This window comes from Rhodanobacteraceae bacterium, assembly GCA_016713135.1.
In the GTDB taxonomy this organism is placed as follows: domain Bacteria; phylum Pseudomonadota; class Gammaproteobacteria; order Xanthomonadales; family SZUA-5; genus JADKFD01.
This window is the reverse complement of record JADJPR010000020.1, coordinates 230687-675367: the sequence shown is the minus strand read 5'-3', so window position 1 is coordinate 675367 and position 444681 is coordinate 230687. Positions and strand designations below refer to the sequence as shown.

General features: G+C 67.7%; 375 protein-coding genes, 1 tRNA gene and 19 pseudogenes (1 of these 395 running past the window's edge). 211 read left to right on the top strand and 184 right to left on the bottom strand.

Features of this window, described 5'->3' with window-relative positions; genetic code table 11:
• Together IPK27_17850 and IPK27_17845 are read left to right on the top strand one after the other, a co-directional pair.
• Positions 1-189: pseudogene (locus IPK27_17850) on the top strand (recombinase family protein).
• Positions 190-307: 118 nt separating this feature from the next.
• A complete protein-coding gene (locus IPK27_17845; protein ID MBK8069415.1) occupies positions 308-571 on the top strand; it encodes a recombinase family protein in 264 nt (87 codons plus the stop codon).
• Positions 572-1089: 518 nt separating this feature from the next.
• Here IPK27_17845 and IPK27_17840 read toward each other — a convergent pair.
• The 3 genes and pseudogenes from IPK27_17840 to IPK27_17830 all read right to left on the bottom strand — a co-directional run bounded on the left by IPK27_17840 (position 1090) and on the right by IPK27_17830 (position 2632).
• Positions 1090-1272, bottom strand: a complete 183-nt coding sequence (locus IPK27_17840) for a hypothetical protein (protein ID MBK8069414.1) — start codon at positions 1270-1272, stop codon at positions 1090-1092.
• Positions 1273-1885: 613 nt separating this feature from the next.
• Positions 1886-2317 carry a hypothetical protein gene (locus IPK27_17835; GenBank protein ID MBK8069413.1) on the bottom strand — a complete coding sequence of 144 codons (432 nt, stop codon included), beginning with the start codon at positions 2315-2317 and terminating at the stop codon, positions 1886-1888.
• Positions 2314-2632, bottom strand: a pseudogene (locus IPK27_17830) (helix-turn-helix transcriptional regulator). The gene IPK27_17835 and the pseudogene IPK27_17830 overlap by 4 nt, the downstream one beginning before the upstream one ends.
• A 29-nt stretch (positions 2633-2661) precedes the next feature.
• Between IPK27_17830 and IPK27_17825 the strand changes: the two are divergent.
• From IPK27_17825 to IPK27_17780, 10 genes and pseudogenes are all read left to right on the top strand, one after another.
• Positions 2662-3588 carry a hypothetical protein gene (locus IPK27_17825; GenBank protein ID MBK8069412.1) on the top strand — a complete coding sequence of 309 codons (927 nt, stop codon included), beginning with the start codon at positions 2662-2664 and terminating at the stop codon, positions 3586-3588.
• Positions 3589-3878: 290 nt separating this feature from the next.
• The gene (locus tag IPK27_17820) at positions 3879-4493 is read left to right on the top strand and encodes a hypothetical protein (protein MBK8069411.1); all 615 of its coding nucleotides are present in this window, start codon (positions 3879-3881) and stop codon (positions 4491-4493) included.
• 948 nt (positions 4494-5441) lie between these two features.
• Positions 5442-6326 carry a hypothetical protein gene (locus IPK27_17815; GenBank protein ID MBK8069410.1) on the top strand — a complete coding sequence of 295 codons (885 nt, stop codon included), beginning with the start codon at positions 5442-5444 and terminating at the stop codon, positions 6324-6326.
• A gap of 145 nt (positions 6327-6471) precedes the next feature.
• A complete protein-coding gene (locus IPK27_17810; GenBank protein MBK8069409.1) occupies positions 6472-6795 on the top strand; it encodes a hypothetical protein in 324 nt (107 codons plus the stop codon).
• Positions 6796-6955: 160 nt separating this feature from the next.
• Positions 6956-8134, top strand: coding sequence for a TolC family protein (locus IPK27_17805; GenBank protein MBK8069408.1), 1179 nt, complete (start codon positions 6956-6958; stop codon positions 8132-8134).
• The gene (locus IPK27_17800; protein MBK8069407.1) at positions 8131-9342 is read left to right on the top strand and encodes an efflux RND transporter periplasmic adaptor subunit; all 1212 of its coding nucleotides are present in this window, start codon (positions 8131-8133) and stop codon (positions 9340-9342) included. Before IPK27_17805 ends, IPK27_17800 begins: the two co-directional genes overlap by 4 nt.
• 39 nt (positions 9343-9381) lie before the next feature.
• Positions 9382-12500 (top strand): annotated as a pseudogene (locus IPK27_17795) (efflux RND transporter permease subunit).
• The gene (locus tag IPK27_17790; GenBank protein ID MBK8069406.1) at positions 12497-12817 is read left to right on the top strand and encodes a P-II family nitrogen regulator; all 321 of its coding nucleotides are present in this window, start codon (positions 12497-12499) and stop codon (positions 12815-12817) included. The pseudogene IPK27_17795 and the gene IPK27_17790 overlap by 4 nt, the downstream one beginning before the upstream one ends.
• Positions 12818-12829: 12 nt before the next feature.
• A complete protein-coding gene (locus IPK27_17785; protein MBK8069405.1) occupies positions 12830-15034 on the top strand; it encodes a heavy metal translocating P-type ATPase in 2205 nt (734 codons plus the stop codon).
• A gap of 45 nt (positions 15035-15079) precedes the next feature.
• Positions 15080-15421, top strand: a complete 342-nt coding sequence (locus IPK27_17780) for a DUF3703 domain-containing protein (protein MBK8069404.1) — start codon at positions 15080-15082, stop codon at positions 15419-15421.
• An 87-nt stretch (positions 15422-15508) separates the two neighbouring features.
• On the opposite strand, the gene IPK27_17775 is transcribed toward IPK27_17780, so the two are convergent.
• The 7 genes from IPK27_17775 to IPK27_17745 all read right to left on the bottom strand — a co-directional run bounded on the left by IPK27_17775 (position 15509) and on the right by IPK27_17745 (position 20387).
• Positions 15509-17008, bottom strand: a complete 1500-nt coding sequence (locus IPK27_17775) for a multicopper oxidase family protein (protein ID MBK8069403.1) — start codon at positions 17006-17008, stop codon at positions 15509-15511.
• Positions 17009-17190: 182 nt separating this feature from the next.
• Positions 17191-17583 (bottom strand): hypothetical protein, encoded by a 393-nt coding sequence (locus tag IPK27_17770; GenBank protein ID MBK8069402.1) that lies wholly within the window; start codon positions 17581-17583, stop codon positions 17191-17193.
• 96 nt (positions 17584-17679) lie between these two features.
• On the bottom strand, positions 17680-17910 hold the full coding sequence (locus tag IPK27_17765; GenBank protein ID MBK8069401.1) for a hypothetical protein: 231 nt from the start codon (positions 17908-17910) through the stop codon (positions 17680-17682).
• Positions 17911-17923: 13 nt separating this feature from the next.
• Entirely contained in the window at positions 17924-18592 is a 669-nt protein-coding gene (locus tag IPK27_17760; protein MBK8069400.1) for a carboxymuconolactone decarboxylase family protein, read from the bottom strand.
• 6 nt (positions 18593-18598) lie between these two features.
• On the bottom strand, positions 18599-18970 hold the full coding sequence (locus IPK27_17755; protein MBK8069399.1) for a DUF411 domain-containing protein: 372 nt from the start codon (positions 18968-18970) through the stop codon (positions 18599-18601).
• Positions 18971-19251: 281 nt separating this feature from the next.
• Positions 19252-19638: a hypothetical protein gene (locus tag IPK27_17750; protein ID MBK8069398.1), complete on the bottom strand. Its 387-nt coding sequence runs from the start codon at positions 19636-19638 to the stop codon at positions 19252-19254.
• Positions 19639-20027: 389 nt separating this feature from the next.
• On the bottom strand, positions 20028-20387 hold the full coding sequence (locus IPK27_17745; GenBank protein ID MBK8069397.1) for a hypothetical protein: 360 nt from the start codon (positions 20385-20387) through the stop codon (positions 20028-20030).
• A gap of 354 nt (positions 20388-20741) precedes the next feature.
• Here IPK27_17745 and IPK27_17740 point away from each other — a divergent pair, with 354 nt between their 5' ends.
• The 7 genes from IPK27_17740 to IPK27_17710 all read left to right on the top strand — a co-directional run bounded on the left by IPK27_17740 (position 20742) and on the right by IPK27_17710 (position 28176).
• Positions 20742-21080 (top strand): hypothetical protein, encoded by a 339-nt coding sequence (locus IPK27_17740; protein ID MBK8069396.1) that lies wholly within the window; start codon positions 20742-20744, stop codon positions 21078-21080.
• A 96-nt stretch (positions 21081-21176) separates the two neighbouring features.
• Positions 21177-22439, top strand: coding sequence for a TolC family protein (locus IPK27_17735; GenBank protein MBK8069395.1), 1263 nt, complete (start codon positions 21177-21179; stop codon positions 22437-22439).
• Positions 22436-23806, top strand: coding sequence for an efflux RND transporter periplasmic adaptor subunit (locus tag IPK27_17730; GenBank protein MBK8069394.1), 1371 nt, complete (start codon positions 22436-22438; stop codon positions 23804-23806). The genes IPK27_17735 and IPK27_17730 overlap by 4 nt, the downstream gene beginning before the upstream one ends.
• A 13-nt stretch (positions 23807-23819) precedes the next feature.
• Positions 23820-26939 carry an efflux RND transporter permease subunit gene (locus IPK27_17725; GenBank protein ID MBK8069393.1) on the top strand — a complete coding sequence of 1040 codons (3120 nt, stop codon included), beginning with the start codon at positions 23820-23822 and terminating at the stop codon, positions 26937-26939.
• Positions 26940-27048: 109 nt separating this feature from the next.
• Positions 27049-27426, top strand: a complete 378-nt coding sequence (locus IPK27_17720) for a hypothetical protein (protein MBK8069392.1) — start codon at positions 27049-27051, stop codon at positions 27424-27426.
• A 98-nt stretch (positions 27427-27524) separates the two neighbouring features.
• Entirely contained in the window at positions 27525-27719 is a 195-nt protein-coding gene (locus IPK27_17715) for a DUF2933 domain-containing protein (GenBank protein MBK8069391.1), read from the top strand.
• The gene (locus IPK27_17710; GenBank protein MBK8069390.1) at positions 27703-28176 is read left to right on the top strand and encodes a hypothetical protein; all 474 of its coding nucleotides are present in this window, start codon (positions 27703-27705) and stop codon (positions 28174-28176) included. Before IPK27_17715 ends, IPK27_17710 begins: the two co-directional genes overlap by 17 nt.
• Here the strand turns inward: IPK27_17710 and IPK27_17705 are convergent, their stop codons facing one another.
• From IPK27_17705 to IPK27_17660, 10 genes are all read right to left on the bottom strand, one after another.
• Positions 28177-28827 carry a methyltransferase domain-containing protein gene (locus IPK27_17705; GenBank protein MBK8069389.1) on the bottom strand — a complete coding sequence of 217 codons (651 nt, stop codon included), beginning with the start codon at positions 28825-28827 and terminating at the stop codon, positions 28177-28179.
• Positions 28828-28831: 4 nt separating this feature from the next.
• Positions 28832-29035: a hypothetical protein gene (locus IPK27_17700; GenBank protein MBK8069388.1), complete on the bottom strand. Its 204-nt coding sequence runs from the start codon at positions 29033-29035 to the stop codon at positions 28832-28834.
• A gap of 80 nt (positions 29036-29115) precedes the next feature.
• On the bottom strand, positions 29116-29868 hold the full coding sequence (locus IPK27_17695; protein ID MBK8069387.1) for a helix-turn-helix transcriptional regulator: 753 nt from the start codon (positions 29866-29868) through the stop codon (positions 29116-29118).
• A gap of 13 nt (positions 29869-29881) precedes the next feature.
• A complete protein-coding gene (locus tag IPK27_17690) occupies positions 29882-32269 on the bottom strand; it encodes a heavy metal translocating P-type ATPase (protein MBK8069386.1) in 2388 nt (795 codons plus the stop codon).
• A complete protein-coding gene (locus IPK27_17685; GenBank protein ID MBK8069385.1) occupies positions 32266-32667 on the bottom strand; it encodes a MerR family transcriptional regulator in 402 nt (133 codons plus the stop codon). Before IPK27_17685 ends, IPK27_17690 begins: the two co-directional genes overlap by 4 nt.
• Before the next feature lie 100 nt (positions 32668-32767).
• The gene (locus IPK27_17680) at positions 32768-33145 is read right to left on the bottom strand and encodes a DUF411 domain-containing protein (GenBank protein MBK8069384.1); all 378 of its coding nucleotides are present in this window, start codon (positions 33143-33145) and stop codon (positions 32768-32770) included.
• A gap of 158 nt (positions 33146-33303) precedes the next feature.
• Positions 33304-33795, bottom strand: coding sequence for a nuclear transport factor 2 family protein (locus tag IPK27_17675; GenBank protein ID MBK8069383.1), 492 nt, complete (start codon positions 33793-33795; stop codon positions 33304-33306).
• Between the two features lie 74 nt (positions 33796-33869).
• Positions 33870-34523, bottom strand: coding sequence for a cytochrome c (locus tag IPK27_17670; GenBank protein ID MBK8069382.1), 654 nt, complete (start codon positions 34521-34523; stop codon positions 33870-33872).
• Between the two features lie 16 nt (positions 34524-34539).
• Complete coding sequence (locus IPK27_17665; GenBank protein MBK8069381.1) at positions 34540-35937, bottom strand: copper oxidase; 1398 nt, start codon at positions 35935-35937, stop codon at positions 34540-34542.
• Positions 35934-37646: a TolC family protein gene (locus IPK27_17660; GenBank protein ID MBK8069380.1), complete on the bottom strand. Its 1713-nt coding sequence runs from the start codon at positions 37644-37646 to the stop codon at positions 35934-35936. Before IPK27_17660 ends, IPK27_17665 begins: the two co-directional genes overlap by 4 nt.
• Positions 37647-38450: 804 nt before the next feature.
• Here IPK27_17660 and IPK27_17655 point away from each other — a divergent pair.
• The 4 genes from IPK27_17655 (at position 38451) to IPK27_17640 (ending at position 44370) form a co-directional block, all read left to right on the top strand.
• Positions 38451-40886, top strand: a complete 2436-nt coding sequence (locus IPK27_17655; GenBank protein ID MBK8069379.1) for a DEAD/DEAH box helicase family protein — start codon at positions 38451-38453, stop codon at positions 40884-40886.
• Positions 40887-41104: 218 nt separating this feature from the next.
• Positions 41105-41389, top strand: a complete 285-nt coding sequence (locus tag IPK27_17650; GenBank protein ID MBK8069378.1) for a DUF1778 domain-containing protein — start codon at positions 41105-41107, stop codon at positions 41387-41389.
• Positions 41380-41901 (top strand): GNAT family N-acetyltransferase, encoded by a 522-nt coding sequence (locus tag IPK27_17645; protein MBK8069377.1) that lies wholly within the window; start codon positions 41380-41382, stop codon positions 41899-41901. The genes IPK27_17650 and IPK27_17645 overlap by 10 nt, the downstream gene beginning before the upstream one ends.
• Before the next feature lie 438 nt (positions 41902-42339).
• Positions 42340-44370, top strand: coding sequence for a DUF2075 domain-containing protein (locus tag IPK27_17640; GenBank protein MBK8069376.1), 2031 nt, complete (start codon positions 42340-42342; stop codon positions 44368-44370).
• Between the two features lie 297 nt (positions 44371-44667).
• Here the strand turns inward: IPK27_17640 and IPK27_17635 are convergent, their stop codons facing one another.
• On the bottom strand, positions 44668-45834 hold the full coding sequence (locus IPK27_17635) for a Fic family protein (protein MBK8069375.1): 1167 nt from the start codon (positions 45832-45834) through the stop codon (positions 44668-44670).
• Positions 45835-46086: 252 nt separating this feature from the next.
• Here IPK27_17635 and IPK27_17630 point away from each other — a divergent pair, with 252 nt between their 5' ends.
• Both IPK27_17630 and IPK27_17625 read left to right on the top strand, forming a co-directional pair.
• Entirely contained in the window at positions 46087-46542 is a 456-nt protein-coding gene (locus tag IPK27_17630) for a helix-turn-helix domain-containing protein (protein ID MBK8069374.1), read from the top strand.
• Between the two features lie 2 nt (positions 46543-46544).
• Positions 46545-47114 carry a PIN domain-containing protein gene (locus tag IPK27_17625; GenBank protein ID MBK8069373.1) on the top strand — a complete coding sequence of 190 codons (570 nt, stop codon included), beginning with the start codon at positions 46545-46547 and terminating at the stop codon, positions 47112-47114.
• 435 nt (positions 47115-47549) lie between these two features.
• Here the strand turns inward: IPK27_17625 and ltrA are convergent.
• The 4 genes and pseudogenes from ltrA to IPK27_17605 form a co-directional block, all read right to left on the bottom strand.
• Positions 47550-49007: pseudogene (ltrA, locus tag IPK27_17620) on the bottom strand (group II intron reverse transcriptase/maturase).
• Between the two features lie 401 nt (positions 49008-49408).
• Positions 49409-53863, bottom strand: a complete 4455-nt coding sequence (locus IPK27_17615) for a CSLREA domain-containing protein (GenBank protein MBK8069372.1) — start codon at positions 53861-53863, stop codon at positions 49409-49411.
• A gap of 191 nt (positions 53864-54054) precedes the next feature.
• Positions 54055-54609: a sigma-70 family RNA polymerase sigma factor gene (locus IPK27_17610; protein ID MBK8069371.1), complete on the bottom strand. Its 555-nt coding sequence runs from the start codon at positions 54607-54609 to the stop codon at positions 54055-54057.
• Positions 54606-56948, bottom strand: a complete 2343-nt coding sequence (locus IPK27_17605) for a protein kinase (GenBank protein ID MBK8069370.1) — start codon at positions 56946-56948, stop codon at positions 54606-54608. The genes IPK27_17610 and IPK27_17605 overlap by 4 nt, the downstream gene beginning before the upstream one ends.
• 193 nt (positions 56949-57141) lie before the next feature.
• Here IPK27_17605 and IPK27_17600 point away from each other — a divergent pair, with 193 nt between their 5' ends.
• From IPK27_17600 to IPK27_17575, 6 genes are all read left to right on the top strand, one after another.
• Positions 57142-57711: a hypothetical protein gene (locus IPK27_17600; protein MBK8069369.1), complete on the top strand. Its 570-nt coding sequence runs from the start codon at positions 57142-57144 to the stop codon at positions 57709-57711.
• Between the two features lie 156 nt (positions 57712-57867).
• A complete protein-coding gene (locus tag IPK27_17595; protein MBK8069368.1) occupies positions 57868-58701 on the top strand; it encodes a sterol desaturase family protein in 834 nt (277 codons plus the stop codon).
• A 375-nt stretch (positions 58702-59076) separates the two neighbouring features.
• Positions 59077-59349, top strand: a complete 273-nt coding sequence (locus tag IPK27_17590) for a DUF2277 domain-containing protein (GenBank protein ID MBK8069367.1) — start codon at positions 59077-59079, stop codon at positions 59347-59349.
• A gap of 127 nt (positions 59350-59476) precedes the next feature.
• The gene (locus IPK27_17585) at positions 59477-60616 is read left to right on the top strand and encodes an SPFH domain-containing protein (protein MBK8069366.1); all 1140 of its coding nucleotides are present in this window, start codon (positions 59477-59479) and stop codon (positions 60614-60616) included.
• 12 nt (positions 60617-60628) lie between these two features.
• Positions 60629-61927 carry a TFIIB-type zinc ribbon-containing protein gene (locus tag IPK27_17580; protein ID MBK8069365.1) on the top strand — a complete coding sequence of 433 codons (1299 nt, stop codon included), beginning with the start codon at positions 60629-60631 and terminating at the stop codon, positions 61925-61927.
• The gene (locus IPK27_17575; GenBank protein MBK8069364.1) at positions 61924-62190 is read left to right on the top strand and encodes a hypothetical protein; all 267 of its coding nucleotides are present in this window, start codon (positions 61924-61926) and stop codon (positions 62188-62190) included. Before IPK27_17580 ends, IPK27_17575 begins: the two co-directional genes overlap by 4 nt.
• 21 nt (positions 62191-62211) lie before the next feature.
• On the opposite strand, the gene IPK27_17570 is transcribed toward IPK27_17575, so the two are convergent.
• Entirely contained in the window at positions 62212-63348 is a 1137-nt protein-coding gene (locus IPK27_17570; protein ID MBK8069363.1) for an acyltransferase, read from the bottom strand.
• 192 nt (positions 63349-63540) lie between these two features.
• Here IPK27_17570 and IPK27_17565 point away from each other — a divergent pair, with 192 nt between their 5' ends.
• Together IPK27_17565 and IPK27_17560 are read left to right on the top strand one after the other, a co-directional pair.
• Positions 63541-65133 carry a carboxypeptidase regulatory-like domain-containing protein gene (locus IPK27_17565; GenBank protein ID MBK8069362.1) on the top strand — a complete coding sequence of 531 codons (1593 nt, stop codon included), beginning with the start codon at positions 63541-63543 and terminating at the stop codon, positions 65131-65133.
• A 103-nt stretch (positions 65134-65236) separates the two neighbouring features.
• Positions 65237-68485, top strand: a complete 3249-nt coding sequence (locus tag IPK27_17560) for a PD40 domain-containing protein (GenBank protein ID MBK8069361.1) — start codon at positions 65237-65239, stop codon at positions 68483-68485.
• Between the two features lie 292 nt (positions 68486-68777).
• Here IPK27_17560 and IPK27_17555 read toward each other — a convergent pair whose 3' ends face one another.
• The 6 genes from IPK27_17555 to IPK27_17530 all read right to left on the bottom strand — a co-directional run bounded on the left by IPK27_17555 (position 68778) and on the right by IPK27_17530 (position 75065).
• The gene (locus IPK27_17555; GenBank protein ID MBK8069360.1) at positions 68778-70853 is read right to left on the bottom strand and encodes a hypothetical protein; all 2076 of its coding nucleotides are present in this window, start codon (positions 70851-70853) and stop codon (positions 68778-68780) included.
• 47 nt (positions 70854-70900) lie between these two features.
• A complete protein-coding gene (locus IPK27_17550; GenBank protein ID MBK8069359.1) occupies positions 70901-71788 on the bottom strand; it encodes a class D beta-lactamase in 888 nt (295 codons plus the stop codon).
• Between the two features lie 72 nt (positions 71789-71860).
• Positions 71861-72835: an isoaspartyl peptidase/L-asparaginase gene (locus IPK27_17545; protein MBK8069358.1), complete on the bottom strand. Its 975-nt coding sequence runs from the start codon at positions 72833-72835 to the stop codon at positions 71861-71863.
• A 118-nt stretch (positions 72836-72953) separates the two neighbouring features.
• Positions 72954-73703, bottom strand: coding sequence for a pseudouridylate synthase (locus IPK27_17540; GenBank protein MBK8069357.1), 750 nt, complete (start codon positions 73701-73703; stop codon positions 72954-72956).
• Between the two features lie 4 nt (positions 73704-73707).
• Positions 73708-74595, bottom strand: coding sequence for a 30S ribosomal protein S6--L-glutamate ligase (gene rimK / locus IPK27_17535; protein ID MBK8069356.1), 888 nt, complete (start codon positions 74593-74595; stop codon positions 73708-73710).
• Positions 74592-75065, bottom strand: coding sequence for an ATP-dependent zinc protease (locus IPK27_17530; protein ID MBK8069355.1), 474 nt, complete (start codon positions 75063-75065; stop codon positions 74592-74594). Before IPK27_17530 ends, rimK begins: the two co-directional genes overlap by 4 nt.
• A 277-nt stretch (positions 75066-75342) precedes the next feature.
• Between IPK27_17530 and mscL the strand changes: the two genes are divergently transcribed.
• Positions 75343-75759, top strand: a complete 417-nt coding sequence (mscL, locus tag IPK27_17525) for a large-conductance mechanosensitive channel protein MscL (GenBank protein MBK8069354.1) — start codon at positions 75343-75345, stop codon at positions 75757-75759.
• A gap of 154 nt (positions 75760-75913) precedes the next feature.
• On the opposite strand, the gene IPK27_17520 is transcribed toward mscL, so the two are convergent.
• Entirely contained in the window at positions 75914-77668 is a 1755-nt protein-coding gene (locus tag IPK27_17520; GenBank protein ID MBK8069353.1) for an alpha/beta fold hydrolase, read from the bottom strand.
• A gap of 487 nt (positions 77669-78155) precedes the next feature.
• Positions 78156-78854 (bottom strand): histidine phosphatase family protein, encoded by a 699-nt coding sequence (locus IPK27_17515; protein MBK8069352.1) that lies wholly within the window; start codon positions 78852-78854, stop codon positions 78156-78158.
• A 222-nt stretch (positions 78855-79076) separates the two neighbouring features.
• Here IPK27_17515 and IPK27_17510 point away from each other — a divergent pair, with 222 nt between their 5' ends.
• Positions 79077-81248 (top strand): M3 family metallopeptidase, encoded by a 2172-nt coding sequence (locus IPK27_17510; protein ID MBK8069351.1) that lies wholly within the window; start codon positions 79077-79079, stop codon positions 81246-81248.
• Between the two features lie 605 nt (positions 81249-81853).
• Here the strand turns inward: IPK27_17510 and IPK27_17505 are convergent.
• Positions 81854-83893 (bottom strand): M13 family metallopeptidase, encoded by a 2040-nt coding sequence (locus IPK27_17505; GenBank protein MBK8069350.1) that lies wholly within the window; start codon positions 83891-83893, stop codon positions 81854-81856.
• 1149 nt (positions 83894-85042) lie between these two features.
• On the opposite strand from IPK27_17505, the pseudogene IPK27_17500 reads away from it, so the two are divergent.
• Positions 85043-85670, top strand: a pseudogene (locus IPK27_17500) (DUF1732 domain-containing protein).
• A gap of 2 nt (positions 85671-85672) precedes the next feature.
• Here the strand turns inward: IPK27_17500 and IPK27_17495 are convergent.
• Together IPK27_17495 and IPK27_17490 are read right to left on the bottom strand one after the other, a co-directional pair.
• Complete coding sequence (locus tag IPK27_17495; GenBank protein MBK8069349.1) at positions 85673-85876, bottom strand: hypothetical protein; 204 nt, start codon at positions 85874-85876, stop codon at positions 85673-85675.
• Between the two features lie 46 nt (positions 85877-85922).
• Positions 85923-88052 (bottom strand): tail fiber domain-containing protein, encoded by a 2130-nt coding sequence (locus tag IPK27_17490; protein MBK8069348.1) that lies wholly within the window; start codon positions 88050-88052, stop codon positions 85923-85925.
• A gap of 126 nt (positions 88053-88178) precedes the next feature.
• Between IPK27_17490 and IPK27_17485 the strand changes: the two genes are divergently transcribed.
• Entirely contained in the window at positions 88179-89978 is a 1800-nt protein-coding gene (locus IPK27_17485) for a winged helix-turn-helix domain-containing protein (protein MBK8069347.1), read from the top strand.
• A gap of 645 nt (positions 89979-90623) precedes the next feature.
• Here the strand turns inward: IPK27_17485 and IPK27_17480 are convergent.
• From IPK27_17480 to IPK27_17455, 6 genes and pseudogenes are all read right to left on the bottom strand, one after another.
• Positions 90624-91094 carry a cupin domain-containing protein gene (locus IPK27_17480; protein MBK8069346.1) on the bottom strand — a complete coding sequence of 157 codons (471 nt, stop codon included), beginning with the start codon at positions 91092-91094 and terminating at the stop codon, positions 90624-90626.
• Positions 91095-91154: 60 nt separating this feature from the next.
• Positions 91155-93645 (bottom strand): annotated as a pseudogene (gene lnt / locus IPK27_17475) (apolipoprotein N-acyltransferase).
• A gap of 75 nt (positions 93646-93720) precedes the next feature.
• On the bottom strand, positions 93721-94434 hold the full coding sequence (locus IPK27_17470) for a hypothetical protein (GenBank protein ID MBK8069345.1): 714 nt from the start codon (positions 94432-94434) through the stop codon (positions 93721-93723).
• Between the two features lie 22 nt (positions 94435-94456).
• Positions 94457-95530, bottom strand: a complete 1074-nt coding sequence (locus tag IPK27_17465; protein MBK8069344.1) for an SGNH/GDSL hydrolase family protein — start codon at positions 95528-95530, stop codon at positions 94457-94459.
• A 188-nt stretch (positions 95531-95718) separates the two neighbouring features.
• Entirely contained in the window at positions 95719-96108 is a 390-nt protein-coding gene (locus IPK27_17460; GenBank protein ID MBK8069343.1) for a ribosomal protein L7/L12, read from the bottom strand.
• Positions 96060-96278, bottom strand: a pseudogene (locus IPK27_17455) (hypothetical protein). Before IPK27_17455 ends, IPK27_17460 begins: the two are co-directional and overlap by 49 nt.
• On the opposite strand from IPK27_17455, the gene gmk reads away from it, so the two are divergent.
• On the top strand, positions 96227-96847 hold the full coding sequence (gene gmk / locus IPK27_17450) for a guanylate kinase (protein ID MBK8069342.1): 621 nt from the start codon (positions 96227-96229) through the stop codon (positions 96845-96847). The pseudogene IPK27_17455 and the gene gmk sit on opposite strands and share 52 nt — an antisense overlap.
• A 544-nt stretch (positions 96848-97391) precedes the next feature.
• Here the strand turns inward: gmk and IPK27_17445 are convergent.
• Both IPK27_17445 and IPK27_17440 read right to left on the bottom strand, forming a co-directional pair.
• Positions 97392-98705: a hypothetical protein gene (locus tag IPK27_17445; protein MBK8069341.1), complete on the bottom strand. Its 1314-nt coding sequence runs from the start codon at positions 98703-98705 to the stop codon at positions 97392-97394.
• 148 nt (positions 98706-98853) lie between these two features.
• Positions 98854-100236 carry a sigma-54-dependent Fis family transcriptional regulator gene (locus IPK27_17440; GenBank protein ID MBK8069340.1) on the bottom strand — a complete coding sequence of 461 codons (1383 nt, stop codon included), beginning with the start codon at positions 100234-100236 and terminating at the stop codon, positions 98854-98856.
• 286 nt (positions 100237-100522) lie between these two features.
• Here IPK27_17440 and IPK27_17435 point away from each other — a divergent pair, with 286 nt between their 5' ends.
• A complete protein-coding gene (locus tag IPK27_17435) occupies positions 100523-100984 on the top strand; it encodes a TerB family tellurite resistance protein (GenBank protein ID MBK8069339.1) in 462 nt (153 codons plus the stop codon).
• A gap of 219 nt (positions 100985-101203) precedes the next feature.
• Here IPK27_17435 and IPK27_17430 read toward each other — a convergent pair whose 3' ends face one another.
• From IPK27_17430 to IPK27_17415, 4 genes are all read right to left on the bottom strand, one after another.
• The gene (locus IPK27_17430) at positions 101204-102127 is read right to left on the bottom strand and encodes an amidinotransferase (protein MBK8069338.1); all 924 of its coding nucleotides are present in this window, start codon (positions 102125-102127) and stop codon (positions 101204-101206) included.
• 74 nt (positions 102128-102201) lie between these two features.
• Complete coding sequence (locus IPK27_17425; GenBank protein MBK8069337.1) at positions 102202-102795, bottom strand: hypothetical protein; 594 nt, start codon at positions 102793-102795, stop codon at positions 102202-102204.
• The gene (locus IPK27_17420; protein MBK8069336.1) at positions 102792-103187 is read right to left on the bottom strand and encodes a hypothetical protein; all 396 of its coding nucleotides are present in this window, start codon (positions 103185-103187) and stop codon (positions 102792-102794) included. Before IPK27_17420 ends, IPK27_17425 begins: the two co-directional genes overlap by 4 nt.
• Positions 103184-103642 (bottom strand): GNAT family N-acetyltransferase, encoded by a 459-nt coding sequence (locus IPK27_17415; protein ID MBK8069335.1) that lies wholly within the window; start codon positions 103640-103642, stop codon positions 103184-103186. Before IPK27_17415 ends, IPK27_17420 begins: the two co-directional genes overlap by 4 nt.
• Before the next feature lie 122 nt (positions 103643-103764).
• Between IPK27_17415 and IPK27_17410 the strand changes: the two are divergent.
• Positions 103765-105356 (top strand): annotated as a pseudogene (locus IPK27_17410) (amidohydrolase family protein).
• A 261-nt stretch (positions 105357-105617) separates the two neighbouring features.
• Here IPK27_17410 and IPK27_17405 read toward each other — a convergent pair.
• Positions 105618-106535, bottom strand: a complete 918-nt coding sequence (locus IPK27_17405; GenBank protein MBK8069334.1) for a branched-chain amino acid transaminase — start codon at positions 106533-106535, stop codon at positions 105618-105620.
• Between the two features lie 306 nt (positions 106536-106841).
• Here IPK27_17405 and IPK27_17400 point away from each other — a divergent pair, with 306 nt between their 5' ends.
• From IPK27_17400 to IPK27_17375, 6 genes are all read left to right on the top strand, one after another.
• A complete protein-coding gene (locus IPK27_17400) occupies positions 106842-107579 on the top strand; it encodes a sulfite exporter TauE/SafE family protein (protein ID MBK8069333.1) in 738 nt (245 codons plus the stop codon).
• A gap of 138 nt (positions 107580-107717) precedes the next feature.
• Positions 107718-108218 (top strand): phage tail protein, encoded by a 501-nt coding sequence (locus IPK27_17395; protein ID MBK8069332.1) that lies wholly within the window; start codon positions 107718-107720, stop codon positions 108216-108218.
• Positions 108219-108234: 16 nt separating this feature from the next.
• The gene (locus IPK27_17390) at positions 108235-108738 is read left to right on the top strand and encodes a phage tail protein (GenBank protein ID MBK8069331.1); all 504 of its coding nucleotides are present in this window, start codon (positions 108235-108237) and stop codon (positions 108736-108738) included.
• 10 nt (positions 108739-108748) lie between these two features.
• Positions 108749-109267: a phage tail protein gene (locus IPK27_17385; protein ID MBK8069330.1), complete on the top strand. Its 519-nt coding sequence runs from the start codon at positions 108749-108751 to the stop codon at positions 109265-109267.
• A gap of 47 nt (positions 109268-109314) precedes the next feature.
• Positions 109315-109914: a hypothetical protein gene (locus IPK27_17380; protein ID MBK8069329.1), complete on the top strand. Its 600-nt coding sequence runs from the start codon at positions 109315-109317 to the stop codon at positions 109912-109914.
• A 70-nt stretch (positions 109915-109984) separates the two neighbouring features.
• The gene (locus IPK27_17375) at positions 109985-110488 is read left to right on the top strand and encodes a GNAT family N-acetyltransferase (GenBank protein MBK8069328.1); all 504 of its coding nucleotides are present in this window, start codon (positions 109985-109987) and stop codon (positions 110486-110488) included.
• Here the strand turns inward: IPK27_17375 and IPK27_17370 are convergent.
• The 5 genes from IPK27_17370 to IPK27_17350 all read right to left on the bottom strand — a co-directional run bounded on the left by IPK27_17370 (position 110432) and on the right by IPK27_17350 (position 115713).
• Complete coding sequence (locus tag IPK27_17370; GenBank protein ID MBK8069327.1) at positions 110432-110737, bottom strand: hypothetical protein; 306 nt, start codon at positions 110735-110737, stop codon at positions 110432-110434. The two genes, IPK27_17375 and IPK27_17370, sit on opposite strands and share 57 nt — an antisense overlap.
• 76 nt (positions 110738-110813) lie before the next feature.
• Positions 110814-112976 carry a primosomal protein N' gene (locus IPK27_17365; GenBank protein MBK8069326.1) on the bottom strand — a complete coding sequence of 721 codons (2163 nt, stop codon included), beginning with the start codon at positions 112974-112976 and terminating at the stop codon, positions 110814-110816.
• A gap of 129 nt (positions 112977-113105) precedes the next feature.
• The gene (locus IPK27_17360; GenBank protein MBK8069325.1) at positions 113106-113429 is read right to left on the bottom strand and encodes a DUF4286 family protein; all 324 of its coding nucleotides are present in this window, start codon (positions 113427-113429) and stop codon (positions 113106-113108) included.
• A 143-nt stretch (positions 113430-113572) separates the two neighbouring features.
• Positions 113573-114730 (bottom strand): DUF3667 domain-containing protein, encoded by a 1158-nt coding sequence (locus tag IPK27_17355; protein MBK8069324.1) that lies wholly within the window; start codon positions 114728-114730, stop codon positions 113573-113575.
• The gene (locus IPK27_17350; GenBank protein MBK8069323.1) at positions 114727-115713 is read right to left on the bottom strand and encodes an SDR family oxidoreductase; all 987 of its coding nucleotides are present in this window, start codon (positions 115711-115713) and stop codon (positions 114727-114729) included. The genes IPK27_17355 and IPK27_17350 overlap by 4 nt, the downstream gene beginning before the upstream one ends.
• 60 nt (positions 115714-115773) lie before the next feature.
• Here IPK27_17350 and IPK27_17345 point away from each other — a divergent pair, with 60 nt between their 5' ends.
• From IPK27_17345 to IPK27_17330, 4 genes are all read left to right on the top strand, one after another.
• Complete coding sequence (locus tag IPK27_17345; GenBank protein MBK8069322.1) at positions 115774-117138, top strand: MATE family efflux transporter; 1365 nt, start codon at positions 115774-115776, stop codon at positions 117136-117138.
• A 16-nt stretch (positions 117139-117154) separates the two neighbouring features.
• Positions 117155-117523, top strand: a complete 369-nt coding sequence (locus tag IPK27_17340; GenBank protein ID MBK8069321.1) for a hypothetical protein — start codon at positions 117155-117157, stop codon at positions 117521-117523.
• A 129-nt stretch (positions 117524-117652) separates the two neighbouring features.
• Complete coding sequence (locus IPK27_17335) at positions 117653-120568, top strand: hypothetical protein (GenBank protein ID MBK8069320.1); 2916 nt, start codon at positions 117653-117655, stop codon at positions 120566-120568.
• 402 nt (positions 120569-120970) lie between these two features.
• Positions 120971-123061 carry a hypothetical protein gene (locus tag IPK27_17330; protein ID MBK8069319.1) on the top strand — a complete coding sequence of 697 codons (2091 nt, stop codon included), beginning with the start codon at positions 120971-120973 and terminating at the stop codon, positions 123059-123061.
• A 46-nt stretch (positions 123062-123107) separates the two neighbouring features.
• Here the strand turns inward: IPK27_17330 and IPK27_17325 are convergent, their stop codons facing one another.
• On the bottom strand, positions 123108-124034 hold the full coding sequence (locus IPK27_17325) for a peptidoglycan-binding protein (protein ID MBK8069318.1): 927 nt from the start codon (positions 124032-124034) through the stop codon (positions 123108-123110).
• A 470-nt stretch (positions 124035-124504) separates the two neighbouring features.
• Here IPK27_17325 and IPK27_17320 point away from each other — a divergent pair, with 470 nt between their 5' ends.
• A complete protein-coding gene (locus tag IPK27_17320; protein ID MBK8069317.1) occupies positions 124505-124816 on the top strand; it encodes a hypothetical protein in 312 nt (103 codons plus the stop codon).
• A gap of 116 nt (positions 124817-124932) precedes the next feature.
• Here IPK27_17320 and IPK27_17315 read toward each other — a convergent pair whose 3' ends face one another.
• Positions 124933-125346, bottom strand: a complete 414-nt coding sequence (locus IPK27_17315) for a hypothetical protein (protein MBK8069316.1) — start codon at positions 125344-125346, stop codon at positions 124933-124935.
• 309 nt (positions 125347-125655) lie between these two features.
• Between IPK27_17315 and IPK27_17310 the strand changes: the two genes are divergently transcribed.
• The 4 genes from IPK27_17310 to IPK27_17295 all read left to right on the top strand — a co-directional run bounded on the left by IPK27_17310 (position 125656) and on the right by IPK27_17295 (position 128604).
• Complete coding sequence (locus tag IPK27_17310) at positions 125656-126084, top strand: hypothetical protein (GenBank protein ID MBK8069315.1); 429 nt, start codon at positions 125656-125658, stop codon at positions 126082-126084.
• A 219-nt stretch (positions 126085-126303) separates the two neighbouring features.
• Complete coding sequence (locus tag IPK27_17305; protein ID MBK8069314.1) at positions 126304-126663, top strand: hypothetical protein; 360 nt, start codon at positions 126304-126306, stop codon at positions 126661-126663.
• 185 nt (positions 126664-126848) lie between these two features.
• Entirely contained in the window at positions 126849-128375 is a 1527-nt protein-coding gene (locus IPK27_17300) for a hypothetical protein (GenBank protein MBK8069313.1), read from the top strand.
• Positions 128376-128445: 70 nt separating this feature from the next.
• On the top strand, positions 128446-128604 hold the full coding sequence (locus IPK27_17295; protein ID MBK8069312.1) for a hypothetical protein: 159 nt from the start codon (positions 128446-128448) through the stop codon (positions 128602-128604).
• Between the two features lie 161 nt (positions 128605-128765).
• Here IPK27_17295 and IPK27_17290 read toward each other — a convergent pair whose 3' ends face one another.
• Together IPK27_17290 and IPK27_17285 are read right to left on the bottom strand one after the other, a co-directional pair.
• Positions 128766-129101 (bottom strand): XRE family transcriptional regulator, encoded by a 336-nt coding sequence (locus IPK27_17290; GenBank protein MBK8069311.1) that lies wholly within the window; start codon positions 129099-129101, stop codon positions 128766-128768.
• The gene (locus IPK27_17285; protein ID MBK8069310.1) at positions 129082-129351 is read right to left on the bottom strand and encodes a type II toxin-antitoxin system RelE/ParE family toxin; all 270 of its coding nucleotides are present in this window, start codon (positions 129349-129351) and stop codon (positions 129082-129084) included. Before IPK27_17285 ends, IPK27_17290 begins: the two co-directional genes overlap by 20 nt.
• 437 nt (positions 129352-129788) lie before the next feature.
• Between IPK27_17285 and IPK27_17280 the strand changes: the two genes are divergently transcribed.
• Entirely contained in the window at positions 129789-130781 is a 993-nt protein-coding gene (locus IPK27_17280; protein ID MBK8069309.1) for a transposase, read from the top strand.
• A gap of 252 nt (positions 130782-131033) precedes the next feature.
• On the opposite strand, the gene IPK27_17275 is transcribed toward IPK27_17280, so the two are convergent.
• The gene (locus IPK27_17275; protein ID MBK8069308.1) at positions 131034-131339 is read right to left on the bottom strand and encodes a hypothetical protein; all 306 of its coding nucleotides are present in this window, start codon (positions 131337-131339) and stop codon (positions 131034-131036) included.
• Between the two features lie 332 nt (positions 131340-131671).
• Here IPK27_17275 and IPK27_17270 point away from each other — a divergent pair, with 332 nt between their 5' ends.
• The 6 genes from IPK27_17270 (at position 131672) to IPK27_17245 (ending at position 137923) form a co-directional block, all read left to right on the top strand.
• On the top strand, positions 131672-132685 hold the full coding sequence (locus IPK27_17270) for a transposase (GenBank protein ID MBK8069307.1): 1014 nt from the start codon (positions 131672-131674) through the stop codon (positions 132683-132685).
• A 210-nt stretch (positions 132686-132895) separates the two neighbouring features.
• Complete coding sequence (locus IPK27_17265) at positions 132896-134587, top strand: hypothetical protein (GenBank protein ID MBK8069306.1); 1692 nt, start codon at positions 132896-132898, stop codon at positions 134585-134587.
• Between the two features lie 644 nt (positions 134588-135231).
• The gene (locus IPK27_17260; protein ID MBK8069305.1) at positions 135232-135441 is read left to right on the top strand and encodes a hypothetical protein; all 210 of its coding nucleotides are present in this window, start codon (positions 135232-135234) and stop codon (positions 135439-135441) included.
• 28 nt (positions 135442-135469) lie between these two features.
• Positions 135470-136729 carry a hypothetical protein gene (locus IPK27_17255; GenBank protein MBK8069304.1) on the top strand — a complete coding sequence of 420 codons (1260 nt, stop codon included), beginning with the start codon at positions 135470-135472 and terminating at the stop codon, positions 136727-136729.
• A gap of 67 nt (positions 136730-136796) precedes the next feature.
• Positions 136797-137123, top strand: coding sequence for a hypothetical protein (locus tag IPK27_17250; protein ID MBK8069303.1), 327 nt, complete (start codon positions 136797-136799; stop codon positions 137121-137123).
• Between the two features lie 344 nt (positions 137124-137467).
• Entirely contained in the window at positions 137468-137923 is a 456-nt protein-coding gene (locus tag IPK27_17245; protein MBK8069302.1) for a hypothetical protein, read from the top strand.
• Between the two features lie 425 nt (positions 137924-138348).
• Here the strand turns inward: IPK27_17245 and IPK27_17240 are convergent, their stop codons facing one another.
• Complete coding sequence (locus tag IPK27_17240; protein MBK8069301.1) at positions 138349-138876, bottom strand: alpha-hydroxy-acid oxidizing protein; 528 nt, start codon at positions 138874-138876, stop codon at positions 138349-138351.
• A gap of 21 nt (positions 138877-138897) precedes the next feature.
• On the opposite strand from IPK27_17240, the gene IPK27_17235 reads away from it, so the two are divergent.
• From IPK27_17235 to IPK27_17215, 5 genes are all read left to right on the top strand, one after another.
• A complete protein-coding gene (locus IPK27_17235; protein MBK8069300.1) occupies positions 138898-139911 on the top strand; it encodes a transposase in 1014 nt (337 codons plus the stop codon).
• A gap of 730 nt (positions 139912-140641) precedes the next feature.
• Positions 140642-141205: a type I restriction-modification system subunit M N-terminal domain-containing protein gene (locus tag IPK27_17230; GenBank protein ID MBK8069299.1), complete on the top strand. Its 564-nt coding sequence runs from the start codon at positions 140642-140644 to the stop codon at positions 141203-141205.
• 523 nt (positions 141206-141728) lie between these two features.
• Complete coding sequence (locus IPK27_17225) at positions 141729-142289, top strand: hypothetical protein (GenBank protein MBK8069298.1); 561 nt, start codon at positions 141729-141731, stop codon at positions 142287-142289.
• Positions 142290-143212: 923 nt separating this feature from the next.
• Positions 143213-143872: a hypothetical protein gene (locus IPK27_17220; GenBank protein MBK8069297.1), complete on the top strand. Its 660-nt coding sequence runs from the start codon at positions 143213-143215 to the stop codon at positions 143870-143872.
• On the top strand, positions 143856-144938 hold the full coding sequence (locus IPK27_17215) for a protein kinase (GenBank protein MBK8069296.1): 1083 nt from the start codon (positions 143856-143858) through the stop codon (positions 144936-144938). The genes IPK27_17220 and IPK27_17215 overlap by 17 nt, the downstream gene beginning before the upstream one ends.
• Before the next feature lie 329 nt (positions 144939-145267).
• Here the strand turns inward: IPK27_17215 and IPK27_17210 are convergent.
• A pseudogene (locus IPK27_17210) lies at positions 145268-146741 on the bottom strand (IS1634 family transposase).
• 173 nt (positions 146742-146914) lie between these two features.
• On the opposite strand from IPK27_17210, the gene IPK27_17205 reads away from it, so the two are divergent.
• Positions 146915-147073, top strand: coding sequence for a hypothetical protein (locus IPK27_17205; protein MBK8069295.1), 159 nt, complete (start codon positions 146915-146917; stop codon positions 147071-147073).
• A 347-nt stretch (positions 147074-147420) separates the two neighbouring features.
• Positions 147421-147696 carry a hypothetical protein gene (locus IPK27_17200; GenBank protein ID MBK8069294.1) on the top strand — a complete coding sequence of 92 codons (276 nt, stop codon included), beginning with the start codon at positions 147421-147423 and terminating at the stop codon, positions 147694-147696.
• 85 nt (positions 147697-147781) lie between these two features.
• Here the strand turns inward: IPK27_17200 and IPK27_17195 are convergent, their stop codons facing one another.
• Complete coding sequence (locus IPK27_17195) at positions 147782-148087, bottom strand: alpha-hydroxy-acid oxidizing protein (GenBank protein MBK8069293.1); 306 nt, start codon at positions 148085-148087, stop codon at positions 147782-147784.
• 150 nt (positions 148088-148237) lie between these two features.
• Here IPK27_17195 and IPK27_17190 point away from each other — a divergent pair, with 150 nt between their 5' ends.
• The 4 genes and pseudogenes from IPK27_17190 (at position 148238) to IPK27_17175 (ending at position 153352) form a co-directional block, all read left to right on the top strand.
• Positions 148238-148534 (top strand): hypothetical protein, encoded by a 297-nt coding sequence (locus IPK27_17190; protein ID MBK8069292.1) that lies wholly within the window; start codon positions 148238-148240, stop codon positions 148532-148534.
• 919 nt (positions 148535-149453) lie between these two features.
• A pseudogene (locus IPK27_17185) lies at positions 149454-151430 on the top strand (AAA family ATPase).
• Between the two features lie 6 nt (positions 151431-151436).
• Positions 151437-152309 (top strand): hypothetical protein, encoded by an 873-nt coding sequence (locus IPK27_17180; GenBank protein MBK8069291.1) that lies wholly within the window; start codon positions 151437-151439, stop codon positions 152307-152309.
• Positions 152306-153352, top strand: a complete 1047-nt coding sequence (locus IPK27_17175; GenBank protein ID MBK8069290.1) for a hypothetical protein — start codon at positions 152306-152308, stop codon at positions 153350-153352. The genes IPK27_17180 and IPK27_17175 overlap by 4 nt, the downstream gene beginning before the upstream one ends.
• A 54-nt stretch (positions 153353-153406) precedes the next feature.
• Here IPK27_17175 and IPK27_17170 read toward each other — a convergent pair.
• Together IPK27_17170 and IPK27_17165 are read right to left on the bottom strand one after the other, a co-directional pair.
• Positions 153407-154746: pseudogene (locus IPK27_17170) on the bottom strand (hypothetical protein).
• Between the two features lie 247 nt (positions 154747-154993).
• Positions 154994-155953, bottom strand: coding sequence for a WYL domain-containing protein (locus tag IPK27_17165; protein ID MBK8069289.1), 960 nt, complete (start codon positions 155951-155953; stop codon positions 154994-154996).
• Positions 155954-156660: 707 nt separating this feature from the next.
• Here IPK27_17165 and IPK27_17160 point away from each other — a divergent pair.
• The 3 genes from IPK27_17160 (at position 156661) to IPK27_17150 (ending at position 161093) form a co-directional block, all read left to right on the top strand.
• Entirely contained in the window at positions 156661-157131 is a 471-nt protein-coding gene (locus IPK27_17160) for a hypothetical protein (GenBank protein ID MBK8069288.1), read from the top strand.
• 908 nt (positions 157132-158039) lie between these two features.
• A complete protein-coding gene (locus IPK27_17155) occupies positions 158040-158945 on the top strand; it encodes a hypothetical protein (GenBank protein MBK8069287.1) in 906 nt (301 codons plus the stop codon).
• Between the two features lie 12 nt (positions 158946-158957).
• Entirely contained in the window at positions 158958-161093 is a 2136-nt protein-coding gene (locus IPK27_17150) for a CHAT domain-containing protein (protein MBK8069286.1), read from the top strand.
• Between the two features lie 8 nt (positions 161094-161101).
• Here the strand turns inward: IPK27_17150 and IPK27_17145 are convergent, their stop codons facing one another.
• The 3 genes from IPK27_17145 to IPK27_17135 all read right to left on the bottom strand — a co-directional run bounded on the left by IPK27_17145 (position 161102) and on the right by IPK27_17135 (position 163254).
• Complete coding sequence (locus IPK27_17145; GenBank protein MBK8069285.1) at positions 161102-161971, bottom strand: trypsin-like peptidase domain-containing protein; 870 nt, start codon at positions 161969-161971, stop codon at positions 161102-161104.
• 65 nt (positions 161972-162036) lie between these two features.
• On the bottom strand, positions 162037-162468 hold the full coding sequence (locus IPK27_17140; GenBank protein MBK8069284.1) for a hypothetical protein: 432 nt from the start codon (positions 162466-162468) through the stop codon (positions 162037-162039).
• A 126-nt stretch (positions 162469-162594) separates the two neighbouring features.
• Positions 162595-163254 carry a hypothetical protein gene (locus tag IPK27_17135; GenBank protein MBK8069283.1) on the bottom strand — a complete coding sequence of 220 codons (660 nt, stop codon included), beginning with the start codon at positions 163252-163254 and terminating at the stop codon, positions 162595-162597.
• Between the two features lie 126 nt (positions 163255-163380).
• On the opposite strand from IPK27_17135, the gene IPK27_17130 reads away from it, so the two are divergent.
• The 3 genes from IPK27_17130 (at position 163381) to IPK27_17120 (ending at position 166136) form a co-directional block, all read left to right on the top strand.
• Positions 163381-163932, top strand: coding sequence for a sigma-70 family RNA polymerase sigma factor (locus IPK27_17130; GenBank protein MBK8069282.1), 552 nt, complete (start codon positions 163381-163383; stop codon positions 163930-163932).
• Between the two features lie 171 nt (positions 163933-164103).
• Positions 164104-165207 carry an NAD(P)-dependent alcohol dehydrogenase gene (locus IPK27_17125; protein MBK8069281.1) on the top strand — a complete coding sequence of 368 codons (1104 nt, stop codon included), beginning with the start codon at positions 164104-164106 and terminating at the stop codon, positions 165205-165207.
• Positions 165208-165251: 44 nt separating this feature from the next.
• Positions 165252-166136: a LysR family transcriptional regulator gene (locus IPK27_17120; GenBank protein MBK8069280.1), complete on the top strand. Its 885-nt coding sequence runs from the start codon at positions 165252-165254 to the stop codon at positions 166134-166136.
• Positions 166137-166284: 148 nt separating this feature from the next.
• Here the strand turns inward: IPK27_17120 and IPK27_17115 are convergent, their stop codons facing one another.
• The 4 genes and pseudogenes from IPK27_17115 to IPK27_17100 form a co-directional block, all read right to left on the bottom strand.
• Positions 166285-166671 (bottom strand): hypothetical protein, encoded by a 387-nt coding sequence (locus IPK27_17115; protein ID MBK8069279.1) that lies wholly within the window; start codon positions 166669-166671, stop codon positions 166285-166287.
• Positions 166672-166731: 60 nt separating this feature from the next.
• Positions 166732-167949, bottom strand: coding sequence for a serine/threonine protein kinase (locus IPK27_17110; protein ID MBK8069278.1), 1218 nt, complete (start codon positions 167947-167949; stop codon positions 166732-166734).
• Positions 167950-168249, bottom strand: a complete 300-nt coding sequence (locus tag IPK27_17105; protein MBK8069277.1) for a hypothetical protein — start codon at positions 168247-168249, stop codon at positions 167950-167952.
• Positions 168212-168553, bottom strand: a pseudogene (locus tag IPK27_17100) (hypothetical protein). Before IPK27_17100 ends, IPK27_17105 begins: the two are co-directional and overlap by 38 nt.
• An 80-nt stretch (positions 168554-168633) precedes the next feature.
• Between IPK27_17100 and IPK27_17095 the strand changes: the two are divergent.
• On the top strand, positions 168634-169281 hold the full coding sequence (locus IPK27_17095) for a putative Ig domain-containing protein (GenBank protein ID MBK8069276.1): 648 nt from the start codon (positions 168634-168636) through the stop codon (positions 169279-169281).
• Between the two features lie 19 nt (positions 169282-169300).
• On the opposite strand, the gene IPK27_17090 is transcribed toward IPK27_17095, so the two are convergent.
• On the bottom strand, positions 169301-169804 hold the full coding sequence (locus tag IPK27_17090) for a DUF1993 domain-containing protein (GenBank protein ID MBK8069275.1): 504 nt from the start codon (positions 169802-169804) through the stop codon (positions 169301-169303).
• Positions 169805-169900: 96 nt separating this feature from the next.
• Here IPK27_17090 and IPK27_17085 point away from each other — a divergent pair, with 96 nt between their 5' ends.
• The 4 genes from IPK27_17085 (at position 169901) to IPK27_17070 (ending at position 175505) form a co-directional block, all read left to right on the top strand.
• Entirely contained in the window at positions 169901-170695 is a 795-nt protein-coding gene (locus IPK27_17085; GenBank protein ID MBK8069274.1) for a thiazole synthase, read from the top strand.
• Between the two features lie 204 nt (positions 170696-170899).
• The gene (gene trmB, locus IPK27_17080) at positions 170900-171601 is read left to right on the top strand and encodes a tRNA (guanosine(46)-N7)-methyltransferase TrmB (protein MBK8069273.1); all 702 of its coding nucleotides are present in this window, start codon (positions 170900-170902) and stop codon (positions 171599-171601) included.
• Positions 171602-171904: 303 nt separating this feature from the next.
• Positions 171905-173743: an SLC13 family permease gene (locus IPK27_17075; GenBank protein MBK8069272.1), complete on the top strand. Its 1839-nt coding sequence runs from the start codon at positions 171905-171907 to the stop codon at positions 173741-173743.
• A 91-nt stretch (positions 173744-173834) separates the two neighbouring features.
• Positions 173835-175505, top strand: a complete 1671-nt coding sequence (locus IPK27_17070; GenBank protein MBK8069271.1) for a c-type cytochrome — start codon at positions 173835-173837, stop codon at positions 175503-175505.
• Between the two features lie 15 nt (positions 175506-175520).
• Here the strand turns inward: IPK27_17070 and IPK27_17065 are convergent, their stop codons facing one another.
• Both IPK27_17065 and IPK27_17060 read right to left on the bottom strand, forming a co-directional pair.
• Entirely contained in the window at positions 175521-176258 is a 738-nt protein-coding gene (locus tag IPK27_17065; GenBank protein MBK8069270.1) for a pteridine reductase, read from the bottom strand.
• A 274-nt stretch (positions 176259-176532) separates the two neighbouring features.
• A complete protein-coding gene (locus IPK27_17060) occupies positions 176533-178485 on the bottom strand; it encodes an acetoacetate--CoA ligase (protein MBK8069269.1) in 1953 nt (650 codons plus the stop codon).
• 161 nt (positions 178486-178646) lie between these two features.
• Here IPK27_17060 and IPK27_17055 point away from each other — a divergent pair, with 161 nt between their 5' ends.
• The 6 genes from IPK27_17055 to IPK27_17030 all read left to right on the top strand — a co-directional run bounded on the left by IPK27_17055 (position 178647) and on the right by IPK27_17030 (position 186034).
• On the top strand, positions 178647-179453 hold the full coding sequence (locus IPK27_17055) for a hypothetical protein (protein ID MBK8069268.1): 807 nt from the start codon (positions 178647-178649) through the stop codon (positions 179451-179453).
• 27 nt (positions 179454-179480) lie between these two features.
• The gene (gene groES / locus IPK27_17050) at positions 179481-179771 is read left to right on the top strand and encodes a co-chaperone GroES (GenBank protein ID MBK8069267.1); all 291 of its coding nucleotides are present in this window, start codon (positions 179481-179483) and stop codon (positions 179769-179771) included.
• Between the two features lie 65 nt (positions 179772-179836).
• Positions 179837-181480, top strand: coding sequence for a chaperonin GroEL (gene groL, locus IPK27_17045; protein MBK8069266.1), 1644 nt, complete (start codon positions 179837-179839; stop codon positions 181478-181480).
• A gap of 234 nt (positions 181481-181714) precedes the next feature.
• Complete coding sequence (locus IPK27_17040) at positions 181715-184009, top strand: hypothetical protein (GenBank protein MBK8069265.1); 2295 nt, start codon at positions 181715-181717, stop codon at positions 184007-184009.
• Between the two features lie 27 nt (positions 184010-184036).
• Positions 184037-184933 carry an alpha/beta fold hydrolase gene (locus IPK27_17035; GenBank protein MBK8069264.1) on the top strand — a complete coding sequence of 299 codons (897 nt, stop codon included), beginning with the start codon at positions 184037-184039 and terminating at the stop codon, positions 184931-184933.
• Between the two features lie 63 nt (positions 184934-184996).
• Positions 184997-186034: a hypothetical protein gene (locus IPK27_17030; GenBank protein MBK8069263.1), complete on the top strand. Its 1038-nt coding sequence runs from the start codon at positions 184997-184999 to the stop codon at positions 186032-186034.
• Between the two features lie 115 nt (positions 186035-186149).
• On the opposite strand, the gene IPK27_17025 is transcribed toward IPK27_17030, so the two are convergent.
• The 6 genes from IPK27_17025 to IPK27_17000 all read right to left on the bottom strand — a co-directional run bounded on the left by IPK27_17025 (position 186150) and on the right by IPK27_17000 (position 191614).
• Positions 186150-186554: a cytidine deaminase gene (locus tag IPK27_17025; protein MBK8069262.1), complete on the bottom strand. Its 405-nt coding sequence runs from the start codon at positions 186552-186554 to the stop codon at positions 186150-186152.
• Positions 186555-186589: 35 nt separating this feature from the next.
• Positions 186590-187297, bottom strand: a complete 708-nt coding sequence (gene deoD, locus IPK27_17020; GenBank protein MBK8069261.1) for a purine-nucleoside phosphorylase — start codon at positions 187295-187297, stop codon at positions 186590-186592.
• 91 nt (positions 187298-187388) lie between these two features.
• On the bottom strand, positions 187389-188609 hold the full coding sequence (locus tag IPK27_17015) for a phosphopentomutase (protein MBK8069260.1): 1221 nt from the start codon (positions 188607-188609) through the stop codon (positions 187389-187391).
• Positions 188610-188864: 255 nt separating this feature from the next.
• Positions 188865-190178, bottom strand: coding sequence for a thymidine phosphorylase (gene deoA, locus IPK27_17010; GenBank protein MBK8069259.1), 1314 nt, complete (start codon positions 190176-190178; stop codon positions 188865-188867).
• Positions 190179-190251: 73 nt separating this feature from the next.
• Positions 190252-190674 (bottom strand): hemin receptor, encoded by a 423-nt coding sequence (locus tag IPK27_17005; GenBank protein MBK8069258.1) that lies wholly within the window; start codon positions 190672-190674, stop codon positions 190252-190254.
• Between the two features lie 94 nt (positions 190675-190768).
• Positions 190769-191614 carry a hypothetical protein gene (locus tag IPK27_17000; GenBank protein ID MBK8069257.1) on the bottom strand — a complete coding sequence of 282 codons (846 nt, stop codon included), beginning with the start codon at positions 191612-191614 and terminating at the stop codon, positions 190769-190771.
• Positions 191615-191720: 106 nt separating this feature from the next.
• Between IPK27_17000 and IPK27_16995 the strand changes: the two genes are divergently transcribed.
• The 3 genes from IPK27_16995 to IPK27_16985 are packed head-to-tail and all read left to right on the top strand — an operon-like array spanning position 191721 to position 195819.
• Entirely contained in the window at positions 191721-192986 is a 1266-nt protein-coding gene (locus IPK27_16995; GenBank protein ID MBK8069256.1) for an amidohydrolase, read from the top strand.
• A gap of 2 nt (positions 192987-192988) precedes the next feature.
• Entirely contained in the window at positions 192989-193945 is a 957-nt protein-coding gene (locus IPK27_16990; GenBank protein ID MBK8069255.1) for a glycosyltransferase family 2 protein, read from the top strand.
• Between the two features lie 38 nt (positions 193946-193983).
• Entirely contained in the window at positions 193984-195819 is a 1836-nt protein-coding gene (locus tag IPK27_16985; protein ID MBK8069254.1) for a hypothetical protein, read from the top strand.
• Positions 195820-195833: 14 nt separating this feature from the next.
• Here the strand turns inward: IPK27_16985 and IPK27_16980 are convergent, their stop codons facing one another.
• The 5 genes from IPK27_16980 to pssA all read right to left on the bottom strand — a co-directional run bounded on the left by IPK27_16980 (position 195834) and on the right by pssA (position 201767).
• On the bottom strand, positions 195834-197735 hold the full coding sequence (locus IPK27_16980; protein ID MBK8069253.1) for an HAD-IIIA family hydrolase: 1902 nt from the start codon (positions 197733-197735) through the stop codon (positions 195834-195836).
• Positions 197736-197997: 262 nt separating this feature from the next.
• Positions 197998-198795, bottom strand: a complete 798-nt coding sequence (locus IPK27_16975) for an ABC transporter permease (GenBank protein MBK8069252.1) — start codon at positions 198793-198795, stop codon at positions 197998-198000.
• Between the two features lie 177 nt (positions 198796-198972).
• On the bottom strand, positions 198973-199305 hold the full coding sequence (locus IPK27_16970; GenBank protein MBK8069251.1) for an STAS domain-containing protein: 333 nt from the start codon (positions 199303-199305) through the stop codon (positions 198973-198975).
• A gap of 24 nt (positions 199306-199329) precedes the next feature.
• A complete protein-coding gene (locus IPK27_16965; protein MBK8069250.1) occupies positions 199330-201000 on the bottom strand; it encodes a SpoIIE family protein phosphatase in 1671 nt (556 codons plus the stop codon).
• Positions 200997-201767, bottom strand: coding sequence for a CDP-diacylglycerol--serine O-phosphatidyltransferase (pssA, locus tag IPK27_16960; protein ID MBK8069249.1), 771 nt, complete (start codon positions 201765-201767; stop codon positions 200997-200999). The genes IPK27_16965 and pssA overlap by 4 nt, the downstream gene beginning before the upstream one ends.
• A 165-nt stretch (positions 201768-201932) precedes the next feature.
• On the opposite strand from pssA, the gene IPK27_16955 reads away from it, so the two are divergent.
• Both IPK27_16955 and IPK27_16950 read left to right on the top strand, forming a co-directional pair.
• Positions 201933-202322: a DUF4124 domain-containing protein gene (locus tag IPK27_16955; GenBank protein ID MBK8069248.1), complete on the top strand. Its 390-nt coding sequence runs from the start codon at positions 201933-201935 to the stop codon at positions 202320-202322.
• Between the two features lie 16 nt (positions 202323-202338).
• Positions 202339-202614 (top strand): DUF4124 domain-containing protein, encoded by a 276-nt coding sequence (locus tag IPK27_16950; GenBank protein ID MBK8069247.1) that lies wholly within the window; start codon positions 202339-202341, stop codon positions 202612-202614.
• Between the two features lie 25 nt (positions 202615-202639).
• On the opposite strand, the gene IPK27_16945 is transcribed toward IPK27_16950, so the two are convergent.
• The 3 genes from IPK27_16945 to IPK27_16935 form a co-directional block, all read right to left on the bottom strand.
• Positions 202640-203698 carry a PDZ domain-containing protein gene (locus IPK27_16945; GenBank protein ID MBK8069246.1) on the bottom strand — a complete coding sequence of 353 codons (1059 nt, stop codon included), beginning with the start codon at positions 203696-203698 and terminating at the stop codon, positions 202640-202642.
• Positions 203699-203824: 126 nt separating this feature from the next.
• Positions 203825-204343 carry a hypothetical protein gene (locus IPK27_16940; GenBank protein MBK8069245.1) on the bottom strand — a complete coding sequence of 173 codons (519 nt, stop codon included), beginning with the start codon at positions 204341-204343 and terminating at the stop codon, positions 203825-203827.
• Complete coding sequence (locus IPK27_16935) at positions 204316-204906, bottom strand: sigma-70 family RNA polymerase sigma factor (protein ID MBK8069244.1); 591 nt, start codon at positions 204904-204906, stop codon at positions 204316-204318. Before IPK27_16935 ends, IPK27_16940 begins: the two co-directional genes overlap by 28 nt.
• A gap of 262 nt (positions 204907-205168) precedes the next feature.
• Between IPK27_16935 and xth the strand changes: the two genes are divergently transcribed.
• The 4 genes from xth (at position 205169) to IPK27_16915 (ending at position 208397) form a co-directional block, all read left to right on the top strand.
• Positions 205169-205957, top strand: a complete 789-nt coding sequence (gene xth / locus IPK27_16930) for an exodeoxyribonuclease III (protein MBK8069243.1) — start codon at positions 205169-205171, stop codon at positions 205955-205957.
• 179 nt (positions 205958-206136) lie between these two features.
• Positions 206137-206493, top strand: coding sequence for an ATP-binding protein (locus IPK27_16925; protein MBK8069242.1), 357 nt, complete (start codon positions 206137-206139; stop codon positions 206491-206493).
• Between the two features lie 217 nt (positions 206494-206710).
• Positions 206711-206785 (top strand) — tRNA-Lys (locus tag IPK27_16920).
• Positions 206786-207059: 274 nt separating this feature from the next.
• Entirely contained in the window at positions 207060-208397 is a 1338-nt protein-coding gene (locus IPK27_16915; protein MBK8069241.1) for a tryptophan--tRNA ligase, read from the top strand.
• A gap of 211 nt (positions 208398-208608) precedes the next feature.
• On the opposite strand, the gene IPK27_16910 is transcribed toward IPK27_16915, so the two are convergent.
• Positions 208609-210381 (bottom strand): AbgT family transporter, encoded by a 1773-nt coding sequence (locus IPK27_16910; GenBank protein MBK8069240.1) that lies wholly within the window; start codon positions 210379-210381, stop codon positions 208609-208611.
• Between the two features lie 142 nt (positions 210382-210523).
• Between IPK27_16910 and nei the strand changes: the two genes are divergently transcribed.
• On the top strand, positions 210524-211339 hold the full coding sequence (nei, locus tag IPK27_16905) for an endonuclease VIII (GenBank protein ID MBK8069239.1): 816 nt from the start codon (positions 210524-210526) through the stop codon (positions 211337-211339).
• Here the strand turns inward: nei and IPK27_16900 are convergent.
• A complete protein-coding gene (locus tag IPK27_16900; protein ID MBK8069238.1) occupies positions 211299-211742 on the bottom strand; it encodes a helix-turn-helix domain-containing protein in 444 nt (147 codons plus the stop codon). The genes nei and IPK27_16900 overlap by 41 nt on opposite strands.
• 81 nt (positions 211743-211823) lie before the next feature.
• Between IPK27_16900 and IPK27_16895 the strand changes: the two are divergent.
• Positions 211824-212316: pseudogene (locus IPK27_16895) on the top strand (DUF2938 domain-containing protein).
• Positions 212317-212366: 50 nt separating this feature from the next.
• On the top strand, positions 212367-212585 hold the full coding sequence (locus IPK27_16890; GenBank protein MBK8069237.1) for a DUF2798 domain-containing protein: 219 nt from the start codon (positions 212367-212369) through the stop codon (positions 212583-212585).
• Here IPK27_16890 and IPK27_16885 read toward each other — a convergent pair.
• Positions 212577-213887 (bottom strand): annotated as a pseudogene (locus IPK27_16885) (MFS transporter). The gene IPK27_16890 and the pseudogene IPK27_16885 sit on opposite strands and share 9 nt — an antisense overlap.
• Positions 213888-214011: 124 nt before the next feature.
• On the opposite strand from IPK27_16885, the gene IPK27_16880 reads away from it, so the two are divergent.
• Complete coding sequence (locus IPK27_16880; GenBank protein ID MBK8069236.1) at positions 214012-214281, top strand: hypothetical protein; 270 nt, start codon at positions 214012-214014, stop codon at positions 214279-214281.
• A gap of 61 nt (positions 214282-214342) precedes the next feature.
• On the opposite strand, the gene IPK27_16875 is transcribed toward IPK27_16880, so the two are convergent.
• Positions 214343-214675 (bottom strand): Rieske (2Fe-2S) protein, encoded by a 333-nt coding sequence (locus IPK27_16875; protein MBK8069235.1) that lies wholly within the window; start codon positions 214673-214675, stop codon positions 214343-214345.
• 72 nt (positions 214676-214747) lie between these two features.
• Here IPK27_16875 and IPK27_16870 point away from each other — a divergent pair, with 72 nt between their 5' ends.
• Complete coding sequence (locus IPK27_16870) at positions 214748-215026, top strand: hypothetical protein (protein ID MBK8069234.1); 279 nt, start codon at positions 214748-214750, stop codon at positions 215024-215026.
• 10 nt (positions 215027-215036) lie between these two features.
• Here IPK27_16870 and IPK27_16865 read toward each other — a convergent pair whose 3' ends face one another.
• The 16 genes from IPK27_16865 to IPK27_16790 form a co-directional block, all read right to left on the bottom strand.
• Positions 215037-215300 (bottom strand): N-acetyltransferase, encoded by a 264-nt coding sequence (locus IPK27_16865; protein MBK8069233.1) that lies wholly within the window; start codon positions 215298-215300, stop codon positions 215037-215039.
• A gap of 301 nt (positions 215301-215601) precedes the next feature.
• On the bottom strand, positions 215602-216456 hold the full coding sequence (locus tag IPK27_16860) for a ParB/RepB/Spo0J family partition protein (GenBank protein ID MBK8069232.1): 855 nt from the start codon (positions 216454-216456) through the stop codon (positions 215602-215604).
• Positions 216457-216482: 26 nt separating this feature from the next.
• Complete coding sequence (locus IPK27_16855) at positions 216483-217265, bottom strand: ParA family protein (protein MBK8069231.1); 783 nt, start codon at positions 217263-217265, stop codon at positions 216483-216485.
• A gap of 161 nt (positions 217266-217426) precedes the next feature.
• Complete coding sequence (gene rodA / locus IPK27_16850) at positions 217427-218539, bottom strand: rod shape-determining protein RodA (GenBank protein ID MBK8069230.1); 1113 nt, start codon at positions 218537-218539, stop codon at positions 217427-217429.
• Entirely contained in the window at positions 218536-220539 is a 2004-nt protein-coding gene (mrdA, locus tag IPK27_16845) for a penicillin-binding protein 2 (protein ID MBK8069229.1), read from the bottom strand. Before mrdA ends, rodA begins: the two co-directional genes overlap by 4 nt.
• Before the next feature lie 3 nt (positions 220540-220542).
• The gene (gene mreD, locus IPK27_16840) at positions 220543-221046 is read right to left on the bottom strand and encodes a rod shape-determining protein MreD (GenBank protein ID MBK8069228.1); all 504 of its coding nucleotides are present in this window, start codon (positions 221044-221046) and stop codon (positions 220543-220545) included.
• A 2-nt stretch (positions 221047-221048) separates the two neighbouring features.
• Positions 221049-221960 (bottom strand): rod shape-determining protein MreC, encoded by a 912-nt coding sequence (gene mreC / locus IPK27_16835; protein MBK8069227.1) that lies wholly within the window; start codon positions 221958-221960, stop codon positions 221049-221051.
• Between the two features lie 246 nt (positions 221961-222206).
• Positions 222207-223259, bottom strand: coding sequence for a rod shape-determining protein (locus tag IPK27_16830; GenBank protein MBK8069226.1), 1053 nt, complete (start codon positions 223257-223259; stop codon positions 222207-222209).
• Positions 223260-223504: 245 nt separating this feature from the next.
• On the bottom strand, positions 223505-224209 hold the full coding sequence (locus tag IPK27_16825) for a DUF3106 domain-containing protein (GenBank protein ID MBK8069225.1): 705 nt from the start codon (positions 224207-224209) through the stop codon (positions 223505-223507).
• Positions 224184-224435, bottom strand: coding sequence for a hypothetical protein (locus tag IPK27_16820; protein MBK8069224.1), 252 nt, complete (start codon positions 224433-224435; stop codon positions 224184-224186). The genes IPK27_16825 and IPK27_16820 overlap by 26 nt, the downstream gene beginning before the upstream one ends.
• The gene (locus IPK27_16815) at positions 224405-224776 is read right to left on the bottom strand and encodes a hypothetical protein (protein MBK8069223.1); all 372 of its coding nucleotides are present in this window, start codon (positions 224774-224776) and stop codon (positions 224405-224407) included. The genes IPK27_16820 and IPK27_16815 overlap by 31 nt, the downstream gene beginning before the upstream one ends.
• Entirely contained in the window at positions 224773-225336 is a 564-nt protein-coding gene (locus IPK27_16810; protein MBK8069222.1) for an RNA polymerase sigma factor, read from the bottom strand. The genes IPK27_16815 and IPK27_16810 overlap by 4 nt, the downstream gene beginning before the upstream one ends.
• An 832-nt stretch (positions 225337-226168) precedes the next feature.
• On the bottom strand, positions 226169-228655 hold the full coding sequence (locus IPK27_16805) for a serine/threonine protein kinase (GenBank protein ID MBK8069221.1): 2487 nt from the start codon (positions 228653-228655) through the stop codon (positions 226169-226171).
• 218 nt (positions 228656-228873) lie between these two features.
• On the bottom strand, positions 228874-229977 hold the full coding sequence (locus IPK27_16800) for a hypothetical protein (GenBank protein ID MBK8069220.1): 1104 nt from the start codon (positions 229975-229977) through the stop codon (positions 228874-228876).
• A 9-nt stretch (positions 229978-229986) separates the two neighbouring features.
• Positions 229987-230727 carry a hypothetical protein gene (locus tag IPK27_16795; protein MBK8069219.1) on the bottom strand — a complete coding sequence of 247 codons (741 nt, stop codon included), beginning with the start codon at positions 230725-230727 and terminating at the stop codon, positions 229987-229989.
• Positions 230724-231284 (bottom strand): RNA polymerase sigma factor, encoded by a 561-nt coding sequence (locus IPK27_16790; GenBank protein ID MBK8069218.1) that lies wholly within the window; start codon positions 231282-231284, stop codon positions 230724-230726. The genes IPK27_16795 and IPK27_16790 overlap by 4 nt, the downstream gene beginning before the upstream one ends.
• Before the next feature lie 296 nt (positions 231285-231580).
• On the opposite strand from IPK27_16790, the gene IPK27_16785 reads away from it, so the two are divergent.
• From IPK27_16785 to IPK27_16775, 3 genes are all read left to right on the top strand, one after another.
• Complete coding sequence (locus tag IPK27_16785; protein ID MBK8069217.1) at positions 231581-233770, top strand: TonB-dependent receptor; 2190 nt, start codon at positions 231581-231583, stop codon at positions 233768-233770.
• 237 nt (positions 233771-234007) lie between these two features.
• Positions 234008-234667, top strand: a complete 660-nt coding sequence (locus IPK27_16780) for a response regulator transcription factor (GenBank protein MBK8069216.1) — start codon at positions 234008-234010, stop codon at positions 234665-234667.
• A gap of 370 nt (positions 234668-235037) precedes the next feature.
• The gene (locus tag IPK27_16775) at positions 235038-238382 is read left to right on the top strand and encodes a PAS-domain containing protein (GenBank protein MBK8069215.1); all 3345 of its coding nucleotides are present in this window, start codon (positions 235038-235040) and stop codon (positions 238380-238382) included.
• A 574-nt stretch (positions 238383-238956) separates the two neighbouring features.
• Here IPK27_16775 and IPK27_16770 read toward each other — a convergent pair.
• Together IPK27_16770 and IPK27_16765 are read right to left on the bottom strand one after the other, a co-directional pair.
• Positions 238957-239382: a type II secretion system protein GspG gene (locus tag IPK27_16770; GenBank protein MBK8069214.1), complete on the bottom strand. Its 426-nt coding sequence runs from the start codon at positions 239380-239382 to the stop codon at positions 238957-238959.
• A gap of 367 nt (positions 239383-239749) precedes the next feature.
• Positions 239750-242146, bottom strand: coding sequence for an ABC transporter permease (locus tag IPK27_16765; GenBank protein ID MBK8069213.1), 2397 nt, complete (start codon positions 242144-242146; stop codon positions 239750-239752).
• Positions 242147-242454: 308 nt separating this feature from the next.
• Here IPK27_16765 and IPK27_16760 point away from each other — a divergent pair, with 308 nt between their 5' ends.
• On the top strand, positions 242455-244329 hold the full coding sequence (locus IPK27_16760) for a hydrogenase (GenBank protein MBK8069212.1): 1875 nt from the start codon (positions 242455-242457) through the stop codon (positions 244327-244329).
• 174 nt (positions 244330-244503) lie between these two features.
• Here IPK27_16760 and IPK27_16755 read toward each other — a convergent pair whose 3' ends face one another.
• Positions 244504-245481, bottom strand: a complete 978-nt coding sequence (locus IPK27_16755) for an RDD family protein (GenBank protein ID MBK8069211.1) — start codon at positions 245479-245481, stop codon at positions 244504-244506.
• Between the two features lie 129 nt (positions 245482-245610).
• Between IPK27_16755 and IPK27_16750 the strand changes: the two genes are divergently transcribed.
• From IPK27_16750 to IPK27_16710, 9 genes are all read left to right on the top strand, one after another.
• Positions 245611-247365: a DUF885 domain-containing protein gene (locus IPK27_16750; GenBank protein MBK8069210.1), complete on the top strand. Its 1755-nt coding sequence runs from the start codon at positions 245611-245613 to the stop codon at positions 247363-247365.
• 298 nt (positions 247366-247663) lie between these two features.
• Positions 247664-249688, top strand: coding sequence for a S9 family peptidase (locus tag IPK27_16745; GenBank protein MBK8069209.1), 2025 nt, complete (start codon positions 247664-247666; stop codon positions 249686-249688).
• A gap of 246 nt (positions 249689-249934) precedes the next feature.
• A complete protein-coding gene (gene lipB / locus IPK27_16740; protein MBK8069208.1) occupies positions 249935-250603 on the top strand; it encodes a lipoyl(octanoyl) transferase LipB in 669 nt (222 codons plus the stop codon).
• Positions 250604-250669: 66 nt separating this feature from the next.
• Entirely contained in the window at positions 250670-251656 is a 987-nt protein-coding gene (lipA, locus tag IPK27_16735) for a lipoyl synthase (protein MBK8069207.1), read from the top strand.
• A 132-nt stretch (positions 251657-251788) separates the two neighbouring features.
• A complete protein-coding gene (locus IPK27_16730) occupies positions 251789-253942 on the top strand; it encodes a carboxy terminal-processing peptidase (protein ID MBK8069206.1) in 2154 nt (717 codons plus the stop codon).
• A gap of 164 nt (positions 253943-254106) precedes the next feature.
• Positions 254107-258261, top strand: a complete 4155-nt coding sequence (locus tag IPK27_16725; GenBank protein ID MBK8069205.1) for a hypothetical protein — start codon at positions 254107-254109, stop codon at positions 258259-258261.
• Positions 258215-261637: a CSLREA domain-containing protein gene (locus tag IPK27_16720; protein MBK8069204.1), complete on the top strand. Its 3423-nt coding sequence runs from the start codon at positions 258215-258217 to the stop codon at positions 261635-261637. Before IPK27_16725 ends, IPK27_16720 begins: the two co-directional genes overlap by 47 nt.
• Positions 261592-262212: a DUF11 domain-containing protein gene (locus IPK27_16715; protein ID MBK8069203.1), complete on the top strand. Its 621-nt coding sequence runs from the start codon at positions 261592-261594 to the stop codon at positions 262210-262212. Before IPK27_16720 ends, IPK27_16715 begins: the two co-directional genes overlap by 46 nt.
• Positions 262213-262216: 4 nt before the next feature.
• Entirely contained in the window at positions 262217-263113 is an 897-nt protein-coding gene (locus IPK27_16710; protein ID MBK8069202.1) for a GGDEF domain-containing protein, read from the top strand.
• A 103-nt stretch (positions 263114-263216) separates the two neighbouring features.
• Here IPK27_16710 and IPK27_16705 read toward each other — a convergent pair whose 3' ends face one another.
• The 8 genes from IPK27_16705 to IPK27_16670 all read right to left on the bottom strand — a co-directional run bounded on the left by IPK27_16705 (position 263217) and on the right by IPK27_16670 (position 269465).
• Entirely contained in the window at positions 263217-263597 is a 381-nt protein-coding gene (locus IPK27_16705; protein MBK8069201.1) for an HNH endonuclease, read from the bottom strand.
• A 2-nt stretch (positions 263598-263599) separates the two neighbouring features.
• Positions 263600-264235 carry a membrane integrity-associated transporter subunit PqiC gene (locus IPK27_16700; GenBank protein ID MBK8069200.1) on the bottom strand — a complete coding sequence of 212 codons (636 nt, stop codon included), beginning with the start codon at positions 264233-264235 and terminating at the stop codon, positions 263600-263602.
• Entirely contained in the window at positions 264232-265200 is a 969-nt protein-coding gene (locus IPK27_16695; protein ID MBK8069199.1) for an MCE family protein, read from the bottom strand. The genes IPK27_16700 and IPK27_16695 overlap by 4 nt, the downstream gene beginning before the upstream one ends.
• A gap of 40 nt (positions 265201-265240) precedes the next feature.
• Positions 265241-266014, bottom strand: a complete 774-nt coding sequence (locus IPK27_16690) for an ABC transporter ATP-binding protein (GenBank protein ID MBK8069198.1) — start codon at positions 266012-266014, stop codon at positions 265241-265243.
• Between the two features lie 11 nt (positions 266015-266025).
• Positions 266026-267141, bottom strand: coding sequence for an ABC transporter permease (locus IPK27_16685; protein ID MBK8069197.1), 1116 nt, complete (start codon positions 267139-267141; stop codon positions 266026-266028).
• A gap of 16 nt (positions 267142-267157) precedes the next feature.
• Positions 267158-267601: a universal stress protein gene (locus IPK27_16680; protein MBK8069196.1), complete on the bottom strand. Its 444-nt coding sequence runs from the start codon at positions 267599-267601 to the stop codon at positions 267158-267160.
• A gap of 632 nt (positions 267602-268233) precedes the next feature.
• Complete coding sequence (locus IPK27_16675; GenBank protein MBK8069195.1) at positions 268234-268803, bottom strand: hypothetical protein; 570 nt, start codon at positions 268801-268803, stop codon at positions 268234-268236.
• A 92-nt stretch (positions 268804-268895) separates the two neighbouring features.
• Positions 268896-269465 carry a hypothetical protein gene (locus IPK27_16670; protein MBK8069194.1) on the bottom strand — a complete coding sequence of 190 codons (570 nt, stop codon included), beginning with the start codon at positions 269463-269465 and terminating at the stop codon, positions 268896-268898.
• Positions 269466-269773: 308 nt separating this feature from the next.
• Here IPK27_16670 and IPK27_16665 point away from each other — a divergent pair, with 308 nt between their 5' ends.
• Complete coding sequence (locus IPK27_16665; protein ID MBK8069193.1) at positions 269774-269983, top strand: hypothetical protein; 210 nt, start codon at positions 269774-269776, stop codon at positions 269981-269983.
• 15 nt (positions 269984-269998) lie between these two features.
• Here the strand turns inward: IPK27_16665 and IPK27_16660 are convergent, their stop codons facing one another.
• The 4 genes and pseudogenes from IPK27_16660 to IPK27_16645 all read right to left on the bottom strand — a co-directional run bounded on the left by IPK27_16660 (position 269999) and on the right by IPK27_16645 (position 275892).
• Positions 269999-271054, bottom strand: coding sequence for a 2-oxoacid:ferredoxin oxidoreductase subunit beta (locus tag IPK27_16660; GenBank protein MBK8069192.1), 1056 nt, complete (start codon positions 271052-271054; stop codon positions 269999-270001).
• A gap of 235 nt (positions 271055-271289) precedes the next feature.
• A pseudogene (locus tag IPK27_16655) lies at positions 271290-273111 on the bottom strand (2-oxoacid:acceptor oxidoreductase subunit alpha).
• 190 nt (positions 273112-273301) lie between these two features.
• Positions 273302-275128: an FAD-dependent oxidoreductase gene (locus IPK27_16650; protein MBK8069191.1), complete on the bottom strand. Its 1827-nt coding sequence runs from the start codon at positions 275126-275128 to the stop codon at positions 273302-273304.
• Positions 275129-275475: 347 nt separating this feature from the next.
• Positions 275476-275892: a DUF350 domain-containing protein gene (locus IPK27_16645; GenBank protein MBK8069190.1), complete on the bottom strand. Its 417-nt coding sequence runs from the start codon at positions 275890-275892 to the stop codon at positions 275476-275478.
• A gap of 176 nt (positions 275893-276068) precedes the next feature.
• Here IPK27_16645 and IPK27_16640 point away from each other — a divergent pair, with 176 nt between their 5' ends.
• The 6 genes from IPK27_16640 to IPK27_16615 all read left to right on the top strand — a co-directional run bounded on the left by IPK27_16640 (position 276069) and on the right by IPK27_16615 (position 282909).
• Entirely contained in the window at positions 276069-277097 is a 1029-nt protein-coding gene (locus tag IPK27_16640) for a DegT/DnrJ/EryC1/StrS family aminotransferase (GenBank protein MBK8069189.1), read from the top strand.
• Positions 277066-278091, top strand: a complete 1026-nt coding sequence (locus tag IPK27_16635; protein ID MBK8069188.1) for a glycosyltransferase family 2 protein — start codon at positions 277066-277068, stop codon at positions 278089-278091. The genes IPK27_16640 and IPK27_16635 overlap by 32 nt, the downstream gene beginning before the upstream one ends.
• 107 nt (positions 278092-278198) lie before the next feature.
• A complete protein-coding gene (locus tag IPK27_16630; protein ID MBK8069187.1) occupies positions 278199-279128 on the top strand; it encodes a WxcM-like domain-containing protein in 930 nt (309 codons plus the stop codon).
• Complete coding sequence (locus tag IPK27_16625) at positions 279128-279505, top strand: GtrA family protein (protein ID MBK8069186.1); 378 nt, start codon at positions 279128-279130, stop codon at positions 279503-279505. Before IPK27_16630 ends, IPK27_16625 begins: the two co-directional genes overlap by 1 nt.
• Positions 279506-279568: 63 nt before the next feature.
• Positions 279569-281170 carry a hypothetical protein gene (locus tag IPK27_16620; GenBank protein ID MBK8069185.1) on the top strand — a complete coding sequence of 534 codons (1602 nt, stop codon included), beginning with the start codon at positions 279569-279571 and terminating at the stop codon, positions 281168-281170.
• A gap of 5 nt (positions 281171-281175) precedes the next feature.
• Positions 281176-282909 (top strand): cation:proton antiporter, encoded by a 1734-nt coding sequence (locus tag IPK27_16615; protein ID MBK8069184.1) that lies wholly within the window; start codon positions 281176-281178, stop codon positions 282907-282909.
• Positions 282910-282925: 16 nt separating this feature from the next.
• Here IPK27_16615 and IPK27_16610 read toward each other — a convergent pair whose 3' ends face one another.
• Entirely contained in the window at positions 282926-283318 is a 393-nt protein-coding gene (locus tag IPK27_16610) for an MAPEG family protein (GenBank protein MBK8069183.1), read from the bottom strand.
• 162 nt (positions 283319-283480) lie between these two features.
• Between IPK27_16610 and IPK27_16605 the strand changes: the two genes are divergently transcribed.
• Positions 283481-284443, top strand: a complete 963-nt coding sequence (locus IPK27_16605; protein ID MBK8069182.1) for a 2OG-Fe dioxygenase family protein — start codon at positions 283481-283483, stop codon at positions 284441-284443.
• Between the two features lie 690 nt (positions 284444-285133).
• On the opposite strand, the gene IPK27_16600 is transcribed toward IPK27_16605, so the two are convergent.
• Complete coding sequence (locus IPK27_16600; protein ID MBK8069181.1) at positions 285134-285772, bottom strand: ACT domain-containing protein; 639 nt, start codon at positions 285770-285772, stop codon at positions 285134-285136.
• Between the two features lie 424 nt (positions 285773-286196).
• On the opposite strand from IPK27_16600, the gene IPK27_16595 reads away from it, so the two are divergent.
• The 4 genes from IPK27_16595 (at position 286197) to IPK27_16580 (ending at position 288976) form a co-directional block, all read left to right on the top strand.
• Entirely contained in the window at positions 286197-287237 is a 1041-nt protein-coding gene (locus IPK27_16595) for a histidine kinase (GenBank protein MBK8069180.1), read from the top strand.
• A gap of 223 nt (positions 287238-287460) precedes the next feature.
• Positions 287461-288246 carry a response regulator transcription factor gene (locus IPK27_16590; protein ID MBK8069179.1) on the top strand — a complete coding sequence of 262 codons (786 nt, stop codon included), beginning with the start codon at positions 287461-287463 and terminating at the stop codon, positions 288244-288246.
• 53 nt (positions 288247-288299) lie between these two features.
• Positions 288300-288596, top strand: coding sequence for a type II toxin-antitoxin system Phd/YefM family antitoxin (locus IPK27_16585; GenBank protein MBK8069178.1), 297 nt, complete (start codon positions 288300-288302; stop codon positions 288594-288596).
• A 2-nt stretch (positions 288597-288598) separates the two neighbouring features.
• Positions 288599-288976 (top strand): PIN domain-containing protein, encoded by a 378-nt coding sequence (locus IPK27_16580; protein MBK8069177.1) that lies wholly within the window; start codon positions 288599-288601, stop codon positions 288974-288976.
• 8 nt (positions 288977-288984) lie between these two features.
• Here IPK27_16580 and IPK27_16575 read toward each other — a convergent pair whose 3' ends face one another.
• Entirely contained in the window at positions 288985-291387 is a 2403-nt protein-coding gene (locus IPK27_16575) for an ABC transporter permease (GenBank protein MBK8069176.1), read from the bottom strand.
• A gap of 163 nt (positions 291388-291550) precedes the next feature.
• On the opposite strand from IPK27_16575, the gene IPK27_16570 reads away from it, so the two are divergent.
• On the top strand, positions 291551-292777 hold the full coding sequence (locus tag IPK27_16570; protein MBK8069175.1) for an FAD-dependent monooxygenase: 1227 nt from the start codon (positions 291551-291553) through the stop codon (positions 292775-292777).
• 10 nt (positions 292778-292787) lie between these two features.
• Here IPK27_16570 and IPK27_16565 read toward each other — a convergent pair whose 3' ends face one another.
• Positions 292788-293495, bottom strand: a complete 708-nt coding sequence (locus IPK27_16565; GenBank protein MBK8069174.1) for an HAD family hydrolase — start codon at positions 293493-293495, stop codon at positions 292788-292790.
• A gap of 106 nt (positions 293496-293601) precedes the next feature.
• Here IPK27_16565 and IPK27_16560 point away from each other — a divergent pair, with 106 nt between their 5' ends.
• The 3 genes from IPK27_16560 (at position 293602) to IPK27_16550 (ending at position 298636) form a co-directional block, all read left to right on the top strand.
• Entirely contained in the window at positions 293602-295401 is a 1800-nt protein-coding gene (locus IPK27_16560) for a diguanylate cyclase (protein ID MBK8069173.1), read from the top strand.
• A 38-nt stretch (positions 295402-295439) separates the two neighbouring features.
• Positions 295440-297113, top strand: a complete 1674-nt coding sequence (locus tag IPK27_16555; GenBank protein MBK8069172.1) for an AMP-binding protein — start codon at positions 295440-295442, stop codon at positions 297111-297113.
• Positions 297114-297220: 107 nt separating this feature from the next.
• Entirely contained in the window at positions 297221-298636 is a 1416-nt protein-coding gene (locus IPK27_16550) for a hypothetical protein (protein MBK8069171.1), read from the top strand.
• Between the two features lie 102 nt (positions 298637-298738).
• Here IPK27_16550 and IPK27_16545 read toward each other — a convergent pair whose 3' ends face one another.
• Complete coding sequence (locus IPK27_16545; GenBank protein ID MBK8069170.1) at positions 298739-301285, bottom strand: IPTL-CTERM sorting domain-containing protein; 2547 nt, start codon at positions 301283-301285, stop codon at positions 298739-298741.
• 253 nt (positions 301286-301538) lie between these two features.
• On the opposite strand from IPK27_16545, the gene IPK27_16540 reads away from it, so the two are divergent.
• From IPK27_16540 to IPK27_16520, 5 genes and pseudogenes are all read left to right on the top strand, one after another.
• Positions 301539-303296, top strand: coding sequence for an ABC transporter ATP-binding protein (locus tag IPK27_16540; protein MBK8069169.1), 1758 nt, complete (start codon positions 301539-301541; stop codon positions 303294-303296).
• 237 nt (positions 303297-303533) lie between these two features.
• On the top strand, positions 303534-304469 hold the full coding sequence (locus tag IPK27_16535) for an aldo/keto reductase (protein ID MBK8069168.1): 936 nt from the start codon (positions 303534-303536) through the stop codon (positions 304467-304469).
• Between the two features lie 480 nt (positions 304470-304949).
• Positions 304950-307646: a M4 family metallopeptidase gene (locus IPK27_16530; GenBank protein MBK8069167.1), complete on the top strand. Its 2697-nt coding sequence runs from the start codon at positions 304950-304952 to the stop codon at positions 307644-307646.
• A 193-nt stretch (positions 307647-307839) separates the two neighbouring features.
• Positions 307840-308911 (top strand): annotated as a pseudogene (locus IPK27_16525) (alkene reductase).
• Positions 308912-308977: 66 nt separating this feature from the next.
• Positions 308978-313039, top strand: a complete 4062-nt coding sequence (locus tag IPK27_16520) for a DEAD/DEAH box helicase (GenBank protein ID MBK8069166.1) — start codon at positions 308978-308980, stop codon at positions 313037-313039.
• Between the two features lie 6 nt (positions 313040-313045).
• Here IPK27_16520 and IPK27_16515 read toward each other — a convergent pair whose 3' ends face one another.
• The 3 genes from IPK27_16515 to IPK27_16505 form a co-directional block, all read right to left on the bottom strand.
• Positions 313046-313585 (bottom strand): YceI family protein, encoded by a 540-nt coding sequence (locus IPK27_16515; protein MBK8069165.1) that lies wholly within the window; start codon positions 313583-313585, stop codon positions 313046-313048.
• Between the two features lie 236 nt (positions 313586-313821).
• A complete protein-coding gene (locus IPK27_16510; GenBank protein ID MBK8069164.1) occupies positions 313822-314397 on the bottom strand; it encodes a cytochrome b in 576 nt (191 codons plus the stop codon).
• Positions 314398-314607: 210 nt separating this feature from the next.
• Positions 314608-315174 carry a polyisoprenoid-binding protein gene (locus tag IPK27_16505; protein ID MBK8069163.1) on the bottom strand — a complete coding sequence of 189 codons (567 nt, stop codon included), beginning with the start codon at positions 315172-315174 and terminating at the stop codon, positions 314608-314610.
• Between the two features lie 112 nt (positions 315175-315286).
• On the opposite strand from IPK27_16505, the gene IPK27_16500 reads away from it, so the two are divergent.
• Positions 315287-316192: a LysR family transcriptional regulator gene (locus IPK27_16500; protein MBK8069162.1), complete on the top strand. Its 906-nt coding sequence runs from the start codon at positions 315287-315289 to the stop codon at positions 316190-316192.
• A gap of 355 nt (positions 316193-316547) precedes the next feature.
• Here IPK27_16500 and IPK27_16495 read toward each other — a convergent pair whose 3' ends face one another.
• The gene (locus IPK27_16495; protein ID MBK8069161.1) at positions 316548-317918 is read right to left on the bottom strand and encodes a pyridoxal-phosphate dependent enzyme; all 1371 of its coding nucleotides are present in this window, start codon (positions 317916-317918) and stop codon (positions 316548-316550) included.
• A 139-nt stretch (positions 317919-318057) separates the two neighbouring features.
• Here IPK27_16495 and IPK27_16490 point away from each other — a divergent pair, with 139 nt between their 5' ends.
• Both IPK27_16490 and IPK27_16485 read left to right on the top strand, forming a co-directional pair.
• A complete protein-coding gene (locus IPK27_16490) occupies positions 318058-318285 on the top strand; it encodes a hypothetical protein (protein MBK8069160.1) in 228 nt (75 codons plus the stop codon).
• On the top strand, positions 318282-318821 hold the full coding sequence (locus IPK27_16485) for a GNAT family N-acetyltransferase (protein ID MBK8069159.1): 540 nt from the start codon (positions 318282-318284) through the stop codon (positions 318819-318821). The genes IPK27_16490 and IPK27_16485 overlap by 4 nt, the downstream gene beginning before the upstream one ends.
• Positions 318822-318948: 127 nt before the next feature.
• Here IPK27_16485 and IPK27_16480 read toward each other — a convergent pair whose 3' ends face one another.
• Both IPK27_16480 and IPK27_16475 read right to left on the bottom strand, forming a co-directional pair.
• On the bottom strand, positions 318949-319755 hold the full coding sequence (locus IPK27_16480) for an ABC transporter permease (GenBank protein ID MBK8069158.1): 807 nt from the start codon (positions 319753-319755) through the stop codon (positions 318949-318951).
• Between the two features lie 291 nt (positions 319756-320046).
• A complete protein-coding gene (locus tag IPK27_16475) occupies positions 320047-320664 on the bottom strand; it encodes a YihA family ribosome biogenesis GTP-binding protein (GenBank protein MBK8069157.1) in 618 nt (205 codons plus the stop codon).
• Between the two features lie 340 nt (positions 320665-321004).
• Between IPK27_16475 and IPK27_16470 the strand changes: the two genes are divergently transcribed.
• From IPK27_16470 to IPK27_16425, 10 genes are all read left to right on the top strand, one after another.
• Complete coding sequence (locus tag IPK27_16470; protein ID MBK8069156.1) at positions 321005-321631, top strand: cytochrome c4; 627 nt, start codon at positions 321005-321007, stop codon at positions 321629-321631.
• Positions 321632-321714: 83 nt separating this feature from the next.
• On the top strand, positions 321715-322353 hold the full coding sequence (locus tag IPK27_16465) for a thiol:disulfide interchange protein DsbA/DsbL (protein MBK8069155.1): 639 nt from the start codon (positions 321715-321717) through the stop codon (positions 322351-322353).
• Between the two features lie 7 nt (positions 322354-322360).
• The gene (locus tag IPK27_16460; protein MBK8069154.1) at positions 322361-323167 is read left to right on the top strand and encodes an endonuclease/exonuclease/phosphatase family protein; all 807 of its coding nucleotides are present in this window, start codon (positions 322361-322363) and stop codon (positions 323165-323167) included.
• 214 nt (positions 323168-323381) lie between these two features.
• On the top strand, positions 323382-324305 hold the full coding sequence (locus IPK27_16455; protein ID MBK8069153.1) for a hypothetical protein: 924 nt from the start codon (positions 323382-323384) through the stop codon (positions 324303-324305).
• Positions 324306-324362: 57 nt separating this feature from the next.
• Positions 324363-324866, top strand: coding sequence for a hypothetical protein (locus IPK27_16450; protein ID MBK8069152.1), 504 nt, complete (start codon positions 324363-324365; stop codon positions 324864-324866).
• A gap of 34 nt (positions 324867-324900) precedes the next feature.
• Complete coding sequence (locus tag IPK27_16445) at positions 324901-325371, top strand: hypothetical protein (GenBank protein ID MBK8069151.1); 471 nt, start codon at positions 324901-324903, stop codon at positions 325369-325371.
• A gap of 13 nt (positions 325372-325384) precedes the next feature.
• On the top strand, positions 325385-326668 hold the full coding sequence (gene purD / locus IPK27_16440; GenBank protein MBK8069150.1) for a phosphoribosylamine--glycine ligase: 1284 nt from the start codon (positions 325385-325387) through the stop codon (positions 326666-326668).
• A 204-nt stretch (positions 326669-326872) separates the two neighbouring features.
• Complete coding sequence (ribB, locus tag IPK27_16435) at positions 326873-327952, top strand: 3,4-dihydroxy-2-butanone-4-phosphate synthase (GenBank protein ID MBK8069149.1); 1080 nt, start codon at positions 326873-326875, stop codon at positions 327950-327952.
• Between the two features lie 280 nt (positions 327953-328232).
• A complete protein-coding gene (locus IPK27_16430; protein ID MBK8069148.1) occupies positions 328233-328646 on the top strand; it encodes a hypothetical protein in 414 nt (137 codons plus the stop codon).
• Between the two features lie 2 nt (positions 328647-328648).
• Positions 328649-329008, top strand: a complete 360-nt coding sequence (locus IPK27_16425; GenBank protein ID MBK8069147.1) for an MmcQ/YjbR family DNA-binding protein — start codon at positions 328649-328651, stop codon at positions 329006-329008.
• Positions 329009-329083: 75 nt separating this feature from the next.
• Here IPK27_16425 and IPK27_16420 read toward each other — a convergent pair whose 3' ends face one another.
• The 5 genes from IPK27_16420 to IPK27_16400 form a co-directional block, all read right to left on the bottom strand.
• The gene (locus IPK27_16420) at positions 329084-330601 is read right to left on the bottom strand and encodes a hypothetical protein (protein ID MBK8069146.1); all 1518 of its coding nucleotides are present in this window, start codon (positions 330599-330601) and stop codon (positions 329084-329086) included.
• A 77-nt stretch (positions 330602-330678) separates the two neighbouring features.
• A complete protein-coding gene (locus IPK27_16415) occupies positions 330679-333105 on the bottom strand; it encodes a serine/threonine protein kinase (GenBank protein MBK8069145.1) in 2427 nt (808 codons plus the stop codon).
• Positions 333071-333622 (bottom strand): sigma-70 family RNA polymerase sigma factor, encoded by a 552-nt coding sequence (locus tag IPK27_16410; GenBank protein MBK8069144.1) that lies wholly within the window; start codon positions 333620-333622, stop codon positions 333071-333073. The genes IPK27_16415 and IPK27_16410 overlap by 35 nt, the downstream gene beginning before the upstream one ends.
• Before the next feature lie 114 nt (positions 333623-333736).
• Entirely contained in the window at positions 333737-335173 is a 1437-nt protein-coding gene (locus IPK27_16405) for a hypothetical protein (protein MBK8069143.1), read from the bottom strand.
• Complete coding sequence (locus IPK27_16400) at positions 335173-336036, bottom strand: ABC transporter ATP-binding protein (protein MBK8069142.1); 864 nt, start codon at positions 336034-336036, stop codon at positions 335173-335175. The genes IPK27_16405 and IPK27_16400 overlap by 1 nt, the downstream gene beginning before the upstream one ends.
• 183 nt (positions 336037-336219) lie before the next feature.
• Here IPK27_16400 and IPK27_16395 point away from each other — a divergent pair, with 183 nt between their 5' ends.
• The 5 genes and pseudogenes from IPK27_16395 (at position 336220) to IPK27_16375 (ending at position 341133) form a co-directional block, all read left to right on the top strand.
• Positions 336220-336456 (top strand): HypC/HybG/HupF family hydrogenase formation chaperone, encoded by a 237-nt coding sequence (locus tag IPK27_16395; GenBank protein ID MBK8069141.1) that lies wholly within the window; start codon positions 336220-336222, stop codon positions 336454-336456.
• Positions 336453-337583, top strand: a complete 1131-nt coding sequence (gene hypD / locus IPK27_16390) for a hydrogenase formation protein HypD (GenBank protein MBK8069140.1) — start codon at positions 336453-336455, stop codon at positions 337581-337583. The genes IPK27_16395 and hypD overlap by 4 nt, the downstream gene beginning before the upstream one ends.
• Positions 337580-338593 carry a hydrogenase expression/formation protein HypE gene (gene hypE, locus IPK27_16385; protein ID MBK8069139.1) on the top strand — a complete coding sequence of 338 codons (1014 nt, stop codon included), beginning with the start codon at positions 337580-337582 and terminating at the stop codon, positions 338591-338593. The genes hypD and hypE overlap by 4 nt, the downstream gene beginning before the upstream one ends.
• A gap of 398 nt (positions 338594-338991) precedes the next feature.
• Positions 338992-340657: pseudogene (gene hutU, locus IPK27_16380) on the top strand (urocanate hydratase).
• 98 nt (positions 340658-340755) lie between these two features.
• Positions 340756-341133 carry a YbaN family protein gene (locus IPK27_16375; GenBank protein ID MBK8069138.1) on the top strand — a complete coding sequence of 126 codons (378 nt, stop codon included), beginning with the start codon at positions 340756-340758 and terminating at the stop codon, positions 341131-341133.
• 222 nt (positions 341134-341355) lie between these two features.
• On the opposite strand, the gene IPK27_16370 is transcribed toward IPK27_16375, so the two are convergent.
• Positions 341356-342534: a phosphoglycerate kinase gene (locus IPK27_16370; GenBank protein MBK8069137.1), complete on the bottom strand. Its 1179-nt coding sequence runs from the start codon at positions 342532-342534 to the stop codon at positions 341356-341358.
• A 339-nt stretch (positions 342535-342873) separates the two neighbouring features.
• Here IPK27_16370 and IPK27_16365 point away from each other — a divergent pair, with 339 nt between their 5' ends.
• The 4 genes from IPK27_16365 to IPK27_16350 all read left to right on the top strand — a co-directional run bounded on the left by IPK27_16365 (position 342874) and on the right by IPK27_16350 (position 345540).
• Positions 342874-343335, top strand: coding sequence for a response regulator (locus IPK27_16365; protein MBK8069136.1), 462 nt, complete (start codon positions 342874-342876; stop codon positions 343333-343335).
• Between the two features lie 474 nt (positions 343336-343809).
• The gene (locus tag IPK27_16360; protein ID MBK8069135.1) at positions 343810-344409 is read left to right on the top strand and encodes a hypothetical protein; all 600 of its coding nucleotides are present in this window, start codon (positions 343810-343812) and stop codon (positions 344407-344409) included.
• Positions 344406-344636: a helix-turn-helix transcriptional regulator gene (locus IPK27_16355; protein ID MBK8069134.1), complete on the top strand. Its 231-nt coding sequence runs from the start codon at positions 344406-344408 to the stop codon at positions 344634-344636. Before IPK27_16360 ends, IPK27_16355 begins: the two co-directional genes overlap by 4 nt.
• A gap of 7 nt (positions 344637-344643) precedes the next feature.
• Positions 344644-345540: a hypothetical protein gene (locus IPK27_16350; GenBank protein ID MBK8069133.1), complete on the top strand. Its 897-nt coding sequence runs from the start codon at positions 344644-344646 to the stop codon at positions 345538-345540.
• A 168-nt stretch (positions 345541-345708) separates the two neighbouring features.
• On the opposite strand, the gene IPK27_16345 is transcribed toward IPK27_16350, so the two are convergent.
• Together IPK27_16345 and IPK27_16340 are read right to left on the bottom strand one after the other, a co-directional pair.
• Positions 345709-346245 (bottom strand): shikimate kinase, encoded by a 537-nt coding sequence (locus IPK27_16345; GenBank protein ID MBK8069132.1) that lies wholly within the window; start codon positions 346243-346245, stop codon positions 345709-345711.
• The gene (locus IPK27_16340; GenBank protein MBK8069131.1) at positions 346242-346742 is read right to left on the bottom strand and encodes a GNAT family N-acetyltransferase; all 501 of its coding nucleotides are present in this window, start codon (positions 346740-346742) and stop codon (positions 346242-346244) included. Before IPK27_16340 ends, IPK27_16345 begins: the two co-directional genes overlap by 4 nt.
• Before the next feature lie 157 nt (positions 346743-346899).
• Here IPK27_16340 and IPK27_16335 point away from each other — a divergent pair, with 157 nt between their 5' ends.
• Both IPK27_16335 and IPK27_16330 read left to right on the top strand, forming a co-directional pair.
• Positions 346900-347046: a hypothetical protein gene (locus IPK27_16335; GenBank protein ID MBK8069130.1), complete on the top strand. Its 147-nt coding sequence runs from the start codon at positions 346900-346902 to the stop codon at positions 347044-347046.
• A gap of 8 nt (positions 347047-347054) precedes the next feature.
• The gene (locus IPK27_16330; GenBank protein ID MBK8069129.1) at positions 347055-347789 is read left to right on the top strand and encodes a hypothetical protein; all 735 of its coding nucleotides are present in this window, start codon (positions 347055-347057) and stop codon (positions 347787-347789) included.
• Positions 347790-348050: 261 nt separating this feature from the next.
• Here the strand turns inward: IPK27_16330 and IPK27_16325 are convergent, their stop codons facing one another.
• From IPK27_16325 to pyk, 3 genes are all read right to left on the bottom strand, one after another.
• Positions 348051-348461 carry a hypothetical protein gene (locus IPK27_16325; protein ID MBK8069128.1) on the bottom strand — a complete coding sequence of 137 codons (411 nt, stop codon included), beginning with the start codon at positions 348459-348461 and terminating at the stop codon, positions 348051-348053.
• A gap of 275 nt (positions 348462-348736) precedes the next feature.
• Positions 348737-349309: a DUF2087 domain-containing protein gene (locus tag IPK27_16320; GenBank protein ID MBK8069127.1), complete on the bottom strand. Its 573-nt coding sequence runs from the start codon at positions 349307-349309 to the stop codon at positions 348737-348739.
• 401 nt (positions 349310-349710) lie between these two features.
• Positions 349711-351174, bottom strand: a complete 1464-nt coding sequence (gene pyk, locus IPK27_16315; protein MBK8069126.1) for a pyruvate kinase — start codon at positions 351172-351174, stop codon at positions 349711-349713.
• Between the two features lie 178 nt (positions 351175-351352).
• Here pyk and IPK27_16310 point away from each other — a divergent pair, with 178 nt between their 5' ends.
• A complete protein-coding gene (locus tag IPK27_16310) occupies positions 351353-353680 on the top strand; it encodes a response regulator (protein ID MBK8069125.1) in 2328 nt (775 codons plus the stop codon).
• A gap of 24 nt (positions 353681-353704) precedes the next feature.
• On the opposite strand, the gene IPK27_16305 is transcribed toward IPK27_16310, so the two are convergent.
• The 3 genes from IPK27_16305 to IPK27_16295 all read right to left on the bottom strand — a co-directional run bounded on the left by IPK27_16305 (position 353705) and on the right by IPK27_16295 (position 356970).
• Positions 353705-354532 carry a M23 family metallopeptidase gene (locus IPK27_16305; protein MBK8069124.1) on the bottom strand — a complete coding sequence of 276 codons (828 nt, stop codon included), beginning with the start codon at positions 354530-354532 and terminating at the stop codon, positions 353705-353707.
• Positions 354533-354656: 124 nt separating this feature from the next.
• Positions 354657-355991: a dihydroorotase gene (locus tag IPK27_16300; protein ID MBK8069123.1), complete on the bottom strand. Its 1335-nt coding sequence runs from the start codon at positions 355989-355991 to the stop codon at positions 354657-354659.
• Complete coding sequence (locus IPK27_16295; GenBank protein MBK8069122.1) at positions 355888-356970, bottom strand: SDR family oxidoreductase; 1083 nt, start codon at positions 356968-356970, stop codon at positions 355888-355890. Before IPK27_16295 ends, IPK27_16300 begins: the two co-directional genes overlap by 104 nt.
• A gap of 135 nt (positions 356971-357105) precedes the next feature.
• Between IPK27_16295 and IPK27_16290 the strand changes: the two genes are divergently transcribed.
• Together IPK27_16290 and katG are read left to right on the top strand one after the other, a co-directional pair.
• The gene (locus IPK27_16290) at positions 357106-357627 is read left to right on the top strand and encodes a DUF2799 domain-containing protein (GenBank protein MBK8069121.1); all 522 of its coding nucleotides are present in this window, start codon (positions 357106-357108) and stop codon (positions 357625-357627) included.
• A gap of 218 nt (positions 357628-357845) precedes the next feature.
• Positions 357846-360060 (top strand): annotated as a pseudogene (katG, locus tag IPK27_16285) (catalase/peroxidase HPI).
• Positions 360061-360250: 190 nt separating this feature from the next.
• On the opposite strand, the gene IPK27_16280 reads toward katG, so the two are convergent.
• The gene (locus tag IPK27_16280) at positions 360251-361435 is read right to left on the bottom strand and encodes a hypothetical protein (protein MBK8069120.1); all 1185 of its coding nucleotides are present in this window, start codon (positions 361433-361435) and stop codon (positions 360251-360253) included.
• A gap of 226 nt (positions 361436-361661) precedes the next feature.
• Between IPK27_16280 and IPK27_16275 the strand changes: the two genes are divergently transcribed.
• From IPK27_16275 to IPK27_16265, 3 genes are all read left to right on the top strand, one after another.
• Entirely contained in the window at positions 361662-362942 is a 1281-nt protein-coding gene (locus tag IPK27_16275; protein ID MBK8069119.1) for an amino acid permease, read from the top strand.
• 8 nt (positions 362943-362950) lie between these two features.
• Entirely contained in the window at positions 362951-365032 is a 2082-nt protein-coding gene (locus tag IPK27_16270) for an FAD-dependent oxidoreductase (protein MBK8069118.1), read from the top strand.
• A 156-nt stretch (positions 365033-365188) separates the two neighbouring features.
• Entirely contained in the window at positions 365189-366718 is a 1530-nt protein-coding gene (locus tag IPK27_16265) for a hypothetical protein (GenBank protein ID MBK8069117.1), read from the top strand.
• An 81-nt stretch (positions 366719-366799) separates the two neighbouring features.
• Here the strand turns inward: IPK27_16265 and IPK27_16260 are convergent, their stop codons facing one another.
• The 5 genes from IPK27_16260 to IPK27_16240 all read right to left on the bottom strand — a co-directional run bounded on the left by IPK27_16260 (position 366800) and on the right by IPK27_16240 (position 372656).
• The gene (locus tag IPK27_16260; GenBank protein MBK8069116.1) at positions 366800-368035 is read right to left on the bottom strand and encodes a tail fiber domain-containing protein; all 1236 of its coding nucleotides are present in this window, start codon (positions 368033-368035) and stop codon (positions 366800-366802) included.
• 54 nt (positions 368036-368089) lie between these two features.
• The gene (locus IPK27_16255) at positions 368090-368419 is read right to left on the bottom strand and encodes a hypothetical protein (GenBank protein MBK8069115.1); all 330 of its coding nucleotides are present in this window, start codon (positions 368417-368419) and stop codon (positions 368090-368092) included.
• 158 nt (positions 368420-368577) lie between these two features.
• The gene (locus tag IPK27_16250; GenBank protein ID MBK8069114.1) at positions 368578-369363 is read right to left on the bottom strand and encodes an EAL domain-containing protein; all 786 of its coding nucleotides are present in this window, start codon (positions 369361-369363) and stop codon (positions 368578-368580) included.
• On the bottom strand, positions 369350-371050 hold the full coding sequence (locus IPK27_16245) for a carboxypeptidase regulatory-like domain-containing protein (protein ID MBK8069113.1): 1701 nt from the start codon (positions 371048-371050) through the stop codon (positions 369350-369352). The genes IPK27_16250 and IPK27_16245 overlap by 14 nt, the downstream gene beginning before the upstream one ends.
• 4 nt (positions 371051-371054) lie before the next feature.
• Positions 371055-372656 carry a sulfatase-like hydrolase/transferase gene (locus tag IPK27_16240; GenBank protein MBK8069112.1) on the bottom strand — a complete coding sequence of 534 codons (1602 nt, stop codon included), beginning with the start codon at positions 372654-372656 and terminating at the stop codon, positions 371055-371057.
• Positions 372657-372849: 193 nt separating this feature from the next.
• Between IPK27_16240 and IPK27_16235 the strand changes: the two genes are divergently transcribed.
• From IPK27_16235 to IPK27_16215, 5 genes are all read left to right on the top strand, one after another.
• Entirely contained in the window at positions 372850-373410 is a 561-nt protein-coding gene (locus IPK27_16235) for a hypothetical protein (protein ID MBK8069111.1), read from the top strand.
• A 65-nt stretch (positions 373411-373475) separates the two neighbouring features.
• Positions 373476-376265 (top strand): serine/threonine protein kinase, encoded by a 2790-nt coding sequence (locus IPK27_16230; GenBank protein MBK8069110.1) that lies wholly within the window; start codon positions 373476-373478, stop codon positions 376263-376265.
• 153 nt (positions 376266-376418) lie between these two features.
• Entirely contained in the window at positions 376419-376718 is a 300-nt protein-coding gene (locus IPK27_16225; GenBank protein ID MBK8069109.1) for a hypothetical protein, read from the top strand.
• A gap of 11 nt (positions 376719-376729) precedes the next feature.
• A complete protein-coding gene (locus IPK27_16220) occupies positions 376730-379336 on the top strand; it encodes a hypothetical protein (GenBank protein ID MBK8069108.1) in 2607 nt (868 codons plus the stop codon).
• Positions 379337-379433: 97 nt separating this feature from the next.
• A complete protein-coding gene (locus IPK27_16215; GenBank protein MBK8069107.1) occupies positions 379434-379865 on the top strand; it encodes a hypothetical protein in 432 nt (143 codons plus the stop codon).
• Positions 379866-379873: 8 nt separating this feature from the next.
• On the opposite strand, the gene IPK27_16210 is transcribed toward IPK27_16215, so the two are convergent.
• From IPK27_16210 to IPK27_16195, 4 genes are all read right to left on the bottom strand, one after another.
• Positions 379874-380710, bottom strand: a complete 837-nt coding sequence (locus IPK27_16210; GenBank protein ID MBK8069106.1) for a phytanoyl-CoA dioxygenase family protein — start codon at positions 380708-380710, stop codon at positions 379874-379876.
• 310 nt (positions 380711-381020) lie between these two features.
• Positions 381021-381731 carry a hypothetical protein gene (locus IPK27_16205; GenBank protein ID MBK8069105.1) on the bottom strand — a complete coding sequence of 237 codons (711 nt, stop codon included), beginning with the start codon at positions 381729-381731 and terminating at the stop codon, positions 381021-381023.
• Positions 381732-381997: 266 nt separating this feature from the next.
• A complete protein-coding gene (locus tag IPK27_16200) occupies positions 381998-383236 on the bottom strand; it encodes a hypothetical protein (GenBank protein MBK8069104.1) in 1239 nt (412 codons plus the stop codon).
• Positions 383237-383335: 99 nt separating this feature from the next.
• Positions 383336-383581 carry a hypothetical protein gene (locus tag IPK27_16195; GenBank protein MBK8069103.1) on the bottom strand — a complete coding sequence of 82 codons (246 nt, stop codon included), beginning with the start codon at positions 383579-383581 and terminating at the stop codon, positions 383336-383338.
• A gap of 266 nt (positions 383582-383847) precedes the next feature.
• Here IPK27_16195 and IPK27_16190 point away from each other — a divergent pair, with 266 nt between their 5' ends.
• The 4 genes from IPK27_16190 (at position 383848) to IPK27_16175 (ending at position 388396) form a co-directional block, all read left to right on the top strand.
• On the top strand, positions 383848-385182 hold the full coding sequence (locus tag IPK27_16190; GenBank protein ID MBK8069102.1) for a hypothetical protein: 1335 nt from the start codon (positions 383848-383850) through the stop codon (positions 385180-385182).
• A gap of 27 nt (positions 385183-385209) precedes the next feature.
• Entirely contained in the window at positions 385210-385869 is a 660-nt protein-coding gene (locus IPK27_16185; protein MBK8069101.1) for a response regulator transcription factor, read from the top strand.
• A gap of 87 nt (positions 385870-385956) precedes the next feature.
• A complete protein-coding gene (locus IPK27_16180) occupies positions 385957-387852 on the top strand; it encodes a sensor histidine kinase (GenBank protein MBK8069100.1) in 1896 nt (631 codons plus the stop codon).
• Between the two features lie 190 nt (positions 387853-388042).
• Positions 388043-388396, top strand: a complete 354-nt coding sequence (locus IPK27_16175) for a DUF1428 domain-containing protein (GenBank protein ID MBK8069099.1) — start codon at positions 388043-388045, stop codon at positions 388394-388396.
• A 39-nt stretch (positions 388397-388435) separates the two neighbouring features.
• Here IPK27_16175 and IPK27_16170 read toward each other — a convergent pair whose 3' ends face one another.
• From IPK27_16170 to IPK27_16135, 8 genes are all read right to left on the bottom strand, one after another.
• The gene (locus tag IPK27_16170) at positions 388436-389335 is read right to left on the bottom strand and encodes a dienelactone hydrolase family protein (protein ID MBK8069098.1); all 900 of its coding nucleotides are present in this window, start codon (positions 389333-389335) and stop codon (positions 388436-388438) included.
• 65 nt (positions 389336-389400) lie between these two features.
• A complete protein-coding gene (locus IPK27_16165; protein MBK8069097.1) occupies positions 389401-390393 on the bottom strand; it encodes a cytochrome d ubiquinol oxidase subunit II in 993 nt (330 codons plus the stop codon).
• Positions 390390-391739, bottom strand: coding sequence for a cytochrome ubiquinol oxidase subunit I (locus IPK27_16160; protein MBK8069096.1), 1350 nt, complete (start codon positions 391737-391739; stop codon positions 390390-390392). The genes IPK27_16165 and IPK27_16160 overlap by 4 nt, the downstream gene beginning before the upstream one ends.
• A gap of 153 nt (positions 391740-391892) precedes the next feature.
• Positions 391893-392438: a GbsR/MarR family transcriptional regulator gene (locus IPK27_16155; GenBank protein MBK8069095.1), complete on the bottom strand. Its 546-nt coding sequence runs from the start codon at positions 392436-392438 to the stop codon at positions 391893-391895.
• Positions 392439-392764: 326 nt separating this feature from the next.
• On the bottom strand, positions 392765-393442 hold the full coding sequence (locus tag IPK27_16150) for a Fe2+-dependent dioxygenase (protein MBK8069094.1): 678 nt from the start codon (positions 393440-393442) through the stop codon (positions 392765-392767).
• A 139-nt stretch (positions 393443-393581) separates the two neighbouring features.
• Complete coding sequence (locus IPK27_16145; protein MBK8069093.1) at positions 393582-395921, bottom strand: TonB-dependent receptor; 2340 nt, start codon at positions 395919-395921, stop codon at positions 393582-393584.
• A 12-nt stretch (positions 395922-395933) separates the two neighbouring features.
• Positions 395934-396335, bottom strand: coding sequence for a TonB family protein (locus tag IPK27_16140; GenBank protein MBK8069092.1), 402 nt, complete (start codon positions 396333-396335; stop codon positions 395934-395936).
• A gap of 417 nt (positions 396336-396752) precedes the next feature.
• Complete coding sequence (locus IPK27_16135) at positions 396753-397892, bottom strand: glycosyltransferase (GenBank protein MBK8069091.1); 1140 nt, start codon at positions 397890-397892, stop codon at positions 396753-396755.
• Positions 397893-398014: 122 nt separating this feature from the next.
• Between IPK27_16135 and IPK27_16130 the strand changes: the two genes are divergently transcribed.
• The 3 genes from IPK27_16130 to IPK27_16120 are packed head-to-tail and all read left to right on the top strand — an operon-like array spanning position 398015 to position 402627.
• Positions 398015-399250 carry a hypothetical protein gene (locus IPK27_16130; protein MBK8069090.1) on the top strand — a complete coding sequence of 412 codons (1236 nt, stop codon included), beginning with the start codon at positions 398015-398017 and terminating at the stop codon, positions 399248-399250.
• Positions 399247-399798 carry a sigma-70 family RNA polymerase sigma factor gene (locus tag IPK27_16125; protein MBK8069089.1) on the top strand — a complete coding sequence of 184 codons (552 nt, stop codon included), beginning with the start codon at positions 399247-399249 and terminating at the stop codon, positions 399796-399798. Before IPK27_16130 ends, IPK27_16125 begins: the two co-directional genes overlap by 4 nt.
• Positions 399799-399801: 3 nt before the next feature.
• Positions 399802-402627: a serine/threonine protein kinase gene (locus IPK27_16120; GenBank protein MBK8069088.1), complete on the top strand. Its 2826-nt coding sequence runs from the start codon at positions 399802-399804 to the stop codon at positions 402625-402627.
• Here IPK27_16120 and IPK27_16115 read toward each other — a convergent pair.
• Positions 402614-403966, bottom strand: coding sequence for an FAD-dependent oxidoreductase (locus tag IPK27_16115; protein MBK8069087.1), 1353 nt, complete (start codon positions 403964-403966; stop codon positions 402614-402616). The genes IPK27_16120 and IPK27_16115 overlap by 14 nt on opposite strands.
• A gap of 30 nt (positions 403967-403996) precedes the next feature.
• Positions 403997-404440, bottom strand: a complete 444-nt coding sequence (locus IPK27_16110; GenBank protein ID MBK8069086.1) for a PIN domain-containing protein — start codon at positions 404438-404440, stop codon at positions 403997-403999.
• 144 nt (positions 404441-404584) lie between these two features.
• On the opposite strand from IPK27_16110, the gene IPK27_16105 reads away from it, so the two are divergent.
• From IPK27_16105 to IPK27_16090, 4 genes are read left to right on the top strand one after another with little or no spacing between them, the layout of a single operon-like run.
• Positions 404585-406006 carry an MBOAT family protein gene (locus tag IPK27_16105; protein MBK8069085.1) on the top strand — a complete coding sequence of 474 codons (1422 nt, stop codon included), beginning with the start codon at positions 404585-404587 and terminating at the stop codon, positions 406004-406006.
• Positions 405981-407069, top strand: a complete 1089-nt coding sequence (locus IPK27_16100) for a hypothetical protein (protein ID MBK8069084.1) — start codon at positions 405981-405983, stop codon at positions 407067-407069. Before IPK27_16105 ends, IPK27_16100 begins: the two co-directional genes overlap by 26 nt.
• A 3-nt stretch (positions 407070-407072) precedes the next feature.
• Entirely contained in the window at positions 407073-407507 is a 435-nt protein-coding gene (locus IPK27_16095; protein MBK8069083.1) for a universal stress protein, read from the top strand.
• A 59-nt stretch (positions 407508-407566) separates the two neighbouring features.
• Positions 407567-407773: a hypothetical protein gene (locus tag IPK27_16090; GenBank protein MBK8069082.1), complete on the top strand. Its 207-nt coding sequence runs from the start codon at positions 407567-407569 to the stop codon at positions 407771-407773.
• A gap of 919 nt (positions 407774-408692) precedes the next feature.
• Here the strand turns inward: IPK27_16090 and bla are convergent.
• The gene (gene bla, locus IPK27_16085) at positions 408693-409604 is read right to left on the bottom strand and encodes a class A beta-lactamase (protein MBK8069081.1); all 912 of its coding nucleotides are present in this window, start codon (positions 409602-409604) and stop codon (positions 408693-408695) included.
• A 175-nt stretch (positions 409605-409779) separates the two neighbouring features.
• Here bla and IPK27_16080 point away from each other — a divergent pair, with 175 nt between their 5' ends.
• From IPK27_16080 to IPK27_16060, 5 genes are all read left to right on the top strand, one after another.
• The gene (locus IPK27_16080; GenBank protein MBK8069080.1) at positions 409780-410520 is read left to right on the top strand and encodes a sigma-70 family RNA polymerase sigma factor; all 741 of its coding nucleotides are present in this window, start codon (positions 409780-409782) and stop codon (positions 410518-410520) included.
• 56 nt (positions 410521-410576) lie between these two features.
• Positions 410577-411305, top strand: a complete 729-nt coding sequence (locus IPK27_16075; GenBank protein ID MBK8069079.1) for a hypothetical protein — start codon at positions 410577-410579, stop codon at positions 411303-411305.
• Positions 411302-415612, top strand: a complete 4311-nt coding sequence (locus tag IPK27_16070; GenBank protein MBK8069078.1) for a protein kinase — start codon at positions 411302-411304, stop codon at positions 415610-415612. The genes IPK27_16075 and IPK27_16070 overlap by 4 nt, the downstream gene beginning before the upstream one ends.
• A 268-nt stretch (positions 415613-415880) precedes the next feature.
• Complete coding sequence (locus IPK27_16065) at positions 415881-416228, top strand: TonB-dependent receptor (protein MBK8069077.1); 348 nt, start codon at positions 415881-415883, stop codon at positions 416226-416228.
• Positions 416229-416314: 86 nt separating this feature from the next.
• Complete coding sequence (locus IPK27_16060; protein ID MBK8069076.1) at positions 416315-416812, top strand: hypothetical protein; 498 nt, start codon at positions 416315-416317, stop codon at positions 416810-416812.
• A gap of 3 nt (positions 416813-416815) precedes the next feature.
• Here IPK27_16060 and IPK27_16055 read toward each other — a convergent pair whose 3' ends face one another.
• The 3 genes from IPK27_16055 to IPK27_16045 all read right to left on the bottom strand — a co-directional run bounded on the left by IPK27_16055 (position 416816) and on the right by IPK27_16045 (position 418835).
• Positions 416816-417046 (bottom strand): DUF2798 domain-containing protein, encoded by a 231-nt coding sequence (locus IPK27_16055; protein MBK8069075.1) that lies wholly within the window; start codon positions 417044-417046, stop codon positions 416816-416818.
• Positions 417047-417059: 13 nt separating this feature from the next.
• Positions 417060-417665 carry a methyltransferase domain-containing protein gene (locus tag IPK27_16050; protein MBK8069074.1) on the bottom strand — a complete coding sequence of 202 codons (606 nt, stop codon included), beginning with the start codon at positions 417663-417665 and terminating at the stop codon, positions 417060-417062.
• A 213-nt stretch (positions 417666-417878) separates the two neighbouring features.
• Positions 417879-418835, bottom strand: coding sequence for a hydrogen peroxide-inducible genes activator (locus tag IPK27_16045; GenBank protein ID MBK8069073.1), 957 nt, complete (start codon positions 418833-418835; stop codon positions 417879-417881).
• A 111-nt stretch (positions 418836-418946) separates the two neighbouring features.
• Between IPK27_16045 and IPK27_16040 the strand changes: the two genes are divergently transcribed.
• From IPK27_16040 to IPK27_15995, 10 genes and pseudogenes are all read left to right on the top strand, one after another.
• Entirely contained in the window at positions 418947-419687 is a 741-nt protein-coding gene (locus tag IPK27_16040) for a peroxiredoxin (GenBank protein ID MBK8069072.1), read from the top strand.
• Between the two features lie 147 nt (positions 419688-419834).
• Positions 419835-420788: a DUF3365 domain-containing protein gene (locus tag IPK27_16035; GenBank protein ID MBK8069071.1), complete on the top strand. Its 954-nt coding sequence runs from the start codon at positions 419835-419837 to the stop codon at positions 420786-420788.
• Between the two features lie 31 nt (positions 420789-420819).
• A complete protein-coding gene (locus IPK27_16030; protein MBK8069070.1) occupies positions 420820-421002 on the top strand; it encodes a hypothetical protein in 183 nt (60 codons plus the stop codon).
• A pseudogene (locus IPK27_16025) lies at positions 420992-422549 on the top strand (cytochrome ubiquinol oxidase subunit I). Before IPK27_16030 ends, IPK27_16025 begins: the two are co-directional and overlap by 11 nt.
• 11 nt (positions 422550-422560) lie before the next feature.
• On the top strand, positions 422561-423700 hold the full coding sequence (cydB, locus tag IPK27_16020) for a cytochrome d ubiquinol oxidase subunit II (GenBank protein MBK8069069.1): 1140 nt from the start codon (positions 422561-422563) through the stop codon (positions 423698-423700).
• 12 nt (positions 423701-423712) lie between these two features.
• Positions 423713-423841, top strand: a complete 129-nt coding sequence (gene cydX, locus IPK27_16015) for a cytochrome bd-I oxidase subunit CydX (protein MBK8069068.1) — start codon at positions 423713-423715, stop codon at positions 423839-423841.
• Positions 423838-424122 (top strand): hypothetical protein, encoded by a 285-nt coding sequence (locus tag IPK27_16010; GenBank protein ID MBK8069067.1) that lies wholly within the window; start codon positions 423838-423840, stop codon positions 424120-424122. The genes cydX and IPK27_16010 overlap by 4 nt, the downstream gene beginning before the upstream one ends.
• A gap of 82 nt (positions 424123-424204) precedes the next feature.
• Positions 424205-424702, top strand: a complete 498-nt coding sequence (locus IPK27_16005; GenBank protein ID MBK8069066.1) for a DNA starvation/stationary phase protection protein — start codon at positions 424205-424207, stop codon at positions 424700-424702.
• Positions 424703-424752: 50 nt separating this feature from the next.
• Positions 424753-425853, top strand: coding sequence for an NrdH-redoxin (locus tag IPK27_16000; GenBank protein MBK8069065.1), 1101 nt, complete (start codon positions 424753-424755; stop codon positions 425851-425853).
• A gap of 127 nt (positions 425854-425980) precedes the next feature.
• Entirely contained in the window at positions 425981-427189 is a 1209-nt protein-coding gene (locus tag IPK27_15995) for an alpha/beta hydrolase (GenBank protein MBK8069064.1), read from the top strand.
• Positions 427190-427263: 74 nt separating this feature from the next.
• Here the strand turns inward: IPK27_15995 and IPK27_15990 are convergent, their stop codons facing one another.
• Positions 427264-427932: a hypothetical protein gene (locus IPK27_15990; protein ID MBK8069063.1), complete on the bottom strand. Its 669-nt coding sequence runs from the start codon at positions 427930-427932 to the stop codon at positions 427264-427266.
• A gap of 87 nt (positions 427933-428019) precedes the next feature.
• On the opposite strand from IPK27_15990, the gene IPK27_15985 reads away from it, so the two are divergent.
• Complete coding sequence (locus IPK27_15985; protein ID MBK8069062.1) at positions 428020-428736, top strand: hypothetical protein; 717 nt, start codon at positions 428020-428022, stop codon at positions 428734-428736.
• A gap of 371 nt (positions 428737-429107) precedes the next feature.
• Here IPK27_15985 and tatC read toward each other — a convergent pair whose 3' ends face one another.
• From tatC to IPK27_15960, 5 genes are all read right to left on the bottom strand, one after another.
• Positions 429108-429860, bottom strand: a complete 753-nt coding sequence (gene tatC, locus IPK27_15980) for a twin-arginine translocase subunit TatC (GenBank protein ID MBK8069061.1) — start codon at positions 429858-429860, stop codon at positions 429108-429110.
• Positions 429844-430146, bottom strand: coding sequence for a twin-arginine translocase subunit TatB (gene tatB, locus IPK27_15975; GenBank protein MBK8069060.1), 303 nt, complete (start codon positions 430144-430146; stop codon positions 429844-429846). Before tatB ends, tatC begins: the two co-directional genes overlap by 17 nt.
• A 9-nt stretch (positions 430147-430155) precedes the next feature.
• Positions 430156-430377, bottom strand: a complete 222-nt coding sequence (gene tatA, locus IPK27_15970) for a Sec-independent protein translocase subunit TatA (protein MBK8069059.1) — start codon at positions 430375-430377, stop codon at positions 430156-430158.
• 65 nt (positions 430378-430442) lie between these two features.
• A complete protein-coding gene (locus IPK27_15965; protein MBK8069058.1) occupies positions 430443-431141 on the bottom strand; it encodes a lipid-binding SYLF domain-containing protein in 699 nt (232 codons plus the stop codon).
• A 136-nt stretch (positions 431142-431277) separates the two neighbouring features.
• Positions 431278-432192 carry a hypothetical protein gene (locus tag IPK27_15960; GenBank protein ID MBK8069057.1) on the bottom strand — a complete coding sequence of 305 codons (915 nt, stop codon included), beginning with the start codon at positions 432190-432192 and terminating at the stop codon, positions 431278-431280.
• A gap of 213 nt (positions 432193-432405) precedes the next feature.
• Here IPK27_15960 and IPK27_15955 point away from each other — a divergent pair, with 213 nt between their 5' ends.
• Both IPK27_15955 and IPK27_15950 read left to right on the top strand, forming a co-directional pair.
• Positions 432406-433518 carry a ferrochelatase gene (locus tag IPK27_15955; protein ID MBK8069056.1) on the top strand — a complete coding sequence of 371 codons (1113 nt, stop codon included), beginning with the start codon at positions 432406-432408 and terminating at the stop codon, positions 433516-433518.
• 35 nt (positions 433519-433553) lie between these two features.
• A complete protein-coding gene (locus tag IPK27_15950; protein ID MBK8069055.1) occupies positions 433554-434375 on the top strand; it encodes an alpha/beta hydrolase in 822 nt (273 codons plus the stop codon).
• Between the two features lie 184 nt (positions 434376-434559).
• On the opposite strand, the gene IPK27_15945 is transcribed toward IPK27_15950, so the two are convergent.
• The 3 genes from IPK27_15945 to ttcA are packed head-to-tail and all read right to left on the bottom strand — an operon-like array spanning position 434560 to position 437122.
• Positions 434560-435357: a M48 family metallopeptidase gene (locus tag IPK27_15945; GenBank protein MBK8069054.1), complete on the bottom strand. Its 798-nt coding sequence runs from the start codon at positions 435355-435357 to the stop codon at positions 434560-434562.
• A gap of 15 nt (positions 435358-435372) precedes the next feature.
• Positions 435373-436275 (bottom strand): recombination-associated protein RdgC, encoded by a 903-nt coding sequence (locus IPK27_15940; protein MBK8069053.1) that lies wholly within the window; start codon positions 436273-436275, stop codon positions 435373-435375.
• The gene (gene ttcA, locus IPK27_15935; protein ID MBK8069052.1) at positions 436265-437122 is read right to left on the bottom strand and encodes a tRNA 2-thiocytidine(32) synthetase TtcA; all 858 of its coding nucleotides are present in this window, start codon (positions 437120-437122) and stop codon (positions 436265-436267) included. Before ttcA ends, IPK27_15940 begins: the two co-directional genes overlap by 11 nt.
• 259 nt (positions 437123-437381) lie before the next feature.
• Between ttcA and IPK27_15930 the strand changes: the two genes are divergently transcribed.
• The 8 genes from IPK27_15930 to IPK27_15895 all read left to right on the top strand — a co-directional run bounded on the left by IPK27_15930 (position 437382) and on the right by IPK27_15895 (position 442870).
• A complete protein-coding gene (locus IPK27_15930; GenBank protein ID MBK8069051.1) occupies positions 437382-437585 on the top strand; it encodes a DUF465 domain-containing protein in 204 nt (67 codons plus the stop codon).
• Positions 437586-437667: 82 nt separating this feature from the next.
• Positions 437668-438102 (top strand): rhodanese-like domain-containing protein, encoded by a 435-nt coding sequence (locus tag IPK27_15925; protein MBK8069050.1) that lies wholly within the window; start codon positions 437668-437670, stop codon positions 438100-438102.
• A gap of 81 nt (positions 438103-438183) precedes the next feature.
• The gene (locus tag IPK27_15920) at positions 438184-439440 is read left to right on the top strand and encodes a tetratricopeptide repeat protein (protein ID MBK8069049.1); all 1257 of its coding nucleotides are present in this window, start codon (positions 438184-438186) and stop codon (positions 439438-439440) included.
• Positions 439441-439599: 159 nt separating this feature from the next.
• Positions 439600-440277, top strand: a complete 678-nt coding sequence (locus IPK27_15915; GenBank protein MBK8069048.1) for an energy transducer TonB — start codon at positions 439600-439602, stop codon at positions 440275-440277.
• Positions 440278-440444: 167 nt separating this feature from the next.
• Positions 440445-441212: a MotA/TolQ/ExbB proton channel family protein gene (locus IPK27_15910; protein ID MBK8069047.1), complete on the top strand. Its 768-nt coding sequence runs from the start codon at positions 440445-440447 to the stop codon at positions 441210-441212.
• A 54-nt stretch (positions 441213-441266) separates the two neighbouring features.
• Positions 441267-441698: a biopolymer transporter ExbD gene (locus tag IPK27_15905; GenBank protein MBK8069046.1), complete on the top strand. Its 432-nt coding sequence runs from the start codon at positions 441267-441269 to the stop codon at positions 441696-441698.
• 30 nt (positions 441699-441728) lie between these two features.
• Positions 441729-442199: a biopolymer transporter ExbD gene (locus tag IPK27_15900; protein ID MBK8069045.1), complete on the top strand. Its 471-nt coding sequence runs from the start codon at positions 441729-441731 to the stop codon at positions 442197-442199.
• 272 nt (positions 442200-442471) lie between these two features.
• Positions 442472-442870, top strand: coding sequence for a biopolymer transporter ExbD (locus IPK27_15895; protein ID MBK8069044.1), 399 nt, complete (start codon positions 442472-442474; stop codon positions 442868-442870).
• A gap of 71 nt (positions 442871-442941) precedes the next feature.
• Here the strand turns inward: IPK27_15895 and IPK27_15890 are convergent, their stop codons facing one another.
• Positions 442942-443715 (bottom strand): pyridoxine 5'-phosphate synthase, encoded by a 774-nt coding sequence (locus IPK27_15890; protein MBK8069043.1) that lies wholly within the window; start codon positions 443713-443715, stop codon positions 442942-442944.
• 112 nt (positions 443716-443827) lie between these two features.
• On the opposite strand from IPK27_15890, the gene IPK27_15885 reads away from it, so the two are divergent.
• Positions 443828-444571: a MotA/TolQ/ExbB proton channel family protein gene (locus tag IPK27_15885; GenBank protein MBK8069042.1), complete on the top strand. Its 744-nt coding sequence runs from the start codon at positions 443828-443830 to the stop codon at positions 444569-444571.
• 95 nt (positions 444572-444666) lie between these two features.
• On the opposite strand, the gene IPK27_15880 is transcribed toward IPK27_15885, so the two are convergent.
• On the bottom strand, positions 444667-444681 hold the 3' portion of the coding sequence (locus IPK27_15880) for a twin transmembrane helix small protein (GenBank protein ID MBK8069041.1). 201 nt of this gene lie beyond the right edge of the window; 15 of the gene's 216 nt are visible here — the last part of the coding sequence; its start codon lies beyond the right edge, outside the window; it ends in the stop codon at positions 444667-444669.

Sequence of the window (444681 nt, the reverse complement as noted above, 5' to 3'; positions counted from 1 at the left end):
TTCGATCGCCACAGCGTCAGCTTTGGTGTCGGTCACGCAGAGCTCCAACACCGGCGATCTGATGGCGGCCGCTGATGTTGAACGTCCTGCTGTCGTTCGCGCAGTTCGAGCGCGAGGTGACTCGAGCGCATCCGCGACAAGTTCGTGGCCAGCAAGAAGCGCGGCTACTGGATGCACGGCATTCCGCCACGCTGGCGACGTTGTCGAGCGCCGACTGGTCGTGAACTTGCGAGGCGCGTTCGGTTCGCCGCATCTTCGAAGGTTTCGTCGAGACTCGGTTCGGCCGCACCAAAGTCGTGGCCGGGTGGTGCGCCGAGGGCATCACGACGAAGGCGGACGACCAAGGCGGGGCGCCAGCAGCGGCCGATCCATACACAAGGTCACGCTCACCTCCGTGCTGAAGAACCGCGTTTACCTGGGTGAGCTCTGGAGTCGTGAACGGGTGCTGGGCACGCACGAGCCGATCATCGATCAGGCGCTTTGGGATCGCGCGCAAGCGGAGTTCACGGTGGTCAACCCACAGCGACGCGCCAACCTTATGCCAGCGCGTCGCGAACCTCCTATCCGTTGAAGGGCATCATCGTCGACCAGGACGGCGGGCGATGGTCGGTTGGCACACACCAAGCCGAACGGAAAACGCTACTGCTACTACCCCAGCCAAACCGAGATTAAGGTCGGGTCCGGCATCGCGCCCCTGCCGCGGATTCCGGCGGCGGAGATCGAAGCCTGGTGCTCGACCAACTGCGCGCGACGTTGCGCGCGCGCCGGAGCTGATCGAACGCATCTGCGCGCAGGCCAGCAGCCTGGAATCCGGGCTCGATGAGGCGCAGACCGTCGGCGATGACGCAGATCGATCGCATCTGGGTGAGCTTGTTCTCGCGGAGCAGGCGCGCCTGACGCGCTTCTGGGTCGAGCGTCAGTTGTTGGCCCGGGATCGGTCGAAGTTCGCATGCGACCGAGTGGGTTCGCGCACTTGCGCGAGTTCAACAGCCAACCGGCGAGAGCTCAGCGCATGAGCCACCAGCGCATCCAGGTGCCCGGCCCCGCCCAGCGTGTGCAGATCAGGCAGCGACGGTCGCCTGACGGTGATCACGTCCCGATCAAGATGCGGCTCGGCGGCATCCGCCGGGTCAAGCGCCAGACGGGCCGCCCAAGCTCCTCACCAGCCTTCAGAACGCCCTGATCCAGGCGCATCGTTGGCAACGCATGCTCGATCGCGGCGAGATCACCCAGGATCGGCGAACTAGCGCGCTGTGGTAGAAGCAGGACCATGCCTACAGTGTCGCGCCTTCTCTGCTCGACCTGACGACACTATCGCCGTGGATCGTCGAGGCGATCTCGATGATCGGGTGGACACGTGTATCGGTGTGAAAGACCTCGCGATCAACCCGCCGATGCTGGCCAGACCAGTGCTTGCCTCAGCCGGGCGTTGACCACTGCGCTCGAACCGCATGGACGTTCTCCGAGCAGATCATCCTCAGAATCTTCGCCTGGTGAGGGTTGAGTCGAGCTTCGGCAACACGAGCAGCAGCATCGTGCTGTCGTGATCGTGCGACACCAGAGTGTGCTCGGTGAGCAAAGTACCCATAGGTTCGCTGGGGAACCACGTGCTGGCGTCGAGACATGCGCTGGCGCCGATCCCGTCGCAACGGAGCGGTGCGCCAAAACGAGGCGGCTGGTACTTGACGATCTGCCGCTTTGAACGCAGAAACGCCCGAACGAAACGCACGCCCGCTGGGCCAGGACTCGGTGTCAGTGCCGTCGCGCGCGAAAGCGATGAGCGACCCGCTGCCACTCACTTCGGCGGTCGGGCGCGCCGCCGTCAGTCAGGGAAACGCCGTAAGGTCGCCGGTAGCAAGGCTTGACCAGTTCGAAGTCAAAAGCGCTAGCCATCGATCTGCCGCCGGAGGTCATCGAGTGGTATCAGCGCCGATGCCGACGTAGGCGTCGGCATCGTGCCTGATGTCGATCTCTGCGCCCGAAACGTCCGACTCGCTGCACTCGAAGGACGTTCGCATCCACGGCAGCGCGTAATGACCGAACCGTGGGCGATCGTGAAGCGCGCCGATGGCCGGCGGTCGGCGTTGAATTTGATGCGCCAGTACTTGCCTTGCGGGTGTTGCTGCAGCGCACCTTCGAAGCGACCGAGATCTCTGTGTCCCTCGACCTTCGTGATCGGTGATCGCGGGCACCACTGCCGAGACATCTCCAGTGCGACCGCTTCGACATCGATCGGAAACCGGTCGGCGCCGAGCACCTTTGACAGCACCAGACTGACGGCATTGGCCGCTGCGCGCGGCGACTTCGGCAAGCTCACGCGTCGTCCCAGGTGTCGAGGATCTTGCGGATCCGCTTCTTGTCGTCCGGGTCGAGCTGCTGGTACTTGCGGAAGAACGCCTGGTCCGTCACGTCCTCAGTGGGATCGGTGACCGTCGGGCCGAGGAGGTGTTCGGTGGTGACGTTGAGCGCGCCGGCGATGCGCATGAGCAAGTCCGCGCCTGGGTTCGGTTCGTCGCGGTTTCCAGTTCCCACATGTAGCTCTGGAACTGCTGACCTTCTCGGCGAGGTCTTCCAGGCTGAGCTTCAGCGCCTTGCGGGCGGCGCGGATCTTGTCGCCAAGGGCAGAGGGCATGGATGGCACTTTGGGTCGCGGGGCGCGGATTGTATCGCCATGGCGAACGAAAACAAACCCGGTTGACATGCCTGGGTGTATTCCTGAGAGAATCCACAACCGTTCGCTATGGCGAACTTTCTCCCTTCTTCTCCCTCTCCGCTCGCAAGGAGCCGCGCATGGCCGCATTCAATCATCGTCATCTGTTTCGAGCCGTGTCGCCCTCGTTGTGGCGGGTCTATGCGCGGTCTCGGCAACTGCCGCTCGAGGTCGACGAAGCTGTCGATGACGCTGGCTTCTACGCGGCGCTGACCCAGGTGTTCGACGTGTTGCCGTCGGAAGCCTCAGCGACGTTGCTCACCGAACTGCGCCGCGTGCATGCGCTCAGCGATCGCCGCGGTATCGACGCGCTGCTGAACGCCTCCGAGCATCCCGAGCCGGTGCGCGAGGAATTCGCCAGCATGCGCAACGACAGCGAGCGCGCGCTGCGGGCGCTGCTGACCTGGCCGAACACCTTCGACACCGCCGAAACGCTGCTGATCGTCGATCTCGCCGTCGGCAAGCGCGGCTGGAAGCGCCAGGACCTGCGCGTCTCCGTGCCGATCTCGCGCGAGCCGGAGCACCTGGCCCTCGTGCCGCCGTTCGGCGAACTGCGCATCCAGGCCAAGCCTTCGCCGCACCTGCCGTGCGCGCTGGAGTTCGCGCGTACGCACTTCCGGGAGCACGATCCCTTGCGCCGAGGCTTTGCGATCTCCGAAGCGATCGTCGCCATCCACTACGCCCCGTTGGCGCCGGGCAAGGCAGGGCGCGTCCTGGTCCTGCGGCTGAAGCGCGACGGCATATCCAACCTGCCAGACCTCGATCCAGCCGACGCCGCACTCGTGACCCGCCTGCTGGCGGCATGGGGTGTCAGCGATGCCGTGCCGGCCGATGACAACGCTCGCGTCGAAGAAGAAGCCGTCGATGCCGAAGGTTGATCTCGCGTTCCGGTTGCTGTGCGACTGGCTGGCCGCTGGCGCGCAGGCCTTGCATCCGGCAGTCCTGGCCGACGTCGACAGCGGTGTTGGCTATCGGCACTTGCTCGATCTTGGACTGGCCAAGCCAGAGCTCAAATTGCTGGACGACATCACCTGCCCATGGTGCAGCACCGGAATGCTGCATCAGGTGTGCCCGCGCCCCGGGTGTATATGGCGGAAACGCGTACCGTGGTCTGTGCCTCAGTTGCGGCTGGCAGAACATCCCGGCCGCGCAACTGAGTCCGCTCTCCTTGGACTTGCCGAAGATCGCCAGAGCCGTTGCCGCGGCCCTGGGGCTGGCATCGCGGTTCGAAACGCAGAAGATCGTCCCTGGGAAGCTCTGGCGCCTCGGCGAACGCGAGATCGCCCGAAAGCGCCATCGCGTTTGGTTCGCGCCGGTGGTCGACGACGACATCATCCGCGCGCTCAGCGGTGAGGCGGGAGTCCTGGTGTGCGTCGATGCGCCAACCGCTTGGCTGCCAGCGATGTCCAAGTTTGCGCCGGTACCGCTCCGCGCCTGCGCCCACCTGCGCAAGGCCGGACTCGTGATCGAGGAGTTCGAGGCCTACGTCGGATCCGCCAGCACCAGCGAACTCGGCACGTCACTGGCAAGCCTGGATCAGCGAGCCGTCCACATCAACGGCGAGCGCGTCGCCATCTCCCCACAGGTACAGCGGTTTCTCGCGGTCCTGGTCGCCGCCAACGGCAAGCCCGTCCACAAGTCCACCCTCGCCGACGCCCTCGAAATCGATGTCGACAGGTTCTCGCCGCACCAGATCTTCAGGCAGCACAAGTCGGTAAAGGAGGTGTTCGTTGAGGCGGATGGGGCGGGGAGGTACTGGCTTACCCCATACGAAAGCAGTTGATTGCCGGTGACTTGGCTTGGATGGCCAATGCCGAATCGCCCCTGCGATGTGCGTTTGCGATTCAGGTTTGAGCCGCGTGCGCGATCGTCCGGAAGGCATTTTCGGCTTTCCGGTGAATGGGTGCCATCAACCGTCTTTGCTGATCTCAATACGGGTGCTGGCCAACAGGCATGAAGTGGCAGAACGTAGCTCCCGAGCCCTTCAGTGCGCCGCTGTGGTCTCAAGCCGTGGCACCGTCGCCTTGCGCGTTGGCTCATGCCGATTCTGGCGATGCTGTTGCTCTGTCGGCAGGTGACGCTGCCCCATCCGGGTTCTGTGGAGACCCCTTGGCTTGAGTCAGGCCGGCTCAGTCTCGTCGTCTGGTTGACGGGGCGCTCCGTCGTCGTGTCCGCGTAAAACGGCCGCAAGCGTTTGTGCTACTATCAGTCTGAGCAACAGACTGCCTTGCTACGCATGGACAGAGTTGAACCGACATTGCTAACGCGTCTGCGTCGCACAAAGTGGCTGTTGCTCTTTGTCGCACTATTGGTCGTAGCGAAGAGCGTGATCGCCTGCAGTTGTGGGCCACTTGACCTCTTGCAGGACCAGCGGGTGGACTTCGCGGGGGCGGTCCGGGTGGCATCTGTTGCATTGGGGAATGCTCCGGACCGTGATCAATCCCTTTCGATGCAGTCTGCGGGCTGCAGGCACTGCTGCTGCCAGCAGCCTTCCGTTCCGCCATCGGCGTTTCACCTGGTGAAACAGGTGGTACCCCCTGCGTCTCGCCTGTGCCTTCCGACACCTGGAACTTCGAGTTGGGCAGCGGGCCCGTTCAGGCCTCCAATCTCAAAGTACGCGGTGTGAATTGGGCCGCGCTTGGCGCGGGCTTGGAAGAGACTTAGAGGCCGCCGCATGGATCCGTCGTCTAAACCGCGCTTGTGGCGCGTGTTCTTTCCTCTCGTAGTCGCAATGCTGGTCGCGATTCAGCCTGCCGCAGCTGAGCCGCTTGCTTACGCGATCAACTCCGACAGCTTTTCCGAATCGCTACACGATCATCTCCTTCGAGTTGACCTCGCGACGGGGGCGTTCGTGGACGTCGGCCCAATTCGATTGGGCAGCGCCGTCGCGCCGTTTCTGGATGCTGAGGGGCTCGCGCTTGATCCCGCAGGTCAGCTTTGGGCCGTAGACGACGGTACCAAGACCTTCTTTCGGATTGACTTCGACACGGTCCGAGCGGCGATTCCTGGGAGCCAGATCGGCAATCTCGGACTGCCGACAGGAATCACGGCGGGACTGGATCTTGGATTGACCTTTGCTTGTGATGGTACGGCGTTCATGTCTGGCGAAGTGAGCAAGACGCTCTATCGCATCGATCCGATCAACGGAAGGGCCACCCCGGTAGGGGCCATTGGCGCACTTGGCTACAAGATCACGGACCTGGCTGTCTACGGAGATCTACTGGTTGGCTTGGGATCCGAGGGCGACGAGGGTATTTACTCGATCGATCGTGCCAATGGGACCGCACTGCCGATCGGCAGCTTTTCCGCCACCGCGAGATTCAACGACGGGGGCATTGGTTTCGATGCGGATGGACGGCTGTGGGCCATCGTCGAAGAGGGTGGCGCGGTGCCCAGCCGCGTCTACCGAATCGATTTGGCCAGCGGACGCGAAACACTGATCAGCCCGAGCACGCCCGGTATAGAGAGCCTCGCACTGACGCCGCCGCAATGTCCCGCCGCCGCTGAGCCATTGCCGCTAGAGGTCCCAGCCATCGCATCGACTTCTGTCGGCATGCTGATCCTGGCGGTGGCATTGCTGGGCATTCTTGCGTTGACTCGCATACGATCCGCATGATGGGTTCAACCTGTACGGATGCAATCCATTCGCATCAATGTAATTGTGTACGGGGACCAAGGTCGACTAACCTGCGCGAATGCTGACGCCACGCTCCCGTTCAGGACTTGCGCGATTTCGGGCCATGCGCTGGCCCGCGCTGGTCATGTTGCTGCTGATCCTGGTGCAGAGCATCGGCGTGGCCGCGTGCGTGGACCACGATCTGCGCGCGGATTCGGGTGCGACGGCCGTGGTCGTCGATGCCTTGGACGACGACGGCGCGGGCGCCGGCAAGCAGGTCCTGCATGCCAGTGGATGCAGTCATTGCGTATGCCCGCATTTTGTTGCGCTGCCTGCCGCGAGCCTGCTCGCACTGACGGATCATTCCGCTCACGGAGCCGTGGCCGGCCGATCGTGGCTGTCCAGCAACGCGCCCCTCTCGAAGAAGCCCTGCGACCCCCTGCTGCCGTCTGACATGACACCCGCCTGACGGGCGCGCGGTTGCGCGCCTGACGTTGCGACTCATGAAGGACGACCATGTCAATCTCACCTGGCCTGCGCTGCGGCGCGGCGCTGCTGCTGTTTTTCCTGTGGGCCCCGACCCTGGCGCAGGGTCAGGGCGACGGGCCAAGCCCTGGCCCTTCCGGACAATGCCCGATGATGCTCAGGCCGCGCTGCAGGCCGCTTGGGCGCGACATCCCGCGGCGGAAGTCGCTAGCCGCGAACTCAGCGCCGCAGAGGCCAGGGCGCGCGCAGCGGCGCGGCCCGTGTACAACCCGGAGATCGAGTTCGGCGCCGAACGCGCGGACGTCGACACCGTCGAGGCCGGTGCTTCCCTGACCCTGGATATCGGCGGCAAGCGACGCGCCAGATCCGCCGTGGGTGCGGCTGAGCTGGACGTCGCCAGGGCGAACTACGCGCTCGCTCGGCGCGACTTCCAGCAGCGCTGGCTGAGTGCCTGGTTTGCCGCGGGAACGGCGTCTGAACGCGCCGAGATCGCGAGCCGGCAACTGGCGCTGATCGAGCGCTTTGCCGATCTCGCCGAGCGCCAGCTTCGTGTCGGTGACGTGTCGACGCTGGAACGCGATCTGGCCCTGCTTGCCCGCGAAGAAGCACGCGTGCAGGCGGCGACGCTGATGGGACAGGCGGCGCAGGCACGCGCGGCGATGCGCATCGCGGGCGGCGATCCGGCAGCCGTGGCCCTCGACGCCAGCGGCGTGTCGTTTCCGCAGCCCTTGCGGATCGACGATGCGGCCGTTCTGGCGCTACCCGAGGCGCTGCTGGCCGCCAACCAGAGTCTGGCCGCACAAGCACGCGTGATCTCCGCCGATCGCGATCGGCGGGCCGACCCCACGGTCAGCGTCCGCGGCGGCCAGGTCGATACCGGTTTCGATAGCGAACCGGTGATCGGATTGACCGTGTCCATTCCGCTTTACGTGCGTAACGACTACCGCGCCGAAGTCGACGCGGCACGCGGCGACGCCGACAGCCTCGCGGCGCAAACCCGCGTGGTGGAACTGGAACTCAAGGCGCAGGCGCAGCAGTCCGCCGAGGTTTATGCCGCGTTGCTCGATGCCTGGAAGCAATGGCAATCGAGTGGCGCCAGCGCGACGGGCGAGCGCGCGGAATTGCTGGAACGCCTGTGGAAGGCCGGGGAACTGAGCACCTCCGACTATCTGGTGCAGCTCAAGCAGGCGCTCGACACCTCGCTCGCGGGTGCCGAACTGCGCGGCGAATTGCTGCGCGCAACGCTTGACCATCTTTCTGCTGCCGGTCGTCTCGATGACTGGACCGGCATGCCCCCTGTTTCTGGAGACCTGATCCAATGATTTCGCAACGATGGATATTGCTCGGCCTGTTGGCCGCATTGACGCTGCTGGGCGCCTGTTCTGCTGACCAGGGCGAGGCGCAAAAGGAAGTCGCGGCAGCGGCGCAGGGACACGAAGATCACAAGGATGGCGAGAAAGGCGAAGAAGGCCACGCGGATGAGCCTGATTCTGGCCACGCCGACGAGCACGCGGAAGGCGAAGAGGGCCACGAGGATGAGGAAGCGTCGCCGCTGACCCTTTCCGCCGAGCAACTCGACGCTGCCGGCGTGCGCTTCGAGACTCTCGCTCCAATGACGCTGGGCGAAGAACTTCGAGCGCCCGGCGAAGTGTTGGAAAACGCCTACGGAACCACGTTGATCACGCCGAGCATTCCGGGCCTGGTGGTCAAGCGCCACGCGCGGCTCGGCGACGAGGTCAAGGCCGGGACGCTGCTGGTGACGCTTTCCAGTGTCGAAGTCGCGCAGGCGCAAGGCGAACTGCAACTGGCCGAACAGGAATGGAAGCGCGTGTCCGCGCTGGGAGAGGAGGCCGTTTCCGGCCGCCGCTATTCCGAGGCGCGGATTTCCGTCGAGCAGGCGCGCGCCAAGGCCCGTGCCTATGGCATTGGCGGCAGTGGTGGCGCTGGTGGCCAGTTCTCGTTGTCCGCACCACACGACGGACGCATCACCGAAGACGCCTTCACCGTCGGTGAGCGCGTCGAGCCGGGGCACACGCTGTTTCGACTGGTCGATGAATCGATCGTGTGGGTCGACGCCAAGCTGACGCCGGACAACGCACACCGCATCGAGGTCGGTTCCGAAGCCACCGTCGTGGCTGGCGATGCGCGACTTCCGGGCAAGGTCACGCTGCGCGCGCATCGCACCGCGGAAGCCACGCGCAATGCCATTGTGCGCATCGAGGTGGCCAACACCGACGACCGGCTGCACGCTGGTGATTACGTCGACGCCTTGCTGAAAGCGTCCGGTACGGAGGTGCAACAACTGGCGGCGCCGACCGCGGCCCTGGTGCAGCTGGAAGGCAAGACCGTCGTGTTCCGGCGCAGCGCCGACGGCGTGGAACCGGTCGAGGTGCAGGTCGGGTCGATTGTCGGCGAGCGTACCGAAATCACCGCCGGCATCGTCGCCGGCGACAGCATTGCCGTGTCCGGCGCCTTCACCCTGAAGTCGCGTCAGCTGAAGTCGCAGATGGGAGAAGGTCATGCCCATTGACCGACTGCGCAACGCCAACGGCAATGCTGCGGGTGCGCCATGCTGAACGCCCTCGTCGAAGTTTCGCTGCGCTACAAGGTACTGGTCCTGATCGTGTTCCTGGTGGTCGGATTCCTCGGAATGCGTGCGGTCACCACCGTTCCCATCGATGCCTTTCCCGATGTGACGCCGGCCCAGGTCAACATCTACACCGAGTCGCCGGGCCTCGCGGCCGAGGACGTCGAACAACTGCTCACCTTCCCGGTCGAGTCGGCGATGGCCGGCCTGCCCAAGGTGCAGGAGATCCGCTCGGTCAGCCTGTTCGGGTTGTCCTTTGTCTCGGTCTATTTCGAAGACGACATGGACATCTACTTCGCGCGCCAGCTGGTGAACGAGCGGCTGCAGGAAGTCGGCGACCGCCTGCCCGAAGGCTATGGCAAACCGTCGATGGGCCCGAATGCGTCCGGGCTCGGCCAGGTGCTCTGGTACACGGTCGAGCGCAAGCCGGGCGTCACCGAGGACCAGGTCAGCGACATGGATCTGCGCACGCTGCAGGACTGGATCGTGCGGCTGGTGCTGCGCACCGCGCCGGGCGTGGACGACGTCACCTCCTGGGGCGGCGGCGAACGCGAATTCCAGGTGCTGATCGACCCGCAACGACTGTACGCGCGTGGCCTCGGCTTCGGCGACGTGCTCGCGGCACTGCCGATCAACAACGGCCAGGTCGGCGGCAACGTCATGGACGTCGGCGCGAGCAGTACCTGGTGCGCGGCCTGGGCCTATTGAAATCGACCGAAGACATCGGCGCGATCGTGCTCAAGGCTGAAGATGGCGTGCCGGTGCACCTTCACGATGTCGCCCGCGTGATCGAGGCCCCGGCGCCGCGTTTCGGTGCGGTCACCCGCGATGGCGAGGAAGTGGTGCTCGGCATGGCGCTGGCGCGCCTCGGCGAGAACGCCAAGGCGGTGGTCGAAGCGGTCGAGAGCAAGCTCGGCATCGTCCGCGATGCGATGCCGGAAGGCGTCGACATCAAACCCGTCTATGCGCGCACCGAACTGGTCAACAAGGCGGTGAGTACTGCCGTGTGGGCGCTGATCGAAGGCTCGATTCTGGTCGCCATCATCCTGTTCCTGTTTCTGGGCGAGCTGCGCTCTGCCCTGGTGGTCATCGTCGCGTTGCCGATGGCGATGCTGATCGCCTTCATCGGCATGCAGCAGTTCGGGCTCTCGGCAAACCTGATGTCGCTCGCCGGTCTGGCAATCGGCATCGGCATGATGGTCGATGGCGCGGTGGTGATCGTCGAGAATGCCTTTCGCATCATGGCGGAGCGACGTGAGCACGGAGGGCCAGTCGATCGAACTTCAGCCGTGCTCGCCGCGGCGCGCGAGGTCGCGAATCCGATCGCGTTCGCGATCATCATCATCATCGTGGTGTTCCTGCCGCTGTTCAGCCTCGAAGGCCTGGAGGGCAAGATGTTCAAGCCGATGGCCTTCAACATCGCCTTCGCGATGGCCGGCTCACTGATCCTGGCATTGACCCTGATCCCGGTGCTGGCGGCGCTGATCCTGAAGCCGAAGGAAGAACGCGATACCTGGCTGGTCCGCGCCGTCAAACGCATCTATGTGCCCTTGCTCGGGCATGCGCTGGTGAGGAAGGGCGTGGTCGTCACCTTCGCTATCGTTGCCCTGGTCGGTAGCCTGGCGCTGTTCCCCTTCCTCGGCAAGGAGTTCATGCCGCAGTTGCAGGAGGGTTCGATCATGTGGCGCGTGACCGGCATTCCGTCGACTTCGCTCGACACCTCGATCGAAACCAGCAAGCGCATCGCGCAGGCCTTCAAGGAATTCCCGGAGGTCGAGACCACGCTGGCGATGATCGGTCGCGCCGAGAAAGGCGAAACCGCCGACGTCAATTACATGGAGATCTACACGGCACTGACGCCACTCGATCAATGGACGCCGGGGCGCGACATCAAGGAACTGGAAGAGCTGATGGAGGAGAAGCTCGAAGAGGTGGTGCCGAATACGGTACCGAGCTACACCCAGCCGATCCAGATGCGCGTCGAAGAGCTGATCTCAGGCGTGCGGGCGACCCTGGCCCTGAAGCTCTACGGCGAGGATCTGAAGGAACTCGATCGCATCAGCGCGGAGTTGAAGGAAGTGCTCGAAGGCATACCGGGCGTGGCCGATCTCTCGCTCGAAGCCAACATCGGCAAGCCGCAGATCCAGATCGAGGTCAATCGCCAGGAACTCGCGCGCCACGGCATGAACGCCGAGGAAGTGCTGACCATCGTGCGCAACGGCCTCGGCGGTGAGCCGGTCAGCGTACTGCTCGATGGCGTCAAGCGCTTCGACATCTCGGTGCGTCTGGAGGACGCCACGCGCAACTCGATCGAGGCGCTGCGACGGATTCCGCTGCGCACCGCGACTGGCGCACTGGTGCCGCTCTCGGAAGTCGCCGAGGTCACCATCGCCGAGGGTTACTCCTTCGTCCGCCGCGAGCAGTTGCAGCGTTACGCGGTGATCCAGATGGATGTGCGCGGTCGCGATGTCGACAGTTTCGTCAAGGAAGCCTCGGCCGCGATCGAACAGAAGGCGGATCTGCCCGCGGGCTACTGGATCGAGTGGGGCGGCGCCTTCGAGAATCAGCAGCGCGCGCTGACCAAGCTGGCGGTGATCGTTCCGGTCACCATCTTCTTCATCTTCGTGCTGCTCTACACCGCGTTCAACTCGGTCAAGTACGCGGCGCTGATTCTGGCCAATGTTCCTTTCGCGACCATCGGCGGCCTGCTGGCGCTGTTCCTGACCGGCCAGTACCTCTCGGTACCCTCGGCGATCGGCTTCATCGCCGTGTTCGGCGTGGCCATGCTCAACGGCATCGTGCTGGTGAGCTTCTTGAACGAGCTACGCGACAAGGGCTTGTCGGTTCGCGAGGCCGTCGTGCAAGGCACCACCTTGCGCCTGAGACCGGTGTTGATGACCGCGAGCGTGGCCGTCCTGGGTCTGGTGCCGATGCTGATTTCCACCGGGGTGGGCGCGGAAACCCAACGACCATTGGCCACGGTGGTCGTCGGCGGGCTGATCACATCGACCCTGCTCACCCTGTTACTGCTGCCGGTGCTTTACGAGTGGCTGGAGAACCGTGCCGAACGGCGTGCTGCATTGGAGGAGGCGTCACCATGAAGCAGATCAAGGCATTCGTGCATCGGGGCCGCGTCGCCGACATCGTGCACAACTTGCGTGAGGCAGGGTTCACGCGGATCGGACTGATCGACGTCAAGGGCCTGCTGCACGCGCTATCGGCGCGCGAGCAGGAGTACTCCGTCGAACTTGGCGAGCAGGTGACCTCGGAGATCCAGATCGAACTGTTCTGCGAGGACGACCAGGTGGACACCGCGGTTGCTCTGGTGCGCCAGCACGGCCGGACCGGCAAACGCGATGCCGGCTTTGTCTATGTCAGCAGCGTCGATGCGGCATTCCCCATCGATTCGCGCGACTGAGGCGCGCAACGGATGAACGATGACCACGAGAAACGCGGCGCTGCGGCGTCTGGCGCTTTAGTCGGGGCGCCGCGCCACGGCGCCGAGGCTGTCGACACCAAGCTGCTGGAATCGATCTTCAGGATCGAGGCGATGGATTGCCCGACTGAAGAAGCGCTGCTGCGCAAGCGCCTGGCCGGAATGCCGGGCGTGGTCGACCTCAGTTTTGACCTGATGCGCCGCCAGTTGACGGTGCAGCATTCGCTGTCGAGCATCGATCCGATCATCGAAGCGGTGGCCTCGTTGGGCATGGAGGCGGAGCCCGCGGTGTCCGGCGCACCCAGCGAAGCGCTGGCCGTTGCGCCAGCGGAACCCCGGGAGTCGTGGTGGCCACTGGCTATCGCGGGCGCAGCGGCGCTGGTCTCGGAAGCGGCCGAGTGGTTTGGTCTGGCAACGCCCTTCCTGCCCGCAGCGCTGTCGCTTGCAGCCCTTGCCCTGGCCGGTCTTGGCACCTACCGCAAGGGCTGGATCGCGATTCGCAACCTCACGCTCAACATCAATGCGCTGATGAGCATTGCCGTCACCGGAGCGATGTTGATCGGACAATGGCCGGAAGCGGCGATGGTGATCGTGCTGTTTGCCCTCGCGGAACGGATCGAAGCGGCGTCCCTCGATCGCGCTCGCAATGCCATTCGCGGGTTGATGGCGATGACCCCGGACATCGCGACCGTGCGTCAGACGGATGGCAGTTGGCAGACGGTGGTGGCGCGCACAGTGGCCCTCGGCAGTGCGGTGCGCTTGAAACCCGGCGAGCGCGTGGCGCTGGACGGCATCGTCAGCGCCGGCCATTCCGCCGTCGACCAGTCGCCGATCACCGGCGAGAGTGTCCCGGTCGACAAGACCGTAGGCGATTCGCTGTTTGCCGGCTCCATCAACCAGAGCGGCGAACTGGAATTCACGGTGACCGCCAAGGCGGATGAATCGACGCTCGCGCGCATCATCCACGCGGTCGAATCCGCGCAGGGAACAAGGGCGCCGACGCAACGCTTTGTCGATCAATTTGCCCGCGTGTACACGCCCGTGGTTTTCGCCGTTGCGTTCCTGTGCGCCCTCGGGCCACCGCTGTTGCTCGGCGGCGACTGGCTGGCCTGGATCTACAAGGCCCTGGTGTTGCTGGTCATCGCTTGTCCGTGCGCGCTGGTCATTTCGACGCCTGTCACCATTGTCAGCGGCCTCAGCGCTGCGGCGCGCCGCGGCATCCTGATCAAGGGCGGTGTCTACCTCGAGCAGGGCCGGCACATGAAGTGGCTGGCACTCGACAAGACCGGCACGATCACTGTCGGCAAACCCGCGCTCACGGATTTCGAGCTGGTGTCCGGGGCCGAACGGGACGCGTTGACCATCGCCGTCAGCCTGGCCTCACGCTCGGATCATCCGGTGTCCAAAGCGGTCGCAGAGTCGCAGCAGGCCAAGACCGTCACTATCCAGGCGGTCGACGCGTTCGAGGCTTTGCTGGGTCGCGGCGTCAAAGGGCGCATCGGCGGGCGGCTTTTCCATCTCGGCAATCACCGCCTGATCGAAGAACTGAAGCTCTGCGGCAGTGCCCTCGAAGCGCGCCTGAATGTGCTGGAATTGCAGGGAAAGACCACCGTGCTGGTTGCCAGCGAACAGGCGGTGCTGGCCCTGTTCGGCGTCGCCGACACGGTCAAGGAATCCAGCCGTGAGGCCATCGGGCAGTTGCACGCACTCGGCGTCAAGACGCTGATGCTGTCCGGCGACAACCAGCACACTGCAGCCGCCATCGCCAAGCAGGTGAATATCGACGACGCCAAAGGCAATCAGTTGCCCGAGGACAAGGTCACCGCGATTGCCGCGATGATCGGCAGGGAGGGCCTGGTCGGCATGGTCGGCGACGGCATCAACGACGCACCTGCATTGGCGCGTTCCGACATCGGCTTTGCGATGGGAGCCGCCGGTACCGACACCGCGATCGAAACCGCCGACGTCGCCATCATGGATGACGACCTGCGAAAGATTCCCGAGTTCGTTCGGCTCTCCAAAGCCACCGCTGCGGTGTTGAAGCAAAACATCGCGCTGGCGCTCGGCGTCAAGGCGATTTTCCTCGGCCTGACCGTGGTCGGCATGGGCACCATGTGGATGGCTGTGTTTGCCGACATGGGCACCAGCTTGATCGTCGTCCTCAACGGCCTCAGGCTACTTCGACCGCAGGCCACATGACCGGCCAGCCTTGATCCCAACGAACCATCTGCACGTCACCGAATCATGAATCAGAAGCTGCGCACTGCATTCGATCTGGAAATGGCATCCGCCGCCGCGGCGGAAAGCAGAGGCGACATGGATCGCGCATTCGTTCACCTGGAACGCGCCCACATCCTTGGACAGCGACACACGTGGCCTCACGTCCGCTCGCATCTTGCCATGCTGCGGATCGGTTGGCGGCGACGTGACCGGCGCGAGATTGTGGGTCAATTCCCTCGCATTCTCGCTGCCCTGGTGTTCTCGCGGATCTGGGTTCCGCTCGGGAACACGGGTGGCGCCAACGTCAGTCCAATCAAGCCGATGCCAATCCCGTCTGACTTGGCCGAGATACTCAGGATGGACTGACGCGGTCGGCGGCGTGCTCAACATCGGCGCAGGCGGTCAGGCAGAGCGCCATTGGCGACCGAGGTGATAGAGGCTGGCGCTGCTGGCCTACGATGCGGCAGCTCGCACGTCCAGCACCGCCATCATCCCCGCGTCCTCATGAGGCAGCAGATGGCAATGGAACATCCGCTTGCCTGGCAGCATCTGCTGTGTCTTGATGGTGACCGTTTCTCCGGCAGGTACATTGACAGTGTCGAACCATCCCGGCAAGGCGGCTGCAATGGGAACACCGCGCACCGTGCGACCGACCAGCTGAAATTGGGTGCCATGGATGTGGATCGGGTGATCCATGAAGCTCGCGTTGACGATCTCCCACAGCTCGACTCGACCGACCACCGTTTCGAGGTCGACACGATCCATGTCAAAACGTTTGCCGTTGATGAGGAAAGCGCCCGTCATGCCCATGCCAGCGCCGGAAAGCACCACCTGCTGCTGGACCGTCGCGGGTCCCAGCGCGACGATCGGTCGCAGGATTCGTGGCAGTTCAACGGGCGCGAGCGCAACCGCTCCGCTCGTTTGAACCGTCATCAGCTCAATGTCCGAACCGCCATTCATGGCGCCGCCGTACCCGAGGTCGCGCAGCGCGTAACGGGTCGACCGGCGTGTATTCATCGACACCACGATCTCGACCCGTTGGGCGGGAGCAAGGAGCCATTCGGACAGCCCCGGCAGGGGCTGGTCAAGGAGTCCCCCGTCGGTTCCAACGACGGCAAAGTAGTGCCCGTCGAGACTCAAGCGCAAGTAGCGATCCGCGGTGGCATTGATGATCCGCCAGCGCTCGGTGGCGCCCGGTGTCACCGTGTGGACCGGAAGCCTCCGTCCGTTCACCAGCAATTCGCTCATGCCGGGCATCATCATCGCGCCCATGCCGGACATGGATGTCGAGCCCGTAATGACCTGAGCGTTTGAGTCGAGTCCGAGCGACGTGACCATCAAGGTCCGTTCGGAGAGCCCCTGCAGCGGATCGTCGCTGCTGCGAACGATGAGCGGGGCCGCGAGACCATGGCCGACCTGCAAGGTATTGGTCTCGTGTGCATGCGGGTGATACCAGTAGGTGCCGGCGCTGCCGATCGGCACCTCAAACGTGTAGAGCCGATCGGTGTGGGGGTCGACCGGATCCATGGGACTGCCATCCTGATCTGCAGGAACCGCGAGACCGTGCCAGTGGATGGTCGATTCGAGGTCGAGCCGATTGGCGAACGTGATCGCGACTCGCTGTCCCTCGCGCAGTTCGATCACCGGACCCGGGTATTGTCCGTTGTACCCCCATAACTCGGTCGTGCGGTCGGAGACAAGCGACGCGTTGTACGGGGAAGCCACCAGTGTGCCCTCGAAATCGCCGAGCACCGCGCTCTGGTTCGCGAGAGTGCCCAGGTGCGGAAGCGGGAGCCCGGTAGGCAATCCCGATCTGAACGGTGGCAGGCGACCCATCATTGCGCCCATGCCGCCGCGCGGCATGCCCCCCATCTGAGCCGATACACTCTGGGCCAGGGCCAGCGCCGAAAGAGCGCCTGTTGATGCGATGTTGAGGAAGCTGCGGCGACGCATGGGTCGCTCCCGACGTTTGCAGTGCAAGAAGGATCCGCCGTTCGCAAGCCACTCGTTTGACGGTGATCAATGTCGATGCAGTGGACGCATCTTCAGCTACTCAGTTGCGCTTTGCGTTCCAACGATCGCCAGCTTAATCGCGATGTCGGCGCCCGAGTTGGGCGCCGACCTGAACCGCGACATCAGTTATCCAACACAGCCATGTCGCCGACTTGGGCTTGTCCGGTGACGACCGCCGCGTGCGCATAGTGGTCGTCGAAGACGTCGACGATTCGGACTTGCCCCACTTGTTCGCGGCGGAATGGTGGGGCTTTCGGATTACCGCCAGTGGTGCGCATATGCCTGATCACGTTGAGGATCTGACCGCTTTCGGCTCCGTTTTGCCGGCCGACACACACCACAACCCCGCTCTCATCTGTCGACAAAACCTGCCCCTGCATGACGAATTCATGGCGCACCGATGTTCCTCCTGCGCATCCCGCCACCGAGGCGACGGCCACGGCCGCCCATATCCAGCCCAGGCAATGCCGGCGGACGCCTGAAAACAGGCGGGTCGAGTTCGTTTTTGCGTTCATGTTGGATCTCCGTGTAATGTCGCCTGAGCGAAATGCTTCAGACGCCGTAGCTCATCCTTTCGTTTGGCAATCACTGTCCGCCGTGCCGGCGGATTTTCAATCTTCGGTTCGCGGTTCGTCCGCGCTCTCGACGAGCAGCAACATTGCAGCCAGTCCGAGGCCAATCGCCGTATGGCCGACCAGCGTATGAATCTCGCTGCGCTCAAAGACAAAGGCATCGGCGATCGTCAAAATGACACCGATCAGCACGATTACGCGAAAGGCAATTCGATGATTTCCGATGAACAGCAGAGTCGGAAGCAAGACCCTGTTTCTGAAAGTCGCCACGATATTCTCCTTGTCAGGTTATGGATTCGGATTGGTTTCGAGAGCTTTTTGACTGGGCTGGATTCCTGCCTGCATGGCGAGGGCGGGTGCTGATCGGCGCGAGGCTTGTCACAGTGCCTTCGGGTTGATCGCGAGCACCGAGCCAGGGACAAAGGCCACTCTCTTCCGCACCCAGTGCACTGTTGAATTTCGCACTCATGTTCTGGAAGGAGATCCATGCGGTCAGCGCCACGATTTCGTGGTCATCGAATTGCTGCCGCAGTGACGCGGCCTGCGCTGGCCCCACGCGCCGCTGGGTGTCCGTCATGGCTTCGGCGTAGTCCAAGGCGACGCGCTCGCGCTCCGAGTAAAGGTCACTGTCCTGCCAGCTCCCCACGGCTTCTGCTTTTGCACTGGAGCCAGTCGCGTGGAGCAGGTTGTAGGCATTCAGGTCGACACAGAATGCGCACCCGTTGAGTTGCGCAACCCGCGCCGAAACAAGGCTGCGCAACGCTGCATCAACGGGAAACGCCTTTCTCTGGAACAGGCCGAGCAGCAACAACAAGCCGCCGAAGTGCCCGGGGAGCCGTCCCCATAACCAGGAAGGTGGCAGTGTTCGACCGTACTTGCGCGCCTGCCGGCGAAAGAACCATCGCAGGTAGAACGGGTAGTCGCCGAATTGCTTGGCGGGGATCCAGGACATTGGTAGTCACCTGTTGTGATGACTGAACGGTGTGGATTTGCCATCCAAGTCGACGAGATAGACCGTGTAGGGCTGTACCTCGCCCGCTGGAGCCTCCATGCCGGGCGAGCCCAGCACCATGCCTGGAACGGTCAATCCCCGAGCCTTCGGTTTCTCGGTTAGCAGTCGTTGGATGTCGGCTGCAGGGACGTGGCCCTCGATGAAGTAGCCGCCGACGACCGCGGTGTGGCAAGACCCGCCGCCAACCGGAACCCCCATAGCGACTTTGAGTGGATTGAGGTCGTTCATCGACACCACCGAGACCGAGAATCCCGCGCGTTTCGCGTGGTCAACCCAAAGGCCGCAGCAGCCGCAACTGGGGCTCTTGTGCACCGTCATTGCCGGCAGGGAATCGACGGAGGGCGAGTCGGTGACTTCGGCGCCCGGCAGACTCGGGACCGTCATGGTCGCGGCCGCCGATGCGGCGTGGGTCTGCTGAATGCTGCTTTCGCTACTGCAGGCTGCGAGTACGCCAAGCAAAGAGAGTGCGAGCAGATGTGTTGATCGGATCATGTGGGTTCCCCTCGGTAAGGCGCCGCAATGCGGCGCCGCTGGTTCGGTTTTGACGCCCGACCTCATGCCATTGGCCGTGGTGGGATCGGCTGCCAGTTGGGCGGTGCTCAGTTGTCCAGTTCCACCATGTCGCCGGTCTTGACTTCTCCGGTCACGATCGAGACGCGCGCGTAATGGTCATCGTAGACATCGACGATGCGCACCTGCCCGACTTGGGCACGGCTGAAGGGAGCGCCTTCAACGATCGCCATTTCTGCGAAGTGCCTTATGACATTGAGTACCTGTCCGTCGTGCGCGCCATCACGCTTGCCGATGCAAACGACGATTTCGTTGGCGTCCACGGACAACACTTGGCCTTGCATGAACTGGTGGCGGATTGCGCTGTCTCCGGTACAACCGGCCAGCGCCGTTGCCGCCACAAGGCCGACGAGCCATCCGAATCTGCGACGATTCTTGTTGACGGTGCGGTTGATGCATGTGTGATTCCTATCCATGACAGATCTCCGAGCTGACATAGCGGCCGGATCGGCCGCGGGGGATTTCGGGCCAACTTGAGGCCCAGGTATTGCCGATCGCTGGCTCGACTCGCTTTGTCGGCACAAGCGAGACATCAACGCGGCCGCCGGGGCCGCATTGAGTGTTGTGATTGGGGAAAGCGTTGATTTCGCCGTGAGCAACATCCAATGGGATGCCATCGGCGGTCCAGCGCTCGTTCGGTTCGCAAATTCCACGTGCAGGAACTCCACCGCAGACGGCCCGGGGGCCGACATCGCACGGTGAACGCTCAGGGGAGAAGTCGCTGAAGCGACGAAGACTAGATCCGGCGTTCAACCGTCCCGATACAGCTGCCAGCAGCAAGCCAGCAGCAACGGGTGCGGTGCGCCTAGATCAACAACACTCGGTAGATGCTGCCGTGGCGGTCACGGATCGCATCCGCTGTTCGCGGATCGCGCGCTGGGCCCGAGTTGCGATCCAGCCGCAGGAGGGCTATTTCGGCGCCACCGCCTGCCAGCGCAGGAAAGACCGGCGACACGATGTCGCGGAGCTGCTTGTCAGCGTCGTCGCAATGCGCGCGGCACGCAATCTGGTTCAAGTCCGGCAACGCGCTGCCCATCGTGTCTGACGACATATGGGAGTGCAAGGACGAGTCTTGAGAGTCAGAGACTTGGGTTGAATGCGTGCCGTGCAGGCCGGGTGCCGCCCGACACAGATGTTCGGCCATCGCGATCTGATTGAGCAACATGGCGAGCACCGCCCACAACGCCAGCCATCGCCGACGCGGTTGACGAAATTGCTGGAGTGCCCTCGATGCCACAGCCGCTTCCTAGCATTAGACAGCTTGATCGTAGCGTGATCGATCCGCAGCGTCCTTGCGCTGGATCAAGCACCGTGCGCGGTTCTTGCGCTGGAATGCGAGAACTGAGTTGAGACCGGCGTGCGCCCAATTCCCAAGCCGGCTCGCCTCCCCGTGGGTTCTTGATCAATATCAACTTGCGGGTCCGGCGAGTGCGCGTATCCTCTTGGCAAGAAGGGTCGGAACATGCGCGTGCCTCGTTTGGGTCTGAAATCGTTGCGTCGACGCCTTCCGCGCTGGCTGATGCCGGTGCTGGCGATCTTGCTGTTGTGCCAGCAGGTAACGATTGCCGCGCATCTGTGTTCGATGCCGGCGCCGGTGACTATGGATGCTTCCGGTGGCTGCCATGACGACATGGGCAGTGGCGACCCGGCGATGTCGCCGGACTGCACCGCCCATTGCGCCGATCCAACCAAGCACGTCACCGATGCCGTTGCGCTTGGCGTTCCGCCGCTACCGCCGATGATTTCCCGGCATGCGCTGTTAGTTGCAGCCGTAGCAACGGCAAGCCGTTCCACGTCCGACGATCCCGCCTCGCGGAATTGGCCACGGTTACGCGCGAGCACCATCCTGCTGATCTAACTCTTGTTCCGTGATTGGCCGCGGGCCTTGGGCCCGTGGCCGCGCGTGCCCGGCGCTGACGCCGGGTGTCTGCCATCGCGTAGCGGAGCTTGATCCGTGGAAACCTCGATATTGTGGCCGCATGCACGCCGCCAGGCGTGCGCGCTGGCGTTGTTCCTTGCGTTGCCTGTCGCTGCGGCCAGCCCACCAGGCGCCGATCTCGATTCAGTGCATTCGTGGCTGCGGCAGCACAACTCCGCGCTGTTGGCGCGTACGCTGGATGCGGAGGCTGCTGCCGAGCGGATCGGGCCTGCCGGCGCGCTGCCCGATCCGATGTTCGAAATGGAACTCGACGGCATCGACTTCGATCGCCCGCGCGCCCTGCCGGCGCAGGTGGAAACCACCGTGTACCGCGTGCGTCAGCAGTTCCCCCTGTGGGGCAAGCGCGCGTTGGCGCGCGAAGTCGCGACGCACGAGGCCGCGGCCGCCGGCTTTCGCCGCGAGGCCACGCTGCTGGAACTGGTAGAGCAGGCGGACATGGCCTGGCTCACCTGGTGGCATGCGCAGGCCAGCGCAACTGCGATCGACCGCGTACTCGGTGTGATGGCGCAGATGCGCGAGTTGGCGCGCACCCGCTACGCCGCCGGGCTGGCGCCACAGCAGGACGCCATTCGCGCAGACGTGGAGCTGACTTCCATGCGGCGCATGCAGATCGAGTTGGTGGCGCAGGGCGCGCGGGCGCGCTCGACACTGAATGCCCGGCTCGGTCGGAATCCGCAGGACGTGCTGACGACACCGGCGGGCGAACCCGAGATTGCGCTCGATTTGCCGCTCGACGAACTGCTAGCGGACGCCGCCGAGCGCCACCCGATGACGCAGGCCGAAGCATCGATGCACGCCGCCCGCTTGGGGATGGCCGAGGAAGTTCGTCGCGAGCGTCTGCCGGACATCGGGGTTGGTCTCGGGCTGATGCAGATGGGCGACCGAGCCGAGGGCTGGGAGCTGATGTTCGAGGTTGAGATCCCCCTGCAGCAGGGTGCGCGCCGCCAGCGCGAGCGTGCTGCAGACCTGCGCGCGGAAGCCGCCGGTGCACGTGAGCAGGCCATTGTCGATGAACTACGCGGGCGTGTCGGCGCCGCGTATGCCATGTGGCAGTCGGCTGGCGAGCAGGAAAGTCTCGTCTCTGGGCAATTGCTGCCTCAGGCGCAGGCCGGGTTGGAGTCGGCGCTCGCTGGCTATCAGGTCGGCGCGGTCGATTTCGACACGCTGTTGCAGGCGCTGACGCTGACGCTCAATGCCGAGCGCGACCGCCTGGACGCCCGGCGCGATCGCTTGCTGGCCGCCGTTGAACTGAAACTGCTGCAGGGGAAACTGCCATGAGTACTCCAAGAATCGTGACGCTCGTTGCGGTGGTGGCCGCGCTGTCGGCCGCTGGCGGGTGGTGGCTGGGACAACGGCGGGCGGATACGCCCGAAGTGACCATCTCGAAGGCCGAACCGGCGCAGCCGCAAATCCTCTACTACCGCAACCCGATGGGCCTGCCCGACACGTCGCCGGTTCCAAAGAAGGACTCGATGGGCATGGATTACGTGCCGGTGTATGCGGGCGAGGCGCCATCGACGCCGGGGACCGTGGTGCTGTCACCGGAGAAGGTGCAGTTGATCGGCGTGCGTACCGTCACGGTCGAACTGGCGCCGATGCAGCAGTCGCTGCGTGCCAGCGGCAGCATCGCCATCGATCAAGCACGTCAGTGGGTGATCGCACCGAAGTTCGAAGGCTGGGTGCAAACGCTTGCAGCCAACCAGGTCGGCATGCGCGTGCGCCGCGGCCAGGCGCTGATGAGTGTCTACAGTCCCGAACTGCGCTCGGCGCAAAACGAGTACCTGATCGCCCAGCGCGCCGCCGCGACCATGGCGGCGGCCGATCCGGCCAGCGCGGCGAGCATGCGCGATCTGTCCGGCGCGACGCTGGAGCGCCTGCGTAACTGGGGTATCGGTGGCGGCAGCCTGGAACGGCTGAAGGGTGGTCAGGTCGATCCCTACCTGACGTTGACGGCGCCGGCTGACGCAGTGATCACCGACAAGCCGGCAGTGCAGGGCATGCGCTTCATGGCCGGCGAGATGCTGTTGTCGCTGGCCGATCTGTCGCGCGTGTGGCTGGTGGCGAATGTGCCGGCCAGCGACTCGGCGCAACTGGTGCTCGGCCAGTCCGTGCAGTTCCGCACGTCGGCATTGCCCGGACGCACGTTCGACGGGACGATCAGTTTCATCGCGCCGACCTTCGACGAAGCCAGTCGCACGCTGACGGTGCGCGTCGAACTCGACAATGCCGAGGGCGTCCTGCGGCCCGGCCTTTTCGGCGATGTCGAATTCCACGCAGATACCGGCCCGGCAGTACTCACCGTGCCGCGCTCGGCCGTGCTCGACAGCGGCACCCGCCAGGTGGTGTTCGTCGAACTCGCCGCCGGCCGCTTCGAGCCGCGCGCAGTGGCGATCGGCCGTCGCAGCGGCGATCGCGTCGAGATCAACGACGGCCTGGTGGAAGGCGAATCGGTGGTGTCGGCGGCGAACTTCCTGATCGATGCGGAGAGCAATCTCGGCGCGGCGCTGGACGGATTGAAAGCACCGGATCACGCGGGGCATGGCACCGCGCCCGCGGGGCGCGGGGACGAGCAAGACGCAGGTGACGCCGAGCCAGACCAGACGCCGGTCGACGGCGGACACCAGCACGCCCCGCAAGGAGGCTGAAATGCTCTCCCGCCTGATCGAATGGTCGTTGCGCAACATCTTCCTGGTGTTGCTGGGCACGCTTGCGATCACCGCCGCCGGCATCTACGCGGTGTCGCGCACGCCGCTGGACGCGCTGCCGGATTTGTCCGACGTGCAGGTGATTGTCTACACCGAGTACCCCGGCCAGGCGCCGCAGGTGGTCGAGGACCAGGTCACCTATCCGTTGACCACGGCGATGCTGGCGGTGCCGAAATCGCGCGTGGTGCGCGGCTTCTCGTTCTTCGGCTCGTCGTTCGTCTACGTGATCTTCGAGGATGGCACTGATCTCTACTGGGCGCGTTCGCGGGTACTGGAGTACCTGAACTTTGCGGCGGGGCGCCTGCCGCCGGGCGTGACGCCAACGCTGGGTCCCGATGCCACCGGCGTCGGTTGGGTCTACCAGTACGCGCTCGAAGGCAAGGACCGCTCGCTGGACGAGCTGCGCGCGATCCAGGACTGGTACGTGCGCTACCAGCTGACCAAGGCGCACGGCGTCGCCGAGGTCGCCAGCCTGGGTGGCTTCGTGCGCCAGTATTCAGTCACCGTCGATCCCGCGAAGTTGCGCCAGTACGGTGTGCCGCTGATGCAGGTCGGCGAAGTCATCAAGGCCAGCAATCGCGACGTCGGCGGTCGCAGCGTCGAGATCAGCGAGACCGAGTACATGGTGCGCAGCCGCGGCTACCTGCGCGGCATCACCGACATCGAACAATTGGTGCTGCGCGCCGAGGGCGGCACGCCTGTGCTGATCCGCGATGTCGCCACCGTGGAACTGGCCGCCGATGAGCGTCGCGGCATCGCCGAGCTCAATGGCGAAGGCGAGGTGGTGTCCGGTGTGGCCATCGCGCGCTCTGGCGAGAACACGCTGGCGGTGATTCACAACCTCAAGGACAAGATCGCCGAGATCAGCAGCGGCCTGCCCGATGGCGTCGCCATCCGCAGCGTCTACGACCGCTCCGATCTGATCCACCGCGCAATCGCCACGCTGCAGACCACGCTGATCGAGGAAAGCATCATCGTCGCGCTGGTGTGCATCGTGTTCCTGTTCCACGTGCGCAGCGCGCTGGTGGCGATCGTCATGCTGCCGATCGGCGTGCTGATTGCCTTCCTGGCGATGCACGCGCTCGGCATGAACTCCAACATCATGAGCCTCGGCGGCATCGCGATTGCCATCGGCGCGATGATCGACGCCGCGATCGTGATGATCGAGAACGCGCACAAACACATCGAGCGCGGCGGCGACCGCAGCCGACTGCAACTGATCATCGACGCTTGCAAGGAGGTCGGTCCGTCGTTGTTCTTTGGCCTTTTGATCATCACCGTGTCGTTCGTGCCGGTGTTTGCGCTGGAAGCGCAAGAGGGCCGCTTGTTCAAGCCGCTCGCCTACACCAAGACCTTTGCGATGGCCGGCGCCGCGGTGCTGTCGGTGACGCTGGTGCCGGTGCTGATGTACCTGTTCGTGCGCGGCCGCATCCTTGCCGAATCAAAGAATCCGCTGAACCGCTTGCTGATCGCGATCTACCGGCCGGTGATCGCCTTCGTGCTGCGTTTCCAGAAGGGAGTGATCGCGCTGGCAGTGGTAGTGCTGATCGCCACCGCGTGGCCAGCCAGCCGACTCGGTTCGGAATTCATGCCGAGCTTGAACGAAGGCAGCCTGCTGTACATGCCGTCCTCGTTGCCGGGCATGAGCGTCACCCAGGCCGGCCAGTTGCTGCAGACCCAGGACCGGATCATCAAGTCCTTCCCCGAGGTCGAATCGGTGTTCGGCAAGGCCGGGCGCGCACTGACCGCCACCGATCCGGCGCCGCTGGAGATGTTCGAGACGGTGATCAACCTGAAGCCGCAGGATCAGTGGCGGCCGGGGATGACGCAAGACCAGTTGATCGCCGAAATGGACAGCGCGCTCAAGTTTCCCGGTGTCGCCAACTCCTGGACGATGCCGATCAAGGCGCGCACCGACATGCTCTCCACCGGCATCCGAACGCCAATTGGCATCAAGGTGTTCGGCAAGGACCTCAAGCAGATCGAGACCGTCGCGCGCGATATCGAGCGCGTGGTGCGCGCGGTGCCCGGCACCACCAGCGCCTATGCCGAACGCCTGACCGGCGGCTTTTATCTGGACATCGAGCCGGACCTGACGCAACTGGCGCGCTATGGGTTGTCGGTCGGTGCCATCCAGGATGTGGTCGCCGCCGCACTCGGCGGCGAAATGGTCACCACCACCGTGGAGGGCCGCGAGCGCTTCGGCGTGATCGTGCGCTACCCGCGCGAGCTGCGCGATTCGCCCGAGCGTATCGCCCGCGAAGTGCTCATTGCGACCATGGATGGCGCGCAGATCCCGCTCGGCGAACTCGCGCATGTGGGCCTGAGCCAGGGCGCACCCTCGATCCGCACCGAGAACGCGCTGCTCAGCGCCTACATCTACGTCGATTTGCGTGGACGCGACATCGGCGGCTATGTGCGCGACGCGCAGCAGGCCGTCGCCGAGCAGGTAGTTTTTCCTCCCGGGACCTACGCTACCTGGAGCGGGCAGTTCGAGTACATGCAGCGCGCGCAGGCGACCATGAAGGTGGTCATCCCGCTGACCCTCGGCATCATCTTCCTGCTGCTGTACCTCAATTTCCGCCGCATCACCGAATCGCTGATCGTGATGTTCTCGGTACCGTTCGCGCTGGTCGGCGGCGTCTGGCTGATGTGGGCGCTGAGCTACAACCTGAGCGTCGCGGTGGCCGTCGGATTCATCGCGCTTGCGGGCGTTGCCGCGCAGACCGGTGTGGTCATGCTGATCTATCTTGATCACGCACTGGCGGCGCGCGCTGCCGCGCGCAAGGCCGCCGGCGAAGCGCTGACGGCCGGCGATCTGGTCGACGCCATCGTCGAAGGCGCCGTCGAACGCGTACGCCCGAAGATGATGACGGTCACCGCAATCATCGCCGGCCTGCTGCCGATCATGTGGAGCACCGGCACCGGTTCCGAAGTCATGCGCCGCATCGCGGCGCCGATGGTCGGCGGGATGCTGTCGTCGACCGTGCTGACGCTGGTGGTGATTCCGGCGCTGTATGCGCTGGTGAAGAGGCGCCAGGCCATCCGGAGAGAAGCCACCACTACGCCGTAGCGGCGCCGAAAGATACCCCCGTCGGCGGCCGGCTCGACGGGCGAATGAAAGAAGCCGGCCGCGCAGGCCCGCCGCATGCGGGTTCAAGTTCAGCCAATCGGAGAGCAACATGAACATCCAGATGAACACCACCAACCCGATGCGCCACGTCCGGTTGCTGTTCGCAGCAGCCCTGTTGGCGCTGTTGTCTGCCTGTGCCAGCAACAGTCCCACGCGCCACTACTTCATGCAGGGACAGGTGCTGTCGGTGCAGGACCAGAATGTGGTCTTGTGCGTCGGTGAAGCCCACGGCGCGGAAGTGGGGCAGGTGCTGAGCGTCTATCGCAACGAGCAAGTTCACACCGCGCCGAAAGCGCCGCCAGCAGGCTTCAAGCGGGTACCGATGGGCCAAGTGCGCATTGTCGAAGTCTTCGATGAGCACTATGCGCGGGCCGAGGTGGTATCCGGCGAGATCCACGCTAATGACACTGCGGAACTGGAGCGTTAGGCGGGGCTTCGGCCGCTGCGTCGCTGGTTGGCGACGCGGCGTTCATACCGGCCGGCGCGCGTGCGCCAGCCGGTACCTGCATCCAAAGGAAATCAGCCATGAACCGGAACTGGAAAATGGTGGGCTTGTCTGCCGCACTCGTGATTGCGTTCGTGGTCTTGCGCGAACACTGGGGCCATGTGCTGGGCGCGCTACCGTACCTGTTGCTGCTGGCATGCCCGTTGCTGCATCTGTTCCATGGACACGGCGATCACGCGCACCACGACCATTCGACGGATGACCGCAAGCCCTGAGCCCGCCTCGCTGGCGGATGCGCTGCGCCGGACGGTCGCGTATGCGGTCGTCACGTTGCCGATGTTTGCCCTATGGGAACTCGCGCACGCGCCGCTGTACACGCTATGGATCGACGCCGGTCCCGCGGCAGCCTGGCAAGCTGCGCTGCATTGCACGTTGGGCGATGCAGTGATCGCGTTTGCCTGCGCTTTGGCTGCGCCGCTGCTCGCCCGCGTGCTGCCTTGGATGCGCCGCGCCCATCGCACGGAAGCGGTCATCGTGGTGCTGGGCGTTCTGACGACAGTCGCCATCGAGTGGATCAGCACGCGCTGGCTCGGGCGCTGGGCCTACCGCGAGTCGATGCCCGTCGATCCAATCCTTGGCATTGGCCTGAGTCCGCTCGCGCAGTGGATCGTGGTTCCATTGCTGGCGCTTTGGATCCTTCGGCGAAAGGGCGGCCCCAGGCGTATCGGCTAGCTAGGGCCGAGTGCCGCGGTACAGCCCTATTCGGCCGACGGGAACTGCCAGTGTGTGCAGGGTTGATACGTCAACAAAGCCTGCGTCGTGCATGAACTCAGGTAACCGGCCCTCCGCGTGGTCGCGGGTGTTGGCATAGCCGTCAAGCAAGCGCACCAGGTGGAATGCGGTTCGTCCGAGCCACGAGGTTGGCCGGCCGAAATCGGCGATCAGCACCCTGCCACCAGGGCGCAGTACGCGCCGAACCTCGCGGAGACTGCGTCGCTTGTCGTCGTGCTGGAGGTGGTGGAAGAAGAGCGAGGAGAGCACTACGTCGAACGAGCCATCGGCGAACGGCAGTGCATCGGCCCAGGCAGGCGCAAGGTCCAGCGAGATGCCTGCGGCGCTGGCCTTGGCCTGCGCTTGGCGCAGCATGGCTGGGTCGGCATCGACACCGGCGATTCGCGCGCCGGGCACTCGCGAGGCCAACTGCAGCAGCAGGGTGCCGGTGCCACAGCCCAGGTCCAGAACCCGCTCGCCGGGTGTGACATCGGCGTGGGTCAATAGAGACGCCTTCATCCGGGCTTCGCGCACCGTCAACGCCACCAGACGGTCGTACCATGGCGTGAGGAACGGGAAGCGCAACGCCGGAACGAAGTCCCGGTGGGGCAAATTGCTACTCATCTGATGCTGCCGTCAATGCCAGCGCACCCAGCAGTGCGATCAGAAGCACCGGATGAAGGAGCATGAGGTGCACGAAGTTGCGTTCAACCAGAAGGCCGTCCAGAAACAGGGACACGATCGCCACGAGCATCAGGATCCGCAATGGCTGTCGCCTTCGTTGGGCCCAGCGCAACAAGGTTGGGAGAGTGTTGGTCATGAAAAGTCCGCCTTCGAGGGTCCGATAGGCTGAGCAGCTTGCCGCGAGCGAGCCTGTTTGGCTTGAACAAAGCGGCGGAATCAAGCCGTTCGCAAGGCAGCCAGAATGGCGCTGGGCGGCACGCCGAAGTGTCTTTGCATGGTTCGGCTCAGATGCGCAGCGTCCGAAAATCCGGCGTCTTGCGCCGCCCGACTCAAGTCCGCGCCCGCGGCGGCACTCATCAAGGCCAGGCGCAATCGCAGCCAGCGCAAGTAAGGTCGCAGAGGCATCCCCACCAGTGCGCGAACCCGATGTCTGAAATGACTGGGCGACAGCGAGGTTTCGCTTGCGAATTCCGCCAGTGTGCCGTTTAGCTCGCTGCGGGCCGGCAGGCCTTCAAGCAGATCTCGGACGCGGTCGGAGCGGCGATCAGCCGGAGCCTGGACCGACTTGGGTAACCCGAGTGCCGCGAGCAGCGGGCCCAGATCTGCGCCGGTCGACAACGGCCAGACGCTGAGCGCCGCATCGCGCTGTCGCTCCGTGAGCAGGGACAATCCCCGCACGCAGGCCAGCGCCAAGGTCCGGCCCGTGTGAGACTCGCGTTCGACGTACAGCAGCGCCGCGGCACCGGGCCAGACGCGGTGCGGCACGTCCGCGTCGATCAGCACTCCGGGCGCAGTGATGTCGCCTTGACCATGCACGGAAACGGTGACCGTTTCGCAAGGAGCGAGGACCATTTGGAGGGCATGGTGGGTGTGTACCCGGTTGTCGCCCATGTCGCCGGAAAACACCGCCCAGCCTGTGCCCAGCGCAATGCGCCCGGACCAGGCAGGCGATTTCTCGTGGTGCGTCATTGCTCGTGGCCTTTCACTGGCCCTTCCGCAGCCTCAGCGCGTTGGCTACCACCGACACCGACGACAGGCTCATCGCCAGCGCCGCGATCATCGGACTCAGCAGCAAGCCGAAGCTCGGGTACAGCAGCCCGGCAGCGATCGGCACGCCGAGCGCGTTGTAGGCGAAGGCGAACACGAGGTTCTGGCGCATGTTGCGCACTGTCGCGGACGAGATCTCGCGAGCGCGGACGATGCCGCGCAGATCGCCCTTGACCAGCGTGAGCTGAGCGCTCGACATCGCGACATCGGTGCCGGTGCCCATCGCGATGCCGACATCCGCCGCAGCCAGTGCCGGTGCGTCGTTGATACCGTCGCCAGCCATCGCCACGCGCCGTCCTTGCGCCTGCAGGCGCACAACCAGTGCCGCCTTGTCCTGGGGGCGCACTTCGCCGTGCACCTCGTCGATGCGCAGGTGCCGCGCCACCGCCTCGGCCGTGGTGCGTCCATCGCCGGTGGCCATCACGATGCGCAGGCCAGCGTGGTGCAGGGCGTCGATGGCCTCTGCTGTGCTCGCCTTGATCGGGTCCGCCACGGCCACCAGGCCGGCGAGCGCACCGTCGACGGCGAGGAACATCACGCTGGCGCCGTCCGTGCGCAAGCGTTCGGCATCCGCATGGAGGGCATCGGTTGCGACGCCATTCTCCTGCATCAACGCGGTGTTGCCGAGCGCCAGAGCGTAGGTACCGACACGCCCGCGCACGCCGATGCCGGTCGCCGATTCGAAGTCCGCGGCGTCCTCCAGCGGCAACTGGCGACGGCGTGCCTCGGCGACGATGGCATCAGCGAGCGGATGCTCGCTGCCCGCATCCAGGCTTGCCGCCAGTCGCAGGACTTCGGTCGGGGACCATCCGGTTGCCGCCAGCACCTCGCGAAAAGCCGGGCGACCCTCGGTGAGCGTGCCGGTCTTGTCGACAATGATCGTGTCGATCGTGCGCAAACGCTCGATCGCCTCGGCATCGCGGAACAGCACGCCGGCTTGCGCGGCGCGGCCGGTGGCGACCATGATCGACATCGGGGTGGCGAGCCCGAGCGCACAGGGACAGGCGATGATCAGCACCGCGACGGCGTTGACCACCGCGTAGGTCCATGACGGGTCGGGGCCGAACAGGCCCCAGCCGAGCAGCGTCGCCAGGGCGATCGTCAGCACTGCCAGCACGAACCAGTAGCTGACCACGTCGGCGAGCCGCTGCATCGGTGCGCGCGAGCGCTGCGCCTGCGCCACCAGTTGCACGATCTGCGCAAGCACCGTGTCCGCGCCTATGCGATCTGCGCGGATCACGAGGCTTCCGGTGCCGTTGATGGTTGCGCCGATCACGCGTGCACCGGCCGCCTTCTCGACCGAAATCGGCTCACCCGTCAGCATCGATTCGTCGACCGCCGAACGCCCGTCGAGCACCTCGCCATCGACCGGCACCTTCTCGCCGGGGCGCACGCGCAGGCGGTCGCCGACGTGCACATGGGTCAACGGGATGTCTTCCTCAGTTCCGTCCGCGCGCAGCCGGCGCGCGGTTTTCGGCGCCAGCCCGAGCAGCGCCTTGATCGCCGCCGACGTAGACGATCGCGCCTTCAGCTCCAACACCTGACCGAGCAGCGTCAGCGACACGATGATTGCTGCGGCCTCGAAATAGACGCCGACCCGGCCGTGCTCGCGGAAGGCTTCCGGGAACATGCCCGGCGCCAGCGTTGCGACCAGGCTGTAGCCGAAGGCCGCGCCGACGCCGGTGCCGATCAGCGTCCACATGTTCGGGCTGCGGTTGGCGAGCGAGGCCGCCCAACGCACGAAGAAGGGCCAGCCGGCCCACAGTACGACCGGCGCCGACAACACCAGTTCCAGCCAGGTGCGCGTGTCGGCCGCGAGACCAGGCAGTCGATGCCCGGCCATCGCGAGCAGTAGTGCCAATACCGAGAACGGCAAGGTCCACCAGAATCGCCGCCGGAAATCCGCCAGTTCGGGGTTTTCGTCGTCGTCCAGGCTGGGCAGAAGGGGCTCCAGCGCCATGCCGCAGATTGGGCAGCTGCCCGGCTCGTCGCGCACGATCTGCGGGTGCATCGGGCAGGTATAGCGAGCGCCCGGCTGCGCCGGGACGGCCGCAGGCTGGGCGACGGGACTCAAATAGCGTGTCGGATCGGCAAGGAACTTGCCGCGGCACTTTTCGGAGCAGAACCGGTACAGGTTCCCGGCGTGCTCGAGTTGGTGGGGGGAGTCGATCGCCACCGACATGCCGCATACCGGGTCGACATGTGCGGCGCTGTTTCGTGCATGAGCAGCATGATCGTGAACGCCGCTGGTGGCGCGGTGATGTGCGTGACCGTGTGCCGCTTTCGGCGGCTTGCTGCCATGTGAGTGGTGATCGTGGTTCATGCGTCTTGCTCCTGGGACAGCGCATTGAGAATCGGGCAGGCTTCGCTGCGACCGTGCCCGGGGCAAGCGTCGATCAGCGTCCGCAGGCCACTGCGGATGCGTTCGAGTTCAGTAATGCGCAACTCGATGTCTCCGAGCTTGCGCTGCGCCGCAGCGCGCACGCGGGCCACGTCGCGCTCGGCACTGAGCGCCAGCAGCGAACGGATGTCATCGAGCGAGAATCCCAGCACTTTGGCGCGGCGAATGAAGCGCAGGCGCTTGAGTTCCTCGGCGCCATAGCGGCGATAGCCCGATGCGAGTCGACCCGCCGGTGCCAGCAGGCCATTGCGCTCGTAGTAGCGCACCGTGTCGATGGCAACTCCCGCCTGCTTGGCCAACCCGCCGATGCTCAGTGACATGTTCGTTCTCCTTGTGGGATGTGAGCTTGCACCCTGGACCTGGGTCCAGAGTCAAGCCCCAGTCGCGACGGCATTCACCGTCGCGACCGGTTCGCGTCAGTCAGCGATCGCCTTCCACACGGCGAAACGTCGAGGTGCTGCCGTCCTCCTCCAACAGCTCGACCGTGTAGGACTGCACGCGGCCGTCCGGCATCTCCATGCCGGGCGAGCCGAGCGGCATGCCGGGCAGGACCAGACCGCGCGCCTTGGGCCGTTCAGTCAACAAGCGACGGACGTCCTCGGCGGGAACGTGACCCTCGATCACATAGCCGTCGATCTCTGCCGTGTGACAGGAGCCTTTGCCGTAGGGGACGCCAAGTCCTGCCTTGATCGGCGCGAGGTCGTCGGTGTCGCGCACCTCAACGGTAAAGCCGGCTTGTCGCATGTGTTCGACCCACAAGCCACAGCAACCACAGCTGGGAGTCTTGTGCACGACCATTGCCGGTGTCGTGTCCGACATGGGGGTGGGTGTCGCGACCTGCTGCGCGCTTGCGGTCGTGCTCGTGGCGTCCGGGTCGCGTGCGCAAGCGGCTGACATCATCAGCGCTGCGAGGCTCGCGAGGCCCCACGCGGCGCTGCTTCCACCTGTGCGGCGGCTCATCGCTGTGCCCTCGACGACCAGTGCAGATGGACGATCGTCCAGCCAGCTCCGGTCTTGCGCAGGATCGCGGTCTCGGTCGACGAGATCATCAGCATCTTGTCGTCCTTGCTCGCGTGAATCTCGCTCTCGCTGCCGACCCAGACCAGGTCGCCCGATGCCTGGGCCGTCCTGCGCTTCAGCGTGATGTGGGCGGTCTTGAGGAACTCGGCGTCGTGTTTGGCGTGTCCGCCGAGGTACTCATCGCGGGTACGCTCGGCGCCGCCGCTTTCGAGGATCAGCACCGCCGGATCGAGATCCGCGGCAACGCCGTCGAGATCGCCCGCGCTCAAGGCGGCCGAGAAGCGTTCCAGCACCGCAACGGCGTCGGCGGCTTCGGGCGAGATGCTGAGCGTGGCGCCCGCCGTCACGCGGCCGGCGGCTACTTGCGTTGAGCCGTGTTTTTCATTGCCGTGGGCCCAGCCGATCGGAGCGGCGAGGGCGAGGGCCAAGGCGAGGGAAGTCATTCGAATGATCATCGGTTTCTCCAGTTCGAGATGAGGCGCAGGCCTCGTGGGTGGCTGATTCAGTGTTGATGGTCGTTGTCGGCGTGGTCGTCGCCCGCGGGCGCTGCCATCGGATCTTCGACGGGCTCAAAGGACGAACGCTCCGGGTTCGCGCCTTCGTGTGCAGCATGCGGATCGCCACCGCCGACATCGGTTTCGCCGCCGCCGTGGCTGTGGCCATCGCTGGCCGCAACTCGTGCCTGGTACTGCGCGGCGGTCATGCCCGGAAACTGCTGCATGAAGGCGACCATGCCCCACAGGTAGCGATCGTCCATGCTCTTGCCCCAGGCCGGCATGCCCGACGCCTTGATGCCGTGCTTGAGCACCCAGAAGGCCTCGCGAGGATCGGTCTGGCCGAGGGCATCCCAGCGCGGCGGGCGCGGGTACAGGCCAACGCTCAGTTCGGTTTCCTGCGCGTCGGGGCTGAGATGGCAGGTCACGCACATGGCGCTGTAGTTGCCTGCCCCGTTGCGGATCAGTTCGGCGTCGGACAGGTCGGGCACCTGAATGTCGGCCGCCCGGACTGCGATCGAGCGTTTGCGCGCCACCTCGAGCGCGCGATGGGTCGCAGACCAGTGCGGGTCGTCGGCACCGACGTTGTAGATGCCGCTCCAGATGACGGCGGCGGCGATCACCATGCCGACCAGTACCAGAACAACGAGGGTCTTGAACAGATTCATAAGGTGCTCCCTATCCCATCTTCATTTTGGAGTGATCGACCGGCTTGGCTTTGAGCGTGGGCGACGGGCCAGGCGGCGGGCCGCGTCTCGCGGGCTTTCCGAAATCTGGATCGGCGCTGATGCGATGCGCGACCGTGCCCTTGGGGTTGGGGTACCAGCCCGGATCGCGGAAGTCGCCGGCGGCGAGGTCATCGCGCACCTTGACCACGGTGAACATCCCGCCCATTTCGAGATTTCCGAACGGGCCCTTGCCCATCATCATCGGCAGGGTGTTCTCGGGGCCGGTCATGTGGCCGGAGTCGGTGTGCTCCTGGTGCTCGGCCATGCCGCCTTGCCCCATCGCCATGTAGCCCGGCAGCAGTTTGCGGATCTCCGCCTCCACGCCAGATTGATCGACGCCGAGCGTGTTCGGAATTTCGTGGCCCATCGCGTTCATCGTGTGGTGCGACATGTGGCAGTGGAAGGCCCAGTCTCCGGGCACCGCGACGAACTCCAGATCGCGCGTCTGGCCGACGCCGACGATCTCGGTGGTCTCCGGTCGCCACAGGGTTTTGGGCCAGCGGCCGCCGTCCGATCCGGTGACGTGGAATTGCACACCATGCATGTGAATGGGATGGTTCCACATCGACAGGTTGCCGACGCGCACGCGCACGCGTTCGCCGGTCCGCGCGACCAAGGGCTCGATCGCGGGGAAGACCTTGCTGTTCATCGTCCACAGGTCGAAGTCCTGCATCACCGACGGATCGGGCCGATAAGTGCCAGGATGCAGCGCCCAGTTATGCAGCAGGATCGCGTAGTCGCGAGCGATGGGCTCAGGCTCGCCGTCCCTGGGGTGGATGATGAACATGCCCATCATGCCGACCGCCATCTGCACCATCTCGTCGGCATGCGGGTGGTACATGTGGGTGCCGTGCTGGCGCAACGTGAACTCGTAGACGTAGGTCTCGCCGGGCTGGATCTGCGGCTGGCTCAGCCCGCCGACGCCGTCCATGCCCGACGGTAGCAGCAGGCCATGCCAATGCACGCTGGTGTGCTCGGGCAGGCGGTTGGTCACATAGATGCGCACCCGGTCGCCCTCGACCGCCTCGATGGTCGGGCCCGGCGTGGTGCCGTTGTAACCCCAGCACTTGGCGCGGCAACCGGGCGCGAACTCGTGCTCGATCTCTTCGGCCACGAGGTGGAACTCCTTGACTCCATCGACGATGCGGTGCGGCAGAGTCCAGCCATTCAAGGTGCGTACCGGGCGATAGCCGTCGGCGGCGGGAGCAGGCAAAGGTGCAGGCGCGGCGGCTGCGGCGACGGAGTGGCCCTGGTGGTCCTGCGCGGCGGCGCGCTGCGCCCACAGCCCGAATGGGGCCAGCGCTCCCAGTCCCGCGAGGCGAAACCATTGGCGGCGAAAAGGGTTCATGGCGTGTCTCCGTGGTCGTGCTGAGGCTCGGCTTCTTCATCCGCGGGTGCGACGGGCGCGGGCGTGGTCGACTTGCGGTGCTCGCGGTGCGGATCCACTGGCTGCGTCGGCACGGACATGTCATGGCCGGCGTGCGGATCGGGTGGGGAAGCGGGTTCCGGCATGCGATGACCCGCGTGCGGATCGCGCTCCCGGCCGCTGTGCATGCTGTGATCCATTGCCGCCGGAACACCGGCGGCCGGGAGGATGGCTTCCACGCCGATGGCAGGCTCTATCGGCGAATCGTCGTCGGGCAAGCGGCCGCCAATTGCGCCCCGCAGTTCGGCGCGGGCGACCCAGTAGTCGCGCACCCCTTCGAGGTAGGCTTGGTAGGCGTCGTACTCCTGCTGTTTCGCCAGCAGCAGCTCGAACACACCCACCAACATGAAGTTCACCTGTTCCTGCGTGCGCGCGACAATGGCCTCGCGGCGCGGGACCAATTCGACGCGATGGCGTTCTGCGATGGTGTGCGCCACCGCGACTGCGTCCAGGCCCAGCCGCGCATCGTTCTGCACCGACAGCAATTTGGCATCGAGTTCGGCGCGCGCCTGTTGCAACTCCGCCTCGGCGCGCGCAACGCTGCCCTGTCCCTGGTTGAAGATCGGAAGTGCCAGCGAGGCGAAAGGACCGGTTGCTTGGGCGCCGTCGAACTCGCGTTCATCCTCGTAGCCGACCTCGATGCCGCCCAGCCAACGCCATCGCCGGGTTACGCCAAGGGCGTCTTCGCGCAGCGCGACCGTGCGGCGCACGGCGGCCAGGTCGAGACGCGTTTCGAGCGCGGATGCGACCAGTGCGTCGGCGTCGTAGCCGATCGCGCGCGGGGCGGGCAACTGCGCCTGCGTGGTCCATTCTCCGCCGGTCGACAGACCGATCAGCGCTGCCAGTCGGTGTCGCGCACGCAAGGCGTTCGAGTTGGCCGCCAGTGCTTCGATGCGGGCTTGCGTGGCAGCTGCACGTTCTTGTTCGAGCTGCAGGCGGTTGATATTCCCGGCATCGAAGAAGCGTTGTGCCAGTTCGGCCGACTGCTCGGCGGCGCGCGCCACCAGATCACGCATCGCGGCGATCTGCTGGGCGCCGACCGCCTCGTACCACGCCACTTCCACTTCAGTCGCGATCTCGAGCACCGCGCCCGACACCGCCAGTTGCAGCCGCTCCAGCTCACCCTCTGCGAGACGCTTGCGTACCGGAAGGAGGAGTAGATCGGTCAAGCCGAGCGACAGGCTGCGCGTGATCTGCGTACCCTCGCCGCCGTCCGGCGAGAGTCGAAGAAAGCCAAAACTCGGGTTCGACAGGCGACGCGCATCCTCCAGATCTGCGCGACCGAGGCCGAGTCGCACGTACTCCTCGCGCAGCCGTGGATTGTTGAAGAACGCAAGCCGGACGGCGTCCTCGACGCCGATCGGCGCGGTCGGAACCTGCGGAGCGGGATCGGCGCCGAGCGGCGACCAATCGGGGGGCACCGAGCGCCGATCCGCGATCAGGTCGCGGGATTCGGAATAGCCGCGCTCGCGCGGCAGACTGGCGCAGCCAACCAACGCCAGCGCCGCCGCGACGCTCGCGGCGGAACGAAAAAACAAAGCCATAGACTCAACCTCACAGGCGACAGGCGCTGTCCTGAACGGACGCGCAGACGCGGCAACGGGCGTGCGAGCGCCGGATGGCGCCCACACGGACAGTCGTTACGCGTTCAGGCCGCGGGTGGGCGTAGCGGAGGAGAGTCGCGATGCAAAACGATGTGCGCAATCAACCGCGAATGCGCGGTGCGGATCGGCTCAACTACCGACATGCAAGTTGCCTGCAAAGACAACGCTGGAGGAAGTACACAGCCGCATTGGCAGGATGCGCCATCGCAACAACTTCCATCGTCTGGCGAAGCAGGCTCCGACGGAGCGTCGCTTCCGTCGGGGTGATGATGGTCGCCCATCGAATGAGTTCCATGATCGCCGTGCGCCATCCCAGCCATCGCCCACGGCGCCCAAACGCTGTTCACGATGAGCGTTAGCGAGAGCAGAAGCTGGAGTAGGGTCCGGCGCATTGGGCAGTAGACTGCAACTGGACATGGAAAGTTTCAACTGATTACGCGTGCCGGTAGCAGTGTCAGTTCTCGCCGTGGGCTTGGCGAACCTGACGAAATCATCGATACGGGGCGCGGCGGATCACCTCGACCGACGGGGCGATGATCACGGGGAACTGCGGAATCCGCACCGACCCGCATCTGTTATCACGGGCCTAAACTGTGAGGTTTGCTGCGAGGAACGGTTGCACCACCATCTCTCGTTTGCCTGCAATGACCTCCTTCGTCTTGCGTGGACTGTAGATTGCTCGGCGCGACCCACCCGAGCTGCCGCAAGTACGCATTCGCGGCCTGGAACCCGCAACAAGCCACACAGCGTCTACCACCATGCTGGTCTCCGCTCGACAGCTTCGCGCGGCGGCCGATACGGGGGTCATGCAGAAGCTGGATTTGTCGGGTCATGGGCGACGAACTGGAGAGACTTCGAGCGGAGAACGCGCGCCTTGTCTCCCTGCTCGAGGCCAACGGAGTCGAGTGGCGGCTTCCCCCTGCATCTGCACCGCAAGTCCAAGCTGAGCCGGAAGGTCAGCGCCTGTCGACCGCCGAGAAGTTGGTGCTGTTTCGTCGGTTGTTTCGCGGACGCGACGACGTCTATGCGGTGCGCTGGGAGAGCAAGGCGACCGGGAAGTCAGGCTATGCGCCGGCATGCGCCAACGAGTGGCGACCAGGCATCTGCGAGAAACCCCGCATCAAGTGCGCGGATTGCGGTCACCGCAAACTCTCGCCACTGACTGATGCGGTGATCTATGCCCATCTCGCTGGCGACCAGACGATCGGCGTCTATCCGTTGCTGGAGGACGACAGTTGTCACTTTCTCGCCGCGGATTTCGATGACGCCGAATGGCGGGAGGATGCTGGCGCCTTCGTTCAGTCCTGCCGAGAGCTCGGTGTGCCGGTTGCACTCGAGATTTCAAGGTCAGGCGAAGGCGCGCACGCTTGGGTGTTCTTCGCCGGCCGGGTTGCAGCGCGTGATGCGCGGCGCCTGGGTGCCGCGCTCATCAGTCATACGTGCGCGCGAACCCGGCAGCTGAAACTGGGCTCTTACGACCGACTGTTCCCCAACCAGGACACGATGCCGAAGGGTGGCTTCGGGAATCTGATCGCATTGCCGCTGCAGAAAAAGCCGCGCGACCAGGGGCGCAGCGTGTTCGTCGACGCGAATCTGCATCCGTTCCCGGACCAATGGGCCTTTCTCGCATCCATCCGCCCGATGGCGCCCAACGATATCGAGCCCACGATCCTTCGAGCGACCGGCGGAGTGCATCCGCTGGACGTGTCGTTCATCGACGAAGAGGACCTGGCAAAGCCTTGGCAGCGGAGCGAATCGTTGGCGCAGAAGCTGAGCGGACCAATGCCATCTGCGCTCAACGTCACGCTCGCAAACCTTGTCTACTTCGAGAAGGCGCAACTACCGCAGTCGCTCGCAAACCGCCTGATCCGTCTGGCCGCGTTCCAGAACCCGGAGTTCTACAAGGCACAGGCGATGCGCCTTTCAGTGTGGGACAAGCCCCGTGTCATCGGCAGCGCCGAGAATTTTCCGCAGCACATCGCGTTGCCCAGGGGTTGTCTCGAACCCGCCATTGCGCTGCTCAAGAGCAACAGTATCCGCTGCGAGATTGAGGATGTACGCCATGTTGGCGACCGACTGACTGCCAGCTTCATGGGCACGCTTCGTCTCGATCAGGAGGCGGCTGTAACCGCGATGCTTCACAGCGATTTCGGCGTGCTTTGCGCGCCGACCGCGTTCGGCAAGACGGTGACGGCCGCTGCCTTGATCGCGAGGCGTGGCGTGAACACGCTGGTGTTGGTGCACCGCACCGAGTTGCTCAAGCAATGGCAGGAACGACTTCGGGCATTTCTCGGCGTCGGCAAGGACGTCATCGGCACTATCGGCGGCGGCAAGGCCAAACCCACCGGCAAGATCGACATCGCGGTCATGCAGTCGCTCTCGCGCAAAGGGGAGATTGACGCGCTGGTTGAGAGCTACGGGCACGTGATCATCGATGAGTGCCATCACGTCGGCGCGGCATCCTTCGAAGCCGTTCTCAAGCGCGTCAAAGCCAGGTTCGTATTGGGTCTGACTGCGACGCCGATTCGGCGCGATGGGCAGCAGCCGATCATCTTCATGCAGTGCGGGCCGATTCGGCATGTCGTCGCGAAGGCTGTCGGCGCGCCGAGTGACCTGGAAGTGCGGCCACTGCTGCGCCACGAGCGAATCGACTTGCCGTTGGAGTCGGGAATCCAGGAGGTGTTCCGACACCTGGCCAACGATTCTGATCGCACCCGGGTTGTGGCGGCTGAGATTCGCGCCGCCTTCATGGAGGGTCGAAAGGTCCTTGTGCTGACCGAACGCACCGAACACCTTGCCGCCATCGAGACAGCGCTGAACGGGACCGTGACCAGGCTCTTTGTCCTGCACGGCCGCATGTCCCAGAAGCAGCGTGCCGGTCTGATTGAGGGAATGGATGCGCTACCGCCTGATGCACCGCGCATCCTGCTGGCTACCGGGAAACTCGTCGGCGAGGGTTTCGATCACCCGTCGTTGGATACACTGGTGCTGGCCATGCCGATTTCGTGGAAGGGAACGCTCGCTCAATACGCCGGGCGCCTGCATCGCGAGCATGCGACCAAGGCCGACGTGCGGATCGTCGATCTCGTCGACACCGGTCACCCGGCGTTGCTGCGCATGTGGGACAAGCGACAGCGCGGCTATCGGGCGATGGGGTATCGAATTGCTGCTGATTCTGATCGCGACGAAGCCTCGGCGAGGCTCGTCCGAGGGGTTGGGCGCTCCTCCGATCTGCCGGGACCAACACATTCTCAGTTCACCAACTGACAATTCCCCATTGCGAAACGTCTCTCAAAATCAATAGGTTAGGCCATTCCATGCCGGATTGAACTGACATTTCTTGCGCTAGAGCAGGCGGATTCACCCTTGACCTGTCAGTTCGTAGCGGCGCCCTCCACCTTCGCCAACCGGCTTCGGCCGTGTCCAGCCACAACTGTTGTTGCAGGTGTCCTTTTCCCGTACAATGTACGGACAACACTCCGAGCATGCTGATGAGCGCAGCGACAGATCGCCTGGATATCCGACTGCCGCCCGACGAGAAGCGGGTGCTGGCTCGTGCTGCGAGGTTGGAAGGGGTCAAGGTGAGCCAGTTTGTTCTGGCGCCAGCTCTTGAGCGCGCGCGCAAGGTGATTGCTGAGGCCGAGCAGTTGGCGGTCACGTCGAAGGCATACCAGGACGTGCTCGACGCGCTTGCAAATCCACCGCAACCGACCGCTGCGTTGATCCTGGCCATGCGCGACTACGAAGCCGCTGGCATCCAGTGGCGCTGATCGTTTGCGCGCTCGACAAGTCCGCGCACGATCGGGCCGGCTTCAAGTGCGGAAATCCGGATCTCGACGAGTTCCTGCGCACCAAAGCTGCCAAACATCAATCCCAGCGGATCTCGCGCACTTTCGTGCTGGTTTCCGAGGCTGATCCCAGGCGCATTCTGGGCTACTACAGCCTTAGCAATTGCCAGATCGACCGCGAACTGCTGAGTGACGACGTTGGGAATGCACTACCCCGACATCCCATCCCTGCCGTGCTGCTAGGCCGACTCGCAGTGGACATGCGCGAACGCGGCAAGCGCTTTGGAACCTGGCTGCTGATGGATGCCCTCAAGCGAACTGTGCTTGTTGGCCAGCAAAGTGGCGTTTTTGCGATGGTGGTCGATGCAGCCGATGCCAGGGCGCGAGATTTCTATGTTCGCCACGGATTTCTTTCGATCATCGACCGCCCCATGACGCTGTATCTGCCACTCGAAACCGGTCTTCGCGCCATGCGTGCGGTTCAGCCCCAATAACCGCGGAGTCTCGGATCGAGGGTGCTGCCACGACGAGCGTGCGGCTGGGATCTGCAGTGGCCGCCATTTTGCCGCGATGCGAATCAAAGAGTAGCAGTCCTCACATGCAAAAGCTTTCTGCAAGTGCTTTTCGATGATCGCCGGATAACGCCCGCATCTGTTCTCACCAGCCCAGCCCTCACTGTTTGCGCCGTGGGGGGCTCTGCCCACCACTCTCGGTTCCAACCGACTCTCCCGGAACGCCTGAAAGCGCGACCAGTGCGCACGGTTGAGGGTTCCGGCGCAGAGCTCCCCTGGGAGCGGGTTCACTCCGCGATCTCTATGCCCTGTTCCCGAAATCCCCGACCCATCCAGGCTGGGCGTATCTTCCGGGCATCACCTCTCATTGAACGCGGGCCGCCAATCCATGTGCCCATCCGCGCCAGCAGCCCATAAACCATGACCGAGCCCGGCGCCGGCATCGCTGACACCCGCGGCCATTACCGCCGCCAGCGCAGCCTCTACGCCGACGACCTCACACATTTTCTGGCGTGCCCGCCTGAGTCCGTCCTCGGCCTCCTCGCCGGTGCGACCGGATTCCAGCTCACGCTCGAACAACGAGGCGCCTGGACCGAGCAAGTTGACCTTCTGCACGCTGCGCTGCGAGGCCTGGAAGGACGCGGCCGGATCTACTTCGAGTACGCGATCCCGCGCCTGGGCAAGTGGATCGATGTGCTGCTGGTGCTCGATCACGTGGTCTTCGTCATCGAGTTCAAGGTTGGCGAGGCCACGTTCAATCGCGCCGCCATCGATCAGGTTTGGGACTACGCGCTCGATCTGCGCAACTTCCACGAGACCAGTCACAGCGTTCCAATCGCTCCGATGCTGGTCGCCACCAAGGCCAAGCCGGTGATCCTCGGCGTAGCCCTGCGCGCCAACGACCCGCTGATGCCGGAGCCAGTGTGCGTCGGCGCCACGCAGATCCGCGCGGTCATCGAGAATGTGCTCGAACTGCTCAACGGCCCGATGCTCGATCCCGATGCCTGGGAGCGCGGGCGCTACCAGCCGACGCCGACGATCATTGAAGCAGCGCGTGCGCTGTACGCCGGGCATTCCGTAGAGGATATCTCCCGCAGCGACGCCGGCGCGGTGAACCTGACGCGCACCTCGGCGGTGATCGATCGCATCATTCGCGACGCGCGCGGCAAGGGACGCAAGGCGATTTGCTTCGTCACCGGCGTGCCGGGCGCCGGCAAGACGCTGGTCGGTCTTAATGTCGCCACCAAGCACCGCGACAAGAACGCCCTGCACAGCGTGTTTCTGTCCGGTAATGGCCCGCTGGTCGCCGTGCTGCGCGAAGCCCTGGCGCGCGATCACATCCAGCGCGAGCTGGCGCAAGGCCGCAAGATCACCAAGGGCGAAGCGCGGCGATTGGTGAGCGCATTCATCCAGAACGTGCACCACTTTCGCGACGAGTGCCTGATCGACCCGAACCAGCCGCCGGTTGATCACGTGACCCTGTTCGACGAAGCCCAGCGCGCCTGGGATCGCGCGCAAACCAGCTTCTTCATGCGCCGCAAGAAGAACCAGCCGGATTTCGACCAATCTGAACCGGAGTTCCTGATCTCTTGCCTCGACCGCCACCCGGATTGGGCGGTGGTTATCTGTCTGGTCGGCGGCGGTCAGGAAATCAACACCGGCGAGGCTGGTGTGAGCGAGTGGATCGCTGCATTGCTGCGCAGTTTCCCCCACTGGGAAGTGCACCTGTCGCCGAAACTGCACGGCAGCGAATATCGGGCGGAGGCCGGCATCGCCCAACTACGCGCCAGCCACACTATCATCGATCACGAAGCCCTGCATTTGGCCACCTCGATGCGCTCCTTCCGCGCCGAACGCCTCAGCGAATTCGTGCGACTGGTGCTGGAGCGTGAAGTCGCCGCCGCTCGCGACGTGCTTCGCGAATTCGCTGACCGCTATCCCATCGTCCTCACCCGCAGCCTGCCGCGCGCGAAGCAATGGCTGCGTGAGCACTCCCGCGGACAGGAGCGCTACGGGATTGTCGTGTCCTCCCAAGCCCAACGCCTTAAGCCTCACGCCATCGACGTCCGCCCGAAAGTCGACCCCGTGCACTGGTTCCTGCACGACAAAGATGACGTCCGTTCGTCCTGGCATCTGGAAGACGTCGGCACCGAGTTCCTGGTTCAGGGGCTCGAATTGGATTGGGCCTGCGTCGTTTGGGACGCCGACCTGCGCCATGGCAAAACCGGCTGGCAACACGGCGAATTCGTCGGTACCCGCTGGAACCGCATCCACAAAGCCCCACGCCAGCGTTACCTCGAAAACGCCTATCGCGTGTTGCTGACACGCGCGCGTCAGGGCATGGTGATTGTGGTGCCCGAGGGCGACCCGAACGACCCGACGCGGCGGCCGGGGCTGTATGACGCGACGTATGAGTTTCTGGGGGAAACGGGAGTGGCCGTGTTGGAGTAGGGGCGCGGGAAAAGCGCGTAGACGTGGCGCAGACGCAGGAACACCCGCTGCGGCTCAGGGTTGCAGAAGGGACACCAGCGCGGGTCTTCGTTGGCTGCGCTCGGGGGCATCGGCTGCACCAAGGGCTGATGTGCGGATACTCGCAGATCGACAACCACTCGGATTGCTGCGGATCCTGGCCCTGCACCGCGTGCTCGACGAGAACATCAGTCGCCGCCCAACAAGGCAGAGGGAGCAAGAATGGCCATCGACAGTCAGGCCCTTGTCGACGACGCGAGTAGAGCTTCGCGCGCGGGTTCACTCCTTCTGCAGGCGCGACAGAACCTCAGTGGCGTGGAAGGTGCGGTTGCGCCTTTGCCTGGGCTCATCCAGGATGCCTCGCTCCACCAGTTGCTCGATGGCTCGATTGGCCGCGACAAAGGAGATTCCGAGGCGGCTGGCGACCTGTTTCACGGACACGACCGGGTGGCCCAGCAGGAAGGCGGGCAGCCGCTTGGCTGTCGCGTCTGAACGAAGGTCCGCCAGCCGCGACAGCCAGTCCTGGCGGAGGGTGTCCAGATCCCGGGCGATGGCGATGGCGCCATCGCTGGCCTCGACCACCGACTGGCACAGCAGTTTTGCCCACGGCTTCCAGTTGGCGTGCAGTTGCACGTCGGCCAGGGCGTCGTAGTAGGCGCGGCGATGGCGCAGCAGACCGCCCGAGATGTACAGCGGCGGGTAGCCCTCGGCGGCCAGGATCAGTGGCATCAGCAACCGACCGGTGCGGCCGTTGCCGTCGACGAAGGGATGGATCGTCTCGAACTGCGCATGCGCGATGGCGATCTGCGCCACGACAGGGATGCGCCAGGGCTCATCTTCCCGCGGTGCGTACTGCAGCATCGACTGCTCCAGTTCGTCCATGCAGCCGGCGATTCGTTCCGGCGGTGCCGGGACGAATACGGCGTCCTCGTGGCGGCCGCTGCCGATCCACACCTGGCTGTCGCGGTACTCGCCGGCGCGCACGTGCGCTGGCGCTTCCTGCATCAGGACGGTGTGCATGTCCTTGACGAGCCGTGTATCCAGGGCACTGCGTGCGCCAGACGAGCGTACCCGGCTCAATCCAAGATCCAGGGCCTGGACATAGCGCCCGGTGACGGCAGCATCCGGCGGCAGTCCGTCGCGGCCTTGTGTCGCCTCGTACTCCAGCAACTCATGCAACTGGGTTCGGGTGCCTTCGATCTGCGAGCTCTGCACCGCCTCCCGCCGCGCCAGCGTGCGGGTCACCATGTCGCCATTCGGCAGCAGGCCCGAGGCGACCCTGAGCCGCTCCAGCGCCTGCATGGCAAGCATCAGGTGGTGCGCGACCGCCTCGTCATCGGGAAGGCGCCGTGGCGTCGGCGGCGCGACCAGCGCATGGCAGTTCGGATGCGCCGCGCACTTCACCAGGTAGCGCTGCAGGGTATGGCTGACGTCGGACCGGCGCATCTGTGGAAGACCCGGCAAGGTCAAACAAGCCTGTCAGTTGTTTAACTTTAGTGCAATACCGATGAATAGTTGCTTGGCTTGTTGAACGCTCGGAGGGAGTGGAAGCACCTCCATGTCGCCGAGCGGCATGCTTCAGGCTTGCCGGTCGAATGTCGTCGCCATGGAACCCTGGACGAACGGCAGCTGCGTTTGCTGCGTTTGCTTCGATTGAGTGCTAGGCTGTGCATACCCTGACTTCTCAGAGATGCTGTGATGCGCGCCGTCTTGATCCCGCCACCGGAAACTCAGTTGCCCACTCCGGAGGAGGCACGCATGGCGCGGGACGGCAGTCTGCGATTGGCCGCGGCGATCGACATCAAGGCGTCCCCCAACGTCAGCATTGGTGGGGGCGCCGAGGCCATCGAGTTGCCCGCATCCGCCGCGCGCCTGCTGGTAGAGCTACTGGCACAGATGGGCCAGGGTAACGCGGTCCAGGTGGTGCCGGTGCATGCTGAGCTGACCACGCAACAGGCGGCAGATTTTCTGAACGTATCGCGGCCCTATCTCATTGAACGTCTGGAAGCGGGCGAGTTGCCGTTCCGAAAAGTCGGCAAGCACCGTCGCGTGCGCTTTGAGGACGTGTTGCGATACAAAAAACGCACCGACTACGAATCGAAGCTGGCCATGACCGAGCTGACCGCGTTGTCGCAGGAATTGGGGCTGTACTGACCGTGGCAGCGCCCGTCGTGGTCGCTGATGCATGCGTACTTTATCCCGCGCTGCTGCGCGATCTGCTCATGCACTTGTGCCTGAAGGGTCTGATCCAACTGCGATGGTCAGACGCGATCCATGATGAGTGGACTCGCAGTCTCATTGCCAATCGGCCGGACCTCGACCCTGCCCGGATCGAGCGCACTCGTACGTTGATGGAGCGCGCGTTGCCCGCCGCCCGCGTTTACGGCCACGAAGGACTCGTCGACACACTGGTGCTGCCGGATCCTGATGACCGCCACGTGCTTGCCGCAGCGATCCATTGCGGCAGCGATGTCATTGTCACCTTCAATCTGTCGGATTTCCCGGATGTTGCATTGTCGCCTTATCGCGTCGAAGCGCTTCACCCGGACGACCTGCTCTCTGAACTTATCGCCAGCGATGCCGTGAGGTTCGCGGGCGCCGTCCGGGATGTACGTGCCCCGTTGCTGAATCCGCCATACACGCCCAATGACGTGATCGACGCACTGCGCCGAACAGGACTCCCGAAGTCGGCTAGCGTGCTTACCGCGATGAAGGAGTTGTTCTGACACTCACCAGTACCAGGGTCCGCAAGCGACCCATGTCATCGCTGATCGTGTCTTGCGAGTGTGCAATCCGGTTGTGGAAGTGATTGATCCACCATGAAATGACGAGCGCGCGCCGCACCCGCACAAACCCGCATCTGTTCTCACCAGCCCAGCGCACCAAATCGCGGTTTCAATCGATTCTGTCCGCATCTGTTCTCACCAGCCCAGCCCTCACTGTTTGAGCCGTGGTGTGCTCTGTCCACCGATTCGCGGTTCCGTGTCCACGGCTTGGGGAGCGCCGTTCCCAGCCGGCATGACGATCGGCCGACGAGGAAGGCGCCCCCGGATTCCGTTTGCGAGTCAGCCCGTTGTTGCAGTTTTCGCGAGTTCCGGGCGAAGGCAGGGCCAGGCCGCCGCCGCCAGCCAGTTCCGCCGCCATCGCGGTAGGAATGCCCGTCACCGGGCACCCCCCGCACAGATCCCGGCGGGCGCAATTAACGCACCGGGCTCCCACCTTGGGTGTTTGACGCGAAAGCGCACGCTGGGCCAGGGATGGGTGATGCGCGGTCGGGGAATGTAAGCCTCCGCCAGCTGGCTCATTCGGTCCCACGTGGTGGAGCCCCGCTGGCTGCGACGCTTGAGCGCCTTGCGCCAGTGGTCGACCGCGTAGTGCCGGAACGCGTCCAGCCGATGAAAGTTGGTCGGTACGCCGTGGTAGGCCATGTAACCGCCAACCACCTGCCCCAGCCATTTCCCCTGAACCGGGATCGGTTGGTGGAGTCGACTCCGCAGGCCGTCCTTGATCGCCACCAGGGCAGCACGCATGCGGTCACGCCGAGTATGGCGACGAAGTTGAAATTCGCCGCGCCGGTCGCGTCCGCAGATGTGCGTGAACCCCAAGAAGTCGAACGTCTCGGCCTTACCCTGTCCCTCCCGGTCGCGCTGCACTTGCGCGTAGCGGCCGAACATCAGCAGCCGGGTCTTCTCCGGATGCAGGGTCTGCAAATCGCTCCAGTCGTGCGCGCATCGCAACCAGGAATGCTTCAGCGTCGCTCTGGTGCTGGAATCCCAGCACGATGTCATCGGCATATCGCACCACGATCATCGAGCCCCGGGCATGGCGCTTTCGCCATTGCTGGGCCCAGAGGTCAAAGACGTAGTGCAGATACATTCGCCAACAGCGGTGAGATCACGGCGCCTTGCGGCGTCCCCACCTCGGTGGCCAGGTGCACCCCGTCCTCGATGACTCCCGCTTCAGCCACTTCCGATCAGCCGCAACACCCGCTCATCGCCGATACGATGCTCCAGAAACCGCAATAACCACTCATGACTCACGGTGTCGAAGAACTTCGCCAAATCGGCGTCCACGATCCAATTTACTTTTCCTGTCCAATCGCCACCGCCAGAGCGTCCAGCGCATCGGCTGTCCACGCCCTGGTCGGAAGCCATACGAGAAGCCCAGAAAATCCTGCTCGTAAATCGCATTCAGCACTTCCACCAGCGCCCGCTGCACGATCTTGTCCTCCAGTGCCCGATGCCCGGGACGTTGCCGTCCATCAGCCTTCTCGATGTACTGGCGGCGCGAAGGTCGTGCTCGGTAGGTGCCACGGTGAACACGCTCTGCAAATCCGCGAGTCGGCGCTCCTGGTCAACCTCGTAGTCGGCCACGTGACGCCATCCACACCGACGGCCGCATCCCGCTTCAACCAGGAAAAGCGGCCCCAAAGCTAGGTGGTGCAACAGCGCCGAAGCCTCCTGCCCTCGGACTTTCGCCCGTTCGCGTACACGTCAGCTGCAGTGACACCTTTCCCGGCTCCGTCCGGCGCTGCGTGGCTGTCCCGCGTTCCCTTCGGCCTGCCGCCTTCGCTCCATGAACTCCGCCTCCGCTCGCGCGTTCTTGTTCGCCCACTTCATCGCTACTACGCAGCAGTCTGACTTCTCCGGTCCTGCATTGTCGGCTTCGGCTCCTCGCCTTCCCGACACGGGCCGTCAGGCGTCACCGCCCACCGGTCGGACCGAGACCTCCCGGCTCCCGTACAAAGCGCGTATCCACATCCAGGTCAGCGACCTCGCCGGGTCGCCACGACGCTCGCGAATAGCGCGTCGCAGCTGCTGCCTTCCGCCGAATAGAAAGCGTCGGCACCCGGAATTAGGGTTCTTTCGCGGCTCAATGGCTGGCCTATGGACGCCCCTGTCAACGCTTCACGACGCATCTCGCGATGCGCCATGCATGACTCGGGGACAGATTGGATCGCTACTCCTCTCCCTGTCGGGGACTCTCACCCCTTACGCTTTGCCGGTTTGCGCCGGCGCACCTACTCAAACCCATTCTTGAAGATCAGCTCAACGCCTGCTGCCGGGCAATTCAGGGTCCAACTGCGATTCACCTGTGTCAACGAAGCCCGCCTCTCCACACAGTTCAAAGTCGCGCTCACGGCTGTGCTTTGCAGGACGCAGCTCGGCAGATTGAGGTTCTGTACGGCCGTGGTCGGCCCAACGAAATCGAGTTGCGCGATGGTCGTTGTGGGGAAGGCCGCGCCGCCATTGTTGATCGCGCATTCGCTCAAGGTCGTGGTGGCGGGCTGGCCCGAGCCCAGGCCGCCCGATGGCGTGACCGCAATCGGCGACGCGCTACCGGTTGTCGCGTAGTTGATCGTGCTACCGGTGGCTGGATTGAACGTCAGTGCGGGCGGCACATTCGCCGCTGCCGGACAACTCAAGTTCCAGCTGCGCTGAACCGCGCTCCCGGGGTTCGAGGTTTCGGTGCAGACCAAGGTGCCGTTTTGCACGCTGGCGCCGGGCGTGCAGCGTAAATCGATGAGTCCGCCGCTGATCTGCGTGCCGCCAGCGGTGCCCAGCAGATCGATGGGTCCGTTGATGATGGTGAATCCAGTGGATGCAGCGCATGGATTGACTCTGACCGAGCCGGGCGCCACCCCGCCAGTAGAGTTGACTGAAACAAGGCCCCTGTTGGTGCTGACATCGAAGGGCGCAAACGTGACGCTGCCGCCGGCGTTCGGGTTGTATGCCACGATCGGCGCTGCGGGCGGCGCCACTGGTGCGAATTGCGCTTCCAGGGCCCCGATATCGCTGGCGTCGCCGAACTCGAAGTTGGGTATCGTCGGCAAATCGAGTTGCCGCGAAAAGCCGCGCGCATCGAAGAAAGCGTTGGTGCTGAAGCCGCCATCGAGCGCGGCATTGCCGCCCCGAAGAGCGCGCGTGCGCACCGGGCCTCCATTGTTGGCCAGCGGATCGAGTGCCGTGTTGGCAGGACTCGCATCGCCCGTGGATGTGAGTTGTGGCAGGGCGATGTTGCTGATGTTGTAGCCCTGCGAGGTGAAGTTCGGCGCAAACAGGGCACTGTTGGCAGTTGCGCCATTGTTGCTCAACAGCGTGTTTTTCATCGTGACGGGCGCGGTGGCATCCGGGTTGCCGTTGCGCCCGACGGCAAAGATGGCGCCACCCAAGCTGCTCGCGGTGTTGTCAGCCAGCGTGCTGGAAAGCACCTCCAGCCGCGCCTGCGCCGCCGGGCCGTTGTCGGCATTGGCAACGACATGCATCGCTGCGCCGCTTTCGGCGGTATTGCCGCTGAAGGTGCTTTGCTCAACCCGCAAGCGATTGTTGCGGCCCTCGAAATGCAGCGCGCCGCCCACGGTACCGGCATTGCTGGCAAAGGTGGAGTTCTGAATGATGCCATCGCCAAAAAACAGGCTGACGCCGCCGGCGGACTCGGCCGTACCCACGCTGTTGATCACTTCGACTTCGGTCAAGTGCAACTCGGCCTGATTGGCATCGATGGCACCACCGCCGTTCGCACCGCTGTCGCGCCCGTTCGACAAGGTCACACCGCTGATCCCCAAATGAATCGGCACGCTGGGTTGCGCTGGGCCCACGGCGCAGATCAGACCAAAATCGGGTGCCCCGGCCGCGCGCGTGATGGTGATGCCCGTGGCGCCCGGTCCGACCAGATTGGTGCTGCCGGTCAGGATGGGCAGTGGGTTGGTCAGGTCAATCCTGCCAAAGCCAGTAATCAACACATCATCGACGCCGGGGCCATTCGCATTGGCATTGAGCAGCGCCTGCCGCAAGGTTCCCGCGCCGGCATCACCTGGCGTGTCGACAATCTGCACCTGCGCTTCCGTCGCTCCGATATCGCTGTGATCACCACCGCTGGCCGCATTGAAGAACGGCGTGTCAAACAACGCCAGACCGCGCTGATCCCGGATGCGGCCCAGGCCGCGATCGATCACGGAACTGCTGGACAGCGGCATATGCACCGGCACTGGCCCGGAATAAATGGCAAGCGGGCTCAAGCGCGGATCCAACGGGCTGCCGCTGGCGCCGACCTGATCCCCGGTTTGATTGAACGCCGTGACCATGCCCGGGTTGCCAATGACGTTGAAGCCGCCCGAAACAACCCGGCCATTGCTGTTGTCACTGAAGTCATTGCCGCTGCGCTGCCCGGCAATAATGCTGCCAAACACGAAGGTCGGACTGATGAATGCGTCCACGGCACTGGCACCGGCATTGGCGTGGATGGTCGAGCGCAGCACGCTGGCACTCGCCTGCTCGAGCCCCAGCGCGTTGCCGCGATTGCCCGAGATGGTGCTGAGCTCGATCAGCGTGGTGCTGTTTGCAAGCCCGCTGAGCACCACGCTGTTGTCGACGGAACCGGCATTGCCGGTGATCGTGCTGCCGCGCAGCAGCAGCGCACCGCGGTTCTGAATCGCGCTGCCGGCATTGGTGCGGCCACCGCTGATCACGCTGTCGACGATGCTCAAGTGCGATCCTGCGCCGTTGAGTACCACACCACCGGCACCCGGATTCGGCGGGGTATTGTCACGCGTGTTGGCATTGCCATCGGCCAAGGTGACGCCGCTGATGCTGACCAGGCGATTCTCCGCCACGGTCAAGACCCGCGCCTGCCGCGCGCCGTCTAGCGTGAGCCGCTGCGCGCCCGGGCCATGAATCGAGACATTGCGGTCAATGCTGAGCTGGGTGCCAAAGCGCAGCGTGGCTGCTGTCACCGTCAGCGCAGGATCGAACAGCATGTCCCTCACTGCCGGTGCCGCCGGCGCATTCACAAGGGCCTGGCGCAGCGAGCCCGGGTCGTCGAAGCTCAAATTCTCGACGAAAATCGGCGACAGCTCGACCGCGCCAATGTCGGCATCGTTTCCGCCCGCCGCCGGTTCGATCGCCAGGTTGACCAAAGGCACGCCGCGCACGTCGGCCGCTCGAAAACTCCGGCCCTTGTCGAGCAGCGGACTGCCCAGCAGCGGCACATGCACTGGCACGCTGCCAGCGTGATAGCTCAGCGGACTCAGGATCGGATCGAGCGGACTGGCGCCGGTGCCGAATTGATCGCCGGCCTGGTTGAAACTGCCGATCAAATTGCCGACACGGCCGATTGCGTTGTAACCCCCGGAAATGGTCGTGCTGCTGAACACCGTGATATCCGCGGTGCCACCCACATTGCCCGCCACCACGCTATTGCTCATGTGCAGGGTGCCGCTTTGATGCGAAATGCCGCCAGCCTGGTCGCTGCCCGCGCCGCGCATCAGGTTGCCGGTAATCGTGCTGTCGATGACGGTCAGGTCACCGGCCACGAAGACACCGGCGCTCTTGTTGGAGAAGTTGGACACCATCAGATTGCCGCTGATCGTCGAGCGCAGAAGCCGCGTCGGGCCAATGACGTGGAGCGCGCCGGCCTGGCTGTCACCCTGGCCGTAGTTGCCGGTCATGCTCGACTCGCTCAGCAGCAAGGAGCCACCCGGTGATTGCGACAAGCCACCGGCGCCGAAAACCCCGGAGCCCGTCGCACGACAATTGCTGATTTCCACCCGATGCAGCACCACCACGCCGCCTGCAGCGCTCACGCAGCCTGCATCGGCACCCACGCCATCGGCAATGCGCAGCCCACCCAGGGCGACGCGCGCACCGCCGGTCAAACGAAACACCCGACTGCGCCCCGCGGCGCTGATCGTCAGCCGGTGGGCGCCGGGGCCGACAATGGCCATATCGCTGCTGATGGTCAATTCCGAGTTGAGAACGAAGCTTCGCGGCGAGTCAAAGAAGGGCGTCGCGAAAATGATCTGGTTGCCGGGCGGGGTGAGTCCCGCGGAGGCCGAGATGGCTTCGCGCAGCGAGCAATCGCTGTCACACACGCCGTCGTTGGTGTCCGCAACTTTGGTCACGCGGAAGCTGGCAGGGGTCAGCGTGGTGATCGTGAGGGTGGCGGCCACCACATCGCCGGCGTCGCCGGACCAGCCATCCTCGAAACGCAAGATCCAGGTGCCATTGACCGGTGTGTTGAGGAAAGCACTGTTGATGGAGGTAATGGCCGGCGGCGGCGTGGCCGGGCCCGCAATCACGCTTCGCGCATTCGATACCGGGATGTCCACGTCGCCAACATTGGCCAGCGTCCACCAGTTGTTGGCACTGCTGTCGCGAAAGCCATAGCCCGCGTGGGTGGAGATCAGGTTCGAACTGGAGCCAGCTGAGGTTGCGGTCGTCGCGCCGGTCCGTTCGAACAGCACGTGCTCAACGCCGAGTGGAGAGATCAGCGTGACTTTCAGATCGCCCACGAACGGGTGGTTGGCGCGAAACGCGAGGTCGATGCTCTGCACCGTAGCGATGCGGGTGGATGTGAACAACACATCTCGCGGCGGACCGTACTTGCCGGGGCCCGTTCCGGTGCCATCGGGAATGGGGCCCAAGTTGGTCCCGGTCATCACCTGAGCGCTGACACTGGCGCTCAGGAACAGCGCCAACGTCAGTCCAGTGGCTATCAACGCACGCGCAGTGCCCAGTGTTCGCATGATCCTTCCCCTGTCGGCCCGAAGATCGGGCGAGTGGCTTCAAAACGTGCCGAGTCGTGCTGGCCCTGCCTGCATCAGGCGCAGGTTGGGGCAGCAGCAGAGTCCAGTTCGGGGTTTGTGCAGAAGCAGGCCCAAAAGGGCCATCAGGGGGCCAGTTCGCGGTACAGCCACAGCTTGGCCATCGCCCATTCGCGCTTGACCGTGCGCTCCGAGATGCCCAGCGCTGCCGCAATCTCGGCGCCTTCCAGGCCGCCGAAGAAGCGCAGTGTGACGATGTCGGCCTGTCGCGGGTCCAGGCGTTCCAGGTCGCTGAGCGCATGGTCCAGCCGTTCGAGCTCGAAGTCCCTGCCGCTGCCCGGATCGACCCTCACGCTGAGCGTGACCGGGCTGCCGTCGCGCTTGAGGGCCATGCGACGGCGGTAGCGTTCGACCAGGATGCGGCGCATGGTTCGCGCCGCCACCGAATAGAAGTGCGCCCGGCCGGCGAAGTCGACGCGGTCGACATCGACCAGTTTCAGGTAAGCCTCGGCGACCAGTTCGGTGGGCTGGATCGAGGCCCCGCGGTCGCGGCGCAGCTGGGCTTTGGCCAGGCGCTTGAGTTCTTCGTAGATGCTTGGCAACAGCGCATCGAGTGCCTCGGTGTCACCGGACTGCCAGCGCTGCAGCAGCAGCGTGACCGGCTCAGGACTGCCGCTCAAGGCGCAACCCCCGGCAGCAGATTGAAGTCGGCGATCAGCTGCATGAATTCCGGTCGGCGCCAGCCAGAATCATAGACCTCCCGGGCGAACGGGCGCGCTTCCTCGATCCGCCCCAGGTAGGCCAGGGCGATCAGGTGATTGTGGACGGTGGCGTGGTCGCGGTCGCTGGCGATCAGCGGTTCGGTGATCGCCAGCACCGCCGCAAAGGCCGCGGCAGACGCCTGCGCCTGTCCCATCGCCCGCAGGATGCGGCCCTTGGCGACCCACAGGACCGCGTGGTTGTTCTGGTGACCGGCGTTCTCGGGCTCGCGTTCGATGAGCACTCGCGCCAGGCGCAGACCCGCTTCCGTGCTCTGCAGGGCGGGCGCCAGTTCACCGGCCAGCTCCTGCGCGCGCCCCAGCATCCACCAGGCCGAGACCAGGTTGTTCAGCAACTGGATGTCGTCGGGATTGGCCTGGTAGAGCGCCTCGTCCATCTCGAAGGAGGACCGGCAGGCGGCGACGACCTGGTCCGTGCGCTGGCTGTCGAAATAGGCCATGCAGCGCTTGTAGCGGATGTCGGCGAGGTCGCGGCGCAACGCCGGGTGCTGGCGGACGGCCGGCACGGCGAGCGATTCGGCCTCGTCCAGCCAGACCAGCGAGGCTTCCGCCCGACCCTGGCGCACCTGGCTGTCGGCATACAGATACATGCCGCGCAGCAGCAGCGACCAGCGCTCCTCGGCGCTCGGTGGCGTCGACGCACTGTCCTCCGGCTTCAGCCCGGCGGTGAGCCGGCGCGCCAGCTCGACAGCCTTCAGCGCATGCGGCTCACTGCCGGCATAGTCGCCGCCGTAGCGCAGCACAGCCCCGTAGTCGCGGGTGGCCAGGGCCAGCCGGTATTGCACCAGCTGGTCCTCCGGCAGGCGCTCGGCGAGCGGCTGCAGCGCCTCCATCGCGCGCCGGTAGGCGTCGGTGGCTTGCGCCAGGTGGCCCTGCATGTCGAGCACTTCGGCCACCCGGATCAAGGCCAGGGCGTTTTCTCCGCGGCCGCCACCGATCCGGCTGCTGCCGAGTTCGCCGTAGTAGTCGACGGCTTTGAGCGCCACCGGTTCGAGCAGCTTGAGGCTGCCCACGGCGCGCAAGTCATCGTAAAGATCGACCAGCATGAAACTCGCCAGGTCTTCGGCCTGGGCGCGTGCAGTCTCGGCACGCGCTTGTGCCGCCAGTGCCATGGTGCGCTCGGCCCGCAGGTCGGTGGTGTATCTCCAGCCGGACAACAATCCGATCCCGATGAGGCCAGCCGCCAGCGCCAGGCGCAGCCGGCGTGCCGGACGGCCGATGATCATGCGCAGCGCCTCGCGGGTTTCGCGCGCGCTCGGCCGAGCCTGCGGATCCGGCGTCAGCAGTCGGCGCAACAACTGGGTTTCCATCCGCGGCAATCCCGTGGGGATGGCCACTTCGGCGCGACTGGCGCGCCGCAACAATTCCTGGCTGCCCAGCTCCACCGGCCAGGGCGTCTTGCCCGTCAGCAACTCGCCCAGCAACAGGCCAAAGCTCCACAGATCCGCAGCGGTGGTGGAGACCTCGCCGCGCGCCTGCTCGGGCGACAGATATCCGGGCGTGCCGGCGACCTGGGTCTGCGTCGGCGGGTTGGCGTCGGCATCGCCGGCCGCCATCGTGGCTGTGCTCGCGGTGACGCGGGCAAGCCCGAAGTCCAGCACCTTGACCCGTCCGGACGTCGTGAGCATGACGTTCTCCGGCTTCAGATCGCGATGGGCGATGCCGCGTTCGTGTGCCGCCACCAGCGCATCGGCGATCTCACTGGCGATGCCCAGCGGATCGGCCGGCCGGCCGTTCTGCAGCAGGCTGCGCAAGGTCTGGCCCTCGATCAATTCGAGCACCAGCACGTCCTGGTCCTGGTCTTCGAAGAAGTCGTAGACCGCGCAGATGTTCGGGTGACGCAAGCCGGACAGCACGCGCGCCTCGGCCAGGAAGCCACTGCGCCGCGCGGCCGACATGCGCAACTCCGCCTTCATCAGCTTGACGGCCACCGGCCGCTGCAGCAGTTCATCCACGCCCGCGTACACATCGCCCATCCCGCCGCGGGCGAGCAGCCGCTGCAGCTTGATTCGACCCAGGCTGCCGCCACTGGCGTCCGTCTCCGGCTCGAAGGTCGACGCAAGCGCGCCGTGCTCCATGAAGCTCTGTTGGCTTTCGCCGGCGAGCAGTTCCTCGACTTCGCGGCGCAGCTCCCCGTCACCCCCACACCGCTGCGCCAGCCAGCGCTCGCGGGCGCCCGCCGGTTGTTCCATCGCCTCCAGCAAGACCGACTTGATCTGTTGGTAACGGGTCGGATCCATCGCTCAGGGGAGGAACAGCCGGCATTGGAGCACAGCGGAGTGCACGTGAAAGGAAGAAGAACGGGATACAGCCGAACGAAAATGGCTCAAGATTGACCGGCCAACGCAATCCGCTTGCAATGCGGCCCTCTGGCGTTGGCGTGACAACATCGCCTGGTTGGCCGACCACAACCACCAAAAAGGAAAGCACCTGGTGCGTGCCGATTCGCAAGATCGCTGGCAGGTACTCATTGCCATCTGCGTCGGCCTGGTCTGGGGCATGGCGGAGGCGAGCTTCTTCTTCATCGTGCCCGATGTGCTGCTCAGCGCCTGCGCGATCCGGAGTGGCCGGCTGGCGTTGTCTGCGTTGGCAGGCAGCCTGGCCGGCGCCTGTCTTGGGGGCGGTGCGATGTTCCTGTGGGCGCAGGGCGCTCCGGCGGCTGCGACGGCGGCGGTGGACGCGGTCCCGTTCATCCCGCAGCGCCTGTTCGGGTTTGCGGCTGAGCTGTCGGCAGCGCACGGCGGACTGGGCATCCTGATCGGTTCGCTGAGCGGCGTCCCGTACAAGATCTTTGCGGTGCAGGCGCCGGACACCCTGTCGCTCGGCGGATTCCTCGCCTGGACATTACCGGGGCGGGCGTTCCGCTTTGTGCTGTCGGCGACCATCGCCTGGGCGCTGACGCGCTGGCTGGGGGAGCGATTGCGACCGGGAGCGGTGCCGGTTTGCTGGGCGCTCGCCTGGATCGCCATTTACGCGGCCTACTGGACCGAGATGTCGACCTGATGAGCAAGGGAGGCCCTGCCGGAGCCGCACTCGGCCGCTGGTTGATCATCGCCGGCATGGGTCGGACCGGGAAACCTCTGGACAAGTCTCGCGGCCGCGACTCCGTCAACGCCGGCGATCTCCCCGCGTTGATCATCGTCACGTCCGGCGAGGTGCGTGATGGAAGACCCCGGGTTGTTCGGCACACTGGTCGCGCTTGCATTGCTGGGGGTGGTGTTCGGCCTCGTCGAACGCTGGCGTCCGGCTGTGATCGGGCAGCGGATGCTGCGCCCGGGCTACGGCACGGATCTGGTCTACTGGCTGACCACGCCCTGGTTGACGCGAAGCGTGACGCGCATCGGCGTGGTCCTTGCGCTGGCGCCGCTGTTCGCGCTGCTCGGGCGGCCGTTGACGCGCGAGTCGGTGCTGGCCGGGTACGGAGCCGTGGCGCAGTGGCCGATGCCGGCGCAGGCTTTGGCGATCGTGGTCATCGGCGACTTCGTTGGCTACTGGACGCATCGCGCCTTCCACCGCGGATGGGCGTGGCGGGTGCACGCGGTCCACCATTCGAGTGAAGCGCTCGACTGGCTCGCGGCGGTGCGGGTGCATCCGCTCAATGACCTCGGCAACCGGGTGGCCCAGGCGCTGGTGCTGATCGGACTCGGATTCTCGCCATTGGCGGTCGCTGCCATCCAACCCTTCCTGACGCTCTACGCGATCTTCCTGCACGCCAATGTCCGCGCCGATTTCGGCCCCCTGCGCCATGTGATCGCCACCCCCGCCTTTCACCGCTGGCACCACACCAGCGAGGCCGATGGGTGCGACAAGAACTTCGCTGGACTGCTGCCGCTGTGGGACCTGCTGTTCGGGACCTTTCACATGCCACCGGGGCGCCAGGCCGAGCGCTTCGGCGTCGACGGAATCAAGGTGCCTGGCAGCTACCTGGCGCAACTGATGTTCCCGTTCCGACGCACGGCAACAGAGCCCCCTGCCGGCGAGGACCGGTCGTAGACCTCTTCCGCGACTGCGCGGTGCTCGCATGGCGCCTCCCGCGCCAACGCGCGGCGCCTTGCTCGAGTGCATTCCGCGCAAGTGGGCGTGACCTGACGCGCGGCCCGCCGCCATGGAAGCGGCGCCGGGGCGACCTTTCCCATGCTGGATCGACGCCGGCCATCGCCGGTCTGATCCTGTGGCGGACGGGACCGGTCGCGACAATTTCGCAACCGCACGGCGGTGTTCGGCTGGGGATTCATGATCGCCTGGCTGGCGATGCTTTGCGCGTCCGCCTGGATCCTGGTGCGCGCCTGGCCGAGCGCGCAGCACACCCCCGCTGCACGGAATGCGTCGCGTTAGGATGCCATCCCGCACTCGCCGGACCTACCTCGCATGTGCAGGAACATCAAGACCCTGTTCAACTTCGAGCCGCCGGCGAGCGCGGAAGAGGTGCGCGCTGCGGCGCTGCAGTTCGTGCGCAAGCTGAGTGGGTTCAATGCGCCGTCGAAGGCCAACCAGGCGGCCTTCGACCGGGCGGTGGCGGAAGTCACCGCGGCGGCGCGGACGCTGGTGCATTCGCTGGTCTCGCCGGTCAGTCCCAAGCTGCGCGAGATCGAGGCGGCCAAGGCCATGGCGCGCAGGCGCCTGCGCTTTCCCAAGGCTTGAGCGTCCAGGCCGTCAGTTGTCGCTGGCGAACGGCGCCGGGCCAGTCCCCGGCGGGCGGACGCCGGTATAGTGCGCCCAGGGCCGGGCTGTTCCCGCGCCCACAGCCAGCAATCGGGAGAGCGAATCCATGGGTCTGATCCAGGCAGCGGTGGGGGCGATCGGCGGCACTCTGGCCGACCAGTGGAAGGACTTCTACACCGTGCCGGATGGCCTGCCGGCGACCGCGGCGCTGTTCGCGGCGGTGCCGCGCGGCACCAATGCCGGGCGCGGGTCGAATACCCGCGGCTCGACCAACATCATCAGCAATGGCTCGAAGATCGTGGTGCCCGAAGGCTACGGGCTGCTGCTGTTCCAGGACGGCGCGATGACCGGATTCGTGGCCGAGGCCGGCGCCTACGAATGGCGCTCGGACGATCCGAATTCGAAGTCGATCTTCGCCGGCGACGGCATCGTCGACTCGCTGATCAGCACCAGCTGGGAGCGCTTCAAGTTCGGCGGCCAGCCGGGCTCGCAGCAGGCTGCCTTCTTCGTCTCGCTGAAGGAGCTGCCGGACAACCGCTTCGGCACCCAGTCGGAGATCTACTGGGACGACGCCTTCCTCAACACCCAGGTGGGTGCGGTCACCCGCGGCTCGTACACGCTCAGGATCGTGGACCCGATCCTGTTCGTGAAGAACTACGTGCCGGCGGCCTACCTGCAGCCCGGCAAGGTCTTCGACTTCACCGACCTCGACAACGCCGCCGCCGGCCAGCTGTTCAACGAAGTGGTGAGCTCGCTCGCACCGGCCTTCAGCCGCTACACCAACGATCCGTCCAAGGGCAACCGCATCACCCGGCTGCAGCAGGATTCGATCGGCTTCGCGCGCAGCCTGTCCGAAGCGGTGGAGAGCGGCTACCAGTGGAAGTCCGAGCGCGGCCTGGCGATCGTCAAGACCGCGATCGTGTCGATCGAATACGACGCCAACACCCGGGAGCTGTTGAAGACGGTGCAGCGTGCCGATGCGCTCTCCGGCGCGCGCGGCAATTCCAACCTGCAGGCCAGCGTGGCGGCGGGCATCCAGGCGGCGGGCGAGAACGGCGGTGCGGCGGGCCTGGTGGGCGTGGGCATGGCCACCGGCATGTTCGGTGCCGGCAATCTGCAGCAGCCAGCCACACCGGCCGCGGACGATCCGATCGCCAAGCTGAAGAAGGCCAAGGAGATGCTCGACCTCGGCCTGATCACCCAGGCCGACTACGACGCGCTGAAGGCCAAGGCGCTGGGCCTGTAGCCGCCCGCCGCCATGTCGAAGCTCCCACCGCCGCCGCCCACCGGGCCGGGTTCGCCGCAGGACGTGCCGCCACCGCCCGGCAGCCTGCCGCTGGATCCGACCAATCTGCCCAAGCCGATCCAGGACGAACTGCTGGCGCCCGATCCGGTCGCCATCGACACCGCCTCCGAGGAGCTCAAGGACGGGATCAACCGCTGCCCCAAGTGCGGCGCCAGCGACATCCGCCACAAGCCCGGCAGCGATCTGCTGATCTGCCTGTACTGCCGCCACGAGTGGCAGGGCACGAGTGCGGAAGAGGCTTTCGGCCTGGGCGAGGGCATCGATGAGCTGACCGGCACCGTGGTGGCCTCGGGCGCGCGCGACATCGACGCCGACAGCAGCCATTTGATGAGCTTCAAGTGCGGCGGCTGCGGCGCCGAAGTGGTGATCAACACCGACACCGCCATGACCGCGCGCTGCCACTGGTGCCGGCATGTCTTCGGCGTCAACGAGCAGGTGGCCAACGGCGCGGTGCCCGATGCGGTCTTGCCCTTCCACATCAAGAAGGACGATGCGGTCGCGCGCATCCGCCAGTTCGTCGACAAGCGCCGCCTGTTCGCGCTGAAGGCCTTCAAGGAAGAGTTCACGCCGGAGAATGTCGTCGGCGTGTACCTGCCGTACATGATCGTCGATGGCCGCGTCAGCGCCCGGGTCTCCGGCCAGGGCGAGATCGAGACGCGCCGCTACAAGCGAGGCAGCGGCAAGAACGAGAAGACCTATTACGACGCCGACGTCTACGAGGTCGAACGCGCGCTGGATTTCACGGTCGACGACCTGACCCTGGAATCCTCGTCCGAGCGCGGCAACCTGGACACCCGGGCGAACACCAACAACATCATCAACACCATCCTGCCCTTCGACACCAAGAACGCGGTGAAGTGGAACGCGTCCTACCTGTCCGGCTACAGCTCGGAGAAGCGCGACCGCGATGTGGCGCATCTGCAACCCCGGCTGGAGGACCAGTTGTTGTCGATCGCCCGCGCCCAGGTCAGGGATTCCGTGCGGCGCTACGACCGCGGTGTGCGCTGGGAGGAGGAGGGCCTGGCGGTGCACGGCACGCGCTGGGTCTCGATGTACCTGCCGGTCTGGCTCTATTCCTATCACCAGCCGGGCAAGAACGGCGGCATGCTGCACTACATCGCGGTCAACGGCCGCACCGGCGAGACCATGGGCAGCGTGCCGGTGCAGCAGTGGAAGCTGATCACCGCGGCGCTGACCGTGGGCACCGTGGTCGAGTCCCTGGCCCTCTGGATCGTGGCGAGCCAATCATGAGCGACGACAACAACAGCGTCCTGCTATTGCTTGCACTGGGTCCGGCCGCGGCGACCGGGCTGTACTGGGGGCTCTACCGCCACTACCGCAACACCGACAAGTCGCATGCCTTCGAGCATGAGACCGCGGTCGAGGCCAAGCCGATTGTCTCCGCGGACCGCAAGATCGATGAGATCAAGGGCACCCAGGCAACCAGCATCCCGGGCGACAACGTGGGCGCCTACCGCGCGCGCGTTCGGCGAGTCGACTTCGACAGCGGTTGATCCGCGTCCCAAACCCTGAGCTCAGGCCGCGCTGCCGGCGTAGCGTCCCCGCAGCCAGCGCTCGCAGGGCTTGCTGAAACGGCGTTCCACCTGCGCCGCGATGCCCACGCACAGCAGCACCGCGGGCAGCCACGGCACGAAGTTCCAGCGCGGATCTTCCACCCATGCGCGCCATGCGGGCACCAGCGCGAGCACCACGAACATGTGGGTGAGGTACAGCTCATAACTGAGCCGGCCCATGCGCGCCAGCCAGCCCAGGCCCTTGGGCGCGCCGGCCTGCAGCCATCCCGCGCCGGCGAGGAACAGCGCGACGGTGGCGGCAATGATCAGCAGGCTGGTGTGGCCGGTGCTCCGCCACAGCTCGCCCGGCGCCAGCAGGGCGGCAAGGAAGCCGAGCGCACCGAGCGCCAGCAGGCAGCGCGCGAAGGTTCGCGAGGGCGTTGCGAAATGCGTCCACCATGCGGCGAGCACGCCGGTGGCGATCGCCGACATCGCCGGCAGGTAGGCCTTCTCCTGCCAGATCTCCTGGCCGTCCAGCAGCGCGCGGGTCCACGGCAGCGAGGCCGCGAGCAGCGCCAGCGCCGGCAGCAGCAGCCAGCGCGGCAGCCACCAGCAGGCCAGCGGGAAGCAGAGGTAAAACAGCTCCTCGATCGACAGCGACCACAGCACGTCCCAGTTGCCGGGCAGCCAGGTGGTGCGCCCCTCGTACCAGTTGAGGTGCAGGCCGAGCGCGGCGAACCACGCACCGCCGAGCGAATGCTCCGGCTGGCGGATGGTGAAGCCCGGCAACTGCAGCCAGTGCAGCACGCTCGACACGCACAGCAGCGCCAGCAGCAGCGGCAGGATCCGGCTGGCGCGCATCCAGTAGAAGCGGCGGATATCGATGGCGCCGAACTGCCCATGCTGTTGCAGCACGCGCCGTGCGATCAGGAAGCCGCTGATGACGAAGAAGCAATAGACCGCCGCGTAGCCGCTGAAGCTCAGCAAGCCGACCAGCCGCCGGCCGAGCCATTCGCCGACTGGCGTCGGCGCCAGCGGCAGGCGGAAGCCCAGGCCCAGGTGGTGGGTCACCACCAGCAGGATCGACAGTCCTCGGAGCACGTCGATGGCGCCATTGCGTGGGCCCTCCAGCAGCCTTGCTTCCGTGGCAGCGCTCATCGCGTGGCCCTGGAGGCCGGGGACTCGATCCTGCTCATCCGCCTGCGCGCCTGTGGGGTCATGGCCACACAATCTACCCGCGGCGATGCCCGGCGCACACGGGTCACGCCCCGCGGGTCCAGTGGGAGGTGCAGATGGGGGAATCTGTGTGACTGAGTGTATCCCGGGCGCCATTCTTGTCTGGACAAACCGATGCGACACATTGTTTTCCTGCTCGCCCTTGCGGTGTGGTGTGCGTCTGCGCGGGCGGCCACGGTCGAGGGCATGGTGACCAATGCCTCGACCCAGACGCCGGTCGCCGGGGCAACTGTGGTCTTGCGCAAGTCGGTCGGATTCCTCTGGATCGACCTCGGTTCCGCGACCACCGGTGCCGATGGTGCATACGCAATCGGCAGCGATCATGTCGGCGGCGCCCAGCTATCCGCGTCGGCCGCCGGTTTGCTCCCCGCCCAGGCCAACGTCACGTTGCCGCAAGGCAGCGGAGCAGTGGCGGTCAACCTGGCACTGCAGCCACCCGGAACGATTTCCGGCAGTGTCCTGGTTGCGAGCTCGGGCGCCCCAGTTGCCGCGCAGCATGTCAGTCTTTACGCTGCCTCCACCGGCAGCCGGTATGGATTCACGGACGCGCAAGGCCGCTACACCTTCGACAACTTGCCGGGTGACAGCTACCGCATTTGCGTGCTGGATGGTACCGACGGCTTTGTCGATCTGTGCTGGGACGATGTCGTCGCCAACCATTTCGACTTTCCCGACAACTTCACGCCGGTGATCCTGCAGCCGGGACAAGTGCGTGACCACATCGACCTGCGCCTGCAGCCTGGCGCGCGCATCAGCGGGAGAATCCTGGACCGGCAGTCGAACCAGCCGGTGGTTTCCTCAGAGGCGACCCTGCTGCTGCGGCGCGCGGCAACCGACGTCCGCGAGATCCCGGTTGCGCTGGATGCGCAGGGCGGTTACCGGATCGAGGGCCTGGCGCCGGGCAACTATCAACTGATCGCGCGCTCGATGACGCCCTACTACCAGGCGCAGTTGTTCTCGGGCATCGATTGCTTCGGAGCCAGTTGCGAATTTCCGCTCGGCGACTGGGTGGGCATCGACGCATCCCTCAGCCCGCGGGACGATGTGCACTTTTCGCTGCAGCCGGGCGGGAGCGTCACAGGCAGCGTGCGCGATGGTGCAACCGGAAATCCGCTGGCAGGGCTCGAAGTCGAGCTCTATCGCGTCAGCACCTTCATCATTCCCACGGTCCATCTCGCGGCCAGCACGCGCACCGATGCCCGGGGCCGATATGCGTTCGGCCAGATGCAACTCGTTCCGCACCTGATCGTCGTGCGTGGTGGTGATTACATCTCGCAGCGTTGGCCGGGCGTGCCCTGCTTCAGCGTCTGCACCGACAGCATTGCGCAGGCCGTCGAAGTCTCGCTGGGCGATACGCTGGATCTGGGGGCGATGAATCTCGATCGCGGCGCATGGATCGAAGGCCGTGCGCACCTGCCCGGCCAGACCGATGTCCCTTTCCGCGTCAACTTGTACGGGCAGGACGGCCAGTCGCTGGGCGGCGTCGATATCGATTCCCAGGGCAATTACCGGTTCCCAGCGTGGCTGCCGGGAACCTATTCCGTGAGCCTGGTGGCCGGGGAGCTCTGCGTGTTCTATCGCGATGTCCCGTGTACACCGCCTGTCGTGCCCACGCCGCTGGTCCTGGGCGCCGCAGGCGACGTCGTGCGTGCCGACTTCGATGTCTACGTCGAGCAGATCATGGCCGCAGGCTTCGAGTCGGACTGAGCGGGAGGGACCCGCGGCGCGGACACCGACTTCTGTCACGTTCGCGCGGCCCCCGGAGGCGACTATCCTCGGCGCCTCCCGCGCACGACCCGGAAGCCGCTCGATGATTCGCACCACCCTCAGCCTCGCCCTTGCCGCCGCGCTCGCCGTGCCCGCGCACGCCGACACGCGCCTGCTGCGCTTCCCGGATGTCTCCGACACGCACGTGGCCTTCGTCCATGCGGGCGACATCTACAGCGTGCCGCGCAGCGGCGGGGTGGCGACGCGCCTGACCTCGCACGATGGCCTGGAGCTGTTCCCGAAGTTCTCGCCGGACGGCACGCAGATCGCGTTCTCGGCGCAGTACTCGGGCACGCGCCAGGTGTGGGTGATGCCGGCGGATGGCTCGGCGCCGCCGCGCCAGCTGACCTGGTACTCGGACATCGGGCCGCAGCCGCCGCGCGGCGGCTTCGACTACCGCGTGCTCGACTGGACCCCGGACGGCAAGCACATCGTGGTGCGCATGAACCGCTTCCCGCTGGACGACCGCGCGGGCATCCCTTACCTGGTGCCGGTGGCCGGCGGCATGGAAACCCCTTTGCCGGTGCCGGAAACCGGCGGCGGCATGCTCTCGCCGGATGGCAAGTCGTACGTCTACACCCCGATCGACCGCGAGTTCCGTACCTGGAAGCGCACCCGCGGCGGGCGCGCGCAGGAAGTCTGGGTGTATGACCTGGAGAACAACGACTCGCGCCAGATCACGCGACACCGCGGCACCGACAACCAGCCGACCTGGGTTGGCGACCGGATCTACTTCACCTCGGACCGCGAGTACACCCTGAACCTGTGGACGGTCTCCCCGCAGGGCGGCGAGCCGACCAAGGTCACCGATTTCCGCGACTACGACGTGCTCTGGCCGAGCGCCGGCAAGGACGCGATCGTGTTCGAGCAGGCCGGTGCGCTGTGGCTTTACACCCCGGCCGACAATCAGGCGAAGCAGTTGTCGATCACGGTCGTCGGCGACCGCCCGGACCTGCTGCCGGCGATCAAGAATGTCGCCGGCCAGATCGAGAGCGTGGACATCGCGCCGAACGGCGAGCGTGCGCTGGTCGCCGCGCGCGGCGAGCTGTTCACCGTGCCGGCCAAGGACGGCGAGATCCGCAACATCAGCCGCACCCAGGCCGCGCGCGAGATCAGCGCCAGCTTCTCGCCGGACGGCAAGCAGGTGGTCTACCTCTCGGACGCCTCCGGCGAGTACGAGATCTACCTGAAGAACTCCGACGGCAGCGGCGAGCCGCGCCGGATCACCAGCGATGGCGACATCTGGCGCTTCCAGCCGCTTTGGTCGCCGGACGGCAAGCGCCTGGCCTATGGCGACAAGAAGAACCGCCTGCGGGTGGTCGAGGTCGCCAGCGGCAAGACCACCGATGTGGACACCGCGACGGTCGGCAACGAGATCACCACCTATGTCTGGTCGCCCGATGGCCAGCACCTGGTGTGGGTCAAGACCGATGTCGCCGGACTGCAGCGGCTGTGGCACTGGCAGGTCGGAAACGGCGCGCAGCAGCTCACCTTCGGCGACTTCGACGCGCAGAACCCGGCCTTCGATCCGCAGGGCCGCTACCTCTACTTCCTGTCCAACCGCGACCACAACCTGACGTTCTCGTCCTACGAGTTCAACTACCTCTACACCAACGCCACGCGTATCTACGCCGCCACGCTGGCCGCCGACGGCCCGGCGCTCGGCCGGCCGAAGAGCGATGAGATCGGCGCGGCGCCGGCCGCCAATGGTGGCGACAAGAAGGACGCAGACAAGGCGCCGCTGCGCTTCGACGTGGAAGGCTTCGTGGACCGCGTGGTCGCGCTCGACGTGGCGCCCGGCACCTACGGCGGACTGACGGCGAACAAGGGCGGCGTGCTCTACGTGGCCATCGGCAACCCGCAGGCAGGCGTCGGCGACCTCAAGTATTTCGACCTCGATGCGCGCAAGGAATCGACCGTCGCCAAGGGCGTCGCCGGCTATTCGCTCTCCGCCACCGGCGAAAAGATCCTCGCGCGTACCGGCCCGGACAAGTTCGCGATTGTCGAAGCCAAGCCGGATCAGGACGCGAGCAAGTCGCTGGATATGTCGAAGCTGGAACTGCGCATCGACCCGCGCGTGGAATGGGCGCAGATCCTGCGCGACGGCTGGCGCACCTGGCGCGACTGGTTCTACGACCCGGGCATGCATGGCCAGGACTGGGAGGCGATCTACCAGAAATACGCCGCGCTGCTGCCCTCGGTGGCGCACCGCAATGACCTCGACCACCTGATCAACGAGATGGCCGGCGAGCTCAACGCCGGGCACATCTACGTGGAACGCGGCGACGAGCCGCAGGTGCCGCGCAAGGCAGGCGGCTTCCTCGGCGCCGAGATCGTCGCCGCCGACGGCATGTTCCGCATCCAGAAGATTTTCCACGGCCACAACTGGTCCGAGCCCTTCCGCTCGCCGCTGACCGAGGCCGGTGTCAGCGTCAAGCCTGGCGAGTACATCGTCTCGGTCGACGGCGTGCCCACTCGCGAAGTGCAGAACTTCTACCAGTTGCTGGAGAACAAGGCCGGCCGTGTGGTGAAGCTCGGCATCAACAGCAAGCCGTCCGCAGACGGCGCTCGCTTCGTCGACGTGAAGACGCAAGGCAGCGAAGAAGGCCTGCGCTATCTCGACTGGGTACAGCAGCGGCGCGCGATGGTCGACAAGCTGTCGGGAGGACGCATCGGCTACATCCACCTGCCGAACACCCACGTCGAGGGCAACCGCGAGCTGTTCAAGCAGTTCCCGGCGCAGATCGCCAAGGAGGCGTTGATCGTCGACGACCGCTACAACGGCGGTGGCTTCATCCCCGACCGCATGATCGAGATCCTCGCGCGCAAGCCGCTGAATTACTGGAAGCGCCGCGGTCTGGAACCGCAGGCGCAGCCCTTCCTCTCGCACCGCGGGCCCAAGGCGATGCTGATCAACGGCCAGTCGTCCTCTGGCGGCGACGCGCTACCCTTCTACTTCCGTGAACTCAAGCTCGGCACCCTGATCGGCACCCGCACCTGGGGCGGCCTGATCGGCGTGTCCGGCAACCCGGGACTGGTCGACGGCGGCACCGTCACCGCCGCCACCTTCCGTTTCATGGACAAGGACGGCAACTGGGCGGTCGAGAACGAGGGCGTCAGCCCGGACATCGAGGTCATCGACACCCCGCACCTGGTCGCCCAGGGCCGCGATCCGAGCCTGGAGAAGGCAGTCGAAGTGCTGCTCGGCGAACTGGAAAAGAACCCGGTCAAGCCGATCATCGCGCCCGAAGCGCCGAGCGACTTCGGCAAGCCGGGGCAGCCCTTGGATTGATGTTGGTGGGTGCCCCGGGGTGCGGTGAATGACCGGCCCCGGGGGTGACTTGAGTCCGGTTGTCGGTTGTTGGTTGTTGGCAGCAGAGCCCGGCGTGCCGGGAACCTGTAGGAGCGGCTTCAGCCGCGATCTGTTTCTGGCGGCCGCCGGAAAGATCGCCGACAGAGTCGGCTCCCACAGGTTTTCGGTGTGCGGGCTTTGCCGCCCACAACCTACAACTCAGAACCCACAACCAATCCCGGTCGCTGACAGTCGCCGGCGAGGACGCCGGCGCTCACGGGGCGCTGCCAGCTCAGCCGCACCCCGCTCCCAGCGGCGCGGTCAGCCGGGTCAGGTCGATGGCACGTTTGCCGTAGCCGGGCTGCGAGGAGTCGTAGTCGATGCGCAGCGCGGAGCAGCCGTTGCCGCTCAGGCGCGCGCTGCCCCACGGTTCCAGGCGCACGTCGGCCGGGTGGAAGGCGCTGCCGTAGCGCGTGCCGACCGGGCGCGTCAGCGCGCTGAACACCAGGCCGTCGGCATCGGCACGACCCTCGCCGATGATCCAGGCGGGCTGGCCGTCGGGGCGGAAACTGAACCAGATCAGGAAGGCGCGGCCATCGTCCTGCACCTGCAGGAACAGGCCGCGACCGGGCTTGTCGGCCTCGAACCAGGCGCCGCTCCAGGCGACGAAGGACGACACCGCAGCCGGCGGCGCCTCGCCAGGGCAGCGCGCTGCCCCGATGCGCGACAGGCGCTGCAGCGATCGGCGCGATGACTCGTAAGGCGCGACTGCCTGCACCCGCTGTTCGCCCGCGCCACAGCTGGCCAGGGCCGCATCGAAGCGCCCGAGGTTGATCGTCAGCAGGGCCTGCGGATCGAACACCGGGCCGAAGCTGCCATTGCGCCGGCCCTCGAAGCGATCCACCACGATGTTGTTGTCGATCACCTGGCCGAGCCCGGTGAACCAGGCCTGGTCCGCGGCGCTGCCCTCGGGCGGAAAGGTGAACGCGGTAACCGTGGCGTAGCCGTTGCCGAGCGCCTCGATCAGGTAGCCCTCGCCGGCGCGCGCCGGGTCGTACCAGATGCCACTGGTGCGGTCGTCGACCGGCACGCCGGGGTCCTCGCGCGGCTTGATGGCGCTGGCCAGCGCCGGTGGCTGGTAGCTGGCGTCGTAACGGCATTCGCCGAGCGCCGGGTTGGCCGCACGCTCGCGCTGGCATTGGGTCTGGATCGCCACCGTGTCGGGCTGCGGCGCCCTGCGGGTCCAGTCGTGCAGCAGTTCGAAGCCGGCGAGCAGTTCCGCCTCGCTGTAACCGCAGTGGCTGGGGTTCTGCTCGGCGACGAAAGCGCGGGTCCACTGGCTGGTGCTCACCCGACCTTCGAGCGCCCGCGCATGCGCCGGCACCACCAGGCCGTCCTTCGTCGTATGCGTGGTGAGCAGCTTCGCTGTGCCGATGCGCCCTTGCGGCTGGAAATGGCGCTTCAGGTCGAGGCTGGCGAAGGCATCGGCGTCGACCCGGCGGATGTCGCGGTCGATGATCGGATCCGGGTAGCGCACGTTGCGGTTGGAGATCGCCGCACGCTCAGCGATCTTCAGCGGGTCGCGGTACAGTTCCGACAGGCCGTAGGTAGCGTAGAAGATGTTCTCGAGAAAGAACTCCTCGTCGACGCCGGTGGCGCGGACGATACGGTCCATGCGTTCGCGCATGCCCGAGGTCTGCAACCAGCTCGGCAACTCGTAGCCGGTGCACTTGGCGACGCGCGCGACCAGCTCACCGCCGCCGCTGATATTGTCGTAATCGTCGATGTCCTCGTTCCTGAGGATGTAGGGGAAGGCATCGTCGCCGCGTGGAATTTCGCCAGCCGTGACATTGGCGCAGGCGGCGTCATAGGCCAGGCGGATGTCCATCGCCTGTTCCCAGACGCGGCTGCCGGCCAGCGGCGCGCAGATCGCGTAGACGCCGACCACCGGAGCGCCGAGGTCGCCCTGCTCGGCCTGTTGCATCGAGACCAGGCCCCCCATCGAGCCGCCGCTGGCCAGGATCGCCCCGGGCGTGCCAAAGCGCGCGCTGAAGGCGGCGACCAGCTCACGGTGGTCGGCGCGGGTCTGGAACAGCGCCCAGCCGCGCTGGCTGTAGCTCGATGCGGCGATCGCATAGCCGCGCGCCAGCATCCGCTCGCGCAGCGACGCGGGTCCGAGGCTCGGGTCCTGGTCGATCGGCTCGATATCGTAGCCGTGGTTGATCAGTGCCAGGCGGTCGCCGGCGCGCCAGCCATCTGGCACTTGAGCCACGAAGTACGCCCCGGCGGGCGTCTGCCCGCGGAATTCGGTGACCGCCCCGGCCGCGGAGGCGGCCAGCAGCAAGCACATCGGAAGGACTCGATTCATTGCGACCTGCGAGGGTTGGGCGGGGCGGGGCTGATCTCGGTTGTGCGTTACTCCGGCCGTGGTGCGGTCTGGGCGGCAGGTGCTGCAGGCGCAACCGGCGTCACTTCCGGTCGCGGCACCGGCACCGGCGGTTCGGGGGTGCCGGGGATGAAGCCCAGTTCCTGCAGCGATCCCTTGACGATCTGCAGGCGTGCGCCGGCGAATTCGGCCAGGGACTTGCCGTCCAGGTTCAAGGCGTAGTACCAGACCTTGCCGCCGCGCTCGGCATAGCCCACCAGCCAGCCAATGTAGCTGCCATCCGGCATGGGGCAGGAGCCGTACTTGCCGTAAAGGCTGTAGTCGGGCGTGCGCTCGATCACCATTGCTTCCTGCAGCGCCTTGGTGATGCGCCGGTTGAAGCCGAGCTTGCCCTCGCGGAAGTTGCGCAGGAAATCCAGTTGCTGGAATGAGGTCACGCGCAGGCTGCTCGACATCCAGAACTTGTCCAGGCCACCGCTGAGATCGGCGTTGCCGTACTTGATGCGCTTCAGGTTCTGCTGCAGGCGCGCGCTGCCTATGCGGGTGGAGAGTTCCTGCGCATACCACTGCACCGAGTCCTTGAGCGCGGTGTCAAAGGTCTGGTCGCGCTTCCACGATGCCGGCCAATTGGCGCTGTCCGGGTGCTTGGCTGGATCGAAGGCGATGCGGCTGTCGCTGTCCTTGAGCACGCCGGTGCCGAGTGCGATCGCGAAGTGCGGGATCAGGTAGGTCGAGCATGGCGGCAGCGCCTCGGACAGGCGCGGCATGTTCACGCGGAAGCTGAGCTTGCTCTGCGGATCGAAGATCTCCAGCGCGCCGTAGCGGCGGCCGAATTGGCTGGCCAGCATTGCGGCGGGCGACAGGGTGGGCAGCAGCAGGTTGGCAAGGGCAAGGACAGCGGTACACAGGCGGCGCATGGGGATTCGCGGACGGCAACAGAAGCCGCGCATTCTATCGGAGCGTGGTGGAGCACGCCGTCCGCGCCCCGATCAGTCGCGGTAGATCGCGACCACCCGCTTGCCCTCGCCGTCGATCGCCGCGCGGTACATGCCCTTGGTGTTGAACGGCATGCGCACCTCACCGGCGGCGTCCAGCGCGATCACGCCGCCGTCGCCGCCGAGCGCGGGCACCGCATCGATCACGACCGCGTCTGCGGCCTTGGCCAGGCTGTCGCCGGCATAGCGCACTCGCGCGCAGATGTCGTGGGCGACGTTGAGGCGGATGAAGTACTCGCCCCAGCCGGTGGCGGACACCGCGCACTGCTCGTCGGCCCAGGTGCCCGCGCCGATGATCGGCGCATCGCCCACGCGCCCGTAGCGCTTGAGCGTCATGCCGCCGGTGGACGTGGCCGCCGCCAGTTGACCCTTCTGATCCAGCGCCACCGCGCCGACGGTGCCGAAGTAGTTGCTGCGGGGCACGGCCGCCTGCTTTTGCGCATCGGCCTTGGCCTTGAGGTACTGCTGCCAGCGCGGCTCGGTGCGGAAATAGAAGGGTTCGACGAACTCGATGCCGACCTCGCGCGCGAAGGTCTCGGCGCCGGCGCCGATCATCATCACGTGCACCGACTTCTCCATCACCGCGCGCGCCAGCAGGATCGGGTTCTTCACCCGCGTCAGCCCGGCCACGGAGCCGGCGCGGCGGTCGTGCCCGGTCATGATCGCGGCGTCCAGCTCATTGCGTCCGTCGGCGGTGAACACCGCACCCTTGCCGGCGTTGAAATGCGGCGAATCTTCCAGCCGCGTGACCACCGCGGTCACTGCATCCAGCGCATCGCCACCGCCAGTCAGCACCGCGTGGCCCGCATCCAGCGCGGCCTCCAGGTCCTTGCGGATCGCCGCCTCCTGCGCCGCCGTCATCGACCCGCGCTCGATCGTCCCGGCGCCACCGTGGATCGCAATCGCCACCGGGCGTTCGGCTGCAAACGCGGAACTGGCGAGCAGCAACAGGGGGATCAGGGCGCGCATGTCGGTTTCCTTGGGTGCTTGCCGGGTTCGGTGGCGGGTGGGGAAGAAACAACTGTTCTTGTCCGCAAAGGACGCAAAGAACGCAAAGGAAAGCGAAAGCAATCAATGCCGGCGATCGTCATTCGCTCTTCTTTGCGTCCTTTGCGTCCTTTGCGGACCAATGCTCTCCCAGCGGCGCACCGAAAACCCCCAGCGCCTTGGCGAACTCCGCATCCACCGGCGCCTCGATCTGCACCGCATCGCCGGTGACAGGATCGGTAAACCGCAGGCCCTGCGCGTGCAGCAGCAGGCGGTGCACGCCGTAGTGCTGGCGGAACAGGCGGTTGTGTTCGCCCTTGCCGTATTTGACGTCGCCGACGATGGGGTGAGCGGCGTGTTTCAGGTGGCGGCGGATCTGGTGGTAGCGGCCGGTCTCGGGCAGCGCCTCGACCAGTGCATAGCGCGCCTCTGGGTGGCGCGCCAGCGGGATCGGCAGGGCGACCCGCGCGAGGGTGCGGAAACGGGTCAGCGCGGCCTTCGGCGCGCCTTTGCCCTCCGCCCCTGCGAGCGGATGGTCGACCGTGAACTCCGCTTCCGGCGAACCGCGCACCACCGCGAGGTAGCGCTTTTCCACCGCGCGCGACTCGAACTGGCCGGACAGCATCGCCGCGGTGCGCGCGTCGAGCGCGACCAGCAGCACCCCGCTGGTGGCGTGGTCCAGCCGGTGGATCGCATGCAGCCGGCCGATGCCGAGCTGGCTGCGCAACAGGCCGATCACCGTCTGCTCGCGCGGGCCGGTGTAGCTGGACTCGTGCACTGACAGCCCGGCCGGCTTGTTGACCGCGACCCAGTGCTCGCGCTGCGCGAGGATGTCCAGCCGGGTATCCACGGGCTCAGCGACGGCGCTTGCGGATCGAGCGCTCGATGTGTTCGATCACGGCGCCCGCCACGTCCACGCCTGAGGCCGCCTCGATACCTTCAAGTCCGGGCGAGGAGTTCACTTCCAGAACCAGCGGGCCGCGGTCCGAGCGCAGCAGGTCGACGCCGGCGACCCCCAGGCCCATGGTCGCCGCCGCGCGGATCGCGGTCTGGTGTTCTTCGCGGCTGAGCTTGACCCGCGCGGCGCTGCCGCCGCGGTGCAGGTTCGAGCGGAACTCGCCTTCGCGCGCCTGGCGCATCATCGTCGCCACCACCTTGCCGCCCACCACGAAGGCGCGCAGGTCCGCACCCTTGGCCTCGCGGATGAACTCCTGCATCAGAAAGTGCGCTTTCACGCCGCGGAAAGCCTCGGCCAGGCTGATCGAGGCCGACTGCGTCTCCGCCAGCACCACGCCCTGGCCCTGGGTGCCTTCGACCAGTTTCAGCACATGCGGCGGCTCGCCGAGCATGGCCACCAGGTCCTCGGTGTCATCCGGGCTGTCGGCGTAGACCGTGGTCGGCATGCCGATGCCCTGCTGCGACAGCAGTTGCATGGAACGTAGCTTGTCCCGCGCGCGGCCGATGGCATCGGAACCGTTGACGGTGTAGACGCCCATCGACTCGAACTGGCGCACCACCGCCATGCCGTAGAAGGTGATCGAGGCGCCGATGCGCGGAATGATCGCGTCGAAGCCTTCCAGCACTCGGCCGCGGTAGTGGATCTCGGCCAGCCCCGGGCTGATGCGCATGTAGCAGCGCAGCGGATCGACCACGCTGACGCTATGCCCGCGCAACTGCGCGGCTTCGATCAGGCGCCGCGTAGAATAGAGCTTGCGGTTGCGCGACAGGATCGCGAGCTTCACGTTGCGTCCTCCAGGCGTGCGCCATGCACGTACGAGCGGGCGGGATCCACCAGCAGCCGCTGTTGCATCGCGGTGCGGCCGAGCAGCATCGGGAACAGCATGTGGCGCCGGTCGGTCAGGTTGACCTCGATCGGCCATTGCAGCGCGCCCAGGCGCACCTCGGTGCGGATGAACGGACGCTTGGTGGTGTGGCCGCCGGAGTCGGTGACGTTGCGCTCGTCGATCACCGGCGCCTCGCACTCGACACTGGGCGACCCCGGCCCATCGCTCTCGACGGTGAAACGCACCCAGGGCTCGCCATCGCGATGGAAGCGCTCCTGGCGCACCACGTGCAGCGCGGAAGACCGCGCACCCGAATCGATCTTGGCCTTGATCGCCGCGACGCCCAGCGTGGGCAGCGCCAGCCACTCGCGCCAGCCGACGATGGTGTCGGGCGCCGGGCCAGGGGCGATGTCCGTGTCGGAATCCATGGCGGCGAACGCTACCACGGGGCACGGGGCACGGGGCACGGGGCACGGGGCACGGGGCACGGGGCACGGGGCACGCGAGAGGCTCGCATGCCGGAGCAACGCGTCAATTACTTGTTTCAACGCGAACCGCAGTCAGCGCACTCACCAGAATCTGGCCCAAGGTCTTCCCGTGCCCCCTGCCCCGTGCCCCGTGCCCCGTTTTTTCTTCTCCCAGCCGCGCTAGAGTCCCCGGCGGCGCCGCACTGGGGCTGCGCCCGCACCGAAGGAGCACCCATCCATGAGTTTCATGAGCGAATTCCGCGATTTCGCGATGCGCGGCAACGTGGTCGACCTGGCGGTCGGCGTGATCATCGGCGGCGCCTTCGGCAAGATCGTCGGCGCACTGGTCGACAAGGTGATGATGCCGCCGCTGGGACTGGCGCTCGGCGGGATCGACTTCGCCGACAAAAAACTGGTGCTGCAGGCCGCCGTGATGGAGGCCGACAAGGTCATCAAGCCGGAAGTCGCCATCGGCTATGGCGAGTTCATCAATGCCGCGATCCAGTTCGTGATCGTCGCCTGGGCGCTGTTCCTGGTCATCAAGGCGATGAACCGGCTCAAGAAGAAGGCGGCCGAGGCGCCCGCCGCCCCGCCGCCGACACCCGAGGACATCGCGCTGCTGCGCGAGATCCGGGATCTGTTGAAGAAGCAGTGAGTGGTGAGTGGCGGAAGCCGTTGGACCGCGGGCTTCTCGCCACTCATCGCTGAGGCACAGCCGCGCGGATGACCGGCGTAGGGCGGTGTATCGCGCAGCGATTCACCGCCGTCCGCGAGCCGCAAGCACCCGGAACCCCGTACCCCGCTACGCCTCAGGGCTGCGCACCACCCTTGAGGTGTGCGTCGAGGAACTTCAGCACCGCCTCGTAGCCGCGCTTCTCGTTCTCGCGCTTGACGAAGCCGTGGCCTTCGTCCTTGAACACTAGGTACTCGACCGGGACGTTGTTGGCCTGGACCGCGGCGACGATTTCGTCGGATTCGACCTTGAGCACGCGCGGGTCGTTGGCGCCCTGCAGCACCATCAGGGGCTTGGTGATCTTGCCTGCGTGGAACAGCGGGCTGATGCGCATCAGACGTTCCTTGTCGGCCACCGGATCGCCGAGTTCGGCATACAGCGCGGCGCGCTGGGCTTCCCACCAGGCCGGGATGCTTTCCAGCGTGCGCAGCCAGTTGGCCACGCCGAAGATGTCCACGCCCACCTTGAAGGCATCCGGGCGATAGGTCAGCGCGGCCAGAGTCATGTAGCCGCCGTAGCTGCCGCCAATGATCCCGATGCGCTCCGGATCGATCTTGCCGGTAGCGACCAGCATCTCCTTGCTCTCGACCACATCGTCGAGGTCCGCCTCGCCGTGCTGGCGGTCGTCGGCGGCGAAGAAGCTCTTGCCGTAGCCGGAGCTGCCGCGGTTGTTGATCGCATAGACCGCATAGCCGTGGTTGACCAGGTACTGGATCAGCGGCGAGTAGTTGAGGCGCGACTGCCCGCCCGGTCCGCCGTGGACCCAGACCATCGCCGGCACCTTGGCCGTGTCGCTGGCGCCGTGCGGGGTGTACAGGATGCCCGGGATCTCCAGGCCGTCGTAGCTCTTGAAGCGGACCACCTCGCCTTCGACCAGGTCGTCGACCGCGATCGCCGGATTCAGCGCCGACACCAGCTGACGCGCCTGGCCGCCGAGTTCCGCGGTCCACAGCGAGGACGGGAAGCGGCTGGAGGCCACCCAGAAGGCGAGCTTCTTGCCGTCTTCGGAGAAGTCGACGCCGGTGATGTCGCCGGCCGGCACACTCGGCAGCGCCACCGGCTGCAGCGTGGTCGCGTCCAGCATCACCAGTTCGGTGCGCGCGTCGGCATTGACGTAGACCAGCAGGTGGCTGTCGTTGGGCGTGTAGTCGGCGCCGGCCACGTCCCAGTTCGTCTCGTACACCACCGTGCTCTCGCCGGTGGCCAGGTCCATCCGCATCAGGCGGCTGAACTCGCCGCCGCGGTTCGTGGTGTAGAGCAGCGCGCCATCCGGCGTGAACGCGACCGACTCGTTGCTCTCGGTGCCTTCATGCGCCGTGAGGTTCTTTTCCTCGCCGGTCTGCCGGTCGTGCAGCACGATGTCCGAATCGTTGGTGGTGTTGACCTTGCCGAGCGCGATGTAGCGCTTGTCGCGGCTGATCGCGCCAGGGAAATAGCCGCTTTCGTTCTTGAACAGCAAGGTGCGCTCGTAGCCGTCGACCGCGTATTCGTAGCCGTCGAAATAGCGCTCGTCGCGCTCATTGGTCATGACGAAGAAGGACTTGTCGTCGTCCGCCCAGCCGCCGAACTGCGCCTTGTGCTTGTCGCCCGGCGTCAGGTCCTTGACGGTGCCGTCGACCTCGCGCACGTAGACGTGGTTCAGCTCGTTGCCGCCCTGGTCGGCGGTGTAGAGCACGCGGCCGTCCTTCGGGAAATAGCCCAGCGCGTACAGCGAATCGGTGGTCGACGCGGTGAGCGCCACCGGCTCGCCGCCGGCCACCGGCACTTCGTACAGGTTGATCACGCCGGTCTGGTTGGACGAGTACAGCACCTTGCTGCCGTCCGGCGACATGTCCGAGCTGGACAGGCGCAGGTTCGACAGCAGGGTGTCGATGTCGTACTGCTTCACCTCGCGCTTGGGCGCCGCCGGCGCTTCGGCCTTCGGTGCAGCCGCGGCGGTCTCCGGCGCGGGCGGCGGCGACGGCGAACAGGCCGCCAGGGCGGCCAACAGGGAAGAGCGACAGCAGCGACAGGCGCAGAGAGGATTTCATCAGCGGTTCCCGGGGCATGACAGGTGGCCGAGGCTGCGACGCGCGCGTCGCTTGCGCATGTGGCGGAAGGCAGGGTGGGGTGGCGCGGGCGGGCGTCAGCTGGCAGCAGCGGCTGCGCGCCAGGATGCGCTGGTCGCCGGTTGTGGGTTCTGGGTTCTGGGTTGTGGGCTGCCAGAGCTGCTGCGCTGCGAGCCTGTGCAAACGCGCGGTCCTGGTGGACGGATGCTGGCCTTGAGTCGCGCGCTTCGCTGCCCACAACCCAGAACCCAGAACCCACAACCCGACTCATCACACCAACGTAATCATCCCCGCATCCCCCGGCGCCGACAGGTGCGGGAGCGCGTTCAGGGTGGCGAGCTTGAGACCCAGGCGGGTCAGGCGGTATTCGCTGAGCGCGGTGTTGGCGATGCCGAGGTTGATGTCGATGGTCGCGTCGGTGGGCATGCCTAGCACGCTTTGCAGGAAATGGCTGATGACGCCGGCCGAGGTCACCGCCAGCACCGGCCCCTGCGCCATGCGCGCCTCGATCTTCTCCCGCGCGCGGCGGATGCGGGCGCGGAAGGCGGCGTAGTCCTCCTCGATCCCACCGATCTCACCCGCGGCCCAGGCCAGCAGCGTCGCCCGCAGCAATGCCGGCCAGTGCGCGCGGTCGTCCGGATGGGCCATCCAGTGCAGCAAGTCCGGATTCTTCGGGTCGCTGGCGGCAAAGCTGCGCACCAGGTCGACGAAGCGGTACTCGTCCAGCTCCGCCAGGTCCTCGGCCGTGGGCAGCGCCTGCCCGGCCGCGGCGTAGGCGCCCGCGATGCCCGCGAGCGTCTGCTGCTGCCGCTTCAGCCGCCCCACGTAGACCGCGCCGAACTCGCGCCGGTGCGCCGCCAGCCACTCGCCCAGCCGCGCCGCCTGCGCGTGGCCCAGCGGCGACAACTCGTCGTAATTGGCGGTCGTCGCGCCGGCCTGGCCGTGGCGGATGAGGAGGAGGGAGGACATGGGCGGCCCGGGGTGGAGGGTGATCCGACAGGATAGTGGGCGGTTATCGGTTGTGGGTTGTGGGTTGTGGGTTGTGGGCAGCAAGAGCCGGCTGACCGGAGGCCTCGGGAAGCACCGGCAGGCGCTCTTCGCTGCCCACAACCCAGAACCCAGAACCCGGGGAACAAGCCAAACAAGCCGCACAGCGCTAGCATCACGGCCCCCGCCTCCGGCCGAACTCCCATGCGCAAGACCCTGCTCGCCGCGCTGATCGTCAGCGCCCTCGCCGCCTGTTCCGAACCCGCGACCGATACCACCATGGCTCCTAAAGACGCTGCCGCCACCCAGGCGCCGGCCACGCCGGCCGCTGCCGCCAATCCCTTCCTGACCCAGAGCACCCTGCCGCTGCAGGCGCCGCACTTCGACCAGATCAAGGACGAGCACTACCTGCCGGCCTTCGAGGAAGGCATGAAGCAGCATCGCGCCGAGATCGAGGCGATTGCCGCGCAGACTGAGCCCGCCACCTTCGGCAACACCATCGAGGCGATGGAGCGCTCCGGCGCGGTGCTTTATCGCGTGGCCAAGGTGTTCTTCAACCTGACCGAGTCGAACACCAACGAGACCATCCAGAAGGTCCAGGCCGAGGTGGCGCCGAAGCTGGCGCAGCACCAGGATGCGATCCTGCTCGACAGCCGTTTGTTTGCGCGCATCCAGGCGCTCTACGACACCCGCGACACCCTGGGCCTGGACGCCGAATCGGTGCGCCTGATCGAGCGCTACCACCAGAACTTCGTGCGTGGCGGCGCCACCCTGGGTGAGGAACAGAAGGCGCAACTGCGCGGCCTCAACGAGAAACTGTCCTCGCTGCAGACCACCTTCCAGGAACTGCTGCTGAAGGACACCAATGCCAGCGCGCTGGTGGTGGATACCGCCGAAGAACTGGACGGCCTGTCGCCGGGCGACATTGCCGCCGCCGCCGAGACCGCCAAGGAGCGCGGCCTGGAAGGCAAGTGGGTGATCGCGCTGCAACTGCCCACCGGCCAGCCGGCGCTGACCAACCTGAAGAACCGCGCGGTGCGCGAGCGCCTGTACAAGGCCTCGTCGATGCGCGGCAACCAGGGCAATGAAAGCGACACCAACCAGCTGATTGTCGAGATCGCCAAGCTGCGCGCCGAGCGCGCCGCGCTGCTCGGCGCGCCGAATCACGCCGCCTACACCCTGGATTCGCAGATGGCGCAGGCGCCGGAGAAGGCGATGGCGATGATGACCGGCCTGGTGCCGGCCGCGCGTGCGAATGCCGAGGCCGAGGCCGCCAAGCTGCAGGCGATGATCGATGCCGAGGGCGGTGGCTTCAAGCTGGAGCCCTGGGACTGGGCCTATTACGCCGAGAAGGTGCGCAAGGCCGAGTACGACCTCGACGACGCCGCGGTGCGCCCCTACTTCGAGCTCGAACGCGTGCTCAACGACGGCGTGTTCTACGCCGCCAACCAGCTGTTCGGCATCACGGTCAAGGAACGCAAGGACCTGCCGGTCTACCACCCGGACGTGCGCGTGTTCGAGGTGTTCAACGCCGACGGATCGACCCTCGGCCTGTTCTATGCCGATTACTACGCGCGCGCCGCCAAGCGCGGCGGGGCCTGGATGGACAGCTTCGTCGACCAGGCCGGGCTGCTTGGCACCAAGCCGGTGGTGGTCAACGTGCTGAACGTGCCCAAGCCGCCGGCCGGCGAGCCGACGCTGCTCAGCTTCGACGACACCAACACCCTGTTCCACGAGTTCGGCCACGCCCTGCACGGCCTGTTCTCGAACGTGCGCTACCCGCTGCTGACCGGCACCAATGTGCCGCGCGATTTCGTCGAGTTCCCCTCGCAGTGGAACGAGAACTGGACGCTGGACCCGAAGGTGCTGCGCAACTATGCCAAGCACTACCAGACAGGCGAGCCGATCCCGGAGGAGCTGATCGCCAAGATCGAGGCCGCCGGCAAGTTCAACCAGGGCTTCGCAACGATGGAATACCTCGGCGCCGCGCTGCTCGACATGGAATGGCATCTGCAGCCGGCGGGCACCGCCATCGCCGACGCGCAGGCCTTCGAGCGCGACACCCTGGCCAAGTACAAGGTCGACTTCGCCCCGGTGCCGCCGCGCTACCGCAGCACCTATTTCGCCCACATCTGGCCGGGCGGCTACGGCGCCGGCTACTACAGCTACCTGTGGAGCGAGGTGCTCGACGCCGACGCCAACGCCTGGTTCGAGGCCAACGGCGGCCTCAAGGCCGAGAACGGCGCGCGCTTCCGCGATCTCGTCCTGTCGCGCGGCGACACCAAGCCGCAGATGCGGCAGTACCAGGACTTCGCCGGCCGCGAACCGGCGATCGAACCGCTGCTGAAGCGGCGCGGACTGGAACCGAAGGGCTGAGCGCAAGCTGCGGTCGCCGCCCCGGCGCGGCGACCGCGGTCCGCGTGGCCGGGGTCCGCGCGCAGCGCGTTCCCCGGGTGCTTGCGGCAATCTCCTGGCGGTGAATCGCCGCGCGATACCACCCTACGCCAGATCAAGGCGTTGCGACATCCTCACTGAGAGTCCCGGTCGCCCCTGGCGGTGCGCTTATTCGCGCATCGAACCGTAACTCTCGCAAGATCGCGGACTGTGTTTTTGGACGCAAAGGACGCAAAGGAAATCAAACGCGATACAGCGCTGGGGTATCCCCGGCACTTGCTGTCTTTGTGTCCTTTGCGTACTCAATCACAGGGTCGTCGTTTCGCACGGGCTGAAAATGTATGAAATTCAACACCTTGGCGCATGTTCGGTGAGAGTCCCGGTCGCCCCTGGCCGCTGCGCTTATTCGCGCATCGAACTGGAGGGCACGAGGGCACGAGGCCACGAGGGCACGCAAGAGCCGGTTCGGTGCGAAGGAGTGCCTTTGCGTGCCCTCGCGCCCTCTTGCCCTCCGGATTTATCATTTCCAGATCAATGCCTTGCGAAAAGTTCGGTAAGGCCGGCTCCAGCCGCGGTCTTCAACGGCCTCACCAGATGCGCACGCGCTCCTCGGGCTTGAGGTAGAGCGCGTCGCCTTCCTTGACGTCGAAGGCGCGATACCACTCGTCCAGGTTCCGCACCACGCCGTTGATGCGGTACTGCGGCGGCGAGTGGGGGCCGAGGCGCACCTGGTTGATCATCGCCTCGTCGCGGTACTTGGACTTCCAGATCTGCGCCCAGGCGAGGAAGAAGCGCTGGTCGCCGGTCAGGCCGTCGATCACCGGCGCTTCCTTGCCGCCGAGCGAGAGCTTGTAGGCGGTGTAGGCCATCGACAGGCCGCCCAGGTCGCCGATGTTCTCGCCCATCGCCAGCTGGCCGTTGACGCAATGGCCCTCCAGCGGGCAGTACTTGGAATACTGCGCGCCGAGCGCCTTGGTGCGCTCCTCGAAGCGCTGGCGGTCCTCGTCCGTCCACCAGTTGCGCTGGATGCCCGCAAAGTCCGACTTGCTGCCCTGGTCGTCGAAGCCGTGGCCCATCTCGTGGCCGATCACGCCGCCGATGGCGCCGTAATTGACCGCCGGATCGGCGTGCACGTCGAAGAAGGGTGGTTGCAGGATCGCCGCCGGGAACACGATCTCGTTGAACGAGGGGTTGTAGTAGGCGTTGACCCGCGTCGGCACCATGAACCACTCGTCGCGGTCGGTCGGGCGGTCCAGGCGCGCCAGCATGTCGTTGTAGTAGAAGGCGCGCAGCGCGGAGGCGTTCGCCACCAGGTCATGCGCCACGATCTCCAGGCCGGAGTAGTCGCGCCACTGGTCCGGATAGCCGATCTTCGGCCGGAAGTTCTCCAGCTTCTTGTAGGCCTCCGCCTTGGTCGTCTCGCCCATCCAGTCGAGCTGCTCGATGTTCTGGCGCAGCGCCTTGCGCAGGTTCTCCACCAGCTCGTCCATCGCGCGCTTGGACTCAGGCTTGAAGTGGCGGTCCACGTAGACCTCGGCGATCACATCGCCCAGGCCGCGGGTGGAGCCCACCCATTCCACCGCGCGCTTCCACAGGTCCTTCTGCGACTGCTGGCCGCTCAGCACCTTGCCCTTGAATTCGAAGCTGGCCTGGTCGATCTCCGCGCTCAGCACCTCGGCGTGGTTGTCGATCGCGTGGTAAGTCAGGTAATCCTTCCAGGTGGCGACCGGTGTCTCGGCCACGATCTTGATCACCGGCGCCATCGCGCTCGGCGTCATCACGTTGACTTCCTTCGGCACCATGCCGGCCGCCTCGAAGTGCGCCTTCCAGTCGTAGCCCGGATAGGCCTGCACGAAGTCGTCGAAGCGCATCAGGTTGTAGGTCTTGTCGCGGTCGCGCATCTGCACGCGGTCCCAGTGGACCTCCGCCATGCGCGTCTCCAGCGCCAGGATCGCTTCCGCCTTCTTCGCCGCATCGGCGACCTTGGCGAAGCCGAGCATGCGTTCGATGTGCTTCACATAGGCCGCACGGATGTCCTTGAAGCGCTGGTCCTGGTTGAAATAGAAATCCTTGTCCGGCAGCCCCAGGCCGCCCACACCCACGCTCACCAGATAGCGATCCGGGTTCTTGCGGTCGATGCCGATACCGCCACCCAGCGGCGATGTCGTGCCCTCGATCCCCGCCTTGCCGAAGGCCAGCGTCAGCCCGGCCACATCGTCCACCGCCGCAATCCGCTTGAGCAGCGGCTTGAGCGGCTTGATGCCCGCCTGGTTGCGCGCATCGAGGTTCATGTAGCTGTTGTAGAGATCGCGCACCTTCTGCTCGTTGCTGCCCGGCGCCGCGTCCGACCTGGCCATCTCCTCGATGATTTCGCGCACGTGGATCTCGGCGCGGTCCGCCAGCGAGGTGAACGCGCCGTGGCGCGTCTCGTAATCCTTCAGTTCGTAGGAATCGAACCAGTCGCCATTCGCGTAGCGGTCGAAGTCATCGCCCGGCTTGACGCTCTCGTCACGGTTGGAAAGTTCGATGCCAAAACTGCCCAGCGCCGGCTTCGGCGCGTCGGCGGCAAGTGCCAGCGGCGCCTGCAACGCCAGCAAAAGGCAGGAAATCAGCGTGGTCTTGCGCATGGTGGCCCCCGATCAGAAAGACCGGGGAGCGTATAGGCATCACGATGAAGCGCATGTGCCGATGGTTGGGGCCTGGGAGCGCCGGCTCTCGCCCCCCCCCCCCCCCCCCCCCCCCCCCCCCCCCCCCCCCCCCCCCCCCCCCCCCCCCCCCCCCCCCCCCCCCCCCCCCCCCCCCCCCCCCCCCCCCCCCCGGGCCCCCCCGGCCCCCCCCCCCCCCCCCCGCCCCCCCCCCCCCCCCCCCCCCCCCCCCCCCGCCCCCCCCCCCGCCCCCCCCCCCCCCCCCCCCCCCCCCCCCCCCCCCCCCCCCCCCCCCCCCCCCCCGCCCCCCCCCCCCCCCCCCCCCCCCCCGCCCCCCGCGCCCCCCCCCCCCCCCCCCCCCCCCCCCCCCCCGCCCCCCCCCCCCCCCCCCCCCCCCCCCCCGGGCGCCGCCCCGGGGGCCCCCCCCCCCCCCCCCCCCCCCCCGCCCCCCCCGGCCCCCCCCCCCGCCCCCCGCCCCCCCCCCCCCCCCCCCCCCCCCCCCCCCCCCCCCCCCCCCCCCCCCCCCCCCCCCCCCCCCCCGGCCCCCCCCCCCCGACCCCCCCCCCCCCCCGCCCCCCCCTGCCCCCCGCCCTTACCCCCCCCCCCCCCTGGCCTTCCCCCCTCCCCGCCCCCCCCAACCCCCCCCCAGCCCCCCCCCCCCCCCCCCCCCCCCCCCCCCCACCCCCCCCAAAAGGGCCCGGGAACCCCCCCGCCGCCCCCCCCCCCCCCCCCCCCCCCCCCCCCACCCCCCCCCCCCCCCCCCCCCCCCCCCCCCCCCCCCCCCCCGCCCCCCCCCCCCCCCCCCCCCCGCCCCCCCCAAAAACCACCCCCCCCCCCCACCCCCCCCCCCCGCGCCCCCCCCCCCCCCCCCCCCCCCTCCCCCCCCCCCCCCCCGGGGGGCGGGCCCCCCCCCCGGGCGCCCAACCCCCCCCCCCCCCCCCCCCCCCCGCCGGTGTGCCTCCGCAGGGGGCGCGCCCCCCCCGGTTGTCTGCCGGCCGGCCCCCCCCCGGCCCCCCCCCCGGCCCCCCCGCCGGTTCCTCCCGGGCCGGGGGGCCCCCCCCGGGGGCCACTTGCTCGCTGCGGCCGCCCCTCTCCATAACATCCGCCCCCACTTCATCACCGGAGCCCCGCATGCCACGCAGCATGACCGCCTATGGCAGCGCCGAAGGCCCAACCGTCCTCGGTCATTTGCGCATCGAAATGCGCACCGTGAACCATCGTTTCCTGGAGATCTCGACCAAGCTGCCGGAAGACCTGCGGCCGCTGGAGCCGGTGATGCGCGAGCGCATCGGGGCGCGCTTGTCGCGCGGGAAGTTGGATCTGTCGGCGCGCTTGCGCAGCGATCCGGAGCGGCCGACGACACTGACGATCAACCATGCGCTGCTGGATCAGTTGACCCATCTGGTGGACGAGCTGACGCGCCGCAACGGGCGACTGACGGCCGGGCATGCCAGCGATCTGCTGAACTGGCCGGGGCTGGTAACGACAGGCGAGGTGGATACCGAGGAACTCGGCCGCCAGCTGCTGGCATTGACCGACCGCGCGCTCGACGCGCTGGAAACCCAGCGCGAGCGTGAGGGCAAGCGCCTGGCCGAGATCATGCTGGAGCGGGTGTCCGCGCTGCAGGGCCTGCGTGCGGCGGCGATCGAACTTTTATACCTTCGGCTCCAAGTCCACCGACGCGCGCACCAGCCAGCTCGGGGTGGACATGAAGGTGCTGATCGAGCAGCTGCGCGAGCAGGTGCAGAATCTGGAGTAGCCCTACTCGAAGCCGTTGGCGAACACCCCGTCGGGCGCTGCTGCCTGGCGGCGGTGGAAGCCGCCGCTCAGGGTGTGGCTGGCGCTGCTGGAAACGGTGGCGTCGGGCTGGCCGAGGGTGCCGCTCAGGGTGAAGCTGGCGGCGCTCATGCGCGCGGCGCCGGCGTCGATGCTGTCGCGGGTCAGGCTGCTCTGCGCGCCTGCCATTCTGGCGCCGATCAGCAAGCCGCAGCCGAGGAGCCAGGCCGGCGGTTCATCGCTGGCCCTCGCGGCTGGCTTCCAGGGCGGCCATGCGGGCCTCGATGCGGGCCAGGCGTGCGGCATCCAGTTCACGCTCCGCGGCCAGTTGCTGCAGGGCCAGCGCGAGGACGGCGCTGAGGCGGTCGTACTTCACGCCCTCCACCCGGCCGGTGTCGTCGCGCACCACCAGGCGCGGGTCGATTGCAGCCACTTCCTCGGCGACGAAGCCCAGATCGGCCTCGCCGCTGCCGCGCCACTCGAATCCCACCGGGCGCAAGGCGCGGGCGGCGGCCAGGCCGAGAGCGGGATCGAGCCCCTCGATAGCCTGCTTGTAGCGTGCGCTCGAGGAGCAACTGGCGATCTGGTTCGACGCGTTGCGGCACAGGGTGGTGCTTCCGGCGCTGCCCAGGGTGTCCACGCGCAGGGTTCCGGCCACGCGCAGGCGGTTGCCGGCCGGATCGTTGACGTTGCCGGCGCCGCTGAACACCGCGCCGCCCTCCGCGCGCACCAGGAACTGCCTGGGACCGCTGCTGGCGTAGAGCCCGGGACTGGTGTCAGCCCACACGAAGCTGCCGTCGTCGCCGTCGAAGTCGCCGGTGCCGGTGATGCCTGCGCAGCCCAGGCCGGGTTCTCCCGAGGATGTGCCCGGGCGGGTCACCGCGCCGATGCCGCCCACCCAGGAGAAATAGCCGCCGGCGCAGTTGTCCGCGCCGTTGCCCACGCTGGCCCCCGCGCCGCTTGCGGTGTTCTCGGTTCCGCCGGACACATGGCTGCGAAATCCGCTGGCGGTGTTTTCGCGGCCGCCGCCCACGCTGGCGGCATCGCCCGAGGCGGTGTTGAAGGCGCCCCCCACAGTTGCGGCATTGGCGCCGCTCGCCTGGTTGGAAAAGCCGGCGAGCACGACGGCGCCGCCTTCCGTGGCATTGTTCAGCTGGCCGCCAAGGACCACCGACGAAGTGGCGCTTGCGGAATTGCCGCGTCCGCCGCCGATGAAGGCGTACATCGCGGTGGTCGCCGCGCCCGATCCATCGCCCGCGGTGTTGTCGTAGCCGCCGACCACCGTGCCGAAGTGGTCGCTGACCTGGTTCGGACCCTCGAAAGGGACATCGGGATCGCTGTCCCCGAGCGGCAAGCCGCCGCCAATCACGGTGGCGCCGCGCACGTTGATGGCGTTGTTGGCGAGGCTGCCGGCCACGATGTTGCTGGTGGCGGGATCCCCTTCGAACAGCGTGCTGCTCGGCGACAGGGTCAGTGCGGGTGCGCTGCGCACCGCGAGCACCAGCGGCCTGGCGTCGGTGGTGCCGAGGAAGTTCTCGCCGGTGGTGCCCGCATTGCCGCCGAGCCCCCAACCGCTGAAGGCCGGCGTGCCGCAGACCACGCTACCGCCGGCGTCCACGCTGCGCATGTACTGGCCGGCGGCGCACACCCCGCTGACGCGCGCCTGGACTTGCGCAGTGTTGATGTCGGCCACGCCCACCGCGCCGTCCTGGAGCATGCCGCCAGTCACGCTGTTGCTGGCGATGGCGATGGTGCCGGTGGTGGTGATGGTGCCACCGCTGAGGCCGGCGCCTGCGGTGATGGCGGTGACCCCGTTGCCGCTGTCGTCGGTTTCGCAGACCACGCCGCCGCTGGCATCGATGCTGCGGATCGACTGGCCCGCGACGCAACTGGCGGCCACCCGCCGCTGCACCTGGCTGCTGTCCACATCCGCGCTGCCGATGCTGCCATCGACCACGCTCAGGCCGTTGACCGAATTGGCCAGGGCGACCGCGGCGGACCAGGCATAGGGCGCCGCCGTCAGCGGCGTGCGCGGCGACAGCGTCTGGTAGCTGCCGCTGCCCACGGGCCGCACCCGGATCTCAAGCCACTGGGCGTCACCGGCGAACTGCGCCGGGCCGAAGTCCAGGGTGGTGGCGAACAGCCCATCGCTGACGGAGATGCCAGGGCGCGCGACGGTGGCGCCGATCTGCAGCGCGCCGCTGGCCGAATCGTACAGACGGAACTCGAAATCGTGCGCGCCGTTGGCGGGCGCCCCGGCCGTGCGCAACTCGCCCTGGTAGGTGAAGGCCGGCCCCAGCGGCGCCGCCGTCGCCGTGCCGGCCAGCCAGCATGCCGCCATCATCGTCCACACCAACCTGCCCATCGCCTGCCTCCCTGCCTGATCCATCGGATGGCGGAAGCCTGGGGCAGACCCGCGGCAAGCGCTTGAGGCTGCCGTGAGATTTTCCTGATATTTTCGTCAGATCAAACGCTTAGCAGGCGCGGACGGATGACGCAGGGGATCCGCGGGTATCGCTTCGGGGATTTCACCCTGGATCTGGACACCGCCCGACTGCAGCGCGCGGGCGCTGAGCCGGTGGCGCTGCGCCGGCTCGTCCTGCGCGTGCTGACCCTGCTGCTGGAGAACGCGCCGAACCTGGTCAGCCGCGACCGGCTGCTCGACCATGCCTGGGGGCGCCAGGCGGTGTCCGATGGCGTGGTGGCGCAAGTCATCAAGGAACTGCGGCAACTGCTCGGCGACAACGCGCAGCAGCCGCGCTATCTGGAGACCCGCCCGCGCCAGGGCTACCGGATCCTGCTGCCGGCGGAGGCGATCCTGCGGGCGCCGGCCGAGGCGGCGGGCGACGGTGCTGCGCAGCCAGGCACCTTGGCACCGGCGGTGATCGCTTCGGGAGACCCGGAAAACGCGGTATCAGCCAACCGGCCGAGGCGTTGGCGGGCGTGGCAACTGGCCGCGGCGGTGCTGCTCCTGCTGCTCGTGGGTGTGGCCCTGTTCTGGCGCCCGCAGTCCGCGGGCGATCCGGCCCTGGCGGCGGATGCATTGCGCATGGACTGGCACCGACTGGTGGACCGCGCGCCGGCGGAGCTCCCGCTGGCCGATGCGCGGGTGGCGGCGGACGCCCTGCTGGCGCGCGGCGACATGGCCGCGGTGCACGCGCTGGTGGCGGCGCAGAGGCCGCAGGCACGCGATGCCTGGGAGCGCGGCCTGCTCGATCTGATTGCCCTGCGTGCGGATGGCCGCGAGCACGACGCGCTGGCGCGGGTGGAGGCCTTGCTGGCACTGCGGCCGGACGACTTGCCGCTGCGTCTGTTGCGCGCGGAGCTGGAGGCGGCGTGGCGGGCGCCGTCCCGACGCGCGCCGCCGGTGACCGACCCGGCCCTGCCGCCGGAGCGCCAGTTGCTGCAACAGGCGCGCACCGCCGGCGCGGCGGGCGATGCCCAGGCGCAGCATCAGCATGCGCGCGCGGCGATCGAACTCGCTGGCGAGCGCTCGCCGGTGCTGCGCGAACTGGCGCGCATCGAACTCGGGCTGGCGCTGGCAAAGATGGGCGACAGCGAGAGCGCCGATGGCGCCTTCGCACGCGCGCAGGCGGCCCTGGCGGAGGCCGGGTTTCACCGGCTTGCGCTGGCAGCGCTGCTGCAGCGCTCGGCGCTCGCCCGGCGCACCGGGCGGGCCACCCAGGTGCTGCCGGCACTGGAGGCGGAGGACCCGCGTGTGGCCGAGCGCGGGGATGTGGCCATGCGCGCGGAGCTGACCCGCCACCGCGGCATCCTGGTCGGCATCGGCGGCGATTTCGCCACCTCGCTCGCCCTGCTGGAAAGTGCCGCGGCGATGTTCGTCGATCTCGGCGACCACGCGCGCGCGTCGAGCGCCCTGAACGCGAGCAGCGGACCCCTCGGCCGCCTGGGTCGCAATGCCGAGGTGCCTGCGCGCCTGGCCGAGGCGCGCCGCCATGCGGCCCTGAGCCAGCATCCCGAAAGCGCTGCGGCGATCGCCGGAAACCTCGGCCTGTTCCACTGGCGCCGAGGCGAGATCGGCGCCGCGACGGGCGGCATGCGTGAGGCGCTGGAACACTTCGAGCGCGCCGATCGCGCCGACGATGTGGCCCAGGCGCGCAACAACCTGGCGACCCTGATGCGCGAAGCGGGCGAGGCCGCGCAGGCGCTGGCACTGCGCGAACTGGCGGTCTCCCACGCGCGCCAGGCCGGACTGCGTTCCGACCTGGCCACCCGGTTGTACGGCCTGGCCGAGGACCTGCGGGCGCGTGGCGACACATCGGCGCGCTGATCGCGCTGGCCGAATCCGAGGCGCTCTACCGTGAGATCGCCGATCCGGTGTCGCTGCAGGCCATCGCCTGCCTGCGCGGCCTCTGGGCGCTCGAGGGCGACCGCATCGCCGAGGCCCGGCGGGCGTTGCCGGCCACTCCGCCCGGGGCGCGGCCCACCGCCGACCAGGCTGCCTGCGATGCCCTGGCTGTGCGCGTGCTTGCACGCGAAGGCCGCCCTGCGGACGCGCTGGCGCGGGTCGACGAGCGCCTGGGGGCCTTGGATCAGGCCGGCCAGCGCTTGCTGGCGCAGCAGGCGCGCCTGTTGCGCGCCGAACTGCTGATCGACCTGGGCCGCGCACAGGCCGCGAGGACAGAACTGGAAGCGCTGCGCGCGCAGTCCTTGCAGGACGGACACGTCGCGCTGGAGCGCGGCATCGCGCTCGCCTGGCTGCGCCTCAGCCGTGGCGATCCAGCCGCCCGGGCGCTGGCGCTGGAAGCGGCCGATGCCCTGCTGCGGCGCCATCCGGACCAGCCGGCGCAACTGCGCTTGTCTGCCTGGTGGCGGCCACTGCCGGCTCGGCAGCCCGGGAAGACTGCCGCGACCGCGCCGCCGCACTGGACCTCGCCGGCATCGCCCGCGAGGCGCTGGCTGAGCGCCGCCAGTCTCAGTAGCTTGTCCCGTCCTTGTGCAGGAAGATCCAGCGCCCGTCCGCGTCCTGGCGCGCGGCCAGGTCCACGTCCGGATAGCTCGCGGCATCGCGCGGATCGCGGCCGCCGATCTCGAGGTAGGTCGCCGGGCGGTCGCTGCGGTTGACCAGCTGGTGCGCGTTCGGGTCGCCGGCGCGGAAGCCGGCGACCATGCCGGGGACCAGGGTCTGTTCGCCCTGGTCCGTGACCAGCACCACCTCGCCGTCGAGGATGTACACCAACTCGTCCTCGTGGGTGTGCCAATGGCGCATCGACGATTCCGCGCCGGGATGGAGCACGGTCAGGTTGACGCCGAAGCCGGTCAGGCCGAAGGCATCCCCGAGCGCGCGCTTCTCGCGCGGCAGCACCCGCGAGCGGAAGGGCTCCGGGTACAGCGAGGAAGGTGCGGGCGGGCAGGTCGAGGGCGCGCAGGGCAGGCATGGCGGCATCCGGCGGAGGAAGGCCACCATTGTCCCGCGCGGTGCGATCGGTCGCGAGGGCGAGATCGGTCAGTTCGCGAGCAGGCGCAGCGCGAGCCAGGCCGGCGCGCCGACATAGAAGGCCAGGCGCGCCAGCCATTCGATCTGATCGCGGGCGGCGGCAGCGCGCGCGGGTGCGCGCCAGGCAGCGAGCGCGACCGCGCATTCGGCGAGGATGCGCAGCGCCGCCGCATACATCATCAGGCCGATCGACCACGCCGCCCACCAGATCGCGAGGGCGACCAGCCAGGCTTGCGCGCCGAAGGTCTGCCACTCGCCGAAAGTGCCGCCGAAGGCGATGTACTGGTGCAGGCGGAAGGCGGGCAGGGCGGGCAGCAGCGGGAACAGCGCGAACTTGACCAGCGCGTGGTCCAGCCGCGGGCGGTGCGCGGCAGCGCGCGCGGCGGCGGCCGCGGCGCGCCGGGCGGAGGCGTCGTCGATGCTGGCGGGCGAGCCAGCCGCCGCCAGGGCACGTGCGAGCGATTGCGGATCGGCGATGCGCAGGCCCTGCGCGAGGCGCCGGCCGGAGGCGAGCAGCAGGTCGACCCCCGGACCAGGCAGCGGCAGGCGCCAGGCCCACAGCGCCTGGATCGAGGCGAGCGGAACCTCGACACGCTGGCCGCGCTGGCGCAGCACCAGATGCCCGGACTCGATGCGCGCCTGCGCCGCGAACCCGCGCTGGATCGCCCACGCGACCACCAGCGGCAGGACCACGGCGGCCAGATACACCCGGATCTGGCCCAGCGAGTTCACCTGCAAGCCCTCGCGCAGCATGCCGAGCGCGAGCCAGACCAGGCCTCCGGCGGCGACCAGCCGCAACAGTCCCGTCGCCACGCGCCAGGCGGGCGTCAGCAGGACGAGGTCGGCAGTCCAGGTGGCCGGATCGATCGTGGTTGCAGTGCCGGCGGCGGGCAAGCGCGCGCGGATCGCGCGCAGCAGGCCGGCGAGGACCAGTATTGCCAGCAGTGCCAGCGCCGCGCGGCCCAGCCAGTCGCCCCAGGCTACCATCAGGGTTGGCGGCGGATCGCGCGCCGGGACCGCGCCGGCAAGTACCGCCTGGTCGCCCATCGCGGTGCTGACCAGCACCTCGCCGGCGGGATCGACGAAGGCGGTCAAGCCGTTGGTGGTGACGCGCAACTGCGGCATCCGCGTTTCGATGCTGCGGAAGGCGGCGACCGCCAGATGCAGCCGCGCGCCGATCGGCTGCGTAGTGAACCAGGCATCGTTGGACATGCCGACGATGGCCTGCGCGCCCAGGCGCGCGCCGTCGATGGCGAGTTGCGGGCGTACATCGTCCAGGCAGATCAGCGGCAGCACGTTCAGCTCGCGCCCATCGGCGGTGCGCAGCGGAACACCCCCGCGCGCCGTTGCCGGGCAGCCAGGAGCCGGCCCAGGGCAGCAGGCCGCGCAGCCCGAACTGCTCCATCCACGCGGGCACATGTTCCGTCAGCGGGAACGGATGGGTCTTGCGGTAATAGCCGCGCAGGCCGTCCTGCGGTTCGACAAAGGCCGCCGCGTTGTATTCGCCCGCGTCATCCACATCGTAGGTGCCGAACACCAGCGGCACACCGGCCGCGGTGACGAAATCGAGGATCTCGCGGTCCAGCGCGGCGCCATCCTCGCTGCGCGGATGGCCGAAGGGCGTCGGGTAAACCGTTTCCGACCACAGCAGCGCATCCACGCCGTGATGCTCGATGGCCGCGCGCGACAGCCCGAAGTGGGTGTCCAGGACCTGACGGACCACCGCGTAGGCGCCGACTTCCTGGCGCCGCCGTTCGTAGTCGACGATACCCGACTGGATCATGCCGACGCGCAGTTCCGGCACCGGCGCGGCGAGATGCGCATCCAGCGCGGCGAGGCGCCAATAGCCGTAGCCGGCCAGCAGGGCGGGCAGCGCCGATGCCAGCGCCAGCGGCGGCAGCCACCGGCGCCAGCCGGCGCGCCACTGCAGTACCGCGTATGCCAGCGCTGCATTGACGAGCAGCAGCGCCAGCGTCAACAGCGCCGCACCGCCGAGATCCGCCGCCTGGCGCATCCACACCGCAGGCGCCAGGCCGTGGCCGAGGGTATCGCCCAGCAGCTTCGGGAATGCCCATTCGCAGCCCACCCAGGCGCAGCCCGCCGCCAGCGCGGTCAGTGCAGGCCCATGCCTGCTCGATGCGAGGCGCTGCGCCAGCGCAAAGGCCAGCCACTGCGGTTGCAGCAGCGGCGCCAACGCCAGCAGCACCAGCAGGGCGGGCGCGGTACCGATCCCGGTGTACTGACCGACCGCAGCGCCAAACCACGGCAGCACCGCAGCCATGAAGGCCAGCGACATCAGCCAGCCGCTGGCGAGCGCGCCGAGGGCCGTGCGCGTGCCGCGCAGCGCCAGCAGCCAGGGCACCAGCGCGACGAAGCCCAGAGGCCAGGCCCCGCGCGCGTAGGCCGCCAGCAGCAGGGCGCTGGCGGCAACGCCGGCGAAGGTGTGCCAGCGCGGCGGGGCAGGGCGTTGCGACTTCGGGTCTGGCGATTCCGGGTTCAATCACTCACCTCGGCGGTCGTGTCGACGGGGGCGCCCCCCCGCCCCCTCGGCAACGGGCGGAGCGCGGCGCGCCGATCACTCCGGCGGCGGCGGAATCTCGATCCGGCGCGGCGCCAGGCCCGGCGGCACCAGCTCCGGCGGCACCACGCGGTCCTCCGGGATCGGGATCACGCGCCCGCTGGCGTCGCGCAGCACGAAATCCGGCGCGAACATCAGGATCGCCTCGATCGGCTGGCCGTCGTCGGTGACCTGGTGGTGGCGCACATAACCCGGTGGCAGCGGGAAGTCCTCCGGCACCGCGATGCCCACCAGCGGCGGGCTGGTGCCGGGCGGATTGAAGGCGGCGATGCCGCCGCGCTCGCCGCTCGCGCGCAGGGCCTGGATCAGCTCTGTCGAGGTCGGTTCCGGATCGCCCGGCGAAAAGTAGGTGGCGATGTCGTTCAGGTCGCCGCTGCGGGCATCGTCCGGCGCGGTCGGCATGCTGCGTGGGAGCTCGGGCGCGGGGGCGGGCACCGGCAAGGCCGCGGGAGCCGCAGGCGCGGGCTCTGGTGCCCGAGCGACCTCAACCACCGGCAGCGCGGCTGGCGTTTGCGCCGCACCCTGCGCGGGCGGCGGGTTGGCCGGCTTCATTCCGGGACGCATCTGCCAGTAACCGAAGATCGCGGCGCCGATCGCCAGCGCCGCGACAACGAGCGCCGGCCGCAGGCTCGGGCCGTGCTCGCGGATGATCCGGACACCGTCGCCGTCCGCGGGGGACGGCGCGGTGCCTTCATGGCCGGGCTGCGCCATCGGCGGCCTCCCGGCTCAGCCTTCAGGGGCTTGGCGGGTTGTAGGTCGACAGCGCCCAACCCATGCGCTCGTGGCCGTAGCGGTTCCAGATCGGGCTCTTGCCGCTGGTGAAGCTGGTGTAGCGCGGCGCGCCGGTGCCGGTGCTGCCACCCCACAGGCCGGCCGAGACGGTGCCGCCGGTGTAGGTCGGATGCACGTCGTCGGACTGGATGTAGTCGTAGCTGCTGGAGGACGACACGAAGTGCGTGTTGGCATCGCGCAGGGTGGTGCGCAGCGTGGACGTGATGCGCGTCACATAGCTCGACTCGCTCTCGCCGGCGACATAGCGCAGCGCGTCGGAATCGACCTGGCCGTCGCCGTTGCTGTCGTAGTCCGCACCCATGTACTGGGCGAAGCTGTCGGCGCACTTGAAGCCCTTCTGGCGCGCGTATTCGCACATCCAGTAGTTCATCTTCGCGATCACCGGCAGGAAGGTGGTGCGCATGTTGACGGTGGCGCCGGTGGCCGAATCCTTGCAGGTGCTCTGCACGTTGTCGGCGTTGTAGCCGGGGTAGTACAGGTTGGAAATGACCTTCAGCTTGACGTTCGGGCTGGCGTTGGCGTTGATGTAGTCCATCGCCGCGGCCACGTAGGTCTTGCAGTTGTTCAGCGCGGTGTTCAGCACGCCGTAGTTGCAGGTGCCGGACTGGTCCTTGAACGCGGTGCGCGCCTGCAGGCCGTCGTTGCCGCACATCTCGAAGGTCACCACGCGGGTGCTGGCGGCCTGCATGTAGGAGCGTTCGGAGACGATCTTGTTGTTGTAGACGTCCGAGGCCACGGCGCCGGACTTGGCGCGGCGGATGCTCTCGATGTCGGCGTTCCACAGCGCCGACAGGTACTCGGCGTCCACCGTCGGCGCGGAATACTTGGCCGCATTGCTGATCGAGGTGTTGTAGCCGGCGTAGATCGAATCGCCGTAGGCCACGACGCGATACTTGGCGGTGGTGCCGGAGCGGTCCACCGTCCACGAGACGTTCTGATTCAGGGTGCTGCCGAAGGCTTGGCCGCCAATGGCGAGCAGCAAGCCGCACACGATCCCGCGCGTTGCAGTGTTCATGAAGTCCTCCCCAGGACGAAGATGTACGCGACAGCCGCCGGATGGCAGCTACCCCAGTTGACGTAAGCAATCTCCCATGGCGCTGGCACCTTTGCAGGGTTCCCCCCAGCACCGCCGCGCAGGCTAATCCTGTCGCCCGGTCAGGGTCAATACGTCAGGGTATGGAAAGCGCGGATTGCGCCGGAGCATCAAACCCCCCAGCGCTGGTCGCGCTCGACCTCGTCGCAAACGTCCTTGGTTTCCTTCAGGCCGAGTCCGGTGATCGAGCGCAGCAGCTTGATCGCCTCCAGCTTCTGGCGCGCCTGCAGCAGGGCGAGCACTTGCTGCGCCTGCTCGCCGGCGAGTTCCGCGTCGGAGCCCTGGTTGCGCAAGGCCGAGCGCAGGGAGGAGAGCGCCAGTGGATCGGTACTGGGGGCGATCGACTCGCCACTGGCCCTGCTGGTCGCACGGGTCGGCGGCGGATGGTCATCGCGCCGCAGCATCCGCGCAAACAGCCAGCCACCCACGAAGCCAAGCACGATGCCGCCGGTCAGCGGATCGACACCTTGCGCCTGCAGCCATGCGGAGAACTCGCCCATCGGGATTCCTGGTGATTCGATCGAATTCGCACGCGGCGCGGCTGCGACTGCCGGAAGCATAGGTCCCAATGCAGGTAGACTTCCCGCCCCGCGTCCACGCCCGTTGGCTGGAGCCTCGATGACCGACGCCATCGGCAATTTGTTCGTGATCGCCGCGCCCTCGGGTGCCGGCAAGACTTCGCTGGTGCGCGCGCTGGTGGAGCGCGATGCGCGGTTGCAGCTGTCGGTGTCGCACACCACGCGCGCGGCGCGTCCGGGTGAGGTGGACGGCGAGCATTACCACTTCACCGATGTGGCGCATTTCGAGCAGTTGATCGCGCAGGAGCGCTTGCTGGAGCACGCGCTGGTGCACGGCAACCACTACGGCACCGGGCGCGACCAGGTGGCCGCCGCGTTTGCGAATGGGCGCGATGTGATCCTGGAGATCGACTGGCAGGGCGCGCGCCAGATCCGCCAGCGCTTCCCGGCCTGCGTGACCATCTTCATCCTGCCGCCCTCGCGCGACACGCTGTTCCAGCGCCTGCGCGACCGCGGCCAGGACAGTCCCGAGGTGATCGCGCGGCGGATCGCCAATGCGCGCGGCGAGATGGAACACGCCACCGAGTTCGACTACCTGATCGTCAACGACCGCTTCGACGATGCGCTCGACGATCTCGCCGCCATCGTGCGCGCCGTGCGCCTGTCGATGCGCATCCAGGGCCCGCGCCAGGCGGGGCTGCTGGCGCAGTTGCTGGGGTAGGGTGGAGCGGGGGAGGTGAAGCGGGTCAGGGGGCAGGGGACCTGCACTGGTGTTCTATCCGTGCAGCGAGGTGGGGTGGGAACCTAGTGTGGTGTTCCGTAATTACCTTGAATTATTTCCGCGCCTTTTGCGCCGATGCGGCGTTGCTCGTCGTCGCCATAGCCCTGCTGCGACTCCTCCTCTCGCCTTGCCTCGCCGCAAAATTCATCGGAAATTTCTTCAACTACGGAACACCACACTAGTGTCCTGTCCCGCAAATACCATCGAATGGTTCCGGCGTCTTTCGCCGCAATGCTGCGTTGCTCGTCGTCGCCATAGAACCACTATGGCTTCTCCTCGCGCCTTGTCTCGCGACGAAATCCATCCGGAACTTCTTCGCGCTACTTGCGAGACAGGACACTGGTTACCAGGTTTGCAGCAGTGGCAGGATGTTCCCGACCGATGATGCAACCGGTCCTCCAGGGACCTAGACCCTTACCCGGAGCGCAGGTCCGGTCCCTCGCCCCCTGCCCCGCTTCACCTCCCCCGCTCCATCTTCCCCACCTCACCGCGGCAACTCCACCCTGACCAGGCACCCGCGCGCGTCTTCGCGGTTGCGCAGGTCCAGCGTGCCGCCGTGGTTCTCGACGATCTGGCGGGCCAGCACCAGACCGACGCCGCTGCCACCCGGCTTGGTGGTGAAGAAGGGGACGAAAAGATTCTCGGTCTTGGCCAGCCCCGGGCCGTCGTCCTCGATCTCGATGCGCACCGATGCTGCTTGCGGCAGCAGGCGCGCGCGCACGCCGCCGCCGGTTTCGAGTGCGGCTTCTGCGGCGTTCTTGATCAGATTGATCAGGGCCTGTTCCAACTGGTCGGCGTCGGCGCGGATCTCGATCTCGGGAAGGTCTCCGACCTCGATCTGGCGGCGCTGTTCCAACCGCGCCACGCGCCGCAACAAAGGCGCCAGCGCGACCGCGCGCTTGCTCGGCGCCGGCAGGCGCGCCAGGCGGGTGTAGGAGGACATGAAGCGGGTCAGCGACTCCGCGCGGTCGCCGATCACGCCGAGCGCACCTTGCACGTCCTCGCGCCAGTCCGGCGCCAGCGGCTCGCGCGCGATCATCGTGGACAGGGTGCCGGCCATCGACCGGATCGGCGCCAGCGAATTGTTCAGTTCGTGCCCGAGCACCCGGATCAATCGCTGCCAGGCCTGGCGTTCTTCCTCGCGCAAGGCGCGCGAGAGGTCGCTGATCGCCAGCAGTTCATGCGGTTTGCCACCCTCGCGGAAGCTCGCCCGGCGGACCTCGAAGCTGCCGCTGCCGCCGGGGAAGGCGCGCTTCAGGGTTGCCGGGGTCTCGCTGTCGCAGCAGGATTCCAGGCCCAGTTCCAGCGCGCTCTGCCCCAGCGCCTGCTCGCAGCGCAGCGCCAGCAGGCGCTCGCCGGCGGCGTTGATCAGCTTGAGCCGGCGCTGGTCGTCGAAGGCGAAGATGGCGATGTCCACGCTGCCCAGCACCTTGCCCAGCAGGGCGCCGGTCTCCTCGACCCGCAGGCGTTCCTCGCGCAGGGTGGACGACAGCGCATTGACCTCCCACAGCACCTCGCCCAGCGCATCCCCGCGCCGCGCCGAGATGCTGCGCAGGCTGTAATCGCCCGCGCGCAGCGAATCGAGCAGGCTCACCAGCGTCAGCAGCGGATGCACCACCGCCCGCCGCAGGCGCCGCCACAGCCAGGCGCTCGCCACCAGCAGCCCGCCGATCGCCGCCATCCGACCCGCCGGGGGCCAGTTCAGCCGCCACAGCAGCCAGCACGCGACCCCCAGCGCCGGCGCGGTGAGCGCGAGCGACCACAGGGCGACGCGGGTTTCGTAGGAGGGGGAGGCCATCAGGAGCGGGAAAAGCGGGGCAAGGGGCAGGGGGCAGGGGACGCAACCGGGGGGCACAGCCGCGATCTTGTCGCCGTCCGAGCGCATGCAGAGTCCCGGTCAGCGCGCTGCGCCCCGTCCCCTGCCCCCTGCCCCTTGCCCCGCTCTTTCACGCCTCTCCCTCCTCCCCCGCCCCGCGGATCCCGAACTTCTCCAGCCGCCGGTACAGCGCGGCGCGTGACAGGCCGAGGATGTCGGAGGCGCGCTGGACGTTGCCTTCGGCGCGGATCATGGCGCGGCGCACCAGCAGTTCCTCGGCGGCGTCCAGGGTCAGGTGGTCGATCTCGGTTTCGCTCTGGCGCTGCGGCGCGAAGCTGAAGTCGAGGTCGCCGATCTCGTCGGCGCGCGACATCAGCACCGCGCGCTCGATCACGTGCGACAGCTCGCGCACATTGCCGGGCCAGGCGTAGCCGAGGAGCGCGCGTTCCGCGGCGGGCGACAGGCACACGTCTTCGCGCTGGTAGCGCTGGCCGAAACGCGCCAGCAGCCGGCGGGCCAACGGCAGGATGTCTTCGCGCCGCTCGCGCAGCGGCGGCAGGCGCAGTTCCACGGTATTCAGGCGGAACAGCAGGTCCTTGCGGAAGCGGCCCTTGGCCACGTCGTCGGCAAGGTCCGCGTTGGTTGCCGAGACCAGCCGCACATGCGCCTTGCTGGTGCGCGAGGAGCCCAGGCGCTCGAACTCGCCGTCTTCCAGCACGCGCAGCAGCTTGGGTTGCTGCGAGAGCGGGATGTTGCCGACCTCGTCGAGGAACAGGGTGCCGCCGTCAGCCAGCTCGAAGCGGCCGATGCGGTCCTGCTTGGCGTCGGTGAAGGCGCCGCGCACATGGCCGAACATCTCGGACTCGAACACGGTTTCGGCGATGCCGCCCATGTTGACCTTGATCAGCGGCTTGTCGGCGCGCCGCGAGTTGCGGTGCAAGAGGTCGGCGATCAGGCCCTTGCCGGTGCCGTTCTCGCCGAGGATCAGCACGTTCGCCTCGGTGGGGCCGACGCGCTGGATCATGTCCAGCACCGGGCGCATGGCCGCCGACTCGGCGATGAACTCGCCCGATTCGGTGCCGCGCAAGATTTCCACCTCGCGCTCCAACCGCTGGGCGCGCCGGCGGGTGGCGCCCAGCGCCGCCTGGTTGCGCAGGATCGCCAGCAGGCGCGCGTTGTCCCAGGGTTTCTCGACGAAGTCATTGGCGCCGCGGCGCATCGCCTCCACCGCGATGTCGATGGTGCCCCAGGCGGTCATCACCACCACCGGCAGCTCGGCGTCCAGCGCGCGAATGCGCTCGAGCAGATCGAGGCCCTCCTGGCCGCTGGTGGTGTCGCGGGTGTAGTTCAGGTCCATCAGCACCACCGAGACCGCCTGCTTCTTCAGGGTCTCGATCACCGCGTCGGGATGCATCGATTGCAGCGAAGGCATGCCCTCGGACTTGAGCAGGAAGCGCAGGGCCTCGAGGACATCGCGCTGGTCGTCGGCAATCAGGATGGGCAGGTCGGACATTTCATCGGATTTCCGGAGGGTTCGGAGCGCCTCACGCAGATTGCGTGCCAGCGGCTGCATTCGCCAAACACACGGTCTGCAGCGCAGATTAGCCCCTGCTCTTGCGAAAGTGTTCGATTCCGGACAGTGCCGTGTCCGCCGGCGGCGGCTCGGGTCAGGGGCTTGCTGTCCCCGCGACGCCGGGTGCATCGTTTCCCAGCGCAAACCCGTGCATCCATCGCCCCGCTTGCGGCGTAAGATCGTCACCGGTTCCGTTGCCGATCGTTCCTCATCAAGGGGGTGTCGTATGTCCGAAGTCCGTTCCACCGGTCCGCTGCGCTGGGTGAGTGAGACCCTGGGTGGTTTGTTCCGCACGGAATCGCTGGATCCCAAGGAAGAAGTCTTCGTCAGCGTGCTGTTCGCTTTGCTGGGCTCGCTGGCGCGCGCCGACGGTGTGGTCACCGCCGAGGAAGCCGAGCACGGCGAGCAACTGATCGACCGCATGCAACTGCCCAAGGTCGGGCGCAAGCTGGCGGTGGCGAGCTTCGAGCGCGGACGCGCCGGCGGCCTCGATGTGGAGGCCGAGATTGCGCGCTTCCTCAAGGTGTTCCCGACCAGTTCCACGCACTCGGAGCAACTTCTCGATGCGCTGCTGACGTTGGCGCACTCGGATGGCCGCATGCGCATCCCGGAGAAGTCCTGGCTGACGCGGGTGGGCAAGAGCCTCGGGGTGGATGCCGATGTGATGCGCGAGCGGATCGGGAACTGAGCTGGCGGGCCCCGAGGCGCGCGGAGCGTCGCCTCGCGTCTACTCGGTGCGCGCAGCGCGTATCGGGCAGCCAGAAAAAACCGAATGCCTTGCGGTGTAGGCCGGGGGCACCGCCCAGCGCTTCACCGGCGCTTTGCCGGTGAAGCGCAGCGCGCTACACCGGCCTACAGAGCAACTCTGTATTTCTTCCTTCGCGGGTCGGGCTGCGCAGTCAGAGGCTCAATAGATCTCGCCGATCATGCAGCGCAGGCTGCCGCCGGCTTTTTCCAGTTCGTCCAGTTCGACCGCGTGGATGCGCATGCCCAGCGCCGCAATGGCATCGCGGGTGGCGGGCTTGAGGCTGCGCGCCGCGCAAGCCGACATCCACAGCCCGGCCTCGCCGAGCGCGATGCAGTTGCCCGCGTAGCCGGCCTTCTCGGCGGCGTCGATCACCACGCTCGCGGCGGCATGGATGCTGATGATCGCGTCGGCGACGCGATGGTCGGCGAAGCCCTCGGGGCAAATGAGCACGCCGCGCCCGTCGAGCGCCGACATCACGACGTTGGTGTGGTACTCGCCCGGCGCGAGGTCGAAAAGCAGCAGGTCGCGCAGTCCGAAAGCGCGCGCCATCGCCGCCGCGCCGGTGCGGTCGCAGCGCTCCGACAATCCGCAGTAGCCGATGCCGCGGCTGCGGTCGATCACCAGGCTGCCGGTGAGTTCGGCGACGAATCCGTGTCCGGACAGATCGATTTCGCGATAGCCGAGCACATCGCGGAACCAGGCGCGGATGTCCTCGCGCTGCGCTTCCCGCTGGCGCACGGCGTGGCGCATCGCGCCGACAATCAGGCGGCCGGGCGCGGTCGCGAAGACATTGTTGGGGAATACCGCATCCGGCGTGTCCGGGTGGCCGGCGAAGCTGCTCACCGGGATCCCGGCGCGCGCCAGCAGCTGTGCCAGCGCCAGGTGCTGGGCGAGGGCGCGGCCGGCATCCACCCCGGCTGCCATCTGCATGTAGGCGTTGTCGCGGGCTGATTCCGCGGCCAGGTGGAAGCCTGCCGGGGTGACCAGGAACACCGCGCGCGGCACGCCGGGGGCGCGCTGCGGCAACTGGCGCGCGTGCGCGGCGAAGGCTTCCGGATCGTTCCAAAGGCGCGGCTGGGACATCTCAAGGGCTCCAAAAAAGAAACCCGCGACGAGCCTTGCGGTTCGCCACGGGTTTGCCCCCTCCCCGACAGGCACTACGCCGGGACGGAGCGATTGTGCGTGGGCGCTGCAAACCACAGCAAGCTGCGGTGCAGCATGGCGGCCGCATCCGCGGGTTCCGGCTGCGGCAATTCCAGCTCCACGCGCGGCAGGCGCGCGTTGAGCAATTCGTACAGGCGCTCGGTCGCCAGGCAGGGGCAATCCGGGCGCACATACTGGGTCTCCTGGATGTCCAGCACGGCGCGCGCACCGGCCTCGGTGCGCAGCGCGGTCTTGACCTCGTTGATCGCCGCGTCGACGCGCGCGATCGCCGCCTGGTTGGCCTGCGCCAGGCGTTCCTCGTCCGCTTCCGCGGCGGCCTCGATCTCGCTGATGCGGCGCGCGATCGCCAGTTGCCGGGTGCGGCTGGCCGCGCCTTGCTCCTTGAGCATGCGCAGTTCCTCGCGCAGGCGCAGCAGTTCCGGCCGATGGCGCTGCGCGATCGCCTTGAGTTCGGTGTCGACCGCGACCAGCAACTGCGCCAGCGCGGTGGAGCGCGTGTAGGCCTCGCTCAGGTCGACCACCAGCACCGGCGGGCTGGCCCAGGCCAGCGCGGGTGCGAGCAGCCAGGCGCACAGCCAGCGCTTCACTTGGCCGGCTCCAGCGGCTGGTCGCCGAAGCGCTCGACGAGCACCTTCTCCACCTCGTCGGTGATGTCGTGTGCGGCGGACTCGCCGATGCGGCGGGCGACCGCGCGGTCGACCACCAGGTCGGCGTTGGCGCTACCGGCAATCTGCGCGATGACCTCCGGCAGTGCGGTCAAGATCTCGCTCTGGCGCAGATCGCGCGCAAGTTCGAGTTCGCTGCGGCGTTGCGCATCCGCCCCGCTGGCGGCCTTCTCGGCCTGGCCAGCGATGCGCGCATACAGCGGCATCGTCGACTGCAGGTATTCGATGTCGAGCGCGAGCACCACCTGGGACTCCGTGGCGCGGGCGCTGGATGCACCGACCAGCAGGGCCAGCAGCAGTCCGGCGCGGATCATCGGAAGCTGCGCTCCATCACCCGGTAGTGCGCATCGACCATGCCGAGCGCGGCATAGGTGCGCATCGCCGCCTCGTTGTCATTCTCCACATACAGGCGGATGCCGCAGGCCCCTGCGGCCTGCGCGCGCGTCTCGATCTCACGATAGAGCGCGGCATAGACGCCCTGGCGGCGCGCTTCGGGGCGCACGTAGACGCTCTGGATCCACCAGAAATCGGCGTTGCGCCAGTCGCTCCACTCGTAGGTGATCATCAGCCCGCCGACCACCTGCCCGGCGCGCTCTGCGAGCAGGTAGAAGCCGCGGCGCGGCTCGATGATCACCGCGAGCACGCCGGCCTGGGCGACCGCCGGGTTGAGTTCCTTGCGCTCGGTCTCCCAGGCCATCGCCTGATTGAACTCGGCGACCACGCCGGCATCGGCAGTCTCGGCGCGGCGCAGGATCAGCGGAGCGGACATCGGGGCAAGTTCTTGTTGCATCGCATCATTGTAGGTGGCCGCCGCACGCCGGAAAGGGCAAATCGCTGGCAGGGGCGCGGGTCCGGGCGCTGGTATAACGCGACAACGCGCCGCTTCGGGACATGCTCTGGCGCCCACTGCATGGGAGACGTGAAATGCGCGGCCTGAGCGCGATCCTGCTGGCCCTGGCGATCGGCGGTGCCGATGCGCACGCGAAGGGCGTCGACACCCTGCTGATCGGACGCATTTATCCCACCGCTACGACGACGGAGCCGGTCGCCGCGCTGGCCTGGGATGGCGCTGGCCGGGTGCTTGCGAGCGGCAGCGCGCCGAGCGTTCGCGCTCTGCTCGAAGAGCGCGGCAACGCGGTGCGCGAGGTGGTCCAGGACGGCGCCGTGATCCCGGGGCTGATCGACGCCCACGGCCACCTGATGGGCCTCGGCGAGTCGCTGATGCAGGCGGACCTGGTCGGCACGCTCGGGCTCGACCCGATCATCGAACGCCTGCGCGCCAAAGCCAGGGAGCTGCCCGACGGCGCCTGGCTGCTCGGGCGCGGCTGGGACCAGAACGACTGGGCCAAGGCCGAATTCCCGACCGCCGCCGACCTCGACCGCGAGTTCCCCGCACGGCCGGTGTGGCTGGAACGGGTCGACGGGCATGCCGGCTGGGCCAACTCGGCGGCGCTGCGGGCGGCGGGCATCGAGCGCGACACGCCCGATCCCGAGGGTGGGCGCATCCTGCGCGACGCCAACGGTGCGCCGACCGGCGTGCTGATCGACAACGCGATGAACCTGGTCGTGCGCAAGCTGCCGCCGCCCGATCGCGCCTGGCAGCGTCGGGCCCTGCGCGCAGCCCTGGATGCGTGTACGCAATGGCCGACGGCGCGTCAGCGGCGCTCGACGATCTCTGCCGCGACGGCCTGTACCAGCACCCCGGCGGCCGGTTGCAGATGCGCGCGGTCAAGCTCTACGCCGACGGCGCGCTGGGCAGCCGCGGCGCGGCGTTGTTGGCGGACTACGCCGACGAGCCGGGCAACCGCGGGCTGCTGGTCGAGGCCAGCGAGCGCCTGGCCGCGATCATCCGCCGCGCCACGGGCTGCGGCGTGCAGCCGGCGGTGCATGCGATCGGCGATCGCGCCAATCGCGCAGTGCTCGATGCCTACGCCAGCCTCGGCGCGCAGCAGCGCCAATCACTGCGCCCGCGCATCGAGCATGCGCAGGTGGTCGATCCCGACGACATCCCGCGCTTCGCTCAGCTCGGCGTGATCGCGTCGATGCAGCCCACCCACGCCACCAGCGACATGCCGTGGGCGGAGAAGCGCGTCGGCGCCAGCCGTTTGCGCGGCGCCTATGCCTGGCGGCGTTTTCTCGACAGCGGCGCGGCGCTGGCGCTCGGCTCCGATTTCCCGGTGGAACGCGTGGACCCGGTGCTCGGGCTATACGCCGCGGTCAGTCGTCAGGATGCCGACGGCAAGCCGCCCGGTGGCTGGCTGCCGGACCAGCGAATGACCCTGGCCGAAGCGATCGACGGATTCACCCGCGGCGCCGCTTACGCCGGCCACGCCGAGGCCGAGGTGGGAACCCTGGAAGCCGGCAAACGCGCCGACTTCGTGGTCCTCGCCACCGATCCCTTCAAGCTGCGCGGCCGCGGCCTGCTGGCGCTGAAGGTCAGCTCGACCTGGGTCGATGGCGAGCGGGTGTGGCCGAAGCGCTGAGGTTGGTTCGACCTGGCACTGCGTTGCTGGTCAGTTGAGCTGGGCAGGGGCCGTAGCCAGGAGCGGACGCAGAGGACGCAGAGAAAAAGCAGAGAGAACACAGAGAAACACGGGAGATCCGAGCACATCCGGCTCAATCTTTCTCTGCGATCTCTCTGCTTCTCCTCTGCGTCCTCTGTGTCCCGCTTCTGTCCCGCATTCCCTGCGGGCGCGGCAACTGCGATCGGTTAACGGCTACCCGCTACCCGCCGCAGAGCGTCCTCACACGTACTCGAGCCACCCGTGGCGGTCTTCGACGCTGCCGTCGAACAGGCCGAAGAACTGCTTCTGGATCGCGCGCGTCACCGGGCCGGGCTTGCCGCTGCCGACCTGCTTGCGGTCGACCGAGCGGATCGGGGTGATTTCCGCCGCGGTGCCGGTCATGAATACCTCGTCGCACAGGTAGATCATCTCGCGTGGCAGGTTCTGCTCGCGGATCTCGTAGCCCAGGTCCTTGGCGATGGTGATCGCCGCGTCGCGGGTGATGCCCTGCAGGATCGAGGCGCCCATCGGCGGGGTGTAGATGGTCTTGCCGGAGATCAGGAAGATGTTCTCGCCGGCACCCTCGGCGAGATAGCCGTCGTGCGTCAGCGCGATGCCCTCCTGGAAGCCGAGGCGCTTGGCCTCCCGCGAGACCAGGATGCTCGACAGGTAGTTGCCGCCGGCCTTGGCGGTGGCCGGCAGGGTGTCCGGGGCCACCCGGCGCCAGCTGGAGATGCAGGCGTCGATGCCGTCGTTGACCGCCTGCGCGCCGAGGTAGGGCCCCCACACCCAGGCCGCGATCATGCAGCCGGTCGGGTTGTCCGCGCCCAGGCCGAAACCGCCGGCGCCGCGCCAGATCAGCGGGCGCAGGTAAGCAGCCGTGAGCTTGTTCGCGGTGATCACCTCGCGGCCTGCGGCCAGCAGCGTGGCCAGATCGTACTCGGTGTCGAGGTCGTAGATCAGCGCCGAGTTGTACAAGCGCTTCATGTGCTCGGTGTAGCGGAAGATCGCCGGGCCCTTGGGCGTCTGGTACGAGCGGATGCCCTCGAACACCGACGAGCCGTAGTGCAGCGCATGCGACATCACGTGAACGGTCGCCTCGGCCCACGGCACCAGCTTGCCATTGAACCAGATGAATTCGGGCAGGTTTTGGCTCATGGCCGGTTCCTTGTGATGGCGGAGGGAAAACGCCGAATATAGCGCTGCGGCGGGGGCTGCCGGCTCTAGGGCTGACGGTTGTGGGTTCTGGGTTGTGGGTTGTGGGCAGCAAGGCGCGCACGCCGCATACCTGAGGGAGCGGACTTTGTCGGCGATCTTTCCCAGCGGTCGCCCGCAAGAGATCGCGGCTGAAGCCGCTCCCACTGGCTTGCGGCTCACCGGCTGTTGCCGCCCACAACCCACAACCCAGAACCCACAACTGACAGCGCCCACAACCCACAACCGCAAGCGCCCACAACCCACCGCATGGACCCACTCCTGCTCGCCCCCGCCTTCCTGATCGGTGCGCTGCTCTACGCCAGCGTCGGCCATGGCGGCGCGTCGGCGTACCTGGCGATCATGTCGTTGGCGGCGGTGGCGCCGGCGGAGATGCGGCCGCTGGCGCTGGCGCTGAACCTGCTGGTGTCGGGGATCGCGGCGGTGCAGTACGCGCGGGCGGGGCATTTCGATGGCCGGTTGTTGTGGCCCTTCGTCGTCGCCAGCGTGCCCTGCGCGTACCTTGGCGGCCTGGTCGATCTGCCAGGCGCCTGGTACCGGCTGGCGATCGGCCTGGTGCTTGCCTGGGCGGCGGTGTCGCTGTGGATCGGCGCACGGCGCGCCGACGAGGCTGCCCGCGGCCGGCCGCGGTTGCCCCTGGCGATGGCCGCGGGGGGCGTATTGGGACTCGCGTCCGGATTGACTGGCGTGGGTGGCGGCATTTTCCTGTCGCCGCTGCTGATGCTGGCTGGCTGGGCCGGCGCAAGGACCACGGCGGCGGTGTCCGCCTGTTTCATCTGGCTCAATTCAGCGGCTGGCCTGCTGGCACAGGCGGAGCGGGTTCCGGCGCTGCTCGACGAACTCGCCTGGAGCGGCCCGGCCGTGGTCGTCGGCGGTCTGGTGGGCGCGTGGATCGGCGCCCGGCGGGCGCCGCCGCAGATGCTGCGCCGGTTGCTCGCGGTGGTCCTCGCGGTGGCGGCTGCCAAGATGATCGGGGCGGCGATCTGATCGGTCACAGTCCTGCACAGTGTTCCCCTGCGCAAGGATGCGAATCGCCACGCAAGCGGAGTCGCACTAGCCTAGTATCCGTCGGACACGCGGACGCTGGCAGCCAGCGCCACTCACTCAACGCGATCGGATCCATCCATGAGCGAACCCTTCCTCGGTGAGATCAGGATCTGTGCCTTCGGCTTTGCGCCGCGGGGCTGGGCCCTGTGCAACGGGCAGTTGCTGCCGATCAACCAGAACCAGGCGCTGTTTTCCCTGTTCGGCACCACATTCGGCGGTGATGGGCGGGTCAATTTCGCTTTGCCCGACCTTCGTGGGCGGATGCCCATCCACATGGGAAATGGCCACACCCTGGGCGAGCGTGGAGGCGAGCAGGCGCACACCCTGAGCATCGCCGAGATCCCGACTCACACGCACGTGCTCTCGCACTCCACGGCGCGCGCCACCACGGGAACTCCGACGGACAATGTCCCGGCGCAGACGCTGTCTCCAATCTACGGGCCCGCGCAGTCGCTGGTGCCAATGAACCCCGCCGCGGTGACCAATACCGGCGGCTCGCAGGCCCACCTGAACATGCCGCCGTTCCTGACGCTGAACTTCAGCGTGGCAATCCAAGGCATCTTTCCTTCACCGACCTGAGCGCGCGGAGAAACTCATGGGACAACCTTATGTGGGTGAGATCCGCATGTTCGCCGGAAATTTCGCGCCGTCGGGCTGGATGTTCTGCGACGGCCAGTTGTTGTCGATCTCCGAGTACGAGACCCTGTTCAATCTGATCGGCACCACCTATGGCGGCGACGGGCAGGAAACCTTCGCGCTGCCGGACTTGCGTGGCCGGATTCCGTTCCATTTCGGCAACGGCTTCATCCTTGGCGTGACAGGTGGGGCGGAATCCGTCACCTTGACCACCGCGCAGATCCCCGCGCACAGCCACCCGTTGCTGGCCAATTCGCAGACCGCCACCGAAACCATCGCATCGCCGAAACTGGTGCCGTCGTCGCCTTCGGTCCAGATGTACGCCAGCCGCACGCCATTCGTCGCGATGTCGCCGACGAACATCGGTTCGGTGGGTGGTGCGCAGCCGCACGAGAACCGGCCGCCATACCTGGCGGTCAGCTTCATCATCTCGCTGTTCGGCATCTTCCCGTCGCCAACCTGAGGCCATTGCCATGAGCAGTCCGTTTGTCGCGGAGATCCGCATCGTCGGGTTCAATTTCGCACCGCGCGGCTGGGCCTTTTGCGACGGCCAGTTGCTGCCGCTCTCGCAGAACACCGCGCTGTTCTCACTGCTGGGGACAAATTACGGCGGCAACGGCAAGAGCAATTTCGCATTGCCGAGCTTCCAGGGCAGTGCGCCGGTGCACCACGGCCAGGGCCCGGGACTGAGCGACTATTTCATCGGCGAGGCCGGCGGCGCCGAGACCGTGTCGCTGCTCGCGTCGGAAATTCCGGGGCATACCCATTCGCTCCAGGCCTCGGCCAATCCGGGCAGCAGCAACAACCCGGCGGGAAACCTGTATGCCGTGCCCAGGTCGGGCAGCGCCTATGCGCCCTCCAGCAGCCTGGTTGCGATGTCGCCCGACGCCCTGGCGCCGGCGGGCGGCGACCAGCCGCACAACAACATGCCCCCGTACCTGGTGTTGAACTTCATCATCGCGATGCAGGGTGTATTCCCGCAGCGCCCCTGATGCGGCCATGACTTGAGCCCGGGTGCGCAACGGGCGAGGAAGCTTCCATGAATCGTCGAGACATGTTGCTGGCCACCACCGGAGCACTTGCCAGTGCGGCTTCCGGACCTGCGTTCGGCATGCATGGCAGCAGTCTGCTGCCTTTGCTGGGCGGTGCCTCCGCTGCCGTCGCAGCAGGCGGCCCCGGTTGCGCGCTGATCCCGGTGCAACCCGCACCGCGGGCCGCGGGGATCCTTAGCGAGATCTGCCTCAAGCGCTTCTTTCCGAGTCGGGTTGCGGGCCCGGGGCAATTGGAGCATCTGTCGCTGGATCTGCAGATGCTGGATGACCGTTCCCAGTTGCAGACGGTCTACGCCTGGCAACTCGCGCGCCGCAGCTCAACCTGGTGGTCCGGCCGTTTCCGCATGCGCCTGCCGGGGCAGCAAGTCAATCTGGTCGTCAACCTGCGCCGCAGCGGATCGCGCACCACCGAATCCTGGAGTGGACGGCTGGTGGTGGGGGTCGATTCGGTGCTGGTCACCCCGCGCGTCAGCACCGGACAGTTGCCGTCCATCGCGGAATTGCGCCTGGACCCGTCCGCCCCCGAGCTCTGGCTGGCGGATGGCAGCCCGCGCGATTTCGACGCGCTGCTGCTGAGCGCGATCTGAGGTTCGCGCCCGGATGCCCGCAGCTTCGTGCGCGGCGTGGCGATTGCCCCCCGGCATCGAGCTGCGCCCGATCGGTGATGCCGATCTGCCGTTCCTCAGCGATCTCTACGCATCGACGCGCTGGGAAGAGCTCGCACCCGTGCCCTGGAGCGAGGCGCAAAAGCGCGAGTTCCTGCATCAGCAGCACACCCTGCAGCATCGTCACTACCAGACGTACTACGCGGATGCCGAGTTCCTGCTGCTCGCGTGCGATGGTGCAGCGATCGGGCGGATCTACGTCCACCGCTCGCCCGCCGAGATCTGCCTCATCGACATTGCGCTGTTGCCGACGCGCCGTCGCCGCGGGCTGGGCGCGGCGTTGATCGCGGAACTGGTGGCCGAGGCCGATGCTGCGGGCTTGCCGGTCACGCTCCACGTCGAACGGGATAATCCGGCGCAGCGGCTGTATGCGCGCCACCGGTTCCGGTTGGAGGAAGAGGGTGCGGTCTACCAGAAACTGCGACGCGACCCGCGCCCGTCAGTTCACGACCAGCTCGAAATCGGCGAGGCCACCGGTCAGCCGCCGCGGACATAGCATCAGCTCGAGGACGCCTTGCTGCGGATGATGCAGGGCGTACACGCCCTGGGCCGGCGCCGGAACGGGTGCCCGCAACATTACCGAGAAGCCGCCGCCAGGTCGCAGGGTCTGGCCGCCGAGTGCAATCGCCGAAAGCACCTCGGTGGCAACCGGCCCATGGCCGAAATCGATCTCGAGGGTGCTGCCGACGAGGTGCTGGAAGTGGTCGAGGCGCAGCTGAGCGATCGGGTCGTCCGGGGTACTCATGCGGGCTCAGGCAGCGGGCGGTAGGGAGGCGGACGATAGCAAAGCGCCAGCGCAAGGCGCCGGCCAGCCCGGGCCCTCAGCTGAAGTCCAGCGGATCCACGTCGACGCTCCAGCGCAGCGTACGGTCGCGCGCGTGGGCGTAGGCGGCGTCCACTGCGGCGGCGAGGAAGGCATGCAGCGGCGCGCGCTCGGCGGCCATCGCCACCAGTTGGAAGCGCCAGCGCGCCTGGCGCCTGGGCTGCGGCGCCGGCAGCGGTCCACTGATCTCGACTGCATTGCGCAGGGCGGCCGGACAGGCCGCGAGCACATCGACCAGGAAGCGGTCGGCCTTGCCGGCGTCGACATGCTCGGCGCGCAGTACGGCGGCATGCCCGACCGGCGGCAAGCCGCTGTCGGCGCGTTCGCGCAGCGCCAACCGGGCGTATTCGCCATAGCCATGGCGCAGCAGCGTGGCCAGCAGCGGGTGCTCGGGCAGATGGGTCTGCAGCAGCACCTCGCCGGGGCGTTCGGCGCGTCCGGCGCGCCCAGCCACCTGCACGATCAGCTGCGCCAGGCGTTCGCTGGCGCGGAAGTCGGCGCTCATCAGGCCTTCGTCCACGCCCACGATCACCGCCAGCGTCACCGCCGGCAGGTGGTGGCCCTTGGCCAGCATCTGGGTGCCGACAATGATGGTCGGCTCGCCGCGCAGCAGCTCGTCGATGGCGGCTGCGAAGCTCGATTTGCGTGCGGTCGTGTCGCGATCCAGGCGCACCAGCGGGGCGTCGGGGAAAGCCTCGGCCAGCGCCGCTTCCAGGCGCTCGGTGCCGGCCCCCTGTGGTACCAGCGCCAGGCTGCTGCAATTGGGGCAACTGTCGGGCGGGCGCCGCTGGAAGCCGCATTGGTGGCAGCGCAGCCAGGATGCGTTGCGGTGAAAGGTCAGCGCGATGTCGCAGTCCGGGCACTCGGCATGCCAGCCGCAGTCGTGGCAGAGCAGGGTGGGCGCGTAGCCGCGGCGATTCTTGAACACCAGCACCTGGCCACCGGCGCCCAGGTGTTCGCGAATCGCAGTCAGCGTCGGTGCGGCCAAGCCATCGCGCAGGCGCTGCTGGCGCAGGTCCACCACGCGCCAGCGCGGGGGCTTTGCCGCACCCACGCGCGCCGGCAGCTCCAGCCGCCGGTAACGCCCGAGTTGCACATTGCGCAGGCTCTCCAGGCTGGGCGTGGCGCTGCCGAGCACCGCCGGCACACCCACCGACTGCGCGCGCATCAAGGCCACGTCGCGCGCGTGGTAGCGGATGCCGTCCTGCTGCTTGTAGGAACCGTCGTGCTCCTCGTCGACCAGCACCAGGCCGAGACGCGGCAACGGCGTCCATACCGCCGAACGCGTTCCGACGACCACGTCGACCTCGCCGCGCGCGGCGGCCGCATAGGCCTCCACGCGCTCGCCCTCGCTCAACTCCGAGTGCAGCGCGGCGACCCGCCCGGGCAGGCGCTCGCGCACCCGCGCGACCAGTTGCGGCGTGAGCCCGATCTCCGGCACCAGCAGCAGCGCCTGGCGCCCGCGCGCGAGCACCTCTGCCATCAGCCGCAGGTAGACCTCGGTCTTGCCGCTGCCGGTGACGCCGTCGAGCAGGAACACGCCGAAGCCCTCGCCGTGCGCGCGCAGCGTCTGCAGCACGTCCGCCTGCGCCGGGCTGAGTTCGGGTCCGGGCGCGAGGATCGGTGGCGGCGCGTAGGGCGACTGCGCGATCGCATCGACCCAGCCGGCGACCTTCCACTCCGCCACCACCGGGCGCCAGCGCGCGTGGACCGCGGCCAGTTCGGCTTCGCTGGCCGGCCTCTCGCGCAGGCGAGTCCACAGGCGCTGGCGCGCGGCGCCGCGCGGCGAGGCAGCAGCGGCCCCGGCGGCCGTCATCGCGTACAGCAGCCGCTCGGGCAGCACCATCGGATCGATCCGCCGCAGGCCGACCGGCAGCGCGGTCGCCAGGGTCTCGCCTAGCGGCGCCAGGTAGTAGCGCGCCACCCGCGGGAACAGCGCCCACAGCGCCGGGTCCGGCAGCGGCGACGGGTCAAGGACCTCCAGTACGGGCTTCAGCCCGGCGGTATCGCCAGGGAGCGACGACACCACCACCGCCACCACCCGCCGCCGTCCGAACTCGACCACCACCCGCGTACCCGGCGCGGGCGCCGGACCGTCCGCCGTCCACGCATAGTCGAACAGCTTCGGCAGCGGGACCGGGACGGCGATCTGCAGGCGCATGGGTCAACAGCGGTGAGTAGTGAGGTGGTGAGTGGTGAGTGGCAGGAGCGGTTTGCGGCAACTTGCAGCCGTGCGGCGGGCACGCCGGCCTTTGCCACTCACTACTCACTACTCACCACTCACGGCATTTCACCCCACCGGCAGCATCTCGACCAGCGGCGCGAGGACGCGGCGGTGGATCTGGAACTGGCCGTCGAAGTGCGCGTGTGCCTTGGCGCGCATCCGCGGGGCGTGCTCGGCGAGGTAGCGGGTCAGCGCGTGATGGCTCTCGAGCCGGTAGTGAACGACGATTTCCTGGTGCTCGGCGTCGGCCTTTCCGGGCTCGACGATCATCACCTCGGCGCTGACGAAGCCGGGCAGCGTCAGCAGTTCGCGGACATGGTCGCCCAGCCACGCGCGGTAGTCGTCGGCCACCGCATCGCGGACCTTGATGTTCACTTCGTAGACGATCATGGGGGAGCAGTTAAAAGTGAAAGGTGAAAAGTGAAGGGTGGGAGCAGGCAGCAGGAGGTGGAAAGTAGAGGGGTTCGGGGCCGGCCGCAAGGTTCGGGATTGCCGTGTTCCCCCTTTCACTTTTCACTTTTCACCTTTCCCCGCTACATATTCACCAAGCTCATCACCAGCGCGCCGAAGGCGGTAAAGCTGATCAGGATCAGGTAGCAGGTGCCGATCACGCCGAAGGCAAATGGCGCTCCCCACCAGCGCTGCCGATACACCCGTTTCTGGGTCAGGAACAGGTTGACCGGGATCCAGGCGATGGCCAGGCCCATGAGCAGCCACCAGGGGTTGGTCCAGCCTTCCGGCCAGTGCTCGGCCATCCACGACAGGCCAACGGCCACGAGGATGCCGATGTACACGAAGGTGTGGCTGTGGATCGCCACCATCAGGTGCTCCATGTACAGCCGGCGCTTGAACACCAGCACGATCTTCAGCAGCAGCGCGAAGATCGGCAGCAGCACGAACAGGCTCTGCGGCAGCACCCGCAGGAAGGCGTGGCCCAGGCGCTTGGGATCGTCGCGCGCCAGTTCCAGGTTGGCCTGGATGATGCCGATGTAGTCATTGAGCAACTGGTTGCCCGCATCGGGCAGCCAATCGAAGACCAGCGGGTTGTCGGTGGGATGCCAGGGCTGGCTGCCGACAATCGTCAGGCTGATCGGTTCCTTCTTCTTTTCCGCGGCGGCCGCTTCCGTTGACGCTTCCGCCGCTGGCGGGCTCTCTGGGCGGGCGGAGGCCGGATCGCTGGGTGTTGCCGGCGGTGATTCCGCGGACGCGGGGCGAGGTTCGGCATCGCTGTCATCCGACGGCACAGTGGTCGCCGCATCCGGCGAGGCGTCCTCATCCCCGCCGCCATCGCCATCGATGACCACCACATCGCCGTTCTGGCTGACCTTGATTCCGCCGAGATCGCTCATGGAGGTAACCACAATGAACAGCAGCGCGCTGATCACCAGGTAGATGCGCAGCGGGCGCACGAAGCTCATGCGCTTGCCGCGCAGATAAGCCTCGGTCAGCTTGCCTGGCACGAAAAACAGGCTGACCAGGGTGCGCCAGACCTTCGCATCGACATCGAACAGGTAGTCGAAAGCATCGGTGGAGAGCGACACCAGGTCGCGGATCGGGGTCTTCTCCGGCTGCCCGCACTGGTGGCAGAAAGGGCCTTGCAGCGGGATCTCGCAGTTCTCGCAGCGACGACCCTGCCAGGCGTTCGCCTTGCGCTCGCGGCGACTCAGGGGGCGGGCGGGCGTCTCGCTCACGCGCTGCCCACCAGGCGTTCGTGGCGCAGCCAGCGCACCGTGTCGGCGAGCAGACGGTCGAGTGGCGTCACCTGCAGCTTCAGTTCGCGTCGCGCCTTGCTGATGTCGCAGCGCATGTTCTGGCAGACGAAGGCCACCGATTCCGGCGTGGCGTCCGGCTCACGCCCGGTGATGCGGCTGAGCGCGTCCAGCGCCCGCGCGTAGGCTTTCAGCGCGAATGCCGGCATCGCCCGCCGCGGCACCGGCTTGCCGAGCTGCGCGCCGATCATGCGCACCAGTTCGATGAAACTCGCTTCTTCGCCGCCGAGCAGGTAGTTCTCGCCGCACTTTCCGCGCTCGGCCGCGGCGATATGCGCGGCGGCTGCCTCGCGCACATCGACGAAGGCGCCGCTGCCGGGCGGTACGCCGGGCAGCTTGCCCTGGTCCACCAGCATGATCAGGCGCGACCAGTTGTGGGTGTCGCCGGGCCCGAGGATATGGGTCGGGTTGCAGATCACCGCGTCCAGCCCTGCGCGGATGCCGGCGCGCACCTCCTCTTCGGCCAGCGACTTGGTGCGCGCATAGCTGATCCAGGAATCCAGGCCCAGGTGCGGCGAGCGCTCGTCGATCACATCCTCGGTGAGGCCGTAGACCACCACGCTGGAGGTGTGCACCAGGCGGCGCACGCCGGCCTTGAGGCAGGCCTGGACCACATTGCGCGTGCCGTCGACATTGATCCTCTGCTGCTGCGCGTGATGCGGGCGCCAGGATGCGGTGCTCGCCGCGACGTGGAACACCACATCGACCTGGCCCTGCAGCGCCGATGCCAGCGAGTCCGGGTCGGTGACGTCGCCACGGCAGGTCTGGATGTCCAGGCCCGTCAGGCTGGCCAGCGAGGACTCGGTGCGGTACAGCGCGCGCACGCTGTAGTCCTGGTCCAGCAATTGCTGCACCAGATGGCCGCCCAGGAAGCCGGTGGCGCCAGTTACCAGTGCAGTGGTCATCGTGTCCCCATCGTGCGAGCTGCCCCTTAAGATACCCGGCCCTGTCCCCAGCGCCAGCGCATGAGCGTTCCCGAGCACCACCGCAATCGCCGGCACCTTGCCGATACGATCAAACTCGCCTCGCCAGTGGTGGTCGCGCAACTGTCGGCGATGGGCATGAACGTGGTCGATACCCTGGTCGCCGGGCGCCTGGGCGCGGCCGCGCTGGGCGGCGTCGCGGTCGGTGCGGCGGTCTACAGTTTTACCCTGCTGCTGACGGTCGGCATCCTCGGCGCGGTCACGCCCACGGTGGCGCAGCTGTTCGGCGCGAAGCGTTTCGACGAGATCGCGCCGCGCGCGCGCCAGGCCTGGTGGCTGGTGCTCGGGCTCGGGCTGTTCATCATGCTGGTGTGCTTCGGCGCCGGCCCGGTGCTGCGCCTGATCGGGGTGGACGAGGCGCTGTATCCACATGCGCGCGACTTCCTGCGCGGGATCGGCTTCGGCGGACCGGCGCTGGCGGCGATGTTCATGCTGCGCGGCTATGCCGACGGCCTGGGGCGCACCAAACCGGGCATGGTGGTGTCCTTCGTCGGGCTGGTTGCGCTGATTCCGCTGGCCATCGCGCTGGCCTTCGGCTTCGGTCCGATCAAGCCGATGGGCACGCTCGGCCTGGGCCTGGCGACCGCCCTCGTGCTCTGGATCGAGGCCCTCGCGCTCGCCTGGTACCTGCACCGCGCCAGCTGGTTCCAGCGCTTCGGCAGCATCCTCGACTTCGACCGCCCGGACGGCTCCGCGCTGCGCGCCTTGCTCGCCATCGGCGCGCCGATGGCCTTCGCCTGGCAGATGGAGGGCGGGCTGTTCATCGTGGTCGCGCTGCTGATGGGACGGATCGGCGGCGACTGGGCCGCGGCGCACCAGATCGCGATCAACGTTGCCTCGGTGGCCTTCATGATCCCGCTCGGCCTGTCGCAGGCGGTGACCGTGCGCGTGGGGCACGCGCGCGGCGCGGGCGATGTACTTGGTGTGCGCCGCGCCGGGCTGGCGGGGCTGCTGCTGGCGCTGGGCACCCAGGCCTTTTCCGCGGCCGTCATGCTGGTGTTTGCCGCGCAGCTGACGCGGCTGTACGCGCCGGATTCGCCGGAGCTGGTGCCGCTGGCGGTGCAGCTGATGTTCCTCGCCGGCATCTTCCAGTTGTCCGACGGGATCCAGGTGGTCGCCGCCGGCGCGCTGCGCGGGCTCAAGGACACCCAGTTCCCGATGCTGATCACCGCCTTCGCCTACTGGGGCGTCGGCTTCCCGCTGGCCTGGCTGCTCGGCTTCACGGCGGGCTGGGGCGGCCCTGGCATGTGGGTGGGCTTCATTGCCGGCCTGACGATGGCCGCGATAGGCATGAACTGGCGCTTCGCGGTGATGCTGCGGCGGCTGCAGTCCGCCAGCGCGACCTGAATCCGGTAGCCGGAACATGCCATCGGCCGAAGCATCCCGGGACCACGGGCCGCCACAGGCGGGCACGCTGGAAGCCTATTGGGAGCAGGGTTGGGAAGGGCGCATCGAGTACGCCTTCGCGCCCGACAGCGGTTCGCCGCAGCCAGTCTTCCTTCAGCCGGGCGATCTCCTGACGATCTTCGCGCCCGATGGCGCGGTGCTCTGGGAGGGCGCCATCGACCTGGTCGCGGTGCGCTGGTGGGACCGTCGCCCACCCGATCCCATCCAGGTCTGGTCCTACCAGAAGCAGCGCGGCGTCGCCTATGCCGACTGGGTGCGCTGGTTCTGGCAGCGCCCGCCGTTGCGGGCCGAGTTGCGCAGCGGCGAACCGTCAAGGGTGCGCTGAACCAGCATCGCGCGAGGTACCGGAAGCTCGAATCGTTGCTTCGTTGCATCGCAGCAGCGCCGTGCACAGCTTCGCAATCGCGCTCCAGCGGATGCACGAAAATTGCGCCGTCCTGCGTGAGAGCTTGTCATGCGCACCTTGATCGCCCTGCTGCTGACCTGCCTGGCCGCACCCGCCGCGGCGCAGACGCCGCAGGTGGACTACGACATCGTCTACGTGCGCCAGCCGCGCCTGGGCGACCAGACCTTCACTTGGTGGCCGGAGGTGTTCCATCCGGCGCGGCTGGATCCGGGCGCGGACCTGATGCTGCTGCACCCGGACGGCAGCGAGGAGGTGCTGGTGGCCGGTGGCAACGGCGGGGTCACCGATCCGGTGGTGTCCTTCGATGGCCAGTCGGTCTACTTCGGGCGCTTCCCGGACCTGCGCACGGAGAACCTGAACTACCAGCGCGACTTCCTGCCGGAGCAGGGTGCGGACCTCTGGCGCATCGACATCGCCACCCGCCAGCTGACCCAGCTGACGCACGGCGAGTTCACCCCCAACACCGGCGCCGGCCACTGGCATCCAACGAATCCGCTCGATCCGCCGGAGGGCTACAACCGCCTCGGCTACGGCGTGCTCAACCTCGGGCCGATGCCGCTGCCGGACGGGCGCATCGTTTTCACCAGCAACCGCAACGCCTTCGTGCCGCCGAAAGGCTTCACGATGCCGACGCTGCAGCTCTTCGTCATGGACGCCAACGGCGAGAACGTCGAGGCGATCGCGCCGATGACGATTTCCTCGGCGCTGCACCCGACCATCCTGCGCTCGGGTGAGCTGATGTTCTCCAGCCACGAGGCGCAGGGCCTGCGCGACGAGCGCCTGTGGGGCATCTGGGGCATCTGGCCGGACGGGCGCAACTGGCGGCCGATCGTCAGCGCCTTCCACGACGCGCGCGCCTTCCACTTCATGACCCAGGCCGGCGACGGGCGCATCGTCGTGGTCGATTACTACAACCTCAACAACTCGGGCTTCGGCACCCTGCTGACGATCCCTTCGGCACCGCCATCCGGCCAGGCGCCATTCCACCCGGCCTTCCTCGACCAGAACCCGGCGCTGCCAGAGACCCTGTCCTTCGGCCCCTACCAGTTCCAGATGCACTTCACGCCGCGCGGCGCGCAGGTGCTGACGCCGTTCACCCATCCGGAGGACGAGGCCGCGCCGATCGGTGCTGGCGGCGCGCGCGTCGGCAAGCTGTCGCATCCCTCCGGCGCGCCCGGCAACGATCTGCTGGTCGCATGGAGCCCGGGGCCGGTCAACCACCTCGACCGGCCCACCCAGTTGCCGCGCATCGACAGCGGCATCTACCTGATCGACCAGATGCAGACGGTGACCAACCCGAACCAGTTGGTGCTGGTCAAGAACAGCCCGAACTACAACGAGGCCTGGCCGCGCGCCCTGGTGCCCTACGCGGCCATCCACGGCATTCCCGCGCCCGCGATCAAGCCCTGGCTGCCGAACGATGGGAGCGTCGACACGCGCCTGCCGGCCGGCACCCCGCACGGGCTGGTCGGCTCCTCCAGCGTCTACAAGCGCGAGAGCTTCCCCGGTCACACGCGCAACGGCTACGAGAGCTATCACGGGCTGGATGCCTTCAACACCGCCGAGAACGGCCAGAGCCCGAACTGGTTCACCCAGGGCAGTGACGCCGGACGCTATGCCAACAGCGACATCTGGGCGCTGCGCATCGTCGCGATGGAACCCAACACCCACCGCTCCTATGGCCCCAACGAAGGCCAGCATTACCGCTCGCACGCCAACGAGCGGCTGCGCGTCCTTGGCGAGATCCCGCTGCGCAAGCGGAACGCCCAGGGCCAGCCGGTGCTCGATCCGGAGGGCAATCCGGACACCAGCTTCCTGGTGAAGCTGCCGGCCGACACGCCGTTCACCTTCCAGTTGCTCGACCGCCGCGGGATGCTGCTGTCCGCTTCGCAGACCTGGCACCAGTTGCGGCCGGGCGAGAAGCGCGTCGACTGCGGCGGCTGCCACGCGCACTCGCAGCAGCCGCTGGCCTTCGAACAGACCGCGGCGGCGGCGCCTGGCTACCCTGCGCACGACCTTGGCGCATCGACGCCACTGCTGGCGCCGGTGACCGGCGGCGGCGATCCGGGTCTGCGGATGGCCCCAGCCGGCACCTGGAACGTCGAGTTCAAGCGCGACATCCGCCCGCTGCTGCAACGCTCCTGCGTCTCCTGCCACAGCGGCGCCGCGCCGGCCGGCAACCTCGACCTGGGCAGCCTCACGAATGTCGATGGCTTGCCCGGCGACTACTTCCGCCTCGCCGCTGACCGCGACGGCCAGTTCGGCTACCCGCCGCTGATCGGCAGCTGGCGCCAGAGCAACGCCAGCCGCTACATCCGCGCCTTCCAGAGCCGCCGCAGCCTGCTCGTGTGGAAGCTCTACGGCCAGCGGCTGGACGGCTGGAGCAATGCCGACCACCCGACCGAGTCGGTCCCCGGCAATCCGGCGACGCTGCCATCCGGCGCGGATCCTTCGCTCGCGGACCTCGATTACAGCGGCACGATGATGCCGCCGCCGGGCTCCGGCGCGGTGCCGCTGAGCGAGGAAGAGAAGCTCACCATCGTGCGCTGGATCGATCTCGGCGCGCCGGTCGACACCGGCAGCGGCAGCGCCGCGGCCTACGGCTGGCTGCAGGACGAGTTGCGCCCCACGCTGAGCGTCAGCGCACCGCGCACGGGGAACAACGGGCCACTGACCGAGCTGCGCTTCGGTGTTGCCGATGCCTACACCGGCATCGACGCCGCCAGCCTGGATGTGCGCGCCGACTTCACCGTCAACGGCCGCGCGCCCGGCACCCAGCTCGCGGACCTGGTCGAGGATCTTGGCGATGGCCGCCGGCGCCTGGCGCTGTCCGCACCCATCACGCAACTGGCGCGCGGCGTGCTGACCATCGCCATCGCCGACCAGCAAGGCAACCTCAGCCGCGTGCAACGGGTGTTTGCGGTGGATGGCGGGGCAGGACTGTTCGCCAACGGGTTCGAATGAGTTGGATGAAACCGGGCGCTTCTGAGTAGGCCGGTGTAGCGCGCAGCGCTTCACCGGCAGAGCGCCGCAGAGCCGCTTTGCGGCACTACGGCCTACGCAACTACGCATCCGATTTCCTGATTCGTACCAATCCTCATCGCCGATGGACCGGCGATGCGAAAAGCGTTCGGACAAGGTCCGGACCCACAGATGCCGCGAGCTTGCTGTGCGTGGGTTTGGACCTTGTCCAAACGCTGTTGCTTGGGGTGCTCCGGCGATGAGGACTGGTACGAATCAGGTCCGGTTTCCCTGGCTGGGTCCCGGCGCGAGTTCGGCGCGTGGGTTGGCCTTGATTGCACGGGTTGGGCCGGGGATTGCGTATCTCCCAGCAACGCAGCCACCGGCTGCTCCTGGAGCGCATGCATGCGTGCAGTTTCATTGGCCCTGGCCATGCTGGTTCTCGCCAGCACCGCCAGCGCTGGTTCGCCCACGATTCGCTGGCCCGACACTACGCCGGGTGGCACCTGCACCGGACTCGGCCTGCAGCAATGCATCGATGCGGCGCCAACCGGCGTGCAACTGCGCGTGGTCCGCGGCAGCGGCCCAACCCCGCGCTATCACGCCATTCCCGGCACGCTGACCATCCGCCGGGCGATGTACCTGCGGGTGGATCCGGGCGTGGACGCGGTCTTGCCCGAGGGGGCCGACATCATCTGCCGCCCGGCCGCGGGCGCGTCCGGGTACTGCGGGATCGAGGGCTTCACGCTGCGTCGCGGCAGCATCGTGGTGGATGCGCTCAACGCCGTCCCGTCGGCCGTGCTCATCCAGCGCAACCGGATCGGCATCCCGCCCGCCGCGCAAGCGAGCGCCGGCATCGAGGTCTCGATCCTGAACTCGGCCACCGCAGATTCCTGGGATGTGGAAGCCGTGGGCAACGTGCTGTTCTCGACCGGACCCGATGGGGCCACCGGCATCAGGATCGCCCATGCCCTGGATGCCATTGGCGCACTGCGCGCCCGCGTCTCCGACAACCTGGTCGAATCCAGTCACCCCCAGGGCATGCGCAGCGGCATCTTCCTAATCCGCCGGCGCGGCGACGAATGGCGCGCCGAGCGCAATCTGGTGCGCGGGCCGACCGACACCAGCGCCGTCTCCGGACTGATCGTCATGTCGCAGGTGCTGGAAGGGTCCACCAGTCCGCTGCGCATCGCGGACAACTGGGTCCACGCCGCGCGCAACGCCACCGGTGCCGGCATCCTGGTCAATGCCATCGAAGCCCCGATCGCCATCCAGGCGGTCAACAACAGCGTGATCGAAGGCACCAAGGGAATCGAAATGAACTCGGTCGGCGCCGGCGGCGTGATCGACCTGCACAACAACCTGGTGGTGGGCCAGAGTTCCTTCGGGATGCACGTCGCCGCGTCCCAGGCGATCATCCGCGAGAGCCACAATGCACTGTTCGCCAACGCGGCCGATGCCAGCGGCTTCACGTTGTCGCCGACCACCTTGCTCAGCGATCCGATGATCGAGCGCCGCGATTTCCCGCGGCCGCGCGCCGGCTCGCCGCTGGTCGACGCCGGTGACGCCAATGCCTGGGTGGCGGGCGCGGGTGCGGCGATCGGCGATGTCGCCGGCGATCCGCGCGAACTGGGCGCGGGCATCGACATCGGCGCCTTCGAATGGAATCGCCACCGGGTGTTCCAGCACACCGTCAGCAGCGACAACCTGACCGCCAACCACACCCTGTTGCCGCCCGAGATCGCGGACACGGACCTGCCGGTGGCGGTGGGCCTGCGTGACGGCAGCAGCAACGCACAACTGGACCAGACCCTGGGGCTGTGGAGCCCGTCAGGCGGGCGCCTCGCGATCTACCACGAGCAGCAGTTGCCGATGTCGGTCGGGCAGAGCTTCATCGTCGCGCGGCTGGGGGACGCCTTTCCGTTCGCCTTCGCCCACGACAGCCTGACGCCCGGCCCGTGCACCGCCGTCAGCGGCCTCAACGATCGCTCGGTGGCCATCGCGATGCACCGCTTCGAGGGTCCTGCCGGTGCCGCGCTGCTGCCCGCGCCGATCAGCTTCCTGCGCGAACCCGGCACTGGCTGGATGCTCTGCGACGAGCGCAACCTCGCCATCCCCGCGGACCGGCGCTTCCATGTCGTGGCCCCGCCCGCCGACTCGGCCAATGCCTTCTTCACGCCCGCGCTGGAACAGTTCGACAACCAGATCCCGCTGGCGCATCGCCTGCTCGACGGCACGCCCTGCGCCTTGCCCGTCGTGGGCCGCGGACACGACACGAGCCAGTCCTTCATCCCGTTCAACCCCACACCCTTCGCCCTGCAACACACACCCCCAACAGGCCCCGGCGCCCCCTCGCGCTGGGTCGTGCATGCAGTCGGCAGCCAGCCCAGCCCGACGTTCACCTCCGGCGGATCCTCCTTCAACGTCATCCTCAGCGGCGCCCAGGCACTCCGCTGCCGGGTAGACGCCGATCTGCTGCGCAGCGGGTTCGAGTAGGTGTGCCGACGAAAACGTGGTGTGTTGGGGCGGGAAGTCCGGTTGCTCAAACCAATGGCCAGTCGATGATTCCAAGCGCATCGGCAGTGTTGAGTGCGCATGTGCCATCAACACTGAGCCGCTCGCGGCGCTGAAACGCGACGACCGCGTTCAGAGTTGTGCGGCCGTAGTGCGAGTCGATTTGGCCGGGTTCCAGAAGGCCAACTTTCGCGAGTGCGTGCTGGACTTTGGCAACCAGTGGTCCTGTACTACCAAAGCGCAACAGGCAGGGCACCGAGGCGGGTGGCGCCGTTGCGACAGCTTCAGCCTCACCGCCATTTGCCAAAATCAATGAAAACGATTCCTGCGCACTGGCGTATGCGGCGTCGCGGAGCCGGGGCCAGCATCCGATGTCTCGCGAATTCGAGTAGCCATGTCGGATCGGATAACCCGCCACAACGATGCAACCTGCGCTCTCGAAATTGGGTGGGAAGTCGCTTGAAGTCGTATCCGTGTAGCCGGCATGAAGATTGTCGCCCGGCGTCCCCACGGTGATCACATCGTCGTCGTCATAGTCGAGGTCGTCCTTGGTTCGTTGATACGGAAAAGGTTGTGCTTGTCGGAAGGCGACATGAGAACCGTGCCCGCCAGCGCCCGGGTGTGTGCCCTTCGCAAATCGAAGCAGGCCGGGGGTCAGGCAGTTCGTACCTTGCCCTGACTTGTTGAGAGCCATCTGAATGTGCTTCTGATGTGGCACGGTGCTGGCGGGACAGGCCATCAACTGTCCGCTGCGCAGATCCGCCCAGCCCACGGTGCAGCGCAGACGCAAGTAGTCCACCGGAATCTGGCGCAGAGATTTAAGGGCTGTCTTGGTGACGTCCTGCAGATTTGTCGGCAGGCAGCCGCGGAATGCGAACAGCACGATGTCGTCGGTGATGGAGTAATGGTGAGCTTCAATGAGGCGCGCAAGATGGGCGACGGAGAAGTTGAACATGCTGAAGTACCCCGATCAGCGTCAGGAAAGTTGCCAGGTCTCTCCGGCCGTCTCGGCGTAGTTGCCCGGATCCAGTAGTGCGTAGGCAGGAATGCAGTAGCTGAGTGCCCGGCCACTGCCGTCGTCCGGAGTCCCGGCGATATGCATGCCGGCCAGTCTTGGTTGGGCGAATCCAATGACCAGCGGACTCCCGCTGTCACCCGGTCTCGTGCGTTGACTGCTTGGCAACTCCAGTTCCACCAATGGTCCGACCGTCGCGATGAAGCTGTAAAGGCGAGGACACGCACAGATTGGTAGCTTTCCGACTCGGCCGTCAGAGCTTTCCGACAGCCGGTGCCTGCTGTTCGCGTAATGCTGCGCCCCATGACGCAAGCCCGCTCCCTTTTGGTCCCCGCCAACGCCCACGGCGTCTATCACTGCGTGTCGCGCTGTGTACAGTACGCCGCGCCTGGCTCTGCGGCCAGGATCCATTGACCGGCTCGGATCACGAGCATCGCTGGCAATGGGTCGAAGATCGCCTGGCGCAGTTGGCTGAGCTTTATGTCGTCTCGATCTGGGCCTACGCGGTGATGAGCAATCACCTGGATGTGGTGATCGAGATGCATGCCGACGTCGCGCGGGACTGGGGCCCGGACGAGGTCGCCGCCCGCTGGCTGAGGCTGGCAACGGTTGAACCACAGCGAGCGTACCGCGCCGACCTGAGCTGGCGCCGGTGCTGGGTATTCGCGGCCTGTCGGTTACGGCGCCCTCAACCGCCGACTACATCGAACTGGTCGACATGACCGGCCGCCAATGGCAGCCCACCAAGCGCGGGCGGATCACGGGGAAACCGCCGGCCGTTCTTGAACGCTTCGGCATGGACTCACGGGCGAGGCCGCCTAGGCGCCGGTGTCGCGTCCTAGCCGGCCGCCTGGTCGCGCGCGTAAGCTTGCTGCACGCCGGCGGCATCGCTGACGCGCACGCCGTCGGCGCCGGCGATGAACCAGTGATACTGGAAATCCGGGCTGGTCTGCGGCACCCACGCCCGCGCGCGGTTGTGGGCGCGTGCCTCGACGCTGCGGATCACGTAACGCGAGCCGTCGTCGTTGCCGTGGCGCCAGGTGGCGCCATACAGGGCCTGGCAGATGAGTTCGAAGCCTTCGCGCTTCAACGCAATACCCTCTGGCCAGTCCTCGGCCGAATCAGGGTGGTCGCCCTGGCCCCAGTCGGCCGGCACCAGAGCGTACAGGATCAAGGTCTTTGGGCCCGGCGCAACGAACCCGCCAGGCAGTTCCAGTCCGTCGGAGATCACGATTACGAACAGCCGTTTCATGGCGGGCTTCCGGTGCGGGACCATCGCATCCTGCGCCGAGTGAGCGTCGCCGGCAACGGGTAGGCAATGCCCGCGCCGCGTGCGCCGGCGGACGCTTCGACTTCCGCCGGATGAGCGTCTGCCGGGGCGCCGAGTCCGATCTCTTGGCCGAAGCTGTGGCGCGTGGAACCCTGAATGGCGGCCCCGTGGATCCGGCATCCCGCCGATTGCCCTAGGCTCACGCCGGGCGATGCAACCTCCGGTACGGGCGAAGTCGTGCGCTTTCGCGGCAGCTGTCGTTATCCAGCGGGTCGCCGACAGGAAACGCGCATGAGTGATGCTCAGGTAGGCGATACCGCCGGGACCGCACGGCCGCGACGCTTCTGGCAGGGCGTGCTGGTTGCGATCGCGCTGCTGTTCCTCTTCAGCGGAGTGATGATCGCGACCGGTCGGGTTGCGCTCGACAGCGTCGGGCTGGTGCTGGGCGGCATCGACCTGCTGGCGCTGGTTGCGCTCGCCGGCCATGCATGGCGACGGCCCTTGCGTGGTGCCGGCCTGCAGTTGCTGGTCCTGCTGCTGGCCGTCATCGAACTCGTGCGCGCGGCAATCGTGGTCATCGGCGTGTCTCCGAACCTGATGCCCTGGAATGGCGATCAATACGCCTGGCAGGCGCTGTGGATCATCGCCACGGTGCCCTTGCTGGTGCTGCTCGGCGTCGGCCTCTACGGCTACGCAACGGACCGCAGCCACGCGACATGAGCCGATTGCGGATGCGCCGGCAACGGATCGAAGTGCCGCACCAGCAGATCGTTGCCACGACGCTCCAACAGATTGACACTGAAGAACCACGCCTCACGCGGGTTGAAACGAATCCGAGCCATCGAGTCAGATCCTGCTGGCGAGACATTGTCCTGCACTACGGTTGGCAACGGTCGTGCCACAGCAAGAGCACCGCGCCGACCTGAGCTGGCGCCGGTGATGGGTATCCGCGGCTTGTCGGTAACAGTGCTCTCAACCACCGAGTACATCGAACTGGTCGACATGACCGGCCGCCACTGGCACCCCACCAAGCGCGGACGGATCAGGGGAAAGCCGCCGGTCATCCTTGCCCGCTTCGGCATGGGCTCAAGCGAGTGGACCGACTGTGTGCGCGCGCTCAAGCCCGGTGAAGGCTTCTGTCGCGTGATCGGGAGTGAGAGTGCGTTCCTCGACAAAGCCGCCGAGATCGGCCAGTGCTGGTTGCGCGGCCTGGGCGTAGTGTTCCCTCTCGAACTGAGTGCGACAGCCCATCCTTTTCGGCGCCTGGGGGCGTTGGCTTTGGCCGGCACAACCTGTTGAAAGCACGAAGGATTCCGCCGCGAGGGGCGTGTGCGCATGCGGTCGGCTGAGGAGTCGATGGGTGTTCTTGCTCGCTGCTTTTCTTCGGTGTCCCAGCTTTTCCGCCCGGCTTTTCCCGGAATCGGACGCCGTGTTTCAATACTTGCGGCACCAGACGTACGCTTCAAGCAAGAAGGCGAGCGCAGATGGATCAGGAATCGAGCAAAGCCTACGCGCACCTGGTGTGGTGCACCGAGCATCCGGAATCGGAATGGCGTCGTGTGCCGCGGGCGCATCTCTCCGATGCGGCAAGAAACGTGCGCTTGGTCATGGACTTGCTGGGAGACCTTGATCGTCTTGGTTGGGCCGCCGAGTATCCCGAAACAGTGGCGCTGATCCACGCGTATTCTCCGGATGAACTCACGGAAATCGGCGACGCCATCGCGTCCGTCGGCGGCACACGCGCACTTCGGTACCTCAATCTCCTGGTTCGCCATCTTCGCGGCAGACGCGATGACACCCCGATGCAGCCTGCGGCGGCGCTGGCCAAGCTCGAACAACGACCGGGGCTGCAACGCGTCTTGTGGCGCAGCATGGAGATCTGCGACGAGTTGGTGATTCCGCTGAGGCGGTACCTCGAGCAGCATCAGCTAGATCGAGGGCTGACCTTTCAGGACATCGGCCACCTGTCTTCGCGTGCCCCATCCAGCCCGCAGCCTCCTCACCATCGATCGCCGAGCGATCCGAAGTTCGTCATTCTGAGATGGGACCACGAAGTCTCATTGGACTTGATTGATGCGTGGCTTGGGCAGATTGGGGGCGCAGTCCACTTTGGAGTCAAGGCAAGCCGCCTCGTCTCGAGCGTTCGTCAGGCCGGCGCCCACGAGCCCCGTCATCGGTGGTATTTCGGGCTGCCCGACAAGGAGGCCATCGGCATCCTGCGCGCTGGTCACGAACATCCACAGTTGTCGTTGGGCGCGCTCTGCGCACATCCCGATGAGTACATCGCGTCATTGCTTTCTGCTTTCGAGTGGGCGCTGGTGCCGATGATGACCATCGAGCGCGAGAGTCGATTTGCCTTCGTCAGCGACAATCCCCAACTTCAGCATCGCTTTCTGCACTTCGTTGCATCGAGCCGATTCCGACCGCTCCTGATCGGTTTCCACGATGACCCACACTTGCTCGGCTCAAGCGCTGAGGGCGCCCAGTTCGGCGAAGCGGACCAGTTCGGCCAGGTCGCCCTGCTGGCGGCGGAGGCGGATGGCGAACTCCCGCTGGTCGGAGCTCACTTCTGCATGCACAACGGATTTCGCTGGTTCCGCCTGACCGAGCAATGCGAGTGCCTGGCGATCAGAGGACCGGGCGATCCATTGGGGGCGCGTGTGGGCGCGGTATATCGTCCGCCCAATCGCGAGGTGTTTCTCGAACTCTGGTCGCGGATCGGCCGGGACGACAATATTGCCTTCCTTTCCGTGCCGGGTGGCAGTGACCCGCAACGCGTCGCCGATCACTTGGTGTGCAACCAGCCCAGCGAGATCGAAATTGCCTCACATCGATTCGGCTGGGCGTACGGACATGTATGGGGCGGCGGCGCCGACGAACACTTCGCGGTCTTCCACGCGAAGGACGCGGCGATCACAAATCGCGTGTATGACTATGCAGCCAGCCGAGTCAGCGAAGGCTGGTGGCTGAGTGGACGTTGGTCGACGCCGACCAAGGTGACGTCACCCTGAAACATCGCCCGGGCTGGCGCCACCGGCGCGCATGCCGATCAACGCGACCCCGCCCTGTAGCGGCATCGTCTTGGACTCAAACGAGTGGACCCACCACGTGCGCGCGGTCAAGCCCGAGCAAGGCTTTTGTCGCGTAATCGGCAGCGAGGCGGCGCTATTCGACAAGGCAGCGGAGATCGGCCAGCGCTGGATGCGCGGCCTGGGCGTGGCGCGTTCGCTCTCGAACTGAGTGCGTCAGGCCATCCTTTTCGGCGCCGCGGGCGCCTGGGGGCGTTGGCTTAGGCCGGACCAAGCCGCTGAAATCACGAAGGAATCCGCCGCGACTGGCGCGTGCTTCCCCGTTCGTTGGATGTGGAATCGACGAGTGTCCCAGCTTTTGGCATCTCCCGGTCAAGCGGAAGCAAGCGTCAGTTGTCCGATAGGTTCGGCCGCTGGCCGCACCCTGATTTCGATGTCGAAGCCCAGGCGGTTCAAGCAGTCCATCAGCTTGCGCTCGGACAGGTTGGTGTAATCCCCGCGCATCATGGCTGACACCTTCGGTTGCGGAATGCCCATGCGCTTGGCCGCCACCTGTTGATTCAGCCCGAGAGTGGACATCGCCTTCCTTATCTCGATCACCAGACCAGTCTTGATCTTCAGTTTTTCGGCGTCCGGCAGTCCAAGGTCGGCAAAGACGTTGCCCGAACTGCGCTGAACGTCTACGCCTTCAATGTTCTGTTTTTGCATTGCGTAGCTCCTGTGCGATCGCCTCGGCGACCTTCAGGCGAGCGCGGATGATGTCCATGTCTGCCTTCGGCGTGGCGATCCCGGTCTTGCTTTTCTTCTGGAAGCAGTGCAGGACGAACACCGCCTCCGCGAACCCCATCTGCGCCAACGACAGGGCGAAACCGAAACGCCGGCGAACACTGGGCGTCAACGCCATCAGATCCCTGTAGCTGCTCGCGATCCATACGAGCGGCCGTTCTTTGCCGTACATGGCTACCTTATACCTGTTCAGGTATGGCAACAAGCGCAGCAAACCCAGGCTGGCACCCGGTTAGCAGATCCTCGATGCACAGAAACGCTCGGCGCTCACGGCGCAACAAGCCATGAGTGGCGCCAGTGGCGCCACGGGGGATCAGGATTGAGCGTGAACGTGTCATGGCGCCGATGTTGACGACCGCAGACGCCAGCATCAGTCAGCGAAGTGCGCGGCTTGCTGTGGAAAACTCTGACTCTTGGCTATCCCTTGTCTTGCTTTGTCGAAGCGAGCGGAAGCGAGCGAAGCGAGGACACGCATGGAGAAGCGAGGACACGTGGAGAAGCGAGGACACGCACAAATCATCCGCTTTCTGACACCGCCGTCAGACTCTTCTGACAGCCGGTGCCAACCAGTTGCGCCATGCTACTTCCATGACCCAAGCCCGCTCCCTCTTGGTCCCCGCCAACGCCCATGGTGTCTATCACTGCGTGTCGCGCTGTGTACGCCGCGCCTGGCTCTGCGGGCAGGATCCATTGACCGGCGCCGATCACGAGCATCGCCGGCAGTGGGTCGAAGACCGCCTGGCGCAGTTGGCCGATCTTTACGCCGTCTCGATCTGGGCCTACGCGGTGATGAGCAATCACCTGCATGTGGTGATCGAGATGCACGTCGACATCGCCCGGTCCTGGAGTCCGGACGATGTCGCTACTCGCTGGCTGGGGCTGTACCCGCCGGAGGACGGTCAGTTCGAAGCGGCGAAGGCGCAGATCGTCGCGAACGATGCCCGGCTGGCTGTGCTGCGCGCGCGGCTCTGCAGCCTCTCGTGGTTCATGAAGTCGCTGAGCGAACCCATCGCCCGGCGCGCGAATGTCGAGGACCACTGCAAGGGCCGCTTCTGGGAAGGGCGCTTTCGTTCCCAGGTCCTACTCGACGAGACCGCCGTGTTGTCGGCGATGGCCTATGTGGACCTCAATCCCATCCGCGCCGGCATGACCTCGCAACTGAAGGGGTCCGTACACACGAGCATCCTGAAACGTATCCGAGCCATCGAGTCGGATCCGGGTGGCGAGACATTGGCATGCACGACCGTTGGCAACGGTCGCGCCACAGAACGCGCACCGCGCCGACCTGAGCTGGCACCGGTGCTGGGTATTTGCGGCCTGTCGGCAACGGCGATCTCAATCAACGAGTACATCGAACTCGTCGACGCAACCGGCCGCCAATGGCACCCCACCAAGCGCGGACGCATCACGGGAAAGCCGCCGGCCGTCCTTGGCCGCCTGGGCATGGACGCCAGCGAATGGACCGACCGCGTGCGCGCGGTCAAGCCCGAGCAAGGCTTCTGCCGCGTGATCGGCAGTGAAAGTGCGCTCCTCGACAAGGCAGCGGAAATCGGCCAGCGCTGGCTGCGCGGCCTCGGCGTGGCCCGTTCGCTCTCGAACTGAGCGCGACTGCCCATCCTTTTCGGCGCCGCGGGCGCCTGGGGGCGTTGGCCTTGGCCGGACCAAGCCGTTGAAATCACGAAGGATTCAGCAGCGACGGGTGCATGCGCTTGCGTTTGATGGCCTGGGAATCATTGGGTGTCCTCGCTTTTGGGTGTCCTCGCTTTTGCCAGGCGGGCACGCGCACCCTGGCCTAGATCACGCCAGCGTATCTCATCAAGGAGAGCGCGTGAGCTTCCCGCAGCCGCCTCGAACCTATTCCTCGGCCTCTTCTTCGACCTCTTCTTCAGCCTCTTCCTCTGCAGCCTCTTCTTCCGCTTCCTCGGTCGGCTGCGCCGCGGGTTCCGCTTCGGAAGAAACCTCCGCAGTGGGTTCGGCGGAGGCTGCGCTTCCCTGTGCCGCAGGAGCGATGTCGCCGAACATCACTTCCGGTTCCGGCATGTACTCCGGGATAACAGGTTGTTCATCAGGAGGAAAAGTAGCCGCAGCGCTGGCCTGTGCGCACATCGGCAACGCGGCGAATGCGAGGGCGACCGTAGCCATGAGCAGTTGCGATTTCATCGGTATGGCCATCGGTTCCTCGTCGCCTCTGAGTGCAGGGGGACGGTAGCACGAAAGGAAGTGGCGCGCATGCGTCCCCGTGGGCTGGATGGCTGCGATTCAAACGGCGCAGGAAGCGGACGGCAAGACGCGGACACCCGGGCAAGACGCGGACACCCAAGGTTCCAAGACACGGACACCCAACATTCTCACCACTGGGAGTTCCTCCACTGATCGGCAGCCTCTCGTGGTTCATGAAGTCAAAGCGAGGACACGCACAAATCGGAGCTTTCGGACGCGCGCGTCAGCGATTTCCGACAGCCCGCGCCAATTCAGGCGCGCATGCTCCGCACATGACGCAAGCCCGCTCCCTGCTGGTTCCCGCCAACGCCCACGGCATCTATCACTGCGTGTCGCGCTGTGTACGCCGCGCCTGGCTCTGCGGGCAGGATCCATTGACCGGCGCCGATCACGAGCATCGCCGGCAGTGGGTCGAAGACCGCCTGGCGCAGTTGGCCGATCTCTACGCCGTCTCGATCTGGGCCTTCGCGGTGATGAGCAATCACCTGCATGTGGTGATCGAGATGCATGCCGACGTCGCGCGGGACTGGGGCCCGGACGAGGTCGCCGCCCGATGGCTGGGGCTGTATCCGCCGGAGGACGATCAGTTCGAAGCGGCGAAGGCGCAGATCGTCGCGAACGATGCCCGTCTGGCTGTGCTGCGCGCGCGGCTCTGCAGCCTATCGTGGTTCATGAAGTCGCTCAGTGAGCCCATCGCCCGGCGCGCGAATGTCGAGGACCACTGCAAGGGCCGCTTCTGGGAAGGACGCTTTCGTTCCCAGGTGCTGCTCGACGAGACCGCGGTGCTGTCGGCCATGGCCTATGTGGACCTGAACCCGATCCGCGCCGGCATGACCTCGCAACTGGAAGGGTCGGTACACACGAGCATCCTGAAACGCATCCGAGCCATCGAGTCGGATCCGGGTGGCGAGAAACTGTCCTGCACGACAATTGGCAACGGTCGCGCCAAAGCCAGCGTACCGCGCCGACCTGCGCTGGCGCCGGTGATGGGTATCCGCGGCCTGTCGGTGACGGCGCTCTCAAGCACCGAGTACATCGAGCTGGTCGACATGACCGGCCGCCAATGGCACCCCACCAAGCGAGGACGCATCACAGGCAAGCCGCCGGCCGTCCTTGACCGCCTCGGCATGAACTCCAGCGAGTGGACCCACCGCGTGCGCGCGGTCAAGCCCGAGCAAGGCTTCTGCCGCGTGATCGGTAGTGAGGGCGCGGTCCTCGACAAGGCAGCGGAAATCGGTCAGCGCTGGCTGCGCGGCCTGGGCGTGGCGCGTTCGCTCTCGAACTGAGAGCGACAGGCCATCCACTTTGGCGCCGCGGGCGCCTGGGGGCGTTGGCTTTGGCCGGACGACGCCGATGAAACCAGGAAGGAATCCGCCGCGACTGGCGCGTGCTTCCCCGTTCGTTGGATTTGGAATCGACGAGTGTCCCAGCTCTTGTGTGTGCGCCAGCTTTTGCGGCGGACAGTTCCGCTGCGAGAAGTCGCACTCCAACCGGACATGCCTACCGAGACCCGCGAAAAGTCGCGACGCCGCCGCGACGAAGGAGGGACTGTGAAGGCAAATGCCAAGAACAACGACTTTGCACTAAAGGCCTGCGTGCTCCTGCAGGTCGATCTGGAAGGCCACTCTGCCTGGATGGCCAACGACCCTTCGAAACCAGATGTTGCGCGGAAACGGGTGGAGTTCGCCGAACAGCTCCGCAAGTCCGTCGGGACGAATGATTTTCGGTTGCTCTCTTGGAAAGGAGACGGCGGGGTGTACGTAGCCTCCCGCGATGGGCGACCGAATGTCGACTTCGCGGTCGATGCCGCGTTTGCGGCGGCACATTCCTTCTCGAAATGGCGTAAACGGGCACCGTCACGCTCGCTCTTGCGACTGCGCGTTTCGATTCACCTCGCAGACGACGTCTACACGCATCCTCAGGAAGGTTACTGGAGCTCGGACGACCTGAATGTGTTCTTGAAGTACGAACGCGCGATCGGCGTCAGTGGGACGATCGCCATTACGCAAGCTGTGCACGAGCATCTATCAAAAGGCACCCAGAACCGCTTCAACATCGCGCGCGATCGGCAGTTCGGTGCAGGAGGAAAGCCGCTCATTTCCAAGATTTATCACTCGTCAATACCGGCCGAAGTAGCGCTCAATCGTGATGACAAATCGGGCTTCTTTGAGTGGATCAATTCGTTGCGGCTGCCGGGAGCGCTCACTGACGATCCCGATGTCGGCCCGGAATCCCGCCGCCGATTATCGCTGGATGGAGCCAGCTTCCTTTTCGTCGCACCGGATCCCGACTCTGAACTCTCACTCGATCTGGTTGCGCGCGACAGCCCCGCGACTACGAAGCTTACTGAGAAAGAAGACTCTGCGTGGAGGGAAATGCAGGCGAAGGAACGGGCGGGCAGCGACGCCAGGGGAGATGGTCGCAAGGTATCAGCCTTGCGTGTCATTCAGCCGCTTACGGACATTCCGCTTGCGAAGATCGAATACTATGTGGAACGTTGGAGTCGCGCCCGGTCCTTCCATCGCCTTCTTGAGATGAATCCCCCGTTGAGGACGCGGCTTGCCGCCAACGTCCTCGATGTCCAAGGGAATGGACTGGCTCATCCCGGCATTGCTGGTTGCCATATGGTCATCCGGACCGCCGATGCAGGCAGGCCCCACGTTCTGCTTTGCCAACGGCAGACCAAGGGCCAGGACGGTGCGTACCATCCCGGACTGTGGTCAATCTCGATTGAGGAGCAGTTGCAGCCATCTGAAACCATCGATAGCTGCGTGCTGCGGGGGCTGGCCGAAGAACTACTGGGCCAGCAGGGAACGGCCGGAGTCACGAGTCGCGTAGTAGGTGCCGTCGTCGAGAAATCCATTCTCAATCTCAGCATTATTGTGCTTGTCGACATTCCATTGACTCTCACCGCGCTCAAGGAGACTTGGCAGACAGCTATCGACAAGGACGAGCATTGCCAAGTTGCAGCGCTCGCACTCGACAGCGGCGTACTGAAACTACTTGCGAATTCAAGATCCCTCACTCGCGAGATACGCGCGAGAATGATACCGGCCTACCCGAAAGAGTTTGACAAGAACGACCAGTGGAACTTGCATCCAACGGCACTTGCGCGAGCCGCGATGTACGCGTGGGCACAATTCAGACGCGACGGGGCAGCAGCCAGAAACGCATCCGCGCCGGCATGACCTCGCAAGTGGAGGGGTCGGTACACACGAGCATCCTGAAGCGTATCCGAGCCATCGAGTCGGATCCGGGCGAGAAATTGTCATGCACGACCGTTGGCAACGGTCGCGCCACAGCAAGCGAAGCGCGCCGTCCTGCGCTGGCGCCGGTGATGGGTATCCGCGGCCTGTCGGTCACGGCGCTCTCAACCACCGAGTACATCGAACTGGTCGACATGACCGGCCGCCAATGGCACCCACCAAGCGCGGGCGGATCACGGGAAAGCCGCCGGCTGTCCTTGACCGCCTGGGCATGGACTCCAGCGAATGGACCCACCGCGTGCGCGTCGTCGGCGGTGCGCCTGAGTTCGTCGGCTAAGGAATCGACGGGTGCCCTCGCTCTCACTCGCTTCTGCTCGCCTCTTGTGACGTGTTCTTTGTCGTCTTGTCGCCATCCTCTTTCGAACCTGTCTCGCTCCATCTTTCCGGAAATGAGCATGTAACGTATCCTTTCTGGCCCACGCCCAAACGAAGAGAGGCCGCAGTCCGTGCAACCTTTCATCGCGGCGATAATGCTGATCGGCGCATACACAATCTCGAGACTACCGCTAAGGCGCGTCGCAGGTGGAGGTTACGATCGCCGCCCCGAAATGGTAACTGCCCTCGTCATGTCTGCCATCGTAGTCCTTGCGGCGGATCAGTTCTTTGATTGGACAAAAGATTTCCGCACAGCGTCATTATCATTGGCCGGGATCTTCACCGGAATAGTAGCCACAATCGCAGGCGTTTTTCCTGAGTATCTACGTGGGAGCAAAACTGCCCGCTTCGCAGCGATACTTACAATAACCTCGACAACAGCACTTGGCATCCCAACCTGAGAACGAAGCCATGAAATCTCGCCCACCAGTGAATCTGAACGCCAAGGTCGTCGGGTTCGGCAAATGCGGCTCTCGGATGTGTTACGACTTCTTTGCCACATCGTTCGGCAAACCTCTGTCTTACGAACTGCGAACCCGCCAGGGAAATATTTTGGTTGACTATCTGCAGCATCGATGGAGCGTCGCTAAGTACTGGACAATTGACCTGTTTGGTACTCGCGCGCACCCGCTTGACGTCGAGTACTCTATTGTTGATTCGGATGGCGAGAATGAGATTGTCAAGTTCGTCGCGTATGCCGAGGAAAATGGCAAGAAGGAATCCTACGCGTTCAACGGGGATCGCTTAACTCTTGGTCAGCATGGCACGGGATGCGACTATGGCGCGGTCGCGGAAGCAATCACCAAGGAAATGCTGACGCGAAACAACAACCAACTCGCTTCAATCTTTGGAAATGACGCGACCTTTCGAATTTGGATGACCTCGATAGCCGGCGGAACAGGAAGCGGTTCGTCACTAGTAATTCTGGAGCAAGATAGGAAGCGAAAGCGAAAGAACTCAACCTACCATATGGTTATGGGTGTGCTGCCTGCTGAGCCAATTTTGGTTGTCAATGGAGACGAGCGTTCAGACCCGGATCGGAATGAAGCCATTAATGCGGGCCGATTTTTGGTCAAGTGGCTCGCCTCACAGACTCAGGCAGAAAAAGCAGATGCGTTGTTCTTGGCGAGCAACACAACGACAAAATACATCAATGATCAAGGGGTATCTGACGCATTCAAACCGGAGGCGTTGATTAATGCGTATTGCGCCTCGGTTGTATTTCAAATCGCAGAAGCAAACTCGCCGGATGCGAAATGTTCCCCTGACTATGACCCAGTGGAGATGGCTAACCGATGCACTGGTTGTGCTGTGCTTGTTGCCAAGGCCTTTCGTGAGATAGAGGAATCGCCGGATGCCGATCAGAATCGACGTGCAGCAAAAGATCTCTTGAGCAAAGCAATTTCGAACCCAACCATCGTCCGTCGTGGATCCGATGAATTCCTTAATGGGCTTTCAGTGCCCCTAAGGACCAAGGAGATTAATTGCCTTCTCGACGCGATCCAGAAAAATGATCGGATCAGAGCTTCGGACAGAATGCCGCTTCCGAAGGAATTTCAAACGGCCAAGACCATCGTCCTCCTTCATGGATTATCCGACAACGGAAATCCCGGACTTCGAAAAGGAAGCGACAGAAGAACTAGCGAAAGGAATCTTTTGGAACTCCGACGTTCACGCTTACAAGTTTAAGACTAGGTCCGATGCAGACTCACTGAGCCTCCTGGTAATCGACCCATATATCCGACAGGTTCAAAGGTTGATCTACGCTTATATATCGGCAGCTTGGTCCGACTCTGGCCTAGGTGACCTTGGATCCAAGTTAGACGAACTTCTGCTTGGTTCGAAGAAACTATGGTCAAAAGAAACCGACGGACAGTTGGATTCCGTCGATCCCGCGCTGTTGAAACTAATTCGCGAGAACGAAGATCTCTCAGCCAAAACCCTCGGGGAAACCGCTGCATCAATGATTACCAACAACAGCCACGGAAAACCGTTAACGCGCCTCTGTATGGCGCGCGCCCTTGAAGCACTGCGGATGCAGCTATCACGCCAAAGAACTCAGATTCCTCAGAGCACAATCTGAAAAAATTTGGATTCGGCGGGCCTAGGTCATCGATGGCACCCCGACAAGTGCGAGCGGACCGCGGGACAGACGCCCGGCGTCCTTGGGCGCATGGGTATTGACGCCAGCCAATGGAAGCGGAAGCGAGGACACGCACAAATCATCCGCTTTCTGACACCGCCGTCAGAGTCTTCTGACAGCCGGTGCCCGCCGGTTGCGCCATGCTGCTTCCATGACGCAAGCCCGCTCTCTCTTGGTCCCTGCCAACGCTCACGGCGTCTATCACTGCGTGTCCCGCTGTGTACGCCGCGCCTGGCTCTGCGGGCAGGATCCATTGACCGGCGCTGAACCCGATCCGCGCCGGCATGACCTCGCAACTGGAGGGTTCGGTACACACGAGCATCCTGAAACGCATCCGAGCCATCGAGTCGGATTCGGGCGGCGAGTCATTGTCATCCACGACCGTTGGCAACGGTCGCGCCACAGCAAGCGTACCGCGCCGACCTGAGATGGCGCCGGTGCTGGGCATTCGCGGCCTGTCGGTGACGGCGCTCTCAACCACCGAGTACATCGAGCTGGTCGACATGACCGGCCGCCATTGGCACCCCACCAAGCGCGGGCGGATCACGGGCAAGCCGCCGGCCGTCCTCGACCGCCTGGGCATGGACTCAAGCAAGTGGACCCACCGCGTGCGCGCGGTCAAGCCCGAGCACGGCTTCTGTCGCGTGATCGGCAGCGAGAGTGCGCTCATCGACAAGGCAGCGGAAATCGGCCAGCGCTGGCTGCGCGGCCTGGGCGTGGCTCGTTCGCTCTCGAACTGAGCGCGACAGGCCGTCCTTCTCGGCGCCGCGGGCGCCTGGGGGCGTTGGCTTGGGCCCGCCCAAGCCGTTGAAAGCACGAAGGATTCAGAAGCGACCAGCGCGTGTCTGGGTTCGTCGGCTGTGAAATCCAACGGGTGTCCCAGTTCGGCGCATCCCAGTTCGGCGTCCCGCTGTGTACGCCGCGCCTGGCTCTGCGGGCAGGATCCCTTGACCGGCGCGGATCACGAGCATCGCCGGCAGTGGGTCGCATGCGCGCCACTTCCCTTCGTGCTACCGTACTTCTGCACTCAGTGGCGACGAGGAACCGATGGCCATACCGATGAAATCGCAACTGCTCCTGGCCACGGTCGCCCTCGCATGCGCCGCGTTGCCGATGTGCGCACAGGCCAGCGCTGCGGCTACTTTTCCTCCTGATGAACAACCTGTTATCCCGGAGTACATGCCGGAACCGGAAGTGATGTTCGGCGACATCGCTCCTGCGGCACAGGAAAGCGCAGCCTCCGCCGAACCCACGGCGGAGGTTTCTTCCGAAGCGGAACCCGCCGCGCAGCCGTCCGAGGAAGCGAAAGAAGAGGCAGCAGAGGAAGAGGCTGAAGAGGAGGTCGAAGAAGAGGCCGAAGAACAGGAGTGAGGCGGCTGCGGGAAGCTCGCGCGCTCTCCTTGCTGAGATACGCTGGCGTGATCTCGGCCAAGGTGCGCGTGCCCGCTTGGCGCATGGCGATCAACAGTTCCTTGCGCAGGATGCGCAGAACCTGCTCGACCTCTGGCTGCCCGAAGGCTGCGAGTCCCCAGATGTCAGGCCGCCCGACGCCCACCGAGGTCGCGCCGAGCGCGAGCGCCTTGAAGATGTCGGAACCGCGACGGAAGCCGCTGTCGACCAGCAAAGCAAGGACACGCACGAATCCGGCGCTTTCGGACGCATCCGTCAGCGATTTCCGACAGCCCGCGCCAATTCAACCGCGCATGCTGCTTCCATGACGCAAGCCCGCTCCCTCCTGATCCCCGCCAACGCCAACGGTGTCTATCACTGTGTGTCGCGCTGTGTACGCCGCGCCTGGCTGTGCGGGCGGGATCCGCTCACCGGCGCGGATCACGAGCATCGCCGGCAATGGGTCGAAGATCGCCTGGCGCAGTTGGCGGAGCTGTATGCCGTCTCGATCTGGGCCTATGCGGTGATGAGCAATCACCTGCATGTGGTGATCGAGATGCATGCCGACATCGCGCGGGACTGGGGCCCGGACGAGGTCGCCGCCCGCTGGCTGGGACTGTATCCGCCGGAGGAAGGCCAGTACGAAGCAGCGAAGGCGCCGATCGTCGCGAACGATACCCGTCTGGCTGTGCTGCGCGCGCGGCTCTGCAGCCTCTCGTGGTTCATGAAGTCACTCAGTGAGCCCATCGCCCGGCGCGCGAATGTTGAGGACCACTGCAAGGGCCGGTTCTGGGAAGGGCGCTTCCGATCCCAGGTCCTGCTCGACGAGACCGCGGTGCTGTCGGCCATGGCCTATGTCGACTTGAACCCGATCCGCGCCGGCATGACCTCGCAACTGGAGGGGTCGGTACACACGAGCATCCTGAAACGTATCCGAGGCATCGAGTCGGATCCGGGTGGCGAGACATTGGCATGCACGACCGTTCGCAACGGTCGCGCCACAACCAGCGAACCGCGTCGACCTCAACTGGCGCCGGTGCTGGGCATTCGCGGCCTGTCGGTCACGGCGCTCTCAACCACCGAGTACATCGAACTGGTCGACATGACCGGCCGCCAATGGCACCCCACCAAGCGCGGACGCATCACGGGCAAGCCGCCGGCCGTCCTTGACCGCCTCGGCATGAACTCCAGCGAGTGGACCCACCGCGTGCGCGCGGTCAAGCCCGAGCAAGGCTTCTGTCGCGTGATCGGCAGCGAAAGTGCGCTCCTCGACAAGGCAGCGGAAATCGGCCAGCGCTGGCTGCGCGGCCTGGGCGTGGCTCGTTCGCTCTCGAACTGAGTGCGACAGGCCATCCTTTTAGGCGCCGCGGGCGCCTGGGGGCGTTGGCTTTCGCCGGACCAAGCCGTTGAAATCACGAAGGAATCAGCCGCGACTGGCGCGCGTGTCAGCGGTCGCCAGCCTGGGAATCGATGGGTGTCCTCGCTTTCTAGGCGGCGCTCCTCGACAAGGCCGCCGAGATCGGCCAGCGCTGGCTGCGCGGCCTGGGCGTGGCTCGTTCGCTGTCGAACTGAGTGCGACAGACCATCCTTTTCGGCGCCGCGGGCGCCTGGGGGCGTTGGCTTGGGCCGGAGCAAGCCGTTGAAATCACGAAGGAATCCGCAGCGAGGGGCACGTGCGCCTACGATCGTCGGCTGTGGAATCGATGCGTGTCCTCGCTTTCGCGGCGCCGCAGGCGCCTGCGGGCGTCGGCTTTGGTCGGCCCAAGCCATTGAAACCACGAAGGATTCGGTAGCGACGTACGCTGGTGTCCCCGTTCGTTGTCCGTGGAATCGATGGGTGTCCTCGCTTCGTTTCCTCGCTTCGATGGGCTGGATGTGGTGATGGCCGGCGTGTCATTGGCGGGTGTCCTCGCTTCGCGGCAGCGACCGGCGCGCGGGTCTGCGTTCGTCGGCTGTGGAATCGACGGGAGTCCCCGCTTTTCAAAGACGGTTAGTACAGAAGTGTCACGCCGCAGCCGACCCGTGCGAGAAATGCCGCGTCAGCCCGACCGTGTCCTGCACGGCACTCTATGGCGCCGTGTCTGGGACCCACCTACCATCGACCGCTGACTCCAAGTTCTCAGGACCGCTCACCCGTGCCCAAAGCCGCAACCGCCCCGAAAGCGAGAAAGGAAAAGTCCGACAGTGGCGCCAATCCTGGCTTCGAGGCCAAGCTGTGGCTGATGGCGGACAAGCTGCGCAACAAGATGGACGCGGCGGAGAACAAGCATGTGGTAATTGGCCTGATCTTCTTGCAGTACACCTCCGACAGCTTCGAGGCGCATCGCGCCAAGCTGATGGGGGGGGAGGGTGACTACGCCGGCGCCAATCCGGAGGATCCGGACGAGTATCTGACCGCGAACATCTTCTGGGAGCCGGCCGATGCGCGCTGGCCCTATCTGCAGGCCAGTGCGCGCATGGCTAGCATCGGTCGCCGTGTCGACGATGCAATGATCGCCATCGAGGCTGTCAACCCTCGGCTCAAAGGCGATCTTCCCAAGGATTACGCGCGCCCGGCGCTGGACCAGCAGCGTCTAGGTGAGCTGATCGATGTGATCGCCAAATTGAAGGGGCTTGGATACGGGGACTCCTGAAGCTCCACTAATCACCGTTGTCCCGCCACCCGAGATCCAAGCTCGCTTCGCTGAAATCACCGCCCTGTAGGACGAACGCGGCACCAATGCACTCCAACAATTTAAAACCATGGCCGTCCTGCGAGACACGTTACTCCCCCGCTCCTTGCCGGCGAAATCGCCCAGAGTTTGAAGTGCCAGGACCTGGCGGAGTACGACGTTGGGTCGAAATCACGAGAATTGGTAATTGGGAGTACGACGTTGGGTCGAAATCACGAGAATTGGTAATTGAAGGAGGGTAAAGCCGCTCCTGATTAGCGTCGAACCTCAGTGCGCCGTGCACCGGAACCATTCACAATGCCCAAAGAACAACAACTTGCGCGAGTCTAACCCCGGAAGTTAGTTGCTCGTAAGTGCTTGATTGTCCGAGCGTCCGGATGAGGCTACTGAGGTTCGACACTAATCAGGAAGCCGCTTGCGGAAGCGCTAACCCTCATTCGGCAGAAAACCGAAAAATGCTTGATGAAGTCGGAGGTCAAAGAAAGTGATCATTGAAGGCGCCTTGGCCGATTACGCCAGTACGATAAGGACCTCCAGAACCATTGAAAAGGCATTATTTTCGGGTCGATCTATCGCTGATGCGCTCATTCATTGTGCGATAAGAAATCAAATTGATGGCGCGGCCGACACGGCAACCCGTAGAATTATTGATGCACTCACGCATTTGCCGGCAAATCCAAGTCGAGAGCCCCAGACCCAACTGCTTGTTGATTCATATTGTTTCACGTCTCAGCCTGATCAAACGGTACTAAACTCGTCGGAGCCAATAGTTGCTGACTTCGTGGGCCGTTTGATCGCCTATTCACGGATGAGTGCTTTGGGGGGCGGCTCAAATGGCAGAATATTCGTTCTCCGCGGCGAGCGCGGCTGTGGCAAGACATTTTTCTTGAATTATCTCCTATCTCGATTCAACAATTCGTTCAGTTCAAAGAAAGTGGTCGTGGTCCGCGTCAATCTGACCAGGAGAATCTCCGCGCGTTTCGATCAGGATATCGAGCGATGGTTCTATGCACAAGCAACAAAGGTATTGCTGAAGTACTACTAAAAATCTTCTCCTCTGAGGAATCGCGCGCCAGATTGCGCAGCCGCTATTGCGCCGTACTACGAGATGCTATTGGCGGAGTTAGAATCGTCCGATGAAGAGTCGTCACTAAATGATGCTGTATTCGTTAAGGAGCTGTTCATTCAGTCTGGGAGCGGAGAATTGTCGGATAGTGTAAGCCCGTCAATCTGCCGCAAGGTTGTCCGAATAGCTCAGTCAATAGGAATATGTTTCGTCTGTATAATTGATGGATATGACCGATTAGGTCGTGACGTTGAGTCGGAAAGGCGATTTAATGATCTAGTAACGTCGACGCGGGAGTTTATTTCGAGGCGCATTCCTGCAGGCGTTTCCTTGGTGCTCGCAATGCGCAACTCGACTTACGTAAGTGTCCAAGGTCAACTGATAAATCAGGCTTTTAGAGCCGACGTCGCCCATGAGCAATATGAAATCAGGAGTCCGCCCTTGGATCAGGTCATCCGGCGGAGATTTGAGGCAGTTCATACCGCACTCTCGCGAGGAGCAGGGGAACTTTCAACGCGCATGGAGGAGCTGTTCAGCGAGTTTAGACTGGGTTTTGAGTCCGAAGCAAGATTTCGGGAGCCAATTGTCGCCAATATGCGTACCTGCATGCCGAATCTCCGAGCTGCCATGCAGGTGCTCGCTGGGAGTTTTTTGATCTAGCCTCGGGTCATCATAAACACGGCTACCGCGTTCGCGAGCAGATTTTTCGCGGAAATATGCGGTTTCCACCCATAGTATTCAAGATTGTCTCAGCTGACGGTCGTCCAGCAATATCTCCATTCGAGGTCAATGATCTCACTAAGTACGACGGCCTGGCAGTACCAGTCCTCTACTGGCCGCAATTCGTGGAGAACGGGAGGTGCGATTTTAGCGTTGCGAGCGTAAATTCTTGGCCTGCATCGATGTTGCTGGCTTCGAGGGTACTTTATGCGCTAGATGAGCACGGCCGCGGTGGTATTTTGCTGCACGATTTGGCGGAGGACCTGAATGGTGGCTGGAAGTACGATCCAGGGCTCATTCAGGCGGTTTGCGACTTGCTGGAGTCGCATCTCTGCATGCTAACAATCGACGCTGGAGAGCCGTCAAACGGCGATGGTTTTTCGCGACGACTCATTATTACTGCACATGGACATAACCTGATTCACAATCACGCGCGAGACCCTGCGTATCTGCATCTGTGCGCACTTCGAATTCCGATATCTCGCGAAATCGTTCGATTGAATCTCCTTCAAATAGCCCGCTTGGAGTCGGTGGATTGGGGCCAGAAAGTCGTCAAGTGTGGCGTTACGAGCTGGATAGAAGCGAAGATAAGGAATGCTATTTTTTTGGCAGTGTTGACTCAAGCATGGTGCGAGGGCGATCCGCCGACAGGTTCGAAAGCGTATATATTCAGGGCGCATGATGCGATGAATAGGGCGTTCGGCGATCGGGTTAGTTACGTCCTTATCCAATTGTCAAAGGCGCTTGATCAATTGGATGTTCGAGAGAGGCGGGCAATTCTCGGCGCGCTGAGCCGGTCAGTCGAGGCTATTAAGGAGAGTGATTATGCATCCCGGCCTTGAGCTCCAAGAGTTCCACGTTGGAGATCGGATTGACAGTTTTTCGCTCGAAGCGCGAATCGATGGGGGTGGGCAAGGGCACGTATGGAGAGCTCGTGATCTAGGAACTGGGACTGCAGTAGCATTGAAGCTGTTCCCCGCCTGTGATTTGGCAATGACGGATCGTGCGAAGCGGGAGTTTGACCTGTTGGTTGAGGCGGCGACGGCTTGTCCGGACTCCTTTCCGACGCCTTTTGGTGCGGGTAGGATTGGAAGTACACAGTGGATTGCTATGAGCCTTGCCGAAGGTAATTTGGCGCGCTATCTTCACTCCGAGCGTGACCTTCCATTTCGGACTCTATTGGACCTGCTTTCGACAACGATTGTCGGGCTGAAGTGGATGCACTCAAGAGAATATGTCCACCGGGATCTGAAGCCGGAGAATATTTTGGTGGATGGAACTGGCACGAGATTGTGTGACTTGGGGACTGCGAAAGTTCCGTTGTCCAGTTTGACGGGAAATTCGGGGACCCCGTGTACTCCAGCTTACGCCGCGCCGGAGATAATTAACGGGAGTCGGGGTTCTGTCGCTTCTGATCAGTATTCCTTTGCGCTTGTTTTGCTATTTGCCCTTGGTCTCTCAATTGACAATCGCGCTGGGTGGAATCTGTCCCCGGCACTATCAAGTGCATTCGATAAGGAGCTGTCATCGTCGCCCGGTGATCGAAATGAGCGCGGGATTGATGGATTTGTTCAGGAACTTCGGGCTGCTCCCGGATTTGAGTCGCTGCTTTGCAGGCCAAGACAAGAGCGTCAAATGGACATTGCGAGAACTTTGCGCAATCCGGCGCGTGATTCTATTCTATTTGAGATGGACCAATTGCGCGCGCGACGACTTAGTAGAAGCGACGTTCCTTTTGAAGTGCATGTCCGTCTTGGCATGGAAAGCGCTTATCGAAGTGAGGGGAATTTATCGTTTGCGCGAGAGGTTCTCCTCGGAATTCTTCGAACCCCTGAATTTTCGGTAATTGCCGGCAAGCTTGATGAGGTTGCCGTTCTGTCTAATTACCACGACGTATACAGGGAGTAGTTTCGCGCAGCGGGATGGACAATTCGCGTATGGAATGTTCCCCGTGTCGCGATTGCATGAGTGGCACCGCTGTGCCGCCGGTTCGTCACCGTCTAACCGCTCGGCAAAGGTCGCCGTGGTGATGCCACGCTGCGGTAGGTGCCGAACAGGGGCTCTCAACCACCGAGTACATCGAACTGGTCGACATGACCGGCCGCCAATGGCACCCCACAAAGCGCGGGCGAATCACGGGAAAGCCGCCGGCAGTCCTTGACCGCCTGGGCATCCCAAGTTCCGCAGCCGCAGCCGTAAGTATTTGATTCCGCTGTGCGCGGATTGCGGATTTGTCACTACGCCTGGTCGTCGACCGGGGGAACTGGCAGTTTTAGTTGCTGCAGCTCGCCACGTTGCGCGGCGTTGATCTGGCTGGTGCGAGTAGCGCAGCGGCGGTCGATCTTCACGTGCAACTGCTGGATCTGGCGCAACAGCGCCAGCGCGCGTTGCGGGGACAGTGTGCTGGCGGTGGCCTTCAGGCGCATGCGCATCACGCGGTGGAGCAGCAGGGCCAGGAAGCAGATCAGCGCATGCGCCCGGATGCGCTCCGGCAAGCGGTGATGCACCGGTGCGATCTCGATATCGCTCTTGAGTACCCGGAAGCCGCGCTCGATGTCCGCCAGCGCCTTGTAGCGTTCGATGACGCCCGCCGCCGGAAGATCGGTGTTGGTCACCAGCAGCAGCTTGCCGTCGAGGATCTCAGCGGCCCGCTTGGCGTCGTTGTCGATGCGGTAACTGAAGCGCTCGGCCTGCAGGTCGGCCTTGACGATCCGCGACAAGCGCGCGGCCTTGGTCAGCTCCGAGAACTTGAGGTAGGCGCGCCGGTCGCTGGAGCGACGTCCACGCTGTGGTGTGCCCTCATCCTGTGCGTCCAAGACGGCCCGGGACTGCCAGAACGTACTCGATCGGCTCACCACTGGCGCTCTTCAACGCCTCGACCGCTGCCAGATTGTCCAAGCTGAGCAGGCCGCGATCGGCGATCAGGATCACCCGCTTGAGGCGATAGCGCTTGACCGTGGCCTGGATCATCGGCAGCAGCGTGCCGACCTCACCGATGTTGCCGGCGTGCACCTGGTGCGCAATCGGCAGGCCCTCGCGGGTCTGGATCACGCCCAGCACGAACTGGCGCGCGATGCCACCGGTCTCCTTGCTCATCCCGTGGGTGCGCACATCGCCAGCGACCTTGCCGGTGCCGCTGATGCGCACCGTGGTCAGGTCGTAGAACACCACCGACATCTCGTCGTCCAGCAGCGGCCGCAACTGCGCGGCCACCGCGTCCTCGACCGCGCCGGCGCGCTCCATGAGCGCATCCATCGCGCGCAGCAGGTGATCGTGACTGGTCTGGTCCGGATGGCCGGGCATGGCCACTGTATCCAGCCAGCGCAGCACGCCGAGCTTGGAATCGGGTTCACACAGGCGGTTGAAGACCATGGCGCGGACCATGGCGACGGCATCAAAGCGCCGGTAAGACGAACGCAGGGCGCGTGCCACGGCGCTTTCCAGGCCGAGTTCCTGCCAGAGCGCGTGCAAGGCGTAGACATCGCCCATCGCCTTGGCGCTGACGAATTCGACTTGCGGCACCGGTGCCGGGGCCCGACCGAGCGCCCGTTGCAGACCGGCAATCAGCGGATCGAGATCCTTCGGGCGCAACTGATCGAGGCGTCCCAAGTTGGAAACGACCCGTTGCCGAGGTTCCCCGTTGTCAATAAGGAAGGCCTCGACGAACTGCAGATAGGCCCGCCCACCGGACTTGGAAATACGTGTCAACATGCGGCCAAGGTACGCACCGCCTTGCGCGAGTTCAAGCTGTAAGCGAACCTGAACGTGTGACTACAGAGGTTTCGCGGAAGAGGCGCCGACGGCGAGGCAAGCTGTTGATCGGAAACACCATGAAACCGCCGAGCCAGCCGGAATCGGGTGGGAGAGTGCGGAACTTGGGGGGCATGGACTCCAACGAGTGGACCCACCGCGTGCGCGCGGTCAAGCCCGAGCACGGCTTCTGTCGCGTGATCGGCAGCGAGAGTGCGCTCATCGACAAGGCAGCGGAGATCGGCCAGCGCTGGCTGCGCGGCCTGGGCGTGGCTCGTTCGCTCTCGAACTGAGCGCGACAAGCCATCCTATTCGGCGCCGCGGGCGCCTGGGGGCGTTGGCTTTGGTCGGACCAAGCCGTTGAAATCACGAAGGAATCAGCAGCCACCGGCGCGTGCGTCTGCGTTCTTTGGCTCTGGAATCGTTGGGTGTCCTCGCTTTTCGGGTTCGTCGGCTGTGAAATCCAACGGGTGTCCCAGTTCGGCGTCCCGCTGTGTACGCCGCGCCTGGCTCTGCGGGCAGGATCCCTTGACCGGCGCGGATCACGAGCATCGCCGGCAGTGGGTCGCATGCGCGCCACTTCCCTTCGTGCTACCGTACTTCTGCACTCAGTGGCGACGAGGAACCGATGGCCATACCGATGAAATCGCAACTGCTCCTGGCCACGGTCGCCCTCGCATGCGCCGCGTCGCCGATGTGCGCACAGGCCAGCGCTGCGGCTACTTTTCCTCCTGATGAACAACCTGTTATCCCGGAGTACATGCCGGAACCAGAAGTGATGTTCGGCGACATCGCTCCTGCGGCACAGGAAAGCGCAGCCTCCGCCGAACCCACGGCGGAGGTTTCTTCCGAAAGCGGAACCCGCCGCGCAGCCGTCCGAGGAAGCGAAAGAAGAGGCAGCAGAGGAAGAGGCTGAAGAGGAGGTCGAAGAAGAGGCCGAAGAACAGGAGTGAGGCGGCTGCGGGAAGCTCGCGCGCTCTCCTTGCTGAGATACGCTGGCGTTATCTCGGCCAGGGTGCGCGTGCCGCCTGGCGCATGGCGATCAACAGTTCCTTGCGCAGGATGCGCAGAACCTGCTCGACCTCTGGCTGCCCGAAGGCTGCGAGTCCCCAGATGTCAGGCCGCCCGACGCCCACCGAGGTCGCGCCGAGCGCGAGCGCCTTGAAGATGTCGGAACCGCGACGGAAGCCGCTGTCGACCAGAACCGGCACGACGAGCGAGGACAAGCGCAAGTCATCCGCTTTCTGACACCGCCGCCGGAGTCTTCTGGCATCCCGTGCCAACCGGTCGCGCCATGCTGCTTCCATGACGCAAGCCCGCTCCCCGACGTCGCCGCCCGCTGGCTGGGGCTGTATCCACCGGAGGATGGCCAGTACGAAGCAGCGAAGGCGCAGATTGTCGCGAAAGATGCCCGGCTGGCTGTGCTGCGCTCGCGGCTCTGCAGCCTCTCGTGGTTCATGAAGTCGCTGAGCGAACCCATCGCCCGGCGCGCGAATGTCGAGGACCACTGCAAGGGTCGTTTCTGGGAAGGGCGCTTTCGCTCCCAGGTCCTGCTCGACGAGGCCGCGGTGCTGTCGGCCATGGCCTATGTGGACCTGAACCCCATCCGCGCCGGCATGACCTCGCAACTGGAGGGCTCGGCACACACGAGCATCCTGAAACGAATCCGAGCCATCGAGTCGAATCCGGGTGACGAAACATCGGCATGCACGACCGTTGGCAACGGTCACGCCACAGCCAACGTACCGCGTTGACCTGAGCTGGCGCCGGTGATGGGTACCCGCGGCCTGTCGGTGACGGCGCTCTCAACCACCGAGTACATCGAACTGGTCGACATGACCGGGCGCCAATGGCACCCCACCAAGCTTTCGGGCGGATCACGGGCAAGCCGCCGGCCGTCCTGACCGCCTCGGCATGGACTCCAGCGAGTGGACCCACCGCGTGCGTGCGGTCAAGCCCGAGCAAGGCTTCTGTCGCGTGATCGGCAGCGAGGCGGCGCTCCTCGACAAGGCAGCGGAGATCGGTCAGCGCTGGCTGCGCGGCCTGGGCGTGGCCTCGTTCGCTCTCGAACTGAGTGCCGGACAAGCCATCCTTTCGGCGCCGCGGGCGCCTGGGGGCGTTGGCTTTGGTCGGACCAAGCCGTTGAAATCACGGAGGAATCAGCAGCGACGGGCGCGTGCGTCTGCGTTCGTTGGCTGTGGAATCGATGGGTGTCCTAGCTTCGGACCAAGCCGTTGAAATCACGAAGGAATCAGCAGCGACTGGCGCGTTTGTCCCCATTCGTTCTCGGTGGAATCGATGGGTGTCCTCGCTTTTACGGCTCTTTCGCGGCCGCGGTTGGTACAGAAGTGTCACGCTGCAATCGATCGGTGCGAGAACTGTCGCGTCCGCGCGACTTGTCCCAAATAGCTCTATGGCGCTCGTCTGGGACCCACCTCCCATCGACCGCTGACTCCAGGTTCCCAAGACCGCGCACCCGTGCCCAAAGCTGCATCCGCCCCCAATAAGAGAAAGGAAGAGTTGCGTTCGCAGGCCTGGGAATCACTGGGTGTCCTCGCTTCTACGTGCCCGCCACAGCTATCGTTCATTTGGCCCGATCTAGCGCTCTGTGCCTGTTCGGCTCGCCTACAAGCCCCTTGTCCAGACTGTCAGCGCACATGAGCACTAAGACGCATCCACGCTTTAGTTGGCCCAAGCTGCGGAGCGTCGAGCTCCACGCCTTTTTCGCTGTACAGCCGGGATCCCGATGTGCGCTTGGCCCTTCGATCGGGCGTGACGTGCTGGCCGGTGCCAACGGCATTGGCAAATCCACGTTCCTCGGCACGGTGAACTTTGCGCTCACGGGCGCAGTTCCGGAGCCAAAGCGCGAGTTCTTATCGGCCGCGGCGTATTTTCAGAAGGCCAGAGACTACACGCGCTCGTTTTACGACGGCCGCATTGCGGAGCTGGATCGGGACGCTGCAGCAGTTTCCGTTCAGTTCAGCGTCCATGAACGTACCTACGCCATCAAGCGCAACCTGTTCAGCATCGGCGCCCTCGAAGAGCTTCAGATCTCGCAAGGCGGCAACGTCGTGCACAGATCTGACGGGGCCGCCGCTGAGGAGAACGAGCAGCATTACAGGAGTGACCTGTGCCAGACGATCGGCTTGAACTCATTCGACCAGTTTGTCATGTTGCAGCACTTCCTGTTCACATTCGACGAGAGTAGGCACCTCGTGTTCTGGGATCGCGAGGTCTCCAGTGCGCTGCTGCACGTGTGCTTTGGCGGGAATGCTCAAGAAGCCGGCCGCGCCGATTGGCTGCACCGCGAGATGGAGAAGGCTGCGTCGCGTGGTCGCAACTACCAGTTCCAGGCGAACAACATAAGCAAGCGGATCGAGACGCTGGAGGCGTCCATAAAGGCGGGTACCGACAACACGGCTGACGGCGAAAATGCCCAAGCACAGTACGAGGCGCTGACCGTCGCTTCGGAACGCGCGGTGACAGAGCGCGACGAGGCGGAACGCCAGGTCAACGAAGCCGAGCTGAAAGTCATGAGCTCGCACGCTGAAGTCATTGCAATGCGCGGCGCATATGCGAAGGCCTTCGAACAGTTCATGACCGGGATCTCCTCGCCGCAGCGGCACCCCTTGGTCAGCTCCGCGATCGCCGACTGCCGGTGTCCGGTGTGCCAAAACGAGGGCGTGCATATCGCTCAGGCGATTCAGGCGAAGCTGCAGGCCACGCAATGCCCGCTGTGTGCATCGTCGATCGCGCCCACGAACGCGACGCCGGGCGAACAACGCGGAATTGACGCGGCTGGACGCTGCACTTGCGACGGCCAAGCGCAACCTGGATGAGGCGATCATCACCAAGGCGCGCTTAAGCGAGATGCTGCGCACCTGCCGGGATGCCGCGCTGTCAACACGCAGCGCGCTGGAGGACTTCGAGCGCGCCAACCATGCGGCTTTGGAGCTTGTGCGCGGGAAGATGGCGTTGGTTGATGGTCCGCTGGCCAAGACCCTGGACTCGTTCCGTGAGACGCGAAGGGATCTGCAGCATCAGCGGGACGAGGCGTACAGAGACCGCGACAGGCACAAGGATGAGCTGCGTGGTCTGCAGCGCAACCTGGAGCAGCGGTACCTGCAGGCCGAGGCGGAGTTCGTGCCGCGGTTCAAGAGCTTGGCGCGGTCGTTCTTGGGCATGGATCTGGACATCTCCCTGGTGACCGGCGGGCCGAGTGGCGAGGGCGTCGGTGCTCAGTTGCAGATCGATATCCGCGGCAACGCTCGGCGCAAGGAGTCGCAGCTGTCTGAGAGCCAGCGGTTCTTCATCGACATTGCTTTGAGGATGGCGCTGTCACAACACGTCTCCAATGCTGATGCGCTGGCGACGCTCTTCATCGACACGCCGGAAGGTTCGCTGGACATCGCGTATGAACAGCGCGCCGGTCAGATGTTTGCGGATTTCGTCGTGAGCGGGCACGACTTGCTTATGACCGCCAACATCAACAGCTCCAGGCTTCTGAAGACCCTAGCGGAAGCCTGCAAGGCCGACACGATGGCAATTGTCCAGATGACGCACTGGACGGAGCTGTCAGATGTGCAGCAGGCGTCGTCCGATCTCTTCGCCGAAGCGTTCGAAGAGATCGAGCAAGCGCTGAACGGCTGACTGCCGATGAGCATCATGCAGATGAACCCTGAAGCTCATTTCGACTGCTTACTAGTCGCCTCCGAGTTAGACAAGCCGCTCGGCGGCGTTACTCGTCTCGAGCTGCAACGCATCGCTTTTCTCTCGTGCCTGCTGTCGATCTATACGAAGCAGGCAGTGTCCGATTGGGGGTACAAGTTCGCCAACACCGGCACAGGCCTGCCTTTCAGCGACCACCTCATCGAGGCCATGGACTACTTGGTCTCGACTGGCCTGCTGAGCGAGACCCAAGGCAGGCTCAGGTCCACCCCGCTCGGCAGTCAAATGCTGGCTGGCCTCGCGGCGCTGCAGATGATGGCGCCACGCGTCCCCTGCCTCAGCGCCGCCGCCGCGAGCTTGCTCGCAGTCCCGGGGTCAGTCATGGCAGAGGGGCTGCAACAGGAGCCGACGCCTGTTGCCAGCAAGCTCCGTGGTTCGCCCACGATGTTGCTGGACGAGCCGCATCTTCAAACCCTGCATGAGCACTTCGCAGCCCTGGCCGCCGTGATTCCGCCCGGGCAGCAGGACTTGCTAAGCCCGTCCATCCTATGGCTCACCTACATGGCCCATGTCAATGAAGCAAAGAGGATCGCGGGGGACGACCTGTCAGGCCCGGGAGATCCAGGCGGTCCTGGCGGTTCGGGCATGCCGGGAGGGCCTACATCGCCCAACGGGTCAGACAGTGGGGCCGTGTTCGATCTTGACGCACTCGAAGGCGGTGAGGCGGCCAACGGCTACGACATCGCAGTCCAGTCTGCACCGACCACCCATGCGCCGCACGTCACGGCGGCATGGCACCATGACGCCGCTGAATGTGCGACAACCGCGTCGGAGCGCGCTGCGGAAGCGGAGCTCTCATGATCACGTTGGACTTTGAAAAGCTCAAAGCGCTCAACGCCAAGCTGTACGCCTCCGCCGTTCAGGAGGTCTTCGGTGACATGGGGGCTACAGCACTGAAGGAATTGCTGGGGAAGATCGTCCAGATCTACGCTCGCCTGGATCCGAGCATCAGAACCCATCCGCTGGCCGTGTTCGCCGATGCGACCCTGACGCCGTCAATCGTCGCGGGCCCGGTCAGAAGCGTCACCAGCGTCGACAACCTGACGAACGAACTGGACGGCCCGAGCCTTGTGCGCGTGACGAGCAGCGATGTGGTTCAGGTCGTGCCGCTGGATGTCTCAGTGCTTCAGCAGCTCTCCACGACGGCCGTCGTTTATCTGTACAACACCGCCGCGGAAAAGTTCATTGTCGGTGGCAAGGTGTACGACGTGGAAAACGTCGTCGCGGGGTATCCCAGTGCCTTTTGCAGGCCGACGTTCGGAACGCTGAGGGCGGCGCTGGATGACTACCGGGTGCGCTCGGCAGCCCGGTCGACCTGCTACGAGCTGCAGAAGGCGTGGGAAGACAACAAGCACCTGCGGTTCAAGAACAAGCCCGAGGCCATCATGCGCCGTTCGCTCACGCAGTTCTTGCGCAACGTGCTGCGCAACGAGAATGTGCAGCCTGAGCAGAATGTCGACGAGACGCATCCGGTCGATATTCATGTGGCGTTCCAGATGACTTCCCAGCACGCCATCATCGAAATAAAGTGGCTGGGGAAATCCGTCAAGGCCGATGGCAGCCCGGGAACGGCATACAGCAAGAGCCGCGCGCTGGAGGGCGCCAAGCAACTGGCCGATTACCTGGACTCAACACACCAGTCGTCACCTCACTATGGCGCAAGGGGCTATCTCGTGGTGTTCGATGGCCGGCGTGGCGGTCTCGCTGACGGGACAACCGAGCTCGATGCGACCAACGCTCTCCACTACGAGCACTCGGACATCGACTACGCGCCGGACTACAGCACCACCCGCCAGGACTTCGATCCGCCGATGCGGATGTTCCTGTATCCCAAGCTGGCCTGACAAACGAGACCGATCCAGCGGATATGCAGGAGGGGGCTGTGGTGCTAGCCCCTGGCGAGCCATCTCGACGATGCACTCGCGCAGGTGGTGACTGCCTCCTTGCTGCGCGCTCGCGCGCTCATCTTGCGCACTTCGAACGTTTGCACCTTCTCGAACCCGACGGCTCGCCCGAAGTTCCGCAAGGATTGTGGGAACGTCGATCAAGATCCCGGCGTAACGTGAATCGCCGACCACCATGAGGACCTTGCCCCCGCTCGCTCACCAGTCGCAGTGATTCCGTGAGCACGAGCTCGAGGTCTCGGAAGTAGCCGAGAACCATTTCGGGTATTCGCGAGTCCCACAGCGCAGCCCGCTTCTCCTCCAACTGCGTCACTGCAGACGTCAACGTGGCGCATTCGTGCACTGGCATTTCAGCGGCGCGCATGATCTGCACATGCGAGTGCACGGTGGAGCGGCGCAGCTTGAGGTTGTCAACGGCGGAGGTAAGGTAGCCCAGCGCCCACAGCTCGACATTGTAGATATCGGTGTAGTCGAACGAGTTCGGATATGGCGGCGAGAAGACGATGAGATCGGCCGGGCGCTGCAGTGACTGCATGACAACGCGGGAGTCGCCGTGCACAACGTCAACGCGCGTGGCCGGGCGCGCGGCGAAGCGATGCACGTCCTCGAACGCCGTGTTGAACTGCTCATGGAAGCGAAAGTCGAGGAGGGCGCCGTTGGCTTGAGTCTCCTGCCATCGTCCGCGGTAGCGCCTTCCCTTGCCGTTTACGTAGACGTTGCTGCAGTCGACCAGGACAGCCCCCAGCGCGACACGGAAGAATCGTTGAACGTCCGCGTCGCCAATTTGACGGATGCACTTCAGGTACTGCGAGAGCCGCTCAGCGAAGTCACGCGAGAAGATCCAGCGCGCCTTGTCGTCAGACTCAATGAACGTTGGTGGTAGCGACGCCAGCACGTCGAGGTCAGGCTTGTGCGTGCCAGACCGTGGCGGAAGCTCTGCGCAGCCTTGATCAGCGTCTCGGGATTGATACGGCTGGTCTTGGCACGGATGACGTCGGCAAGGAACGGGTTGATTTCGATGGTCGTCGCATCGATGCCCAGCAGCTGACATGTGATGCCGGTGGTTCCGGAGCCTCCAAAGGGTCAACCACGTGCTCCGGCATGAAGCCGAGCGTCTCGATGGCCGTGGAGACGAAGGAAGGAGAGAACGCCTCTTTGAAGTGAAACCAGCGCTGAAACGCCGTGCCTTGAGCGGCCTGATTTGTCGTCGCGGGAGGCGCGTTCACCGCGTCATGCGTACTGGTCCAGCCACTCGACTCGTCAACCGTGAATGCAGGCGCAGTGGGAAAGTGCTGCTTCAGCGTCGTGAGGTAGCCGTCGGGTGGGTTTCTCATAGCGGCGTGGGCTGTACGCGACGTCCATAGTATCAACGGAATGGCGTGATTAACATAGCGTGGGCCCTACCCGGAAAGCCCTGTCTTGCTCGAACGGACGCGCGAGCGGGTGTTGGTTTCCATCGACATGATCGGCATGTACGACCAAGAACTTAGCAAGCTGAAGCCGGGACACCCAGCGACTAAGCCAGAGCTGACTCGTGGCTCGCGCCAACGCGTCAGATGGAATCGGTGAGGTTAAAGACCCTCACCCATACCTCCCCAACGCCGCCCTCAGCATCCCCCTCATCTCCTCCCGCAACCCCTCAGGCGCAAGGACCTCCGCCTCAGCCCCATGCCGCTGCACATCCATCAGCAGCTCCCGCGCGTTGGAGTACGGGAGGGTGAGTTCCAGGCTGCCGTCGGCTAGCCAGCGCTGACGCTGGCGTGGGTGCCAGCGTTCGTCGGCTACCCAGCGGGCCGCGTGCGGGCTGAAGGCGATGACGGCCTCGTGGGTGTCGGGGCCGGCGAAGATGCCGTAGCCGGCCTCCTCGCGCGCATCGAGTTGGTCGGCGGGCAGGTCGATCGATGCCTCGGGCATCAGTTCCGGGTGGGCGATGCGATCGAGCGCGAAGCGGCGCAGGCTGGCGCGTGGCGCGTCCCAGGCGTCCAGGTACCAGTTGTCGCGGTGGTGGATCAGCCGCTGCGGCGAGACCACGCGTTCGCTGGCGCGCGCGGTTGAGCGGGCGCGGTATTCGAAGCGGAGCTGGCGCGCGGCGAGGACCGCCTCGGTCACGAGCCGGAACACGGTCTGGTCGCCGCTGCGTGCCTGGGTGCGCAGCACGCGCAGGCGGTCCAGACGGAACGCGCGTGACCCGAGGAGCTTGTGGATGCGCGGTTGCAATGGCCCCAGCGCGCGTCCAAACAAGCCCGCGCCACTGCGCTCCAGCATCTGCTGCGCGAGCAGCAGCGCGTACAGCTCGTCCGCGTTCATCCACATGCCGGGCAACTGGAAACTGCCGACGTGGTCGCTCGCATAACGCCACAGACGTATCGGATCCCCGACGCGTTCGATCGGCGCACCCAGTGTGTCGCGCATGTACGCAGTATCCCGGTACAGCGACGCGCGCGAACAGCCTGCCTCGCGCAGCAGCCGCTCCTGGCTGAGGCCGCGCGGGTGGCTGCTCAGCAGTCCGTGCAGGAGGTTGACGCGCTCGGTGCGGTCCATGATCGATTCCTGGTCAATGCTGGCGGCCGTCGCCGCGTGCTTCAGCTTCCCGGTGCGTCGCGACACCCGTCACGGGTATCGCAACACATCTGCGCACCTGTGCCGATACAGGATTTCAGTCTCGCGACACCATTGCATCGTCCTCGCGACACCTGAAATCAGTCTCGCGACACATCGAGGCAGGTCTGACGAGATCTGATTCTGGTGTCGCGACACCACCCATCGGGTGTCGCGACACCTGCAACTGGTCTCACGACACGTCGGACGCGGTCTCGCGAGACCGGATTCCAGCCTCGCGACACCGGGCGACGGTCTCGCGACACGTCGACGCAGGTCTCGCGACACCTCTCGGACCTCTCGCGACACGTGGCGGACGTCTCGCGACACCTGCCGGACCTGTCGCGACACTGACGATCAAGCAATCGGTAGCTGGGTAGGCCGGTGTAGCGCGCAGCGCTTCACCGGCAAAGCGCCGGGGAACCGCTGCGCGGTACCCCGGCCTACGCTGCGGGGCATTCGGTTTCTCCCCGGGGGCGGCGCAGATCTCGCGAGACTGGCAAGAGCGCTCGCGATAGCCACGATCAGACAATCGGTAGTTCATTGTCTCATCCGGTGAGACATCGATGGCGAAGTATTGCATCCGTGCCGACGACGGCACACCGGGACGGCACAGGGCCGGATCCGGAAATCCTTGAAGGAGTAGAACCATGCAGAACCTTGCTACGCTGAACCTCACCGACACCCAGATCGTCGAGATCGACTCGGCCCTGTCGGCCCTCGAAACCGCCCTCGCGGGCCTGATCGCCCTCTCGCCCACTGCGAAGAAGCGGGCCATGCCGCTCGGCGACAAGTCCGAAGCCTTCTGCCGACAGGCCCTGCGGGTCCTGTCAGAAAACCCTCAGGTGGTTCCGCCCAACCTGGATGTCGCAGAGGCCCTGCGCGACCTGGATGCGCGGGATCGCCTGAAGCCGCGGGCCATCCGCCTCGCGCGGCTGGTGTCGAAGATGGAAGACACCGACTTTGCCCTCGGCAGCGATGCCATGCAGGTCGCCACCCAGGGCTACGCCCTGCTCAAGGTGGTCGGCCGTTCCGAAGGCTTGAGTGACTTGCGGAAGAACCTCTCCGTCCGCTTCAGCAAGTCCCGGCGTGCGGCCAATGAGGAGAAGAAGGCCGCGTAACCCGCGGCATATCGACGGCCGCCACATGGCGGCCAGTCATCAGAGGCATCGGAAAGGCCGCCTTGGGGCGGCTTTTTCTTTTGTGCAAGTCGCCGCAGGATCCAACCCGCGCGGGATAAGACTCCTCTTCCCGCGGGCGGGGAGAAGGATGCAAGGCCGCCGATGGGCGGGTTTCTTGCGGGTGGTCCACGGCATTCCCCTCGGCCAGTCCGACAAGCGCACGCCTGATTCGTACCAATCCTCATCGCGGGAGCGCCCCAGGAGCAACAGCGTTTGGACAAGGTCCAAACCCACGCACAGCAAGCTCGCGGCATCTGTGGGTTCGGACCTTGTCCGAACGCTTTTCGCATCGCCGGTCCATCGGCGATGAGGATTGGTACGAATCAGGAGCGCACAAGATGGGGGTGAAGAACGAGAGCTTCAGCCGCCAGGTACTCCAGGTGTTTGGACAAGGTCCAAACCCACGCACAGCAAGCTCGCGGCATCTGTGGGTTCGGACCTTGTCCGAACGCTTTTCGCATCGCCGGTCCATCGGCGATGAGGATTGGTACGAATCAGGAGCGCCAAGATGGGGGTAAGAACGAGGCTTCAGCCGCCAGGTACTCAGGTGTTTGGACAAGGTCCAAACCCACGCACGGCAAGCTCGCGGCATCTGTGGGTTCGGACCTTGTCCGAACGCTTTTCGCATCCCCGGTCCATCGGCGATGACGATAGGTACGAATCAGGAGCGCACAAGATGGGGGTGAAGAATGAGCGCTTCAGCCGCCAGGTACTCCAGGTGGCTCACGCGCGTGCCGCTGGGTCGATTGACCCGACCAGTGCGCTGTCCCAGCATGTGATGGCCTCGCTCCGGATGGCGAACGCTCGATGGTCTTGCTCGCTTCTGACTCAAGGTCGAGGCTGAAACGATGATTGCGACGTGGCTGTTCGCGCTGCACGCCGCGGCGCTGCCGGTCGAGCCATGGGACTGCGCGGGGCAGGGTGGCGATGTCATTCGCGACGAGACGGTGACGCTGCCGTTCGCAAGGACGTTGCGGGCGCGGGCGGATCGGGTGGCGGTGCTGGTGGTCGAGGAGCGTGGCGAGCCGCTGGAGTTGTGGCTGGCGGAGGATGGCGCGCCCGCACGCTTGCTCGACCTGCCGCCGGACGGTCGCGCCTTCGAGGTGGTGGTGGTGGACGCGGGCGGCGCTGCGGACGTGCGCCTGCAGTCCAGCGGGGAGGCGTCCGAAGCGCCTTTGCGCCTGCGGCTATCGTGCGATGTGCCGGCAACGGCGCCGGAGCTGGCGGCACTGCGCGCGCTGCAGTCGGCCAGTACCTTGTTGGCACGGGCAGAGTCCGATCAGGCGAACAGCGAGGCCTTGCGCTTGCAGGCCATCGATGCGCTGCAGATCGCGTCGATGGCGGCGCCTTCGGAGCAATGGCCATGGCTTCGTGCCGCCGCCCTTCATGGATCGGCCTTTCTGCAGGGGCGCCGCAACCAACCGCGCAAGGCAGCGGAGCAGTACGGTAAAGCCGCACGCGCCTGGCTGGATCTGGGCGACTCGCAACGGGCAGCGTGGGCGCAGCTGCGCGAGGCTCAGCAATGGCGGCGCGTGAGTCAGTTCACGCGGGCGCTGGAAGTCATCGACCAGGCGCAGGCGTTGGCAGGCGACAGCGACGATGTCGGCCTTCAGTTGGCGGTGGCGACGGATGAATGCCTGCTGCGACGCTTGACAGACTCCGCCGCAGGCGCGCGCGATTGCTGGCGCGACCTGCTGCCGCTGGCGACCAAGCATGCGCCGCCCGCTGAAGTCGCCACGCTGATGGCCAGTTAGGCAGACGTCCAGATGTCCCTCGGCGAATTCGAATCGGCCGAGTCGCTTGCCGAACGTGCCGTCGAGCACGCCCGTGGGAGCGACGCGCGGCGCAGCCTGTTGCTCGCGCTCGCCGTGCTGGGGCGGATCAACGGCCTGCAGGCGAAGGTGCAGGAGGCGCTGGCGCATTTCGCAGAAGCACGCGAGCTGGCGAGCGCACTCAACGATCTGCCGATGCTGGCCAATTCGGAGCTGCAACTGGCCAGGATCTGGACCTTGCTGGAACAGCCGCGACGGGCATCGGCCGCGGCAGACGCAGCGCGTGCCGCATACACGCGCCTGGGCGACGCTGCGCGATCCGCCCACGCGGCACTGTTGGTGGAGGCCTTGCGCAAGCCGGAGGAACGCTCAGCGCGCGGGGCGCTGTCCGGACCCGTGGTGCTTCGCCTGGTCCGCGATTTGCCGCTGCTGGGAGAGTATCAGGTGGGGGTGCGGCTTCTTGCCGTGGACGTCTGCCTGACCCAGGGCGATGCAGGGTGCAGCAAGCAGCTATTGGCGCCCCTGATCGAAGCCGAGGCTGAGATGTCGTACACGCATGCGCGCGCGCTCGGCCTGGCCCGCGCTCGTCTGGCCCTGCTCGAAGGTGATGCGGAGGCCGCTATCGCGCTGTCCAAGTTGTGGCATGCGCGCGCTCGGCAAGCTCGAGATCTCCCGACCGAACTCGATGCCCTTTGGATCCGGGGCCAGGCGGAGATCCAGGCAGGCAGGGCAGAGGAAGCCTGCGGGACGCTGCAGGAGCTGGTCGACGGTGCGCTTTACCTGGGCCAGATGCAGACCTATCCATTCCATCGCCAGCAGCTGCTGGAGCGCGCGCGCGCGGCCTTCGCACTGCAGCTGAACTTGCGCCCGCCCACCGACGATGTTCCCCTTGCGCGCTCGGAGTTGCCGGTCTTGCTGCAGTTGCTGGCGAGCACACGGCCGCCGGATACGCTTCCGACAGCGCGCACGCGCGCTGCGCAGGCGCGCCTGAATCGAATGATGCAGCAGCACTGGCAACTCGACCTCGGGGCACCCGCGGCCCCGATGCCCGACCCATTGCTTCCCACGTCGGCGAGCCTGCCATTCGATTCCGCGCAGGCATCCAGAGAATCGATTCGACCGACGGACGGAATCTGGTACGGCTTCCTGGCCGAGGATCGGTTGCACTGGTGGCAGAAGCGCGGCGATCGCGTGCTGCATCGGCAAAGTACGGCGCCACGGGCCAGATTGCTGGTTCTGCGGGACGCGCTCTTGCGCCAACTGCGGGCGCCGGATTCGGATCCTGCTGACCTTGAGCGACTGGCCAAGGAACTGGCGGACGCCAGTGGCCTGTCGCAGTTGGCGCTCTCGCATGATGCGGCGGACAGGCTCCAGGTGGTGCCGCCCGACGCATTCGCATCGCTGCCGCTGCCTTTCGTGTTGAAGTCCGCCGGCGCGGATTCGCTGCTGGTGGTTGTGATCGAGCCGGTGGCCGGTGGCGACCGTCCAGCGCCGTGCTGCGCGGGTCGGCAATTGCTTGCGGTCGCCGATCCTGTGCCGGTCCTTGGCTCCGGGGCCAGGCTGCCGCGCCTGCCGGGTGCGCGCGATGAGGCGCGACGCGTCGCCTCGGTTTGGCCGGCCGAGAACCAGCGCGTGTTGTTAGGGGCGGACGTCGGCGCCGAGCATGTGCTGCGGGGGCTTGCCAGTGCGAACACCGTGGTGCACCTGGGCACCCACGGATTGGCGCGTTTCGACGATCTGGAGCTGAGCGGACTGTTGACGGTTGACGGCAAAGGCAAGCTGCGCGCGCTTGGGGCAGTCGAGCTGATGTCCACTCGATTGGCCTCCCCGTTGGTGGTGCTCAGCGCCTGCGATGGCGGTCTGCCCCTGGAGATATCCGCGACCACCAATACCAGTCTCGCGCGAGTCCTGTTGCGGGCCGGCGTGGCGCGAGTCCTTGCATCGTCGTGGCAGGTGGACGACATGGCGGCGGCCGAGCTGATGTCCGAACTGCACCGCGGACTGGTCCGTGGCGATGCGCCCGAAAGCGCGCTGCTCCAGGCGCAAAGCGCGCTCCGTGCGAAGCGGCGCTACGCGCACCCCTACTATTGGGCGGGGTTCCAACTGGTCGAAGCATCGCGGGTGGACTGAGCCCCGGATCAGATTCCGGGAACGCCAAGGTCCGCCAACAAGTCGGCAATCAAATCGATACGACTGCACCATGAGCTGTGGTGGCCGCCTCCCGCGCCATCCGGTGTTTCCGTCGTCGCGTCGGTGCGGTGCGACATGACCCCGACCACGCGTCCGAAGCGGTCCAGCAGCGGCGAGCCGCTGGATTTCTGCAGTCCATGCACGTTGGTCTGTGCGCGGCGGGCATCGAAAGACCAGACGCGCGGCCCATTGCCCGCATGGCCGTCTGCCACCTCGGCCTTGCACGGCAGCCCACGTGGGTGGCCGATCATGCTGAAGCCCGGCCCGTTGCGCAGGGACTGGCGTCTCGCCAGTTCCAGCGGGACAGCCGTTGCCGAATTCACGGCATCAGCCAAATGCAGTACGGCCAGATCGCCTGTCGCTGCTGCGGTAGAGCAATAGAGGATTCGATCGACGCGCGCCAATTGCGACGCCTCGAGCTCATACGGCGGTGATTCGCACTCGAGATGGTTGCGCCAATCAGGCCTGGCGACATATCGAAAGACGACGCAAAGGTCGTCCACCTGAAGTGACGCGACAAAATGACCGGCTGTCACCACATGACGTTCGTTGACCAGAAACGCCGTCGCGGCCATCCCGGTGTATTTGGGCTGCCCGATGTACTTGCTGCCGCCGGCGCAAGCCACGGCGGTTTCGCGCCGGGTATGTAGCCGTGGCTTGCGGCTGCCGTCGAAGTACAGATTCCGGTGATTGACCAGCATGCCCACGCCCGCCGCCGCGCGGCGCACGATGTCGTGCCCGGGAACGTCACTGCGCAGCTCGTGGAGATCCAGCCGCCAGTCCTCACCCAGAATGACGTCCGAATCGAGCTTGAACACGCCGCCGCTCCAGTTGTCCGCACCCGAAGCATCGGCCTCCGGCCTGTTGCCGGCTCGCCCAGACTTTACGGCCAGACGGTGGGCTCGCCTTCGCCGCTCTCGTCCGGGGTGGCGTGAGGGGCGCCGAAATATTGTCCTTCGTAAGCAACTCGGTCCCCCGATTTGCCGAAAGCCAAGGTGCGCCCGTATGCCTGAGCCACGAACCCTTCGGCGAGCGTCAGCTTGTCGTCCACTTTGCTTGGGTCGGCGAACTTGAGCAGCAGCTTGGGTTCACCGAATACATTCAGTGGCCCGCCCGCCGGGTCCTTGCTGCCCTGCTCGAAGACCTGAAGGTGCAGTTCGAGATCGCTGCCTGCACTCACCCGGGTGAACACCAGGACGTCGCGGCGTTGCAGGAGTGGTCGCCGAAAGCCGCCCATCACGTCGGCCAACAACCAGCCCTTCTCGGTCGTTGAATTGTCGCGTACAAGGAAGTCCGCCAGATCTTTCGCAGTCATTGCTGTGCTCCGTTGATGCCTTGATGGCTCAATGCATCCATGTCTGCGCAAGGAGCGAAACCTCGCACCTCGACGTCCTCTTTTTCGCTCTGGCCGCTCGCAGCGTGCGCAGGCGCGGCGCTCCGGCTACTGCGAGCGCGGCTCGACGCTGAAACTGAATCGACCGTCACCGCTGACGATGGCATAGGCGCCAATCTTCACCGGCGGAGCCAAGGCGATGCGCAGATACCCAGCATCGCGCGTGCCGGTCACCACCTGCGACTGGCCGTCAGGTCGGATCACTTCGACCTTGGCAATGGACGGCTCGGCCGGCACTTCGACAATGAGCAATGACTGCTCGCTCAAGCGCTGGACTCGAGGCGTTGCTGGCGGCTCGGCACTTCGAACCACGCCCAGCGTCAGGTACTCGACCTCATTGATGACGGCGGCTGGCCTGTCCGCGTCATGCACGATGCTCAGGCCCACGACGCCGATCAGCACGCCGGCTGCCAGAGCCAACCAGGGCGAACGCGCGGAACCGGGCGTAGCCACCGCTGGCCTGGCGGCCGCGCCCGGCGGGTCCAGCGCGTCGCGCAAGAGCATGGCCGCTTGCACGTCGGAAGCCAGCCCGCTATCGCTGAGCAACTCTGCTTCAAAAGCGGCTGCCTCGTCCGCGCCCATGCGATCCGCGCAATAGCGCGCGATCCGCTGCTCGCGTTCAAGCCATTCACGTTCCACGTCTTTTCTGAGTCCCATGTGCTCGCTGGCCAGTATGCGCTTGGAAATCGCGCCAACATTGCTGATCACCGGGCTTCACCCCGGCCGCAACATTTGTTTTGTCGAACGCGACCTCGCCTCAATGAGGCTGCAGCCACGTTGCCCAGCCTGTTAGTCTCGTGCCGAGGTTACATCTCGCATCAATCCGGGGGATCGATGGGGCGCTGGACAGGTCTTGTTCAGGGAATCGTCAATGGGGATAGGGCTGCCGAGGCCGCTCTGATCTCCGGAATGCTCCCAGCGGTACGCGTGATGATCCGGCGTCGAGGTGTTCGCTCCTGGGCCGACATCGACGACCTCGCGCAGGACGCGGTGGCTGCCTTGCTGGTGGCTCTGCGCGACGGCAAATTGCACGACCCCGAGAAACTGATGGGCTTCGTGGCGCGTTTGGTTCAGAACATGTGTTCCGATCAATATCAGCGCCAGCAGCGAATGGTGTGTCTGAACTCCGAATCCGAACAAACGGACCCGGCGAATGTCCCCTTGGTGCGCATCGAGCATCAGGAAAGGTGGTCGCGGGTCATGGGTGCAATAAGTGCGCTGACGGTGCCGCGGGACCGCGACGTTCTGATTGACTTCTATATCCGCGGAAAGGAAAAGGCGGAAATCTGCGCGCACTTTGCGTTGGAGCCGGCGCAATTCGATCGCGTCATCCACCGGGCACGGACCCGGGTGCGCAGTCTGTTGTCGATTGAAGCCGGCGGCTGAGCGCCGGGCGCCCGCAAACCTGCGGTCGAGCAGCTCGATCCGGGTGTGACGGCAACGAACCCCCTGTCAGTTGGCCGCAGCGCAAAACACCGATGCAGGTCTCCGCACATGGGGCTGCACGGATCCGGGGCTTTCTTGCGTATGCACTTTCGGATCACCCGAGGAAGCACCATGGATCACGCTGCTTGCGAGCTGGAACTGGCTTGTGCCCACGCGGGTGCGCCCTTGAGCGTGGACCGTGGCGCGCTGACGCGCATGCGCCAGGGGCTTGTCCGTGCCTACGCTGCGGCGGCACCGGGCGCGCCCTTCGAAGTCCGGGAGCTGCGTTGGGGTGCGCTGCCCGACGATGAGGTCGAGGTGGTGGTCGAGGCTTGCGGGCTGTGCCACTCGGACCTGGCGATGTGGCGCGACGACTGGTCGCGCAAGCGCTTTCCGCTGGTGGCGGGGCACGAGATCGTCGGCCGCGTCGTCGCCCTCGGGCGCGAGGCGCGCGGGCTGGAGCTCGGCCAGCGCGTGGGCATCGGCTGGTTCCGCAAGAGCTGCCTGCACTGTCCCGCCTGCCGTCGTGGAGATCTGCAGCACTGCGTGGCGCTGCAGCGCCTGCTGGTCGACGGCACCGGCGGCTTCGCCGAACGTGTGCGCTGCCACTGGGCCTGGACCTTGCCCTTGCCGGACACCCTCGACCCGCGTAGCGCCGGTTCGCTGTTCTGCGCCGGCATCACGGCCTATGCGCCGATCACGCGGCACGTGCATCCCAGCCACCGCGTCGGGGTGGTCGGAATCGGCGGTATCGGCCATCTCGCGGTGCAGTTGCTGCGTGCCTGGGGTTGCGAGGTGCTCGCGGTGGTGCGCGACGAAGCCCAAGCCGCGGACGCCCTGCGGCTGGGCGCGCACCGCGCGGTGCTGAGTGGGTCCAGCGCCGAGGAACTGCGCCGCGCCGGCGGGCTGGACCTGCTGCTGGTGGCCACCGGTGCGCCGCTGCCGTGGCCGGCCTTGCTCGGGATGCTCGCGCCGCAGGGGCGGCTGCATCTGCTGGCGATGAGCTGCGAATCGATCCCGCTGGTGCCGGCCGAGTTGATCCCGCGGGCGCTGACCGTATCCAGTTCCCCCCTGGGGCGCCCGGACGAGATGCAGCAGCTGCTGATGTTCTGCGCGCGCCACGGGATCGCACCGCAGGTGGAAACCCTGCCGATGCGCCGGCTCGACGAGGCCATGGCGATGCTCGAGCAGGGCAATGCGCGCTATCGCCTGATGTTGATCCCGGATCTCGACTGAGCCTCGCTATGCTGGCCAGGGTGCGGGCAGACGGGAAAACGGCGATGGATCTGGAGCGGCTCGCCGCGGTGGTGGCACTGATCGAGGCGGGGGACATGGCGCGCGCGGCGCAGCAGTGCGGCCGCAACCAGACCCAGTTGCGCGCGGACCTGCGCGCCATCGAGGACTGGCTGGGCGTGCCGGTGCTGCAGGTCGATGCGTCTGGTCGGATCGAAGCGAACGCCGAGGGCCGCCGCCTGCTGCCGCGTGCCCAGGCCCTGCTTGCGGATGGCGAGCGCCTGCGCGATCTGTTCCGTGCGCCGGCCGCGGGGCGCGAGTTGCGCGTGATCTGCAGCCACTACCTCGCCAGCTACTTGCTGATCGACCGCCTGCAGGCCTTCCGTCTGCGCCATCCGGACGTCGTGCTCAAGCTCTCGGTGCGCACCGAGATCCAGATCCTGTCCGCGCTGCAGCAGGACACCCTGTGCGGCGTCGGCTTCTGCGCGCCGCTGGAGTCGCCGCCGGGCCTGCGCTATCGCCACTGGTTCTCGATGCCGTGGTCGGCGGTGCTGCCGCATGGCCATCCGCTCGCCGCGCGGCCATCGCTGTCGCTGGCGGAACTCGCGCGCGAGCCGCTGATCCTGTTCGAGCCCGGCTCCACCGGCCGCCAGCACCTGCTGCAGGCCTTCCACCGCGCCGGGGTGGAGCCGCAGGTGGCACTGCAAGCCACCACCACCGCACTGATCGCGCAGATGGTGGAGGCGGGCCTCGGCATCGCCGTGCTGCCGCTGCTGCCCTCCGGCCGCGTGACCGCCGGTCGCGCGCTGGCCGTGGTCCCGGTCAGCGACCGCATCGAAGCCATCGACTCCGGCATCTTCATGCGTCCCGAGTGGGCGGACGATCCGCTGCTCAACGAGTTGATCGACTGGGTCACCGCCGAGGCGGTCTGAGCCGGGTGTCGGCGGGCGCTGCTGCTGGCGGCAAAGGCCCCGTCTGCGCCGACGCTGATGGCGATCCCACGGTGATGCCGCCCAAGGCTCTCGTGTTCGCGCGGCCGGGAGCCGGCGCGTGGCCGACTCCCGGCGCGTTGAAGGACACTCAGGGGCAGCTGCGCTGGCTCGAAAGCCGGATGTGGTGCTGCAGCGGGACCTGTACCGGTGCAGCCAGGATCCAGTCGCCCTTGATCAGTCCGGGCTGGAAGTTGCGGAACACCGGGGTGCCCCATTGCGCGGGACCGAGCTCCGGCCAGCCCTGCGCGGGGCGGGTCCAGGAGCAGCTGAAGTGCTTCAAGGTGGTGCTCCTGGCGCGGACTTCGTCATGCGCCAGGCGGCCGGCGCCCATCCATGCGCTGCCGATGATGAGGTCGCCGGAGCCATCGTGGCTGAGGTTCAGCCCCGAATGGAAGGTGCGGTTGATCGTGTACGCGCCCTGCGGCAGCGTGGACTCGATGCGTGCGGCAGGTTGCCGCTCGCGTCGAGGGACCACGGATTGGCCCTGTGAAGCGAGACAGACGAAAAACCACGCCGGTTTCGTGCAGCGGATGGATCAATCCGGCTGCGAGGGTGGCGCATCCACCTGCGTCCGCTGCAACTGGTCGAGGCGCTGTTGCAGGTCGGCGATGCGCGCGTGCTGCCACCAGATCCATGCAGCGAGCGCGCCGATCGTGGCCAGCGCCAGCCAGGTGGCGAGGCTCGCGTGGCGTGCTCCGGCGGGCGCGGCCGCGGTCGCTCGCCCGTGGGCATCCCGCAGCTCCGCCAGCAGCGCGCCGGCCGTTGCCGGACGCTTCGCCGGATCGCGCGCCAGGCAGCGCAGGGCGAGGGCATCGAGGCTGCCGCGGAGGCGTGCTGCCTCGCGTGCCGGCGCGCGCTGGCTGGGGGCCGGCGGGTCCTGCTGCTGGCGCAATGCCTTCAGCTCGGACAGCGAATGCGCCTGTGCATCGACGGGCGTATCGCCGGTCAGGACCAGGTACAGCAGCAGGCCGAGCGCGTAGACATCGCTGCGCGCGTTGGCGGGGCTGCCGTCGAGTTGTTCCGGCGCGGCCCAGGCCGGGGTCAATCCGTGCAGGGCCGCGTGGCTGGCTGGTGCGGCGTGCTCCAGCAACCTTGCGACGCCGAAGTCGAGCAGGTGCGGTTGGTCATGCGCATCCACCAGCACATTCGCCGGCTTCAGGTCCGCGTGCACGATGCCGCGGGCGTGCGCGCAGGCCACTGCGTCGGCCAGCGCCGTGAAGGTCTTCAGCCGCCGGTCCAGGTCCGGCGCCGTCTCGCGCAGCCAGGCATCCAGCGGGCGTCCGCTGATCAGTTCGGTGACCAGCCAGGGGCGCCCGTCGGGGGCAACGCCGCCGTCCAGCAGACGCGCGATGTTGGGGTGGTCCAGCCGCGCCAGCAAGCGCCGCTCCTCGACGATCAGCGCATCGGCGTTGCGGTCCGCGCGCAGCAGCTTGACCGCGACCTCGCGCTCGAAGGCGCCGTCGGCGCGTCGCCCGAGGTGGACCTCGCCGCTGCCGCCGCGGCCGATCAGCCCGGTCAGGCGCCACGCGCCGATGCGCTCGATGGCGGCCGGCGCGGCGACCGGGCCGGTGTCTTCCAGCAGGCCCGCCGACGCGCTGACCGCGCCGAGCCAGCGGCGCAGCGCCTGCGCGCGGCCGGGGTCGCGTGCCTCGATCTGCGCCAGCGCGGTGGCGCGGGCGGTCCCGGAGAGGTCCATCAGCGCGTCGAAATCCGCCTCCAGCTGCTCCGCAGACCAGCGCGCGTCCTCGCCCATTCAGTCCGGCCTGCCGCCCAGGTGCAGGTACAGCCAGGCGCGCGCCTTGAGCCAGTCGCGCCGCACCGTGCTCTCCTCGACCCCCAGCAGCGCGCCGACCTCGCGGTCGTCCAGGCCGACGAAATAGCGCAGGTGGACCACCTGGGCCGCACGCGGCAGCGCCTGTTCCAGCGCCGAGAGCGCCGCGTCGATCACCAGCAGGTCGGCGCCGAAGGGATCGTCCGCGGCCAGTTCGATGGCTTCGTCGATCGATGCGTGGGCGGCCCCGGCACCGCGTTTCTGCGCGCTGGTTGCGCACATGGTCGACCAGGATCTGGCGCATCGCGCGCGCTGCGGTGGCGAAGAAGTGCTTGCGGTCGGCGAAGCGCGATCCGGCCTGGGCGAAGCGCAGCCAGGCCTCGTTGACCAGCGCGGTAGTCGACAGGGTTTCGCCGGCGCGCAGCGACATGCGCTCGGCATGCGCCACCCGGCGCAGGTCCGCCTGCGCCTCGCGCATCCAGTCCGCGAGCGCCGCCTCGCTGGAGGGTGCGGCGCGGCGCAGCAGGGCAGCCATCTGCGCCAGGTCGGCTGCATCTTCCGCCGGCTGTTGCGGGTCCGCCGTCATCGCCTGCAGCTCCCAGTGCCTGCACGGAATGCTGCCACTGTTGCGTATGTCTGGCCATGGACACACAAGGAGCCCTGCCCATGAACCTCTCGCAAGCGGATCCCTTCGCCGACGACCAGGTCCTGCGCCTGCAGGCGCGCCTCGCCGCACTGCGCTACCGGCGGCGCCTGCCGAGCGCCGTGGCGGGCGAGGACTACCTGGCGGAACTGTCCGACCAGCCGGTGCGGCTGCTGCCCGGGACGCGGCTGCCGCCTGGAATCACCTTCGATCCCGCGACCGGATTGGCCGGCGTACCCGCGGTCGCTGGAAGCTACGTCGTCGAGTTCGAAGAATGTCCGGCCGGGCCGGTCAGGCGCTGGTTGCTCGAAGTGGCCGAGGCGCCGCGGCTGGAAATCGTGCGCGAGAGCTTGCCGGCGGCCCGCGTCGGCAACGATCTGTGCGCCCAGATGCGCCTGGCCACGCCGTCGCTCCCGGTGATCTGGAGTGTCTGCGACGGCCGCTTGCCGCCGGGCCTGCGCCTGGATGCGCACAGCGGACGCCTCTACGGCGTGCCCACCCAGGCCGGCGTCTGGTGCTGCAGCCTGCGTGCGCAACTGGGCGCGCAGGCAGCGCTGGCACCGTTGGCGCTGGTGGTGTCGCCGGCGCGCGCGGCGCGGGCGATTCCGGTCGGCGGCCTGCTGGCCGAGGTGCGCCGGCGGCATGTGGGCCTGGCCGCGCCAGCGGCGTGAACCGCCGGCGCGCGAACCGTCAGGCGCCGAGGTAGTCGCGCTTGCCCAGAACCACGCCGTTGTGGCGCATCAGGGCGTAGGCCATGGTGTAGTGGAAGTAGAAGTTCGGCCAGACCCAGGTATGGGCATAGGCCTTGCCGGTGAACTCCAGCGTGCGGCCAGGGATCGTGATCGACACCGGCCGCTCCTCGGCGCCGGCGATCGCATCGCGGTCCAGGCTGCGCAGGAACTCCTGGGTGCGCGCGATGCGTGCCTTCAGTTCCGGGATGGTGGTCTCGACGTCCTCGAATTTCGGCACCTCGACACCGGCCAGCCGCGCGCCGCAGCCCTTGGCCTGGTCGGTCGCGATCTGGATCTGGCGGGTCAGGTCGAACATGTCCGGCGCCAACCGTGCGCGCAGCAGGTTGCCGGGGTCGAAACCGCGCGCCGCGGCGTGCTCGGCTGCCTTGTCGAGCAATCGATCCAGGCTGCCCAGGTGGTGCAGCAACAAGGGGACGGTGGATTCGTAGAGGTCGATGGCCATGGGTTGTCCCGAGCGGATGGGGCGCAGATCATCCCACGCGGGCGGGCTGCAGTTGCCGCCGCCCTGGCGTAATCTCGCGCTTTTCCGCTGCTGCCCATTCCCGACGTGACCCACCACGACCCTCTGCTGATCGCTGGCAAGACCTACCGCTCCCGGCTGCTGACCGGCACCGGCAAGTTCAAGGATCTCGAAGAGACCCGGCTGGCCACCGAGGCCGCCGGTGCGCAGATCGTCACCGTGGCGATCCGCCGCAGCAACATCGGCCAGGACAAGAGCCAGCCGAATCTGCTCGATGTGCTGCCGCCGGATCGCTACACCATCCTGCCGAACACCGCGGGGTGCTTCTCCGCCGACGACGCGGTGCGCACCTGCCGCCTGGCGCGCGAGCTGCTGGACGGCGCGCCGCTGGTGAAGCTGGAGGTGCTGGCCGACCTGAAGACCCTGTTCCCGGATGTGGTCGAGACCCTGAAGGCGACCGACATCCTGGTGCGCGAGGGCTTCCAGGTGATGGTCTACACCAACGACGATCCGATCGTCGCGCGCGAACTGGCCAAGCGCGGCTGCGTTGCGGTGATGCCGCTGGCGGCGCCGATCGGCTCTGGCCTCGGCATCCGCAACCCGTACAACATCCTCACCATCATCGAGGAAAAGACCGTGCCGATCCTGGTCGATGCTGGCGTTGGCACCGCATCCGATGCCGCGGTGGCGATGGAACTCGGCTGCGACGGCGTGCTGATGAACACCGCCATCGCCGGCGCGCAGAACCCGGTGCTGATGGCCTCGGCGATGCGCAAGGCCATCGAAGCCGGCCGCGAGGCCTTCCTCGCCGGCCGCATCCCGCGCAAGCGCTTCGCCAACGCGTCCTCGCCGATGTCGGGGATGATCGAGTAGCGGCAGCTCCGACCGTCGCACCTCTGAACAAAGCTGAGCAAAGAGCCTTGTCCGCAAAGGACGCAAAGGACGCAAAGGAAAGCAGGGTCACATTCAGTCGGCGCAGGTTGCGAGACTGTCGCTGGAACTGACCAATCGTCGCTCTCTTTGCGTTCTTTGCGTCCTTCGCGGACAAGAATTCTGATCTGCAACCACTGATTGACCATGTCCGATCCCGGTTCACCGCCCTCCATACAGCACCGCGCCATCCGCAGCTTCGTGCTGCGCCAGGGGCGGACCACCGATGCGCAGCGCGAGGCGCTGGAGCGCGACTGGCCGCGCTATGGCCTGGACTGGCCGCGCCCGGCGGCGGATCCGCGCGACTGGTTCGCGCAGCCGCTGCCGGTGGTGATCGAGATCGGCTTCGGCAACGGCGAGGCGATCGCCGCGGCGGCGGCGGCCGATCCGGCGCGCAACTACCTCGGCATCGAGGTGCACCGGCCGGGCGTCGGGCGTTTGCTGCGTGAGCTCAACGCGCGCGGCATCGACAACGTCCGCGTGATCTCGCACGACGCCGTGGAAGTGCTGCGCAACGCGATCCTGCCCGGCTCCCTGGACGAAGTGCGCCTGTACTTTCCCGATCCCTGGCACAAGACCCGCCACCACAAGCGGCGCATCGTGCAGACCCCGTTCGCCGAGCTGGTCGCCAGCCGCCTGCGCCCGGGCGGCCGCTTCCATCTCGCCACCGACTGGGAGCCCTACGCGCTGTGGATGCGCGAAGTGCTCGATCCCTCGCCGCTGTTCCGCAACACCAGCACCAGCGATGGCTACGTGCCACGCCCTGAAGGCCGCATCGAAACCCACTTCGAGCGCCGTGGCCGGCGGCTGGGCCATGGGGTGTGGGATATGGTGTACGAGCGGGTGTGAGGCGGCGTGGGCGGAGGCGGCCTCGTGGTTTCGATGAGCGCGTGCCGGTTGTGGGTTGTAGGTTGTGAGTTGTGGGCAGCCAGGGCGGGCGAAACCGCGACCCACCGGCACGCCGCGCGCTTTTGCTGCCCACAACCCAGAACCCACAACCCAGAACCCGCGGTGCCCACAACCAACCCGCAACTTCCCGCGCTTCATCCCTCTCGAACGCTGAACAGTGCGCCTGAACCGCTGCCATCCTGCTTAACATCCTTTTAATATCGACTTCCTGCGGGCCGCGCGCCCGACGATGCTGCGAGTGAGATGGATGGTGCGCTGACACTCTCCTTCGACATGGCGCTGGTGCTGGTCATCCTTGGCCTCACCGTGATCCTGTTCGTGCGCGAATGGGTGTCGTCCGATGTCGCGGCGCTGGTGATCCTGGTGGTGCTGGGGCTCACGCAACTGGTGCCGGTGGATCGATTGTTCGACGGATTCGCGTCGAACGCAGTGATGAGCGTGCTCGCGGTGATGGTGCTTGGCGCGGGACTGGACCGCACCGGCGTGATGGGGCACGCGGCCAGCCTGGTGCTGAAGCTCTCGCAGGGCGAGGAAAAGCGCCTGGTGGTGGCGCTGTCGCTGGTGGCCGGCACCACCAGCGCGTTCATGCAGAACCCGGCGGTGGTCGCGCTGTTCCTGCCGGTGGCCAGCCGCATCGCCGCGCGCACCGGTTATCCGCTGGCACACCTGCTGATGCCGATGGGTTTCTGCGTGGTGCTCGGCGGGACCATGAGCATGGTCGGCAATTCGCCGATGATCCTGCTCAACGACCTGCTGCTGGCGGCCAACCGCAACCTGCCCTCGGGCGCCGAGTCCTTCCGCACCCTGCCGCTGTTCGTGGTGCTGCCGGTGGGGCTGGCGCTGTTCATGGCCGGGGTCCTGTACTTCCGCTTCTACGGCAGTCGCGTGCTGGAAGCGCAGGACGATCGCCAGCCGGTCACGCCGGGTACCACTGAGAGCTACTTCGAACAGGTGTACGGCATCCGCGGCGAGGTCTTCGAGCTGACGGTCGAGGCAGGCAGCGCGCTGATCGGCCACAGCATCCAGGATGCCGAGACCTTGCCCGGCGCGCCGTTGATCCTGGCGATCAAGGACAACCTGGGCGTGCGCGTGGCGCCGCCCGGCGACCAGTTGCTGGCGCAGAGCACGGTGATCGGGGCGCTGGCGCCGCCGGATGTGCTGGAGCACTACGCCCAGCAGCACGGGCTGTCGCGTGCGCCGCAGGTGCGCCAGCTGGAGGAGGCCTTCAATCCGGCGCGCTCGGGTATTTCCGAGGCGGTGATTCCGCCGAACTCGCGCTTCATCGGCAAGACCATCGGCGAGCTGCGCCTGCGCAAGCGTTACGGCATCAGCCCGCTGGCGCTGACCCGAGGCGATGAGGTCTATCGCGAAGACATCCGCCGCGTGGTGGTGCAGTCGGGCGATTGCCTGGTGTTTCACAGCGGCTGGCCGGAACTGGCCGAACACGTGCACGAGCGGGATTTCGTCGTGATCACCGACTTCCCGCAGGAGGAGCACCGTCCGCAAAAGCTGTGGTACGCGGTGATCTTCTTTGCGCTGGGCTACGGGCTGGCGCTGGTGGGGCATTTTCCGCTGTCTGTGGCGCTGCTGGCGGGCGCCGTCGGCATGCTGCTGACCGGCGTATTGAGCATGGACGAGGCCTATCGCGCGATCAGCTGGAAGACCATCTTCGTGCTCGCCTGCCTGATTCCGCTCGGCGCCGCCGTGGACAACAGCGGCACTGCGGCCTGGCTCTCCCAGGAGGCTTTCGCCTATCTCGGCGGCTGGCCGATCTGGTCGCTGCAACTGGCCATCGCGCTGCTCAGCGCAATGGCCGCAATGGCGATCAGCCAGATCGGCGCCACCGTGCTGATGGTGCCGATGGCGATCAACCTGGCGCTCGCTGCGAACGCCAGTCCGCTGGAGTTCGCGCTGATCGCCGCGCTCGGCGCCTCGAACAACTTCCTGACCGCCAGCAACGCAGTCAATTCGCTGATCAGCGGGCCGGGCAGCTACCGCACGCGGGATTTCCTGCGTATCGGCCTGCCGCTGACTTTCGTCTTCGCCGGGCTTTCGGTGGCGATGGTCACCTGGTTGTTCTGAGCTTGCGGATACCGTCCGGAGTCCCGGCTCCATCTTCAATCCACAATCGCACGCTAACGTGTCCCACAGCCCTGTAGTGGAGACACCTGTCATGCGTCTGTTCCTGGCTGCCCTAGCCCTCGTCCTCACGTGCGCGGCCGCGCCGCGGTTGTCCGCCCAGGGCGGTCCGCCCCCGCCGCCCGCTTTCGCGCCGCTGCCCGCGGCGGCGCCGGTCCCGGCGGGCAACCCACAGTCCACGGCCAAGATCGCGCTGGGCCAGGCATTGTTCTGGGACGAGCAGCTCTCCAAGACCGGCACGGTGGCCTGCGGCAGCTGCCACATGCCGCGTGCCGGCGGCACCGACCAGCGCACGCGCACGCCGAACCCGGCCAGCGTGCACCCGGGGCCGGACCAGGTGTTCGGCACGCCGGACGACATCGTCGGGTCGATGGGCGTGCCGGCGCACGCCGCCAACGGCATTTACCAGTTCGACCCGCTGTTCGGCATGGCCCCGCAGGTGGGATCGCGCCAATCGCAGACCGCGGTGAACGCGGGCTTCCCGACCACCCTGTTCTGGGACGGTCGTGCCGCCGGCGTCTTCCTCGACCCGGACACCCAGCAGACCCTGATCCCGGCAGGCGGTGCGCTGGAGAACCAGGCGCTCGGGCCAGTGGTGAACGCGGTGGAAATGGCACATGCCGGCGGCACCCTGGCGGACATGACCCAGCGCATCGCCGCCATTTCGCCACTGAAGCTGTCGCCCGCAGTGCCCCAGGCGCTGGGCGACTGGATTGCCGGGCGCAGCTACCCGCAACTGTTCGAAGAGGTGTTTGGCACGCCGGAGGTGAGCTCCGCGCGGCTGGCGCTGGCGATCGCAGCTTACGAGCGCACGCTGGTATCGAACCAGACGCCGCACGACCTGCAGCTCGCCGGCAACCAGGCGGCGATGACCGCGGACGAACTCGCCGGGCGCCAGGCCTTCGTGCAGGCGGGCTGCGCGCGCTGCCACGGTGGGCCGCTGCTCAGCGACAACAATTTCCACTATATCGGGGTGCGCCCGGGCAACGCCGATCCGGGCCGCTTCGCCGTGACCGGCAACAATGGCGATCGCGGCCGCATGCGCACACCGCCGCTGCGCAACATCGAACTGTCGGCGCCATATTTCGCCGACGGGCGCTTCCAGACGTTGGAAGAGGTGGTCGCCTTCTACAACCGCGGCGGCGATTTCAGTGCGCCGAACAAGGATCCGCGCATCGTGCCGCTGGGCCTGACGCCGCAGCAGCAGGCGGCCATCGTGACCTTCCTGCGCCGGCCGCTGACCGACCCACGGGTGCAGAACGAAACCGGGCCGTTCGCGCGGCCGCAGCTGTACACCGAATCAACCGCCGTGCCCCAAGCTTCCAGCCAGGGCATCCCCGGCAGCGGCGGCGCGATCCCGCGGCTGACTGCCTACGAGCCGCCGCTGGTCGGTGACAGCGGGTTCACCCTCGGCGTCGATGGCGGTTTGCCGGCAGCCCCGGCACGTGCGCTGCTGGCGCTCTCCGATCCCGCCAGCGCCACAGCCTCCGCGCTGCGCAGCATCGACTTCAGCCTGTCCGCGCTCGGCGCCGGTTCGATCGACCTGGCATTGCCGACGCGCACCGAGGTCGGCGATGCGCTGCTCTACCTGCGCGTCTTCGTCCAGGATCCGGCGGCACCTGGCGGCTGGTCGGCCAGCGGTAGTGTCGCTTTCCGGCTGATCGGCCCCGACGATGAGCTGTGGGCCAGCGGCTTCGAGGACTGACGTGCCCGGCGCGCTTCAGATATTGAGCCAGCGCCCGCCGTCCACCCGCAGCACCTGGCCGGTCACATAGCCGGCGTCGCGCAGCAGCCACAACACCGCGCCGGCAAGGTCTTCCGGGGAGCCCTGGCGCTTGAGCGCGGTGCGCTGCTCGACCATCGCCAGGGTCTCCGCTTTCTCGGGATTGGTCGACCACAGGATGTTGCCCGGCGCGATGGCGTTGACGCGCACCTCGGGGCCGAGTTCGCGCGCCAGGCCGTAGGTCAGGGCGACCAGCGCCGCCTTCGCCATGCAATAGGGCAGGTAGCGCGGAATCGGACGGTCCGCGTAGATGTCGACCAGGTTGACGATCGCGCCGCGCGCAGCGCGCAGCGGCGCCTCGGCGGCCTGCGCCAGGAACAGCGGCGCGCGCGCGTTGGTCGCCATCAGGTCGTCGAACTGCGCTTCTTCGATGCCGCCGAGTGGCGTCGGGTAGAAACTCGACGCGTTGTTGACCAGCGCATCCAGCCGGCCGAAGCGCGCCAGGATCGCCGGCACCAGCGCCGTGGTCGCCGGGATGTCCGCCAGGTCCGCCTGCAGCGCCAGCGTGCTCCCCGGGCGCGCCGACTCCAGTTCCGCAACCAGCGCAACCAGGTCGGCGCCGGGACTGCGGTAATGCAATGCGACATCGAACCCCGCCGCATGCAAGCGGCGCGCAATGGTGGCGCCAACGCGGCGCGCGGCGCCGGTGACGAGGACGACAGGGGCTGTGCTCATCCCCGCAGCATATCGCGCCGCGCACGAACAGGCTTTGTCGCACGGCCCAGCGACAAGCAGGACGCAGAGAACGCAGAGGAGAAGCAGAGAGACCGCGGAGGGTAAGGCTTGTCTGGTCTGGATCCTGCGTTCGACCGTCAATACTGCGACTGGATCACTCGGGAGACAGGCGCTCCAGCCCAAGTGATCTCTCTGCGCTCTCTCTGCTTCTCCTCTGCGTTCTCTGCGTCCTGCTCCTGGGTGCAAGCCCGCAGTGAGCAGGTTTGCCGCGCACTCAGGGCTGCGACAGTTCGCCGCGGTCGCGGAAGTGCTCCAGCGCCTGCGGGTTGGCCAGCGCGTCGGTGTTCTTGACCGGCTTGCCGTGGATCACGTTGCGCACGGCGAGTTCGACGATCTTGCCGCTGATGGTGCGCGGGATGTCGGGCACGGCGAGGATCTTGGCGGGGACGTGGCGCGGGGTGGTGTTGTCGCGGATGACCTTGCGGATGCGGCCCTGCATGGCCTCATCCAGTTCATGGCCCTCGCGCAGGCGCACGAACAGCACCACGCGAACATCGCTGTCCCAGTCCTGCGCCACGCAGATCGATTCCAGCACTTCCGGCAGCTTCTCCACCTGGCGATAGATCTCCGCGGTGCCGATGCGCACGCCGCCGGGGTTCAGGGTGGCGTCGGACCGGCCGAGGATGACGATGCCGTCGTGCTCGGTCAGCAGCGCGAGGTCGCCGTGGCACCAGGTGTTGTCGATCTTGCCGAAGTAGGCGTCGTGATACTTGTGGCCGTCGGCGTCGTTCCAGAAGCCGACCGGCATCGACGGGAAAGGCTGGGTGCAGGACAGTTCGCCGGGTTCGCCGCGCACCGGCTTGCCGTCGTCGTCCAGGATCTCGACCTTCATGCCCAGGCCCCGGCACTGCAGTTCGCCGCGGTACACCGGCAGCACCGGGTTGCCGAGCACGAAGCAGGAGACGATGTCGGTGCCGCCGCTGATCGAGGCCAGCAGCACATCCGGCTTGATGTCGCGGTAGACGTAGTCGTAGCTCTCCGGCGCCAGCGGCGAGCCGGTCGACAGGATCGTGCGCAGCTTGCTCAGCTTGTGGGTCTCGCGCGGCTTGACGCCGGCCTTGTCGGCGGCGGCGATCCACTTCGCGCTGGTGCCGAACACGCTGATGCCGAGTTCGTCCACCAGGTCGAACAGCGAGCCTGGGCCCGGGTGGAAGGGCGAGCCGTCGAACAGCACCATGGTGGCGCCCACCGCGAGGCTGGACACCAGCCAGTTCCACATCATCCAGCCGCAGGTGGTGTAGTAGAAGATGCGGTCCTCGCGGCGCAAATCGGTGTGCAGCACCAGCTCCTTCAGGTGCTGGATCAGGGTGCCGCCCTGGCCGTGGACGATGCACTTGGGCACGCCGGTGGTGCCCGAGGAATACAGGATGTACTGCGGACGGTCGAAGGGACCGTGGTGGAAGCTCAGGAGCTCGGTGGTCTCCGGGGCGAACTCATCCCAGCGCACCGCGTTCGGCACGCTCGCGAGCTCGCGGTCGGTGCCGGCATAGGCGAACACCACCACGCGCTGCACGCTCGGCAGCTGGGTGAGGATGCCGGCGACCTTCTCCAGGCAATCGAAGCGCTTGCCGCCGTAGAAATAACCGTCGGCAGTGAACAGCACCTTCGGCGCGATCTGGCCGAAGCGGTCGAGCACGCCGTTGATGCCGAAGTCCGGCGAGCACGAGGACCAGATCGCGCCCAGGCTGGCCGCGGCGAGCATCGCGATCACCGCCTCGGGGCGGTTCGGCACGAAGCCGGCGACGCGGTCGCCGGGGCCCACGCCCTGCGCGGCGAGCGCCGCGCGCACCCGCCGCACCTGTTCGGCGAGCTGGTTGTAGCTGAGCTCGCGAGTGGAGCCATCCTCGCCGCGCGCGATGATCGCCAGGCGCTCGTCGCGGAAGCGCAGCAGGTTCTGCGCAAAGTTGATCTCGGCCTTCGGGAAGAAGCGGCAGCCGGGCATGCGCTCGAAGTGCTCATGGGCCGGCGTCAGGTCGCCACGGCCGCGGATGCCGCAGAACTCCCACACCGCGGTCCAGAAGCGGTCCGGGTGGGTGTTCGACCAGTCGTAGAGCGCTTCGTAGTCGGGCAGCTCGGCGCCGAAGCGCTCGTGCGCGAAGCGCTTGAAGCGGCTCAGGTTGGCCGCGTCGATGCGCTCCTGGCTGGGGGTCCACAGGGCAGCGGTCATGGGGCAGGGCTCCGCAGGGTCGAAAATGGCCGCAAGCATGCGGCGTGGGCGCGCCGGGCGACATCGGTCGTTCGGTCAGCGCGCCGCACGGGTTGGCTCCGTATCATCCGCGCTCTCGCGGCGCCGTTGTAGCGCCTGCAACCACTGACGAGGAAACCGCCATGCGCCCATTCCAGACTGCCGCCGCCATCGTCCTCCTCGGCTCCGCCGGCCTCGCCCACGCCGGCGCGAAGGAAGAGGTCTTTGCCGCGTGGGACGCGATGATCGCCGCCAAGACCTATCGCGCCAGCATCGAGACCAGCGCCAACAACCAGACCTTCAAGCAGCAGGTCGAGATCGTCATCCCGGAGCGCATGCGCATCACCGGCGGCCCCGGCGGGGACATGGTCATCACCCCGGAAGGCGCCTGGATCAAGCTCCCGGGCCAGGACTGGATGGAAGCCCCGCCGGGCACCGCCGCGGTCAGCAAGCAGTACATGAGCCCCGAGTTCGTCGAGCAGGCCAAGGCCGGCGTGACCAAGGTCGAGGCGCTCGGCACCGAGGACGTCGGCGGCAAGCCGGCGAAGACCTACCAGATCGAACAGACCATGAAGATGATGGGCGTCGAGGCGCAGACCAGCACCAAGCTCTACGTCGATACCGCCAGCGGCCGCCCGGTCCGCCAGGAAGTCGACGCCGTCTCCATGGGCCGCAACTCGCGCACGGTGCAGGACATCGAGTACGTGGGCGGGTTGGAGATCGTTGCGCCAAGTGAACCCGGGTTATGGGTTGTGGGTTGTGAGTTGTGGGCGGCGACAGCAAAGGCGCTGTCGGGCCGGTGCCGCGGACTGCTGCCCACAACCCGGAACCCACAACCCACAACCGGCCTCTTGAATCCCCTTGAACCCGCCCCCAATAAAGGGCCCGTCGCGCGCCGGGCTGGCTTCCGCTCAGCCTGTCGCGGCACTCATCTGCTGCTAAATCATTGATTCAACTCATTCAGAGGCCCTATCGCCATGAAAATCCGTCCTTTGCACGATCGCGTGATCATCAAGCGCATGGAAGAAGAGCGCGTCAGCGCCGGCGGCATCGTGATCCCCGACTCCGCCACCGAGAAGCCGGTCCGCGGCCAGGTCATCGCTGCCGGCAACGGCAAGATCCTGGAGAACGGCAGCGTGCGTCCGATCGCGGTGAAGGCCGGCGACAAGGTGCTGTTCGGCAAGTACAGCGGCACCGAGGTCAAGGTCGACGGCGAAGAACTGCTGGTGATGCGCGAAGAAGACATCATGGGTGTGATCGAGGCCTGATAGCGCACCGCGCTTCGGCTTCCCTTTCACTTTTCACCTTTCACTTTTTACCGAGGTAAACAGCAATGGCTGCCAAAGAAGTCCGTTTCTCCGAAGACGCCCGTGCGCGCATGGTCAAGGGCGTGAACGTCCTGGCCAATGCGGTCAAGGTCACCCTGGGCCCGAAGGGCCGTAATGTCGTGCTCGAGAAGAGCTTCGGCGCGCCGACGATCACCAAGGACGGCGTGTCCGTCGCCAAGGAGATCGAACTGGCCGACAAGTTCGAGAACATGGGTGCGCAGATGGTCAAGGAAGTCGCTTCCAAGACCTCCGATGTCGCCGGCGACGGCACCACCACCGCCACCGTGCTGGCGCAGGCGCTGATCCGCGAGGGCATGAAGGCGGTCGCCGCCGGCATGAACCCGATGGACCTCAAGCGCGGCATCGACAAGGCGGTTGTCGCCGCCGTCGAGCAGCTCAAGGCCATCAGCAAGCCGTGCAAGGACGACAAGGAAATCGCCCAGGTCGGCACCATCTCCGCCAACAGCGATGCCGAGATCGGCACCATCATCGCCGACGCGATGGACAAGGTCGGCAAGGAAGGCGTGATCACGGTCGAGGAAGGCTCGGGCCTGAACAATGAGCTCGACGTCGTCGAGGGCATGCAGTTCGACCGCGGCTACCTGAGCCCGTACTTCATCAACAACCAGCAGACCATGAAGGCCGAGCTGGAGAGCCCGTACATCCTGCTGCACGACAAGAAGATCTCCAACGTCCGCGAGCTGCTGCCGGTGCTGGAAGCCGTCGCCAAGGCCGGCAAGCCGCTGCTGATCGTCGCTGAGGAAGTGGAAGGCGAGGCGCTGGCCACGCTGGTGGTCAACACCATCCGCGGCATCGTCAAGGTCTGCGCGGTCAAGGCCCCGGGCTTCGGCGATCGTCGCAAGGCGATGCTGGAAGACATGGCCATCCTGACCGGCGGCCAGGTGATCTCCGAGGAAGTGGGTCTGTCGCTGGAGAAGACCACGCTGAAGGATCTGGGCACCGCCAAGCGCATCGTCGTGGAGAAGGAAAACACCACGATCATCGACGGCGCCGGCAAGGCCGACACCATCAAGGCGCGCATCGACCAGATCAAGAAGCAGGTCGAGGAGACCAGCTCTGATTACGATCGCGAGAAGCTGCAGGAGCGCGTGGCCAAGCTGGCCGGCGGCGTGGCGGTGATCAAGGTCGGCGCCGCGACCGAAGTCGAGATGAAGGAAAAGAAGGCGCGCGTCGAAGACGCCCTGCACGCCACGCGTGCGGCGGTGGAAGAAGGCATCGTCCCGGGCGGCGGCGTGGCCCTGGTGCGCGGCCTGGAAGCGGTGCGCAAGCTGAAGGGCGCCAACGAAGACCAGAACCACGGCATCTCGATCGCCGCGCGCGCGATGGAAGCGCCGCTGCGTGAGATCGCCACCAACTCCGGTGACGAGCCGAGCGTGGTGCTGAACAAGGTCTACGAAGGCTCGGGCAACTACGGCTACAACGCCGCCACCGGCGAGTACGGCGACATGGTCGAGATGGGCATCCTGGACCCGACCAAGGTCACCCGCTACGCGCTGCAGAACGCGGCCTCCATCGCCGGCCTGATGATCACCACCGAGTGCATGGTCGCCGAGCTGCCGAAGAAGGAAGCGGCGGGTGGCCACGCCGGTCACGACCACGGCGGCGGCATGGGCGGCATGGATTTCTGATCGGCCCTCAGGGTCGATCCGGACCGGGCGGCGTTCGCGCGCCGCCCAGGTAGCCGGGTGCGCAGGTTCTCCAAGGCCCGCGTATCCCCGGAATACAGCAGCAAGCGTTGCAACGAAGGGCGGGCCGCAAGGCCTGCCCTTCGCTTTTTTGCGGGGTCTGGCTTGCGTCAAGTCAAGGCAGGACCCGGCGCATCGGGCGCAAGGTAAGGAAATGCCAGAGCCCGGAGGTGTGTGATGCGTGTGTTGCTGGGGGCAATCCTGATCCTGTGCGCAATTCCGGTTGCGGCGGGCGAGCCGGGAATCGGCGTCCTGCGCGTGCCTGCGCCGCCGCCCGACATGAAGGTCAACGAAAACGACTTGTCCGATCGCGAGCCGGTCGATCCGGCCGAGCAGCGCCCGGCGATAAGCCCGCCTGCGCGCAGCGTGCCGACAGAAGCGCCCTCCGGGATCATCATCCTGCTGCCGATCTGGAGCCCCCTGGGGCCCGCGCCGACGCAGGGAGCGCAGGTCGTCGTGCCGCCGGACAACGAGGTCGCGGGCGCGGTGCACGCGCTGGCGCCACATCCGACCAATGCCAATATCCTGTATGCCGCCTCGGTCAATGGCGGCGTCTGGCGCACCAACAACGCGACCGCGGCCGATCCGGACTGGACGCCCCTGACCGATTTCCAGCGCTCGCTGTCGACCGCGTCGATCGCCTTCGACCGCACCGACGCGAGCTTCCAGACGCTGATCGTCGGCACCGGCCGTGTCAGCAACTTCGCCGAGCGCGGCGACGACGAGATCGGCGTCTACCGCACCACCAATGGCGGCTCGAACTGGACCGAACTGGGTGGAGCCACTCTGCTCGGCCAGAAGCTGGTCGGCGTCAGCGCGCGCGGCGCCGTGCTGATGGCGGCATCGCGCAGCGGCGGCCTCTACCGCAGCACCAACACCGGCGCGAACTGGACCCTGGTGTCGGGCGGCGCGGGCACCGGCCTGCCGACCGGCGGCATCGGCGAGTTGGCCGAAGACCCCACCAACAACAGCCGCTTCTATGTCGGCGTGCTGGGATCGGCGACGCCGGTCTGGCGCAGCGACAACGGTGGCGCAACCTGGGTGGCAGCCAGCACCGGAATCGGCAGCACGGCCACCGCCGGCGGCAACATCCGCTTGTCGGTCGGATCGGGTGGCGTGGTCTTCGCGGCGATCGTCAACAGTTCCACCCTCACCGGCGTGTTCCGTTCGACCAACCAGGGCGGCAACTGGACCGCGATGGACGTGCCGCCGATCCATCCGGGCGGCCAGGGTTTCCCGAACACCTCGCTCGCGGCGCACCCGAGCAACAACACGCTGGTGTTCATCGGCGGCGACCGCATCACCAGCTATCCCTTCACGGGCGACGTCCGTCGCGGGAATTCCACGGCCGCAGCCGGCAGCCAGTTCTCGATCATCATGGATGCCGGTGGCAACAACACCGCGCCGCACGCTGACAGCCGCGATCTCGCCTTCGATGCCAATGGCAGCTTGCTGGAGAGCGACGATGGCGGCGTTTACCGCCGCAGCAATCCGACCGGCGCGGGCACCTGGACATCGGCGATCGGCGACCTTGCCGTGATGGAGGTGCACGACCTCGACCACGACGGGCTCGCCAACGTGATCACCATCGGTACCCAGGACAATGGCACCCACATGCAGCAGCTGCCCAACACGCAGCGCTGGGAGCACATCTTCGACGGCGACGGCGGCGATGTGGCGATCGACGACATCACTCTCATCAATGGGAGTTACCGCTACGTCAGCACGCAGGGACTCGGCAGCTTCACGCGCCAGCGCTACAGCAACGCCAACCTGTTCGTATCCGAGATTGCGATGCCCGGGATCACCGGCACCCAGTTCGTGACTCCGCTTGAGATCAACCGCATCGACCCTGCCCGGCTGATGGTGGGTGGTACTTCGCTGATCTTCATTTCGACCAACGCGACATCGGCTTCGCCGACCTACAGCCTGCAGGTCGCGCCGGGCGCCAACCGCAATGCAATGGCCTTCGGCGCCTTGAACAGCGTCGACGCGGCCTACGTCGGCAAGGGCAGCCAGGTATATCGCCGCTCGGGCAACAGCTTCGTGGCGACCACCGCGCTGCCGGCGGGCGCAAGCACCGTCACCGATGTCGCGATGGACCCCACGAATTCCGCGCGCGTGTGGGCGATCGACGACAACCAGGTGTTCCGCTCGATCAACTCGGGGACCACCTGGACCGATGTGACCGGCAACCTGTCCAGCATCAGTTCCTTCGACTTCCGCACCATCGAGTACATCCCCGAGGACGGCACCGACCGACTTGCGCTGGGCACGCGGTCAGGCGTGTATTTCGTCGATACCGACGACAACGTCTGGTACGGCTTCGGCATTTTCCTGCCGGATGTGCTGGTGTTCGACCTGCGCTTCGTGCAGTCGACGCGCCGGCTGATCGCCGGCACCCTGGGCCGCGGCGTGTGGTCGGTGACGGTCCCGCGCACGGAGCACATGTTTGCCAACGGGTTCGAGTAGGGATGGGATCGGTGCGATGCTTGCGCCATGCGCATCGACTTGCCCGCGCGCGGGCTGCACCTGGACCATGAACTGACCGGACCGCCGGACGGCCCGGTGCTGGCGCTGGTCATGGGCCTGGGGATGCAGCGGGTGATGTGGCCGCCAGAGATGGTGGCCGGGCTGGCCGCGCGCGGCTGGCGCGTGCTGACCTTCGACAACCGCGACATCGGTCACTCCGGCAGCGGGCGCCTGGCGCCGCACATGGGCGTGCGCCGCGCCTTCCTGCGCTACCTGCTGCGGCTGCCGATCCGCGCCGCCTACACCCTGGACGACATGGCCGGGGACACGCTGGCGCTGGCTGACGCGCTGGGCATCGACCGCTTCCACGTCGTCGGCGCGAGCATGGGCGGGATGATCGCGCAGCAGCTGGCGCTGGCGGCGCCCAGTCGCGTGCTGTCGCTGACCTCGATCATGTCCAGCGCCGGCCCGCGCGCCGCGCCGCCGCCGAAGTGGGACCTGACCCGCTTGATGCTGCGCGCGCCTGGCCCGCAGAGCAGCCACCAGCAGCGGTTGGACCACTACGTGGCGCTGTTCACCGAGATCGGGCGGCACCACGATCCCTTCGAGATCGCGCGCCTGCGCGAGGGGCTGGACCGGGCACTCACGCGGGCCTATCGCCCGGATGGCACGCTGCGCCAGCTGCTGGCGATCTGCGCCCAGCCCGACCGCAGCGCACATCTCAAGCGCATCGACACGCCGACGCTGCTGATCCACGGCGCGCTGGATCCGCTGGTGCCAGTGGCCGCCGCGCACCACCTGGCACGCGTCATCCCGCATGCGCGCCTCGAGATCATCGAGCGCATGGGGCACGACCTGCCGGCGTGGGCAATGCCGAGGTTGGTCGACTCCATCGACAGGCACTGCAGGTCGGTTGCAACCTGAGGGCGCTGTGCGTTCGGCGCCGGCTGCGCGTTTCTGCTGGGGTCTACGCACCGGACTCTTGCGATGCTTCACCGCGGTACCATCATCCTGTTCGCCGTCCTCGCTTCCTGCCCAAGCGCACCCGCGGTCGCAGCGACCTTCTGCGTGTCGAATTCGGCTGAACTGCAGGCCGCGCTGCAGTCGGCAAGCACCAATGCCGATGCCAGCGATCTGATCAAGCTTCGGGCGGGCACCTATGTGTCGCCGGCCGGCGGATTCGGGCGCAATCAGCATTTCGACGGGACGGAGTCGATCACGATCGAGGGCGGCTGGGCGAACCTGTTCGGCAATTGCGACTTTGCCAGCCACAGTCCCACCGCCAGCGTCATCGACGGTGCGAACACCAATCCTGGGCTGATCATCAATCGTGGCGTTGGCACCGGCAGCACAACGATCCGCAAGCTGACCATCACCCGCGGCTTCCAGGGCGGCAACCAGGGCAACACCAACCGTGGCGGCGGTCTTGCGATCTTCACCGTGACCGGCAGCAACGGCGGGACCACCGTCGAGAACATGATCTTCAGTGACAACAACGCGAGCCTGATTGCTGGCGGCGCCTACCTCGCAGGCGCGCCGCTGGTGATCCGCAGCAATCTGTTCGTCGGCAACGGCGCGTCGACCGGCTCGGCCATGTCCACGATCAGCAACTCCTCCACGGTCTATTTCAACAACAACACCGTCACTCAGAGTGTGGGCTCGGGTCCTACTTCGGCGGTGATCCGCTTTGACGGCGACAGCGCGGTGTACCTGTCGAACAACATCCTCTGGGGCAACTTCGGCCGGGATCTCTTTGCCAACGGAATGACCGTCATCTCCAACATCATCCAGACGCTGGAAGGAACGCCTGCGCTGGCCAACAGCAACCTCGGCGTGGATCCGCTGTTCGTCAGTGCCAGCGATTTCCGCCTGAGGCCAGCGTCGCCTGCGCTCAACACGGGCGCGAACACGCCCTTCGGCGACCTTTCGACGCGCGACCTCGATGGCGGCGCCAGGATCATCGGGCCGACGGTCGATCGCGGTGCGTACGAGGCCAACACATTCTTCGCGAATGGATTCGAGTGATGCGCTGATGCGGACGCGGAGCCGCAGCTTGCGTAGGCCGGTGTGGCGCGCAGCGCTTCACCGGCAAAGCGCCGGAGAGCCGCTGCGCGCCACTCCGGCCTACGCCTCACACAGGCTACAGCGTGGTCAGCACGAAGTTGTGCGGCAGCAGCGCATTGATGTCGGTCTCGACCAGGCCGTCGCCACCGAGGAAGACCACCTCGGCCTGCGGGCCGAGTTCGCGGATCAACTGGCGGCAGGCGCCGCAGGGCGGGATCGCCATGGGCGTGTCGCGGTTGTCGACGGCGCTGATCGCCACCGCCTCGATGCGCAGCCCGGCGCCCTCCGCGCGTACCGCGGTGGCGATCGCGTTGCGCTCGGCGCAACTGCCGATGCCGAAGGCGCCACATTCGACATTGCAGCCGGAGTAGACCTTGCCGCTGGCGCTGCGCAGCGCGGCACCGACGAACAACTGCGAATACGGGGCATAGGCCTGGCGCATCGCCACAGTGGATTCGTCGAGCAGGTCCTGGTGCTTCATCGGCGGCCTCGCTGGAAAAACTCGCACCGCTGAACCTACGCGACCACGGCCGTGAGCGCTACTTCGATCATCGCATCCAGACCCTGCTGGCGCTGCGCCACGCTCATTTTCTCGTGCGTGACCAGGTGGTCCGACACGGTCAGCAATGCGGCTGCCTGGGCGCCGCGTTCGGCGGCGGCGGTGTACAGGCCAGCCGCCTCCATCTCGATGCCGAGGATGCTCGCGCGCCGGAGCATGTCGACGAGGCCCGGCGCGGCGTTGTAGAAGAGGTCGGTCGAGTACACATTGCCGATGCGCATCGGCCGGCCCGCGGCACGCGCGGCGTCGTCCAGCGCGCGCGCCAGCGGCCAGGCGGCGATGGCAGCGAGGTCGTATCCGCCAAAGCGCGTGCGGTTGACGCCCGAATCGGTGCTGGCGCCGAGCGCCAGCACCAGGTCCCCGATCTTCACCTCATCCAGCACCGCGCCGCAGGTGCCGACGCGCAGCACGCGTTTCACGCCGTAGTGGTCGATCAGCTCGCTGGTGTAGATCGAGCATGACGGGATGCCCATTCCGCCGCCCATCACCGAGACCCGCTGGCCGCGGAAGTGGCCGGTGTAGCCATACATGTTGCGCACCGCAGTCACCTGCGTCGCGCCTTCGAGGAAACGCTCGGCGATGTACTTCGCGCGCAAGGGATCGCCCGGCAACAGCACGGTCTCGGCAAAGGCGCCCGCTTGGGCTTCGATGTGCGGGGTGGTCATGGATGGCCTTGGGAGGGGTAAGGTGGAAATTTGAAAAGTGAGAAGTGAAACGTCAATGGCGCGACTGAATTGCCGTTTTACATTTCACGTTTCACTGCTTCAAGAACGATCGGCCGTGGCCCAGCGGCTGCAAGCCGAACCATTCGGCCAGGCTGGCGCCGATGTCGGCGAAGCTGTCGCGCAGGCCGATGCTGCCGGGCGCGAGCGCCGGGCCGGTGGCGAGGATCGGGATGTGTTCGCGGGTGTGGTCGCTGCCGGGCCAGGTCGGGTCGTTGCCGTGGTCGGCGCAGAACACCGCAAGATCGTCCGGCCCGAGGCGGTCAAGCAGCGAGGGCAGCAGGGTGTCGAAGTGCTCCAGCGCCGCGGCGTAACCGGCCACGTCGCGCCGATGGCCGTATTCCTGATCGAAATCGACCAGGTTGGTGAACACCAGGGTGGACCTGGTCGCCGCGTCGAAGGCCTCGATGCTTCTGGCCACCAGCGCGTCGAGCCCGTTGGCCTTGAGCGAGCGGCTGATGCCCTGGGCGGCGAAGATGTCGCTGATCTTGCCGACGCCGACCACCTCGCCGCCGGCGGCCTGCAGGCGGTCGAGCAACGTCGGTTCCGGTGGCGGCACCGAATAGTCCTTGCGGTGCGGCGTGCGCTTGAAATCGGCGGCGCAGGTGCCGAGGAAGGGCCGCGCGATCACCCGGCCGATGCGGTATTCGTCCACCAGCCGGCGCGCGACGGCGCACAGGTCGTACAGCCGCTGCAGGCCGAAGTGCTCCTCGTGGGCGCAGATCTGGATGACCGAATCGGCCGAGGTGTAGACGATCGGCAATCCGCAGCGGATGTGCTCCTCGCCCAGCCGCGCGATGATCTCGGTGCCCGAGGCGTGGCAGTTGCCGAGGAAGCCGGCGACACCGCCCTCGCGCGCCAGCGCGTCGAGCAGCGCCGGCGGGAAGGAATCGCTCTTGTCGCTGAAATAACCCCAGTCGAACAGCACCGGCACCCCGGCGATTTCCCAGTGGCCGCTGATGGTGTCCTTGCCGGTGGAGCGCTCGCGCGAGGCGCCAAAGCGCGCATGCCCGTTGGCGCTGCCGACGACGCCTGGCAGCGGCGCGCCACGCGCCGCGGCGGCCGCATCGGCGAGTCCCAGCCGCGCCAGGTTCGGAATCGCCAGCGGTCGGCCACGGCCGCCCTCGGCCACCGGTCGAACGCACCAGGCGGCGATGTGCCCCAGCGTGTCGGCACCGACGTCGCCATAGCGCGCGGCATCCGGCAATTCACCGACCCCGAGCGAATCGAGCACGATCAGCATGGCGCGACGCATCGCGGATTCACCCTCGTTGCTGCGGATGGAATTTCGCAGGTTAGTCGCGAAGCGCGCGGAACGCAAAGTGCCGGCCATCCCGGTCGTTGCGTTCATTCGCGCGAAGGACCGTGCGCATCCAAGCGCATGCGCGCGTAGCCCGGTGGTACGCGCTCAGCGCGTTCCCCGGGTACTTGCGATCAGTACCCGCTGAGCCGCTGCGCGGCACAACGGGCTACGCTTCATCGATATCTTGCGGCCTGTTCGGCGGGATGCTCAGCCCACCACCTCATGCACCAGCGGCGGCATCGCCGCGCGCTCGCCGATGGTGTAGGCCGCTCGCACGGCGTGCGCGGCGCGCTGCCAGGCGGCCTCGTCGGCGGCGTGGACGACCGCGAGCGGGGTGTCCGCCGACACCGCCACGCCAAGCTCGATGACCTCCGTCAGGCCCACGCGCGGATCGATGCTGTCGCTCGGCAGGCTGCGCCCGCCGCCGAGTCCGACCACCGCGACGCCGAGCGCGCGCGCATCGATGCGCGCGACCACGCCCTGCGCACCGGCCAGCACCGGGCGCACCACCGGCGCCGCGGCGAAATGCGCCGGCTGGTCGAGGATGTCGGCCGGGCCGCCGAGTGCGACCACCATGCGCGCGAAGCGCTCGGCCGCCGCGCCGTTGTCGAGTGCTTCCTGCATCCGGCGCGCGCCCTCGGCGACGCTCGCCACCATGCCCGCCAGTTGCATCGCCTCGGCACCCAGGCGCACGGTCAGTGCGTGCAGCCGCGCCGGGCGCGCGTCGCCGCGCAGGTATTCGATGGCCAGGCGCGTCTCCAGCGAGTTGCCGACCGCCGGCGCCAGCGACTGGTCCATGTCGGTGATCAGTGCGCGGGTCGCCAGGCCGGCGCGGTTGGCGACCGTGACCAGCGACTGCGCGAGTTCGCGCGCGGCCTCGGTGGTGGCCATGAAGGCGCCGCTGCCGGTCTTGACGTCGAGGATCAGCGCGTTCGAATTGGCCGCAAGCTTCTTCGACAGGATCGACGCGGTGATCAGCGGCAGCGATTCGACCGTTCCCGTGATGTCGCGGATGGCGTACAGCCGGCGGTCCGCCGGCGCCAGGTCCGGACCGGCGCCGATGATCGCCACGCCCGCCTCGCGCAGGCAGCGATGGGTGGTGGCGACATCCACCACGCCGCAGTACCCGGGAATCGCTTCGAGCTTGTCCAGGGTGCCGCCGGTGTGGCCAAGGCCACGGCCGGAGAGCATCGGCACCAGTGCGCCGCAGGCTGCGAGCATCGGCCCGAGCATCAGGCTGACCACATCGCCGATCCCGCCGGTGGAATGCTTGTCGAGCACCGGCGCGTCGAAGCCCGCGCCGCGCCAGTCGAGCACGCTGCCGCTGTCGCGCATCGCCAGCGTCAGCGTGGTGGTGGCCTCGGGCGGCAAGCCGCGCGTGCACACCGCCATCGCGAAAGCACCCACCTGCGCATCGCCCAGCCGCCCGTCAGAGATGCCAGCGACGATCGCCTGGATCTCGCCAGCCGTCGGTACCTCGCCGTGGCGCATCCGGCGCAGGATTTCCTGCGGCTGCAGCAGTTCGCGTTCGGATTGAGGCATGGCAGGCTCCGGCGACAAACCCCGATTCTGCCGCAGTCGCGAGGCGCCGCGCTCAGGCGGCGCGGGCAACGTCCTGGCTGGCGTCGATCATGGTCGTCGCCACCAGGCGGTAGAACTTGATCCAGGCCGCGCGCACCTCGGCATCGAAGCGCTCGCCGAGCGTCAGCTCCAGGGTGCGCACCAGCGCCAGGCCGACGATGTCGTAGTGGCCGGGGCGCACGCCGTAGCCGGCATGTCGCGCGCCGAGCTGGCGCAGCACCGGCAACAGTTTTTGCGGCTGGTGGGCCAGGTTCACGGCGGCGCCGATCATCTGCATCAGCTTCTCGCCCTGGCGTTCCAGGTTGCCGACGAACATCGACTTCAGCGTCGGGTCGAGCAGGAACAGCTCGCGATAGAAGATCCGGCCAGCCGCGGGCGCCAACGGCGCCAGTTCGGCAAAGCTCGATTGCACGACATGGGCGGTGTTCGATTGCATGGATCGCGGACTCCCAGGGCGCCGGAATGGCGGGTTCCTGGGGGAGATACGGGATTCGCGCCGCAGCCGGACATCGGCGTGACCTCCGGCAGGGTCAGCAGCGGCAGCCGCTCGCGAGTTCGCGCCCCTGCGCATCGTGCAGCACGAAGCCGTCGACCTCATCCGCGCGCCGGTAGAGGGTGGTCAGGCCGGGCAGTTCCAGCGGGCGGCGGAAGCGGATCGCGAGCTCGCGCGTGGGCGTGCCGGCGTGGCGCCCGAGTTCGGCATCGATGCGCGCCATGCTGCCGACACCGTGCGCGATGGCGCGGCGGAAGCCGAAGGGGCGCGCCAGCCAGCCGGCCAGGTGGATCGGGTTGTAGTCGCCCGAGACGCGCGCGTAGCGCCGGCCGAAGTGCGCGGCGAAGCGCAGTTCCGCGACCTTCTCTCCGGGGACGGCCGCGGGTGGTGGCGTCTCTGCCGGCAGCGCGCCCTCGCCGCGCGGCGCGCCGCGCACGCGGGTGAAGCAGCCACTGTCCATCTCGACCAGCAGGCGGCCGTCCTGGTGGAACTCGGTGTGCAGGGTGAACTCGCGGCCGCGACGGCGCACGCGGTCGCCGCCGATGCTGACCTTGAGTGCGATCGGCTGTGCCGGGTCGATCTCGCCATGGCGCACGGTGCGGTTGTCGGCATGCACCAGGCCCACGCAACGCACCGGGAATTCGGGCTGGTTGATCAGGTGGAAATGCGCCGGCTGCGCCAGCACATAGGCATAGGCCAGCGGGAACGCCTCGGTGCTGCCGACGAAGCTGCGGTAGCGGGCGAGCGCGGCCGGGTCCACGCGCAGCGCCGCCACCTCCAGGGTGTGCCGCGGGATCTCCTCGCCATAGGCCAGGCCGGGCTTGGAGTGGGACAGCGCGCGCCAGTATTCGCCGGCGAGGCTGGGCAGGGTCTCGACACGCATGGCTTGGCCCGGAGAGGTCGCTGTTGGCTTGGGTGGCGCGCGGAATGCGGCGTCAGCCCGCGAATGCTGGCACACTCCCGATGAACGAATCGACGGGAAATGGCGCATGCGCGGTGTCTGGCTGGGATGGCTGCTGGCGGTGACCGGCGGGGTGCAGGCGGCGACGCCGGAGATCCTGGCCCAGGTGCAGGACTGGCGGCGCGATTTCCACCAGCATCCGGAACTCGGCAACCGCGAGACGCGCACCGCCGGCATTGTCGCCGCGCACCTGAAGTCGCTCGGCCTGGAGGTGAAGGAGGGCGTGGCCCACACCGGCGTGGTCGGCTACCTGCGCGGCGCGGCCGAGCGCCCGCTGATCGCGATCCGCGCCGACATGGACGCGTTGCCGGTGCGCGAGGAGGTCGAGCTGCCGTTCGCGTCGAAGGCGGAGACCGAGTTTCGCGGCGAGAAGGTCGGCGTGATGCACGCCTGCGGCCACGATGCGCACACCGCGATCCTGATGGGCGTGGCCAGCGCGCTCGCCGCGCGCAAGGACAGCCTGCAGGGCTCGGTGATGTTCATCTTCCAGCCCTCCGAGGAAGGCCCGCCGGCGGGCGAGGAGGGCGGCGCGCCGCTGATGCTCAAGGAAGGCGTGTTCGCCGCGCCGCGCAAGCCGGACATGGTGCTTGGCCTGCATGTGTTCTCGACCATGAACGTCGGCACCGTCGGCGTGCGCGGTGGCCCGTTCATGGCCGAATCCGACAGTTTCAAGATCCTCGTCAAGGGCGTGCAGACCCACGGTTCGCGGCCCTGGGGCGGGGTCGATCCGGTGCTCGCCGCCAGCCGCATCGTCGACGGCCTGCAGAGCATCGTCAGCCGCCGCGTGGATATCACGGCCTCGCCCGCGGTGGTCTCGGTGGGCGCGATCAAGGGCGGCATCCGCTACAACATCATCCCCGACCAGGTGGAGCTGATCGGCACCGTGCGCAGCTTCGAGACCGACACCCGCGACGCGATCTGGGCGGATATCCGGAACATCGCCGAGCACACCGCGCAGGCTCACCATGCGACCGCCGAGGTCAGCTTCGAGCAGCACACGCGCGTGACCCGCAACGATTCCGCGCTGACCGAGCGCCTGCGCCCGGCGCTGGCACGCGCCGTGGGCGTCGAGTCCCTGGTCGAGTTTCCGATGTCCACTGTCGCCGAGGACTTCGCCTACTTCGCCGACGAAGTGCCGGGCTTCTACTTCTTCGTCGGCTCCACCGCCAAGGGCGTCGATGGTGCGACTGCGCCGTCCAACCATTCGCCGAAGTTCCACCTCGACGAAGCTGCGCTCCCGATCGGCGTCAACGCGATGCTGAGCGTGGTGGACCAGGCGCTGGCGCAGCCGTGACGATGGACACGCTGCGGACCACCGACCTGTTGACCGTGGTGATCCCCGTGTACAACGAGGGCGCCGCACTCGATGCCAACCTGCCGCCTCTGCTGGCTGCGCTGGGTGCGATCGACCAGACTCGAGTGCATGTGCTGCTGGTTGACGATGGCTCCACCGACGGATCGCGTGACTGGCTGCAGCGCTTCAGCGAAGCGTCTGCCCATGTCGACCTGCTCTGCCTGACCCGGAATTTCGGCAAGGAGGCCGCGATTCTGGCCGGCCTGAGGCACGCCCAGGGCGATGCCGTCGTCGTCATGGACAGCGATCTGCAGCATCCGCCCGAACTGGTCGCGAGCATGCTCGCCCTGTGGCGCCAGGGGATGGAAGTCGTGGATGCCTGCAAGGCCTCGCGCGGCGCCGAATCGCGACTGTCGGCGACCCTGGCGCGGACCTTCTACCGGCTGTTCGGCTGGATGGCCGGGATCGACATCCACAACAGCGCCGACTTCAAGCTACTCGATCGCAAGGTGGTGGATGCCTACTGCGCACTGCCCGAGCGCAAGCGCTTCTTCCGCGGACTCACCGCATGGATGGGTTTTCCATCCGCGCGGATCTATTTCGACGTGCCCGAACGCAAGCACGGCCGCAGCGCCTGGTCGCGCCTCCGGCTGCTGCGCCTGTCGCTGGATGCGCTGACCGGTTTCTCCACCAGCGCCCTGCACCTGATCACGGCGCTCGGGCTGCTGACACTGGTGCTCAGCGTGGTGATCGGCGGCATCGCGATCTACCACAAGCTCACCGGCGTGGCGGTCAGTGGTTTCACCACCGTGATCCTGGTCCTGTTGCTGCTCGGCAGCTGCATCATGGTCGGCCTCGGTGTGGTCGGGATCTACCTCGAACAGATTTTCACCGAGATCAAGGGTCGTCCGGTGTTCCTGGTTGACGCGAGGAACAGTCGGCTTCGCACAAAGCCCTGACGCGCGTGCAGGCCGAAACGGTTACCCCTGCAGAAGCGATGCCCGGCGGCCCGGCGGCGCAAGCGGCCGAGGCGCGACTTCCGCTCGGGGACGCGCTGCTGCTGGCGGGCTTCTGCCTCGCCGCCTTCCTGCCATTCCTGCATGCCATGCCGTTCGTCGACGGCGTGCGCGACATCGCCATCGCGCTTGCCATCGCCCGCGGAGAAAGCTACCCCTTGGTAGGGCCGATCTTCGGCAGCAGCTTTCACCTCGGGCCGGTGTTCCATTACCTGCAGGCGGTGCCCTTGCTGCTCGGCCTTCCGGTTGCGTCCGTCCCCTGGTGGATGGGCGCACTCGCCAGCAGCAAGTTCCTGCTGGCCTATGGACTGGGACGTGCGTGGATGGACCGTCGCCTCGGCCTGCTGTTCGCGGCGGCGCTCGCATTGCCTGGCTGGTCGGGACTGGATTTCCTCAATACGACCACGCCGATGCTGGTGCCGGCGCTGTTGCTCGGGACGTGCTGGAGCGCGCTGGCCCACGTCCGGGGCGGGCGGGCGCTGACGCTGATCGGCACTGGCCTGCTCGCCAGCCTGGCAATCCAGGCCCATCCCAGCGCCGCAGTCCTCGCGGTGTTCCCGCTGTCGGCTGCCACCGCAGCGGCGATCCGACGCGGGCAATGGCCTGCGCTGGGCGCAGGTGTCGCCGCGGGGCTGCTGCCGTTCCTGCCGGTGGCGCTGGCATGGGTGGTGCAGGGAGCGTCCGCCGTCGTGCCGGCAGGCCAGGTCGTGGTGCAGGCGGGCAGCGGGCACTCGGGATGGGGATGGCTCGAAGCCGCGTACGGATTCGCCTGCGGCGGGCCATTGACCACGCTCAGGACCCTCGGCGGCGAATCTTGGGGTGGGATGGTCGCCTGCGCCACGGTCTTGCTGGCGACGGGCGGACTCGCCCTGTGTGCCCGACAGGCGCGCCGCGATCGCCGCGCGCGATGGTTGCTCGCCGGCCTGGCATGGGTGGCCGTGATGGTGTTCGGCGTCCGTCCGAGCACGCCCTGGTACTTCGCCCAGGTACTGACGCTGAGTTACGCCGGAGTGATTGCCCTGGGCTGGCGCAGCGGGCCGTGGGCCGGCCGCGCGCTGCCGGGGGCTGTGCTGGCGCTCGCCCTGATTCAAACTGCCGCTGTGATGCAGCATGTGGGCCGGGGCGAGGGCGGGTTCCCGGCCGCGGAACTGATGGACATCCGCCAGGCGCGCGGCAACCGTGGGCCACAGGCGGGCGCATGGATTGCCGTGTCGCAGTGGGCAGATCTGGCGCAGACGGTTTGCCCGAGACTGCGAGGTACGCTGGCCTTGCACGGCACTCTTGCGTCGATCGTGGACGAACACGGAGGGCTGCCGATTCGGGACCGCTGCGACGTCTCGACACTACGCCTGGGCGGGGCTGCCGATCGGCACCTCGTCGGCGTTCCCCGCGCGGTGTGGTCCCCGCTCGGCTGGTCGCCGCTGCACAAGATCGGCAGTCTCGGACTGTTCGAACCCGACGGGGTCCGGTCCATGTCGCCCGGTCACCCGCTCGCCGATGCGCGCGACTATCCGATGCGTGCGCCGATCGGGGCGGTCGCAACGACGCGCACCATGCGGATCGACGTGGCGCCCGGATCCCTGGTCATCATTGGTCGCCTGTCCCCGTCGTTGAGTGTCTTCGAGGTCGCGTCCGTCCGTGCGGACCAACTCGCGCTCGCGCCGGCTTACCGGGATGCGCACATTCACGCATACCTCGTGCCGGAGTCCGTGCCGCACCCGGTCACGCTGTCGCTGCAGGTGCTGTCCACGGACCACGACTGGATCGACGTGGTCGAAATCGCTCCACCGGCCGCCAACCGCCAGGCTTCGCGCTGACACCGCGGCTGCGCTCAGGCAAAGAACTCCGCCGCATCCACATAGCGCGCGCCGATCGCACGGGCGAAATCGGCGTCGCTGTCCATGTCGCCGACCATGACCCACTGGTCGATGGCCAGGCCGTGCTTGCGCGCCAGCGCGATGCCGAGGCCGGGCATAGGCTTGCGGCAGAAGCAGCCGGCGGGGAAGGCGGTGTGCGGGCAGAAGGCGAGGTCCGTCACCGGCACGCCGAGGAGTGCGATGGTGCGCTCGAAACAGGCGCGCACCGCGGCCTCGCTGACATTGCCGGAGGCGATGCCGCTCTGGTTCGAAACCAGGAACAACTGCCAGCCGTCGGCGACCCAGCGCTGCAGCACCTCGCGGCGCCCCGGAAGGATCTCGATGTCCTCCGGATCGCTGGGATAGATCTCGCCGCTGCGGGTGCGCCGCAGGGTGCCATCGACGTCCAGCAGCAATGCCTTGACCGTGCCGGCCAGCGGACCGGTCGGCTGGCGCACGAAGGGGATTTCGTCGATGGCACCGAAGCCCTCGTCCGCGTGCGGCGCCTCGAAGCAGGCCGCGTAACGCGCCAGCGCCATCGGCGGCGGCAGGTTGGGATCGCTCTTGCCCAGTTCCTTCAGTTCGTCGGGTCCCGGCAGCGTGCCGTAGCGTTCGAGCAGGCGTAGCGAGATGTTCACCAGCGCCTCGCGCACCGGCGTGGCCAGGTGCACGCAGCGCACCGGCACGCCATGGCCCTGCGCCGCGCGGATCACCGGCCAGCGCGACGCGCGCGTCGGGTAGGTGTTGTCGAGCACCACGCGCGTGCGCCCGGCAGCCAGGTGTTCCGCGAGCAGCGGCACCAGGTCGTCCAGCTTGCCGCCGGCGAGGTCGCGGTTGAGGCGCTCGAAACCGGCGTCGACATAGCGTTGCACCACGGTCGACTTGCCGGCGCCCTGCACGCCCATGACGATGACCACCTCGGGCTCTGCGCCTGGCGCGGCGCCGGGTTCGAGCGCGCGCAGGCCGTCGCGCGCGGGCGCAGGGGCGAGCAGCGCTTCGCCCTCCGCATCCGGTCTCAGACTGATCTTGCCGTCGAGGCCGGCGCGGTCGCTGGCGTCCAGGCGCATGCTCAGCGCACGCCGCCAGGACTCGATGCGTTCGATCCGCGTGGCGCCGACCACCGGCAGCAGCGGCGGGCCGGCATCCAGCAGGGTCGCCAGCGCCGCTTCGTGGCGGCTGCAGCCATGGCGGGTGGCGATCGGCGCCATTGCGCGGTTCTTCTCCAGGGTGTCGGTCTTGGCATGCCCGCCGAGCGGACGATGGGCCATGAACACCGCGCCGATTTGTCGCGCCAGTTCCAGCGTGCCAGCAGCGGCGGCCTTGCGGTTGATCACGCTGAGCTCGTTCTGGATCACGGTCACGGCGAAGTGCCGCTGTGCCTGCAGGATCTCGGGCACATCGACATTGCACAGGCCGAGGTACGCGATCTTGCCGGCGCGCTGCAACTCGGCCAGCGTGCCCAGGCTGTCCTCGAAGGGCGTGCCCGGATCGTTGCCGTGCAGCAGCAGCAGCGGCAGGCACTCGACCCCGAGCGCGGCGAGGCTGCCATCGACCATCCGGCGCAGATGATCGGGACGTGCGTTCGGCACCCAGCGTCCCTTGGGCCGCGCCATGCCCGCCTTGGTGACGATGCGCACCTCTTCCCGCGGACCGTGCCAGGACTCCACGGCGGCGCGCGCCAGGCGCTCGCCGTAGTGCAGGTCGCGGTCGTCCAGCGCGTAGGAATCGGCGCTGTCCAGCACCCGGATCCCGGCGTCGAGCGCCGCGTGGATCACGCCGATCGCATCCGACTGCGCCGGCCGGCCCTCGGTGGACAGCCGCAGCAGGCCGAGGGCGAGGGGGAGGTCGAGCGAGCCCAGTACGCCGTACTCAGTCATGTCGGAACCCTGCTCCTGTCTGTGCGGAATGACGACCCTGTGATTCGGGGACGCAAAGGACGCAAAGGACGCAAAGGACGCAAAGGACGCAAAAACAACATTGGCCAGGGACTATGCATGTCAGTCTGGCCTTTGATCTTCTTTGCGTCCTTTGCGTCCCTTAGCGTCCTTTGCGTTCCCCAAATACAGTCAACCAGCTTGCGACGCCCATTGATCAATGCCCAAACAATCGCACCGCCGGGGTCCCGGCCGCGAATCCGTCTCAGCGATTCAGGAAGAAACTGAAAATCATGTCGGCGACCAGGATCGCGCAGATGCTGAGCACCACCGCGCGCGTGGTGGCGCGGCCGACGCCCTCGGCGCCGCCGGTGACGGAGAATCCGGTGGCCACGCCGATCAGCACGATCAGGCAGCCGAACACCAGGCTCTTGATCAGGCCCTGGTTGATGTCCCAGGGCTCGAGCACTATCAGGCACTGGTAGAGGAAGCCGGACAGGCTCATGTCCACCGCCGACAGCGCGAACAGGGCGCCGCCGAGGATCGCGAAGAAGTCCGCGATGATGGTCAGGCAAGGCATCATGATCAGCGCGGCGATCATCGGCGGCGCGGCGAGGTAGCGCACCGGCTCGACCCCGATCACGCGCAGCGCGTCGACCTCCTGCGACACCGTCATCGAGCCCAGCCGCGCGGCCAGCGCGGAGGCGGTGCGGCCGGCGATCACGATGCCGGTGATCAGTGGCCCGAACTCGCGGGTCACGCCGATGCCCAGGCCAACCACGATCGCGCTCTCGGCACCGAAGCGCTCCAGCTGGGCGATGCCGTTGATCGCCAGCGACAAGCCGATGGTCACCGCCAGCAGGGCCACGATCGGCACCGCATCCACCCCGATCTGGCGGATCTGCTCGAACACCGCCTTGACCCGCAGCGGCTGGCCCACCCGCCACCCGGCAAAGGTGAAATAGAAGGTCTCGACCAGCAGCGCGCCAAAATAGCCCAGCTCGTCGACCATCCGCATGGTGCCGCGGCCGAGGTTGGAGATGCCGTTGTAGAGGGGGGTCATGGGGCGGGTTGTGAGTTGTGGGTTGTGGGTTGTGGACCGGGGACTGAGGGAGCGGACTCCGTCCGCGATCCATCCTGCGGCGTCCGACAGAAGATCGCGGCTGAAGCCGCTCCCACGGGCACCCGGACTGCGGGCTGTTGCCGCCCACAACCCACAACCCACAACCCACAACCGTCTTCACTTCGCTGCCTCGTCCACGGTCGCGAAGATCGGGAACACGCGGTCCAGCCGGGCCAGTTCCAGCACCGCGATGACCGGGCGGCTGACGGAGACCAGCGAGAAACGCTGGCCTTTGCCACGGGCGTTCTGGAAGCCTTCCACCAGTGCGGCGATGCCGGAGGAATCGATGTAGGTCACCGCCGACAGGTCGACCGCCACCGGGCGCGCGCTGGCGAGGGCTTCGAGGATGGTCTTGCGCAGGCGCTGCGACCAGGACAGGTCGACTTCGCCGCGCACGCGGACCAGTTTCAGGCCCTGGTGGTCAACGGTGGAACAGTCGTTTTCGCTCACGGGGGACTCCGGTCACTAGGGGTTTCAAGGCAGGCGTTTGATCATGGTCAGCTGGTTGCCGGGGCCATCTTCGGGATGGCGGAAGCCCCAGGCGTCCATGACCGAGTCGATCAGGTTGACGCCGAGGCCGCCGGGGCGGCATTCGGACAGATCGCGTGGCTTGATCCGGTTCGGGTCGACCGGATCGGCGTAATCGCGCAGTTCGATGCGCAGCGCGTCGGCATCGAGCCAGAAGGACAGTTCGACGCGGCCGTCGCAGCAGCCGGCGTAGGCATGGCGAATGACGTTGGCGACGGCTTCGTCGACTGCCAGCACCAGGCGCGCGCGCTGGTCCTCGTCGAAGCCGATCTCGTTCAGGACCTCGCTGGTCTTGCGTCGCACCAGGCGCAGGTTCTCCGGATCGCTGGAGCCAGCGATGCCGCCGAGGTAGCGCGGCTGCGCATTGTCGTCGGCGATCAGCATCAGGGTGGTGTCGTCGGCCAGCGAGAGCTTGCGCAGATGCCCGACCATGGCGCGGACGCGCGCCCGGGGGCTCAGGCCGGAGACGCGCTCGATCAGCGCGCGCACGCCCTCGATGCCGATCGGCCGGCGCTCCGGGCCGCGCACGTCGGTGACGCCGTCGGAGAAGCAATAGAGGCTGCCGCCGGCGAGCGCCAGGCGCAGGTTCTCGTAGACGTAGTCGCTGAGGATGCCGAGCGGCGGGCCGTCCGCGCGCAGTTCGCGGATCGACTCGTCCGTGCGCCGCAGCAGCAGCGGCGGGAAGCCGGCATTGGACAGTTCCAGCATGCTGGTGCGCGGATCGTAGTAGCCGGCCACGGCGCAGACGAACATGCCGCGGGTGACCGTCTCGCACAGCTCGCGGTTGACCCGGGCCAGCCATTCGCCGGGCGGCGTGCCGTCCTTGCCGGCCCAGCGCAGGCAGCTCGACGCGCGCACCATCAGCAGCGCAGCATCCATGCCCTTGCCGGCGACATCGCCGAGGCAGAACGCGATGCGCCCGTCGGGCAGCTCGAAATAATCGTAGAAATCCCCCGAGATCTCGCGCGCCGGCAGGTTCAGCGCGGTCATCGGGAAATCCTTGCGCCGCGCGGGCAGCAAGGTCTTCTGCATCTGCCGCGCCAACTGGAACTCGCGCTTGATGCGGTTCTGTTCGACCAGTTCGCGGGTCAGCCGCGCATTGTTGAGCGCCAGCGCAGTCGGCACGGCGAGCAGGCGCAGCACGTCGGCATCGTGGCTGTCGAACAACTGGCCGTCGCGCTTGTTCAACACTTGCAGCGCGCCGATCGCGCCGTCCGCCGTGTGCAGCGGTGCGCACAGGATCGAGCGCGTGTTGAAGCCGTTGCGGTTGCCGAGGAAATCCGGGTCGAGGCTGGTGTCGCGCACCAGTTGCACCCGGTTCTCGGCGATCGCGCGGCCGACGATCCCGCGGCCTTGCTGCACGCGCATGCCGACCACATCGACCGGGCCGGCGCAGGCGCGGCATTCGATGTCGCCGGCGGCGCTGTCGACCAGGAACACCGCCGCTGCCTCGGCATTCATGTGCTCGGCGATCTGCGCCACTGCGCGGCGCAGGGTCTCGCCCACGTCCAGCGAGGCGGCGAACGCGTGGCTGAAATCGGCCAGGATGCCGATTTCCTCGGGCCCGATGCGCGCCAGGCCCGTGGCGGCCGGCACCATGGCGGCCGGCGCGCTCACGCCGGTGCGCCGCCCGTGCCGCCGCGCTTGCGGATGCGGCGCCACAGCCACATGGTCGGGCCGCTGGCGACATAGACCAGGCCGATCACCAGCAGCACCGACGGCGGGTGCGCGGCGACCGGCACGATCGCCAGCACCACCACCAGGATCCAGAAGAACGGCACCTTCTCCGGCCAGACCTTGAAACTGTAGTAGGGAAAGCGGCTGACCATCAGCAAGCCCAGGGTCAGCGTCAGCACCAGGGCGAGCCAGCGGATGTTGCCGCCGACCAGCGAGAAATTTTCCATCGCCCAGACAAATGCCATCAGCGTGCCGGCAGCGGCCGGACTGGCGAGGCCGGTGAAGAAGCGCTTGTCACTGTGGCCGACCTGGGTATTGAAGCGCGCCAGGCGCAGCGCGGCGCAGGCGGTGTAGAGGAAGGCGATCAGCCAGCCGAGCTTGCCGATGAAGTTGCCGTACTCGCGCAGGCCGGCCAGCGCCCACATGTAGACCACCAGCGCCGGGGCGAGGCCGAAACTGATCAGGTCCGACAGGCTGTCGTACTGCACTCCGAAGTCGCTCTGGGTGTTGGTCATGCGCGCCACACGGCCATCCAGGCCATCGAACAACCCAGCGACGAACACCGCGGTGACCGCCGGCACGAACTGCCCGTTGATCGCAGCGACGATGGCATAGAAGCCGGAGAACAGGGCGCCGGTGGTCAGCAGGTTCGGCAACAGGTAGATGCCGGGCGGACGGCGGCGCGGTTCGGCTTGGGGTTCGCTCATCGATGCAGGACGTGATGGCGGGTAGCGACCGCCGGGGGCGCACATTGTATAACTGCAATGCACGCGGAAGGTCCGCAATCGGATCCATGCAGGCATCAGCGCCTGTACCTTCCGCCCCCGATAGCCACTGCGGAGTGCTGCGACATGCGAAGGATGTCTCTCCTGATGCTGCTGCCCCTGGCGTTCTGCGCCCAAGTGACGCTCGCCGAACCTGCGGGGAAACCCGGAACGATGTACAAGTGGGTGGACGAAAACGGTGTCGTGCACTACTCCGAGAAGCCGGTGGAGGATGCAGCGGCTGAGGAAGTCGCGATACGCCCCGGCCCGGTGCTTCCGCCGGCCGAGAAAAGCGGGCCCGCACCTGACCCTGCGAAGGTGGCTCGTTGCATCCAGTTCCGCGAGAACGTCCGTCTGCTGGAAAGTGGATCCCAGGACATCCGGATCACAGAGAACGGGATGACGCGGCCGCTGACCGAGGCCGAGCGCCAACCGCAGCTGGAGGCCGCGCGCGCTGCCCTCCGTGACTGCCCGGAACCCGACACGCCGGCTGAATGAGCGGATGGCGATGGCCATGCGCGCGCCATCCTGGCTCTGGTTGCCCGCGCTTGGGCTTGGCGCCTGGGCCTGGTGGTATTTCGCACCCGGGTACCTGCCGGAATTCGTGCGGGAACGCTTGCCGGTGGCGAAAGCGTCCCCGGCGCACAATCCGGTGCTCTACAAATGGATGGATGCCAACGGCAACCCGCAGTTCAGCGACCAGCCGCCGACGGAAGGACCCTACGAAACCATCCGGATCGATCCGGACACCAACGTGCTGCCGGCGGGGGTGCCGCCGGAGCAGGATTGACCGATGCCGCCAGGATTGATTTTGCTCAGATCGTGATCGGCAGCGGATGCGGTGCGGTTGCCGGTGCCGACATCGAGTGCGGCGCGGCCGGCGGCGACGGTGGTGCAGGTGGCGCAGGCGGAGCCGGGGGCGCCGGCGGTGCGCGGAAGGCATGCACTTTCTCCGGAACAGTCACCTTCACCAGTTGCGGCACACGGTCGCGCTGCAATTTCAGTTCGACCTTGGTGTCCGCTTCGTGCCGGCTGAATTCGCGCATCGCATCGCGTGGGTCCTTCACCGCCTGGCCGTCGACTTCCAGGATCACATCGCCCGGCTGCAGGCCCGCGTACTGCTTGCTGTCCACCTCCAGCACCAGCGCGCCCTCGTTGACACCGAAGTAGCGCCCCAGTCCCTCGTTCACGGAACTCAGGCGCAGCCCCCCCATGCCGACCATCGACATCACGTTGACGTGGACACCGTCGCCGTCGCCCGCGGCGCGTTCGACAATCGCCTCGATACGCTGATCGAAGCCTTCCGGCAGTGGTGCAATCGCCGGCATGTCGTCGCTGAACCAGAAGGCACTGGCGCCAGGGCCGCCGAGCATGGTCACGCTGGCCTGGCGCGCTGCCGTCAGTTCGGCGGTGTGGTCGCGGCCATCGCGGCGGTAGGTGAGCGCCACCTTGTCGCCATCCTTCATGTCCTTCAGCGCCTCGCGCAGCGCTTGCTGCGGGCGTTCGCCGGCCAGCGAGGCGCCGCGCACCGCGGTGATCAGATCGCCTGCGCGCAGCCCGGCCTTCTCGGCGGGGCCGCCCGGGGTGACGCCCTCGACCGGCACGCCATCCTTGCCGCCATCGGCAAGGATCACGCCGATTACCGCGCGGTCCGGATTCCCGAGGTAGCGGAACATCTGCACGCGCGCCGGATCGCCGCCGATCTCGGCCGAAAGCTCCGCGACGCGCTTGCCGACTTCGGCCAGTTGCCGCTGCGCCTCGCGCAGTTCCCGGCGCAACTCTTCGCGGTCCGCCTGCGGCGGGTCCTGCGCGATGGCCGCACCGCTCATCGCCATGGCCAGCGCCAGGCACAAGGTCTTGCTGTGGATCGACATCGGGTATCTCCTCGAATCGGGGTAGGTCGTCGTGCCTGGTCGGCTGGCCGGTCCGCACGTTTGCGCGGGCACGGCTCATGGCCGTCGAACATCGGCGCCGTTCCGTCGGCGCCGCCGCTGTCACTGTCAGTCCAGGCGGGCCTGCAGCAGCAGCGGACCGGTATCCATCGTGGTGGCGGTGCGCAGCTCTTCGAGCAGGCGCACGCGTTCGCGCCAGAGGGTGGGGTCGGAAGGGTTGCCGGCGGTCAGGCCGACATCCACCAGCGCCAGGTCGCCCTCGATCGCACTTTCCCACTGGTATTGCAGATCGGCCACTTCGGGGGTGGTTTCCCGCAGGCCGCGGATCTCTTGCTCCAGCGACTGCGAGCGCTGCATCAGGCTCGCGATCTCGCTGCCCGCCGCGCTCGCAGCGGGCGGTGACGCCGGCGCAGGCAGCTCATCGCGCATCAACACCGGCAGCACCGTCGCCGAACCCAGGGCAGCGGCCAGCGCCAGCCACCATGGGGCGGGGCGCACGCGCGGCTGTGGCGGATTCGCGGCCGCGTCCATCTTCGCGCGGATCGTCGCCCAAGCCGCTGCCGGAGGGGTCTCCAGCGGCAGTGCGGCGAGCCGTTCCTTCAGCAGGGCATCGTCGCGGGATTCCATGTCGCATCCTCCTGGTCCAGCAGGGTCCGCAGGCGCGCACCAGCGCGCGCCACCTGCGACTTCGAAAAACTCGTGGTGCGGTCGAAGGCCTGCGCGATCTCCTCATGCGTGTAGCCCTCGACGTGGTACAGCCAGAGCACCGCACGCGAGAGCGCTGGCAGCTTGCCGAGCGCGCGCTTGAGGTCCTGGCCCGAGACCATCGCCAGCGGATCCGGGCCTCCGTCCGCGGTGTGATCGAGCATCAGCGAATCCAGCTCATCCAGCGGCCGCCGTCCGCGCAAGCGCATCAGCGCGGCATTGACCACGATGCTGCGCAGCCACGACCAGAACGGCGCATCGGCGCGGAACTGCACGATCTGTTCGAAAGCCTTGAGGAAACTGTCCTGCAGCAGATCGTAGGCCTCCGATTCGTTGCCCAGCAATCGCAGCGCCAGGGTGTAGACCGGCCGGTCGAACAGTCGGTACACCTGCTCGAAGGCATCGAGGTCGCGCCGCTTGAGGCGCGCGACCAGCAGTTCCGGAACCTCGATGGCGAAGGATGATGTGCTCACGGCGCTTAGGATGCGCTGCGGCTGCCGTGCGTCGCGGCGGGCGCTGTTGCGTTGCAACGTGTTACTTTCAAGCGGGTGTTGGTGTTGGTTGTTGGTGTTGGAAGGAGCACCTGAGCCGCGGACTCGCAGCTTTCCAACAACCAGCAACCAACAACCAACAACCAACAACCAACAACCAACAACCAACAACCAACAACCAACAACCAACAACCTGCGCCTTGGCCGTCGCGGCGAAACTCCCTAGCCTCCACCGCTTCGACTGGAGCCGGACCCCATGCGCATCATCTCGCTCAACCTCAACGGCCTGCGCTCGGCCGCGCGCAAGGGCGTGCTGCCGTGGCTGGCGGCGCAGGGCGCGGACGTGATCGCGCTGCAAGAGACGCGGCTGCAGGAGCCCGAACGGCAAAAGGAAGACTTCTCGATCCCGGGCTACACAGGTTTCTTCTTCGATGCCCAGGCCAAGGGCTACAGCGGGGTCGCGCTGTACCTGCCGCGGCGACCGGATCGTTTCGTCGCCGGCATCGGCCAGGCTGAGTTCGATGCCGAGGGGCGCTGGCTGCAGGCGGATTTCGGCGACTTCTCGGTGGTCTCGCTGTACCTGCCGTCGGGCTCGTCCGGCGAGCATCGCCAGGCCGCCAAGTTCCGCGCGATGGACTGGCTCTCCGAACGCTTCGCCGCGCTGGAACGCGACGGTCGCCGCTACGTGGTCTGCGGCGGCTGGAACATCGCCCACCGCCCGAGCGCCCTGAAGAACTGGCGCGGCAACCAGAAGAACTCCGGCTTCCTGCCCGAGGAGCGGGCGTGGATGGAGGACCTGCTGGTGGGGCGGCGCTGGGTCGACTCCCATCGCCAGCTGAAGCCGGATGCGGCCGAGTACACCTGGTGGAGCAACCGCGGCCAGGCCTGGGCCAAGGACGTCGGCTGGCGCATCGACTACCAGATTGCCTCGCCCAATCTCGTGGGTGCGGCGAAGGGTGTGCGCGTGCATCGGGCCGATCGTTTCTCCGATCACGCGCCGCTGATTGTCGACTACCACCTCGACCGGCTCGCGCAATCCGCCTGAAACGCTTGCGTACATTGCGGGCTTCCGCCACGATGGCGCCGCGCGATTCCACCGACGAGGGCAACCGATGTGGCAATGGCTCAAGCGCCTGTTCAGTCGACGTGCCTCGGGAGCCGACGCCGAGCCGCAGGTGTGGAATTTCCGCATCAAGGGCGGGCGCGCGGAGATCGGCGCCGTCAATGACGCGCTGGAGCGCGCGGCGATGGCCGGCGAGGTGCCCGGATGCGGCCATGCGCGCGATGCAGGTAGCGCTCGACGAGTTGCTGACCAACGCGATCATGCACGGCAAGGTCAGCCTGAACGACCCGATGCAGGTCGACGTGATCATCGGCAAATCGGTGCTGCGCGCGGTGATCAGTCACGCCGGGCCTTCCTTCGACCCGACCGCCGTGGAGTCGCCGGACCTGGAAGGCGGCCTCGAAGAGCGTGAGGTCGGCGGCCTCGGCATCCACCTGGTGCGCTCGATGATGGACGAGTTCAGCTACCAGCACGTCGATGGACGCAACATCGTGAAGTTGGGGAAGAATTTCCGGTAGCGCGGGGTCTGAGAAGCGGGGCAGGGGGCAGGGGGCAAGGGAAGACCCCGCGCCAGATCCTGGTCCGCGCGCTGAATGCAGATTCATGGGGTCGGCCCCGCATCGTGGCTCCGGGTGCGCGCGCCCATTGCCCCTTGCCCCGCTTCATCTTCCCCGCTCCACCGTCCCCGCCGCTTGCCCCCTCGACGCCCCTTCCCTACACTTCCGCGCCCGCCGTGGGTCGTTAGCTCAGCGGTAGAGCAGGAGACTTTTAATCTCTTGGTCGAAGGTTCGATCCCTTCACGACCCACCATCCTTCGAGAAGCTGGAAAAAGGGAAAGGGAAAACGGAAAAAGGGACTTGCGTCCCGGTGGCGCGCCTTCCCCTTTTCCTTTTCCTGATTCGTACCGATCCTCATCGCCGATGGACCGGCCCGCCCCACGCCCCCCCCCCCCCCCCCCCCCCCCCCCCCCCTGCGTGTGGGTTTGGACCTTGTCAAACGCTGTTGGGCCTCGGGCGCCCCCGCGATGAGGATTGGTACGAATCAGGTTCCTTTTTCCCTTTTCCTTTTTCCTGACCCGCTCCCGATGACTACTCGCGTCCTCACCGGCATCAAGCCCACCGGCACCCCGCACCTCGGCAACTATGTCGGCGCGATCCGGCCGGCGATCGCCGCCAGCCGGGATGCGGGCATCGACTCGTACTACTTCCTCGCCGACTACCACGCGCTCTCGGGCAGCGCGGACGCCGAGCGGGTGCATCGTTCCACGCTGGAAGTGGCCGCCACCTGGCTGGCCGCGGGCCTCGATCCCAAGCGCGTGCACTTCTACCGGCAGTCGGACATCCCCGAGGTCACCGAGCTGACCTGGCTGCTGTCCTGCGTCACCGCCAAGGGCCTGCTCAATCGCGCGCATGCCTACAAGGCGGCGGTGGATGCGAATGTCGCGGCCGGCAATGACGCCGACCAGGGCATCGGCATGGGCCTGTACCTGTACCCGGTGCTGATGGCGGCCGACATCCTGCTGTTCAACGCGCATCGCGTGCCGGTGGGGCGCGACCAGATCCAGCACATCGAGATCGCGCGCGACCTCGCGCAGCGTTTCAACCATCTGCACGGCGGCGAGTACTTCACGCTGCCCGAGGCGGCCATCGACGAGCAGACCGCGGTGCTGCCGGGCCTGGACGGCCGCAAGATGAGCAAGAGCTACGACAACGTGATCCCGCTGTGGGGCAGCAGCAAGGCCCTGCGCGAGAAGATCTATTCGGTGGTGACCAACTCGCTGCTGCCGGGCGAACCCAAGGACACCGCCGACTCCGCGCTGTTCCTGATCTACCAGGCCTTCGCCAGCGGCGAGGAAACCGCTGCGATGCGCCAGGCCTATGCCGACGGCATCGCCTGGGGCGAGGCCAAGCGCATCGTGCATGCGCGCCTGGATGCCGAGCTGGCGCCGATGCGCGAGCGCTACAACGCGCTGGTCGCCCGGCCGCAGGACATCGAGGACACCCTGCGCGCCGGCGCCGAGCGCCTGCGCCCGCAGGCGCGCGAGCTGCTTGCCCGTTTGCGCGAAGCGGTCGGCCTGCGTTCGCTGGCCAAGTTCGCCGCGCCCGCGGCCGTCCCGGCGAAGGCCGGCAAGAAATCGAAGCTGCCGCGCTTCGTGCAGTTCAAGGACAGCGACGGCCGCCTCAACTTCAAGTTCATGGCCGGCGACGGCGAACTGCTGCTGACCGGACAGGGCTATGCCGACGCCAGGGACAGCGCCACCGCGATGAGCGTGCTGCGTGCCGCCACCGCGCTGGATGCCGACGGCACGACGCTGATGCTCGATGGCCATTCGATCGGCACCCTGGCGGGCGAGGGCGGCGAGGCGGCACTCGAGCGCCTGGGCGCCGCACTCGCCGAGCTCAACGCCGCCGAATTCGCCTGATGCCGGCCTTCGTCGGGATCCTGCTGCTGGCGCCGCTGCTGGCGGTGCTGATCGGGATCTACCACTACGCCGCCACCCGCGCGCCGCGCACGCCGGCGCAGCAGCGTTACGACCGCATCGTCGCTGTGGTCGCGGTGATCGCCACCCTGGCCGTCGCCGCCATCGCCTACCAGACCGCGCCCGCCGCCCGCGGCCCGATCTGGCCGCACGTCTACGCCGCGCTCGGCGGGTTCTTCACGATGCTGGCGGTGCTGGGGCTGGGGTGGTGGCGCGGGCCGGCCGCGCGCGCCAATAGGCCAGGCATGCGCTCCTTGCGTCCTTGCACCCAACGACATGCGACCGGCCTGGATCCCAAGTCTCGACCCTTGGTGCGTCCTTGCTTCAGCCGCTTTGCGTACTTTGCCGGTCCAACGCTCTTGCTACACTTCCAGGGCGAGCAACTCACCCCGTACTGGTAGCTCGCCCCCGGTCCCAGCGGCAGCCCAAGCGCCCAGTAGGCCAGCAGGTACAGGGTCCAGACCACGAGGAAGGTGATCGAGTAGGGCAGCATCAGCGCGACCACGGTGCCGATGCCGGTGCCGCGGACGTACTTCTGGCAGAACACCACCACCAGCGGGAAGTAGGGCATCAGCGGGGTGATGATGTTGCTCGAGGAATCGCCGACGCGGTAGGCCGCCTGGGTCAAGTCGGGCGAGATGCCGAGCTGCATCAGCATCGGCACGAAGATCGGCGCCAGCAGGGTCCATTTGGCTGAGGCCGATCCGATCAGCAGGTTGACGCTGGCGGTGAGCGCGATGATGCCGACCAGCGTCACTGCGCTCGGCAGCGCTGCCGCCTTGAGGAATTCGGCGCCTTCGACCGCAATCAGGACGCCCAGGTTGGATTGCGAGAAGGCTGCGATGAAGATCGCGCAGCAGAACACCAGCACCAGGTAGTAGCCCATGGTGCCCATCGCCTTGGACATGCCGGCGACGATGTCGCGGTGGGATCTGACGCTGCCGACCATCGCCCCGTAGATCACGCCCGGGATCAGGAACAGCAGGAAGATCAGCGGCACGATCGAGCGCATCAGCGGCGCGTCGGTGGCGGTCAGGCTGCCGCCGGGCGAGCGCCATGCCGAGTCCGCGGGCGCGGCGCTCGTGAACAGCAGAACCAGCGCCAGCGCCATCCCGCCCAAGCTCGTCCACAGCGCGCGACGCTCCTGCGCGGTCAATGCGTCGAAGCGGTCGATGCCGCTCGTATCGCCGTCGATCGGGGTGTTCGCCAGGCGCGGCTCGATGACGCGGTCGGTCAGGAACCAGACGATCAGGATCACCAGCAGCGAGGAGCTGAAGGTGAAGTAGAGGTTGTTGATCGGCGAGACCTGGTGCGCGGGGTCGATGATCTGGGCCGCGGCGAGGGTGATGTTCGCCAGCATCGGGTCCAGGCTGGTGGGCAGGAAGAAGGTCGCGCTGTAGGCACCGGAGACCGCAGCGAAGGCCGCCGCGATGCCGGCGAGCGGATGGCGCCCGGCGGCGAAGAAGATCACGCCGGCCAGCGGCGTGACCAGCACGTAGCCGGCGTCCACCGCGTAGTGCGACAGGATCGCGACGAAGGCCACCATCGGCGTCAGCAGCGACTTGACGGTCAGTTGCATCAGCGCGCGCAACACCGCATTGATGAAGCCCACATGCTCCGCAATCCCGAGGCCGAGCATCGACACCAGTACCACGCCGAGCGGCGGGAAGGTCACGAACACGTTGACCATGTTCGCCAGGAATCCGGTCAGGGCAGTGCCCGACAGCAGGTTCACCACCTGCAGCGGCTCCTTGCTGCGCGGGTCGATGGCCTCGAAGGCCACGCCCGAGAGCAGCCAGCTGGCCACGAACACCAGCCCCATCAGCGACACGAAGAGCAAGGCCGGGTCCGGCAGCTTGTTGCCGGCGCGTTCGACCGCATTCAGGGCGCGTGTCAACGCGGAAGTCGGTGCAGTGGTGTCGCTCATGGTGCTTACCCTCGACGCAAGACGCGCCGAGCATAGGGAGGCGGGGTGTGAAGACATCCGCAAGCCGCGCGCCCCGGCGCCATTCACCGGGCGTCGACCCGGCCCACGCTTTGCTGCGCGTCCTGCTGCAGAGGCTAGCGCCATGCCCGAAGGCCCCGAGATCCGCCGCGCCGCGGACAAGCTGGAGCAGGCCATCGTCGGCCAGCCGCTGCGTTCGGTGGCGTTCGCGTTCGCGCACCTGAAGACCTTCGAGGACGAACTGGCGGCTTCCAGGGTCAGCGCCATCGAGACCCGCGGCAAGGCGCTGCTGACGCACTTCGCCAACGGTCTGTCGGTGTATTCGCACAACCAGTTGTACGGGCGCTGGTATGTGGTCAAGGCCGGCGCCTTGCCGAAAACCACGCGCTCGTTGCGTTTCGCAGTGCGCGGCGCGAAGCAGGACATCCTGCTCTACAGCGCGTCGGACATCGAGGTGCTGGACGAGAGCGGTATCGCCACCCATCCCTTCCTGCAGAAACTGGGGCCGGATGTGCTGGCACCCAGATTGACCGTGGCGAAGATCGAGTCGCGCCTGGCCGACGTGCGCTTCGCGCGCCGGCGCCTGGCGGACCTGCTGCTCGACCAGGGCTTCCTGGCCGGGATCGGCAACTACCTGCGCAGCGAGATCCTGTTCGAGGCCGGCCTGTTGCCAACGCGCCGGCCGGGCAGCCTGACGCCAGTCGAACGCGCGGCACTGGCGCAATCGGTGCTGGCGATCTGCCGGCGCGCCTATCGCCTCGCGGGCATCACCAACGACCCGGCCAGGGCCGCCGCGCTCAAGGCGGATGGCGTGTCCTTCGGCCGGCGCCGGCATGCGGCCTTCGAACGCGCCGGCGAGGATTGCTACCGCTGTGGCGGCACCATCGAGACCGCCGATCTCAACCGCCGCGTGTTCTGGTGCGCGGGATGCCAGGGTTAGCGTTCGCCGCCGGCGCATCCTTGCCGCCCAGCGCGCCGGCCATCAGCCGGCGGAAGGTGGGGCACTCCAGGTGGCTGGGCGCAGGGCAGCGCGCGGCGTGGCGCAGGCCGTCGCGCATCGCCAGCAACTTGCGGATGGTGCCGTCCAGTTCGGCGGCCTTGGCGGCCAGTAGATCGCGGTCGATCTCGGGCTTGCCATCGGCGGCGAACATGCGCCCGATCTCGTCCAGCGTGAACCCGGCCGAGCGCCCGAGCGCGATCAGCGCCAGGCGCTGCAGCACGCCCGGATGGAACAGCCGGCGCAGCCCGCGGCGTCCGTTCGATGCGATCAGCCCGCGCTCCTCGTAGTAGCGCAGCGTCGACGCCGGCACCCCGGCGCGCCGGGCGACTTCCGCGATATCCATGACCAACGACCCCCTTGACCTCAAGTCGACTTGAAGTGGCACTGTGCCGCCCATCGCCTGCGGGCGCAAGCGGAGAAGACCATGGAACTGGTGCTGCACACGATCGCGACCGGCGTCGGCGCGACGCTGCTGGTGGATGGCTGGGCCTTGCTGCGGCGCGCATGGCTGGGGGTGCCGCTGCCGAATTACGCGCTGGTCGGCCGCTGGTTCGCACACATGCCGCGCGGGCGCTTCCGCCACGCGTCGATGGCCGGCGGTGCCTGCAGTACGCGGCGAAGGGCTGCTCGGCTGGCTGGCGCATTACGCCATCGGTATCGCTTTCGCCGCGCTGCTGCCGCTGGCTTTCGGCGCGGCGTGGATGCACCAGCCGCGCCTCGGGCCGGCGCTGCTGGTCGGCGTGCTGACCGTCGCCGCGCCCTTCCTGCTGATGCAGCCGGCGATGGGCCTGGGTCTCGCCGCCAGCCGCACCCCGCGCCCGTCCGCCGCGCGCTGGCAGAGCCTGGTCACCCACGCGGTGTTCGGCCTCGGCCTGTACATCGCAGCCAGCCTTCTGAAGTGGCTCGTCCCCGCTTGACCCACAACCCACAACCCAAACAAACACTCACCCAGGAGAAACCCATGCGCATTCCCGCACGTTACGCCCCGATCGTCTTCGGCGCCCTGCTGTCGGCCATCATGGTCGCGTTGGTCACCGCCTTCGTACTTGCCACCAGCCAGGGCATCCACGCCGACTTCCTGGGCCTGTGGGCGCGCAAGAGCCTCGCCACCTGGCCGGTGGCCTTCGTCGCCGTGACTTTGCTCGCGCCCTGGGTCAGGAAAGTGGTGGCGCGGGTGACCGGCTAGCCCGGTGCTCTGCTCGCGCACATACCCGCGCCGCACCAGCCAGGCGAACAGCAGGATGCCCGGGAGCGCCGCCAGCGTGGTCAGCAGGTAGAACTGCACGTAGCCCAGCGCCTCGATCAGCGCGCCGGCCGAGGTGCCGGTGACGAAGCGCCCGACCACGCTGGCGCCGGCCGAGATCAGCGCGTACTGGCTGGCGGTGAAGCGCAAATCGCACAGGGCGGAGAAATAGGCGACCACGGTCACGCCGCCGATGCCGCTGGCGATGTTCTCGAAACCGATCGCCGCCGCCATCGCCCAGTTCGAATGGCCGATGGTGGCGAGTCCGGCGAAGCTCAGGTTGGACACCGCCATCAGCAGCAGGCTGATCATCACCGAGCGGCGCACGCCGAGGCGCGCGTACAGAATGCCGCCGATGAAGATGCCGATCAGGTAGGCCCAGAAACCCATGCCGACGTCGTAGATCGCGATCTCGTCGTTGCTGTAGCCCAGATCGTTGAACAGCAGGCGGAAGGTCAGGTTGGCGAGGGTGTCGCCGATCTTGTGCAGCAGGATGAACAGCAGCACCAGCCAGGCGCCCTGGCGCGCGAAGAACTCGACCAGCGGCTCGACGATCGAGCGCCACAACTCGGCCAGACCGCTGCGATGACTGGGCTCGCGATGGCGCGCGGGCTCGCCCATGACCACGGCGGTCAGCATCGCCGGCAGCGCGAATGCGGCGCAGGCGCTGTAGGCCCACTCCCAGCCGCCGCGCTGGGCGATCACCAGCGCCAGCGCGCCGGCGGCGACCGAGCCGATGCGCCAGCCGTACTGGCTCATGCCGGCGCCGACGCCGAGCTGGCGCGGCGAGAGCAGTTCGATGCGATAGGCGTCGATGACGATGTCGAAGGTGGCGCCAGCAATGCCGACCAGGATCGCCGCGCGCGCAGTCGCCAGCAGGTCCGCCTGCGGATCGACCCAGGCGAGGTTCAGGACCGCAGCGATCACCAGCGCGCCGGACAGCCACAGCCAGGACACGCGCTGGCCGAAGCGCCCGATCAGCGGCAGACGCACGCCATCGACCATCCATGCCCACAGGAACTTCAGGTTGTAGACCAGGAAGGCCAGCGAGAACGCAGTGACGGTCTTCTTGTCGATGCCGTCCTGCGCCAGCCGGGTGGTCAGGGTGGCGCCGATCATCGCGTACGGGAAGCCCGAAGACATGCCGAGGAACAGCGCAGCCAATGGCGCGGCTTCCGTGTACGGGCGCACGCCCGCGGGCAAGTGGGCGCGCCAGTCGCGCGGCTGGAGGGTGCTCTCGGTCATGCGCGCAGACTACGCGGGTTCGTGTCCGGCGTGCGCTGGGTGTGGCCTGGATCACGCCTCGATTCTGGACAGATCGCGGCCGGCGCCGCAGCATTGCCGATGGTGTATCGATCCTCCAGATGGCATGCCTGATTACCTGGTCCGCGGCATCGACGAGAAGCTCGCCTTGCGCATCAAGGACTATGTGCGCGACCGCCAGATCACCCTCAACGATGGCGTGCTCGAACTGATCGCGGCGGGCCTGGACTCGCGCGCCACCCATGTAGCGCTGAGCGGCGGCCCGCGCGCCGAATCGCTGGAGCGCGAAGTGCGCACCATTGGCGGCAGCTGGGACAGCGAAGAAGCGAGCGCCTTCGCCGACGCCTTGCGTGCGCTGGAGCGGTTGCCGCGCTGACGTTCGCGACGGTGTTGATCGCACGGAGGGCGCCTCCGGACCCGTCGTGGAACTCGCGGCCCTACTGCGTTCCGTCGATCGCCATCACGCTGCCATCCACCTCCATCACCGGCACGCGGCGCAGCGACTCGCCACGACAGGGCCCGCCGATGCAATGGCCATCCTCCGGGCGGAACGACGCGCCGTGGGCGGCGCAGACCAGTTGCCCGTGCGCATAGAGAAACCGCCCCGGCGCCCAGTTCAGCGGGCGCCCGGCGTGCGGACAGACATTCAGGTAGGCCTGCACCTGGCCATTGCAGCGCAGCACGATGAGCGTGGTGCCGTCGGTGTCGCGCGGGTCGGCGCATTCGATCGCCTGGCCTTCGGCGACTTCATCGGCGGCGCACAGTCGCATGGCTTCACCTCGGCTTAAAGCGGATGGGTGCATGCTAGTCGCTCCCGTCGATTGTCGAACATGGAGTCGCCCTTGAACCGCCTGTCGGGCCCGGTCCCGTGGACCCAGCGTCTGGTCGCCAGCCTGGTGTGGGTGGTCGGGCTGGCCATCGCGGCGGGCGTGCTGGTGTTCGGCTTTTTCGTCGGCGCGGCGCTGCTGGGGGTTGCGGCCATCGCGGGATTGATTGCCTGGGCGCGACTTCGCTGGGGCAAGCCGGTGATCCCGCGGCGCGCCAGCGCGGCCTCGGCGCCGCGCACGGGCGAGACCATCATCGACGCCGAATATGTCGTGATTCGCCGCGAACAGCGCTGACCACGGCCGCTCAGGCGTTCTTCGCCAACCACGCCGCCACATAGCTGCAACTGCCGATCACGCGCCAACCGCGCTCGCGCGCATGCGCGACGCCGGCAGCCACCAGCCTGCCCGCCACCCCGCGGCCGCGCAGCGCCGACGGCGTGTAGGTATGCACGAAGTCGATCACGTCAGCGGCCACCATGCGGTATTCGAGCAGGGCTTCCGCGCCGTCGAGCGCGAGGACGAAGCGCTGGCGTTCGGGTTGGTGCGTCACTTCGTTGGCTTCGTTCATTCGGCTGCTCCGCGTGGGGGCCGGTTGGATGATGGGACCTGGGCCGGTTGTCGGTTGATGGTTGTTGGTTGTTGGTTGTTGGTTGTTGGTTGTTGCCGGCAAGAGCCGGTGTGCCGGGAGCCGGTGGGAGCGGCTTCAGCCGCGATCCTGCGCTGGCGGCCGCGGGAAAGATCGCGGACAGAGTCCGCTTCCACAAGAGCCGCGGTGTGCATCCTTCGCTGCCAACAACCAACAACCAACAACCAACAACCAACAACCAACAACCAACAACCGGCTCAGACTCTACAACCCACAACCCGCTTCACCGGATCCTGGCCAGGATCCCGTCCAGCTCATCCAGACTGTTGTAGGCGATCACCAGCTTCCCGCGACCGCCACGGCCCTGCTGGATGGCGACGCGCGCGGCGAGGCGTTCGGACAGCTCGTTCTCCAGGGTCTGCACGTTGACGTCGCGGCGCGGCTTGGCGGCGGCGGTCTTGGGCTGCGCCTGGGCCTTGCGCGCCTCCGCTTCGAGCTCGCGCACGCTCCAGCCGTGCTCGGCGGCCTGGGTGGCCAGGCGCACCTGCAGCAAGGTCGGCAGGGTCAGCAGCGCGCGCGCGTGACCCATGTCGATCTTCTTCGCTTCCAGCAGCCGGCGCGCTTCGGGCGCCAACTCGAGCAGGCGCAGCAGATTGCTGACCGCCGCCCGCGAGCGGCCCACCGCATCGGCGGCGTCCTGGTGGGTCAAGTCGAACTCGTCGATCAGGCGCTTGAGTGCCTGCGCCTCTTCCAGCGGGTTCAGGTCCTCGCGCTGGATGTTCTCGATCAGCGCGATGGCGATCGCCGCCTGGTCGGGGATGTCGCGCAGGACCACCGGAATGTCGTGCAGGCCGGCCTGCTGCGCCGCGCGCCAGCGGCGTTCGCCGGCAATGATCTCGTAGCGGCTGGCGCCGATGCGGCGCACCACCACCGGCTGGACCACGCCGTGCACGCGGATCGATGCGGCCAGTTCCGCCAGGCGCTCCGGATCCATTCCGGTGCGCGGTTGGTACTTGCCCGGCTGCAGCGACTCCACCGGCAGCGTGGTGGTGTTTTCGTTGGCGACCGGCTCGGCCGGCGCGGCGTCGCCCAGCAGGGCGTCGAGGCCGCGGCCGAGTCCTCGTTTCTTGGCTGACATGCTGGATTTCCTTGCTGCGGCGGACGTCAGGCGCTCTGCCTGGCCTGCTCGCGCTCGTGGCGGATGATCTCGCCGGCGAGGCCGAGGTAGGCCACCGAGCCGCGCGATTCGCGATCGTACTGGGTGATCGGCTGGCCATGGCTCGGCGCCTCGGCCACGCGCACATTGCGCGGAACGATGGTGCGGAAGACCTTGTCGCCGAAGTGCTTGACGAGCTGCCCGGAGACCTCGTTGCCGAGGTTGTTGCGCACATCGAACATGGTGCGCAGCAGGCCTTCGATCTGCAGTCCGGGGTTGACGCTGGCCTTGATCGCCTTGACCGTGTCCATCAGGGCGGTCAGGCCGTCCAGCGCGTAGAACTCGCACTGCACCGGGATCAGCACGCTGTCGGCGGCGGTCAGCGCGTTCAGCGTGAGCACGCCGAGCGAGGGCGGGCAGTCGATCAGCACGTAGTGGTACTTGTTGCGCAGTGGCGCCAGCAACTGCTTCAGGCGCATTTCGCGCCCCGGCGCCGGCATCAGGCGCACCTCGGCGGCAGTCAGGTCGCCATTCGCCGGCAGCAGGTCATAGCCCGCCTCGACCTTGCGGATCGCCTGCTCGAACGGCACTTCCTGCAGCAGCACCTCGCAACCGGAGGGCTTGGCGTCCTTCTTCGAGATCCCGGAGCCCATCGTCGCGTGGCCCTGCGGATCGAAATCGATCAGCAACACGCGCCGCCGCGTCTCCGCGAGCGCGGCGGCAAGGTTGACGCAGGTGGTGGTCTTGCCGACTCCACCCTTCTGGTTGGTGACTGCGATGATTCTGGCCATGGGCGGGGATGCTATCTCAGGGGCGGTAGAGCCGGTTGTGGGTTGTGAGTTGTGGGTTGTGGGCGGCAAAGCGCGCAAGATCGACGGGAAGTCGCGTCAGGCGAGCTTCGCTGCCCACAACCCACAACCCACAACCCACAACCCACAACCCACAACCCGCTTCACGCCCTGCGGTGCGCATGCACCGACATCAGGATCCCGAAGGCGATCAGCAGCGACACCGCCGAGGTGCCGCCGTAGCTGATCAGCGGCAGCGGCACGCCCTTGACCGGCATCAGGCCGGTGATCATGGCGCTGTTGACCAGGATGTAGGTGAAGAAGGTCATGGCGATGGCGCCGCCGAGCAATCGGCCGTAGCTGTCGCGCGCGTTGGCGGCGATCCACAGCGCACGGCCGACGACAAAGGCGTACACCAGCATCAGCAGGGCCACGCCGATCCAGCCGAATTCCTCGCTGTAGACCGCGAGCACGAAGTCGGTGTGGCGCTCGGGCAGGAACTCGAGCTGCGACTGGGTGCCATGGGTCCAGCCCTTGCCGCTCCAGCCGCCGGAGCCCACTGCGATCTTCGACTGGATGGTCTGCCAGCCACTGCCGAGGGGATCCGAGTCCGGATTGAGGAATTGGTAGACGCGGTTCTTCTGGTACTCGTGCATGAACTGCCAGACCATGGGCAGGCTGGCGGCGCCGGCCAGCGCGATGCCGCCGATCCACCACCAGGAGATGCCGGCGAGGAAGATCACGAACAATCCGCTGCCGACCACCAGCACGGCGGTGCCGAGGTCCGGCTGGATCACGATCAGCCCGGCGGGCACGGCGATCAGCGCCAGCGCGGTGGCCAGCGCGGGCAGGTTCGGTGGCAGCACGCGGTCGTGGAAATACCAGGCCAGCATCATCGGCAAGCCGAGCTTGAGCAGCTCCGATGGCTGGAAGCGCAGGAAGCCCAGGTCCAACCAGCGCTGCGCCCCCTTGCCCTCGCCGAGCGCCACCACCGCCACCAGCAGGGCGATGCACAGCGCGTAGAACCAGGGCGTCGCCCGGCGCCAGGTGCCCGGCGGAATGCGCATGCACACCAGCAGCAAGGCAAAGCCCAGGCCAAAACGCGCGGCTTGCTTGTAGACCATGTCCACGTCCTGCCCGCCCGCGCTCCAGACCACGGCCAGGCTCATGCCCGCCAGCAGCAGCAGCGCGACCAGCAGCGGCACATCGACCGCTGTCGGCTTCATGAGTGCCAGCGCGCGGCGCGTCCAGTATTGCAGGTGGGCGTCGAGGGTCATTGGTCGGGGCCCGTGGGGGCAGGCGCGGGGCTGGGGGCCGGGGGCTGGGGCGCAGGATCCGGCTGGGATGCGTCGTCGGGTTCGGCGTACTCGTCCACCGGATCGTCCTCAGGCACGCCATCAGGGCCCAGCCCCCAGTCCCCAGCCCCCAGCCCCGCTTCTCCACCCAGCCATGCATCGAAGATCCTGCGGGCCACCGGCGCGGCGGCCTGCGAGCCGGAGCCGCCTTGCTCGACGACCACGGCGATGGCGATGCGTGGGGCCTCGGTGGGCGCGTAGCCGACGAACAGGGCCTGGTTGCGCTGGCCTTCGCGCAGGGTGCGTTGGACCTCGGTGTCGCGATTGCGGCTGACGCGCTGGGCGGTGCCGGTCTTGCCGGCCATGCGGTAGCTGGCGCCCTGGGCGATCGCGCGGGCGGTGCCGGTGGGGCTGTTGAGCACCGCCTCGAGGCCGCGCTGGACCAGCTTCAGGTGCGCCGGTTCCTTCACCAGCGCCGCATCGACAAGTTCCGCCGACAGCGGCTGCGGCGGCTGGTCGAAACTGGCGCGCAGCGCGTGCACCAGGCGCGGACGATAGCGGCGACCGTCCGCGGCGATGGTCGCGGTGGCGCCGGCGAGTTGCAGCAAGGTGGCGACGTTGTAGCCCTGGCCGATACCGGCGATCACGGTCTCTCCGGGATACCACGGCTGGTTGAAGCGCGCGCGCTTCCACTCGCGCGAGGGCAGGATGCCGGCGGACTCCCCGTAAAGGTCGATGCCGGTCGCTGCGCCGAAGCCGAAGCGCGACAGGTAGGCGTGCATGCGGTCGATGCCGAGGTCCAGCGCCAGCTGGTAATAGAAGGAGTTCACCGATTGCGCCAGCGACTCGACCACGTCGACGCGCCCGTGCCCGCCGCGCTTCCAGTCGCGGAAGGTGATTTCCTGGCCCGGGATCTGGAACACGCCAGTCGAAAAAATCGTGTAGTCCGGGCTGCGCACGCCGAGCTCCAGTCCGGCCAGCGCCATGAACGGCTTGAGTGTCGAGCCCGGCTCGTAGCCGCCCTGCAGGGCGCGATTGAACAGCGGCCGTCCCGGGGCATTCAGCAACGCGCTGTAGTTGGCTTGCGAGATGCCGTTGACGAACAGGTTGGCATCGAAGGCGGGCACGCTGACGAATGCGAGCACCTCGCCGCTCTGCGGATCGATCGCCACCGCCGCGCCGGACTGGCCGGCCATCGCCGCGGCGACGGCGCGCTGCAGCCTGGCGTCGATCGCGAGGTAGACGTTGTCGCCGGCGCGCGGCGGCGAGCGCTCGAGCACCCGCAGCACGCGGCCCTCGGCATTGGTCTCGACCTTCTCGTAGCCGACCTCGCCGTGCAACTGCGACTCGTAGTGGCGCTCGATGCCGGTCTTGCCCACATGCGTGGTGCCGGCGTAGCGCTTGGCGTCGAGCTCGCCGAGGTCGGCCGGATCGATACGCCCGACGTAGCCGACCACGTGCGCGAACAGCTCGCCCTGCGGATAGAAGCGCGTCAGGTAGGGCACCACGTCGACGCCGGGGAAGCGGTAGCGCTCGAGCGCGAAGCGCGCGACTTCCTCGTCCGACAGGCGCAGCTTCAGCGGCAGGCTCTGGAAGCGGCGGCGCGCGGCGACCAGTTCGAGGAAGCGCTTGCGCTCGTCCTCGTCGAAGGCGATCACGCCGGCCAGTTCGTCCAGGGTCGTCTTCAGGTCGGGGGTGCGCTCCGGCACCAGTTCCAGGCGGTAGGCCAGGCGGTTGTCGGCCAGGATCTCGCCGTTGCGGTCGAGGATCAGCCCGCGCGCTGGCGGCAATGGCTGCAACTTGACCCGGTTGCGCTCCGAGCGTGCCGCGTACTCGCTGTGGCGCAGGATCATGAGTTCGCCGAAGCGCGCCAGCAGCACGCCGAACACCAGCAGCATCAGCACATAGGAAAGCACCGCGCGGCGCTGGAACAGCGTGGCTTCCGCCTGCTGGTCCTTGATCGGCGTGCGCCCGCGCGCCATCGCTCAGCCGCTCCGTTCGCGCTGCGCCTGGCGCCGGCGCAGGCGCAGGCCGTCGAGCAGCAGGAACACCCAGGGCCACACCGCCATGCCGACCAGCGGCGACACCCAGAACAGCAGCGGTGGCCAGGTGGAGCCGCTCAACAGGCGGATCCACAGGTCGAGCACGCGGTCGTTGAGCAGCAGCGCGAACACCGCGCCGGCCTGCTGCCACACCGGGAAGAAGCGCAAACGATGGCGGAAGCGCAGCGTCAGGTAGACCAGGATGACCATGCGCAGTGCGTGCTCGCCGAGCAGGCCGCCGTACAGCACGTCGGCGGCGAGGCCGAACAGGAAAGCATGGCCGAGGCCCGCTACCTCCGGCGCCTCCAGTGCGAAATAGGTGAGCACCAGCGCCAGCGCCATCGGCTTCATCACCGCCAGCCAGGTCGGCAGCGGCAGCAGGGCCCACAGCAGGGCGAGCGCCACGGCAAGCAGGAACAGCCGGTAAGTGCCGCGCAGTGGACGCATGCTCAGGAGTCCTCGTCGGCCGCGGCCGGTGGCGGCGGCGGCGTGGCTGCCGGCTCCGGCGGGCCGACCCATTCGATCTGGCGCACGGCGAGCAGTTCGCGGTTGCGCGCCAGGCCCGACAGCGGCCGCGCCCAGGCCTGGGCGAAAGCGGCGTCGGTGGGGCGTTCCACGGCGGTGATCTCGGCGACCGGCACGCCGGCCGGGAAGCGCCCGCCGACCGCGGTGGTCAGCAGGCGGTCGCCTACCTGGAGATCGACATTCAGCGGCAGGTTCGGCAGCGCCAGCCGGGTGGCATCGCCAGTGCCATAGGCGATCGACTTGACCCCGTTGCGCGATACCTCGACCGGCAGCGCGTGGTTGGGGTCGGTGATCAGGATCGCAAAAGCGGTGCCCGGCCCGACCGCGCTGACCTGGCCGACCACGCCCTGTGCGTCCAGCAGGCCATCGCCGCGCCGAAGCCCGGCCTCGCTGCCGCGGTCCAGCAGCAGGCGGTGGCGGAAGGGATCGAGGTCCACATCCACCAGGCGCACCAGGGTGCCGCTCACCGCCTGGCGTTCGGCGGCCTCGACCAGCGCCAGCACGCGCGCATGCGCCTCGCCCTCGGAGCGGCGCTGGTACAACTCGGTCTGGGTAGCCAGCAGCGACTCGCGCAGTGCACGGTTCTCGTCCGCCAACGCCTGGCGGTCGCGCACCGCCAGATCCACGGTTTCGTAGACCGATCCCGGCAGCGCCGCCAGCCAGTAGACCGGCGCGGTCAGCGCCAGCGCACGCTCGCGCACCGCCACCAGGAAGCCGCGCTGGCGGTCCGCCAGCATCAGCATGATCGCCAACGCCAGCAGCACCACCAGCTTCAGCGTCCCCGGCCGGCCACCCGCAAACAGCGGCGCCTGGGGTTGGGAGCCGGGGGCGATCATGCGTGCATCCGCGGGATGGCGAAGGGCATGGTCCGCAAAGGACGCAAAGGACGCAAAGGAGAGCCTGGGATCGAGTGTGTAGCGGTGCCCGCGATGAAGACGATTCTCGGCTTGGCCGGTGACAATCGCGGCGCGCGAACCGATTCAGCGGCGGTGAGCAAGCCCGGCATGATCGAATCGCTCTCTTTGCGTCCTTTGCGTCCTTTGCGGACCCACGCTCTTCGGCGTGAAGTCCAACAGCAGCGCTCAGTCGTTCGCGAACAGATCCGGCCCGTGCTCGTCGATCAGTTCCAGCGCGCGGCCGCCGCCGCGGGCGACGCAGGTCAGCGGGTCGTCGGCGATGTGTACGTGCAGGCCGGTGACTTCGCTGATCAGCTTGTCGATGTCGCGCAGCAGGGCGCCGCCGCCGGTGAGCACGATGCCGCGCTCGGCGACGTCCGAGCACAATTCCGGCGGAGTCTGTTCGAGCGCGATCTTGACCGCGCTGCAGATGCCGCTGAGCGGCTCGTGGAGCGCTTCGAGCATCTCGTTCGAGTTGATCGTGATGTTGCGCGGCACGCCCTCGGCGAGGTTGCGGCCGGAGACTTCGAGTTCACGCACCTCGCTCGACGGATAGGCGCAGCCGACCTCGATCTTGATCCGCTCGGCGGTGGCCTCGCCGATCAGGGTGCCGTGGTTGCGGCGCACATAGTTGATGATCGACTCGTCGAACTTGTCGCCGCCGATGCGCGCGGAGTTGCTGTAGACGATGCCGTTGAGCGAGATCACCGCCACCTCGGAGGTGCCGCCGCCGATGTCGATCACCATCGCGCCGCGCGCTTCGTGGATCGGGATACCGGCGCCGATCGCCGCGGCCATCGGTTCCTCGATCAGGAACACGTCGCGCGCGCCAGCCGCCTCGGCCGAGTCGCGGATCGCGCGGCGCTCGACCTGGGTGGAGCCGCAGGGCACGCAGACCAGCACGCGCGGGCTGGGGCGGAACAGGCGGTTGGGGTGCACCTTGCGGATGAAGTGCTGCAGCATCGCCTCGGTCATCGTGAAGTCGGCGATCACGCCATCCTTCAGCGGGCGCACGGTCATGATGTTGCCGGGCGTGCGGCCGAGCATGCGCTTGGCCTCGGCGCCCACCGCCGCGACCGAGCGCGGACCACCGGGGCCGCGGTCCTGGCGGATCGACACCACCGAGGGTTCGTTGAGCACGATGCCCTGGCCGCGCACGTAGACCAGGGTGTTCGCGGTGCCGAGGTCGATGGACAGATCGGTCGAGAACAGACCGCGAAGTTGCTTGAAACCGAACATGGGATACGGGTCCAGACGGGACGCTCGGGGTCGCCGACCCAAGCGGGCAGCCGTCGTGAAAGTCGGGGGCGCGTCGGCCCTGGCAGTCGGGCGCGCGGGCGATCCATGGATGAAGACCGCGCAATCTAACAAGGCCGGGCTTGACCGAACAAGCCAAATGCTCGCAAGTTGCGGGCAACTGCGCGTTTGCGCGCCGGCCGTTCAGTTTTCCAGCGGTCCGCCCGCGGGCTATCCGCCCGCGTTGATCACTCCGCCAGCCAGGCGCGGCGTTCTGCCACGCTCATGCCGAGCAGCTTGCGGTGCAGCGCGTGGCGTTCCGTGGGCGACAGCGCCTGCATCCGCTGGCGCACCTGCTGGCGCTCGGCCGGGGTAAAGGCCTCGATCATCGCGCGGGTCGCCTCGCGATCCTCCGGCGGGATGTTCTGCCAGAACTGGCGCGCGCGCTCGGCGCGTTCGGTGGCGCGCAGGCCTTCGAGGAAGCCGCGGCGCTCCTGCGGCGACATGCTCTGGAAGCGGCGCTTGAGATCTTCGCGCTGCTCCGGCGGCAGGTAACGGAAACGGTCGAACTGCTGCTTGAGCTGGCGCTGGCGTTCCGGCGGCAGGTCGCGGAAGTTGCGGTAGCGGTCGCGGATCTCCTCACGGCGCTCGGGCGGCAGGCTCTGCCATTCGGCGAAGCGCGCGGTCGCCGCGGTGCGCTGCTCCGGAGTCAGCGCCAGCCAGCGGCGCGCGCCGCGCAGCAAGCGCTGCTGGGTCTCTCCATCGAGCTTTTCCCAGGTGTCGGCATGTGGCGCGAGCATGCGCTGCTCCTCCTTGCCCAGGTCGCTCCACACGACCGCGCCCTCCTGCGCATGGAGAACGCACGCCAGCGCCAGCAGCAGGATGCCGATCGCCGCGCGCAGCGCCTGGCTGGCGCACCTGCGCGGTTCACTCGGGCCGGGATGCAGTCTCATCGCGTTTCTCTCGTTCGTCCAACACGCCGGGTTCGGCGCCCTCGCCGACTTCCGGCTGTTCCGGCAGCGCCTCGAGCGCCATCGGGTCCACGAAATCGCCCTGGGCGTCCTCGAACTCTCCCAGGTACAGCAGCAGCTCCGCGCTCGGCGGCGGCTCGGCCGGCTGGGCGGGCTCGCCGCTGCTCGCGGCCAGCATCAGCCATCCAAGGACTGCTGTTCCAGCCACGCGTAGAACTCCAGGTTCTCGATCAGTTCCAGGTCCTCGCCGGCGACCAGCAGTTCGAGGTCGTCGACTTCCGGCTGTTCCAGCGCCACGGGCGCCACCGGCGCAGCGATCTCCGGCGTGCGCAGGGTCAGCGCGAGCGCCAGGACCACCGCAGCGCTGCTGGCCGCCGCGACCAGCGACCAGTGCCACCAGGGGCGCCGCCGCGGGCGCAGCCCGGCATCGAGTGCCGCCTGGCGCGCGCGGTTCAGGCGCGACAGCGTGGCCGAGTCGTACCCTGCGGTCTCCGCGTCGAGTTTTTCGCGCACGGCCTGCAGCCAGCGCGGGTCCGTTTCCTGGCTCATCGGTGACCCTCCAGGCGCTTCTTCAATGCGTCCATCGCGCGGAACAAGTGCGTCTTGACGCTGCCTTCCGAACATCCCATGACGCCGGCCGTGGCGGCAACATCGAAGCCCTCCCAGACGCGCAGCAGGAAGGCCTGGCGCTGGCGGTCCGGCAGTGCACGCAGCGCCGCGTCGATCGCCTTCGCTGCCTCGCCCCCGGCGCTGTGGTCCAGCGGGCCGGCAGTCACCGGATCGGCAACCTCCGCCAGCTGGTCGCCGGCATCCTCACCTTCGGCATCGGTACGCAGGAACACGCGCCAGCGCCGCCGCACCGTCTGGCGCCGATGGTGGTCCTGGATGCGGCTGTCGAGCACGCGCCAGTACAACGGTGGCCACTCCGCCTCCGGCTTGGCGGCGTAGCTCCGGACGAAGCCGAGCATGCTGTCCTGCACCAGCTCGAGGGCGTCGTCGAGGTCGCCCACCGCCAGTTGTGCCATCCGCAGCGCACGCCGTTCGACCGTGCGCAGGAAACGGTCGAGGCGCCCCCGCAGGGCGGTCGCGGCGTCGTTCTCTGCGGTCATGACCCTGGCGTCGATACGGTCGAGCACGATCATCGGCTATCCGGTGCTTGCTTTCACCTGCCTGACAACGCAGCGCCGCGTCTTCGGTTGACAGCGGCGCGCGGCATTCGCGTGCGATGGTTGGTCGGCGTGCGCCGCGGCGACTGTGTCGCATTCGTGCTTTCGCAGTCCCTGTCCCGCAGTTGTTTTGCACAGATCGGGGATGTGGGTCGGATTTGTTTCAGGATTGTCAAGCTGTTGCCGCATGAATCGATCAAGTCATTGATTAAAAAGCAAATGTTCAAACTGGCGAGAGACTCGCCAGGGGGCGCGCGAGCGCGTCGTGGCGGGCTTTTCGTGGCCTGTCCACGGCTTCATCCACAAAGTTATCCACAGGCTGTGTGGATAAGCGCCGTGGATGCTGTGGCAGCAATGACTTAGCACCCACTGCTAAGGAGGTATTGAGGAATGTGCGCTAAGCTATCCGCAAGAAATTTGCGAAATAAATCCCGCCCGGAGGGCTTGACAAACCGGTCTGGCTGGCGCGCCCGCGGCCACGCCCGGCCGCAGGTTTTGCACAACCCCGGGGGGCGTCCACCGGGCTTGCCGAGGCCCGCACGCCCGAGCGACCTGGAGTTCGTAAGGTATTGATTTCAAATTGATCGCGCGGAGCGATCAGACTCTCGCCGGGGGGCTTGCAATGGCGTCGTGGCGCGCCCTGCGGGCTTTCGCCCAGAGTCGATCCACAGAGTTATCCACAGGCTTTGTGGATAAGCGAAAATCCCTCTGCGGCGGCGCCTACTTACGTCGCAATGCGGAAGGCGAGTCTCAGGAGTCGGCGGCAAGTTGGAGCTCAGCGACCGACCAGCGCCTCGCGCAAGCGGATGACGCTGGCCTCGGCTGGGTCGAGGCGCTCGGCGCCGGCCAGGTCCTCGCGCGCCTGCTCCACCGAGCCGCCCTGCAGGGAGCGCAGGCCGTTCTCGGCATAGACGTGGGCGACGCGGGTCTTCAGTGCGCCGGTGTCGAAGCGCGGATCGACGGTTTCCAGCGCGGCAATCCCGCCGTCCGCGCGGGTCGCGCGGCCCGCCGTGATGCTCTCCTCGATTTCCAGCTTGAGCGCCTGCGCGAGGGCCCGCATGCCCGCGCGTGCGCTCTCACTGCGCGGATTGAGGGCCAGCGCCTGGCGGAACTTGTCGTAGGCGGAGTCGCCGGTGGGCTCCATCAGCTGTCCACTGGACAACGCCAGTTCGCCCTCGCGCACCAGTTTGTCGTGGGCGGCCACCCGCTCGGGGCTGGCGGCTTTCGCGGCCGCTTCGGCGTCCTCGATGCGCTCCTTGAGCTCGGTCAGCCCCGGTGTGCGTGGCGCCAGTTCCTGGATCCGCTTGCGCAGATCCTGGGCGCGCTTGAAGTCCTTGCCCTCGATCGCCGCATCGATCTGGCTGAGCGCGCTCGCCGCGGCGCGGGCCAGGCCCTGACGAGCGGCCGCATCGTCCGGGGCCAGGGCCAGTGCCTCGCGATAGCGGTCGGCGGCGCTGCCATTGCGCGGGTCGACCAACTTGCCGGCGCGGGCGAGTCGCTCCGCCTGCACCAGGATCTCGGCGAGACGGGCGCTGGTGTCCGGGACTCGCCGCGCGGCGATCTCGGCAGCCAGCTTGGTGGCAAGGCCAGCCGCGGCGGGTACCACCGCCAGTTCGCGTTGCAACTGCTCGGCCGCGGCCAGGTTGCCGGCGGCCAGTTGCGAACGTGCCTGGCCCACTACCGCTGCCGCGACGCGCTCGACACCCTGGCGTGCGGCCTCGTTGCCGGGCTGGGCGGCGTAGGCGGCGGCGAAGCGCGCGAGGGCGCCGTCGGCGCCGCCCAGGCGCCCTTCGGACTCGGCGCGCTGCGCGAGGGCCAGGTCGGAGGTATCGGCTTGCGCGGGCGGATTGCTCCCGCTGGCGGAGGGCAGCAATTCGCGGAAACGCTCGATCCGGGTGGCGTAGCCCGGCGCGCCGGTGAGCTTGCGGGTGAGCGCCGCGATGCGTTCCGCGTCCGGATTGGCCTTGAGCTCCGGGTGCAGGCGATCGAGGGTGGAGTCGAGTCCGGCGCGCGCGCGCTGGTCGTCGCCGTCCACCAGCAGCGCGGCCAGGAAGAGCGAAACGGCGTCATCGCCACCGTCCGTGAACAAGCGGCCCTCGGCGAGCGCGCGGTCGGCGGCATCCAGCCCCGGATTGGCGGCGGGCGTGAGCCAGGCGATCAGCTGTGCGCTGATCAGCGGGCGTTGCCACCAGGCCAGGCCCGACAGCACCAGCGCGGCGCCAAGCACCCACCACAGCCCGGTGCGTGCAGGCCGCGACTGGTGCGCGCGCGAGAACTGGGTCTGGTGGCGCGGTTCCGCGCGCAGTCCCGCTTCCTCGAAGCGCTCCATGTGCCCGATCTGCGGCTCGGTCCGCAGCGAGCCTTGGGTGTCGTAGCCGGAGCGCTGTGGGCGTTCGGCAGCCACGGGGCGGGCAGGGAGGGGTTGGGTCAGCGGCTCCGTCCGCCCGCTGGCGATCGCCTTCTCGGCCTCGGCGATAGCCGCCTCGATCTCGGCGCCGGTCTGGTAGCGGTCGGCCGGTTCCTTGGCCAGCATCTTGTCCAGGATCGGCTGCAGCAAGCGGTAGTCGCGCGGCAACTGCGGCAGCGGCGCGGTCATGTGCATGATGCCTACCGCCAGCGAGTCGCTCGCCTCGTAGGGCACCTTGCCGGTCACCAGCTGGAAGAACACCACGCCCAGGCTGTAGAGGTCGGCGCGACCGTCGATCGCGCGCCCGCGCAACTGCTCCGGGCTCATGTAGTGCGGCGTGCCGACCACCGAGCCGGTCTTGGTCATCATGGTGCCGGACTCGGCAGCGCGCGCGATGCCGAAATCGCCCAGCACGCAGGAGCCGTCTTCGCGCAGCAGGATGTTGTCCGGCTTGACGTCGCGGTGGACGAAGCCCTTGGAATGCGCGTAGTTCAGTGCCTGCGCGATCTCGCGGATGCAGCGCAGCGCGGGCTTCAGCGCCAGCGGCGGCGAGCCCTTGCGCATCACCGTGCCACCCGGCAGGTATTCCATCGTGCAGTAATGGAAGCCGTTGTGCACGCCCACATCGTAGATGCTGACGACATGCCGGTGGTGCAGCTTGGCCGCGATCCGCGCCTCGCGCAGGAATCGCTCGCCGAAGGTCGGGTCCGCCGACAGCTGCGGCGCCATGATCTTCAGCGCTACCTCGCGCTCCACCGATTCCTGCATCGCGAGGTAAACCGACGCCATGCCGCCGCGCCCCAGCTGACGCAGGACGCGGTAACCCGGAATCTCGGGGACATGATGGGCGCTCATTGTCCGGATGATGGCATGAGCGGGTCGGCAGGGACGAGACGGTTTACGCCGAGAAGCGGGGCTGGGGACTGGGGGCTGGGGGCTGGGGCGTGTGCGCGGTCGACCTGATCGGCCTGCTGTCTTGCGCATGCGCAGGGCAGCTGACGTCCGACGCTCTCGCGCACACGCCTCAGCCCCCAGTCCCCAGCCCCGCTTCTCGGCGTTTAACCGGCCCGGTGCTACCGCAAGGTCTCGCCGATGGCATTCAGCGCGGCCTCGTCGCCGCTGGCGCTGAGCGCGTGCAGCAAGGCGCGGCGGATTTCGGGCTGCGGTTGTTCCTGGTACAGCGCGATCAACGTGGTCACGCGCTCATCGCTGCCGGCGATGCTGAGCGCGCGCACGGCGTGCAGGCGCAGCGGCAGCGCAGCCTTGCCGCGGACCACGCCGGCCAGCGCGGCGACTTCGCCGGCGATCGCAAGCGCATCCACCGCGCTGCGCTGGGCATCGATGTCGGTCAGTTGCGGCAGCAGCTCGGCCACTCGCGCCGCCTGGCCCATCGCGCCGAGGACGCGGATCGCGTGGCTTTGCAGCTCGGCGTCGGACTCGCTGCGGGCCACTTCCAGCACCAGGTCGGTGCGCCCGCCGACGAGCCCGGCGTCGATCACCGCGCGCTTGAGCGCCGGATCCTGCTCGCTGCGGTAATAGTCGGCCAGGCGCTTGCCTGCGCTCGGATCGCCGGCCAGCGCCAGGGTCTGGATCGCCTCGCGCTTGAGTGCCGCCGAGCCCTTCCCGGCGAGGATGCGGCCGATCGCCTCGCCCGCCGCGGCCGGGGCGATCTGCACCAGCACGAACAGCGCGCGCTTCTTGATCCGCTCGCTGTGGTTGCCGTCGAGCACGCCGACCAGGATCGGCGTGGCTTGCTCCGGCGCGCTCAGCATCAGCGCATCGAGGGCCATGATGCGATCGCTCTCGTCGCCCGCGCCGGCACTGGCATTCAGCAGTTCGGCGGCATCGTCGGCCCAGGGGCTGTCGGGGAACTCGGCCAGCAGCTTCTGGCCGAGGCCGCTGGCGCCGGCGTGGTCGCCGGAGCGGTCCAGCGCATAGGCCTGCCAGTACAGCGCCGCGTCGCGGCCGGCGGTTCGCGTGCGCGCGAGTTCCGCGTCCAGCGTGCGGAACTGCTGCACCGCGGCCAGCCAGTCCTGGCGATCGAGCGCGGCGTGACCCGCGCGATACAGCTCGCGCGCCTGCGCATTCGCGCTCGGCAAGTCGGCGCCGGGCATCGCGGCGGCGTTGGCGGCGCACAGCAGCAGGGCGGCGATCCAGGTCGGAATTCGGGAGATCATCAGGGCCTCTCAGAGTGTCTGCACGGGCGCGGACTGCAGCGACTCCAGCGCGCGCAGGCGGAACAGCAGATCGCGCGAGCGGATCTGTTCCTGCGCCAGGCCGGCGCCGCCGAGCGCCGCATCGCCGTCGCCATTGGCCAGCTCGCGCAGCACCGGTTCGAGTTCCAGCAGGAACTGCGCCAGCGCGGGCTTGCCGGCGCGTTCGGCCGCCACCGCGTACAGCCGGTTGCTTTCGATCAGTGCACTGGCCAGCTCGCCGGACCCGGCTGCGCCGCCGTTCTCGGCCACCCGCAGCAGGCGCTCGGTCTGGCCCAGGTGGCGCGAGAGGTGCGCCGCCAGCACGCGCTCGCCGGCGTCATCGCTCAGCGCCAGCGGCGCGGCAGCGGGGGCGAGCGGCGTCGGCTGCCAGTACCGCCCGATCACGATGCCCATGCCGAGGCTGACAGCGAGCGCCAGCCCGGGCAGCAGCCAATCGAACCAGGACGGGCGAGTGGGCGCCGGCCGCCGCGCCTGCAGCCGGGGCGCGAGTTGCTGCCACACGCGCCGCTCGAAGCCCGGCGCCGGCTCGCTGGCGTCGAGCGCGCTGGCCGAGGCCGCCAGCAACCGGCGCAGCTCCGCGTAGCGCGCCGCGCAGCGCGGATCGCGCGCCAGGGCCTCGGCGATCGCCGCCATCCGTTCCGGCCCCAGGTCTTCACCGAAATGAAACATCACCAGCTCGTCGTCGCCCGGCTGGATCATCGTCGGGTTCATGGCGTGGCCCCCTCGAAATGGGCGAGGTGCGCGCGCAACTTGCGCACCGCGCGAAATATCGCCTGCTTGCAGGCATTTGCGTTGGACGACAGCGTGCGGGCGATCTCGTCCAGGCTGCGCTGCTCCAGATGGCGCAGCACGAACACGCTGCGCTCGAGTGGTGTCAGCTGGCCCAGCGCCTCGCCAACCCCGCGCACCAACTGCGCCTGGCTCATCGCCGCCATCGGATCGGCGCCTGGGTCTTCGCTTGCCTCCAGCGCCTCGTCCGCATCCGCCACCTCCTGCTGCGGCCGCCGGCGCAGGAACTCGATGGCGGTGTTCGCTGCGATCCGGTGCATCCAGGTGCCGAAAGCCGCGCGCCCGTCGTACTGGTCGAGCCGCCGGTGCGCCTTGAGGAATGCTTCCTGCACCGCATCCTCGGCCAGCGCAGGATCCCCCAGCAGGCGCTGGCAAACCGCATACGCCGCCCGCGCGTGGCGCTCGAACAGGCACTGGAACGCCCGCACCTCGCCGGAACGCGCACGGTCAACCAGCGATGAGTCCGAATCGGGGGGCATGTGGGGTTGGACGAGGCGGGGCCAGGTTTGGTTACGCGAGTGCCCTGACATGATCGCCGGTTGTGGGTTCTGGGTTGTGGGTTGTGGGCAGCAAAGCCGCCTGCCCGAGCCCACGGCAGCAACCCGCGCCGGGGAAGCTGCATGAAATCCGCAGACCCACGGATCGCCGGCTTCTGCTGCCCACAACCCAGAACTCAAAACCCACAACCCGCTCCTCTGTACCAATGGACAACTGTCCCCCCATGCCCCGCGCGCCTAGGCTTCGCTGCATCGTCTTCCAGGGGAGGTCCGCCACCATGTCGCTCAAGCCCAATCGCCTCGCGTTCGCGCTCACTGCGGCGCTCGCCGCCCTGCCCGCCGCCGTGTGGGCGCAGGATGAGGCTGCCGCCGACGAGGCGGAGAAGTCCGAAGCCGCCCAGCTCGGCACCATCACGGTCACCGCGCGCAAGCGTGAGGAGACGCTGCAGGAAGTGCCGATCGCGGTGACTGCGTTCAGCGAGCAGAAGCTCGAGGACTTCAATGTCGAGGACCTCTCGGACCTGGACGCGCAGGTGCCCAACCTGACGGTCTACGCCGCCCGCGGTTCCTCGTCGACCATCACCGCCTACATTCGCGCTGTCGGCCAGTCCGATCCGCTGTGGGGCGTGGATCCGGGCGTCGGCATCTATCTCGACGACGTCTACATCGCGCGTCCGCAGGGTGCGCTGCTGGATGTCTTCGATGTCGAGCGCATCGAAGTGCTGCGCGGCCCGCAGGGCACGCTGTACGGCAAGAACACCATCGGCGGCGCGATCAAGTACGTCTCGCGCCCGCTCGACCAGGATTTCGGCGGGCGCGTCAGCGTTACCGCGGGCAATTACAACCAGCAGGACATCAAGGCGGGCTTCAACGTGCCGCTGAGCGACACCGGCTGGGTGGCGCGCTTTGCCGGCGCCAACCTGACGCGCGACGGCTTTGGGGAGAACCTGCGCACCGGGCAGGATGTGTCGGACAAGGAAATCGTCGCCGGCCGCTTCACCCTGGGCTACATCGGCAGCCCGGACTGGTCGCTCAAGTTCACGGCCGACCACATCGACGACGCCTCCGCGGTGCGTGGCGCGCAGATGCTCGGCGTCAATCGCTTCGCGCCAACCGTGCTGCCGCTGGATGACCGCTACGACGTGCGCAACGGCATGCCGAACGTCAACGACACGGTGATGGACGGCTACAGCCTGACGCTGGACTTCAAGCTCAACGACGACTGGTCGCTGAAGTCGATCACCGCGCTGCGCGAGTCCGACACCGAGACCAATATCGATTTCGACACGCTGGCGAACACCCTCGCGGACGTGAAAGCCTTCTACTCGGACGAGCAGCAGAGCCAGGAAATCCAGCTCAACTACGATGGCGGCGGCAATTTCACCGGCGTCGCGGGCCTGTACTGGTTCCAGGGCGAAGCCGGCGGCACGGTCCTCAACAACTTCTTCAACCTGTCCTTCGGCAACACCAACGGCCAGGTCGACACCGACGCGATCGCCTTCTACGGCGAGGGCACCTACCGCTTCGACGACCAGTGGTCGCTGACCCTGGGCGGCCGCTGGACCAGCGAAGAGAAGACCGTCGACATCTTCAACCAGACCTTCCGCGATGCCACCTTCAGCACCCCGCTGGCGACGGTTTCGGACCTGAACGATTCGGTGAAGTTCGACAATTTCTCGCCGAAGATCTCGCTCGACTACCAGGCCACCGACGACGTGCTGCTCTACGGCCTGGCTTCGCGCGGCTTCAAGAGCGGTGGCTTCAACATTCGTGCCAACATCTCGGCGGTGCCGGCTTCGGGCCGTCCCTTCGACGACGAGTCCGTGACCACCTATGAGCTCGGCGCCAAGGTCGCCTTCGCGGACCAGAGCTGGTACCTCAACGCTGCCTATTTCTACAGCGATTACAAGGACATCCAGCTCTCGATCTTCACCACCATCCCGAACAGCAACCCGCCGGCCTTCTTTGGTGACTTCACCAACGCCGGCGCGGCGACGGTGCAGGGTATCGAGCTGGAACTGTTCGGCCAGATCAGCGACAACTGGGTGCTGCAGGGCAACATCGGCTGGCTCGACGCCAAGTACGACGAGTACATCAGCGGCGGCGTGGATGTGTCGGGCGTGCAGAAGTTCACCAATGCGCCGGAGTTCTCCGGCGCGCTGTCGCTGCAGCACATCTACCCGCTCGCCTCCGGCGGCGAGATCCGCAGCCGCGTGGGCTACAGCTACCAGGACAAGGTCTACCCCACCACCGATCTCTCCGAAGCCATCGCCCAGGATGGCTACGGGCTGTGGAACGCCAGCGTGATCTGGCAGATCGACGATGCCTGGAAGGTGGCGCTGGAGGGCAGCAACCTGGCCGACGAGGAATACCGCACCACCGGTTACAACATCGCCGCACTTGGCATCCTCACCGGCTTCTACGGTCCGCCGCGCACGGTGTCGCTGACCGCCTCCTACGAGTTCTGAGGCACTCCCACCAGCCCCGCCCAGTGCGGGGTTGGTGCTTTGGGAGCGGGTATTGAAGCGGGGCTGGGGATTGGGGGCTGGGGCGTGTGCGCGGCAGGCGTTTGCAGCCAGCAGCCACGCGCATGCGCAATGTGGCAGCCGACTCAGGTCGACCGCGCACTCGCCCCAACCTCTAGTCCCCAGCCCCGCTCCTGCTTACCCCACACCGCGGTGTACCCTACCGCCATGGACACCCCCATGACCCGCATCCTGATCGCCGATGACCACCCGCTGTTCCGGGCGGCGCTGACGCAGGCGCTGCGGGAGCTGGTGCCGGGAGCGAACCTGGTCGAGGCAGCCTCGCTGGACGCGGTGCACGCCTGGCTGGAAGCCAATCCCGACACCGACCTGGTCCTGCTCGATCTGCACATGCCGGGCAGCCATGGCCTGGCTGGACTGGCCTCGGTGCGCTGCCGACATCCGGCGGTGGCGGTGGCGATGGTCTCGGCCAACGACGATCCGGCGGTGATCGCCCGCGCGATCGACTTCGGCGCGCAGGCCTTCATCCCCAAGAGCGCCGCCCCCGAAGAGATCGGTGCCGCGCTGCAGGCGGTGTTCGCCTGCCAGACCTGGGTGCCGCCGGCCGCGCAGATCCGCGCGGTCGATTCGCGTGCCGACAAGGACCTGTCGCGCCGCCTGGGCTCGCTCACGCCGCAGCAGTACCGCGTGCTGGAACTGGTCGCCCAGGGCAAGCTCAACAAGCAGATCGCCGATGCGCTCGGCATCCAGGAGCGCACGGTCAAGGCGCACCTGCAAGCCATTTTCGAAAAACTCGGCGCGCGCAACCGCACCCAGGCCGGCGTGTTCCTGCGCCAGCTGGAACTGACCGATCCGGCGCGGCAGGTTGAGGCGGTTTGACTTGGTGTGTGGTGAGGCGGGTTTGAGCCTCTGGAGAAGCGGGGCAGGGGTCAGGGGGCAGGGGGAAGTCCTCGCGTGCGTGCCGCGCTTTGAGGTGGGCTGGATTGTCATGGGCAACTGCAGGCCTGTGTGAAGCGGGGCAGGGGTCAGGGGGCGGGGGAATGCCATGTCGCGAATGCCATGCTTTGACCCGGGCCGATGGCCTGAATGACTTGGCCCCCGAGATTGACCGCAACCCACCTCAAGCCATACCCATGAACCACAGTAGCCCCCTTGCCCCCTGCCCCTTTCCCCGCTTCTGCGCCTTGAGCCATGTGCCTGGACGCAGCTCGTGCTCGCCTCGACGCATGCCAGTGCGACAGTCCCTGCAATGTCCCCCAGCACCCTGCTGACGCTCGGCGCCGCCCTCTGGGTCGGGCTGCTGTTCGCCGCGGCGCTGCTGGGTGAGCGCCGGCCGCAGGCGTTTGCGCGACACTGGAGTTGGGTGTACGCGCTGTCGCTGGCGGTCTACTGCACCTCGTGGACCTTCTATGGCACGGTGACGCAGGCGTTGCGGCATGGCTGGTGGGTGCCGCCCACCTTTGTCGGCACCATCCTGCTGTACCTGCTGGCGTGGCCGCTGCTGGTGCGACTGGTGCAGGAGGCGCGCAGGCGCAACAGCACCTCGATTGCCGATCTGCTCGCTTCGCGCTTCGGCAAGAGTGCGGGCATCGGCGCGCTGGCCACCGGCATCGCACTGCTGGGGCTGGTGCCCTACATCGCGCTGCAGCTGAAGGCGGTGGCGCAGAGCTTCGACCTGCTTGCCAGCGGGTTGTTCGCGGACGCCTCGCGCACGGGCCTGGACAGTTCCGCGCTGGCGGCGCTGCTGATGGCCGCCTTCGCGATGCTGTTCGGCACCCGGCGGACCAGTGCCAGCGCGCACGGCGTGGTGCTGGCGATGGCCTTCGAGTCGCTGATCAAGCTGCTGGCCTTGCTGGCAGTCGGCGGCTACGTGGTGTTCGGGCTGTACGACGGCTTCGGCGATCTGGCGGCCACCGCGCGCCAGTTGCCGCCAGCAACGCCGCCCGGCAGCAATTTCCTCACACTCGTGCTGCTCGGGGCGCTTGCGATGTTCTCGCTGCCGCACCAGTTCCACCTGGCGGTGGTGGAATGCCGCGATCCGCAACACGTGGTGGGCGCGCGCTGGCGTTTCCCGGCGTACCTGCTGCTGATCAGCGTGTTCCTGCTGCCGCTGGCCTGGGCCGGCCAGTTGCAGCTGGCCGGCAGTCGGGTGCCAAGCGATCTCTACGTGCTCGGGCTGCCGCTGCAATCGGGCGCCGAGCCATTGGCGATCCTCGCCTTCCTCGGCGGCATCAGCGCCGCCACCGGCATGGTGGTGATGGCCACGCTGACGCTGGGCATCATGGTCGGCAACCACTGGCTGGGGCCGCTGTTGCTGCCGCGCGCGGGCGGCGACCTGCGCCTGCGCGTGCTCTGGCAACGCCGCGGGGTGATCGTCGCAGTGCTCGGCGCGGCCTACCTGTATTCGCGGCTGATCGGCGCCAGCGAGGCGCTGGCGGATGTCGGCGCGATCGCCTTCGCCGCGCTGGCGCAACTGGCGCCGGCGGTGCTCGCCGCGCTGTACTGGCCGGGCGCCAGCCGCCGCGGCGTGCTCGCCGGCCTGGCCGCCGGTTCGGCGATGTGGGCCTACACCCTGCTGCTGCCGGTGCTGGCGCATGGCCTGGGCAATCCCGACTGGCTGGCGCAGGGGCCGTTCGGCATCGGCTTCCTCGCGCCGCACGGGCTGTTCGGCCTCGGCGGGCTGGATGCGCTGAGTCACGGCGTGCTGTGGAGCCTGTCCTGCAATCTGCTGGCGCTGGTGTGGGTGTCGCGCACCGACAGCCAGCGCGCGCCGGTGGCCGGCAGCGAGCGCCCGCTGACCCGCGCCGAACTGCGCGAAGTGGCCTCGCGCCTGCTCGATCGCGAGCGCGTCGACGCGCTGATCGGCCCGCTGCGCGATGACGACGAAACCGCCGGCGCCGACGACGGCGCGCTGACCGCCGTCGAGCATGAACTGTCGGCGCTGGTCGGCGCGGCCTCCGCGCGGCTGCTGCTGGACGCCGCCCGGCGCGGCGCGCGCGGCGAGCTGCAGGCGATGACCCAGGTGGTCGGCGAGGCACGCGAGGCGGTGTCCTTCAGCCACGCCATCCTCGACACCGCGCTGGCCAATTTGAGCCAGGGCATCGCGGTGATCGACGGCGCGCTGCGGCTGGTCGCGTGGAACCAGCGCTACGCCGAACTGCTCGGCTATCCGCCGGGCTTCCTGCGCGTCGGCCGGCCGGTCGCGGACCTGTTCCGCTTCAACGCCGAGCGCGGCCTGCTCGGCAGCGGTGGCATCGACGAGTTGGTGCAGCGGCGCCTGGACTACCTGCGCCAGGGCTCGGCCTATGTGTTCGAGCGCCACTGGCCGGACGGCAGCGTCATCGAGATCCGCGGCAATCCGATCGCATCCGGCGGCTTCGTCACCACCTACACCGACATCAGCGCCTTCCGCCGCGCCGAGGCGGACTTGAAGACCGCCAACGAGACCCTGGAGGCGCGCGTCGAATCGCGCACCCGCGAGCTGCAGGCGGCCACCGAGGAGGCAGAGCGCGCCAACCAGGCGAAGACGCGCTTCCTCGCCGCGATCAGCCACGACCTGCTGCAGCCGCTGAACGCGGCGAACCTGTTCACCCACGCACTGGCGCAGCAGATCCAGGAACCGCAGCTGCGCCCGGTGGTGCAGAACATCGCCAGCGCCCTGGGCAGCACCGAATCCTTGCTCTCCGGCCTGCTCGACCTGTCGCGCCTGGATGCCGGTGGCCTCACGCCCAGGGTGCGCGCCTTCGCCGCGAAGGAACTGCTCGACACCCTGACCACCGAGTTTGGCGTGATGGCGCGCGAGCGCGGACTGCGACTGGACGCGGTGCCCTCGCGCCTGTGGCTGCTGTCCGATCCGCAACTGCTGCGCCGGGTGCTGCAGAACTTCGTCGCCAACGCGCTGCGCTACACCCGCAGTGGCCATGTGCTGATCGGATTGCGCCGGCGCCTGGGCGCGGTCGAATTCCTGGTGGGCGACACCGGCACCGGCATCGCCGAGGCGGATCGCGAGCGCATCTTCGAGGAATTCCAGCGCCTGCCTGCCGCCCGCGAGGCTGCGCCCGAGGGCCTGGGCCTGGGCCTCGCGATCGCCGCGCGCATCACCCGGCTGCTCGGCCACCCGATCACCCTGCGCACCATCCCCGGCCGCGGCACCCTGATCGGCGTGCGCGTGCCTGTCGCCGCCCCCGCCGCACTGTCTGCCATCGCCGCCGTTCCCGCCCCGCGCCCGATCGCCAGCGGCCACCGCGTGCTGGTGGTCGACAACGAACCCGCCGGCCGCCAGGCACTCGCCACCCTGCTTGGCGGCTGGGGCGTCGAGGTGATCGCCGCCGGCGACGGCAGCGCCGCCGAACGCCTGCTGGCCGAACGCGATGCCGACGCCTGGATCCTCGACTACCACCTCGACGGCGGCGACACCGGCCTCGACTTGCGCGCCCGCCTGCGCGCCCGCTTCGGCGAACGCCCCGCCATCCTCGTCAGCGCCGACCACGGCCCCACCCTGCGGCAACTCGCCGTGGAGCACGAGATCCATCTGCTGCACAAACCGATCAAACCGCTGGCGCTGCGGTCACTGCTGGCCAGGTTGTGGGGGTAGGGCAAGCCGTGCGGTTCAGTGGGAGTTCCGGTCAACCCTGCCGGTGCGCTTGTTCGCGCATCGAACTGGAGGGCACGAGGCCACGAGGGCACGAGGGCACGCAAGAGCCGGTTTGGTGCGAAGGCGCGCCTTTGCGTGCCCTCGCGCCCTCTTGCCCTCCGAATTTATCATTTTTAAATCAATGCATTGCGACATATTCGATGCGCGAATAAGCGCACCGGCGGGGCGACCGGGACTCTCACCAGAGCCGATTTGCAAGCGCTGTCGCATTCGCACTTGCGGAATCCAGCCGGGGCCACAACCCCAGTCGTTGCATACCCAGACCTGATTCGTACCAATCCTCATCGCGGGAGCGCCCCAAGAGCAACAGCGTTTGGACAAGGTCCAAACCCACGCACAGCAAGCTCGCGGCATCTGTGGGTTCGGACCTTGTCCGAACGCTTTTCGCATCGCCGGTCCATCGGCGATGAGGATTGGTACAAATCAGGTACCCAGATACTCCGCATCGCCGCGGGCCTTCGATCTCCCAGTGGACAATGGGAAATCCAACCCTCAGGTCAGGACCTTCGCTCGCTCAGTCGTTGCTGTCCAGGTCCGCGCCATCACCCCGGCCGCCGGCGGCGCGGTCGGCGCCGAGGGAGCGGATGGAGTAGATCCGTCCGTCGCTGCCGGGGATGATGAGCTGGTAGGGCGTGCCCCAGGGATCTCGGGTGTGCGAGGCGTTGAGGTAGGGGCCGCTCCAGCCGTTGACGCCGCCGGGAGCCTGGCGCAGGTCTTCGAGTTTGGCGGGTAGCACGCCGCAGTCGAGCTCGAAGCGTTCCACGGCGCTGGCGACCAGGCGCAGGCCGGCGACGGCTTCCCGCTGTTTGGCTTTGCGGTTGCCGCCGATGACGCCGGCGCCGACCAGGGTGGCGATGAAGGCAATGATGCCCAGGACGATCAGCATCTCGATCAGCGTGAAGCCGCGTGGGCGATGCGAGGGGCGGGGAGTGAGGTGCATGGGAGGCTCCGTGGACGATGACAGCGACGCGCGGGGCTCCGCGGCGGCTGGCCACGGAGACGTGCGGTGGGTGGGTTGCGCGACGGAGCGCTCGGCATCGGCAACCCTAGTGTGGTGTTCCGTAATTACCTTGAATTATTTCCGCGCCTTTTGCGCCGATGCGGCGTTGCTCGTCGTCGCCATAGCCCTGCTATGACTCCTCCTCTCGCCTTGCCTCGCCGCAAAATTCATCGGAAATTTCTTCAACTTAATTACGGAACACCACACTAGCCACGGACTGGTGCGGGCGCGCGCAGTTCCCGCCGCGCGCGCTGCGTGGGGCGGGAACTGGCCGATGACCCGGCCGATGCCCCGCCGGGGCCTCGCCTCACATCGAGCGCAGTGCGCCCGCCGGTGCGATGGCCGTGATCCGGCGTGCTGCGATCGCGCTCGCCAGGGCGCCGAGCGCGAGTGCGCCGAGCAGGGTCGGGACCAGGCCGGCCGCGGCCCCGGGAGGCACGGTGACCTGGCTGCCGGCGACCTGGAGCAGGAGCAAGGCCATCGCGCTGCCGAGCAGCACGCCCGCTGCGGCCAGCGCCGTGCCGCTGCGCACCACCTCTGCCTGCAGGCGGCGCGTGCTGGCGCCGACCGCCATCCGCACCGCGAGCTCGCGCCGACGCTGTCCGATTGCGTAGCTCATCGAGGCGGCGATCCCGATGCCGGCGAGCAGCAGGCTCGCCAGCGCAAAGGTCGCCAACGCGATGAACTGCTGCCGCGGCGAGGCGCTGTCGGCGTCGACCAGCGCCTGCAGGGGCTGGACATCGAAGAGCGGACGCTCCGGGAACAGGGCCACGGCCCGCGCGCGCACAGCGGCCACCAGGGCGCGCGGATCGCCCGCGCTGCGCACGGTCAGCGTCATGGTCGGCCACAGATACCAGCTGGTGGGCAGGTACATGGTGGGCGTGGGCTGCCCGGCGAGCCCGGTCTGGCGGATGTCGCTGACGATGCCGACCACCTGGTGAGTACGCCCGTTGCCCAAGGTGACGCTGCGTCCCAGCGCCGCCTGGCCGTCCGGCCAGAGCCGGCGTGCGAGGCCCTCGCTGAGCAGGATGGACTGCGGATTCTCGCCCTGCCCCTGGAAGTCGCGTCCGCGCAGCAGCCTGGCCCCGAGCGTGTCAAGATAGCCGGATGAAACGATCCGCCAGGAGGCTTGCATCGCGTCGCGCAGAGCCGATGGATCCGCCCCGGCGACCACCTCCATGCCGGTGTCCAGCTCACCCATCGGCACTTCATTGGTGAGCGCGGCGGAGCGCACGCCGGGCAGGGCACGGACCTCATCCAGCAGCCGATCGTATGCCAGGAGGGACTGCTGGTGGCTGGCGTCGTCCACCACCTCCGGCAGGCTGATGCGGGCAATCAGCAGGTGCGTGCTGTCGAAGCCCGGGTCGGTGCGCATCAGGGCCAGGAGCTGCACGCCGAGCGCGCTGGCGCCGCTGAGCAACAGGCTGGCCAGCGCAAACTGGATCACCACCAGTCCGGTGCGCAGGCGCCCGGCGACCGGCGTCGAGCGCGCGCCATGGCCGATCACGCCGCTGTCGCCTGCGCGCAGCGCCAGCCAGCCGGGCAGCAATCCACCCAGCGTCATCAGCAGGATGGACAGCGACGCAACGCCGGCTGCGACGACGGGATCGAAGCGCAGCGCGTGCAGGCGCGGCAGGTCGCCCGGCGCGTAGGCAGCCACGGTGCGCGTGACTGCGAGCGCCAGCAGCAGCCCGGCCAGCGCGCCGAAGGTACCCAGCAGCAGGCTCTCCAGCAGCGGCAAGCGCAGCAAGCCCTGGCGCGAGCATCCCAAGGTGCGCCGCAAGGCGTGGTCGCCCGCCAACGCCAGCGCGCGGGCGATCTGCAGATTGGCGATGTTGGCGCAACTGAGCAGCAGCAACAGCAGCACCGCCCCCAGCAGGAGCAGCAGTCGCGCCTGCACATCCGCGCCCACGATCGCCTGGCGCGCGGGCACCGCGATGGCATCCCACCCGGCATTGTCGCGCGCAAACTCGGCCGCGAGCTGTGCGCTCAAGGTGCGCAACCCCTGGCTGAGCACGGGCAGCTGCACGCCGGGCTGCAGCCGGGCCCAGACGCTGAGGCGTCGGTCGCCCCGGTTCTCGCTGCTGCCGTTGGGCGTCAGCGGCAACCACACATCGATGTCATCGGTGAAGCCGACATCGCCAGGCGCAATCGCGATGATCTGGTAGCGGGCAGCATCGATGCTGACCATCGCGCCCACGATGCCAGGATCAGCGGCATAGCGCTGGCGCCAGAGACGCTCGCTGATGATCGCCACCTGCGCCGCGCCGCTGTGCTCGTGGGCCGCCTCGAAACTGCGCCCGGTGACCAAATCGAGCCCCAGAACGCGCCACAGATTGTGTGTGCTGCGGGCGCTCGCCACGCGTGCCGCGTCGCGTTCGCCGTCGCTGGCCAGGATCGAGCTGGCATATTCGATCGCCGCGAACTCGGCCTGGTCTGCCAATGCCGCCTGCCAGTAGCGGAAGTTCGGCGTCGACACCGAGTAGTTCGGCAGGTCCCGCGCCTGGTTGCGTTCGGCGACTTCGACGACCCGGTCCGCATCCCGAAAAGGCAGCGGAGCCCACATCACGGCGTACGCAAACTGCGCGATGACCACCAGTGCTGCCACCGCCACCATCAGGGTCGCCAGTGCGCCGACGCTGAAACTGCGCTGTCCGCGCAGGGTCAGACGCCGCCAGGCGATCCGCAAGTCCAGGTCGAGCATGAAGGTCTCCGCGCCCAGAGGCAGGTTGGCGCGTCCGCGATGCATGCTGCGTGCCAGGCATGCGCGTTGCGCGACCGCGCGGCCTGAGGCCGCCGCGGGAGAGGGTCGCGCCGCGCGGGATCGGCACAGTCCATTGGCCGGGCAGCACGCATGCGGCGCTGGAATCGAACACGGGCGTCCGGAATCAGCAGCCGCGCCAGCGAAGGACCCGCCACCCGCACCAGCGGCGCGCCTGCCCCATCGGACAGTCGTCGCCCTGCGCGCTGCGGCGTAGGATCGCCGTCATTCAATCCAGAAGTCGACCATCCATGCGATTGCCCCTGTTGTTGCTGCTGGCCCTCGGAGGTTGTGCCACGATGAGCGAGAGACCCGCGCCGCCGGCGCCGAAGATGCCGGCGCAGGAGCTGCGCAGCGAGGACCTGCTGACGGGCGGACTGGGCGCCGAGGGACTGGCGAACGCCAAGGCGCCCGCGGTGGCCGCCGATGCAGCCGGGCGGCGGCAGCTGGCCTACTACAACAACTGGCGCGGGATCGCCGATCTGTCCGCGGCGGGTGGCTACGGGGCGCTCTACGGCAAGCTGGGCGCGGTGCCCGGCGTGGAAGTGAAGACCTGGATCGGCGAGGTCGGGCTGTGGCAGCCGCACGGGGTCATGGTGCAGGTGCCGGACAGCTTCGATCCGGCGCGGCCGTGCGTGGTGGTGGCGCCGGTCTCGGGCTCGCGCGGGATCTACGGGGCGCTGGCCACTGCAGGCGCCTGGGCGCTGAACCACGGCTGCGCGGTGGTCTACACCGACAAGGGTGCCGGCGCCGGATTCTTCGATCTGGACGCTTTCCTGGGTCTGGGCATCGATGGCGAGGTGGTCAGCACGGTCGCGGTGGCCGGATTCGTGGCCGAGGCCGCCCTGCCGGCCGACAGCGGCCCGGTGCGCGGCATCGCAATCAAGCATGCGCACTCGAAGGACAACCCCGAAGCGCATTGGGGGCGGATGACGCTGTCCGCGGCGCGCTTTGCGCTGATGGTGCTGGAGCAGCGCTATCCCGGCCGGCGCTTCACCGCGGACAACACGCGGGTGATTGCGGCGAGCATCTCCAACGGCGGGGGTGCGGTGCTGCACGCGCTGGAGCAGGACACCGCAGGCCTGATCGACGCGGTGGTGGCAGCGGCGCCGCAGATCACGGTCGAGGGCGCATCCAGCCTGATCGACTACGCCACCCGCGCGGCGCTGCTCGCGCCCTGCGCGCAACTGGTGCCGGAGCTGGGCGCCACACCGCTGGCGCCGTTCCTGGCGATGCGCTTGCCGGAGTTCCAGGCGCGCTGCCGTGCGCTGGTCGACATGGGCATGGTGGACGGCGCGGATACCGCGGCGCATGCGCGATCTGCCTATGCGCAGCTCCGCGCGCTCGGCTTCCCTGAGGCGGCACTGGCCAACAATGCCACCAATGTCGCCGCCGACCTGTGGCGCGCGGTGGCGGTGACTTATGTGCAGGCCGCGGCGCGTGCCGGGGCAGACGAGCAGGTCTGCGGCTTCCGCTTCGCGCATGTCGGACCGGATGGCCAGCCGCGCGCCGCGACGGACGCCGACCGCGCGACGTGGTTCGCCACGGCGTCCGGCATCGCGCCCAGCGCCAACATCCAGATCGTTGGTCCGCCCGGTGCGCCGGAAGATCCCACGCTCGCCGGCATCCAGTGCCTGCGCAAGGCCTATGAATCCACTGACGAACTGGGCCAGCGCATCCGCCAGGGCGAGCGCGAGGCGCGCGCGCTGGGCCGCCTGCCGGACCGTCCCGTGGTCATCATCCATGGCCGCGAGGACGGGCTGATCCCGGTCGGCGCCACCGCGCGGCCGTACGTGGAATCGGCCCTGCGCCACGGTGCCACGCGCGTGTCCTACTGGGAAATCGAGCACGCGCAGCACTTCGACGGCTTCCTGATGCAGCCGGCCTACGCCGCGCGCTTCGTCCCGCTGCTGCCCTACTTCTACCAGGCGCTCGACCAGGTCATCGCGCACCTGGACGGCGCCGCCGCACCCGCTCCGAGCCAGGTGGTGCGCACCCGTCGCCGCGGCGACGCGCCCGATGGAGGCGTGCCGCAGTTGCGCGCCGAGCACCTGGGCAGCGTGCGCGCCGAGCCGGGCAGCGATGCGATCGGGTTGCAGGGGGAGCGGTTGGTCGTACCGGATTGAAGCGGCTGTTGGTGTGGGTTGTTGGTGTTGTAAGGAGCCGGGTGCCGCGATTGACGGCAGGGTGCCGGAGAGCCGACCCGGCGCCGCGGGCGTCCGCCCCGCGCCCGACCGCCCCAACAACCCCACCTACACCCGCTTCACCGCCAACACCAACAACCAATACCAACACGAGCTTCAAAGCTGCGCCGCCAGCTTCATCCACCCATCGCCGATGAACAGCGCCCAGGCAACCGCAAGCACCACCAGCGCGGTCCACCACTGGTTGGCGTTGACCGGGCTGCTGCGGACCAGCAGGCTGAGCGCCTGGTCCCAGTGGGTGCGCCCGTTCTTGACCAGGCTGCCGCCGGCGATGGCGTAGGCGAAGATCACGAAGGGAAACACCAGCATCGCCTGGCCGTACAGCGCGACGCGCGCCGCGCGCTCGGCGCCGGCGCGCAGGCCGGGGGCGGCGCCGTGCACATTGGTCACGCGTAGTCCCAGCAGCGCGCGACCGGGCGTGCGGCCGAAGAGCCCGACCAGCAGCGCCTCCAGTGGCAGCGCAGCGAGCACCAGCACGATCAGCGCGATGATCGGCGCCAGCGCCAGCTCCATCGAGGGATAGCCCAGCGACCACAGGCCGAAGCGGTAGCCCAGCATCGCCAGCAAGGCCCAGCCGATGCCGCCCAGCAGGACCGTGTCGATCTGTCGCGCCAGCCAGCGGCGGATGGCCTCGCCGACCCGCTCGCGTTGGCGCGCCTGTTCCTGGTCCTTGCCGGCAGCCAGCAGCGCCTCGGCCAGCTTGGCCGGTGCCGGTTTGCCGGCGGACTCGCGCCAGTCGTCGCTGCTGCGCGCCGGAGAGGTGCCGGGCAGCGGGTTTCTCGGCTTCGGCGCTTTGGCCTGGGGCTGCGGCCGTGGCGTCTTGGTCGTCGTCGGCGGCTTGGCCGGCGCCGACGCCGGCTGTGGCTGCGAGGGCGTCGCCGCCTTCTCCGCTGCGGTCTGGCCGCCGAATGCGCGCTTCAGCGGGATCCACTCGGACAGGCGCAGCGTCCACACCAGATGCTCGTCGCGCACGCGGCCGGCATCGCGCTCGGCCTGCAACTGCGCCTGGGTATACGGGCCACGGGCGTTGCCTTCGGCATCGGCCACGAACCAGCCTTCGCCGCCGACATTCATCGGCGCGCTCCGGTGGCGCAGGCCATTCGACCAGGGAAGTTCGCGACGGGCGGCATCTCATGAGCCTGCGCGAGCGCCCGGGCTCCGTCAAGCCGCGGTTATGCTCGGGCCCTACGACGGAGATCTGCCATGGTCATCGCCCGCATCCTGCTGCTGTGCTGCCTGCTCCCCGCCTGCGCACTCGCCGCCGACGCGCGTTCGAAGTTCCGCGAGATCTGGCAGGACGAATGGGAATGGCGGCTGCAGCAGATGCCGCTCTTCGCCACCAGCGTGGGCGTGCACACCTACGATGACCGCCTCGGCGACGTGCGCCCCGCGGTCCAGCAGCAGCGGCTGGAACACTGGCGCAAGGTGCTCCAGGACCTGGATCGCGTGAAGCCAGATGACCTCGACGGCTCGGCGCAGGTCGACTACGCGATCTACCGCGCGCAGATCGAGAGCTTCATTGCCAACATCGAGCTCGGCAGCCCGGAAATGCCGATGAACTCGGACTCGGCCTTCTGGAGCGACCTGGCCATGCTGCCGCGGGTGCAGCCGATGCGCGGCGCCGTCGATGCGCGCCGCTACATCGCCCGGCTGCGCGCCGTGCCCGAGTACTTCGCCCAGCATATCGAGCTGCTGCAGGCGGGCCTCGCCAGCGGGCGCACCCTGCCGCGCGTGATCCTCGAAGGGCGCGACCAGCCGATCGCCGAGCTGGCCAAGCTCACGGACCCGACCGCCAGCAGCTATTACGAACCGATGCAGCGCCTGCCTTCGTCCATCGCACCCGCGCTGGCGGAACAGTTGCGCAAGGAAGCGCGTGCGGCCATCCGCGAGGCGGTGATCCCGGCGCACGCCACGCTGCTCAAGTTCATGCGCGAGCACTACCTGCCCGGCGCGCGCAAGTCGTTGGCCGCGCAGGAGCTGCCGAACGGCCGTGCGTGGTACCGCCAGCAGATCATCGATTACGTCACCGAGGACCTGAGCCCCGGGCAGATCCACCAGATCGGCCTCATTGAGGTGGCGCGCATCCGCCAGGCGATGCAGCAGATCATCGATGAGTTGAAGTTCAAGGGCGATTTCGCCGCCTTCCTCGCCTTCCTGCGCAGCGATCCGCAGTTCTACGCGAAGACGCCCGACGAGTTGCTGGCGCAGGCCGCATGGGTGGCCAAGCGCGCCGATGGCGCACTGCCGCGCTTCTTCGGCAAGCTGCCGCGGCTGCCCTACGGGGTGCAGGCGGTGCCCGATGCGATCGCGCCCTTCTACACCGGCGGGCGCTATGTGCCGCCGGCCGAAGGCTCGCAGGAACCCGGCTGGTACTGGGTCAACACGCATGACCTGAAGAGCCGTCCGTTGTATACGCTGCCGGCGCTGACCCTGCACGAGGCGGCGCCCGGCCACCACCTGCAGGGCGCGCTGGCGATGGAGCAGGGCGGCCAGTTGCCCTTCCGCCGCTACAGCTACATCTCGGCCTATGGCGAGGGCTGGGCGCTGTACACGGAGGAGTTGGGCATCGAGATGGGCATCTACCGCACGCCCTACGAGCGCTTCGGCCAGCTCACCTACGCGATGTGGCGCGCCTGCCGCCTGGTGGTCGACACCGGCATCCACGCCAAGGGCTGGACCCGCGAACAGGCGGTCGCCTACATGCTCGCCAACACAGCCTTGAGCGCCCACGAGATCCGCACCGAAGTCGATCGTTACATCTCCTGGCCCGGACAGGCACTGAGCTACATGATCGGCATGATCCGCATCCGCGAACTCCGCCGCGAAGCCGAAGCCGCCCTCGGCCCCGGCTTCGACCTGCGCGCTTTCCACGACACCGTGCTCGAAACCGGCTCCGTGCCCCTGCCGATCCTCAGCCAGCACGTGCGCAGGTGGATCGAGATGCAGCGGGCCCGTTGAAAGCGGGTGTTGGTGTGGGTTGTTGGTGTTGGTAAAGGCGGGACTCCGACGAGAGCCGGCGCTCACCGAATGTGCCGAATGATGCCGATTCGCGTAGCCCGTTGTGCCGCGCAGCGGCTCAGCGGGTGCTTGTCGCCAGCACCCGGGGAACGCGCTGCGCGCGCACCACCGGGCTACGCGCTGGCCGGGTTTGCGCTCCTTCCAACACCAACAACCCATACCAACACCAGCTTCTCGGCTATCGAATCCTCACGCGCACCCGATTAGAGTCGGCCCGTCGAACACGCCGGAGACTGTCATGCTGCGTCCCATCGCCTGCCTGCTGACCCTTGCCCTGAGCGCCGCGGGCGCCTGGGCTGCGCCGTTGACGCCCGAGGCCATGTGGGCGCTGGAGCGGATTGCGCCGCCGACGATCTCGCCGGATGGCAAGTCGGCGGTTGCCGCGGTGACGCGCTTCGATGTCAAGGAAGACAAGGGCATCAGCGACCTCTGGTTGTTCGCCACCGATGGCAGCCAGCAGCGCCTGCTGACGACGCATGCCTCGATGGAGAGCGCGCCTGCGTATAGTCCGGACGGACGCTGGATTGCCTTTGTCGCCCAGCGCGACGACGACAAGGCGCCGCAGCTCTATGTGCTGCCCACCGATGGCGGCGAGGCGCGCCGGCTGACCAGCGTGCCGACCGGCGTCAGCGCGCCGAAGTGGTACGGCGACTCGCGCCGCCTTGCCTTCATCAGCCGCGTGTGGCCGGATATCGAATGGGGCGCGATGGGCGAGCGCCTGAAGCAGCGCAGCGAATCCAAGATGACCGCGCGTGTGTGGGAATCCACCCCGGTGACCTCCTGGGACCAATGGGTCGATGAACGTCAGGCGCATCTGTACCGGATTGGCGTGGATGGCGGCGAGCCGGAGGCGCTGACCACGCGCAGCACCCTGGAACTGCCGCGCAGCCTGTCCGATGCGGCTTCCTACGACATCAATCCGCAGAGCGGGCAGGTGGCCTTCATCGCCGACAGCAACCCGGCCGACAACGTGCTGAACCTCGACGTCTACCTGCTCGACGAAGCGAGCGGCAGCGCGCGCAACCTGAGCGCGGACAATCCGGGCCCGGACAATGTGCCGCAATGGAGCCCGGACGGGCGCCTGCTGGCCTTCGCGCGCCAGACCATCCCCGGTTTCTACGGCGACACCCGTCGGCTGATGATCCACGACACCCGCGGCAAGCTGACGCTGGCCGCGGCGCACCCGGACTGGGACCGCTCCGCCGATGGCCTGGTCTGGCGCGCGGACAGCCGCGGGCTTTACGGATCCATCGATGACGCCGGCACCCGCCGCGTCTGGGAGCTGCCGCTGAAGGGCGAGCCGCGGCCGGTCACCGGCGCCGGCGATGTCACCGGGCTGGCGCTCTCGCGCGGGCGAAATCCGGTGCTGGTGGGCCTCCAGGAGAGCTTCCTCGCGCCGCCGACGCTGGTGCGGATCGACCCGAAGAAGGGCGCCACGACGCCAATCGAATCGCGCAACCGCGAGCGCCTGGCGGCGATCGACAGCGGCCGCTATGAGAGCGTCCAGTACGCCGGCGCGAACGGCGTGCCGATCCAGATGTGGGTCAATTACCCGGCCAATTTCGATCCGGCCAAGCGCTGGCCGGTGATCCTGCTGCTGCACGGCGGCCCGCACAACGGCATCACCGATGCCTACAGCTGGCGCTGGAACGCGCAGCTGTTCGCCGCGCGCGGCTATGTGGTGGCCTGGCACAACTTTCATGGTTCGAGCGGCTTCGGCCAGGCCTTCACCGACTCGATCAACCCGAAACAGGACGCGCTGCCCTTTGAGGACACGATCAAGGCCGCGCAGTGGCTGGCGGCGCAGCCCTGGGCCGATGGCGAGCGCATGGTCGCCGCCGGCGGCAGCTATGGCGGCTACCTCGCCAGCATCCTGCTCGGCCGCGAGCACCCGTTCAAGGCGCTGGTGGCGCACGCTGCGGTGTACAACTGGTACACCCAGATCGCCAGCGACTACGGCTTCAACAAGGGCCGCTTCCCCGAGTTCTGGGAAGACCCGTCGATCTTCCAGCAGTCCTCGCCGCACTTCGGCGCCGGCAACTTCAAGACCCCCACGCTGGTGATCCACGGCCAGCAGGACTTCCGCGTGCCGGTCAACCACGGCATCGAACTGTTCCAGACCTTGAAAAAGCGCGGCGTGCCGACCAAGCTGATCTACTATCCCAACGAAAACCACTGGGTGCTGAAGCCGCAGAACTCGATCTTCTGGTACCAGCAGGTGATCGAGTGGATGGAGCGGTATGCGGCGCCGGGGGCGGGTTGATCTCCTTGTCGGGGCCCGACTCCGAGTGTTTCCAACGGTGGCTTCGGGCCGGTTGTGGGTTGTGGGTTCTGGGTTGTGGGCAGCACAGCCCGGCGTGCCGCAGGCCTGTGACAGCGGGCTCCGCCCGTGATGTCTTGCGACGGCCGCCGGTGAAAAACCAAGGGTGAAGCTCTCCCGGTAGTTTCGGCGCGCGAGCTTTGCCGCCCACAACCCACAACCCACAACCCACAACCCACACCCGCCTCGATGCCCACCGCGCACTCCCTCACCCCCCGCTGGCTGGGCCGCCAGCCCTACGAGCCGGTCTGGCGTGCGATGCAGGCGTTCACGGATGCGCGCGGCGCGGACACGACGGACCAGATCTGGCTGCTGGAGCATGATCGGGTGTTCACCCAGGGGCAGACGGGCAAGGCCGAGCATGTGCTGGCGCCGGGCGACATTCCGGTGGTGCAGGTGGACCGCGGCGGGCAGGTGACCTACCACGGACCGGGGCAGTTGGTGGCCTATCCGCTGATCGACCTGCGCCGGATCGGGATCGGCGTGCGCGAGCTGGTTCACCGGCTGGAGCAGGTCGGGATCGACCTGCTGGCCGAGTACGGCATTGCGGTGGAGCGCCGCGCAGGCGCGCCGGGGCTGTACACCGGCGGGCGCAAGATCCTGGCGATCGGCATCCGCGTGCGCCGCGGCTGCACCTTCCACGGCATCGCGCTGAACAACGATCTGGACCTGGAGCCGTTCACGCGGATCAATCCCTGCGGCTACCAGGGGCTGGAGACCACGCGGATCGCCGATTTCACCGCCGCGCCGACCCTGCCGGCGCTGGCCGAGCGCTATGTGGCGCATTTCGCCCGGCTGTTCGGTCATGAGCCGGCGCCGATGATCGCCAGCGAACTGCCACAGCCTGCGACTTTCTGAGCGCAGACCCTTCAGCCGCGCGGGTGTACGATCCGCGCCAGCCTTGGCACCCCTTTCGAGATCCGCATGTCGGCAAGCCCCGTGAGCAAGACGATTCCGGCCCTGGTGGTCGGCGAGAAGCAGGTCGGCGAGAACAAGATCGCGCGCAATCCGGTCACCTTCGACGCCGATCGGCCGCTGTTGCGCAAGCCGAGCTGGATCCGCGTGCGCCTGCCGAACAACAACTCGGTGGACAAGCTCAAGGCGATGCTGCGCGCCAGCCAGCTGGTGACGGTGTGCGAGGAAGCCTCCTGCCCGAACATCCACGAGTGCTTCAGCAAGGGCACCGCCACCTTCATGATCCTGGGCGAGGTGTGCACCCGACGCTGCGCCTTCTGCGACGTGGCCCACGGCCGGCCGAAGCCGCCGGACGCCAACGAGCCCGGCAACCTGGCGCGCGCGATCCGCGACATGCGCCTGAAGTATGTCGTGATCACCTCGGTGGACCGCGACGACCTGCGCGATGGCGGCGCCCAGCACTTCGTCGACTGCATCCGCGAGGCGCGCGCGCTCAATCCAGAACTGGTGATCGAGGTGCTGACCCCGGACTTCCGCGGCAAGGGCCGCATGGAGCGCGCGCTGGAGGCTTTCGCCGCGGCGCCGCCGGATGTCTTCAACCACAACCTGGAAACCGTGCGCGAGCGTTACCGCGAGGTGCGCCCGGGCGCGGACTACGACTGGTCGCTGACCCTGCTCAAGCGCTTCAAGGCGCAGCACCCGGAGGTGCCGACCAAGAGCGGCATCATGCTCGGCCTGGGCGAGGAACTGGACCAGGTGCACCAGGCGCTGCGCGACCTGCGCGCCCACGACGTGGACATGGTGACCATCGGCCAGTACCTGCAGCCCTCCGCGCACCATCACCCGGTGGTGCGCTACTGGACTCCGGAGGAGTTCGAGGCGCTGCGCGAGTTCGGCGATGGCCTGGGCTTCAGCCACGTGGCCAGCGGCCCGCTGGTGCGTTCCTCGTACCACGCCGACCGCCAGGCGCACGAGGCCGGCGTGACCACGAGCTGACCGCGCGAATGCGACGATGGAACTTGCGGGCGCCCCGGCGCGTCCCCAATCTGTGAGACGGAGCGACTTCCGTCACTTGTGCCGCCCGGCGTCTGGCGGCACTCTTGCAGCCAGAGCAACTGGAGAGAATCGATGAGCTGGTCGAAAACCGCATTGGCCCTGTCCCTGGCCCTGCTGCTGGGCGGTCCGGTCGTGGCCAAGCCGAAGACCGTCAGCCTGGCGGACCTGACGCCGACGCCCTCGCAGGGCGAGGCTGCCGACTGGGTCTCCAAGTACCTGACCCGCCTGCACTACGCCAGCCAGCCGCTGGACGATGCGATGTCGCAGGAGATCCTGAAGCGCTACCTCGAAGCGCTCGACAGCGAGAAGGTGTTCTTCCTCAAGGCCGATATCGACGGTTTCGAGCGCAAGTACGCGACCACCCTGGACGATGCGATCGAGCGGCGCCAACTGGACGCGGTGTTCGAGATCTATCGCACTTATCTGCAGCGCCTGAAGGAGCGCACCGACTACTCGCGCTCGCTGCTGGAGAAAGGTTTCGATTTCAGCGTCGACGAGGACTATGTCTACGACCGCAAGGACGCCGCCTGGGCGAGCGACCGCGCGCAACTCGACGAGCACTGGCGCCAGCGCATCAAGAACGACTGGCTGCGCCTGAAGCTGGCCAAGCGCGAGGACGCGAAGATCGCGGAGACCCTGGACAAGCGCTACAAGGACTACCTCGTGCGGGTCGAGCAGCTCGACCGCCAGGACGTGTTCCAGACCTTCCTGAACGCCTATGCGATGGCGATCGAGCCGCACACCAACTACCTCGGCCCGCGTGCCTCGGAGAACTTCCAGATATCGATGCGCCTGTCGCTGGAGGGCATCGGCGCGGTGCTCCAGCGCGAGGGCGAGTTCGTGGTGATCCGCTCGGTGGTCGAGGGCGGCCCGGCGGCGCTCGGCGGCAAGGTCAAGGCGGGCGACCGCATCGTCGCCGTCGGCCAGGCCAAGGATGCCCAGCTCACCGATGTGGTCGGCTGGCGCCTGGAGGACGTGGTCGATTTGGTCCGCGGGCCGAAGGACACGCTCGTCAAGCTCGAGGTGCTGGCGGCCGAGTCCAGCGTGGGTGGTAACACCCAGATGGTCGAGATCGTGCGCGACAAGGTCAAGCTGGAAGAGCAGGCGGCGCAAAAGCGCGTGATCGAGACCGGCGGCGAGCATTCGCGCAAGATCGGCGTGATCGAGTTGCCCGCCTTCTACCTCGACTTTGCCGCGCGCGCGCGCGGCGACAGCGATTACCGCAGCTCCACCCGCGATGTACGCAAGCTGCTCGGCGAACTTGCGCAGGAAAAGATGGACGGCGTCCTGATCGATCTGCGCAACAACGGCGGCGGCTCGCTGACCGAGGCCACCGAACTGACCGGATTGTTCATCGACCAGGGACCGGTGGTGCAGGTGCGCGACGGCCGCGGCCGCGTCCAGGTGGAAGCGGACACTGCGCGTGGCGTGGTCTACGACGGCCCGTTGGCGGTGATGGTCAACCGCGCCTCGGCCTCGGCCTCGGAGATCTTCGCCGCGGCGATCCAGGACTACGGCCGCGGGATCATCATCGGCGAGCCGACCTTCGGCAAGGGCACGGTGCAGCAACTGGTCGACCTCGATTACATCGCCAACAAGAGCGCGCCGGAACTCGGCCAGCTCAAGCTGACGATGGCGCAGTTCTTCCGCGTCGACGGCGGCTCCACCCAGCACAAGGGCGTGGTGCCTGACCTCGACTTTCCGGTCACGCTGGATGCCTCCGATTACGGCGAATCGACCTACGACAACGCGCTGCCGTGGACCAAGATTGCCGCCGCCAGCTATGCGCCGGTCGGCGATTTCGGGCGTCTGGTGCCGATGCTCACCAGCCGGCATGAGGCGCGCATCGCCAAGGATCCGGAGTTCGCCTTCCTGCTCGAAGACATCGAGCAGTACCGGGAGTCGCGCGATCGCAAGTCGATCTCGCTGAACTACGCCAAGCGCGAGGCCGAGCGCAAGGCGGACGAGGCGCGCATCGCGGCACGCGCCAAGGCGCGCGGCGAGAACGACGACAAGGTCGCCGCGGCGCTGGACGATGGGCTCAACCCGGGTGAGCGTGGCGCGGCGGATGTCGAGGATGAGAAGGAAGACAAGCCTGATGTCCTGCTGACCGAGGGCGCGCATGTGCTGGCCGATGCGATCGAACTGATGCGGGAGAACCCGCGGATCGCCGAACTGGCGCCGAAGCCAGCGCGCCAGGGGCTGGGGTTGCCGCCGGGCACCTGATCGGTTGGTGTCGATTGCAGAGAATGTGTGAAGGCCGGCCCTTGCGCCGGCCTTCATGCGTTGGGGCTGTGGGAAATCAGCACGCCGCATGCTGCCGCCCGCTGGCATAGTGCAGCGGCTGGCGTGACAATGCGGGCGCGGTCGTCGCATCGAGGGGAAAGTGCATGCTGGAATTCCGGTACAGCTCGGCGACCTTCGCCAAGGCGGCGCGAATCGCCACGCGGACGTGGATCGTGCTGCTCGCCCTGTTGGCCCTGGCTGGCGCGCAACCCGCATGGGCCCAGGAAACCTGCACCTGGAACCAGAACGGCCCGGGGCAGTGGGACAACCCCTCCAACTGGAACGATTGCACGCTTGGCAACGGCACACCCTCGGGCACGCCGGGGCCGGCCGATCACGCGGTCATCGGCAACATCGCCCCGCTGGCGGACATCGACCTCGGCGCCAGCCCGCGCACCGTTGACCGACTCACGCTGACTGCCGGGCGGGTTTTCGGCGATGTCGACCTCAATGTCACTGATCGCCTGATCTGGACCGGCGGCACGATCGATGGCGGCAGCAGCGCCACCCAGCTGGTGCTTGGTGCGGCTTCCATCAACGATTTCTCCGGCGGCTTGCACACACTGGCGAAGCGCCGGATGGTCAATCTGGGCAACACTACTTGGGCGGGCGGACACATCCTGCTCGGTGAAGACGCCGAGATCGACAACCAGGGTGTGCTGCTGATGGATGCGGACGGCGGCAGCCAGGGTATCGAGGGAATTCCCGCAACGCTGCTGGTGCTGACCAGCGACGGCAGCCCTTCAGCCCGGCTGCACAACAGCTCCGCGCCAGGTGCGCGAATCGAGAAGCAAGGCGGCGGCTTCGCGAGTTTCGCCCCGGTGGTGCAGTTCGACAACGGAAACCTGGTCCAGGTCGACGGGGGGACGCTCCAGGTGATGGGCCCCGGCGGCGACTTCGGTACCTACCAGGTGGCGGTTGGTGCGCGCATCGAGTTCGGCATGCCGGTCGGTGTCACGCGCGAACTGACGGGCGTCACGGCGGTGGCCGGGAGCGGCACACTGCACAAGTTCGGCGAAGGTCAACTCGACGTCACCGGCGGCTACGCCTTGACCGGGTTGACTGAAGTGGTGGAGGGCACCCTGTTCCTGGATACGGCAGCCAGCCCGCTCATCCTGCCCGCGTTGCGGGTCAGCGATCCGGGGATCCTTAGCTCGCCGAGCGATCTGGAGGTCAGCAACAGTTTCGCCTGGGACGGTGGCGAAATCATCGGGACCGGCGGTGGATCGTCGCTGACCCTGGCGGCCACCTCAATCGGCGCCATCAACCTCGGAGATCCCAGGCCCGAGGCCTATCTGCGCTCGATCGATCTGATCAACCTGGGCAGCCTCACGCTGGCGGCAGTGGCCACCAGCCCGACGGCCCTCTGGCTGGACACTGCAAACATCGACAACCAGGCCAGCTTCACGATCGACAACAACAGCGGGGACAACCTGCGCATCGATTGCCTGACGCAGGATTGTGGCAGCGTCATCAATGGCCCGGCTGCCACCCTGACCCTGAACGACCAGCAAGGCATCATCGCCATCGGCAGCGAACTGACCGCGTTCAACAATGCGGGCCTGGTCAATCTGCTGCAGGGCTGCGGCGCCATCGGCGCGCCCGGCAATGACACGGGTACCTGGCGGTATGCCGGGAGTTGCACCCTCTGGTTCAACCCGCGCCCGGATACCGAACGGGTGCTCCAGGCCTCGGCCCTCCTCGAGCCGCAAGGACTCACCTCGTTGCAGCTGGGCGGAACGGTGCGCGTGGACGGTGCCTCGCGTTCCTTCGGCCCGTTGATCATCGATCCATTCGCCACGCTCTACGGTCCCGCGGCGATCACCTTGACCGGCCAGACCCACTGGCGCGGCCTGATCGAGGGCGCCAGCCTGAGCGAGTCGGTGACCATTGCCTATTCTGCCGTGGTCCAGGTCGGGCCGGATCCCGGCGATGCGTCCACCCTTTACAGCCGTACCCTCTACAACGACGGCGGGCTGCTCATCGACGCCGCCAGCCTGCGCCTCGGGGGTCTGGCGGAGATCCGTAACAACGGCGCAGTCAACCTCGGCGGAACCCCGGCTGCGAGCGGCAGCATCGTGTGCGCGGGCGTCGGCGATTGCGGATCGCTGATCAACCAGGCGACGGGTTCGGTCCAGTCCGCCCCGGCGCCCGCCGGACCGCCGGCATCCGTGGCAAGCGACATCGGCTTCGACAATGCCGGCGCGTTGATCGTCGCCGGCGGGACACTGCTGCTCGACGCCAACTTCAATGCCCTCGCCGGTTCCCTGGTCGATGTCTTGCCCGGAGCTGTCCTGCGTCGCGACGGCAGCAGCCTGATCCTCGCTGGCGGCGTCCTGAGCGGGCTCGGCAGCGTCCAGGCGGATGTCGAACTCGACGCCGTGACGGTGACTCCGGCGAGCTTTGGTCCTGGCAACCTGACCATCCTCGGGGACCTGAGCGACAGCGCCAGCACCCTGTACGAGATGGGCATCGCCGGGTCGGCGCCGCCCGTCATCAGCCGCGGCAGCCAGTCCGTAGCCGCGCCGCTCGGCACGCCCACCTACGACCGCCTCACCGTCGCCGGCCAGGCGAGCCTGAGCGGCACGCTCGACGTCGTCGACCTTGGTTTCACACCCTCCGGTCCAGAGGTCTTCGACCTGCTGGTGTTCGCCAATCGCATTGGTGCACCGGTTGCCGGCGCCAACCCCTACAGCGGCTTCGGGTTCTCGCTGTTCAACGAAACCACGCGGGTGCGCCTGGCCACGGCGGCTGGTGGCGGCTGCGAATGGAATCCGGCCGGGCTCGGTCCGGACAACTGGGACAACCCGGCGAAATGGAACAACTGCGCTGGCGGTGTCGGCCCGGGGCCAGGTCCGTCAGGGACCCCGGGCGCCAGCGACACTGCGATCATCACCAGCGGGGTGGTCAACTTGAACGTCCCGGTCGCCGTGCAGGAACTGCAGCTGACCGGAGGCATCGTGCAAGGGCCGTCCAACCTGACGATCAGCAATACGCTGGTGTGGACTGGCGGACGCTTCCAGGGTAGCGGCAGCGAGGTCGTCACCCTCAGTCCAGGTTCGATCGCCACCCTCAATGGCGGGCAGCACACGGTGGACGGGCGCCGCTTCGTGCTCGATGGGGTGGCCAACTGGAGCACCGGCCTGATCGAACTGGCGAATGCCGCCATCTTCCAGATCGGACCGGCGGGTACGCTCAACAGCAATCCAGCCGGCGCCTTCGAGAGCTTCTTCGGCAGCGGCTCCGGCACCGCCGAACTGCGTAACTTCGGCGCCATCGTGAAACTCGGCCTGGGCTCCTCCGGTATCGGCCAGACCGTGCAGTACGGTGGTCCGGGGTCGATTACCGTCACCGGCGGCGACTTCATCGTCGCGGCGACCTCGGCCGCATCGCTGGATGGCAGCTACACTGCTGACGCGGGTGGCGTGCTGCAGTTCGTCGCCAGCAATCGCAGCTTTGGTTCGATCGCCACCCTCGGCGGCGCCGGAACGGTGGTGTTTGGCGACGCCGGCCCCGCGGTCAGCGAGAACACCGTCGACGCGTGCATCGGTGCCGGCGCCAACCTGGCGATCCGGCATGCTCGGCTGGTGCTGAACTGCGGGCTCGCGACCAGTCTCGGATCCCTGCTGATGATCGATGAAGCGGCGATCCTGGAAGGCACCAGCGCCATCGCGGTCAGCGGTACCCTGGCCTGGGGCCACGGCATCATTCGTGGCAGCAGTGCGCAGACCATCACGTTGGCCAACGGCGCCACCGGAACGTTGCCGGCGCCGCGTGGGCCGGGTGCCCCCCGTGTCCTCGACGGCCGACGCTTCATCAATCACGGCAGCATCGACTGGACCGGAGAGAACCCGTTCGCAATCAACAACGGTGGGCGGTTCGAGAACGAGTCAGACGGATCGCTCACGCTGAGCGGCCCTGGCGCGCGCGTGCTCACCACCGACTTCACCCTGTCGCCGCGCGCGGTCAACCGCGGAACCCTGACGGTTGTCGACGACGCTGTCGGGGTGTTCGATGTCGGCTTCGACAACGACGGACTGGCCGACCTGGTGGACGGTGAGTTGCAATTGCGCGGCGATGGCAGCGATTCCGGCAACTATGTGATCTCCGCCGACGCGATGCTCACGGCCCAGGGCGGCGCCGCGGTCCGCATCCTCGGCGCCGACAGCACCGTGAACGGCGCCGGGCGCATGGGCGGCGAGCGGGGCACAATTGACCGTCAATGGTGGATTCGCGCCCGGCGGACTCGAGATCGGTGAAAGCGCGACAGTGGCGCTGGACACGCCGGGTGCCGTCGCCTTGCCGCTGCTTTCCATCGATCAGGGTGCCCTGAGCGGCAACGACGAGGTACGTGTCTCCAACGCCATGATCTGGGACGGCGGCGCCGTCGTCGGCAGCGGCGCGAGCCCGGGTCCGCTCGTGATCGAGGCCGGCGCGACGCTGGGAATCAACTTCCCGGCGCATGTCCTCGATTCGCGCACCCTGCAGATAGACGGTGCGGCGACCTGGCACAGCGGCGCGATCCGGGTACCGCAGAACCAGTCCGCGCGGATCGCGATCGGCGCGACCGGAATGCTGGTGACCGCCACCTTCAAGACCACCGCATTCTTCGGTTGCGACATCGCACCCTGCATGGCCGAAATGGACGTCGCCGGGCTGCTGCGGAACATCGGCTCCGCCGCCGATTTCCAGCTCACCAGTCCCTTGCAGGTCAATGGCGGCACGCTGCGGGTGGAGAACGACAGCTTTACCGCGTCCGCCATCGACCTCAACGCGGGCACCGTCGAGGTGATCGCGCCGGGCACCTTGGAGACCGGCATCCTGACGCTCAATGGCGGTGTCTTGCGCGGAACCGGTCTGATCGACGGCGACGTGAACAATGTGGGAGGCGAGGTGCGGCCGGGAACATCGCCCGGTCAGCTCGACATTCTCGGCGCCTACACCCAGGGACCCGGGGGCACGCTGCAGATCGAAGTCGGCGGGTTGGTCCCCGGATCGAGTTCCGATTTCGTCTTCGCGAGCGGCACGGTCAACCTGGACGGCACCCTCGACGTGATCGATGTCGGGTACACGCTGACGGCGCCGCAAACGCTGGACGTGCTCATGGGCGATATCGGCATCAACGGGACCTTCGCGACCAGCAATATTCCTTACCCCGGCTACACGGTCAGCTATTCGGCGTTTGCCGCAACGCTGGTTCCCGGCGGCCCGATTTCGCTCGTAGTCAACAGCACGGCGGATCCGGGTGATGGCAATTGCGATGTTTCCGAATGCACGTTGCGCGAGGCAATCGCCGCCGCCAACCTGATGCCCGATCCGGACGTCATCGAGTTTGCGATCCCGGCGCTGCAGTGCACCGGGCCCGGCGGCAGTTGCGTCATCGTGCCGGGCAGTTCCTTGCCGGCGATCACCGGGCCAGTGCTGATCGATGGCTACTCGCAGTCGGGTGCCGTGCCCAACAGCCACCCGATGAGCCTGGGCCTGGGCAACAACGCAATCGTGATGATCGAACTGGATGGCGCGGTGGCTGGTGGCGATGGTTTGCTCGTCAATGCGCCCTCACTGTCGCTGGTGGGTATCCATGGCCTGTCGTTGTATCGCTGGAACACCGCAATCAGTGTTCAGGGACCGCTGGATTCCAACCAGATCATCGGCGGCAATTTCATTGGCTTGCGGGCCGACGGCAGTGTGGCCGCGCCCATCCAGGGGCTCGGCGTCGCGGTGGCCGGAGGGCACCCGCAAATCGGCGGTGGCCTCGCGCCAGACATGAATGTTATCGGGGGCAACGTCACTGGCGTCCAGTTCATCGCGATCAGCCCCGGCAGCGGTGTCCTGGTGCAGGGGAACCTGATCGGCACCGCGCCGAACGGCCTTGCCACGCGCCCGAACCAGATCGGCATCCTGGCGCAGACCACATCCGCACTGCCAGGCATTGTCATCGGCGGCAACCAGCCGGACCAGCGCAACCTGGTCAGCGGCAACACGGATGACGCCATCCGCTTCGATTGCAGTGCGATCTCCGGTGCGTGTTTTGATGGTGCCCAGGTGCTCGGCAATTTCATCGGCCCGGCGATCGACGGTACGCCGCTCGGAAACGGTGGTGATGGCATCGACATTGCGCAAATGTCCGATGGCTTGCTGGCCATCGGCGGATTCTCCGCCGGCGAGGGCAATCGCATCGCGTTCAATGTTGGCGATGGCATCCGCGCCACTGGATTCGCCGGCATCGCGCGCGCCACTTTCCTGCGCAACGACATCTATCTCAATGGCGGCCTCGGCATCGACCTCGGCGGGGATGGTCGCACGGCCAATGATGTGGGCGATGTCGACACCGGCCCGAACGGTTTGCTGAACTTCCCGGAATTCACGAGCTACACCGCGCCCGGCGGTACCTCGGCGGTGATCGACGTGCTCCTGGATACGCCGGACATCGGCGGCAACTACCCGGCGCGGGTGGATTTCTACAAGGCGGTCGAGGACGAGCCGGGGGTGTGGCTGGGTACCACCACCTGCGCGCAGCCGGCGGTGACTTGCCCGGCGAGTTTCGCCTTCCCGGGCGGCGTGACCGTGGCCCCGGACGATGTGGTCGTGGGCGTGGTGACCGACGGCTTCGGCAAGAGTTCGGAGGCGAGCTTCTACGCGACGACGACCGTGGTCACGGCGCCGGATGCAGTGCTTGGGTCGAGCTATGCCGCATCGGTGACGGTGACGTCGAGCGCGCCGTTCTCGATCCTCGGGGATGTGAACGTCAACGATGGTCTCACCGAGAGCTGCATGGCGACGCTGTCGGTGGTCGGGCCGGGCCAGTCGACCGGCAGTTGCAACCTGAACGCGGTGTTGCCGCTGGGACCGCGCACGATCACGGCGAGCTACGCGCCGGAAGCGCCGCCGCCGCGGCCCTTCGCCGACAGCGACGGCACGGACACTTCACTGATCTTCGCGGGCGTCCCGTCGATCGCTTCGATCAGCCCGACCAGCGGGCCGGACACCGGCGGGACTGTGGTGACGATCACTGGCAGCGATTTCCTTGTGGGCGGGACCAGCATCGACTTCGGCTTGATCCCGGCGACTGGCGTGAGCTGCACGCCCACGATCTGCACCGCGACCAGTCCAGCCGGCAGCGGGACGGTGCGGGTGCGCGCGACCACGGTCGGTGGCACCAGCGCCGACACGCCGGCGGACGACTTCAGCTACATCGCGTCGACCTTCCCGACGACGACGACGATCACGGGCATCGCGCCGCCGGGCGGGGTGGTGGTGGGCCAGCCGTACACGGTCAGCGTGTTGGTGACGGCGACACCGCTGCGCGGATCACCGGTGTCTTTCGGCACCGTGGAGGTCCGCCAGCTGAGCGATGGGACGAGCTGCACCATCGATCTGTCCCTGGCCACCAGTTGCAGCCTGACGCCGACGTCTGCGCTGACCACCGCGGTGCGCGCCTACTACCTGGGATCAGGCTCGCTGCTGCCGAGCCAGTCGTCGGCGCAGGCCTACCCGGTGTCGCGCGCGGATACGGCGATCCAGATCGTCTCCGACACTCCGGATCCGTCGCTGGTGGGCGAGCCGGTGCTGGTGACGGTGTCGCTGGGGTGGTGCCGCCGGGTGGCGGTACGCCGACCGGCGAGGTGCTGGTGACCGATGGCATCGCGAGCTGCGGTTTCAGCCTGCCGAACCTGAGCTGCCAGTTGAATCCCAAGGCACTGGGCGCGGCGACACTGGAAGCGCGCTATGCCGGCGACGCGAACTTCAACGCGAGCACGGACAGCGAGAGCCACACGATCACAGTGGAGGGGGCGGACCTGGTGATCAGCAAGTTCAACGGGCTGCGGCTGGTCCCGGGCGGGGTGCCGAGCGCGTATGTGCTGCTGGTGCAGAACCTGGGACCGCAGAATGTGGCGAATGCGCGGGTGAGCGACATCCTGCCGCCGCAACTGGGGAATGCCTCATGGACCTGCAGCGCGGGCACCGGCGCGAGCTGTCCGGCGTCGGGGACGGGCACGGTGGACGCGCTGGTGAGCCTGAACGCGGGGAGTTCGCTGAGCTTCACGCTGACGGTGACGGCGCAAGCGAGTCCGGAGCAGGTGGTGAGCAACACGGCGACGGTGACACCGCCGGCGAATGCGCCGGACCCGGTGCCGGGTAACAACAGCGCCACCGATGTCGACCCCACCGGCGTGTTCGGCGAGGGCTTCGAGACCGAGGTTGAATAGGAACATGGTCGCGCGCCGCAAGGGCCAGCAAACCACGACCAAGGTTGTGGTGCCTCCCGCGCTCAAGCCCAAGCGCGAGCCGGCTTGCGTGGTGGTGATCAATGGCCCGCAGTTCGGCGTCGAGGCGCGGATCGACACCACGCCGCTGGTGATCGGACGCGCCGACGACTGCGGGCTGGTGATCGGCAACAGCAGTGTCTCGCGCCACCACTGCCGGGTATTCCGCGATGGCGGCGAATTCGTCGTCGAGGACCTCGGCTCCACCAATGGCTGCTACGTCAACGGCGAGCGCGTGCAGCGCCGCAGCATGCGCGACGGCGACCGCCTGCGCGTGGGCAATTGCGAACTCAAGTTCTTCGGCGAGGGCAGTTCCGAGGCCGGCTACCACCGGGAGTTGCTCAACCATGCGGTTTACGACGAGCTGACCGGCTTCTACAACCGGCGCCAGTCGCGCGAGATGCTCGAGCATGCCTTTGACCGCGGACGCAGCGAGCCCAGCCGTCTGCGCCTGATGATCCTGGACCTGGACCACTTCAAGCAGGTGAACGATCGCCATGGACATTTCGGCGGTGACCGCGTGCTGGTCGGCTTCGCCGCGCTGGTCAAGTCGCTGCTGGATCCCGAGATCGTCGCCGGGCGCCTCGGCGGCGAGGAGTTCATCGTATTCGGCGGACTCCTGTCGGAGCGAGACTTCCGCACGCTGGCCGAGCGCATCCGCGCCACCGTGGAGAGCACCGACCTTCCGCTGGACGACGGGGCCCGCCTGCGGGTCACCGTCAGCATCGGCATCGCCCACCAGAACGGCGAAATGCTGACCGCGGCCGATTTGCTGCGCGCCGCCGATGCGGGGCTGTACAAGGCCAAGGTCGGCGGACGCAACCGGATCGTCGAAAGCGACTGATCAAGCGGCTGCGGATCGCACCTGCATATCCCGTTGCGCCGCGCAGCGGCCCAGCGGTTTCTTGCGACCGACCCCTCGCGAGCGCCCCGGCGGCGCTTCCGATTCACCCCGCCGGCGCGCGCCAGCGCAACATCCGCGTATCCAGCAGCCGTTCGACGATCGCCCGCGCCTTGGCATCCGCCGGCCCTTGCGCATCCGGACCGCGACCCTTCTGATGGTTGCAGCGGGCGCAGGCCAGGGCGAGGTTGCGCGGGTCGTCCGCCGTCCCGACCCGTGCCACCAGCGCGGCCGCGGCCGGCTTGCCGAACCACGCCCGCGGGACCACATGCTCCAGCGTCGTGCCGGGCCACGGCTCGCCGTCCGTGCTGATTCCGATGCGGCTGCGGCAATGCAGGCAGCGCGTGATCCAGCCGCGATCACTGGCCTCCGCGCTGCTGTCGCTGCGGGCGGCCGAAAGCAACAACTGGCGCAGGCGTGCCGCCACGCTCAGGACGCGTCGGGTTGCGGGACGCAGCCGTTGACATCGCTGCGCGCCAGCCACAGGGTGGCCTGGCGTGCCAGCAGCGCGGCGGTCTGGCGCATCGCCTGGGTAGCCGTTGCAGTGCCCGTCGGGACTGGACGCGCTTCCACGCTGATCGGCTCGGAACTGGCCAGCAGGCGCGCGTCGCGGGTGCACACCAGGCGCAGGCTGATGCTGCCGTGCGCGGCAAAGCTATCGCCCTCTTCGCGCAGTTCGAAGCCATGGATCTCGACGCCCAGGCGGAAGGGCACGGCGTGTGCCTGGGCCAGGCGCACGGCGGCCGGCGCGGCCTTGGCCGCCTCGATCTGCCGCGCGATCGCCTCCTGCAGCAGCTGCGGCACCCCAGCCGCCCAGCGCGCCCCCGGCAGCCACTGGAACTCACCGTCGCTGCGCAGCACCAGAATGTCGCTGCCATCGCGCGGGGCTACCGCGCTCGGCATCTCCACCAGCACCGCGCCCGGCAACGCCCGGTCGACGCTCATCGCCGCGGGATCCGGGAAGGCGTACTGCGCGCGCTCGCCTGTTTCCGGGAGCAGCCCGCCCAGGCAGCCGCCCAGCGCCAGCGCCAAAGCCATCGGTCCCAGCCATCGAGCCAGTCTCATTTGCCGCGGTACTCCTTCGGTCGGTCGCGCTGCAGCAGGTAGTCCGCCGGGGCGGTTTCCAGCCGCGTGGCGATGCGGTTGAGGCTGGCCGCCAGAGATTGCAGGTCGCCGAGCGCAGCGTTCAGGCCGGGCACGCCCTGCTGCGCAAGTTGCTCGATCTGGGCGGCGTTGGTGGCCAGCAGCTGGTCGACTTCGGCAGCGATCGCGCGCAGTGAGGCCAGCGTCTGGCGCAGGTCCTTCGCAGAGCCCTGGAGGTCTCCGGCGAGCATGCGGTCGGCGCGTTCCAGGGTCTCACCGGCATCGGCGGCGAGGCGTTCGACCCGGTCGGCCGCTGCGCTCAGGTCGGCGAAAGTCTGGTCGGCATTGCGGAAGGTCTGGCCCAGCGCGGCCTTGTCGCTGTCGTACTGCGCGGCGACCGCCTCGACATGCGCCAGGGTCTGGTCCAGCCGCGCGATGTTCTCGTCGCTCAGCACCTGGTTGATCCGGCCCAGGGCCTCGCTCACGCGCGTCAGCACGTCGCCGCCATCAGTCATGAACTTCTGGAAGGTGCTCGGCTGGGCCACGATCAGTGCCACTTCCGCGCCCTCGGGCGGCTCGGCGGGCGGTGCATCCGGCTTGCCCGCCACCAGTTCGATGATCGCCACCCCGGTCAGCCCGGTGTAGGTCAGGCGCGCCGAGGTGTCGCTGCGGATCGGTGTCGCCGCGTCCACCCGCACCCGCGCGAGCACATTCGCCGCATCCGCCTTGTCCAGCGTCAGCCGGCGTACCTCACCGACCTGGATGCCGTTGAAATTGACCGCCGCGCCCTTGGTCAGCCCGGTCACGGTCTCACGGAAAAGCACGTCGTACTCGTCGAACTCCGCATCCAGGTTGACCTTGGCCACCCACAGCGAGAACAGCAGCCCGCCGAGCAGGGTCAGCAACACGAAGGCTCCGATCAGGACGTGGTGGGCGCGGGTTTCCATCAGGGCCGTGAAAAGTGAAAAGTGAAAAGTGAAAGGACGCTCATGGCGACACCGCGGCGAGCGTGCGCGCCTGAGTGTACGCCATGCGTGCGCGCGGGCCCTGGAAGCACTCGCGGATCCACGGATGGTCCATCTGTTGCACGGTTTCGGGCGCATCCACCGCGATCACGTGGCGGTCGGCCAGCACCGCGATCTTCTCGCAGATGCGGTAGACGCTGTCGAGGTCGTGGGTGATCAGGATCACGGTCAGGTGCAGCGCCTGGTGCAGGGTGGAGATCAGCTCGTCGAAGGCCGCCGCGCCGATCGGGTCCAGACCGCTGGTCGGTTCGTCGAAGAACAGGATCTCCGGGTCGAGCGCCAGTGCCCGCGCCAGCCCGGCGCGCTTGCGCATGCCGCCGGACAGCGCCTCGGGGTATTTGTCGGCCGCATCCGGTGGCAGTCCAACCAGCGCGATCTTCAGCCGCGCCACTTCGGCGATGAAATGCTCGTCGAGCTGGCTGTGCTCTTTCAGCGGTACCATCACGTTCTCCAACACGGTCAGCGAGGAGAACAGCGCGCCGTCCTGGAACATCACGCCGATGCGCCGTTCCAGCGCACGGCGGTCGGCCTCCGGCAGCTGCGCCACCTCCTGTCCGAACCACCACACGCGCCCGGCCTGGTAGGGCTGCAGGCCGAGGATCGAGCGCATCAGCACGCTCTTGCCCGCGCCGGAACCGCCGATGATCCCGAGCACGCCGCCCTTGTGGATGTCGAGGTCCAGGTTCTCGTGCACCGTCTGCGCGCCGAAACGGTTGGTCAGGCCGCGCACGCTCATCACCACCTCGCTCACAGGTCCATCTCCATGAAGAAGATCGCTGCGATGGCATCCACCAGGATGACCAGGAAGATCGATTGCACCACCGAGGACGTCGTGTGGCGCCCGACCGATTCAGCGCTGGCCTGCACCTTGAGGCCCTCCAGGCAGCCCACCAGCGCGATGATGATCGCGAACAATGGCGCCTTCGAAAGACCGACCAGGAGATGGCGGAGTTCCGCGGTTTCCTGCATCCGCGCCAGGAACAGGCCCGGCGAGATTCCGAGCTCGGTGCCGCCGACCAGCGCGCCGCCGATGATGCCGGAGAGCACCGCGAGGAAGCTCAGCACCGGCATCACCACCAGCAGCGCCAGCACCCGCGGAATCACCAGCAGTTCCATCGGGTCGAGCCCGAGCGCACGGATTGCGTCGATTTCCTCGCGCGCCCGCATCATGCCGATCTCGGCGGTGTAGGCGCTGCCCGAGCGCCCGGCGATCATGATCGCGGTCAGCAGCACGCCGAACTCGCGCATGAACGAAAAGCTCACCAGCTCCACGGTGAACACCTGGGCGCCAAAATCCGCCAGCACCGTGGCGCCGAGGAAAGCCACCACCGCGCCGACCAGGAAGCTCAGCAGGCAGACGATCGGCACCGCATCCAGGCCCGCGCGCTCCATGTGGTGCACCGCGCTGGTCCAGCGCAGTTTTTGTCGCCCTGCAGCGATCGCCAGCGCGGTGGTCAGCGTCTGGCCGAAGAAGCCCAGCAGCAGCTTGAGCTGCATCCAGGCGAACTCGGTGGCCACCCCGGCGCGCTCCAGCATCGGCAGCAGGCCAAAAGGTTTGCGTTTCTTCATCCGCGGGGCGGCGATGCGCTCGCCGACGAGATTCAGGAGGTCGTGGTCGGCGCTGCGCAGGCCATCGATCGGCGGCCAAGGTGCGCGTCCCAGCCAGCGCTGGATCAGCAGCAGCGCCCCGGCCGTGTCGAGTGCGGTCAGGCCGCTGGCATCCACCCGCGCTGGCCGGTGATCGCCACCGGCATGCAGGTGCTGGGTGCGCCGCTCCATCGCCGGCAGCCCGGCGACCGTCCAGTCGCCCACCAGGCGCAGCACGCCCTGCGCATCGTCCAGGGTGAAATCGGCTGCCGTCATGCGCTGGACTGCTGAGTCAGCGGACCACCAGCACCGGCAACTCGCTGTGCGTCAGCACTTTCTGCGTCTCGCTGCCAAGGATCAGCGCTGCGATCCCGCGCCGGCCGTGCGAGGACATGCAGATCAGGTCGCATCCGAGTTGTTTGGCCGTCGCCAGGATCAGCTTCCACGGGTGGCTGTCGATGCCATGCGTCGTCGCATGGTCGACGCCCGCCGCAGTGCAGGCCGCGATGAAGTCCTTGAGCACCAGTTCGGCCTCCACCGCGGCCTGCTTCACGTACTCGTTCGGCGACGGAAACTGGTAGACCGGGACCATCGCGTCCACCGGTGGAATGTACTCCGGCACCGCGTAGATGCCGGTGAGCTTCGCGCCTACGCGCTTGGCCAGCTCGATGGCGGTCGCGGTGGCGCGCTGCGACAGCTCGGAGCCGTCGATCGGGACCAGGATGTGTCGATACATGGCGGCACCTCGCGGTGGGTGGATGACCTCATCCTAGCTCGTTTGGGCGTAGGGGGATTGATCGGGGCCAAGATCGAGGGTCTTGCCCTCCTCGGGCGGGTGCTCCCCGTGATCAAGTGGGTCGCATCGATCATGGCGCAGTGGCCTGTTGGGTTCTTGGGCTATTGGCTATGTGGGAGCGGGCTTTGCCCGCGATCTTTGCCTCTCGCCTCTCGCCTCTCGCCTCTCGCCTCTCGGCTCTCGCTTCTCGCTTCTCGCTTCACAAGCAAATGCGTTTCGGCCGCCAGGCCGAAACGCTCTTGCTCTTGATCTTAAGGCCAGAATCCAGAATCCCGAAGCCGCAATCCGCCCCATCATTCCTGGCAAAGCGCCTGCCTCGAAAACAGGGAGGGCAAGGCAACCCTCATTTCCCTGCCAGAGGTGCTGGCCCATCGATGCCCGGGCAATCGGCTCCCACTCCCGGCGCAACGCCATCCGCCGCAACACCTGAAGGCAGGCGCCGCCGCCGGCACATCCTTCCTGTCCGAGTCCATCACCACCATGCGCTGCGCCTGCTGGCCGCCGCGACATCCTCGAACACCGGGGCCACGACGATCAGTTCGGGGGTGTTCAGGGCGCGGCGGCCACCGGCATCACGGTGTACAGCCCCCGCGCATGCAGCGGCGTACCTCCTCCAGCCAGGACGGGGCGAACGGCGTCAGGCCGGGACCGAGCATCAGGTGCGTTGGGCCCGCCTGCGAAACCATCGCCAGCACATGCTGGCCCACCCGGGGAACCTGGCCGCATTGGCCGCCGGCAGGCACCATCAGGGTCTCCGGGGCCTCGCCCTTCAGGCGTTCGTAGACAAACAGCTCGACCTGGATCTGGGGATCGGCCGACGCGGCGAGTGTGGGTGCCATCACCATCTCGACCGGCGGGGGCGGTGGCGCGCCGGACGCGGAGGGGACGTTGTCAGGGGGAGCCTGCGCTTCGATCGCGTGGCGCTGCATCGCTGCCCGGTGCTGGCGCAGCGCGTCCAGGCGCCCGGAGGCCCGGATCGAGATCACTTCGCCGATGACCACCATGCGCATGCCGACGCCGCCATCGCGCAATGCCTGTTCGGGGAAGGCAGCCGGGCTGCACGCAAGGGAGGGCATCGAAAGCAGCAGGGAACTCGCCAGAAACAGGCCGAGGAGTCGCGCGCAATCGCTCACGGCGCGCACGGGGCATGGTCTTCCAGCATCCGCCGACCTGGGCTGGGCATCGACATCCTCACCAATGGAACCCCCAGCATTGATCGCGCGCCGCCCAGGTATCAGTTCAGGTACTGCCCAAGCTCCAGGATGCATTGCTCCTGTTCGCGCGGGCAGTACGGCCCCGGGCCCTGATTGCCTCCCAGCGTGAGGTTGACGTAGTAGGTCTGGCCGGGCACCAGTTCGCAGCGGAACGGGCTGCTGCCGGTGGTCCAGGTCACGCTCTGGATCTGGGCGAGTTCCGAAATGCAGCGCGCGCCGGTGTAGGCAGGATCGAAGCACCCTGGCGTCCGCGAAATGGACACCAGGCCCAGGCTATTGGCGCCCGGTGGGACGGGGGTGCCGAGCAGTTCTCCGAATTGGCCGGCAGGCCCCGCAGTGAAGCGCAGCGTGACATAGGAGAGTGCCGGCGGGGTAAACCGCACCGAATTGTTGTAACCGGGCCATTGCTGCTGGTACAGATCGCTCCACTCGAAGGGAAAGAAGGTGGCGTAGGGCGGAACACAGGTTGCGTCCTCGAACCCGTCGGCGTAGATCGGCAGCTCTCCCGTTGTCTCCGCGCTGGCGGCCCCCGCCAGGCAGAGAGCGACCAGGCCGTGACGAACTCGTACAGACGGACAGATGCAGTTCATCGTCGCGTTCCCGGAAGTGCGGCAGAGTGGATCGGTATCGATTGTGACAAGGGTAGTCGGGACTGTCGAGGTGGTTCGCCGCCGCGCGTTGACCGCAGTCGGTGGCGCGGGCGCCGGTCTGCTAGTGTGGTGTTCCGTAATTACCTTGAATTATTTCCGCGCCTTTGCGCCGATGCGTTGCTCGTCGCGCCATAGCCCTGCTATGACTCCTCCTCTCGCCTTGCCCGCCGCAAAATTCATCGAAATTTCTTCAACTTAATTACGGAACACCACACTAGCCTCACGACTGGTGGCATGGGAGCTGATTGATGGCCTGCATCTGCCAGGATCCCCGCGGCTTTCTCGGCGACCCGCCAGAGAAGTTCGCAGAGATCGTGATCGATCGCGAGAGCGGTCGGTTTCCGGCCGTCATCGAGGTGCACTGCAGCGTCTGCGGCGCGCGCTGGAAGGTGCTGCAGATTCCCTACGGCGGCATCTATGGCGACTTCGAATGGCAGCGCGTCGAGGCGCCGCCTTGAGCCGTCGCCGGCGCCTCAGCGCAGGCTGGCGTTGAGCTTGGCCAGCGCGGCGCTGCCGGGGCACAGATCGGCGGTGCCCAGCTTGTTCAGTGGCGTGCGCACGGTGTTCAGATGCTGGTGGAAGTCCGCCGCCTCGGGATCCACGTAGAGCAATCCGGTCACCACCTCGCCCTTCTCATGGTGGTGGGTGATGTAGTCCAGCGCACCGATGCGGTTGCACGGGTCGTAGTCGGCGCCAATCCTGCGCAGGCGCAGCAGGCTGCCGTCGTGCTGCGCCACTTCGATCATGCCCTCGTCCGGCTGCGCCACTTCGATCGGCGCGCGGCCCTCGATCACGTCGAGGCGGTTCACCGCCTCGTTGTGCTCGCGCACGTAGTCGTAGCTGCGGGTGCTGCCGGCGTGATTGTTGAAGGCCACGCAGGGACTGATGACGTCGATGAAGGCGGCGCCGCGGTGGTGGATCGCGCCCTTGATCAGCGGCACCAGCTGCGCCTTGTCGCCGGAGAAACTGCGCCCGACGTAACTGGCGCCCAGTTGCAGCGCGAGGCCGACCAGGTCGATCGGACTGTCGGTGTTGACCACGCCCTTCTTGCTCTTCGATCCGGCATCTGCGGTGGCCGAGAACTGGCCTTTGGTCAGGCCGTAAACGCCATTGTTCTCGACGATGTAGACCATGTTCACGCCGCGCCGCATCGCATGCACGAACTGGCCGATACCGATCGACGCCGAGTCGCCGTCGCCCGACACGCCGAGGTAGAGCAGATCGCTGTTGGCGAGGTAGGCGCCGGTCAGCACCGAGGGCATGCGCCCGTGCACGGTGTTGAAGCCGTGCGACTGGCCAAGGAAATAATCCGGGGTCTTCGACGAGCAGCCGATGCCCGACAGCTTGGCCACCCGATGCGGCTCGATGTCGAGCTCCCAGCAGGCCTGGATGATCGCCGCAGAGATCGAGTCATGCCCGCACCCCGCACACAGGGTGCTGATCCGGCCCTCGTAGTCGCGCCGGGTGAAGCCAACCTTGTTCGGCTTCAGGCTCGGATGATGGAGTTTGGGTTTGGCGAGGTAGGTCATGGCGGGGTCAGGCGGTGAACGGCGCGGATGTGCGGGATCGATCGGCGGCAGGGCAGGAGGGCCTTGAACGAGGGCACGAGTGCATGAGGCGACGCATGTCGCGGTTCAGGGTCTTCGGCGCGATGCCGCAGGGTCATGACGGCATTCCCGCTCTCGCGGTTGGATTCACCGCACCGATCGGGCGCGCTCTTCACGTGCCCTCGTGCCCTCGTGCCCTCGTGCCCTCGTGAAAGACTCACGCCGCTCTCTCTTCCTGCCCCAGCGTGCGAGTGAGGCAGTCGCGCATGGTGCGGATGATGAAGCGGGCGGTGATCGGGGTGCCGTCGTAGTGCAGGATCGGTTGGATCAGGGCGGGATCGAGGCCATATTCCTGCACCAGCAAGGTGCGTAGCTGGGCGTCGCGGTTCTGCTCGACCAGGAAGCACTGATCGTGGGCGAGCACGAAGTCGCGCACGGATTCCGGGAAGGGGTAGGCGCGGATGCGCATCAGGTCGACCGCGATTCCCTCGGCGGCGAAGCGCTCGCCGGCCTCATGCATGGCCGGGCTGGTGGAACCGTAATAGAGCACGCCGATGCGCGTCGGGCGTGTGGCCGGGGTGAGCGCAGGCTGCGGTACCAGGCCGCGCGCGGTGACGAACTTGCGCACCAGCCGGTGCATGTTGTCGAGGTAGTCCGGGCCGCGCTCGGAATAGCCGGCGTCGACATTCTTGGTGGTGCCGCGGGTGAAGAAGGCGCCGCGCTGCGGATGGGTGCCGGGCCAGGTGCGGAAGGGGATGCCGTCGCCATCCACGTCGCGGTAACGGCCGAAGGCCCTGCCGGCTTCCAGCTCGTCGTAGCCCAGCACCTTGCCGCGGTCGTGCACGCGCGCATCGTCCCACTCGAAGGGCTTGCACAGCCGTTGGTTCATGCCGATGTCGAGGTCGAGCATGACGAACACCACGGTCTGCAGGCGGTCGGCGAGGTCGAGCGCGGTGGCCGAGAATTCGAAGGCCTCGTGCGGATCCTCGGGGAACAGCAGTACATGCTTGGTATCGCCGTGCGAGGCCCAGGCGCAGGCAAGGATGTCGGCCTGCTGGGTGCGCGTCGGCATGCCGGTCGACGGGCCGCCGCGCTGCACGTTGATGATCGTCGCCGGGATTTCGGCGAAGTGCGCCAGGCCGATGAACTCGGTCATCAGCGACACGCCCGGGCCCGATGGTGGCGGTGAAGGCGCGCGCGCCGTTCCAGCCGGCGCCGACCACCATGCCGATCGAGGCGATCTCGTCCTCGGCCTGCACGATGGCGTACTTCTTCTGGCCCTCGGGCGTCGTGCGGAACTTGCGTGCGTATTTTTCGAAGGCTTCGGCGACCGAGGTCGACGGGGTGATCGGGTACCAGGCGCACACGGTCGCGCCGCCGTACACGCAGCCCAGGCCCGCAGCGGTATTGCCGTCAACGAAGATGCGGTCGCCCACGTTGTCCGCGCGCCTGACCTGCAGGCCGATCGGCTTCAGGTTGTCGGCTGCCCACTGGCGGCCGAGGCGGAAGGCGTCGATGTTCGGTTGCGCCAGCTGCGGCTTGCCCTGGTACTGCTCGCCGAGCAGCTTCTCGACCACCTCCGGCTCGATGCCGATCAGGTACGAGAGCCCGCCGAGGTAGAGCACGTTCTTCAGCAGCTGGCGCTGGCGCGGGTCGTCGTAGTGCTTGACCGTCAGCAGCGTCAGCGGCATCCCGATGACATTGATGTCCTCGCGGAAGGCCGATGGCGGCATCGGCTTGGTGCTGTCGTAGAACAGGTAACCGCCCGAGTCCACCTCGGCCACGTCCGTGGCCCAGGTCTGCGGGTTCATGGCGACCATCAGGTCGACGCCGCCGCGCCGCCCGAGATGGCCGGCCTCTGAGACCCGCACCTCGTACCAGGTCGGCAGGCCCTGGATGTTCGACGGGAAGATGTTGCGCGGACTCACCGGCACGCCCATGCGCAGGATCGCCTTGGCGAACAGCTCGTTCGCCGACGCCGAGCCCGAGCCGTTGACGTTGGCGAACTTGATGACGAAGTCGTTGGTGGCGGTCAGCATGCGGGGCTCTGTCGGGAAAGGCCTTTTTGTCCGCAAAGGACGCAAAGGACGCAAAGAGAAGCGAGAGAACAGATGAATTTCGGCACACGCGAGCGGTCGCCAGCCGAGGTCCGCAGCCATCCGCCAGGCGCAATTCCGGTTCCGCTCTTCTTTGCGTCCTTTGCGTCCTTTGCGGACAAAAACTCTGCGCTCACGCCGCGGACCTCAGGGGTTCCGCGGACCTGCACCCCGGCCCCGCGTGGATCATTTCGAGGAAGAATTTCTGCATGTCCCAGGCGCCGGTGGGGCAGCGCTCGGCGCACAGGCCGCAGTGCAGGCAGAGGTCTTCGTCCTTGACCATCGCGCGGCCGGTCTTGAGGCCGTCGGCGACGTACAGGTCCTGGGTCAGGTTCAGCGCCGGCGCGGTCAGGCGCTGGCGCAAATCGGCTCCCTCACCGTTGGCGGTGAAGCTGATGCAGTCCATCGGGCAGATGTCGACGCAGGCGTCGCACTCGATGCACTTGTTCAGCGTGAACACGGTCTGGACGTCGCAGTTGAGGCAGCGCTGGGCTTCCTTCCACGCCAGCTTGGGATCGAAGCCGAGCTCGACCTCCATCTGGATGTTGTTGAGGGTCTGCTCCGGCGGTGCCCACGGCACCTTGTTGCGCGCCGCGGCGGTGATGTCGTTGTCGTAGGCCCATTCGTGGATGCCCATCTTCTGCGACACCAGCAGCGGCGCCGGGATCGGGCGATGCGCGATGTCCTCGCCGGAGAGCAGCTTGTCGATGGAGACTGCGGCTTCGTGCCCATGGGCCACGGCCCAGATGATGTTCTTCGGGCCGAAGGCGGCGTCACCGCCGAAGAAAACCTTGGGGTGGGTCGACTGGTGCGTCTTCGGGTCCAGTTTCGGCAGGCCCCAGCGGTCGAACTCGACGCCGGCATCGCGCTCGATCCACGGGAAGGCGTTTTCCTGGCCGACCGCGATCAGCACCTCGTCGCAGTCGATCTCCACGTCCGGCTCGCCGGTCGGCAGCAGCTGGCGCCGGCCCTGCGCGTCGATCTCGGGACGCACCTTCTGGAACTGCATGCCCGAGAGCACGCCGTCGTAGTGCAGGAAGGCCACCGGCACGAGGTAATTGCGGATCGGGATGCCCTCGTGCTGCGCGTCCTCCTTCTCCCACGGCGAGGCCTTCATCTCGTCGAAACCCGAGCGCACCACGACGGTGACGAACTCGCCGCCGAGACGGCGCGCCGAGCGGCAGCAGTCCATCGCGGTGTTGCCGCCGCCGAGCACGATGACGCGCCGGCCGACCTTGTGCACGTGGCCGAAGGACACCGAGGCCAGCCAGTCGATGCCGATGTGGATGTGCGCGGCGGCCTCGCGGCGGCCGGGAATGTCGAGATCGCGCCCGCGCGGCGCACCGCAGCCGACGAAGATCGCGTCGAAGCCCTGCGCCAGCAGGTCCTTCATCGAATCGATGCGCTGGCCGGCGCGGAACTCGGCGCCCAGCCGCAGCGCATAGCCCACTTCCTCGTCGATCACCGATTCCGGCAGGCGGAAGCGCGGGATCTGCGAGCGGATGAAGCCACCCGCCTTGGTCTCGCCATCGAACACCACGACCTCGTAGCCGAGCGGGGCCAGGTCGCGTGCGACCGTCAGCGAAGCAGGGCCGGCGCCGACACAGGCGACGCGCTTGCCATTGCGCTGGGCGGGAGGCTCGGGCATGCGCTCGCTGACATCGCCCTTGTAGTCGGCGGCGACGCGCTTGAGGCGGCAAATCGCCACCGGCTCCGGGGTGTGCCCGGCGGTCTCCTCGACCCGTCCGCGGCGGCAGGCCGGCTCGCACGGACGGTCGCAGGTGCGCCCGAGCACGCCCGGGAACACATTCGACTTCCAGTTGATCATGTACGCGTCGGCGTAGCGCTCATCCGCAATCAGGCGGATGTACTCCGGCACCGGCGTATGCGCCGGGCAGGCCCACTGGCAATCGACCACCTTGTGAAAGTAGTCCGGCTGCCGGATGTCCGTCGACTGCATCGATGCCTCCCTGAAGGCCTGCGCGCGGCGAGTCTACTCTTTCCGATGAGGCCTGGAGGTTGCGGTGGGTCAGGGCTTCGCGAGTTGCCCGGCGGGCGGTCGTGGGCCCTTGGCCGGGAAGGTTGTGGGTTCTGGGTTGTGGGTTTTGGGCAGCAGGATCAAAGGCCGGCAGGCCGACAGACAGAGGGAGCGGCTACAGCCGCGATCTCTTGCTTGCGGCCGTCGGAAAGATCGCCGACGGAGTCGGCTCCCACAGGCTTGCGGTGTGCGAGCTTCGCCCAAACCCACAACCCACAACCCACAACCCACAACCCACAACCCACAACCCACAACCCACAACCGGCTTCTCAGTAGTAAGTCATCGACGCCGCATTCAGCAGCCCCACGCTCACCGACACCGTGGCAACGAAATTGGCGGCGGCCTGTTCGCCGCGGGCGATGCGGTCGGGCAGGCCGTTCAGCACCAGGCGCAGGACGAGGAAGGTGAGCACCTGGACGATCAGCGCGACCAGGCCCCACAGGGCGCAGTCGAGCAGGCTGATCGCATTGGTGATGGCGCTGTGCAAGGGTAGCGCGAAGCCCAGCAACGAGCCGCCGAGCGCGGTGGCGGCGGCGTTGTTGTTCAAGCGGATCAGGGTGAACTCATACTGCGGGGTCAGCCGGGTGTAGATCAGCAGGTACAGCATCGTCAGCGCGATGGACAGGCCGAAGTAGGCGAGGAAGGCGGGCAGGCCCTGCAGCGAGGTCTCAGCCGAGGTCCACATGGGCGGCTCCGGGTGGCGCGATGGCGCGAGCATAGCCGCGCGCCCGGCGGCGGTGGCGCCGTGGCGATGCTGTAGATTTCGCCCCGAGTCCCCTGCGCGAGCTCGCCTTGCCCGCCGTCCCTCTTTTCGATGCCGCACGTGTCCAGGCGCCCCACCTGGCGGCGATCCGTGCCGCGATCGAGCGCGTGCTGGCGTCCGGGCGGTTGGTCCTCGGACCCGAGGTGGCGCGCTTCGAGGAGGCCTTCGCGCGCTACTGTGGCGTGGCGCAGGCCATCGGCGTCGCGAATGGTTCGGATGCGCTGGAACTGGCGCTGCGCGCAGTCGGCGTCGGAGCTGGCGACCGTGTCGTTGCGGTGGCCAATGCCGGTGGCTATGCGACAGTGGCGATCCGCGCTTGCGGCGGCCTGCCGCTCTACGCCGAGATCGATCCGGAGACTCTGCTGATGGATGCCGCAGCGCTGGCGCCGCTGCTGGCTTGGCAGCCGCGGGCGGTCATCGTCACCCACCTGTACGGGCGCCTCGCGGCGGTCGAGGCCATCGCGGCCGAATGTGCGGCGCGCGGCATCGCATTGATCGAGGACTGCGCCCAGGCACACGGCGCGCAGCGCGGTGGGCGGCGCGCCGGCAGCTTCGGCGTCATCGGCTGCTTCAGTTTCTACCCGACCAAGAATCTCGGCGCGCTCGGCGACGGGGGGGCGCTCATCACGAACGATCCCGCGCTGGCGGCGCGCCTGCGCGCGCTGCGCCAGTACGGCTGGGAATCGAAGTACCACGTGACCCTGGACCATGGCCGCAACTCGCGGCTGGACGAGATCCAGGCGGCCATCCTGATGGCCAGACTGCCACACCTGGACGCCGAGAATGCGCGGCGACGAGCGATCGCGCGGGCCTGCGACACGGGCCTGCAGGGGAGCCCGGCGCGCCCGCTGGCTGGTCGCGGCGGCGAGGACGATGTGGTCCACCTGTACCTGGTGCGCCACGCGCGGCGCGAAGCCCTGCGCGAGCACCTGACCCGCAGCGGGGTCGGCTGCGATGTGCACTATCCGGTTGCCGATCACCTGCAGCCGGCTTGGCGTGCGGCTTCACCGCCGGCGCTGCCGGCCACCGAGCAGGCGGTCGGCGAGATCCTGACCCTGCCTTGCCACCCGGCCATGACCGACGAGGAGGTGCAGCATGTCATCGCAGCCGTTCGCGCCTTCGGCTGAGTGCACGGTGGTCGTGCCGGTGTACCGCAACGCGGGCAACATCGCGCCGCTGCTGCTGCGTCTGGCCGAGTTGCACGCGCGCGTGCCGGGCGGGATCGAGCTGGTGTTCGTGGTCGACGGCAGCCCGGACGATTCGCACGCGCGCCTGGCCGCGGCGCTGCCGGCGCAGCCCTTCGCCGCACAGCTCCTGCTGCTGTCGCGCAATTTCGGCTCATTCGCCGCCATCCGCGAGGGCCTGTCGGTGGTGCGCACGCCCTGCAGCGCGGTGATGGCGGCGGATCTGCAGGAGCCGATCGAGCTGATCGAGCAGTTCTTCGCCGAGTTGCGCGCGGACCGCGCCGATGTGGTCGTCGGCCACCGCGCCGGGCGGCACGATCCGTTCTTCGACCGGATGGCCTCGGGGCTGTTCTGGTGGAGCTACCGCAAGCTGGTGCAGAAGGAGCTGCCGCCCGGCGGCATCGATGTGTTCGGCTGCAACGATGCCTTCCGCCGGCACCTGCTCCGGTTCAGCGAATCGCATACCTCGCTGGTGGGCCAGATCCTGTGGCTGGGCTTTCGCCGCCTCGCCTTGCCTTATGTGCGCCAGCCGCGCGAGATCGGCCAGAGCGCCTGGACCTTCCGCGGCAAGCTCAAGTACCTGTCGGACAGCGTGTTCGCCTTCTCCGATCTGCCGATCCGCTTGTTCACGCTTGCTGGCGGCCTGGGTCTGCTTGCTTCGGTGCTGCTGGCGCTCATCGTGCTGGCGGCGAAGCTCTCCGGCGCTGTGCCGGTGCCAGGCTATGCCGCCACCGTGCTGACCATCCTGTTCTTCGCCGGGATCAACTTGCTCGGACTGGGCATCATCGGCAGCTACGTCTGGCGCGCCTTCGAGAACACCAAGGCGCGCCCGCTGGCGGTGGTGATGCGTGCCGAGTCATCTCAGGGTGCACCGGTCGGCCGGAAAGAGCAGTTGTCCGCAAAGGACGCAAAGGACGCAAAGAAGAGCGAAAATTGAAAAGGGTTCGGCTAGGTCGCCGTCAAGCCGAAATGCCTGAGCTTTCCCTTTGCGTCCTTTGCGTCCTTTGCGGACAAAATCCTTTTCCCGGCTAACCGAAGGCATCCATGCCCATCCTGATCCACCCGCAAGCCCTCTGCGAAAGCCCGCACATCGGCGAGGGCACCCGCGTGTGGGCCTTCGCGCATGTGCTGCCGGGCGCGCGCATCGGCGCGGACTGCAACATCTGCGACGGGGTGTTCGTCGAGAACGACGTGATCGTCGGCGACCGAGTCACGGTCAAGTGCGGGGTGCAACTGTGGGACGGCGTGCGCCTGGAGGACGATGTGTTCGTCGGGCCGAACGCCACTTTCAGCAACGACCGCTTCCCGCGCAGCCGCCAGCGGCCGCCGGCGTTCCTGCAGACCCTTGTGCGCAAGGGGGCGTCGATCGGTGCGAATGCAACGCTGCTGCCGGGCATCACCATTGGCGCCGGGGCGATGGTCGGCGCCGGCGCAGTGGTGCTGCGTTCGGTACCGCCGAATGCCATTGTGGTCGGTAACCCGGCGCGCATCGTCGGTTACACGCACACGACCGAGGTCGCCGGAAGCGACACCGTGCTCCCGGCGCCCGCGACCGGCGCGAGCGGCATCGGCGGCGTCGAACTGCGCCCGCTGACGCGTGCCATCGACATGCGCGGTTCGCTCGCGGCGGCCGAGTTCGGGCGCGAACTGCCCTTCGTGCCGCAGCGCTGCTTCCTGGTCTACGCGGTGCCGAGTGCCGAGGTGCGCGGTGAGCACGCGCACCGCAGCTGCGCGCAGTTCCTGGTGTGCGTTCATGGCCAGGTCACGGCGATGGTGGACGACGGCCGGCGGCGCGCTGAATACCGCCTGGACCGCGCGGACCTCGGCCTCTACATCCCGCCGATGATCTGGGGTACCCAATACCGCTATTCGGCCGACGCGGTGCTGATGGTGCTCGCATCCGAGCCCTACGACGGCGGCGACTACATCCGCGACTATGCAGAATTCCTCGCGCTCGCGGGGGCCGCTTCCTGATGCTGCAGCAGGGTCTGCGCTTCGTGATGGTCGGTGGTTTCAACACCGTGGTCACCTACGCGATCTACTGCGTGCTGGTGATCTGGTGGCACCCGCAGTTGGCCTGGTTCACGGTGTTCCTGATCGGCCTGGCAATGGGTTTCGTGCTGCATACGCGGGTGGCCTTCCGCGCAACGCTGGCGCGTCACAAGGCGCTGGCCTACCTCGGCGTGCAGTTGTTCGCGTATGGCTTCAGCAGTGCGGTCATCCATGTCGGAACCACCTGGCTCGGGCTTGGGCCGCGCATCGCTGCGGCCCTGGCCATCGGCCTCAATGTGCCGGTTTCCTTCGTGCTTTCGCGTCGCGCCCTGAGCGATCGTCCGCCGCCGATCGGTTAGCGTATGCGCGATGAGCCGATCGCACGCATTCACTTGAACCCGCACAGCCACTCGCAACGGTGGGTGCTCGCAGTCCCGTTGCTGCTGGTGGCGCTGGCCCATGCGCCCGGTTTCGGCGGCTGGTGGCTGGGCGACGACCTGACCAATCTGCACCACTTCCACCATTGGGCGGAGCAGGGTCGGTTGTGGTCGGATACCTGGGCACGCTTTTTCCAGGGGATATCTGCGGAGGGTTCCGCTTATCGCCCGCTGTCGATCCTGAGCCTCTCGGCCAACCAGGCCATCGCAGGCAGCCATTACCCCGGCTGGTACGCGGCCAACTACCTGGTACACCTGGCCAACACCGCGCTGGTGGCGCTGCTGGTGTTGCGGCTCGCGGCGCACGCCGGGGTGCCGGCGCGGCTGGCTGCGGCGCTCGCGGCGCTGGTGTTCGGCCTGGCGCCCACGCTGGCCGAAGGGGTGTACTGGCTGTCGGCGCGCGCCGATGGCTGGGTCACGCTGCTCACGCTGGTGGCGACGTATCTCTGGGCCGGCACGCCGGGCGCAGCGCCGCCGCGCGCGTGGATGCCGCTGGCGCTGGCGGGCTTGCTGACGCTCGGGCTGCTGTTCAAGGAATCGGCGGCTGTGTATCCGCTGCAACTGGGATTGCTGGCGCTCGCATGGCCAGGCCGCAACGGCGCCGCGCGCTGGACGGCGCTGGCGCTCGCCTTGGTCCTGCTTGGGCTGTTCTTCGCCTGGCGTGCGCATCTGTTCGGCCACGCTTTCTGGGTCTACGCCACGCCGAACGCGGAGCAGGCGCAGGTCGACTGGCTGGCGCGGGTGAGCGCGGCGATCGCTTCCGCCGGCCCCTGGTGGAATGCGCTGACCGCAGGGGACCGTGTTTGGACCTGGCCCTACCTCGGTGGCCTGCTGCTGGCCTTGGCGCTCGCCTTCGCCGGCGCGAGCGGGCCCCAGCGAAGGCTGGCGCTGGCCTTGATGTGCGCCAGCGGCGGCATGGCGCTGGCCACCGTGCTCAACCTCGGCACGCTGCTGGCGCATGGCGAGGGCGGGCGGCTCAGTTACGGTCCATTCGCCTGGGCGGCGGTGGCGCTGGGCGTGCAGCTGGCGCGGCCGGCCGGTGCGCGCGCCGCGCACCCTGCGGCGGCGCTGGCCGCGCTTGCCGTGGTCGCCGGGTCGATCCTGGTGCTGCCGCAACTGGCGCGCGTGCGCGACGCGCAGCAGGGATCGGCGGCGCTGGTTGCGGCCCTGCCGGCCTATGTCGACACGCATCCCGGCCACACCCTGCTGCTGGTGCCTGAACTCGATGGCCAGGTCGCCCTGCTGCGCAATGGCCAGGGGGCGATCGCGCTGCCGCCGCTGCAGCGCGAAGGCATGCTCGACCGCGTGCTGCCGACCCTGCCCGGCGAGATCGCGCAGCGCCACGAACGGATCGCCGGCGGCATGCTGACGCAGTTCCAGACTCGGCGCTTCCAGCACCTGCTGGGTGAAGACGTGGCGCGGTTGTACGACCCCGCGCCCGCGCGCTGGCCGGAACGCTATGCCTGCTGGTCGCAGCGCGAGCGCCGGATCATCGACTTGCCGGCGCCTGATCCCGCCGACGCCGCCCGGTGGATCGCCGCGTTGCAGGCGGCGCTGCCGGTGTGTGGCCTGACGCCGCCCGGATGAGCGCGATGCACCCGCCCGCCTTGCCCTACCTGCGCGAGATCCTGCTGTTCCTGGTGGCGGCCGGGATCGTGGTGCCGCTGCTCAGCCGGTTGCGCTTCAACCCGGTACTCGGCTACCTGCTGGTCGGCTTCCTGATCGGGCCCTTCGGCCTCGGACTGCTGACGCGCGATTTGCCCTGGCTGTCGCAGCTGACCATCACCGACCTTGCGGGAGTGCAGCAGCTGGCGGAGCTGGGTGTGGTGTTCCTGCTGTTCGTGATCGGCCTCGAGCTGTCGATCGAGCGGCTGTGGGCGCTGAGACGGCTGGTGTTCGGCCTCGGCAGTGCGCAGGTGCTGGTCAGCGCGGTGGCGATCGCCATGGTGGCGCTCGTGTTCGGCGCCAGCGCCGAGGCGGCCACGCTGCTCGGCGCCTCGTTCGCGCTGTCGTCCACCGCCATCGTGATGCAGTTGCTGACGCTGCGGCGCCAACTCGGCACTCCGCTCGGGCGCACCACTTTCTCGATCCTGCTGCTGCAGGACCTGGCGGTGGTGCCGATCCTGTTTCTGGTCGGAGTGCTTGGAATCCACGATGGCGTGGGCATCGCCGGCCAGCTTGGCCTGGCGCTGGCCAAGGCGCTGCTGGTGATGGCGCTGATCTACCTCGTCGGGCGCCTGCTGCTGCGGCCGCTGATGCGGATGGTCGCGGCCACCCGCAATCCCGAGATGTTCATGGCCGCGATCCTGCTGGTGGCGATCGGCAGCGCGCTGCTGACCCATGCCGCCGGCATGTCGATGGCGCTCGGCGCCTTCCTCGCCGGCCTGCTGCTGGCGGAGACCGAGTTTCGCCACCAGATCGAAGTCGATATCGAGCCGTTCAAGGGATTGCTGCTGGGCCTGTTCTTCATCTCGGTCGGGATGGGCATCGACGGCCGCGTGCTGCTGGCCGATCCGCTGCGCATCGCCGCGGCCGTGATCGTACTGATGCTGCTGAAAGCGATCATCATCGCCGCGCTGTGCCGATTGTGCGGCCTGTCGCGTGCGGTGGCGCTGGAATCCGGGCTGCTGCTCGGACAGGCGGGCGAATTCGCCTTCGTGGTGCTGGGCCTGGCCGGCCAGTTGCAATTGCTGCCGCCGGCCACCAGCCAGTTCATGCTGATCGTCGCCGGCCTGAGCATGCTGCTGACACCTACGGTGGCCCTGTTCGCGCGGCGCTGGGGCGAGCGCATGGAGCAGCGGACGCTGGCCGAGCGCACTTTCGACCCGGACGACCTGGGTGAACTCGACGGCCACCTCGTGATTGCCGGCTTCGGCCGCGTCGGCCAGTCGATGGCGCGCATCCTGGATGCCGAGCGCCTGCCGTATATCGCACTCGACCTGGATGCCGAGGAGGTCGCGCGGGCGCGTGCGCTGGGCCTGCCGGTCCACTATGCCGACGCCTCGCGGCTGGAAACACTGCGCCGCGCGCACCTGGACCGCGCCCGCGCGCTGGTGGTGACGATGGACCGGGTGGCCGCCGCGGACCACATCGTGCGCGCGGTGCGTGAGTTCGCCCCCGGACTGCCGATCTATGCGCGCGCCCGCGACCGGCGCCACGCGCGGCGGCTGCTCGACCACGGCGCCAGCGAGGTGGTGCCGGAAACCGTCGAGGCCGGCCTGCAACTGGCCGCGCGGGTGCTCGAAGGCACCGGCCTGCCGCTGGATGCGGTGGAGCTGCGGGTGCAGGCCGAGCGCGAGGCGGAGATTGCGCGCCTGCGCAGCTGAGCGCGCCCGCCCCGGTTCAGATCAGCGTCTTCAGCAGGCCCCAGCCGCCCGCCAGCAGCGCCGACACCAGTGCCAGGAAGGTCACCAGGAAGCCCATCGAGCGCTTGCCGGCTTCCTGCTGGTAGCCGATCGCGTACATCACGCGCCCGACCAGCCACAGCGCGCCGATCGCCGCGGTGCAGCGATCACCGGAATACGCGGCACACACGGCCAGCGCTGGCAGGAACATGCCGAGCTGCTCCAGGGTGTTCATGTGCACCCGGATCGCACGTTCCAGCGCCGGATCGCCGGTCATCGCCGGTGCCTTGATCCCACTGCGCCCGCGCCAGCGGGCCACGCGCATCATCATCCACAACTGCAGCAGCACGATCAGCAGCAGCACCAGCATGCTCAGCGGATAGGCGGTCATCGCAGGGCGTCCGTGGGAAGGCTGGACCAGTCTGGCCCGGCGGGCGTCGGGTGGCAATCACGGCGTGGCGCGCGCTTGCCCGTGCGCCGCCCTCCGCGCCGCGTCTATCGTTGCCTCCCCTGCGCGGATACGCAGACCCGGTGAACATGGAGGTGCCCACGCGTGCGTCAGACCCTCGACTGGAACCTCGGCGATGCCACGCCAGCGGAGACCCTGCGCGGTCAGGGCTTCGTGCGTCTGTCGGCTGCGCGCACGCTGGCCTTGGTCCAGCCGCATCCCTGGTCCGCGCTGGCGCGGCATTGGGACGATCTGCCACCCGACCCGCACCTGCGCGACGGTGGTCGCTACCGCTTCCGCCGCCACGCCTCGCTGCGCCTGGGTGAGGACGGCTGCAGCATCCGCGAACGCGTGCAGCGCCCGCACTGGCAGCCGCTGGACTACAACGCGCTGCATGGCGGTTTCGAGCGCTGGTTCGCACCAGTCACCGACGCGACGCTCGCCGAACCGGGCTTGCAAGCACTGCTGTTCGCGCTTTCAGCCCTTGCCACGCAGGCCGCCGCCCGCCCCGTCCCCTACGTCGAACTGCACCAGTTCCGCATCGACACCGCCAGCGGCATCGGCCGCCCCACGCCCGAAGGCGCGCACCGCGACGGGGTCGATTTCGTCGCCGTGGTGCTGGTCGACCGCGTCGCCGTGCGCGGCGGCGAATCGCGCATCTTCGAAGCCGACGGTCCCGCTGGCCTGCGCTTCACCATGAGCGAGCCCGGCACCACCATCCTGCTCGACGACCACCGCGTGATCCACGAGACCACGCCGCTGCAACCCGACGGCGCCAACGGCCACCGCGACACCCTGGTCATCACCTGGCGGGCCGAGGGGTTTCCTGGATCCCGGCTAGGGTCCCCTGCCATTAGTTGGTTGAAGAAATTTCCGATGCATTTTGGCCCGAGGCCAGGCGAGAGGAGGGTGAAAGCCGGCGGCTTGCGCGGCATGCCGCGCGCCGGCTTGAACGCCAGCAACTGGTTGCGGGCGGGAACCGGAGGTCATGGCAGGGCTATGGCGACGACGAACACCGACGCATTCGGGGCAACGGGCGCGAAAATAATTCGAATTAATGGCCACTAGACAACCGGGGGGCGCGACCCTGCAGGCCCATCAGGTGTTCCCTGCGCCGGACCCCGCCGCAAAGCGGAGCCTGCTTCGTTTCCGCGCGCCCCCGCGGCGTAACCGACCACCGCCTGGTGACGTCCAACCCGCCACCGCCCGCGGAACTCACCGATGTCTACCCTGACCCCTGCTGATCCACTGGAGCCCGGGATCCTGCGCGTCGGCGCTGCCTGCGGGTTGTGTGCGGCACTGATCTATCCGCTGTGGAGCGTGTTCGACCTGCCGTTGCCGCTCAACCGGCTGTTGCACTTCGCTTTCGGGCCCTTGCTGGTGGTCGCCTTCCTCGGGCTGGACCGCTGGTTCCAGCGGCAAGGCCCCAGCGTCGCTGCGCGCATCGGCTGCGTGTTCGGCGGCATTGCCGGTGTGGCCTTCTGCGCGATGACCGTGGTGCAGGCCGCCAACCTGGGCTGGATCTCCCCGCGCATCGCCGCCAGCAGCCGATCCGCTGCTGCAGCAGGACCTCAGGCGCGTGCTGCACGGCGTGTTCAGCGTGCAACTCGGCCTGGATATCGTCTGGGACATCTATCGTCTGGGACATCCACATCTGCCTCGCCACCGTGCTGCTGTCCGCATCGCTGGCTGGCGAGGGGCTGCTGCTGCGGGCCTGGCGGGTGTATGGCGTCAGCGCAGCAGCGGTCACACTGGGCCTCAACCTGTTGAGCTTCCCGCTGCCCCCGCGGGATGCGGGCATGGTCGACGGTGGCCCACTGGTGGGCGCGTGGTACCTCGGAACCACCCTGCTGATGATCGCCAGCCTGCGGCGCGAGGCAATCCGGTTGCCGCCCCCGGGCCTCGTGCGGGAGTAGCTCGCCAGCGCCGGTGAAGCTCCACGCCTGGCTCCGATGCCGGACTCCGGGCCCAGGTCAGCTCGCCCGGCGCGCCGCCGGCGCCCTCCGCCTGCAGCCGGCGCAAGGCCGCCAGCGCATCCTGCGCCCGCTCCACCGGCACGAACAGATGATCGTGGAAGGTGCCCGCGACCACATTGCAGCTGATGCCGGCGCGCCCCAGCGCGGTGGCGAACGCCGCGGTCAGTCCCACCGCCTGCAGGTCCGAATGCACCGTGAGCGTGATCCAGGCCGCGCGGAAATGCACCTGCAGCTTCGCCGCCAGCGCCTGCTCCTCGGGAAGCACCACCGTCAGGCCCTCCGCCTCCGCAACCGTGGCGACCGGCGTCAGTGAGGGCAGGTCCGCGCCATGCGGGACTACGCAGTATGCCCATGTGCCGTCGTGCAGGACGGGCTCCATGGACGCCAGCAACTGGGCCAGGTTGGAAATAGGCGTGTCCACGTCGTCCGCTGCCTGCTGGCCGTACCGGGCGGCACAGCCTGCACCCGCTCCTTCGGCACGTCCAGCGTGGCTGTTCGCCGTGACGGGGCAAGTTCAACGCGGAGACGCAGAGGACGCAGAGAAAAGCGCAAAGAGAAGCGCAAAGAGCGAAGAGAAGCGGATGAGGGGGCACGAGCCGACTGCTTTTTGGCGCTGCAGTTCACCCAGACGCGGAGGGCGCAGAGGAACGCATGGACGACATCGGATGCTGTGCACGCCGTACCAATCGCTCTTGTCCGTGCTCTTCTCCGCGGCCTCTGCGTCTCCGCGTTCAACGGCTCCGGCGCGCGCCAGCCCGCCGCGCTGGCGCGCCGAACGGTGTGTGGCCGGCCACCCTAGCCGCTAATCTAGGCAGATGACGACGGCCAGCAACCTTCGCACCTCCATGCGCCTGCCTTTCTGGGTGTTCCAGATCACCGGCTGGATCGGATTCCTGGCGGTGCATTTCCTGTCGGGGATGGCGCACGGCAAACACATCTCCTACCTGTCGGTGTCGATCAGCAGCGCGATCGGCGGCGCCATCGTCACCTGGCCGCTGCACTGGATGTACAAGCGCATCAGCAGGCTGCCGCCGATGCGGATGGCGCTGTACGCGCTGCCGGCCTTCATCCTGATCGTTGCGGCGATGAGCGTGATCTACGCGGTCTCGATCGAGAACTACTGCCCGGACGAGTGCAAGCCGGCGAGCTTTCTCGGTTACATGGCCTACTCGGGATTCACCGCCTACGTGATCCTGTCGTGGAGCGCGCTGTGGTTCGGCATCCACAACGGGCGCGAGCTGGCCGCCGCGCGCGAGCGCGCGCTGGCGGCGCAGTCGCAGGCCAACCTGGCGCAGCTCAAGATGCTGCGCTACCAGCTCAATCCGCACTTCCTGTTCAACACGCTCAACGCGATCGCCACGCTGGTGCTGGAGCAGGCCAACCACACCGCCGAGAGGATGCTGGGCGCTCTGAGCCGCTTCCTGCGCTACACCCTGGACCAGGAGCCACAGCAGAAGGTCACGCTGAAGCGCGAGATGGAAGTGCTCGACCTGTACCTGCAGATCGAGAAGATGCGCTTCGACGAGCGCCTGGTGCTGGACATCGCGATCGACCCCGCAGCCGAAAGCGCGCTGGTGCCGAGCCTGATCCTGCAGCCGCTCATCGAGAACGCGATCAAGTACGCGGTGGCCAAGAGCGAGGACGGCTGCCGCATCGGCATCCGCGCGCATGCCAACGGCGAGTGGCTGGACCTGGAACTGACCGACAACGGCCCCGGTTCCCCCGCCTTCGCCCCCGGCGCGCCGGAATCCAACGGCGTGGGCCTGCGCAACACCCGCGAGCGCCTGTCCACACTCTATGGCGAGCGCCAGCGCCTGTGCGCGGAGAACCGGCCGGAGGGCGGGGTGCGGGTGCGGATCACGTTGCCGCTGGAGGTGGCGGGTTGAACCTGGAGGGCACGAGGGCACGAGGGCACGAGGGCACGCAAGCGGCGTTGCCGCGATGGGGTGCCCCACGCGCCCGCTCTCTGACTGCCGGTGTCCGCACCGGTCCGTGCTTGCGTCCGGCGTCGGCGAGGCAAACAGGTGTCCCCACGGCTTCGACGGCGATCGCCTTCGTGCGCTTGCGTGCCCTCGTGCTCTCGTGCCCTCGTGCCCTCCAGAGCCACGCATGAACACCAATCCCAGCAAGCGCCCCCTCCGCTGCCTCCTGGTCGACGACGAATCCCTGGCCCGCCGCGGCTTGCGCTACCGGCTGGGGCAGATCGCGGACATCGAGATCGTGGCCGAGGCTGGCAATGGCCGCGAGGCGCTGGCGCTGATCGGCCAGCATGCGATCGACCTGATGTTCCTCGACATCCAGATGCCGGGGATCGATGGCTTCGGCGTGTTGCGGGCGCTGCCGATGAGCCGCTGGCCGCTGGTGATCTTCACCACCGCCTACGACCAGTACGCGCTGGAAGCCTTCCGCGTGCACGCGGTGGATTACCTGCTGAAGCCGGTCGAGGACGAACGCCTGCGCGATGCCGTGGCCCGCGCCCGCAAGCTCAGGGAGCACAGTGAGCTGGAAGCGCAACATGCGCGTCTGCTGGCGCTGGTGGGTGGCGAGAAGCCCCAGTCGCTGGGTGAGCGCGCGGACGACCGCTTGACGCTGAAGGACGGCAGCACGCTGATCCGCGTGCCCCTGGCGGACATTCGCTGGATCGATGCCGCCGGCGACTACGTGGTGGTGCACACCGCGGACGCCAACCATGTCGCGCGCGCCAGCCTGCGCGAGCTGGAAGAACGCCTGCCGCCAGAGCGCTTCGTGCGCATCCACCGCTCCACCATCGTGCATGCGCGCTACGTGGTGAGGCTGCGGCCGCATATCAATGGTGAGTACTTCGTCGACATCGACGGCGGGCATGAGCTGAAGCTGTCGCGGGGCTATCGCGAGCAGCTCGACAAGCTGGCTTGACCTCCGTTTCACCCTGGGTGTACCGTACGTACAGTCCCGTGGAGGTGCCGGTCGTGTCCGTTTCGCTCACCGAATTGCGCCAGCAGCTGTTCAAGCTCGCAGACCAGGTGGTCGATACCGGCGTGCCGCTGGTGATCGAGCGCCGCGGGGTGCGCCTCAAGCTGGTGCGTGACGATGCCCAGGCGGCGGGCGGGCGCCTGCAAAAGCTGAAGCCGCAGGCATTGGTGCAGGGCGCGCCGCTCAAGCCGGAGGAGTCCCCGGCATTGTGGAGCGAGTTGCCGTCCGCCAAGGTGGCGGAGGCCGCGCCCGCCTACGCCGCGAAGTCGCCGCGCAAACCGGCCAGGCGCTGAGCATGGCGACGGTGATGCTGGACACGCACATCGCCGTCGCCCTCTACCAGGGCAAGACCGGCGGGCTCGGGCGCCAGGCGCTGGCGGCGATCGATCGCGATCCGCTCTGCTATTCGCCCGCGGTGTTGCTGGAACTGGAACTGCTGCACGAGATCGGCCGCCTCAAGCACGGCGCTGCGGTCATCTCGCGTTACCTCGCCGATGAACTTGCGATCACCTGCGCCGGCGAACGCTTCGTCGAGATCGCCCACCAGGCGCTACCGCTGGCCTACACCCGCGACCCTTTCGACCGCCTGATCGTGGCCCACGCCGAATTGCTGCGGGCACCGCTGATCACGCTCGATGCAAACCTGCGGCAGCATTACCCGCGAACGTTGTGAGGAACTGATCAGCTGCGCAGGGTTTCCGTCAGGTCCAGTTGCAGCACGCGCCGCGCCGGAATCCACGCCGCGAGCAGGCCGCTGGCGACCAACACCAGGGCCACCGACAGGAGCACCCCAGGCTCGTTCGCGGAGACCCCGAAGAGCACGCCCTGCAGCCAGCGGCCGGCGGCCACCGTCAGCACCAGACCCACGCTGGCGCCAAGCAGCAGTTGCGGCAGGGTGGCGCGCAACAGGCCGCCGATCGCGCGTCCACGGGTAGCGCCGAGCGCCAGCCGCACGCCGATGTCCGCGCGGCACTGCTGCACCGAGAACGCCACCACGCCAAACACGCCCTGGATGCCGAGGGTCAACGCCAGGACCGCGAACACGCCCGCCAGTTGCATCAGCAGGCGGTCGCGGCCGAGCGCGCGCTGGGTGCGCTCGGGCATGCTCGCGACCTCGCCAATCGGCAGTGCCGGATCCGCCGCGGCAACGGCGTCGGCGAGGGCGTCGCGGTAACCCGCTGGATCCCCGGCGACGCGCACCACCAGGGTGCCGAAGCGGATCCAGTCGGCTTCGCGCTGGCGGTAGGGCGCATACACCGCCGGCGCATCCTCGCCGCGCCACTGCGCGCCGCGCACATCGCCCACCACGCCGGCCACCCGCATCCATTGCGGCGACTGCTCGCTGCTGGCCTCGCCGGGTTGCCAGGCCACTCGCGCCCCGACCGGGTCGCGCCCGGCGAGGTAGCGGCGGACGAAGGCCTGGTTGACCCACGCAACCCGCTCGCCGTGGCCATCGCCGGCCGCGACGCCGCGCCCGGCCAGCAATGGCAGGCCGAGCGCACCGAAATAGTCGCCCACGAAGGGACGATAGCGGGCGCTCGCATCCACCAGTGTCAGCCCGTCAACCAGCAGCATGTGGCCGATGCCCTGGCCGGCCAGCAGCGGCGGACCGACCACCAGGGCGGCCTGCTCCACCCCCGGTGCCTGCGAGAGCTCGGCGACCATGCGCTCGAAGGCCTGGGTTTGCGGGGCCAGATCCTGGTAGCGCGACTGCGGCAGGACCACCTCGCCGGTGATCACGCCGCCCGATTCGAAGCCCAGCGGCAGCTCGGCCAGGCGCAGGAAGCTGAAGGTCAGCAGCGCGGCGGTGCCGAGCAGCGAGCCTGCGAGCGCCACCTCCAGGGTCACCAGGCCGGCCAGCGTGCGCGAGGCCGTGCGCGAACGACCGGCATCGGTCAGGCGCATGCCCGCGCTGGCCGGGCGCGTGCGCCAGGCCGCCAGCAGGCTCGCGAGCACGGCGCTGGCCAGCGTGGCGCAGATCGCGACCAGCAGCACGTCGGCGGCGACCTCGGCACCGGCCAGTCGCGGCAGGGTGCCGCGCGCGTACTCGCGCAGCGCGGCGAAGGCCAGGAGCGCAGCGCCGATGCCGATGCCGCCACCGATAGCCCCGAGCGCCAGTCCTTCCACCAGCTGCAGGCCGATCACCTGTCCGCGGCTGGCCCCGAGGGCGCTGCGCAGCGACAGTTCTGCTGCACGCTGGCGCCCGCGCACCAGCATCAGAGCAGCCACATTGGCGGTTGCCAGTACCAGCAGCAACAGGACTGCGGCGAGCAGCAGCCACAGGCCCTGCGACACCGACCCGGTGAGCACCTGGCTCCACGGCATCAGGCTCAGCACCTTGCCTGGGTTGTCGCGTTCAGCGGCGAGCGCGGTGCTCACCTGGTGCAGTTCGGCACCGGCCGCGCCGAGGTCGACGCCCGCGTCCACCCGCGCCACCACCTCGAAGTTGTTCGATCCCGGCGAGGTCGGCGCCCATGGTGCCCAGGGCGGGATGCTCCCCCACAGCTGCACGCCGGCCTCGGCGAGGTCGCTGCGCGCATCGGCGACACCGATGATCTCGGCGCTGATGCCGGACAACTGCAACCGGCGACCGAGCACGTCGGGAGCTCCCGCGTAGGCGCTCAGCCAGTAGCGCTCGTCCAGCACCACCACTGGCGCCGCGCCTGGCACGTCGTCGCTCGGGCGCAGCAGCCGGCCGAGCCGCGGCGGCAATGCGACCACGTCGAAATACGCCGACTCGACCAGCGCCGCCTTCAGGCGCTCGGGCCGGCTGCCGTCGGTCCAGTCCATCGAGGTGTCCGGAGCGACTGCCGAGATCGCGCGGAACTGGGTCAGGCGTTCGCGCAGGGCGATGGTGTCGGGCAGGCTCAGGCCCGCTTCCTGGGTGCCAGCACGATGGACCGCCACCACGCGTCCGGGATCCGGCAACGGCAGCGGCTGCAGCAGGATCGCCGACACCAGCGCGTACACCAGGGTCACGCTGCAGATGCCGAGGGCGATGGTGGCCACCGCGGTGATGGCGAAGCCCGGTGCGCGGCGCAGGCTGCGCGAGGCGGCGTGAAGATGGTGGAACCAGCGTGTCATGCGCGCTCCGCGGCGGGGATTCCCGCAGCGCCCATGCAATAGCTGGACCATGTGTCCGCGGCCCATTCCGACGGTCGCCGGGGCGGTTTCGGCGCCTGATCGCGTTCGGACCCGCACAGCGCCGCGGCCGAAACCGCACAGCGCAAGTCGCTAACATCGCAGCATGACCCGACTCGACATCGCCATCGTCGGCTATGGCACCGCCGGCCAGGCGCTGGCCATCGCGCTCGCGCGCGACGGCCATCGCGTGCGTGTCTACGAGCAGGCGGTGCGGCCCGGGCCGGTCGGCGCCGGCTTTTTGCTGCAGCCCACCGGAATGGCGGCATTGTGGTCGCTCGGCCTGCTGGATGCGGCGCGCGCCTGCGGCACGCCGGTGCACCGGCTGTACGGCGAGAACGCGCGCGGCCGGGTCGTGATGGACATGCGCTACAGCGACCTCGACCGCCGCCTGTACGGCCTCGGCATGCAACGCGGGGCACTGTTCGAAGTGCTGCATGCGGCCCTGCCGGCCGAGGTGGAACTGCATGCCGGCCGTCGAATCGTCGCGGTCGATTCCGGGCAGGGGCGCCTGACCGATGCCGAGGGCCGCAGCGAAGGTCCCTTCGATCTGGTCATCGCCGCCGACGGTTCTGGATCGCGCTTGCGCGGACAAGTGCCGAGTGTGCGCCTCGACCGGCCCTATCCCTGGGGCGCGGTCTGGTGCCTGTTGCCCCTGCGCGACTGGCCGCACCCGCACGAGCTGCGCCAGCGCTACCGCGCCGCGCGACAGATGCTGGGACTGCTGCCCGTGGGCGCGCGGCCGGGCGATCCGACGCCGCGCATGAGTTTCTTCTGGAGCGTGCCGGCCGACGCCTTCGACGCCTGGGCCGCGCTGCCGCTGGAACACTGGCACGCGCAGTTGACCGGACTCTGGCCGCAGATCGCGCCCCACCTGGCTGATCTGCAGGACCGCCAGGTGCTGGCGCGCGCCAGTTATCGCGATGTGATCATGGGCGCGCGCTGGCACCAGGGCCGGATGCTCTTGCTCGGCGATGCCGCGCACGCCATGAGCCCGCAGCTGGGGCAGGGCGTGAACATGGCGTTGCTCGACGCGCTGGCGCTGCGCGATGCCCTGCGCTCGCCGCAGCCGCTGGACGCCGCGCTCGCCGGATTCGCCGCCAGCCGGCGCGCGCATATCCGCGCCTACCAGTTCTGGAGCCGCTGGCTGACCCCGCTGTTCCAGTCGGACTTGACCTGGGCCGCCACCCTGCGCGACTGGCTGTTCCACCCGCTCGGACGCCTGCCCGGCAGCCGCCTGCAGGCGCTGCGCATCCTCACCGGTACGCGTCGCGGCTGGTTCGGGCGCTGGCCATTGCCGGCGGGCTTCATCGAGTCGCTCTGGCCGCGCTGAGCGCGGCGCGTCAACCGGCGGCCAGCGTGGCGATCGCCGCCGGCACCTCGGCCAGCGATGCCGCCACCCGGAGTCGCGGATGCGCCGCGTCCACCGCGTGCTCGGCCTCGTGCGCCCAGGTGATGGCGTAGGGCACGTGGACCCCGGCGCCGCCGAGCGCCAGCACCGGCTCAATGTCCGAGCGCAGCGAGTTGCCGACCATCGCGAAGCGCGACGCGTCGAGGCCGAACTCTTCGAACAGCCGCGCGTAGGTCGCCGGATCCTTCTCCGAGACGATCTCGATGCGGTGGAACAGATCGGCGAGGCCGGAATCGCGCACCTTGGCTTCCTGGTGGAACAGATCGCCCTTGGTGATCAGCACCACGCGATGGCACTCGGCCACCGCGGCGACCGCCTCGCGCGCGCCCGGCAACAGTTCCACCGGGTGGGTCAGGATGCCCTTGCCGAGTTCGATCAGCGCCTGCACGTCGCGCCCGCTGATCGCGGCGTCGGTGAGTTCGATCGCGGTCTCGATCAGCGACAGGGTCATGCCCTTGGCGCCATAGCCGAACAGCCTGATGTTGCGCCGTTCGGTGGCCAGCAGGCGCTCATGCACGCGCGCGTCGGAGAGGTCGATGTAGCCGCCGAGGATGCGCTCGAAGCGTGCATGCGCGTCCTGGAAGTAGGGTTCGCTGTGCCACAGTGTGTCGTCGGCGTCGAATCCGATCATGTCGAGCATGACCAGTCTCCTTGGCGGGGAGCGCGACAATAGCGTCCGGGCGCCGGAATTCACGCGACGGCGACCGCCTCGGGTTAAGCTTGAGTGTCCCTCCCGCGAGCCGTTCATGCCGGCGTCCCGCAGCGATTCCCGCAAGTTGGCGAGCGCGGCCTGGGTGCTGGCGGCGGCGCTGGCGCTGGCGAATCCGCTGTCGGCGCAGGGCATTGCCGAGGCGGAATTCGCAGCGCTGCAGCAGCGCGCCAGTGAAGCGATCGAGCGGCTCGACTTCGCCGGCGCGCAGGTGGCGCGCGAGCGCATGCGCGCCCTGGCGCAGGCGCAGGCGCGCCCCGCATGGGAAGCGCGCGTCCTGTTCCTGGAGGGAATGCAGGCGCGCCGCCAGGGTCGCAGCGAGGACGCCTTGCGACGCTTCGACGAGTCGCTGCTGCTGGCGCGCCGGCACGGCGATCTCGCTGGCGAGGTTGATGCGCTGAACGCTTATTCGACGATGCAGCGTCGCGCCGGCAACCTGTACCAGGCGCTCGACGGGCATACCCGGGCGCTGGAACTCGCGCGCAGCCTGGCGCGCCCGGCGCTGGTCGCCGACTCGCTCGCCAAGATCGGGCGCATCTACGCGGAACTGGACGATCTGGAGCCGGCGCTGGAGTTCTACCGCCAGGCGATCGCCGCCGCCGATCCTCTCGCCACACGTCAGCTGACGGAGCTGGAGAGCGATGTGGCCCATGTGCATCTGCGCGCGGGCCGCATCGACGAAGCGCGCGCCGCAGTGGCGCGCACCCGCGCGCTGGCGGAAGCCGACGGAGCGCCCGACCTGCTGGCCGTGGCGCTGGGGCGCGAGGCGCGCCTGATGCAGCTGGAAGGCAAGCCGGAAGCGGCGCTGGCGCTGATCGACCGCGCCATCGAACTGGCCCGGCCTTACGATGGGGCGCGCTCGGTGCTGGTGCGGCAGACCCTGCGCCTGCGCGTGCTGGCCGACCTCGGCCGCTGGGAAGAGGCGGCGCAGGCCATCGGTGGCCTGATCGATGAGGCGCGCCGAACCGGCGACCGGCTGACCGAGCGCAACTTGCTCGACCTGCAGGGCGAGGTATCGATGGGCATCGGCGATGCCGCTGGCGCCTATGCTGCGGCGCGCGAGTACCACCGGATCCAGCAGGGCATGGCCACCACCATGACCAGCCGGCGCATCGCGGACCTGGAGGCGAGCATGCAACGGCGCCAGATGGAGGCGGATGTGAAGCTGCTGCAGCGCCAGGGCGAGCTCCAGGCGCTGACGGTGGAGCGCCAGCGGCTGATCGGGCTGGTGATGGCCTCAGCACTGGTCTGCGTGCTGCTGGCGGTGGTCGCGCTGGTGTGGCGTTATCGCGCGGTGCAGCGCCTGCACCGCGCCCTGCAGCAGAGCGCGCAGGCGCTGCAGCAGGCCGCGCGCACCGATCCGCTCACCGGCCTGGGCAACCGCCAGGCGATTCCCGATCCGCGCGCCCTCGCCAGCGTCGCGGCGCAGCGTGGTGAGTCCCTCGGCGTGATCCTGATCGATCTCGATCACTTCAAGCGGATCAACGATGAGCACGGGCACCTGGTCGGCGATCAGGTGCTGCAGGCGGTCGCCAGCGCCTTGCGTCTCGCCCTGCCGGCAGAGATGCAACTGGTGCGCTGGGGTGGCGAGGAGTTCCTCGCCTGCGGCAGCTTCCGCGATCGCGAACATGCGCTCGCGGTGGCCGAGAGCCTGCGCCGCGCGGCGCGCGCGCATCCGCTGCGCGATGGCGGCCATGCACCCAGCATCAGCCTCGGGGTCAGCCTGGCAGAGTCGCCCGTCGAGGCCTGGGACAGCCTGATCCGCGACGCCGACCGGGCGCTGTACCTGGCCAAGGAATCCGGGCGCAATCGCGTCTGCATGGCGGCCGCCGCATGAGCCTTTTCCCACCCACACCTGACCATGGAGTCCTCCGGATGACCACCTCCTTCGGCCGCAACATCCCGTCGCCGCTGGCCAAGCCGGATTTCGACAACGTGGCCAGCGCCGCGATCGATGCCGGCCAGACCTTGCCGCAACTACTGCTCGATGCCTGCCGCCGTTGGGGCGACAAGGCCGCGTTCAGCAACCTCGGGCGCACCCTCAGCTATCGCCAGATAGACCAGCTGAGCGCACGCCTGGCGTCCTTCTTGCGCGGCGGCCTCGGCCTGTGGCCGGGCGACCGGGTCGCGATCATGTTGCCGAATTTGCTGCAGTACCCGGTCGCGCTGCTCGCGGTGCTGCGCGCGGATCTGATCGCGGTGCCGGTCAACCCGCTGTACACCGCGCGCGAGCTGCGCCACCAGCTCAAGGACTCGGGCGCGGCGGCGCTGATCGTGGTCGAGAACTTCGCTGCCACCGCGGCCGATGCAATCGACGGCACCGAGGTGCGCCAGGTGCTGACCACCCGCGTCGGCGATTTGCTCGGCTTTCCCAAGGGCGCGCTGGTCGATTTCGTCCTGAAGTACCGTCAGCGCGCGATCCCGCCATTCTCGCTGCCGCAGGCGGTGCGCTGGCCGGATGCGATGGCGCGCGGCGCGCGCATGTCCGCGGTGGACTCGCAGGCTGCCCCGGGAGACGTCTGCCAGTTGCAGTACACCGGCGGCACCACCGGCGTCTCCAAGGGCGCGGCGCTGGCGCACAGCGCGCTGATGGCCAATGTGGCGGCCTGCGAGCAATGGATGGGCCGCGCGCTGGATCCGCAGCGCGAGGTGGGCCTGATCTGCCTGCCGATTTACCACATCGCCGCCTACACCAACATGCTGTATGCCTGGACCCACGGCTTGCACGCGGTGCTGATCACCAATCCGCGCGACATCCCGGCGCTGGTGGCGGAATTCCAGCGTCACCGGCCGTCGATCTTCGCCGGGGTCAACACGCTGTACGACGCGCTGCTGAATTCGGAGGCCTTCCGCGCACTGGACTTCTCCGGACTGAAACTGTCGATCCAGGGCGGCACCGCGCTGCGCCGTGCCACCGCCGAGCGCTGGAAGGCGGTGACCGGCTGCGAGGTGGTCGAAATGTATGGTCTTTCCGAGACCTGCGCCGGCATCACCACCAACCACTGGGACCGAGCGAACCCGCCGGGGTCGATCGGCCTGCCGCTGCCGGATGTGGACATCAGCCTGCGCGACGAGCAGGGGCGGGAAGTTGCGCGCGGTGAGCCGGGCGAACTCTGCGTGCGCGGGCTGCAGGTGATGCAGGGCTACTGGCAGCGCGCGGACGAGACCGCCGTAGCCTTCTTCGACGGCGGCTGGTTCCGCACCGGCGACATCGCGCGCGAGGGCGAAGGCGGCTACTACTACCTGCTGGACCGGCGCAAGGACATGATCCTGGTCTCCGGCTTCAACGTCTTCCCCAACGAGATCGAGGACGTGGTGGCGATGCATCCCGGCGTGCTCGAAGCCGCTGCGGTCGGCATCCCGGACGACAAGACCGGCGAGGCGATCAAGCTGGTCGTGGTGAAGAAGGACCCGGCGCTGACCGCCGACGACCTGCGCGCGCACTGCCGCACGCAGCTGACCGGCTACAAGCAACCCAAGCTGATCGAGTTCCGCGACAGTTTGCCCAAGACGCCGGTGGGCAAGATCCTGCGTCGCGAGCTGCGCTGAGCCGGGCGCTCAGGAAAAACGGAGACGAAAAGGAGCTTTTGCGGCGGGCGCCCATGGGCCCGCGCACGGACACTGGCCAGGCACATCGGCCAATCCGGGAGGTAGACATGGGCGCATTCCAGTGGTTGTTCTGGCTCGCGGCATTGCCCGGGCTGGCGCAGGCGAGCCATCGTTTCGGCGCGACCATCGACGTCGACGGCGATCCCTACAATGGCTGCGTCCAGGCAACCGCGGCCGGCGAGTTCCGCGGCGAATGGCGCACGCTGGCGCACACCGACCAGCGCCATCTGCGCGACACGCGCCTCGACGCCTGCCGCAACGGCGAATGGGAAATCGTCGACAGCACCAGCGCGGCAACGCCACTGGCCTTCGCCGCCGGCGAGTCCGGCAGCGACCGCATCGAATGGCAGACGCCGGGGGTTATCCCAGGCAGAAGCCGTCCGCTGCAGATCCACGTCTGGTCCGAGCGCGCCGACGGCAGCGCCGGCGACCGCCTGGACCCTGACGGCGAACCGGTCGCGCTGGTGATGGAATCCGGCTTGGTCGAGTCGGCGGTGCCGGGGCTGGGGCTGCCCGCGCTGCTGTTGCTGGGCGGCGCCATGCTGGTGGCTGCGCGACGCCGCCTGGGCGTCACCTCCGGACCACTGGTGGTGCTGGCCGCAACGATCGCGCTTGCCGCGCAGCTGGGCGGGCCGGCGGTCGCCACGTCGCCCGGGGATCCATCCGCACTGGCCGATCCAGCCAACGACACCCTGGAAGCCGGCGCTGACCTGGTGCACGCGGCGGCCGCGCTCGAGGATGGTCGCCTGCGCCTGGCACTCGACGTCAACGACATCGAGGCCAGCCGATTGCCGGACGCCGCGCGCGTGCTGTTCATCGGCAACAGCCTGACCTACAGCAACGACTTGCCACAGATGCTCCAGGCGATTGCCGCCCAGGCGGGCAAGTCGCTGCAGGTGGACGCAATCACCATCGGCGGCGCGGCGCTGGAGGACCATTACGGCAACCGCAGCACGCTCGCGCGCATCGGCAGCGGGGACTACGACCTGGTCGTGCTGCAGCAGGGGCCATCCTCGTTGCCGGAAAGCCAGCAGCACCTGGCCTACTGGACGCGCCGGTTCGAGGGCGTCATCCGCGCCGGCGGGGCGCGTCCGGCGCTGTACATGGTCTGGCCGGACATCACCCGGATCGACTACTTCGACGCCGTGCGGCTGTCCTACTCCGAGGCCGCACTCGGCGTGAATGGCATGTTCATCCCGGCCGGCGAGGCCTGGCGCGCAGCCTGGCGCCTCGATCCGACGCTCCCGCTGTACGACGCCGACCAGTTCCACCCGTCGGTGCTGGGCAGCTACACCGCCGCGCTCAGCATGTTCTGCGAGTTCTACGGACAGACGCCGGTGGGTTTGTCGCCGCGCTTTTCGCTGGACAATCGGGAATGGCCGGGTCTGTCGGCCGACCAGGTTCGGATCGCACAGCAGGCCGCCTGGGAAGCGCATCGCGAGCATGGGCGCTGGGGTCGGTGAGCGAGCCGCCGCTTGCACCCATGACCAGGGCGGCCTCGCGGCCGCCCTTTCGTGCGTCACTCCAGTCCACCCGCACCCTGAGGCGCGGGAGGCGGGCAGGTATCAGCCCTGGCGGCGCGCCGCTGCGAAGCCGATCAGGCCCATCAACAGTCCCAACAGCACCAGGCCGTACTGGCTCAGCGTCGGGATCTCGTTGAACGGGTAGCCGACCACCACGCTGAGGGATCCCAGGTTGTTGTCCGCCACCGGGTCGGTCGTCGGCGACGCAGTGCTCGCGTTCACGGCGGTGTTGCCTTCGTTGTTGCTGAAGGCCACCACGGTCAAGGTGCGCGTGACGCCCGGAGCGGTCGCGCCCGCCCAGGTGCACACGATCGCACCGGTGTTGCCGACCTGCGGCGTGGTGCAGCTGGCGCCAGCCGCCGTGTGGCTGCTGTAGCGGAAGTCCGGCGTCAGCGTGATCGTCACCGACACGTCCTGCGCATCCGACGGGCCGTTGTTGATGCTGGTCGCGGTGAAGGTCACCGGCACGTTGATCAGCACCTGCGCCGCCGACGAGGTCAGGCCGATGACCAGATCAGCCACCGCGACTACGGTCGTCGTGGTGCTGGCGCTGTTGTTCGCACCATTCGGATCCGGCGAGCCCGCCGACACCGTCGCGGTCGCGTCGATCACCGTGCTGTCGAGCACCGCCGGCGCCACCAGAACCGTGATGGTCAGCGTGCGCGAGCTGCCCGGCGCCATGCTGCCGCTGATCGAGCAGCTGATCCCGGCGGCGCAGCTGCCGCCGCCGCTCACCGTGCCGGAGACCAAGCTGGTGCCGGTCGGCGTGGGCAGGTTGACCACCACCGCCGTCGCATCCGACGGGCCGGCGTTGGTCACGACTGCGGTGTAGGTCAGCTGGGTACCGGCCGTCACCGGGTCCGGCGCGTCGGCCAGGGTGATCGACAGATCCGCCTGCACCTGCACCGCCGTCGTCGCCGTAGCGGAATCGTTGCCGCCGATCGGATCGGCAGTGCTGGACGAGGCCGTGGCGGTCGCGCTCAGGTTGGCGGTCTGCGATGGCGACACCAGCGCCACGATGGTCGCGGTGCGGGTGTCGGCGGTGGTCGTGGCGCCGGCCCAGGTGCACACCACCGGGCTGGCCGCGTTGCAGCTGCCGCCGGCGCTGGCGGCAGCCGAGACGAAGCTGGTGCCCGCCGGCAGTGGCAAGGTGATCATCGCATCCTGCGCATCGGACGGGCCGGCGTTGGTCAGCGTCGCCACGTAGGTTAGCTGGGTGCCGGCGATGACCGGGTCCGGCGTGTCGGTCAGCGAAATCGAAAGGTCAGCCGAGGCGATCACCGAGGTCGTCGCATTGGCAAGGTTGTTGCCGCCCGCCAGATCACTGGTATCCGACGCTGCGCTGGCGGACGCATCCAGGAAACTGCCGTCGACGACATTCGCCGGGACCGCGACCACAATGGCGGCGCTGCGGTTGACACCGGGCGCGGTGGCGCCGGCCCAGGTGCAGGTCACAGTCGTGCTGCCGGTGCAACTGCCGCCCACCGGCGTCGCCGCGACCAAACTCGTTCCGGCCGGGATGTCGACGCTGAAGCGCGCGTTCTGTGCATCCGAGGGACCGCCGTTGGTCAGCGTTGCGGTGTAGCTGAGCTGGGTGCCGGCGGTCACCGGATCCGGGGTGTCGCTCAGGCTCATCGACAGGTCGGCCGTGGTGATCACTGCCGTTCCGGTCGTCGAGGTGTTGTCGGCGGGGTCGCTGTCCGGCGTATCCGAGGCGGCGGTGACCACGGCATTGATCAGCGTATTACTGACCGCATTCGCCGGCACGCTGACGACGATAGTGGCCGTGCGCACCGCGCCGTTGGCGGTGGTGCCGGCCCAGCTGCAGGTGATCGGACTGACATTGGTGCAGCTGCCGCCGCCATCGGCAGTGGCAGAGACGAAGCTGGTGCCGGCCGGGACCGGCAGCGACACGCTGGCGTTGGTGGCATCGCCTGGCCCGGTGTTGGTCAGCGTTGCCGTGTAGCTGATGTTGCTGCCGGCAGCGACCGGATCGGGGGTGTCGGCCAGGACGACGGCGAGGTCGGCACCGGCGCCGCAGGGGGCGTCGGACGACACATCAAGGGTGTAGGCGGCGCCAACGCCGCCTCCGGCATTGACCTCGTGCACAACCACGTCGTACGGCACGCCCGCGGCGACGTTGAGCGAGAAGCTCGTCGATGCCGCACTGCTACCTGCGTCCGCAAGGTAGCCCGTCGTCGGCGCTGCGGGATCGAAACTGGACGATGCGTATACGAAAAGCGTCGTTGCGGGTTGGGTGAGGCTGACCGTGATGCAACTGTTGCTTGCCGGCGTGAAGCGGTAACGGTCGAACTGGCGGACAACGCTGGTGTCGTTCGCACCGGGGTTCGCCTTGGGCGCGGCGCAAGTGGAAGTGGTGCCGTTACGCAAGATCCGCCCAGTCTGGGTGCCGGTAATCGCCGCGTAGGCCGGATCGGCGGCTGGCGCGGTGGTGTCCAGCACCGTGGTCAGGTTCGTCACGGTGCAGGTGCCGCGTGGTGTTGGTTGCGGCCCCAACTGGAAAGGGACATCGGCGACATGCCCCCCGACCGTGAACTGGGCAGAAGCGCCGGTTGCCAGACTTCCCAAGGCGATTGCCGTGGCCACACGGACGCCCACAGAAAATCGTTTGATGATTCCCTTCATCGCAATGAAACTCCCGTATCGAATGGAATACCGCGCCCGGTGCCCTCTCGCGCAGTCTATTCGAATTTGATTCGAGCTTCAGTCGCCAATGCGGACAGCGAAATCACCGTTCGCGCCAGGCCTTCGCGACCAGGCTGGCGCCGGTCGCCCGCGCCGCGCCATCCGCGAGGGCGCCGCCGCCGCTATCGTCCGCGGCATGCCCGCCCATCCTCTGCACCGCCTTGCCGCCTACGCCGCCCCGCACCGCGCCCGCGCGTGGCGCGCGAGCGCTTACTCGGTGCTCAACAAGTTCTTCGACGTGCTGCCCGAGCTGCTGATCGGCGTGGCGGTCGATGTGGTGGTCAACCAGAAGCAGTCCTTCCTCGCCGGCCTCGGCATCGTCGAACCGATGACCCAGTTGTGGCTGCTGACCGCGCTGACCATTGTCATCTGGGTGCTCGAATCCACCTTCGAATATCTCTATGCGCTGAACTGGCGCGGGCTGGCGCAGGATCTGCAACACGGATTGCGCCAGGGCGCCTACGAGCACTTGCAGCAACTGCCGCCGGACGCGGTGACGCGCGCGCGCAGCGGACGCCTGATGGCGCTGCTGAACGAGGACGTCAACCAGATCGAGCGTTTCCTCAACACCGGCGCGAACGATCTGATCCAGGTGTTCGTGTCCTCGCTGCTGGTCGGCGCGGTGTTCTTCGTGCTGACACCCACGCTGGCGCTGCTGGCGATCCTGCCGATCCCGCTGATCGTCGCCGGCGCCTTCTGGTTCCAGACCCGGCTGCAGCCACGCTACGCCGCGGCGCGCGAGGCGGCGGCGACGCTGTCGGCGCGGCTGGACAACAATCTGCGCGGCATGGCGACGATCCAGGCCTACACCGCCGAGTGCTTCGAGGCGGCGCACCTGGCGGCCGCCTCGGACGGCTTCCGCCAGAAGAACGCCGCGGCGATCCGCTTCTCTGCCGCGATCACCCCGGTGATCCGCATGGCGATCCTGCTCGGCTTCGTCGCCACGTTGCTCTACGGTGGCTGGCTGACGCTGCGCGGCGAACTCGGCGTGGGCAGCTATTCCGCGCTGGTCTACCTGACCCAGAGGCTGCTGTGGCCGATGACGCGGCTGGCGGACATGACCGATCTCTACAATCGCGCGATGGCCTCGGTGAACCGGGTGCTCGATCTGCTCGACACCCCGGCGCCGCCGCGTGCCACCGGCGCACTGCCGCAGCCACTGCGCGGGGCGCTCGGCTTCGATGCGCTGCGCTTTGCCTACGGCGAGCGGCCGGCGCTGGATGGCGTCAGCTTCGAGGTGCCGGTGGGCGCGACGGTGGCGCTGGTCGGCGCCACCGGCAGCGGCAAGAGCACCCTGCTGAAACTGCTGCTGCGCTTCCTCGATCCGCAGGCCGGGCGGGTGCTGCTCGATGGCCATGACATCGCGTCCATCGATCCGTCCGCGCTGCGCGGGGTAATCGCCTATGTCGGCCAGGAGCCATTCCTGACCGATGGCAGCGTGGCCGACAACATCGGCTATGGCGAGCGCCAGCCGGATCCCGCGCGGATCGAAGCCGCGGCGCGCGCGGCCGAGGCGCACGACTTCATCGCCGCGCTGCCGCAGGGCTACGCGCAGCCGGTGGGCGAGGGCGGCGCCGAGCTCTCCGGCGGCCAGCGCCAGCGCATAGCCCTGGCCCGCGCGCTGTACCGCGACCCGCGCATCCTGGTGCTGGACGAAGCCACCAGCGCGATCGACAACGAGACCGAGGCGGCGATCGCCCACTCGCTGCGCAGCGCCGCGCGCGGACGCAGCGTGCTGGTGGTCGCGCACCGGCTGTCCACCGTGCGCCACGCCGACTGCATCCAAGTCATGGACGCCGGGCGCATCGTCGAATCCGGCACCCACGAGGAACTGCTGGTCCGCGACGGCCAGTACGCCCGTCTGTGGCGGCTGCAGACCGGGGAGCTGGTCTGAAGCTGATTCTTCCGGACATGCCCCCAATGTGACTACGTAGCCCGTTGTGCCGCGCAGCGGTTCGGCGGGTGCTTGCCGCAAGTACCCGCGGAACGCGCTGCGCGCGTACCACGGGCTACGCGCAGCGTCGTTTCGATCTGCGGAACGGCGCACCGGGATGGGGTGCGTTGGCACCCTTGATCGCCTGTCGACGGGATCCGGCGGATCATGCTGCGACGTCCCCGTCGGAGCACCGCCATGACCACGCGCCGCGAAGCCCTGCAATTCTCCCTGGCCGGTGCACTGCTCGCGGCCCTGCCTCGCGGATGGGCGGCTGTCGCCGACGGGCCGATGAAGCGTGCGATCCCGCGCAGCGGCCAGCAGATCCCGGTGGTCGGCTTGGGCAGCTCGGCGACCTTCTCGCAGCTCGCCGGGTCGCAGGAGATCGGCGCACTGCGCGAGGTGATCGCGGAACTGGCACGCCTGGGCGGGACGGTATTCGACACTGCGCCCAGCTACGGTGCCTCCGAGCAGGTCGCCGGCGACATTGCGCGCGAGCTGAAACTCACCGACGCCATGTTCTGGGCGACCAAGGTCAACGTCGCCGGACGTGGCGGCGGGGCCGCCGACCCGGCGGCCGCGCGGGCGCAGATCGAGTCCTCCTTCGCCAAGCTGGGCAAACAACCGATCGACCTGATCCAGGTGCATAACCTGGGCGATGTGCCGGTGCAACTCGGCATCCTCAAGGAGTTGCGCGAAGCCGGGCGAGTGCGCCATATCGGCGTGACGACGACCTTCCCGGCGCAGTACCCGCAACTGATCGAGGTGATGCAGGCCGAGCCGCTGGACTTCATCGGCATCGACTACGCGATCGACAATCGCGCCATCGAGGAGCGCATCCTGCCGCTGGCGCAGGAGAAGGGGATCGCGGTGATGGTCTACCTGCCGTTCGGCCGCACCCGGCTGTGGGAACGCATGCGCGGCAAGGACCTGCCGGACTGGGCGGCGGAGATCGACGCCGTGTCCTGGGCGCAGTTCTTCCTCAAGTTCGTGCTCGCGCATCCGGCGGTGACCGTGGTCACCCCGGCCACCAGCAAGGCCAAGCACATGGCCGACAACCTGGGCGCGGCTTACGGGCGCCTGCCGGATGCGGCCATGCGCGAGCGGATGATCGGGCATATCGCCGGACTCTGACGCCCGGGACGCGCATGCCGCGCTAGTGTGGTGTTCCGTAATTACCTTGAATTATTTCCGCGCCTTTTGCGCCGATGCGGCGTTGCTCGTCGTCGCCATAGCCCTGCTATGACTTCTCCTCGCGCCTTGCCTCGCCGCGAAATTCATCGGAAGTTTCTTCAACTTAATTACGGAACACCACACTAGCACCGGGGCTCATGTCTGTGAAGCGGATGTGAACAATTGGTGCAGATGAAGTATTCACGCCATTTTCATCTTCCGGCCGGATTACAGCCCGCCTGAGTAATTGCTAGCGTCCGTCGCGTCCCATCGGGAGGGGAGTCCCGGCGGGAATGCGTTGCGGAGGGGTCCGCGCGCCCACTGATCGACTTGCGATTCCTTCCGCTGCGCGGAGGGCACTCCCGTTTTGCTTCGATTTTGTCGCTTTGCACCGGCCGCGTGGGGTGGCCGGCGTCCTGACCTTCCAACCGGGGAATACGAATGTCGCTTCTGAAATCGCGTCGCGCGGCACCTGCCGCAGTCACCATACTTGTCCTCGCGCTGGCGTCCGCCACCGCCGGAGCCGCCACCCGCAGCGACCTGCATGCGGTCGATACCGGCCGCGTCAACGCCAACCTGGCTGTGATCGAACGCGCAGTGGGCAGCGCGCCCACGACGGCGCAGCGCCACGCCGAGATGCTGACCCTGGAGGCGGACTCGGCCCTCGAACTGCTCAGCTCCACCGCCGAAGCGAACGGCGACACCCACTATCGCTACCAGCAGACTTTCCGCGGCGTGCCCGTCTGGGGCGAGCATGTCGTCATCACCGCCGGCGCCGACGGGCGCGTGCGCCATCTGTTCGGCCGCAGCGTGGCCGGCCTCGGCGTCGAACTCGGCAGCATGAGTGCGCGCCTGCAGTCGCAGGCGGCGCTCGATATCGCCAAGACGGTCGTGCACGGCAGTGCGCGCAGCAGCCTTGTGGTTGAACGCCCACGCAGCGACCTGATGGTCTACGTGGACGACCAGGACGCCGCGCGCCTGGCCTATGTGACCACCTGGTTCGCCGACAGCGCCAAGGGTGGCGCGCCGATGCGTCCGTTCGTGATCGTCGACGCCAACAGCGGCGCCGTGCTCAAGCGCTGGGACGGCCTGACCACCGCGGCGATCGGCACCGGTCCCGGCGGCAACAGCAAGACCGGCCAGTACACTTGGGGTTCGGGCGGCCGCTACGGCTTCCTCGACGTGACCCAGAGCGGCACGACCTGCACCATGAACAACGCTGACGTGAAGACCGTCAACCTGAACGGCGGCACGTCCGGCAGCTCGGCCTTCTCCTTCACCTGCCCGAACAACACGGTCAAGTCGATCAACGGCGCTTTCTCGCCGCTCAACGACGCGCACTACTTCGGCGGCGTGATCCAGAACATGTACACCGCCTACACCGGCGGCAAGGCGCTCAGCTTCCAGCTGGTGATGCGCACGCATTACAGCAGCAACTATGAGAACGCCTTCTGGGATGGCGCGCAGATGAGCTTTGGCGATGGCGCCAGCACCTTCTATCCGCTGGTCAGCGTCGACGTGGCCGGCCATGAGGTCTCGCACGGCTTCACCGAGCAGCACTCGGACCTGACCTACTCGGGCCAGTCCGGTGGCATGAACGAGGCCTTCTCCGACATGGGCGGCGAAGCCACCGAGTACTACTGGAAGGGCAGCAACGACTTCCTCGTCGGCCCGGACATCTTCAAGGCCTCCGGCGCGCTGCGCTACATGAACAATCCACCGCAGGACGGCCGTTCGATCGACAACGCGGCGAATTTCACCAGCTCGATGGACGTGCACTATTCCTCGGGCGTCTACAACAAGGCCTTCTACCTGCTGGCCACCAAGCCGGGTTGGAACGTGGTCAACGCCTTCAAGGTGTTTGCCCGCGCCAACGCGCTGTACTGGACCCCGAGCAGCACCTTCAACAGCGGCGCCTGCGGCGTGCAGACCGCGGCCACCGACCTCGGTTTCACCGTGGCTGACGTGACCGCAGCTTTCACCTCGGTGGGCGTGTCCTGCTCCGGCGGCGGCGGTGGTGGCGGCGGTGCGAGCACCGGCGGTCCGCTGACCAATGGCGTGGCCGTGACCGGCATCACCCAGCCGACCGCTGGCCAGTCGGTCAACTACACCCTGGCGGTGCCGGCGGGTGCAACCAACCTCAAGTTCGTCATGTCCGGTGGCACCGGCGATGCTGACATGTACGTCAAGTTCGGCAGCGCGCCGACGGATACGGTCTACGACTGCCGTCCGTATGCCTCCGGCAATGCCGAGACCTGCAACATCGCGACCGCCCAGGCCGGCACCTACTACGTGCGCCTCAAGGCCTACAGCGCGTTCAGCGGCGTCTCGCTGACCGGCAGCTACACCGCGGGCACCGCCAACACGCCGCCGGTGGCCAATTTCACCAGCAGTGTCAGCGGCCTGACCGTGAACTTCACCGACACCTCCACCGATGCCAACGGCACGATCGCCTCGCGCGCCTGGAACTTCGGCGACAGCACCACCTCGACGGCGACCAACCCGTCCAAGACCTACAGCGTGGCCGGCACCTACACGGTCACCCTGACGGTCACCGACAACGGTGGCGCGACCAACACCAAGACGGCCTCGGTGACGGTCAGCTCGGGTGGCGGCACGGTCGAGCGCCTGGCCAACGGCAACTTCGACAGCATCACCACCAGCAGCAACACCGCGGCGGACGGCTCGTGGACGCGCTCGGCCTCGACCGGGACGTCGTTCAACACCCTGCTGGCCGGCCAGACCAATGCGCACACCGGCGGCAGCTATGCCTACCTCGGCGTCAACGCGACCACCAGCACGCAGACGCTGGACAGCAAGGCCACGCTGATCCCGGCCACCGCCACCACCGCCACGTTGTCTTTCCAGACCTCGATCGTGACCAGCGAGACCAGCACGGCAACAGCCTACGACAAGCTCACGGTGCAACTGGTGGATGCCAGCACGAACGCAGTGCTGCAGACCCTGGTGACCCTGTCCAACCTCAACAAGACCACCAGCGCGTCCACCTACGTGCTGCGCAGCTACAGCGTGGTCGCGCACAAGGGCAAGTCGGTCAAGGTGCGCTTCGTCGGCTCCACCGACAGCTCGCTCGCCACCACCTTCCGGGTGGACACGGTCAGCCTGCTGAGCAACTGATGCAGCACCGCAACACTGGCTGAAACGCCAAGGGCCCCGGGGCAATCCCGGGGCCCTTCTTGCATCCGGCGCCGGAAAGGCTGGGTATGGCGACATGCCATCCGGCGATATCCCGGCGCTTGATTTTCACGCCGCGCCGCACCAGTTCCTGCTCTGCTCGCGCACCTTCGTTGCGCCGGATCCGGAGTCCCCAATGCCCACCCTTTTCGACCCGCTGACCGCGGGTGCCCTGCAATTGCCCAATCGCGTCGTGATGGCGCCGCTGACGCGCGCCCGCGCCGGTCGCACGCACATCCCCAATGAGCTGATGGCCGAGTACTACAGCCAGCGCGCCGGTGCCGGCCTGGTCCTGACCGAGGCGACCATGGTCGCGGCCGACGGCTGCGCTTTCACCGGCGAAGGCGGGCTGTACGACGAGGCCACCACCGCCGGCTGGCGCCAGGTCACCGATGCCGTGCATGCCCGCGGCAGGCGCATTCCTGGTGCAGCTCTGGCACCCCGGACGCGCCGCGCACTCATCGCTGAACGAGGGCGTGCAGCCCATTTCCAGCAGCGACCGCGGGATCCGCGGCGACACCATCAACACGCCCTGGGGGGTCAAGGACTACGAGGCGCCGCGGCGATTGCGCACCGACGAGATCCCGGAGATCGTCGAGCTGTTCCGCCGCGCGGCGCTGCGCGCACGCGAGGCCGGTTTCGATGGCGTGCAGATCCACGGCGCGCATGGGTACCTCATCGACCAGTTCCTGCGCGACGGCAGCAACGACCGCGACGACGAGTACGGCGGCAGCCTGCCCAACCGCGCCCGGTTGCTGCTCGAGATCACCGACGCCTGCATCGAGGTGCTCGGCGCCGATCGCGTCTCGGTGCGCATCTCGCCGCGCGTCGGCTACAACGACATGGGCGATTCCGACCCCGAGGCCCTGGTCGAATACCTCGCACGCGAACTCGACCGGCGCCGCATCGCCTTCCTCGAACTGCGGCATGCCGATCACCGCGATCCGGCCGAGCAGCGCCTCGCGCTGATCGCGCGCCACGAGTTCAAGGGCGCGCTGTTCGTCAACGGCGGTTTCGATCTCGCCAGCGCGCAGGCGGCGGTGGCGTCCGGCGGCGCTGACGCGGTGGTGTTCGGCAAGGCCTACATCGCCAATCCGGACCTGGCCGAGCGCCTGCGCCGCGGCGAGCCGCTGAATGCGGTCGACTTCGCCACTCTGTACACCCCGGGACCGGCGGGCTACACCGACTATCCGGTCGCCGCGGCCTGAGTCGGAACTGCGCCACGTCCGCAGCCTGCGTATGCTGCCGGGCTCGATTGCGGCGGATGCAGAACTTTGAGCAGGGACCGGCTGGACCAGGAGCGCAAGTTGCTCGGCATGGCGTCGCCGCGCGCGCTGGCGCTGCTGGAACTGGCTGCGCTGAGCACCGAGGGCTGCAATGAGGCGGCCCTCGGGCACCTGCACGGCGTGCTCGAGCTGGAGCCCGGCGGGCAGGCGCTGCCGGCCAGCGAGGTGCGCGCGCATCTGCAGCCGCTGCGCCCGCTGCTCGGCTTCGGCGGTTACGCCGCGATCGTGCGCGTCGAGCGCCGCGGCCTGCGCCAGCTGCTGATCGAACAACTGCTGCGCTCGCCACGGCTGGACGCCTGGCGCACGCGCAAGGCGGAGATCGCTGCCAGCCTGCAGCCGGCCGATTACGTCGTGCGCACCGATGGCTGCAACACCTCGCTGCGCGCCTGGCTGCTGGCCGGCCTTGCGCCCGGCGAAATCGCCGGCCTGCTGGGCCAGGCGGACGAGGCGATCGACTTCGTTTCTGCCGCGCGCGACATCCTGCCGGATCCACCGACGCTGGCAGCGCTCGGCCGGCTGCACGGCGATGTCGCCATTCGCATTCTCGCGCCATATCTCGCGGCGCGCGCGCAACATCCGATGGACGACATCGGCGACCTGCTGCAGGCGGGACTGGCAGCGATCGAACGCGGCGCCTCCGAGGAATACTCGCTACGGGTCTACGCCCAGCTCGCGGCGATGTGCGGGCGCGACGACTTGATCGCGCGCATCCCGCCCGCGGCGACTCAGGCCCGCGCCGATGTCGTCCTCCTGCAGACGGCCTTCGGCAGCAGCGATCCGGCGCCGGTGGCGGCCATCGCCGAACACACCGCGGCGCGCGGCAAGGCGGGCGCCTGGCCCACGCCGCAGCTCGTCGGCGGCTTGCAACGCCTTGCCCTGCTGGCGATCGGCGGCAGCGCCCAGCGGCAGTCGCTGCAGCGCCTGCACAAGCGCCTGATGAGGCAGCGCGCCAACTTGCAGGCGGACGAGTGGATCGCCAGCGCGGCCGATTGCCTGGAAGCGGGCGCGGACGTGCGCGTGCCGCCGCTGCCGGCGCCGACGACCCGGCCCGATGCCGCGCTGGCGCCGATGTCCGCCCTGACCTGGCTGCTGCTGCAGCGCTGGTTCGCGCTGCGCCCGCCGGCACATGCGGAGGCGGCGGTCGAGCTCGCCCTCGCGCGCATGCGCAGTGCTGGCCTGCAGCGCATGGCGCACTGGGTGGAGCAGGCGCGCGCGCCCGCGGCGGACCGCGGCCCCGCTGCCTGGCGCAACCCGGAGGCGCCTTGGCAGCAGTTGCTTGGCGTGTTGTCCGAGCTGGCGGGCGAGGACGGGAAGGCCGCCGGCCGCGACGAGCGCAAGCACTCGCGGATCCGCGCGGTGGTGCTGGAGGTCGCCGATTCAGGGACCGGGCTGCGCATCGAGTTCTTCGAACAGAAGCCCAGTGCGCGCGGCGGCTGGACCGCTGGCCGGCGCATCCAGAGTGGCTACGACGCCAAGGAGGCGATGCAGCGCCTGGCGCCGGACAACGACGCCGACCGCGACCTGCTGCGCGCGCTGGCCGCGCCGGCAGCGCATTTCTATGGCACACGCCTGGGAGCGGACTCGCCGGCGCTGCTGGCGCTCGCCAAGTGCCCGGAGGTCTACCAGGCAGATGGCATCCAGCCGCTCCGGGTGAGCATCGAGAAGCCGGCGCTGACGCTGTCGCGGCACGCCGACGGGCGCGTCGAACTCTCGCTGTCGCCGCAGCCGGAACCGGACTGCGATGCCCTGGCATTGCTCGATGGCGGGGCCCTGCGCGTGGTGCGGTTTCGCGCCGAGCACCGGCGCATCGCGCGGCTGGTCGCCCAGGGCGGCAACCTGCTGCCGGAGGGCACGCTGCCGCAGGTGCTGGCGCTGGCACCTGCGCTGTCGCGGTCGCTGGCCATCGAGGCGGACATCGATACCGCCGAGACCGTCGAGGACGTCGACGCGCGCGTGCATGTGCTGCTGGAACCGCTGCGCGAGGGCCTGCGCCTGCGCCTGCGCGCGCGGCCGCTGGGCGAGGAGGGCATGCTGGTGGTGCCCGGCCTGGGCCAGCGCGAGCTGATCGGCCTGCGCGGCGGCCAGCCGGTGCGCGCGGTGCGCGACCTGGATGGCGAACGCCGTGCGCTGAAGGCGCTGGTCGACGCGGTGCCGCTGCTGGCCGGCAGCGAGAACGGCGAGCCGCTCGACCTGCCGCAGCCCGAGGAGGCGCTCGAAGCGCTGTCGCAACTGACCGAACTTGGCGATTCGGTGCCGCTGATCTGGCCCGCCGGGCCGCGCTGGGCGATGACCAAGACCCGCGCGGCGCAGCAGCTCAGCCTGAAGGTGCGCGCGCAGCGCGACTGGTTCCACGCCGAGGGCGGACTGGCGCTGGATGACGGCCAGGTGGTGTCGCTGGCGCAACTGCTGCAGGCGTTGCCGTCGGCGCAGGGGCGCTTCCTGCGCCTCGGCGGCGACCGCATCATCGCGCTGACCCAGGACCTGACACGCAAGTTGCACGGCTTGCGCGCGCTGGCCGACGAGCGCGGCAAGATCGAGCTGGCGCCGGTGGCCGCCGCAGCGCTGGAACCCTGGCTGGAGTCGGGCGCCGAGATCGAGGTCGACCGCCGTTTCCGCGAGCAACTGGCGCAGATGGAGCGCGCCGCGGCGCTGATGCCCGCGCTGCCGGCGGATTTCCAGGCCGAGCTTCGCGATTACCAGCTGGACGGCTACCGCTGGATGATGCGGCTGGCCGAATGGGGCGGCGGCGCCTGCCTCGCCGACGACATGGGCCTGGGCAAGACCGTGCAGGCGCTGGCGGTGCTCGCCGCGCGCGCGCTGAAAGGCCCGGCGCTGGTGGTCGCGCCGACTTCGGTGGTGGCCAACTGGCGCGCCGAGGCGCGCCGCTTCGCGCCCGCGCTGGAACTGCGCGTCTACGGCGATGGCGACCGCGCGGAGGCCTTGTCGACCCTTGGCCCCGGCCATCTGGTGCTGGCCAGCTACGGGCTGGTCACGCTGAACATCGAGGCTTTCGCCGCGGTCGAGTTCGCTACTCTGGTGCTGGACGAGGCGCAGGCAGTCAAGAACGCCGCAGCGCAGCGCAGCCAGGCGATGCGCAAGCTCAAGGCGCAGGCGCGCATCGCCACCACCGGCACGCCGATCGAGAACCACCTCGGCGAGCTGTGGAGCCTGATGCGCATCCTCAATCCCGGGTTGCTCGGCAGCCAGGAGCACTTCGCCAAGCGCTTCATCGCGCCCCTGGAGCGCGACCCGCGCGCGCCCGAGCGCGACACCCTGCGTCGCCTGATCTCGCCCTTCCTGCTGCGCCGGCTGAAGTCGCAGGTGCTGGAGGAACTGCCGCCGCGCACCGAGATCGTGCTCACGGTGGAACCTTCGGGCGAGGAGGCGGCGCTGCTCGCGGCGCTGCGGCGGCAGGCCATCGAGCGCCTGGCCCAGGGCGGCAGCGGCGAGCAGCGGCGTTTCCACGTGCTCGCCGAACTGACCCGGCTGCGCCGCGCCGCCTGCCACCCGCACCTGGTCGCGCCCGAGTTCAAGCTCAACGGCGCCAAGCTCGACCAGTTGCTCGAGCTGGTGCAGGAACTCAAGGACAACCGCCACCGCGTGCTGGTCTTCAGCCAGTTCACCGATTACCTCGCGCTGGTGCGCGCCGCCTTCGACCGCGCCGGCATCGGCTACCAGTACCTCGACGGCAGCACCCCGGCGAAGGCGCGCGAGCAGGCGGTGACGGACTTCCAGGCCGGTGTCGGCGATGCCTTCCTGCTGAGTCTCAAGGCCGGCGGCGTGGGCCTGAACCTGACCGCGGCCGACTACGTCATCCACCTTGATCCGTGGTGGAATCCGGCGGTGGAGCAGCAGGCCACCGACCGCGCGCACCGCATCGGCCAGACCCGCCCGGTGACGGTCTACAAGCTGATCGTCAAGGGCAGCATCGAGGAGCAGATCCTGCAACTGCACGGCAGCAAGCGCGAGCTGGTCGACAGCGTGCTCGGCGAGCAGGATGTCGCGCAGGGACTGAGCGTCGAGGAACTGGTCGGGCTGTTGAACGGCTGATGCCGGTCAGGGCGTGAGCACCAGGCGGAAGCTGATCGTCACCTGGTTGGCGATGGTCTCCGGATCCGCCCACTCGCCGCTGCCGATGCCGAACTGGCTGCGGTCCAGCGTGGCCTTGCCCTCGATCGACTTGCCATCCGCGGACGGTGCGATGTCCAGCGCCACCGGGTGGGTCTCGCCCTTGAGCGTCAGCGTGCCGGGGCAGGACAGGCGCGCGCCAGCGGCGCTGCAGTCGCCGCTCGAAACCCATACCGCCTGCGGGTGCGCCTCGGTGTCGAAGAACTCCGGCGTGCGCAGGGTGTCATCGCGCTCGGCGTAGTCGGTGTCCAGGCTGGCCACGTCGATCTCGGTGCGGAAGCGCGTGGCCAGCGGCTTGGCCAGGTCGAACTCCGCCGTGCCCGAGAACGTGCGGAACACGCCCGGCACCGCCTCGCCACCGTAGTCCCCGGTGAACCCGAGCTCGCTGTTGCTGGCATCGAAGCGGAAAGTCGCGGCGTCGGCGGCGCCGCAGATGGCAAGACCGATCAGTGCGATGGCGCGGAACATCGGCAACTCCGGGATTCAGGGTGTCTGGGAGGAAGAGCAGGACGCAGAGGACGCAGAGGAGAAGCAGAGAGAACGCAGAGGAAGGTCGGGAGAGGGCAGGGTGCGCCGGGATGAAGAGTCATCGATCAAAGGCCGGAGGTAGGTTGCTCCCGATTCGACCTGGGATTCTCTCCGCGTTCTCTCTGCTCCTCCTCTGCGTTCTCTGCGTCCTGCTTCTGCTGGCGGCCGCCACAAAGTCAGCCAGGGCGACCCCACGGCAGCATCCGCCGGAGGGTGTCGTCCTTGTCGACCAGGTGGTGCTTGAGCGCGGCGAGGACGTGGAGCGCGATCAGCGCCATCAGCGCCCAGGCCAGCCATTCGTGGGTCTGCTGCCAGAAGGCGAAGGCGGCCTTGTCGCGCGGTACCAACGCCGGCACCTTGAACAGCCCGAACCAGGTCAGCGGGAAGCCGGCCGCGGAGTTCTGCAGCCAACCCGTCAGCGGCATCGCAAGCATCAGCGCGTACAACAGCCGGTGCGTGTACGCGGCGGTGGTCACCTGCCAGGCGGGGATCGATTCGGCCAGGAAGGGCGGCGGCCGGTGCAACCGCCACGAGAGGCGCACCAGCGCCAGCGCCATGACGGTCAGGCCCGCCCATTTGTGCCAGGTGTAGACCTCGATCTTGGTCGGCGAGTTCTTGAGGCCCGTCATCCATAGCCCCACGCCGAGCAGGCCGATGATCGCCAGCGCCATCAACCAGTGCAGCGCGATCGCCACCCCGCTGTAGCGCGGCGTAGGCTCCGGGGCGAAGCTGAAGTCGGGGTCGCGGGGCATGTGGGGTTCTCCGTGGGTCGGCGTCGGAGCCGGTGCAGCTTGACGCAGAAAGCGGGGCGAGGGGCAGGGGGCGGGGGACCAGGCTTGCGCCACGGTTCGACCTTGCCGCGGTTCTGACTACCTGGCAATGACCAACCCGATCACATCAGGGTTTCTGGTGCATCGAACCGGTTCCCCTGCCCCCTGACCCCTTCCCCGCTTTCCCAACCCTCAGCCCGCGCTCGCCTCGATCTCGATCCGGATCTGCACATCATCGCTGATGCCGCCGAGGTACTCGGACATGCCGAACTTGCTGCGCTGGATGGTGCCCGTTGCGGAGACGCCGATCGCCGGCTTCTTGCTGAAGGGGTGCGGGCCGGCCTGGTTCAGCGTGGCCTGCAGCGTCACCGGCTGGGTGGCGCCCTTGAGCGCAAGGTCGCCGTGGATGGTCATGGTCTTGTCGCCGGTCTTCTCCACCTTGGTCGAGACGAAGCGGGCCTCGGGGAAGCCGGCGACGTTGAACCACTTCTCGGCCGATACGTGCTCCTGCCAGGTGGCGTCGCCGAGGTTGATGCCGGCCACATCCAGGGTCACGTCGACCTTCGCGGTGCTCCAGTCGGCGCTGTCGAAGCTGATCGTGCCGTCCTTGACGTGGAAACGCGCGGTGCTGTTCGACAGGCCCATGTGCAGCACGCTGGCGTGCACCTGGGTGTGCACCTTGTCGAAGGCGTAGTTCAGCGGTTCGGCGCTGGCGCCATTGCCGAGGGCGAGGGTGGCGAGGGCGATCAGGGTACGCATGAGTCAGGCTCCGGATGGGTGACAGGCGGTGCGCCTGTGGTGGTGGCATCTTGCGGAAGAGCGACGGCTGGGCCAATCTGCCGGCCTCCGCGACGTCATTCAAATTCATTGAATGCCTACATCGGGTGAATTGGGACTGGACGACATCGAGTTGCTGGCCGCGATCGGCGCCACCGGCTCGATGGCCGCCGCCGCGCGCGCGCTCGGCAAGGTGCCGTCGGCATTGACCTACCAAGTGCGGCGGCTGGAAGAACGCCTGGACCTGTTGCTGGTGGATCGCCGCAGCGGGCGCGCGCAGCTGACCGAATCCGCGCAGCTGCTGGTGCGCGAAGGCCGCGATGTGCGCGCCGCGCTGACCGGTGCGCTGACCCGTGCGCGTCGGGCGGCGCTGGGCTTCGAGTCCGAGCTGGTGATCGCGGTGGACGCCATCGTGCCGCTGGATGTGCTGTGGCCGCTGGTGCGCGGCTTCGACGAGCTCAAGGCGCCGACCCAGATCCGCTTCTGGCACGAGGTACTGTCCGGTAGCTGGGAAGCGCTGCTGAGCGGACGCGCGGACCTGGTCGTCGGCGCGCCCGGCGAGGCGCCCGCCGACCACGCGATCCGCCTGCAGCCGCTCGGGCGCATCGACTTCGTCTGGTGCGTGTCGCCGCAGCACCCGCTGGCGCGCGCAGCGGAGCCGCTGTCGCCGGAGCAAATCGCACAGCACCGGGCGGTGGCGGTGGCCGACTCTGCGCGCTCGATGCCGCGGCGCACCGCCGGCCTGCTGCCCGGCCAGCCGGTGATGACGGTGCCGGACTTTCGCTACAAGATCGCCGCGCAGATCGCCGCGCTGGGCTGCGGCTACCTGCCGCGGCACATCGCCGAGCCCGAGCTACGCAACGGTCGGCTGGTCGCCAAACGCCTGGCGCAGCACGGCGAGATCAGCCAGAGCGTGCACCTGGCCTGGCGCGAACCCGTCCGCGGCCGCGCCCTAGCGTGGTTCCTGCAGGCCTTCAGCGGGGTCAGGTTCAATGGGTGAGTTGTCCGGTGAGTCCCGGTCGCTCCTGCCGGTACGCTTATTCGCGCATCGAGCTGTCGCGTGCCCTTGCCTGCTTGTTTGTCCGCAAAGGACGCCAAGGACGCAAAGAAGAGCGTCCTGGGTTGCGCAGCATCCACATGCCCCGGATATCCGGCAATCGATCTGGCTCTACTTTGCGCCCTTTGCGTTCTTTGCGGACAAAAGGATTGTATTTTTTGGGGCCGCCGTGCCGCCCAAGAAGATCGCCGACAGAGTCGGCTCCCACGGGCTCGCGGGGTGCGAGCTTCGCTGCCCACAACCCACAACCCACAACCCACAACCCACAACCCACAACCCACAACCAGCCCAGCCGCCCTCAGCTCCCCCGCCGGCGCAGATAATTCAGCACATCCATCCGCGTGATCAGGCCGATGAAGCGCTCGCCGTCGACCACGATCGCGACATGCCCGCGCTCGAACAGCGGCATCAGGGCGTTGATGTCGGTGCGCATGTCGACCAGATCGAGCTTGGTGATCATCGCCTCGCTGACCGGGCACTGGAACTGGCCGGGGTTGTTGTGCACCTTGAGCAGCACGTCGGACTCGTCGACGATGCCGACGATGCGGTCGCCGTCCATCACCGGCAGTTGCGAGACGTCGTACAACTTCATCCGCTGGTAGGCGACCGTGAGGGTCTCGCCGGGGCGCACCACGATGGTGTCGCGCTCCGAATACGGCCGGTTGATCAGGTCGCGCAGATCGCCGGTGGTCTCGCGCGTGATGTAGCCGTTGTCGCGCATCCAGTAATCGTTGTACATCTTCGACAGGTACTTGTTGCCGGTGTCGCAGACGAAGGCGACCACCTTCTTGCGCGTGGTCTGCTCGCGGCAGTAGCGCAATGCCGCGGCGATCACGGTGCCGGTGGAGCTGCCGCCGAGGATGCCCTCGCTCTTCAGCAGTTCGCGCGCCACCTCGAAGCTCTCGCGGTCGCTGATCGCGTAGGCTTTCTTCACGTGGTCGAACTCGCTGATCGCCGTCAGGTAGTCGCCGCCGATGCCCTCCACCGTCCAGCTGCCGCCGCTCGGGTCGAGTTCCTTCTGGTTCACGTATTTGGTCAGCACCGAGCCCACCGGGTCGGCGAGGATCAGGTCCACATGTGGCGCGGCGCGGGTGAAGAAGCGCGACAGCCCGGTCAGGGTGCCGCCGGAGCCGACGCCGAAGACCATCGCGTCCATGTCGTGACCCATTTGCTGCCAGATCTCCGGCCCGGTGCCGAACTCGTGCGCGTAGGGGTTGGACTGGTTGCCGAACTGGTTGATGTAGATCGCGCCCGGGGTTTCGCCGGCGATCCGCCGCGCCATGTCCTGGTAGTACTCGGGATGGCCCTTGCCCACATCCGATCGCGTCAGCACCACCTCGGCGCCCATCGCCTTGAGGTTGAAGATCTTCTCGCGGCTCATCTTGTCCGGCACCACCAGGATCAGGTGGTAGCCCTTCTGCTGCGCGACCAGCGCCAGCGCCAGGCCGGTATTGCCGGCGGTGCCTTCGACGATGGTGGCGCCCGGCTTGAGCAGCCCCCGACGCTCGGCATCCTCGATCATCGACAGGCCGATGCGATCCTTGATCGAGCCGCCGGGGTTGGTCGACTCCATCTTGAAGTACAGCTCGCAAGGACCGGTGTCCATGCGCTGGCAGCGCACGATCGGCGTGTTGCCGATCAGTTCGAGCACGTTGTTGTAGACCGCCATCGTCATCTCCCCAGGGCGCCGCGGCGCCGTCCGCGTGAAGGGGCGAAGACTGCACCAGCGCGGCGCAAAGCGGTAGGTTCGGCGCTGCGATCCGCGCGCCGCGACGCCATAATGTGCACCGGAAACGGGAGCCATTCGCATGAACCGCAACCTGATCATCCCCTTGGTGATGGCTGACGGCCTCGCCGCCGTATTGCTCGCCTTCGGCCTCGGCGCGCACTTCGCGCCGGAGACCACGCCCTTCGACCTGATCGCCGCGCGCGGTCTGGCGCTGCCGCTGATCGTGATCGGCGCGGTGGGCATGCTGGTCTGCGGGCCGCTGATGCTCCGCTGGTTCATCGCCTCGATGCGCGAGCGTGGCCGATGAGTGCGAAGCGCCGCCAGCCCTCCGCAGTCGAACTGCGTGCTGCTGAACTGGACGATGCCGCCGGCGTCGCCGCGCTGTACCGCGACCCATCGGTCTACGGCGCGCTGCTGCAGCTGCCGTTCCCGCGCGAGAGCTACTGGCGCGAACGCATGGCCGGTAGCGATCCGGACAACCTGCATCTGCTGGCGCTGGTCGACGGCAAGATCGTGGGCCACGCCTATCTCGGGCGTCCGCTGCCGCACGCGCGGCGCCGTCATGCCGGGGCCATCGGGATCGTCGTCGACCCGGCCTTCCAGCGCCGCGGCATCGCCGACGCGCTGATGGTCGCGCTGATCGATCGCGCCGAGAACTGGATGCAGATGACGCGCCTGGAACTGGAGGTCTACGTCGACAACGCGCCCGCCATCGCGCTCTACCGCAAGCACGGCTTCGTCGAGGAAGGCCGCATGCGCGCCTATGCCTTCAGAAACGGGGAATATGTGGATGTGTGGGGGATGGCGCGCGTGAAGCTGGAAAAGGTGAAAAGTGAAAAGTGAAAAGTGAAAAGTGAAAAGTGAGGTGTTACGAGGTGTTGCGCTTTAGCGCCAAGACGGCTGCCTTGGACAAACGGCAGTGTGTCGAGGTCGCCCCTCCCCTTTCACCTTTCACTTTTTACCCCCTTCCTCACTTCACCTGATGCGGGAACAGCCGCCGCTCCAGCCAGGCGAGGCCGTGGTCGATGGCCCAGGCGATCAGGCTGATGATGCCGAGGATCAGGAAGATGTGTTCGGTCAGGCCGCGGCGCTGGCTGATGTTGAGCATCGCGCCGAGGCCGTGCGGGGCGTTGATCAACTCCGCCAGCATGATGTAGCCGAAGGACAGGCCGAACAGCCCGCGCAGGCCGCGGTACATCTCCGGCATCGCGGTGGGCACCAGCACCTTGAGCATGATCTGGCGGTCGCTGGCGCCCAAGGTTCGCGCCGTGTCGACGTAGCGGTCCGGCACCGCAAGGATGGACGCGGCGGCGGTCGCGAACACGAAAGGCACCGCGGCGATGAAGATGAACATCACCTTCTGGGTCTCGCCGATGCCGAACCACAGGATGGTCAGCGGGATCAGCGCGGCCACCGGCACGTTGCTGGCCGGGATCACGATCGGCTTGAGGAAGGCTTCCAGGACGCGCCAGGAGCCGGCGAGCACCCCGAGCGGCACGCCAACAGCGAGCGCCAGGCTGAAACCAGCGAGCACCCGAACCATGGTCGCGGCGATGCCCTTGCCCAGGTCGCGCTCGAACAGCAGATTCGGGATTGCCCCGATCACCTCGCCCGGGCTGGGCAGGATCGCCGGCGAGATGAAGCGCTCCTCCGCCGGGCCCAGCGTCAGCGCGAACCAGAAGAAGCCGACCAGCACCAGGCAGGTCGCCGCCAGCAGCTTGCCCGTAGCCGGCGCCGGCGCCTGGCGCAGGTCGAGGGACATCCAGGATTTGGCCATGGCGCGGGCTCCGAGTGGGGCTTGGCGCAGACTAGCAAGAGTCAGCGGGGAAGCGGGCTGATCGTTGGTTCTGGGTTGTGGGTTGTGGGTTGTGGGCAGCAACAGCCGGCGTGCCGGGAGCCGGTGGGAGCGGCTTCAGCCGCAATCCATTGTTGACGACCGCGGGAGGAGATCGCCGACAGAGTCGGCTCCCGCAGGTCCGCGGCGCGCGAGTTTCGCCGCCCACAACTCACAACCCACAACCCATAACCGGCGGAGCGATCGATCCAGCGCGCGCAGTTCAGCTCCGGCTCACTCCCCGCCGTCCAGCAACGCCGCCACCGCCGCGCGCGCCTCATCTACACCGCTCTTGCCCTGCGCCGAGAACACCACGGCCGTGGTCGGCACGCCGAGTTCGGCGATCTCGGCCAGCACCTTGCGCCGTACCTCCATCGCCGGGCCGCGGTTGAGCTTGTCGGACTTGGACAGCAGGAGCACGCAGCGCAGGCCGCGGAACTGACAGTACTCCAGCATCTGGCGGTCGAAATCGGTGAGCGCGTGGCGGATGTCGCTGACCACCACGATGCCGCGCAGCGACTGGCGCTCGCGCACATAGCGGTCGATCAGCGCATGCCAGGCCTGCTTGACCGCCATCGGCACCCGGGCGTAGCCGTACCCCGGAAGGTCGATCAGCCGCTCGCTTTCGGACAGTGCGAAGGCCACCAGGTGCTGGGTGCGCCCCGGAGTCTTGCTGGTGCGCGCGAGACCCCCCTGGTCGCAGATCGCGTTGATCGCGCTCGACTTGCCGGCATTCGAACGTCCCGCGAACGCGACCTCGGCCCCCGCGTCGGCGGGCAGCTTGGTGTGGTCGGGCGTGCTCATCAGGAACGCGGCACGGCGGAAGCGGCGCGCGAGGTCGGCGGGGGTCATGGGCGGTCTGGCGGGCGCTTGGATCTGCGGAATCTACGCCACAGTCAACAACTGGTGTTGGTGTTGGTTGTTGGTGTTGGCGAGAGCGGCCTTGGGCGAGTCGCGGTCATCGCTGTTTCCAGCAGCAACTCCACCGGGGAGGATCGGCGTTGGCACGAGCGGCTTGTGGGTCCCGGCGGCCGTGGGTGTTTCCAACACCAACACCAACAACCAACACCTGACGCCCCAATCCTGCTGCTACGCCCGCGCTCGCCCGTGTAGAATCCTCGCCCTTTGGCGCCCCCGGCCATCTGGCCGTGCGCACACGGATTTCCCTGCAATGCGTTCGAGGCCCTGGCCGATGAAGTTCTCCACTGTAGTTGCGCTGGCAGCGCTGGCTGCCTCCACCCCGACGCTGGCGGCCGGCGATGCGGCCGCGGGCCAGACCAAGGCCGCCGTCTGCGCCGCGTGCCATGGCGTCGACGGCAACAGTGCCGATCCGCAGTACCCCAAGATCGCCGGCCAGCATGCCGAGTACATCTCGCACCAGCTTGCGCTGTTCAAGAGCAGCAAGCGCATGAACCCGATCATGCTCGGGTTCGCGATCACCCTGTCGGATCAGGACATGGCCGACCTCGGCGCGTATTTCGCGTCGCAGACGGTCAAGCCGGACATCGCCGACGAGGCGCTGGTTGCGCTGGCTGAGCCGCTCTACCGCGGTGGCGACGCCAAGCGCGGCATCCCGGCCTGCATGTCCTGCCATGGCCCGGCCGGCCACGGCAACCCGGCCTCGATGTATCCCTCGGTCGCCGGCCAGCACGCGCAGTACACGGCGGCAATCCTGCGCCGCTTCCGCGACGGCGAAATGCACGGCGACGACACCGTACCGAACGCCAATATCATGGCGCAGGTGGCCAAGCCGCTGACCGATGCCGAGATCGACGCGCTGGCGTCGTACATGCAGGGACTCCACTCGGCGACTCCCTGAGACGTCCTGCCGCGCGTCAACGCTGGCTTCAGGGTTTTTCTGCCAGCCTAGTCCTACACCGTTTCCAACGAGGATTCATCAAGATGCGTGTTGCGATTGCCGCTTTCTTCGCGCTGGCGCTGGCATTCGTGCTGCCGGCATGCGCCCAGGAGAAGTTCCAGGCCGGCGAGCACTACTTCGCCATCGACCCGGTGCAGCCCACCAGTTCCGGCGACAAGATCGAAGTGCTCGAAGTGTTCATGTACACCTGCCCACACTGCTATGACCTTGAGCCGTACCTGACCGCCTGGAAGAAGACCAAGGCCGCCGACGTGGCCTACTCTCCTTTCCCGGCTGCCTGGAACGAGCCGGCAGAAGCCTTTGCCCGTGCGTACTACGCTGCCGAGACGCTGAACATCCTGGAGGCATCGCACGAGAAGTTCTTTGCCGCGATCCACAAGGAACACGTGCCGTTCCGCGCGTTGGATGATGTCGCGCAGTGGTACACCCAGTTTGGCGTGACCAAGGAAGCATTCCTTGGTGCGGCCAACTCCTTCGCCGTGAACTCCAAGGTCAACCGCTCCAGGTCCATGATTCCTCGCTGGGGCGTCGAAGGCACGCCGAGCGTGATCGTCAATGGCAAGTGGCGCTTCGACGTCCGCAGTGCCGGCGGCCACCAGAATGTCGGTCCGCTGATCGACTTCCTGGTTGCCAAGGAACGCGCCGCGAAGCCGGGTGCCTGATCGCGCAGTGACTGCCGCAGCGCGAAGCAGCGACAAGAAGGAGGCGCGTCCCCATGCGGCGCGCCTTCGTCTTTTCTGCTTCAACATCCACGCGGGAAATGCGCAAGGTGGCTTCCGGGAATACCTGACCCGCGGCTGGCGCCACATCCTGCCGGATACCGGCAAGCACAAGAATCTCTCGCAGCTGGCAAAGCTGCTGACCGAGGTCGACATCGCCGCTTTGCAGGAAGTCGATGGCGGGAGCCTGCGCTCTGGCTTCGTCAACCAGGCGGCATATCTCGCGGAACTGGCCCAGTTCCCATACTGGTGGCAGCAGCGCAACCGGCGCATTGGCCGTATCGCCGAATCCACCAATTGCCTGCTCAGCCGCGCACAGCCCACCCAGGTCGAGGATCACCCACTCCCGGGCCTGCCCGGGCGCGGGGCGATGTTGGCCGTCTACGGGGAGGGCCGCGAGGCCGTCGCGGTGGCCCAGTCGCATCTTGCGCTGACCGCCCAGGCCCGTGTCCGCCAGTTCGATTTCCTGCGCGAGTTGCTGTCGCCCTACCGGCACGCAGTGCTGATGGGCGATTTCAACTGCCAGCCCAACTCGCCCGCCTTTCGCCGTTTCATGGAGCGCGCCGGACTCGCCGTGCCCGGCCCGCAGGCCCTGGCCACCTATCCGTCCTGGCAACCCGAGCGCGCCATCGATCACATCCTGATCTCGCACGACATCCACGCCACCCGCTACGAAGCACCTCCGCTGCGGCTCTCCGACCACCTGCCGGTGGCGGTGGAGATCGAGTTGCCGGAGGGGGTGAGGGTGGGGCGGTAGTTGCGGCGAGTTGCGGGTTCTGGGTTGTGGGTTGTGGGCAGCAAAGCCGGCGCCGCTGGGCAGTGGGAGTGGGTTGTCCGCGAGCTGTTGAATTGATTCTGGTGAGGCTTGGTGTGTGCGCGCTTTGCTGCCCACAACCCACAACCCACAACCCACAACCCACAACCCACAACCACGCTGCCGTCGCCACGACCAACTCGATAAACCGGCCCCCATGCCCGACCACGCCCTGATCAGCCTCGATGCCGTCATCGTCGCCGTGACCGATGGCGCGCCGCGCGTGCTGGTGGCGAACGATGGCGAAGTGGACGCGCTGCCGTCGGGGCCGTTGAACCTGGTGACGCATCCGACGCTGGAGCGCGGGATGCGTAGCTGGGTGGTGCAGCAGACTGGCCTGGTGCTGGGCCATGTGGAGCAGCTTTACACCTTTGGCGACCGCTTCCGCGATCCACGCGAGGCAGCGGGTGGGCCACGGGTGATTTCCGCGGCCTACCTGGCGCTGGTACGGGAAGGCATCCTGCCGTCGGGATTCGACGCTGCCTGGGCCGATTGGTATGCCTACCTGCCGTGGGAGGACTGGCGTCACGGGCGGCCGGCACTCATCGACGGGCAGATCCTGCCGCCGCTGCAGGCATGGTCGGCCGCCCATCCCGGGCAGCGCACCCGATTGCGCCAGTGTTTCGGCCTTGACGGCTGTCCCTGGGACCCGGAGCGGACGCTGGAGCGCTACGAGTTGCTGTGGGAAGCTGGGCTGGTGCCGGAAGCACTGCGCGGGCGAGTGGCGGCCGCGCCGGTGGCGCCCGGGAGGGCGATGGCGCGCGACCACCGGCGCATCCTTGCCACTGCTCTCGGGCGCCTGCGCGGAAAGCTGAAGTACCGCCCGCTGGTGTTCGAGCTGTTGCCCGACCGTTTTACCCTCGGCCAGTTGCAGCGCGTGGTCGAGGCCCTCGCCGGCCAGCCCTTGCACACGCAGAACTTTCGCCGGCTGGTGGCCAACGCCGGGCTGGTGGAGCCCACCGGACAGCAGATGCATGCCACCCGCGGCCGCCCCGCAGCCCTGTTCCGCTTTCGCCGCGAGGTGCTGCAGGAGCGTCCGGACCCCGGCGTGGGCCTGCCCAAGGCCGTTCGCGAGGGCTGAACGCTCTGGCATCCGGACTCGGCTAGACTTGCCGGCTTTCGTACCGGACACCCGCCCATGCGCCGCGCCCTGCTTGCCATCGCCTTCGCCGTCGTTTCGCTGCCCGTGCTGGCACAGAGCCAGACGTTTTCCTCACTCGAGGAGCGCATGACCGCGAAGGACTTCCGCGATGCCGGCCTGGACAAGCTCAGCGAGGTGGAGCTGAAGGCGCTGAACGCCTGGATCGAGCGCAATGTGCGCCTCGCCGATCCGGCGGTCGCCGCGGCGGTGGCGCAGGGCCAGACAGTGCCCGCGGCAGCGCCGGCCAGCGAGTCGATGGTGGGCTTCGAGAACGCGCGCCGCGAGGAATTCACCAGCAGCATCCCCGGCACTTTCAAGGGCTGGTCGGGCAAGACCCAGTTCACGCTGGAGAACGGTCAGGTGTGGGAACAAATCGAGAACGATCAGTTTTCGGCGAATCTGGAGAGCCCGCGAGTGACCATCAAGCCCGGCCTGTTTGGATCGTGGCGCCTGCGCGTCGAGGGCTACAACCGTACGACGCTGGTCAAGCGCATCCGCTGAAAACCCCGAACTGGATCCCACGCAGGAACGCAAGATGAATCCGATCCGCTGGCTTGCGTCAGCCGCGCTCACACTGGCTTGCGCCGCGCCGGCGCACGCCGAATACGAAATCGCCTATGCGCACGTCGACGAGATCGACGGCCAGACCAGCCAGGGCTTCGTCGCCGCCTGGCTGCGCCCGATCGAGCGCTGGAAGGACGCGGGCGTGTACACCGAGGTGCTGCTCGGCGGCATCGCCGGGCGCGACGGCTTCCCGGGGCGCGACGATGAGGACATCTTTTTCCTCGGCGTCGGCCTGCGCAAGCACTGGGGTGGCTTCTTCCTCGGCGGTGGCATCGCCGTGCTCGACCACCAGAACTCGCTGCTGTCGAGCACCGGCCAGTTCGTGACCTCGCTGGGCTATGCCCGCGGTCACTTCGTCGTCGCCTTCCGCCACATTTCCAACGCGAACACCCAGGGTAACAACGACGGCGAGAACCTGCTGTCGCTGGGTTACCGCTGGTGACCGGAGCCTGTCGATGAAAGTACTCGTCGTGGGCAGTGGCGGACGCGAGCACGCGCTGGCCTGGCGCATCCGGCAGTCGCCGCGGGTGCGCGAGATCCTGCTGGCGCCGGGCAATGCCGGCACCGCACTGGAGCCGGGCATGCGCAATGTGCCGGTGACGGCGACCGACATCCCCGCGCTGCTCGCCCTGGCGCAGGCCGAGCGGGTGGACCTCACCGTGATCGGGCCGGAAGCGCCGTTGTCGCTGGGCGTGGTGGACGCCTTCCAGGCGGCCGGGCTGCGCTGCTTCGGTCCCAGCCGCGCCGCGGCACAACTGGAAGCCTCCAAGGCCTTCGCCAAGCACTTCCTGGCGCGGCATGCGATTCCCACCGCCGGCTATGCGGTATTCACTGAACTCGATGCGGCGCTCGCCCATGTGCGCGGGCGCGGCGCGCCCATCGTGATCAAGGCCGATGGCCTGGCCGCGGGCAAGGGCGTGGTGGTGGCGATGGACCTGGCCACTGCCGAGGCGGCGCTCGGCGACATGCTTGGCGGAGGCGCGCTCGGCGAGGCCGGGCGCCGGGTGGTGATCGAGGAATTCATGGCCGGTGAGGAGGCCAGCTACATTGTCGTTGCCAGCGGCACCCAGTACGTGGCGATGGCCACCAGCCAGGACCACAAGCGGCGCGACGACGGCGACGCCGGCCCGAACACCGGCGGCATGGGCGCCTATTCGCCCGCCCCGGTGGTCACCCCCGAGGTGGACGCGCGGGTGCGCCGCACCATCATCGAACCCACCCTCAACGGCATGGCACGCGACGGCGTACCGTTCACCGGCTTCCTTTACGCCGGCCTGATGATCGACGCCGCCGGCCAGCCCAGGGTGGTCGAGTTCAACGTGCGCTTCGGCGATCCGGAAACCCAGCCGATCATGCTGCGCCTGAAGAGCGATCTCATCGAACTGCTCGATGCCGCCCTGGACGGCCGCCTCGACCAGGTCGAATGCCAGTGGGACCTGCGCCCGGCGATCGGCGTGGTCCTCGCCGCCGAAGGTTATCCGGCCAGCGTGCGCAAGGGCGATCCGATCGAAGGCTTGTCGGTCACCCAGATGCTCGGGGTCAAGGTGTTCCACGCCGCCACCCGGCTGGTCGACGGCGCGGCCACCACCGACGGTGGCCGCGTGCTCACCGTCTGCGCCCTCGGCGACGACCTCGCCACCGCCCGCCGGATGGCCTACCAGCGGATCGACAGCATCCGCTGGCCGGGGATGTTCTATCGCCGGGATATCGGGGTGCGCGGGTTGGGGCCGCGGGCGTGAGAGCGCGAGGGGCTTTGGAGGGCACGAGGGCACGAGGGCACGAGGGCACGGAGAAGCACTCCGCGGCGATTCGCTGCGGCTCGCGCGATGAAAGAGCCCGCAAGATCGCAGCCAGAGCCGCTTTCACGTGCCCTCGTGCCCTCGTGCCCTCGTGCCCTCATCGCGACCTTCCGTGCCCTCGTCGCAAACCCGGCCACTGACCCCATGCCCTTCTCCCCCATCCCCGAGATCCTCGCCGACATCGCCGCCGGCCGCATGGTCGTGATCCTCGACGATGAGGACCGCGAGAACGAGGGCGACCTGATCATGGCCGCGAGCAAGGTGCGGCCCGAGGACATCAATTTCATGGCGCGGCACGCGCGCGGGCTGATCTGCCTCGGGCTCACGCGCGAGCGCTGCCGGCGCCTCGGGATCGGCCCGATGGTGCCGCGCAACACCGCGCGCATGGGCACCAATTTCACGGTGTCGATCGAAGCCGCCGAGGGCGTCACCACCGGCATCTCGGCCTACGACCGTGCGCACACCATCCGCACCGCGGTGGCGCCCGATGCCAGCAGCGAGGACATCGTCCAGCCCGGCCACATCTTCCCGCTGATGGCGCAGCCGGGCGGGGTGCTCGCGCGCGCCGGGCACACCGAGGCCGCGGTCGACCTGGCGTGCCTGGCGGGCCTGGAGCCGGCCGGCGTGCTGGTCGAGATCATGCGCGAGGACGGCCACATGGCGCGCCGCCCGGAGCTGGAGGAATACGCCGCGCAGCACGGATTGAAGATCGGCACCATCGCCGACTTGATCCGCCATCGTCTCGCGACCGAGCAGACCATCGAGCGCCTCTCCGAACAGCATGTCGACACCGACGCGGGGCGCTTCCGCCTGGTCGTCTACCGCGACGTGCTGGCCAAGGAGCTGCACCACGCGCTGGTCTTCGGCCACCCGGATCCGGCCCAGCCGACCCTGGTGCGCGTGCACACCAAGAATTTCTGGAGCGATGTGCTCGGCATCGCGCGCCCCGACTTCGGCACTCCGCTGCGCCGCGCGATGAGCCAGGTCGCCGCCGCCGGCTGCGGCGTGGTCGTGGTCATCGGCGACCGCCCGGACAACGACGCCCAACTCGCCCGCCTGCAGGGCGACACGCCCGCGAATGACGGCGCGCAACCCTGGCGCACCACCGGCATCGGCGCCCAGATCCTCGCCGACCTGGGCCTCAAGCGCCTGCGCGTGCTCGGCACCCAGCGGCGCTACGTGGGTCTTGCGGGGTTCGGGCTGGAGGTGGTGGAGTACGTTTGAGGCATTGGCCGCGCTTGCCGGCTGACTCCAGCTGCAGTACCCCTTCAAAGTTGTCCGATGGTTGTCGGTTGTTGGTTGTCGGCAGCAAGAGCCCGGCGTGCCGTAAGCCAGTGGGAGCGGCTTCAGCCGCGATCTCTTGCCGGCGGCCGCCGGAAAGATCGCCGACAGAGTCGGCTCCCACAACCGAGCCGCGGCGGGCGAGCTTCGCTGCCAACAACCAACAACCAACAACCAACAACCAACAACCAACAACCACCAACACGAATTCCAGCGACCCGCTATGCCCCTCCGCGCCTTCCTCGCCGGTTTCCTCGCCACCCTGGCCTTCCACCAGGGTGCCCTGTGGCTGTTGAACCAGCTCACCGGCGCCGGTCGCGCGGTGTGGTCGATGGCGCCGGTGCCGCCCTTTGGGGTGCCATCGGTGATCTCGCTGGCCTTCTTCGGCGGGCTCTGGGGCATCCTGGTGGGCTATGCGCTGCGGAGCCAGCGCGGGGTGGGTTACTGGCTGCTGGCGCTGGTGTTCGGTGCGGTACTGCCGAGCCTGGTCGCGCTGCTGGTGGTGTTCCCGCTCAAGGGCATGCCCTTCGCGGCTGGTGGTGACACGCGGATCTGGATGGCGGCATTCATCCTCAACGGTGCTTGGGGCCTGGGCACGGCGTTGTTGCTGAAGATCCGCGTCGGCTTCGCGAGCTGAGGATGGACCACCGCACCTACGACGGGTGGCTGCTCGGCCTGCCGGGCGTCACCCAGGACGTCAAATGGGGTAACGACCTGGTCTATTCGGTCGGCGGCAAGATGTTCGCAGTGACCTGCCTCGACGGCGCCGAGGCCGGGCGCGTGTCGTTCAAGGTGGAACAGGAGCGCTTCCTCGAACTGACCGATCAGCCCGGCATCGTGCCGGCGCCATACCTGGCGCGCGTACATTGGGTGCTGCTGCCCAATCCGGCCGACTTCCCCGAGGACTGGGTCCGCGAGCGCCTGCAGCAGGCTTACCAACTGGTACGCGCAAAGCTGCCGAAGAAAGTGCAGGCCTCGTTGGGGCCTGTCGGCGGATGAGGCGCCGGGTGGCGCATGGCCAACCCGGGCGACCTCCGAAGCGTAGCCGGAACGCCGATCTCGCCGGCGGTCGTCTTACTCGAAGCCGTTGCGGAACAACTGCGGATCCCGCACCACGAAGAAGTAGGTCAGGGTGTAGACGTTGGCGTTCTCGCGGAAGACCTCGCAGGACAGCGTGGCCTGAACGTTGCCGTTCCCGGCCACTGGATTGTCCAGCGCAAGGTCCACTGGCAAGGCGAGGCCACCGTTGGAGACCGTCTGCACGGGGCGCACGACCACGGCGCCGTTGCCGGCGGTCACGTCGCAGTTCATGGTGCTCTGTCCCGTGCCGTTGCCGGTCTGGGTGAGGAAGAACACGCGCGTGGTCTGCGTAGGGCCGTCGGTCGCGGGCAAGGTCGTGGTGCTGTTGACCAGCGGCTCCAGGGCCGAGATGGTCGGGCCGGTATTGGCCGGCGGCTGGGCTTCGACCGCGCCCCGATCGACCACGGTGTTGACGATGCGAGGAAGTCCCCGGACATCGGTCGCCAGCGGTCCGCCGATGTTGGCGTTGCTGCCGCTGTCGCGCAGCGGGGACCCGACATCCGGAATCCGAAAGGGACCCGTGCCGGTCCAGAAGGGCGCGCCCGTGGTGGTGCCGGTATTGGTGACCGGCGTACCGAACAAGTCAACGCGTCCCAGGTGATTGTTGATCAGCCTAAGCTGGCTGGCGCTGGCGGAATAGAGTTCCGCAGCGTTGGCGGTGCCGGTCGAACTGTTGTTCACCACCACGCTGTTGTACAAGCCGACCAGGCCATTGATCGTGAGGCCGGCGACTGGCCCGGAAACCACGTTGCCGAAGATCGAATTGTTGCTGGCCGCCGCCGATGCGCCCAGTGCCGTCTGGATCTTGATCAGGGACGTATTGGTTGCCCCGGACAGGTTGTTGCCATGGATGACGTTGTTGCGGACGCGCACGAGGCCGCCGCCACCCGGTGTGTAGCCGGTCATGCTGATGTTGACGGCGCTGCTGTTGCCCAAAGTCGCCGAACTGCCAGTCACCACCACGTTTTCGACAATGACCTGCGCTTGGCTGAGCGCATTCACGACCTCGATGTTCAGTGCCGCGAACGGGCCACCAAATTCCGGATCAATGGACCGCCCCCTGTCCAGGGTCAGGTTGGTCACGGAGATGGTGTCGTTGAAGGTCAGGTAGACCGCCGCCCAGTTCTCCGATCGGTCGTCGATGTGGAGTACCTTTTTCGCATTGCGGCCATCCAGGACGGTCAGGGTCGGGTCCAAGGTCTGGTTGGTGCAGTCGGAATTCCAACCACCACTGATGTCGAAGCGTGCCCTGCGGTAGTGGTACATGAAGCGCCATTCAACGCCGCTGGCCGAGTTGATCTGTCGAGCGATTCGCCCGCTCTTCAAGCGGATCAAGGTGGGATCCAGCCAAGGCGCGATCTGGGCATCCGCAAGCGCAGTGGACAGCTCTTCGCCGGTGCCGACGCAGTAGATCGTGGCGCCGGCCGGCAGGCTGAAGGACGCGGACAATCCGAAAATGGCGCACGCAGCCAGCGACGAGAGCACTTGGCGGGTCGAGTTTCGAGTGGACATATGCCTGCTCCGAGTGGGTTCAAACTCGGATACGGAGGCGCGTGGCCGATCCCGCCAAACTCAGTTGCGTAGTTGCCTCAACGGGCGGGGGCTGGCGCTGCGGGCAATGCAGCGGTTGTTCCCAGCGCTGCCACCAGCGCGCTGACCTCGTCCCGCTCCTGCGCCAGCCATGGCGGCGGCGTGGCGCTGCCGATGCGCTCGGCGGCGGCGTCCAGCTTCTCCTGCGCCGTGGCCTGGTCCTTGCGCGCCACGGCGTGCAGGGCGTGGGCCAGCAACAGCGCGGTGTAGATGTTGGCGTTCGACACCGAAGTCGCGGCGTAGGCCTCCTCGGCGCGCTGCAGGTGGGTCGCCGCCTGTTCGACCTGGCCGCGCCGCGCCGCCACCGCAGCCAGCATGCGTTCGGCATTGATCACGCCCATCGGCGCACCGATGCGCGCATAGTGCAGCGCATGTCCGGCGTACTCGGAGGCCAGGTCCAGCTGGCCGGCCTGGTAGGCGCAACTCGCCAGGCGCCAGGCCGGATTGAAGCTGCGAGTGGTGTCCGGCGCGAGGCGCCGGTAGGTGTCGAATACCGGGCGCGCGGTTTTGATGCACTCATCCAGGCGTCCTTGCTGGAAGTGCAGCGTGGCGAGGTTGTCGCGCAACTCGGCCACCACGATCTCGGCTTCCGGCCCGCGCAGTTGCACCTCGGTGGCAGCGGCCAGCGATCGCTGCAGCAGCGCCTCGGCTTCGGCGCCGCGACCTACTCGGTCCATTGCCATCGCGAGTCCGCCTGCCGAGGTCAAGGTGCTGCGGTGGGTCGGCCCGTAGATTTCGCCGGCGAGGTCGAGCGCGCGCTGCAGCTGGGCGGCGGCCTCTGCAGCCTGGTTCGACGTCAACTGGTTGAATCCGAGCATGCGTGTTGCACGGTATTCCTGCTCGCGGCTGCCGGCGGCGCGCGCCAGTTCCAGCGCTTGTTGCAACAGGGCATTGGACTCGTCGAGTCTTTCGTCCATCTTGCGCAACTGGCCGCGGTCGACCAGCACCCAGGCGCGCAACTGGCGCGCTGCGACCGAATCCTCGCTGCCGAGGCTCTGCTCGGCCGCATCCAGGTCAGCCCACGCAGCCTCGCGCTGTTCCAGAATCAATTGGCATTCCGAGCGCATGATCAGCAGGCTCGCGCGGGCGACAGGCGCGGCGGAGGCAAGGTCGGCTTGCGCAGCGGGCGAGGACAGGACTTCCAGGCAAGGCTTGCCTGCTTCCGCCATGGTGTAGACCGTGGCAATCGTGCTGCGCAGTTCCCGGCGCACATCGGGTGCGTCCGCCAGTTCGGAATCCAGCCGGCCTGCCGCACGTTCCATGGCCTGCACCAGCGTGCCGCCGCCCGCCTCGGCGCCCCACGGATTGGCAGTCGACAAGGTGTCGACCAGGAAGCGGGCGATGCCCTCGGCGCGCGCTTCATTGGCCAGTGCGCGATCGCGTTCGTCGCGCAGTTGCAGTGCGGCCAGGGTAAGGCTCACGACCAGCATCAGCGAGGCCGCAGCCGCAACCGCAAGCGGCAGGCGGTGGCGCTCGATGAAGCGCGCCATGCGCACCCGCGTCCGCGCGCCCAGGTGCGCCAGCGGGCGGCGCGCCAGCAGCGCGTCGAGGTCCGCGCGCAGCGCAGCGGCGGTGACGTGGCGCTGCGTCGGGTCCTCCGCGGTGGCCCGGCGCACCAGCGCATCCAGGTCTGCCTGCACTGCGCGCGGCGCGCTGACGGGCGCCGCGCCGGCAGCCCACACCCGCTGCAGCAACAGGCCCAGCTGGAAGACATCCGTGGCGGTGGTCAGCGGCTGCCCGGCGAGTTGCTCGGGTGCGGCAAAGCCAGGGGTCAGCGCGTGGTCCGGCGCGCTCGCGGCCCCCTGCTCGAAGGCGATGCCGAAGTCCAGCAGCCGCGGATGGCCCTGCGCGTCCACCAGCACATTGGCCGGCTTGATGTCGCGATGGATCAGGCCGCGGCCGTGGGCGTACTCGACCGCCGCGCAGACCGCATCGACCAGGCGCACGCGCGCGCGCCAGTCGAGCCGGTTCTGGTGTGCGTACTGGTCGATCGGCATGCCCTCGACCAGGCCCATGGCCAGCCACAGATCGCCCTCGGCGGTTTCGTCGCTGTCGATCAGGCTGACGATGTGCGGATGGCGCAAATGGGCGATCAGCTGCCGCTCATGCCGCAGACGATGGATCAGGTCGGCATTGCGGCGCACCAGCTTGAGCGCGACTTGCTGCTCGAAGGCGCCGTCGCAGCGCTCGGCCAGGTACACATGCGACATGCCGCCGGAGCCCAGCAGCTCCAGGATCCTCCACGGGCCAATCCGCGCGCCGGGCTGCAGCAGCGGCCCGCCGGAGGCGTTTTCGAGCAGGGCGCGCATCAGCGGGCCCTGCATCGCCTGGCCGGTGGCGAAACGGTCGTACAGACGGTGCTTGTCGATGATCCTGACGGTTTCCATCGACTCAGCCCAGGTGTGCCGCCAGCCATTGCCGCGCATGGCTCCATTCGCGCTGGGCAGTGCGCAGGCTCATGCCCAGCGCATCGGCGGTTTCCTGCTCGCTCAAGCCCGCGAAATAGCGGCACTCGAAGACCCGCGCGGCCTCCGCATTCTCGTTCGCCAGCCGGTTCAACAGGTCGTCCAGCTCGATCAGCGAAGTGGCTTCCGCGCGCAGTTCGGCATCCACGCCGGACAGCGTGGCGTGCTGCGCGCCACCGCCGCGCTTGTCGGCCAGGCGTTCGCGCGCGTAGTCGCACAGCACCTGGCGCATCACCCGGCTGGCCAGGTTGAAGAAGTGGTTCTTGGATTCGACGCTGGCAGACGCCGGATCCATGATCCGCAGGTAGCACTCGTGCACCAGCGCCGTTGGCGACATGGTGCGCCCGGCAGCGCCTCCCTGCGCCCGCGCCAGCCGGTGCAGGTCCTCGTAGACCAGCGAGATCAGCCGCGCCGACGCCTGCGAGTCGCCGCGCTTGAAGGCTTCCAGCAGGTTGAGGAACTCCTGTGTCGCCGCCATCGGTTGCTCCGGGACGCTGGATCAGGCTGAGCGCCACGCGCCGGACGACCGGCGCGCCACAGCCGCCACGACAGGATAGACGATCCGGTCCGTCCTTCCGTCAGCCCTGCATTCTCACAGCGGCGCGTCGAAGCGCACCGGCCAGCGCAGTGCATCGCGGCGTGCGCGCGCCAGGAAGGCGCCGGCAGCGACCAGCACCAGCGCGCCGACTACCGCTCCGGCAGCCGGCGACTTCAGCGCGGCGCTGACGCACAGCGAAGTCGGGACGGCGCCCAGGAAACCGAGCACGAACAGGCCGAGGATCAGCCGCGGCCGTTCCGAATCCAGCAACATCAGGACCACCGCAAGGCCGGCCATGCTGGCGCCGAGCGCGCCGACCAGGCCGCCGGCCAGCAGCGGCAGGCGTTGCTCCAGCGGATACATGATCCCCACCAGCAGCAAGAGCATCGCGGCGAACAGCATCGAGGGCAGGATCGAGCGGTACAGGGCGTCGATCACCGCTTGTGAGAACAGCAGTTGCGAGCGCGGTGCGGACGCCAGGTACACGTCTACCAGGCTTGGTCGCAGCATCAGCGTGGCGCGGTGCAACTGCTGGTAGCGCAGCGCCGTGAGCATGCCGATGTAGCTGGCGGCCAGGCCCACCGGCGGCGGCCCGCCACGCTGGAATCCCAGCAGCGATAGCAACAGGCCCATCGCCAGCAACGTGAGCAGCGCTTCGAAAGCCATTCCGCGCCAGTGCGCGTTGGGCATCAGCACCAGCGCCAGTGCACGTCGGTCGGCGCCGGTCCGGCCCCGTTTGAGCGCCGCGAGCGTGCTGTCGAAAGCGCGCGAGGACAGCGCATGCTGTATGCCCTGCATCCACACCGCGAATTTTCCGGCCGCCCGGATGCGCGCACCCTCGCTGCTGGCGCTCATGTCGGTGACGCTGATGTCCGCTGGTGACAGGGTGGGCGCGCCGTCGCTGATCAGCATCAGACGGCGCCACACGGAGCGCAGGATCAACGCCGCGAGCCCGCCCAGCAGCAGCGGAGCCAGCGCGGAAGCTCTCACCGCAAGCCACACCTCTTCGGCAAATTCCGGCCAGATCCCGAGCAGCATCGGTGTCAGCCACACCAGTCCCGCCCACTTGATGCCGCTGCCGCTCGCCACCGCGGTTGCCAGCAGCAGCAGCAGCCCGCCAGCAACCAGCAGCGGCGGCAAACCAATCGCCTGCACCAGCGCCGTCGGCAGCAGCACCAGGTAGAGCGCGGCCAGGCCCCAGACCCAGCCCAGCGCGCGGCGGAATCCGGGCAGGATCTGGGTTTCCGGGCGACACACCGAAACCCATACCATCGCGCTCAGCATGCCGCCGAGCATCAGCACATAGGCATGCACCGCCAGCGAAGCGAACAGCGCTTTGGGCTTGCCGGAGATCAACGGCACCGACCAGCCGACCACAAGCAGCAGGGAGAGAAACAGCGCACCGAAAGGGTAGCGCTGCACCGGTAGCCAGAGCAGGGTGCGTACGCCGCGTGAGAGCGACTGGCGTTGGATGAGCGCCGCGCCTGCCATCAACCGAGCTCGATGAAGATGTCTTCGAGCGACATCGGCTGCGCGCGCGGGATGCTCTCGAAACGCCCGGCGAGCGCGGCCACGGCCGCGTCGTCGAGTCCGTCGACAATCCAGTGCGCGCGGCCGTCCTGATGCACATGGCGCACGATGCCCGGATGGCGGAAGTCCGCTGGCGGTTGCGGTCCGTCGAAATCAATCCGGCGCACGCGCGACTTGAGGGTGGCCAGGTCGCAGGAGAACTGGATGCGGCCGGACTTCAACAGCGCGATCTCGGCGTCCGCACGCTCCAGGTCGGTGGTGATGTGGGTGGAGAACACCACCGCCTTGCCCGGCCGCCGCGTGATCCGCAGCAACTCCTCCAGGAACAGCCGGCGCGTCTGCGGGTCCAGGCTCGCCACCGGCTCGTCGAGTAGCAGCAGGTCCGGGTCCGGCGCAATCGCGCGGATGATCGCAAGCTTTTGCCGCTGGCCCTGCGACAGCTCGCCGATCTTCTTGGCGGCGTCCACCTCCCAGCGCCCGAGCAAGCCATCAACCAGCTCCTGATTCCAGCGCGCATAGAAGGCCGCGTGGAAGCCGAGGTACTGGCCCACCTTCATCCACGGAAACAAATCGAAGCTCTGCGGCACATAGCCCACCCGGTGCAGGGCTTCCGGCCGCAGCGTGGCCACCGGATCGCCGAACAGATGCACCTGGCCGTCGTCCACCGGCGACAGCCCCAGCGCGCAGCGGATCAGGGTCGACTTGCCCGCGCCATTGCGCCCGAGCAGCCCGATCACGCGCCCGGCCGGCACCGACCAGTCGAGATGATCGAGCACGGTCTGCTTGCCGAAGGTCTTGCGCAGGCCTCGGATGTCGAGGGGCATGTCGAGAGTGACTGAACTCATCAGGATCGGTGCGAGTTGTTGCCAGTTGTGACCCACAGCATACGGAACGGAGGCGGTTTCCGGGGGCGGCGGCAGCGCCGGACTTGACTTGCCGCAAGGCACTGGCGAAGGTGCTGCGCTACAAGTACCCGCGTGCGGCATCAGTCGGGGAGGGCTCGCACGATGTGCCTGGCGATACCGGCGGAGGTCGTGGCCCTGCTCGATGGGGGCCGTGCGCGCGTGAGTCTGGGTGGGATCACCAAGGAGATCTCGCTGGCGCTGGTCGATGACGTCACGGTGGGCGACTACGTGCTGCTGCATGTGGGATTCGCACTGGGCAAGATCGACGCCGACGAGGCGCGCCGCACGCTTGAAGTCCTTGCCGCCAGCGGCGAGCTGGCCGACGAGCTCCGGCCATGAAGTACATCGACGAATTCCGCGACGGCGGGCTCGCCCGCAAGCTGGCCGCGGACATCGCGCGCGAGGCGCAACCGGGGCGCGAATACCGCCTGATGGAGTTCTGCGGTGGGCATACCCACGCGATCTTCCGCTACGGCATCCCGGACCTGTTGCCGCCGAATGTGCGACTGATCCACGGGCCGGGCTGCCCGGTGTGCGTGCTGCCGATCGGCCGCCTGGACCTGGCGATCCGCATCGCGCGCCGCCCGGACACGATCTTGTGCAGCTACGCCGACATGCTGCGGGTGCCCGGCTCGCGCAAGGCCAGCCTGCTGCGCGCCAAGGCCGAAGGCGCAGATGTGCGCATGGTCTATTCGGCCACCGATGCGCTGGATGTGGCGCGCCAGAATCCCGGCCGGACCGTGGTGTTCTTCGCGATCGGCTTCGAGACCACCACGCCGCCCACCGCGGTGGCGATCCTGCAGGCGCAGGCCGAGGAACTCGCGAACTTCCGGGTCTATTGCAACCATGTGCTGACCCCGCCGGCGATGGTGCACCTGCTGACGGTCGCGAATCCGGCTGACGAGGCGCCGGTGATGATCGACGGCTTCATCGGTCCGGCGCACGTCAGCGTGGTGATCGGCACCGGCGCCTACCAGGCCTTCGCCGCGCACTATCGCAAGCCGGTGGTGATCAGCGGATTCGAGCCGCTCGACGTGCTGCAATCGATCCTGCTGCTGGTGCGGCAACTGAACGCCGGGTGCGCCGAGGTCGAGAACCAGTACACCCGCGCGGTCAGCGAGGGCGGCAACCGCAAGGCGCAGCAGATCGTCGGCCGCGTGCTGGAACTGCGGCAGAGTTTCGAATGGCGCGGCCTGGGCAGCGTGCCGTTCTCGGCCCTGCAGATCCGCCCCGAGTACGCCGCCTTCGATGCCGAGCGCAGCCTGGGCCTGGACGTCGTCCCGGCGCGCGAGAACGCCGCCTGCGAATGCCCGGCGATCCTGCGCGGGGCCAAGCGTCCGGCCGACTGCAAGGTCTTCGGCACGCTGTGCACGCCGGAGAACCCGATCGGCTCGTGCATGGTGTCGTCCGAGGGCGCCTGCGCCGCCTACTACACCTACGGCCGCCACAGCGAGGCGCCGGCATGAGCAGCGCGCGGGTCGAACTCAGCCACGGCGGCGGCGGCCGCGCGATGCAGCAACTGATCGCCGAGGTCTTCGCGCCTGCGTTCGCACACGCCGGCGCCAAGCAGGGCAATGACCAGGCCGAGTTCCTGCTCGGTGCGGGCCGGTACGCCTTCAGCACCGACAGCTTCGTGATCTCGCCGCTGTTCTTTGCCGGCGGCGACATCGGCAGCCTGGCGGTGCACGGCACCGTCAACGACCTCGCCATGGGCGGTGCGCTGCCCTTGTACCTCTCGGCCGGCTTCGTCATCGAGGAAGGCTTCCCGCTGGAGGGCCTGAAGCGCATCGCCACCTCGATGGGGCACGCCGCGCGCGAAGCGGGCGTGGCCATCGTCACCGGTGACACCAAGGTGGTCGAGCGCGGCAAGGGCGACGGGGTGTTCATCAACACCGCCGGCATCGGCCGGGTGCCCGATGGCGTCGACCTCTCCGGTGACCGCGCGCGGCCGGGCGATGCCATCCTGCTGTCGGGATCGATCGGCGACCATGGCGTCGCGATCATGGCCAGTCGCAGCGGCCTCGGCTTCGACACCAGCATCGAATCCGACTCGGCCGCGCTGCACACGCTGGTCGCCGACATGCTCGCCGCAGCCCCCAACGCGTTGCGTCTGTTGCGCGATCCCACCCGTGGCGGGCTCGCCGCCACCCTGAACGAGATCGCGGCGCAGTCGCGGGTCGGCATGCGCCTGGAAGAATCCGCGATCCCGGTCAGGCCACAGGTGCGCGGCGCCTGCGAACTGCTCGGCCTCGATCCGTTGAATGTCGCCAACGAAGGCAAGCTCATCGCCGTGTGCGATCCGGACGCCACCGAGGCGGTCCTTGCCGCCATGCGCGCACACCCACTGGGGCGCGAAGCCGCCAGGATCGGCTTCGTCACCGACGACCCCCAGCGCTTCGTCGAAATGCGCACCATTTTCGGCGGCCGCCGCATGGTCGACTGGCTCCACGGCGAGCAACTGCCGCGGATTTGCTGAGGGCGTTGGAGAGTCCCGTTCAACGCGGAGACGCAGAGAGCGCGGAGAGAAGCGAAGCAGGATCACGGTGGCAATGCGCGGTACGCACCCGTGCCACCGGGCGATCAATTTCTGTTTTCTCCGCGCTCCCTGCGTCTCCTCGTTTGATTGGTGTCGATCGGAGCCCTTGGCGCCTGGCGCGATACGTTATCAGGAGCGGACACAGAGGACGCAGAGGAGAAGCAGAGAACTCGCAGAGAGGTAGAGCCAGACGACGGATCTCTTCTCCGTCTGCTCTCTGCTGTCCTCTGCGCTCTCCGCGTCTCCGCGTTTAACCGGCCTCGGCAACGCCCGCCTCACCGGTCGCGATCGGAGCCGCCTATCATGCGCGGCCTGTCCTGCCTGCGAGCGATCCGCGCATGAGTACCCGCATCGACCACACCCGCATCGTCCGCGCCGCGCGCGGGAATGCGCTGAGCTGCAGGAGCTGGCTGACCGAGGCGCCGCTGCGGATGCTGATGAACAACCTCGATCCGGAGGTGGCCGAGAATCCGGCGGAGCTGGTGGTCTACGGCGGCATCGGCCGCGCCGCGCGCGACTGGGAATGCTTCGATGCGATCGTGCGCTCGCTCACAGCAGCTCGGCGAGGACGAGACCCTGCTGATCCAGTCGGGCAAGCCGGTCGGGGTGCTGCGCACGCATGCGGACGCGCCGCGGGTGCTGCTGGCCAATTCCAACTTGGTGCCGCACTGGGCCACCTGGGAGCACTTCAACGAGCTCGATCGCAAAGGCCTGATGATGTACGGCCAGATGACTGCGGGCTCGTGGATCTACATCGGCTCGCAGGGCATCGTGCAGGGCACCTACGAGACCTTCGTCGAGATGGGCCGCCAGCACTACGGCGGCCAACTCAAGGGCAAGTGGATCCTGACCGCGGGCCTCGGCGGCATGGGCGGCGCGCAGCCGCTCGCCGCGGCGATGGCCGGCGCCTGCTCGCTCAACATCGAGTGCCAGCAGAGCCGCATCGACATGCGTTTGCGCACGCGCTACCTGGATGAGCAGGCCAGCGACCTCGACGACGCACTGGCGCGGATCGCCGCGCATACGGCGGCCGGGCGCGCGGTGAGTGTCGGCCTGCTCGGCAACGCCGCCGAGATCCTGCCCGAGCTGGTGCGCCGCGGCGTCAGGCCGGATGCGGTGACCGACCAGACCAGCGCGCACGATCCGGTCAACGGCTACCTGCCTGCCGGCTGGACCGTGGACCAGTGGTACCAGCGGCGCAAGGCCGATCCGGCCGGCACCGCGCGCGCGGCCAAGGCCTCGATGCGCGACCACGTCGAGGCGATGCTGGCCTTCCACGCGCAGGGCATCCCGACCTTCGACTACGGCAACAACATCCGCCAGATGGCCAAGGACGAAGGCCTGGCGAACGCCTTCGACTTCCCCGGCTTCGTCCCGGCCTATGTGCGCCCGCTGTTCTGCCGCGGCGTCGGCCCCTTCCGCTGGGTCGCGCTCTCGGGCGATCCCGAAGACATCGCGAAGACCGATGCCAAGGTCAAGGAACTGATCCCGGACGATGCGCACCTGCACAACTGGCTGGACATGGCGCAGCAGCGCATCGCCTTCCAGGGCCTGCCGGCGCGCATCTGCTGGGTGGGTCTCGGCGAGCGCCACCGCCTGGGCCTGGCGTTCAACGAGATGGTGCGCAAGGGCGAGCTGAAGGCGCCGATCGTGATCGGCCGCGACCACCTCGATTCCGGCTCGGTGGCCTCGCCCAACCGCGAGACCGAGGCGATGAAGGACGGCTCGGACGCGGTCTCCGACTGGCCGCTGCTGAACGCGATGGGCGCGGTCGCCGGCGGCGCCACCTGGGTCTCGCTGCACCACGGCGGCGGCGTCGGCATGGGCTACTCGCAGCACTCCGGCATCGTCATCGTCTGCGACGGCTCCGAGGCCGCCGACCAGCGCATCGCCCGCGTGCTGTGGAACGATCCGGCGATGGGCGTGTACCGGCATCACGACGCCGGCTATCAGATCGCCACCGACTGCGCGCAGGAGCAGGGGCTCAGGCTGCCGATGGGCTGAGGCCGGTGTTGGTTTCTGGTGTTGGTGTTGGTTGAAGCAGCGCCCTGCCGGACCGTGGCTCTTTCCAACACCAAGAACCCATACCAACACCCGCTCCAATGAGTCGCGCCCTCTACCTCGCCCTCGCCTACCTCTGCCTCGGGCTCGGGTTCATCGGCATTTTCGTGCCCGGATTGCCGACGACGCCCTTCGTGCTGGTCGCGGCCTGGGCGGCGGCGCGGGGCTCGGCGCGGCTGCACCGCTGGCTGCACGACCACCCCCTGTTCGGGCCGATGGTGCGCGACTGGCAGGCCTATGGCGCCGTCAGCCGCCGCTCCAAGTGGGTGTCGACGCTGACCATGCTCGCGTGCAGCGCGATCTTCTTCCTGACCTCCCCGCGCTGGTGGATGGCGGCTCTCGGCACCGCGATCATGGCCTGCGTCTCCGTCTGGCTGTGGCTGCGCCCCGAGCCGCCCGCTTCGGCCGGCACCGGTTAAACGCGGAGACGCCTGCTTCGACCGGGAACGGTTAAACGCGGAGACGCGGAGGGCGCGGAGAGAAGCAGTTGGTCTGTGGGGCGCTGGTGGCTGCGCCTCCGGGCTGGCGCATGTGCCAGCCTGGCGCCCCGACGCGAGGGCGCAGAGGCGCAGAGAAAGGCAAGGCAGAAACGCCCTGCGCTCTTCTCCGCGCCCTCCGCGTCTCCGCGTTTAACTGGTCCCTTACGAAGCGGCGCGCGCCTGCAGCATGGCCACCGCGGGCAGGGTCTTGCCTTCGAGGAATTCGAGGAAGGCGCCGCCGCCGGTGCTGATGTAGCCGATGTCGTCCTCGACGCCGTACTTCTCGATGGCCGCGAGGGTGTCGCCGCCGCCGGCGATGGAGAAGGCGGAGGACTTCGCGATCGCCTGGGCGATGGCCTGGGTGCCTGCGCCGAAGGCGTCGAACTCGAATACGCCGACCGGGCCGTTCCAGACCACGGTGCCGGCCTGGGCGATCAGTTGCGCGTAGTGGGCAGCGGTCTGCGGGCCGATGTCGAGGATCATCTCGTCGGCGGAGACCGTGGCGATGCCCTCGATGGTGGCCGGCGCGTCGGCGGCGAAGGCGGGTGCGGTGACCACGTCCAGCGGCAGCGGGATGCTCGCGCCGCGCGCGCTGGCCTTGGCGACGATCGCGCGCGCCGCGTCCAGCAGGTCGGCCTCGTGCAGCGCTTTGCCCACGCCATGGCCGGCCGCGGCGATGAAGGTGTTGGCGATGCCGCCGCCGACGATCAGCTGGTCCACCTTGTCGACCAGGTTGCCCAGCAGTTCCAGCTTGGTCGACACCTTGGAGCCGGCGACGATCGCCAGCAGCGGGCGCTTCGGCGCCAGCAGCGCCTTGGCCAGCGCGTCCAGTTCCGCCGCCAGCAGTGGGCCCGCGCAAGCCACCGGCGCGTACTTGGCCACCCCGTGGGTGGAGGCCTGCGCGCGGTGCGCGGTGCCGAAGGCGTCCATCACGAACACATCGCACAGTGCCGCCATGCGCCGGCTCAGCGCTTCGTCGTCCTTTTCCTCGCCGACGTTGAAGCGCACGTTCTCGCACAGCGCCACGCTGCCCGGCGCCACCTCGACGCCGTCCAGCCAGTCGCGCACCAGCGGCACCTCGAAGCCCAGGTGCTGCGACAGCCAGGCCGCCACCGGCGCCAGCGAGGAGGCGGCGTCGAACACGCCTTCCTTCGGCCGCCCGAGGTGCGACATCACCAGCACCCGCCCGCCCGCCGCGGCCGCGGCGCGGATCGTAGGCAGGCTGGCAGCCAGGCGCTGCTCGCTGGTGATCCGGCCTTCCTTGACCGGCACGTTCAGGTCCTCGCGGATCAGCACGCGTTTGCCGGAGAGGTCGAGATCGGTCATGCGCAGGAAGTTCATGGGCGGGCTCCGTTGGGGCGGTGGGAAGGCGAGGGGGCTAGGATAGGCGCGGGCGGCACTTCCTGGGTTGTGGGTTCTGGGTTCTGGGTTGTGGGCGGCAACAGCACGCTTGTCCGTGGCCGCGCCGCGCTTGCAGCCCACAACCCAGAACCCGCAACCCAGAACCCGCCAAGCGCTGGCGCTCCACCCCCCATTTGGCGGATGCTTCACGCTTGGCAGTGCGTCGCGCTTGATCGCGACTGTGAACGGATTCGCAGGCATCGGGCGGGGGAGCGCCCATGCTCGCGCGCTGCCGGAAGCAGCGGCATCGGTGTAGTCGGGGCAACGGAAGGGGTGATCATGGGCCTGTTTGATTTCTTCAGTGGCTTGTTCGGCAAGAAGTCGCCCGACGACCGTCGCGTCAAGAACCGCCCGCGGGTCAAGCGCGGGACCCAGGTGCTGATCATCGACGACTCCACCACCGTGGTGACCATGCTGCGACGCATGCTGGAGCAGAACGGCTACGAGCCGCTGGAGGCTTTCGATGCCGAAAGCGGGATCCAGATGGCCAAGGAAAACCTGCCGCGCCTGATCTTCCTCGACATCGTGCTGCCCGGCATGAACGGCTTCGCCGCCCTGCGCGCGCTGCGCCGGGAGCCGCTGACGGCCGAGATCCCGATCATCATGATGAGCGGCAACGAGCAGGCCACCGAGCACTTCTGGGCGCAGAAGATCGGCGCCGACGACTTCATGAAGAAGCCCTTCTCGCGCCCCGAGGTCTTCGCGCGCGTGGACCGGCTGCTGGGCGTCGCCAAGGAATAACGCGGCGGCAGCGGGCGCCGGAAGGCGCCGCGACACCCGGCGATGCGTCCGCGCATCCGCCGCAAGCGCGCACCTGCACCCGCGATGGCCCTGTGCATCCTGCGACATGACTGCGCCTGTGCCGGGGATGGGCATCGGCATCCTGCGATACACCTGCGCCTGTGCCCGGGATGGCCGCGGGCATCCGGCGATACACGTGCGCCTGTGCCGGCGATGGGCGCGGGCATCCTGCGATACACCTGCGCCTGTGCCGGCGATAGGCGCGGGCATCCTGCGATACACGTACGCCGGTGCCGGCGATGGGCACGCGCATCCGCCGCTGTTGGCGCGCCGGTGGCGATGACAGGCGCGCCCATCCTCGCGCCGGGCGCGCCCGTGGGACCTGGTCATCGGGCGTCGCGCGCCGCAATCACGCGGGACGACTGGACAAGCCGAACGCGTGACATGTAATGTAAACAGGACATATAGTCCGGTTTGAATGACATGATTGTGGCGATCACCGTGTTCACTGCCTTGTTTGGCGCGGCCCTGGCGCTGCTCTCGGGGGTGCTCAGCCGCCCGGTGGCGTGGACCGGCGGCGTGGCTATCGTGCTGGTGGCCTGGGCGATTCGCCGCCGCTGGCATCTGCTGGCGGACCTGGCGCCCGGTACGCCGGAGCGCAAGCTGTGGGTCTGCCTGGGTGCCGCCAGCGTGCTCGCGGCGCACCTGTGCGTGTCGATGGCGCTGATCGGCGTCGAGATGCGCATGCACACGCGTGCCATGCACATCCTCGGCATCGACAGCTGGACCCTGGTGGCAGCGGCCGTGGTGGCCTATCTGATGGTGCGCGAGGCCGAGCCGCGGGCCGACGAGCGCGACGCGCTCATCGCGCACCAGGCGCGGCGCAGCGCCTGGTATTTCGAATTGCTGCTGCTGACCGGCTTGGTCGTGGCGCTGGGCTTCGGCGGCCTGGCGCAGCTTTCGCACGCCGCCATCGCGCATCTGCTGATCCTGCTGCTGACCCTGACCATGGCCGTCGAGAGCGCGCTCGGCCTGCGCGCCTACCGCAGCCTGGTGGATGAGGCCGCAGGGTGAGCAAGTCGAAGATCGGCAATCACTTGCGGCGTTTGCGCTTCGAGCACGGCGAGATGTCGCAGGAGGCGCTGGCACGGCGTGTGGGCATCACGCGCCAGACCGTGATCGCGCTCGAAACCGGCCAGTACGCGCCTTCGCTGGAACTCGCGATGCGCCTGGCCGGCGAGTTCGGGCTACGCGTCGACGATGTGTTTTTCTGGATCGATCCACCGAATCCCAACCACTGAGGACACCATGAAGACTCTGATTCGCGTGCTGGCCTGGGGGCTGGCGGGCCTGGCCGGGTTGTGCCTGCTGGCGCTCGGCTGGGTGTTGTACCTGACCTACAGTTTCGATACCGAGACCCCGCCCGAACGCCAGGGGCAGTTCGACCTGGCGCTCCACGCGCAGCCGGAGCCGGGCCGGCCGCTGATCGTCACCCTGGGCGGTGCCGAGGGCGGCAACATGTGGGAGCACCCGCGTTGGGACGCGCAACGCCAGCGCTTCCTGGACCTGGGCTTCAACCTGCTGACGGTCGCCTACTTCGGCACGCCGACCACCCCGGCGACGCTCGACCGCATCGACCTGGGCGCCCTGATGGCCAAGGTCCGCGCGGAGATGGCGCGCCCCGAGGTGGCCAGCCGCTGCCTGGTGCTGCTGGGCGGATCGAAGGGCGCCGAGATGAGCCTGGCGCTGGCCGCGCATTTCCCGGACGTCGACGCGGTGGTCGCGATGTCGCCGGCCGACACCATGTTCCCCGCCCACACCGAGGCGATGACCACCGGATCGTGGTCGCTGGACGGCCAGCCGCTGCCCTTCGCGCCCTTCCCGTGGTCGGCCGTGCCGGACCTGGTCAAGGGCGACATCGGCGCGGCGATGAGGCGCATCCTGGCGCAACCGGAGGCTGCCGCTGCGCGCATTCCCACCGAGCGCTCGCAGGCGCGGATGCTGCTCATTGCTTCCGAGGCAGACGAGATGTGGCCGGCGCTGACGATGGCGCGCCGCATCGAAGCGCTGATGCCGGAGCGGGTGGACCTGCTGGCGGTGCCCGGCGACCACCGCGCGGTGGTCGAGCACATGGACGCCGTGGAGGCCTTCCTGCGCGAACTGCTGTTCGCTCCGGGCCGCTGCGCCGCACCATCGGCAGGTTGAGGCACAGCAATACGCCGGGTGCCGGCGCTCGCCAGCGGACGAACCTGCGGCACCGTCGCCGCGCACGTCGCGCCGTGCTGGTCGCGCGCTGGCGGGCCGGGGTACGCGGCTGAGCGCGCGCCTCCGCAGAACGCGTGAGGATGGCGGGTCCGCGCGCACAGGGTGGCGTCAGTGTGCCGCGAGCCAGTCCAGCAACACCGCTGGTGGCCGTTGCAGGTCGACTGCGCCGCGCAGCTGGATCCTGGGATTCGGGCACTCGGCATAGCACCGGGCATGGTCGGCGCGTCCGAGGTCGCCTTCGCGTTCGGGGTAACTGCTGACCCAATCGAGCAGCTGGCCCAGATAGGCCTGCTGGGTCTGCGCATCCGGGTATTTGTGCGCCTCGAAGGGGCGGGCGCGACAGTGCGCCAGGCACTGCTCGACATCCACGTCCATCCAGATCAGGGACGCCCCTGCGGCGATGGCCACGCGCGCAAGACCGCCGTAGCAGCCTTCCAGGACACCGCGCGGATGCGATGCGCACCATTCGCGCGTCAGCGCCGCGGCCTCGGCCTGCGGGCGCGCCTGCGCGATCTGGTCCGGTAGCCACGCGATGGTGTCGAGATCCAGGAGCGGCGCCGGGACTCCCGGCGCGCCGATTTCGCGCGCCAGCCAGCGGGCGAGGGTGCTCTTGCCGGCGCCCGAGTTGCCCAGTACCACGATCATGCTGCACCCGCTCCTGCAGGGTTCGGCCAGGTCCACTTCCACACCTGGCCATCCTCCGGGTGTTCGATGGTGCCCTCAAGGTGGAATCCCAGGCGGCGCAGGATCCGGGTGGAGGCGCTTTCGTGCGGCAGCGTGTGCGCCATCGGGCGGATTTCCGGGGCGACTGCCCGCACCAGGTCCAGCAGACGCCGGGCCATCGTGCTGGCGATCCTGCGCCCCTCGAAATGCGGGAAACAGAAGTAGGCGATTTCGACGGACCCGTCGGCGGGTGGGGCGGCGAATCCGCAACTGCCTACACACACGCCATCGATGAAAGCCAGGTAGCCGATCCACGGCGGCTGGTAGCCGCGGCGGGCATACAGATCGAGGGTGGCCTCGCGGACCATGGCAAGGGCAGGATCCCGCGGTGCCAGCGCCTGCGGCAGACCCTCCCCGAGGCGATCGATCGCCACCAGGACCAGGTGGCTGGGGTCTGTTTCCGGTGTGCGCTCGTGCATGACTGAATCCCTGGTGAGCGCGGCGCGCCCGGCATAGGCCATCAGTTTACCCGCGTACCCGTAACCGACGGCCCTTACGTCGCGTCCAACGCAAGGCATAGGGTTGCATCACCGCGACCCGAGTGTCGGCCTCACGGAGAACCTCAAGGAGTTGATGATGGACAGGATGGAAGAGCGCTTCGTCGATCGGCTGCTGCATGCGCTGGCTGCGCTGGGCGAGCACGATCCTTCGCCACCGGAACGACCGGACTGGCAGGCTTGGGCCCGCGAGCAGGCGCCAACCCCCAAGCCCCCTTCCCATTGAGGTATGCCATGAACAAGAACCTGCTCACCGCGGCGCTGGCCGTCGCGATGTCCTTCGCCGCCCATGCCGCGACCATCGTCGCGCCGGGCACCAGCGAGGACTCGGTCAACAAGTCGCTGACGGTCGGCGCCGGCACCGCGGTCAAGGATGTCGAAACCGTCAACGGCAGCATCGACGTTCAGGACGGCGCGCAGGCCGCCGAGGTGTCGACCGTCAACGGCAGCATCGATGTCGGCAACGATGTGACGCTGGTGACGCTGGAGACGGTCAACGGCAGCATCGATGTTGGCGCCGGACTGAAGGCCAGCGGCGATGTGGAAACTGTCAACGGCCGCATCGACATCGGCGCGGGTTCGGCCGTCTCCGGATCGGTGTCGACTGTCAACGGCCGTGTCACGCTGGACCAGGTGACCGTGACCACCAACGTCGAGACCGTCAATGGTGGTCTGAACCTCAAGAACGCGCGCATCGGCGGCAACGTCGAGATGGTCAATGGCCGCGCAGAACTGCTCGATGGTACGGTGGTCGGCGGCGACCTGATCGTGCACAAGCCCAAGGGTGGCTGGAGCTGGGGCAACAAGTCCAAGCCGCCGGTGGTGATCATTGCCGAGGGCAGCGAAGTGCGCGGCCGCGTGGTGATCGAGAACGACGAGGCCAAGGTCTACGTGCACGAAAACGCCCGCGTCGGCGCCATCGAGGGCGTGCAAGCGACCCGCTACTCGGGCGCCAACGCCCCCGAGTAAATCCGTTCAGGAACTATTTGCGCGCCCTGCAGTCCGATTCATCGCAGGGCGCACACTCCGACATCCCCTCCCTGGGATGGTGCAAGTGACAGCGAATGGGACCTCTCGAACCGGGCTTTGGCCCGGTTTTTTTTGCGCCGGAACTGGCGGTGGTGGTCCAGGATTCTGGTGCGCCGGGTGAAACGTCAAACGTGAATCGTCAACTGGCGCGCGGCTGATTGACGTTTTACGTTTGACGTTTCACTCGTCCGACTTTGAACGTCAGACGCCAATCGCCCACTCCCTTGGCCGGACGCACAGATACGGAAACGTGACCATCAGCACCAGCCCGAGCGACAGGCAATTGCCGCGGCGCGGATCGAATTCCTCGAGTACGCGCTTCCATGGCCGGTGCAGCAGCAAGCGGGCGAGGGTGATGTCGAAGCTGGCCATGAACAGGGCGATCGTGAGGCCAAGCGCGAGCAGCTGCGGCGCGCTGCGGTAGCCGATCGGCGGCACCAGCCACCAGCAGACGCCGAAGGCCAGCAGCGATCCGGTCACGATGGCGACCTTCAGCGCGCGCTGCTTGCCGATGCGGGGCACCAGCAGCGCCGCGCGGGCGATGCCGTGCAGGGTCTCGAAACCTGCCAGCGCCACGCACAGCGCCAGGATGCGGATCAGTTCGTCGGGCACGTTCAGCGGGAATCTGGCGGTGACGGAAGCGTCGCGGAGGGAAGAGTCAAACGTCAAACGTCAAACGTCAAACGTCAAACGTCAAACGTCAAACGTCAAACGTCAAACGAGCCGCGGGCCGGTTGACGTCTTACGAATCACGTTTCACCTGGTGGCAACTGGGGCAGCCGGTGTGCGCACGCAGCGCACACCGGTAGCCTTTGCGCGGCGAGACATGGCGCTGGTAGGCCACGATCAGCGCCAGTGCCCAGTCGCGGACCATGTGCCGGCCGGGCTCAGTGGACGTCTGCAGGCGCGGACGGCGGGGCCGGCGCGCCGCGACTGCGCGCACGCCAGGCGCCGAGCAGCGCCTGCGTTTCGGCGTCCGGCCGCGCCGGCAGCTTCCAGTAGGCCGAGCCATCCGGTTTGCGCGCCAGCAGGCGGTGATCCACCAGCGCGCGGCGCAGGCCCACGTGGTCGACGAACGCGCTGCAGCTGCGGAGGATCGCGTTGACCTCGCGCTCGCTGTAGACCCGGCGCGCCTCGAAACGCGTCCACAGGGCCCAGGTGGCGAGCTTCTGCAGGCTGTACTTGGTGGGCCAGCGGACCAGCCGGCCGGCGCTGTCGAACTGCATCAGCGCGCGGCGCGCGTTGGCACTGAGCGGCGGCGGGGCACTGCGCTCCGCTGCAGCGGGCGGAGGCGGCGCCGCCTTGAGCGCCTGCAGGTTGCGGAAGCCGGCCGCGCGGGCGATCAGGTTCTGCAACTCCAGGTGGCCTGGAGCAGCCGCGCGCGCATCGAGCGCACGGGCCAGGCTGCGGGTGAAGCTGGAGAGATCGGAAACGTACAACGGGGTGGTTTGACGGGCCATGGGCCACAAGCTCCTGGTGAGCACCCGCCGGGCAGACATCGCATGCCGCGATGCCGGTGGTCGCCGACTTGCCGGAGTCCCGACGGATGCCATCGATGAGCAGATGGCGGACCGGAATGCCGTAGACGGTGGCAGGTTTAGCTCGCGGACTCACCGCGCGGCGACGCCTGGGTGGACTGCCGACCCTGCCGCTAGGCTAGCGCATCGGGCGTGCAGGGTGGGAGTCCAGGTCGTCCATGCCGGTGATTCGGGCAGCGAAATGGAGGGCACGAGGGCACGAGGCCACGAGGGCACGCAAGAGCCGGTTCGGTGCGAAGGAGCGCCTTTGCGTGCCCTCGTGCCCTCTTGCCCTCGTGCCCCCTGACCCTTGCCCCGCTTCTGCCGTTTCCGGCGCCCGCCCCTCACAAGTCGCCCATGCCCTCCGGTGTGCCGCTCTGGCCCACGCGCAGCAGTTTCAGGGTGTTGGTGCCGCCGAGCAGGCCGGTGTGGTCGCCGGTGGTGACGATCACGCGGTCGCCGGCGGACAACCGCCCCTGGGCGTGCAGCAGTTCCACCGCGAGGCGGGTGGAGTGGGTCACGCCACTGCCTTGCGGATCGAAGGCGACCGCGTGCACGTCGCGGTACAGGCACATGCGCTGGCGCGCGGCCTGGTGGCGGCTCATCGCGTAGATCGGGATGCGCGAGCGGAAGCGCGACAGCCATTGCGCAGTGGCGCCGGATTCGGTCAGCGCGATGATCGCGCGCGCGCCGATACGGTTGGCCATGGTCATCGCCGCCATCGCGATTGCCTGGTCGGTGCGGTGGATCTCCGCCGGCGCCAGCAGCGAGGACTCCTGCGGGTCGAACTGGCGCTCGGCGGCCTCGCAGATGCTGCGCATCGCGGCCACCGCCTTGTCCGGGTGTTTGCCCGAGGCGGTTTCCTGCGACAGCATCACCGCATCGCTGCCGTCGATCACCGCATTGGCCACGTCGAGCACTTCGGCGCGGGTGGGGATCGGCGATTCGACCATCGATTGCAGCATCTGGGTGGCAGTGATCACCACCCGATGGCGCAGCACCGCCTCGCGGATGATGCGCTTCTGCAGGCCGGGCAGCTCGGCGTAGCCGATCTCGACGCCGAGGTCGCCACGCGCCACCAGCACGGCGTCGGACGCATCGATGATCTCGCCGAGGTTCTCGATTGCCTCGGCGCGTTCGATCTTGGCCACCAGCGCCGCCGAGGAGCCCGCGCCGCGCAGCAGCGCGCGCGCCTGGTTCATGTCCGCGGCAGAGCGCGGGAAGGACACCGCGAGGTAGTCCGCGCCCATCCGCGCGGCGAGTTCGATGTCGCGCCGGTCCTTGTCCGAGAGCGCGTCCACCGACAGGCCGCCGCCCAGGCGGTTGATCCCCTTGCGGTCCGACAGCCGCCCGCCGATCAGCACGCGGGTGTGGATTTCCAGCCCCTCGATGCGCTCGACCTTCAGCGAGAGCAGGCCATCGTCCAGCAGCAGGGTGTCGCCCGGGTACACGTCCTGGCACAGCTGCTTGTAGCTGACGCCGACTCGATGGCGCGTGCCTTGCGGCGGCTGGTCGGCGCAATCAAGGATGAAGGGCTGGTCCTGCTCCAGTTCCACCGGACCCTCGGCGAAGCGCTCGATGCGGATTTTCGGGCCTTGCAGGTCGGCCAGGATCGCGACCTCCACGCCGAGCGACGATGCGACGCGGCGCAGTTCCTCGGCGCGCCGCAACTGGTCCTCGGCGGTGCCGTGCGAGAGGTTCAGGCGGATCACGTCGGCGCCGGCCTCGATCACCCGGGCGAGCATGCCCGGTTTGTCGGTGGCGGGGCCCAGCGTGGCGATGATCTTGGTGCGGCGGCTCAGTGCCATGGATTGCTCTCCCTTCCTTAGAGCCGGAACTCTAGCAGGCCGCCGCCACACCCGCGGCACGCCCGGTGGGAGAGACACGCGGCGCATTCGTATGCATCCTTGGTGGCATAGTCGCGATGGCCTGCGATGTGTTCGCCTTAGACTCCCGACCCGCGCTTTCAACAGGGGCCCAGCCCGAATGCCAGCCGCCAGCGAACTGACCGCAGCCTTCCTCGACAAGGCCAAGGGCGTGTTGGTGTCCACCCACGGGTTGAACGCCGGCCTCTGGGACAGCGCCCGGGCGGAGGCGCACCAGGAGGATCTCGCCAGCCTGGCAGACTACGCAGGAAACCTCGGCCTGGACCAGGTCCAGGCGGCCGTGTTCGACCTGTACGCCTACATCAGCGTGTTCACCGAAGGCACCCTGCACCCGAGTGCGGCCCAGCGGCAGGAACTGGGCCGCCTGATCGAGCAGGCCCAGTCGGCGGTGATGGCGCTGGCGGCGAACGGCGCCAGCGATGCCGATGCGCAGGTGTTCCTGCTGATGCCCTCGTCCGAGCCGCCGGTGACGCTGGACGCTGCCCTGCGCCAGGAAGGCCTGCAGCTGCGCGTGTTCCAGGATGGCGACGCGCTGGCGCACGCGTTGCGCATGCGCATGCCGCACGTGATCCTGGCCGAAGCCGGACTGGTGGCTGCGGTGACCGAGATGCTCGATGGCCAGTCAGCCCCCCAGATCCCGCTGGTGGCGGTGAACGATGGCGATCCGGACTCGCGCGTGCAGTCGCTGGTGGACGGTGCCGACTTGTACCTGGAGAATCTGGAGGACACCGGCGTCGCTGCGCATCTGCACGAGTTGTTCTCCAGCCAGGCGGTGGCGCCCTACCGCGTGCTGGTGGTCGACGACGACCGCCAGATGGGCAACTACTGCGAGTCCATCCTCGGGCGCGCCGGCATGCAGGTGCAGAGCACGCAGCAAGCGGCCGACGTGCTGCAGCGCGTGCGCGACTTCAAGCCCGATCTGGTGTTGATGGACTTGTACCTGCCCGGGGTCGACGGCTTGACCCTGACCACCCAGTTGCGCCAGCAGGCGGACGCGGTGGTGCTGCCGATCGTGTTCCTCTCTGGCGAGCACAATGAGGAAGCCCGCTTCCGTGCGATCCAGGCCGGCGGTGATGATTTCCTGACCAAGCCGATCCGGCCGCGTCACCTGGTGGCCGCGGTGCGCAGCCGGATCAAGCGCGTGCGCACGCTCAGCCGGCAGTTGTCGCGCCAGCCCGGCGATGCGCACGGCCATATGCGTCGCGGCGCCTTCCTCGAGCATCTGCGTGGACTGCTGCGCGAGCCGCCCGCCGACCCGGTGGCGCTGCTGGTAGTCATTGTGGATCAGGCGGAGGAGCTCCAGGAGCGGTTGTCGTTGTCCAGCGGGCACGAGCTGGAGCAGGCGGTGGCCTGGCGCCTGGCGCACCATTTCGCGCCGGGAGACCGATATGGCCTGATCCAGGAATTCGGCTTCGGACTGGCGGTCAGCCGGGCTCAGCGCACAGATCTGCTGGCCTTCGCCGGCGAGCTCTGCCGCAGCATTGCCGATCAGCCATTCAAGATCGATGGCGAGAACAGCAAGCTCAGCGTCAGCATCGGACTGGCCCTGATGCCTGCGGGCGAGCAGGGCGTCGATCCCTGGATCAACGCCGCCTTCGCCGCTGCCCGCGCTGCGGCGCGGCTGGGCGGGAACCGGGTGGAAGGATTGCTCGGCGACGGCATCGACGGGATCAGCCCGGAGCGCGTGCTGCGCATCCGCGAACTGCTGCGGGTGGTGGCCGACCGCCGCGTGCTGGCGATCGAGTACCAGCCGGTGATTCCGCTGCGCGGCAGCGGCACCGGGCGCTACGTGGCCCAGGTGCGCCTGCGCGACCGCCGCGAGGCCGTCGGCGGCATCGAGCGCCGCGAGTTCGTGCCGGTGGCGCGCGCCGCTGGGGTGCAGCGCGCGATCGACCGCGACGTGCTCCAGCGCACCCTGAAGGCCCTCGAGGACCAGCGCACGCGCAACCGCGTCAATGACCTCATCGTGCCGGTCGATTTCGCCGGCATGGATGCCGACCAGGTGGCCTGGACGGCCGCCGAGTGGAGCCGGACGCGGCACGCCGACCGCTCGTTGACGCTGGAGTTCGACGGCGCCCTGCTGCTCGAAACCACCCAGGCTGCGCGGACACTGGCGCGGCTGCAGGCGCAGGGCCTGCGCCTGGCCGCCTGGCTGCCTGGGCCCAACCAGTTGCCCGAGCTGCAACGCCTGCCTCTGCACCTGGTGCGGATCCCGGCAGCTGCGCTGCTGGCGCTGGCGCCCGAACATGTCGATCCGATCGTCGGCAACTGGTCGCGCAGCGGCCGCGCGCTGATCGTCGACGAACTGCACGACCTGACGCCCGTCGCCCGCCTGTGGAGCCTCGCTGTCGATTACCTGATGGGCGATGCCGTGGCGGCGGCGGGCCCGCGGCTGGACTTCGATTTCTCCGAGATCAACCTCGGCTGAGCGGAGCGGGCTCCTGCCCGCGCCTCACTCCGGCAGCGACAGCCGCGGATCCAGCTTGACCTCGAACCAGTTCAAGCCCCAGTGCAGGTGCGGACCGCTGGCGCGCCCGGTCATGCCGATGGCGCCGATCGGATCGCCCTGCGCCAGGCGCTGGCCCTCGCTGACGTCGATCCGGCTCATGTGGATGTAGACCGTGCTGACGCCGTGGCCGTGGTCGATCACCACGGTCTTGCCGGTCAGCAGCATGTCCGGGTGCACCAGGCTGACCACGCCGGGCAGCGGCGCGGTGATCGCGCTGCCGCTGGGCGCGGCGATGTCCAGGCCCATGTGCGGGCTTTTCGGCTCGCCGTTGAGCACCCGCTGGCTGCCGTAGACCCCGCTGATGCGCCCGCGCGCCGGCCAGGCGAAGGGCGTCGCGAAGTCGCTGCGCGCGCTGTCCGCCTCGCGCGCCCGGGTGATCAGCGCCGCCTCGCGCTCGATCCGCGCCTGCTCGGCGGGATCCGGGGTCACGGTGGATTGCGGCAGCCCGTTGACGCGCTCGATCGCATACTCGCGCGCCACCACCGGCAGGCCGGCGCAGCGCGCCCGCGCCTCGCCCGGCAGGCGCAGGCACAGGCTCACCCGCGCCTGGTCGCGACCGATGCCGAAAACGAAGCGCCCCTGGCCGTCGATACGCAGAATGCGCTGGTCCACGCTGACCCGCGCGCCGGGTTCCGTGTGGCCGACCACCAGCTGGCCCTGGCGCAAGGGTTGATCGAGGGTGAGGCCGGTGGGTGGGGTGGCGGCGGTGGTGGGGACCGTCGCGACAAGGCCGGCTGCGAGAAGCAGGAGGGCACGAGGGCACGAGGGCACGAGGGCACGGAACAGGGGCCCGGAGGCGGCATTGTCCTCGCGCGCGCGCAGGGCACTGGACTCTGTGGCCCCCGCTCCCGCTCTGCGTGCCCAGTCCCTCGTGCACCTCGAAACCTCCGCCCCCTCATCGCGCGAACTCCAGCCGCTGCCCGAGGATGTGGTCGTCGATCTGCCCTTCGTTCCAGGCCAGGTGGCCGTTGACCCAGGTGGCGACCACGGTGGCGCGGAAGCGGTCACCTTCGAACGGCGACCAGCCGCAGCGGTTGAGCACATCCTCGCGGCGCACCAGCGATTCCCGGTTCAGGTCGACCAGCACCAGGTCGGCCTGCCAGCCCTCGCGCAGGAAGCCACGGCCCTGCACACCGAACAGGCGTGCCGGGTTGTGCGCGATCTTCTCGGCGATCAGGGGCAAATCGAACACGCCGTCGTGGTAGCGCTCCAGCACCAGCGGCAGTGCGAACTGCACCAGCGGCAGGCCGGCGGCGGCCTTGTCGTACTGCGCGCCTTTCTCGCTCAGGAGGTGCGGCGCGTGGTCGGTGGCGAGCACGTCGATGCGGCCGTCCTTGACCGCCTCCAGCAGCGCCTCGCGGTCGGCCGGGTCCTTGATCGCCGGGTTGCACTTGATCAGGTTGCCCTTGCGCTCATAGTCGCGGCGGTCGAAGTGCAGGAAGTGCAGGCAGGTCTCGGCAGTGATGCGCTTGCCGGCGCTGTCGCCGGGGGCGAACAGTTCGAGTTCCTCCGCGGTGGTGATGTGCAGCACATGCAGGCGCGCGTCGTGCCTGCGCGCCAGTTCCATCGCCAGCCGCGTGGACTTGATGCAGGCCTCGCGGGAGCGGATCAGCGGATGCGCGTCGGGCGCGATGTTGTTGCCGTATTGCGCGCGAAACTGCGCGAGGTTGGCGTTGATCGTCGGCGTGTCCTCGCAGTGGGTGGCGATCAGGCACGGCGCACGCGCGAAGATCGCATCCAGCACCTCGGGATTGTCGACCAGCATGTTGCCGGTGGACGCGCCCATGAACACCTTGATGCCGGCGATGCCGTGCTGGTCGGCCTGCTCGACGTCGTCGAGGTTGTCGTTGGTGGCGCCGAGGTAGAAGGCGTAGTTGCCCAGCGAGCTCTGCGCCGCGCGCGCACACTTCTCGCCGATCATCGCCATCGACCCGGTCCACGGCGAGGTGTTCGGCATCTCCATGAAACTGGTGATCCCGCCGGCAACCGCCGCGCGCGATTCGCTGCCGAGATCGCCCTTGTGGGTCAGCCCCGGTTCGCGGAAGTGCACCTGGTCGTCGATCATCCCCGGCAGCAGCACGCAGCCCTTGGCGTCGTACACCCGCTCATCCGGCCGTGCGCCCAGATCACGGCCGATCTCGGCGATGCGCCCTGCGCGGATGCGCAGATCGGACTCGAAGACGCGCCCTTCGTTGACCAGGCGCGCGTTGACGATCAGGTGGTTGAGCATGGCGTTCATCGGGGCGGGCAGGGGAAGGCGATTCCATCCAGCCGGTGATTATCGGGTCGGTTGTGTTCTTGTTGGGCGGCGGAGCCTGGCATGCCGTTGGGGCTTCTTTCTGGTGCTGGAGGTAGTCCGCTCCACTCGTTGGCTCTTTCCAACACCAACAACCAGCAACCAACAACCAAGATCTCAGAACCCGCAGCCAACACCAACAACCAACAACCCCCATCCACGGCCCCTCCACGGCACCCTCGCCGGTGATGTAGCTGGCAGCTGGCAGGCACAGGAAGGCCACCGCCGCCGCGACTTCCTCCGGCTCGCCGATGCGGCCGAGCGGGGTGCGTTCGAGCACTTCCTCGGCATAGGCTGGATCTGCGAGCGCCACTTCCGAACGCTGGGTGCGGATGTACCAGGGCGCCACCGCATTGACGCGGATCCCATCGGCTGCCCATTCGCAGGCAAGGTTCTTGGTCAGTTGCGCGAGGGCAGCCTTGGTCATGCCGTAGGGCGAGCCGGTACGCACATGGGTCAGGCCCGAGACCGAGCCGATGTTGACGATCGCCGTGGCCGCATGGCGCGCCAGCAGCGGGTGCGCCAGCCGGCTCATCGCGAAGGCACTCATGACGTTGTTCTCGAAGAGCGCGCGCACTTCGTCCTCGTGGTAGGCCAGGGTGGGCTTGGGCGCGTTGCCGCCCACATTGTTGACCAGCAGGTGCAGGTCGGCGCCGAGATCGGCGATCCAGTCGTAGACCTCCAGCCGCTGCTCGCTGTCGCCGAGGTCGGCTGCCATGGCGCGCACTTCGCGCGCGGGAAACTCGTCCTCGAGTTCTCCGCGCACCGACTCCAGGTAGTCGCCATCGCGCGCCACCAGCAGCACGTCGGCACCGAGCAGCAGCAGTTCGCGCGCGCAGGCGCGGCCAATGCCGCGGCTGGCGCCGGTGATGAGTGCGGTCTGGCCATCGAGGCGCCAGCGGGTGGTGGGCATGGTCTGGGCTCCGGTCGGGGCATGGTTGCGGGCAGGGTCAAACGTCAAACGTCAAACGTCAATGCGGATCGGGCGAGTTGACGTTTCACGTTTTCCGTTTCACTGTCGCCGCCCTCATTCTCGCCCAGGCACGCCGTGCGTCCATTCCTCCTGCTGCTGCCCCTGCTGCTGTCCGCCTGCACGCCCGCGGACCGCCTGGGCTGCCCCGAATCCGATCTCGCCACACTGGGCCGCGAAGAGGCGCTGGCGGGCAAACCGGCCTCGCTGCCGCGCGCCGATTGCGTCCTGGATGCGGACGAGCAGCAGCGTTACGGCGACAGCCGTGCCGACGGACTGGCGCGCTACTGCGAGGCGCGGCGCGGCTACCAGCTGGGCCTGGACGGCAAACCTGCCGATCCGGCGGTATGCGGCAAGGATGCCGGCGAGTTCAGCCGTGGCTTCGAGGTTGGTAACCAGTTGCGCACCCACCTCGCCGAGCGCGACCGCCTGAACGCGCAGGCCGGCGATGCCGAACGCGCCGCGGCCCAGCTTCCTGCCGCGGCGCCGGAGCGCCAGAGCCTGGAGCAGCAGGCCGCGACCGCGCGCGCCGAGGCGCGCCAGCACGAGAACGAGGTCGAGGCCTTGCGTGGAATCGTCGCGGTGGAGAAGTGGCGCTGAGGCGCGGGCAGGATTCGCGTTGCGAGTGCATCGCGCGCATGCCGGTGGCCGCGTTCCGCCATTGCCCGGCGGTTGGCGGTGATTGACGAAAAGCCTGCAAATCCATCGCTGCGATACATGTTCGCTATGGCGATGATAAGAAACGTCAACTTCATCTATGGACCCTGCGGGCCTAAGCTCTCCCGGCGTTCCCGCTGCATCCACCCAGGGAGAAGATCATGTCCAACGAGATGAAATGCCCGTTTTCCGGCACCGGCAGCCACGCGCTGGCGCGCTCGGCAAGCCCGACCAATGCGGACTGGTGGCCGAACCAGCTCAACCTCAAGATCCTGCACCAGCAGTCCTCCAAGTCCAGCCCGATGGGCCCGGACTTCGACTACGCGGAAGCCTTCAAGAGCCTGGACCTCGACGCGGTGGTCAAGGACCTGACCGCGCTGATGACCGATTCCCAGGACTGGTGGCCGGCTGACTGGGGCCACTACGGCGGCCTGTTCGTGCGCATGACCTGGCACGCTGCGGGTACCTATCGCATTGCCGACGGCCGCGGCGGCGCAGGCACCGGCGCCCAGCGCTTCGCCCCGCTCAACAGCTGGCCTGACAACGGCAACCTCGACAAGGCCCGCCGCCTGCTGTGGCCGATCAAGCAGAAGTACGGCAACAAGCTGTCCTGGGCGGACCTGCTGGTGCTCGCCGGCAACGTCGCGATGGAATCGATGGGCTTCAAGACCTTCGGTTTCGCCGGTGGCCGTCCCGACATCTGGGAGCCGGAGGACGAGATCAACTGGGGCGCCGAGCGCGAGTGGCTGGCGACCAGCGACAAGGAAAACAGCCGCTACTCGGGCGACCGCCAGCTGGCCAACCCGCTGGGCGCCGTGCAGATGGGCCTGATCTACGTGAACCCGCAGGGCCCGGATGGCAACCCGGACCCGGTGGCCTCGGGCCGCGACGTCCGCGAGACCTTCGGCCGCATGGCGATGAACGACTACGAGACCGTGGCGCTGGTCGCCGGCGGTCACACCTTCGGCAAGGCCCATGGCGCCGGCCCGGACTCCAACGTCGGGCGTGAGCCGGAAGGCGCGGACATCGAGGAGCAGGGCTTCGGCTGGAAGAACGCCTTCGGCAGCGGCAAGGGCGGCGCACACCACCACCAGCGGCATCGAAGGCGCGTGGAAGCCGAACCCGACGAAGTGGGACAACGGTTACTTCGACATGCTGTTCGGCTACGACTGGGAGCTGGTCAAGAGCCCGGCCGGCGCCTGGCAGTGGCGCGCCAAGGACGTGCGTCCGGAGCACATGATCCCGGACGCGCACGATCCGTCGAAGAAGCACGCGCCGATGATGACCACGGCGGACCTCTCGCTGCGCTTCGACCCGGCCTACGAGAAGATCTCGCGCCACTTCCACCAGAACCCGGCAGAGTTCGCCGACGCCTACGCCCGCGCCTGGTTCAAGCTGACCCACCGCGACATGGGTCCGCGTGCGCGCTACCTCGGCAAGCTGGTGCCAGCCGAAGAACTGATCTGGCAGGATCCGGTGCCGGCGGTGGACCACCCGCTGGTGGACGACGCCGACGTGGCGGCGCTGAAGGCCCAGGTGCTCGCCTCCGGCGTGTCCGGTGCCGACCTGGTCGCCACCGCGTGGGCCGCCGCGGCGAGCTTCCGCGGCAGCGACAAGCGCGGCGGCGCGAACGGCGCGCGCATCCGCCTGGCCCCGCAGAAGGACTGGGAGGCCAACAACCCGGCGCGCGTGGCCAAGGTGCTCGGCGTGCTCGAAGGCATCCAGAAGGACTTCAACGCCTCCGCGGACGGTGGCAAGCAGATCTCGCTGGCAGACCTGATCGTGCTCGCCGGTGGTGCGGCGATCGAAGCCGCGGCGAAGGCCGCCGGCCAGTCGGTCACGGTGCCCTTCAGCCCGGGCCGCACCGACGCCTCGCAGGCGCAGACCGATGCCGATTCCTTCGCCGTGCTGGAACCCAAGGCCGACGGCTTCCGCAACTACGTCGCCAAGGGCTACGAGGGTGCCCAGGCCGAGATGCTGGTCGACAAGGCCCAGCTGCTCAACCTGACCGCGCCTGAGATGACCGTGCTGGTCGGCGGCCTGCGCGCGCTCGGCGCCAACTGGGATGGCAGCAGCCATGGCGTGTTCACCGCGCGGCCCGGCACGCTGAGCAACGACTGGTTCGTCAACCTGCTCGACATGAGCACCCAGTGGAAGCGCTCGGCGGCGGATGCGAACGTGCTGGAAGGCCGTTGCCGCAAGAGCGGCGCGCTGAAGTGGACCGGCACCGTGGTCGACCTGGTGTTCGGCTCCAACTCGCAGCTGCGTTCGCTGGCCGAGGTCTACGCGCAGTCCGATGCGCAGGCCAAGTTTGCCAACGACTTCGTCGCCGCGTGGACCAAGGTGATGAACAACGATCGCTTCGACCTGCGTTGATCGATCGGAACGGTGCCGGGGCAGGGATGCCCCGGTGTCGGCAGCAACCGTAAGCCGGTGTATCGCGCAGCGATTCCCCGGCACAAGCGCCGGGGAGCCGCGCTGCGGCACCCCGGCCTGCACATCAGCGAATCACCGGCCCAGGCGTAGGCCGCTGTATCGCGCAGCGATCACCGGCAAGGGCGCCGCCTCAATCCGGTACCAGGAAACTCACGGCATCAAAGGCGGCCGCCACGCGGCGCGCCTCGGCCAGCGGCACCCGCGCCAGGTTCGCTGCGGCCGTCAGCGTGCAACCCCTGGCCAGTTCCTGTGCCACGCGCGCGGCGCGCGGGAAATCGCGTCCCAATTCCAGCGTCTGCGTCAGGCGGTAGCGCAGCTCGTCGTCCAGATTGGCTGCCGGCCGCGTACTGTCGTTGGCATACACGCATAGCCAGATCAGTTCCGCGTAAGGGCGCGGCTCGACCGACTTGCGGATCTCGCCGAACTCGATCGCGGTGAGTCCCCGCCAGTCACCGCGACGCACACTGCGACGACAGCCGTCTTCGAAGATGCACAGTGCGCCGCGCGCGTAGTACAGCTTGTTGCGTGGGTCCAGCGTCAGCGCGAGGCCGTCCAGGTCTATCGATGCCGGACCCGGCAGCATGCGGCCGGTCAGGAATTCTGCCAGCGGGAAGCGCTGGTTGGCCTCCAGCGGCGTCAGGGTGATCGTGGTGTCGGCAAACTCTCCGAGTGCCGCCCGGCGGTCCACGCGTGCCACGCCCTGCTGGGTCTTGCCCTCGGTCGCCTCGACGTCCACGGTCTCGTGCAGGCGGATCGCTTTCAAGGCGTCCTTGTGCTCCTCGCGCGTGTCGAGGCGGAAAAACTGCTCCGCTTCGCGCATCAGCTCGGCCTCGCGCGCCCGCGTCTGGGCGACCAGCGTGCTGTCGTCGTCCAGCGGCGGGGCCGCGAGGTCGTCCTCGATGATCATTTGCCAACGTTCCGACGGTTCCGCGTCGAACAGATCGTCGTAGACATTGTGCTGGATCACCGGCGGCGGGGGCGCGGCCGGACGCTGCAACCCGGCGGCGAATCCGGTCAGGTTGAACAGCCGGACCAGTTTCTCCTGCGACAGTGGCCACAGCGCGGTTTCCATGCCCGCGGCGCCGAACACGGGATCGATAAGGCGCACGCGCCGCTGGCCGTTCTCGAGTGGCGCCGGGGCGGCGGCCTGATCGTCCAGGTCGTGGATGATCAGCAGGTCGACGTGGCCGTCGCCTTCGCGCCGGAGCCGCCATTTGTCGCTGAGCTGGCCGGCTGCCTTGCGCAGCAACAGGCGCAGCCAGGCAACCTCGTCCTCGCTGCCGCCAACGAATTCGACGATGCGTTCGCGTTTCATCCGATTCCTGCTTTCGCTCCGTCTTGCAGATCCAGGACGGATCGCAAGGTCGCCTGCTGCCCGTTCATGCTGCGGAGAATACGCCGCGTCTCGACCAAGCGATGCCCGGGCGTCGATCCTGGATCCTCGCGGGGCGTTGACCGGCGAGGTTCGCATGCCTACGCTGCGGCAACGCGGCGCCACCCGCCGGACCGCGTGATCTTCTGCCTCGTACAGGGACACGCTCATGGCCGTGCGCAAGATCGGACCGCTGCTCGCCACCGCGCTGGTGGCGGGAAACCTGATCGGGTCCGGAGTCTTCCTGCTGCCCGCTTCGCTCGCCACCATCGGCTCGTCGACCGTGATCGGCTGGGTGGTCGCGCTCTGCGGCGCCCTGCTGCTGGCCGGCATGTTCGCCGTGCTGGCAGCAACCCGGCCGAGTCCGGACGGGCTGGTGCGCTGGCCGGCCGAGAACCTGCATCCTGCTTTCGGTTTCGTCGCCTGGGCGAGCTACTGGGCCTCCAACTGGCTCGGCAATGTTGCGATCGCGCTGGCGGCCGTGGGCTACTTCGGGCTGTTCCATCCGGCGATCAAATCTCCCGGCGGCACGCTGGCCGGCACCCTGGTGCTGATCTGGGCCGGCACCGCCGTGTGCCTGGGCGGTGCGCGGATCGCGACGCGGATCGGCGGGTTGACCCTGGTGCTCGGCCTGCTGCCGATCCTGATCGCGTGCGGCGTTGGTTTCGCGGCATTTTCCGGCGAGACCTTCGCGGCCTCCTGGAACGTCAGCGGCAAGCCGCTGGCGGACACCATCGCGCCGTCCCTGCTCACGGTGTTCTGGGCCTTCATCGGCCTTGAGAGCGCGGCGGTGGCGGCCGCGGTGGTGGAGAACCCGCGGCGCAATGTGCCGATCGCGGCGCTCGGCGGGGTGGCGCTGGCGGGCGTGGTCTACATCGCTGCCAGCGTGGCCGTGATGGGCGTGATCCCGGCAGCGGAGCTGCAATCGTCCACCGCACCCTTCGCGGACGTCGTCGGTCGCGTCGCCAGCAGCGCCGCCGGCGCCTTCGTCGCGTTCTGCGCCATCGCCAAGATCTGCGGCACGCTGCTCGGCTGGTTCCTGGTCACCGGGGAATGCGGGCGCAGCGGCGCGGCCGCCGGTTTCCTGCCGCGCTGGGTCTCCGAAGCCGACCCCGAGCAGCTGCCGCGGCGCGGGTTGGTGGTGCTCGGTCTGTTGATGAGCGTGGTGGCGCTGGCCACGGCTTCGCCCACCCTGAATGCCCAGTTCAACCTGCTGCTCGCCCTGACCGTGACCCTGTTCATGGTGGTCTACGCGCTGTGCGCGCTCAGCCTTGCGCTGGACCCCCGGCAGAAACTCGAAAGTCGCGCGCTGGGCGTGGCGGCCCTGTTGTTCTGTGCCCTGGTGGTGGGCGCCTCCGACTGGAGCCAGACCGCACCGGCGCTCGGACTGGTGCTGCTGCTGACGCCACTCGGCTTCTGGTTGAATGCGCGGCGACGCCAGCCCGCCTGATCCCTGCCATGCCGCGCAATTCCCGTTACGACATCCTGTTCGAGCCGGTCCAGATCGGCCCGGTGCGCACCAGTAACCGCTTCTACCAGGTGCCGCACTGCAACGGCATGGGGCACCTGATGCCGGCCGCGCACGCGGCGATGCGCGAGGTCAAGGCCGAAGGCGGCTGGGCGGTGGTCAGCACCGAGGAGTGCGAGATCCACCCCTCGGGCGATCTGACCCCGTCGATCGAAGCGCGCCTGTGGGAGGACGGCGACATCCCTGCGCTGGCGCTGATGTGCGAGGCGGTGCATCGCCACGGCGCGCTGGCTGCGATCGAACTCACCCACAACGGCCCCACGGCGACCAATCTCTATTCGCGCGAGGTGGCGCTGGCGCCCTCGCACCAGCCGCTGAAGTACGGCCATCCGCACCAGGCGCGCGCGATGACCAAGCGCGACATCGCCGACTACCGCCGCTGGCACCGCAACGCGGCGCTGCGCGCGAAGCGGGCCGGCTTCGACATCGTCTACGTCTACGCCGCGCACGACCTGTCGCTGGCGATGCACTTCCTGCAGCGCCGGCGCAACCAGCGCACGGACGACTACGGCGGCTCGCTGGAGAATCGCCTGCGCCTGCTGCGTGAGGTGCTGGTCGACACGCGCGAGGCGGTCGGCGACCGCTGCGCGGTGGCGCTGCGCTTCGCGGTCGAGGAGTTCCTCGGGCCGGCCGGCGTCTCGGTCGACGGCGAGGCCAAGGAGATCGTGCAGCAACTGGCCGAGCTGCCGGACCTGTGGGACGTCAACATCGCCGCCTGGTACATGGATTCGCGGACCTCGCGCTTCGCCGGCGAGGGCGCACAGCGGCCGTTCACCGAGTGGGTCAAGCGCATCACCGGCAAACCGGTGGTCGGTGTCGGCCGCTTCACCTCGCCGGACACCATGGTGCGCATGGTCCGCGAGGGCGTGCTCGATCTGATCGGCGCCGCGCGGCCATCGATTGCCGATCCCTACCTGCCGCGCAAGATCGACGAGGGCCGCGAGGACGAAATCCGCGAGTGCATCGGCTGCAACATCTGCACCACCGGAGACATGCTCGGCGCGCCGATCCGCTGCACCCAGAACCCGACCATGGGCGAGGAATGGCGCAAGGGTTGGCACCCCGAGCGCATCCCGTCGCTCGCAGGCAGCCACGCCGGCGCGCGCGTGCTCGTCGTCGGCGCCGGGCCGGCGGGCCTGGAGGCCGCACGCGCGCTCGGCCAGCGCGGCGCCGAGGTGATCCTGGCGGAGGCCGACAGCACGCTCGGCGGCCGCGTCAGCCGAGAATCACGGCTGCCCGGCCTGGCCGAATGGGCGCGCGTGCGCGACTGGCGCGTCGGCCAGCTGCAACGGATGCCCAATGTGTCGATCTACCCCGGTAACCGCCTCAGCGCGCAGGAGGTGCTCGATTTCGGCTGCGCCAACGTGGTCATCGCCACCGGCGCGCGCTGGCGTCGCGACGGCTACGGGCGCAGCAATGATCTGCCGATCCCGGGCTTCGAGCGCGCCCACGTCTACACCCCGGACGATCTGTTCGCCGGCGCCGAGCCGCCCGGCCCGGTGCTGCTCTACGACGACGATGGCTTCTACCTCGCCAGCGTGCTCGCCGAGTGGCTGCGCGCGCGTGGCCGCGAGGTGATCCTGCTGACGCCCGAGGATGTCGTGGCGCCGTGGACCGTCAACAACCTCGAATACCGCCACATCCAGAAGCGCCTGCGCCAGCTCGACGTGCGCCTGGTCACATCGCACGCGCTGCTCGAATTCGCCGGCGACCACGCGCGCATCGGATGCGCCTGGACCGGCCGCGAGCAGCGCATCGAATGCGCCAGCGTGGTGACCGTCACCGCGCGTCTGCCGCAGGATGCGCTGTACCAGGAACTCGCCGCGCGCGAGGCCGAATGGGCCGATCACGGCATCGCGCGGGTCGACGCCATCGGCGATGCCCACGCGCCCGGCTTGATCGTGCACGCGGTCTACGCCGGCCACCGCTACGCGCGTGAATTCGATGACCCGCGCAGCCGCGAGGAGCGGGCGGACGGTGTGGCGTTCCGGCGGCAGCGGCCGCGCGAATGAGCCTCGCCGCGCTCGCCGGGGTGCCACCATCGACCCAGGAGAATCGATGCGCGCGTCGGCGTCAGCGGCAGCCGTCGCGAAGGCCATCCGGACCGGCTGCCGGTTTTCCCGCCGGATTACGTCTGTCGTGGCAACGCCCACTCCGGACTCCGGCCGATGCCTCGCCTCCTCCTGCTGTTGCTCTTCGCGTCCACGCTGTCCGTTGCCGCCGAGCCCGGCAAGCCAGGCGTTGCGCAGCCGCCCATCTTCGAGCTCCTGGGTGGACTTCCGGGGGCACTCGACACGGCGTTCAACTCCACCGGCAAGGTCACCATTGCCGTCGATCCCGCGCCTACGCTGGAGGATCACGGCCTGATCTCCGCGCCGCGCGCAGCTGGCGGCTACCTGGTGTACGGCTACAACCCGTCGACCGGCGACATCGTGATCAACGCGCGCACCGATACGGGCGCCAACGACTCCAGCTTCGGCGTCAACGGCCGCGTTAACCACGACCGTGATTTCCTGACCGTCGAGGATGCGCTGATCGACGAATTCGGACGCGTGGTCATCGTCGGCAACACGCGCCCGCCGGGCGCGCCGGCGTTGGCCTTCGATCCCTACCTCTGCCGCTTCACCGACACCGGGTTTCCGGACACCAGCTTCGGAACCGGCGGTAGCAGTTGCCGCAGCTACCCGGTGGATGTGGTTGCCAACGGATCCGACTACGCCACCGCGGCGACCACCGACGGCAGCGCGATCTACGTCGCTGGCCAGGTGCAGCGCGACACCCAGGACGACTACGACTTCCTGGTCCTGAAGATCCGCATGACCGACGGCACCCTGGTCACTGCCTTCGACGGCGACGGCAAGCTCTACATCCCCTTCGACGTCAACAGCGTCGGCCCCGGCGGCGACACCGATGGCGCGCTGGCGATCGCCCGCGATGGCGGCGCGGGCTTGTACGTCGGCGGCTACGCCGACAACGACAACGATTTCGACAACGACTGGGCGGTGGCCAAGGTCGATGCCCTGACCGGCGCCTACTTCACCAACTTCTGCGCCAGCACCAGCGACTGCCCCGGGAGTGACCGCCTCAACGGCCGCCGCCACCAGCCGATCATCACCACCTTCGGCGCCAACAACGAGCAGATCCAGGGCTTCGCGATCACCGGCGATGGCAACCTGGTGACGGTGGTGCAGCGCAACGCCCAGGTCGGCGGCAACGTCACGCAGCAGATCGAGACCATCAAGCTCAACCCGACCACCGGTGCGACCATCGCCGGCCAGGGCGACGCGCGCAACTATCTGGCCTTCGCCAGCCTCGGCGACATCGCCGTGGACGCCGCCGGCAACGTCTTGCAGAGCGGCGTCACCAGCGCAGCCGAGGGCGCCGATCCGCAGCGTGTGATCTTTGTCACTCGGTTGACCTCCACCCTCGCGGGCGACACCACCTTCTCCACCGGCGTTGGCGGCGGGCCGTCGGCGACCACGCTGGTCGACTTCCCGCGCGCCAGTGGCTCCACCCTGCTCGACCACCGCAACGAAACCCTGGTGCTGGACGCGAGCGGTCGCATCGTGGTCACTGGCTCGCGCCTGTGGCGCCGCGACGTGCCGGGCAACATCTTCGACTACGACAACGCGGTGTTCCGCCTGAATGGCGGCAGCGGCAGCGCCGGGCCGAACATCTTCGCCAACGGGTTCGAGTAACGACGGTCCGGTGCCCCGATCGGGGCACCGGATCTGCTGCGCCGCGATCGCCCGCACTCGGGCGATCGTGGGGTGCCGCCGTCACCGTGCCAAACCCAGTTGGGCTTCGATCGCGGCGAGGCGTGCCTTCAGTTCAGCGTTCTCGGCTTCGAGCTTTGCGTTCAGGCCCTGAATCGCGGCGAGCGCAACGCCGTCGGCATCCACCGTGGCGATGTGCTGCTCGTCCTCGCCAGTCCTGAACGCGGCATGGAAGTCCTCGGCCATCGGGCCGATGTGCTCGCCTTCCGAAGTGGAGTTGCGGTAGGTCCAGCGCGTGATCGGGAGAGAGACCACCTTGCTCAGCACTTCGCTCGGATCGATGGCCGCAAAACCCTGCTTGAACAAGCGCGAGGAACCATTGGTCCAGCTTCCGCCAGCAGTAAGTTTGGCGCCGTTGGCTGTGGTTTCCAGGAAGTTCGCGCCGGTGGGCTGGACGGACAGGGTGAAAGCATTGTCGCTGTCCTTGACGTAGAAGCGGCCAATCTTGCCGCTGCGTGTGCGCAGAACGAGGTCCACATCCGCATCGCCGCTGCTCGGGCGCGTCGCAATCACCAGGTCGTCGTTGGCCGCAAAAGTGCCGGTATTGAACATGACGCCACCATCGGCACGGACCATGAACTGGTTCGGCGACGCTGACTGGAAGGTGCCGGCAGTGCCATCGGCAAACACCACCGAATTGTTGGCGTTTGCGGTGGTCAGGCCAGTGCCCACCGTGAAGCTGCCGGGGCCGTTCGCGGTGGAGCCGATCCAGGCCGCGGCACCGGTACCGTTCGCGGTCGAACCGTTCTGCTCGATGCCGCCTGAGGTGCCGCGCACGTACAGGATGTCATCGCCGCGGGAGCGCAGCGCCATGATCGGAGAGTCGGTGACGGCATTGGTGCCGGCTGCGGCCCCGCTCGGGATGCCGGTGTTGCCGCCGACTTCCCAGCACATGGCGCCCTGCGTGTTCTTGAGGTCGACCTCGGTCGGCCGGTCGAGCGCCTCGAATGCGCCATTGCCCTGGCGTACCGCGGCGTGCAACTGCACCTGGGCGTACTGCGCCAGGTCGACGCCGAACTCGACCTCGGCCGAGAACTGGCCTTTGCTGACCTTCACGCCATACAGGGTGACCGGGGCAGCCAATGCACGCTGATTGGCGTCGGTGACGCTCAATTGCACGTCGTACTGGCCATCGGCGGGCTTGCCGCCGTCTTGCAGAGAACCGCGGTAGGTGTAGCTCGCAGCGTGGCTCATGGTTGCGGCGGCGAGCAGGGCGACGAACAGCAGCGTGTTTTTCATGGGGGTCTCCGATGTATTCATGAATGGGTCAGGGGTGTCGCAGAAGCCACGCGCTTACTCGAAGCCGTTCTGGAACAGGGTGTCCAGGCCGCACACGGCCTGGGTTGCCTTGTCCTGCATTGCGGCGACCAGGCGAAAGCGATGGCCCGCGGGTGCGCTGGCCACTTCCGACGTCCGCACCGGATCGGCCTGTTTGGCGTCGTTGGGGAGCGGCATGCCTGCCGGCTGCAACTGCGCCTGCACGCGGAATCGGTCACTCTTGGCAACCGGGTTCGGGCTGAGACTCGCGGCGGCCGCGTAGCGTTGGGCGTGGGCCGCGGCCGGCCACAGTGGCGCTGCGCTCGCCAGCGCCAGGGTGATGGCGTACAGCATGGGTCTGGACATCGATGGTTCCATCCGTTGCGGCGGGAGTTCACTGTGGAACGTGCAACCGCAGCCGATCCGGACACAGGCGCCAGGCGCCTGCCGGTGGTATCGCAACCGGGGCCTGGTCCTGATGCGTTTCTCCAAGGGATCGACGTATTTGCCTGATCGACAACCCGTCAGCGCGGCGGTACGACGTACCGACGCGGACATCCGAGTGCATGGCCCTGGGCCCAGGGGACACCGAGTGCATCGGCCACGCTCAGGGTGTGCAAGCGTTCCACACCGACCAGCACCAGAGTGCTGCCGGTTTCCTTGCAATCGGCCAGCAAATGGCGCACTCGCGTCCGCGAGCGCTCGCAGCGATCGATGTCGAGCGCGCGCCGGGCATCGAGTTTGACCACATCGATCAGGCCCTTGCCGAGCAGGTGCAAATGGCAGCAGTCCGCGCCCGGATCATCCAGCGCTATCCGGATACCGGCGCCGCGCAGCTGGGTGAGGCTGCGTTCCAGCGCCAACCAATCGCCTACTTCGGTCAGCTTGGACAGCTCCAGGCAGATCTCGACGTGATCGGCCATCCGTTGCAGTCGTGGCAGGAGGAATTGCTTGTAGAAGGCCCGGCACTCCAGCGACGTGGCAAACACGTTGATGCCGAGGCGACAACACTTGTCCAGACCCAAGGCGATGTCTTCGCAGGCCTCCACTGCTGCTGCATCGATCAACATTTCGTCCCGGTCAGCCAGGTGCTGCTGGATGTAGCTGGCGACGTCTGGATGTTCACCGAGATCCGATGGCCGCAACAGCGCTTCGAACCACATTGGAGACTGCGCCAGGTCGTTGCCTTCCAGCACCGAACGTACATGCCGGATGGGCTGCAGCGCGACCGGGCTGGATGCGATGCGCAGTTGGGGGCTGTCGATATCGGCCGGCGCATCGGGCAGCTGCGGCCAGTCATTCGAATCCATTGGCGTGAATCCCGTCGACAGCGGTCGTGTCGAGCACCAGTTGGCTGGTGTGCAGGCGCACCCGTTCTTCCCAGGGCTTGCCATCGATCCGCTTGGTCCAGCCTTTGGCGACGGCGACCGAGCGCCAGGCCCGTCGATACAGGATCTCGACTTCGACCTCGAGGGTGTCGCCTGCCGTGGCGGTGCCGAGCAGGAAATCGAAACGTCCGGCGCGGCTTGCGCCGGGCGCCAGGGTGCTGTCCTCGTCCACCGTCTCGGCATCCACGAACAGCACCGGACGCACCACCGCACCCTGGCCGTTGATGCGCCCGGCGAGCACCTTGGCCAGACCCAGGCCTGGCTGGCCGGCGAGATCGCCGGCCTGGGTGCCCGGCACATCGTCGTCCGCCCACCACGGCAGCACCGGTCCCGCGCTGCGCGCCAGCGACACTCCGTTGCGGCGCACACGCACCACCACCAGCGCGTTGCGCAGGCCGATGCCGGTCGGGAACGCATGCCCGAGCCCCTGGTTGCTCAGGGAAACGTCGACGCGCGCCAACCCGGCCCCGGCGCTCACCTGGACGGTCAGGCCCAATGCCTGCGCCAGGTTGCCGCTGGCATCGGCCGCGAACCCGTGCTGGTGGATCTGCTCGCCAGGACGTTGCAAGGCGCCCACGCGATTGGCATCGGCGATGGTGCCCGCAACGGCGGCCTGCGGCATGTGGCAGTCCTGGCAACTACGGAATCCAGGCCCCGGCTGGGCGTAGGCAGAGGCCAGCCACTCGCTGTAGGTGCGCTGTCCGGGGGCGCCGGTGGACGGATTCTTGTACTCGTGGCAACTGGCGCAGAAGCGGGAGTCCGAGATCCACGGCGCATACATCGTTTCCATGAACGGGGCGGCGCTGTCCGGCAGCGGACCCCAGACATAGTCGTGCGTGCTGCTGCTCCCGTCGACGCCAGGGAAGAAGACACGCGCGCCGCCCAGCAGGTGCAAAGCGTCCACCTCGCCGTCCACGGCCGCCAACTGGTGGCAAGCGGTGCACGTGACGCCTTCGAGCGCACTGGCGGAGGTCACTGCTGACAGCGACACCACCGCGGGATCGCGTGGGTTGGCGGTGGGCGCGTGGCAGACCGCACAAGTGCCGGTGCTGCCGGGATCGTGGGTGGCGGTGTAGACGTAGCCATTGCCCCCGGTCCCCGGGGTGCCGCTGCCGTCGTAGAGATCGAGCACCCAGGGATCCAATGCGGCCATCGCGTGCATGGATGCGCGCCACTGCGTGAGTTTCTCGCCGTGGCAGTCGCCGCAGCCGCCGGGCGGCTCGGCCTTGATCGGCAGGTAGGTCTGGTTGTCGCTGGCGGGCACGTCCGCCAGCGACAGATCGATCTGGCCGTTGCCGCCGGGCCCGACGTTCACGCTTGCGACAGCGATCCGGTAGCGGCGAGCGTCGTCCAGGTCGAAGGGCAAGGCCGCGGTGATCCGATGCGATCCGGGCGGCGGGCTGGCCAGGCGGAAACCGCCCTGGGCATCCGTGCTGGTGCGCGCGATTTCGGGACGCTCGGGCAACGAGACCACCGCCCCCGGCACCGGAGTGCCTTCGGCGTTGCGGACGGTGCCGGTGACGTCGGCCCGGGCTGCCAGCGTGAGGCTCACCAGCAGGCTGCCGGCCACCAGGCGCATCGAATCGACTACGGTTGGGCGTGCGTACATGCGCTCAATCGCACCAACTGGTCCACGGGAAACCAGGATAGCTTTCCGAGCACACGAGATTGGTCATGCGCAGCCGCAGGCTGGCGCAGGTGCCGTCGTTGTTGGGGTTGCCGTCGGCCAGCAGGTCCACGGTCTCGGACGGCGAGTTCGCCGGATCTTGCAGGTCGAAGCACTTCGGCAGGTTGGGTGGCACCGTGTCCTCGACGAAGCGCAGGTACTTGTAGCGCCCATCGCTCATCGCCGCACTCTGGGTGGCCAGCGCGAAGTTGAAGATCTCGGTGTAAATGACCTCGCGTGGCTGCGGTGCGCGCACGCCGTTGAGATAGGGCCACAGCGACTGCGAGTCGTGCCGGGTGCCCGGCGCGACCTGCTGCACGTGGGCGCGCCAGACGTTTTCGGGCACGCCCGCGGCCTCCAGGATGGTGGCGTAGAGATCGACCAGATTGACCGGATCGGTGACGTTGCCCGAGTAGTTCACTCCGCCGCCGGCAGCGCACAGAGGGACGCGCACGCCTTGCTCGTAAACTGTCTGCTTGGCCGGCATGCCTTGATTCAGCGGCACCCCGCCGACCGCCGTCGGCATCGCCCGGTTGTCGGTGCCGTTGTCGCCGATCGCAATCACCAGCACGTCCGATGGAATGCTGCCGCTCGGCGCACCGAGCGCCTGCATCAGCCGGTCGAACTCGAAGTCCATGTTCGACGCCATCGCCTCGAACCAGGGTGTATTGCTGCTGATGTCGGTGCTGCAGGCGGTGTCGGTGCACTCCGGGACCTCGTTGTACCAGGTCAGGTAATCCGGACGAGGATTGCCCGTCGGCACCGACCACATCGGTGTCAGTCCACCAGGCAACGGTGGTGGGATCTGCCATGGCGAATGGGGTGCGTTGAATGCCAGCCAGAGTACGAATGGCGCATCCCCGATCGATTGCACGAAGGCGATGGCGTCGTCCACATTGCGCGCGGTGGCGTATCGAGTGACGGTCTCGACCCCTTCGCTGCAGGGGCTTCCGCCCTGGGTCGGCGGCAGCGCCGAGTGGTACTCCCAGTTCTGGTAGGAATCGAGTTGCGCGCCTTCGATCTTGCCGCCGTAGCGGTCCCAGCCGAAGGTGTATGGGGCGCAATTGCCGTCGATTGCCGGCCCGACGCCCAGGTGCCACTTGCCATAGCTCGCCAGTTGCGTCTGCGGATTGCCGTACAGCGCGATCAGATTGGGCAAGCTCCACTGGGCCTCGGCCGGGCGAATGTCGGGCTGCAGGTTGGCGGTGGTGGTCTGCGCCCCACCCAGGTTGGTACGGAATCCGTAGCGCCCGGTCAGGATGGACCCGCGCGTGGGGGTGCACATCGGGCTGGACCAGACGTTCTGGAAGCGCACGCCGCTGTCGCAGATCTTGTCGAACACGCGCAGGTCGGCGTAGCTGCTGGCGGGATAGACATCGCTGTACGCCGGTGTACTGATCGCGCCAAGATCGTCGGCAATCCACAACACGATGCCGCGCGGTTGTTCGAAGCGACCGGCGAAGATCCGGTCGGCCGGGACCTGCGCCGTCGCATCCGAAATGCTCAGGATGATCAGCGCTACTGCGAGCGCACGTTGGATGCTGCCCATTGACCCCTCCCATCAGTGCCTGGAGTCCGCAGCATCCGGGCGAGCTGTAACTGATGAATGAGTGAGTTGTTTGCATTTGTAAGCAGCAACCGCGTCGCGCCGCGGCAGTTCGGATTCTTCGGCTTGCTCTTGCCGACACAGAGTTGCCCTCGACCCTTATCATTCGCGGGACTCGTTCGATGACGCGCCCCGTGTGTCCAGCGATCCCTTCGACCTCACTTCGGAGCTGAACGCCGCGCGCGCGGGCGACCGTGAGGCCGCGGAGCGCGCGCTGGGGCAGGTGTATGCGGAGCTCAAGCGCATGGCTGGCGGTTTGCTGCGCGGGAATCCGCTGACGCTGGACGCCACCTCGCTGGTGCACGACGCCTTCCTGCGCCTGATCCCGGAGTCCGAACGCCAGTTCGCGGACCGCCGGCATTTCTTCCGCCTGGCGGCGCGGGCGATGCGCCAGATCCTGGTCGACCACGTGCGCGCGCGTTCGGCCGACAAGCGCGGCGGCGCCTGGGTGCGCACCCAGCTCACTGACCGGATCGCCGACACCGGCAACGACCCGGTGGACCTGCTGGCGCTGGATGCCGCCCTGACCCGCTTGCAGGCGCGCGACGCCGAGCTGGCGGAGATCGTCGAAGCCTATTTCTTCGCGGGTTTCACCTTCGAGGAAATCGCCGATATCCGCCAGATGGGCGAGCGCAGCGTGCGCCGCCAGTGGGAAGTGGCGCGGCTGTTCCTGATGAAGGAGCTGGGCCCGCCGTGATCGCTGCCGGATTCTCCGCGCGCTTGCGTTTGTCGGATGTGCCCAGTCTGCCTCGATGACCGCCGATGCCCACCTCCCATAGCGAACTGCGGGCACTGGTCGAACAGGCGCTGGAACTTGAGAGCGCGCAGGAGCGCGAGACCCTGCTTGCCGGCTGGCCCGACCCGGCACTCGCCGCCGAGGCGCGCGCGTTGCTCGGCCTCGCCGCGCGTGCAGCGGTGCTGGATCGCGGTGCGATCGGATTGGCGCAACGCGCCGAGACGCCGGAATTGCCCGAGCGCATCGGCCCGTACCGGGTCGTCGGCCTGCTCGGCAGCGGCGGTATGGGCGCGGTCTACCATGGCGTGCGCGACGACGGCAGCTTCCGCAAGGACGTCGCCATCAAGGTGGTGCGCGATGTGTACTCGGTCGAGCAGCGCCAGCGTTTCGAGCGCGAGCGCGAACTGCTGGCCCGGTTGGAACACCCCGGCATCGCCCGCGTGCTCGACGGCGGCAGCACCGCCGGCGGACAGTCCTGGATGGCGATTGAGCGAGTGGTCGGCCTGCCGCTCGACGAATACGTGCGTGCCCATGGCCTGGGGCTGCGCCAGCGCATCGAATTGCTGCTCGGGGTTCACGCGGCGGTCCAGTTCGCGCACCAGAACCTGATCGTGCACCGCGACCTGAAACCGGCCAACGTGCTGGTGGATGCCGACGGGCGGCCGCGGTTGCTGGACTTCGGCGTGGCCAAGCTGCTCGGTGAGGTGGACCACACGCAGACCGCCGGGCGCGCACCGATGACCTTCGCGTACGCGGCGCCGGAACAGGTCCGCGGCGAGGCGATCACCACTGCCACCGATGTCTACGCCCTCGGCGTGATGCTATACGAGCTGCTGACGGGCGACCGGCCGCACAAACCCCGCGGCGAGAACCCGCTCAGCCTGCTGCAGGCGATCACCGACACCGATGCCACGGCGCCGAGCATTGCGCTGGCCAAGCTCAGTCGCGGCACCGGCGAGGGGATCGCCGCCACCCAGCTTCGTGGAGACCTGGACACGATCTGCCTGAAGGCGCTGAGCCGCGATCCGCAGCGGCGCTATGCCAGCGTCCAGGCCTTCGCCGACGACTTGCGCGCGTATCTTGAGAGCCGCCCGATCAGCGCGCGCCGCGACAGTGGCAGCTACCGCCTGGGCAAGTGGCTGCGGCGCAACCCGATGCTCGCCAGCAGCCTGATCCTGCTGGCGCTGAGCGTCGCCGCCGGCGTGTGGTTCAGCTATCGCTACGCCCGCGCAGCGAACCAGGAGGCCGAGCGCGCGCTGGCGCAATTGCGCGCCACCGATGCCCTGAGCCAGGTGCTGACCGGGATGTTCGCCGATGCCAGCCCCTACCGCAGCTCGCGCGCCGGCGTCACCGTGGAGAACCTGCTGCGGCTGGCCTCGCAGCGCGCACAGACCGAGTTGCAGGGCGAACCCGATCTGCGCCTCAACGTGCAGAGCGATCTGGCCCTGGCGGTGCACTTCGCGGTGGATTCGGAACAGGGTCTCGCCCAGCTCAAGGACCTGTGGGGACAGGCGGAGCGCGATCCGACGGTGGCTCCGGAGGTCAGGCTCCGGGCGCTGCTGAACCTCATCAGTGCCTACGACAATGCGGCCAAGACCGGCGACAGCGCCGAGCTGCGGCCCAAGGTCGCGGCCTTCCGGCCCGAGCCCGAAGCCGGCACGCTGCTGTGGTATCGCCGCCAGCGCGCGCTGCTGGACACCACCGACTACTCCGCCGATTCGATCGCCGCGCTGCGCGAGTTTGCGCGCCAGGCCGGCGGCTTCCGCGAGAGCTGGAAGTGGGAGACGCAGGCGATGGTTGCGCGCTACCTGCGCCGCGCCGGTCGCTTCGACGAATCCGACCCGCTGCACGAGCAGTTGATAGCCCACTACCGCGCATCTGGCGAACGCCTGGCGCTGGCCTCGGTGCTGCGCACCTCGGTGTACAAGGCAGCGTCCAGCCGCCACAAGGTCGAGCGCATCCAGGAGGCGCTCGACATCACCGTCGCCGAACTGGGGGCGGATCACCCGGATACCTTGCTCACGCGGATGAACCTGATCGAGGCGCGGCTCGCGACCGGCGAGGTCGATCAGGTCGATGGCGAGTTCCTCGCGCTGATCGAGCAGCAGCGGCGCTACCGCAGCGAGGTCACGGTCGCCACCCTGGTCAACTATGTGCGTTACCTGATCGACCGGCGCGATTTCCGCCGCGCGGCGCCATTCACCAAGGAAGCCCTGGCGCTCGCACCGGGCCTCAAGCTGAACAAGGACGCGCCGATGGCGCTGGCCCCGCGGCTCTACGCCCTGCAGGTGGAGCTGGGCCTGGGCCATCTGGCTGAGGTCGCGGCGGAGCTTCCGGCCCTGATCGAGGACGCCCGCAATGCGCCGCCGGCCTACTGGCGGATGCTGCTGCTGTCGGCCGAGCTGCAGCAGCGCCAGGGCGCTCACCGCGAGGCGCTGGCGACGGCGCTGCAAGCGCTGGATGCGCTCCCCCCGCGGCCGCCCGAAGCGCCGCCGACTGCGCATGAAGGGCGGGTGCAATGCCTGCTGGGGGACCTGCATCTGACGCTGGGCGACCGGGCGCAGGCACGTGCCAGCCTCGAGCGCGCGCTGGACGTCGATGCAGCCGCGCCCGAACCCTGGGTCGTGTGGCCGGCACGCGCGCAATGGCTGCTGGCTGAGGCGCTCGCCGGGGAGCCGGGCCAGGATGAGCGCGGGGCCGCGCTGCGCGAACAGGCGATCGCCCGCATCGCCCGGTTGACGCCGCCGGACGATCCCTGGCGCCAGGCGCTGATGCAAGCCGGCGCTGCAGCGCCGCGGCAGGCCGATCCGCGCTGAGGCGCCGGCCCGGCATCCGCCGTGGCGACAAGTCCCTGCCGGTTTCGTCGTCGGATTGCGTCTGTGAAGTCAGGCCCATCACGAAGGCGACACGCCGCCATGCCTGCTTCCAGAGTCTGCAGCCCTCCGCCCGGTCCCCGCGGCATTCCCGGGGTGCCGCCCGCTCGCTCGTCGAGACTCGCGCTGGCCGTTGCCACGGGCATCGCCGCGCTGGTGCTCGCCGCAGCGCTGGGCGCGCAGGTGCCGGCCGGCGGCGCCTACAGCCTGCCGCGTCAGGTTGTGGGCGCGGGTGGCCAGCGCGCAACCGGCGGCAGCTACGTGTTGGTCGGCACCATCGGCCAGTCGGCCACCGGGGCTGCCAGCGGGTCCGGCTACGCCATCCAGCAGGGTTTCCATGCCGCAGCGTCCGCCGGGCCGCTGCCGGACCTGATGTTTCGCAACGGATTCGAATAAGGGGAATCGCCATGATCAAACGACTTGCGGCCGCCATTGCGCTGGCCCTTCCGATGTCCGCCTTCGCGCTGAGCAATACCTTCAGCTACCAGGGCAGCCTCAACGATGGCGGCACCCCCGCCAGCGGCAGTTACGACTTGCAGTTCCAGCTGCAGACCAGCGCCGGCGTCAACGTCGGCGCGCCGCTGGTGCGGGAGGATGTGGCGGTTGCGGCCGGACTGTTCTCGGTGGAGCTGGATTTCGGCGCCGCCATCACCAGCAGCGATTTCCGGCTGCAGATCGGCGTCCGTCCTGGCGCCTCGGCCGGGGCGTTCACCACGCTCTCGCCGACCACCAACCTGCGGCCGACGCCGCAGGCGCAGATCGCGGGCATCGCATCCGAGGCGGTGACGGTAAGTCCGAATGCGATCACCAGCGCCAGCATCGCCGATGCATCGGTGAATGGCGTCGACATCCAGGACGGCACCATCAGCGGCACCGATGTCCAGGACGGCACGATCAACAGCGCGGATGTCGCCGACGGGAGCATCCTGGCGCTCGACGTTGACACGACATCGCTGCAGGCGCGCGTCAACAACAGTTGTCCATCGGGCACGGCGATCCGTGCCATCGGCCAGGGCGGAGCCGTGACCTGCGAGACCATCCCGGCCGGCGGCGCCGGCACCGTCACCAGCGTGGCCAGCGGCGCCGGCCTGACCGGCGGCCCGATCACCACCAGCGGCACCCTGTCCATCGCCACCGGCGGGGTGACCAGCGCGATGATCGCCGACGGAAGCGTGGGCAATGCCGACCTTTCTGCCAATGCCGTCAATTCCGGCAACCTCCAGGACGGCAGCGTCGGCATCCTCGACCTCGCCGCCGACTCGGTCAACGGCAGCAAGATCGTCGACGGCTCGGTCGGCTTGGGTGATATCGATACCAGCCAGGTGCAACGCCGGGTCAGCGGCACCTGCGCGGCCGGCTCCAGCATCCGCGACATCTCGGCCACGGGAACCGTCATTTGCGAAACCGACGACGGCACCGGCACCGTGACCAGTGTGGCCAGCGGTGCCGGCCTGACCGGCGGGCCGATCACCGCCAGCGGCACGCTGTCGATCGCCACCGGCGGCGTGACCAGCGCGATGATCGCCGACGGCACCGTCGCGAACATCGACCTCGCTGCGAATGCCGTGAACGCCGGCAACATCGTCGACGGCAGCATCGGCAGCGCCGACGTCAACACCGCCCAGGTGCAGGCGCGGGTCAGCGGGACTTGCGCGGCCGGCTTCTCGATCCGCGCCGTTGCGGCGGATGGTACGGTCACCTGCGAAGGCGACGACGTCGGCTGGCAGCTCTCCGGCAATGCGAGCGTGTCGCCGGTCAGCCAGTTTCTGGGCACGACCGACAACAACCCGCTGGTGTTCCGGGTCAACAATCTCGCCGCGTTGACCCTGACTCCGGCGCCCAGCAGCACTTTCGCGCCGACTCTGCTCGGAGGCTACCAGGGCAACAGCATCCCGGCCGGCAACGAAGGCGCCGTGATCGTCGGTGGCGGCAATGCTTTCAACAACTGCGGGCCAAACGGCAACACCTCATGCATCAACCAGGTTACCGCGCCGCGCAGCTTCATCGGCGGCGGCCAGGGCAACCACGCGGCGGGCTCGGATGCTTTCGTCGGCGGCGGCAGTTCCAACTACGCAAACATCAATGCATCCGTGGCCGGTGGCTATCGCAATCGCGCCGAAGAAGATTCGAGCGCGGTGGCCGGCGGCCGCAGCAACACCGCCAGCGGCTATTCGTCCGCGGTCGCAGGTGGTCAATCCAACATCGCCGATGGCGGATACAGCGCCACGCCGGGCGGTTTCTCCAATTGCGCCGGCGGCGACTACTCGCTGGCCTTCGGCCGGCGCGCCAAGGTCCGTCCTGGAAACGGGATTGGCGATAGCACCTGCGTGGCAAACTCCGGCGACGGCGACGGCGACAACGGCAGCATGGTGTTCGCCGACTCGACCGACGCTGATTTCGTCTCCACCGGCCCCAACCAGTTCCTGGTGCGCGCTGACGGCGGCGTGATGATCAACACCAATGCGCTGCCATCGAACAGCGACGACCTAGTCCTGCGTGCGCGCTCCAGCGGTGACACCGACGCCGACATCAAGCTGCTCACCCAGAATGGCACTGCAGGCCTGTTCTACCTGGACGAGCAAACCGGCGGTTTCTTCCTGTCGCCGCTGGGCGTGCAATCCAGCCAGCCGCGGCTGAGTGTCAACGGCGGCACCGGTGGCGCGGCCACGCTCAGCAACGGCGGCACCTGGACCAACGCCTCCAGCCGCAGCTACAAGACCGGCTTCGGCGATGTCGATCCGATGGCGATCCTCGAGCGTCTGGTCGCGCTGCCGATCAGCACCTGGACCTACCGTGGATCTGAGGAAGGCACCCACCTAGGGCCGATGGCCGAGGACTTCAAGGCCGCCTTCGACCTCGCTGGCGATGGCAAGTCGATCGCCACGGTGGATGCCGACGGCGTGGCGCTGGCGGCGATCCAGGGCCTGAACCGCAAGCTGGAGTCGGAAAACGCGGCGCTGCGCGCGGAACTGGCGGAGCTGCGCGCGCTGGTGCTGGCGCGGACGCGCGACTGACGCGCCGCCGGAGAGGCGTGCGCTTGGTCGCACAGGGGCGTTTCGGTCAGGCGTTCCCACCTCGAATGCCTGAGCTTCCATGCGCACCAGATCCGTAATGTTCGCCCTGATCGCAGCCTGCGCCGCCAGCGCCCACGCCGATATCCGCAAGCTGTTGGTGCTGGATGCAACCCTCAACGCTCCGCCCGCAGGCACCTGGATCGATGTGATCGCCACCCAGAAGTCCGGGCGCTTCGTCGATGCGGAGATTCGCGTGACCGGTGCCGGCACTTGCGGCGAATGGCGGGTGATGATCGATGGCAACCAGGCCTACTACTTCGATCACCACTTCCAGTATCCGCGCCACTCGCTGCCGGGCGCGCCGGTGCAGCAGGCGCAACGTTTCGACCCGGGTTACCTGATCGAGATGGCGCGCGTGGCACCGCCCGAACCGATCCATTTCAGCGAATTGCGTCTGCAGTACCAGGGCAATCCGGCGTGCGCGACGCCCATCCAGGTGTCCGCGCTGACCACCAGCGACACCTTCTGAGTTCAGCCTCAGAACCCGCGCAGCGGCGGATCGCCCGGTCCGCGCTGGAGCCAGTTGCGCGGGCTCCAGCGGGTGCGCGCGCTGGTGGCGTGCAGGGTGTAGGCGTGGCGCGAGACCGCCGAGCGGTTGGGCGCGCTGTAGTGCGGCAGCAGGCCGTGGAAACAGACCAGGGTGCCGGCGGGGACTTCCAGCGGGATCGCCTCAGCGGCGCCGGGCCAGGGGGTGTCGTCGAGGCGCAACTTGTCCACCCGCCGGGCGTCGCGCACGAAAAGCTCTCGCAATGGGCTACGGTGGCCGCCGGGCTGGACCCACAGGCAGCCGTTGTTCAGCGTGGCGTCCTCCAGCGCGAACCAGAAGGTGGTCACTGACAGCGGCTCGGTGTGCAGGAAGGTGGCGTCCTGGTGCCAGCCGACCTCACCGCCGATGCCGGGCTGCTTGAAGATGTACATCGACTGCCAGACCTGCGGCTCGGCCAGGCCCAGGTCCGCGGCGACCGCGGCCAGCGCCGGGCCGCGCGAGAAGGCGTCGAATACCGGGTCCAGGTCATGCATCGCGTGGCCGATCTTGTTGATCGACAGGCGCTTGTCCTGGCGCAGGAGCCCGTCGCCGCCGAAGGCTTCTTCCTCGAAGAAACAACGCACCGCGGCGGCCGAATCCAGGAACCAGTCGTCGGTGGCGAGCGCCTGGTCGCGGGTGGTGAAGATCCCGCCGGCAGCCGGATCGAAGGCATCGACGATGGCCAGCGCGCGCTCGCGCAGCGCAGCCAGTTCGCCGGGCGGCTTGAATCCTTCGATGGCGAGGAAGCCGTCGCGTTCGAAGGCTTCGACCTGGGCCTGGCTCAGCATTGGCTACTCCGCAGCGGTGTCGTCCGCGGCCTTCAGGCGCCGCGCAAGGTCTCGAGCATGCGCTGGTTGAGCTCCGCGCGGCGCGCCGGGCGGGCAAAACAATGTGCTTCGGCTTGGGCGGCCATGCGACCGGCTTGCCCGCGTGTTCCAGCGCCTTCTTGCCTCGCCGCAAAACTCATCGGAAATTTCTGCAACTCAATTACGAAACACCCCACGATCGCCTCTGCGTGCGCCAGCAAAACGCAGGACCGAGACCCGCGCTCGGGAAACTCCACCCAGCGTCGCTGCCGCGAGACTTTTCACTGTTTCCCTACGGGTCGAGCGGCACGACCTCGACCAGGTGCAGATACCGCGACGGCGCCTGTTGCACGTCGAGCGTGAGGCGCAGGCGCTGTCGCGTGCAGTCTGCGTTCCAGTCGATCCCGACACCCAGCGCCGCAAGCACGGCGCCCGCTGCGGGGGCACCATCAAAATACAGGGTCAGCGAAAGTTGGGGGGCCAGTTCGCTGTCGCCGTCCAGCGCGAAGTCGAAATGGACCGCGGCGCGCCGCCAGTTGGTGGGTGCGAACCGCAGGCAGCGGGCGCCGACGCGATGGCGTCGATACAGCAGTTGACGGTCGCCCAGCCAGGCCTCCAGGGCCGGGGACCGGCGGCGGTCTGGGTCCTTGCCGCCCCACTGGATGTCGAGGCGCGCGCCTTCGAGTCGACGCAGGTCGATGAATGCGCCCGACGGCGGCGCCTTGGCGTCGGTGCAGAGGAAGCGCCCGGGGTAACGCTGTCCGGCCGCCAGATCGACCACGAAACGCATTCCGCAGAGTTCGTCGCGCACGCGCAGCAGGCGCCCCTGCGCTTCGTAGTTCAGGTACAGCGAGTGCGCATCGGCGGTGTAGCCGATGAGGTCGCCGGCACCCAGCGCGATTGCACCGGGCGGTACGCTGCGCAGTTGGAATGGTGCCGCAGCGCCGGCGGTCATGCAGGCCAGGCCGCACAGCCAGGGCAGTTGTCGGATGCGGTGGTGCATGCGGATTTCCTGCGCATTCCTGCGGGGCACGTTGGACCGGCCTGGTGCGTGTCAACGGCAGCCGATTACGGATGACGCGCTTCGTCCCTGGCCAGACGGAAACGCCGTCGGGTCGGAAATGGCACGCCCGCATCCACGCAGACTTCGGCGACAGGCGTATGCGACAACCCGGACTGGCCAGGACGCAGGTAGACGCACTGGGCGAAACATGCGCGCCAAGGCCGGACGAGAAGTTCATCCATGCCGCGCGGGTTGGGCGGCTGCACTCAGTCCGCGCAATTGCCCTCGAGGCCGTCGGCGTACACCAGCTGCGCGGCCGGCACGTCGCGGATGAACACCGTCTTCGTCGCCGGCGCGGCGATGGCGACGCCGATCGGGCTGAACAGCGTCAGCGTCAGCGACTCCGTCGACTCCGGCGCGCCATCGGCGACGACCTGCAGGTTGCTGCTGCGCAAGCCGGCCTGGGCGTTGCCCCAGTTCAGCTGGATGGTCGTGAAGGTGTAGTCGCCCGGCGTCACCGCGGTGCCCGGGGTGGCCTGGACCTGGACGGCTGCGGCGCCGCTGCTGCCATTCACGCGTTCGACCAGGATCGGGACAGCGCCACCTTCGCCGACCGTCAACACACAACCGCCGGCGAAACGCGCGAAGCCTGCGGTCGGTTGCACGTTGACGTCGATGAAACGGGTGCGCGACAGCACCGTGGTCACATTTCCCGAATTGCCCTGGTCGTCGATCTCGAAAATGATGCGTGCCATGCCGGTGAATCCGGGCGCCGGCGTGTAGGTGAACGTCTGCAGGGCACTGTTGAGCTGTGCCAATGTGCGCACCTCGATGTCCCCGGTGACGTTGGTGCCGAAGCCCCAGCTGAAGCGGCCGTAGTCGCCATTGGGAACGCTGAGCCCGCCGACGCCGTCGAGGTCGGCGATGTCGACCTCCAGTTCCATCTGGCCGGGGCCGACATCGACATCGCTGACCACCGGGACGAAGGACGCCGGCTGCCCCGGCGTGGTCGACTGCGTGCCGGGCAGGGCGATGTCGGGCTGGTTGTTGGTCGCGCAGGCGGCGGTGCCGAGTTCCGACGGTGCGCAGACGTCGATGTCGATGAAGCGGGTGCGCGAGAGCACGCCACCGGTGCCGGTGTTGCCCTGGTCGTCGATCTCGAAAATGAGTCGGGCGACGCCGGCGTAACCGACGCGCGGGATGTAGGTGAAGGTCGACAGCGCGGAATTGAGCTGCGCCCGCGTGCGCACCTCGACGTCGGCGGTGACGTTGGTGCCCAGTCCCCAGCTGAAGCGTCCGTAATCGCCGTTGGCCACGACCAGCCCGCCGACGCCGTCGAGATCGGAAATGTCGATCTCAAGTTCCATCAGTCCGACGCCCACGTCCGGGTCGCTGACCACGGGCGCGAAGCTGACCGCGGTGCCGAGCGTGGTGTCCGGTGCCGGGGACGGCAGGCTGATGTCGGGGGGCTGGTTGGCCTGCGCCCGAAGTTGCGTCGCCGCCAACGTGCACGCCAGCGCAAGGACGCAAGCACACGCGGTCGAGCAAGTGCACATGGGTCCCCCCGACGATGTGCCGCTGATCGCGGCCCTCTGCTGCGAAGTCTATCTCCTAACGCCGGTCATGGTTCCGCCGCAGCGCCGAGAGTGGGCGGGCAGAACCTGGGCCCGGCTCAACCTGGAACTGGTCCGCAGCGCTGACCACCAGAAATCGCCTACCTGGTGCATCGGCGAGGAATTCAGGCCGCCGACCGCCTTCAGCGAGGCGGCCTCGAGCACCAGCAATCGGCTTTCGTAGTCGCTCTGTGGCACCACCAGAGCGAGGTACTTGCCGTCCGGGGAGAGCTTCATCGCCTCGACAACGGGCGGAGTGCTGAAGCTGGCAGGCTGGGGGCCCGCAGCCAGGGCCAAGGCGGTGAGCAGCGGCAGTTGAACGGGCGACGCAACGATAACTACCGGCCGGTGTCTCCGATACACCTGGACGTGCACCCCGCGTTCGTCGGGTCACCGCCACCGCTGGTCCCCCGTGGCGGTGCGAATGCCGAATTCGCGGCATGTGGGCCGGCGACGGGCCTTCCTAGAGTGCCGCCATCCACCCAACGAGGATGGCAATACCCATGCGATCGATGCTCCTGCGCGGCCTGCTGCTGGTCCTGACGCTCATCTGCCCACCGCTGTTCGCACAAGTTCCTGCGCCCACCCAGGCGCTGACGGCGGATGGCCTCAGCGGTGTGCCCGTGGCCCGCTTCTTTGGCCAGAGCGTCTCCAGCAATGGCCAGTACCTGGCGATCGGCGCGCCCTTCTACGGCGGTGGCCCCGGCGGCACCAGCCCGGGCGTCGTGGTGGTCTACACCCGCAGTGGCGGCCAGTGGATATTCCTCAATGCCGTCCAGGCGCCGGTGGCGGCGAATGGCGACGGCTTCGGCTACTTCGTCCAGTTCGCCGGTCAGCAGTTGCTGGTGGGTGCGCCGTTCACCGAGGTCACCGGCGCCAGCCAGCGCGGGGCGGCCTACGTGTACCAGCTGAATGCCGGCCAGTTCGCGCATTACCAGACGCTGACACCCGGCGTGGCGGTGGCCGCGGGCGACTGGTTTGGATTCCACCTCGCCGCTGATGCAGGCTGGCTGGCCGTCGGCGTGCCGCGTGCAAGCGCCAGCAACCAGGGTCAGGTGCAGCTCTACCGCTACGACAGCAATGCCGAGATCTGGATCTACCACACGTCCGTCAACGGCACCGCGAGCAACGGCAACTACGGCCAGCGGGTGCTCTTGCGCGGCGACCGCCTGCTGGTCGGCGCCCCCGAAGAGGTCCTGTCCGGCAATACGCGCGGCTATGTCTATGAGTTCCTGCGCACCGGCGCCGGCGCGGCCGCGGTGTACACGCAGCAGCAGCGCTTCCGCCCCGACTTCCAGGTCGCCAATGGCTCGGCCGGCGTGTTCGGCAGCGCGCTCGCGCTGTCGCCGGACGGCAGCAAGCTGCTGGTCGGATCGCCCTTCGAACAGGCGCTGGTGGGCGGCAGCCAGGACGGTGCGGTGTTCGCCTACACGCGGGGCCCTGGCGGCACCTGGACCCAGCGGGCACGGATCGACTCCCCGGCCGGCTCGCGTGCGGTGAACTTCGGCGGATCGATTGCCTTTCATACCGATGGCAGCGCGCTGATCGGCGACATCCGCGAGACCGACGCGGCGCAGACCCCGCTGGGCGCGGTCTACCAGATGCACGGCAATCCGACCGCCAGCTACTGGTCGCCCGGCGGCACCTGGCGCCGTGGCAGCGGGGCCGCCGACGACTTCTTCGGTGTCTCCATTGCACTGGCCGGGGAAGAGGTCATCATCGGCAGTTCGGGCTACGACGACGGGGCGGTGGCGAATGAAGGGCGCGCTTTCACCTTTGCCGGCGGGCTGCAATTGTTCGGCCATGGATTCGAGGGGCAGGAGCTGCCGTCGCGCTGAGTCGCTGCGGAGCGGGGGCACATCGGCGTGAGCGCAGCGCTTCGTATCGGCCTGGTGGAAGACGATCCGCATGTGCGCGACGGGATTGCGCGCGCGCTCGAGCTGCAGCCTGACTGGCGCCTGGTGGCCGCCGCTGCCTCGCTGGCGCAGGCGGCGCAGCTACCGTTCGACGCGCTCGACCTGCTGCTGCTGGACATCGGCCTGCCGGATGGCAGCGGTCTGCAACTGCTGACGAACTTGCCGCGGCGCCTGCCGGTGCTGGTGGTCTCGGCGCTCGGCGACGAGGCGACGGTGGTGCAGGCGCTCGAGCAGGGCGCCGCGGGCTATTTGTTGAAAGAGGCGCGGGCGCAGGAACTGATCGCGTCGATCCAGGCCGTGCTCGACGGCGGTGCGCCGATCTCCCCGGGGGTCGCTGCGCACCTGTTGCGGCGGATGCGCCAGCCGCGCGCCGCCGAGCCGGAACCCAGGAACGAGGCACTGGACCAGCTCACGGCGCGCGAGACCGAGGTGCTGCGCATCCTGACGCGCGGCTACAGCTACGAGGAGACCGCGAAGCTGCTCGGCATCTCGCGCCACACGGTGGGCCAGCACATCAAGCAGATCTACGCCAAGCTGGCGGTCTGCTCGCGCTCGCAGGCGGTCTACCAGGCGATCCAGGCCGGCTGGGTGGGGGCTGCCAGCACCTGATTGGCAGCGGGCGCGCGTGCCGCCCGCAGTTCCGTGGGCGGTGGGGGCGAGGCATAGTCGGATGCCCTCGGGGAGATCGATGCGCGCATGAACCCAACGTTGCTGCGAGCCTGGCTGCCGCCGCTGTTGTGCTGCATGCTGCTGGCACTGCTGATCGGCGGCATCCACCACGCCTCGCTGCCCTCGATGGCCGCAGTGCGCAGCATCGAGGCGGCGGCCTCACAGGCCGTGGCCGGTGATGCCGTGCCAGAGGCCACCGCTGGCTGGGCGCTGCATGCGCTGCCGCTGCGCACCTGCAAAGTGCGCTGCGACACCCCTTTCATACTGATGCGCCACCGTTTCCACCTGGACCGCATCCCGAGCGAGGACTGGGCGGTCTACTTGCCCTACTTCGACGCCAACGTCGCGGTCTACCTCAACGGCCGCAAGCTGGACCAGCGCGGCCGCATGCAGCCCCCGCCGGACCTCTACCGTTTCCACTCGCGGATCGTGCTGGTGCCGCAAGGGGACCTCCGCGCGGGCAGCAACGAAATCCTGCTGCACCTGGTATCCGAGGTGCGCCATCTTGGCGGGCTCGCCCCCTTCTACCTGGGGCCGGCAGACGAACTCACCGGTCCGCAGCGCTGGCGCGTGCTGCTGACCGAGCAGGCGGTCGCTGGCGTGGCCTGGTTGCAGGCGGGGAGCCTGCTGCTGGCGCTGGCCTTGTTCCTCGCGGGGCGGCGCGAGAACGTGCAGGGCTGGTACCTGCTTGCCGCACCGTTCTGGTTGCTGCTCGGCGTGCTGCACCTGTCGCCGGTGTGGCCGCAGCCGGGATATGGTCGCTGGGTGGCGATGCACGCGGCGCTGCTCGGCGTGATGACCTTCACCCCGTTGTTCATCATCGCGATCGTCAGGCCGCCACCGCGCTGGCTGGTGCGCGCGCTGTTGGGCTTTTTCGTCGCCGGCTTGCTGCTTGCTTGGAGCGCGATGACGTGGTGGCCGTTGGAACCCTACTGGCGCCTGCAGCTGCCCAACTACACGCTCAAGCTGGCCAGTTACACCATGGTGCCCTGGATGCTCTGGCTGGTGGGACGCATCGTGCTGGCGCGCGGAAACAGCCGCAGCGCGCCCTGGCTGGTGGCCTTCGCCGCAATGCCGGCCCTGCTCGGCATTGCCGACGCGTTGCGCGGCACGCTGGCGCCGCCGTTGGAGTTCGCCCTGCTACCCCTGGGGGCCATCGGCGTGGTGCTCGCGCTGTGGCTGGAACTGGCCCGCCGCGTGATCCAGTACGAGCGCCAGATGGCCTCGCATGCGCAGCAGCTGCAGCAGTCCCTGAGCGCGCGCGAGGCCGAGCTGGCGCAGAGCTTCGCGCGCATCCGCGAGGCCGACCGCGAGCGTGCGCTTGCGGCCGAGCGCCAGCGCCTGCTGCGCGACATGCACGATGGCGTCGGCGGACAGCTCGCCTCGCTGGTACACCTCGCCGGCAACCCGCATGTGGCCCGCGAGCAGGTGGTCAGTGGCTTGCGCGAAGGCCTGGCCGACCTGCGCCTGGTGCTCGACTCGCTGGCGCAGAGCGACGACGACCTGCTGGTGGCGCTGGGACGCCTGCGCCATCGCATCGAACCCACGCTGGCCGCGGCCGGCCTGCGTCTGGAATGGGATGTGGACGCGCTGCTGGAACTGCCGCCGTGGCATCCGGAGGCGGTGCTGCACCTTTACCGCTGCGTGCAGGAGGCGGCCAACAACGCCATCCGCCACGCCCATGCGCGCAGCCTGCGTGTCGCCTTGCATGCCGATGCCGACGCCCTGGTGCTGGAAGTGGCGGACGACGGCCGCGGCTTCGATCCCGCGCGCGCGGACGCCGGCCACGGCCTTGCAGGCCTGCGCGCGCGGGCGGCGCGGCTGGGCGGGCAGTTCACCATCGACAGCGCCCCCGGCGCCGGCACGCGACTGCGCTGGCGCTTGCCGCTGCAGCCAACCGTCGAAGTTGCGGAACGCGAATGACAGGCGAGCCGGGGCATGCACCGGCAGATATCTTCATCGACCAGTCTCGCCCAGGTCTCTCGCGGATGTCGTTCGCGCCGTCGGCCACCCAATTCCTCGCGTAAAGTGTCGCCGTGGGTCGCCACGCTGGACGCATTCGAGGCGGGCTGGCGGCAGGCGCAGCGCAACAGCCAGCCAAGGGGGAAGGGTCGTGAGTTATGTCGATGGGTATGTGCTCGCCGTACCGCAGGACAAGCGCGAGGAATATCGCAAGCTGGCCGAACTGGGATCGCTGGTGTTCCGCGACCACGGCGCGCTGCAGGTGGTGGAGTGCTGGGGCGCGGACGTGCCCGAGGGCAAGCTGACCTCCTTCCCGATGGCGGTCAAGCTGGAGCCGGGCGAGGTGGTGGTGTTCGCCTGGGTGCGCTGGCCGGACAAGGCCACCCGCGATGCCGGGATGAAGGCGGCCTTCGAGGATCCGCGCATGCACGCCTACGGCACCACCATGCCGTTCGACGGCAAGCGCATGATTTTCGGCGGCTTCGAGGTGCTGGTCGAAGGTTGAGCGCGGCGTAGAGCCGAGCTTGCTCGGCTGAAGCGCCGCTCACCCCGCCAGGGTGCGCCGGAACAAGGCCACGGTTTCGGCCCACACCGTCGCTGCTGCGTCCGCATTGAAGCGCGGCGTGGTGTCGTTGTTGAAGCCGTGCTGCGTGCCGCTGGGTTGGAGCATGCGGTAGCGCACGCCGGCCGCCTTGAGCGCCTGCTCGTAGGCCGGCCAGCCGGCGTTGATGCGCTCATCGTTCTCGGCCAACACCACCAGCAGTTCGGCCTTGATCGAGCCGACCGCATCGAGTGGCGCCGCGCTGCCGTAGTAGGGCGCGGCCGCGGCGATGGAGTCCATCCGGGTGGCGAGGAAATTGGTCATGCCGCCGCCCCAGCAGAAGCCAACCACGCCGATCGGCTGCTCGCTTCCATCGAGCGCGTGCAGGTGGCGCGCCGCGGCGAGGTAATCCTCGCGCACCTTGGCCTGGTCGAGTTCGGCGAACTTCGCACGCGCGCTGTCCTCGTCGCCCGGATAGCCGCCCAGCGGGTGCAGCGCATCCGGCGCGAGCGCGACGAAGCCGTCCAGCGCCAGCCGGCGGGCGATGTCCTCGATGTGCGGGTTGAGCCCGCGGTTCTCGTGCGCAACCAGGATGCGCGGCGCGGACGCTGGCGCATCCGCCGGCTGCACCAGGTAGGCGCCGGTCTTGCCGTAGCCCGCTGGCGAATCGATCTCGATGCGCTCGACGCGGATCCGCGCGTCGTCCGGCGCCACCTTCTGCGCCTGCGCGAAGCGCGGGCTGAGCAGGGTGAGCATCGCGCTCGCCGTCATTGCGCCGGCGGCGAACTTCGTCGCGCCGCGCAGGAAGCCGCGGCGGTCGATCACGCCGTGGACGTACTCGTCGAACAGTTTCCACACGCCGGGGTCGAAGTCGATGGTGGGATCGCGCTGGCTTTCGTTCATCGGGACGCTCCGGTTGGGGAACGGCGCATGATCGCGCCATTCGCGTGCATGCGGCGCGCAGGGGCTCAGTAGTAACGCAATGGCCGCGCCTTGCCGCGGAACACCCGGTAGGTGTACGCCGAATAGCCCACGATCACCGGCAGCGTGACCGCCACGCCGAACAGGATGATCCACAGCGAGCCGGGTGCGGCGGCGGCCTCGTGGATGGTGATGCGGTCCACCACGAGGTAGGGGAACAGGCTGTAGGCCAGGCCCGCGAAGGCGCTGGCGAACAGGCCCACGGCGCACTGGAAGGGGCGCGCCACGTTGGCCAGCGTGCCTGCCTGTGCCTGCTGCAGCAGGCGCTCGGCGTAGACGAACAGCGCCGCGCTGCCGAGCGGAATCGGCAGCAGCCAGAAGAAGCCGGGCAGGGTGAACCACTTGACCAGGATGCGCTCGCTGACCAGTGGCGTGGCAACCGACACCGCGGCGATGCCCACGCCAGTCAACCACAGGCTGGTGCGCGCCCAGCGCGCGGCCTTGGCCTGCAGTTCACCCTCGGTCTTCAGCAGCAGCCAGCAGGCGCCGAGCAGGCTGTAGCCGGCCAGCAGGCAGACGCCGATGAAGCTGGCGAAGGCGAAGTTGGCCAGGGTCCATTCGAAACCGATGATGTAGGCGCCGAGCATGAAACCCTGCGCCAGCGCGGCCAGCGCCGAGCCGGCGAAGAAGGCGCGGTCCCAGGACTGCTTGTGGCGCGCGCGCGCCTTGACCCGGAAGTCGAAGGCCACCCCGCGCAGGATCAGCGCGACCAGCATCAGCGTGACCGGCAGGTACAGCGCGCCGAGGATCACCCCGTGTGCCACCGGGAAGGCGATCAGCAGGATGCCCACTCCCAGCACCAGCCAGGTCTCGTTGGCATCCCAGAACGGCCCGATGGACGCGATCATGGTGTCTTTTTGCGCCGCGTCCGCGCCCGGCAGCAGGATGCCGACGCCGAGGTCGAAGCCGTCGAGGATCACGTAGGCGAGCATGGCCACGCCCATCAGTGCGGCGAAGATTTCCGGCAGCCAGGCGCTCATCGGACGGCTCCCATCGGCTCAAGCGGGGTGTCTGCCGGCGCGTGTCCGCCCATCGCCCGGTGCATCAGGTGGAACAGCACGCTGATGAAGGCCACCAGCAGTCCGACGTACAGCAGCAGGTACAGCGTCAGGCTGATGCCGATCAGCGGCGCCGGCACGCTGGAGGCCGCTTCCGCGGTGGTCAGCGTGCCGTAGACCAGCCACGGCTGGCGGCCGATCTCGGTGACGTACCAGCCGGCCAGCGTGGCGACCCAGCCGGAGAAGGCCATCGGCACCAGCAGGCGCGCCAGCCAGCGCGCCGGCTCGCGCCCGCGGCGGGTCTGCCAGGCGCCGATCCAGCTCACCGCGAGCATCAGCAGGCCCACCCCGACCATCAGGCGGAAGGCGAAGAACAGCGGCGCCACCGGCGGATGGTGTTCGAACTCGTCGAGTCCGCGCACCACGCCGTTCAGGTCATGGGTGAGGATCAGGCTGGCCAGTCCTGGTATCGCGATCTCGTAGCGGTTGCTGCGGGTGGTCTCGTCAGGCCAGGCGAACAGGCGCAGCGCGGCGCCCTCCTCGGTCTGCCAGATGCCCTCCATCGCGGCGATCTTGGCCGGCTGGTGCTCCAGCGTGTTCAGCCCGTGCAGGTCGCCCGCGAGGATCTGCAGCGGGATCAGCAGCGCGCCCAGGCGCAGCCCGGTGCGCAGCGTGGTCTGCACCTCCGCGCTGCGGTCGCCGCGCAGCCAGCGCCAGGCGGACAACCCGGCGATCAGGAAAGCCACGGTCAGCCCGGACGCCAGCAGCATGTGCGCCAGGCGGTAGGGGAAGGACGGGTTGAACACGATCGCCCACCAGTCGGTGGGGTGCGCCTGGCCGTCGATCATCACGAAGCCCGCCGGGGTCTGCATCCACGAGTTCAGGACCAGGATCCAGAAGGCGGAAAGCGTGGTGCCGAAGGCCACCAGGAAGGTCGCCAGCGTGTGCATGCGGTCGGACACGCGGCCCTGGCCGTACAGCATGATCCCGAGGAAGGCTGCCTCCAGGAAGAACGCGGTCAGCACCTCGTAGCCCAGCAGCGGGCCGGCGATGTTGCCTACGCGCTGCATGAAGCCTGGCCAGTTGGTGCCGAACTGGAAGCTCATCGTGATTCCGCTGACCACGCCGAGTGCGAAGGCCAGCGCGAATACCTTGACCCAGGTCCGGTAGGCCGCCTGCCAGCGCTCGTCGCCGCTGTTGCGCCAGCGCAGCTTGAAGTACAGCAGCACCCAGCCCAAGGCAATGGTGATGGTCGGGAACAGGATGTGGAAGCTGATGTTCGCGGCGAACTGGATGCGCGCGAGGATCAGCGGGTCGAGGCTCTCCATCGGTTCAAGGCTCCTTGCGGGGCAGGCGAGCAGTGCCTGCCATGGGGGACGCAAGGGACGCAGGGTGCGCGAAGGTTGCAAAGGAAAGCGTGCGCGGCGCGGCGATCGCTTTCCTTTGCGTCCTGGGCGCCCCTGCTCCGCTTGCGCATGGGATCAGGGTCTCTCGTTGTCTTGCGCGGCGGGCAAGCCGGGCTCGTCGGCGCGCTTGCCGCCGAACACGCGCTCCTTCAGCTCCAGCAGGCGCACCACCTTGCTGCCCAGGCCCATCAGCGCCTGCAGCGTGTCCGGCGAGAGCTTGCGAATCTCGGCGAACCAGTCGGTGATCTGCTCGATCAGCTCGTGCATGCGGCGCATGCGTTCCTGGGCGTAGGTGTCCTCGGTCGAGCCGGCGGTCTCCAGCAGCGCATCGCGCAGCATTGACAGCGTCGGGTCCACCTCGCGCCGCTGGCGTTCCTCGGCCAGGGTCTTGAAGATCTGCCAGACGTCCTCGGGCGCGCTGAAGAAGTCGCGCCGGTCGCCCGGCCGGTGCTCCAGCCGGACCAGTCGCCAGGACTGCAGTTGCTTGAGGCCCATGCTGACGTTCGAGCGTGACACGCCGAGGCGATCGACGATGTCGTCCGCGGTCAGCGGCTCGCGGCTGATGTAGAGCACCGCGTAGATCTGCCCGACCGTGCGGTTGATGCCCCAGCGGCTGCCCATCTCGCCGAAGTGGAGCACGAAGGCCTGGCTCAGGGGATGCAGGTTCACGTTGCTTCCGAAGTTTCAGGAAAGCCTGAAATTACGGAAAGGATAATGCGAATGAGTCCGTGAACGACTCGTGTACGAGCGCAGGCGCGATGGCTGCGGTGAAGACCGCCGACCGCGTCGGCTCTCACCGAACATGATTCAAGCCTATGAAATACAAGACATTTGTCCGCAAAGGACGCAAAGGACGCAAAGTAGAGCCAAATCGAATGCCGGAGATGCGGGGCTTGGGGATGCGGATCGCGAGCTTTGCCCACAACCCTCAACCCACAACCCGCTTCTCAAGCCCAGCGCCGCAGCAGGTTGTGGTAGGTCCCGGTCAGCGCCACTACCCGCGGATCGTCGCCCGGCAGATCGGCGCGCAGGCGCTGGATGGTCTGGTCGAGGTCGAACAGCAGGGCGCGTTCGCCGGGGTCGCGCACGCGGCTCTGCATCCAGAAGAAGGCCGCGACGCGCACGCCGCGGGTGACCGGGGTCACCTGGTGCAGGCTGGACGAGGGATACAGCACCATCGAGCCGGCCGGCAGTTTGACCGCCTGCGCGCCGAAGTCGGTTTCGATGGTCAGCTCGCCGCCGTCGTACTCGTCTGGCTCCGAGAGGAACACGGTGGCCGAGACATCGCTGCGCAGCCACTCGGGATCGTCGCCATAGCGCATCAGCGCATTGTCGACATGGATGCCGAAGTGCCCGCCGCCCTGGTAGCGGTTGAAGCGCGGCGGGAACACCCGGTGCGGCAGGGCCGCAGACACCGCCAGCGGATGCCCGAGCACCGCGCGCAGCAGCAGCGCGCGCAGTTCGCGCCCGGCCTCGCAGCGGTCGTCCACCTGTTCGTTCGCCTTGACCTCGCGCGACACGCTGCCCGCGGTCGCGCGCCCGTCGATCCAGTGCGCGCCCGCCAGCCGCTCGCGGAAGTGGCGCACGGTGTGTGTGTCCAGCAGCTCATCGATGATGGTCAGCACGGCTGGCTCTTCCCCGTTTCCATTCTCTCGTCTCCTTGAGCGTAGCCCGGTGTGCGGCGCCAGCCGCTCACCGGGTACTTGCGGCAAGTACCCGGTGAACGCGCTGCGCGCGCACACCGGGCTACGCGTCTGCCGCGGCTCAGAACTCGGCGCTCAAGGTCAGCTGCGCATTGCGCGCATCGCCGATGTAGGTAAACGAACCGCTGCGGTAGGCCGCGAGGTAGTAGTCGCGGTCGAACACATTGCCGATATTGAGGCGGGCTTTGAGCTTCTCGGTGAACTCGTAACCGGCGAACAGGTCCACCGTGGTGTAGCCGGGGATGCGGTAGCTGTACTCACCGGTGGTGGCGTTGAAGCCCGCGGCGGTGTCCGGCTGGCCCGCGTACATCTCGCTGCGGTAGCTGACCGAGGTGCCGAGCGAGAGCTTCGGCGTGGCCTGGTAGCGCAGTTGCAGGAAGGCCTGGTCATCGGCGAAATTGCTCAGCACCTTGCCTTCCTGGTTGTCGACGAAGGCCTCAAGGATCTCCGAGTCCATCAAGGTGGCGGAGAACTGCGCGCTCCATTTTTCCGTGAGGTTGCCGGAGAGGCCGAACTCGATGCCGCGCACGCGGTTCTTGCCGGTGTTGAGCGTGCCGAGCTGGGAATAGGCGTCGCCCACGCTCTCCATCACGTCGTCCTTGGTGATCTGGAACAGCGCCGCGGTGGCGAGCAGCTTCTGGTCGAACAAATTCCACTTGGTGCCGAGTTCGATGTTCTCGACCCGCTCGGGCTGGCTCAACACCACTTGCTCGGGCGTGCCACACAGGCCGCCGTAGCCGCAACTGCCGCCGACGTCCGACTCGCCGCCGTTGATGTCGCTGGCGCTGGCAAAGGACAGGTAGACGTTGCCGCTGTCGTTGATGCGGTAGATCAAACCGGCATTGCCGTTCCACAGCGAATCGCCGTAATCGAAGCGGGTCAATGCGCCGGCGCCGCTGCGCAGGGTGTTGCGGTAGTCGAAGTCGTCCCAGCGGATACCCACGCTCGCGCTCAGCCGGTCGCTGAGGTCGAAACTGTCCATCGCGTAGAGCGACCAGGTCTCGACAAAGTAGTCCGAGTCCCAGGCGCCGCGCACGATGTCGCGTTGCAACAGGGAATGCAGGTTCGGGACCACCGCGCCATTGCCATCGAGCATGCAGAAGTTCGGCGTGCCCGCGCCGCCGCCGGTGCGGCAGTTGCGCGTGCCGTTGTTGCTGACGGTGTAGACGCCGTTGAGCACTTCCAGACGCGAGTATTCGGCGCCGAACACGAGGCTGTGCTCGCGTCCGCCGATCTCCACGTCCTTGAGCAGATTCAACTGGTCGACCAGGTAGTCCACCTCCTGCCAACCCTGGTGGGTGGAGAGGGTGATCGTCGGCACCGCGCCGGCGGGATCGTTGGGATTGCGCGTGCCGCCGCGCGCGCCGGTCAGCACATAGCCGTTCTCGGTGCTGCCGCGGCGCAGCGCGTTCTGGATGCGCCAGCCGCCGTCGCTGTCGTACTCGGCGCGCACGGTGCCGATGTTGACGGTCGAACGCAGGAAGTCCTCGTCCTGCAGGTAGGGCATCAGGTCGTCGACCGGCTCGCCGCCGTTGGGCTCGATGTAGGTGCCGAGATCGGCCGCACCGGCGGCGTCGAGGTAGTAGTAGTCCGCCAGCACCGAGAAGCGCTCGGTAGGCTGCAGCAGCAGCGACAGCGCGGCGCCGTCGCGTTCGCGCTCGGCCGGGGCGCGGTCGGGGACTTGCTCGTAGCCGTGCAGCAGGTTCGCGCGCAACGCGGCGTGCTCGCCCAGCGGCTGGTTGCTGTCCAGCGTGATCCGCCGGTAGTCGTCAGTGCCGAGGCCGACATCGAGCTTGTTGAAGCTGTAATCGCTGCTGGCGCGCTTGGTGATGCTGTTGATCGTGCCGCCGGAGGAGCCGCGCCCGGCGAAACTGGAGTTCGGGCCCTTGGTGATTTCCACCTGCTCCACCGCGAAGCTCTCGCGGATGGTCATGCCGGGGTCGCGCAGGCTGTCGATGAACACATCCGAGCGCGCCTCCTGTCCGCGGATCACGTAGCGGTCGCCGAAGGCATTGCCGTTCTCGCCGGTGCCCAGGGTAATGCCGGGCTGCGCGCCGACAATCGCGCGCAAATCGGATCGCCCGGACTCGCGGATCTGGGTTTGGGTGAGCACGCTGATGGTCGCCGGGGTTTCGGCGATCGTTTCGGTGCGCCGCTGGTCGCCGGAGACGCGCGCCTTGTATGGCACACCCTTCTCGGCGTAGGGATTGGTGTCGAGGGTGCGTTCCTCGACTTTCAGCGTATCGAGGACAATCTCGTCTTCGGCCGCGGGCGCGTCCTGTGCCGCGGCCGCACCGCCAAGCAGCGATAGGGTCACGCCGAGCGCGAGGGCAGCTGGCGCAGGCGCGGCGACGGGCGCACGCAGCGACAGCGGCCGCTTGAGGTTGTGCAGACGGTTCATGGTTTCTCCGGGTCAGCGGGTGATCAGGGCGTACTCGACGGGCACGGTCACGGTCAGCGTCTCGCGGCCGAGCGATGCGGGAATGGCGGGTAGTGGATCGGCCGCGGCGAGCACTGCGAGCGCGGCCTCGTCGAGCACAGCGTGCCCGGCGCTGCGCGCCACGTTGGAGGCCAGCACGTGGCCGTCGCGGCCGACCGTGAAGCGCAGTTGCACCACGCCGCGCGCGCGCTGGCGGCGCGCCTCGGGCGGGTAGCTGCGGTGCTGCAACAGCGCAGCCATCAGCGCGCGGATGTACTCGTCGCGCTCGCGGCGCGCCTGCGCGCTGTCGCCAGGCGTTGAAATTGCGGTTGTCGTCGCGGCCGGTGTTGCTGGAACAGGGGTGGGCGCAACTACCGGCTGTGGCGAACTCGCCATGGCGACGAGCACGGGCGCTGCAGGCACCGGCGCCGGAATGGGCTCCACGGGTGCGCTCGGCGCGGGAGGCGTCGGCGGCGACACTGGTTCGCGCCGGCGGTGGTGGCGGCGCGACCGGCGGGGGCGCTGGTGGTGCCGGCGGTTGCAGGTCCACGAACAGGGTCAGCCGGTCCTCCCGGGACAGCGCCCGGTCCGCGACCCGGGGCGGCGCCAGATCGCGCGAATCCGGCAGCGCGAGCACACCCACCGCGATGATGTGCGCCGCCAGCGTGAACGCGAGCGAGGCGACGCGGCGGCGGTCCACGGCGGGCCGGGAACGGGAAATGGGATGGCCAGATGAGCGCATGGGACGAGTAGACACGGACGTCAACGCGAATGCAAGCGATTCGCATTTGCATCGCATCTAGATCGGCAAATTCAACGCGGAGACGCGGAGGGCGCAGAGAACAGCTTGGTAGTCCGCCAGCGGGGCGATGAGCCATCCATCACCCGCACCAAGCGATTTGGCTCTTCTCCGCGCCCTCCGTGTCTCCGCGTTGAACCAGCCCCGTCCAAGGCGACAGTCAAAGCACGAAGAGCCAGTCGACGCCCTCGCGCAGGCCCCACGGCGCCATGTCCGCTCGCACCCGCGCGTGCGCGTCGGGGTTGCCGACTGCGATCAGGCCGATCGCATCCGGCGGCTCGGCCAGCCGCACGTAGGGCCATACCGGCAGGCCGCGCTTGGCGCCGCCAATCCGGCGCGGATGCACATCGATGAAGCCGATCACCTCGACGCCTTCGCGGCGCAGCGCGTCGTGCAGCGCGCGCCCGCCAGGCCCCGCGCCGCCGATCCACACCGGGCGCCCGCCGAGGCGCCAGCGCGCCAGGTGCGCCGCCTTCAGGCGCAGGAAGCTCTCGGGCGAATAGCGCGGGTCCGTGCGCGTCAGCCGCCGGCCGATGGTCGCGCCAGTGCAGCAGCGCGGGCTCAGGCTTGCCGAAGCGGCAGCCCGCTTGCGCCGCGCGCAGCCAGAGCTCGTAGTCCTCGGGAAAGTCACCGTCGCGCCAGCCACCGAGTTGCCGCAGCAAATCGCTGCGCAGCAATACCGTCGGGTGCACCAGCGGGCTATCGATGAACAACTCGCAGGCGATGTCCTCAGGCTCGGTCAGCGCATTGCTCCACGCGATGTAGCGCCACAGCCCGCTATCGACGGCGGTGTCGATCAGGTCGACGCGGCTCGCGACGATGTCGATCTGCGGGCAGGCAGCGGCATACGCCATCTGCGCTGCGATGCGCTCCGGCGCGCAGATGTCGTCCGCATCCATCCGCGCGATCCACCCGCCGCGCGCGGCGGCGAGCCCGGTGTTCAGCGCAGCGACGATGCCGCGGGAGGGCGAGGGCAGCACGCGCAACCGCAGATCGTCGCGCGGCAATCCGTCCACCGCGCCATCGCTGCTGTGGTCGTCGATCACCAGCAGCTCCAGAGCGCGCCAGCTCTGCGCGAGGACACTGGCGACCGCGTCGGCGAGCCACACGCCGCCGTTGTGCACCGGGAGCAGGACGGAGACCAGGTTTTGCATGCCGGGCGTTATAGCCCGGATCGCGCATGTCTCAATTGGCCGCGAGACGTCGCTAGACGCGGGGACTCACCCGCTATCGGCTCAACCATGTCCACCCCGCCCGTTCCATCGCATCCGTCCTGTTGCTCGTCGCTAGCGCTGGGTCTCCGCTGCGCGCGCAAACCGTCAACTGGCCGGGAAGCGCGCCCTGCGATGCCGATTTCACCACCTGCCTCGCGTCGGTGCCGACCGGTGGCACCTTGCGCATCGTGTCCGATCAGGTGATCGCCGACCGCGTCATCCTGAACCGCGCGGTATCGATCGAGGCGGCGCCGGGCGTGAGCGCCGTATTCACGGCCAGCGAGAACCATGCCTTCAATCTCCCCGGCACCGCGCCATGGGCCGTGTCCCTGCGCAACCTGCGCTTCGAGGGCAGCACGCTGGCGGTCGGCATCGCCGGCAACCAGCCGGGCGATCTGCGTCTGGAAGGACTGAGCTTCCGCGGCAATGCAGCGAACGCGCAGGCGCAGCTCTACTTGCAGGTCAATGCCGCCACGAGCGCGCGCTCGCGCCTGGTGGTCCGCGGCTGCGAGTTCGAGATCGGCTCGGACAACAACGCGCAATTCTCGATAGCCCAGTTTGGCGGCGGCACGGTTGGCATGGAAATGCAGGTGGAGGACAACCGCTTCCGTCCCGAGCCGGTGGCCATCGCACAGAGCTTCCACCGCGCCTGGTTCGCGAATGTGGGCGGCAGCGGCAACTGGGACATCGTCTTCCGCCGCAACCGCATCCTGCCGGCCAACGCGCTGCCTTCACGGCGCTTTGCCAGCGGTATCGAGATCAATACGTTGGGGACGGTCGGCGTGAACCTGCTGGTGCACGACAACATGTTCGCGCTCGACCAGATCGCTGGTGCCGGCGGCACTGCGGTCTCGGCAGGCGGCAGCAGCGGCCAGGTCCAGGTGAGGGTAATCAACAACACGATTACCGATGCCTCGTACGCCACCAACTTCCGGGCGAATGTGTTCGGACGCTTCGACAACAACCTGGTGGCCAACGGCTTCCGCCTGCACGATGGCACGGCGCTGGCCGCGAACTTCACCCGCCGCGGCAACCTGGAGTTCGGCTACGCCCTGAGCAACTGGGCCACCGCGCCGGGCACGCTGACCGTGGACCCGCAACTGGGGCCGAACGGGCAGCCGCTGGCCGGCTCGCCAGCGATCAATGCGGGCAGCGACGCGGCGCGCGCAGAGACCGGCCCCGGCATCTTCGGCGTGCCCGCCGCGCTCGACGCGCAGGGCCTGCGGCGGACCGAGGGCGCGCACATCGACATCGGCGCCTATGAGGGTGAACGCATCCACTACGATGGCGCAGAATGAGCGCCATCGCATGGCCCTACGCGTGGTGGATGAGCGGATCCGGTCCGGGTGCCACCAACGCCCTGTTCGCGCGGCTCTACCCGGAACTGCGCGCGCTGGCGCAGTCGGCGATCGCGCCCAACGACACCCTCAACACCACCGCGCTGGTGCATGAGCTGTACCTGCGGGTCGCTGAGCGCCAGGACCTGCGTTTCGAGGACAGCCGCACGTTCTTCAGCTATGCGGCGCGCGCCATGCGCAACCTGCTGGTGGACCGCGCGCGCACCCGGCTGCGGGTCAAGCGCGGCGGCGGGCTGACGCCAGTGGAACTGGAGGATGCCACCGACCCGGCGATGCTGGTGCACGTCGACGCCGCGCTGGAACTGGACGAGTTGCTGCGGCGGCTGGCGGTCGAGGACGCGCGCAGCGCCGAGGTGCTGGAGCTGCACTACTTCGCGGGCCTGGGCGGGGAGCAGATCGCCGAAATGCTCGGCCTCAACCGGCGCACCATCACGCGCGACCTGGAATTCGCCAAGGCCTACATTCGCGCACACTGGCAGGCTTGCTGAGGCATGAGTAGCGACCAGCCCTCGAGCCTGCGCGAGTTGTACGACCTGCTCTCCGAGATGCCGGTAGCTGCGCGCGCCGAGTGGCTGGATCGCCATTGCCCGGATGCCGACCTGCGCCATCGGGTCGAGCGCCTGCTGCAGGCGCAGGCGCGCACCGACGACCCACTCGCGGTCTCCCCGCAGGACCGGCTGGATGCACTGGCGGCTGCGGCGGTCCCCGCGGCCGATCTGCGCCAGATCGGCGGCTTCACCCTGATCCGGCCGGTCGGCCAGGGTGGCATGGCCACGGTGTACCTCGCCGAGCGCAGCGACTTCGGGCAACGCGTGGCGCTCAAGCTGCTGCACCGCACGATCCTGTCGGACCTGGACCGCAAGCTGTTCGAGCGCGAGCGCCGGGTGCTGGCCAGCCTGGAGCACCCGTCCATCGCGCGCCTGATCGATGGCGGCATCAGCGAGGCGCAGCAGCCCTACCTGGTGATGGAGTTCATCGAGGGCGAGCCGATCACCGACTACGCGCGCCGGCATGCGCTTTCGCCCGCGGCGCGGGTGGCCTTGCTCGCGGATGTCTGCGACGCGGTCGCGGTCGCGCATGCGCAGCTGATCGTGCACCGCGACCTCAAGCCGAGCAATGTGCTGGTGACCGCGGACGGACGCTGCAAGCTGCTCGATTTTGGCGTGGCCAAGATGCTGGCCGACGAAGCCGATCTCACCGGTCACGGCTGCGCCGGATTCACGCCCGCATACGCTGCGCCGGAGCAGCGCATGGGGCGCAAGGTCAGCGCGGCAACCGACATCTATGCGCTGGGCGTGATGGCGCTGGAACTGCTGATCGGCGGCAATGGCGACGATTTGCGCAGCCTGCCGGCCTCGCAGGCTGCCGAGCGTGTGCCGGGGACGGAGGCTGCGCCGCCGGCGACCCGGCGCAACCTGGCGCGCTTCCTGCGCGGCGACCTCGACAATGTACTGCGGCGTTGCCTCGATGAAGAGCCGCAGCGGCGTTACCAGCACGCACAGGCGCTCGCCGACGATTTGCGCCGCTTCCTCGCGCACCAGCCGGTCAGCGCGCATCCGCCCTCGCGCTGGTACCTGGCGCAAAAATTCGTGCGCCGCCACCGCGGCGGGGTGGCGCTGAGCGCGCTGCTGGGTGTCGCCACCCTGGCCAGCCTGGGCGTGGCCCTGTGGCAGGGCGAGCAGGCGCGCACCCAGGCGCGCATCGCGCAGGCGGCCGCCGCCGAGGCGCAGGCCCAGCGTGCGCGCGCAGAGGCCGCACTGCGCGTATCGGAGGAAGTCCAGGATTTCCTGATCGGCATCTTCGATGCGGCCGTGCCCACGCTGCCGCAGGCGCGCGAGCCGAGCGTCCGCGACCTGGTGCTGGCGGCCACCGAACGGGTCGAGACCGAACTCGCCGGGCAGCCGCAGGTGGTACTTGAGCTGTACCGGCGGCTGCGCCAGATCCACAACGTGATCGGCGCCGACGATGAAGCACAACGCCTGAGCACCCGTGCGCGCGATTACGCGCAGGCGAACTTCGCGCCCGGCGAGGAGCCACGCCGGATCGCCGAGTTCGGCGACGCCCTGATGCGCCTGCAGCATGGCGAGGCGGCCGCCTTCGCCGAGCTGGAAGCGGTGCTCGCGCGCGCACCGGAAGGCGAACCCAGCCTGGAACTGCTGGCCCAGCGGGTGCAGATGGGTGTGATGCTGACCCAACGCAATCGCGGCGACGAAGGCCTGGCGTTGCTCGACGGCACGCTGGCGCCGCTGCGCGCCGGCTGCACGCGCCCGGACAGCGATTACTGCGAATTGCTGAGCACCGCGCTGAACAACCTCGGCGTGGCGCACTTCAACGTGCGCAACTACCGCCGCGCCCGCGACTACGCCCGCGAGGCCCTGGACGCCGCGCTGGCCACCCATGGCGAGGAACACCGCGAGACCGCCAAGGCGATCGGCAACCTGGGGCTGATCGAGTCCTACCTCGGCGAGACCGATGCCGCACTCGAACACACGCGCAAGGCCATTGACCTGGTGCTCTCGATCGAGGGCCCGCAGGGAGCCGGCGCCAATGCCCTGCGCCAGACTCTCGCCAATGTGTACGGCGGCAGCGGCCGCCCGCTGGAAGCGCTGGCGGTGCACGAGCAGGTGGTCGCCAGCCTGGGCGAGCACGGGCTGGCCGGGCCCAACGCTGGCTTGTACCGACTGAACTACGCCAAGGCGCTGCTGGCCGTGGGCCGCTACGACGAGGCTGCGGCGCAGATCGCCATCGTGCGCCCTGCATTCGAGGCCGATCCGGCCGGCAACCAGTCCAATTTGCCGCGCATGTTCGAGGTGCTCGCGGTGATCGCCGCCGAGCGCGATGGCGATGCGGCAGCCGCGGCCGCCGCGGGCGAGCGCGCGCTGTCCCTGCGCCACGCGCAGCAGCCGGTGCGCGCGCAGGAACTGGCCTCGACCCTGATGATCGTGCAGCGCGCCGCCGCGGTGTCCGGCGCGACCGCGCAGACCGATGCCTGGCTGGCCGAGCTGCGCGAGGTGATCGACGGCATCGCCGATCCGCTGCCGGGTGTGCGTCGCGGATGGCTGCTGCGCGAGGCGGAACTGGCGCTGGACGCCGGCGACCTGGGCCAGGCGCAGGCGCGCCTGCAGGCACTGCTGGCCGATGTTGGAGATGCCACGCCTCACACCTTCCGCGACTGGGCCCGGCTGCGCCAGCTGGAACTCGACCGCGCCCGCGGCCTGCCGGCAGCGCTGCCCGCCGACTGGCTGGCCGACCTGGCCGGCCGCTGGGGCAACGAAGCGCCGATCGTGCGCGAGGCGCGCGCGCTCAGCCGTCGATGACCGCCCGCGCGGCGCGCAGCCCGGACAGGTAGGCGCCGTGGGTGGTGGCGAAGTGCTTGCGCGTGGTCGCCTCGCCGGCAAAGTGCAGCCGCCCGCCGACGCTGGCGGCGAGGTCGTCGCGCATCTTCGGATCGCTGCCGAACGGGTTGAATGAGTAGGAACCCAGGGAGTAGGGATCGCTGGCCCAGCGGGTGATCTGGTGGGCGGACGGATCGGGGATGTCCGCACCGTACAGGCTGCGCAGCGCGCGCATCGCGGCGGACACGATCTCGCGGTCGCCCAGCGTCTCGATCCGGCGGCCGTAGTCGGCGGCATTGAAGCCGAGCAGCACCGGCTTGCCCGCGGCGCGCACGAAGCTCACCCATTCGGTCCACTCGCCGCGGCGCTCCGGCACGCGTTCGATCCAGTCGACACCGGTGGGCCAGAAGGCCTGCGGGAAGCGCAGGAAGCACTTGTTCAGCACGCCCATCGCCAGGCCGTCCAGCGCGCGCCGCTTGGCCGGCGGCAACGCGGGCGCGAACTCGATGGCGCCCGCCTTGAGCACACCGAGCGGGACGCTGACCACCGCATGGTCCGCGCGCAGGGTCTGGCCGCCCGCGTGGACGCGCACGCCATCGGCGGCGTGCTCGATGCGCTCGACCACCTGACCCGTGCGCACGTCCAGCCCGCGCGCGAGGAAATCGGTGAGCGCGCCGAAGCCGTCGGGGAACAGCACGTCGCCGCCGTCGAAGCCGCCGTCGTCATCCCACCACCAGGTCGACATCTCGCGCGTGCTGCCAGCGTACTCGTGCTCGATGGTGCTGTTGAGCAGCAGTTCCGCCAGTGCGCGATCGCCCGGGGCCAGTTCCTTCCAGTCGAGGCCCGCTTCCACCGCCGCCTGCAGGGGCTGGTCGGTGTCCGCTTCCTGGGCCTCCTCGATCACTTCCTCGATCTGCGCCTGCAGCGCTTCCAGGCGCTCGCGCTCGGCGCGCGTGAACGGCTTGCCGGAGCGGCCGTAGCCGATGCTGCTGTCGTAGCTGGTCTCCACCGTGCGCGCGCCGGCTTCGCGCGCGAGTGTCGTGATCGGGTTGCCGTCGGTCTCATGGATCCAGCTGGCGCCCAAGTCCATCGGCGCATCCTTCCATGCGCGGCTGGTGTGGATGCGCCCGCCGACGCGCTCGCGCGCTTCCAGCACCACCACAGCGTAGCCCGCGCGCTTGAGTTCGCGTGCCGCGGCGAGGCCCGACATGCCCGCGCCGACGACAATCACGCGGCCCGCGCTGCCTGGCGCGGTTTGCGCGCTGGCCACCGGATGCAAAGCCAGCAGGCCGCACAGCTTGAGCCAGTCGCGCCGACGCATCAGCCTGCTCCCCAGGATCGGATCGTGCGTCTACATTGCCACGGCGCTCGCGCCGGTTTCCAGGGATTCCGGCGGCAGCACATCGAAGCCGGCATCCCGGCGCGTCCGCCGCGCGAGGCGCAGCAGTTCGCGGTCGCGCGTGCACAGCAGCACGGCGCCCGCATCGCGCGCCAGCGCCAGGAACTTCTGGTCGTCCGGATCGCGGCAACGCGGCAGCGCGAACGCGCGCGGCCTCGGTTCCAGCAGCAGCGTGCACTGGTCGTAGGCGATGCCCGCCGCCGCCCGCCGGCTCTCGTCGAACGGGAACCGGCCTTCGCACAGCACCCGCCGCCACTCGTCGTGCGTGGCGGCGTTGGCGACGGCCTGGTGCGAGGCGAGCAGCCTGCGCAGCCCGGCGCAGGTGGGATCGGCGTAGAGGAACAGCGCCAGACAGACGTTGGTGTCGAGCACGATGCGGCGCGGGGCGTCGGCCATGGATGGACTCGGGCAGCGATGGCGCCACGATGGAGAAGCAGGCCTCCCGGCACAAGCCCGGCACTGGCGCGCCGGATCACGCGTCCTTCACGAATGCGAATCCGTTAGCATCGGTCATCGCAGCCGCTGCCTGGGGAGACAGCTGTGCTGTTCAACTCGCTGACCTTCATCGCCTTCTTCGCGATCGTGCTGTTCCTGCACCGGCTGCCGCTGGCGTGGTCGGTGAAGAAGTTCAACCTGCTGATCGCCAGCTACCTCTTCTACGCCGCGTGGAATCCACCGTTCGTGGTCCTGCTTTGGCTGTCGACGATGGTCGACTGGTGGGCGGCGCGGCGGATCGACGAGAGCGACACCCAGGCGCGTCGGCGGGCCTGGCTGATGCTCTCGCTGACGGCCAACCTCGGGCTGCTCGGCTACTTCAAGTACGGCGGCTTCCTGCTGCAGAACTGGGCCGCGCTGATGGCCGGCTTCGGCATCGAATGGCAGGCGCCGGCGTGGGACATCATCCTGCCGGTCGGGATCTCCTTCTATACCTTCCAGACGCTGTCCTACACCCTCGACGTCTACCTGCGTCGCGCCAAGCCAGCGACCTCGCTGCTCGATTTCTCGCTGTTCGTGACCTTCTTCCCGCAACTGGTCGCCGGGCCGATCGTGCGCCCGACCGACCTGATGCCGCAGTTCGCCGCGCCGCGCACGGCCTCCGCGCAGCAGGTCACCTGGGGCCTGATGCTGATGACGCTGGGGCTGTTCGAGAAGATCGTGCTCGCCGACGGCCTGCTGGCGCCAGTGGTGGACGCGGTCTACGGCAGCGAGAAGGCGCCGCTGATGCTGGACGCCTGGCTCGGCACGATCGCCTTCTCCGGGCAGATTTTCTGCGATTTCGCCGGCTACACGACAACCGCGATCGGCTGCTCGCTGGTGCTTGGTTTCTCGCTGATCGACAACTTCCGCTATCCCTACGCGGCGCTCGGCTTTTCCGACTTCTGGCGCCGCTGGCACATCTCGCTGTCGACCTGGCTGCGCGACTACCTCTACGTGCCGCTCGGCGGCAACCGCAAGGGTCCGGGGCGCACCTACGTCAACCTGATGCTGACCATGCTGATCGGCGGACTGTGGCACGGCGCGGCGTGGACCTTCGTGGTCTGGGGCGGGCTGCACGGCCTGTACCTGGTCATCGAGCGCTTCCTGCGCCAGCGCATCGGCGGCTGGCCCGTGTGGGAGCGCTGGTACACGCGCCTGCTGCTGATCGCGCTGACCTATGCGCTGGTCAACATCACCTGGGTGTTCTTCCGCGCGCAGGAGTTCGCCACCGCCTGGCGGGTGCTCGGCGGCATGCTCGGCTTCGGTGCCGAGGGCGCGCCGATCCTGAGCACCTGGCGCCTGGTCAGCGTACTGGCGGTCATGGTGCCGCTGCTGGCGGCGCACGCGTACATGCGCGAGCGCCAGTTGCACGCCGAGGTCCAGCGGCTGCCCGCGACGGTCGTCGGCGCGCTGTGGGGCGCGATGGCATTCCTGATCGCGATCACGCAGGGAGGAAGCGATGCCTTCATCTACTTCCAGTTCTGAGCACGGATCGCTGTCCGACGCCAGCTACGAGCGTCCGCTGCCGCAGATCGACGGCACCCTGGCGCTGATTGTGGCGCTGGCGCTGTTCCTCGCCGCGATGGGCGCCTGGGAATGGGCCTGGCGCAGCTATGGCGGCGAGCCCGCCTACCGCAACAGCCCGGGTCAGTGGGCGATCCAGCGCCGCCGCATCGACCACGGCGAAGGCGATGCGCTGGTGATCGCCGGATCCTCGCGCATGCTGTTCGACATCAACCTCGACGTGTGGCAGCGCAACACCGGGCGGCGGCCGATCCAGCTGGCCATCGAGGGCACCACACCGCTGCCGGTGGTCGAGGACCTGGCCGACGATCCGGACTTCACCGGCCAGCTGGTGATCGGCGTGGCCCCGGACCTGTTCTTCACCGGCGGCGCCTATGTGATCGAGAAATTCGAGCACTACCACAAGGAAACCCCGGCCCAGCGCGCGGGCGAATGGCTGTCGATGACCTTCCTCGAACCCTGGTTCGCGTTTTACGAGGAGGACTTCGCGCTGTTCACCATGCTCAAGCGCCAGGACTGGCCGGCGCGCGAGGGCGTGCGCACCTTCACCAATGTGCGCAAGCTCAGCGTCAGCGATGCCGACCGCAACACCCGCATGTGGTCCAAGGTCGTCGACGATCCCGAATACGCCGAGCTGGCGCAGCGCATCTGGGCGCAGGACTTTGGCGAGGTTCCGTTCGGCGATGCGGCCAAAGCGGCCGAGAAGCGCGACGAACAGATCGCGCGCGCGGTGGCCGCGCTGGCCAGGCTGCGCGCGCGCGGAGTCCAAGTGGTCTTCGTCCGCGCGCCGTCAGTTGCCGACTATCTGGAGTACGAGGACCGCCACTGGCCGCGCGCCGACAGTTGGGACACCTTGCTCGCTCGGGCCGGCGCGCCCGGCATCCACTTCCAGGACCACGCCGCGCTGCAGGGCTACACTCTGCCCGAGTGGTCGCACATGTCGGCCAGCGAGGCCGAGCGCTTTACCGCGGCGCTGGCGCCGATGGTCGAGGCAAAGCTGGCAGCACCCACGCCCGGAGGTTGAGACATGCGCCTGCTGGTTCCGCTGGACCTGAGTTCCGCCACCGAGCGCACGCTCGCCAACGCGATCAAGCTCTCGCGCGCGATGCATGCGCAGGTCTGGCTGCTGCACGTGGCCGCACCGGAACCCGATTTCGTTGGCTACGAGGCCGGTTCCGCCTCGGTGCGCAGCCAGATCGCCCACGAGCACCGCGACGAACACCGCACCTTGCAGGCGCATGCGCAAGCCCTGCGCGATCTCGGCGTGGACTGCACCGCGCTGCTGGTGCAGGGCGCCACCGCCGGCATGATCCTGCAGGAGGCCGAACGCCTGGGCGCAGACCTGATCCTGATGGCCACGCATGGGCACGGGGCGGTGTTCGACTTGCTGGTCGGGAGCGTGAGTCACGCGGTGCTGCGGGAGGCAAGGGTGCCGGTGGTGATGGTCCCGGTGAGGGGCTGACCCGGGCCATCTGCTCTGGCTGTTTGTGGGAGCGGGCTCCGCCCGCGATCTTTTTGCTGTTGCTGTTGCTGTTGCTGTCGCTGTTGCTGTTGATGTTGCTGTCGCTGTTGCTGTCGCTGTCGCTGTCGCTGTTGCTGTTGATGTTGCTGTCGCTGTTGCTGTCGCTGTCGCTGTTGATGTTGCTGTCGCTTTTCGCTTGTCGCTGGTCGCTGGTCGCTTCAAGAGCAAAAGCGTTTCGGCCTGTCGGCCGAGTCACTTCTCTTTGAGTGGCCAAAGAGAAGTAACCAAGAGAAAGGCCACCCCGCGTCCGCGCCGGCCGCGCATCCGGCGCGCCCGGTGCCCTGCGGTGCTCGCCGGATCAAGGCCGCTGCGCAACTCGCGCATCCATGCGCTCGGACATGCTCGCTTTCCCCTTGATCCGTCTCCGCTCCTCGGCGCTTCCGAGGGGCCCCGGGTTCCTTCGACTCGGCTTCCTGCCTGGTTCTTGAGGTGTGGCCGGTCAGCCGGCTTGCGGGTCTTGATCGGAAGGAAGCCCGAGCCAACAGCGAAGCCAGAACCAACAGCGAAGCCAGAGCCAGCAGCGAAGTGAGAACCAAATAGCGAAGCCAGGGTCAACATCGAAGCAAAGTCCGTAGAGCGAACCCGAAGTCGGTAGAGCGAACCCAAAGTCCGTAGGGCGAAGCCGAAATCCGTAGAGCGGAGCTTGCTCCGCTGCTTTCGCTTCGCTCTCGACTCCCGTCGAGCAAATCGATCAGGAAGCTCGCCTCGAAGACCAGGCAGGAAGCCGGGTCGAAGGTAAAAAAGGGGCCCCTCGGGAGCGCCGAGGAGCGGAGCGAAGCGCAGGGGAAAGCGAGCATGTCCGAGCACATGGACGTGCGAGTTGCGCAGCGGCCTGCGCTTCGTGAGCACCGCAGGGCACCGGGCGCGCCGGATGCGCGGCCGGCGCGGACGCGGGGTGGCCTTTCTCTTGGTTACTTCTCTTTGGCCACTCAAAGAGAAGTGACTCGGCCGCCAGGCCGAAACGCTGTTGCTCCTGATCTTGAAGCAAGAAGCGCGACGCAAGAAGCAAGAAGCGAGAAGCGAAAAGCGAGAAGCGAGACGCGCAACGATCGCGAGCAGAGCCCACTCTCCCGGGAGAGCCCGGCGCCAGCCTACAGCCGCCAGGCCCAAACCCGGCCGCCAGGCCTAAACCCACCCAACCACCAACTTCCCCACCTGCGCCAGCACCGCCTCATCCTCCGCCCGGATCCGGTCGAAATACCCCGGCGCTTCGTAGTAGCCGGCCACCACCAGCGGCGCGCGGTCGGCGCGCCAGACGATGGCGATGTCGTTGGTCTTGTTGCCCATGCCCGGCGCATAGCCGGTCCCGGTCTTGTCGCCGGCGATCCAGTCGGACGGGAAACCGGCGCGCAGGCGGCGGGTGCCGGTGGTGGTGGCGATGGTCCAGTCGCGCAGTTTCGCGCGCGAGGCGGGCGCGAGAAGTTGCTCGCCGAAGATGCGCGCCACCGTATCGGCCAGCGCGCGTGGGGTGCTGGTGTCGCGCACCTCACCCGGCGGCACGCGGTTCATCATCGGCTCCCAGCGGTCCAGCCGGGTCGTCTGGTCGCCCATTTCGCGCAGTTTCGCGGTCAGCGCCTGCGGTCCGCCCAGGCGTTTCATCAGCAGGTTCGCGGCGAGGTTGTCGCTGGTGGTCTGGGTGGCGTGGGCGAGGGCCTCGATGGGCATGCCGCCGGACGCCAGTTGGGCTTTGGTCACTGGCGAGTTCGGGACCAGGTCCTTGCGGGCGTAAGGCAGCACCTCGTCCAGCGCGAGGCGGCCGGCGTCGGCTTCGCGCAGGATCACCGCGGCGAGCAGCAGCTTGAAGGTGGAGCACAGGCCGAAGCGCTCGTCGGCGCGCAGGCCGGCGCTCTTGCCATCGTGGGCGTCGAGCACGCAGACGCCGAGGCGGCCGCCGGCAGTTTGTTCCAGTTGCGCGAGCGCCGCTTCGAGGCTGTGGGACTTCGGATCGGGATCGGCAGTCATGCCAGTCACAGGCAATGCCGCGGCGACCGCCATGGCCTTGAGCAGCGCGCGACGCAGTGGCTCCGGGTGGTGCATCGGTCGTTTCCTTGGGTTGAAGTGATGCCCACGCTAGTCGAGCAAGGTGGCGCATCCGGGGCAATCCGGGTGCGAAATGAGGATGCATCGCGTCCGCAGCCCGTGTAGCGCTGTGGCAGGATAGGGAACGGTTGATGCAGCGCCTCTCGATCCATCCACGGTCCGGAGACAGGGCTTGGCGAGGTTCCCGACCACCCGCTGGAGCATGTTGATCGCCGCACGCGACGATCCCGCGTCGGCGCGCGCGGCGCTGGAGCACCTGTGCCAGGCCTACCGCCCGGTGGTGTTGGCAGTGGTGCGCCGGCGCGTGGGTTCGCCCGCCCAGGCCGAGGACCTGACCCAGTCCTTTTTCGCCGCGCTGATCGAGCGCCGTTTCGAGACCCGTGCGGATCCGCTGCGCGGGCGCTTCCGCTCGCTGCTGCTGACCGCGCTGACCCGCTTCCTGAGCAATGCCGAGGCAGCGCGGCGGGCGCAGTTCCGCGGTGCCGACCTGACCGACAGCCTGGACGACGATAGCGGCTCCGTCGCCACCGAGGGCGACCCCGACCCCGAAGGCGTGTTCCTGCGCCACTGGGCGTTGACGGTGGTCGACCGCGCGCTCAGCGCGCTGCGCGCCGAAGCGCTGGCCGCCGGCAAGGTGGCCTTGTTCGACGCCTTGCGCGAGTACCTGGTGGAGCCGCCGGACGGCGACGACTACGCCCGCCTGGCCGCGCAGTTCGGCATGCGCAACAACACCCTGGCGGTGGCGGTGCATCGGCTACGCCAGCGGCTGCGCGCCTGCGTGCGCGCCGAACTGGCCGAGACCGTGGCCTGCGATGCAGATGTCGATGCGGAACTGGACATCCTGCGCGCTGCCCTCGGCGGCGCGTGGCGCAAACCGGAGCGCGCCGGCGCAGGTCCCGCCGAGAGTCTGTAATCGCGAGTGCGGTGTCCGGTAGCGCTGGTTCATGGGCAGACGTGCACGGGGGATGCATGCCGCAGACATCACACAGAGGCGAGGCGGTTTCGGCCGAGGTCTTCAACCACACGCGCTGGTCGCTGGTTGCCGCGGTGCGCGACGGGGCGCGCGAGGACGGGCGCAATCCGCTGGAGGAACTGAGCCGCAGCTACTGGTTCCCGGTGTATGCGTGCATCCGCCAGCATGGCCACGCGCCGGAAGCCGCATGGCGCATCGCCGGTTGCTTCTTCGCCGCCCTGGCCGAGCAGATCCGGCAGCAGGCGCCGGCCGGGTCTGGCCGTTTCCGCGTGTTTCTGTTCGACCGCCTGCAGCAGTTCCTGGCGGCCGGCGCGGCCGATCCCGGTGGCGACGCGCCGGCGGGTGAGATCGCCGCGCTTGAACAGCGGATGGCCAGCGAACTGGTCGGCAGCGTGCAACCGGACGCGACCTTCGAGCGCAGCTTTGGACTGCAGGTGCTCAGCCGCAGCCGCGAACGGCTGGCCGAGGAGACCCGCCGTAGCGAGCGCGGCGAGATGTACCAGCGCCTGTCGCCCTTCCTGACGGCGGAGCCCCCGCCCGGTTCCTTGCCACTGCTGGCGGCTGAGCTCGGCATCGGCCCGCTCGCGGCGCAGGTGGCGATCAAGCGCCTGCGCCAGCGTTTCCGCGAACTGGTCGAGGCGGAACTGGCGGAAACCGTGACCAGTCCGGTGGAGCTGGAAGCCGAACGCGCCGCGCTGCTGCGTGCGTTGGCGGGTACGCCATGAACCTGCCGGCTACGTCGGTCAATCCGGACCAGGGTCCATCGGTGGCGCCGGGACTCGCGGCGCTGGCGCAACTGGCGTTCGCGGCGTCGGCACCGGCGGCAACGCGGGTGGCGGCGGATGCGGCCGCGGCCTTCGGGCCGGCGCCCGGCGATCCGCTCGACCTCGACCTTTCCGATCCCGACCAATGCCGCTTCGGCGACTACACCCTGCTCGGCAAGCTCGGCCAGGGCGGCATGGGCGTGGTCTACCGCGCGCACCAGCACTCGCTGGACCGCGAGGTCGCGGTCAAGCTGCTGGCCGCAGGCCCTTGGGCGTCGCCCGGTTTCATCGAGCGCTTCCGCCTGGAGGCGCAGAGCGCCGCGCGGATGCAGCATCCCAACATCGTCACCATCCACGAGATCGGCGAGCAGGATGGCCTGCCGTTCTTCTCGATGCGCCTCGTGCGCGGGCAGTCGCTGGCCGAGCAGATGGAGAAGCACGGGCCGCTGGCGGCGCGGCGCGCGGCGGCGCTGCTGCGCACGGTGGCGGAAGCGGTGGATTACGCGCACCGCCTGGGCGTACTGCACCTGGACCTCAAGCCCGGCAATGTGCTGATCGACGAGCACGGCGAGCCGATGGTGGCCGACTTCGGCCTGGCGCGCCGGCTGGAAGGCACGCTCGCGGGGGTGGTCGAGGAAGTCTCCGGTACGCCGAGCTACATGGCGCCGGAGCAGGCCGCCGCGGGCGGGCGCATCGGCATCGGCACCGACGTCTACGCGCTCGGTGCCACGCTCTACGAATCGCTGACCGGGCGACCGCCGTTCCGCGGCGCGACCGCGCGCGAGACCCTGGAGCAGGTGGTCTGCGCGATGGCACCGTCGCCGCGTTCCTTCGAGCGCTCGATCCCGCTCGACCTGCAGGCGATCTGCATGCGCTGTCTGCGCAAGGACCCGGCAGAGCGCTACCCGAGCGCGCGTGCGCTGGCCGACGACCTGGCCGACTTCCTGCGCGGCCGCGAGGTCAAGGCGCGCCCGCTGAACCGTGCGCAGAAGCTGGTGCGCACGGTCCGCCGCGAACCGCGGCTGTCGGCGCTGGTGCTGCTGTTCGTCGGCTCGCTGCTGCTGGGGCTGTTCGCTACCACGGTGCAATGGAACCGCGCCGACGCCAGCGCCAGCAGCGCGCGCCAGAGCCTGTGGCGCGAGCGCGCTCAGGCAGCCGAGACCGCCTTGTCCGCAGGCAACGGCTTCCACGGACTGCAAGCGCTGGTGACCAATCTCGCGGAGATGGAGGCCAGCGGCGACACCGTAGCGGCGACGGTCGAGCGCCAGCGCATCGGCAGCCTGCTGGCCAATGCGCCGCAACTGGTGGACCGCATTCCGCTGGAGTCTGGCCAGGTCGCGACCTCGGTGGAACTGTCGCCGGATGCCAGCCGGGTGGCGGTGGCGACCCATTGGCCGGATGGCCGACGCAGCCTGCGCCAGTACGCCATCGCCAGCGGCAGCCTGGAGTGGAGTACCGCGACCAACGGGCTGACCCACAACCTCAGCATGGCCGATGGCGCTCCGCACGGGCGGATCCGCTACAGCGCCGACGGCGCGCGCATCGTGGCGGGCATGGTCCAGCAACCAGTGTTTGCGGCGCCCGGCACGCCGGACGAAATCGCGCTGGATGCGCGCGACGGCGCCGTGCTGCGCCCGGACCCGCTGCCGGAAGGCTTCAGCGACATCGTATTCGACGAGCAGGCGCGCCGCGCGATCGTGCGCTGGCGCAGCAGGGCTTCGCTACGCTTTCCCGATGGCTTCCGCTTCTACGCGGTGGATGGCTGGCGCCCGGTCGGGCCGGTCCACGCGGATACCTCCAGCATGTGGCTGTTCGCGCCGGATGGCCGCTGGTTGTTGCGCACGCGGGACTTCCAGCAGTTCGAAGCAGTCGAGTTCGGCTCCCTCGCGGTGCGTTGGTCGCTGGGCTTGACCGATGCGCAACTGGTGCGCGCCTGGCGATTCGCGCCGGACGGCAACACGCTGGCGCTCGGTGCGCTCGATGGACAGGTGCTGCTGGTCGACAGTGCCACGGGCGCGGCCACCTCGCTGCCGTCTTCACCGACCGAGACCGTGCGCTGGATCGAGTTTGACCGCAGCGGGAACACTCTTGCGGCGCTGTCCGAGTCCGGCCAGGTGGTGGTCTGGGATGTCCCTACCCGGCGGCCGCGTGCGGCGCCGCTGCTGATCGACGACATGATCCACCTCGGACGCGTCCGCCTGCGGGACGACCGCCTGGCGCTGGTCCACGGCAATGCCATCAGCATCTGGCAGCTTCCGCCGCTCGCGCCCTTCGCCAACGAAACCGTGCCGATGCCCGCGCGCGTGCTCGGCCGCCGGCCGTACTCCGCGCAGGCCTTCGATTTCGAGCCGACCGGCCGCATCCTGGTGTCCGGCGGCAACGATGGTGCGGTGGGGATCTGGCGCTTGCCGCCCGCGCCGCTGCGTGCCGAGGGTGCGGCGCCGCTTGCGCCGATCAGCCAAGGCTTCGATGGCCGGCGCCTGGTGGCGGTTTCCGGTGCGCAGGTGCGGTTGGTGGACATCGAAACCGGGGCGCAGGCGTGGCCTCCGCTGGTACACCCGCAGGCGGTCGACCTGGCCGAACTCAGCCGCGATGGTCGCTGGCTGGTCACCATCTCCGGACGCACGCTCAGGGTGTTCGATGCCGCCAGCGGCCAGTTGCATCGCGAACCGCTGGTGCTGGTGTCCACGCCGCTGCGTGCCGAGCTCGCCGAGGCGGTCCCGGTACTGCTGCTGGTGCACGGTCGTGCCGAGGCCGGAGGTTTCGTCGAGCGCGCGCAGGCGATCGACCTCGCAACCGTGCGCACCCTGGTCGATGACGTCGCGCTGCCGCAACTACCGACGGCGCTGCGGCTGGACCCGCAGGCGCGTTTCCTGGTGGCCTCGGGGTACGCGACGACCCAGGTCGAACTGCGCGACCTCGGCGGCGCGCCGGCGTGTCCGCCACTAGCGCTCGACGGGCCCAATCATGCCGACGCGCTGGCGATCTCCGCGGACGGCGCGACGGTCTGGGCCTACCACGGTGCCGGCCAGCGACGCGCCGCCGCGGTGCGCTGGGACCTCGCCACTTGCCAAGGCGCGCGCGCCCTGGTCGGCAACCACCCGGGCATGAGCGTGGCATTGCAGGCGCGCGGCGATGGCGTGCTCGCCCACCGACACCAGGCCAACGCGCTGGTGTGGATCGGCCCGGAAGGCCTGCGTTCGCATATTCCCAGCTTGCCTTCCGCGCGCACCATGGGCCTGTTGGCGCAGAGCCGCGACGGGCGGCGCGTGGCGCTGGCCACGCGCAATACCGTCCAGGTCTACGATCTGGACCTCGGCGAGGCCCTCAGCTCGCAATTGACCGCGTCGCTGGCCGGCAACGATGCGATCACCCGCCTTGCGTTCTCTCCCGATGGCGCGCGTCTGCTGGCGCGCTCGATCTTCGGCCGCTGGCTGGTGTGGTCGCTGCCGCCGGCGACGATGGACAGCGCCGACCTGGCGCGCCTGGCCTCGGTGCTCGATCCGACCGGCACTGCCCGCCCGCTCGACGACGCCGAATCCGCCCGCCTGCGCGCTCAGTTGCGCGGCACGATCGCCGCAGCTGACGTCGCGCCGCGGCCCGCGGCGCAGGGCCGGTCGCTGGCACCGGCCGAAGGTGCGGGGGTCGACCCACGACTGGTCCCACTTGACCTGCGGGCGGCGCAGAACGTGGTCATGGGGCGTCCCTGGATCCGCATGGCGGCGCAGGGTGGCGACCTGTACTCGCTGGCCGCCGGCATCCACCGGCTGGACGCCATCGACTGGCGCATCGACGGCGCGATCCAGCTCAGTGGCGGTGGCCCAGCGGTGTCGCTGCATCCCACGTTGCCGCGCAGCGCGTGGGTGCCGGTGGAGCACGTCGCTGCGCGGCGCGTGCACGTCCTGATGCTGCTGCATGTGCCGATGCGCCCGCGTGCACCGCCGAACCGCGCCGGCATGGTCGAAGTGCAGCGGGCCGACGGCAGCGTCGAGACTCTGGAGATCCTCGCCCGCCGGGATGTGGTGACGCACTGGCAGCCGGACCTCGCCGAGCCCAGCGCGCGGGTGGCCTGGCGCGGGGTGTCTCCGACCGCCCTGCGCGCGGGCGAGAACTTTCACGACTCGCACATCTACCACGTCGAGCTCGATCTGCCGTCCGGCGCGCCGGTCACGGCTTTGCGCCTGGGTATCGGCGACGGGCCGATGGAGGCGCCGCTGTTTTATGCGGTGACGCTGGAGTTGGCACGCGTTGTGGAGGAGGCGCCATGAGCAGAGCGGGGCAGGGGGCAAGGGGCAGGGCGGCGCGGCCCATGGCGCCTGGGCACGGCGAGGATGGTTCTACTTGCCCGGGTTCCATGTGCTCCGGGAGAGCAGGCGAATCCGGCCACCTGCCCCTTTCCCCTTTCCCCGCTTTGCTCGCTCTGCTCGCCCTCTCCACCACGCTCCAGGCCGAACCGCCGCCTGGGCCTGACGCTGCGCTCGAGCGCATCGAAGTCATCGGCTCGCGGATCAAGCGGGTCGAGGTGGAGACCGCGCGCTGGGCTGGGAACTGGGCGCGTGGAGCGCTGCGGCCAGCGCCCGCTACTACTCCGCGCTCGACGAGCCCTGCGTAACCCCGGTGCTTGTCGATCCTTCGCTGTGCAGCAGCCCCGGCACGGTCAGTCCGGTCGATGGCGTGTCCGCGGAGAACCGCCTGGGATCGCGCACCTATCTCGACCTGCGGGCCGGTTGGCAGAGCCCGTGGAAGGCACGCATCAATGTCGGCGTGCACAACGCCTTCGACCGCGATCCACCGGTGTCCTACTCGGGCACGGCCAACTCCTTCGATCCGGCTTATCCCTTGCCGGGGCGCTTCTGGTACGTCGACCTGAGCTACCAGTTCTGAGCGCCCACGCCCGTGATGCAGGAGAGGGTGCGCCGCGGGCGGCGCAGATTGCCTATGCTCCACGGACCGCCCAGTCACGGTCTGTCATGAATACCCTTTCGCCGATCGGATCGTTGTTGCGCCTCCCGATCCACGCCGAAACCCACGCTGGATTCGGCGAGGTGGGTGGCATGCTGAGTTTCGACGGCCAGGATCTGATCGTCGAATTCCAGACCCGCGACAGCCTGCTCGGGCTGCTCAAGGGACGGCCGCAGACGCTGCGCGTGCCCTTGCACACCATCGATGAAGTGCGCACAGGACGCGGCTGGTTCTGGTTGCTGCCGTGGTTCGAGGTCGCGCTGAACGATTTCCGGCTGCTGACCGAGTTGCCCGGTGCGGAAGCGGGCTGCTGGCGGGCGCGCGTGCGCTTCAAGGACCGCGTGGCGCTGCAGCGCTTCGCAAATGCGGTCAGCTTCGCGCGCGCGCAGGCGCTGCATGCGCGCCTGACCGCCGACCTGCCGGCGCAAACCGTCGGTCCCGCGTTGCCGGAATTGCCGCCCGCGCCGCCGATCAGTGCGCCGCCGCGCCAGCGCGCCAGCGAATGAGGCTCAGCCCGGCGGCTGCGCGATCCGCGCCGCCCAGCGCCGTGCGCGCGGGGCCAGGTAGACGATCACCGGGGTGGCCACGATCCACGCCAGCAGCCAGCTCTGCAGCCACGGCAGCAGGCTGAAGCTGCCGCGCGAAAGCGTCAGCACCAGGGTGACCACGCCGGTCATCGCGGCGCCCATGATCGCGGCGAAGACCCACGGGAACATCTGTTGCGGCAAGCGTTGCGCCATATGCCTCCCGGCGTCAGCGGTGTCGGCCGTGCACGCGCAGAACGCGCGCACGGCCCTGGTGGAAGGGGCCCTCGTCGAGGTCGGCATCGACGAGTTCGATGGTCAGAGGTGCGCACTCGTCGAAGTCCTCGCGCAGCGTCGCCGCATCGAACAGCCACGCCGGATCGCGCGGTCCGCCGCCGGGCAAGCCGGCGTGACTGCGATCGAAGCCCTCCAGGATCAGCAGTCCGCCAGGCCTGAGTGCCTGCAAGAGGCGCCGGTGCACGGCACCCCGGATCTCCGGCGGCAGGTGCACGAACACCAGCACCAGTGCGTCGAAGGTGTCGCGCGGCGGCATCCAGTCGGTCAGGTCGGCCTGCTCGACTTCGATCTGCACACCGGCTCGGGCAGCCAGCCTCGCGGCCTTGCGCAGGCCCTCGGCCGACTGGTCGACCGCCAGCACCCGGTGACCCTCCTGCGCCAGCCACACACCATTGCGCCCCTCGCCTTCGCCCGGCAGCAGCACGCGCGCGCCGCGCGGCAGCAGCGGCTCCAGTGCCATCAAGCCGCGATTGGGCCGGGTGCCATAGGCATAGGCGTCGGGCGCGTAGCGGCTGTCCCAGAATCCGGCAGCGGACATGCGGATCTCAACGAAGATTAGAGAAGGCTAATTAAGCATAGCCCGCATTGACTCACGATGCACCCTGCCCGGACCGCAAGGGCCCGGCAGGGCTGACGCGGCCAATGCGCCGAGGCTTCCGGGCAGGCTGAAGCCGATATCCAGAGGAGCACCAGACCCTCCGTTCCAGGTGCCGCGCAGGCCGACTCAAGAAGTGCAGCGAGGGTTCATCGGCTACTTCTTCCGCCGGGCCGGGGAGCGCCGGGGCGCGGCGCCCTGCGAATGCAGATGATCCGTGGCCCACGCGCGGATCGCCTCGCCGATCTGCCGGTAGGTTTCGGCGTGGGCACTGTTGCGCCGCCAGCACAATCCGATCTGGCGCACGCCGGCGCGATACCCGAGTGGTCGCGTGACCAGCGTGCTGCCTTGCAGGATGCCACCTTCGATCGCAAGCTCGGGTAGCAGGGTGGAGCCCATGCCGACCGACACCATGGCGACCAGGGTCTGCAGGCTGGTGGCCGCGAACGTCGTGTTCGGGTTCCTCGTCGCAGTTTCCAGCACCGGCAGCGCATGACTGTGCAGGCAGTGCTCCGGCTCCAGCAACATCAGTCGTCGCGCGGCGATGTCACGGGAACTGACCACATCCGATTTCGCGAGGGGATCGCCGGCGGGACAGGCGAAGCGATAGGAGTCTGTGAACAGCATCATCGTCTCGCAGTCCGGGGTGTCGTACGGGAACGCAATCAGCAGCAGGTCGAGGCGCCGCTCGGCCAGTTGCGCGAGCAATGCGCGGGTGCGGTCTTCCCGCAGGTGGATGTCGAGTGCCGGGAAGCGTTCCTTGAGGTGCGGCAGCAATCGCGGCAACAGGAAAGGACCGATCGACGGGATGCTGCCGAGCTGGAGGTCGCCCGCCATCGGCGCGGTGGCGCTGGCGCACATCTCCAGCAGGCTTTCCGCTTCGCCGAGGAGTTTGCGCGCATGCGCCGCGATGCGTTGTCCGATCGGCGTGATCAGCACGCCATGCCGGTCGCGCTCGGCGACCTTGACGCCAAGCAGGTCCTCGAGATCGCGGATGCCTGCGCTTAGGGTGGATTGCGAGACATCACAAGCGGCGGCCGCATGCGCGAAGTGCCGCTGCTGCTCGAGCGCAACGACGTAGCGCAGGTGGCGGAGGCTCGGAAGAGGCTTCATGGTGGTGATCGAAAAATACATTCACAGCGATAAGGATGATTCATTTCTATCGATCAAGGCAAGCGCCTACCATGGCTTTCACGACAAACGCTCCCCCCATGAGGTGATCCCATGAGCTGCACCGAATCCGACGTAAAGACGACCGCCGCCGCCGCTGCAACGCCCGCCTCCGCGCCGATCGCCGCCCCCATTCCCGCCACCGTCGCGCCTGCCGCGCCGACGGCTTCCCTGCCGCGCATCAACGAGCCGGCGCCGGCGTTTTCCGCCAAGACCACGCATGGCGATCGCTCGCTCGCCGACTACCGCGGCAAGTGGTTGGTGCTGTTCTCGCACCCGGCCGACTTCACCCCGGTGTGCACCACCGAGTTCACCGCCTTCGCGAAAGCATCCGCGGAATTCGCGGCGATCAACTGCGAACTGCTGGGCCTTTCGATCGACAGCATCTACTCGCACCTGGCGTGGGTCGGCAACATCAAGGAAAAATTCGGCGTCGACATCCCGTTCCCGATCATCGAGGACCTGTCGATGCGGGTCGCCAACGCCTACGGCATGATCCACCCGGGTGCTGCGGATACCGCTGCCGTGCGCGCCACCTTCATCATCGATCCGAACGGCATCCTGCGCGCGATGGTCTATTACCCGATGACCAACGGCCGCAGCGTTGCCGAGATCCTGCGTCTGGTGCGCGGGCTGCAGACCAGCCTCAACAACGGGGTGGCGACGCCGGAAGGCTGGCAGCCGGGCGACAAGGTGCTGGTCGGCGCGCCAGTCACGGTCGCCGGGGTCGAGGCGCGCCTCAACGAAGGCCTCGAGACCACCGACTGGTACTTCTCGAAGAAGTCGCCGGGCTGAGCCCGAACGCAACCGAAACCGCAACCGCGACAGCGGCACCGTCGCGGTTGTTCAGGTCTTGTATATAAGTATATTCTAATTGAGCAATATCTACTTCATCCGACCAGATGGCCGGTCAGCCCTGTGCAATTTGTTGCCGGAGTCTTCATGCACACCCGAACTCGCGGTTTTTCGTGGCGTCGCCACCTCGCTTCCCTTGTCTTGTTGCTGGTGGCAGGAGCGCCGGCCCATGCCGATGAGCGCGTCCGCGCCGAAGCCGCCGTCAAGGATCTTGGCCAGCAGTTGCGCGCGGCGCTGGTTGCGCGAATGCAGGCGGACGGCCCGGTCGCGGCGATCGATTTCTGCCACGACCAGGCGCCAGTCATCGCGGCGTCGGTAGCCGACACGCACGGCGTCCGCATCGGGCGCACGAGTTTGCGTACTCGCAGCGCAGCCAACGCGCCCACCTCCTGGCAGCAGGCCGTGCTGCTGGACTTCCAGGCGCGGAGCACGGCGGGCGAACCGGTGCAGACACTGCGCTACGCCGGCAGTGAGCCGCTGCCCGCCGGCACGGCGTTCCGCTACATGCAGGGGATTCCCATCGAGGCACCCTGCCTGGTGTGCCACGGCACTGCGCTGGCCGAACCGGTCGCGCAGGCAATCCAGGCGCGCTACCCGGGCGACGCGGCCACCGGCTACAGCGAGGGAGAACTGCGGGGCGCCTTCTGGGCTGAAGTGCCCGCTGCGGCAGCGAAGGACAGCCGCGCGGTGATCGAAATGAGCGAATCCCAGCGCGAAGAACTGCGGGCGCAGATGCGCGCCCACCTGGACGCGGTGCAGGCAATCCTCGCCGCCACGGCCGCGTCGGATTGGGATGCGGTTGCCAGGGCGGCAGAAGCCTTCGGGCCGGGCCGGGGGCAGGGCAGGGGCCCGGCGCACGGCTTCCGCAGCGCACTGCCGGATGGATGGTTCAGCTTTGCCCGTCCCATGCACCAGGCGATGCGCGCGATCGCGGACGAGGCGGGCACCGGGAAGCGCAGTGCGCAGGTGGTCGCCGGACTCGCGCAGGCCACCGCACAGTGCACCGCCTGCCACGCGAGCTTCCGCGTCCAATCAAGATGAGCCAAAGCAGAGCGCGCGGCCGGAGGTCGCGATGTCACACAACGAACTGCGTTTCATTCATCGGCTGATCGGCCTGGTCGCCTTGAAGATCATCGCCATCGCGCTGATCGCCTGGGCATTGCTGCCAGCGCCGGCCCGGATCGATCCCGCCAGCGTGGTCGCGCCCACCGTCACGCCTACCGCCCAGGTCCCAGGAGCAGGTCATGATCAGTGAAGAACTGGTTGACATTTCACGGCTGCAGTTTGCCGCCACCGCCATGTACCACTTCCTGTTCGTGCCCCTGACGTTGGGCATGGTCTGGCTGCTGGTGATCATGGAAAGTGTCTACGTGATGACCGGCAAGGTCGTCTGGAAGGACATGACGCGCTTCTGGGGCAAGCTCTTCGGGATCAACTTCGCGCTCGGCGTGACCACCGGCATCACCCTCGAATTCCAGTTCGGCACCAACTGGGCGTACTACTCGCATTACGTCGGCGACATCTTCGGCGCGCCGCTGGCGATCGAGGGCCTGATGGCCTTCTTCCTCGAATCCACCTTCATCGGCCTGTTCTTCTTCGGCTGGGACCGGCTGTCGCGCACCGCAGCACCTGCTGGTCACGCTGCTGATGGCCATCGGCACCAATCTGTCCGCGCTGTGGATCCTGATCGCCAACGGCTGGATGCAGAATCCGGTCGGGGCCGAGTTCAACTACACCACGATGCGGATGGAACTCACCGACTTCTGGGCGGTGGTGTTCAACCCCGACGCGCAGGCCAAGTTCGTGCACACGGTGTCGGCGGGCTACGTCACCGGCGCGATGTTCGTGCTGTCGATCTCGGCCTGGTACCTGCTCAAGGGGCGCGATGTGGAGTTCGCGCGCCGCAGCTTCCGCGTTGCCGCCGCCTTCGGCCTCGCCTCGGCGGCCAGCGTGATCGTGCTCGGCGACGAGAGCGGCTACACCGTCGGCGAGGCGCAGCAGACCAAGATGGCGGCCATCGAGGCGATGTGGGAAACCGATCCGGCACCGGCGCCGTTCAACCTGGTCGCCTGGCCCAACGAGGCGGAGCAGAAGAACGACTGGGCGGTGCAGATCCCTTGGGTGATGGGCCTGATCGGGACGCGCTCGATCAGCCGGGAGATTCCCGGCATCCACGAGATCAAGCAGAAGAACCGTGCGCGCATCCTCGCCGGCGTCGAGGCGGTGGTGGCATTGGACCGGCTGCGCAAGGACGCGGGCGATGCCGAGGCGAAGGCGGTCTTCGAGCAGCACAAGGCGGATCTGGGCTTCGGTCTGCTGCTACGCCGTCATGTGGCCGATGTGCGCCAGGCCACGCCGGAGCACATCCAGCTGGCGGTGGACTCGACCGTGCCCCGGGTGACGCCGATGTTCTGGTCCTTCCGCATCATGGTCGGCCTCGGTTTCCTGATGTTGCTGCTGTTCGGGCTGGCCTTCGCCAGTACGCTCAAGGCCGATTGTCCGCGCCGCCCTTGGCTGCTGCGCTTTGCGCTGCTGATGCTGCCCGCGCCTTGGATCGCCTCGGAGCTCGGCTGGTTCGTCGCCGAGTACGGGCGCCAGCCGTGGACCATTTACGGCGTGCTGCCAACCCATCTCTCGGTGTCGACCCTGAGCGTGGAAAGCCTGTACGGCTCGCTGGCCGGTTTCATCGGCTTCTACACCGTGCTGCTGGTGGTCGAAATGTTCCTGATGGTCAAGTACGCGCGCCTCGGGCCCGGCAGCCTGGGTACCGGGCGCTACCACGGCGAACCGATTCACGCCTGAGGAGAATCCCGATGATCGATTACCCCACCCTGAAAATCATTTGGTGGCTGCTGGTCGGCGTGCTGCTGGTTGGCTTCGCGATCATGGACGGCCATGACATGGGGGTCGGCACTCTGTTGCCTTTCCTGGGCAAGGACGACGTCGAACGCCGCGTGATCATCAATACGGTCGGCCCGCACTGGGACGGCAACCAGGTGTGGTTCATCACTGGCGGTGGCGCCATCTTCGCCGCCTGGCCGCTGGTCTACGCCACCGCCTTCTCCGGGTTCTACTGGGCCATGCTTGCGGTGTTGTGGGCGCTGTTCTTCCGCCCGGTGGGCTTCGACTACCGCAGCAAACTGAAGAGCGCGCGCTGGCGCAGCACCTGGGACTGGGGGCTGTTCGTCGGGGGCGCGGTACCGCCGCTGATCTTCGGCGTCGCCTTCGGCAACCTGCTGCAGGGCGTGCCCTTTCACTTCGACAACTACCTGGTCTCCACCTACACCGGCAGCTTCTGGCAGTTGCTGAATCCCTTCGCGCTGCTCGCGGGGGTGGTGTCCTCGGCGATGATCACCGCCCACGGCGCGGTCTACCTGGCGCACCGTACCGAGGGCGCGATCCAGGCGCGCGCCGTGCGTGCCGCGCAGTGGGCGCTGGCCCTGCTGCTGCTGGCGTTCAGTGCGGCAGGTGCGTGGCTCACCTGGGGTATCGAGGGCTATGCCATTGTGTCGGCGATCGATCCCGCCGCGCTCCCGGACCCGCTGGCGAAGACGGTTGTGCGTGCCAGCGGAGCCTGGCTGGCGAACTACCAGTCGCTGCCGCTGACGATGCTGCTGCCAGTGCTCGTGTATGCGGCAGCGGCGGCCACCGTGACCGCGCTCGCGCGGGCCCGCACGGGCTTGGCCTTCATCGCCTCGTCGCTGGTGCTGGTGGGCGTGATCGGCACCGCGGGTGCGGCGATGTTCCCCTTCGTGATGCCCTCGTCCAGTCATCCGGCTTCCAGCCTGACGGTGTGGGACAGCGTCTCCAGCCACCTGACGCTCGGCATCATGTTCTGGGCCACCCTGATCTTCATGCCGCTGATCGTGGCCTATACCGCCTGGGCCTATCGCGTCATGGGTGGGAAGGTCACCGCCGCCTACGTGCGCGAGCACGAACACTCGGCCTACTGAGGAGGATTCGCGATGTGGTACTTCGCATGGGTACTGGGCGTGGGGTTCGCCGTGCTGCTGGCGATCCTCAACGCAATGTGGGGCGAAACGGAGGATGCCCGCGCCGCGAGCCTGCGGCGCCCGGACGGCGAGCAGTCATGAGCGCGCCGCAACCTGCGCCTGCGGCGGTGGCCTGGCTGCCGCTCGGCATTGCCTGCAGCATCGCAGCGATCGTCAGCGTCTACCCGCAGGCGGCGATGGTCGGCGGGCGCGCGGATCATCTTGCAGCGACCCTGCTGTTCTGGGCGATGAGCGCGGGATTCGTGCGCGGGGTCGGTTTCGTGCCGCTGCACCGGGGGGCGCGGGTGCTGTTGTCCACCGGCGCGTGCCTGGCGTCGCTCGCGTTCGCGGGCTTGCGCATGGCGGTGCTCGGTGCTTCCTGATCGGGCTTGTCCGCGATCATGACCATGCGTGTCCTGGCGGGCTAAGCTGTCCCCCTCTTCCCAGGCATCCAGGAGTATTTCGATGAGCAAGAAGCACAAGTTGGCCGCGGCGCAGATCGACATCGGCATCGCCGCCGGCGACCGCAAGAAGATCGCGCAGGGCTTGTCGGCACTGCTGGCCGACAGCTACACCCTGTACCTGATGACCCACAACTTCCACTGGAACGTGACCGGGCCGCAGTTCAACAGCCTGCACAACATGTTCATGGCCCAGTACACCGAGCAGTGGAATGCGCTCGACCAGATCGCCGAGCGCATCCGCGCGCTCGGGCACCCGGCGCCGGGCACCTACAAGGAGTTCGTGAAGCTGGCTTCGATCAAGGAAGTCGAAGGCGTGCCGAAGGCGAACGATATGGTGCGCCACCTGATCGCCGGCCACGAAACCACCGCACGCACCGCGCGCTCGTTGTTCGACGCGGTCAACGCGGCCAACGACCAGCCGACCGCGGACCTGCTGACGCAGCGGCTGGAGGTGCACGAGAAGACCGCGTGGATGCTGCGCAGCCTGCTGGAGGAATGACCCGGGCAGGCTGACGGCCAACGCCCGTGACCGTGGCCTTCCGCGCACTGCTGCGGCTGGTCTGCCTGGTGTGGCTGGCGCTGGTGCCCGGGTGGGCGACCGCCCAGGCGCCGGCCGAATCCTCGCCCGCGCTGGTGGTCTATGTGCGGGACGGTTGCCCGCACTGCGCCGAGGCCAAGGCCTATTTGCCGCAGTTCGCGGCCGAGCGCCCTTGGTTGCGCATCGAATACCGAGCGGTCGACGGCGATCCCGCAGCGCGCGAGGAACTGGCGCGCATTTCGCGCGCCGCGGGGCTCTGGCCACCGGGTGTGCCCACCTTCGTCTACGGCGATCGCGTGCTGCCGGGGTTCGATGACCCGGCGCACACCGGACCGCTGCTCGATGCCCTGGTGGCTGGCATTGCTCCAGGCGCGCAGTCGGTAGATACCGAATGGTTCGGGACGCTCAGCGTCGAGCGCCTCGGCCTGCCATTGTTCACGCTGGCACTGGGGTTGCTCGACGGCTTCAACCCCTGCGCAATGTGGGTGTTGCTGTTCCTGCTGTCGCTGCTGGTGCACCTGCGCGACCGTCGGCGCATGGCGTTGATCGCGGGTACCTTCGTGCTGGTCAGCGGCGCGGTGTACTACGCCTTCATGGCCGCGTGGCTGAACCTGTTCCTCGCGCTTGGACTGTCGGCTGCGCTGCGCATTGCGCTGGCGCTGCTGGCACTGGCGATCGCGGCGGTCCACATCAAGGACTTCTTCCGCCCGCAGCAGGGCTTCAGCCTGTCGATTCCGGAGGCCGCCAAGCCGGGCCTGTACGCGCGCATGCGGCGGGTCGTCCAGGCGGGCAGCCTGTGGCCGGCGCTGGTCGGGGTCAGCACGCTGGCGCTGGCGGTGAATCTGGTCGAGTTGTTGTGCACCGCAGGCCTGCCGGCGATGTACACCGCAATCCTGACCCAGCAACAACTTCCGCCGGGAACTCATTACGCTTACCTCGGCCTGTACATCCTGGGCTACGTCTTTGACGATTCCCTGATGGTCGGCAGCGCGGTGCTGGCCCTGTCCAGCCGCAAGCTGGGGCAGGGAGCCGGGCGTTGGCTCAAGCTCATCAGCGGCCTGGTCATGCTGGCGCTGGGCGCGATCATGCTGCTCAGGCCGGAATGGTTGTAGCCGTCCCTGCGCCCTGGCGCCCGGACTCCCACGCACAGCCAAGGCGCAATCGATCGCCGCGTGGTTTGACCGCTACCGCAGTTAGGGCCCACGCTCGGGACATCGCTCCTGAGCCGGGTCCGCGTCGATGACGAATCCTCCCGACCGCAAGCCGCTCCACCGCATCCGCCGCGCCTTGCACGGCGGCAGCCTGCTCGCTTTCGACGCGGTGCACGCCACCACCGGGATCGTCGAGGCGATGCACGCGACCATTGCGGCGCGCGCGCTGCCCCTGGGCCGCGGCCGTGAGCGCACCGGCGGCATCACCCGGCTGGTCTACGGCAGCATCCGTGGCATCAACGGGATGTTGCGGCGCGGCGTGGAGCTCTCGCTCGGGCAACTGGCTGGCGATGCGCACGCGCTAGCGGGCGATCCACGCGAGGACGCCGCGCTGGCGGCCCTGAACGGCGTGCTCGGCGACTACCTCGACCGTACGCGAAACCCGCTGGCGATACCGATGCGCCTGCGCCGCGAAGGACATCCGCTGACGCTCGAGCCGGGCGCGCTCGCCGCCGCGCTGCCGCAGGCCGGTCCGCGACCGCTGGTGCTGGTCCACGGCCTGTGCATGAACGATCACCAGTGGCGACGCAACGGCCACGACCACGGCGCCATGCTCGAAGCGGAGCTTGGCTACACCGCGCTGCGACTGCAGTACAACAGCGGCCGGCACATCTCGCAGAACGGGCGCGAACTGGCGCAGCAACTGGAGGCGCTGCTGGCTGCGTGGCCGGTTGCCATCGAGCAACTGGTACTGCTCGGCCACAGCATGGGCGGCCTGGTGGCGCGTTCCGCCGTGCACTACGGGCGGGCGGCGGGGCATCGCTGGTGCGAGCGGTTGGGAGCGCTGGTCTTCCTGGGCACGCCGCATCACGGCGCCCCGGCTGAGCGCATCGGCACTCATGTGCAGCGGGCGATCAGCCTGTCGCCCTACAGTGCACCGATCGGCAGCATCGGCGCGCTGCGCTCAGCCGGCATCACCGATTTGCGCCACGGCAACCTCATCGATGCAGACTGGGATGGGCACGATCGCTTCGATCACTCCGACCGCCGCGCCGCGCACACGCTGCCCGAGGGCATCCGCTGCTACGCCGTGGCCGCGTCGAAAAGCCCGCCCGGTGCCCCGCGCCCAGCCGGCGACGGCCTGGTGCCGGTGGCCAGCGCGCTCGGGCACCATCGTCAGCCCGAACGCACGCTGGCTTTCGCAATGGAGCAGCAATTGCTGATCCATGAGGCCAACCACTGGGATGTGCTTGACCGTGTCGAGGTGCACGAGCAACTGCGCCGCTGGCTCGCCTGATTCCCCAGAGGCTCAGCCGTGCCCTCCGGTTCGATGCGCGAACAAGCGCACATGCAGCGGCGGCCGGGACGCCCTCAGTACAGCACGCCCGCCAGGATGCGCGTGATGAAGTAAGCTGCCAATATCCCGGCCGCGAGCACACCGGCGACCAGGTAGCTCGCGAGTCCTTCCTTGATCCCGGATACCCGGGCGAGCCCGGTAAACACCACAAGCACCGTCAGGCTGAGGCCTACCAGGTTGGGCAACTGGCCGATGACGCCGCCTATGCCGATCACGCCGAGCAGATAGCTCGCCAGTGTGCCGAGGCCCAGAGGCAACAATGTGGCGCCGCCGATGAAGATGTCGAAGGCGAGATTGCCTTCGCCGCGAAACGCCATTCGCGACAACCAGCTGCCGGCACCGATTCCTGCGGCTGCCCCGAGTGTGGCTCCAAGGCCGATCAGGAAGCCCTTGAAGCCCAGCGACAGGGCGCCGCCACCGACCATCGAAAGCACACCGCCGCCACTGATCAGCAGACAGATCACGGCGACCACGGCGAATACCACGCCGACACCGATGGCTTGCGCGGGCCTGAGGGCACCGTAGGCGTCGGACAAGGCGCCGACCGGGTTGTAGATCAACTTCATGAATGTGGCGATGGCATCTTTCGCGGCGGCTCTTGCCGTCTGCACCGCATCCTGGGCGGCACGCTGGTAGTCCGGACGCTGCTGTGGGTCGGGCGGCGGTAGTTGCTGGTCGCTCATGCGCTACTCCTGCGGGATGCCGGCTCGGCAGGCGAATGGTAAACCTCAATGACTGCGCGTGCGCTTCACGTACGCGGCAGCGGCGGTATGCTGGCGCCCATGGGTTTCGACGAGGACGCGAAGATGATCAGGACCGTGGACGCAGGCGCCGGCATCAACTGGCTGCAGGGTGGATGGGCGGCGTTCAAGGGTGGCGGCAGCCTGCTGATCGGCATGGTGTTCGTGTCGCTGCTGATCTGCATCGTGCTGGCATGGATCCCGTGGCTTGGGACCATTCTTGTGCCGATTGCCGGCACTTTCTTCTATGCCGGGATGCTGCGCAGCCTGCGCGGACACGCCACCGGCCGCGCGATGCAGTTCGACGACCTGTGGAGCATAGTCAACGACCAGGATCGCATGGTGCACCTGGCAATCATTGCCCTGGTGCCGCTGCTCGGCTCGATCCTGTGCGCGATACTGCCCGACGGCTTCGTCGGCGGCACCCTCGGCGCGCTGGTCTTGGTGACGGTGATAGCGCTGATCTATTTCGCCGTGCCGCTGGTGCTGTTCCGCAACCAGGAAGCGCCCGCGGCGCTGCACCAGAGCCTGCAGGGCGTGCTCACCAACCTGCCGGCCGTGATTGTGTTCTGGATCGCCTGCATCGTGCTCTTGGTGCTCGCGATCCTGCCTGCGCTGCTCGGCCTGCTGGTGCTGGTGCCGGTGCTGCTGGGCGCCGCCTACGAGGCCTATGCGGAGATCTACGGCGACGTGGAACTGGTGCCCAACCATCCGGCGGATGTGCCGCCGCCACCGCCGGCCGGGTGAGGTTGGATCGCCACGGGGACTAGCTGTCGCTCGTTGGCGACGTGAGGCCGGTTGTTGGTTGTTGGTTGTTGGCAGCAGGAACCGGCGACCGACAGCCAGTGGAAAGAAGACATTTATCCGCAAAGGACGCAAAGGACGCAAAGTAGAGCCAAATCGTTTGCCGGATATGCGGGGGCATGGGGATGCTGCGCAACCCAGTACGCTCTTGCCTTCTTTGTGTCCTTTGCGTCCTTTGCGGACAAAAGAGCGGGCAAGGGTATGCGACAGTTTGATGCGTGAATATGCGCACCGGCAGGGCGACCGGGACTCCCTCAGGTCTGCCGGGATGCGAGCAACGCAACAACCAACAACCCGTCAGCGCAAGCCGTCGATCAGGCCGCTTCGACTGGCCGCCGCCTGACCACCAGCCGCGCTGCGACGATGCCGATCTCGAACAGGATGCACATCGGGATGGCCAGCATCAGCTGGCTGACGATGTCCGGTGGGGTCAGCACCGCGGCGATGATGAAGGCGGCGACGATCACGTACGAGCGTGAGGCCCTGAGCTGCTCCACGCTGACCCAGCCGAGCGCCACCAGGATCACGGTGGCCACGGGCACCTCGAAGGTCACGCCGAAGGCGAGGAAGATCACCAGCACGAAGTCGAGGTAGCGGCTGATGTCGGTCATCACCGCCACGCCATCGGGCGCCACGGCCTGCATGAAGGCGAACACGGTGGGCAGCACCAGGTAGAAGGCAAAGGCGCAACCGGCATAGAAAAGCAGCGTACTCGAGATCAGCAGGGGCACCGCGAGGCGCTGCTCGTGCTTGTACAGGCCGGGCGCGACGAAAGCCCACAGCTGGTACAGGATGTAGGGCACCGCGATGATCAGCGCGACAAAGAAGCTCAGCTTCAGCGGGGTGAAGAAGGGCGAGGCGGGATCGATCGCGATCATCTGCGCGCCTTCCGGCAGCGCGGCGCGGAATGGCGTGGCCAGCAGCGTGTACAGCCGGTTGCCGAACGGGATCAGCGCCAGCGACAGCAGCAGCCAGCCAGCAACCGCATAGAGCAGCCGCGTGCGCAGTTCCACGAGGTGCGACAGGAAGCCCTGCGCGCCGTCATCCTGGTCAGCGGCTGGTGCCATCGTCCACCGACTTGATCGCCTGGGTGATCTCGCCGGCCTGGCGTTCCAGCGGCTCGCTCAGGCTGCGCAGGGTTTCCGACGGCTGCGGCATGCTCTTCAGCACGCGCTTGAGTTCCTCGTCGCGCACTTCGCGCTCGACCTCGGCCTTGACCGATTCGAAGCTCTGGCGCGCCTTGCGCAGCAGCGCGCCCACGGTGCGCGCGGCACCCGGCAGGCGCTCGGGGCCGAGCACCAGCAACGCCACCACGGCGATCAGCACCAGTTCGGAGAAACCGACGTCGAACACGGCGGCCGGTCAGGACTTCTGCGCGGGTTCTTTCTCGGCTTCCGCGGCGGTCGCGGCAGGCTTCGGGTCGGCCTCCAGCTTGGCTGGCTCATTCGCCTCGTTGAGGCCTTGCTTGAAGCCCTTCAGCGCGGCGCCGAGGTCGCTGCCGATGTTGCGCAGGCGCTTGGTGCCGAACAGCAGCAGCACGACGACCAGTACGACGACCCAATGGCCGATGCTCCAGGTACCCATGGACTACTCCAGGTGAATCGAGGCGGCGAGCATAACGCCCGCGCGTGAAACCGGGTTGACGAGCCTCAGCGCGAGGTCTGTTCTTCCAGTTGGTCGCGGAAATCGACGATGAAGCCCGGCGCGCCGCGCACGCGTCCTTCGAACAGCGCGCGCGGCGACACGCCGGCGCCGTAGACGCGTTCGATCGCATCATAGTCCAGCGAGAGCACCGAGCCGTCCAGTGCGATGCCGGCGAACAGCCCGCGGGCGCGCGCATAGGCCAGGATCTCGGCTTTCAGTTCGGCGTCGGTTGCAGCTGCCGCCTGGCGCCCGACCGGACCCGCGGCGACCGAGGCATCGGCGCCCAGGGTGAACTTGCCGGAGACCAGGTTGTCGACCCCGCGCGGGGTGCGGAACACCAGGATGATGTCGGCTGACTGCACGCCGGCCTGGAATCCGAAGCTGCCGCCGGTGACCGCGATGTAGGCGGGGTTAGACCAGGTGCCGTCCGCCTGGCGCACCGAGATCAAGCCCTTGCCGCGGCGTCCGCCGACCACCAGGCCGACCTTGACCACATCCGGGATCACCGCAATCGCATAGGCCTTGGACAGCAGCGACTCGGGGATTTCGCTGTCGGGTGTCGATTGCACCGTGCGCAGGACACCGAGGGCATCCTCGGCGCGTTTCTGTTCCTTGCGCCCCGCGAATGCGGGCGAACTCGCCAGCAGCAAGGCGGCGAGCATGATCAGCGCGAGTGCTGGCAGTCGGGTCAGTGCGTGTCGCATGGTGGCTGCTCCTGGCGCAAACGGGACGAAGGGTCCGCGTGGAAGGGCACGAGAGCGCGAAACAGGTCGCGCTGGCGCGGCGTGAGCCGGAGCATGCCGAAATCGGACTTAGGCCGCCATGAATGGCGGCGCAGTCTCAGCGTTGGCGCAGCGCCACCATCGCGAGCATCGAAAGCAGCGCCGCCAGCAGAGCCAGACCATCTGCGCCAAGCGCCGGGATGGCCGGGGGCGACGGATTGCCCTCGGGAGCGGTGCACATCGGCGGCGCAATCGCGAGACTCTCCACGCCGCTCAGGGTGGTGGCGAGGCGCGCGGCAGCGCCGGTCACGGGGTCGATGCGGAACAGTACGCTCGGCTCGGCATTGACCGAGTTGCCCGACATGTCGGCCACCCCCCACAACTGGCCGGCGGCGTCGAAATCCAGCCCGCCGTCGGTGAATTGCAGGTTGGCGCCAAGCGGCCCGACCACAGTCGCCCGGCCGCTGGTCGTGTCGATACGATAGAGGTTCTCGTCGCCGGACGATCCGATGCCGTAGACGCCGTCATAGCGCGCCGCCAGGCCCGTGACTTGCGCGCCGAGCGCGCCTTCGCTACCCACCAGGGTCGCCGCGCCGGTCGTCAGGTCGATGCGATACAGGCTGCGGCGGCTGTCGGAACTGGCAAACAATGCGCCACTGCAATCGAAGGTCAGGCCGAAGTCGAAACTGGATGTGCGCGCCAGGCCGGTGTTGCCCTCACGCCCGTCCACGGCCACCGCGCGACCCGTTGCCGTATCCAGTCGCAACAGCGTCTTGCTCGCGTCGTCGATGCCGTACAGCACGCCATCAGGGCTCATCGCCAGCCCTTCGATGTCCGCGAAAGGTGCGGTGCCGTCGCCGCCGCGGACGGTGCCGACGATCGACGCCTGGCCGTTGGCAAGATCAACCTGATGCAATGCGTCGAAGTCGCGCACGCTGATGTCGTCAGAATTGACGACATAGCCAGTGGCAGCCACCGCCGCACCAGCCGTGAAGCCAGCAGCGACCACCCCCGCAAACAAAGCGCGTTTCATCGGCATTCTTATGGTTATGTGAATCGTCACTGCCACTTTCCCCGTCGAGTCTAACAGCGATATGGCGTGCCGAGAAGGCCGGAAACGCTGTCGTGACGCGCTTTCTGTCACGATTTTCGGGCTGGGGACCCCTGCCGCCATGGCCTGTGCGTGCTATCAAGCGCGACGGCGTGGCCGCGGTCGCGCGGCACGATCGATGGAAGGACGATGACGATGTATCTGGGTAGCAACGAGCGCGACGCGCACCGGCAGACGGGCGGCACGGCGGTGGTCCTGGTCAACCTCGGGACGCCCGACGCCCCGACCGCCGCCGCGCTGCGGCGTTACCTCGCGGAGTTCTTGTGGGACCCGCGCGTGGTGGAGACGCCACGCTGGCTGTGGTGGCTGATCCTGCACGGCGTGATCCTGCGGATCCGCCCGGCGCGCTCGGCGCGTGCCTACGCCCGGGTGTGGACGCCCGCGGGATCGCCGCTGCTGACCGGCAGCCGCGCGCTGACCGATGCCGTCGCCGACGAGTTGGCGCGACGACTGGGCCCGGCGTCACCCAGGGTCGTGTTGGCGATGAGCTACGGTGCGCCGAACCTGCGCGAGGTGCTCGAAGACCTGCGCACCCAGGGGGTCCGGCGCCTGCTGGTGCTGCCACTGTATCCGCAGTATTCGGGCAGCACCACGGCATCGGTGTTCGATGCGGTCAGTGGCATCCTGCGGCGCTGGCGCTGGCTGCCGGAACTGCGTTTCATCGCCGACTACTATCGTGAACCCGGATATGTGCAGGCGCTGGCGGAGAGCGTACGCCAGCACTGGGCGGCGAACGGCCGCGGCGAGCGCCTGCTGCTCAGTTTCCACGGCATCCCGGCGCGCTACCTGACCTCGGGCGATCCCTACTACTGCCAGTGCCAGGTCACCGCGCGCCAGTTGCGTGAGGCGCTCGGGCTGGACGAGACCGCCTTGCAGCTCAGCTTCCAGTCGCGCGTCGGCCGCGAGCCCTGGCTGCAGCCGTACACCGACCAGTTGCTGCTGCGCTGGGCAGGCGAGGGTGTGCGCCGCGTCGATGTGCTGTGCCCCGGGTTCTCGATCGACTGCCTGGAAACCATCGACGAGATCGCCGGCGAGAACGCCGAGGCCTTCGTGCACGCGGGCGGCGAGCGCCTCAGCTACATTCCCGCGCTGAACGCGAGTCCGGCGCATGCTGCGATGCTGGCCGGCCTGGTGGAGCGTCACATCGCTGGCTGGACGCCGCCGGCGGACGCCGGCAGCGAGGCGCGCCTCGCGCGCGTCGCGGCGATCCGCGCAGCGCAGCCGTGGACCGGGGACGCGCCGCGATGAGCCTGTTTGCGGATGCCGAGGAATGGCAGCTCAGCGTGGGTGCGCAGACCTGGGCGGGTCTCGCCTGGGGCGAGTGCGACGCGCCGCCGGCGCTGCTGCTGCACGGCTGGCTCGACAACGCCGGCAGTTTCGCACCGCTGGCGCGCCTGCTGCCCGGGCGGCGGCTGTGGGTGCCGGACCTGCCGGGCCATGGGCGCAGTGGCCACCGGCCACCCGGCACCTGGTACCACTTCGTCGACTACGTCAGCGACGTCATGGCGCTGACCCAGGCGCTGGGCCTCGCGCGCTTCGATTTGATCGGCCATTCGATGGGCGGGGCGATCGCCACGCTGGTGGCCGCGAGTTTCCCCGAGCGCATCCGCAGGCTGTCGCTGATCGAAGCCCTGGGACCGCTGGCGCGGCCGGCCGCCAGCGTGGTGGGCGATCTGCGCCGTGCGATCGACGCGCGCCTGGCGCTGCACGACAAGCAGCTCAAGGTACACCCCGATCGCAGCCATGCGCGACGCGCGCGGATGCAGGCGAACGGATTGACCGAGGCCGCCGCCGACGCGCTGGTCGAGCGCGCGTTGATGCCCGCACCCGGCGGCTACGTGTGGCGCTCCGACCCACGCCAGACCCTGCCGACCCCGATCCGCGGCACCGAGGAGCAGTACCTTGCGCTGCTGGGTGCGATCAAAGCGCCGACGCAAGTCATCTTCGCCGATCCGGCCACGCCCTACCTCAGCGGCCGCGACGCCGAAAACCGCCTCGAAGCCCTGCGTCCGCAGCAGGTGCTGCGGCTGCCCGGCGGACACCACCTGCACCTGGAGAACCCGGAGCCGGTAGCGGGGGCGGTGGCGGGGTTCCTGGCCGACTGACCCATCGGGTGTTGGTGTTGGTTGTTGGTGTTGGTCAGAGCGGCTTGCGCCTTCCTGGCCATCGCCTTTGCCAACAACTCACCAACAACCTGGGGTGTTGGTGTTGGTTGCAGGTGTTGGTCAGAGCGGCTTGCGGCTACCGGGTGACGGTTTCGCCAACACCAACAACCAACACCAACACTCGCTACTCCGCCGCCGGCACCGCATACAACCGCCGCAGCAGCGCTTGCAGATACCGGTGCTCGCGATTGAGTTCCTGGCGGCGCTGGGCGTAGTCGGGATAGAGCTGGGCGACGACGGCCCAGAAGCGCGGGCTGTGGTCGCGTTCGACGAAGTGCGCCATCTCGTGCACCAGGACGTACTCGGCGAGCGATTCGTCGGCGAAGGCCAGCGCCAGGTTCAGGGCGATCGCGCCATTGGGCGAAAGGCTGCCCCACAGACTGCGCATCGGGCGGATGCGCAGGGCCTGGCAGCGCTCTCCGACCAGCGGCTCGTACTCGCGCAGCCAGACGCGCGAGCGCAGCGCCAGGGCGTCGGCGAGGCCGGTAATCACCATGCGCTGGGCGGCGCGCGGCGCCGCCGTGGTGCCGCGCGGGACGCGGCAGCGCAGTTCGTCGGCATCCACATGCAGGCGCGCCGGGCCGGTCTCGAAATGGATCGGCAACAGGCGGCCGAACCACGGTACCCGGCCTGGCCAGCGCGGATCCAGCACCAGGTCTGCGCTGGCGCGATCCTCCGCCTGGCGGTGCACCCGGATGGTCTGCTCCAGCCAGCGCCGGTGCTCCTCGAAAAAGGCCACCGCAGCCGCGGCGGTGACCCGCTGCGGCCAGATCAGCCGCGCATAGCCGGCGTCCACCGAGATCTTCAGGCGGTTCCCGCTCGGCGGACGCTCGATGCGCAGCGGCCAGCCCGAGACCACCTCGGGCAGCTCGGGCAGCGACAAGGCGCTGCGCTCGCGACGGATCAGCAGTCGGCCACTCATGCGTCCGCGCCCCGGTCAGTCGACAAATCGCAGCACTTCATCGAGACGCGCGTACAGCCGGCGCAATTCCAGGCTCATCAGGGCGAACTCGGCGTCGAGGACCTGATCAGCGTCGGCGCCATCCTGCGCATCCAGTTTGTCGGCGATGACATCGAGGAAACGCAGCTTGCGCAGCTTGAGCTTGGCATCCAGCACGAAGCCGATGCGGCCGTCGTAGATCAGTCCGAGTTGGGTGACCTGCTTGCCGCAGCGCGCGTGCTCGCGGATCTCGTCGACCGTGAGGTCGTGGTGGCGGCAGCGCACCACCATCGCCTGGTCGCTCGGGTCCTTCAGCTCGCACTCGTCGCCGAACTCGAAGCCTTCGGGCAACTGGCCCGAGATCAGCCACTCACTCATCAGCAGAGTGACCGAGGCCTCGCTGGCCAGCGGGCGCGCGGGAAAACTGCCGAGTGCATCGCGCACCGCGGTGGCGACCGCCTCGGCCGTGCCATCGCTGCTGCTGTCCACCGCCAGCATGCGCGAGGGCGCATCGAAGTAGGCGCCGGTGCGCGAGCGCTTGATGAAGGCGCGTGGCAGCAGTTCGCCGAGCGCAGCTTCGCGGAATTCGTTACGCAGCCGCTTGCCCGGCTTGCGTCCGGTCTTGGCCTCGTGCTCGGCGATGCGGTCGGAGATCGCGTCGTTCAGCACCGACGACGGCAGCAGGCGCGATTCCTCGCCGAGGCAGAACAGTAGCGCGTCCTGGCCGCCGTGCGACAGCGCGGCGTCGTCGCGCGCGAACGGCGACAGGAATCCGCGCGTCTCCATTTCCAGCGGGCCGGGACTGCGCAGCGGGTGCTCTGCCAGCGCGTGCTCGAAGGGTTCTGCCGCCAGCGTGAAATCGGCCGGGAGGCGCAGCAGCGAGAGATTCTTAAACCACATGCGCAGCGTCGCTCCCTTCACTGGTTTCGAGGTTGCCGGCGAGCCAGGCATGCGCGTCGGCGCGGGTGGGCGCATGCGCGCCGAGCGAGGCGAAATCGAACAGCTCGCGATCGGCGAGCTGGGACGGACGGATGTTCATCAGACTCCTGAAAATGTTCTCGATGCGGCCCGGATGGGCGCGCTCCCACCCCGCCAGCATCTCCTTGATGACCTTGCGCTGCAGCGTCTCCTGGGAGCCGCACAGGTTGCAGGGAATGATCGGGAAACCCTTGAGCCCGGCATAGGCGATGAGGTCTTCCTCCGCCACGTAGGCGAGCGGCCGGATCACTACGTGCCGGCCATCGTCACTCAGCAGCTTCGGCGGCATCGCCGAGATCTTGCTGCCATGGAACATGTTGAGGAACAGGGTTTCGACGATGTCGTCGCGATGATGCCCGAGGGCGATCTTGGTGTAGCCGTTCTCCTCGGCGTAGCGGTACAGCGCACCGCGCCGCAGCCGCGAGCACAGCCCGCACATGGTCTTGCCGACCGGCACCACGCGCTTGACCACGCTGTAGGTGTCCTGTTCCAGGATCACGTACGGGATGTCGAGCTTGGCGAGATAGTTCGGCAGGACCTCCGGCGGATAGTCCGGTTGCTTTTGATCCAGGTGGAAGGCGGTCAGCTCGAAGCGCACCGGCGCCTTGCGCCGCAGCTCGATCAGCATGTCGAGCATCGCATAGGAATCCTTGCCGCCCGACAGGCACACCATCACCCGGTCGCCGTCCTCGATCATGTTGAAGTCGGCGATCGCCTGGCCCACCTGGTGGCGCAGGCGCTTGACCAGCTTCTGTTGGTTGACGGACATGGCGGATGCGCCGCGGGTTCGAGGGGGCGTGGATTCTAGTCGGGTTTGGCTGGGTTGGGGCCGGTTGTCGGTAGTGAAGGTTGTGGGTTCCGGGGTGTGGGTTGAGGGCAGCATGAGCCGGCAAGCCCGGTGGCTGAGCCGAGTCGATGCTGCGAGAGCAGAGCAACAGCTGCGCAGCTGTTGCTTTGCTGCCCACAACCCACAACCCACAACCCGGGCGCTAGACTTCCCGCCGCCTGCCCGCCCAAGAGCCCGCCGCATGCCCACCGATCCTGCCGAAACCGCGCGCCAACTGGCCGATCTGCGCCTGCAGCACCGCGATCTCGATGTGGTGATCGCGGGCCTGCAGGAGCGGCCACCCGAGGATGAATTGGTGCTCAAGCGGATGAAGAAACGTAAGCTCAAGCTGAAGGACATGATCGCGCAGCTCGAAAGTCGGCTGATTCCCGACATCGATGCGTAAATCGGCACTTGACCCGCCTTGGCGACAGACTGATCGCAGGCCATAATCCGCGCCCCTTCGCCGACCCCGGTGTGCTGGCTCGATGTCGCGACTGCTCGAATTCGTCGGCAACCATCCGCTCTTGTGGACGCTGTTCGGCGTGCTGCTGGTCGCCTTCGTCGCGGTCGAGTTGCGGGCGCGGGCGCGCGGTACGCTGAATCTGTCGATCTTCGATTTCACGCGCGAACTTAACAACGGCAACGCGTTGCTGATCGACCTGCGCCCGAGCGCGGACTTCGACAAGGGTCATATTCGCGGCGCGCGCCACTTCACGCCCTCGCAGGTGGATCCGGGTGCCAAGGACATCGCCAAGCACAAGGACGGCACGGTGCTGCTCTATTGCCAGAGCGGCATTACCAGTGGTGAAGTGGCAGACCGTTTGCTGAAGGCGGGCTTCGCGAAGGTCTACAGTCTGAAGGGTGGTATCGCGGCCTGGGTGCAGGATCAGCTCCCGGTGGAGCGCGGCAAGGGGCGTTGAAAGGTTTAACCGCGGGCGCGGCGCGCTGGTGCACACGTGGGGGCGTCGCGAGCGTTGCTGGATTGGACACGGGAGGATCACATGGTCAAGTTTCGCCTGATGGCGGCCTTGTTGCTGGGAAGTGCACTGGCCGTCTGCATAGCGCCGGCCGATGCCGCGCGCGAACGCAAGAAGGAAGAGAAGGCGACGGTCAGCAAGACCGGGCGCGAGGATCCCAAGCCCCAGGTCAGCCAGAAGTTCCAGCGGGCGTACAACAAGATCTCGGAACAGTACGACGAAGAGCTCTACGAGGAGGCGCTGGATGGCCTGGCCGAGATCGACACGCCCAGGGCCACTCCCTTCGAGCGCGCGAAAATTGCGCAGATGCGCGGCTACGTCTACTACAACCAGGACCAGTTGCCGGAGGCGATCCAGCAGTTCAAGGCAGCGGTCGCGACCGACGCGCTCCCCAATGCAGAGCACTTCCAGCTCAAGTTGACGATCGCTGAGCTGTACCACATGAACGATCAGCTCGACGAGTCGATCGCGGCGTTCGACGACTGGACCAAGGATGCGGATCCCATTGCGGGCCGCAACTGGGCGCTGCAGGCGAAGAATTACTTCGATCAGGAAAACTACGAGCAGGCGCTGACCTTCATCGACAAGGCTTTTGCAACCGGCGAGAAGCCCGAGCGCTCCTGGCAGCAGGTGAAGGCCAACTCCTTGCTCTCGCTCGAGCGCACGGACGACGCGGTGGCCTTCGGCCGCGAGGTCCTGGCAGCGGCGCCGGACGACGTGGAGTTCGTGAACTTCCTGACTGCGGTCCTGCTCGATTCCGAGAAGCCCCAGGAAGCGCTGCAGCTCCTCGAGGATTGCGCCAGCAGGGGCAAGCTCAGCACAGAAAGCCTGTACGTCAATCTCTATGTGGCTTACCGCGACCTCGAACGGGCCAAAGAGGGTGCGGCGGCGATGCTCGAGGGCCTGAACAGCGGCGTCGTTGCGAAGACCAAGGACAGATACCTGCAAATCGGCGAGGCCTTCTACGACGCCGAAGATCTGCCGGCCGCGCTCGACGCATTTCGCAAGGGCGCCGAGTTGGCGACCAGCGACGGGACCGCGGATCTCTATGCCGGGCAGGTACTGCTCGACCAGGAGAAGCCCGGTGAGGCCCGCGCGGCTTTCTCGGCCGCAATTCAGAAGGGCAGTTTGCGTCAGTTGGGCAACGCCTATTACCAGTTGGGCATCGCCGAACTCGACAGCGGCAACGAGGCAGCGGCCATCGCGGCGTTCCAGAAGGCTCAGGGCTATCCCGAGTCGGCGAAGAACGCCACGCAGGCCTTGAAGTCTTTGGGGCGTTGAGGCCGCGTTTCCGGCAGCACCTGCCTTGTGGCAGGGAGACCCATGGTGTAGCTTCGCCCGACTTTGGGGAGGCTTCCGCCGAAGGTCTTGGCAGATGGCAGCCGGGGACAGCGGATTCCAGCGAATGACAATCATGAATCCATTCTTGACAGCACGCTGATGGCTGCTAACGATCACTCCCAGGGACGCTCGGGTCTCAATTACAGGCGCGTGACGGCGGTTGCCGTGACGCTTGTCGTCCACTCCGTGCTCTTCGGCATGCTGCTGCTCCCGGCCAGTGCGCCGGAGGGCATCGTCAAGCCGCAGGAGAACATCATCGAGGTGGTGTTCCTCGAACCGCCACCACCGCCGCCGCCGCCGCCGCCGCCGCCACCGCCGCCGCCGCCGGAACCTCCCAAGATCATCAAGCTCGAGATCAAGAAGGAGGAGCCGAGGCCGGAGAATCCGCCGCCCGAGCCACCACCTGAAGTGGCCGACGTGATCACGGATAGCCCGGAAGGCATCGCAATCCAGCCGCCGGCGCCGCCCGCTCCGCCGAGTGACGGTCCGCGCGAGGTTGCGCCGTCGGTCGACATGTCGATGATGCGTGCGCGTCCCCCGCGTTACCCGCCGCAGATGCTCCGCCGTGGTATCCAGGGTGAAGTCATGCTGCGCATCCTGGTGGCGTCTGACGGTCGCCCGGAGAAGATCGAGATCGAGAAGTCCAGCGGACATCGCGAGTTCGATCGGTCGGCGATGCAGGCAGCGCGCAACTGGCGCTTCAATGCGGGTGTGCGCGATGGCGCCGCCTACGCGGGCTGGGCACTCGTGCCCGTCCGGTTCACGCTTGCGGATTGAGGTCAGCGGTCATGCAGGATCAAGTTGCAGCTACTCCAGAAACTCCGGTGGACCCGACGGCGGCTGCTGCGCCGGCCGATCCGACTGCCGCGATGGTCGATCCGAATGCGGTCGCGCTCGATCCAAGCCAGGCCAGCCTCGACGTTTCGTCGGCGCTGCCCCCCGGCATGGACCGTCTCGACCTGTTGATGGGTAACACCGACTCGCTCGCTCTCAGCAAGATGGGCTTCGCGCATCTGCTCGACAACGCGGACTTCGTCGGCCTCGTCACCTTCAGCGTGCTCGCGGTGATGTCGGTACTCGTGTGGTACTACATCCTTTATAACTTCCTGCGCCTGTGGTCGATCCGTTCGCGCTACCAGAGGGTGATGGATGCCTTCTGGGATGCCAAGACGCCGCGCGATGCGATCGAAGATCTGAAAGACCAGCCGATGCACGAGCCATTCAGCAAGATCGCGCTGGATGCCGCGTTCGCCGCTGAACATCATTCGGACGCGCTGGGTGGACGCATGGCCGAGGCGCTGAGTCGCCACGAGTTCATCGATCGCGCACTGCGCAGTGGTGTGCAGCGCGAAGCCGGCAAGATGGAGTCCGGCCTCACGATGCTGGCGTCGGTGGGTTCCACCGCTCCGTTCGTGGGGCTGTTCGGCACCGTGTGGGGCATCTACCACGCGCTCATCAGCATCGGCGCACAGGGTGAGGCCACCCTCGATGTGGTTGCCGGTCCGGTGGGCGAAGCGCTGATCATGACCTGTATCGGCCTTGGCGTGGCCATCCCGAGTGTGCTGGCGTACAACTACTTCGTGCGCAGCAACAAGGAACTGTACGCCCGCTTTGCCACCTTCGCGCACGATCTGCTCGACTACTTCGCCACCGGCAATCGCGTGCGCGGGCAGAAGTACGGCACCAAGCAGCACCTGCCGAGCACTGGTTGATCGTCATAGTCTGAATGCGGCCGCCGTGTGCGGCCGCCCGGTGAGGAATACACGATGGGCATGAGTACCGGCGGTGGCGGCCAGCAGAACGCCAACCCGATGACCGACATCAACACGACGCCGCTGGTCGACGTCATGCTGGTGTTGCTGATCATCTTCATGATCACGGCGCCCCTGATGCAGAACAAGGTGCCGATCTCGATCCCCGAGGCAGCCAACGAGCCCGATTCGACCGAAGAACGCGCGGTCACCCTGAACATTCAGGACAAGGGCAACGGCATGGTGCAGTACTACTGGGTCGATGACCCGATCGGCATCGATGGCCTGGAAGCACGCCTTGCGCTGGAAGCGGCCAAGAAGCCGCAGCCGGAAATCAAGATCCGTGGCGATCGCAGCGTGCAGTACAAGCACGTCCGCGCCGCGCTCGATCTGGCCAAGCGCAAGGGCATCAGCAAGATTGGTTTTGTCACCGCGCCCGGCGAATAAGCACGGCGAGCAGGAGATCTCAACATGGGTATGAGTGCGGGTCCAAGCAGTGGCGGCGCCGGCAGTTCGCCGATGGTCGACATCAACACCACGCCGCTGGTCGACGTGATGCTGGTGCTGCTCATCATTTTCATGATCACGGCGCCCTTGCTGGCGCATAAAGTGCGGATCAACCTGCCGCAGCAGTCGACCGATCCGGCCGACAAGAGCAAGATCGAGCAGAAGCGCCTCGAACTACGTGATCTCGGCGGCGCGGTCGAGATTCGCCTGAACAACGATCCGATCAGCCAGGAAGTGCTGTTCGCCGAGTTCCGCGAAGTCGGCAAGAAGATCAAGGACGACCAGCCCGAGTACAAGCTGGAAGCCGATGAGACCGTGCCTTACCAGGCGCTGGCCAACATCCTCGCGGCGGCCAAGCGTTCGCGCGTGGAGCCTATCGGTTTCGACAATCTCGCCACGCCCTCCGGCGGTGGTGGTCCGGCGCCGCCCGCGCCGAACTGAGTTCGAGGCTTTCGGTTGCGCGAAGACGCCGGGCACTGCCCGGCGTTGTCGTTTGTGTGTCCGGGAAAAAGAAACCGGAAAAGGGAAAACGGAAAAAGAAGAGCGGGCGCTGCGCGGGTTGGAGCCGAGGCGCCAGCTTTCAGGCCGTGCCCGACTGCTCAGGCTGGTTTTCCCTGCTGGCACCTGAATGACCTGACTCCGGCGGCTTGGTGCCGTTCAGCCCAGGAGTACGCTGGTGACGACGCAAGCTTGCGTCGAGACCGGAGCCGGACATGGTGCAAGAGCATGCTGCTGTCCCGATGGTGGACCTCAATACCACCCCGCTGATCGATGTGATGCTGGTGCTGCTGATCATCTTCATGATCGCCGCGCCGATGTTGTCCCACCGCCTGCCTTTGCCGAACCAGCAGCAGGGCCCGGATCCGGCGACGATCTCCGCCCGCCACGAGATCGGTGTCGAGGCAATCGGAAGCCAGGTACGGCTCACGCTCGACGGCGAACTGATGTCCGAAGCGATGCTCGCCGCGCGCATGCAGGTGGCGGGACGCCTGCCAGCGAAGGAGCAGCCTGAATTCCGCATTGCGGCCGGCGAAGACGTGCGTTTCGAGACGGTCGCCAGCCTCATGGCGCTCGGCAAGCGCGCTGGCGTCGCCAGGGTAGGCCTCGACTGATCAGACTGATCCGACCGAGCCCTGTTCGGCCGAGTGGGGCGGACAGGGCTTCGTCGCGGCACTGGTGTCCCTCAGTTCGCTGCGATCACCCCGAGGTAGCGGCGCACCGTGAGTTCCAGCCCGTCGTAGAGTGCCTCGCCGATCAGCGCGTGGCCAATCGAAACCTCGCGGACGGATGGCACATGACGCAGCAGTGGGCCGAGGTTGCGTTGGTCGAGGTCATGCCCGGCGTTCAGCTCAAGACCTGCCGCAGCGGCGCGTTCAGCGGCGCGTGCGCAGGCGTCGAGATGCATGCTGGCATTGCCGGTGAGCGCTGCATGCGCATACGGGCCGGTGTACAACTCGATGCGCTGTGCGCCGATCTCGGCGGCGCGTTCGATGTCGGGCGAATCGACGTCCAGGAACAGGCTCACACGGATCCCGGCATCGCGCAGCCGCGCAATCAGCGGGCGCAGGCGCGGGCCCTCGGCGCGCAAATCCCAGCCATGGTCCGAGGTCAGTTGAGCGTCGCCATCCGGCACCAGCGTCGCCTGTTCCGGGCGGCATGCCTCCAGCAGTTGCATGAAACCCGGGTAGCGCCCATCGGGCCCCGCGTAGGGATTGCCCTCAAGGTTCAACTCAACCGAGGTGCACAGCGCGCGCATCGCGTGCGAATCGTCGGGGCGCGCATGACGCAGGTCCGGTCGCGGGTGCAGGGTGATCCCCTGGCATCCGGCCGCAATCGCGGTGCGCGCGGCTGCCATCGGATCGGGCAGCGTGCCGCCGCGGGAGTTGCGCAATAGCGCGACCTTGTTGAGGTTGACGCTGAGCGCCGTTCGCGGGTGCGTACAAACAGGATGAATCATCGAATTTCCGTCGGTCGGACCACTGGAAGCGCGGCCGTCATCCTGTGTAGGATAGCGCGCTCCGCGAAGCGCCCTGTTTCGCGGCTCGAATCAGATCTGACGAGGCTTGGTCATGGAACAAATGGGTTTGATGCACCTCTGGCAGGCTTCCGACTTTGTCGCGAAGTTCGTGTTCGCAGTCGTGGCTATCATGTTCATCGGAACGGTTTGGTACATCGCCACGGCTACGATGCGCAACTTCGGCATCCGCTCGCGCGCCCACAAGGTGATCGAGACCTTCTGGCAGACCACCAATCCGCAGGAAGCGATCCGCGCGATGGAAGCGCAGCCGGCAAATGAGCCGTTCTCGAAGATTGCGCTGGAATGCGCCAACGCCGCCGCGCATCACGCCAAGAACGAAGGCAGCCGCCTTGTCGAAGCGCTGAACCGCAGCGAATTCATTGACCGCGCGCTGCGTCAGGTCGTCAGCCGCGAGAGCGCCAAGCTCGAGAACGGCCTGACCTGGCTGGCCTCGGTGGGTTCCACCGCGCCCTTCGTCGGTCTGTTCGGCACCGTGTGGGGCATCTATAACGCGCTGATCAAGATCGGTGCGTCCGGCCAGGCCTCCCTGGACGTGGTTGCCGGCCCGGTGGGCGAGGCGCTGATCATGACCTGTATCGGTCTGGGCGTCGCCATTCCGTCCGTACTCGCCTACAACTTCTTCGTCCGCGCCAATCGCGTGACGCTGGGTCAGTTCGACGAGTTCGCGCACGACCTGCACGACTACTTCGCAACCGGCGCCCGCGTTGGCGGTGGTCCGCAGCCGACCATGCGCGTGCAGGCCCCGGCGGCCAAGCCGGCAGCCGGCAAAGCCTGATCCAGGCAGCCAGCCGCAATGCTACGACGGCCCCGTTTGGGGCCGTCGTCGTTTCCAGGGTCTTCGTATCGGGGCAGTTGCTCTCGGGGAGTCCCTCAGTTGCCGTAGCG

Excerpts from the sequence above, each read along its gene's own strand:
- IPK27_17840 (MBK8069414.1), bottom strand. The coding sequence starts at position 1,272 with ATGGTCCTGCTTCTACCACAGCGCGCTAGTTCGCCGATCCTGGGTGAT.
- IPK27_17815 (MBK8069410.1), top strand. The coding sequence starts at position 5,442 with ATGCTGGTCGCGATTCAGCCTGCCGCAGCTGAGCCGCTTGCTTACGCG.
- IPK27_17810 (MBK8069409.1), top strand. The coding sequence starts at position 6,472 with ATGTTGCTGCTGATCCTGGTGCAGAGCATCGGCGTGGCCGCGTGCGTG.
- IPK27_17805 (MBK8069408.1), top strand. The coding sequence starts at position 6,956 with ATGCCCGATGATGCTCAGGCCGCGCTGCAGGCCGCTTGGGCGCGACAT.
- IPK27_17800 (MBK8069407.1), top strand. The coding sequence starts at position 8,131 with ATGATTTCGCAACGATGGATATTGCTCGGCCTGTTGGCCGCATTGACG.
- IPK27_17790 (MBK8069406.1), top strand. The coding sequence starts at position 12,497 with ATGAAGCAGATCAAGGCATTCGTGCATCGGGGCCGCGTCGCCGACATC.
- IPK27_17785 (MBK8069405.1), top strand. The coding sequence starts at position 12,830 with ATGAACGATGACCACGAGAAACGCGGCGCTGCGGCGTCTGGCGCTTTA.
- IPK27_17780 (MBK8069404.1), top strand. The coding sequence starts at position 15,080 with ATGAATCAGAAGCTGCGCACTGCATTCGATCTGGAAATGGCATCCGCC.
- IPK27_17775 (MBK8069403.1), bottom strand. The coding sequence starts at position 17,008 with ATGCGTCGCCGCAGCTTCCTCAACATCGCATCAACAGGCGCTCTTTCG.
- IPK27_17770 (MBK8069402.1), bottom strand. The coding sequence starts at position 17,583 with ATGAACGCAAAAACGAACTCGACCCGCCTGTTTTCAGGCGTCCGCCGG.
- IPK27_17760 (MBK8069400.1), bottom strand. The coding sequence starts at position 18,592 with ATGTCCTGGATCCCCGCCAAGCAATTCGGCGACTACCCGTTCTACCTG.
- IPK27_17755 (MBK8069399.1), bottom strand. The coding sequence starts at position 18,970 with ATGACGGTGCACAAGAGCCCCAGTTGCGGCTGCTGCGGCCTTTGGGTT.
- IPK27_17750 (MBK8069398.1), bottom strand. The coding sequence starts at position 19,638 with ATGGATAGGAATCACACATGCATCAACCGCACCGTCAACAAGAATCGT.
- IPK27_17745 (MBK8069397.1), bottom strand. The coding sequence starts at position 20,387 with ATGTTGCTCAATCAGATCGCGATGGCCGAACATCTGTGTCGGGCGGCA.
- IPK27_17740 (MBK8069396.1), top strand. The coding sequence starts at position 20,742 with ATGCCGGTGCTGGCGATCTTGCTGTTGTGCCAGCAGGTAACGATTGCC.
- IPK27_17730 (MBK8069394.1), top strand. The coding sequence starts at position 22,436 with ATGAGTACTCCAAGAATCGTGACGCTCGTTGCGGTGGTGGCCGCGCTG.
- IPK27_17720 (MBK8069392.1), top strand. The coding sequence starts at position 27,049 with ATGAACATCCAGATGAACACCACCAACCCGATGCGCCACGTCCGGTTG.
- IPK27_17715 (MBK8069391.1), top strand. The coding sequence starts at position 27,525 with ATGAACCGGAACTGGAAAATGGTGGGCTTGTCTGCCGCACTCGTGATT.
- IPK27_17710 (MBK8069390.1), top strand. The coding sequence starts at position 27,703 with ATGACCGCAAGCCCTGAGCCCGCCTCGCTGGCGGATGCGCTGCGCCGG.
- IPK27_17700 (MBK8069388.1), bottom strand. The coding sequence starts at position 29,035 with ATGACCAACACTCTCCCAACCTTGTTGCGCTGGGCCCAACGAAGGCGA.
- IPK27_17695 (MBK8069387.1), bottom strand. The coding sequence starts at position 29,868 with ATGACGCACCACGAGAAATCGCCTGCCTGGTCCGGGCGCATTGCGCTG.
- IPK27_17690 (MBK8069386.1), bottom strand. The coding sequence starts at position 32,269 with ATGAACCACGATCACCACTCACATGGCAGCAAGCCGCCGAAAGCGGCA.
- IPK27_17685 (MBK8069385.1), bottom strand. The coding sequence starts at position 32,667 with ATGTCACTGAGCATCGGCGGGTTGGCCAAGCAGGCGGGAGTTGCCATC.
- IPK27_17680 (MBK8069384.1), bottom strand. The coding sequence starts at position 33,145 with ATGGTCGTGCACAAGACTCCCAGCTGTGGTTGCTGTGGCTTGTGGGTC.
- IPK27_17665 (MBK8069381.1), bottom strand. The coding sequence starts at position 35,937 with ATGAACCCTTTTCGCCGCCAATGGTTTCGCCTCGCGGGACTGGGAGCG.
- IPK27_17655 (MBK8069379.1), top strand. The coding sequence starts at position 38,451 with ATGGGCGACGAACTGGAGAGACTTCGAGCGGAGAACGCGCGCCTTGTC.
- IPK27_17650 (MBK8069378.1), top strand. The coding sequence starts at position 41,105 with ATGCTGATGAGCGCAGCGACAGATCGCCTGGATATCCGACTGCCGCCC.
- IPK27_17640 (MBK8069376.1), top strand. The coding sequence starts at position 42,340 with ATGACCGAGCCCGGCGCCGGCATCGCTGACACCCGCGGCCATTACCGC.
- IPK27_17635 (MBK8069375.1), bottom strand. The coding sequence starts at position 45,834 with ATGCGCCGGTCCGACGTCAGCCATACCCTGCAGCGCTACCTGGTGAAG.
- IPK27_17630 (MBK8069374.1), top strand. The coding sequence starts at position 46,087 with ATGCGCGCCGTCTTGATCCCGCCACCGGAAACTCAGTTGCCCACTCCG.
- IPK27_17605 (MBK8069370.1), bottom strand. The coding sequence starts at position 56,948 with ATGGATCCGACCCGTTACCAACAGATCAAGTCGGTCTTGCTGGAGGCG.
- IPK27_17590 (MBK8069367.1), top strand. The coding sequence starts at position 59,077 with ATGTGCAGGAACATCAAGACCCTGTTCAACTTCGAGCCGCCGGCGAGC.
- IPK27_17585 (MBK8069366.1), top strand. The coding sequence starts at position 59,477 with ATGGGTCTGATCCAGGCAGCGGTGGGGGCGATCGGCGGCACTCTGGCC.
- IPK27_17580 (MBK8069365.1), top strand. The coding sequence starts at position 60,629 with ATGTCGAAGCTCCCACCGCCGCCGCCCACCGGGCCGGGTTCGCCGCAG.
- IPK27_17575 (MBK8069364.1), top strand. The coding sequence starts at position 61,924 with ATGAGCGACGACAACAACAGCGTCCTGCTATTGCTTGCACTGGGTCCG.
- IPK27_17570 (MBK8069363.1), bottom strand. The coding sequence starts at position 63,348 with ATGAGCGCTGCCACGGAAGCAAGGCTGCTGGAGGGCCCACGCAATGGC.
- IPK27_17565 (MBK8069362.1), top strand. The coding sequence starts at position 63,541 with ATGCGACACATTGTTTTCCTGCTCGCCCTTGCGGTGTGGTGTGCGTCT.
- IPK27_17560 (MBK8069361.1), top strand. The coding sequence starts at position 65,237 with ATGATTCGCACCACCCTCAGCCTCGCCCTTGCCGCCGCGCTCGCCGTG.
- IPK27_17555 (MBK8069360.1), bottom strand. The coding sequence starts at position 70,853 with ATGAATCGAGTCCTTCCGATGTGCTTGCTGCTGGCCGCCTCCGCGGCC.
- IPK27_17550 (MBK8069359.1), bottom strand. The coding sequence starts at position 71,788 with ATGCGCCGCCTGTGTACCGCTGTCCTTGCCCTTGCCAACCTGCTGCTG.
- IPK27_17545 (MBK8069358.1), bottom strand. The coding sequence starts at position 72,835 with ATGCGCGCCCTGATCCCCCTGTTGCTGCTCGCCAGTTCCGCGTTTGCA.
- IPK27_17530 (MBK8069355.1), bottom strand. The coding sequence starts at position 75,065 with ATGGATTCCGACACGGACATCGCCCCTGGCCCGGCGCCCGACACCATC.
- mscL (MBK8069354.1), top strand. The coding sequence starts at position 75,343 with ATGAGTTTCATGAGCGAATTCCGCGATTTCGCGATGCGCGGCAACGTG.
- IPK27_17520 (MBK8069353.1), bottom strand. The coding sequence starts at position 77,668 with ATGTCGCCGGACGGCAGCAAGGTGCTGTACTCGTCCAACCAGACCGGC.
- IPK27_17515 (MBK8069352.1), bottom strand. The coding sequence starts at position 78,854 with ATGTCCTCCCTCCTCCTCATCCGCCACGGCCAGGCCGGCGCGACGACC.
- IPK27_17510 (MBK8069351.1), top strand. The coding sequence starts at position 79,077 with ATGCGCAAGACCCTGCTCGCCGCGCTGATCGTCAGCGCCCTCGCCGCC.
- IPK27_17505 (MBK8069350.1), bottom strand. The coding sequence starts at position 83,893 with ATGCGCAAGACCACGCTGATTTCCTGCCTTTTGCTGGCGTTGCAGGCG.
- IPK27_17495 (MBK8069349.1), bottom strand. The coding sequence starts at position 85,876 with ATGGCAGGCGCGCAGAGCAGCCTGACCCGCGACAGCATCGACGCCGGC.
- IPK27_17490 (MBK8069348.1), bottom strand. The coding sequence starts at position 88,052 with ATGGGCAGGTTGGTGTGGACGATGATGGCGGCATGCTGGCTGGCCGGC.
- IPK27_17485 (MBK8069347.1), top strand. The coding sequence starts at position 88,179 with ATGACGCAGGGGATCCGCGGGTATCGCTTCGGGGATTTCACCCTGGAT.
- IPK27_17480 (MBK8069346.1), bottom strand. The coding sequence starts at position 91,094 with ATGCCGCCATGCCTGCCCTGCGCGCCCTCGACCTGCCCGCCCGCACCT.
- IPK27_17470 (MBK8069345.1), bottom strand. The coding sequence starts at position 94,434 with ATGGCGCAGCCCGGCCATGAAGGCACCGCGCCGTCCCCCGCGGACGGC.
- IPK27_17465 (MBK8069344.1), bottom strand. The coding sequence starts at position 95,530 with ATGAACACTGCAACGCGCGGGATCGTGTGCGGCTTGCTGCTCGCCATT.
- IPK27_17460 (MBK8069343.1), bottom strand. The coding sequence starts at position 96,108 with ATGGGCGAGTTCTCCGCATGGCTGCAGGCGCAAGGTGTCGATCCGCTG.
- gmk (MBK8069342.1), top strand. The coding sequence starts at position 96,227 with ATGACCGACGCCATCGGCAATTTGTTCGTGATCGCCGCGCCCTCGGGT.
- IPK27_17445 (MBK8069341.1), bottom strand. The coding sequence starts at position 98,705 with ATGGCCTCCCCCTCCTACGAAACCCGCGTCGCCCTGTGGTCGCTCGCG.
- IPK27_17440 (MBK8069340.1), bottom strand. The coding sequence starts at position 100,236 with ATGTCCGACCTGCCCATCCTGATTGCCGACGACCAGCGCGATGTCCTC.
- IPK27_17435 (MBK8069339.1), top strand. The coding sequence starts at position 100,523 with ATGTCCGAAGTCCGTTCCACCGGTCCGCTGCGCTGGGTGAGTGAGACC.
- IPK27_17430 (MBK8069338.1), bottom strand. The coding sequence starts at position 102,127 with ATGTCCCAGCCGCGCCTTTGGAACGATCCGGAAGCCTTCGCCGCGCAC.
- IPK27_17420 (MBK8069336.1), bottom strand. The coding sequence starts at position 103,187 with ATGATCCGCGCCGGACTGCTGCTGGCCCTGCTGGTCGGTGCATCCAGC.
- IPK27_17415 (MBK8069335.1), bottom strand. The coding sequence starts at position 103,642 with ATGTCCGCTCCGCTGATCCTGCGCCGCGCCGAGACTGCCGATGCCGGC.
- IPK27_17405 (MBK8069334.1), bottom strand. The coding sequence starts at position 106,535 with ATGAGCCAAAACCTGCCCGAATTCATCTGGTTCAATGGCAAGCTGGTG.
- IPK27_17400 (MBK8069333.1), top strand. The coding sequence starts at position 106,842 with ATGGACCCACTCCTGCTCGCCCCCGCCTTCCTGATCGGTGCGCTGCTC.
- IPK27_17395 (MBK8069332.1), top strand. The coding sequence starts at position 107,718 with ATGAGCGAACCCTTCCTCGGTGAGATCAGGATCTGTGCCTTCGGCTTT.
- IPK27_17390 (MBK8069331.1), top strand. The coding sequence starts at position 108,235 with ATGGGACAACCTTATGTGGGTGAGATCCGCATGTTCGCCGGAAATTTC.
- IPK27_17385 (MBK8069330.1), top strand. The coding sequence starts at position 108,749 with ATGAGCAGTCCGTTTGTCGCGGAGATCCGCATCGTCGGGTTCAATTTC.
- IPK27_17380 (MBK8069329.1), top strand. The coding sequence starts at position 109,315 with ATGAATCGTCGAGACATGTTGCTGGCCACCACCGGAGCACTTGCCAGT.
- IPK27_17370 (MBK8069327.1), bottom strand. The coding sequence starts at position 110,737 with ATGAGTACCCCGGACGACCCGATCGCTCAGCTGCGCCTCGACCACTTC.
- IPK27_17365 (MBK8069326.1), bottom strand. The coding sequence starts at position 112,976 with ATGCGCCTGCAGATCGCCGTCCCGGTCCCGCTGCCGAAGCTGTTCGAC.
- IPK27_17360 (MBK8069325.1), bottom strand. The coding sequence starts at position 113,429 with ATGATCGTCTACGAAGTGAACATCAAGGTCCGCGATGCGGTGGCCGAC.
- IPK27_17350 (MBK8069323.1), bottom strand. The coding sequence starts at position 115,713 with ATGACCACTGCACTGGTAACTGGCGCCACCGGCTTCCTGGGCGGCCAT.
- IPK27_17345 (MBK8069322.1), top strand. The coding sequence starts at position 115,774 with ATGAGCGTTCCCGAGCACCACCGCAATCGCCGGCACCTTGCCGATACG.
- IPK27_17340 (MBK8069321.1), top strand. The coding sequence starts at position 117,155 with ATGCCATCGGCCGAAGCATCCCGGGACCACGGGCCGCCACAGGCGGGC.
- IPK27_17335 (MBK8069320.1), top strand. The coding sequence starts at position 117,653 with ATGCGCACCTTGATCGCCCTGCTGCTGACCTGCCTGGCCGCACCCGCC.
- IPK27_17330 (MBK8069319.1), top strand. The coding sequence starts at position 120,971 with ATGCGTGCAGTTTCATTGGCCCTGGCCATGCTGGTTCTCGCCAGCACC.
- IPK27_17325 (MBK8069318.1), bottom strand. The coding sequence starts at position 124,034 with ATGTTCAACTTCTCCGTCGCCCATCTTGCGCGCCTCATTGAAGCTCAC.
- IPK27_17315 (MBK8069316.1), bottom strand. The coding sequence starts at position 125,346 with ATGAAACGGCTGTTCGTAATCGTGATCTCCGACGGACTGGAACTGCCT.
- IPK27_17310 (MBK8069315.1), top strand. The coding sequence starts at position 125,656 with ATGAGTGATGCTCAGGTAGGCGATACCGCCGGGACCGCACGGCCGCGA.
- IPK27_17305 (MBK8069314.1), top strand. The coding sequence starts at position 126,304 with ATGGGTATCCGCGGCTTGTCGGTAACAGTGCTCTCAACCACCGAGTAC.
- IPK27_17300 (MBK8069313.1), top strand. The coding sequence starts at position 126,849 with ATGGATCAGGAATCGAGCAAAGCCTACGCGCACCTGGTGTGGTGCACC.
- IPK27_17290 (MBK8069311.1), bottom strand. The coding sequence starts at position 129,101 with ATGCAAAAACAGAACATTGAAGGCGTAGACGTTCAGCGCAGTTCGGGC.
- IPK27_17285 (MBK8069310.1), bottom strand. The coding sequence starts at position 129,351 with ATGTACGGCAAAGAACGGCCGCTCGTATGGATCGCGAGCAGCTACAGG.
- IPK27_17275 (MBK8069308.1), bottom strand. The coding sequence starts at position 131,339 with ATGAAATCGCAACTGCTCATGGCTACGGTCGCCCTCGCATTCGCCGCG.
- IPK27_17270 (MBK8069307.1), top strand. The coding sequence starts at position 131,672 with ATGACGCAAGCCCGCTCCCTGCTGGTTCCCGCCAACGCCCACGGCATC.
- IPK27_17265 (MBK8069306.1), top strand. The coding sequence starts at position 132,896 with ATGCCTACCGAGACCCGCGAAAAGTCGCGACGCCGCCGCGACGAAGGA.
- IPK27_17260 (MBK8069305.1), top strand. The coding sequence starts at position 135,232 with ATGTCTGCCATCGTAGTCCTTGCGGCGGATCAGTTCTTTGATTGGACA.
- IPK27_17245 (MBK8069302.1), top strand. The coding sequence starts at position 137,468 with ATGACCTCGCAACTGGAGGGTTCGGTACACACGAGCATCCTGAAACGC.
- IPK27_17235 (MBK8069300.1), top strand. The coding sequence starts at position 138,898 with ATGACGCAAGCCCGCTCCCTCCTGATCCCCGCCAACGCCAACGGTGTC.
- IPK27_17230 (MBK8069299.1), top strand. The coding sequence starts at position 140,642 with ATGGCGCCGTGTCTGGGACCCACCTACCATCGACCGCTGACTCCAAGT.
- IPK27_17220 (MBK8069297.1), top strand. The coding sequence starts at position 143,213 with ATGTTGCTGGCTTCGAGGGTACTTTATGCGCTAGATGAGCACGGCCGC.
- IPK27_17215 (MBK8069296.1), top strand. The coding sequence starts at position 143,856 with ATGCATCCCGGCCTTGAGCTCCAAGAGTTCCACGTTGGAGATCGGATT.
- IPK27_17205 (MBK8069295.1), top strand. The coding sequence starts at position 146,915 with ATGGACTCCAACGAGTGGACCCACCGCGTGCGCGCGGTCAAGCCCGAG.
- IPK27_17200 (MBK8069294.1), top strand. The coding sequence starts at position 147,421 with ATGAAATCGCAACTGCTCCTGGCCACGGTCGCCCTCGCATGCGCCGCG.
- IPK27_17195 (MBK8069293.1), bottom strand. The coding sequence starts at position 148,087 with ATGGAAGCAGCATGGCGCGACCGGTTGGCACGGGATGCCAGAAGACTC.
- IPK27_17190 (MBK8069292.1), top strand. The coding sequence starts at position 148,238 with ATGAAGTCGCTGAGCGAACCCATCGCCCGGCGCGCGAATGTCGAGGAC.
- IPK27_17180 (MBK8069291.1), top strand. The coding sequence starts at position 151,437 with ATGAGCATCATGCAGATGAACCCTGAAGCTCATTTCGACTGCTTACTA.
- IPK27_17175 (MBK8069290.1), top strand. The coding sequence starts at position 152,306 with ATGATCACGTTGGACTTTGAAAAGCTCAAAGCGCTCAACGCCAAGCTG.
- IPK27_17165 (MBK8069289.1), bottom strand. The coding sequence starts at position 155,953 with ATGGACCGCACCGAGCGCGTCAACCTCCTGCACGGACTGCTGAGCAGC.
- IPK27_17160 (MBK8069288.1), top strand. The coding sequence starts at position 156,661 with ATGCAGAACCTTGCTACGCTGAACCTCACCGACACCCAGATCGTCGAG.
- IPK27_17155 (MBK8069287.1), top strand. The coding sequence starts at position 158,040 with ATGATTGCGACGTGGCTGTTCGCGCTGCACGCCGCGGCGCTGCCGGTC.
- IPK27_17150 (MBK8069286.1), top strand. The coding sequence starts at position 158,958 with ATGTCCCTCGGCGAATTCGAATCGGCCGAGTCGCTTGCCGAACGTGCC.
- IPK27_17140 (MBK8069284.1), bottom strand. The coding sequence starts at position 162,468 with ATGACTGCGAAAGATCTGGCGGACTTCCTTGTACGCGACAATTCAACG.
- IPK27_17130 (MBK8069282.1), top strand. The coding sequence starts at position 163,381 with ATGGGGCGCTGGACAGGTCTTGTTCAGGGAATCGTCAATGGGGATAGG.
- IPK27_17125 (MBK8069281.1), top strand. The coding sequence starts at position 164,104 with ATGGATCACGCTGCTTGCGAGCTGGAACTGGCTTGTGCCCACGCGGGT.
- IPK27_17120 (MBK8069280.1), top strand. The coding sequence starts at position 165,252 with ATGGATCTGGAGCGGCTCGCCGCGGTGGTGGCACTGATCGAGGCGGGG.
- IPK27_17110 (MBK8069278.1), bottom strand. The coding sequence starts at position 167,949 with ATGGGCGAGGACGCGCGCTGGTCTGCGGAGCAGCTGGAGGCGGATTTC.
- IPK27_17105 (MBK8069277.1), bottom strand. The coding sequence starts at position 168,249 with ATGTGCGCAACCAGCGCGCAGAAACGCGGTGCCGGGGCCGCCCACGCA.
- IPK27_17095 (MBK8069276.1), top strand. The coding sequence starts at position 168,634 with ATGAACCTCTCGCAAGCGGATCCCTTCGCCGACGACCAGGTCCTGCGC.
- IPK27_17090 (MBK8069275.1), bottom strand. The coding sequence starts at position 169,804 with ATGGCCATCGACCTCTACGAATCCACCGTCCCCTTGTTGCTGCACCAC.
- trmB (MBK8069273.1), top strand. The coding sequence starts at position 170,900 with ATGTCCGATCCCGGTTCACCGCCCTCCATACAGCACCGCGCCATCCGC.
- IPK27_17075 (MBK8069272.1), top strand. The coding sequence starts at position 171,905 with ATGGATGGTGCGCTGACACTCTCCTTCGACATGGCGCTGGTGCTGGTC.
- IPK27_17070 (MBK8069271.1), top strand. The coding sequence starts at position 173,835 with ATGCGTCTGTTCCTGGCTGCCCTAGCCCTCGTCCTCACGTGCGCGGCC.
- IPK27_17065 (MBK8069270.1), bottom strand. The coding sequence starts at position 176,258 with ATGAGCACAGCCCCTGTCGTCCTCGTCACCGGCGCCGCGCGCCGCGTT.
- IPK27_17060 (MBK8069269.1), bottom strand. The coding sequence starts at position 178,485 with ATGACCGCTGCCCTGTGGACCCCCAGCCAGGAGCGCATCGACGCGGCC.
- IPK27_17055 (MBK8069268.1), top strand. The coding sequence starts at position 178,647 with ATGCGCCCATTCCAGACTGCCGCCGCCATCGTCCTCCTCGGCTCCGCC.
- groES (MBK8069267.1), top strand. The coding sequence starts at position 179,481 with ATGAAAATCCGTCCTTTGCACGATCGCGTGATCATCAAGCGCATGGAA.
- groL (MBK8069266.1), top strand. The coding sequence starts at position 179,837 with ATGGCTGCCAAAGAAGTCCGTTTCTCCGAAGACGCCCGTGCGCGCATG.
- IPK27_17040 (MBK8069265.1), top strand. The coding sequence starts at position 181,715 with ATGCGTGTGTTGCTGGGGGCAATCCTGATCCTGTGCGCAATTCCGGTT.
- IPK27_17035 (MBK8069264.1), top strand. The coding sequence starts at position 184,037 with ATGCGCATCGACTTGCCCGCGCGCGGGCTGCACCTGGACCATGAACTG.
- IPK27_17030 (MBK8069263.1), top strand. The coding sequence starts at position 184,997 with ATGCTTCACCGCGGTACCATCATCCTGTTCGCCGTCCTCGCTTCCTGC.
- IPK27_17025 (MBK8069262.1), bottom strand. The coding sequence starts at position 186,554 with ATGAAGCACCAGGACCTGCTCGACGAATCCACTGTGGCGATGCGCCAG.
- deoD (MBK8069261.1), bottom strand. The coding sequence starts at position 187,297 with ATGACCACCCCGCACATCGAAGCCCAAGCGGGCGCCTTTGCCGAGACC.
- IPK27_17015 (MBK8069260.1), bottom strand. The coding sequence starts at position 188,609 with ATGCGTCGCGCCATGCTGATCGTGCTCGATTCGCTCGGGGTCGGTGAA.
- IPK27_17005 (MBK8069258.1), bottom strand. The coding sequence starts at position 190,674 with ATGCAATCGAACACCGCCCATGTCGTGCAATCGAGCTTTGCCGAACTG.
- IPK27_17000 (MBK8069257.1), bottom strand. The coding sequence starts at position 191,614 with ATGCGTGTCGAGACCCTGCCCAGCCTCGCCGGCGAATACTGGCGCGCG.
- IPK27_16995 (MBK8069256.1), top strand. The coding sequence starts at position 191,721 with ATGCGCGGTGTCTGGCTGGGATGGCTGCTGGCGGTGACCGGCGGGGTG.
- IPK27_16990 (MBK8069255.1), top strand. The coding sequence starts at position 192,989 with ATGGACACGCTGCGGACCACCGACCTGTTGACCGTGGTGATCCCCGTG.
- IPK27_16985 (MBK8069254.1), top strand. The coding sequence starts at position 193,984 with ATGCCCGGCGGCCCGGCGGCGCAAGCGGCCGAGGCGCGACTTCCGCTC.
- IPK27_16980 (MBK8069253.1), bottom strand. The coding sequence starts at position 197,735 with ATGACTGAGTACGGCGTACTGGGCTCGCTCGACCTCCCCCTCGCCCTC.
- IPK27_16975 (MBK8069252.1), bottom strand. The coding sequence starts at position 198,795 with ATGACCCCCCTCTACAACGGCATCTCCAACCTCGGCCGCGGCACCATG.
- pssA (MBK8069249.1), bottom strand. The coding sequence starts at position 201,767 with ATGAGCGAACCCCAAGCCGAACCGCGCCGCCGTCCGCCCGGCATCTAC.
- IPK27_16955 (MBK8069248.1), top strand. The coding sequence starts at position 201,933 with ATGCTGCTGCCCCTGGCGTTCTGCGCCCAAGTGACGCTCGCCGAACCT.
- IPK27_16950 (MBK8069247.1), top strand. The coding sequence starts at position 202,339 with ATGCGCGCGCCATCCTGGCTCTGGTTGCCCGCGCTTGGGCTTGGCGCC.
- IPK27_16945 (MBK8069246.1), bottom strand. The coding sequence starts at position 203,698 with ATGTCGATCCACAGCAAGACCTTGTGCCTGGCGCTGGCCATGGCGATG.
- IPK27_16940 (MBK8069245.1), bottom strand. The coding sequence starts at position 204,343 with ATGGAATCCCGCGACGATGCCCTGCTGAAGGAACGGCTCGCCGCACTG.
- xth (MBK8069243.1), top strand. The coding sequence starts at position 205,169 with ATGCGCATCATCTCGCTCAACCTCAACGGCCTGCGCTCGGCCGCGCGC.
- IPK27_16925 (MBK8069242.1), top strand. The coding sequence starts at position 206,137 with ATGACGCGCTGGAGCGCGCGGCGATGGCCGGCGAGGTGCCCGGATGCG.
- IPK27_16915 (MBK8069241.1), top strand. The coding sequence starts at position 207,060 with ATGACTACTCGCGTCCTCACCGGCATCAAGCCCACCGGCACCCCGCAC.
- IPK27_16910 (MBK8069240.1), bottom strand. The coding sequence starts at position 210,381 with ATGAGCGACACCACTGCACCGACTTCCGCGTTGACACGCGCCCTGAAT.
- nei (MBK8069239.1), top strand. The coding sequence starts at position 210,524 with ATGCCCGAAGGCCCCGAGATCCGCCGCGCCGCGGACAAGCTGGAGCAG.
- IPK27_16900 (MBK8069238.1), bottom strand. The coding sequence starts at position 211,742 with ATGGATATCGCGGAAGTCGCCCGGCGCGCCGGGGTGCCGGCGTCGACG.
- IPK27_16880 (MBK8069236.1), top strand. The coding sequence starts at position 214,012 with ATGCCTGATTACCTGGTCCGCGGCATCGACGAGAAGCTCGCCTTGCGC.
- IPK27_16875 (MBK8069235.1), bottom strand. The coding sequence starts at position 214,675 with ATGCGACTGTGCGCCGCCGATGAAGTCGCCGAAGGCCAGGCGATCGAA.
- IPK27_16865 (MBK8069233.1), bottom strand. The coding sequence starts at position 215,300 with ATGAACGAAGCCAACGAAGTGACGCACCAACCCGAACGCCAGCGCTTC.
- IPK27_16860 (MBK8069232.1), bottom strand. The coding sequence starts at position 216,456 with ATGTCAGCCAAGAAACGAGGACTCGGCCGCGGCCTCGACGCCCTGCTG.
- IPK27_16855 (MBK8069231.1), bottom strand. The coding sequence starts at position 217,265 with ATGGCCAGAATCATCGCAGTCACCAACCAGAAGGGTGGAGTCGGCAAG.
- rodA (MBK8069230.1), bottom strand. The coding sequence starts at position 218,539 with ATGACCCTCGACGCCCACCTGCAATACTGGACGCGCCGCGCGCTGGCA.
- mrdA (MBK8069229.1), bottom strand. The coding sequence starts at position 220,539 with ATGGCGCGCGGGCGCACGCCGATCAAGGACCAGCAGGCGGAAGCCACG.
- mreD (MBK8069228.1), bottom strand. The coding sequence starts at position 221,046 with ATGCGTCCACTGCGCGGCACTTACCGGCTGTTCCTGCTTGCCGTGGCG.
- mreC (MBK8069227.1), bottom strand. The coding sequence starts at position 221,960 with ATGATCGCCCCCGGCTCCCAACCCCAGGCGCCGCTGTTTGCGGGTGGC.
- IPK27_16830 (MBK8069226.1), bottom strand. The coding sequence starts at position 223,259 with ATGTTCGGTTTCAAGCAACTTCGCGGTCTGTTCTCGACCGATCTGTCC.
- IPK27_16825 (MBK8069225.1), bottom strand. The coding sequence starts at position 224,209 with ATGAGACTGCATCCCGGCCCGAGTGAACCGCGCAGGTGCGCCAGCCAG.
- IPK27_16815 (MBK8069223.1), bottom strand. The coding sequence starts at position 224,776 with ATGAGCCAGGAAACGGACCCGCGCTGGCTGCAGGCCGTGCGCGAAAAA.
- IPK27_16810 (MBK8069222.1), bottom strand. The coding sequence starts at position 225,336 with ATGACCGCAGAGAACGACGCCGCGACCGCCCTGCGGGGGCGCCTCGAC.
- IPK27_16805 (MBK8069221.1), bottom strand. The coding sequence starts at position 228,655 with ATGAGCGCCCATCATGTCCCCGAGATTCCGGGTTACCGCGTCCTGCGT.
- IPK27_16800 (MBK8069220.1), bottom strand. The coding sequence starts at position 229,977 with ATGATCTCCCGAATTCCGACCTGGATCGCCGCCCTGCTGCTGTGCGCC.
- IPK27_16795 (MBK8069219.1), bottom strand. The coding sequence starts at position 230,727 with ATGAACCCGACGATGATCCAGCCGGGCGACGACGAGCTGGTGATGTTT.
- IPK27_16790 (MBK8069218.1), bottom strand. The coding sequence starts at position 231,284 with ATGCCCCCCGATTCGGACTCATCGCTGGTTGACCGTGCGCGTTCCGGC.
- IPK27_16785 (MBK8069217.1), top strand. The coding sequence starts at position 231,581 with ATGTCGCTCAAGCCCAATCGCCTCGCGTTCGCGCTCACTGCGGCGCTC.
- IPK27_16780 (MBK8069216.1), top strand. The coding sequence starts at position 234,008 with ATGACCCGCATCCTGATCGCCGATGACCACCCGCTGTTCCGGGCGGCG.
- IPK27_16775 (MBK8069215.1), top strand. The coding sequence starts at position 235,038 with ATGTCCCCCAGCACCCTGCTGACGCTCGGCGCCGCCCTCTGGGTCGGG.
- IPK27_16770 (MBK8069214.1), bottom strand. The coding sequence starts at position 239,382 with ATGCACCTCACTCCCCGCCCCTCGCATCGCCCACGCGGCTTCACGCTG.
- IPK27_16765 (MBK8069213.1), bottom strand. The coding sequence starts at position 242,146 with ATGCTCGACCTGGACTTGCGGATCGCCTGGCGGCGTCTGACCCTGCGC.
- IPK27_16760 (MBK8069212.1), top strand. The coding sequence starts at position 242,455 with ATGCGATTGCCCCTGTTGTTGCTGCTGGCCCTCGGAGGTTGTGCCACG.
- IPK27_16755 (MBK8069211.1), bottom strand. The coding sequence starts at position 245,481 with ATGAATGTCGGCGGCGAAGGCTGGTTCGTGGCCGATGCCGAAGGCAAC.
- IPK27_16750 (MBK8069210.1), top strand. The coding sequence starts at position 245,611 with ATGGTCATCGCCCGCATCCTGCTGCTGTGCTGCCTGCTCCCCGCCTGC.
- IPK27_16745 (MBK8069209.1), top strand. The coding sequence starts at position 247,664 with ATGCTGCGTCCCATCGCCTGCCTGCTGACCCTTGCCCTGAGCGCCGCG.
- lipB (MBK8069208.1), top strand. The coding sequence starts at position 249,935 with ATGCCCACCGCGCACTCCCTCACCCCCCGCTGGCTGGGCCGCCAGCCC.
- lipA (MBK8069207.1), top strand. The coding sequence starts at position 250,670 with ATGTCGGCAAGCCCCGTGAGCAAGACGATTCCGGCCCTGGTGGTCGGC.
- IPK27_16730 (MBK8069206.1), top strand. The coding sequence starts at position 251,789 with ATGAGCTGGTCGAAAACCGCATTGGCCCTGTCCCTGGCCCTGCTGCTG.
- IPK27_16725 (MBK8069205.1), top strand. The coding sequence starts at position 254,107 with ATGCTGGAATTCCGGTACAGCTCGGCGACCTTCGCCAAGGCGGCGCGA.
- IPK27_16710 (MBK8069202.1), top strand. The coding sequence starts at position 262,217 with ATGGTCGCGCGCCGCAAGGGCCAGCAAACCACGACCAAGGTTGTGGTG.
- IPK27_16700 (MBK8069200.1), bottom strand. The coding sequence starts at position 264,235 with ATGAGACTGGCTCGATGGCTGGGACCGATGGCTTTGGCGCTGGCGCTG.
- IPK27_16695 (MBK8069199.1), bottom strand. The coding sequence starts at position 265,200 with ATGGAAACCCGCGCCCACCACGTCCTGATCGGAGCCTTCGTGTTGCTG.
- IPK27_16690 (MBK8069198.1), bottom strand. The coding sequence starts at position 266,014 with ATGAGCGTGCGCGGCCTGACCAACCGTTTCGGCGCGCAGACGGTGCAC.
- IPK27_16685 (MBK8069197.1), bottom strand. The coding sequence starts at position 267,141 with ATGACGGCAGCCGATTTCACCCTGGACGATGCGCAGGGCGTGCTGCGC.
- IPK27_16680 (MBK8069196.1), bottom strand. The coding sequence starts at position 267,601 with ATGTATCGACACATCCTGGTCCCGATCGACGGCTCCGAGCTGTCGCAG.
- IPK27_16670 (MBK8069194.1), bottom strand. The coding sequence starts at position 269,465 with ATGAACTGCATCTGTCCGTCTGTACGAGTTCGTCACGGCCTGGTCGCT.
- IPK27_16665 (MBK8069193.1), top strand. The coding sequence starts at position 269,774 with ATGGCCTGCATCTGCCAGGATCCCCGCGGCTTTCTCGGCGACCCGCCA.
- IPK27_16660 (MBK8069192.1), bottom strand. The coding sequence starts at position 271,054 with ATGACCTACCTCGCCAAACCCAAACTCCATCATCCGAGCCTGAAGCCG.
- IPK27_16650 (MBK8069191.1), bottom strand. The coding sequence starts at position 275,128 with ATGCAGTCGACGGACATCCGGCAGCCGGACTACTTTCACAAGGTGGTC.
- IPK27_16645 (MBK8069190.1), bottom strand. The coding sequence starts at position 275,892 with ATGTGGACCTCGGCTGAGACCTCGCTGCAGGGCCTGCCCGCCTTCCTC.
- IPK27_16635 (MBK8069188.1), top strand. The coding sequence starts at position 277,066 with ATGTCATCGCAGCCGTTCGCGCCTTCGGCTGAGTGCACGGTGGTCGTG.
- IPK27_16630 (MBK8069187.1), top strand. The coding sequence starts at position 278,199 with ATGCCCATCCTGATCCACCCGCAAGCCCTCTGCGAAAGCCCGCACATC.
- IPK27_16625 (MBK8069186.1), top strand. The coding sequence starts at position 279,128 with ATGCTGCAGCAGGGTCTGCGCTTCGTGATGGTCGGTGGTTTCAACACC.
- IPK27_16615 (MBK8069184.1), top strand. The coding sequence starts at position 281,176 with ATGCACCCGCCCGCCTTGCCCTACCTGCGCGAGATCCTGCTGTTCCTG.
- IPK27_16610 (MBK8069183.1), bottom strand. The coding sequence starts at position 283,318 with ATGACCGCCTATCCGCTGAGCATGCTGGTGCTGCTGCTGATCGTGCTG.
- IPK27_16595 (MBK8069180.1), top strand. The coding sequence starts at position 286,197 with ATGCGCCTGCCTTTCTGGGTGTTCCAGATCACCGGCTGGATCGGATTC.
- IPK27_16590 (MBK8069179.1), top strand. The coding sequence starts at position 287,461 with ATGAACACCAATCCCAGCAAGCGCCCCCTCCGCTGCCTCCTGGTCGAC.
- IPK27_16580 (MBK8069177.1), top strand. The coding sequence starts at position 288,599 with ATGGCGACGGTGATGCTGGACACGCACATCGCCGTCGCCCTCTACCAG.
- IPK27_16575 (MBK8069176.1), bottom strand. The coding sequence starts at position 291,387 with ATGACACGCTGGTTCCACCATCTTCACGCCGCCTCGCGCAGCCTGCGC.
- IPK27_16570 (MBK8069175.1), top strand. The coding sequence starts at position 291,551 with ATGACCCGACTCGACATCGCCATCGTCGGCTATGGCACCGCCGGCCAG.
- IPK27_16565 (MBK8069174.1), bottom strand. The coding sequence starts at position 293,495 with ATGCTCGACATGATCGGATTCGACGCCGACGACACACTGTGGCACAGC.
- IPK27_16560 (MBK8069173.1), top strand. The coding sequence starts at position 293,602 with ATGCCGGCGTCCCGCAGCGATTCCCGCAAGTTGGCGAGCGCGGCCTGG.
- IPK27_16555 (MBK8069172.1), top strand. The coding sequence starts at position 295,440 with ATGACCACCTCCTTCGGCCGCAACATCCCGTCGCCGCTGGCCAAGCCG.
- IPK27_16550 (MBK8069171.1), top strand. The coding sequence starts at position 297,221 with ATGGGCGCATTCCAGTGGTTGTTCTGGCTCGCGGCATTGCCCGGGCTG.
- IPK27_16540 (MBK8069169.1), top strand. The coding sequence starts at position 301,539 with ATGCCCGCCCATCCTCTGCACCGCCTTGCCGCCTACGCCGCCCCGCAC.
- IPK27_16535 (MBK8069168.1), top strand. The coding sequence starts at position 303,534 with ATGACCACGCGCCGCGAAGCCCTGCAATTCTCCCTGGCCGGTGCACTG.
- IPK27_16530 (MBK8069167.1), top strand. The coding sequence starts at position 304,950 with ATGTCGCTTCTGAAATCGCGTCGCGCGGCACCTGCCGCAGTCACCATA.
- IPK27_16515 (MBK8069165.1), bottom strand. The coding sequence starts at position 313,585 with ATGTTCCGCGCCATCGCACTGATCGGTCTTGCCATCTGCGGCGCCGCC.
- IPK27_16510 (MBK8069164.1), bottom strand. The coding sequence starts at position 314,397 with ATGCCCCGCGACCCCGACTTCAGCTTCGCCCCGGAGCCTACGCCGCGC.
- IPK27_16505 (MBK8069163.1), bottom strand. The coding sequence starts at position 315,174 with ATGCGTACCCTGATCGCCCTCGCCACCCTCGCCCTCGGCAATGGCGCC.
- IPK27_16500 (MBK8069162.1), top strand. The coding sequence starts at position 315,287 with ATGCCTACATCGGGTGAATTGGGACTGGACGACATCGAGTTGCTGGCC.
- IPK27_16495 (MBK8069161.1), bottom strand. The coding sequence starts at position 317,918 with ATGGCGGTCTACAACAACGTGCTCGAACTGATCGGCAACACGCCGATC.
- IPK27_16490 (MBK8069160.1), top strand. The coding sequence starts at position 318,058 with ATGAACCGCAACCTGATCATCCCCTTGGTGATGGCTGACGGCCTCGCC.
- IPK27_16485 (MBK8069159.1), top strand. The coding sequence starts at position 318,282 with ATGAGTGCGAAGCGCCGCCAGCCCTCCGCAGTCGAACTGCGTGCTGCT.
- IPK27_16480 (MBK8069158.1), bottom strand. The coding sequence starts at position 319,755 with ATGGCCAAATCCTGGATGTCCCTCGACCTGCGCCAGGCGCCGGCGCCG.
- IPK27_16475 (MBK8069157.1), bottom strand. The coding sequence starts at position 320,664 with ATGACCCCCGCCGACCTCGCGCGCCGCTTCCGCCGTGCCGCGTTCCTG.
- IPK27_16470 (MBK8069156.1), top strand. The coding sequence starts at position 321,005 with ATGAAGTTCTCCACTGTAGTTGCGCTGGCAGCGCTGGCTGCCTCCACC.
- IPK27_16465 (MBK8069155.1), top strand. The coding sequence starts at position 321,715 with ATGCGTGTTGCGATTGCCGCTTTCTTCGCGCTGGCGCTGGCATTCGTG.
- IPK27_16455 (MBK8069153.1), top strand. The coding sequence starts at position 323,382 with ATGCCCGACCACGCCCTGATCAGCCTCGATGCCGTCATCGTCGCCGTG.
- IPK27_16450 (MBK8069152.1), top strand. The coding sequence starts at position 324,363 with ATGCGCCGCGCCCTGCTTGCCATCGCCTTCGCCGTCGTTTCGCTGCCC.
- IPK27_16445 (MBK8069151.1), top strand. The coding sequence starts at position 324,901 with ATGAATCCGATCCGCTGGCTTGCGTCAGCCGCGCTCACACTGGCTTGC.
- purD (MBK8069150.1), top strand. The coding sequence starts at position 325,385 with ATGAAAGTACTCGTCGTGGGCAGTGGCGGACGCGAGCACGCGCTGGCC.
- ribB (MBK8069149.1), top strand. The coding sequence starts at position 326,873 with ATGCCCTTCTCCCCCATCCCCGAGATCCTCGCCGACATCGCCGCCGGC.
- IPK27_16430 (MBK8069148.1), top strand. The coding sequence starts at position 328,233 with ATGCCCCTCCGCGCCTTCCTCGCCGGTTTCCTCGCCACCCTGGCCTTC.
- IPK27_16425 (MBK8069147.1), top strand. The coding sequence starts at position 328,649 with ATGGACCACCGCACCTACGACGGGTGGCTGCTCGGCCTGCCGGGCGTC.
- IPK27_16420 (MBK8069146.1), bottom strand. The coding sequence starts at position 330,601 with ATGTCCACTCGAAACTCGACCCGCCAAGTGCTCTCGTCGCTGGCTGCG.
- IPK27_16415 (MBK8069145.1), bottom strand. The coding sequence starts at position 333,105 with ATGCGCGGCAATGGCTGGCGGCACACCTGGGCTGAGTCGATGGAAACC.
- IPK27_16410 (MBK8069144.1), bottom strand. The coding sequence starts at position 333,622 with ATGGCGGCGACACAGGAGTTCCTCAACCTGCTGGAAGCCTTCAAGCGC.
- IPK27_16405 (MBK8069143.1), bottom strand. The coding sequence starts at position 335,173 with ATGGCAGGCGCGGCGCTCATCCAACGCCAGTCGCTCTCACGCGGCGTA.
- IPK27_16400 (MBK8069142.1), bottom strand. The coding sequence starts at position 336,036 with ATGCCCCTCGACATCCGAGGCCTGCGCAAGACCTTCGGCAAGCAGACC.
- IPK27_16395 (MBK8069141.1), top strand. The coding sequence starts at position 336,220 with ATGTGCCTGGCGATACCGGCGGAGGTCGTGGCCCTGCTCGATGGGGGC.
- hypD (MBK8069140.1), top strand. The coding sequence starts at position 336,453 with ATGAAGTACATCGACGAATTCCGCGACGGCGGGCTCGCCCGCAAGCTG.
- hypE (MBK8069139.1), top strand. The coding sequence starts at position 337,580 with ATGAGCAGCGCGCGGGTCGAACTCAGCCACGGCGGCGGCGGCCGCGCG.
- IPK27_16375 (MBK8069138.1), top strand. The coding sequence starts at position 340,756 with ATGAGTCGCGCCCTCTACCTCGCCCTCGCCTACCTCTGCCTCGGGCTC.
- IPK27_16370 (MBK8069137.1), bottom strand. The coding sequence starts at position 342,534 with ATGAACTTCCTGCGCATGACCGATCTCGACCTCTCCGGCAAACGCGTG.
- IPK27_16365 (MBK8069136.1), top strand. The coding sequence starts at position 342,874 with ATGGGCCTGTTTGATTTCTTCAGTGGCTTGTTCGGCAAGAAGTCGCCC.
- IPK27_16350 (MBK8069133.1), top strand. The coding sequence starts at position 344,644 with ATGAAGACTCTGATTCGCGTGCTGGCCTGGGGGCTGGCGGGCCTGGCC.
- IPK27_16345 (MBK8069132.1), bottom strand. The coding sequence starts at position 346,245 with ATGATCGTGGTACTGGGCAACTCGGGCGCCGGCAAGAGCACCCTCGCC.
- IPK27_16340 (MBK8069131.1), bottom strand. The coding sequence starts at position 346,742 with ATGCACGAGCGCACACCGGAAACAGACCCCAGCCACCTGGTCCTGGTG.
- IPK27_16335 (MBK8069130.1), top strand. The coding sequence starts at position 346,900 with ATGGACAGGATGGAAGAGCGCTTCGTCGATCGGCTGCTGCATGCGCTG.
- IPK27_16330 (MBK8069129.1), top strand. The coding sequence starts at position 347,055 with ATGAACAAGAACCTGCTCACCGCGGCGCTGGCCGTCGCGATGTCCTTC.
- IPK27_16320 (MBK8069127.1), bottom strand. The coding sequence starts at position 349,309 with ATGGCCCGTCAAACCACCCCGTTGTACGTTTCCGATCTCTCCAGCTTC.
- pyk (MBK8069126.1), bottom strand. The coding sequence starts at position 351,174 with ATGGCACTGAGCCGCCGCACCAAGATCATCGCCACGCTGGGCCCCGCC.
- IPK27_16310 (MBK8069125.1), top strand. The coding sequence starts at position 351,353 with ATGCCAGCCGCCAGCGAACTGACCGCAGCCTTCCTCGACAAGGCCAAG.
- IPK27_16300 (MBK8069123.1), bottom strand. The coding sequence starts at position 355,991 with ATGCTCAACCACCTGATCGTCAACGCGCGCCTGGTCAACGAAGGGCGC.
- IPK27_16295 (MBK8069122.1), bottom strand. The coding sequence starts at position 356,970 with ATGCCCACCACCCGCTGGCGCCTCGATGGCCAGACCGCACTCATCACC.
- IPK27_16280 (MBK8069120.1), bottom strand. The coding sequence starts at position 361,435 with ATGAAACGCGAACGCATCGTCGAATTCGTTGGCGGCAGCGAGGACGAG.
- IPK27_16275 (MBK8069119.1), top strand. The coding sequence starts at position 361,662 with ATGGCCGTGCGCAAGATCGGACCGCTGCTCGCCACCGCGCTGGTGGCG.
- IPK27_16270 (MBK8069118.1), top strand. The coding sequence starts at position 362,951 with ATGCCGCGCAATTCCCGTTACGACATCCTGTTCGAGCCGGTCCAGATC.
- IPK27_16265 (MBK8069117.1), top strand. The coding sequence starts at position 365,189 with ATGCCTCGCCTCCTCCTGCTGTTGCTCTTCGCGTCCACGCTGTCCGTT.
- IPK27_16260 (MBK8069116.1), bottom strand. The coding sequence starts at position 368,035 with ATGAAAAACACGCTGCTGTTCGTCGCCCTGCTCGCCGCCGCAACCATG.
- IPK27_16255 (MBK8069115.1), bottom strand. The coding sequence starts at position 368,419 with ATGTCCAGACCCATGCTGTACGCCATCACCCTGGCGCTGGCGAGCGCA.
- IPK27_16250 (MBK8069114.1), bottom strand. The coding sequence starts at position 369,363 with ATGGATTCGAATGACTGGCCGCAGCTGCCCGATGCGCCGGCCGATATC.
- IPK27_16245 (MBK8069113.1), bottom strand. The coding sequence starts at position 371,050 with ATGTACGCACGCCCAACCGTAGTCGATTCGATGCGCCTGGTGGCCGGC.
- IPK27_16240 (MBK8069112.1), bottom strand. The coding sequence starts at position 372,656 with ATGGGCAGCATCCAACGTGCGCTCGCAGTAGCGCTGATCATCCTGAGC.
- IPK27_16230 (MBK8069110.1), top strand. The coding sequence starts at position 373,476 with ATGCCCACCTCCCATAGCGAACTGCGGGCACTGGTCGAACAGGCGCTG.
- IPK27_16220 (MBK8069108.1), top strand. The coding sequence starts at position 376,730 with ATGATCAAACGACTTGCGGCCGCCATTGCGCTGGCCCTTCCGATGTCC.
- IPK27_16215 (MBK8069107.1), top strand. The coding sequence starts at position 379,434 with ATGTTCGCCCTGATCGCAGCCTGCGCCGCCAGCGCCCACGCCGATATC.
- IPK27_16210 (MBK8069106.1), bottom strand. The coding sequence starts at position 380,710 with ATGCTGAGCCAGGCCCAGGTCGAAGCCTTCGAACGCGACGGCTTCCTC.
- IPK27_16205 (MBK8069105.1), bottom strand. The coding sequence starts at position 381,731 with ATGCACCACCGCATCCGACAACTGCCCTGGCTGTGCGGCCTGGCCTGC.
- IPK27_16195 (MBK8069103.1), bottom strand. The coding sequence starts at position 383,581 with ATGAAGCTCTCCCCGGACGGCAAGTACCTCGCTCTGGTGGTGCCACAG.
- IPK27_16190 (MBK8069102.1), top strand. The coding sequence starts at position 383,848 with ATGCGATCGATGCTCCTGCGCGGCCTGCTGCTGGTCCTGACGCTCATC.
- IPK27_16180 (MBK8069100.1), top strand. The coding sequence starts at position 385,957 with ATGAACCCAACGTTGCTGCGAGCCTGGCTGCCGCCGCTGTTGTGCTGC.
- IPK27_16170 (MBK8069098.1), bottom strand. The coding sequence starts at position 389,335 with ATGAACGAAAGCCAGCGCGATCCCACCATCGACTTCGACCCCGGCGTG.
- IPK27_16165 (MBK8069097.1), bottom strand. The coding sequence starts at position 390,393 with ATGAGCGCCTGGCTGCCGGAAATCTTCGCCGCACTGATGGGCGTGGCC.
- IPK27_16160 (MBK8069096.1), bottom strand. The coding sequence starts at position 391,739 with ATGGAGAGCCTCGACCCGCTGATCCTCGCGCGCATCCAGTTCGCCGCG.
- IPK27_16155 (MBK8069095.1), bottom strand. The coding sequence starts at position 392,438 with ATGGGCAGCCGCTGGGGCATCAACCGCACGGTCGGGCAGATCTACGCG.
- IPK27_16145 (MBK8069093.1), bottom strand. The coding sequence starts at position 395,921 with ATGAACCGTCTGCACAACCTCAAGCGGCCGCTGTCGCTGCGTGCGCCC.
- IPK27_16140 (MBK8069092.1), bottom strand. The coding sequence starts at position 396,335 with ATGGCGAGTTCGCCACAGCCGGTAGTTGCGCCCACCCCTGTTCCAGCA.
- IPK27_16135 (MBK8069091.1), bottom strand. The coding sequence starts at position 397,892 with ATGCAAAACCTGGTCTCCGTCCTGCTCCCGGTGCACAACGGCGGCGTG.
- IPK27_16125 (MBK8069089.1), top strand. The coding sequence starts at position 399,247 with ATGAGCGCCATCGCATGGCCCTACGCGTGGTGGATGAGCGGATCCGGT.
- IPK27_16120 (MBK8069088.1), top strand. The coding sequence starts at position 399,802 with ATGAGTAGCGACCAGCCCTCGAGCCTGCGCGAGTTGTACGACCTGCTC.
- IPK27_16115 (MBK8069087.1), bottom strand. The coding sequence starts at position 403,966 with ATGCGTCGGCGCGACTGGCTCAAGCTGTGCGGCCTGCTGGCTTTGCAT.
- IPK27_16110 (MBK8069086.1), bottom strand. The coding sequence starts at position 404,440 with ATGGCCGACGCCCCGCGCCGCATCGTGCTCGACACCAACGTCTGTCTG.
- IPK27_16100 (MBK8069084.1), top strand. The coding sequence starts at position 405,981 with ATGCCTTCATCTACTTCCAGTTCTGAGCACGGATCGCTGTCCGACGCC.
- IPK27_16095 (MBK8069083.1), top strand. The coding sequence starts at position 407,073 with ATGCGCCTGCTGGTTCCGCTGGACCTGAGTTCCGCCACCGAGCGCACG.
- bla (MBK8069081.1), bottom strand. The coding sequence starts at position 409,604 with ATGCACCACCCGGAGCCACTGCGTCGCGCGCTGCTCAAGGCCATGGCG.
- IPK27_16075 (MBK8069079.1), top strand. The coding sequence starts at position 410,577 with ATGCCGCAGACATCACACAGAGGCGAGGCGGTTTCGGCCGAGGTCTTC.
- IPK27_16070 (MBK8069078.1), top strand. The coding sequence starts at position 411,302 with ATGAACCTGCCGGCTACGTCGGTCAATCCGGACCAGGGTCCATCGGTG.
- IPK27_16060 (MBK8069076.1), top strand. The coding sequence starts at position 416,315 with ATGAATACCCTTTCGCCGATCGGATCGTTGTTGCGCCTCCCGATCCAC.
- IPK27_16055 (MBK8069075.1), bottom strand. The coding sequence starts at position 417,046 with ATGGCGCAACGCTTGCCGCAACAGATGTTCCCGTGGGTCTTCGCCGCG.
- IPK27_16050 (MBK8069074.1), bottom strand. The coding sequence starts at position 417,665 with ATGTCCGCTGCCGGATTCTGGGACAGCCGCTACGCGCCCGACGCCTAT.
- IPK27_16045 (MBK8069073.1), bottom strand. The coding sequence starts at position 418,835 with ATGAAGCCTCTTCCGAGCCTCCGCCACCTGCGCTACGTCGTTGCGCTC.
- IPK27_16040 (MBK8069072.1), top strand. The coding sequence starts at position 418,947 with ATGAGCTGCACCGAATCCGACGTAAAGACGACCGCCGCCGCCGCTGCA.
- IPK27_16035 (MBK8069071.1), top strand. The coding sequence starts at position 419,835 with ATGCACACCCGAACTCGCGGTTTTTCGTGGCGTCGCCACCTCGCTTCC.
- IPK27_16030 (MBK8069070.1), top strand. The coding sequence starts at position 420,820 with ATGTCACACAACGAACTGCGTTTCATTCATCGGCTGATCGGCCTGGTC.
- cydB (MBK8069069.1), top strand. The coding sequence starts at position 422,561 with ATGATCGATTACCCCACCCTGAAAATCATTTGGTGGCTGCTGGTCGGC.
- cydX (MBK8069068.1), top strand. The coding sequence starts at position 423,713 with ATGTGGTACTTCGCATGGGTACTGGGCGTGGGGTTCGCCGTGCTGCTG.
- IPK27_16010 (MBK8069067.1), top strand. The coding sequence starts at position 423,838 with ATGAGCGCGCCGCAACCTGCGCCTGCGGCGGTGGCCTGGCTGCCGCTC.
- IPK27_16005 (MBK8069066.1), top strand. The coding sequence starts at position 424,205 with ATGAGCAAGAAGCACAAGTTGGCCGCGGCGCAGATCGACATCGGCATC.
- IPK27_15995 (MBK8069064.1), top strand. The coding sequence starts at position 425,981 with ATGACGAATCCTCCCGACCGCAAGCCGCTCCACCGCATCCGCCGCGCC.
- IPK27_15990 (MBK8069063.1), bottom strand. The coding sequence starts at position 427,932 with ATGAGCGACCAGCAACTACCGCCGCCCGACCCACAGCAGCGTCCGGAC.
- IPK27_15985 (MBK8069062.1), top strand. The coding sequence starts at position 428,020 with ATGCTGGCGCCCATGGGTTTCGACGAGGACGCGAAGATGATCAGGACC.
- tatC (MBK8069061.1), bottom strand. The coding sequence starts at position 429,860 with ATGGCACCAGCCGCTGACCAGGATGACGGCGCGCAGGGCTTCCTGTCG.
- tatA (MBK8069059.1), bottom strand. The coding sequence starts at position 430,377 with ATGGGTACCTGGAGCATCGGCCATTGGGTCGTCGTACTGGTCGTCGTG.
- IPK27_15965 (MBK8069058.1), bottom strand. The coding sequence starts at position 431,141 with ATGCGACACGCACTGACCCGACTGCCAGCACTCGCGCTGATCATGCTC.
- IPK27_15960 (MBK8069057.1), bottom strand. The coding sequence starts at position 432,192 with ATGAAACGCGCTTTGTTTGCGGGGGTGGTCGCTGCTGGCTTCACGGCT.
- IPK27_15955 (MBK8069056.1), top strand. The coding sequence starts at position 432,406 with ATGTATCTGGGTAGCAACGAGCGCGACGCGCACCGGCAGACGGGCGGC.
- IPK27_15945 (MBK8069054.1), bottom strand. The coding sequence starts at position 435,357 with ATGAGTGGCCGACTGCTGATCCGTCGCGAGCGCAGCGCCTTGTCGCTG.
- IPK27_15940 (MBK8069053.1), bottom strand. The coding sequence starts at position 436,275 with ATGTGGTTTAAGAATCTCTCGCTGCTGCGCCTCCCGGCCGATTTCACG.
- ttcA (MBK8069052.1), bottom strand. The coding sequence starts at position 437,122 with ATGTCCGTCAACCAACAGAAGCTGGTCAAGCGCCTGCGCCACCAGGTG.
- IPK27_15930 (MBK8069051.1), top strand. The coding sequence starts at position 437,382 with ATGCCCACCGATCCTGCCGAAACCGCGCGCCAACTGGCCGATCTGCGC.
- IPK27_15925 (MBK8069050.1), top strand. The coding sequence starts at position 437,668 with ATGTCGCGACTGCTCGAATTCGTCGGCAACCATCCGCTCTTGTGGACG.
- IPK27_15920 (MBK8069049.1), top strand. The coding sequence starts at position 438,184 with ATGGTCAAGTTTCGCCTGATGGCGGCCTTGTTGCTGGGAAGTGCACTG.
- IPK27_15915 (MBK8069048.1), top strand. The coding sequence starts at position 439,600 with ATGGCTGCTAACGATCACTCCCAGGGACGCTCGGGTCTCAATTACAGG.
- IPK27_15910 (MBK8069047.1), top strand. The coding sequence starts at position 440,445 with ATGGACCGTCTCGACCTGTTGATGGGTAACACCGACTCGCTCGCTCTC.
- IPK27_15905 (MBK8069046.1), top strand. The coding sequence starts at position 441,267 with ATGGGCATGAGTACCGGCGGTGGCGGCCAGCAGAACGCCAACCCGATG.
- IPK27_15900 (MBK8069045.1), top strand. The coding sequence starts at position 441,729 with ATGAGTGCGGGTCCAAGCAGTGGCGGCGCCGGCAGTTCGCCGATGGTC.
- IPK27_15895 (MBK8069044.1), top strand. The coding sequence starts at position 442,472 with ATGGTGCAAGAGCATGCTGCTGTCCCGATGGTGGACCTCAATACCACC.
- IPK27_15890 (MBK8069043.1), bottom strand. The coding sequence starts at position 443,715 with ATGATTCATCCTGTTTGTACGCACCCGCGAACGGCGCTCAGCGTCAAC.
- IPK27_15885 (MBK8069042.1), top strand. The coding sequence starts at position 443,828 with ATGGAACAAATGGGTTTGATGCACCTCTGGCAGGCTTCCGACTTTGTC.